Below are 461373 nucleotides of genomic sequence, written 5' to 3'. Positions count from 1 at the left end.
AACTAATTCATTGAATTTGTTACTTCGTGCTAAAATAATGGAGTATGTCTCTCCATCATTCAATAGCAATTACAGTATGTATACCACAGATTTTTCTTCCTATTAATTTTTGTGAATTATCCGATTCCCAGAATAAAAATTTTGTTTTGTGTGATGAAACAGGTGAAGGACAACCTCCTAATAAAGTTCTAAAAGGCAAGAAAAACGTTGCTATTATTGTTGGCCCCGAAGGTGGTTTTTCATCTTGCGAACTTGATTCTGCCAATAAATTTTGTCAGAAACTGAGTCTAGGAAAAAGAATTTTGAGAGTTGATACTGCTGTAGTTGCTGCATTAACCTTCACCAATTGGTATAGCTAGATTTTTTAATATGGCTAGTGCAACTTGACACTCTATATAAAGAAATCTGCATTATATTTTTCCTAAAAGAAATAAATGAAACTTGCATTTTTCCGAACTATCGATACTCTTAGTAAAGAAGTCGGGGCGTAGCGCAGCCTGGTAGCGCATTTGGTTTGGGACCAAAGGGTCGGGAGTTCAAATCTCTCCGCCCCGAGATTAGAAAAATTACAAGAGCACTGTAACCTAAGAGCAATTTTTATCAGCAAGTAAATGATTGACAGCAGAATGAAGCTTTTTTCATATAAATCACTGCATATCATATTCTATCGCTCAAGTTTATAAAATAATTGACAATGTTAATTTTCTAATTTATAAATGGATTTTGAAGTGATTACCGAAGGAGGTATAGAGTTTGATTGAAGTATCAGTCCATTATGGTGATGTAGATAGAGCTCTTCCAGTGTTGAGAAAAATAATTCAAAAGGAAGGAAGAGGGCTCAAAATGAAAAAAAAATATCACGAAAAGAAATCAGAGAAAACAGCTAAAAAAAAAGCTGAAGCAAGGAAAAAGAGGTATCAGCAAGAATGCAGAAGACAGCGTTATGGTTGGTAGTTTTTACTAAGGTTAATAATTAGTTATCTTATGAATATTCATGAATATCAAGCAAAGGAAATTTTACACAAGTTTAATGTCCCGGTACCAAAGGGTTTTGTTGCTACATCTGCAGAAGGAGTAGAAACTCAAATAAATCAACTAAAATCTGACGTGTTTGTGGTTAAAGCTCAGATTCATGCAGGTGGTAGGGGTAAGGCTGGTGGTGTAAAGCTAGCAAAGTCAGTTGAAGAAGCTCAACAGTTTGTAAAGAACATGCTCGGCATAACTTTAGTTACTCATCAAACAGGGCCTAGTGGACAGCAGGTAAGAAGAATATACATTGAGGAAGGTTCAAGCATTAAAAAAGAGTACTATTTGAGTCTAGTAGTTGATCCAAAGCTCAGTAGGTTAGTATTTATATTTTCCTCAGAAGGTGGTATGGATATTGAAGAGGTAGCAAAAAATTCTCCTACAAAAATTGTGAAATTTGATATTGACCCTGCTACTGGTTTTACAAATCTTGATAACAGTAAACTTGCCAATAATTTTAATTTGAATTCAGAACAAATAGAAAGAATAACAAATATTGCAAAAAATATATATGATGCGTTTATTACAACTGATGCAAGCCAAATAGAAATTAACCCACTAGTTGAAACAAATTCTGGGGATTTTGTTGCACTTGATGCTAAAATTAATTTTGATGACAACGCTTTATATCGTCATCCAGAAATCGTGCAGCTTCGTGATTATGATGAAGAAGTTAAAGAAGAGATAGAAGCTTCAAAACATGGACTTAGTTACATCAAAATGGATGGCAATATTGGTTGCATGGTGAACGGTGCAGGTCTTGCTATGGCAACAATGGATATAATAAAGTACTATGGAGCAGAGCCTGCTAACTTTTTGGATGTTGGTGGTGGAGCGAGTAAAGAAACTGTAACTGAAGCATTTAAAATCATATTGTCTGATAGCAACGTAAAAGGAATTCTGGTTAACATATTTGGTGGTATAATGCGTTGCGATATTATCGCAAGTGGAATTGTTGCGGCTGCAAAAGAAATGAGCATTAAAGTTCCTCTAGTGGTTAGATTATCAGGTACTAATTTTGAAGAAGGAAAAAAAATCTTAGAAGAGTCAGGATTAAATATTATTGCTGCAGATGAACTGGGTGATGCTGCGCAAAAGATAGTAAAAGAGGTAAAATAAAGCATGTCCGTTTTAGTAAACAAAGATACAAGATTAATATGCCAGGGTTTTACTGGTGCACAAGGCACATTTCATTCAGAGCAAGCAATTGATTACGGAACGAAAATGGTGGGAGGTGTAACTCCTGGAAAGGGTGGTAGTACTCACCTTAATTTACCGGTTTTTAATACTGTAGCAGAAGCCAAAGAAAAAACCTGTGCAAATGCTACAGTTATATATGTACCTGCTAAATTTGCTGCTGCTGCAATACTTGAAGCAATAGATGCAAAAATAGAATTGATAATTTGTATTACAGAGGGCATTCCTATACTTGACATGGTAAAGGTAAAGCATGCTCTCGCTGGTTCAAACAGTCGATTGATTGGCCCAAACTGTCCAGGGGTTATTACACCTGAAGAATGCAAAATAGGAATTATGCCAGGACATATTCACAAACGTGGACATATAGGAATTATGTCTCGCTCTGGAACTTTAACTTATGAAGCGGTAGCACAAACAACTGCTGTTGGTCTTGGTCAATCCACGTGTATCGGAATTGGGGGGGATCCAGTTCATGGTATGACATTTGTTGACTGTATGGAGCTCTTTTTAAAAGATGACGATACTCATGGTATTGTAGTTATTGGTGAAATAGGTGGAAACGAAGAAGAAGATGTATCACATTTTGTGAAAACAGAAAAAACTAAAAAGCCAATCGTTGGTTTTGTAGCAGGCCAAACGGCACCTCCAGGAAGACGTATGGGACACGCTGGAGCAATCATCTCTTCCAGCGGTGGAAGTGCTGGTGCAAAGTTAGAGGTTATGCGCAGTGCTGGGATTGCGATTGCAGAAACCCCTGCTGTGATTGGTAAAAAGGTGTTAGAAGTAATGAGTGTCAGTGCCTAGCCTAGGTCATAAAAACCCTATATCCCCAGTCATCAGTATATTTTTTGACCACTCAATCAGTAAATGACCTCCTGGTAAATGTACTGAAGTTTGTTTAGTAGCCAAACACTTACGAAGTATAGATGCAACAAATGCTGCACAAGCCGCACTACCACATGAAGCAGTAATACCTGTTCCTCTTTCCCAAACTCTTAAGTTTATTTCTCCAGATTTTTCTATTTGTGCAATACTAACATTTGTTTTCTGAGGAAATAATTCGTGATTTTCTAGCTTTGGTCCTAAATTCTGCAATGGTATTTCGCTTATGTTATCAACAAAAAAAACTATATGAGGGTTACCAATATTTACTGCAACTGGCTCTTTCAGCATTTCAAGCTCTATAGGTAGATAAAGGGGATCGCATTCACAAGAAAGAGGAATTTCATTCCATTTAAGCAGTGGTTTACCCATATTGACCTTTATTGATTTATCACCTACTTTAAAACATTCTAAGATACGATTATTTATCAGCTCAATAGTGATATATTCAGTACCTTTTTCTAACATTATCAAATATCCAACACAGCGTGCTGCGTTTCCACACATTTCAGCTCGACTACCGTCAGCATTGTAGATATGCATAAAGCAGTTTGCAGCATTAGACATTGTTATAATTATCACTTGATCACAACTGCCTTGATCAGCAATTTGTCTATAATTCCAGTCTAAATTATTTGCTGAACGTGAGTCTATGATAACAAAACTATTGCCAGTACCATGCATCTTTACAAACGGGATCTTGTCTGTTAGGTTACTTACCATTATAGCAAAATTATATAAGTGAAAATTTTTCTTCTAATTACAGCTGTTTTGTATTCTATAGTTTTCTGTAATGTGAGTGCTAAGTCAATACCGGAGAACAGCAAAATGCTCTTTTGGCAAACTGGAGTCAGAAAGGGAGCAAATGTTTTCAATAGAAAAGTTGATAGTGACTTAATCAAAGCAGCAAAGGAATACAAAATTGGTTTTATTCGTCTTGCTCCTGACAAATTTGAAACTACGCAACGTGACTTCCTCTTAGGCAATGCAGACAATTATCCGGGCCTGATTTCCAAAGACCTGAAAGTTCTGAAAGATGTTTTAGATGCTTTTCATCAACAAAAAATACCAGTAGTGTTAACGATGCTTAGCTTACCTGGATCTAGATGGAAGCAAAATAATAACGATAAAGATGATTTACGTTTATGGTCAGATCAAGCTTTTCAAAAACAAGCAGCAAAATTTTGGCAAGATCTTGCGAAAGAGCTTAAAGATCATCCTGCTATTGTTGGATATAATATCTTAAATGAACCACATCCAGAAAGGCTTTATAATACTGCAGACTCGGCTATTTATAAAGTAGAACAAAGCAAAGTTCAGAAGAATCTATTTGGCTTTTATAGCAGCGTGGTAAACAGTATCCGCCAAGTTGACTCAGAGACCCCAATAATACTTGATAGCAGCAGTTATGCTGACTCTAATACTTTTAACAAATTTGAACCAGTTAGTGATAAAAATGTTCTTTATTCATTTCATATATATGAGCCCTTTGCTTATACAAACTTAAAATTAAACCAAGGTAACTTCGCCTACCCTGGACATGTTCAATCTTTTGATGCAAAAAAAGTAGAGTATTGGAATAAAGATAAGTTAAAATCATATATAGAACCTGTAAAAATTTTCCAAAAGAGGTATAATATACCAGATTATAAGATCCTTGCTGGAGAGTTTGGCGGGCACCGCTGCTCAAAAGGATTAGAGCACTATTTTCGAGATCTTACTTCTATTTTTAATGAATATAATTGGCATTTTGCTGTTTATGGCTTTCGAGAAGATATATGGGATGGTATGGACTATGAACTTGGAAACGAGAAGCTTTCATGGAAAGACTGGCAAGCAATTGAAGAGGGTAGGATGAAAAAAAATTATTTGCCAAATAATTCAATTTTTAAGATATTAAGAGAAGAATGGTCAAGTCAGCTCGCTGGCCATTCGTCATAAAAGAATATTTCTTTTATTGATCTTCTTTGTTTTTCTTTGACTTCAGCACCCTCTTTTTCGTAACCAACTGCTATCACTGACATTACATTAAAATCATCAGGTATATTGAATCTCTTAACTATTTTATCTCTATCAAATCCACCCATTTGATGAGCCATTAAGTTCATAGCTGCAGCCTGCAGCATAAGTGCATAATTTGCTGCACCAGTATCATGTTTAGCCCAAAGATTTTCTCCTTTACCTTGTTTACGGAAGTTCTTAGCGCTTAGAGATATAATTAGTATTTGTGCATCTTTTGCCCACTTTTGATTAGATTCATCAAGGCAACCGAGCAATTTTTTCCATGCGCTTTGATTGTTCTGTTTGTTGCATATCACATATCGCCAAGGTTCATCACCAAAACACGAGGGTGTTAGCCTTACAGCTTCTATTAAAATATCCATTTCTTTCTGAAATATTGCTCTTGTAGGATCGTATGAACGTCCGCTGTGTCTTTCTTTCATCAACGATAATAGATCTTGTTTACTCATCATTTTTAAATAGTGCATAAATAATTCATTGTAGCGCAATATAAGCAAAATTTAAATTGCAAAACCTCTTATACACATATATTACATTTAGTAAGTTATTTTTATTGGGAAGATATGTTTATAACACAATCAAGCAGTAGGTCAACACTGGCTGAAATATTGTCTTGTGTTTTACTTTTATTCTTGATGGCTCAAATAAGCATACCATTGCAGCCTGTGCCTATCACATTGCAAACTTTAGGATTAATGCTTGTTGGGCTTAAATTTAACCGCAGAACAGCATTCTATTCTGTGCTTACATATCTATCACTTGGTGCAGCAGGATTTCCTGTTTTTGCGAATTTTTCTAGTGGTTATCACATTTTTCTTGGACCAACAGGTGGATATTTAATTGGCTGTTTAGCTGCTGTTATGGTAATGAACAAAGTAAATGAATTACTGAACTCTAAATATAAATCATTTATGTGTAATTCTTTAAGTTGTCTGGCGGGTACAGTCGTAATCTTTATTTGTGGTATTAGTTGGCTTACTATTTACGTGGGTCTGAAACAAGCAATAATGGTAGGTGTTTTACCATTCATCCTTCCTGGTTTGGTAAAAATTTTTCTACTTGTAGCAGCTTTGCAGTATTTGAAAAAGTGATAAGGTTTCGTCCTCATCATTTTATGTGCACTCTTGCATTTCAAGGGTATGGATATTCTCAGAGCTTTGTAGAAAATTACAAAAAGATAGCAAGTAAAGTAATTAGTGATCCTAATACTAAAATCGAAGTAGTTGATAATCTTGACACTATTTGTAGTGTTTGCCCAAACCAGACTAAACAAGGTAAATGTACCACACAAGCTAAAGTTTTAGAGCTAGATAGAAGGCATATGGAAATTTTAGGAATAAAAATTGGCGAGATTTTGACCTGGAGTAAAGCAGTAAAAAGAATTAGAAAGAAAATGTCTTTAGAGAAATTTGACTACGCATGTGAGGAGTGTAATTGGCAACCATATGGAATGTGTAGAAGTGCTCTTTTAACTCATTCTAAATAGTATCTGCCAATTAATAATATCTTTATTATTATATTAGATAAGTAATTTAGCATTTATGAATTTGTAATGTGTTGCGTATAGTTCAAAGAAATAAGATTTACTGGTTACGCGCTGCAGCCAATGCCACAACACTAGGATCTATGTTTGTCTGCATGTTAATTTGCGTTGTGATTTTATGGAGGTCTTCTGTTACTTATGCTAGTGAAAATTTGGAGATACAGAAGGTCTTTGATAGTGTTGTCAAGCATATAAAAGCTGATAAAAAATATAAAGATCTTGATGTTATCGAGAGAAAAAGTGACAAATTTAATATCAAAATTTCGCAGAATTCTGGCAAGAATTTTGACATATACTCTATTTTAAAAAAAGCAAAAGATTCCTTTGAGTTAGGAGATAGTGAAACAGCTACTTCTCTCCTCAATCAGATTATCGCAAAATTTCCTTATCATGAAAGTGCTTTAATTGGACTAGGGAATATCTATTACGCTAACAAAGAATTTAAAAAAGCTGTAGAGATTTACACAAGACTGTTAAAAGAATATCCTAGCAACCCTTATGTATTAAAGAATTTTCTGACGATAATTTCACAATATGATCCTAATTTAGCATTGAGTGAAATGTTGAAATTGTATGATACACTCAGAAATAGCGCCCCTTTATCAGCAAATTTAGGTTTGATCTATATGAAAAAAGGGGATTACATAAAAGCTAAAGAATATATGAAAGCAGCAATTTCTTTAGATCAAAACAATATTTTTTATACCTATAATTTAGCTGTTATTCTAGATAAGCTCTCAGATTTTAAAAATGCCACAGCATGTTATTCAAAGTTGTTGAACATGTCAAAAAATGCAAGTGAAAGAATACCTTTATACAAGGTAGCAGCAAGGCTAAAATTTATACAACTCCATAGTGCGCACTCAGCGATTCCATAAGAGTTGCTTGTATCGCTATTTTTGTTTACAACAACAACATTGAACTATAGAATTATATCTAGAGGGGTAATTAGCTCAGCTGGTAGAGCATCTCGTTTACACCGAGGAGGTCGGCAGTTCAAGTCTGTCATTGCCCATTAGCCTAGTTGAATATTAATATTACAATTATTTCAATCAAAGTATAGAAAATGCAAGACAACATAGTACCAGTTTCAATAGTGAAAGAGCTAGAGGATTCTTATCTCTCCTACGCAATGAGTGTGATCATAAGTCGAGCTATACCTGATGTGCGAGATGGATTTAAACCTGTTCATAGGCGCATATTATACGCAATGTCGAGGGCTGGGTTCGATGCCGGTAAACCGTATAAAAAAGCAGCTCGTATAGTCGGGGATGTAATGGGAAAATATCACCCACATGGTGACATGGCTATTTATGACTCCTTGGTCAGGATGGCTCAAGATTTTTCTCTTCTTTTACCACTGATTGATGGGCAAGGTAACTTTGGTTCGATAGATGGAGATCCGCCAGCTTCAATGCGATATACAGAAGCAAGGCTCCACAGAGTGTCGCATTTTTTACTAAATGATATTGACGAAGATACAGTTGATTTTAGGCCAAACTATGATGGAAATGAAACAGAGCCTGTTGTACTGCCTGCAGAATTTCCGAATCTATTGGTAAATGGTGCAAGCGGTGTTGCAGTTGGTATGGCAACCAATATTCCTTCTCACAACCTTGGAGAAATAATAGATGCTTGTATGTTATATATAGATAATCCTGAAGTTACTTTGGATGAGTTACTTGAAGTGATGCCAGGGCCGGATTTCCCAACTGGGGGAATGATTCTTGGAAGGTCTGGAATAAGATCAGCATTTGCAACTGGTCGTGGCTCAATTGTTGTGCAAGGCAAGACTCACATAGAAGACCTGCCACAAGATAGGCAAGCAATAGTGATTAATGAAATACCTTACCAGGTAAATAAAGTAAAATTAATTGAGAAGATAGGTGAGCTTGTAAAAGAAAAAAGAATTGATGGCATAACAGAAATTAGGGATGAGTCTGATAAGTCTGGTATTAGGGTAGTAATTGACCTCAGAAGAAATGCTGAAGCAAGTTTTATACTTAATCAATTATTAGGACTAACTCCACTAAGAAGTAGTTTTAGTGTTAACACTCTAGTCCTCAACAATAACAGGCCTGCTTTGATGTCATTAAAAGAAATCATAGCTGCTTTTGTTGATTTTAGAAAAGAAGTATTAATCAGGAGAACAGAATTTCGTCTAAGAAAAACGAGGGAAAAAGCTCATATATATATAGGGCTCTACATTGCGGTCTTGAGCATAGGTGAAGTGATAAAAATCATCCGTGGTGCAAAAGATCCTGCGGAAGCAAGTAGAGAACTTTTAAATAAAGAATGGAAAACTTCAGCTGAGATAAACACAATTATTGGATTAATCTCAGACAGCATGAGCTTTTTGAAAGACGGAGTGTATAGATTAACTGAGCTGCAAACGAAAGCTATTCTTGACATGAAATTGCAACGTTTAACAGGCCTTGAAAAAGACAAATTAGAAGCTGAGCTAAGTTCAATGATCAACCTGATAAAAGAATATATCGCTTTTCTTGGCTCAGGAGAGAAGTTGATGAAAGAAATAAAAAACAATCTACAAGAAATAAAGAACAGATTTGCTGTGCCGCGAAAAACTTCAATAGAGGAATCAGATACGGACATTGAAGCTGAAGATCTAATTCCACAAGAAGATATGGTAGTGACCGTAACTATGAATGGTTACATCAAACGTGTGAAGCTCTCTCACTATAGAACCCAGCATCGTGGTGGAAAAGGAAAGCTAGGACAGGGGTTAAAAGAGGAGGACGTAATCACAAAATTATTTGTTGGAAATACTCATACTAGCCTTTTATTCTTTTCTAATACTGGTCGAGTTTACAGATTAAAGGTTTATAAACTGCCTCTTGCAGAGCCAACTGCACGTGGAAGAGCGCTTGTTAATATATTCCCGCTTAGCGATGGTGAAACTATAACTAACATCATGCCGCTTCCAAGTGAGAATGACGAAAATCAAAATATAGTTTTTGTTACTGCTCATGGGAACATAAGGCGTAACTCCTTAGCAGATTTTCACTATATTCCAAGCAATGGAAAAATAGCAATAAAGCTCGACGAAGGGGATAGGTTAATATCAGTTAAAGTATGTAGCGAAATTGATCATGTTCTACTTTCAACAACACTTGGAAAAAGCATCAGATTTGTTGTAAGTGATGTGCGTCAATTTAAAAGTCGCAATTCAGATGGCGTAAGAGGTATCAAACTTGCAAAGAATGACAGCGTGATATCTATGACCATATTAAATGGGATAGGTGTAGCAACAGAAACAAAAGAACTTTACTTAAAAGTTCCACTTGCAAAAAGACTGGGGACTGCAATTAATAACTTCATTGATTCTAAATTGGAAAAGACTTTGAATGATTTAGGAATAGATAACAAACTGTTCTTAAAACTTGCAATGAATGAGGAGTTCATATTAACTATTACTGAAAATGGCTTTGGTAAAAGAACTTCTGCGTACGAGTATAGGGTAACAAATAGAGGTGGTGTTGGTATTACAAATATCCTGACTACCGACAGAAACGGTAATGTTGTTGCTAGCTTTCCAGTTGAACAGGGTGATAATATCATGCTTATTACAGATAAAGGAAAGTTAATTCGTATTTCAGTAAATGATATCAGAATTGCAGGACGTAGCACTCAAGGAGTCACTCTGTTTAAAACAGAGAGTAGAGAAAAGGTGGTGTCAGTAGCGAAAATTGAGGATCCCGATTCCACTGAAGATAGTATTTCCGAAATTGACAACTCTGTTTCTTCTTAACTGTATAGCAAAGGTTAAACAAATAGTGCAAATTTCTATTGATTAATCTATAATATTTAAATTAAAATATGTGTCTATGTTCAAGTAGAGATTGATGGATAAGAAGTTAACTAAAAATAAAAAATCATTGACGAATGAGAAGAATAAAAAAACATCTCTTGTTAAAGATTTTGCCAAAAATAAGAGTAGAAGAGATTTTATCACATTAACTACGTGTGCCATGGCAGGTATAGGAGCTGCAAGCGGTCTTTGGCCATTGGTTAAGTCTATGAATCCTTCTGCTGAGGTTTTAGCGATGTCTACGGTTGAAGTTAATCTATCTGATATTCAAGAAGGACAAGGAAAAAAGGTAAAATGGCAAGGTAAGCCAGTATTTATCCGCAAGCGCACAAAACAAGAGATTGAGGCTGCAAGAGCCATAAATGCAGAAAATTTGAGAGATCCTGAATCAGATGAAAAAAGAGTATACAAAGGAAAAGATGAATGGTTAATTATGATTGGAATATGCACCCATCTTGGATGTGTACCAGTTGATCACGCTACAAAAGACGGCAACGGTTGGTTCTGCCCTTGTCACGGTTCATATTATGACACATCAGGCCGAGTAATTGGCGGTCCTGCACCAAAGAACATGGCTATACCTGACTACTTTTTTCCAAGTGAAAATATTGTAGTAATTGGCAAGAAGGCTTAACGGATTTTCATAATTAAAGTAATAAAAGTATATTGCATTTCAAGAAGCACACTGACTTCATAGGCAAAGCTCTTGAAGTCTATCAAGCTAATTTTATACTATGCACATATTCGGGTGATAATTAAGAAACTTGCCTGCCAAATTTTCAGAGTTGACAGCTAAATTTAAAACTTGTTCCTTTGCGTCAGAAAAATTCTGACTAACTTGCTTAAAGTTATTTTCTAACTCTTCGAGGATGGAGCTGAAATTAAAAAAACTTTTCTGCATTTTATCAAGATTTTGAGTTATATAGCTTAATACATAAAGATAGAGACAAGAGGGGAAGAGATATGGTAAAGCAAGAAAAAGCTGAAAGTGAGGGAATAAATGGAGTCACCATATCAATATGAATTAAGGGAAAGAGTGATTTCAGTGGAATTGGGAGTCGCAATAGTAAAAGTGAAAGAAATCTTCAAAGTAGAACTATCCCCCAAAGCTGCACATGGACATAGAATATCCTTTGTCAGGGATGGACGTAAACATTGAAGATCTTCCCCTAGAGCTGGATATAGATATAAAGTCATTTATGCCATTACCTATATTCGAGAAAAATATCACATGCCAAGAACCTTGTCAAAATTATATAATCTATCTCTAGAGCAGGTTATTGAGAATGTCAATCCACATAAAAGAGCCAGGTATTCCTAACACCACTAAACTCACAAATTCATTTGCTAGAGTTTATAAGTTCTTGTTTATAATAATTTTATTATATCGTAAAACCATCTATATCGGCCTATTTAAACAGATTTTACTTTCCTTAAGGATTTTTTAAAGACCACCTATTGAATTCTATGATATTATTTTTTGTGAGATTGTTATACACGTTATGGCAAGGAAGGCAGAGAGATTTGTTAAGTAGTTTTTGCATCTATATGAGCTACTTGAATAATGGTTACAATATTTGTACAATTGTACAGCATGAGCTGAGTTCGCTTAGCCCTTATCTACATATTCAGTTCCACCAACAGTTATTGCATCGACCTTGAGTGTTGGCTGACCAACTCCAACAGGCACATTTTGCCCGTCTTTTGAGCACGTACCAACACCAGGATCTAACTTTAGATCATTACCAATCATTGATACTTTTTTTAGCACTGTTGGCCCATCACCAATTAGTGTTGCTCCTTTCACTGGCTGTGTAATTTTACCATTTTCTATTAGGTAAGCTTCTGAAGATGAGAAAACAAATTTTCCTGATGTTATATCAACTTGTCCACCACCAAAATTTACTGCATATAGGCCTCTTTTTACACTGGATATTATTTCTTCTGGTGCATATTTTCCTGCCAACATATAGGTGTTTGTCATGCGTGGCATAGTAACTTCTTTGTAACTTTCTCTTCTACCATTACCAGTTGGATTTACACCCATAAGTTTAGCGTTCATATGATCTTGCATATATCCTTTTAGAATTCCATCTTCTATAAGCACATTATAGCCAGGTAAAGTACCCTCATCGTCTATGCTAATAGAACCACGCAAATTAGGTAGAGTTCCATCATCAATTACAGTAATGTTACTGGCTGCCACTTGTTTACCCATAGAATTTGAAAATGCCGAGATTCCTTTACGGTTAAAATCACCTTCAAGTCCATGACCTACAGCTTCATGCAATAATATTCCTGGCCAACCTGAACCTAAAACAACTGTCATCTCTCCAGCCGGAGCTGGAATTGCCTCAAGATTTACTAGCGCTTGTTCTAACGCTTGGTTTGCAACTTTTTTCCACTTCTTCTCAGAAACAAATTTACTATAAGAGTCTCTTCCACCGTGCCCTGCAGAACCTCTCTCTGCTCGGCCATTTTTCTCTACGATGACTAGTACATTAAAACGTACCAAAGGCCTGATATCGCTTAACCTGTGATCATCTTTTATTATTTGTACAACTTGCCATTCTCCATTTAGAGTTATTTTTACCTGCTTCACGCAGTTATTCTTCGACCTTACATACTCATTAATCTCATTGAGTAGTTTAATTTTTGAGCTCAGATCCATTTCATTTATGGGATTAATCTTTGAATACAGGCTTTTTGCCTCCTCATTTAAGTTTACTGAATTTGTTTTGCTTAAAGATGCTGAACTTTTTACCATAGAAGCAGCTTTACTAATTTCTTTTTCGCTAATCTCAGAAGAGCAAACAAAAGACGTACTATCTTCACAAAAAGACCTGAGACCAAATCCTCTTCTGATATTTAAATCCATATGTTTTAATATATTATCATCAAAAATCAGGGATTCTGATTGGCAAAACTCTAAAAATAGCTCACCACCATCACTATTGCTCAAAGCGTTGTTGACTATTTTATATACATTATTAATATTAACATTGTTCTGAGCAAAAAATATTTGATCTAGATTTGGCATTACCTTTGAGCTAAAAATTGTTTAAGTATATTATTTAATTTTAACATAGTAAATCACAAAAAGCCCGGGTGGCGGAATTGGTAGACGCGCTAGCTTCAGGTGCTAGTAACTTTTCAAGTTGTGGAAGTTCAAGTCTTCTCCCGGGCACTCTGTATTGATTTTTGAGTCAATTAATGCTATGATATAATGTATTTACTACTAAGTTTATGAGTTATGAAGAAAAAAAGCTTGTTTACAGAAAGAAAATAAGAACTTATTCAAAACGCTTGGTTACTGCACTATCTATTGCTTCTTTGAGTGGGTACATAGCAGCATTAGCCCTAAATATTTCTTCCTTAAGCTTGTATTTTACTATTGTCAGCACTATACTAAGTGCACTTTCGCTTGCTTTAAATATATGGTCATTAACTGATCATTTTAGGCAGTGTGGCCTTAATAAGCAACTCGATACCTCTCGGCAAGAGAAATTAATGAAGATCTGCCTCGACATTGCATCTAACGTTTCATTTTTAATAGGAGGAATTACATCTATATTACCTCTTGAATTTCCTATTATCCCCTTTATTTCCGTTGCTTTTTTTATTCTAGGTTGTACCTTTATGGCAACCAATTTCATTCGAACTATGATTAGTCAGCCGCAAATAGATGAAACCAAAACCTCAAAGTTAGTGATCATTTGAACATTCAATCTGCAATAGCTGCCTAATTATTACATGTTAATAACTTAGCTTATTTAACTTGACAAATTACGCCATCTCCCTTACTATGATAGCAAGAGTATTTACCCTTGTTTTTAATCTCCGCGGATTTAACAGCAAAATTCAGTAAAAAACTCAAATATTTATTGGCAAATTACATAAAAATTATAGCGGCTGCATGTCTTTTTTATTTTTTCTACATTCAGCCAAATCGCGCTTGTTAGTACATTATCAATTTAAATTATTAAAACTCGCTATACGGGGGTTCTTTTGTCTTTTTTTACTTAGTAAATTTCTTAATATTTGTAGCTAAAGTAATTTTAGAGAGCCAGCGTGGGACACACAACCGCACTAACGTTTATTTTTGAAGGTACTATTTATATAGATGAAATGTTCAAAAGTAAAGCATTTAAATATCTAATTCTTACTTCCCAAATTTCAAATTATCTTCCTCCTATTTTATTAATAGCAGGTTTGGTGTTGCAGTACCAATCTAGTTGCGTAGACAGTAAAGTACTCATTGGATTTGCTATAGTACTAGGTTGTACTTTATTATTACAATTAGCAAGTGAGATCTACGAGAGAAAAGTTGTAAATCTTGTAAAAACTGAAGGAAGAGGTGATGAACAAAATGTACCTATAGGAGCATTAACCGAAAAGCCAAGCAGCATTGTAAATCCCGATAGTGTTCACGCTCATGGAAGAGAGCAAGTTGTGTAGTGCATTTATTGTTCTTGGATTAATTGATAGCTATTCTCCATACTCAAATCTCTGGCTAAAAATAGCGAGCCACAGATTAGTATGGTTTTGACGTTTTGTATAGAAGCTTTTAGTATGTGATTTGATATAGCATCTCTGATTGATTCACATTCGATAGCATTGATTCCTATATTATGAGCTCCTTCTCTAATTAAATCTGTACTTGTTGCTTTAGGTTCAGATTTAACACAAACGGCGCATAGTAGTTTGATGTATGGCTTTAAGTGCTCTAAGAACTCTGCGACGTTTCTGTTACGAGTAACACCAAAGATCATATAGATACCTTCAGCAAAATTGTCTCTTACCCACTTAGCTAACACTCTGGCACCATCATTGTTGTGCGCGCCATCTAGAAATAATTGCCAATCTTTTGGTAATAAAGAAATTAAATTACCTTCTTTTATAGACTCTAGCCGCGCAGGCCAATAAGTGCTCTGTAAACCTGAAGCAATGTCCTCTTCTCCAATATTAAATCCATACTTCCCACTCAAAATGCTACATGCTGCAATTGCGTTTCCTGAATTGATTATTTGATGATCTCCTTTTAAAGATGGCAAAGAAAATTCTATTGATTGAATAGTCGATTGAAAGACCATCCTGTTATTCTGTTTTTCGCAATTCCACTCAAATCCTCCTCTATATAAGGGAGATTTTTTGTTTATTGCGTGTTGTTCTAGCGTGTTCATTATAGATTTTTCTTGTGGTGCTATTACGCAAGGAACATTAGGTTTCATTATTCCAGCCTTTTCACCTGCTATGGTTTCTACGGTAGGACCAAGATATTCTGTATGGTCAAGTGCAATGGAAGTGATGATCGTTAGAATCGGATTATCTATAACATTTGTTGCATCAAGCCTTCCACCCAGACCCACTTCAACTAAAGTAATATCAGCTTTATGACGAGAAAAAGCTAAGAAGGCTGCAGTCGTTGCGGCTTCAAATAGAGTGATGGGTTGTTCTGCGACTGCTATACGGCATTCTTCCAGTGAGTTATGTAATTCACTATCATCGATATCATTGCCTGCAACAACTATTCTCTCATTAAAATTCACTAAATGTGGAGAAGTGTACGTATGAACTTTATACCCTGCTGCTTGCATTATATATCTTATAAAGGATAGTGTTGATCCTTTGCCATTAGTGCCAGCTATGTGAATTATTGGCGGTATTTTTTTCTCGGGATTACCCAGTTTATTTAGAAAACTTTTTATGCGATCAAGAGAAAAATCCTTTGGCCTACTGCCAATCGGCTTAGGCCAATGAGGCATGTATATCATAAATTATTGTTACGTTTTAATTCATCTATTACACTTGCCATGCCGTGCGTGTCGATTTTTTCACTAAATTGAGAACGTTGATTAATAGCAATACTTATCCCACTCATTACAACATCGTTTATTAAGAAAGAATTGTCATTTTTAGTCACTTTAAAGTCAATGTTTGTAAATTCCTCATCACCATAAGAAAATCTTGTTCCTATCAGACAAGTTTCATCGTCAACTGCTTTTGTACTCATTATGATCATTTCACTATTATTTATGTATTTATACAAAATTTTAGCGCACAAGCGCGCGAGATATACTTCATATTCTTTTAGAAACTCTTCTTTTTCTTTCTGAGTAGATAAATTCCAATATTTCCCTATGACAAATCGAGATATTCCTTTGAGGTCAACATTATTCTGAATAATTTTCAGAAGTTCTTCTTGTACATGTTCTAGATTTTTTCTATTCCCTTTCATAGACGTGTTGTCTACTTGCTGCTTCATGGCAAGCACAAAAGTTTTGTGCCCTATACAATTCGCGTAAGCACTTGAGGAGATTACAATAAAAATGGTTAAGAACTTAATAAGATTCATAAGATATATTTATTAGCTATGATACTTAAAATGCAAAATTTAACAAAGGCAAAATAATGATCGCTAGTTTTAATATATCTATAGACATACTCTATATAAATAATCTATAATTAATTTAGGGGTCTGTGCTATGCGTTATGAGTTAAGTTAAATTTCCCGAGCGATAATTTCTGATCAAGGGAATTGCCTCTGTTAATTTCATTGAAATTAGTACGTGATGCCCACCTTAACTTTAGGTCTCAGGAATCTACTAAGACTGACGGTAGATATGGATCCCTTTTCCATTATTTAGGTTTATGTTACACCAATATAAAGAACAAGGTGTTTTTTTCTGTTCATCTCATGAGATATTTCAAGTTGTAATTGACGTTGAGAAGTATCCTGATTTTGTTCCTTGGTGCAAAGCTGTTTATATAAAAGAAAAAACTGATAGCCAAATGATTGTGGACCTCCTTGCAGCTTTTCATGGCATTAAAGGAAGTTACACATCAGAAGTGACCTTTCTTTCTCCAAATGGAGCAAATAAAAGTTGGATAAAAGCTGTGTCGTCAAATGGAATATTTAAACATTTATACAACGAATGGAAATTCACTCCTATAGATGAAAGTAAAACTATGGTAGAGTTCTATATAAAGTTTGAATTTAAATCCAATTTGTTTTCCGCCTTATTAAACTCAGTTTATAAATACACACAAAGTAAAATAATTGCTGCATTTAAAGACAGAGTAGAAAGTGTTGCCGAGAAAAAGTTATCTTGACATCATTTATATAAATGCATAAATTCTTTAATAAGTTAAGTATTTCCATTGTAATGATTTTTAGATTATTGTTCTTACTTATTTTTATAAGTGTTAGTTCTTATGCAGCTATTGAACAAAACTTACCCAACACTCAAAAAACTGATGAAATAACATCAAAAGAACTACTGTCACTACTGCCTGATGATAAATTATTAGGTGATCCAAAAGCACCAATTTTAATGATAGAATATGCTTCGCTCACTTGTTATCACTGTTCTCTTTTTCATAAGAAAGTTTTTCCTAAAATCAAAGAAAAGTACATAGATACAGGTAAGATGTTATACATATTCCGTCATTTTCCTCTAGATTACAGAGGATTAAAAGCTGCAATGCTAAGTTATTGCTATGAAAAAGAAGAAGACTATTTTAATTTTAACAAAGCTGTGTTTAATGCAATAGACTCGTGGAACTACTCTAATTTTAGTGATTTAACTATACTACAAAAAATTGCTGCACTAAGCAATTTGAAGCAAGATGTATTTAACCAATGCATTAATGATAAAAAGATGATGGACAAAATTATAAATGATAAATCACTTGCAATTAATAAACTTGATATCACAGCTACTCCTGTATTCATCATCAAGATTAACGATGACAAATCATATGTAGAGAATGGTAAAATCAAACATGAAGGGTATAGAGAGCTGGAATACTTCACTAATGTAATAGATGAGTTATATGGAAAAGCTATAGTGAAGTAATAACACTGTAGCTTACCATATAAAAACCCTATGCTGAATCATTATTTTTTGATACTGTTTGTTGCTTTTTACGCTCAAACTCTCTTTTTTTACTGTGCCAAGCATAATAATACATAGCAATTTTATTCTCTATTAATACTATCGTTCCATCATAAAATTGGACCATATCCATAACTTTTTTCTGAGCTTCGTTAAAGCGTTCTTTGTACTTCTCGCGATAAGCTGGATTGTGCAGTAATTTCACTCCTTCATTATTATTAGATTTCTTGCTTAACGTTTCAACTTCGTTAGCAATGTTATAAGACATATAACCCCCTCTAATTGATTATAAAAATTACATTTTAAGAGAGATGTAAAATAAACGATCCCTTAATTCTAGTATAACAATTGGTTATTATACTAGTTAACCATAGTAAAATATATAATAATCTTTGTCACTTAAAATTTTACTTTATAAAATAACAACTTAAAATAAAAATTTTTATTATTCTTAACTCTATTGTTATATCTATAAATCTTATATAGATTAAACCTCCTTAGTTTATATTATAAAACTTAATGCGTCATAACTTTAGCAGAAAATCGTTGTACATAAGAAGCTTATTTGCAAAAGAGTATAAAAAAATAGAAGAACATTGTACTCTTGATAAGAAACAACGTATTCAAATCACTCCTGAAGAAGGAAAATTATTAAATTTATTTATCAAAATCCATAAAGTTAAAAGCATAGTTGAAATTGGCACTTTATATGGTTATTCGTCAATTTGTATGGTAAAAGCTTTACCGAAAGATGGTCATATATATACAATAGAAAATAATCCTCAACACTCAAGAATAGCAAAAAAAAATTTTAGTGCTTTTAATCTAAGTGATAAAATTACTCTAATAGAAGGTGATGCACTGGAAAAAATTAATGAATTATCAGCAAAGGCACCATTTGACATGATATTCATCGATGCTGACAAAAGTAGTTATCCTAAGTATTTAGATTGGGCAGAGTCATACATTAAACAAGATGGGCTAATCGTTGCAGATAACACTCTATTATTTGATACAGTATTTTTAGAATCTCCTCCAAAAGAAGTATCAGAAAAGTCATGGCATGCTATGAGAGAGTTTAACGATAGATTGTCAGATGAAAAAAAATATTTCTCCATATTGATTCCTACTCTTACTATTACCCACAAATATAAAGTTCGTGAGCAAGTCGCCATCCTTCTGCTAGATCAAAGAGACGTCTCCATCCTTTCCAAATAGTAATGGGGCCTGGTTCTAGATCATTTTTTCTAGCCAAATGTCCTCCAAGTTGAGCAATCCATGAAACAGCTTCTTTTATAGTAGGAGTTGCATTTGAACATGGTTTTCTATGTATTTTTACATATAGAACTTTCCATTCTTCTTCGGCTAATAAGGTAGTACACGGTAATGTTGGATCAGTTCTTGCAATTGTTGTAATAAAGAAAATTCTCCAAGCAATAATACTCATTACTGTTAAATATCGCATCAACCTTTCTGCTGTTCCAAGCCTACATTCTTCAACTTTGAGACCAGATTTTAAAATTTTATGTAATATTTCTATTTTCCATCTAAGACAATACCACCTAACTTTTTCAACAGCTTCATCAAAGGTATTGACTGGAAGATTTGTTAAAAGCATCCACTCTAGCGGATTTGTTTCAGAAGGAAAGTCTTTTTCAACAACGTAAACTGCATAGTGTGGTAATTTAAGTAATTCTTCTGTCTTATGCCTAATACTATTCTTAGATGGATGCATAATAAACTTTCCGAATCTAACTTCCAAATGTGCTGTTCTTTTTGGCTTATTATCTTTTGCAGGAACTTCAACTTTTACCGTACCTGCACAATGAGAGGATTTAATAAATTCCCATAACTTCTGCTCACCTTTTTCAGGATATCGAGATTTTCTATTTACTGCCCTATCTTTGGAAGCTCTAACTAACACTGCCGAATTAAGATTATATGCAAGCTCAAAAAACTCATATATATCTGCTTCTCTATCGCATATAGTTATAGTCTCAGTTTGAGTTGAATCAATAATGTTGTTTGTGTTGCTTAAAGTTTCTAACCATTTTATACTCTCTTTATCTTCAATGCGGATACTGTCATTGTTCTTTTTTTTTATGTTTTCAGATTCTTCAGGTCTTGAATAAATTTTTTGATCTAGTATCCCTAGTACCAAACCTTCTATACTAACAGCTAGAGCTGTATGCATTATAATACCTTGACTATGTTTTCTTGTAATAACTCCCAATCCACTTGTTTTTTCATGGTCTGTGTATGAAATATAACTTGTATCTTGGATCACAAAAATTTTTTTATGGGCTTTTGTTCTTTCAACTGTTTTAGCAACGTGTGAAGCTAGAATATCGCCTTCTTTCACGTTCTCATTTTGAAAAAAACGATATGCTGCTTTTGCTTCTGACCAACTTCCACACGCCTGATTGATTGAGCTTTCAGGTAAACTTGTAAAACTATCAGCAATATTTACTAATCGGTCAGTTAACCTTTTATCTCCAAGTACAGCATCTCCAAATTCATTTTCAGCCCATTCATTATTCCTGTTTGCCATTTTTTACCCTCAATGTTTGCAAACTTTAATGTTGTAATACTTTATTTTTATGTCCATTTATATTTGTGGGTAATAGTAAGCTTGGAAATCGTGTAGTATATCCTATTGTAAGAACTTTTAGTAAGTCATTCTCTGAGGCTACTTTCAAGATATTACTAATTCCCCCACCATTTGATATTACCTTTTTCAACTTAAAATGCAAATTTCGTTGTGCTTGTGTTAAGTTGTTATCATTTAGCATATTCTTGTAACCTCGCTTTAAAGTCAGTGCAGTTTAATTATTCTATGTTAGTATACACCAATAGAAAAAATTTCATCATATGTTCTGGAAAAATTTTACACAGGTTAATGAGGAAATCGTAAGAGAGAGCCTAAAAAAGGTTATAGAGAAGAAAAGTGGTAAGAATGTTGGTGTAGTATCCTCAATTGTTATTAAGGGTAAAGATGTTGCTTTTGCTCTTGAAGTTACTGAGCCAAATGAAGAATTAAGAAAAAATTGTGAGCAAGCTGTTAAGGCGATACCGGGAGTAGGAAAGGTTACTGTAGTTGCTACTGGTCAAAAACAAGCTAGGCAACAAAAAGCTAAACTTCATATCGAAGGAGTGAAAAATATAATTGTCGTTGCTTCTGGTAAAGGAGGTGTGGGTAAGTCGACAGTTGCACTAAATCTAGCTCTTTCGTTAGCAGAATTAAAACATAAAGTTGCGCTAGTTGATGCAGATATATATGGTCCTTCGATTCCTAAAATGTTGGGCACTGAGAAATTAAAACCAGAAATACAGAGTGGTAAAGCAATGCCTATAGAGAAACATGGTCTCTATACTATTTCAATTGGCTATTTTATTGATAAGGACCGCGCAGTAATATGGCGTGGACCTATGATCACAAAAGCACTTTACAATTTGCTAATGGGAACAAGGTGGTCTGATATAGAATATTTAATCATTGATACACCGCCTGGCACTGGCGATGTACATTTAAGTCTGATGGAGAATTTTAGTTTAACTGGAGCAATAATAGTTTCAACTCCACAGGAGCTTGCTTTAATCGATGCACAAAAAATTTATGATATGTTCACAAAGCTCAGCGTGCCAATTATCGGCATTGTGGAAAATATGAGCTATTTTGTTCAAGATAATTCAAAAATACACATATTTGGAAAAGGTGGTGCAAAAAAAATGTCTGAAGAGCTGGGAGTCAAACTCTTGAGCAGAGTTCCTCTAGATCCGCAAATATGTAGTGCTTCTGATTGTGGAAATCCTTCAATACTAAGTGAGGATTTAGTAAGGATTTATGAAGGCATTGCTAAAGATGTTAGGTCTTTTGTATGCAGTCTATAAAGTTTTTTTAAACTACTTTTAAAATAGGTAGAATGTAATTTTAGGTGAATAAAATATTTCAAATGGCAGCAGCTACCTCGTATCTGAACAGACAATAGACTTCTTGGATAACTTAAGAAACAAGTAGTAGAAGCAATATTAGGGAAGGTATAAATTTTGAGCAGGTAAGTAAACTTGATGAAGAGAAGCTTCGAAGACTAAGAGGAGTAAAAAGAAAAACATTGGAAAAATAATAGAAATTTTAATAGAGGAAGAGGCCAAGAAAAAGGCAAGAGGAGGAAAACCAAATATATTTATTAATAGCACTCGAATATTTGTGTAAATACCGTACATATTTCCATATAGTGCAAAGCTATGGAATAAGTGAAAGTTCTTGCTAACGGCTGAATAGAAGATGCATTGATAAAACATCCAGATTTCAGAAAGATAAAGAGCTATTAAAGTTAAATAGGAGTATGCAAAAGTTTTATAAAAAGGGAATGTTCAACTCCCCCATAGAAGATCAAAAAATATCCTTAGGTTATCCAAGAAGTCTATTGTTGGTAAACATAAAAGGCTATTTGCCTTTTTATCTAGTTTATGCAGGAGGTCTATATTTATTGTTGAGTGTGATTTTAGGCATTTCTGCTAAAACGCAACTTTTAAATCGCCAAAATTTCTCCTTGCCTTTACTAATTCCGATTCTTGGAGTGCACACATAATCTGGTTTGAGGTGATATTCATAGAGACAAAATTCATGACTTATAGTAAGGTCTTGTTTATTATGTTCTTTTGTAATGTTTAATTTTTTGCACAGTATGCCTGGCCCGCCTAAATTTGCTTCAAGCGGTTCAGTGAGCTTTAATCCTCGTATTAACACTGCTGCTGGGAATCCTTCTGCTTCTGTTACAATATTTAGACAATAGTACATTCCATATATAAAATATACGTACGAAAACCCTGGCGTACCAAACATTACTGAGGTTCGATTAGTATAGCCTCTTGCTGCATGACAAGCTGGATCATCCATTCCTATATACGCTTCAACTTCAGTTATTATTCCACTAAAATTAGAAAATTTCAGCATCTTCCCTAGCAGCTCCCCAGCTACGGTTAAAGTTGGCCGTTCATAGAAATTTCTTGGTAATATTGTGTTATTCATCATAGAAGTACAAGTTACTTACATTTGCAAGCAACTCATACTATTTTCGCTTTTCCTTATTTAGATAAGAGGATACCTACATCTCTGAGAAGTAGAAGTTGGTGTTGTTGTCACATTTGTTACATCTGTTGAAGGCTGCTGTAAAACCTTGACTGATTCAGAGCTCTTTTGTTGCAATTGCGGTACTAACGCTTCATATAAAGATTTTGGTTCACGTCTCTTACCTATTTTGACTTCTTTATTTGCACGCAACTGCTCTGCAGTAACACCGTTGCCTTCAAGGAGAGTTACACCATTATTACCATCAATGTTAACTTTAATTTTGCATTCTCTTCCATCAACATACCACTTTAAAGTCATTTCATATAACCCACTAATTATTTCATAAACTCTTTCCTCATTATCACTATCATTATTAATATAGCAACATGCCCCTCTCTTTTTTTCTTGATTAGGATGACAAAATGTAATTGTTCTTACACCATACTCTTTACATATACTACCGCCTAGAAGTTTAGCTATATCTACTCCTTCTTTATTGGCATGTAGCACAACTCTTACGGTAGGATAAACAATATTACCTTCCCTTTTGCCTTCTTTTATCATTATGGACTCTATGGTATATACCTTCGATATCTCTGCCTTAATTTGGTCAGCAATCTTGCCTACAATCTCTTTACCATGATAGTGAGATTCTCCTTTCTTCGGAGAAAAAGGTTCTTTGTTCGTAATATTAGTGTCAGAATCATTCTGTAACTCAAAGAATTTATCCCATTCTTCATCACTGTCTAATTTGATATATCCACGCTTGTCCTTGCCTGATACTGCATTCTGAATACTAGACGATCCTTCTGTTACAGTTGTACCAGAGCTATTGCCTTTACCTTTTAGAAGAACAAGATGCTCTTCTGACCTTTCTTCCTTACTCAACTTTGAAGCTGCATCACCAAAAGAAGGTTTCTCTACTATATGCGTGTAAGAACTTTTAACTCGACTCTCATTATCAGGTACTGTATTAGCCCACAAAAGCTTTTTAATATAATCTAACATATGCCACCTCTTACCATTAACTAAATATCAGTATGCAAACTTTGCTATAACTAATCAATAACTAAATTTACTCCAAATAAAATAAGCTGATAAAAAGGTATAAATTGAGATTAGGTAAAGCTTTTGGTATAATATCTAGTTAATTTTGAATAGGCAGGTGATCTCAGCTACAAAGACGTTTTTTATCTCATTTATTTTTGGGTTTATTCTCTTTCCCTATTTTATAAAACTTCTAAAAAAGATAAGTAAAGATGGACAACCAATCAGATCATATGGACCAGAAAGTCATTTAATAACAAAAAAGAATATACCACCTATGGGTGGAATAATAATACTAACTTCTGCTTTATTACCAATCCTGCTTTGGACTCAATTAACACCAGAAATTTCATTGCTGGTATTTATAACTCTATTTTTTGCTCTACTTGGATTTATTGATGACTATTTAAAATTGAAGACAAATCACCACCGAGGTTTAAGTGCAAAAACCAAAATACTTATTCAGTTTGTCGTTACTCTGGTCTGTATGTTTATACTTAAGCTACAATCTGCTGAAGGTTTTACAAAAATTTCTCTATTTAGAGAAGTAGCAATCGACCTTGGCTATCTATATCTTCCGTTTGCTGCATTTGTTATTGTTGGCTCTTCTAATGCTGTGAATCTTACAGATGGCCTAGATGGCCTTGCTGCAACTCAAGCCATTACTTCCTTTGCTTTTTTGGGGCTAATTGCATACATCACTCAGACAGATGTAAACATTACTTTATTCTGCATTGCATTTATAGGAGCTATTTTAAGTTTCTTGTGGTTTAACACACATCCAGCAAAAATATTTATGGGTGATGTTGGAAGCCTATCAATCGGTGCAGCTTTAGGACTCACTAGTGTTCTAATTAAAAAAGAAATGCTTTTTGCCGTTATTGGAATAATCTTTGTAATAGAGACTTTATCTGTGATTATTCAGGTATCATATTTTAAATATACAAAATTTAGATATGGAGCAGGAAGAAGAATTTTCCTTATGACACCAATACATCATCACTTTGAAAAGAAAGGGTGGTCAGAAAATACAATAGTTATAAAATTTTGGATAATTTCTATTGCTTGTTCGATTTTTGCTTTAACTTTCTTATTATAGGAATTATGAAATATCCAGACTTTTCATTAGAAAATACATTATCAGGAATTATAGCAGGAGTAGATGAAGTTGGAAGAGGTCCGCTTGCCGGTCCAGTGATATCTGCAGCTGTAATATTTACTGATAGAGATACGGTTATTGATGGAATAAACGACTCAAAAAAGCTAACCCCTAAGTGTAGGCAAGTTCTATACGAAAAAATAACGTCTGTTGCAAAATTTGGTATAGGAATGGCAAGCGTAGAAGAAATAAACTCATACAATATTTTGCAAGCAACAAAGCTTTCAATGAAACGTGCGTTGGCAAACTTGAATCTAGAACTAGATTATGTGCTAGTTGATGGTAATCAACCACCTGAAGTAAAATGGCAAGTAAAATCTATAGTGAATGGTGATAGCTTAAGTATATCAATCGCAGCTGCTTCAATCGTTGCAAAAGTTACAAGAGATCGGCTTATGGAAGAATTGCATAATAAACATCCTCAATATAATTGGTATAAAAATAAGGGATATGGAACAAAAGAACACCTCAGCGCTATTGGCCTTCATGGAATTACGAAGCACCATAGAAAGAATTTTGCACCTATAAGAATACTATAGCCTTTAATCACTTACCTTTTTTGAAAGGTATGTTTTCATTAAACAGGCAGACTGTGCTTGATCCGTTTCTTAAGGTAAATACCGAGCTTACTCTTTCAATTATCAGGTAGTCATCAACTGTACGAAAATTTATCAAGGATTCATATCCTGCAGAATCAACCATAAAAACTGCCGGGAAATCAGAGTTTATTTTATTAAATTGTAGATATGTAAATTTTCCGTCATCAAAAACCTTAATTGGTATTATTGATTGACTGCCTTTAACGTGCGAGATGGAATAGTTAAAATTCAAGCCTTTCTTTATAACCTCAATATCACTTATATCAGGGATAGTGGTATGACTAGCTTGCTCTAGAATATCACCGTTACTCGTTGAATAAATTTCATCACTGTTGAACAGTGGATAAAGAAACCTTACTTCATATGCTAACCTTGGATCATCTAGCCCGTTTGCTTCTTCAGCATGAAACTCGAAATAATAAACTCTTTTGTTGGTAATTATAGTTGCATTAGTATCGGCAATATCATCTATAGGCTTAATAAATAATCTATTACCTTGAGGAAGGAGTTGCCAACCGGTTGCATCACCCATTGAAAGACTCTCTATTACCTCCCCTGGCTCAAACAATATGCTGGATTGATAACCATAAAAGCCCGTGTACTTATGTATAGCCTGTGGATTATAATTCATTACCTTTATGTGGTTATCACCAGCTATTGGTCTTGGTTCCTGTTTTGCAAGTGCATAACCACCACAAAAAAATAATAGTGCAACAAAGAGTACCCTAATCATAGTATCAAAATAAACTGATCTTCATTTTATCATTGATAGACATGTACTGCAACTGTTAAGCTATCCCAGTAGTAAGCGACAGAAAATGCAAGCTTCATAATAATTCATTACTGCAGGAAAAAGGGGAGTGTTAAATAAACTGTGTCAAACCTCCATTTTTTGTTTCTATTTTATTTTTACTTCTCGGTTTGACACAGTTTATTTAACACTCCCTGCAAAGAAATTAACTACAGATTTTATGTCTAAGTTACTCCACAAAATTTTTCCTTTCCTTATCCAAGATTCAAATTTATAGTATCGATTCCCTTTTATGAAATATGAAGCCATCTCAAGTTATAGTTAAGCCTATATTCAGTGAATTACTTTCACAAGTGCAATTGATTTTAGTGTTATACTGTTCTAACAGTAAAGAAGTCATATAGATAATAATGTCTTTTGTATCCAAACGAATATCATTTTTTTTTGTTAATTTGCTCACTAATAATGTACTTATTGATTTATGTTCATTTACTACTTTTATAGTGAGTAGTGTTTTATCTTCTGTTTTAGTCAGTAAAATAGACACTAATTCAATTTGTGCCACTGCACTGATTATAGTTATCACCATATTGGAAATTATCTTATTTATTTTTTCAATTAAGTTTTCTGTAGGACATTCACTTACTCTCCACTGAAGCTTTACTTTTTTTTTAATAAATAATTTTCTATATTGGACTTAGTCTTAACAAAGCTGCAATTATCTGATGAATGAGAATACGCTTGCTTCATAACTTTATATTTATATATTAAATCATCGGAGCTTTCTTTAAGCAATGACAATGCTTCGTTTTGCATATTAGGGTTGTTTTCTTCAAGCTCTTCCAATCCACCCACTATTCCTTGCATAGAACTAGCAAAATCATGAAGAATTCGTCCTGATAGGCACTCTGTTATTAACATTATGTTTTTATTCATCGGATAAAAGTATAAATGATTTAAGTTAACCCTATATTGGTAGGCATGTAGTAGTCAATTTAAGAGAAAGTTTCGTTGCGCTTTTTGTGTCAAAGCATTAATGTAGTATTAATAATTATAAGATTTGTGAAGGCGTTATGAATACTTATGCTAAATCTGGAATAGACCTTAAACTATATAATGAACTAATAAAAAAAGTTAAACCTATTATTGAAAAGACTAAAGGAGAAGAAGTAATTAGTGAAGTAGGATCATTTTCTGCATTGTTTGACTTTTCTTCGCTGAGTAAGAAATACGACCATCCAGTACTTGTTTCCTCAACTGATGGAGTGGGCACAAAACTATTAATAGCTCAAGAGGTGAATAAGCATGATACTATAGGTATAGACTTAGTTGCAATGTGTGTAAATGATCTACTTGCACAAGGAGCAACACCTTTATTTTTCCTTGATTACTTTGCAACAGGCGTTTTAAACAAAAACGTTTTATTGTCTGTAATCCAGGGCATTGCAGAAGGGTGCAAGGAATCTAAAATAGCATTAGTTGGTGGAGAAACTGCAGAAATGCCTGGAATGTATGGTAACAATCACTATGACCTTGCAGGGTTTGTGGTTGGTGTTGTTGATCGAAAGCAAATTCTTCCAAATTGTAGTATAATGAAAGCAGGTGACTGTGTAGTTGGTTTAGAATCAAATGGAATTCACTCAAATGGATTTTCTTTGGTGCGCCATATTTTTAAAAGCTTAGATATAAATTATAATGATATATCTCCATGGAATAATAAATCTTGGGGTGAAATATTACTTAAGCCAACAAAGATATATGTTGATTCTTTGTTGCCTATTATGCCAAAGGTAAAAGGCATTGCGCATATAACAGGTGGCGGGTTAATAGACAATATTCCAAGAATTCTCTCAGGAAATTTATTTGTAGACATAAATATTAATTCTTGGAAATGGCCAGATATATTTTTATGGCTGAAAGAAGAAGGCAAAATAGAAAAGAGAGAAATGTTAAAAACATTTAATTGCGGCATAGGTATAGTACTGATTGTAGATCCCGATAATATGAAGGATGTGGAAAGCCATTTCCAAAAGCGTGGAGAAAAAATTGAGATTATTGGAAAACTTGATGAAGCATGTCAGCCTCCACTTGATAGAGTAGTATTTAGTTAGTCTAACTTTACCGACAGTCTTTTTGCAACTTCTGAGTATGCTTCCTTTAAGTTTCCTAGATTTAAACGGAAAACATCTTTGTCTAGCTTTTTATGAGTATTTTTATCCCATAGCCTACAATTATCAGGGCTGATTTCATCGGCTAAAATGATTTTAGTGCTGTTGTTTATCAATTTGCCAAATTCTAACTTGAGATCAACTAAATATATATTTGCATTTGAAAATAGGTCGACTAAGATTTTGTTGATCTTTAAAGTTGTAGTTTTAACTTCTTCCATTTCTTTATGGGATAACCAACCAAAATATAATATGTGATTTTCATTCACCATTGGGTCGGCTAGGTCATCATTTTTGTAAAAAAACTCGATTATAGGAGATGTAAGTGCCTCACCTTCTTTGATATTAAAACGTTTGCAAAAGCTGCCAGCTGCAATGTTTCTAACCACTACCTCAAGAGGTATTATCTTGAGCTTTTTGACTAGCTGTTCTCTTTCGTTTAGAGTGTTTATAAAGTGCGTGCTAATTCCTGCTTCTTCAAGCTTTTCCATGATAAAAGCACTAACATGATTATTAATTATTCCTTTGCCCTCAATAATTTCATATTTTTCCTTGTTGAACGCTGTAACATCATCTTTAAAGTACTGTATAACAGTTGATGAGTCTTCAGTTTCAATAATGACTTTGGCTTTACCTTCGTATATCGTTTTATTCAGTGACATGATTAATTTAGCTGTATACTATAAGATAATATCAAATTGCTGCTTAGTTTACTACAAATTTGCTAATGACGTTTAGTGTTACAATATTAACCATATTTCCAGAAATGTTCCCCGGATTTTTGAACTATTCTCTTGCTGGAAGAGCGTTGGAAAAAAAAATATGGAATCTTGAAATAGTAAATATTCGTTCTTTTGCTAAAGATAAACATTCAACTGTGGATGATGTTCCATATGGAGGTGGAGCAGGGATGGTTATGCGCCCAGATGTGATTGGTAATGCAGTTGATAATGTGCTTTCTGCTCATAAAAATACTAGATTTATTTATATGACTCCATCTGGTACAAAATTTAATCAGAGAATTGCGAAGGAGTTAACAGAAATTCCTCATGTAACAATATTGTGTGGTCGATTTGAAGGTGTTGACCAAAGAGTAATTGATGTGTATACTCCTTATGAGTTAAGTATTGGAGATTATATACTTTCGGGAGGTGAGCCAGCTGCGATGGTGGTTCTTGATGCATGTATTAGGCTTCTTCCAGGTGTAGTAAATAATTTCGATAGCGTTGCTGAAGAAAGTTTTAGTTATAGTGGTGGTATGCTTGAATATCCTCAATATACTAGACCTGAGCAGTGGAGTAGGTACAAAGTTCCTGAGGTTCTGTTGTCTGGCAATCACAGAAAAATAAGTGATTGGAGAAGGGAACAGTCATATGTTAGAACAAAGGAACGTCGACCTGAATTGTTGAATGGAGATGATAAATGACAAACTTACTTGAAAAATTTAACGAACAACAAATACAAAGGTTAGCCAAAGAGATGCCAGCTTTTTGTCCTGGCGATGATTTGAAGGTCACTTTTAAGGTAGTTGATAGTACGGGTGAGCGTATACAGATATTTGAGGGCGTATGTATATCAAAAAGAAATCGTGGATTACACTCTTCTTTTTCAGTTAGAAAGGTAAGTCATGGAGAAAGTATAGTATCACAATTTTTTGTTTACTCTCCTGCATTAATTTCAGTACAAGTGATGAGAAAGGGAAAGGTCCGTAGAGCAAAATTATATTATCTGTGCAAGCTATTTGGGAAAGCTGCAAGGATCAAAGAACGTACTACTTAATGTTAAAAAAAAATCTAAGTAGATACAATAGGGAGTGATGTCAATTGTATCATCTCAAAACTCTCTCTTATTATCCCAGTGTGTGGCGCACAACTACTTTCCCTCCTGCTGTGGTGTCATCCCAATGTTTGACACTGGGATCCAGATTCTCCTTTTGGTTTGTGCTTTCATGGAAAATATAAAAATTATTTGCAGGCAAAGCCTGTTAGATCTCAGTGTCAAGCACTGGAAAAAGGGGAAAGTCTTTTCAAATCCTCATGTAAAGAAAAGTAAATGGGTATAATAAAGAAAAACTTTCTTAAGTTACTTCAATCTAAGCGCGTACATGCTCGTGTAAAAAGAAAAAATAAAAAGAACAACATTTTATGCTTTTGCTCTTTTACAGCACTGATTGTCTCAATTGGGTGTCCTATATGTATATTACTAAGTATATTAGTTAACTCTTACAGTGCTTTAACAGTAACGAAAATTTTATTACCAGTTGAAATAAATGCTGATCTTATTTTAACTAATAATCCTGGTGATTTACGATATAAGTCCATTGGCTTACTCAACAATTCTTTACGTAAGGTGTTTGAAGGAACTGATTTTAAAGACGGTGACGAAATTTTAAGTCGTAATTCTTACAAAGAACTAGAGAAATTTTTTCATAAGAAAGTAAAAGATAGTGGTGAATATGAGATCTGGTTTACCGCGTCAAGTATAATTAATTCAATAAATAAATATAAACATTTGAATGATCATTATGCTAAATTACTTGATTGGTTAAAAGAGAAGGGAAGAGTAAGAAAATTTTTTAATAAGTCTCTGTTTCTTAAGTCTGATTCTTGTGAGCCTGAGAATGCAGGGATTTTAGGGGCATTTATCGGTTCATTAATGACAATTATAGTATGCTTAGCGTTGGCATTGCCAATAGGAATTATGTCAGGTATCTGTCTTTATGAATTTATGCCTAGAAATAGGCTAATAACCAGTATTGTAGAAATTAGCATGAATAACCTTGCTGCAGTGCCTTCGATAATATTTGGTGTGGTAGGACTGACTCTCTACTTGGGCATATTTGGTTTACCCCGTTCTTCACCGCTTGTTGGCGGGATGACTCTTTCATTTATGATGCTGCCTAATATTATTATTGCAACAAAAAATGCCTTTACAAACGTTCCTATTGCAATAAAAGATGCAGCGTTTGCGCTAGGTGCACCTCACATCAAGGTGATATTGGATCACTCTTTACCGATTGCGTTGCCACGGATAATACATGGTGCAGTGCTTGCAATTGCAAGGATTTTAGGCGAATCTTCCCCTTTACTTATGATAGGCATGGTAGCATTTATTGCTGATACACCTACATCCTTCTTCGATCCGGCAACTGTTTTACCTGTACAAATATACATATGGTCAAGTAGTCCTGAAATTGCATTTATTGAGCTTGCTGCCATTGCAATTATAGCTTTATTGTTAATGCTATTTGCTTTGAATTTAATAGCAAATTTTGTAAAAAGAAAGTTCGAGTTTTTTGATTCATGAAAATTACAATCCTATCTGGTTATGGCTTAAATTGCGAAAAAGAAACTGCATTTGCATTTATGGAATGTAGCAGAAAGCTTGGTATTAATAATATTGAAGTAAAAATCGTTCACATTAATGATATTATAGATAATCCAAGTGAACTGAAATTAAGCAATATACTTGCAATTCCAGGAGGTTTTTCCTATGGTGATGACACTGGTGCTGGTAATGCGTTTGCTTTGCGTATAAAAAACAACTTGTTAGACGAATTTCAAAATTTCTTATCTCAGGATAAGCTTATTATAGGGATATGTAATGGTTGCCAGATATTAGTAAAGTTAGTTCCAGAATTCTCTAATCTAGCTTTAACCTCTAATGATATAGGTAATTACCAATGTCGTTGGATTAGAGTGAGAGTTAATCCGCAGAGTAATTCTGTTTGGCTACGGGGCCTGAGTGAACTATATCTCCCTATTGCTCATGGGGAAGGCAAATTTTTTATGGATCAAGATACTTTGAATCAATTGATTGAAAATAATTCCGTTGCACTGCGTTACGTTGATGAAAATGGTGACTATGCAAATTTACAATTTCCTTACAATCCAAACGGATCTATATACGACCTGGCAGCTTTGTCAGACAAAAGTGGTAGAGTTTTAGCTTTAATGCCTCACCCAGAGAGAGGAATATTTTTTACTCAGCAGGACAACTGGCCTCTTGAAAAAGAAAAATGTAAACGTTCAGGAGTGGCTATGCCAAAATATGGTGATGGAATGCTCATATTTGAGAATGCACTAAAATATTTTGCGTAAGTATTACAATACATTACATACAACAAGTTTTTAAACCATAAAAAGTTACTTGATCAGGATGACAATAAATCTTTATTTTTGATCTGCAGAGTAGCTTTCTCTAACGTTAGGGATATAATTGTTCCACTTTCCAATTGCTTTTCTCAACAAGAGTATATCTAAATCTAGTGTGTCTCCTATATTCACCTTCTTGCCAAAATTCAATTACCTTTGGGATTACGCAAAATCCCACCCAAAAGTCAGGACGAGAAACTTGTGTATTGTGAAATTCTTTCTCTTTCAATTCTATAGCCTGCTCAAAATCTTGCCAATTTTTCAGAACTCTTGATTGTTTTGAGCACCACGCGCTAATTTGACTATCGCGTGCTCGAGAGGAGAAATATTCGTCAGCCTTTTTGCCGCTTAGAAGCCTAACTTCTCCTTCAATTCGTACTTGTCTAGAAAATTCTGTCCAATGAAATACGAGTGCAGCTTTGGGGTTCTCAGTCAATTCTTTTCCTTTTCTACTGTTTACGTTAGTAAAGAACACAAAACCTTCTTTACTATATTCCTTTAGTAATACCACTCTTGCAGATGGAATGCAGTCTTTGCTACACGTTGCTAGCGTCATTGCAGTTGGCTCCTTACACGGAGAATTAAGTACTTCTTGATACCACTTTGAAAACAAATCAAAAGGATCTTTTTCAGGTAAGAGTGTCATATGCAAAAATAAAATTTAATTCTGACATGCATTGCAAAAATAAGTGCTACGACCATTTTGTCGTATAAGTGTTATGATATTGTTGCAGATTCTGCAAGGTTTTTGCACTTTACCATATACGTAAAAGTTATTTTGAAAGTATCCAGCAGATCCAGATGGCTGTGCATAATCTTTCAGTGTTGAACCACCAGCAGCAATTGCATCACTCAGAGTATTTTTTATTTCGATAGCAAGTTTTTCGCACTCTATATATGTTAAATCTTGTGCTAGCCTAAGTGGTGATATGCGAGCTCTAAATAAGCTCTCAGAAGCATATATGTTACCTACGCCAACTATTAGCTTATTATTCATTAATACTGATTTGATATTTGCTTTTCTGCTCTGTAGCAACTTCTGTAAATAATTTCCATTAAATTCATCTGTGAGGGGTTCTATTCCTAGGTTATTAAAAAAATTTAGTTCTTGCTCTCTGTTTAAAACAATCACTAATCCAAACCTTCTTGGGTCATTAAAGATTAGTGAAGTGTTGTCAGAAAATAAGAATATCACATGATCATGTTTGTTCTGTGCTTGATTGTCTTCAACATATATAAGCTTTCCGCTCATGCCAAGGTGTATGATTACAGCCATACTAGCATCTATATTCGAGATTATATATTTACCTCTACGCTTGATATCATTTATAACTTTGCCCTTTAGCAAATCATCAATATTTTTTGTTATTGGTACACGCAAATTCCAATTATTGACTGTAACATTGCTTATTTTCTTATTTTTGATTTTATCAAATAAGAAGTTAGAGATGACTTCCACTTCTGGGAGTTCTGGCATCTTGTCTACTCTGTTGCTGTTTTTTTCTTTTTAGAATATTTTGCTTTAAAGCTTTTGCCAATCTTTTTCTCTCTTCTTCTTTTTCCTTATTTTTTTTCATGTTATTCATTATCATAATACGTGAACTTGCCGTTGTAGCTCAGGTGGTAGAGTACGTCATTGGTAATGACGAGGTCCCAAGTTCGAATCTTGGTAACGGCAGTTTAGAGGACGATATTCATAAAGTCAATCCTCTAGATGCTAATTAGATTATAGAAAAACGTCTAGTAAATACCTTTTATACACTACCATTAAGCTGCTTTTTCAGTATTACTATTCAATAATACCTGCCGTAATTTTTCTTTAGAAAATCCATGCATTAAAAGAAATTGTATAATCCTTTGCCAAAAATCCCTCACAATATACTGAAGGATTATTAAAACTTACGTTGGCAGGGTTAAACCTGTTACCATAACTTCCCCCACCACAAATATTTTCATAACAACACTGCTTACAATCGTCAGGCCTGTTTTCCATATCACTCAAAAAGTTATTAAAAAATTTATCTGATGAGAACTTAGCCCAACTAGTATTGCTTATGTTATATTCAACAAACTTATGAGGGACACATGTTCTCAAATCATCTAGTGGGCCGAGATTACCATTATTGGAAACACATATTAACGGTAATACAAAAGGACTTCTTTTGCCAAATCCTTCAACTCTTGAATAATTACCGTAAAATAGCTCTAATGAAAAGTTATATAGAAATTTCTCTATCCTTTTTATGATAGTTCTCAGTCAGGTCTTCTTTTATCTTATCTGCCCAGCATATATTACCATGCCCTCCACCATCTCTATCAAACTGACAATGGCTATTGTGATTATTTCTACCATGAAAATTATCTGAAAGCTTTTCTATTCTTTTAAGTATGACACTACTACTAACTTGACCGATATTAGCGCTAAGAAGCTCTAATAATAAATCCACTTGTTTTTCTTTATTGTTTACCATAATTATTTTGCCTTAAAATAGCAAAGTCTAGGTTTACTATAGCTTTTGTCAAGCATTTATTTGAGCTATTTATATATTGGAGTGCTACTCGTTATTTTGTTGGCTTTCAAATGTATAACTTTCGGTATCTTGTTTTCAAGGACTTTTAACTTAATATTACCACTATTAAAGTCAATACTATAACACTTTAGTTCTTGACCATCCTTGAGTCCCATATTATGGCAATCACCACCTAATTTAACCCCACGTATCTTTTGTAGCTCTAGACTTCTGGTTAAGTTAAAGCATATATCACTATACTTATCAGTATCTTGGAAAGTTAAATTTTTATTTAGTAATCTGCTGGGTAGTAATTTGAGAAGTATGCTAGAATCTCTTATAGAGGCTATGATGTCTTTTATAAGGTACTCTGGTAAGTAATGTTTTAAATGACTTGCAAATAAGTCAACATTAAAATTAACTTTCTTTGAAGTTATTTCACTTATTATATTATTTATAGTAGTCAATAAGTTATACCTTCCATTACTAACCTCATTTAATTTCTCATCTATTATCATTGCAAGAATAAAACCTTTGTTATAACTCAACATGCTTATGTTTTGATCAAGTAAATGCTTTTGATTTGTTTTTTCGAAATCAATATTAGGTATTAAAGAATTAAAATACTCTTTTAAAGTAATATTAATTATTTTTAAGTACTCATCTTTATTAATAAATTTCGTGTCAAGTAAGGTTTTCACTCCATAAAATTCCGTAAATCCTTCAAAAAACCACTTATATTTTACTTCATTTTCCTCATCCTCATCTTGCTCTATTATACGCCCTATGTATCTATGAATTAATTCATGTGATATCACTCTAGTATAATCTTTGATATTTTTTTTAAGCTTCCCTCAATAATTACATAGTCCTTTCCTGCAGCACCTGTAGTTCTAATAAGATTGGGATTATCAACAAGTACTATATTATACGGCTTACTTTCTAGTATGAATAAGTTATCTTGAGCTAAGATAATTTTATTAATAATATTTACAAAACTGATACTATTATGAGCATTGGTATAAAGCTTATTTCTTTTATCAAGATCAAAACTTCTAAAATTGTCAGTTCTAATAATTTTTTCTATATTATCAAAAGGTTTTCTAAAAGGTAAAAAATTAGGTAAGTTTTTTAAATGTGATGAAGAGTTACCTAAAGCAATAGCAGAATGCATATACTGAATGTATATAAGGAAAAAACAAATAATATAATTTAATAGACTGTGTACATTTTTAAGCTTAATGTTTGCCATAAATAAAACAGGACATTGAGAAGTGTAAGTAATTACGATTAAGCAAATATAATTTATTGCTAAGTAGGTGATAAGGATAATTTTAATTATCTCTTTAAAACTTTACTCTTCCCATATTATTGAACACCTTATAATAAAGACTGAGAAGAAAGTTACAAAGGATTGTATATTCTTATCATCATAGCGCTGTTACTACAGTAATAACACTAAGAATAACTATAAGTTTCTTTGAATGATAGTTGAATTTTGATTGAAATTTTGAGGCTATAAAAACCGCAGGTACCAGTTGGTTTTTATTAGCTAAAGTAAACGTCAAATATCTGGAATTCTGGACATAAAATCCTCCTTTGAAAAAAAAGATTAGAAAAAAATGCAATGCACATACGACAGAAATTAAGTATGTGTGTATGCACCCACATACGCTGAAGAGGATACGCTACATTTTTTTATGAGTTTGATTGTTTAATAAAAAAAAGTCTGCAGACAAAGATAAATTTTTGAGCTCTAAAAGTATCTCTAATTGTCATTATAATCAGATTTAGAATATGCGGAAGTAATTTTTTAGCTATAAGAATATATTATAGAAAAAAGGAACCCAAAAGTTAGCGTTATTGGTAATCCAACTTGGTGTAACGGCACTGTAGACCTTACAATAAAGACTGAGAGTAAAGTTACAAAGGAAGATTATCATGCTTCTTCCATATTCTTTCTACTTTCTTGTTTTTAAGTAGCTCTAATGCTTTGTGAAAGTGATGCCTTGTTTTACTTGGCACTATAATGTCATCAATGTATCCATGTGATGCAGCAAAAAATGGATTAGCAAATTTCTCTTTATATTCTTTGATTAACGTTTGCTGGTCTTTTTCATGCCTAAATATAATTTCAACTGCACTTTCAGGTCCCATTACAGCTATTTCAGCGGTTGGCCAAGCATAATTTATATCACCTTTTAGATGTTTCGAATTCATGACAATGTATGCACCACCGTATGCCTTCCTGGTGATCAAGCTAATTTTCGGCACGGTCGCTTCAGCGTAAGCGTAAAGCAGTTTCGCTCCGTGCTGTATTATATTATTGTATTCTTGATTCGTGCCAGGTAAAAACCCTGGAACATCAATAAGTGTGATGATGGGAATGTTAAATGCGTCACAAAATCTTACAAACCTTGCAGCTTTTCTTGAAGAGTCAATATCCAAGCATCCTGCAAGGTGCATAGGTTGATTTGCAACAACACCAATAGTATTTCCTCCAATTCTGCCAAAGCCAATTATGATGTTACGGGCAAAATCGGGTTTTAGTTCAAAAAATTTCCTTTCATCACACACCTTTTCAATGAGTTCATACATATCATAAGGAGTATTAGGATTACTAGGAACTAGAGTGTTCAAAGATTCATCAACATCATCAATTAAGTTGCAGATAGGTACAGATTTCGTTGACTCTTGATTATTTACTGGTAAAAAGGTAAGGAATTCACGGATTCTCAGCAGCATTTCAACATCGTTATTGAACGCAAAATCTGCTACTCCTGTTTTGCTTGTATGAATTTTTGCTCCACCAAGATCTTCGTGGCTTACATCTTCATAGGTAACTTTTTTCACTACATCTGGTCCGGTTATAAACATGTATGAGCTATTTTTTACCATGAAAATAAAATCGGTTAGCGCTGGAGAGTAAACTGCACCGCCAGCACATGGGCCCATGATTAGAGAGATTTGTGGTATAACGCCTGATGCATTTACATTCCTTTGAAAAATTTCTCCGTAACCAGCAAGGGAATTTACTCCCTCTTGAATTCTAGCTCCACCAGAGTCGTTTAGTCCGATAATTGGAATCCTGGCATTAATTGCCATATCCATAATTTTGCATATTTTTTTTGCATGTGATGCACCAAGTGATCCACCAAAGACAGTGAAATCCTGAGAATAAACAAAAACTTTTCTGCCATGAATAGTACCATGGCCAATTACAACTCCATCACCTAAAAAATCAGCATTTTGCATGCCAAAATCAGTTGCGTGATGCTTCACAAACTTATCATACTCTTGAAATGAATTTTCATCGAGCAATATACTCAGCCTTTCTCTAGCGGTTAGCTTTCCTTTTTCATGTTGCTTGTTAACTCTATCAGGACCTCCTCCTTTTTCGGCTTCTAATGTTTTGATCTTTAGAGTTTCTAGTATTTCAGAGTCTTGCATGTAGTAAAATAACTTTCAAATTGGTTGTAAACTTTATTGAGCTTACAAATCCTATTGATTATACACATACACCGTTACTGCATGCAACGGTGTATGTGTACGATAATTAATGCGCTAGCAATTTCTATTTAATATTTTGAGAATGCTGAGACTCACTAACATTCTGTGCACTTGCACTTGTTACACCTGTTGATGGATTAATTGTTATAACTTCTCTTTCAATTCCTTGTAAGTTTGAAGCCAATGAGACCAATTTTGCTAGAGTCATGTCATTATATTTATCCATCTTCTTATTCTCATAATAGCCAATTTTTATTTTTACAGCTTTGTTTTCCTCGAAGTCCTCAGGACTTATATTATCACTTAAATCAGTACAAAATACGTTACCATTTCCACTAATATTTAAAGCAATACTGCAATCTCTATCACCCACTTTCCAGTTAAATTTAATTATACAAGACTCATTTAGTATTTGATAAAGCCTTACACCATCATCACTTTGTGAAACACGCACCAACCTTTTATCTTCTGGAGATACCAATGTAAAAGCTCCAATTTTTGGATTACTATCCTTTAAGGCTTTACCAGGAAATGAGTTATCAAATTTTAACTCACCTCTGCCTTCTTTTAACGATACCCATGCAGTAAATGATTTATCTTCTTTTCCTCTCAACCTCACATCTATAGAATCATTACCTGTATATTCAGCAATTCCTTTTCGAATTACACTCAGAAATTTCTTAGTTTCTTCATCATTGTCACTCAAAAAAAAGCTCCTTATTTTCATGTGACCGGGATGGATCATTGAGATTTTCCAATGCTTTAGCCAAAGTTATATATTTATATATACGTGTCCTTTTGTTATAAGGTGTCCCTAATTTATAAATTTGAGGAGTTAATTGAGCAACTTGACCGCAATTCATTATTAAAGTTTCATTTGCATTATGCATAGCGCCTCCAATTCTACATAATAAACTTAAGATAAAATATCCTAATTTTAGGATAGGTATATAATCTATCAAGTCAATAGTTAAATTAAAAAATTTTGATTATAATTTACTATTTATAAAATACGCTCTTAAACTATGCTGAAAATAGTCATAATAGGCCTTCCAAATGCAGGCAAGTCAACTCTATTTAATAGGCTGGTGGGAAGAAAAGCAGCGGTAGTTAGTGACATTCCAGGAGTAACGAGAGATAGGCGTGAAGGAATTGGAAGAATTAGTGATTTAGAGTTTAAAGTTATAGATACAGGAGGATGGAATGACCAAACCAGTTTTTCACTACAAGTTATTGAACAAATAGAGTTTTCTTTGTCGAGTGCAGATGTAGTTTTCTTTCTTGTTGATGCAAAAGTGCAAAACGAGCAGAACAAAGAGTTTGCAAAGTGGCTGAAGAGAAAAACAAATAAACCTGTAATACTAATAGCAAACAAATGTGAAAGTCATAAATCGGAAAATGTTGATTATTTGCAGTTTTTCAATTTCATAGGTCCGGTATACATCTCAGCCGAGCATAATCTTGGCATGGTTGATCTTTATGATGCATTAGCTGGTGTGATTGAAGGTCTTAGCGAAGGCACTGAGCTGCCTGAAAGTGAGTCCATTAGACTGAGGATTGCAATCATCGGTCGCCCAAACGTTGGAAAATCAACTTTTTTAAACAGTTTACTTGCAGAAAATAGACTAATAGTAAGCTCAGAACCCGGTACCACGCGTGACTCTGTGGATATTTCATACGACCATAATGGGAAATTAATCACTCTCATCGACACTGCGGGAATCCGCAGAAAGGCAAATGTTGTTGATAACTTAGAATCAAGATTTGTTGAAAAAAGTATAGAGTCAATAAAGCGCTCTCATGTAGTGATTTTAATGTTAGATTCCTTGCTTGGCATTGAGCAGCAGGATTTATCAATTGCTGAAGCTGCAATTAAAGGGGGGAAGGGAATTATCATTGTTTTAAATAAGTGGGATTTAATAGGTAAGGATGACAGAAGTAAGTTAATAAAATTTGTCAAACAACAGGAAGTGACTCGGTTATTTTTGGAAGTGCCAACTGTAACAATTTCTGCATTGAAAGGTATGCGCTGTGGTGATGTGATAGATAAGTGTCTTGAAGTGAGTGAATCCTTAAACAAGAAGATCAGCACTGCAAAACTGAATAATTGGCTAATAGATGCTGTGGAAAAACATTCTCACCCACTTATAAAAGGTAGAGAGATTAAAATGAAGTATATTGCTCAAATTGGCACCAAACCTCCAGCTTTTTCTTTGGTATGCAACGTCCCGGAAAGTGTTGATGAGAGTTATAAACGTTATTTGACTAATGGTCTTAGAAAAAACTTCTTTGTTGAAGGTGTACCAGTTAGATTGCTTTTGAAAAAGAATAAAAACCCCTATGTAAAGTAGATAATCTTGTTTTACTAATAATATACTTTTTTATCTTAGTAATATTATTAATAAGTAAATAATATTACTTAAATAAGTAGTTGATAAATTAATATTATATAGTAAAGTATTAACTTGTTTAGTACTTTTGCTATGAATTATAAAGGACAAGATTTAAGGCCTGGATCTCCACATACTTTCACGGTTGATACACCTTTAGTATTTCAGTGGCTTCCAAAAAGATATGGATACCCGATTCCAGAAAAATATTTGGAAAGATTGAGCAATTGGGCAAAAAGGGAAGATACGCGTGTAGTGAAATTAGTAATAAATGGATCTGGTTTTACTCCTACGCAACGTAAAGAGTTGGAGAATAAAATATCAAACAGAGAGTTTAACCCAAACAAAAACATAGAGCTTATAGACTTTAATGAGCTGGATTTAGGAGAGTATGAATTTAGCTTTCACTTACAAACAGATAAGAAAACAGAACTATCTAAATGTCCTTTATACACTGTATCTCAATATTTCAAAGATCTATACTCTATTCCAGAAAGTAAAATTTTGGTGTTGAGATAGACAGTATGCGTATATTTATGTTGTTGGTATTGAAATCTCCTATGATCTATTTTGATTTTGATATCTTACCTAAAGAAGATAAGAAAGTTGGTGAGATTCAGGCTGTGCATGGCTTTTTGGTTGCTGAAAATGACAGAAAAGGTTATGACTATGATGGTATAGCAAGTATTGAAAATGCTATCATTGCTCTAAGCTATGATGGTATAGCAAGTATTGAAAATGCTATCATTGCTCTAAGCGATGCTGGTAGAGTAAAAATTATGGAAATTTACAATGAAGTAAAGAATAAGTTTCAAAAAGATTATCCTTTGTTTAAGTTATCAGAACATGAGATTTACAAAATTATGGAAGAGATAGTATATTTCACTCTTTCTAATGACGTTCTTCTTCTTATATCTAGCTATCAAGATTCTAACAAACGTTACAACAGACGTTTGGAAGAAGCAAGATTGCTTATGCAAGAAACATTTGGGTTTAAAACCAATGGAGGAGAAGTTGATATTCAATATGACAATAGCTGGACGAAAAACAAGGATGAATTGTATACCAAAGAAGAAATTGCAAAAATAGATAGTGATACTAGGGTTGTAACTAGTATGCAAACTAAATCAGTATCTAGCTGTGAATACATGCATAGAGGCTAGATAAAAAAGTTATAGAGTGATATGTGTCGCTTTATAATTATATAGAACATTATTAAACAAAAGTTGACTTTTTCGGTTGTTGTGGTAATTCGTTAATTATGTCAGATATAAATAACAGTTCTACAATCTTTTTGCTGTCAAGTGCCGCTGCTCTGATTTTTGCATATGTGCTAGAGTATTTCTTCAATATGCTACCATGCAAGTTATGCATATACGAGCGAGTAGTTTACTATGTTACAGGGCTACTTGCAGTTGCGTACATGTTCAAAGACAACAAAATCCTAATCTATGCGATGTTTTGCAGCTATCTCATTGGTGCAATAATATCTTTTTATCATGTAGGTCTTGAACTCCACTTATTTCATGATGTTTTAGGCTGTACAGAGCAAGCAAGTGGTAACGTTAGCATAGAAGAGTTGAGAAATAATCTATTAAACCCCAATTACTCTCCGTCTTGTGACAGGCCTCATTATATTTTTGGTGTTTCATTAGCAACATGGAATCTTATTTATCTTATAGTAGCCCTGTTTGTATCAGGTAGGATATATTGTAAAGAAAGAAATTTAAGGCACAATTGGTGCAAAAAGTAGCAAGAGTAGATGCTGCATTTGTACACCGCTTAGTTGTCACCCAGTTTCCGCAATTTAAAGATCTGTCTATCTGCCAAATCGTGCCCGGTGGATGGGACAATAGAACATTTGTGCGACCCGAAGTTGCGATTTTGTGATGGTTAGATTCCATCTTCTCTAGACATCAGGGATAATGTATGTCTCACATTTTAAAGAATGGCAACCTTTAGGATGCAAGCATGAGATAAAAGCAGGTAATGCTAAACCTTATAGCAAACTCCTGCAAACAGAGTTAGATATGGTTACAAGAGAAACTTATGATTGAATTGTCGTTATATTGAATATGCGAAATTAAGGTTGTTTTACGCATAGACCAAAATGGTATGAAGCATACGAGGAATTAAAGTTAGATGTCTTTGATTATAGATGTTCTCAGCTTCCGGTAAAAAGTAAGAACCTAAGTCTAACACGAAACAAAATCGTGAAACGGGATAACCATATAGGTGCTCTTATATTCATTTGAATGTAAGTAGGCAGCCAGCCATAAGCACTTACATTGGAGGGATTGTCCAAGAAGCTAATGCCCAAAGTAATATTTGGGATATGCAGACGTGGACACTATAATTTGGAGGGTAAAGTTGTGAATAGTAGTAAATATGTTATAGACCAACAATTTGTTAGGTATGAATGGAATACAATTCCTTGGCGTAAAGTTGAGAAATTTGTATTTAAGCTACAAAAGCGAATTTACCAAGCTGCAATATGTAATGATAAGAAGAAGGTACATAAACTTCAAAGATTATTACTCAATTCAATAAGTGCAAAACTACTTGCTGTCAGAAAAGTAACTCAAGATAACAGAGGGAAGAAAACTGCAGGTATTGATGGAAAAGCAAATCTTAATCATAAAGAAAGATTGCAATTAGCATATTCTTTAAATGTTAGAGAAAAAGCGAAACCATCAAAACGTGTTTGGATTCCAAAACCTGGAAAACCAATAGAATATCGCCCTCTTGGTATACTTACTATCTCAGATAGGGCAAAAGAAACACTTATGAAAATGGCACTAGAGCCAGAGTGGGAGGTAGGATTTGAACCGAACATGTATGGTTTTAGACCTGGTAGGTCATGTCATGATGCTATTGAAGCCATATTTAATTCACTGAATTGGAAAACAGCGTACTGTTTAGATGCTGATATTTCTGGATGTTTTGATAATATTAATCAAAATGCTCTGTTGGAAAAACTTAACACTACACCAACCTTTAGAAGAATTATAAAAGGATGGTTAAGAGCTGGAGTAATGGAAAACAGAAAATTTGAATCCACAAAACGTGGTACAATTCAAGGAGGGACGATCTCACCGTTACTTGCTTGTGTTGCATTAAATGGATTAGAACAATATATCAAAGAAACGTTATGGAGTGAACTTCTTCAATATAGGAAGATGAAATGTGGTGTTGCAAGCAGTAGAGAAGCAAAAAGCTCATTAAGTGTAATTTTCTACGCAGATGACTTTATCATCATACATGAGAGTAAGGAAATCATTCTGAAGGCAAAAATGATAGTTGAAGAATGGCTCAAAACCATTGGACTAGAATTGAAACCTTCAAAAACAAAGATTTCTCATACTCAAAATGGAGAAAAGCCAGGATTTAATTTTCTTGGTTTCTCAATAAGGCATTACTCTACGAAAAATAATAAGAGGGGTTATAAATTATTAGTCAAACCAAGTCGTGAATCCAGAAAACAGCATACACTCACTATAAAACATAAGATTAGAGGATTAAGAGGATCAACACAAGAAACAGTAATAAGACAGCTTAACCCAATTACTAGAGGGTGGAGCAAATATTATTCTTCGGTTGTGTCAAACAAGACCTTTAGGTTTATTGACAGTGTAATGTTTAGAAACATCTGGAAGTGGGCAGTCTACAGGCACCCAACCAAAGGAAAATACTGGATTAAAAATAAATACTTTAAAAAGTATAAAAACGATAATTGGCGATTTATGACAAATAACAAAGTTCTTCTTATTAAGCACGGAGATCATGCTATTAAAAGGCATGTCAAAGTGAAAGGAACCAAGTCTCCATATGATGGCGATTGGGTTTATTGGGGTAATCGTTTAAGGAAGATACCAGATAAACTACCAAGAGTAATAAAATTGTTGAAGTTACAACAAGGTAAATGTGGTCATTGTCAACTTTGGTTTAAAAATGATGATATCTTAGAAACACATCATATTGACCGAAACAGACGTAATAATATGAAAAAGAATTTATCCTTGTTACATGGACATTGTCACGATGAATTACATAGAAAGTGTGCATGACAAGCACCAAATTATAGAGGAGCCGTATGAGGCGAAAGTCTCACGTACGGTTCTGAAGTCGAGTGGGGAGAGGCGACTTTTCCCACTTAGATAACCGTCTGGGTGATCACATGCTTGTGCGTATGCCAAGCGCTGCAAAGTATGCAATGCAGGTGGAAAAGGAACAAAAGTGGTTACCCAGGTTGGCACCTTTACTGCCACTTTCAATTCCAAAGCCTTTGGCAATGGGAGAGTCGTGTGAGGGTTACCCATGGCAATGGTCTATTTACCAATGGATTGATGGCAACACCGCTGCATCTGTGCACATAGCAGATCTGAATAACTTTGCAACCAGCCTTGCTCAATTTCTCGCTGCTTTACAACGCATAGATACTACAGATGGGCCTCTTCCCGGACCACATAATTTCTATCGTGGAGGGGTACTAACAACCTATAATGCTGAGACAAAGCAAGCAATTGCCGTTCTAAAAGATAGAATAGATGCCAATGCTGCAATCGAGCTCTGGGAAGCAGCGCTAGCAAGCGCTTGGAAAGGTTTGCCAGTGTGGGTCCATGGTGACGTTAGCGCTGGCAACCTATTGGTGCAAGAAGGAAAATTGAGTGCCGTCATTGATTTTGGAGGATTGGGGATCGGCGATCCCGCTTGCGATCTAATGATTGCTTGGACGCTGCTTAGAGGAGAAAGCCGAAAAATCTTCCGTGCAATGCTTCCGTTGGATGCTAGCACTTGGACTCGTGGCCGTGCCTGGGCTTTATGGAAGGCTCTTGCTGATATTACCACAAACACGAACGCTGTCGAAGCTTGGCACACTATTAATGAAGTGTTTAGAGATTATAAACGCAATTCATAAAGTATATTTGTATGAACATTGTGATTTGAGAGCAATCTCCACTAGAAAGGATGTAATCTCAGTATTGAAATCCAGTTTTTTTATCAAAAAATTTTTTGTATAAGGAAGGTGTCATACTAGTCACAGCTGTACGAACATTGTGATTTGGGCTAAAAAGATGCGAGTAGCCCCTTCGGTGTCATCTTATGTTTTTGTCATCCCAGTGCCCAGATACTGGGATCCAGAACAGGTAATAAGAAGTGCTGGAATGACATCCTGAAATTTTAGCTACAAATATTAAGAAATTTACCAAATAGAAAAAAGGCAAAAGAATCCCCCAGTAGTGAGTTTTGACCCTATAATAATGTAAATTGGCGTTGTAATAATGTGCTAACGCTTATTTAAAGCGCGTTTTGGCTGAATGTAGAAAAAATAAAAAAAGACATGCAGCCGCTATAATTTTTTGTAATTTGCCAATAAATATCTGAGTTTTTACTGAATTTTGTTGTTAAATCTGCAGAGATTAAAAACAAGGATAAATACTCCTATTGATATGATAAGGAACGTGGGAAGGTTTGTCAAGTCGCTTCTATACACCTGAGCATTGATCATACGGGTTCCATCTGTTATATATAGTCTTTTGCATACGAAGAAAACTGATGAATGAGTATGATATTACAGTTATAGGCAGCGGTCCTGGTGGTTATATAGCAGCAATTAGAGCGGCGCAGCTTGGACTTAAAACTGCAATTGTTGAAAAGGAGGAAAATTTGGGTGGTATATGCTTAAATTGGGGATGTATACCAACAAAATCGCTACTTAGAGCATCTGAAATTTATAGATTAATAAGAAGATCAGAAGAATTTGGCATAAAAGTAAAGGATGCAAGTTTTAATATACAATCAATGGTGAAATATTCAAGGAACGTTGTTGGCAAGCTATCAAGTGGTGTTGAGTATTTGATGAAAAAAAATAACATCAAAGTTCATCAAGGCTTTGGTAAACTTGCAGGTAACTATGTTGTAAAAATTCTTAATGATAAGAAGGAGGAGGAAATTTCTTCTAAGCATATCATTTTAGCAACAGGTGTAAGGGCAAGAAATCTTCCTGGAATCGAAGTAGATGGAGATTTAATATGGAATGCGCAGCACGCTATGACTCCAAAGAAGTTACCAAAATCTCTACTAATCATAGGTTCTGGTGCGATAGGAATAGAGTTTGCAAGTTTTTATAGTACTTTGGGAGTTGATGTAACAATTATAGAAGTAAAAGACACTATTTTGCCGCTGGAAGATAAAGATATTTCAAATTTAGCACAAGAAATATTCACAAAACAAAGGATAAAAATATATACAAACAGTAGCGTAAAAGCTTTGACTAAAAATAAAGACTTTGCTCAAGTGTTACTAAGTAGTGGTGAGAGCAAAGAATTTGATAGGGTGATTGTTGCAGTTGGCGTGCAAGCAAACACTGAAAATATAGGTTTAGAAAATACAAAAATTAAGTTGAGTCCTTCTGGTTTCATTGAAACGAATGAGTGGTATGAAACAAGTGAATCAAGTGTGTATGCAATAGGTGATGTAGCTGGTCCCCCATGTTTAGCGCATAAAGCAAGTCATGAAGCTGTAATCTGTGTTGAGAAAATTGCCGGTAAAAATGCTCATAAGTTAAAAAAAGAGTGCATACCAAATTGCACTTACTCTCATCCGCAAGTAGCAAGCGTTGGCCTTACTGAGGAACAGGCAATAAAAAGTGGATACGATATAAAAGTAGGAAAATTTCACTCCAACTTTAATGGTAAATCTATTGCACTAAGTGAAACTGAAGGTTTAGTGAAAACAATTATAGACAAAAAAACAGGCGAACTTCTTGGAGCTCACATGATAGGAGCGGAAGTAACAGAGTTAATTAGCAATTTCGCTCTTGCAAAGCAACTAGAGGGAACAGACTGCGACATAAAATCTACGATTTTTCCTCATCCAACTATTTCGGAAATTATACACGAATCAGTACTTGCTGCAGATGATGAATCGTTAAATAGTTAAGCTAACGATCCATTGTTTTAGAGCTACAATTATCCTGATTAGGCGATTCAATTCTAATAGATTGATTACCAATATCAGATTTTTCTAACTTTTCTTTTAACCCTTCAGCTGCTTCTTTCACTTCAAGCTTTTTTTCCTGATTAAGATCCTCTGGGCTTTTTCTTTTACTGTCTAAACCTTGTTGTCTATCAATATTTTTATTGAGTTGTTCTTGCTGAGGTAGATCAACAACTGAGTTAAAAAGAGCTTTTATTATGTTTTTTAATAAACCTCCGCTTCTGCTTTGCTCTTGAGGCTTATTTTTTACGTTAGATTCTTTTTTACTGTCACTACTTTTAGGCATTTTTAACTCAACTATCATAAAGCTTGATAAAATTTTACATGCAAAGTATTAAAAAATAATTAACAATCTATTATCAAATTACTACTTACAGATGACTATTATTCTAGCAACAGGCGGTACAGGTGGGCATGTTTTTCCAGCTATAACCTTAGCAAAAGCACTAAAGGTACAAGGGCACAATTGTATATTATTCACTGATCAAAAAACCATCAATATAGAAAGTTATATTTTACCATTGTGCAAGCCAAGTGGCAACAAATTGAAGTTTCTCTTTTTGTTAATGTATAGTTGTGTATTAGCACTGTATCAAACAAGAAAATTAAAACCAAAGCTAATCATTGGTTTTGGTAGCTACGCCTCTTTTCCAACTCTTTTTGCAGCAAAGATTTTTTCTATACCTATAATTTTACATGAACAAAATATAGTTTTAGGGAGAGTAAATAGATTCTTTTTCAAGAGTGCAAAATTAATTGCAACTAGCTTTCCAGAGACTAAGTATGCAGAAGGTAGTAAATGCGTTTTTACAGGAAATTTTGTCGATATAGAAGCACAAGGCTATTCTAGAGCTGAAACAGTTTTAAACGTGTTAATAATAGCAGGCAGTCAGGGTGCAAATTTTTTTGATGATGTAGTGAGCAGCGTAATTTGTGATCTACCTGTTGAAGTAAAAGAGAGGATTAGAGTAACGCAGCAATGTACGAAGAAAAATATAAACAAGGTCAAGAGTCTATACAAAAGTGAAGGAATTGATTGTGAGTTAAGTGAGTTTTTCGATGATATGGAAAATAAGCTGGCCAATGCTCATTTGGTAATTAGCAGAGCGGGGGCAACTTCAATAGCAGAGATTACTCTTGCTGAGCGTCCTGCTGTATATATTCCTTATCCTCACTCAAAAGATAACCATCAATTTTATAATGCAAAACATATTGAAGATTCGGGAGCAGCTGTAATAGTTGAGCAAAATAGTAACGCGAAAAAGAATCTAGGAGAGTTGCTAGTTGATTTATTGCAAAATTGTCAAAAATTGCGTGATATGGCTAATAATACTAAGAAAACAAGAATAAGGAATGGAGTTACTGAATTTATTAAGGCAATAGCTCAAGAACTTAGTTGACGAATTGCTTTTTCTTCAAATGCATCCCATAGTTCTTTTTCTAGTGATTTACTATACAACTTATTGATATAAACTACTCCCGTAGGCGAAGTTGTGTTAATTTCAAGAAGGAAGTCATCTATAATATCAATACCAACAAATATTAGCCCTCTTTTCTTTAGCTCAGGACCGATTTTATTACATATTTCAGTGTCTCTATCATTCATTTCAATAGATTCAAAACTTGCTCCAAGCCTCATATTTGTTCTGATTTCTCCGCTAGACTTTGGAACTCGCTTCATTACTCCTATTGGCTTTCCATCCAGTAGCAGTATTCTTTTATCTGTATTTATCTTTTTACAAAATGCTTGTGCAATTACAGGACATTCATATTTTGCAATCATGAGATCGACTACCACTTGAATGCTATTTTGGTCTTGTATTCTTATTACGTCATTTCCTCCATAGCTATATAGTGGTTTCAAGATGATATCTTGATAGTCGTGACAAAAATTTCTAATCATCGATATATTTTCAGTGATCAAAGTTGGAGGAATTAGCTCTAGAAATAGTGAAGTAATTAATTTTTCAGGACAGTTTCTTATTTCTGTTGGATTATTTATTACTAACGCAGTAGTCTTTTCTAAGATATAGGTTGTTGTAATGTACCGCATATCAAATGGTGGATTCTGTCTGATAAATATGATATCCATTTCATTTAGGTTGATTACTACATCCTCTTTTGAAATGAAGCTACAATCATCAACGCTGACTTTCTGAGCAAGGGCAATTGGCTGATTTAACTTGAGTGCTAAATTATTAGGTACATAAACAAAAATTTCGTACCTTCTTCTTTGCGCTTCTTTTATTAATGAAAATGTAGTATCAGCTTCAAAATTTATACTTTCATCCATCTGAAAAGCTACTTTCATTTATCCTCCCTTCCTATTACAATATAATATAGTACCATAAAAGTGTTAATAATGGAGCAAAGTATGGAATTAACAATAAGAAATAATGCACCTGATTTTAGCTTGCCAACAGATTCTGGTGAGATTTTATCACTGAGTGAATTTTTTGATAAAAAAAATGTAGTTCTTTATTTTTATCCTAAAGACGATACTCCGGGCTGCACAATGGAGGCAAAAGGCTTTAGAGACAATATAGAAAATTTCTCTTCTTTTGACACAGTGATAATTGGTGTATCAAAAGATAGCGTTAAGTGCCACGCTAACTTCAAAGCAAAATATTCTCTGCCATTTTCTTTAGTTTCTGATGAAAATGCTGAAATGTTGGAAAAGTATGGTGTTTGGGTAGAGAAAAGTATGTTTGGCAAAAAGTATATGGGAATAGAGCGCACTACTTTTTTAATAGATAAAAAAGGTAAAGTAGTGAAGATCTGGAAAAACGTAAAAGTTAGTGGACATGTTGATGAGGTTCTAGAAGAAGTAAGGAGAATATAAATTAAAGAATGACTACCCATTGCTATATAAAAAAACTGAAATTATATAACTTTCGTAGTCATTCAAACTTTGAACTGGATTTAGATGATAGACCAGTTGTAGTAACTGGCAAAAATGGTATTGGAAAAACTAATATACTTGAAGCAATCTCATTGCTTGCTAAAAGCAACGGAATGAAAAAAGCAAAAATCAATGAGATGCAAAATAGGCGCAGTAATGAAAGTTGGGTAGTGTATTATGATTTTTTCAATGGAGCAGAGCTTAACTCAATTGGTATAGGAAAGAATCTTAATAAGAAATTAATACAAATTGATGGGAAAACGCAGTCAAGCTACTCATCTTTGTATAGAATATCTAATGTAATATGGCTAATTCCACAAATGGACTATATTCTTCTTAATTCTCCAAGTGACAGGTTAAAATTTTTAGACCGTATAGTTTCACTATTTGAAGAAAATTACACCTATTGCTACATGAAATATAGAAAAGCTAAGCATGAGCGAAGTAAATTGCTTAGAGAGAATATTTTGGACGAAAGTTGGCTCTCTAGTCTTGAAAACGTCATGGCTACCAATGCAATTGATATTTTACGTATGCGATCATCTGTTTTAAAGATATTACAAGACACAATTGATAACCATTCTTGTGAGTTTTTTCCAAAGGCAAGTTTGAAATTTAGCAGTCAGCTAACTTTGAACGATACTGCAGAATATTTTCAGAATCGTCTAAAGGAAAACAGAGAAAAAGACTCATTAACTGGTAGAGTAACCTTTTCTGTACATAATGATAATTTTTGGGTTTTTTGCCAAAAAGGGGACATGCCAATAAATCTTTGTTCTACTGGAGAGCAAAAGCTATTACTGCTTTCTATCATCTTATCTAGTGTAAAAGCAAGGTGTATTCATTACAATAAAGCACCTCTTCTTCTGCTTGACGATATAATGTCGCATCTGGATAAAGATTACAGAAAGGTGTTAATGGAGGAGGTGTTAAGCATTCAATGTCAAACTTGGATAACCGATGTAAATCAAGATAATTTCAATAACTATCTTTGCTCTTTCAAGTTTTTTGAATTATCAAGTAAATAAATTTCAAGCGTGCTGTCATACATCAAGCTCATATTCGGTATGTAAATCTCTAATTAAAGCCTCAGCGTGTTTTTTTTGAACAACTATACTGATCTTGATTTCGGACATTGTGACAGCAAGTATTTCTATCTTTTTTTCGCTTAAAACCTTGAGTGTGCGATACATCACTTCAGTGTTAGACATAACACCAATACCAATTATTGAAATTTTAGCTATATTATTGTTTACGACATAATTTTCATTTTTGTTCAATAACTTTGTCATTAAATCAACATCAAATTTAGAAATCAAAAAGCTTGACCCATGTATCATGTCAACTTTAACGTTTGCTCCTGCTATATCTCTTAAAGTATCCAGAGTATTTGCAAAGTTAGTAAAAGTTACAAGAGCTTCGTGAGTGCTATAAGTTATTCCAGTAATTAAGTATCTTTCCAGTACATCTTTTTCGTGTAGTACTGTAGTGCCTTCTACTTCCTCAAAAGTGGATAACACTTGCACCTTAATATTATGCTTCATTGCAAGTTGTACTGAACGATTATGCAATATTTTAGCACCAGATGACGACATCTCCAATATTTCATTGTAAGAGATAGATTTAAGCTTGCGTGCCCTTGGAACAATTTTTGGGTCTGCTGTATATATTCCGTCAATATCAGTAAAAATTTCACAAGTCCTAATACCAAAGACTACAGCAAAGGCAATTGCTGAGATATCAGATCCTCCTCTACCAAAAGTAGTGATTCTATCATCGTGTATACCCTGAAAACCAGCAATGATTGCAGCAGTATAACCCTCAGCAAAAGATCTTTTTACATGGTCAATTTTTATCTTTTTTATTTTAGACTCAGAATAAAAATTATCCGTTACAATTGGTAACTGCCAGGCGAGCCATGATTTAGCATTAACTCCAACAGACAGAAGAGTGATAGCTAATAACCCGCAAGAGATTTGTTCTCCTGCTGAAAGCAGGACATCATACTCTGATAACTCTTGTCTACAATTTAAATTTGAAATTTGCCTGGCTTGAAAAGCCATTTGGTCAGTGAATCCTGCAGCAGCAGATACAACAGCAATTACATTATAACCTTTTTCAATATCGTTTTTTATTAGATTTGCAACTCGATTTAAGTCAGTTAGCGAAGTACCACCAAATTTTTTTATTATTATTTTGTTCATAGTTACAATAAGGTCAATTTCACCTTTCTAGAGAGTATAGTTGCTTAATTAAATGTGTTTTTCTGATCACTAATTAAAGTGATAGAGGATTATTCATCTTTATCACTACCAAGGTCTTTTAACATACTGTAGTTGCCTTTTCTAAATTTACCTTTTAAAGATGTAACTCCGCTTTCGCTAATTCCACTTAAGCTTAATGCTGCTCCACCTAGCTGCAATCCAATCTCAGACGTCTCGGGAATAATTTTACTAGCCCCTAGATCTTTATAAACCTCCACATTATTCAAATCTGGTAAACGTATTATAATATTTACATGTGGGAAGTTTGTTGCAACTAGAGAAACTATTTTCTTTATAGTGACTTCGTTCTTTATTGAAACCACAAGAGCTTGAGCTCTTTCTATTCCTACTGATTTTAAAATTTCATATCTTGTAGCATCTCCAAGATATATAGGGAAACTGTCATTTTTTCCTTCTTTCACTATTTTTGATTGAATATCTACAACAACATAACTTAAATGCTCTGCAGTAAGCATTTTCGTTACCATATATCCCACTCTACCAAACCCGGCAACTATTACGTGGTTATAAAGATCTTGTGTGTCTGTTTCGATTGCTTCATCGTCTAGTATTATTTTTTCAGTGCTAAATGAATTTGCTATCCAGTCTCCAATTCCCGATAAAAGAGGAGTAAAAGCCATAGTTACTGTAGTTACCATCATAAGCACTTGAGCGATTTCACTTGATAGTACATCTAATTCATCTGCTAAACGGAATAAAATAAATGCAAATTCACCGCCTTGTGCAAGCAGTAATCCAGCTTGTATTGCAGGTGCACTTCTAAATCCAAAAAATCTACACAATGTATATATAATGGACGTCTTTAAAACGATAAGGATAATTGATAATAAAGTAACGAGTGGTAACTTATTGAGTAAAAGGTCAATATCAATAGACATGCCAACAGTCATAAAGAATAAACCAAGAAATAAGTCTTTAAATGGCAATACTGCATGTTCTACCGAATTCCTGTGTTCTGTTTCTGCAACTAGTAACCCAGCAACAAATGCGCCTAATGCCATTGATAAATGAAATTGTTCAGTAATAAATGCTGATCCTAATATTATCAGAAGTGTTGTTGATATAAAGATTTCATTACTCTCCATTTTGGCAATAACCGAAAACAATGGCCTCAGTAATAACCTACCAGTTACAAATATCAACACCAATGCAATAGCTGCTTGCACTAATGAGCCTGCCAACGAGCTTATTAAGCTGTGTTCAGAATTGCCAGTAAGCAGGGGCACTAGTACTATTAGAGGTACCACTGCAAAGTCCTGCATTAGTAGCACTGCTATTGACAATCTACCAACTTGGCTTGCTTGAGAACCCTTTTCTTGCAGAACCTGCAACACTATTGCTGTTGAGGATAGTGCAAGTCCACCACCAATAACTGCTGCCATGTTTGTATTTACTCCAAAGGCAAGAGCAATGCACCATATTGCTATCATGGTAACTATAACTTGAAGGGAACCAAACCCAAACACATGCCTACGCATAGCGATAAGGCGTTCAAATGTCAATTCAAGACCTATAATGAACAATAGGAAAACTACGCCAAACTCTGCAAAGTTATCCATTACTTCAACTGAATGTATCAGATTAAATCCATGAGAACCAATCAATGCACCTGCAACAAAGTAACCAAGCACTGGACTAATATTCATTTTCCAAAACGCTATGACTATAAACACAGCAGCGGAAAGTAAGATTATAATATCAAACAAATGCTGAGAGCCGCTGTGCATAATATTTAACCTGTAGAATTAGACCATTTTATTGAACAACCAATACTTGATTTTTGGTCAATTGGAGGATTGCTAGTTTTTGCAATAAATTTCATCGCTTGAAATAAATCACTACTTCCTATTTCATAATTTTGAACTTTCTCTTTTTTTGCATTGTTAAAACGTCCACGATAACGAAGTTTTAAATCAGCGTTAAACCCAAAGAAATCAGGGGTACAAACAGCACCATACTCTTTAGCTACTTCTTGGTTACTGTCAATTAAATATGGAAATGTAAACTTATTTTTCTCTGCAAAATTAATCATGTTTTCAAAGGAGTCTTCTGGGTACTTATTCACATCATTTGGCATGATTGCAATGGTGTTTACCTGATAATCTTTTTTCAACAAATTAACATCGCTTACTAGATTGCTAATAATTGATTGAACGTAAGGACAGTGATTGCATATAAACATTACAATAAGACCATTTTCCCCATAGCAGTCACTTAATGTATAATATTTGTTATCCACTCCCAAGAGATTGAAATTCTTTGCAGTAAAGTCTAAATCTATCTTAGGAGTGTCTAGCGTAACCATAGCTCATAGAGAATTGTATACCGTATATAATTTATGATCTTATTGCTTAAATGTCAAATGGTTTCTATGTACACTATTTGCATTTAGCATTGTAATTATAAAATTTATGTTCATAACCTTCGAAGGAATAGATGGTTCTGGTAAAACAACACAGTCTGAGTTACTTGCAAATTATTTCAAGCAAATTCACGGTGAAAATAATGTCGTATTGACTAGAGAACCAGGTGGTACTGATTTTGCAGAAAAAATAAGAGGATCACTACTTAAGGATAGTATTGATCCCATCTCTGAACTTTTATTATTTACCTCAATGAGATATGAACATATGAAAGAATTAATACTACCAGCTCTTAAAGAGGGAAAGACAGTTATTTGTGATCGATTTATCGATTCAACTATTGCGTATCAAGGGTATGGACTAGGTGTTGACTTGAGTCTAATAAGAGACTTACACAAATTAGTGGAAATTAAATATCCAGATATCACATTTATTTTAGATATTGATGTTCAAGTTGGACTCAGCAGAGCAAAGGATAAAAATAAGTATGAAGAAATGAGCATTGATTTCTATCATAAAATTCGAAAAGGATTTCAAGAAATAGCTATAAAAGAATCTAATAGATGTAATGTTATTACTGGAATTGCAGATAAAGACAACAATAAAGTGTATAGTGAAATTATTGATGTAATAAGAAAAAAGAAAAAAGGCATGCAGCCGCTATAATTTTGTCAATAAATACCCTGAGTTTTTTACTGAATGTTACGATTGAGCCTACAGGTCAAAAACAAGCTTTGAGTTAGAAATAACATTGCTATTATAATAAAAGAAATCGCAATATTTGTACAATTGAAAGATGGTTGCGGGAGTAGGATTTGAACCTACGACCTTCAGGTTATGAGCCTGACGAGCTACCGAGCTGCTCCATCCCGCGTCGTTGCTTATTTATTATTATATGCGTAATAATAATAAATAAAAGAATAAAATCACACTATTACATATATTTATATATCTATTAACCTTTCTTAACATGATAGTAAATTATATACATAACAATCTGTGCAATGAAAAATATAACTTGATATTGTGGTTCCCTATTTTTCAGTGTGCAGGAATTTTAACCTATTTCTCATTAAATTTTGAACCAAGCTGTGCTTTCACTATATCTATTTTTCTCTTGCTTTCACCTATACTAATTCTGATTGCAATATTATACAGGAAATACGCAATATTATGCATTTCTTTAATTGCAGTGCTCATAGGATTTACAGCCAGCAAATTCAGAACAGATTCAGTTAATACTCATATTCTTGATAAGGAAAGGTATGTGAAAGATATTGTTGCTACAGTGAAGGATATTAACGATAGGGGCTCATATAAACAATTTTTGCTTTATGAAATAAAAAACACGAAGTTCAAGCTGGATAACATCAGAATATCAGTTAAAACAAAAGCGGAAGAAGGCATTAAAATAGGGGATCAAGTAAAATTATCAGCAAAACTCTTTCCTCCAAAAATTGCGCCTTCGGAATATGCATATGATTTTGCAAGAATAGCATATTATCAGAAAATAAGTGCAACAGGCTTTGCAACAAGCAAAATAGTCCTGTACAAAAAGGCTGAAGCAAGAAAATTTCAAGAGTATATAGAATCTTTCCGTCAATATATCTATGAAAACCTACAGCAAAATACCAAAAAGCCACACGCGGACATAATCTCTGCATTATTAATTGGCAAAAAAGACGGGATAGATCAAAAAACTATGAATGCGATACGAGATTCAGGTATAGCACATTTATTCGCTATATCTGGTTTACATTTATCGTTTGTTGCTGGTCTATTTTTTATAGTATTCCGTAATTTATTTGCAATATCTGAAACTTTGACTCTTAAATATAACACTAAAAAAATATCTGCATTCTTTACTATCTTGCCAACTACCTTTTATTTGTTGATTACCGGTATGCAAATTTCTGCTCAGCGTGCCTACATCATGGTGATCTTGGTACTTGTTGCAATAATCATAGAAAGGAAATATCGAGGATTAATAGCAATTGCGTTTGCTGCTTCGGTGATACTCATAGTGGAGCCAGAAGCAATCTTAAAGCCAGGTTTTCAAATGTCATTTTCTGCTGTTTTGGCACTAGTTGCCAGCTATCAGATCAATGCTAATAAGTTATTCAAAATAAAAATAATAAAATATTTTGTGTCGATAATGATCAGCTCAGTCATAGCAAGTTTAGCAACTGTTCCGTACACAATATACAATTTTAACTATTTTTCAATCAGTGGCATTATCACAAATTTGATTGCTATACCAATAGTTACACTCATTATTATTCCACTTGGAATAATTTATGTTTTATTGATTCCTTTAGGTATTGAATGGATTATAGCGCCATTTATAGAGCGCCCAATTGACAGTATCTTGTGTATAACAAATGCAATCGCTAGTCTTCAGTATTTGGTTATTCCCACTCGCACTTTTCCTGGCTCATCAATTATTATAATAACACTTGGGTTATTGTGGCTATGCTTGTGGGAAAGGAATTGGCGTTTTTTTGGAATTTTCTTTATTGTGCTGGGTATTTTCTCTAGCGCTATGTATAGAACCCCTGACATCCTGGTCAGTATTGATAATCTTGCTGTAAAAGAAGATGACAGTTTACTATATTCTCTTACTAGGAAAAATAGGAACTTTGTTGTCAAAACATGGGCTAAACAAAACGGGCAGAATCAAATTTTGAATCACACTAAATTCAGTAATTCAAACAAAAGGCTAAAATGTAATGATTATGACTGTACATATAATAAAGGAAATAATAAGTCAGTGTTGCTAGCTCATAAAAGAGAAGATATTTTAGAAAATTGTAACAATGTCGATCTAGTAATTCAGTTAAGCAAGTTTAACTATCCAGCTTGCAATACTAAAATCATCAAATACTCTGACTTAGAGGCATATGGCACACACTCTGTTTGGCTAGCAAATAGTGGCATAAAGGTTAGCAAAGTCCGTTCTAATCGTCCTTGGCATAAGCCAAAAAACTTGTTTTAAAAGTGTTATTAGTATATAATTAATTAGGTGCTAGGAAGTTTATGCCTTTAGATATAATAAATCCTTTAAGTGTTAAAGTAGATCATAATTTTGCCAAAATAGATGATGCTATTGGTTTTTTCCCTAGATTATGGCATGCAGCAAAGAAATATTCCGTAAGTAACACTCTACCTATAGCAGCTGTAAATACTTGGCTTCAATTTTCTTTGGCTTATGTAGCTGCAATAATAATAACTAGTAATAATTTAAGCTTTATTACAGATATTTTTAACCCAACATTCATGCCAATTTACACTTTGGTTTCTATTATTCTTTTAACAACTTTTGCAGCCTCTTCTGCTATGAGATATATGCATAAGCAGAAGATAAAAGAAGGAAAAAAGCCGATAGAGGAATTAATAAATGATAAAATTAGAGGTGGCAAAGACAACGAGATAAGTGAACTTGCTGAAAATGCTCTAAAAATAGAGATAAAACCAAATTTAAGTTTTACAAGTCACAAAAAAGCAAGCTTTTCAATAATTTTGCCAATCTCTGAAAATCAAAAAAAAATATTAGATGATCAAAGACAAGAGAATAAGAATAAGGCAATTTTTCTTACCATACCATATGTAATTCTTACTATTACCCACAAATATAAAGTTCGTGAGCAAGTCGCCATCCTTCTGCTAGATCAAAGAGACGTCTCCATCCTTTCCAAATAGTAATGGGGCCTGGTTCTAGATCATTTTTTCTAGCCAAATGTCCTCCAAGTTGAGCAATCCATGAAACAGCTTCTTTTATAGTAGGAGTTGCATTTGAACATGGTTTTCTATGTATTTTTACATATAGAACTTTCCATTCTTCTTCGGCTAATAAGGTAGTACACGGTAATGTTGGATCAGTTCTTGCAATTGTTGTAATAAAGAAAATTCTCCAAGCAATAATACTCATTACTGTTAAATATCGCATCAACCTTTCTGCTGTTCCAAGCCTACATTCTTCAACTTTGAGACCAGATTTTAAAATTTTATGTAATATTTCTATTTTCCATCTAAGACAATACCACCTAACTTTTTCAACAGCTTCATCAAAGGTATTGACTGGAAGATTTGTTAAAAGCATCCACTCTAGCGGATTTGTTTCAGAAGGAAAGTCTTTTTCAACAACGTAAACTGCATAGTGTGGTAATTTAAGTAATTCTTCTGTCTTATGCCTAATACTATTCTTAGATGGATGCATAATAAACTTTCCGAATCTAACTTCCAAATGTGCTGTTCTTTTTGGCTTATTATCTTTTGCAGGAACTTCAACTTTTACCGTACCTGCACAATGAGAGGATTTAATAAATTCCCATAACTTCTGCTCACCTTTTTCAGGATATCGAGATTTTCTATTTACTGCCCTATCTTTGGAAGCTCTAACTAACACTGCCGAATTAAGATTATATGCAAGCTCAAAAAACTCATATATATCTGCTTCTCTATCGCATATAGTTATAGTCTCAGTTTGAGTTGAATCAATAATGTTGTTTGTGTTGCTTAAAGTTTCTAACCATTTTATACTCTCTTTATCTTCAATGCGGATACTGTCATTGTTCTTTTTTTTTATGTTTTCAGATTCTTCAGGTCTTGAATAAATTTTTTGATCTAGTATCCCTAGTACCAAACCTTCTATACTAACAGCTAGAGCTGTATGCATTATAATACCTTGACTATGTTTTCTTGTAATAACTCCCAATCCACTTGTTTTTTCATGGTCTGTGTATGAAATATAACTTGTATCTTGGATCACAAAAATTTTTTTATGGGCTTTTGTTCTTTCAACTGTTTTAGCAACGTGTGAAGCTAGAATATCGCCTTCTTTCACGTTCTCATTTTGAAAAAAACGATATGCTGCTTTTGCTTCTGACCAACTTCCACACGCCTGATTGATTGAGCTTTCAGGTAAACTTGTAAAACTATCAGCAATATTTACTAATCGGTCAGTTAACCTTTTATCTCCAAGTACAGCATCTCCAAATTCATTTTCAGCCCATTCATTATTCCTGTTTGCCATTTTTTACCCTCAATGTTTGCAAACTTTAATGTTGTAATACTTTATTTTTATGTCCATTTATATTTGTGGGTAATAGTAAGTATGTAATTAGTGCTGTAATTATAGTTGGTGCGTTAATACAAAATAGACTGAGCTTTGCCAATATTCAGGATTTGGAATGGGCCATAGTTGCACTGGCTAGTATCATTGCTATTGTTGGGATATGTATAACATTCAGCAAGCTAAAAAACAATGAGATAAACAATAATCATAATATTGTTAAAAAGTTTAACAATTTGGATATTCTCTTTCCATTCAGAAGAGGTGGGGTTGTATCAGTAATGGAAAAAAAGACAAAAGATGAAGAAGAAAATGATTCTACATCTCGATTGATAAAATTACTTGATAAGCACTTGACTGATTTTACAGATAAAATTGTTGACTCACTTGATAAGCAGTTAGATGAAGTTAAAGGTCTACTCGATAATAAGCTTCTAAAGCCTGCAAATGATGAAATTAAAGAAACACTTGTTCATCTACGAAGAGTCAGAGAAGACATCAAAGAAGATTTGGATGAGTTGCACAAGGAAATCTCGCCCATTTTAAGTGAAGCTAAAGGGCTGGTAAAAAGAGCAAGTTCACTAAACATTGAAAGTATTTTTTCTAGTTTAGATAATGCTATTAAAATCGCTGAAGATAAGGTTGAGCGATTTGAACCAAGCAGATTTGTTGGCTTTTTTAAATCTGGGGAAAGCACAGTTAGTGATGATCCTTTGTTTATAGATATGTTGGAAAAGCAAAAAAAAGAGGCGGAAAAGATAAGGAAGAAATTAGAGGAAGAGCTAAAAAAAGTAAAAGATGAACTAGAAGAATTAAAGAATAAACAAACTCAATCAACCGAACCTAATAGCAGTGAAGGCAGTATTACTGCTACTTCTCTTGAAAAACAGCGAGATGAAGAGAAAAAAGCAATAGAAAAAAATAGATTATTAAAATCAAAAAAAAGGATGAAAGAGCTGGAGCAAGAAAATGCAAAATTGGAAAAAGAATTATCTGAACAAGAAAAAATGGATGAATGGAGAAAAAAAGTTAACGGTAAAGCAAGTGGCTTTCTATATTATTTATTAGAGTCTATTAAGCTAGAAGAAAAAGATAAAAAAGAAGAAAAGAGGGAGTTAACGCTACGGAATTTTGATAATAAAATAATAATTTACTGGAAAGATGGCTCTCAAACAATTTGCCACATTAAAAAACAAGACGGCCTTCAAATTCAACCTAGTACAAAAGTTGATTTTGTGAATCCAGATGTTCATGCAGCATTTGAAGTAGCATGTTCAGGACTTTAAATATTAGTAGTGAAGAGAAAAAATTAAGATTAGATACTTATGTAGCTAAAAAATGCAACATATCTCGCAGTAAAGCGCAAAGATTGATACAGAATGAGCAGGTGAAATTACTTGGTATACCGATAATTAATAATGATCACATAGTAAAACCAGGTGAAGAGTATGTGGTGCATCTCATTCAACCTGACATATCCACATCAATTGAGCCTAATTATGACATAAAACTTGATATCGTCTATGAAGATGATGACATTATAGTTCTGAGTAAACAAAGTAGATTAACAGTACACCCAGGTGCTGGAACAAACAATGATACACTCCTGAATGCAGTGATCGCTCACCTTGGCAAAATTCCATATACAAATACAAGACCAGGAATTGTTCACAGGCTTGATAAAGATACTAGTGGACTCATGGTAATTGCAAAAAATGAACAATCCCACAGCTTCTTGTCTGAACTGCTATCAAATCGTAAAATAAAACGGGAATACTTAGCAGTAATTTGGGGAGCATTACCTAATCTGCAAGGAACAGTAAAAACCCATATTGCTCCAAAACGCAGTAATAAAGAAATGATGTGTGTCACAAAAACAGCAGGTAAATTAGCAATCACTCATTATTCAGTGAAGAAAATTATAGGGCAAGCAAGCCTGGTTAAATGTACTTTAGAGACAGGCAGAACACACCAAATTCGAGTACACATGAGCCACATAGGACATTCTGTAGTTGGTGATCAAGTTTACGGAAAAAATAGTAGTAAAAGTGAAAAACATGCTAAAAACTCTGACTTTATCCGTAATTTCAATAGACAGGCACTACATGCTCACACGCTAGGCTTATATCATCCAAAAAGTAAAGAATATATAGAATTTGTTTCTGATTTACCACAAGACATGCAAGTCTTAATCGGTGAATTTGAAAATATATCTTAACAACATTCATATCAATATTATCATCCATGTTATCAAGAAATTAATTAATGAGAGAAAAACTGCTGCACTACCTAGATCTTTCACTTTTTTTGAAAGTATATGTTGTTCACTGGAAATACGCTCAATTGTTGTTTCAAAAGCAGTGTTAATAATTTCTACAATTAACACCAAAAATAGGCTACTTACCATTACTGCACGTTCTAAATTACTTACATCTAAAACAAACAAAGTTGAAACACATATTATAAAAAGCAGTAACTCCTGTCTAAACGCAACTTCTGATACAAAAGCTGATTTTATTCCTTCACAGGAGTATTGAATTGCTTTTATTAGACGAGTAATGCTTTTCTTCATTATCAATTTTGGAAACTCAATGAATTACACTTATTGCACTCAGGTAAAAAATGCATGAAAATACCTTTCAGTCGTGATCACTTACAAAGATTTTTAAGTTAAAGTCTAGCATATTGTTTGAATCAAGAAAATTAGTACAAAGCCTTTCAACAAACGCTCAAGGCAGTTATAGCATTTCTCATAATAGTCCGAACAGGTCATAGGAAGGCAGAATCAACAGCACGACGAAAGGATTCGAATAGAGGAATGTTTTTCCTGGCTCTGTTTTTTATAGCAAACCAATAATGCTCAATTTTGTTGAAATCTGGAGAATATGGAGGAAGATATAAAATTTCTGCACCAACTCCTTTAGCAAATCTTATTAGACTTATGAAAAGTAGCATTATCAAGGATAACAGTTTGTCCAGGTTCCAAAATCGGTGTCAGAAACTGCTCAAACCATTTATTAAAGATATCCATATTGCAGTGGCCTTTAAAGGTTAACGGAGCAATTATTTTTCTTCCACTTAAGGCTGCAACCATGCTAATTCGTTGAGTTTTCTTTCCAGATTTTAGGGCATAAAACCGCTGTCCTTTCTGGCAATACCCATAGGTTCAGTGTTATCAATGCCAGACTCATCTATATACACTAATTCTTTAGGTTCTTTTGTTGCTATAACCTTTGAAAATTGAGCTCGCTTTTCTTCATTTCTTTCTTTATATCCGTAGGTCTTTTTTTTCTTGTGAATCCTATATTTTTAAGTGCTCGATGAATTGTTTGTCTACTAATATTGCCCCAGCATCTCTGACTGAGTTTTGCCACCTTGCTCATTTGCAAATTCGGCAAATGCATTCCAGTCGGTAATTTTATGCCACGCTTCCAAGCTTTTTTGATTGAAAATCTCCCGTTTTCTCACGTCTTTTCTTCCACTCATATAAAGTTGTTTCTCCAATCTTAAATCTCTTGGCAACAGTTTCTCCACTCTCTCCTTCATCCAATGCTTCCATTACCTTTTTTCTTAAGTCATAACTATATGCTGCTGGCATGCTTACCATCACTACTATAAATCCATATCTTACCTTTTTTGGACTATTATGAGAAGTGCTATATATATTGATACTGACACAAAAATCCTTTAATTAAATTTCTCTCGCCTTAGCTTACACGATCCTCATTTTGAAATAAGTAATAATTTATTATAGTCTTGATATTTAAACATTTTGTATCTGCTGTAATGATTTCACTTCCAATTTGCTATTCTTTACATATTGAATTGCAAGCGCTAACGCTTTACTCCCAGAAGCTGTGGTGCTATAAGCTATATTTTGCAAAATAGCAGTTCTCCTGATATCTTTGCTATCTGAAACTGATTTCACACCTTTTGAGGTATTGATCACTAGATTTATTTTTCCATCTTTGAGCATATCAACTATGTGGGGTCTGCCTTCTCTCACTTTATTTACAGCTTTTGCAGCAATGCCGTTATTGTTCAGATACGAAGCTGTGCCTTTGGTGGCATATATTTCAAAACTCAGTTCTTTCAACATTCGTGCAACAGGCAATATACACTCTTTATCATCATCTTTTACTGAAACCAGAGCTGCTCCTTCTGTTGGTAACTTGTATCCTGCAGCCATGTGCACTTTTGCAAGTGCAGCTTCGAAAGATAAGTCAATTCCCATCACTTCTCCTGTTGATTTCATTTCAGGACCAAGTAAAGTATCAACTCCTGCAAAGCGGGTAAATGGAAAAACAGCAGCTTTAACTGCAAAATGATTGAAAGGCTTGTTTTCCTGATTCAAATTTTTACCCAAAATAACCTGAGTGGCAAGCTTTGCAACAGGAATGTTGATTACCTTGGAAATGAAAGGAACTGTACGGCTAGCCCTTAAATTCACTTCAAGTATGTATACATCACTCTCTTGAACAGCAAACTGAATGTTTATCAGACCTTTCACTTTTAATGCTAATGCTATTCTTTCAGTTTGGAGCTCGATCTCTTTTATTACTTCGTCACTCAATGTATTTGTCGGTATTGAGCATGTTGAATCGCCAGAGTGGATACCAGCTTCTTCAATGTGCTCCATGACCGCTGCAATGAAAACTTTTTTCCCATCACATACAGCATCAACGTCAACCTCAACTGCATTGACTAAAAATTTATCAAGAAGCAGCGATCCGTGTTCAAAAATTTTGGTTTGATTCAAGACATACTCTTTAAAGCTCTGAGTATCGTGTCTAATCGACATAGACTGACCGCCGAGGACATATGATGGCCTGACTACTAGTGGAAACCCCACCTTTTCTGCGTTGGTTAACGCTTCTTCTACTGAATGGCAGATAGAATTTTCAGGTTGTTTTAAATTAAGTTGCAAAGCAAGATTTTTAAATCTCATGCGATCTTCTGCAAGGTCAATAGAATCAAACGAAGTTCCCAGAATTTTGAAACCTCTCTCGTTAAGCACTTTGGCTAACTTTAAAGGCGTTTGCCCGCCGATTTGAACTATTACACCAACCAGTGTGCCATTTTCTTGCTCTTTGCTTAGTATTTCAAGCACATCCTCTGCAATCAGTGGGGCGAAATATAAACGATCAGCGGTATCGTAGTCAGTTGAGACGGTTTCTGGATTACAGTTAATCATTATTGTTTCATATCCCATTTCTTTGGCGGCAGAAGCTGCATGTACGCATGCATAATCAAACTCAATACCCTGACCAATGCGGTTTGGACCACTTCCTAAAATGACAACTTTTTTTCGATCCGAAATATTCGCCTCACATTCCGTTTTATTTTCAACATCACCCTCATAGCAGCCATACATATAAGCAGTGCTCGATTCAAATTCAGCTGCACAGGTGTCTACACGTTTATAAACTTGTTTAGTACCAAACCTTTTCCTTATTGCTTCAATTTGCTCTACTTTCTTATTGCTTAACTTTGCCAACCTTGCATCTGAAAATCCCATTTTTTTCAGCTCTAACATTTCATATGCAGTTCCAGGAAGGCCGTTTTCCTTGATTTTTTGTTCAGCCAAGATGATTTGCTGTATATTTTGCAGAAACCATAAGTCATATCCTGTAATCGAATTTATTTCTTCTATGCTAATTCCGTGACGCATTGCGTCAGCAGCAATCAGTAATCTGTTTGGCAGCAATTTTGCTAATTGAGATTTAACATCTGTGTCTTCAGAAAACACTTCATCAAGTCCCGTGAGCCCTGTTTCAAGTGAGCGAAAAGCTTTCTGTAGTGACTCATTAAAAGTGCGGCCTATAGACATTACTTCTCCCACTGATTTCATGGAGGTTGATAGTTCACAATTCGTCCCCTTAAATTTCTCAAACTCAAATCGAGGAATTTTAGTGACGATATAATCAATCACTGGTTCGAATGCAGCAGGTATAACTGGAGCGCAATCATTACGTATCTCATCGAGCGAATAGCCAATAGCAAGTTTAGTTACAACTTTTGCAATAGGATAACCTGTTGCTTTTGAAGCAAGTGCAGAAGAGCGAGAAACCCTTGGATTCATTTCAATCACAACGAGGCTTCCATCTTCTTTAGGATTCACTGCAAACTGCACATTTGCACCACCGGCGCTAACATCAATTTCCCTCAGCACTGCTATAGATGCATTTCTCATTTGTTGATATTCAGCATCACGCAGAGTCAAAGCAGGAGCAACTGTGATACTATCTCCGGTGTGCACTCCCATTGGATCAACATTTTCTATTGAACACACTATTATACAGTTATCCTTGCAGTCACGGATAACTTCCATTTCATATTCCTTCCAGCCCATAATTGATTCATCTATCTGAACTTCATTTATTGGTGAAATTTTTAGAGCACTTTCTGCAATATTGAAAAACTCCTCTTTATTGTATGCTATGCCGCTACCTGCGCCACCAAGAGTGAATGATGAACGGATGATTGCTGGTAATCCAATGTAATCCAAAGCCTTTTTTATTTGTTCTTGATTTTTTATAATGATACTTTTGGGGTATTTTAGACCTATTTTATCCATGGATTGGCGAAATAATTCTCTATCTTCCGCTTTTTTTATTGCTTCTCTATTTACTCCTATTAATTCTACGTTGTATTTGTCTAACACTCCATCATCTGCAAGTTTTATTGCACAATTAAGTGCTGTTTGCCCTCCCATTGTTGGTAATATTGCGTCTGGCCTCTCCTTAATTATAATTTTCTCTATGATTTCAGGTAGCACCGGCTCAATATAAGTTGCATCAGAGAATTCAGGATCTGTCATTATAGTTGCGGGGTTGGAGTTAACTAAAATGACTTTATAACCTTCACTTTTTAATACTTTACAGCTTTGCGTTCCAGAATAATCAAACTCGCATGCCTGACCTATAACTATTGGGCCTGCTCCTATTACTAATATAGATTCTATATCTGTGCGTTTTGGCATAATTACAATAACGGTCTCTATTCAAGTAATGTTACCAATCTTTCCTGTGTATGTGAATTTTTATTAAACCTAACTACCTTTAGGCTTAACAGTATCTTTGCAGATACTATGGTAATTTACTCGGGAGATTTGCTAAGTGGTAAGATTTGTCCTGATATGCTACAATCTTCAGAAGCAAGTTCTACAAATTTGTCTGTCAGTTTATCAGGTGGCACCAATTCAGATATATCTTTTCCCGGAAATGCTTGCTTATACATTTCACTATCGATAGGCTCTTCCGAATACACGGCATTTATGCACAAATTCGTATGTTTTGTCTCAGATGCATATATCTTCACCATTGCTTCTAGTGCAACTTTACTTGCAGCATATGGCATCCAATATGGATAAGAGGAAGGAGAAAGTGTTATCTTTGAGGTCATGAATATCGCTCTTCCAGCATTAGACTTTTTTAGTATCGGACCCAAATTTTTTAGCAAGTACCAACTGGCAGTAAAATTTGTATTCATTACCTTCTGTAGATCTTCAAGCTCACAATCGTGAACAGGGCTCAACTTACATAAAATTTCAGTGCATGTAATCAGTATATCAAGTGTGCCAGATTCTGATAATTTTGGGCTTTCTATCATATTTGCCAGTTTTTCTACGTTTTCAAAGTCTAAAAGATCAAGCTGAATTAGTTTTACATAGCCTTCTTTAAGCTCTTCAATTTCATTATACAGTGGCTTGAGGTGATCGATAAACCTTGAAATCAGAATCACACATGCACCTTCTCTTACAAACCTTTTTGCAACAGCAGAGCCTATTCCACCTGAAGCCCCGGTAATTAAAGCTACTTTACCTTCTAACTTACCCATTTCTTTCTCCTTAGCAAGATCCATTGAAATATTTTAGCTGAAAATTAAATTTTGCTCCATATATAAAAATCAAACTTAGCACATAAAAAAATAGTAACGATACTACCACACCACCTAAACTTCCATATATCAAATTCAGTTGATCAAAGGAAGCTTTTAAATATTGCTTGAAAGCTGAAGCAGAGATCGTCCAAAGAATAACAGCCACACAAGATCCGGGAAATACGTCTGATAAGTTTTGCTTTATGTTTGGCAATGTAAAATATAGCCAAGATACTATAGTAAAAAGCACAAACTCAATAAGTAAATATCTAGTATAACTTAGCCCTTGGTAAGAAAAATCAATTAACATTGGCACTAATGTAAAAAATACTATAGTCAGAGTTGTAACAAGCGTAATTACTAAAAATTGTAATATACTGAGCACCCTTCTCCATATATAAGGCGATGAAACCGGAACTTTATAGGCCTTATTCAATATCGTTCTAAATCCTTCAATTGTCGATGAGGCAGTCCAAACAGCGCCTACAATTGCCAAGGTTAATAAGCTTTGCGGAGGGCCTGATATTATCTCCCTAATACGTGGCATCAAAGATGATAAAATATCCTGTGGCATGTTATCAATAATAAATGCCCAGCCGACATTGTATTGATCTAAGAAATTTGCGAACGTTGATGCCATGGCCATTAAAACAATAAGAAAAGGAAATATTGATAACAGGATTAAAAATGATAGATATCCTGCGTGCTCCACTCCATCATTATAAATTGTGTCAATTAAAGCACGATAAAGGCAATAAACGATACTATAAAATTTCTGTAGCACTTGTAATATAAATAAACTAAGAAAAGTATTCTAAATGAAATAAAGCATACTTTTAAGCAAAAAATCCTCACCGTTTACTTAAATTTAATCAAAATGATAGATAATCCAGCGTTAAATACGGAGGCATAATGAAAAATTTTCTTCTACTTGTAGCTTTAATTCTTTCCTTTGCATTTGATAATGCTTTTGCTGCTGCTGTTACTGATGATGCAACAACCAATACAATATGCAAAATAGTAGGCTATACTCACGGTATAGGTGGGCCTATGATTACAATAGTGATAATAGGTGCAGCTTTGCTTGCGATATTTGGCAGAATGCCGTGGCCGGCGCTCTTTGCACTCGGTGCATTTACTGCTGTGTTTTTTGGTGCACCTGTAGTTGTTTCAAAAATAGTACCAGGTGGTGTGATCTGTAAAGATGGTGCAACTGCTTGCCCTGATGGTAAAAGATGGAATGCAACAAAAAATACATGCGTATAATAAGCATTAAAGCTTCAAAACATTAGCAAATGGTGCTTCTTTAAGGAGCACCATCATTGCACGAACTTGTGATTTAAGAGCAATTTTTGCCAGTTCATCCAAGTACTGGTTTACTTTATGACGGTGTCATCCCAGTGCTTGACACTGGGATCCAGGAAATTTGATTGGATATTAAGTTTATGAGCATAAAAGCAGTTAATTTTATGTTAAAACACAACATTTTTGATGAGGCTGTATTAAGAGATGGATCCCAGTGTCAGCTACTCGGATGACACCATTTGCTACGCAATTTACTTTCAAAAATGAATGCTCGTACAGCTGTGTGTCAGCTACTTACATAACACCTCTCGAAAATTACTTTAGTTACAAATATTAAGAAATTTACAAAACGAAGAAAAAAGGCAAAAGAATCCCCGTGTGACGAGTTTTAATAATTTAAATTGATAATGTGCTAACAAGCGTGATTTGGCTTAATGTAGAAAAAATTTAAAAAGCCGCTATAATTTTTATGTAATTTGCCAATAAATATTTGAGTTTTTTACTGATTTTTTGATTGAGCCTGCAGGTCAAAAACAAGGATAAATACTCTTAGTATCATGATATGTATAACAATGTTACAAAAAATAATATCATAGAATTCAAGAAGATAATTCCTAGAGGGTTACTCATCTATAAAAGGCCGAATTTTGTTAGCTATTTAGATGTAAAAGGTAAGCTAAATTTTTATAAGGAAAAAACAATAATTAACTAAAAGAGAGCGCTGGACGAAGCAACTTAATTGGTTTGCTATTTCAACCACCATAACTCAATCAACAAATTTTGGAAAAAAACACCGTGTTTTGAGAACCTTATTTATCGACATATAAAATTTTTCTTGCCTCTTTTCAAAGAATAAAACATCTTAAATTAAGAATATTGATAATTCTTTATAGGGGGTATTATGCACGTAGGAAATTCTAATAGTCAGCAGGTAAGTCAGAATTTGCTGTCTTTTTCAGCTAATTCCTCTGATGAGGAGTACTGTGATGCTAGTGATAAGGTTGAGAGATCTTCTATATCTTGTGAAAGTGATTCTGACCTGGAGTCTATTCCTACTGTATCACATTTTAAGCAGCATACTTGGAAAGACGGCAAATCTAAAAAAGTTGGCCAAAGTAGCTTTAATGAAAATAAGGGAACAAGGAAGTCATTTGGTGAAAATGGATATATAGAGGGACAATGGAAGAACAATCATTTGATAGAACTAGATTCGTGTCAATTTACTCATCCACATAATAATAAAACAGTTTATATTAGGAAGCAAAGTCCAGGTTATTTATTTACTTTTGATCAGGAAAACTTTATTGCAAGAGTAAGCTTCAACAAGATTGAAGAGTTAGATTTTGCTGGGCATCCTATAGATATAAAACGAAATTTTCTTGAAAAGCTTAAAATTACTAAAATTATAGAAGATGAATTATTAAATAACAGGGATAAAGCTTATGAACAATTTAAACAGTTTTTGCAGGATAGAAGTGGTAAAACTGCAGATAATCTTGAGTATGCAGAGGATCTTTTTCAGTTTTCTAAAAGATTAGAAGATTGGAGAAAGTTCTCTAGTAATATATCGATATTAGATGATGTAGTTAATAATCAGAACATTTCACGCGAGACAAATAGTAGTAGTCAACAATTGCTTAATAGAGAAAGAGCTCTGGATATAAGAAAGAAAGAGTTTTCTCGAGTTGATCAATTTTATACAAGGGATTTGCTGACAGGATTACAACAAATCTGTAAAGATGGAATAAATAATCACGGAAGTATCTTATATGACAAATATCTTTGGTCTATTTCTGTAATGGCTCCATCTGTTATGGTAGATCATTTATCTGACTTGCATGATAAATCGGTATTTTATATCAGTAATAAAGATATGGAGTTGTTTGCAGATCTTGTTGATATGATGAGTGAGCAACCTTTCCTGGATCTTGTAGGTGATTCATGGAATGCTTTATTTAAAAGGATAAAGGAAATGAGGGGAGAAGCACTAGGGAAACTTGCTTCTTCACAAAGTTTTACACCTTTAACTCATCCTATGTATTTTTATCTTTGTAAGAGCTTTCAGGAGCTAATTTTAGAGATTAGTAGTAAAACAGATATTTCTGTTAATGATCTACTGAAAAAAGACGGTCAAGGAAAATGGGGCTTAATACAAACTATAAATTGGCCATTAACTTCCTCTCTAAACCGCTCTCTCGAACAGCAATATCACTTTATCTTTACACTAATGAAACATTTTGAGCCCGGTTATTATTCTGACAAAAAAGAATTTGAATACAAACTTAAATCGTTACAGGACCCTGGTGATGAAACGTGGTTGCAACGTATAAAAAACTCTGTTTCCAATTTATTTGGCAATAATGAGTTATCATCCATATCTCAAGAGCGCTTAGCATGGATATATATTATTGACAGTGCAATTACTAATCTGCTTTCCGAAAAAGAATTAAAGTTATTTGAACCTCTCATACAAGGCTATATGGATTTTATTAAAAACACAGAAGGTGATCATTATGAGTCATTTCGAATAGCAACACATAATGTTATAAGATTTATAGCACAAACAAGTCCTTATCTTTCAAAAGAGATTTCAGTAATTGATCAAACTATTCTAACAAAACAAATAGAATCTATTAAGAAGGCGTTTTTAGATAAACAATCTGGTGATTTTAGAGATTTGGTAGATGTATATAATGAGTATTGGAAGAATAGGGAATCTATTTTAGAAAAAATTCCTGATAAATTTCCTTATGGGAAGTTCAAGCAAGACATGGAAGAAATACGTCAAACATTACTTAATATTGCAAGTACTGTACTTGATCAAAAAGCAAAATCACAAGAGTTAATTAAGTACTTTAGATCATTTAATGAGTTTTTAGAGGATTTAAATAGTATAGAATTCAGTTGGTTTATTAAAGGAACTAATAATGACTTAACTGAAGTAGAAGTAGCCAATAAAGATAAAAATTCATATAAGGTTTTAGATCCTGAAAATTTCATCAAAAAATATAAGGATAATATCCCTAATCACTACTTAATTGAAATCACTCAAGATCTATTAAATAGTGTAAGTAATTTACTTGAGCAAAAAAAATGGTCTGATGACGATAATTTGAGTGCAGCAAGTGAGTTACTGTCAGCAATTAAGAAATCTTTTCTTTATCTAAAGGAGCAACCTAACTACGTGTCTTTCGATATATTCAAAGAAGAAAGTACAAAGCCGTTTATTTCTGTAGTAGAGAATAGCATATCTTATGAGGATTTTAAAAAACGAATTGGTATCATAGGGGAATCTTTTTGGTATTTAAGAAAACAAGATGAGATTGATATAGACAAAGCTTTAGAGCTATATAGAAAAGAAAACAATAATAGCACAGTAGAAACACTAAGAGATTGCTATAACAGATACTTAAAAGAATTTAACTCCTATATACAAGAGGCTTCTGACAAAAATTACCAAGATAAAATTAAATTTATTACTGAAAAGGTACGGAAGCAATTTAAAACTAATGAATGGAACACAAAATTCAAGAGAGAAACTTTACCTGATCTTCTTGCTGGATTAGCTGCTGTGTGGTCCATACAGGAATCAAAAGATATTACAAGTACAGGAAAGAGCTTAAAGCCTCATTGCATTCAAATATTATGCATTTTGCGATTGTTAAGTGTTGATAAAGACTCTAAAGGTATTGATAAGCATCTTGCGCAAGTCTTAACAGGACAAGGCAAATCGCTTGTACTAGGTTTACTCTCTTCACTATTAGTATTGACAGGTCATAAGGTCAGAACTGTTTGTTATAGTGAATACTTAGCAGCTCGAGATCAACAAGATTTTAACGGCTTTTTTAAGGAGTTTGGTATTGGTGACAAGATAACTTATGGTACATTTGAGGAGATGGCAAATGAAGTGCTGAAACCTGAAATAAATGGTAAGAAGCAAGGTTTAAGGGAGTTAGTTAAAGATCGAATCTTAAATCACAGCGTAGAGCAATCTGGACAGATAAAGCAAGAGGATATCAGTAATACTACTCTTTTAATAGATGAAGTGGATGTTTTCTTTTCTGATCAATTCTATGGGAATACTTATGGTGCATGTAATACTATAAGAATTCCAGCATTAGATAGTATTCAGGAAAAAATATGGGAAATGGCCAGCAAAAATTATGAAAAAAGTACTATTTTGAAAGAGGTAGAAGAATTCATTAAGAAAAAGATAGGAGAAAGAAATCAAGATTTTAAAGAATTTAATAAATTTTTATTTAAACCTGGAAAATACTATCTTTTGAAAGAAAAAGATAATGTGGTTATTAAAAAAGAATATACTAATCGGTCTCTGTATCAAGAACATCTAGAGGAAATGATTGATGCTGCAATACGTGTTACAAAAGGAAGTGATCAAGATTGGTACATTAACAACTATAAAATTAACGATAAAGGAATCATAAGTTATAGAAAATCCGATGGGATTTATTCTACTCACACTTACTGTGGTTACTATAACATATTTAATTATTTTAGATTGAAGAAAAAAGACTTTGATTGTAAAAATTATGGGTATTTGAATATAGGTTGTGGCGTAGTATCTTATGCAAAATTGCCTGAGAAATATCCTCTTATCTTAGGAGTGAGTGGTACCTTAGCTACGCTTAATGATCATGAGAAAAAAGTGGTAAGAGAATCTTATAACATCAGAGAAAATTCCATCATGCCATCTTTTTTTGGTGATTCTCATTTAAAATTTAATTCAAGTGAAAATTTTACATCTCAGAATTCAGAAGAAGAATGGCTCAGTAAAATTTTTAATCATGCAAACTCTAAGGTTGGTTCAGGACAATCAGTGTTAATATTTTTTAATACAGATATAGAAATAAACAAATTCAAAGAAAAATTCTCCGGTAAATTTGATCGATTGCATACATTAACAGAAAATACTGAAGAGCATGCCAAAGAGAAGTATATTGATGAAGCAGGTATTGCAAAAACAATAACGCTAGCAACAAGAGGTATGGGTCGTGGTGTTGATTTTAAGTCTAGTGTTGCTGTAGAAAATAGCGGCGGGGTGCATGTTATACAGACATTCTTTTCACTTGATATAAAAGAAGAAACACAGATTAAAGGTAGAACTGCACGTAAAGATAATAAGGGTAGTTATGAATTGATACTCTGCAAAGAACATTTGATAAATGCTGGATTTATGAAGGAAAAAGAAGCTCCTGTAGATTATCAAAGCTTAAATACAACCAGAAAATTGAAGATAGAAGAAAAAGGCTCAAATAATGAAGAGAGAATTAAAAAATCAGAAAGCAACCATAAGATAACGATCGATTTTCTTGAATCTTTTTTTCAAAAAGAATGTAGCACTAATATAGATCAGCCATCTGTGGAACCAGCAGTAAATAGACAACAAAATAGGTAGGAATTATATATGTTTAATGTTCAAAATCAACAGATTAGTGACAGTGGAAGAAATGTAAGCTCTTTTTTGAATATTAAGCAAGCTATTGAATGTTTAAATTCTTGGGGAGTTTGGACGGGGAGTGAGTCTTGGCTAGCAAGTACAGCGGAAGAATTAAATAAACGTTATAGGGAGCTAAGAAAAGACATAAGAGAAAATACTAATTCTTGGTCTTATTCACAGTATTATGAGCGTTTAGCTTACCACTATTATAACCTTGCGTGCTACTATAATGATGAGCTGTTTAATAAATATAAGGTTAACTTAGAAAGCGTAAAACAATGTTTAGAAAAATGTTTAGAGAAGCTTGCTGAAGTTTCTGGAGAAGGCTATTCAGACAGGACAAAAGAATTAAAGAATGATGCTGAAAAGTTTTTGACAAAAGTAAAGAAAATACATGAGCAGCAAGAAGATCTGCTGACAAAATATAGCACTTTTAATAAATTCAAAAAGTACACAAAATTATGTATTGTTTTAGGTAGTATAAATCAGGTTCCTTTGCAACAATGCTCTGCTGAGAATAGACAGCGGATTCAAAATATTCAGCTGTTAAAAGTCATTAATATGCTAGAAGATGCAATTACTGTACCTGAGTACAAAAATACTTTCATTACTGCAGAGCAGTCTGACTATTTAGGTCAAGTGTATCAATTGGCTGGCCAACCTGCACTGAGTATACGATATAAGAGAACTAGTGACAATCTCAAAAAAACTGTAAATGCAACGAAGGAACATAGTGATAAGAAACAGGAGATAAAAGATATTATTAGCAAAGAAGTTAAAGAGTATAGAAGTAATTTAGTACAAGTTAAAGATTATATAGAAGAAAGGCTTCATAGATCGCTTAGCACTATTGACAATGCTTATATTGAGAGAAAATATATAAAATATTGCGCAAGGCTTTGGCTACAAGAAACAACAAATTTACTAAAAGAACTGACTGAAAGTAAAAGCCGTACTGTTATTCAAGAAATTTTTAATTCACTAGATGACATACAGGGTTTTAGCCAGATTCCTAATCCTTTAAACCAACTTGAGTATTACACCCTTTTAATGGAGCACTATAAATTGGTTAGGAAAGAAGATGAAAAAGTTTTCATAAGTCGGTTTAAAAAAGAGTGCTTGGAACAAATAGTTGCCTATATTGATTCTGCTGAAAAAGAATTAGTTTTTCTAGAAACTTTTGTTGACTTTTTAAGTTCCTCTAAAAATCTTCAATCAATTATTGTTGAACTAGAATTAGAAGACTTTTGTCGTGGTGATTTATCGTTTGATAAGTTGATCAATAATATTATGAAGCTTGAAGTAGATACTTATGGTGAAAATCTTATAGTTTTGAAAAAAGTGACAGAAGGCTTAAAGGAGAAAGAAGATCTTTTTTTAATAGACAAGTTTAAGGAGGTTATAGGTGCTTATATAAAACCAGTAGAAGTACAAGAAAGAAGAATAGATGGTCGATTAGTTGTTGAAGTAACAGGTAAGAACATTGTTGTCAGTGAAATTTTATGGCAATTAGAAAATACACTTTCAGAGAATTCAAATATAGAGGAAGTACGCTTTGTTGGCGCTGATGTTATACATATTGATGCAGATTTTAAAAATAAAGTTTGGTACGGAAAGAATGTAGTTGTTTTAACCAAAACAATAAAAGTACATGATAAAGTAACCTGGAATGTATCTGGGAAAGATAACAATCATACCTATTCTGATAATGCAGGTACTGGAAAAGATGGTCATGGTAAACAAGGGGCAGATGGTTATCCTGGGGAAAGTGGTGGCAATGTTTTAATTTTAACGGAAAAGATAGAAGGCCAAGAAAACTTTACCATTATTTCACATGGTGGCAAGGGTAGTAAAGGCCAGAATGGTGGTAATGGAAGAGATGGTAAGGATGGAGTAGGTATTACGAAGGCAGAATTTGATAAAAAGTTTCCTCCTGTTGCTGATTTTAGTTCAGGGAGTATACAGAGAGAATATACAATAAAAAAGATTGTTGAGAATATTAAAAATGATTCATCAACAGTAGAAACTGTGTGGTATACAGGGGCTAATAATGCAACAATTGAAAAAATTATTAAAGATATTGAAGATATACGCTCTTATAATGAAACAGCATGTCAGATTGCATTAGCTGGTGATACGACTCCATCACTCAAGAGTTTTGAGAAGAATATTTTTATAAAAACAGTTACAAGTCAAGGAAATGAGGTCACTTTTTCTTTTGAGCGTGGAGGCGGGCTGACACGTCGTCAGGCTTTTTTTCTCTATAAAGGGTCATTAGGACAACCTGGATGGCATGGTGGAGAATATGGGTTAGGTGGTCAAGGGGGATATGCTGGAGAGATAATAGTAAGAAATCTAGAAAATAGCAGCCAGGAGTGTGGTATTATGAAAAATACCAACCAAGGAAAAGAAGGAGAAAAAGGACAGGGAGGTCTACATGGTATCCATGGGAAAAATGGTTGGGATATGGGTTATATGGATTATTGGGTTTCACAATTCTTCACAGAAAAATGGCCTAGATTTTTCGGTACAGATCAAAGCAGTAAGTGTACACTAGAATATTATGATAAAGATAATGATCCAAGTGATCGAGTATGGTGTCCATATAAGGACAAATATGCTGGCATCAAGGCTACCAGTATTGAAAATAAAAAGCAAAAAAGGTGTGAAGAAAGAAAAAATACCAGACAAAACAATGACCGACAACATCACGCACAAGCTGTAAGGAAAAAAAACATTTCACAAAGTAGCATTTTAGCTAACTATTCTCATCATTTGAGCTCTATAGAAAGAAGTACGTTGCAGAATTTACAATCCGATTTAGAGAGTACTAAACAACATGCTTTGCAAGCAATTGTTGAAAATCAAGAGCAGCAGGAAAAGCAAACTACAGAATTAGGAATTAAGCGTCATTCTCCTTACCAGAACAAAAGTAAGCATCATAATGATATCTTTATTACAACATCTAGTACCACTTACAGAGAGACTATTGATGTTGAAAGTTTTATTGATAAGCTAAAAAAAGAACCATTGCTGCTAGACAATTGGTTTCAGTTAAAAAAGGCAGAACTTAATTTATCTCAGCTTAGTCAGTTATTTTTAGTTTTTGAAACCTTAAAAGGTAGCCCTCCTGAAACGAGTAGCTTACAAAATAATACAGAGCTACAAGACATAGAGAAGCTTTTGATTGATAAGTATAGACTTGCTACATTGCAAGAAATTGTAAAGCAATTACCACCTTATCAGGAGGTTACAAATAATGTAGAATTAACACCTGAAAATGCAGCAAGATATCTCATTGAAGCAAAAGGAAATGATAACAATATTTCTCACCATATTTTAGGAACTCTGAATCAATATCTTTATAAAAATAGTACAGAACAACATGAGAAAATTTCTAGATTCGGTAAAGAAGAATTACAGAATACAGAGAATAAAGCTTTAAAATACTCAATTAGAGCGTTTGTTTTAGAAGTAGGAAAATTAGAAGAGGAACATACAGATGTTAAAAAATATTATAACAAACATAAAAAATTTCTAAAAGATCAAGAACATAGTTTGAATATATTCTTTGAGGCGTTTAAAAGAGAGCTATCCCAGCCAAGACATGCAGAAGTATTTGGTTTATGGATTGAAAGTATTAAAGATAAATCTCTAAGAAGTAAGCTAGAAGAAAAAATACAAAAAGACGATTTTTTGAAGGCTCTTTATAATCGTTTTAATAATCAACTTAGACAAGAATATGATTGGAAAGAGTGTTGCAAAGATCAAGCTGTTCTTCAGAAATACGATGATTATATTCAAGAAAAAGGCTTATTATCAGAAAGCTATAGGGAATTATTAGCCTACATTTTCGATGTTAATATTAGATTATACGCTGAAAATCAAGATAATAAATTGTTTCTGCAAGGTGATCACAATCCTTCATCTAAGCAAATTATTCACATATTATGTAGAGATAATGAATTTATACAATTAAATATAGATGGAAACTACTTAAAGTTAGAGCAAGAGCGTAAGAAAAAAGATAATTTTTACGCAAGGATTCTTATAGAAATTGAACCATTTAAACAAAAACAAGAATTTGATAATTATTTAAAGAATAAAGCTTTTTTATCTAATAACAGTCCTTCAGAAGATGAACAATATTTTAATGAAGAGGAAGATATAGAAAAAATTATAGAATACTTTCCTGAAGGGGAAAAACAACAGTTAAAAGAGCGATTGAACAAAATTACATCTCAATATATTGGGCAGCAAGGAATTTTGCATAACATGTTGAAAAGCTTTTCTAGCGAAGGAAGACATGTATCCTCTCAAGAATTATATTGTTTAGTGAACTCAATTCTAACTTCTGTTATTGAAGATAAAAAAGAATTGAATATCTTTTGTTGGATAGTTGCAGCTTATCCTCAAAAGAGTTGGATAGATGAATTGATGTTATTACAACTCGAAGATTATTTCAAAAAAACATTAATAGAGAAACCTGAATGGAGAAAGTACTTATCGAAAATAGAAAGTAAGGACGTTTTACTGTTATTTAAAGTAAAGTTGGATCAACATAAATCAAGCAATCCTATTTCTACTCAATGCATTGAAGATATTCTGCATTTATTAAGTAATATTCCAAATGAAACAGTTAGTTTAGAAGGACTAGAGTTATCTGAGTGGCCTTATGCACTGAAAGAAAAATACTGGACATGCAAGCTATCAAAATTAGTAGATTGGCAAAAGGATGACTTACCAACAGCTTCTTACTATCTTTTATCTATAGAGAATATTTTTGGCGCTCCTTTAGCGGAGAAATTTATAGAGGCTCTAGAAAAGAAAAAACAAGAATTGTCATCTGATAAGCTTACTAACATTTTATCTAATTTTCATAATGAAAAATGGAACTTAAGTACAGAAGAGTTAAATACCCTTAACAGTTGTATAATTGATAAGTGGGCACAGAAAATGCAGCAGAGGTTTACTGCTAATAAAGAAGAACGGAAGATATCGCAGTTAGTTGAACTAATTAAAGGTAATGCTAATACTTCGAAAGAAATTTTAAACAAATTGCCAAAAATTAAGAATCATATTGAAAGTATTGATAAGTATGTAACTTCTGGAAAACCTATAGGTAGTTTTACGGAAGATGATATTAAAAATTGGGTAAAAGAATTTCAGAGCAATATGGATAAAGGAAAGCAAGATGTAAAAGAGGAAATGCTTGCTGTAATATATAGAGCAATAGAGTTAAAAAAAGAATTAGAACTAAAAAGAGTATTTAAGCTTCGTGATACTCAAAAATTAACTGTATTGGCGTTATTGACAAATGATCGCAGCACCCTAGCACAAGTGTCTACTGGAGAGGGAAAATCACTAATTGTAGTAGCAGCATCAATTATGAAAGCACTTTGTGGAGAGAAAGTAGGTGTTATAACTAGTTCTTCTGTATTGGCAAAACGTGATGCTGAGGATAATAGAGATATCTATAATTTGTTTGGTATTAATGTATCACATAACTGTAGTGAAGATATTGAAAAAAGAAAGGAAGCATATAATCAAGTGGTATATGGTGATTTATCTAATTTCCAGCGCGATTATTTATTAGATAAATTTTATGGGAAAAATATTTTAGGAGATCGTAATTTTAACAATGTAATTGTTGATGAAGTAGATAGTATGTTGCTCGATAAAGGTAACAATATGTTGTACTTATCTCATGATCTGGCAGGACTAGATAAGCTGGAATCTGTTTACATTTACATTTGGCAGTGGATTAATAGACCAGCTAGAGATAATAAAGAACTTTGCTATGCTTTTGATGCTAAAGCAATTAAAGAAGCAGTGATAAGTGACTTATATGGATTGGTGAAAAAAGAAGATATTGGAAAGCTTGGGTCTGAATTAAGCGAGCAGCAAAAAAATATTATGTGGGAACGTTTAATCAAAACTGAGATATTAGATGATCAGGGCAAATTGTTAAAAGGAAACATTAATGACAATGAACTTAATAAAGTACTTTCACCTGAATTTAATTGTTACAAAGATCGTTTTCTTTACCTTTTAAAAGAGTGCATTGAAAGAGAAAAATTTATACATGTTCCCAATAATCTCAGACCGTTTATTGAACAGCACTTAGAATCTTGGATTAATAATGCTATAACCGCGTTCTTCATGAAAGCAGGAGAGGATTATGTAGTGGATGTAGATAAAACCGGAAGTAGTCCAGATCGCAATCCTAATATTACAATTCTTGATAGAGATACAGGAACAGATCAAGCTAATTCTCAATGGGATGAAGCATTACACCAATTTTTACAACTCAAACATGGATGTAAATTATCTTTACAAAGCTTAAAAGCTGTTTTTATCTCTAATGTTTCTTTCTTTAAATTGTACAGTAACTTATATGGATTAACAGGCACCTTAGGGTCACAGAGAGAAAGAGATTTATTGCAGGAGATACATGAGGTAGACTTTGTAACTATCCCTACAGCCAAGTCTAAGCAATTTCGTGAGGAAAAACCTATTCTTTGTACTGGCAAAGATGAATGGATAAAGCGCATATGTAATGAAACAAAAAGGCTAACTGAGGAAAAAAAACGATCTGTTTTAATCATCTGTGAAACAGTAAATGATGTAGAGACTTTATACAAAGCTTTTGGAGGAAAGGATGCAAAACATGTTCATACATATACAAGAGATTACGAAGAGTTTGATAAAGGGTTTGAAATTGTTCAAGGTAACAAAGAGCTGGGGCAAGGACAGATTATTATTGCAACGAACTTAGCTGGCCGTGGAACTGACATAAAAATTACAGAAGAATTGAGGAAAGCAGAAGGATTACATGTTTGTTTAACTTACCTACCTAGCAATATTCGAGTTGAACAGCAAGCATTTGGGCGAGCAGCAAGAAGTGGAGACCAGGGTTCTGGTCAGTTAATCATCATGGATTCAAAAGGACAAGAATATAGTAACTCAAAAATACTTGATTTAAAGAAAGAGCGTGATGTGGAAGAATTACATCGTATATCTGACATTAAAGCTTACTATGATACTCAGATTACTATGGAAGAAAGCTGTTTTAAAGCATTCAAAGAGCAGTACGAACAATTGAAGAAAGACCTTGATGATAAAAAAGTACCTACTGAAGTTAAAGAAATTTTATTGCAGAGTTGCTTGGACAAATGGGCTTTCTGGTTAGATGAACACACTAAATATGTAAGAAATTTGACAGGTGAACAGGATAAAAGAAATCTTTACAACCTACTGGACAAATTTATCTCACGATTAAAGAATTTAGACACTGGGTATAGCGAAAAGTGGTTACCTTCGTATGAAGGACCTCCAACTCTAATTATTGAATATGATAGCACAAACTGGTTAGCCTGGGTTAAAGAAAATCCAATTCAAATGATTAAACTTGGAAAGTATCTCTCTCAAAATGAGGAACATAAAAATGCTCATAAAAATGCCCTTGAGCTGTTTGATGAGGTGATTAAAAAAGAGCCATATTTTTCTGAAGCAGCACGTTATTACAAGGCATTTGCATTAGTAAAGAAGGTTGATTTAGAACAAAAGCCTTTAAAAGAAGAAGATGAGAAAGTTTTGAAAGAATTTAAGCAAGAATTGCGAGAAGCTGCAAGGCTTTTAGATGAGCATAGTAAATTTGCTATCAATGCAGCAGGTATTATTGGTAAGATTAAGAAGAATAATAACGAAAGTATCATTCAAATCGACGCTTATGAAGAACAGCAAAAGAGCTTGGCTAACCTTTGTTATATGTTTTCACGGTCTATAGATGATATTTTTGGACACACTATTACTCCACAATCTTTTGCTAATAATGATATTAAGGAAGAGCTGGCTGAAAGTCTATATAAGGATCTTCTTGAAAAGGGCATGCTAAAAAAGCCGAGAGTAAAAAAGAGCATTTCTGAAGAAGAGCTAAAAGTGATCAGTGCTGGCTATGGAGTATCAGTTGAAACATTAAAAATTTTTCTTTCCAAATATGAAGGGAAGGAAATTAATGAGAAAGAATTTCAAAAAGAATTAAAAAAAGAAGTACAATTGCCTAGCAGAGAAGCATTTTGGAAGTCATTGATTAAACAAAAAATCTTAAATGAAGAAGTTAAGTGTGTTGTAGTTAATAATGAAAAATTGAAAGAAACAGATCCTTCATTATTGGATCATCTGACTGGAAAAATAAACCAAAAAGAGTTAGAAAAGCAAACTCTAGAGCTCAATAATGAACAGATTCTTTTAAATGTAGAATGGGTTACACAACAGAAAAATAAAGGTAATATTTTTAAAAAAGATGATTTTATAAAGATTGTAGGCAAAGACAAATATAAAATATTGAAAGAGAGAGGAGTACTTTCATTTAACAGAAAAGCGCATATAGACCAAAGTAAAATTGAATCTATGACTTTTCCTTGTTACGATTCCATTACTCTGGAAGACTTTACTAAAGTAAATATCACTAAAAGTGAAGCTGAAAAAATTTTAGCAGAACTAGCTAAACAAAAGGTCATTGAAAAAAAGGATGGCTCAGAAAATAGTGCTTATGGACTAAAGATCAAATTTGATGAAATCAAACAAGTTCAGCTTTCTTTCTGTCCAGTTTATGAGAATGTCCTAAAAGGACTATTATCTACATGTTTTACCTATAGAATAGCCCTTCAAAAAATTGCAGTGCAGCTAGAAGAAAAAAACTTTCCTGTTCGTCTGCAATTAATAACAAAACCACATCAAAGTTTAGTCTTGGAATTATTAGAACAGAAAATTATCAGACCTACTATGGTAGCAACTAAAGATGAAGACTTAGAGGAAAAGTTGAAGAGTATATATAGTCAAAAAATGACTAAAGATAATTTTAAATGTATACTTTCTAAAAGTACACTCATTCAAGAAGAGTGTATAGAAAAGCTTTTTGGCTTCTTGGTTGAGAAAGGATGGATTACCCAGTACGATCCAATGCAGTCTATACAAGATGAGGGTATTAGCAAGGAAAACATTAAAAATGCTGGCAAATCTTTAGTACAAGATCTTTATTATATTAATAGCCCTGACAAAAGACAAAAACCTTTAAACTTTTTTCCCGAAGGAAGCCATGAAAACGTACTGACCAAGTTGCAAAGTATTGATAAAATAGTGGAAAAAGTTTTAGACAATCAATTACAACTAGCGAAAAAAGATACAATTAAAAATATTGTTAGCACCTTGAAAAGATCAAGAAGTTCATTGAAAGCTTTAAAGGTTCCTGATAGTAAACTAAAATCTCTAACTGAGTTTTGTGGTCAAGGTGAATTTGCAAATATAGAGGAAGTGCATGTCTTTTTTCTCAATGGATTAGATCAACTTTTACAATTAGAAGAGAAGAAATGGACACAAGAAATGCTTATCAACACTGTAGCAGTAACTGCTATGGGAGTAAGCCAAATAGCTGTAGGTACTGCTATAGAGTTATATTCAGTGGGTATTATGACCCATGTTGGTGCTGCATTTGTTAGCGAGGGTGTAAATGATCTCTTCTTTGCAGCAGGTGCTTTAAAATCAGGCCATTTTAGTTGGGAAGATTATAGACAACATAAGCTTGAAAGTTTAATGATGACAGCTGTTACTGTTGGTATAGGAGCTTATCTTTCAAGAGGTGCTAAGGTATCACGTTTTGGTCATAAACTAGCTGGACCTAATTTTGAATTTGGTAAGAAAGTAGCAGAAATGTCCGGAACTCAGCTGATTCAAACTGCAGGTTGGAAAGTAGTAGGAAAAGAAGTTGCAAAGCGTATTACATTAAAAACTATAGAAGGGTTAGCGCTTGGCTTAGCTAATGCAGGAGTTGATACACTCGTTGAAAATTACCTTCAAGCACTATGTGAAGGCATAGCCTCTGATATTTTGTCAGATATTGAACGCGAAGTAGAAGAACATAATATCTCTATAAGTTTAGAAAAAGCCTATAAAGTATTAGGAAGAGAAAGAGCAGAAAAAGTTATAGGTGACTTAACTAAGAGTGTCTTTACTAGGCAAAGTTATGTGGAAGAGTTTTTACCTATTGCCAACAAGATAGCTAGTAGTGTAACTCAAGGAATTGCAGAAGCTGTTAAAAAAAGAAGCAAAACAAGTAATAAGCTGGTATTACCTATTCATGCTATTAGTAAGATAATGGTTTGGTCAGAACGTTCTGTTCAGATTGCCAATATAATAGTGATTACTAATAATCTTTTAGGTAACTTAGATCAGGAAATAAAAGGTAGACTAAATAAGCTGGAAAAAGACTTAGAACGCAATCAAAAACAAGAAGTGGAGAAAGATTATGAGAGTTTTAAAAAAGGAGTAATTGATCAGTGGAAATCATTGCTTCGCGAAAAGGCTGGGCAAATTATAGCACGGCATATTGTGAGCCCTGTCCTTAAAGAAGGCGCTAATCATCTGGTTAGATGTATTGGAAAAAAAGTGCAAGAAGCATATCAGTCTTACAAAGAAAGTGGGTATTTTGAGCGCTTTGAAGGATTGAAACAGGAGTATAAGGAAAAGCTACAGAGTGAACAACAATGTGACAATACTTCTAAAGCAGAAGACCACATTACAGAAAAATATCATGAAGATTTGCGAAAGCTGATGATTAAAACTAGAAATCCTGACTTACTTGCAGATATAGTCCGAGAAAACATTCCAATGGATATGACATGTGTTAACGCGTGTACTCAAGTAGTATATAAGATACTAAAAGAGCAAGGAGTTGTAATTCCAGGGCTAATCGTTATTGTTCAAGGAAATGGTGGTATAAGACAAGAATTTTCATCTATATCAGAAGGAACAGGAAGGATAATTATTCCTCTTGAGCTCAAAGATAATCATTTTGAATTTTGCGGAAGCAGCACATCAGAAAACAGTAGTGAATCAAAAAATAATTGCTTATATGAAGCTTTATCAGAAACTATACCTGGATTAAGAAATATAATATCACCAGAAGGATTCAGAGATAAGGTAGCTGATTGTATTAAACATGATAAAGGAATACGGTATCACATTCAGCAAGGCTGGCACCGGCTTCCTATATCTCTTGGTGCGTTTGGTGGTGCATCTGCAAGAAAGCGTTCGAAGGTAATACATGATTTTGAATCGTCATCCTTTGATAATGAAGAGTTTCTTGGTTACGAAGAATATCAATATAGGGAACGTAACGTATCTGATCACCTAGAAGACCGTTTTACACGCTTTTTTCGTATTGGTGGAATAATACAAAGAGCTTCTGAACAAACAAATATACTAAGGAATCAAGTAGTCAAAAGTGGATCAAGTAAATCTCAAGATCAGAGTAGCAACAAAGGAAGAGAAATTCATGCAGCGCATGTAGTCAGACTTGGTGAGATTAATCACGAGATGGTAAAACAATCTGAACAGCTTTATAATGAATTCGTAAATTTTCTAGGTCATACACAAAATGTTCCAAAGTATGCAAACGAGTGGCATGGAATAGGTGGAGATATAGATAAGTTTCAATCAAGGAATCTAAAAGAATTAGGTAAGATAAATTTTAGAGAAAGCCTTACCGTAGAAGATGCAAGTATAATAAAAAGCGTAAAGGAGGATTTTATAGCCGTACTAGATACCCGAATTAATGGAGGAAAGCTTGATAGTGGAAAGAAGTCGGAGCTCATAAAGGTAAAGACAGCTTTAACTAATACTACAATTGAAGCAGTGTTTGAAAAAGGAAAAAAAGGTTATTTAGGTGAAGGCATGAATGCGTATCGATAGGCAACTACTTGCTATTGAATTTTAACGAATATTGCAAGATTAATCGGGGATTATTCTCTCTATCGTTCTCTACATTTTTATTACGGAAAGTTCAAATTCTAAATTAGGAGGAAATAGAGAAGCAAGTAAGAGAAGTTCCACAATTTTTAATCCACAGCTAAATGAGGAGTTATAGCTTTTTACCCAATAGTGAGAACATCTCATAAAAAAGCAGAATCGACAGCTTGACGAAAAGATTTGAACAGAGTTTCTGGCTCGGGTTTATAGCAAACCAATGATGCTCAGTTTCATTAAAATCTGGAGAATAAGGAGGAAGATACAGAATCTCTGCACCAATACCTTTGGCAAATTCACTTGTTTTCTTGGATTTATGAAAAGTTGCATTATCCAAAATCACTGTTTGCTCAGACTGTAATATTGGTACCAAAAATTGCTCGAATCAGCCATTAAAAACCTCTGTATCACAATACCCTTCAAAGGTCATAGGTGCAAAGATTTTTCCCTTACTTAAAGCTGCAATCATGCTGAGTTTTCTTACCTGATTTTAGTGTATGAAACCTTTCTCCCTTTCTGCAATATCCGTATATTCTGTATTCTCTATACCAGATTCATCAATATATCAAATTTTTAGGGGACTCTGCCGATATGACTTTCAAAAATTCAGCACGTTTTTCTTCATTTCTTTCTTTATATCAATAAGTCTTTTTTTGCGTTTAAATCCACTTTTTTTAGAGCTGTATGAATCGTTTGATGACTATATATTGCCTTAGCACCTCTGATTGTGTTTTACCGCCGTGTTTTTTTATAAATTCTGCAAACGCATTCCAATCGGTGATTTTATGATTATAGCCTCTACTTCTCAGTTTCTTCGATTCCTGTTTCTTTCCGCCTTTTCTCCCATTTGTACAATGTTACTCTACCGATTTTGAATCTCTTTGCTACTGCTGTTTTACTCTCTCCTTCATCTAACGCCTGAATGGCTTTTTTCCTTAAGTCATAACTGTACGCTGCTGGCACTTTTACCTTCTTATTACCCTAAATCTCTATTTTATTCTGTTGCCACTATTATTAGAAGGGCTATAATTCAGTAAAATTTAAGAATTTTAATAGTTTAGCAGCATGAAACACGCAATAAACGGCCACTTTTAAATTTGATCAGACTTAATTAAAAAAGACAAGATTTTCAATAATTTGCCAAAATCTAATCCAGAATTCGGGTTGAAAACATGGCAAAAATTAGATGAAACTGCTTTACAACATAGTATAAGCTTACAATGGGTAATATGTATAATTAGAAAGCAAGCTATAGGAAGAAAACTAAAATACAGAAATCAGAGACACCAAAAAAGAGATATAAATTTTAGACAAAGTAAGTCATGAAGGGTATATTTTACTTTCAATCAAAGCTTCTATGGCAATAATTCTTTTAGATACAAAAACCATAAACCGTATAGCAGCAGGAGAAGTAATAGAGAGGCCAGCGAGTGTAGTAAAGGAATTAGTAGAAAATGCAATAGATGCTGGAAGTTCAAAAATAGAGATCAAAATAGAAAGTGGTGGGCGCAATCTTATAACTGTGACAGATAATGGAAATGGAATAGAAAAGGAAGATTTGGAACTTGCGTTTATGCGCCACGCTACTTCAAAATTAAGCGATAGTGAGTTAATAGAAATCAAGCACCTTGGGTTTAGAGGAGAAGCTTTGCCTTCAATTGCAGCAGTAAGTAGAATGAACTTATCGTCTAAGGCAAGTGGAGCAAAGGAAGCATGGTCTATAAGGTATGAAGGAGGAGAAAAAGTAGGAGAAGTTATCCCTTGTTCTCTATTGGAAGGTACATATATTGAAGTTCGTGACTTATTTTTTGCGACTCCAAATAGACTAAAATTTCTAAAAACCGAAAGGGCAGAAACACAAAGTATTGTTGATATTGTGAATAACTTAGCGATGATTAATTATAGTATTGGGTTTACTCTCACTTCCGGTAATAAAAAGCTCTTAAAATATGTTAAGCAAACTTCATTATTTAACAGATTATGTGAAGTGGAAGAAGAATTTCAAAGCAATTCACTGGAAGTTAAAGAGGAAGAAGAAGGCATCAAACTTAAGGGACACATCTGTAAACCTAATGTCAATCGTGGCAACTCAACTCAGATTTATACGTTTGTTAATGGAAGGCCAATAAAAGACAATCTACTTGTTGGTGCAATTAGATATGCGTATCACGATTTTATTCCAAACAATAGGTATCCTTTTGCAGTGTTGCATTTAGAAGTACCATATGACCAAGTAGATGTAAATGTGCATCCAAATAAATCGGAAGTAAGATTTCAGAATAAAAGGCTAATATATGAAATAGTGAGAAGAGGGATAATAAAAACACTATCAACGAGATTTGCAGCGGGTGATCAAGGTATTGAAGAGGAGCTAATTTTTAATGATAGTAAAAGCCAAGAGCAGGTTGATAGTCAAGAGAAAAAAGATCAAAAAGAGTTTTATGAAAAGAGACCAAGTCTTTTAGAAAATCGTCTAATGAAAGAATTCAATGCACCAGATGAAAGAAGGCAAAGCTTACCAGAAACTTTTAAGTATGGAGAATCCCCAGCCCAAAAGGGAACGATGGTTTTAGAAAGGAAGCAAATTGATTTGGTAGAGGATCATCCCCTAGGATATGCACGTTGTCAGGTCCACAATACTTACATTATTGCTGAGGCTGGAGATAGGCTGATTATAGTAGATCAACATGCAGCCTATGAGAGGTTGATATACGAGTGCTTAAAGCAAAAATCAAGCATAAAAAGACAAAAACTTCTTCCTGAAACAGTTGAAATTAAAAACCAAGCTGGAATGGGGATGGTTAAAACTTATAAAGATGAGCTTTTTGAAATGGGTTTTGATATTGAAATACAATCAGAAGATAAAGTAACGATAAAAGAAATACCTGCAATCTTGGGAACAATAGATATAAAAGAGATGCTAGTTGATATAGTAGATAAGTTAATGGAAATGGAAGATACGTTGCCAATAGAGGATAAGGTGAATAAAATATCAGCCACAATCGCTTGCCATGGAGCAGGAAGAAAAATGAAATTGGAAGAGATGAATGAGATACTAAGACAAATTGAGAAAACTCCATATCCTGGTCATGAAAGACCAACTTATATAGAAATGAAACTAATTGATATAGAAAAATTGTTTGAAAGGAGATGAGTTCAGTTTGTCAAAAAGGCTCCCAATTAAGTATACGTAACAGCTCTTCTGGTTATGGAGTATAAAATGTGAAAAAAGAGAATAAATGCTCTAATTTTTTAGATTACAAAGTAATAGGACAGGAAGTAAGAAATCGTAGATTAGCAAAGGGATATACTCAAAAAGATTTAGCAAAAAAAATCGGAACAACATATCAGGTAATACTTCAATACGAAAAAGGAACACGCAGAATTTCAATTAAGAAGTTATATGAATTAGCAGAAGCATTATCAACAACTGCTAGAGATCTAGCTTGCGTACAAGAAGTATCAAATGAGGGAAGGTATGAGGGAGAAGAGGTATTAAATCTAGTAAGAAGACATAGAGAGATTAAGGATCAAGAATTACGTGAAACGTTTTATTTATTAACTAAATTCATCCGTATTAGTGAGGAAGAAAGTGGAAAGGCAGTAAAAATAGAGGTGGCAAAGGGTTTAGTTAAGGAAGGAGTTTCTGCTCATGTTATCTCTCAAACGACCAGTTTATCTATTGATGAATATGATAATGATGAGAAAAAAATTTCTATTCCGTATAAAGTAGGTCAAAGAATAAAAGAATGGAGATTGATACGAGGATACACTCAAGAAGATTTAGCAAGCAAAGTGGGCGTAATAAATCAAAGAATATATGAATATGAACAAGGACGAGCTGCTGTTTCACTTGAAATGTTAGATGAAATAGCAAAGATGCTATTAATTAATATTACAGACCTACTTCCAGAAACAAGAGAAAATGAGAATAGTGAAGCAGAGCTATCAAGGTTAATAGAAGAATATAAAAAGATTAAAAGCCAAGAGCTACGTAATGTACTAATAAAATCTCTGTTTGAAAGCATGCAAGTTTGCAAAGAGAAAGTGAAGAGAGTAGAAAGGATGAAAATTGCAAGGAATTTAGTTAAGGAAGGAATTTCTATCAATATTATCTTAAAAACAGTAGGCCTCTCCTTGAACGAAATTCAACAAGTTTAAAATAAAGAAATAGCCATATATTAATATCTTTACTTATTCATGAAAAAATAAGTAAAAAAGATTTAAAAATTGATTTGACTTCACCCGAAAGCTATGGCTTTATGCCAATGCTGATAAAAAACAGCAGTAAATATCTAAAAAAAGTTTGTTGTTAGTGAAGGGTAATTTTTATGAATAATAAGAAAGATCGTAGAGAAGAAATAGAATTCAGAGCATTAGAAAGCAACGGTAAAGCACTACTTGATCGTGAAGTAATAGAAACGTTTCTAAGTGCAGTGCATGACAGGGAAGAAGCTCGAATTATTGCTAGAAAGCTAATAGATAGTTTTGGAATAGGAGGAGTTTTAGGCCAGGAAATAGATGACTTGAAAACTATAGAAGGGATAACTGACTCTACAGTAGCAGTAATTTTATGCCTAAAGGAAGCTGCAAAGAGAGTACCAAGAGAAGAGTTAAAGAAAGGACCTGTAATGGATAACTTGGAAACCATAGTAAAATATTTGAGGGTGAGTATTGGTTATTCAGAGGAGGAAAAGATGAAAATAATATATTTTGATCAAAAGTGCCGTTTAAAGGGGGAAGAAGTGTTCACTGGTACAGTGGATAAGGTACCTTTTTACATAAGAGAAGTAACAAGAAAGGCATTAATAAGAAAAGCGACGTCAATAATAATATCGCATAACCACCCAGAAGGAAGGTTAAAGCCATCTGATGAGGATGAAGCTGTAACTAAAGACTTGGCTAAAGCTTGTCAGACTATAGGGATTAGGTTGCTGGATCACATTATCATCACAAGTGTTGGGTATTTTAGCTTTAAAGAGCAAGGACTGTTATAAAGCAGATGTTTGAAGATTTTCATGAGCTGTTTAACTACTTGAATGAAGAAAGTATTTGCAAATACATTAATTATTGCTTATAATTAATGAGAAAGTATATATTGAATTAATAATAAAGTAATAAAGTCGGTTGTAGACTTAGTAAAGTATATTTAATAGCGGAGGCTAATATGAGTAATAAAATAATTGTACCTTTTGATGATCAAGAAGGAAGTACTTACGAGTTAAACATTGATCTTGATAGATTATCAAAAGGTGAGATGTTAAATGCGATTATAGGAATTGGCCGTACTAAGGAGCAATCCACCTTTGTAAGCAAAATTAATAAGGCTAAAAAGTTTGGAGAAGTGCCCTTCCCTAATAGAGACGTTCAAATCAACTACGGAAAAGGGCTTGACTACATATATGGCACAAAACCTTTGAGTAATCAAGCAGATTATCCAGAAGGGTTGAATCCATTTGCTTCAGCTTTGCAAAAAATAAAGCCAAGTGCAGGTGAAAGTGAAACTTTGAGCTGGTTTAAAAGTGAAGTGGTAGAGGCAAAGAATGTAAATGAATTGCACAAAGTTATAGACAAAGTACTAGCTTCTGGAGGAAGGCTAAATGCATGTAATGATGGAGAGTGGAGCTTTGCTGAATATGTAGTATTGGGTACACATTTTCATAAATTAGAAAAAAGTGATCGAAAAAAGATAATGCGTAAATTAATGCTAAGCGGTGCAGAGTTTCATGATACTTTATTGGAGAATAAATTGATAGGTGAAATCTATAATGAGCTACAACCAGAAGTTCAGCCACAGATAGATAAGCAACTAGACGAACTAGAGAAAGCTGGCGAAAGTGCTGTTCAGGAAGGAGAATTAATAGATATCGAGATAGATAATAAAATGCTTTTTATGGAATTCTCTGAAGATAGCAAGGTAGAGGTAGCCAAAATACTGAGAGAGTTAGGGAGTAATATTTTAAAAATGGGTAATAATGCAGTTGAGATCAGAAGGGAGGAAGGAGGTGTAAGAAATTACGTTGATGTATCAGATGGTAGCTCTGTTGTGTTAGAAATTCCTACAAGCGCTGGTAAACTAAATATTATATTGTACCATGATGTAAAAAAATATGATCAAGTACAAGTCAGAGTAGAAAACAAGGAAATGTGGGCTGAGCTACAACAAAGAGGGGAAGAAATTGGAAAAAATTGTCTTTTTGCTGGAGTAAAACTTAAAGAAGCAGTAGAAAAGGGAAGTTTTATGAGATGTGGCATATGGAATAGCAAGCAGCTTATGAAGGAGGTTGATAGCCCAAGTGAAAAATTGTCTTCATGGGTAGATAAAGTACGTGAAAATAGTAAAGAAACTTGTATCTTCAAGGAGTAAGGCATTGTAGCTAAAATGTCTTGCAGGGAAGGTGAAGCCGAAAAGAAACTTATGCCAAAAAGGCTTTTAGGGGGCTTTAATTCATTTATTTTAAGGTTCCAGAGTCTACCATTATATCTGGAGCCTTTGAGCTATAGTAGAAAATATTATATGTATGGTTCTTTGTATGGAAAAAAGTCTAGACTGTGAGGTAGGGCAAAAAGTAAAAAATTGGAGGTTAGAGCGAGGTTATACTCAGAAGGATTTAGCTGAGAAAATTGGTGTAAAGTACTGGGTAATACTGCAATATGAGAAAGGGAACCGTAAAATTCCAATTAAGAAGTTATATGCCATAGCAGAAGCATTATCAGTAAATGTTAAAGGTCTAGTTTGTGGAGAGACACTACCAAATAAAAAAAGATATTTTGAAGATGAAGAAATATTAAATTTAGTAAAGGGGCATAAGGATAAAGAATTAAGCGAGGTATTTTATTTATTAACCAAATTTATTCGTTTGAGTGAGGAAAGAAGCAGAAAAGCGGTAAAAATAGAAGTAGCAAGGGGTTTGATGAAAGTAGGAGTTTCTGCTCATGTTATCTCTCGAACAACTAACTTATCTATTGGTGAGTATGAGGAGAACAAAATTCCGGTTCCATACAAAGTAGGGCAAAGGATAAAAGAGTGGAGATTGATACGAGGATATACACAAAAAGATTTAGCGAATAAAGTTGGCATAACAAATCAAGGAATATACGAATATGAACAAGGGAGAGCTGCTGTCTCACTTGAAATGTTAGATGAAATAGCAAAGGTATTATCAATCAGTATCATAGATCTACTTCCCGAATCAGATGAGGATAGTGAAGCGGAAGAAAAGCTATCAAAGTTGATAGAAGAATACAAAAAGATTGAGAGTCGGGAATTACGCGATATGCTAATCAAGTCTTTATTTGAAGGTATACATGTTTATAGAGAAAAGGTCAGAGAGGAAAAGAAGATTGAAGTTGCAAGGAATTTAGTGAAAGAAGGAATTTCTGTTGATATTATCTTGCAAACGACAGGCTTATCAAATTATATGATTGAGAAATTTTTGTGATTTCATAAAAACTTAGCCAATAGTGGATTTTTTTGTGATAGAATATATGTTTGCTTCTGTAGGAAAAACAGCTTTTAGAGGATTTATCTATGATAATTCAGAGCATATTGGCTCAGTAAGCTACGAGCTGGGGAAAAAAATAGAAGGTTGTAGGATAGTACAAGGGTATACTCAGGCAAAATTAGCAAGCAAAATTGGTTTAACATATAAGGAAATACATAACTTTGAACTAGGGTGCAAGGCTATTACAATCAAAGAATCGTATATAATAGCAGGAGCATTGTCAGTTAATGTTATAGATCTACTTCCAGGACCAACAGTACTAAGAGAAAACAGTTGGTATGAAGATGAGGATAAAGAAATAGTCTATCTAACAAAAATACATAGAGAAATTAAGGATCAGGAATTACGCAAGAAGCTGTATCCATTAGTAAGGTTTGTATATATTAGCGAGAAAATTAGCCAAGAAGAAGCGAAAATAGAAGTAGCAAAGAATCTAGTGAAAGAAGGAGTTTCAGTTGATATTATTTCCCAAGTGACTCGCTTATCTACTTATGAATATGATGATATAGAGAAAGAAATTTGTACTGATTCTATACTCTACAAAGTGGGGAAAAGGATAAAAGAGCAGAGATTAATACGGGAATACACTCAGGAGGACTTGGCAAATAAAATCGGTTCAACACCTAAAGAAATACACGACTATGAACGAGGATATACAGACATTCCAATTGAAATATTATATAAGATAGCAAAGACATTATCAGTTAACATTAAAGCTCTTGGACTAACAGAATATGAAAATGAGCCAGTTTTTGGGTTTATAGGTAAATGCGAAAAAATTGAGGATCAAGAATTACTGGATACGGTAGCCAGATCTTTATCTGAAGGAATGCAAACTGGTAAAGAAAAGGTTAAAAAAGCAGAGAAAATCAAGATTGCAAAAGATCTAGTTAAGGAAGGTGTTGCTATTGATATTATTGTGCGAGCAAGTGGCCTAACTGCTGATGAGTTGGGTGAGTGTGAAAATTGAATATGTTTAAGATATAAGTAAAGTTAGTTAATGATTTAACCAGCAGAATTTGCTAACCAACTTTTTTGGCTCAGTTGAATTTTGCTTGGTATAAATTAAGATATGGAATCGCAAAGTTTATCTATTAATTTCTGGTTGTCCTCTATCATTGCATTTGCCTCTTGCTGAAGAGATTTGATATTTTTGAGTGTAATATTGTCCATCTCAGTCGATGCTACTTTCAATTGCGATTGTATTCTTATATATTTATCGTCTATTACTTGTTCTAGTTGATAATCAACGCAATCCAATCCAGAGGCAAACATCACATTCAGTAGTGGCTTGATCCACCCTATTTTGCCAAATTTCCTTGAGTTAGCATACTTTATACTTCTATCTGTTCCACCAGTGCCTATTGATAGCAGTATAATCTCATCATTTAGAAATAACCTCTTGCCACTTGCATATGCACAAGCCGCTGGATTATTGGCAAACACTCCACCATCTATCAATACTCTCTCTGTTTGGCTAATTTTCAGACGTTTTGGTGTGAAGTACGTTGGAGCAGCTGTTGTAGCTCTGAGTGCATCTTTCAACTTAATGTTTTTTTCTTTCCAACTTTTGAAGAAAAATTCACAACTATTGTGAATGTCATAACTGGTGAGTAGTAGATTACTCGCAACATCGGCCATAGTACTTTCACCAAAGTATTTGTTGAGAATAAATTCCATATTTCTATATGAGTACTGAGAACCACTCAGCCAAGAAGCAATTGATTTTCTCCAAAATGATGATTGAAAGATATATGCTCCATACTCTTGGTAAAGTTCAACCAAATCATTGGCAGAGTATTGAAGTTTATTGCTTTTACAAAGTCCAGCAACAATAATCCCACCGGTTGAGGTTCCTGCCATTAAATCAAAAATCTGGGAAATTGGCTTTTTTGTCCTAGATTCAATTTCTGCTAGAATAATGGCAGGTATTATCCCTCTAATGCCACCTCCATCTACAGATAAAATGTACTTTGTCACTGTAAAATTTATTTGTGTTTGTGAATAGCTTCAAGTTCGTTGACTTCTTCAGTGAGGTTTTTCACTCTCTCTTCAAGTCGATAGACTATTTCGATTAGTCCTTGGTTTTTTTCTATAAATTTATCATGGATGTGTACACGTAAGTCAAGTTTTGCCAACCACCATATGAATCCTACAGTCTGTAGAACTATTGTTATTATTACCGCTATTGGGATTTTTTGCTTTTTCATGTGAAAATATTAACTTGTTATGGATAGTTTTAGAAGTTTATATACAGATTATAGAAAACTTACAGCTTTAGTGATTTCTTTCTATTGATTTGTATCGATCCTCTGCTTCTGCAAGTAGCTTTATTATTTCTCTGTAAGGTTTATCTTTGTTGTGCCTTGATGCCATTACAGCTATTCTTCTAGGGCTTTTTCCATTGCTATCCTTTATGTTAGGATTCGCTCCTTTTTCTAATAGAAACTCAACGATTTCTAAATAGCCTTGATCTGCAGCAGAATGTAGCGCTGTCCATTTAAATTTATTAGTAGCATTAATATCAATACCATCTTCTACTAAAAACCTTACGATTTCTAAACATCCTTCTCCTGCAACATAACGTAATGATTTTTCACCAATACTTATATTATCTTTTATCAAGGATTTCACAGTTTCTAAGTCACAGTTCTTAGCTGCGATTTCTAATGTGGCGCTGTAACTCTCATCTCCTTTTTTAAACAAGGAAAAATATATAACCACAATACACACCGTTAGCACTATAAGAAAAATTAATCCATCAAATTCTCCTTGACGTATAATTGAATTTTTATGAAAAAGCCTTCTTACATTTCTGCTCATGTAGTACTGCAATAATTATACCCATCTAGAATTAAATAATCATTTGCTTAAGTTTCACTTAAACAGCTTTGCTCACTGTTGCCTCTACTATAGTTTGATATCCCCTATTATTGAGAATATGTTCTGCCTTGCTAATTATCCATTCACCTTCAATTTCCTGACAAAATCCTGAAAGACTGATCTTAGCTTCTGCAAATAATTCTGGATTACCAGGAACAGTTACATTTAAATTTGATGTACTACGTTTTAATTGTCTTAACTTAGCTGCTGCTGCACTAATTGCTGATTCTGCAGTAGAGTAAAGCGTTTGCAGAGTATAACTTGGACCCTCATTTCCCACTTCCTCTTCTATAGTTTCTCCCTTTTCATAACTGTGCCATTTTGCAATAACAGATCCATATTTGTTACGCACATTAAAATTTACCTCCCAATTTATAACATCTTTAGGTGTAAGTACTGTTGTGCCTAACATCTTTCCAGTTGCTGATCTTGCTTCTCCCTTTGGAATAAAAATTATATATCCTCCTGCTGGTTTTACTAGTGCATCATATTTTTTCCCTAATCCTTCCAAAAAACTCATGTCGCTTTCTTCTGCTTGGATGATATGTGGTACAAATATATTTTCAAATCTTTCAGCGACTTTACTTTCATACCCATGCTTTTGTGCTATTTCTTTAATTAAATCTCCTAAGGTAATGTCCTTCCATTCCTTTGATTTTCTTTCCTTTAATGATCCTCTTAAACTTGCAGCATCACATTTTATTCTTAAAGTTTGTGGTGGACTTTGTATTGTAATTTGATTTGCCTTATATACTCCCATAGGTAGTAAACCTGTTTCTTTATATCCGAGAAAAATTTGTAAATTACCCTTAAGTTCTAAAGCGCTAGAGCTATAACTAATATATATCTCGGCTTCGTCACTTGTAGTACCGGATCCATCAGTTACACGTAGTGATATTAAACTCTTTTTTAAAACCTCTGTTACTGGGTTATTTTTTGCTACTATATCAAAATCTGGTGTCATTCATCTAAAATATTTATAACAGATTCTTTCAATATTCTCTGAATTTTAGGAAGCTTAATTTTTAATCCAGCGGGCAAAAAACTTCCATGTTCTACAAGTCCTGGATTTTTAAGCAATACTTCCTCCACTGCTCCACTACTGTATCCATAATGTTTCCAGCAAATTTCATCTAACATTTCGTTTTCTTTAGTGTAATAATAAATCACTTGCTGTAACTTTTTAACTTCAAAATAAACTCAACTTTTCTTGGTTTTCCATCAGGAAAAAATAATATCTGTTTTTCTTCTACATTAGTAGTGACAAAATTTCCAAGCACATTTCCTGAATTATCAACTAGAACGTGTGGTTCTTGAGTATCACGTATATTTTTTAGCTGTTCTAAGCCATTACTCTGATAATGTGGATAAATCACTCCTGTCAAATCAATACATTCAATTCCTGAGCCAATGTTTTGTAGCGACGTTTTTTCAATACATTCAATTGTATACCACCTTTCTTCTTTAATGTATCTTAGGCTTGTTAGTTCAAGCTTACATTTCCCAAGCAACATTAATGCAACTCTTCAACTATATCAAAAAGTGCTCCACGTGCTTGTTCTCTAAACCTTTCTATTACTGCATCAGCAACACTGCGCACATCTTCAGACTTAATGTTGATATTAAACGTTTGATAGAATGCTTGGTTATATACTTTCGATTCCCTATTTTCATATCTACTTTTCTTGAATGCTTTCTCAACTTCTTCTTGTTCTATAGCTCTTTTTTCTTCTATAACACTTTTAATTTTAAAATTCTCAAAATTGCTTTTGCTATTTTCTGAAAATTGTTTAATAGCACTATTATTTGTCAATGAGGTTCCGTTACTGAAAATGCTATTTTTAGAAAGCTCATTAACAACATTTCCATTATTTTCAAATTTTCTAATCGGACTATTCTCAGCAAATATACTACTTACTGTATTTCCCATCCATGAAAAAGCTTCTCCTATAGGTTTAATGAGTGATTTCCAAAAGCTAGAGAAAAAGTCTTTCACTTTTTGCCAGTTAGTGATAACAAGAGCTGCACCAGTGACAAGACTTGCTACTAAAAGTCCAATCGGGTTACTCATTACAGCAAACGTTATTGCTCTTAGTCCTGTTATTACTGCAGGAAAAACTGTAGCTGATAAAAATGAAAATACTCCAAGTAGGTTTGCTTTCAGACCAAAAATCGTACTTCCTAGCAATGTAAATCCGTATCCTAGTCCTACTGCTGCAATTTTTAAACTTATCAAAGCTGCTAAAGTACTCATGATTGCCGTAGTTAAAGTTGGATGTTTTTCTGCAAAAGAAGCTATACGCTCTGTTATTGTTTTCAAACTTCCAGCTACATAATTTAAAGTAGGTAACATTACTGACCCTAGATTCATGCCAGCTTCAAATACTGCATTTTTAAGTAATTGTAATTTATTAGCTGTAGTATTTGCCCGATTGTTAAATTCGTCCTGCATTGAAGCGTTATATTTTTCTTTATCAGCTAAATGTTCAATAGCTTTCTTGTAAATGTCTAAGCTTCCTACTAAAAGAGCAATGTCATCTTGAAACCCAGCACCAAATAGATTCATAAGAATACCGGCACGCTCTTGATCATCTATTTCTTTTAAAGTTTCAAGAAATTGCAATATTGCCTCTTGAGGATTTTTTTTAATGGTTTGTTCAAGCTCTTCTATACTTGTTCCCATCTCATCTAATGCATCATGAAATTCAGGACTTTGCTCTCTTGCAGTCTGTAGTTTACTAAGAAAGTTATTTATAGCAGTTGCTGCTTTTTCAGGTTGTTTACCTAAGCTTATGAACGCACTTGCTAAGCTACTTGCTTGATCAATTTCTAAACCAAACTGTTTAGCATTACCACCAATTCTATTCAGTGTAAGAACCATTTCCTTAGCTTTGGCAGCAGTATTATCTGAAAGATGGTTTATTATGTTACCTACATTTTCCATACCATCAACTTTAATTCCATAGACATTGGATATTTTCGCAATAGCATTACCAGCTTCTTCTGAAGACATGTCAAACGCTGTGGTCATTTTAGCAACTACTGTTGTAAACTTCATAAGATCATCTTTGTCAATACCAAGTTGACCACCACTTGCAGCTATTTGTGCTAATTCTGCAGCTGACAAGGGTATTTCACGAGATAATTTCTTTAATTCTTTAGCAAACTTTGATGCTTCATCTTTAGTATCATTTTGCACAAATTTTACTACTTTTTTTACATCAGCCATAGCACTTTCAAAATCAATCGCAACCTTGATCGGAGCTGCAAGCGAAAGACCTAGTCCAATAGTCTCTATAATTTGTGACTTAAAATGTGCTTTGCTTGCTAAAAAACTTTGGTGATTACGTATTGCAGACCCAAGCTTACCATACTTACCTTTTAGCGCTTCAACAGATGAGCCAAGTTTATATTGATTACTTACTAATGACTTAATATTTCTTCCACTTTTTCTTACTTCTTCATTAAATGAATTCAAAGCATCTCTCTTTTTCAAATATGCTTCTTTTGCTTTTGTTGCAGAAAACTTAGCTTTATCAAACTCAGCTTTTAAAGTTTTGCTTGGTTTCTCTATTGCTTTCATTTGTTTAGCTAAAGATTTTACCTGATCTTCAAAGCCCTTCCACGACCTCCTGCTAGTCAAAACATCACTACCCAACTGCTTAAACTTTGATACTGATTTTAAAGATGAATCAAGCTTTCTTATATTCTCACCAAGATAAGTAAGTTGATTACTACTGCCCTTTATTACAGTATTAAAACTGCCATCAAGTACCGCACCTATTTTTATCGATAATACTGACATTTGAACTTCCTAGCTAATTTGCTCCATAAAATAAACTCACTAATCTCCATATCAAGAATGTGCTCAACTCCACCACCTATGATAGAGCCAAGCACTAGTATTTCTAATCTCAAGTTTTTTGGATAATCGGTGAAAAAAAATCCTTTAATACTTCTTGAATTTTCACATAATCAGCAATATCTAACTCTTCAATTGCTTCTTTTGCAACTGATGTCAAATTGGCAGTCAAAGTTACTTCCTTATTTAGGTCACTACCATTAATGCGTTCTATTGCCAAGTAGTCTCTAACTTTTGGACGTCTAATGGTAAGTTCTGAGACAGAAATTCCATCTACTGTTATTGGATTATTAAGTGTTATAGCTTGCATATTCCTCCTTAAAAAGCTAATTAAATAAAAGTCTATATCGGCTTTTACATAACTAATTTCTTTGTATGGTGCTATAAATAGGATTAGCTTTGATAAGAATCTTTCCTATGTTCAATTGAAGTAATAACTACTGTATGCTCTGGCGCATCTATGTAATAAAGTATACGGTAGGTACTTACACGTAGACTACGTTGCCCGCTTAAGTTGTGCTTTAATGGCTTTCCAAGTCCAATTGGATCAGCTGTTAGACGCTCCATTATTGCCTTCTTAATCATTAACTTTACTTTTGCTGGAAGAGCCGGAATGTCTTTCTTTATAACAGATTCTGAATAGTCTATATTGTAAGGCTTAATCCCAGAAGGCATCTTGATGTTTAACCCTCTTTTCTTTATAGCGTTCGTCAGCAATCTTAGATAATTCCATATCTTCAATTTCTTCTTCCATTAATTCAGTTAATAACTTTAAAACGGACTTGTCTTGAGATTGTGCTACACTAACAAGTAAACCAGTTAGCTGCTCTATGGAATTTGTATGAGCTTTAGAATCCATATTAACTATATACCTACAACTTCTTATATTTTAACATTTTTATGTAATTTTGTCAACCATATTAGATCCCTAGAATCGTTTGTAGCAAGGCCATTTGATCAACACCATTTATCTTTCTTATCATATTTTCAGCATCGATCTCTATCAGTTCATTACCACCTATGGTAAGTTTATAGTAATGAGCAGCTACAGTACACTTCAGCGTTGCTTTTTCAGCAGGTTTCCAGTTACCAAAATCAAATTCTCTGAATATGCCCCTAAGGTTGATTATTACTCCTTCAATATCGTTACTACCACTTCCTTGCATTCCACCTCTGAGTGTCAAAGCTACTGAATTCCCATTTATCAACCCAAATAGCCGAAAGAGTTCTGTGTCGTATTCAGCAAAAGTAAAGTCTGCTTCAAGCTTTTCCATGCCCATGTCAATACTTACTATTACCCACAAATATAAATGGACATAAAAATAAAGTATTACAACATTAAAGTTTGCAAACATTGAGGGTAAAAAATGGCAAACAGGAATAATGAATGGGCTGAAAATGAATTTGGAGATGCTGTACTTGGAGATAAAAGGTTAACTGACCGATTAGTAAATATTGCTGATAGTTTTACAAGTTTACCTGAAAGCTCAATCAATCAGGCGTGTGGAAGTTGGTCAGAAGCAAAAGCAGCATATCGTTTTTTTCAAAATGAGAACGTGAAAGAAGGCGATATTCTAGCTTCACACGTTGCTAAAACAGTTGAAAGAACAAAAGCCCATAAAAAAATTTTTGTGATCCAAGATACAAGTTATATTTCATACACAGACCATGAAAAAACAAGTGGATTGGGAGTTATTACAAGAAAACATAGTCAAGGTATTATAATGCATACAGCTCTAGCTGTTAGTATAGAAGGTTTGGTACTAGGGATACTAGATCAAAAAATTTATTCAAGACCTGAAGAATCTGAAAACATAAAAAAAAAGAACAATGACAGTATCCGCATTGAAGATAAAGAGAGTATAAAATGGTTAGAAACTTTAAGCAACACAAACAACATTATTGATTCAACTCAAACTGAGACTATAACTATATGCGATAGAGAAGCAGATATATATGAGTTTTTTGAGCTTGCATATAATCTTAATTCGGCAGTGTTAGTTAGAGCTTCCAAAGATAGGGCAGTAAATAGAAAATCTCGATATCCTGAAAAAGGTGAGCAGAAGTTATGGGAATTTATTAAATCCTCTCATTGTGCAGGTACGGTAAAAGTTGAAGTTCCTGCAAAAGATAATAAGCCAAAAAGAACAGCACATTTGGAAGTTAGATTCGGAAAGTTTATTATGCATCCATCTAAGAATAGTATTAGGCATAAGACAGAAGAATTACTTAAATTACCACACTATGCAGTTTACGTTGTTGAAAAAGACTTTCCTTCTGAAACAAATCCGCTAGAGTGGATGCTTTTAACAAATCTTCCAGTCAATACCTTTGATGAAGCTGTTGAAAAAGTTAGGTGGTATTGTCTTAGATGGAAAATAGAAATATTACATAAAATTTTAAAATCTGGTCTCAAAGTTGAAGAATGTAGGCTTGGAACAGCAGAAAGGTTGATGCGATATTTAACAGTAATGAGTATTATTGCTTGGAGAATTTTCTTTATTACAACAATTGCAAGAACTGATCCAACATTACCGTGTACTACCTTATTAGCCGAAGAAGAATGGAAAGTTCTATATGTAAAAATACATAGAAAACCATGTTCAAATGCAACTCCTACTATAAAAGAAGCTGTTTCATGGATTGCTCAACTTGGAGGACATTTGGCTAGAAAAAATGATCTAGAACCAGGCCCCATTACTATTTGGAAAGGATGGAGACGTCTCTTTGATCTAGCAGAAGGATGGCGACTTGCTCACGAACTTTATATTTGTGGGTAATAGTAAGATGTCAATATTTATTGGAATATCCATACCACCAGCACGGTACTCCTCTGTTTTTATTGTAAGCTTTGGTAGCGTTATTTCATCTATTTTCCCTGCATAGCCTCTACCATCAACAAATACGTTAAAATTTCTCAATATTTTGGGTAACACTTCACTTTCTCCTAACTTATTACACTATTATTTACAAGATGGGATCTGAATATTATTTGCTCAGCTGGATATGGCGGTGTAAACTCAAAATCAAAAGACACTTTTCCGCTTGCAATATTTGCCGGTGTATTGAGTTCGGGAGTTGCATAACATTTTCCACTGATAATCGCTCCTTGTGCTTTTAAATTGGCCAAATAAGAATTTACCCCCTCAATCACATCATCTATATAGGTTTTGGTAATATTGCGATCAACTGCCCATAAATGAGCTCGAAGTAAACTATCGTTAATTAAATCTGCAGTCCTTCTCACTGACAAAAAAGCCCATTTTGAGTCATTTGAACATGTCCTATTTCCCCAAAGCCTATAGCCATTTTGATGAATTATCGTTGTTACTTCATTTTCATTTAAGTGGTTTGCTCTGCAATTTGTATTACCGAGAGTAAAATCAATAGGCCTGCTTGTTCCAACAATACCGTTTATTTCTTTATTTGAAGGTGAGTGCCAGAAGCCTTGCTCGCTGTCTATCTTAGCTATTAAACCAGCTACAAATGGACTCGATGGCAAGATTTCTTCTTTTCCTTCAATAAATAACTTAATCCATGGGTCAACCACGTAAACTCTTGAGCTGCGTACACTTTTTCTCCATTTTATTGCTTCTTCATCATTGGTATTTGGTCCATCTGCTACTATTATTGCTCTTAGCTTTTCTGCTATAGGAATTAAAGCGCTAACCACTGGATTTCCAGCATCTCCAGATAATTGATGAGTAAACTGAGGTGCAATTAGTATTCTTGGCGCAACATGAACTATACTTTCACTACTGAGGAACGCCTCTATTCCCTGATATTCTCCAGTTTCTTCGTTAACTCCACCAATGACATTGCTGAGCGTCTCTTCTACTTTCTCCTCAACTCGAATAACTACTACTGTTGCACCAATTTGGGAAAAAATTGCATTAATAGCTGAAGGCAAAGTCCCAGATTGACCAAGTTTTGCTGCTTCTTTTAAGCTTCCTGCAACTAACACTGGTTTATTTAGTGGAAATTTTTGCTCGTTAGCATCAGGTGCAGTACCAATTACTCCAATTACCGATGATTTAGCTGTTCGTACTGTCCTCGCTCCTGAGGTAACCTCGATAACATTTACTCCATGTAGAAACTGTTCTGTCATTTCTTTTTCCCCTTTTCAACTTTCTTGCATTTTTTGTTTACAATCATCTAGCAAAGTTTGCAGCTCTTCCTTACTTTTAGCTTCACCGATTTCCCTTTCAGCTATATCCACCAATTCTTCGCACTTGATTATTGCTTTTTTCGCTCTTTTTGCTTTTTCCTGAATTATTCTTGCCATTTCTACTACTGAAATTCCTCGGACTTTTGCTAATGGCTCTATAATTTCTGCATCTTTTTTGTCTATAGATTCTGGTGCTGCTAAAATGTTCTCTGCGGCTTTTGCTTGTATTTCGTACGACTTAGACTTCTGATGAGAATATCCTGCGTATTGGTGAGTATAGTTATCATAATAAGCATGAAGGTTAGAAAGTGCAGAAAACTTCGCATTTTGTAGTAACTCCAATTCAATATCTTCTTGATTCCGCTGAGCAATTTTGCCTCCTTCTGTTAAACAATAGCTTTTTTGCCAATCAAAATCTTCTGGTGCTTCATACCAATCATTTTCAGTTGGCTTGCTTTCAAGTGTTGTTGTTTCTACTTGTTTATCATTTTCAAATCTAACGTAGATAGACATTGTTTGTTACCTCCAAATCTCATACGTGTTAGATAATCCTGGACATTGCCAAGCTTTTAGCGTTCTCTCCACATCTACTTCAAGTCCTGTAGTTAGAACATTGCTACGTATGTTATAAATCCCCCACTGAATAAATTGACCATAGTTGTGTACATAATTTGATGCAAGCATACCTTGACTAACTTGTGTCCTGGAATACAGGTAAGATGATGTGTAAAGTAATATTGCAACTGTTTTTCCTGCTGGAATCTCCACGTTACCAGATCCGGCTAACTTGCTATCAGAACTCATGTATTGGTAAACATTTTTCCATACTATTTTTGAAATAATTGATTTATTAGAATTGGTATTATCTGGTGTTCCCACAAATAATCCTGCTCCCCCATACTCCGTACTCGAATACGATGATCCAACAAATTCCATTGTCTTATTTATGTTCACATTGGTTGTATTTTTTACAAATACTACTCCAAGTGCAGCATACGGGTAATAGTATATCTCATCATAACTACCCGAAAAACTTTTTGTGCATAACTCTCCGTAAATAAATGTTCCTTTACTTCCCTCTATAAAACTTAGTTGTCTTGGCCGATAAAAACTAACGTAATCTGTATTGTACGTATGGCTACCTGCTAGTAGTTGTAACATATAGTCAGTTTTTGTTATATCACTACTCCACTTTCCAAGCTCTGTCGTAAAAGTTCCGTGGCCAAAATAATTATTTTTTCTGCCAAGTACACCAAATAAGAAAGGTAATGACCCTGGTTCAACCATGTTGCGCTTTCTTATTTCTTGTGTAAGCGACACTTTCAGCTCATCATCTCTAGTTTTTATCTCGTTTATAAGGGATGTTTTTAATTGGTTATCACGAGTTTCTATTTCCCTAATAATTGATGATCCAGATGGTACATTATTAACAGCACGAAAATCTTCTACTAAACCTTTAAGACCATCTTTATGACTATTACTAATGCTATTTATTGCTGCAATATTGGCATTCTTTCTCGTATCAAGTAGCGATATATGAGAATCTGATGATGCTTTTAAAGTATTTAAGGAATTATCCCTAAGCTTGTTAATTTCATTGACAGAATCTGTTTTCGCTTCAGTTATTGCAGATATTGAATTTTCCTTATTGCTATTTATGTCACTTAAGTGCGTCCTTGCAGCGCTCAAGAGTTCTTTTAACTTACCATCTGTCATCTGTACAATTTCAGAAACCGCACTTTTGTCGATTATTGATTCCAGTGCTTTAGCAAGATATGCTAGTTGATCTGGTGTACTACTTCCTGCTAAATCTTTAAGCCTTCTCTGTAGTGCATCAATTATCTCTTTTACTTCAGTTATTTGTACAATGTCAGCAATCGCTTTTTTATCTGCTATCAATTCCAGCGATTTTGCAAGATATGCCAGTTGATCAGCCGTGCTATTTGCTGCTAAATCCTTTATCCTTTGCTGTAATGCTTCTATTGCTTCTTTCATTCCCAAAAATTCAAAAAAGTTTCAAATCTAAATCGTTCAAAATTATTTTTAAGTTCATCTTCTCTTTCACTCATATCTTCATCTATCTTTTCTATGGCTCTGCGAATACGTACTACATCTTCTACAGCTATGTTCTCTGGATGCGGCAAAGGATATCCTCGTTTGGTTTGATCAAAAGTCATTTAAATTTTATGTTACTATTACTCTGAGATTTTTGACTTTAGGACGATAAATAACCGTTCCACTTAAAACTAATTTTATCCTTGTCTCATTAGCATTAAAATTTGTCAGCACATGAGTTCTCTCTACCCAATTTTCTCCAATTGGTTTTCCTGATGTTAAATTTACTAATTGCCAATCACTGTTGCTTTTTTGTACATAAGCTTTAACATCTGCAGTGCCAGGTATCAGCGCATCGTACGTTATGGTGATTTTAGTATTAGCTCCTGCTGTAATACTTCTTGTAACATAATCTCCTTTTTCCCCTATATTACCCATAACTAGCTGTAACCCAGGATATAGCACTGGACTTTTTTCTTTTGACCCTTTTAAATTTGCCTTTACTGTTAACTCTCCAGATAGTCTTTCACGCAGCGCGAGCGGCAAGTTATCAGATAGAAAATTTTCTTTTCCCTCTTCATCTGTTAAGATAAATTCTACATTGGTATCAAATGCTACTTTTTCGACGTTCGTCAAAACAATTAAATCTGAAGTATTGGTTGCTGTAACTTTTCCCAGATCAATAACGTGAGAATTTTCGCTAAATTTTGCAGCTAGTAGTCGAAACGTTAAATCTAAATTTTGATGTGGAGTCCAGGTGCTTGCATTGCTTGATGACAGTAATACTCCTACTTGATATGGCTGGCTTGTTACCCAGCGGCTATTTACTGCATCATATTTGCCAAGTTCTGCTATTTTGACTGCAGTACCAGGATCATCAGTAAGCAGTACTATTGCATACTCCTCTCCTGCATGGCAAAACACTGGCGACCATTCTATACGTGTTGCTGTGCCATCTACTTTTATATCTTTCGGCTCAATATAGCTTTCAGCAATAACAGTCTGCGATGGCATTCCCACTGCTGTTTCTCTAATCTGCACAACAACACGTTTTTTGCCTTTATTTACAAACCATAGTTCCACGCCTCCTATGTGCCTACTTTCATTTAGCGTAAATGTTTGCGCTAAAGGATCAACTCTTCTTGCTGCGATAACTCTTCTTCTTTCCTCTATGGTAATTGTTTTTTTACCAGTATAAGTTGCTTCTCCATAACTGCCTTTATCACCGAAGAACTGTACTAATTTAGTACCTGCTGGAATATTTGCTGGTACTTTCACCTTTCCCTTTAATTTTCCCTGGTTGTTAGCTCTTTTTTCCACTTTTTTTCCCCCTATGCCACGGGTTGAATGACGATGCCATCGAATTTTATCTCTTTAAGCTTTTCATTTGGCTCAAAACCTTCGATCTCAAAATTCTGTACTGCTTCTCGCATAAATTCAGTTTCATAAGAATTACTTGACAATAGCTCTGTTGTTTCTCTAGTATTAAACACTCTAGTTACTGGACTTTTCCAATTCGTGGTAACCTCTGTCCAGTGGTCAATGTTTTTATTTAGAGTAATTTGCGCCGGGACTGGATCAAAAGCTTGATATGGATTGATCTTTTCTCCTTTAGTCTGTAAAAGCTGCTCCAGTACCGGTTCAAGTTTATAAGGCAAAAGATATCTTTCCCCACCTTTTTCAATATCTGCAACTTCTACATCTATTGGCAGAACTAGCTCTCTATTTACTATCGCTGCAGACTGCGAAATTCCTTGATCGCGCATATCATCATCAAAGAATGAATCAACAAATACTCCTTTTTTGGTGGTAGGTTCTCTTGAATTTGCATCACTGCGTAGACGTTCCTCTGCAACCAGCGCATAAAGATCATTTATTCCTTTTTTCATTGCTTCAAGCTCATTCATCGGTACAGCATGAATAGCATTATTCACTATTTTTACCCCTTCTTTTTCTCCGTTTTTCCACGTCTGATGAATGTAGCAGAGCAAAAGTTGTCCAGAGGGCGCTTTAGGCATCGATGGTCGCCAAGGGTGAGCTATACCTTTTATTCTCCTTACTGCTCCTTTGCTATCGATAGTAATTAAATCATAGCGGGGCATTTTCCAGGTGTAATCAATCAGAACCAAGCTGTTATCAACTGCTCCTTTTACTTTGCATCCCTGTTCACTTATATCTTCAGGGCTTACATGAGTACGACAGCGGTAAGTTATTTGATAACTACTTCCAGGAGCTGGCTCTTTACCTGGTAATGACCAATCAACGTTTCCTGCATTTAACTTATAGTCTATACTATTTTCATAAATAACATTGCCTTGTTTAATTTGAATAATCTCAAGTACCGCAGAGTCAGGTATTGGATCAACAGCTCCTGAGTATGAACCGTGAGTAATGGTAATAGTTTTTTGAATAGTGATATCTACTTTTTTAATTTCACTGATTGGAAAATCATTAACTTTAAGTTCCATTACTCTTTGGCTATTTGGCTGAAAAGTATGTGGCTCTGATTCAACTGATTTTATATCCGGATCTTCATCAAAAGAAACACGAATACTGTGAGGTAGCTCAATCTCATAGCCATCAACATGAGCTTTGCCCTCATTAATCACAAATATTTTTTTTCCTCCTTCTCCCTCTTCCTTTTGCAGGAACATTACTTCAAGACCATTTACGACGTAGGAACCATTTGCTTCTTTGTCATAACGAGCAAGAGCTGTGGTTACTATGTTTGCTTGTGGAGGTGGTGAATGTTCTATTAATACTCCATTTTCAATGTTATAGATTGGATAAAACTCTCCTCCAGAAAAACGTGGAGAAAGACCTTCTGCTTGATAACCCCAAGTGATAGTAGCTCTAAGCCTTGCAGCTCCTACTTCCTGATAGTTTCTTGTACCAATAGCAGGATCACGAAGGTTTTCATCCTCAAGTTCTGTAATCGTAGATTCTACATAATAAACACCTATGCGAACTGTGGTACTCAGTGGAATAACAAACTCTTTTGCTTCTACTTTTCTAACTGCTCCACGAAGATAGATTTTTCCTGACTCAAGTGTAACTTTACCAGTTTCCCCATCTATAATACAATTGCTTCCTGTTATAACATCGCCATCACGAAATATTGCATCGCCTATGCCTTTAAGCTTAGAGAGAGCATACTCCTGAGTCTCGTTTAATTCTGCAGACTGTAGACCTCTTCCTGCAAGAAACAAGCTTTTTTCGTATTCTTTGTCAGGATTAAAGCGGTTATAATAGCTATTTAAGGTCATCTTTTTTCTCTTTTTCTAAAATGTCACTACAAACGAAAAAGTTTCCCGGGTTGCTGAAGTCCTAATGAGCGGTACTGTATGCTCTAAAACTAATAAGATCCCTGGGTCTTCTATATCTTGTGGTTCAAAATATCTCTGTCCTATAGGTAATTCTTCTTTTACTTTAGTACCAACCATAACCCCTAATTCCCGTATAACTTGATTTGCTGCGTTTGTGAAATCGAAAGTAAATTTGAGATAGAGATTAGTAGTTGGTACATTTGAGGGCCTAAACCTTCCAGATGGAGTTATAAGTTCACCGTTTTCATCACCTGTGCAGAATAGCACTTCGTCTGCAGTACGTCTGCCAAGTTCATTGAGCAGCTTTTCAGAAGTTATCAGCTCTGGTGGTGTGCTTTCACTATACTCTACAGTAACTTTATCACTTACTGGAATAGAGCTATTTTCCGTAAGTTTTATTACACCAGTACTGCCATTAACTGTATAGTCAATACTTGGCTGATAAGTTGTTTGCCCTGTAAAAACCTTCACATCTTTAATAGGTTGATGATCAAATTTTATTTCACCCTTAACGAAAGTTTTTTCTACTTTGTGGCTACTTTCCCAACTTGAATCACCTGTTCCCCAAGCAAGATGGATAGATTGCTTTTTGATGCTGTCTGCTATTGCTGCTCTTCCTGACTGTGTGAGTATTGACATTTTTAATTAAGCCCCCTATATTATATATGTACGGTGAGTTCAAAATTCGTCCGCAAAAATCAAAATATTTTTTTATATCAGGAAAATTTTTTAGGAGAATAGCTCAGCTCCACAGCTAAACTTTCCAACACCGCGAGCAAATGGTCCGCTAGGAATGTCAAGCCATTTATCTTCTTTTGAACCAGTAGCCATTCCTTTAACCAACTTCCGTGCTTGTAACAGCTCTTGAACTATACGCTCCATTCTATCTCTTCCTATACTGTGAAACTCCTCAGGTAGTCTATGCCGCTGTTTATACACTCCTGTACTTCCTGTATGGGTAAATGGATGTCCAGAAATTGCTGCTCGTGTAATTGCAGTTATAAGATGCTGCTTTGAATCTTTTTCGTTCATATTTTTTATTCTTAATCTTTCAGTTATGTCTTCTAACAATCCTGTTTCTTCATTTCTTAAATAAGTGCGTAAAGTGCGATCAGCCAAACCGTTTGCTTTAACAATTGCTCCATAAAATAATGCGTTCTGTCTTACAGATTCTCCTATTGATTTAAAAATTGTCAGTTTAGCTGTATCTTCCACAGACCAAAAAGCGTATGAACACCTAACACCATTAACAAGAGCAGATGTACCTCTAATAGCATCACGTGCTTGCTCAACAGTCGATATAGGTTTTTCACTTTTTGGCTTTCTCATATGATGGGCAGTAATTATTGATGCTCCAGTGCTACCTGCTAAATCAGATAATAAAGACATCAAATAATCGCCTACGGCTGGGTCAGTATTTAAATCAGCATGCACGAATGATGCAAGTGGATCAAATACGATTAATTTTAAGTCTTTTATTTTATTAAGTTGTTTTGTTATCGATTCAAATTCAGGAGAAGTCTCTATAACTTTACCTGAAACACTCTTTATGATTGTAAGTGATCCACTAACATTTGGTAATGGTACAATAAAGAGCCTATCTTTATATTTTAATCTTTCGCATTGCGAATCAAGACGCTCTAAACGACGATGTATTTCACTCATATCATCTTCTGCTGAGAAAATTACCACAGATCCATGTTCAGTAACTAAAGGACCAAAACCACATGGCTGATCTTTTCTACTCGCAACTTTCAGTGCTAAATCAAGCAGAAGCATACCTTTACCAGTATCTCCCATTGCAGCTAGAATAGATGTCACTCCTAAAGGAAATAACCCTTCAACAAGAAACTTTTGCTCTGGTACTGGACCTATAAAACGTTCCACACTCCATTCTTGAATATTAAGAAATTGCTTAACGATGATTTTTTTCGAGTTATTTTCAATGAATTCAGGAATATTCATCTTTTCTTCTATACCATCAGCTGAATCCCATCCTTTTGGTTTATTCTCCGGTATTTCAAGAAGAGTAAGTGATAAAACACCAAGAAAAGTAAGCTTTTTCACAACTTTCTCAGCATATTGTTTACCTGGCTCATCATTGTCTGGCCAAATAATAACATGTTTACCCTTAAGTGGTGACCAGTCTGTTTTTTCTATTGGTGCATTTGCTCCTAACATTGCAGTTGTGGCAGTCATACCTTGCTCTATCAGAGCATCTGCACACTTTTCACCTTCAACTAAAATCACCTTATCAGATTTCATGATACCTGGAATATTATATAAAGGCCTGGTCTCTGGTAGAGTAAAACTAGACCTTTTTACATCAAAAGGAAGATATCTTTTTCCTGAATCAGTGTTATAACGATAAACTGTAACAATCACTTGATCACTTTCATCGTAATAGTTCCATGATGCCGTTGGTTGCCCCAGAGTGTTATTTTTTTCCGAATAACCAATCCACTTAGCAATATCTTCTATCGTATCAGTAAATTGATTTTTTCCAGTAACAGCAGCCCAAAGATCAAAAATATCTCCTCCTTCTTCGGTAGAAAAATCATGCCATAATCCGGCTTTACTGCCAGTTAACTCCACTATCATACTTTGTCCTTTATTGCCTTGTAGATCACCTACATAGAACTTATCACCACGAAAAGTTCCTCTTGGCAGTAAATAAGAAAGACATGACCTTATATTTGATAGGAGTTGAGTTCTTAACTGTTCTTTCTTCCCTAATAATTTATAATGTCCATTTCTTTGTGAACAATAAATATCCATACCTACCTGAAGAATTTTTATGTTCTAGCTATAACGTTAGCAGTTTTCCAACATCCATTAATCTTATTGATGAATTTTGTTGGTATAGATCTACCGTTTCTAAGTTCATATACTACTTGTAAGATATTTGTACGTTTATTGGGTTGAAATATTACTATTCCAGATGTATAAAAACTTCTTAAAGCGTTAGCACCAACGAGAGCTTGAAATGGATTCTTTTCCAATGTAGAGGTAGATACTTTTTTGGTGTGATTTGTGATGATTATTCCAGCCATAGGATTAATCTTGGAACGTAGTTTTTCTATTGCATGCTGTAGACCATAGTTAACGTAATTATAAGGAGAATCAATCACAACTAAATCAAACTTTTCCTCTACCATATTTTTTATTTTTTCTATACCTTCTTCATTTAAGGTCAAATTCATCTTGTTCGTCACAACTAAGTTTTCTGTTGCTAAATGAGGAAGTTTATTGAGTTGTTGTATACGTTCTCTAATATAATCATATTCCATTTCATTTTGTAGATAGAATATTTTTAGCGGTCTTGTAGGTTTCATGCCAAGAAATGATCTTCCTGCTGCCAGATGTACTAATAGAGAAAGAAGAAAATGACTTTTGCCAATCTTTGGAGTACCACCTATGACCAAAAGACCACCTGGTGTCAAAATTCTTGGGCCTATTATATCTTGTGGCATTGGTGATTTGTCATTTAAGTAATGATTTACAGAAAATGCTTTTCCTTCGTTTTGTTTTTCTTGTAATATGGAACTTCTTTCATCTTTACCGTTCAACCATGTTTCAGCAGAATCTATATTACCTTTAACTAAAGTCCAAAGGTCTATTATATTTCCTTTCTTTTCTTCGATCAGGTTGTACCAATTTCCTGCATTTTCTCCTTCCATTTCAACTATTATCTTATTTCCATTTCTACTTCCAATATAGAATTTATCTTGGTAAGATTTGCCATCAGGCAACAAATAAGATAAACAATCTTTGATATTATTAATTAATAACGATTTTATTTTCAAAGCATTTTTAGATGAAAAATCCATAAAGTTCTCCTTGTTTATTCCAAATTTGTTCAACATATTTTTTAGACGTTTAAAGTCAAGATTAGCCAGCTCACAAACAGTTTCAAAAGATCGTGAGCGAATCCATTGACAAGCCTCTTTTTTAAGTTTAGGGTTTTTTCCTGCTGCATCCTGAATAGCTCTAGTAATAACAGCAGCCCACAACTTTCCTTCGTCATACTTCAAAATGGCAACCAATCATCTTGAAAATTTTTTTGTAATTCTGGAGTAATAACTGTAGTAATCCTATTTCTATCTCCGTATGTATTATTAGTTTCAACGCCTACTTTTGCTGTAAACTCTAAATCGTTGAAATCAGCTATAGAGTTTATTCTTCTAGCAGTAACTGCTTTCTCTGAAGTGTCATTTGCATGAATATTTCTGGATGATTCCAAAATACTACGCAGCATAGAACGTCCAGATTCTCCCCAGATGTCTTCTTCACCTTCTGCTTTGCCATTTTTGATACCTATAATCTGAAAAATCTTGCGTTTTGCATATGGGCCTTCAGTGACGGTAAATTCTACATTTAAATAGATACTGCCAGTAGTGTAGTTTTTAGTGAACCAATTTTCATAACCTCCAGGCTTTATTGCCATTTTTACCTTGACTATTGTACCTTTCGGTATTAAACTGCTCTGCAGTTTTGCATTATTAAAATCAGTTAAAAAATCTTGTAGCATACGCTCTCCTATAAGTTGACTTTAAAGTGAAAGTTAGCTATTCCATTAGCTGCCAATGACCATTTATCTTATCGACAAGTTTGTTTGGCACGCGTTCACCATTGCGAAGCTCAAATACTATCTGGCGTGCACTGCTTTCTTCATCATGAGCAAACATCACCATACCAGTACTGTAAAATCCACGTAAAGATCCAGCACCACTTAGGCCTTGAAATGGATCTTCTTCGAGCATCTTTTTCGATAATTTTTTTGTATGATGAGTGAGTACAATACAAGCATCTGGATTGACAGCACTGCGTAGCTTCTCAAGAGTCTTTTGCAGAAAGAACAGCATAGCACTATTATCATTTTCATTCCCATATTCACTGCTAAAGATGTTACGTAATGGATCTATGGCCAAAACATCAGGTTTAAAGCGTTCATTTACAATCTCCTTAATTTCACTTATTTCATCATGATTAAATGATAAGTGCACTTTTGGCGTAATGATTAAGTTGTTAGCAGCTACATTCAAAAGTTCATTATCAAGTTGTTGCAAACGTTCTTTCATATATTCATATTCAATTTCAGTTTGCATGTAGAAAATTTTTAAAGGTCTATTTGAAACCATACCAAGAAAAGGAACACCTGCAGCCATATGAACGAGCCATGAAATCAAAAAGTCACTTTTGCCGATTTTAGGTGGGCCACCCAGTACCAATAAGCCTCTTTTTGTTAAAATTCTTGGTGAGATTATATCCTCTGGTATTGGCGATCGATCGTCCAAGTATTCTTTCACACTGAAAAAAGGAATTTTTTGACCAATAGTTAAAAAGTTTTGTAGCATATAATAACCTCCTATATGTTGGGCGTGACAGGTTGAATTGCAAAAGCTTTAGTTTTAATTTTTGTAAGAAGTTTTCCTAGATGCGGTTCTTCAACCATATTAAGGCAACCACTTCGATCTTTAGCAGGATATCCCCAAGAATTAATCGTCTGACAGACAAATGAACGAACCTCTGTACCATCATCTTTCTTGATTCCAACCATACTGATTACCTCATCAACAATACCTGGAATTTCACTTGCAGTTTTAGCTCCTTCACATTGAGGTAGCCAAGTTGAGCGATTGAAATCATCGAGGTATTGTCCAAGAGTTCCAACTGTAATGATGTCTTTATTTGGAATATGTTGAAACTGATTGAGCCAAGCCATCATTTCTTGAGCAAGTAACCCGTAAGCAGCTCTCATATCTTGTTTTCCTGATCTTTCAGAAAAAGCTTCAGGTTGCATTTTTGACCATAAAAGACATAAACGCGAGGCTACTGTAATACTATCGATAAAAACACATCGATACTTGAGAAACTCCGAAGCAAGCTCTTTGTATTTACTGGATACATGCTCATAGTGTCTTTGGCTATATGCTGAGTCAGATTTTAACGCAGGATTAGGACCACCTATGAGACATGCAATATCTCTTGCCTCATTCCAAGTACGAATACTTACAGAATCCCCTTGCCAATCTTGAACAGCAAGTAAACCTGCCTCAAAATCAAGACAAAGTGTTGGTTCATTTATGGTCTTTAAGAGACTAGTTTTACCTATACCATAAGGACCAAAGATGACCATTTTTATACCTGTTTGAACTTTTAGCCGTTCATTGCTGTTCATTATTTTCATTTTTCTCCCAGTACCTAAATATATATGTACGATGACCTAGGCAATTCGTCCGCAATTTGCAAAAAAAAAATTTTGAGCAAATATAATCGAGAGCTTATAACTTCTCTAAAACTGAGAATTTATTGCGTATTCGTTCTAGTGTGCGATAGATAGTTGTCTTTGGTATTTTGGTTATTACAGAAACTTCAGTAATAGTAAATACCTTAAGTAATTGACATAAATTACTATCTTTTTCAGACAAAGTTGAAATTATATTATTTATATCAGTGCGAATTATCGCTTCGATTTCCGAGTTCCTATGATCTGGAATATCGTCGTTTATATCATCAAAAGTTATATTACGTTTTAGACATAACTGATTGCGTAACATATTGCGAGCACAATAATTAGCTAATCTAGCAACGAAAGTACTAAAACTACTTCTTTTCTCATCGTGCTGGTTAAGATATTGCCAAACCTGACAAAAAAGCTCTTGTTCTATATCTTCGAGACTTTCGTTAATAAAACAGCTTTTGGATTTAAGGCGCGAAGCTTGAAATCTCACATGTTTAACAATTGTAGAATCGATTCCTTGATAAGAATTCTTCATAAAAACTCCAAAAGTTTCATGAATAGAGATTTTTACCAAGACTTTGTATGACTAATTTATTATAAAAAAGTAGTAATAATTTTTTTATCTAAAAGAATAAAATCTTTAAAAATTAAAATAAGATTTAAACGTTTTGATACACTACTGAAGCTACTTTTTCATAGGTAAAAAACTACCAATTTTGTACCTAATTTCTGAGTTACTAATTAGTATTTCAGAAAGCAGTAATCGTTAAGTTATTGATAATATTGTCTTTTTTATGTTCTATTCCTAAAAGCCGTTTCTAAAGTTAAGTGGCTAAAATCGGCCAGTAAAGAGGGTTTACGGATTACTGAAGTCTTATATATATTATATATATATTTAAATACAGGTAAAATATAATATATGATAATATAATAATATAAATATTGGCGTAATATAAGTTATGTAAAATAGTTATTAAGATAAGTAAAGATGAAAAAAACTCAAATGGCAGGATATGAAATTTTTTTTAATTTTTTTTCAAAATTGCGGACGAATTTGCGAGTCATCGTACATATATATTATACAGGGCATTGAACTTTAATTACACAAAGGAGTTTTTGTACGTCAATCTTAACGCTAGATCTCGGCAAGCAAACCGGCTGGGCAATTCTAACAGATGGAGTAATTGAAAGTGGAAGCAAAAGCTTTCATGGTAGCCGTTTCAGTGGAGGTGGAATGTGTTTTTTAAGTTTTCACAATTGGCTTAATTCTTTGAAACATGAGTTCACTGCAGTGTATTTTGAGGAAGTAAGAAGACATCTAGGAACTGATGCAGCGCATTGCTATGGCGGTTTTCTCGCAGTTCTGTCTGCTTGGTGTGAAGAGAACAATATTCCCTACCAAGGTGTTAATGTTAAAACTATAAAACGCTTTATAACAGGCAAAGGCAATGCAAGTAAGAGTGAAGTTATTGAAGCGATACGTGAAAAAAGTTTTTCACCTAGAGATGATAATGAGGCCGATGCTTTGGCATTAATGTTCTATATTAGTAAAGATATTAATAAGACAAAAACCCATAAAAAGTGGGTCCTTTCGGCCATACTGGCGGGTTTGGTGGGTTCAACCCCAGGCCTTCTCTAGCGTCAGATATATTTTGAATATTAACTTTTTAATTATTAAGATATGAATTTAGCAATCCACTACTATCCTACTCGAAATCTGGTCGAATATGAGCGTAATCCACGTAAAAATGACGATGTAGTCAACAGAATGTGTGCTTCTATTCGAGAATTCGGCTTTCGTATTCCAATAGTTGCAAAAAGCGATGGTACTGTGGTTGATGGTCATTTAAGACTTAAAGCAGCAAGAAAACTCGGTATGGAGAGTATTCCAGTGGTCTTAAGTGATAATTTAAACGAACCACAAACCAAAGCTTTTCGATTACTTGCCAATCAATCAGCTAATTGGGCAAAGTGGGATGATGATCTTTTAAAAGTGGAAATTCAAGAGCTAGAAGATTTGCAGTTTGACCTTAAAATGACAGGATTTGAATTAGAAAAAGTTCAACATTTCCTTGATGATTTAGATAGTGAAAAAGAAGATTTTTCTGACTTAGCTATTGATGACAAAAAGGTAACAAAACCAGGTGATCTTTGGATTTTAGGTGATCATAGAATCTATTGTGGTGATAGCTCTGTAGTTGAATCATATAAAGCGGTATTAGACGATAAAATGGCAGATATTACCGTATGTGATCCTCCATATAACGTTGATTACGGTAGCAGTCAGGAAAGAGAAGATAAAAAAATATTAAATGATAATCAAGGTGAAAAGTATGAGCTTTTTCTCTACGACATCTGTTCCCACATTTTAGCATATACGAAAGGTGCAATTTACATCTGCATATCATCATCAGAGTTTTCAACGTTGCAAAAAGCATTTGAGGAGGCAGGAGGAAAATGGTCAACATTTATCATTTGGGCAAAGAATCACTTTACGCTAGGAAGATCAGATTATCAAAGACAATACGAAGCAATGCTCTATGGATGGAAAAGCGGCAATAAACGTGAGTGGCATGGAGGTAGAAATCAAAGTGATCTGTGGTTTTATGATAAGCCAATACATAACTCACTGCACCCAACAATGAAGCCAGTAGAGCTAATGGAGAGAGCAATAGTAAACAGCAGCAGATCAGGAGACATAGTACTTGATCCATTTAGCGGTTCTGGCAGCACGATGATTGCATGTGAGAGAACAGGAAGAATTTGCAGAACAATAGAACTAGATTCAAAATTTGTAGATGTCACCATAAAACGTTGGCAAATATACACAGGTAGGGAGGCAATTCTTTCTGGTACTGGTAAAACCTTTTCAGAGACTCAAGAAGAAAATTCGTAGATAAAGAGACACAAAAGAGAGAAGAGAAAAAAAAGTGGAAAAGATAACACAAACAGAATGGGCAAGAGAGATAGGAGTATCAAAGCAATATGTCTGTTATTTAGTAAAGAAAGGAATAGTTGAGTTGGAGGATGGTTTGATCAATAGAGAACAGGCAAATGAAGCGGTGGCAGCAATAAGAGATCCAAGTCAGCCACTGAGGAGGAAAAATCCAGAAAATACAAGTAATCTTTCTACAATGTTGCTAAAAACGCGAATAAAAAATGAGATGGAACGAGGTAAACTGCTTGAGGCAAAAGCAAAAGCTGAGATTGGTGAACTTGTAGCAATAGAGGAAGTAAAGCGCGATGCGTTTAATGTAGCAAGAGTTGTCCGTAATAATTTGCTTAATATTCCAAATAGAGTTTCAGCACTGCTTGCATCACTGAGTGACACTGAAAAGATTCATATGGCGCTAACCGAAGAGATTACAAACTCATTACAAGAATTATCTAATACTAAATTTCAAATATAAAAAAGATTTTGAATATAAAATGGCTGATAACCTAAGTTTGGAGTTAATAAAGTGCCTCATCAATCAACCTGGATTAGATGTTAATGTCAGAGGATTAAATGGAAAGACACCACTACATTGCGCTATAGAGTTTGACGAATTAAGCATGGTAGATCTGCTACTCACAAAAAAGAATATCAATCCTTTTGTAGAAGATAATGATGGTAAAACATCTCTTGATTACGCCAAAGAAGAGAAAAAAGCAGAAATATTACAAGCGCTAATCAACAATAAATATGGATCAGAGCAAGATAGTTTACTTCATTTAGCTGCAATGATAGGTGAAATTAATGCAGTGAGATATTTGATAGGAAAAGGTATTGACGTTAATGTACGAAATGCTTTGCATCATACGCCATTACATCTAGCAGCAGGGATAGGACATGGAAATGTTGTCAAAATTTTAGTAAAAGAAGGAAAAGCTGAAATAGATGTCTTTGATGCACGAAATCAGACACCAATGCACTATGCAGTTAATAATAAAAAGTTGGAGATAGTAAAGTTACTGCTGAAGCTAGGAGCAGATGTAAATAGCGCACGCATGGGACAAAACTCAATGAAATTGTCGCCTGTTCATATAGCTGTAAGTAATACTAATTACGATGAAAGAGACTTATGTCTTGATATCCTCAAATGCTTAATAAAGGAGCCTAATGCTCAAGTCAATTTGCAAGACTACGAAAATAAAACACCACTACATTACGCTGAAAGACTTAAAACAATAGAAGTTTTACTAACGCGAGAAGATATAGATCCATTGGTAAAAGACGATAGCGGCAAGACACCATTTGATTACGCTAAACCTGAGATAAAGAAGGCTTTGATGAGTAATAAATACGGTTCTGAAAAGAATAGTCTACTCCATTTAGCTGCACAAAGAGGAGAAATTGAGCTTGTAGATGCAATCTTAAAGGAAGAAATCGATATTGATATTGTAAATAATAAAGGTTTATCACCGATTTACCTCGCTGCAGAAAAAGGACATTTACATGTAGTAAAATTACTACTGAAAAAAGGGGCCAATTATACATCTGTTTTGCACTTAGCAATCAGTTTAAATAATTTAGAGTTACTTAAAGTTTTGTTTACTGAAAAAAATGGAGCGTTACTCTGCAGAGACACCGTTATTAATTTTCCAACCCTTCATAACAAATATATAGTACAGAGAGAAATAGCAGATAAAAGGATAAAAAGACATAATAATATTGTCTGCATCTATGTTCCAATTAGTGCAATAGCAGTAGCAGCATATATAGGTTTAACAGCAACAACAATAAGCGGTGCAGTCATTTTTGCAACAATAACAGGGATATTTGCGCTCATTATAGCAATAATGATAAGTGAGATGAGCAAAAGATATATAGAAAACGAATTTCAGAAAAAGATGTTTATGGAATTGGAGGAGTCTGGAGAAATAAGTTCTACTGTTAATGATGTTGAGTTAGAACCAATTACTAGTAGATGCAGACAATGATATACGCCACATCTTTTTCTGAAGGTTTAAGACCAGATCCCCAGCTTAAAGTATCAGAGTGGGCGAATGAGTATCGAGTTCTAGCCCCAACTGCAGCATCAGAGCCAGGTAAATGGAGAACAGAAAGAACTCCTTATTTAAAAGAAATCATGGATTCACTTTCTCCGTCCTCACCAGCAGAAAAAGTAGTATTCATGAAAGGAGCGCAGATTGGAGGAACAGAAGCAGGAAATAATTGGATTGGCTATATCATAGATCAAACGCCAGGGCCAATGCTGGTAGTACAGCCAACAGTTGAAATGGGAAAACGTTGGTCAAAAGGAAGATTTGCGCCACTGATTGAAAGTACACCATGTTTAAAAAGTAAAGTAAAAGACCCAAGATCAAGAGATTCAGGCAATACTGTGCAGAGTAAGGAATTTCCAGGTGGAATAGTAGTAATAACCGGAGCAAATAGCAGTGTAGCACTGAGATCTATGCCAGTAAAATACCTCTTTCTTGATGAAATAGATGCCTACCCAGGAGATTCAGGAGGAGAAGGAGATCCAGTACTGCTCAGTATTGCTCGAACTAATACATTTGCAAGGCGAAAGATTTTTTTAGTATCGACACCAACGATTCATGGAATAAGCAGAATTGAGAAAGAATTTGAAGCAACAGATAAGAGATATTTTTTTGTACCATGTCCGTATTGTAATTACTATCAAGTTCTAAAATGGTCACAAATAAAATGGGAAGATAAAAATCCAAATACAGCACACTATATATGTATAGAATGTGGTAAAAAGATAGAAAATCATCAAAAGACAGAGATGCTTGAGCGTGGAGAATGGAGAGCTACAAATCCAATGAAAGGTGAGAAAAAAGGATTTCATCTTTCAAGTCTTTATAGTCCAGTTGGCTGGTATAGTTGGCAGCAAGCAGTAGAAGATTTTCTCCATGCAAAGGAAAGTGAACAATTACTGAAAGTTTGGATAAATACTACGCTTGGAGAAACCTGGGTAGATAAAGGAGAAGTACCAGACTGGAAGCAATTATTTAACAGGAGAGAATTTTTTCAGATTGGCACAGTACCAAAAGGCGAAGTAGTTCTCACAGCAGGAGTAGATGTCCAAAAAGATCGTCTAGAGGTGGAAGTTGTAGCATGGGGAAAAAGCCGCGAAAATTGGTCAATAGACTACCGAGTATTTGAAGGAGATACAGGAGGTGGGGAAGTATGGGGAAAGCTTTCAGAATTACTTAATCATCATTTTATCGGTGAAAATGGGCTTGAATATATGATAAGTATGATGGCGGTTGATGCTGGATATGCAACGCAAGAAGTATACAACTGGGTAAGAGGTCATCAAGGCTGTGGAAGAGTAATGGCAGTGAAAGGTGTAAATAAAGCACTAGTACCACTTAGCAGCCCAAGTAGAGTAGATATAACAGTTGGTGGTCAAAAGCTAAAGAGAGGAATAAAGCTCTGGCCAGTGGGAGTATCGATATTAAAGTCAGAGCTTTTTCAATTACTTAATATTTTGAAAGAAGAAGAGAAAGTGCCAGCAGGATATTGTCATTTTCCGGAGTATGCACCTGAATATTTTAAGCAGCTAACGGCAGAGCAATTAGTCAGCAAGGTAGTAAAAGGATACACTAAACAAGAGTGGCAGAAGGTAAGAGAAAGAAATGAAGTACTAGATTGCCGAATTTACGCAAGAGCAGCATCGATAGCACTGGGAATAGACAGATGGCCAGAGAGTAAGTGGAATAGTTTGAGTGGAAAAATGGAAAGTAAAAAGCCTAAAAAAGTGAGACAAAGTAAATGGTTGAATGAGAAGTAAAATGTACAATCAGGAATATTTAAGTCAAGTCGAAGAAGCGATAAAAAAACTGCAAAGCGGAGAGCGAGTAGTATCAATTGCATATGGTGACCATGTGGTGAGATATGCTGAAGTTCAGATAAATGACCTGCTGAATCTACGGCAACGTATTAAGGCTGAACTGAAAGTTGCAGGTGTGAGACCGAAGAGAAGAATTGTGATTGCGACAAGTAAGGGAATTGACAAAATTGTGTAAAAATGTTATAGTTTAAAATTGGTATTTTCTAGTTAAAATATGGATCAAAGTCAAGAAAGGCTTAATGTTAATGTAAATTTTGAGGGGGAATTTGCTCACTACCTTATAGAAATGGCAAAAGTTCAAAATAGAACTATAGAAGAGGTTGTAAAGGACCTAGTGGAAGAAGAAATTGAAGCAAGTAAATTATCTGAAGAAGATGATGAAATAGATGAAGTAGATATAAAGTTGGCTAAGCTTTCTCTTGAGCGTGATGCTAGAGGTGATGAAGAAATTAGAAGTGAGGATGTAGATTGGAATAGAATATTATCTGCAAAAACAGTCTAAAGGTGGAGATACAAGCTGAGATACGATATTATCTATTCAAAAAAAGTTCTTGAGGAAGACTTTCTTGCATTACCACCAACGATAAGATCTAGAGTGAGAAGAGCTGTAGATAGTCGTCTTGCAACCAACCCTAAAGCAATAGGTAAAGCATTATCGCATGAATTCAAAGGGTATTTTAGGATACGAGTAAGTGATTATCGTGTAATTTATAGGATAAATTACTCAAAACACACAGTAACTATTACTGCAATGGGACATCGGAAGGACATTTATGAACGCAGCCCAGAATAAGCGTTGGTATTTGTGCAAGAGCCTCATGCATAATTTATAAAGTGTTAACAGCCAGACTCTCCAGCAGCTTGCTGTAATTTTTTAATGTCAAATTGCGCAACAAACTGCTGCATAATCAAAGAGGCAAAATGCTATTAAAATCGTTCAAACAACTATTTAGTAAGCCAAAAATCAAAAGCTCAGCGTGGGATGCAGCAGGCTCAGGAAGAAGATTTTTTCACTTTCAACCAGAGTTAGGAAGTATAAACAATTTGCTGTCTCAAAGCCTTGAAACTTTACGTAGTAGATCACGTGATATGGTGAGAAAAAATCCATATGCAGCAAATATTATTGATACAATAGTAAGTAACTCTATTGGAACAGGAATAAAACCACAATCAAAAGCAAAGAATGCAGAATTTCGAAAGAAAGTGCAAGAATTATGGCTAAAATGGACAGATGAAGCAGATAGCTGTGGAATAAGTGATTTTTATGGATTACAAGCTCTGGTATGTAGGAGCATGATAGAAGGTGGAGAGTGTTTTGTACGCCTCCGACATCGTAAACTCGAAGATGGATTTTCTGTACCATTGCAACTTCAAGTATTGGAATCAGAGCATTTGGACAATAAGAGCAATCAAACACTAGCCAATGGTAATGTAATAAGAAACGGGATTGAGTTCAATAGACTTGGGCAAAGAGAAGCATATTACTTATTTAGAGAACACCCTGGTGAAAGTACGTTTGGAGAATCAGTGAGAGTACCAGCAAACGATGTTTTACATATATATAGACCACTAAGACCTGGGCAAATTAGAGGAGAGCCATGGCTTTCTAATATACTGCTGAAGCTTTATGAGCTTGATCAATATGATGATGCAGAGCTGGTGAGAAAGAAAACTGCAGCAATGTTTGCTGGATTTATTACAAGACTCGATCCAGAAGCAAATATCATGGGAGAAGGTGAAGCAAGTGAGCAAGGAGTAGCATTATCTGGCCTAGAACCTGGAACAATGCAGCTTTTAGACCCAGGAGAAGATATAAAATTTTCAGAGCCGTCTGATGTTGGAGGAAGTTATGAAGCATTCATGAGACAGCAACTGAGGGCAATAGCGATTGGTACAGGGATAACATATGAGCAGCTAACAGGAGATTTAACAGGCGTTAATTATTCATCAATCAGAGCTGGATTAATAGAGTTTCGTCGTAGATGTGCTATGCTGCAACACAACATTATGGTATTTCAATTTTGCAGACCAGTATGGAATAGATGGCTAGAATTAGCGTTAGTATCTGGAAAACTTTCTATAGCTAAAGATTTAACAAGTGAGTCATTGAAAGAAGTAAAATGGATACCACAAGGGTTTGATTGGGTTGATCCTTTAAAAGACCAGCAAGCACAACAAATGGCAGTAAGAAATGGCTTTAAAAGTCGATCAGAAGTAGTATCAGAAATGGGTTACGACGTAGAAGAAATTGATCAAGAAATAGCAGAAGATCAAAAGCGAGCAAATAGTCTCAATTTAATATTTGATTCTGATGTTGGGGGAAACAATGTTTCTAAGTAGACCATTAATGCTTGAAGCAAAAAGTTTTGAACTACTATCGCTTCATAGTCAAAAACAACCTATCTTTAAAAACGTAAAACACTATGTAAAGAACAATATAGAAAAGACAGCAATAATACCAATACATGGCATTTTAACTAAAAAACCAGAAGCTTTTGATGATTTTCTAGGTATGACATCGTACGAGAAGATACAAGAGGAAATAGAAGAAGCTTTAGAGGATGAAAAAGTGGAAATAATTCTTTTGGATATAGATAGTCCAGGAGGAGAGGTCAATGGAGTGTTTGACCTGGCTGATTTTATTTACGAATCAAGAGCAAAAAAGAGAATTGTGGCATTAGCAAATGATGATGCTTACTCTGCTGCATATGCTATAGCGTCAAGTGCTGAAAAGGTATTTGTGAGCAGAACTTCAGGAGTAGGAAGCATAGGGGTAATAGCAAGTCATATAGATCAAAGTGGATTTAATGAAAAATGTGGAATAAAATATACCACAGTATTTGCAGGAAGTAGAAAAAATGATTTAAATCCACATGAGCCAATGACGTCTGAAAGTCTGGAAAGCTTACAAAAAGAAGTAGACCGACTATATGAAATGTTTTTGCAGCTAATAGCAAGGAACAGAGGTCTTTCAATTGAAAAGATTCGATTAACAGAGGCAGGGCTATATTTTGGGGAGAAAGCAGTAGAAATAGGCCTTGCAGACGGAATGACAATTCTTTCATCTATTAATAAAAACAGGAGTATTACTATGAATGAACAAACTACAAATGACCTAGAAACTGATAATTTAACCAAGTATCGTACTGAAGTTCTTGAATTAATACGTTTATGTAATTTATCGAAGATGCCAGAAAAGATAGGAGAATTTATTGAGCAAAGTGTAAGTGTTGAGCAAGCTAGGGAAGTTTTAATGGAATTACTTGCAGAAAGAACAAAGAAGACAGAGATACTGAGTGCAATACCACAGAATTCAGGAGAAGAGTTGATGATGGAGGTAGCAAGGACTAGAGCGCAATCAAGTATTTAAGTTTTTTTATAACCGCCGCGTACAACAATTACAAACATGGCGGTAAAACTAAAGGGGAAAATAAATGAGGAAATTTTATGAGTTGTATAATCGAACAAAATAATCTAGGTGACTTATTAAAGTATGAGGCATCAAGTCTATATTCAAGAGACCAAATAACGGTAGCCAAGGGACAAAATCTTAAACTTGGTACAGTTGTTGGTAGTGATAAGGATAACATGATTAAGATAATAAATCCAACTGCAACAGATGGTACACAAACAGCAATAGGTGCGATAGTAAGTGATGTAAATGCGACAGAAAATGCCAAAGCAGTAATCATTACACGTATAGCAATGCTAGCAGATCATGCAATTGTGTGGCCAACAGGTATCACTGAAGAGCAAAAAGCTGCAGCAATAAAGCAACTTGAAGGACGAGGGATCATTGTCCGCAAGGGAGTGTAACTTAAATTAATAAGGGGGAAAAAGAATGCAAAATCCATTTACGAATACAGCATTTAGCATGACGGCACTAACAAATGCGATGAATATATTGCCGATAAATTATGGACGTGTTGAAAATTTAAATTTGTTTCCAAGTAGGTCAGTAAGATTTAGACATATTACGATAGAAGAACACAACGGAGTGTTAAGTTTACTACCAACGCAAGTACCCGGAGCACCAGCAACAGTAGGAAAAAGAGGAAAAAGAAAGGTAAGAACATTTACGATTCCGCACATTCCGCATGATGATGTAGTGCTGCCAGAGGAAGTACAAGGAATAAGGGCATTTGGATCAGAGAGTGAACTTAAAGCGCTGGCAGATGTAATAACTGACCATTTGCAGCTAATGAGAAATAAACATGCAATAACGTTGGAGCATTTGCGTATGGGAGCGCTGAAGGGAATAATTTTAGATGCTGATGGGTCGGAATTATTAAATCTGTACAACGAATTTGAAATAACACCAAAAGTAGTAAATTTTGCCCTTGGAACAGCAACAACTGATGTAAAGCGTAAGTGCTTGGAGGTATTGCGACATATTGAGGATAACTTAAGTGGTGAATATATGACAGGAATTCATGCACTGGTAAGCCCTGAGTTTTTTGATGCATTAACTTCCCATAGTAAGGTGAAAGAGGCATATGAGAGATGGCAAGAAGGAGCAGCGCTAAGGAATGATATGAGGTCAGGATTTACATTCTGCGGAATCACATTTGAGGAATATAGAGGGCAAGCAACTGATCCTGAGGGAAATGTAAGAAGGTTTATAGAAAGAGAAAGTGGAAACTGTTTTCCAGTAGGAACAGCGAGCACATTTACAACATATTTTGCACCAGCAGATTTTAATGAAACGGTAAACACACTAGGACAACCACTTTATGCAAAACAAGAGCCAAGAAGATTTGATAGAGGAACAGATTTACATACGCAGTCAAATCCATTGCCAATGTGCCATAGACCTGGCGTATTAGTAAAAGTTGCTATAGCATAACATACTGGTAGAGTAACTACAAGGTGGTGAGGCACAGAACGACTCTACCAGTATGCGCTTTCTTAGCATGTAAAGGTTAGTATATCAAAAAGAAATATGCAAGAGAATATTAAGCGATTATTAGAAGATTGTTTTGCCCATTTAGGAGAAGTGGCTTTGTATAAATCAAAGGATAAGTCATACATGGTACAAGTATTAAAGCAACAGCCAGATAAATTATACGAGATTGGTGAAGGACAATTTGTGGAAGAAACTTTAGCGTTAGAAGTAAGTGCGTTTGATGTGTTAAGGCCAATAGTAGGAGATGTTTTTGTTATAGGTGACCGTAAATATAAAGTATATTCTCCACCGCTGCAAGATAATTCAGGAATGATATGGAAAATTCGAGCGTCAGGAGTATAAATGCGTACCGGTAGTATTATACAAAGTATAGATGCTAAAAGAAAAAAAATAGAATTAGCAATAGTGAGAGCGTTAAACAGAACAGCACTATGGCTAAAATCAAAAGCAGCTAAGGAAATTAGTGAGGAAAAGAAGATAAAATTGACGTTAATGAGAAGAAGGCTAAGAATTTTTAAGGCGAAAACTAGCAGATTAGAAGTGTTAATTAGAGCAAATCTCTATGACATTAGAGCATCGACAATTGGTAAAATACAAAAAACAAGAAGAGGATCGAAAGTAGGAAAGCATGAGTTTATAGGAGGATTTGCAGCAGTTATGCCAAAAGGAAATAGCGGTATTTTTAAGCGTGAAGGAAGAACAGCATTACCAATAAAGGAAATTAAGTTGCTACTAGAACCAGAGGCTTCAAGGATAATAGGTAATCTTGTTAATTATGAAGTTGAAGAAGTCTTTACAAAGTTTTTTGAACGTCAATTGAGCTATAAAGGATGAATTTGAAAGATTTACATGATAAAATTTGTACCACGCTGAAGAGAGAAATACCAGCAATACAGACGTGCGAAATTTATCCAACAATAAGGAAAGAATTGATAGCACCGGCAGTATTTGTGGAACTTAGTGGCTTTGAAAAAGGACATGATCCAGGAACAGAAGAATTAGCGTTGAGAGCAAAATTTGAAGCACGAATTGTAGTTGATGGAACAGTCGAGGATTCCTCGGTAGTTGTAAGGTCATTAGCAGCAGAAGTAGCAAGAGTAGTAAACAAAAATACATGGAATATAAAAAATGTTTCACCAGGAGAATTTATCTCTGCAGAAATTGACGGATTTAGACCCGAATTAGATGCATATTTGGTGTGGATGGTTGATTGGAGTCATCAGCTTCATTTAGGTAAATCGATATGGACAGAAAATAAGATTAAGCCACATACGATTATAATAGAAGAAAATGTTAGAGAGTAATTTTGCTATTTCAGAGCTGCAAAGAAAGTTAGCAAACATTGTACGAATAGGAGTTGTAAAAGAAGTAGATTATGAGAAAGCAAAAGTAAGAGTGAAGATAGGAGAACTTTTAACAGATTTTCTTCCATGGATAACTTCTAGAGCAGGAGAGGAAAGAAGCTGGCTACCACCAAGCATAAATGAACAGGTAGTAATATTGTCACCATTGGGAGAGTTATCATTAGGAGTAGTACTAGCTGGAATATATCAGCAAAATTATTCTGCTCCAGAGAATAGTGAAATGATTAACAGTTTAGTATTTCAAGATGGAACAAAGTTATTGTATGACAAAGAGAGCAAGAATCTTGAAATTTCTGTAGTGGATAAATTAAATTTTAAAGTAGGAAAATCAGAGATAGAAATGACAAAAAGTGGAATAAAACTGAAAGCAGAAAGGATCGACTTAAATTGAACAAAGGAATAGTGAGGTTAGGAGACTACTGTGGAGAAGCTATACCACATTTCTGCATTAGCGGCAGTAATAATGTTTTTGTAAATGGTAAGCCAGTTTGCCGGCAAGGAGATAGTTTTAGTGAAGGAAAAATATTAATAGAAGGATCAAAAACAGTGTTTGCAAATGGTCTTGGTATAGGAAGAGTAGGAGATATAGTTTCATGTGGGTTTAAAGTAATAAAAGGCAGTGAAACCGTGTTTGCAGGCTAAAAATGAAAGGAACGGATTCTAAAACAGGCAAAGCGTTAGAAGGAATAGAGCACTTAAAGCAATCGATAATTGATATACTGACCACTCCTATTAACAGTAGAATTATGAGGAGAAGTTATGGTTCAAGGCTATTTGAATTAGTAGATAAGCCAATAAATAAAGATTTAACACTTGAGATATATGCGGCAACTGCAGAAGCTTTGGAAAAATGGGAAAAGAGGTTTAAGTTAGAAAAAGTAAAAATGACAGAGGTGAAAGAAGGAAAAGTAACGCTTGACCTAGAAGGATTATACGTACCAAGTGGGAAAAACATTCGCTTTGATGGAATGGTTATATAAGTATGCAGTTGCCAAATATTGTAGAAAAGCTAAGTTTCGAGGAAATATTTTCCAGAATGAAGGAGGAGTTAGTGTGTAGAGATGAAACCTTTTCAGCGTTAGTAGAATCCGATCCAGCAATAAAGATTCTGGAGGTAGCAGCATGGCGAGAACTTTTACTCAGACAAAGGATGAACGAAGCAGTAAAGAGCAATTTACTAAAATTTGCAACGGGAGAAGATCTTGATAATTTAGCTGAGTTTTATGGAGTGGAGAGGCAGAAAGAAGAAGAGGACGAACGATTTAGAAAAAGAATTAAAGCAAAGATAGCAGGTTGGTCAACAGGAGGAAGTAAGGAATATTATAAATATCATGCACTGTCAGCAGATAGTAGAGTAAAAGATGCACTAGTGGAATCAACTATACCAGGGAAAGTACAAATTTCAATCTTATCAACACAATTATCCACAACTGGCATAGTGTCAGAAGAGCTACTAGAAATTGTAAAAAAGCAGGTTACTAGAGATGATATAAGGGTTTTAACCGATACAGTAACAGTGATAGGTTGCAATATTACGGAAATAGATATTCACAGCAGAATGAGCATAAGTCCTATAATATCAGAGGAAGAAATCAAGAAGCAGTTCATCAAGAAGTTTGAAGCAAGTAGAAGGTTGGGATGGAATGTTACAAAATCATGGATAATAGCGAATCTATTTGTAGATGGTGTAGAAAATGTGGAATTAATAGAGCCAAAAGAGGACGTTGTAGTACTAGGAAATGAGTGCGCTGCATTAAGAAAGTTAAAGGTTGAGTAATGTTATTGCCACCAAATGCAACAAAGCAGGAAAGAGCGCTAGTAGATGCGATAGATTATAAAGTAGATATCCAAAGAGGGTTTAAATTTAGATTAGAAGAAAGAATATTACCTTGGCTAATTGAGGAATATGAATTGGGGGAAATATTACGCTGGGTAAAAGATAGAAGAAAAGCCATAGTAGAAGGAGTAAAATTTCAGCGTTTAAGAGGAACCCCAGCATCACTCAAAATAGCACTAAAATGGGCAAATATAGAAGATATTACAATTATCGAAGAACCACCTGGTAAACATTTTTTTGAACTGCAGATAGGGATAAGGGATGTTCCAAATGATTTCTTTGTTGATGCAGTAGTAGAGCTGGCAAAACTATCATTGCCTGCAAGATCCAGATTGATGAGAATTTTTAACGATTATTATAATGCGCAGAGATTTATATTAGATGAGAGTTTATTTGGAGATCTTCTTTCTGACTATTCAGGGGTAAAAATAGAAAAAGATGGACCAGTGTTATCGTTTGGAAGAATAAATTTTTTCAGTTCTAGAGGTCCGTTAGTAGAGATTGTAGACAACTATTTAAGAGAGCATTATGAACAAACATTTAGTAATGACATATATCGATTAGATGTAGCAGTACTTGGAGAAACAGAGCCTCACACAAAGGATTACAAAGGCATCTATGAAAGGAGTCATCAGTGGTACAATTTAAAAGCACTATATCCATTACCACAAAGTTTATTACCAGAAATAAAGTTTGCGAAAGCGCAAGTTATATTATCGGACAGTTGGAGCTTAGGAGAAATAAACGCATGTTTTCCAGTAAGTAGTGTAGAGGAAAGAGGGAATAAATTTGTATTGGGAAGCGATAAACTTTCAGGGCAACATTGGAGTTTAAAACACAAGCCAATTTTAGAAAGATTCAGCATTATCCATCGTTACAAATTAGAAAATTATACAGATCAGAAGGTCAGAAAATATGTTTTAGCAGAACACAACGTTTACTATAAAAATGACTCAGATTCAGAGCAAAAAGACTCAATACACGAATTAGAAAAGCACATTTTAGTATTTTATCCAGGAGTACTGAAGTGGCACGAACATCGACATTTGCACAGAAGTTGGAAAAATAGTCAAGTAATATGTATAATAAGCTAAGTACTTATATTTAGATCCTCATATATTATATTAATAATAGGTAAAAGTGTATGAAATAAAAAGAAAAAGACTTGCTTTCTTATGCTAAAACGGACATGACTTGAATAGCGGCAGGTAAATATAAGAAATTTGTCTGGCGCTAGAAAAGCTAATTTTGTGAGGTATGAAATGAGTTTTAGCAAGAGTAAGTTTTTTAAAGAAGTATCAAGTAACGGGTTTAAAAACATTAATAAAAGAAATGAAGAAGGAGAGACGATCTTGCATCAAGCAGTAGAAATCTCTGATTATAAAACAGTGAGGTTATTAATAAAAAAAGGAGCAGATGTTAATGCAAGAGATAAAAATGGTTATACACCTCTGCACTGTGCAGTATTTGCAAAAAGTTTAGAAAATGTAAAAGTGCTGCTAAGAGAAGGAGCAGAAGTAAATGCCACTCAATATGTCACTGGATGTACGCCACTGCACTCTGCGTGCAAAATAGGAGGAGCAGGAGTTGAAATAATAAAAGAGCTGGTAAAGGCCGGAGCTGAAGTTAATCAACTGAATAAGTACGGTGCAACACCAATGTACTATATCTGGGAAAGTGAAAAGTATCGTCTATGTGATAGCAAAGAGAGTGAAAAGGCGAGTAAATTTTTGAGAGAAAAAGGAGGAATAACAAAAAGTAGAGAACTGACGTGCTATGGAATAGAGGGGCTAGTGGGAGAAATAGCAGACATGTTGAATGGAAGCTACATGCCGGAGCTAAAAATAATAGAGATAGGAGAAATAAGGAGGAGAGACAAATCGCTAATAAAGAAAGAATGTCAAAATTTAGCAAGCAAGATAATCAGCCAAGTGAATGCAATGATAGATGAGGTGGTAAAAAGGAAGGCTTAGGTTTAAAGAAAAGGTGGGGTAAGTTATGGTAAAGCTGGGTAAAAAAGAGGAGTCACTATTAGAGAACTCGTTTAAAAATATTTATGAAAGAGACGAAAAAGGAAGAACAGCTCTACATTATGCAGTAGAGGTAAAAACAGTGAGGTTATTAATCGAAAAAGGAGTAGATGTGAATGCAGCAGATGTAAGAGGACATACAGCACTGCATCTAGCGATAACGGAGAAACGTCTAGAAACAGTTAGAGAATTGATAAAATCAGGAGGGAATGTAAATGCTGAAGAGTATGGCAATAAATGCACTCCGCTGCATCTTGCATGTATGGTAGGAGAAAAAGAAATAGTGGAGGAGCTAGTAAAAGCAGGGGCTGAAATAGAGCAAGCAGATAAATTTGGAATAACAGCGATGGATTATGCGAAAAATAGCAAAGAAATAGCCGAGGTATTAAAGAAAGAAACAGAGAAAATGGAAAGTTTGTTAAAAAAATAAGAGTCGTATCAGAAAGCGCAACAGCAGTTGGTAAAGGAAGGGCTAGACCAAATTTGAAGGCTGTAGCTGATAAAAGTTGGTCTTTTTCATAAGAGTAAATGGATTGATGGAAAAAAGGAGTGGTAAGGCTCCTTGCACTACAAAAACATTTGCAGGAGAAACTATGAGAAAAAGAACATTAACTTGCCGATACGAGCCAGATGAATTAGCGGAACAACATCTAGCAGACGCCTATGAGCTGTTACTAAGGTATGCGGTAAAAAGAAACAATGAAAAGGAGATAAAGAAAAATGATAACAGTGGCCTTATATGCAAGAGTTTCATCGAAGAGTCAAGCGCAGAACAATACAATAGAGAGTCAAATTGCCGAGCTCAAGCATAGAATTGCTGCAGATAAGCATGAGTTATTGAATGAGTATGAATTTAAGGATGATGGGCTTAGTGGGTGGAGTTTAGAACGTGAAGGTTTAGATGCATTACGTGATAAAGTAGGAGAAGATCAAATTGATAAAATTTATATTCATTCACCTGACCGACTATCAAGAAAATCTGCACATCAAATGATATTACTTGATGAATTTGAAAAAGCAGGAGTAGAAGTAATATTCTTAAATCATAAGACTGAAAATAATCCAGAGTCTAAATTGTTATTGGGAATGCAAGGATTAGTGGCAGAATATGAGTGTACAAAGATTATGGAACGTAGTCGTAGGGGAAAACTCCATAGAGCAAAAAAAGGCTGTGTAAGTGTAATTGGCATTGCACCTTTTGGTTATAATCGTATAAAGCATGTAGATAGAGAAAAGACAAAGTTTGAAATAAATGAAGAGGAAGCAAAAATAGTAAAGCAGATATTCATGTGGGTAGGGCAAGAGAGAATAAGTATAAGGGAAGTGATACGTAGACTAAGAGATAAGTCAATTAGAACAAGAACTGGAAAGAAGGTGTGGTGTCCAATAATAATTTGGAAGGTGTTAAGAAATCCAGCATATAAAGGACAAGCAGCGTTTGGTAAATTAAAGAGGGTTGAAAAAAGAGAAAGAAATAAACAAAAGGTTTCTATCTGTCGCACAGATGAGGACAGCTGGATTTATATACCAGTACCAAAAATAGTTGATGAAGGGTTATTTAATAAAGTACAAAAGCAACTGGATGAAAATAGAAAAAGAGCAAGGATGCAGAGAGAGGGAGGAAAAAAGAAATATCTATTACAAGGTCTAGTTGTGTGTCAAAACTGTGGATATGCGTATAGTGGTGCACAATGTGGAGTTGAGGGAAAAAAGTTTAGCTATTATCGCTGTAGTAGTACTATACGTATTACTGATGGTAGGGAGAAGTGTACTAATAAATTGGTCCGTACAGATATGTTAGAAACAGCTATATGGGAAAAGGTGAAAAATTTACTAAAAAACCCAGAGATAATAAAAAATGAGTATCACCGTAGAATTGCAGAAAATAAAAATGATGAATCATCAGATAAGAAGCTTGCAAGAAGGGAAAACCAAATAAAACAAGGCATCGAAAAGTTAATGGAAGACTATTATAGTCAAGAAAATGTAGGAGATAAAGGATATATAAGTGAGGAAGAATTTAAACAGACGATGAAAAGAATGAGGGAACGCTTAAGAGGGATAGAAGAAGAGAAGAAAAAGGTAGTTGATCAAAAAGCAATAGAGAAGGGAATGAACCTTATCATCAACAGTATAAAGAGTCTTTATTCCAGTGTAAAATCTAATTTGGAACAGCTAGATTGGCAAACTAAGCGTGGCATCATTAAAGCATTAGTAGAACGAATTCAGATTGGTTATGACCAGGTAGAAGTGGCGTTTAGAATCGAAGAACCAGCACAGGATGGAGAGATTTTTAATTTGCAACATTGTACTGGACGTCATAGTAAAGGGAATGACGAAATTTGTAAAGTAGTTTTTACTCAAATGACGCCCAGGCAAAAACTATATGGTTATGCAAAAATCTATTTTTAAAACTGTTAATATAACATAGAAAAAACCTCACCTTCATTAATAATAGATTACTTACCAATTGGGTAATCACCAGTGAAGCAAGCATCACAATATTGCGGTGTAGCATTGTTACGCACCTCTCCTTTAACAGCCCTGTATAGGCCATCAATACTCAAGAAGGCTAGGCTATCTATTCCTATAACTTCCTTAATTTCCTCTACAGATTTATTTGCAGCAATTAAATCTTTGCACTCTGGCGTATCTATTCCATAAAAACAAGAGTGCTTAATTGGTGGACATGAAATCTTTAGGTGAATTTCTTTTACTCCTGCATCTTTTAACATAACTATTATACTTCTGAGCGTGCTACCACGCACTATACTATCGTCTATTAAAATTATGTTTTTACCCTTTAAAATATGCTTATTAGCATTGAACTTTAATTTTATTCTAACCTTACGTATTTCAGGGATTGGCTGTATAAATGTTCTTCCTATATAATGATTACGAATTATCCCCAGTTCCATAGGTAATCCTGAATGCTTTGCATATCCAATAGCTGCAGGTATTCCAGAATCAGGTATTGGTACAATCATATCTACATTGTTCTTTGGTGGACTTTCCTTTGCAAGTATTCTTCCTATTTCTTTTCTTGTATCGTATATAGACCTATTCTCCATTATGCTGTCTGGTCTTGAAAAATAAACGTATTCAAAAATACAAAAACTTGATTTTTGCTTTGGGAAAGGAAACATTGAGGCTAGCTTACTATCCGAACTGATGGTAACTAATTCGCCTGGTTCTATTTCTCTAATAAACTCTGCATTTATTATATCAAGAGCACAAGTTTCAGATGCAAGAACGTAAGAACCGTTTAACTTTCCTAAAACAAGAGGCCTGATTCCAGATGGATCACGTACTCCAATAACTACTTCTTGATTGATTGCCACAAAAGAATAAGCACCTTGTATTTGCTTTAATGCATATATAAAACTCTCTAAAAAGCTATCTTTTTCACCGCTTGCTGTCAGATGCACTACTACTTCTGTATCAATATCTGACTGAAAAACACACTCTTGTTTAATTAATTGTTCGCGTATCGGAGAAATATTAATTAAATTACCATTATGTGCTATGGCGAAATCTCCAAATTTGCCACTTTTGCCAAACATGGGCTGCACTCCAAATTTACTACCACTGGTTGAGTATCGAACATGACCTATTGCACAGTCTCCAGGTAAGGATTTCTTTATTTCATCTATATCATCAAATACGCTGCTCACTTGACCTTGAAAGTGATAAGAGAGCAGCTTATCGTTGTTACTGGTTACTACACCAAAAGACTCTTGACCTCTATGCTGCAAAGCGTGGAGAGCAAGTATAGAGTTAAAAGCAGCACTTTGGTTGCAACTTATGCCAAATACCCCACACTCCTCATGTACTTCATCAAGCATGAAAAATATTAAATAAAGCCTGATTGTACTTTAGTAGAGGTAAAGTACAAGAATTTTATTTGTTAATCCCTTTCAAAGTTGAAGCTTTCTACGGTAGTTTTGGTGTATACCAGAAAGTAGATTATATGCAATTAACCAATTTTGAGATTTTTGACAATTTTTTAGCACTGAAGAGAAAAAGATATTTTTATTGACTTATCTATGTATTGAAGTAATCACTAAAAAGTTTTATTGGTTATGGTATATAATATGTCTAAGCAAGTAGGTAAACAAGGTGAAAGTAATCTTATTTTAGAGCCTGAACAGTTCTCTAACAGCTTCTTCAATAGTCAACAGAGTAGTTCATCAAATCCAAAATTACCGACTATAAGTCGTAAAGATAGGCATATGGATTTAATCAAGAAAAGGTACGCAAAAAACAAAGATGTTGCAGAATATCTAAGAAGTTATGACTTTATTAAAAGAGCAGAAGAATTGTCAATAATTTATCTTTTTGAGCGAGACTCATCTTCTACGAAATTGCAAATACCATTGACTACAGATGAACAAATTCTAGTTAAAAAATTTTGTGATGAGATGATAAAAGGTATAACAGAACACGATGAGCAAGAAAGCGTTTTAAAGTACATGGAACGCATAATAGAGGGTTATTTAAATCAAGGAATAAGATTAAACTCATATTACGGTAAGGATAATAAGACTGTAACAAATTTTATATTTGAAAAAATGGAAGAATTAATTAATCGCTTTCATGCAAATCCACACAATTCAACTACAAAAAATATCATACAAAAGATCACTCGTAATTTAGTGTTAAAAGGTGGGGTAGAAAAAGGATTATCTTTTTATAGCGATATTGAAGGCGGATATTACGGCTCTAATTATTTAAATGATCTTAACGAACAATGTAAGAGTAAGAAAAAAATGCTAGAGGGTCTAGCATATGAAGGTATTGTGAAAGAAAATAACAAGCAAATTGATAAATATGATCTTGAAGTAGAAGTAGATAATAAATATTTTTATATTAAGTATCCACAAGGTAGTATTGTTGAAATTGCGAGAACTTTAAATAATGAAAAAGCTAAGGATTTAGAAGTTGGCATATTTCAGATTGAGGAAAATATAGTAAAAGTTGAAATTACAGAAGATGGAAAAAGAAATTACACAGATATCTTAAAAGGTGGTATTGAAATATTTTTTACTACTAAAATAGGAGAGATGGTATGAATAAGTATTGCTTGGTTGGAAGCAAGAGAAGATAATGACTTCTCAGAGTGGATAGGTGGCAGGTTGGATATTTTTCTGAAGCAACTTTCTGCTCAGGGAGTAGAAAGAAGACTTCGTAGGGGAGATTAACTGCCCCTGCCACCGAAAATCATCGTGAGGCTCACAAAATGTGATGACCTCGTATAGGAGTTTGGAACAACCGGCAATATTCTACTCTGATATATTGAAATATGCAATTGGAGGAAAAAATATGCGTCACATTGGAGTTGATTTACATACCAATAGTTTTACTGTTTGTTACTTACAGGAAGGGAAACCTGAGCATATTCAAACGTTTCGCTTAAAAGACTTGGATAATTTCACCAAAGATCTTCAAGAAACAGATGAAGTAGCCATAGAAGCAACAGGTAACAGCTGTTTCTTTTATGATGCAGTTTCACCTTACGTTAAACGCATAGTAATAATTGCTCCTGGGCAGTTTGAAGTTGTTCGTCGCTCTGTGAACAAAACAGATAAGCATGATGCACGAGCTATTGCTTTCTTTCTCAGCAAAGATATGTTGCCTGAGGCAAGGTGCAAAAACAAACAATGCCAGCAGTTAGCTTCTCTTCTTCAAATGAGAGATCAGTTAGTAAAGTCACGGGTATCTTTAATCAATAAAGTTCATGGTCTTTTTAATTACCATGGAATAAAAATTAAAAAAGAAGTACTTACAACTAAAGTAGGATTTGAACGTGCTACTCAAAAGCATAATTGGGATACTTTAGAAAAAGTTGAAATTGAAGTGATTAGCTATCATTTAGAAGCTATCCGAGAAAGCCTTAAAAAGCTTGAAAAGGAAATTATAGCTTTCGCTAAACAACTTCCTGGGTTCAGCAATCTTATCAGCATAAAGGGAATAGGTCCAATTTCTGCAGCTGTTTTTATTGTAACAATTGGAGACATTAATGATTTCCGTAGACCTGAGAAACTTACTGCATATTTTGGAGTTGTGCCAAGAGTTTCTCAATCTAATCAGCAATGTACAATTGGAAGAATTACCAAACGAGGGTCAAAAATAGCGCGTACTTCTTTAGTTCAATGTACTTGGATTGCTGTACGTTACAGTCCTTACTTGAAAAGCTTTTATGAACATATAAAAAAGAAGCGTGGTTCTGCTAAGGCTATAACTGCTACTGCTAGGAAATTTCTTATAACTATTTTCTACACTCTTAAAAATAACTGGGTTTTTAAAGATTTTACAAAATTTGAAATTTTTACTGGACAATAATCATAGGAGATTAGTATTTATCTACGGAAAGATGGTAACAAAATGGTAGTAGAAATTGATGAGAAAAGCAAAATAAGGTTTAGCAAGTTAGAAAACAAATCAAGCTTTGGAGGGAATTGTCTTATACAGGGAAAAAGTGTTTTAGAAGTTATGGGCAAGAGTTTTGAAAATATTCCTGAGGAGTTAACTCAGACTATTAAAAACGTTCCATCTACTAGTCTTATGCAAACATGTTTACAACAACAAGAAAACTCTAATAGGGAATTAAATTAATGTATTTTTAGGATAATAATTAAGAAATTAATTATAAACATTCATACGCATTCGATTGTAGTAGAGGATATGAGGCAGCAATTAGCACAAGAACTAAAGGCAAATGTGGTTGGTTGTCAAATAGTGATTGATTAAATCAATTTAGAGAGGTAAATAGCAGCTTTGCAGCTTGTTTTTATGAACAAAGATAAAACGTTGTAGCCAAGTGCGCTTTCGGCATTGTGCTGAATTGCAATATCTCTGTGCTCTAATTCCTCATCGCGAAATTTACTTATAGTTTCTCTTAATTCCCCATCTTCTAAATGTAAGACTTGCTCCTTGTAGTGCTCTCCGATCACTTCTTCAACTGCAGCAGTGCAAGCCATAGCGGCTTTTTTACCCATCATGGCAGTTACAACACCAAGTGATACCCCTAAAGCACCCCAAACTGGCAACAAAACAGTAGGACGAACTCTTTGCTCCTTGATTTTCTCATTAAAATAGTGGAAATGTTTTTTTTCCTGCTCCTCCATTTCAATTATTTTGTCAATTATGGAAGATTTTTTAAGAATAAATTTTTGACCGGAATAAATGCAAATGGCTCCATATTCGCCAGCATGATTTACTCTAATTGCTTGTTCTAAAAAATTTCCTTTCAATTTTTTTATATTGCTTTCCAATGTCTCCTCCCTTTATTTCTGCATTAGTACTACTATAAACCAATATATTATAGAGTAAATAAAATTCCATGCGTGCATTGCACCAACATTGTGATTACAGGAACTCAAGCAGCTATAGCAACGGCAAGAGTTACTTGACGGACTCAGCCATTCTCCTTAAAATAAGGGTGAAGATATATTATTTATCTTCAGTCTGTGCAGATAAAAGGACAAAAAGCTCGATATACTTGATGTTTAATTTTTTGCACTATGTGCACTCTATGTCTTTATAAAACTTTTACCCACATAAGCTAAAATACGCTTATCAAAGCATTTAATGCAATGAAAAACGCCAATTAAAAAAAAGGTAGTAGCTGATAGATTTTCTTTTGCCTTTTTCTCTGTTTAGTAAATTTTTCAATATTTAATGCAATTAGCCGGCACTGGGATGACAACGAGTAGTGAGCTAAACGTCCGTGTGGTTATTGGTATTATCAAGATATTCTCTAATCTTCTTTAAATCTTCCCAAGCTAAGCGTTTTTGTGCTGGTTGACGAAGTAGATAGGCTGGATGAAATATAGCGGCTGTGGTAATTGCATGAGATAAATATTGGTTAGTATAAGTATGAAATTTGCCACGCAAGTTCGATATAGTCTTTGTGTTATCAAGAAGGCTATAACATGCGATTCCTCCAACAAAAATCAGAATCTGCGGTAAAACAAGAGCAATATGCTTCTCAACAAATGGTCTGCACATATCAAGCTCTAGATCAGTTGGTTTTCTATTACCTGGTGGACGCCAAAACACGGTGTTGCTTATATATACCTTAGTGCGGTCCAGATTAATTGCACCGAGCATCTTATCGAGCAGCATTCCGCTTGCACCACAAAATGGTATGCCTTTCAGGTCTTCATTTGCTCCTGGTGCTTCACCAACAAGCATGATTTTTGCATTTGGATTACCATCGGAAAAAACAGTATTAGTTGCAGTTTTTTTTATTTCACAACCCTCAAATGACTTAACTGCACTTCTTAGTTCATCTACACTACCACATTCACTTGCAAGCTTCCTTGCTTCAATGATCCAATCACTTGGGAACATGGCTTTTTTCTGCTCGATGACAGAAGACTGTGCAGCTCTCTCATTTTCCACTTTTTTTTCCTCTTCACCTTCAGTTAGCGTGCAGTCAACACCCACTTCATGATAGAACTTCAACAATTCTAGATCTTCATTGTTCATAGTGCCTCTTAACCTTTTGAGCTTTTTTCATAGCCATATCGTACTTCAATTTAGACAAATGTCTAACGTATAATATACCATTTAAATGATCTAACTCATGCTGAATACACCTTGCAAGCCAACCACTAGCTTTTAGCGTCTGTTCTTCGTTATTTAAATTTTTATATTTCACAGTTAAATATTTTGGACGCTTAATTTCATGGCTTTGCTCTGGAATTGAAAGGCACCCTTCTTTGAGAATTACTTGTTCACCCGATAATTCTGTAATTTCAGGGTTAATCATGCAAAATTTGCCAGTTGATTCATATCCTGCTGGCCCATCTTCAGCCTTCTCTGGCTGAACGTCCATGATAAAAATTCTCTTCAGCACTCCAACTTGTACTGCAGCAAGACCAAGACCTTCTGCATAGTACATAGTTTCGAACATGTCGTTTACTAATTCTTTAATTTTATCGGTTATATCTATTACTTCACTGGCACGTGTAGTTAACCTTTCATCAGGGGCAATTACAATTGGCAATTTAGACATAAAATTAAAATTTTATGTTTTATTTTTTCCTTTGTACAGTATTTTGGGTATATTAAAATGTTGCTGTATTTTTAATAGAAATATAAATTATTAAAGGAAGCTACAATTTGAATGGAATTGTGTCATAAGGTCAACTAATGTACTCTGCAGTAATAATAAAACCAAAGCGAAATGTTTTTGCCGTTTTAGACGTAGGTACAACAAAAATTATCTGTCTCATTGTTAAGATCAATAGCAACTTCAGCTATAAAATAATAGGAACGGGTTATAAAAGTGCAGAAGGTATAAGCGGTGGATCAATAACTGATGCAAAGCATGCAAGTTACTCTATTTCATCAACTATAGGTTTAGCTGAGCAAGTATCAGAAGAGACTATAGACCAGATATATGTGAATGTAGCCGGATGTGGAGTCTCATCTTTTAACGTATATAACGAAATTATTGCAGCTAATCACGAAATTTCAGACCGAGACATAAAACGTGTAGTCTTTCAGACATTTGAGAAATATATCGAAGAAAATGTCATCATTCACAATATACCACTGAAATATCACTTAGATGATATGACTGACATAAAGGAAGTCAGTGGATTATATGGAAAAAGATTATCTGCTGATGTTAATGTTGTCACTGCTTCGCGTCCAGCGCTTACCAATATCGAAAATTGTATAACTAATAATAGTGGGATAAGTATGTCTGGTTGTGTTGCTTCTGCATATTCTGCAGGCCTTGCCTGTCTAAGTAAAGATGAAAAAGAGCTAGGAACTGCCGTTGTTGACATAGGAGGTGGATGCACTGCAATTGGAATTTTTAAGAGAGGAAAACTTGTGTACACAAGCAGCATTCCAATTGGTGGCATTCACATTACCCGAGATATAGCTTATGGACTATGCACAAGTATAGAGCATGCTGAACGCATAAAAATACTATACGGTAGCACTATTGTAACTTCAATAGATGAGAATGAATGTATTGCAGTGCAAAGTAATGAAAGCGATGAACCAACTCAAGTGTTTAAGTCTGAACTTGTTAACATCATAAGACCAAGGGTTGAGGAAATACTTGAGCTGATAAGAGAACAATTTCAAGAACAGAAAGATCCAATTAATAAAGTAGTGATCACAGGTGGAACCAGTCAACTCACAAGCATGAAAGAAATTGCAAGCTATATATTCAATAAACAAGTCCGTATCGGATGCCCTGAATCTTGTAGCGGTCTTGATGGCGAATACGACAAAAATCCTGTATTTTCTGCTGCTTTAGGCTCTATAAAGCTAATAGTTGACACCTTTTATAGAAATAATTCTGGAATGCTTGGTCACGATGGCAAAATAAGTAAGTTATACCATTGGGTTAAATCAAAAGTCACAGTCTAGATTTTTGTCTTTATCTCTTAATATACAAATGGCTTGATCTAGGAGCTTATTTTTATAGTATTATTACACTGATGTATCCGTAAGAGAAGCAGAAAATTACAATAAAACGTAAGAAACATGAACATAACTATACATTCACAAGAAGATTTTGACTTTATGCGTAAAGCTGGCAGGCTTGCAGCTGAAACCCTTGATTTTATTGCACCACACGTCAAAGTAGGCGTAACAACTAATGAATTAAATGATCTATGTCATGATTTTATAATCAATGCAGGTGCAATTCCAGCACCACTGAATTATAAGGGATATCCGAAATCAATTTGTACTTCGAAAAATGCTGTTGTATGTCATGGTATTCCTGATGATAAACCTCTTAAAGATGGAGATATTTTAAATATTGACGTTACAGTGATTTTAAATGGCTGGTATGGTGACACAAGTCGCATGTTTTGGGCTGGTAAACCCTCAATAAAAGCAAAGCGTTTGTGTAATGCTACTTATAATGCGCTAATGGAAGCAATAAAACAAGTCAGGCCAGGCAATAAGTTAAATAAAATAGGACTTACTATAGAAAAATATATTGAAGATTTTGGATATTCTATCGTACGCAATTATTGTGGACATGGCATAGGAAAGGTTTTTCATGCTCCACCAAATGTTGTACATTTTTATGATGAAGGTGAGGATCTTATCTTAAAAGAAGGCATGTTTTTTACGGTAGAACCAATGATCAATGCTGGAAAACATGAAACTCTGCTCAGCAAGCTAGATGGCTGGACAGTGACAACACGTGATCTTTCACTTTCTGCACAGTTTGAGCATACGCTTGGAGTCACAAAAGATGGAGTTGAAATATTTACACTATCACCTAAAAATTGGCATTTTCCACCTTATGATTAGATTTTTTAAACACTTGGTTTTTGAAAAAATCTAACTCTTAACTTGTGATATAGCAACTAACCCAATTAATGCACAGAAAATCATGTAAAAACTTGCTAAAGTTCCTTGTCCTGTAACTTTGATAATAGTTGTGCATATAAATGGTGCAAGACCACCAAAAAATCCCGAAGCTATATTTCTTGATAAACCAAATCCACTGTATCGTACCTTTATTGGGAATAATTCACACATAAACGCGCTAACAGGACCAAGAGAAGCAGCTATTGGGATTATAAAAAGAACGTGCGCCATTATGGTGAGCAAATTATTACCACTTAGTATCATTGAAAAAACTGGATAACTTACTACTATAAAAGTCACAAATGCAAATTTCATGACTCTTTCTCTCCCTACCTTATCAGAAAGTATTGCAAATAGTATAGTCAATCCTCCAAGTGCAACCTGATTCAATATTTCTACTGCGTGATTAAAGTGAGTGTTTATTGTTGATGCAAGTAGATTAAAAAACACTAAATATATGTAAAGAGATGCATTCTCAACTATGTCAACTCCAATTGATATTAGAAAAGGTTTTTTATAGCCATTTAACAGTTCTTTTAACGGTAATTCATGTGGCTTTTCCTGCTTTTTATATTCTGGGCTTTCATCGAGTATATATCTCATATATATACTGATTAATCCTATTACAAAACTGAAAATAAAAGGCAATCTCCATCCCCAAGATTCAAAATCGGATACTTTTTTGCATATAAGCACCACTATAAGACTTAATATTGAGCCAAGAATTGCGCTCAATACTTCAATACTGCCAAAGAATCCTCTTTTATTTTTAGGAGCATGCTCTATTAAAAATGGGGCATTTCCTGCCTCTCCTCCAAGAGATATACCCTGCAATAATCTTAAACATACCACCAGTACTGATGCGAGTACCCCAATGTTCTGATACCCTGGAACAAATGCAATAAGTACGGTTGATAGAGTCATCAATATGATAGAGAGAAATAGAGCAATCCTTCTTCCATATTTATCTCCAATGTGGCCAAATATAGCAGCACCAATTGGTCTTATTAAGAAACCCACTGCAAACACTCCAAAAGCTTTAAGTATGCTGACTAATTTGTCGTCTGATGGAAAAAACACATCTCCGATTATGCTTATTAGATGGCTGAAAAGCATGTGATCATACCACAACAAAGTGTTACAAATTAAACTTGATAGTATTACTTTTGTTATTTGTTGCACGAAATCTTCCGTAATTTGTTTGATATTATAGTAATATTACTTACTTTTTCAAACGTGAATTATGTAAATGTTATATTAATAATATTATCTTATTAAATTTTTATATCGTTGATTATATTTAAATCAACTATGTTTTTTTTTAATTTTTCATTTGTATAATTTTGCAACTTTACCCAACCATATAGATAATAAAAACCCGTTTGTCATAGAAACAGAATTCTATATCAAACAGCTACTGCAACAATTTTCGTTTAAGCTATGTGAACAAGCACTTTAAGTTTATGTGGATGCACAATATTCATTTCAATTACTGCTATGTAAATTTTTAAACATTCAAATTAATTGCCTCTTTAAGCCTTGCATTAGCAATTACTATAATTTTACGCATTAGAGCTGTTATAGCTACCATCTTCTTCTTACCACTTTCAACAAGCTTAGAATAAAAGGTGCCAAGTGCAGATTTGGACCTTGCAGCAGACATGGCAGATGTAAAGAGCTTTGAACGAACATTACTTCTACCTCCTATAATCCTTCGGTAACCAACAGTTTTACCACTTTCCCTAGGATGAGGTGCAACTCCGGCAAGACTTGCTACTTCTTTTCTACTTAAGTAACCAAGCTCTGGCATTAAACACAGAAAATCTTGTGATAACTTTTTACCTATTCCAGAAACTGTTTTAAGGATTTTTTGACGTTGTTGTAGTTCATGGCTTCCATCAATAATTTTTTGTATAGTATCATTGAGTTCGTTTATTTGACTATCGAAAAATTCAATGGTCTTCTGACAACTTTTCTTTATATGATCATTTTCAGGAGCTTCCAGTCTACACTTTTCCTGAGCTCTCATTTGCGTAATGTCATCACGACGTTGACAAAGTGCAACCAGGGTTAATTGTTCTTTTGATGTAGGTACAAATAGAGAGAGAGTTCTATGGCGTTCAAATCCATATTGAGCAAGAGCCCTCGCATCTGATTTATCAGACTTTGCTACAGTTCCGTGAGACAAGATAAAGCTTTTTACTTTACGAGTATTAGCTCGATGTACTGCAATATTCTTGTCAATAAGAAAATGTGACAAACCAAGCTCATATTTTCCTGTGTTTTCCAAAGTTACTAAAGAATTAGGTAGAATATCTGAAAACTTTTGAAATAATTGTTGCCAACCATCAGAATCATTGTCAAATTTGACAGCGTTCTTCTGTTTGTGAATTGCAACGACATTTTTAAATTTTCCGATGTCAATGCCAATAAAATTTTGATAAGATGTAACCATAATAAACCTCGATAGTTTTAGTTAATTTAAGATTGTAAACGGGTGCATATATATGTCCCAAGCAACTATTCAAACGTATCGAGAGATGGGCTAGTGTACCTTGATTTAAACGGTTGTAGTACCAATATTCTTCCGGTCGCACACGCCCATGATAGTCCTATTCCTATAGTGAGTAGGGCTATCTTTCCCTCTTATCCTCTTTTATATCACATTTTCAACTTACAATATTCTTATACTATACCTATATATTTCCATATATTTTTTGGCGAGAAAGTTATTTTAATTTAAGTGCACAAAGTCTCTTGATATGACACATACTCCAGTTTTGTTAAAAGAGATGCTATTTCAATTAGCACCACAAAGTGGTGGCATATATGTAGATGCTACATTTGGGGCTGGAGGATATAGCAAAGCAATATTGGAATCCGCTGATTGCAAAGTGTATGCAATTGATAGGGATGAAACAGTTACCAAATTTTATGATGATCTAAATGTTAAATACCCTAATAGAATAAAGTTATTTATTGAAAAGTTTAGTAATATCAAAGATTTATTAGATAGTAATAATATTAAAGGTATCAATGGAATAGTTTTCGACGTTGGAGTTTCATCTATGCAGCTTGATAATGGAGATAGAGGATTCTCATTTCTACGTGATGGCCCACTTAACATGAGCATGGATAACTATTCTCATATGAATGCTTCGACATTTGTTAACGCTTTACGTGAAGAAGAGATTGCGAACACTATATATAATTATGGGGGTGAGCGTCATTCCCGCAGAATCGCAAGAGCGATAGTAAATGCGCGGAAGAAGAAAATTATCAAAACTACATTTGAACTTGCGGATATTGTACGTTCTGTAGTGTTTCGTGGAAAAAGCAAGATTGACCCTGCAACTAGGACATTTCAGGCAATCAGAATATGGGTAAATGATGAGCTAGGAGAGCTTGAAAAGGGTATTAAAGCTGCATCTGAGATTTTAAGTGAAAACGGCAAATTAATTGTAGTTACCTTTCATTCTCTAGAAGATCGTATAGTTAAAACCCTTTTTAAAGATTTGTGTGAACCAGGACCTACCAAGACATTCTCCCTTTTAAACAAAAAAGTGATTAAAGCAAGTGCGGAAGAAATAAATGCAAATCCGCGTGCGCGTTCAGCAAAATTAAGAGCTATACAGAGGTTATCATGAGGACCTTTCGTGCCATTTCAATAATTATGTTTTTCTTCAGCATTGTAGGATTATTTAAGGTAAAATTATATGTCCAATCACTAAATAAATAGCTAACACAAATAAAGCGTGAAATTAATTTAGTGCAAAGCAACATAAAAGTTCTTCAAGCAGAATGAAGTTATTTGAGTAATCCAAAAAAACTTGCAGTCTTACGGAGAAATACCTAAAAAATAACTCTTTGATACTAGCTAGCCAGGTTCAACTTTCTAAATAGCCGCAGTGCGTTAGCAAAATCATAGTAACGATTAGGTTTAGGTTTTTAGATAAACACACTACAATAAAATTTACTTTAGTATAAAGTTATTTGCATAAGATTTTGGCAGTCTTTTAACATCTTTTGGCATTTCAATTGTGTACTTTGTGTTGTGTTTCTTTGCGTAAGATATTGCTTTTTCAAGAGAATCAAACTTTAATACAATCTGTTTTTGGGGATCTTTTGAGCCAACCCATCCCATCAAAGGTTCAATATAGTAAGAACAAGGCTCAATTTTTAGGTACCAGAATTTTGTATTACCTAAGCCAGATTGTGTTGCAGTTTTTGTTGGCTTATAAATCTTAAAAACTACTTGATCGTTAATACTCATAGCTCTTACTACGTAATCTTAAGTATATATCTAAATAAATTTTTCCACAAAGAATTAGTGTGAAAGAATGAAGTTTGAAATAAATATTTTTATGTTATATTATTAAATTATATAAAAAGGATTAGCTGAATAGGAGTAATCGATGGCACAGCAAGAAATGGTAACAATTAATGCAGAGTTACGTGATGTAAAAAAAAAGAAAGCGATGCAGGCTCTGAGGGAGAAGGGAAGTATACCTGCAGTTATATATGGTAAAGGGCATGATAACGTAAATTTGACATTGTCTGCAAAGGAATTTACTAAACAATATAAATCAGGTGCTCTTTCTGCACATTTAATAGAACTAGATATTTCAGGGAAAAAAGAATATGCTCTTGTTCGTGATATTCAATGGCATGTAGTAAAGGATACTGTGCAACATGTTGATTTTCAGTTTGTTGATAAAGGTAGTGAAATTAAAATAGATATACCTTTATCATTCATCAATGAAAGTAAATCACCAGGAATCAAATTAGGTGGAGTGCTTAATGTTCTGTGTCGTTCTATTACTGTCAAATGCTCTCCTGAGAAAATACCTCAAGTCATAGAAATTGATTTGTCTGGCAAAATGATTGGTCAATCTATACATATCAATGATGTAAAATTGCCAGAAGGTGTTAAATTTGTAGCTCATGAGGAAGAAAATTTCACCATTGTAACAATCTCTGCTGCCGATAGTGATGTTGAAGAAACTCAAACAAAAACAGAGGAGTAGTGCATTTAATAGCTGGGCTTGGTAATCCTGGTAGTCAATATGAGTTAACTCATCATAATATTGGTTTTATCGTTATTGACGCAATCTACAAATATTGGAATTTTCAGTCATTTTCTAAGAAAGCCGATTACTTGATAACCTCTGGCATAATTAACAATAATAAAGTTATGCTAATAAAGCCTTATTCGTTTATGAATAATTCAGGTATTCCTGTTGCAAAAATAAAAAATTTTTACAAATTATCGCTAGACAATATTGTTGTCATACATGATGATGCTGACTTGAAATTTGGAAGAATAAAAGTAAAAAAAGGTGGTAGTTCTGCTGGACATAATGGACTTAAGTCTATAGATAGCTTTATTGGTAATGATTATTGGCGTTTAAGATTTGGAGTAGGCAGGCCTGAAGGTCAGAAAAGCTTAGCAGACTATGTGTTATCAAAATTTGAAAATTTTGATAACGTTATCCTCTTAGTGGAAAAAATAGCAAAAAATATACACCCAATGCTGCAAGGAGATACCACAGCTTTTATCAACTCGGTTGAGAGTGAAACTTTAGTATAGCAAACGAATACTGCCCAATACAAACTAATTTAGATTAGAATACTGATTCTTCTAGAAGTTGTTCGCGTTCCTCTTCTATTGCAATGGAATTATCATGATTTTTAAATAAATCTCTGATTTTTGTTTCTATTTCACTTGCAATTTCTTTGTTTGCCTTGAGGTAACTTTTTACATTTTCTCTTCCTTGGCCAAGACGCGTATTGTTATATGAATAATAAGCACCTGCCTTTTCAAGTACACCAAGTTTTACTCCTATATCTATTATTTCTCCAAGTTTTGATATGCCTTCATTGTACATTATATCAAATTTTGCCTCTCTAAACGGAGGAGCAACTTTATTTTTTACAACTTTAACTCTCGTTTCATTACCCGTAATATTCTCCTTATCCTTTATCGCACCAACTTTTCTTATATCAAGTCTTATAGAAGTATAGAATTTTAACGCATTTCCACCAGTGGTAGTTTCAGGATTTCCATATACTACTCCTATTTTCATACGAATTTGGTTGATAAATATCAATATACAGTTTGCTTTTGAAACTACAGAAGTTAGTTTCCTGAGTCCATGGCTTAGAAGTCTTGCTTGTAGTCCCATGTGCTGATCGCCCATATCCCCTTCAATTTCAGCTCTTGGAGTTAGTGCTGCAACAGAATCAATAACTATTACATCAACTGCACTAGAACACACTAAATACTCAACAATATGCAACGCCTGCTCTCCAGTGTCTGGTTGTGAAATTACCAAATCATCAGTTTTCACTCCAAGTTTACGAGCATATATAACATCCAGTGCGTGTTCCGCATCGATAAATGCACATAAACCTCCTTTTTTCTGTGCTTCAGCAATTACATGCAAAGCAAGGGTAGTTTTACCAGAACTCTCAGGGCCAAATATCTCAATTATACGTCCTTTTGGCAATCCCCCAACACCCAGAGCTGAATCAAGTGCAATCGACCCTGTAGATATCGTGTCTATTTTTTCTACAGGATTTTGCTTTAGTTTCATTATTGCACCTTTACCGAATGCTTTTTCAATTTGACTTATTGCATTATCTAGTGCTTTTTGCTTATCATTATTTCTTTCTTCTGGATTATGTGCCATGGATCATTTATTAACTTGTATAGTCTCCATGGTAATTGAACGCAACCAATCTGCCAAGGGTTTTTTAATAACGAAGAACGTTAGTTACCTAAAATTAGATAGATAGACTTTGTAGTGCGATACAAAATAACGATAGAATACAATGGTAGTAGTTTCTCTGGCTGGCAAAAGCAACAACACTCTGCTAACTCAATTCAGGAAACCATAGAAAACGCTATATTTAATTTCAGTGGCGAGAGAGTCTCTTTGCATTGTGGTGGCAGAACTGACACAGGGGTTCATGCTTTAGGGCAAGTTGCTCATTTCAATATGGAAAGGCAATTTGAGCTTTACAGAATAAGAAATGGAATAAACTATCACTTAAAAGCGATTCCTATAGTTGTGCTTAGTGCAGAAGCCGTAGATGATGCATTTCATGCGCGATTTTCAGCAAAAAAAAGATATTATGAATATAGAATAATTAATCGCTACGCTCCTGCAGCTCTGGAAATCGGTTATGTGTGGCAAGTATTTAACCCACTTGACGTAAACATCATGCGTGAAGCTGCTAGACACCTACTTGGAAAACATAATCTTTCAAGCTTTCGCTCAAAAGATTGTCAAGCTACAAATCCGGTCAGAACAATCGATGATATTGATATAGTACAAAACGGAAGTCACATATACATCAAAATATCTGCGATTTCCTTTTTACATAACCAGGTGAGGATTATTGTTGGTACTTTAGTTGAATTTGGAAAAAATAGAACTAATCCACAAGAAATGCTAAACATATTAAGTCAATGTAAAAGAAACGCTGCTGGAATCACTGCACCGCCTCACGGCTTATACTTAGTAAAGATAGATTACTAGCTTAAGTCCTCATTGGCATTACTATATATAGTGCACTTGGATCATCTTCATCAGTGATAATTGTAGCGCTATTACCATCTGATAAGCTAAATTTACACTTGTTTTCTATACAGGATAAAACATCAAGTAAATAACGAGAATTAAATCCTACTTCCATAAGAGCTCCATCGTAATCCACTTCTATAGACTCAGTTGCATCACTACACTCTTGGGAATTTGAATGTAGAGTTAATAAATTCTCTTGCAATGAAAATTTAATTGATTTTATTTTATCGGACACAACAACGGAAACTCGGTCTATAACACTAGCAAGTTTGCTACTCTCAACAATCATTTGTTTATCTTGAGACGTTGGAATAACGGCTTTGTAATCTGGAAAAGTTCCATCTATCAATTTTGATATTAGAATATACTCACCACATGTAAATTTGATTTTTCTATCTGAAAGTTTTATATTTATCTCATTACAATCATCCAATACTTTCAACAGTTCCATGATAGTTTTACGTGGAATGATCACCCCAAATTCTCCGTTGATATCTTCAGGTTTAGGCCTTTTTATACATGATAAACGGTGGCCATCAGTTGCAACGCAGTACAGAAATTGCTCATCTGTATGCAGATATATCCCATTCAAATTATACCTTGTATCATCTAGCGACACAGCAAACTTCGTTTTAGTCAACAAGTCTACCAAATCTGCACTTAGTAGAGTGAAATCGTATTGATGATCACCTTCTTCAAGAACAGGGAAGTTATTTGAAACTACGTTCGGTAAAGAAAAATTTGCATTTCCACAGGATATCAATAATTTTCCTTGATTATTCATTTCGAAATTGACATCCAAATTAGTTGGCAATTTTTTCACTATATCATGTAAAGTATGTGCTGAGATTTTCACTTCTCCTTCTGCTGATACATTTGCAGTAAGTGAGGCAAATATTGAAATGTCAAGATCAGTAGCCTTCAATTTTATGCTACCATATTGTGCTTTGATATTTATACACGCTAAAACATCTATCGCGTTGCGCCTTTCAACCACTCCACTTACCCTGGATAGCGTATTCAAAAGGCTTGCACGACTTACACTAAAACGCATTTGTTCACACACAGAACTTTGTTCTTTGATTCCTATATCTACAATTTTTGACATATTAATTCTCAAAAATATATTTTAAATGATATTCATATTCTATGTAAAGTGATATCCATATTTTTGTCTGAGAGACAAAACAGCCTATCTTATACTTTAGTGATCAATAATTTACTTTGTATGGCATAAGTCATGCATTTTTTGGTACGCTTTTTGAAAGCCAAGCAAGGAATAAGTATCATCAACATTTGCTGTTTTTACTTTTCCATTAACTACCATTGATAATCCCTGCTTCATTTTTAGAATCAAATCTTGGTCCATTTTTGTATCATCTGTCCACGCAAGACTTCCCTGTATTATTGGCAATTGATATTTAATTTTTTTATCGATATTGAGAACTACAGGCTCATTATTATACTGAAAGCCAGAAGTGACGCTCACCTCATCTGCTTTTTTATCAACGTAACTGACCATTACATACGGCTTGCGATCGGCTGTATAATGTTCACTTTTTTTCTTAGGATGAGATACAATATAACACACTTTTTCACCATCTTCCAATGCAGTATACACAAACCAGTCTTTATATTTTTCGCTCAGTTGTACATTACTAACCGATGCAAGAGTGTCTATTGAAAGAAATATTAGAAATACGAAAAGACTACGCATGTAAACCGAATTTCAAACTCTCTGATTTTATATGTTGTTTTACCTTACTCATCGCTTGCTCAGCCAGCTGTCTTATTCTTTCTCTTGAAACACAATATTTTTTGCTAAGCTCATCCAAAGTCTGAGTATTCTCAGATAAATATCTGCTAATGAAAATGTCTCTTGATCTTTCATTAAGACTTGCCAGCGCATTGCTTAAAATTGTTTCTTTTAATGCCTTTTCTTCATGATTCTGGTAAGCTACTTCTTGACTAACTAAATTACACGGAATCATATCTTGTAACTCCTTTTTAGAGTCATCACCTATTTTTATACAATTATTTAACGACTGATCCTTACAAGCCAGACGATAGCTCATCTGTACAACATCTTCTTCAGATACAGAAAGCTCATTTGATATTGCTTTTATTTCTTCTTTACTCAAAGTTTCTCTGTTTGTGTATTGTAAAATTCTTTTTTTTATTTTACGTAAACTAAAAAACAATCTCCTTTGTGCTTGCGTTGTACCTATTTTTACAAGTGACCAAGATTTTAATATAAAGTCTTTCATTGAAGCTTCAATCCACCATACTGCATAAGTTGAAAAACGAAATCCCAAGTCAGGATTGAACTTTTTCACTGCATGCATTAAACCCATATTTCCTTCCATGACCAGGTCCATCAACAATAGACCGTAATTCTTAAATTTCATTGCAATTTTTACTACCAAATTCAAATGGCTAGTAATCAACCTGTGAGCAGAAGAAATATCCTGGTATTCTTGCCAATTTTTTGCTAATCGCACTTCCTCTTCTTGGGAAAGCATAGGAAATTTTCGCACTTCAGCAATATATTGCATGAGATTAGTGCTACTATTAACACATAAATTTGCTACTGGGGTCAACATAATAACTTAAATTAAAACTCTATACATATAATATATTGATTTTCAGTGAAAAATTCAAGCTTTAATTAAAAAAGCACAATTTTACATCTAATTGAGATCTTAGTAGCAATACACTTCAGTATCAGCTACCTGATTAACATTGCTAGCGTGTAACGATAAAAACTACATTAAATAAATAATGTGTTATTCCAGTGCTAAAACACTGGAATTCACATTTCTTTTTTCTAGATCCCAGTGTCATGCTACTTGAATGACAAGAAAAACCCACTGGGATAATAAGACAAAGATAGACTAGAAATTAAACGCTACTCCAGCTTCCGCACCAACAGCGCTGTAAAGGACGTTGATCTCTTTAGTAGCTGATACTGTTTCTTTATTAAAACTAGCACCATAAGAACCAAAATAACGAGCACCAGCAAAGAGTTTGATTTCTGGAGTTACATCATAGCTAACACCAGCTTTTGCTTGATAAGCAAAACCAAATCCTTTTTGCTCTTTAACTGCATCAGCTTTTGAAGGATTGCTGATATATGCTGCACCAACACCAACACCAACGTATGGAGTGATAGGCATATCTTCAATCGCTATATCGTAATAAACGTTAACCAATCCTGAAAACGCTGTTACACTATCTGCAGCCTTGTTATCAGATACTACAGTTGCATCTTTAGTCAATTGTGAGTAAAGCCCTTCAACATCAACTCTAATGTCATCCATTTTATAACCAAATGCACCACCACCAGCTATAAAAGATCTTGTTAAGGGACTATCCTTTTCTTTACCTGTTGCATTTGTAATACCATCAACTTTTGTATAAAAAGGTAAAATTTCACCGTTGTATTGTAAACGAACGTAGTAGCTAGTTTCTTCATCACTTATTGGACCAATAGGGTCTGATGAAAAAGCAGAGTTTGATAGGCTTAGCAACGTCACTAAAGCAGCTGCCGAAAAAAACTTTTTATAATGCATAATTGCCCTCGTTAAAAAAATTAAAATTCCACTTTAGCAGTCTAAATAATAACTAAAGTTAAGTCAAGTGCTAACTTAATAACATAAAACCTTCTGTATCTTAACTAACTTTTAGGAAAATACAAAGATTTTATTAATTAATAAATAGAGTTACTCTACTTTTTTTACTCTTGATCTTCTGACACCTATTTCACTAATGTCTTTTTATCTTCTGATCTGCATTCATCATTGTGAATTGCTGCATATTCATGCAGTAATATGAATGTACTTCATGGAAGTACTAGTATAAAAGGAAAACACTTAGTTACTGCATTAAGGCAAACTTCAGTAGTAAATTTAAAAAGGAAGTTTAAATCCAGGTGGTAACCCCATCATACCTGCAAGATCAGAGGTTGCATTTGCCATATCTTCTTCTGCTTTTTTAATGGCATCATTAAACGCTGCTGTCACTAAATCTTCTACTATGTCTTTTTCTTCATTTCTCATAAGCTCTAAGTCTATGTTTACCTTTTTAGCTTTATAGCCACCTATTTTTATAACTTCCACTAATATAGAAACTTTGCCACCACCAGAAATACCTTGAAACTCTTTTCCAATATATTTTTCTTGGGCTTCCGCAAGCTTTTTTTGCATTTCTTGCGCTTGCTTCATTATTTGACTGAAATCCACAACCTACTCCTTATTTTCTATATTAACTACCTTTGCACCTTTAAACGTATTTAATATATCCTTAACTACAGGTGCATAATTTAAATTACTCACTTCCCTATTCATATAACTCGTATCAACTATAATAACCCACTCCTGATTAGTAGCTTGATTTAAGTAACTTTTCAAGTCATTACAAAAATTACTGTTCAAGTTAGATACAGCTTTTAATTTTAAATACCCAAATTTACAATCTATTAATTTTAGATTACTACACAGTTGTTTGTAAAGATAAATTTGGTTACTCCGCCTTAATAGTTGCAAAATCTTATCAAAATCGTAATTTTGTTGTTTATTTTTCACATGGATCCCAGTGTCACGCACTGGGATGACAGAGTGGGGTTTTTCCACATATTTTTTTGGATCCGAGTAGTCAGTTACTTGGATGACAGAGGGGGAAGGTGCAACAGGTCTGCCCTGTCTATTTCCTTGCTCTACATTCTGTGAAAGAATTTTTTTGATCACCTGTTCCGGAGAAGGCAAATCAGAAAGATAACAAAGGCTAATTAACATCATTTCAGCAGCAACCTCATTGCATGTTGAAATTTTTATATCTTGAATACCCTTAAGCAGCACCTTCCACAATCTCGAAAAAAATATTAAAGACTTTTTTGCACTCAAATCTTTTACTCTGCTCTTCTCATATTCTGTATCAATCTCTTTTGTAATTAAAAAACGGCATATTAACTGGATTGTTTGCAGCAGATCTTCAAAAATATTGAGCGGATTTGCTGTTTTTACCACATTGTCGAATACTAACAAAGCCTTCTGTAAATCACTATCTAATACTGCTTCCAGTAGATCAAATATAACGTTTCTATCTACTAGACCAAGTATGTCTGTAACACTTTGAGTGGATATTGTACCATCTTTGCTATATAGCAATGCTTGATTCATAAAAAATAAAGCGTTACGCATTGAATTGCTACAGTGGTGAGCAATTAATTCCGATGCTTCTTTTTCAATAAAATAATTTTCTTTTTGTGCAATATCATTTAAACGCTCCATTATCTTAGCTGAAGGAATGTTATGTAAGTCAAACCTTTGACAACGTGCAATAACAGTTATTGGTATCTTTTTTATTTCTGTAGTTGCTAGAATAAACTTTACGCTAGATGGTGGTTCTTCTAGAGTTTTAAGTAATGCATTAAATGCATTACTGGATAACATGTGTACTTCATCTATAATGTAAACTTTAAATTTAGAACTTATTGGTAAATAGCAAATATCTCCCAAGATCGCTCTAACATCCTCAACACTAGTGTGACTTGCCGCATCGATTTCAACTACATCTGGATGGCTTGAATTTTTTATTGCCAGACAACTTGTACATGATCCACAAGGTTCAAAAGTTGGCCCCAATGAGCAGTTCAAACATAAAGCTATTATTCTTGCAGTGGTGGTTTTACCAATTCCACTGCTACCAGAAAGCAGTATAGATTGTGGAATTTTGTTGAGAGTAAAAGCATTTTCTAGTATACGCACCAATATATCTTGACCTACTAAATCTTTAAAGCTACTAGGACGATATTTTAATGCTATGTTCATAGCCTAGAATAAAACAAATAGTACAAATAGGTATGCAACCCAAAAAGATTCTGATATGGTTGCTTCATTTCTGACCTGACCAAGTTACAGAATTTTTGCCTGCATACCTTATCAAAGGTTATACTTTTTTTTTTTTTTAGCAAGGTATATTCTATATTAGTCTTATAATTTATATGTTAGACCTTTTGCAACATTACTTTGGAGTAAACAGCCGTTACCTAAAATACTCTTCTTCTGTCATCCCAGTGTCCAGACACTGGGATCCAGAAAACTTAATTTTAAATGAATACATTAGGCTGTTGTATAATAAGAACTGGATTCCAGTGTCAATCACTGAAATGACACCCTTCCGGTGGGGATTGCTCTCAAACTACAATGTTCGTACAGTTGTACTGGGATTCAAGTATAAAAATATTTGGAAATTATACAATGGACAATGGATTCTAGGAATATATGTTAAAAGTAATGTCCATAATGAAATAAGCTGGATTCCAATGTCACGTACTGGAATGACAACATATAGGTATTGGAATAACAAAAGAGGAATATTATGATTTTATATCATTTTCCTCTTTGTCCATTTTCACGAAAAGTTAGAGCTCTTCTCAAGGAAAAAAAGCTGAGTTGTGATTTGGTATATGAAAATCCATGGGAAAAGCGGAATGAATTCATGGAGATCAATCCAATCGGACAAGTTCTCTAATTGCATAAAAGTCAACAATAATTTTTTGTATCATGAAAAATATTTTTTGATGTAAAATTCAGCTCTAATACAACCTTTTATTTATTATTGTATTATCTTATTCAATCAAAAGAGGTTTTATTGGCAATAAAAACATCAACACTAATTTCCAATTAATCTCTTTTAAACTATGTAGCCAATGAATATGTGGATAAATACGTCCACACAAACTTAAAGTATTTATCCACATATTCATTAAGCTTATAAAAACTAAGGTATCATTCTTTTCCTCTATAGTCTTAATGATTTTACATAAGTTAAAAGTAGCATGCTTCCATTGTTCTCTCCGCGGTCTAATATGGCTAATTCATATTGTAGCCAAGCCGCACTATACTTGTTAGGCGGAAGTGGACGGCAACATGTACGCCACGAAGTCTATGCTTCAACTTATCCTCTTGCTTATCCCTTCCATCGGCATTGCTATCTTTACTTTCAGTAAAATTATTGTTTTATACTTCTTTAGTGTTTATTGATAGCAAAACTCTTTTCTATCGATTAGCATCTTATGCATAATCACGGCTAATTTTCTTGCTACTGCAACAATTGCTTTTTTCATGCCCTTTTTCTTTTTAAGCTTCAATCCCCAGCTTCTTAATTTAAATGTCCTTTTACATTTTACCAGTAAGACCTGCGCGGCTTCATATAACATATTCCTACAGTCCACTGGTCCCATTTTTGATATACTTCCGTGTCGATCAATCTCACCAGAAGCGTACTGTCTTGGACTTAATCCCATATAGGCTCCAACTGTATAAGATGTTTCAAACCTATGCAGATCATCTATTGCAGCTTTATATGTCATTGCTACTATAATACCAACTCCTGGAACAGTAGTTAATAATTTACAATCCTCATCTTTTTTGCTTTGTTCTGAGAGCATTTTATCAAGTTTTCTTATTGATTCTTCTATTATTTCTAAACTATGTACTAATGATTCAATTGAGGTTTGGCTAATTTCATCTAGATTATTAACCATTTCTTGCACTTTTAAAGCAAAGTTTGCAGAACTAAGACGTTGATTAACTTTTATCCCGTATATTTTCAGTAATCCCCTTATTGTTCCCGCAATTTGCTCTCTGCAACGTATTAATTGTCTTCTGCTTCCAAGTATTATTTTAACCTGACAAGCTTCGTCTGATTTTACTAATACCTCCTTAAATAGCCCAACTCTCATCATTTGTGCTATGCCTCTTGCATCATTTTTATCATTCTTATTGATTCTCGCAGATAATGCTGCTGCCATATGCCTTGCATCTACACAAGTTACTGGTAATCCAAGATTCCTCAACTCTTTGCACATCGATATTGATAATTGCCCGCTTTCTATTCCTATGGACTCGTATTTTTTGTTTTGACCAAGCAGAAACTCAGCTATTGCACTGCTTTCACTTGCAACAACCCCTTCTTTAACAATTTTTCCTTTCTCATCAATGATACTAATAAAAGTTTCTTTGAGTGAGACATCTAACCCGCTATAATGTTTCATGAGACTACTCCTACTGTAAAAGTTTAAATTATTCTTGAAGAACTAATTCATTGAATTTGTTACTTCGTGCTAAAATAATGGAGTATGTCTCTCCATCATTCAATAGCAATTACAGTATGTACCAGTATTAATAGATAATAACTTTGTAATAGCGGATAGTAATGCCATTTGTGAATATATAGAAGAGATTTACAATAGTAACGTCAAATTACTTGGTTCATCAACTATTATTAAGTCTAAAATACGCGCTTTAATCAATTGGTTCGATAGCAAATTTTACAATGAAGTTACTAAGTATATTATGAATGAAAAAGTAATTACTAACCGCAGCCCTGACTCTAGATTTCTTCATGCAGCTCAGCATAACCTGCCTTACCATATGGAATACATCGAACACTTAATTAACAAGAACGTTTGGCTTGCAACCGATAAGTTCACTTTAGCCGATATTACTTTAGCATCACATATTTCTATAATAGACTACGTAAATAGTTTTCCCTGGGAAAAAAGTAAGATTTTAAAAGAATGGTACTCCATTGTTAAATCAAGGCCTTGTTTTCGCGAAATATTATTAGAGAGAGTTTTTGGCTTAACTCCCCCTAGACATTACGCTGACCTTGATTTTTAACTTGCGTTAGTTTTAAAGCTACAGTCATTCCTTCGTCAGTAGGAATCTTACTATTACCCACAAATATAAATGGACATAAAAATAAAGTATTACAACATTAAAGTTTGCAAACATTGAGGGTAAAAAATGGCAAACAGGAATAATGAATGGGCTGAAAATGAATTTGGAGATGCTGTACTTGGAGATAAAAGGTTAACTGACCGATTAGTAAATATTGCTGATAGTTTTACAAGTTTACCTGAAAGCTCAATCAATCAGGCGTGTGGAAGTTGGTCAGAAGCAAAAGCAGCATATCGTTTTTTTCAAAATGAGAACGTGAAAGAAGGCGATATTCTAGCTTCACACGTTGCTAAAACAGTTGAAAGAACAAAAGCCCATAAAAAAATTTTTGTGATCCAAGATACAAGTTATATTTCATACACAGACCATGAAAAAACAAGTGGATTGGGAGTTATTACAAGAAAACATAGTCAAGGTATTATAATGCATACAGCTCTAGCTGTTAGTATAGAAGGTTTGGTACTAGGGATACTAGATCAAAAAATTTATTCAAGACCTGAAGAATCTGAAAACATAAAAAAAAAGAACAATGACAGTATCCGCATTGAAGATAAAGAGAGTATAAAATGGTTAGAAACTTTAAGCAACACAAACAACATTATTGATTCAACTCAAACTGAGACTATAACCATATGCGATAGAGAAGCAGATATATATGAGTTTTTTGAGCTTGCATATAATCTTAATTCGGCAGTGTTAGTTAGAGCTTCCAAAGATAGGGCAGTAAATAGAAAATCTCGATATCCTGAAAAAGGTGAGCAGAAGTTATGGGAATTTATTAAATCCTCTCATTGTGCAGGTACGGTAAAAGTTGAAGTTCCTGCAAAAGATAATAAGCCAAAAAGAACAGCACATTTGGAAGTTAGATTCGGAAAGTTTATTATGCATCCATCTAAGAATAGTATTAGGCATAAGACAGAAGAATTACTTAAATTACCACACTATGCAGTTTACGTTGTTGAAAAAGACTTTCCTTCTGAAACAAATCCGCTAGAGTGGATGCTTTTAACAAATCTTCCAGTCAATACCTTTGATGAAGCTGTTGAAAAAGTTAGGTGGTATTGTCTTAGATGGAAAATAGAAATATTACATAAAATTTTAAAATCTGGTCTCAAAGTTGAAGAATGTAGGCTTGGAACAGCAGAAAGGTTGATGCGATATTTAACAGTAATGAGTATTATTGCTTGGAGAATTTTCTTTATTACAACAATTGCAAGAACTGATCCAACATTACCGTGTACTACCTTATTAGCCGAAGAAGAATGGAAAGTTCTATATGTAAAAATACATAGAAAACCATGTTCAAATGCAACTCCTACTATAAAAGAAGCTGTTTCATGGATTGCTCAACTTGGAGGACATTTGGCTAGAAAAAATGATCTAGAACCAGGCCCCATTACTATTTGGAAAGGATGGAGACGTCTCTTTGATCTAGCAGAAGGATGGCGACTTGCTCACGAACTTTATATTTGTGGGTAATAGTAAGATTTCCAAGAGGTGGGGAACGCACTTTAACACTACTTAGCCTCGCCATATTCAAATGTAATGACGAATGCGTTAATTCTATTTTAATACATTCTCAAAATAACGGTACACTGCAAGAGATTATTAATACTGAAAATATTATAAACTATCAAGATAGTCTGATGTACACCTTAACATCGCTTGGCTTTGCTATACATCACAATAAGCCAAGATATATTAATGATATTTTAACAAAAGCCCAGGACAGTGGAATACTACAAGATATTCTTGCTGCTAGAAATATTGTACAGTATTTCAATACTATGGAGTATGCTTTAACACCACTCAGTTTCTCTATATATGAAGGTAATAAAGAATGTATCAGTTCTATTTTAGAAAAAGCTCAAAATAATGATATGCTGCAAGGCGTTTTTATTGCTGAAAATATTTTACAGTTTTCAGATGGTCTGACGCATATTTTAACACCAATTAGCTTTGCCATATATGAAAATAATAAGGAATGTTGTAACTACATTTCAACAATGATTCAAAATAATGTTGTATCGCAAGATATTCTGAATAATTGGACATACATTTTAACATTGCTTGGCCTTGCTATATATAGAAATAACAATGAATATGTTAATTCTATTTTAAGACAAGCTCAAAATAATGGTAAGCTGCAAGAAGTTCTTACTGCTAAAAATACTTTGTATTCTTCAGATGGTTGGAAGTACAACTTAACACCACTTGGCTTTGCTATATATGAAGGTAATCATGCACATATTAATTCGATTTTAACTCATGCTCAAGATAGTGGTATATTGCAAGAAGTTCTTACTGCTAAAAATACTTTGTATTCTCCAGATGGTTGGACGTATAGCTTAACATCACTTGGCTTTGCTATACATGAGGGTAATCATGCACATATTAATTCGATTTTAACTCATGCTCAAAATAGTGGTATATTGCAAGATATTCTTGCTAATCACAATGCTGTAATATCTCCAACTGGTCAGACGTACAGCTTAACGCCACTTGGCATCGCTATACATAAAGGTAATATTGAATGTATTAATTCTATTATAGTACGAATTAATGACATACCACAATATATCTATGCCACTTTTCAACCAACTGCAGCGATTAATGAAAGGAATACTAGGATTAGTAGTGCATTAGATAATGTATCTATTCCTCCTAGACTACAAGTAAATAGAATTACTTTCTGATCACCTTGTCCTTCCTGAACGCTCAGGTTCATAAGGAATTTTTTGCACAGAGGTTACTTCTACTCATCAAAAATCCTTTAATATCACTCTGGTGTATATTGACACATTAATTTTAATAATTAAACTACATTGACTTTAAAGCGAGGTTACAAAAATATGCTAAATCATCAAATTTACATAATACTACTTATCTTGATAGTATAAACATAGCAAACGCTCTCATAGAAAAAGGTGCAAATGTTAATGAAAAAGGTGCAGGAGGAGAGACTCCTTTACATGAGACTACTCATCTTAAAAGTATAAACATAGCAAATGTTCTAATAAAAAAAGGTGCCGATGTTAATTCAGTAGATATGTTGGGAAATACTCCTTTACACTATCTTAATCGTTCAGCAATTAAGAAAGGGCAGATTGCTGGTGGGGCAGATACATTATTAGGTACTGCTATAGCAGTGGCACTTTTTGCAACTCGAACAGTGACAGCTGAGTTAATACCTATAGTTATAGCAGTGGCTGCAATTACAGCAGCAGCACTAACGGTTGGCAATGTAACATATAAACTGTTAAAGCCTAATACTAAAGTTGATGGAGTAGCAGTCTTAACAAATGTGCGTGAAGAAAGTGCTAGCATTACTTTATAATAAGGTTTCCTAGTGCTGAGATTCCAGATCAGATACTAAGTTGGTAAATACGAAAGCGCTTTACAATATTTTTGTGCGAAAGAAAGTGCCAGCTACTTGTATAATACCCATTTATTCTTGTAGTTGTCTTTTCCCGCCTACCTTATTTTACCACTCTGCTGAACAGATACAAATTCACTTTCTTACTTCACTCACTAAAATTTTAATATGGCGTTTCTTTCCTGCAGATAATTTGATAAATGGCTGACCTTCAAAGCTTTCAGAGTTTATTGTATAGTTAACATCGTTTATAGTATTATCATTAACTTTACATCCATTTCCCTGTATTAAACGCTTTGCCGCACCTTTTGAAGGTTCAAAACCGGTGTCATGAAGCAAGTCTATCAGGAGTATGCCATTTGCAACTTGTTCTCTTGTGATAGTGTAACCAGAAAGCAATGAACTGTCTTCATTTTCAAAAGCAGAGATTGCAGCAGATCGTGCAAGTTTCGCTTCTTTGCAACCATGACATATTTTTGTCGCTTCTGTTGCCAAGACCTTTTTTGCTTCATTTATTTCTTGATCCTTCAAGGATTCTAGTTTTTTAATTTCATCAATTGATAAATCGGTGAAAAGCCTCAAAAAACGACCAACATCTTGATCATCAACATTGCGAAAATATTGCCAGTAATCATAAGAATTTAGCATGCTGCCATCAAGCCATACTGCCCCACTTTCAGTTTTGCCCATCTTTTTTCCTTGTGCGTTTAATAAAAGAGGTGTGGTAAGACCAAACAGCTCAGGTAAATTTAACTTTTTGCTAAGTTCAATTCCGTTTACTATATTTCCCCATTGGTCTGACCCTCCAATCTGGAAACGACAGCCATACTTTTTATTCAACTCGACAAAATCATAGGCTTGTAACAACATGTAATTAAACTCGAGAAAGCTTAGATTTTGCTCCCTATCTAGCCTAATTTTCACACTATCAAAGCCTAACATGCGATTTACAGAAAAATGTGTCCCTATATCACGCAAAAAGTCTATATATTTTATGTTATCTAACCAATCTGCGTTGTTTACTATGATTGCACCAGTTTTTCCATAATCGAAAGATATCATCTTCTCGAGGGTTTTCTTTATACCAAGTATATTTTGATTGATATCTTCTATCGGCAAGACGCTTCTTGCTTTGTCTTTACCAGATGGGTCACCAATTTTTGTTGTGCCACCTCCAAGTAGAACTATTGGCTTATAACCGAATTTTTGTAGGTGACGGAGCATCATGATTTGAATGAGACTGCCAATATGCAAACTTGGTGCCGTACAATCAAACCCAATGTATGCAATTATATAATTATCTTGTGATAATAGCTGGTCTAACCTATCAATGTTTGTACATTGATATAGGTATCCTCTTTCTTGAATGAAGTTTAAAAACTCGGATTTATGTTTCATAATATGTTATTTTGTGTGTAAACGGTGTTGTTAACGATGGTGTCATTCCAGTGCTTGACGCTGGAATCCAGTTTATTATGAAATTTCATCAAAAATGTTGTATAGTGTGCTCGTTTATGATTAAGTTTTCTAGATTCCAGCGTCAAGCACTGGAATGACACCACCAACTTCATAAGGGTTGCCTTCAAAATTACAACATTTGAAAGTGTATACCAGCTACCTGGATAATCAATTCCATAACTCTTCTATCTTATAATATTCTCTTACTTCTGGCCTGAATAGGTGAACCATTATACCTTGAAAATTCACAATCACCCAGTTACCTTCATCCATACCTTCTACATCTATTTTATCATATTGCTTGAGATTTTTCATCACGTGCTCAGCTAATGCTTTTACATGGCGGCTCGAATCACCGGATGCAATGATCATATATTTTGCAATGACAGTTTTATTCTGTACATCAAAAGTAACTATATCTTGACCTTTGTTTTGATCTATTACATCTACAATTGTATTTTTTATTGATTCTGTATCACCATTCATTATTCTAAATTATATAATTTATCTGTAATGATACACTCAAAATTTCTGAATATGAACTATTTTTGATATGTTTCTAGTGTAACGTTTATAATACATATATTTGTAATATATGATAGTTTTCTGATGGTATGATCATTTACTTAATCGGATTTCCGGGTAGTGGCAAACTTACGATTGCAAAAGAGCTGTGTAATATTATTGATGGGGTGATAGTAGACAATAACCTGTTTAATAATATTATATTTGATATGATTGACTTCAGAAATGCTGAGGTTACAAGTGAAATATGGGAAAAAATTTTTGTGATTAGAGAGAATATGTTAGCAATATTGGAAAAATACCATATAGAATCAAAGCATTATATATTTACAAACGAATTGATAAAAGGTGATTCCTATGATCAAAAAGTATACAACTCAGTGGTGAATTTAAGTAAAAAAATGAACGTGGAGATTCTCCCTGTGGTGTTATATTGTAATAGTGGAGAACTAGTAAAGCGCGTTCAATTAAAGGAAAGAGAGCAGGAGAGAAAAATTACTGATTCAGATTTTGCTATGAGAAGAATTAAAGGAAAGAAACTATTTGTCCCTCAAGGTTCACTTGAAATTGATAGCTCAAACTTAAGCGCAAAAGAAGTTGCAAAAAAAATTGTTGAAAAAATGAATAGTAAAAAAGTAGTTGGAACTTCTATGATAGATAATTTAGCAACAGAGAGTATTTGTGATTAGTGAGGAGAAAGAGTATCGCCCTTGTGTTGGCATAATGTTATTTAACAAACAGGGAAATATTTTTATTGGAAAACGTTTTGATAGTGACTCTTATTGGCAGATGCCACAAGGAGGAGTTGATGAAGGTGAAGAGCTAGAGCAGGCAGCGCTACGTGAGCTATTGGAGGAAGTTGGTACTGATGAAGCAGAAGTTGTGGCTCAAAATAAAGAGTGGATATATTACAACTTACCCGAGGAAGTTATACCGATATGCTGGAATGGGAGATATTCTGGCCAAAAGCAAAGGTGGTTCTTAATGAAATTTTGTGGGAAGGATAAGGATATTAATATTAACTATACTGATCATCCAGAGTTCAAAGAGTGGCGTTGGCAAAATGTGGATGATTTGGTAGCCAGTGCTATACCGTTCAAAAAAGAAGTTTATAAAAAAGTGATAGAAGAGTTTTCTTCTATCATAAAAGGATCTATTTATGATAGTTGATTCTCATTGTCATCTAATTTATTTTTCTGATGATGAAATACCAAAGGTAATTTCAAGAGCAGAGCAAAATGGTGTGAGAATTTTGCATAACATATGTATAAGCATTAATGATATCCCTAAATTATTAAAAATCTCTTCATCCTATGATCAAGTCTACTGCTCCGTTGGTATACATCCGCTTGATACTACTGTGGAAAAAGGTGAGTGTATAAATGCTGATGAATTGATTGAATTTACTAAGGGCAAAAAGGTAATTAGTATCGGTGAAACCGGATTAGATTTTTATAAATCTGATAACAAAAGCAATCAAAAAAAAAGTTTTGCATCACACATAGAAGCGGCAAAAGTAACAGGATTACCTTTAGTTATTCACACTAGAAGTGCTGATAGTGAGATGATTGATATGTTAAATTCAGAAATGAAGAAGGACGCTTTTAGTGGAGTAATGCATTGCTTTGCTTCTTCTAAAGAGCTTGCTTATAAGGCTATGGACTTGGGATTATACATTTCATTTTCTGGAATTATTACTTTTAAAAATGCGAACTTACTAAGAGAAATTGCACAAAATGTGCCACGTGAGCGTGTTTTAGTTGAAACTGATGCACCTTACCTGTCACCTGAGCCTTACAGAGGAAAAAAAAATGAACCAGCAATGGTGAAATACGTTGTGAATTGTTTAGCGAAATTATGGAATGAATCGCCAGAAGAAGTAGCAAAAATAACTACAAATAATTTTTTTAGACTGTTTTCGAAGCTTGAGCTCAAAGAAATTCTATAGGGCAATTAATTTAGCTGACAGAGCTCTTTTACTGCACTTACAGATTTATAAAACATCTCTTGTTCACTATCGTTCATTTTAACTTCTAGAACTTTCTCAACTCCATTTTTGCCAATAATAGTAGGAACACCAATGAATAAGTCTTTCACACCATATTCACCATTAAGATAAGCAGCGCATGGTAATATACGCCTTTTATCTTTTAAGTATGATTCTAGCATGCTTATGGCTGAAGATGCAGGAGCATAGTATGCAGATCCAGATTTAAGTAGATCAACTATTTCTTTTCCACCATTACGAGTGCGCTCAACTATTTCATCAACTTTTCCTCGCGTAATCACACCCATCTCAATGATTTGGGTAAGTGGAATGCCAGCAATTGAAGCATAATTGATTAGTGGTACCATAGTGTCACCATGTCCTCCAAGCACAAAAGCAGATACATCTTCGACAGAAATATTTAACTCACTTGCAAGAAAATAACGAAAACGAGCAGAGTCAAGCACTCCTGCCATACCAACAATCATATTAGTTGGCAGGCTTGAAGATTTGTATACTACTGAAACCATAGCATCTAAAGGATTGGTAACCACTATTACAAATGCGTTTGGAGAATGTTTTTTAATATTTTCCCCAACCTCTTTCATTACTGCAGCATTAGTTTGCAGAAGGTCATCTCTGCTCATTCCAGGTTTTCTGGCAATGCCAGCAGTTATTATAATTGCGTCAGAGTTTTTTATATCTTCATACCTATTTGTACCAGTAATATTGACATTAGATCGATCAATAGGAGATGATTCTGTAATGTCAAGTGCTTTACCTTGTGGTATTCCATCGCTTACATCAAGCAAAATAACATCTCCTAGCTCTCTTAGTGCAATCATATGGGCAAGAGTCCCACCGATATTTCCTGCACCAATCAAAGATATTTTTTTTCTTTGTGCTGTCATTTTCTACTCCTTTATATTTACTTTTGTGGCTTTACTAACTTCCCAAGGGGATAAGCTGTCAAACATACGAAAATCTTGTGGTAAGTCTATAGGATTATATACAACCTTTTTTGCCTCTATATCGTATCTTACTTCCTCGTAGCCAGTGAGAGGAAAATCTTTTAACATTGGATGACCTTTGAATCCATAATCCGTTAAAATCCTACGTAAATCTGGGTGATCAGAAAACTCTATTCCATACATATCAAATACTTCACGCTCAAACCACGAAGCTGCGTTAAATATCTTTGCTACACTTAGAGGTATATCACCTTCACATAACTGAAGCTTTATGTGCACTCTGATATTGTGTACAACGCTGAGCAAATTGTATATTAGCTCGAAACGTTTTTCTCTATCTGGGTAATCAACTCCAAAAACGTCAACTAATAATTCAAGCCTACACTTTTCATCATCACGTAGAAAGAGTAAGTGATTTTCAATGTCATTCAAAGCTGAATATATTACAATAGTGCCATCATTTTTCTGAATACATTCACATTTAGTCTTTTTTTGTATGTATTTTGCAGTTTTATCCATGCTATATATTTTTAGTTCGTTTTATTTTATTTTGTAGACATAGCATTCCATATAGCAACGCCTCAGCAGTTGGAGGGCATCCAGGAACATACACATCAACTGGCACAATTCTATCGCAACCACGGACTACTGAGTAAGAATAATGATAATAGCCACCGCCATTTGCACAACTTCCCATAGAGACGACGTATTTGGGATCTGCCATTTGATCATAAACTTTACGCAATGCTGCTGCCATTTTATTAGTTAACGTGCCAGCAACAATCATAACATCTGCTTGCCTTGGGCTTGCACGAAAGATTATGCCATATCTATCAAGATCATAACGACTGGATGCAGTGTGCATCATCTCTACTGCGCAACATGCAAGACCAAATGTCATTGGCCACAATGAACCAGACCTTGCCCAGTTCATTATATAATCTATTAAATCGCCAAATTTAGTGATAAGAAAACCTTCTTTTTTGTAACGATTCCAGTCGCCATTAGATAAATTTATTCCCATTCCAACGCACCTTTACACCACTCATAAAGAAAGCCTATAGTAAGTATTGCAAGGAATATCATCATAGACCAAAATCCGCAATAGCTTATTTTAGATAAAGAAACGGCCCAAGGGAAAAGAAAAGCAATTTCTAAATCGAATATTATGAACAATATTGCAACTAAGTAAAATTTTATGTCGAAACTTTTTCTGGCTCTTGATAAAGGATTAAAGCCACACTCATATGTAGAAAGCTTTTCACCATCTGGGTTACTGACTGCAAGAAACATAGGTAATACACCTAAAGTAAAGGATACTACAATTGATACACAGATAAAAATTAATATGGTTAAATATTCACTCATTTAAAAAACATATAACACTATGAATTTACATGCTTTCCTAATCTTTTACCACCTAAAATATGTATGTGAAAGTGCGGTATAACTTGCTCTCCATCTTTACCGTGATTAGTAACTAATCTATATCCTGTTTTTTCTAAGTTATATTTATGTGCTATTTCTCTAACAGTTTTAAAAAAACTTACTATTTCCTCTTCGGAAGCTTTCAGAACAAAATCATCGTATGAAACGTATTGAGCTTTTGGTATAACTAGAATATGAACTGGTGCATCAGGATACTTATCACGAAAAGCCAGCACATTTTCATTTTTATGTATTTCCTCATAAGACAACTCACCTCTTAATATCTTAGCAAAGATATTAGTGTCATCATAAGCTGTACTACCCATACTTTATTAAATTCCTGGTCCTCTTCTATTTTGCTTATGATTTGGTGTAGAAGGTGGGCTTATTGCTGCTTCGCTAGAAGCATCTTCAAGACTTGAAACGTCGTCTTTTAGCTGTATATCTTGTCCACGCAAAATTGACCCATAGTCCATTTGGTGTCTTTTTGAAAAAGTTTCTATTCTATTTGCCCTTCTTGCAGCAATAACTTCTGGTTGTAAATGATACATATCTCCAGGAACAGTTAGGCTATGATACCTTTCCTCTATTTGAACTTCTTTCATAACACTCTCCATAATTTATTTCCCCCTACCTCTTATGCTTTCGCAACTTTCAAAATCTTGTTTAATAGCTTTTTGCCAATTATTTAAAATTTTCTCTGATGACTTTTCTTTATCCATAGGCCTTACAACTTCCTGTGACTTCTGCTTTTTACTATCATATCCACTATACAACTTTTCTGCAATACCATACAGCAATTTCCGATCTGTGTGAACTTTAAACTCTCCACCAGTAATTTTTGCCAAATTTTTAAGATCACAATCAATCTTATTATAAATTCCTTCAAGAGCGTACTTTTTCATTACTTTTTCATCCATACCTAGATTTTTATCTTTTATTTCTTGGATAATTTTTTCAACATCAACTTCAATTACAATTTTGTTTTCTTCTCTAAAAATAGTTATATTGGGCAGATCTTCCCTTATTTCATCTAATTTCTCTGGACTCAAGTAAGGTATATCCCCCGTTAAAGTTCTTGACGCTAAAAAACTTACCTTTTTCTTGTTTTGTTATTTGTATGCCGAGGTACTTACTAGCTTCTGTGGTTTTTATAGGTGGGTCATATTTCTCTTCTTCTTTAGGCAAATCACTCACAGCGTTTTTTAATGAAACTTTAGCATCATGCTTCATTTCATCAATTGAAGCAAACGGTTTCTTCATAGGATAAATAAGTGCTTTAGGCACAAGAAAAAACACGCCTTTTATCTTAGCCAAAATAGACTTTTTATTTGACTCATCTTTTGCCATACATACCTCCAAGTCACTTTCTACAATCAGATAGTAAAACACACTCAATTATAGACGAAAATATTTAAGCTTGTATATCTATTATAAGATGAAATTATAGAAATAGCAATCATTATTTGTACATTACCAAAGTATGTAGTATTTTTGCTGCTTTTCTTGTTCAAATTACCTTTAAAGATAAATTATGTTAAAATGGAACGCAAATAATATTATAGATGCTACTGGCGGAAGAGGGGAGGGTGTTTGTAATTCGGTGTATAGCTCAAATATTTCAACGGATACAAGAAGCATAAAAAAAGGTGATTTATTTATTGCTCTCAAGGGAAAGAAATTTGATGGGCATGATTTTCTACATGAAGCATTTTTAAAAGGAGCTGTTGCTGCGGTAGTAAGCGAAGATAAATATAGAAATTTTCCTCTAATTATTGTGCAAGATACTCTAAAAGCTTTGCATAATATGGCATCATATTACATTAGAAATATTCTTGTTAATGCTAAAGTTATCACAATTACAGGTAGTGTTGGGAAAACCACTACAAAAGATATGCTTAACACTGTTTTGTTGCATTATGGAGTATCTCATGTAAATGAAGGTAACTTGAATAATAATATAGGATTGCCTTTTACGATTCTAAAAGCGCCAGAAGACTGCCAGTATTTAATCCTTGAAATAGGAATGAGTAGAGCTGGTGAAATAAAAGAGTTATCGAAGATTAGCAATCCGGATATTGCAGTTATTACCAACATTGAACCTGCGCATGTTGAAAACTTTTCATCTCTACTTGATATTGCGCAAGCGAAATTAGAAATTCTACATGGTATGAAAAATAATGGTACTTTGGTTTTGAATAAGGATAATGAACATTATGATTATCTCTTATCAAATGCTAACAGAAATGTAGTAAGCTTTGGTAAGAATGAAAGTGCTACTGTTTGTTTGTTAGAACTAATAAGAGACGATAACGGTCTAAATTTAAAAATCAAACTGAACAGTGGTCAAATTATGAACTGTAATTTACCTGTAAAAGGCGAACATTTTGCATACTCTGCATTAGTTGTTACAGCAGTTTTGCAAAGTCTCGAACTTGATTTATCTAAATTACCACTAGCACTTGAGAATTTTACTGTAACAGAAGGTAGAGGTAATGTTCATCAAGCTAAATACAATGGAAAATTAGTACATTTGATTAACGACTCCTATAATGCTAACCCTACTTCAATGAAGGCTGCAATAAGAACTTTAGGTACATATTCTAATTTAAGAAAAGTGGCACTACTTGGCGATATGTTAGGACTTGGTAATGAAAGCATAGTATTTCATACAGAATTGCTTGACTCTATAGTAGAACAAAATGTGAATAAAGTTCATACAGTTGGTAAATTTATGTTAGAATTGAATAAACTTTTACCGGAGAATATAAAAGGCATGCATTTCGATGATTCTAACCAATTGAAAAGTAATTTAGCTAATATTGTTCAAGGTAATGATGTAATTTTAGTTAAAGGTTCTCATGGAATGAGAATGGACCTTATAGTGCAGGAATTCACAATAGAATATTAAATAAAACTATTGTATTAATTTAAAGTTAAGTTATTGGAAGTTTTAACTGTGATAAAACGTATAATTATTTTTGGTGGAACGGGATTTATAGGAAAACACATCGTAAGACGCTTGGCAGCGGCGGGGTATTTAATAAGAATATTTACTCGTGATCAGGAAAAAGCTGCTTGTCTGAAGTTATGTGGAAATTTAGGACAAATATCAATAATTGAAGGAGATTTTTTTAATGAAAGATCAATTTTAGAAAGTATGGAGGGGTGTGATGTTGTTATAAATTTAGTAGGAATATTATATGAAAAAAGAAAATACGATTTCTATGACGTTCATGTTAGAGTAGCTGAAAGAATAGCAAAAGCTGCGCAAATAAAAAGTGTATACATGATGATACATTTTTCTGCCATGGGAATAGAAAATAGTAAGCTGTCAAGATACGCCCACAGTAAATTAGAAGGTGAAAAAGCTGTAACTTCAGCATTTCAGGGAGCAATAATAATTAAGCCAAGTCTTGTATTCGGTAAAGAAGATAGTTTCTTCAATAAATTTGCAAGATTAGCAACAATTCTTCCTTTTTTGCCGTTAATCGGTAGTGGAATAACGAAGTTTCAGCCGATATGTGTAACAAACTTAGCTGAAGTGGTATACCGTATTATCAGCTTTAATAAGCAAGATAAAAAAATTTATAATATAGGTGGACCAAAAGTTTACTCTTTTAAAAGCTTATTAAAGTTTATTCTGAATGTGACTAACAGAAAGTGTCTACTGATCAATGTACCTTTTCCAATGGCAAGATTGATAGCCTTTTTCTTAGAAAGTAAAGTTGTTTCTGTACTGTTAAAACCTATAACCGGAGATGCAAGCCCTATACTTACTCGAGATCAGGTGAAAGTTATGATGAGTAGTTCAATCGAAAAGTCAGATGATCTCGGAACAATGAAAATTAGACCACTAGCAATTGAAAATGTGGTACCAGAATACTTGAAAATTTATAGAAAGCATTGATAGAAGAATGTGCCCGGTAGGATTCGAACCTACGACCCACAGCTTAGAAGGCTGTTGCTCTATCCAACTGAGCTACGGGCACACATCATATATAAAATGCTTCTTAGTACACGTGAAGTCAAGTATTTCTTGTGAATATAATGTTTGTGATAATATCTCAAAACTTTGTCAGTACAGCATGTAACGATAAAACTGAGAAAAAAGAAGCGTGGGTAATAGGAAGTCTAATAGCGCAGTAACACAGAACCCCAGGTCAGGCCTGCACCTATTGAAATCAGCAGTACCAGATTTCCTGATTTTATTTTTGATTCTTGTATTGCATAGTCTAAGGCCAGTGGAATTGATGCTGCTGAGGTGTTTGCATGCTTATCAACGGTATTAATCACTTTCTCTATAGGAAAATCTAATTTCTTTACTACTGCTTCAATAATACGAATGTTTGCTTGATGGGGAATTAACCAGTCAATATCAATGATTTTCAAATTATTGCATTTCAGAGTTTCCTCTACTGAGGCTGTTAACTTATCCACTGCATGTTTAAACACTTCTCTTCCATTCATAAGTATCTTTCCAGAATCACGAGTAGAGGATACCCCTCCGTTCGTACATAGTATGTCCACATTGCCATCAGAGTGTAAGTTTGTTGATATGATGCCGCTGCTACCCATTTCTGATTTTATTATCACTGCACCAGCACTATCACCAAAGAGTACACAAGTTGACCTATCTTCCCAGTCAACAATCCTAGACATTATTTCAGCACCAATAACGAGCGCATATTTTATTCTATTGTGAGATTTTATGAGCGAATCAGCAACTGTAACTGCATATATAAAACCAGAGCATGCTGCTTGTACATCAAAAGAAAATGCATTTTTACATTTTAACTTACTTTGTACAATCGTTGCACAGCTAGGCAAAGTTTTGTCAGGTGTTGTTGTTGCAACTATGATCAAACCAATTTCATCTATTGAAATTTTCGCTTTTTCTATAGCATTTTTTGCTGCATTAACAGCTAAATCTGACGTTAGTTCTCCTTCATCTGCTATATGTCTTTGAACTATTCCTGTTCTTTGCCGTATCCATTCATCGTTTGTTTCAACTATCAATGCAATTTCGTTATTACTCAAAATTTTTTTTGGTAGGTAAGAACCAGTGCTCAATATGAAACTTTTATTCAATATGACTTACCCCGTTAATTATCTTCTGGTTCAAATTTTCACTGATTGCATTTACTGCAAATTTTATAGCGTGAGCAAAAGAAATAGCATCAGAATTTCCGTGGCTCTTTATAATGATACCATTTAGCCCTAAAAACATAGCTCCACTTCTAATTTTAGGATTAAAACGCTCTAATGCTTTATTTAGCTTGGGTTTTAACAATATGCCGACAAGCATTTTTGTCATCCATGAATTAAATACTTCCTGTTTTATTAGACTGATAAAAGTACCAGCAGTTGCCTCAGCTGTCTTGAGCATTACATTACCAACAAAACCATCAGCAACAATTACGTCTATATTACCATCTAAAAATTCACTTGCCTCTATATATCCTTTGAAGTTAATACTTGGAGCATTTTTGAGTAACTCAAAAGCTCCTCTTACTGAGTCAGTACCTTTCACTTCCTCTGTACCAATGTTTAGCAAAGCGACTTCAGGATTTTCAACTTTTAATGCTATTTTTGCAAATATACTCCCCATTAATGCAAATTGAAATAATGAGTCAGTATTACAGTCAACATTTGCACCAAGATCAAGCAATGCAAAGCTTTTTGTCTTAGTTGGACAGACAGATGCAATAGCAGGACGATAGATATTGGGTAATGTTCCTAAAATAAATCTGGAGATAGCCATCAATGCTCCAGTGTTGCCTGAAGACACCATCCCAAAAGCTTTACCTTTTTTCACTGCTTCAACAGCTGCCTTCATACTTGAATCTTTGCGATGTCTAAGTGCAAAAGAGGGTTTATCATTTGGAAGAACATTATCAGAGCAATGGGTAAATTCGGAGTTATCGCTTACTTTTTTGTATTTTGAGAGCAAAGGAGATATTTCTTTCTGATCTCCATAAATATGAAAAAAAACTTCAACACCTGGGTCAACAAGATTATCCAAGAAAAAACTAGCACCTTGAATTACGGAAAGAGGTGCAAAATCCCCTCCCATAGCATCAAGTGCGATAACTATGTTGTTGTTGACCGTGGGTAACATATCATGAGTTACTCCGCCTTTTGTTTAATGAAAACACGTTTTCCTTTGTAACTATTGTCAACTGCTATGTTGTGAGGCAACATGAATTCTCCAGTTGTTGCACATACTACAATATTCTTAGGCTTAATAGCATGATGAGAACGATGCATATTACGCCTTGACTTTGACTTTTTTCTCTTCGGAACTGCCAAAACTTACTCCAATTCAATTATATAACACAATTTATTAGTAGCATGTTTTTTACAAGGAGTAAATAGCAAAATAAATAAGGTTTTCTTATACAATTCAGTCTTATAAACTTAAACTCAAGCATTTTGATCAAAGTATATTGAACTTAAGACATATCTTGACTATACTCTGGCGAAGTTAATAAAAATTTTAATAAAATCAGTAAAACTAATTTTAGCTAAGATAAATGTAAAGTGAGTTCCTTTAATATAGACAGCGTTAGAATAATCGGTAGATGCTTTATGAACTTTCTGTTGAGGATTGGTAACGCATTTGTATTTTTTATTCAATCTCTATACCACTGCTTTATTCCTCCATATTATTTTAGCAATGTGGCAAGACAAATTATAGAGATAGGCTTTTTCTCTTTGCCAATTGTTGGGCTCACTGGAGTTTTTATAGGAGCAGTGATAGTTTTACAGAGTAGCTTAAGTGGTATATTGATTAATCAAGAACAAGTAGTACCTAAACTTGTTACGATCACTATCATTAAAGAGTTAGGGCCAGTTTTGATCAGCTTAATAATGGTAGGAAAGGTTGGGTCCTCAATTGCAGCAGAAATTGGCACGATGCGCATCACTGAACAAATAGATGCACTTACAACTTTGGACATCAATCCTTTCAAATATTTAATTGTACCAAGAATTCTAGCGTCAGTTATAGTATTTCCAATACTTACAGTATGTGCAGATCTAATAGGAATATTTGGAGGGTATGTCACCGCAGTCTTTGAATTTAACCACAATTTAAATATATACATAAAATATACAGCTCAATTCTTTAATATGTACGATTTTATTGTTGGGCTAATGAAAGCGACTGCTTTTGGAGCCATAATTTCTGTTTCAAGTTGTTATTACGGTTACCATTGTAGGGAAGGTGCACGAGGAGTAGGTATTGCAACAACATCAACTGTTGTTATATCCTCTATATTGATAATTTTAGCAAATTACTTAATTACTTTAATACATGCATAGCCCCATAATATCAATATTGAATATAAGCTTATCCTTTGATGATAGAACGATATTAAACAACATAACTTTCAATATATCGAAAGGAGAATCATTAGTCATACTTGGCGGCTCAGGAAGTGGTAAATCTGTATTAACAAAAATAATTATTGGATTACTGACACCAGACTCAGGGTCTATTAAAATAAATAGTAAAAGCAAAAATAAATTTGGAGTCTTATTTCAAAATTCCGCTTTGTTTGACTACGTTACAGTGTGGGAAAATATATCTTTTAATTATAAAAAACGCTTTAATATCAGCATAAAGGAGGCAAAACGCCTAGCAATTGAGAAGTTAAATGATGTTGGGCTGGAAGAAAACATAGCAGAAATGTTTCCAGTAGAACTATCAGGTGGAATGAAGAAAAGAGTGGCACTTGCAAGAGCAATTGCACACAACCCAGAAATTATTGTATTGGATGAGCCAACTTCAGGATTAGACCCAATCATGTCAGATGTAGTAAACGAGATAATAATAAAATTATCTCAAGATCTTCGTCCTACAATTATCACGATTACACATGATATTCATAGTGCATTTAAAATAGCTGACAAAATAGCAGTATTATATGAAGGGGAGATCATTTCTCACGGAACTGTTCAGGAAATACAAAATACTAACAACGAATATATAAAAAAGTTCATTTATTGTATATAGCTACAGGTTTACAAACGATATTATGGATGCTGTAACTAGCCTAACTTGAGATATCGATAACCTTCGGTCTGTTACTAGTGTAGTGCTACGGTGGTATAGTGTGTTAGCTATAAAACAGCGCATTAAATATAGATAAAGTAACTTGTATCAATTTTGATTATCATGCCAATTCCAACTGAAGAAATTTATTGAATTTATTACTTCACGCTAAAATAATATACTTTACTATTCAACAGCAATTACAACTGATGATTTTATTTCATTCCACTACCTGCTGACTTACTTTCTGCTTAGCATATCCATCAAATCAGATTCTTTGAGTTTACTATGGTCAATTTTACTGAACTTATTCACCATAGAGCTCATTTGATTATACTGCTTAATTAGAAGATTAACGTCAGTTACACTTGTTCCGGACCCCTTAGAAATTCTAAGTCTTCTTTTGCCATTTAAAATATCTGGATTTTGCCTTTCTTTTTCGGTCATTGAGTTTATGATGGCTATATATTTTTTCACTTTATTGTCATCGGGCACACTGCTACTTAGCTTTTTTGTGAATGAACTAGGAATGAATTTCATTATGTTGCTAATGCCATCCATTTTACTCAGAGTCTTTAACATTCCCACTAGGTCGTTTAGGTCGAATTTACCCTTTTTTACTTTCTTTTGTAACTTATCAATTTCTTCCTGACCAACAATCTCAGCAGCTTTTTCAACCAATGATACAACATCACCCATGCTAAGTATCCTTTTTGCAATTCTATCGGGATAAAAATCATCGAGATCACTTAATTTTTCACCACAAGCAATAAATTTAATTGGACAATCGGTGATCATTTTCATAGAAAGAGCAGCACCACCACGTGCATCACCATCAACACGGGTGAGAATAATGCCGGTTACACCTATTATCTCATTGAATGATTTGGCAATATTGACCGAATCCTGGCCTATCATTGCGTCGGCTACTAAAATAACTTCTGCAGGTGAAGCTATTTCCTTTACGGCTTTCAACTCATTCATCATATTATTATCAATATGAAGCCTGCCTGCGGTGTCTAGTATTAATACATCATAATTTTCGTTCTTTGCTGCTGCCAGTGCCCTTTTTGTAATTGTAACGGGCTTCTCGTCTATTACTACAGGTAAAGTTTGCACATCTATTTGTTTACCTAGCACTTCAAGTTGTTTTTGGGCAGCCGGTCTATAAATGTCTAAAGAAGCGAGCATCACTTTTTTCTTTTGTTTTTTTAACTTTAAAGCAAGCTTCCCTGAGGTGGTTGTTTTACCCGCACCTTGTAGGCCCACCATCATAATCACAGCAGGGGGTTTAGCTGCTAGGTTTAAGTCGCTTTTCTCTGATCCGAGAACTGCAACTAAATTATCCTGCACAATTTTGATTATCATTTGCGATGGAGAAACGCTTTTTATGACTTTTTCCCCAATCACTTTATCTTTAATGTCATTGATGAATTTTTTCGCAACTTCAAGTGAAACGTCAGCTTCAATTAAAGCTATACGTATTTCACGCATGGCAAGGTTAAAATCATCTTCAGAAATGATTGACTTTCCTCTCAGTTTACTAAATACAGAATTTAAACTTTCGGTTAACGATTTAAACATAATAGCGCTAGTAGAATACTCATTAAAAAGAGAGAAGAAGCTGAAACAAAACTCACTGAGTTATAACTCAGCACTTCTTTAAGTTTAGTAATATTATTAAAGTATAAACTAGCAAGTGAATTAGTCAAGTTTTGCAGTACGGTGGCAGACATTTCTCTCACTTTAAAGACCAGTTGATTGAACAGCAAGACAGTATAAGGTATGAAAGCTCTAAAAATCCAATCAACATCCATTTTAAAATTTATTCTTGGCAAAAATAACTTGCGTAAAGGAATAAACAATAAAGTGGTACATAGTAATAAATAAAACTGAGACCAAATGTTTTGTGTATTGTACACCAGATCAAAAATTGAAGGTTTATTGTAAATAGGTAAGTAAGGGTTGCCAGCGATTACGCATATAAATGCTAAAATAATCATAGTCATTTTGCCTCCCTTATCTGCTAAAGGTTTCGACTTACTTTTTGCAATAAATATGTAGTAAAGAAACTTGAGCCCCACGCTTAAATAAAGCAGTAAATTTAGAGTCTTGTATAAGTTTTTATACACTTCTAAATTAGCACTACTTGCTTCAATCTCGGCTGTAATGTATGATTTACTAATAAATCCAGCGGTTCCAGGAAATGCAGCCATTGTAAGTATTGCAATTATAGCACACATGCCTTCCACTGACATCAGTTTACCTACTCCATTAAAACTAATTGTTCTTGTTCGTGAAATAATCGAATTACTGACCACAAACAATAATGATTGATAAACAAGAGAGAAGATTATATGCAGTATCAAAATTGGTATTGCTTTTTCCGAAGGACTGAGCAAACTTCCTGCAATAATCAGCAAGCCCATTTGTCCTACAACGTTATAGCATAAAAATCTGCGAATATTTTGCTCAAGAGAAGCAAATATAATACTGTAAATTGCAGTGATGGCGCCTACAAGCGCTAATATTTCAGTACAATCTTGCCATAGGTTATAAGTGTGTAAAAGCATCACTAAAAAAGAGACTTTAGTGGTAAATAAAGAGAGATATGTGGTGCCATGTAGCGATGCAGCAGGATATGCATCAACAACCCAAAATGAAAAAGGAAAACAAGCGCAGTTTATCAACAAACCCCAAATTATCAGGTTAGTGCTTTGAAGTGCCAATCCTGCTATTAATATAACTCCAACGAAAAAGTGTACACAAGCGTACCTTATTGCAGGTCCACTATCTCTACAGCCAGCTGCGATAGTAAAAAATGCACTGACGGTCATTAATTCACAGAATATTATAACCAATATCATCTGCTTGGATAAAATTGCACAGAGTGAACAGGTAGTGTAAGCAGCAAAAGATAGCATCTCTGAAAAAGTCAAATTTTGTGTTGGTAGAACAGCTAAAAATGCAACTGATAAAAAAGATATTAGTACGATACGAAAAGATAAATCAAAATTTAGAACTGGATGAGAGCAATTCAGTGTAGTACCTAAATTTTCAGGTAATATTAGGACTATCACTATTAATGTAGTCAACAGAAATAGCAATAAAAATTTATAAAGTTGCACAATGATGTAAAACAGTATGGTTTATGCTACCTCAACATACAAATAAAATCAATTTGCATATTAACCACTAGTTAAGCTAATTACCATATAATTATATCAGGGTTTAGAAGGTTATAGAGAAACCGGTCAGATTAGGTTTTTAATCTAATCTGACCGATAGCTTTAATAGTGAGGTAAGCTTTAATATAGCACTCCTAATTCACAGTGCTACACTCGTGCATAATTTATTTTTAATTTGTGCACGAGCGTTAGTAAATTATTTACTTTTTGAAATAAAATTTGGCATCACTTTAATATCCAGACTTAGTAAACCTCAGTAGGGCTGCCAGTTGGACCCATAAGAATTACTTGTTCACCTTCTTTAAAACATTTACATAAATTAGTGGAACCGCCAGTTTCAAGCACAATAGTGGAAATAATTCCTTTTTTTTTGTCTACTTCAGTGCCGGTTACAGCTATACCTTCCATAGCAAGGGTTGTATTATTGACTTTTCTGCTATTGATTGCAAAATTTTGCAACCTAAAGAATTGTCCGGGTTTAAAATTTTTTGCCGCAAGTGGTGCTTTGATCACTATTTCCACAACTTTGTCAGTTAAATATTGAATTTTTATAATCTTTGCGGTGAATTGCTCTTTGATTCTATTAAAAAATTTTTCGTTAGCCAGGTGTTCTGATATTATTCCAGCGCGTGACGCTTTAGTGTACAAATGCTGCAATTTGTAGGTAATTCGCATAGTAGGTGGTGTTATGCAAGTAGCTGACACTGGAATCCAGTTCTGACTATACAACCATCTGATGTACTCATTCAAAATTAAGTTTTCTGGATCCCAGTGTCTGGGCACTGGAATGACATCTTTTTTGGTGAAAGTTACTCTTACATTACAACATTCATACAAGTGTGCATATGACTCCGAGATTCTAGCTGGAGTGGGAGAAATGAAGCTAACTCTATTCAAAAGCTGAGAAATGATAGGGTAGCCGTTCTTAGCACTTGCCATAGCTTTCACGACGCTGCCGCTATACGAAGGGTGAAGATCACCAAAAAAGCTAATTGTTTTATTGTCTTGCTTATATACCAATATCCTGTCTTTATCCTGCATCTTAGGAGAAAATACTGGATCTATTTCTTTTCCTAATGAGTTTAAATGAATAAAATATCCATTACTTAGTTGAAAATGCTTTTTATCTTCTGTTGCAATAGCCGTGTTTGGTTCAGTGCCTGCTGCTATGAGAATAGAGCGTGCTTTGATACATTTAATTTCGTGGGATTTTGTATCAATCAGTTTTATCAACTCAGCATGATTATATTTGTCTGTAACAATTTCAATAGGCTCTAAGTTTTCAATGAAGTAGATTCCTTCTGACAATGCATTTTGCACCTCTTCGCTATTTAATCGATAGCTCGGTGAATCTTTTAGCTCTTTTCTGTATATAATTTTCACTCCCCCGAAGCTCTTAGTTAGTTCCAATATTTTTGCTTCTCTATTCTCTTTTTTTGCTAACTCTTGCTCTGCTTGGATCAATTTTGCGTGCGATATAAGCTCATTTGCAATTTCATATTCTTCTTCCGTCCAATCTTTTTCAACATATTTCTTTCCATACTTATCAACTAATATCTCATAACGAAGAAGAAATTTTTCTACTTGAATTGGATAATATGCTAAAGCTTCAGTGGCAGTATCAATTGCAGTGAGTCCTGCACCTATGACAACTATCGGCATGCGAACTTGCAGATTTGCTATGGAGTCGAACTTAAGAGCACCGGTAAGTTGTAATGACATCAGAAAATCAGATGCCATGCGCACTCCGCGAGCCAGCATATTCTTTATTTTGATCATTCGTGGCTTGCCAGAGCCAAGTGCTAGTGCGATGTGATCAAAACCCAAGTTGAAGGCATCATCAACATTAATCGTGCCATCAAAACGAATGCCTCCATAAAGTGCGAAATTCTCACGCCTTTCCAGTAGTAATCTAATAATCTTTAAGTAATTTTTATCCCATCGGGAAGTAATGCCATATTCTGCCACCCCACCAAACCCATCTGCCATGCGTTCACTCAATTTTTCGTGTTTGAAATCTTTAATTAGCTGAAAATTATCGATCAAAGGTTCAATCTTTAGTCCATCAATGGCGATAACGTTATGCCCATCGTTTAATAAATGATGAGCTAAATTAAAACCCGCAGGACCAAGTCCTACAACTAGAACGTTTTTTCCAGTATTTTCTTTTGGCAATGGACGCTGAAAATTTAAAGGATTCCAACGGCTAAGCAGAGAATATATTTCAAATCCGTACGGCAAATTGAGTACGTCGTCCAAAATCCTTGTTTCAACCACTGGCACATTTACAGGCTCTTGTTTCTGATATATGCATGAGTTTATGCAATCATTGCATATTCTATTCCCAGTAGCTGCACATAATGGGTTATCTATCATCACAATTGCAAGACTTGCTATGCTATATCCTTCGCTTTTTACCAAATTCATTTCTGATATTTTCTGCTCTAGTGGGCAGCCGTGCAGCTCAACTCTAAGTGGAGACTTTTTGAAAGTGTTGTCATCATTGATTAGCCCCTTTGAGCAGCTGTCCTTACTTTGCTTATGACAAAATATGCAGTAGTGAGCATTATCTAGTGCTTTATTCAAACTCACCTTTTTGCTTGTTAGATCAAAACCATATCTTCTTTTCACCTCATTTGAATACAGAACCTCAACCTCGTCTACTTCTTTTTTCAAGAATGATACGAGATTTTCGTAATCAATTTTCTTATGTATGCTAAATAGTATACTCTGTTTATTTTTTACTCTCCAAACTGCATATTGAGCCGCAAGTTCTATTTCTTCTTTGTGATCCTCTTTATTTTCAAGCCAACTCATTACCTGCTCAGAAAAGTTTTTTTCTGTTGTCGGTAAAGTAATGAAACTATTTAATTTGTTAGTGACATAATCAATATTTGCTACATCAGTGTATTTCTTCAATGCATAACGCTGAACAAATAATCTTTTGCATCTGTATATTACAGCAAAGTCATTGTGTTTTTCCTTTAACTCTTCTACTTCTTTTTCAATATTGAAAAATTTTGCAATAAATTCATCAAGTAAATGTGAGAGATCCATTATTAACTGGCTATTACAACCATCTTTCATCCAAGCTGGAATCCATCCTTCTTGTTTTCTGGATCCCAGTGTCAAGCACTGGGATGAACACTGGGATGACATCGAAGAAGAAGCTGCTTTTTCTCTTGCTTCAACTAATGAATAAAACAAGCTTTCATCGCACGATTTTATGTAATCCAAAAACGCCTTATCTAACTTTATTAATTCATTACGAGTGTATAAGTTTGAAAATGAGACTTTGAAATTCAGTTGCATCTTTATACTATACAGTGTACATACTGTTTCTTATAGATGAAGATTTTATTTATCTTGCAGTTTTGCTAAGATTGTTGCTCCTGCAACCTCTTCTTTTCCAACAGATGCAACACACTTAAATTTGTATACACCTAAACGCAAACCTTCAAAGTTAGATTGAAGAATTAAGGTATCTCCTGGAGTGACTGGCTTTCTGAATTTTGCGTTTTCAATGGACATAAAGTATACAACTTTATTTTCTACTGTTTTTTTACCGAGAACACATATAGCAGATGCTTGAGCTAAAGACTCAATTATCAAAACTCCTGGCATTATCGGATGGCCAGGAAAATGACCAATAAAAAATTGCTCGTTGAAAGTCACGTTTTTAATTGCTTTTATACTCATACCAGGATCGCATTCTATGACCCTATCTACTAAGAGAAAAGGATAAGAATGTGGTAGTATTTTTATAATATCATTGATATTACATTGCATAAGTCTATTCAATGTTTTGCAAAGCAAATTCGGGTATTTCCTTGTTTACATTTTTTAATACTACATCCGATAAATCTACTTCATCCATAGAGTATAAAACTTGATTCTTTTTTGAAATAAATAGTACCAAATCTATGTTGTTTTTTTCTGCTGTTCTTTTAGCAACTTCTTTTATCTTGTTAAAGACACTTTCTACTGCTTCTCTATAATTTTCTTCTAAATGTGACATTTTCTTAGCGTAATTATCCCTAACACTTACAGTATGCTTACTAAATTGTTCTGTCTTTTCTTTTTTTGCTTCTTCTGACAAAAGGTCAAATTCTTCTTTCGATGGCTTAAATTTTTCTAACTCATTTTCAAATTCCTTCTGTAATCTAGAGTTCTGCTCCTTTATTTGTTGTTGTATATTTTGCAGAGCCAGAGATTCATTGATAACCTTATCACTATCAATAATGGCAGCCTTTGTATTAAGCGTGCTCTGAGGTTGATACCCTACAAACTTATACCCCACAAATAAGGAAATAATTAAGGCAATAACTGATGTAAATAACTGTATATATTTCATTTAAATCCCCACTTCAATAGAAATTTTAACGTTTGTCGATGGTATTATGTCATAAGCTTCCTTTACTAAAGGAAACCCAAAATCTAATCTAATTCTACCAAAAGGAGAAGGCATTGAAAAGCCAAAACCTGGTGATACTCTTATAAGCTTACTATCGTAATATTTCCCACTATATCTCTTCTTTTCATCTAAACCAAAAAGTGTTGCATAGTCAACAAATAGTGAGCCTTTGATACCAGCATAGTCGTATAATTTAGATAGTGGAAAATCTACTTGCTGTGTTAAATTAAAATAAGTTTTGCCTCCCAATGAGCTTTGATTTTTGTCTTCTGCTCTTGGTCCAATGCCGGAAAGGTCAAATCCTCTAATCTCATTACCCCCTTTAAAAAAGTGCTGGCCAATGTTTAGATCTTCATCGGTATAAGAAAAAATATGACCTGCTGCTACTTTAAAGCGCAGTGTTATATCATCATCAATTTTGCTTAATATAGGATGTGTATAAAAAGATAAGAATTCAGATTTTAGGAAATTTACATTTCCTCCCAATCCTGAAATATCCTGATTTAAGCGCAATAAATATCCCTCTTTAGGAGTATAGAGGTTATCCAGTTTATTGTATGATAACGTATATCCCACTGATGAAACCTGATACTCACCTTCTTGATCTCTTATTATCTCAGAGATATCCTCATCTTTTCCACCCTTATTGTCCATGTGTATGTGATTATACTTATAAGAATATTGAAAGGAATTGGTTAGATTTTCTGAGATTTTATATGATACTTTTGCTATTCCTCCCCAGTTGCAGGTATCGAAAGTAGTGTTTGGTTTGTCTTGTTTTTCATAAAAAACACCCATGCCTAGTGAAGTATCAGAGTCGTTAAAATTATTTTCAACAGCGTCTATACTAGTAGAAAGAACATATTGACTTTTTTCAAGAGCAAAAGATACTTCTTTACCACTACCAAATAAATTACGATCTGTGAAATCGGTTTTAACAAATACTCCACCAGGAAGAGACATACCACCTGTTAAAGATAACGAGGCAGTTCTTTTTTCTTTAACATTTAAATCAAGATTCACTGCATTGTCATCCACTGTATAACTATTTATTTTTACTGTTTCAAAGAAATCACTATATATCAATTTTCTACGTGATTTTTGGATCTCAGATGTGTTATATGCGTCACCTTCTGCCATGCTAAGTTTTCTTCTAATTACTTTATCTAAAGTGCGGTCATTGCCATCAATAGTAATTTGGTTTATATAAATCTTTTTACCTGGTAGCACTTTGTAAGTTACATCCACAATATTGTTATGTTGTGTATATTCTGGATTAACTTTTGCAAATATATATCCTTTTTCGCTTAAATGTTTACTTATTTTTTCTGCTGTATTGTTAATTTTAACTCTATTAAATATTTGATTATTTTCCTCTTTGATAAATTCTAATATTTCTTCCCTTAAACTTAAATCCTGAATCTCAGTTTCAATATCAACTTCATTATTTCCAAATAAGTATTGCTGCTTTTCATCAATCAAAAAAGTTAACTCTATTTGGTTATTATTATCAACCTCAACAATTGGTTGGATATTATTTTGAATATATCCCTTAGATGAATAGAAGCGATCAAGCAGTTCTGTGTTAATCAGTAGATATTGAGGTGAATAATGAGTTCCGCTTTTAAAAATGGCTCTAAATAACTTACTAAATATATCATTGCTATGCCTTTTGATAACTTGCTCTAGCTCATTTGCTGAAAAGCTTTTATTACCTATGAATCGTAAACCCTTAATTTTAGACGTTCTTCCTTCTTTTATCTTAAAAATTAGGTTTATCCTATTGCTACCGAGCTTATCTAGCTCATATGCAATTTTAACACCAATTTTACCACTGTTCCTATAAAGAGTAGCTAGATTTATTAAATCGTTTTGTAATTTTGTTTCAGTGAAAATAGTTAGTGATTTTGACTGGATAACGTTATTTAGCAACTCTTTACTGTTAAATAACTTATTGCCTTTCAATATTACTTTGTTAATCAATGGATTCTCATGAATTTTTACTACTAAGTTTTTTTCATCATCGATATAGGCGTTAATACTAGCAAATAACTTTGTTTTATATAAATCTTTTATAATTGAATCTACATCATCATCATTTATATGACTACCTGGTTCTAATTTTGTATAAAACCTTATTGTTTGATCACTTACTCGCTCATTGCCAATATACTTAATATTTTTTATCTGTACTTTTTCTTTATTTTCTAGAGCAACAAGTAGAGTGGGAAAAGAAATAAATATTATTATTAGTATGTGAAATAACTTTTTCATATGTATCTTAAAAAAGATGCCTAATATCATTTGTGATTGCAACTGCCATCAACAAAAACAGTATGGTAGCACCAAAAGTGACTGCATATTTTTGATATTTCAAACTCAAATCTCTACGTATAACTGCTTCTATAATATAATGAAATAAATGCCCACCATCTAGTAGTGGTATTGGCAGCAAGTTAATTGCAGCTAAGTTAGCTGAAATGATTGCCATAAAATATAGAACCATAATAAATCCCTTTTTGGCTGATTGCCCTGAATATTTTGCGATTTTTATTGGCCCACCTATTTCATTTATACTCCTTTTACCAACAACAATTTGAAAGAGTGCTTTGATTGTTAAACACATAGTGTGGTAGGTTTCATTCACTGATAGGCTAGCAGCTCCAAGAAAAGATGACTGTTTTAACCCTATCATATTAATTGAGGTAATTCCTATAGTTTTTCTTTCTATTATGTTACCAAAGACATCTCTATCCTCAACTGTAAACGGAGTTAGAATAGTTCTGTACTCTTCGTTATTTCTGCTATACTTAATTTCTATTCTTGTTTCAGGGTTGGACATTATCACGCGTGAAATATCTTCAAAGTATTTTATTTTGTACTCATTGATCTGTGTAATAGTGTCACCTGGTAATAGGCCAGCTTGCTTTGCTGCACTTTCTTCAATTACATTACCAATTACTGGTGGAGTACGATAATAACCTGCCACGCTGAAAAATATTGTGAAGGCTATAACGGTAAATATCATGTTTGCAAAAGGCCCTGCAAAAACTATTGCTGCTTTTTGATATCGAGGTTTTGTATGGAATGAGTATAATTTTTCTTCTTCAGTTAATTTTTGTTGATCAACAGGAACGCTTGCTGCATTAGTATCCCCTAACATTTTAACGTAACCACCCAATGGAAAGGCACTTAATTTCCATCTAGTTCCAGACTTGTCGTTAAAACCAAAAATTTCAGGACCAAAGCCTATAGAAAAAGATTCAACTTTAACCTTGCATGCTTTAGCGACAATATAATGCCCACATTCATGCACGAATACTATGATAGAAATTATTAAAGAAAACGATAAAAAATAATATATTCCAGCGCTAAGTTGATGAGAAATTAATTCCACCTATGTTTTAAATCTTAATCAAACGTTGAGTATATTAAAATGCGCCTTGCTTGACAAGTATTTAGTTTAGTCTTTAAATTAAAAAAAAGTTTAATGACAATGATAGATATCTCCTTATTAAGAAGAAAACTGATGTATAGGAGTTGGCATAGGGGTTGTAAAGAAACTGATATACTTTTAGGGCATTTTGCATTGAAATATCTTGATAAATTTTCCTTAAGTGAACTAATTGAATACGAAAAAATAGTTGATCTTGATGATTGCGAATTATATTGTTACATAACTCGTAAGAGACTTCTCCCCCCTGATTTGAGTAGTGAGGTAGTCGATTTGATTGCTTCCTTTAATCACTTATGCACCCAATAATCTTGTTTACCCTATCTAATACTTCAGCATATTCTACTCTTTTTTCCTCCTTATACTTTTTGCATTCTTGATTTATTTCGTCTAATCGCTTTGTTAATTCTAAAATTTTGTCTTCGAGAGTCAATGCTGCAAGTAAGAAATTTAATGCATCTGAGCCCTTACCTCCAGTTCTTTGAGATATGGAGCTAACTAGCTTGTTGAAGCTATTAGCAAGTTGTAATAAATGGTCCTTCTTTTTACTTTCGCAAGATATTTTATATGTGTTATTATGTATAACTATTTCTACTACTTGCATATGATGCTATATTGTACAACTTTCAAATTTACAATATAGATTTTCATTCATTTATCAAGAGGGATAACTTTTTACTGCTACGAAAATAAGTTTTAAAGTATTGATGTTTTGCAACCTTCTGTGACGTCAAATTACTTGCTTCTTTCAAGTTATAGCTTCTAATTGAAAAAGAACCAAACCCCCTGATTTCAACTCTATTATGATATTTTAACGTGTTTGAAAACACTCGAAAAAAACTATCAACTATGGCTGCTATAATAACCTTATCTAACAAAAGGTTTTTTTTTGCCACTTTTGCTATTATATCAGATTTCGTTGCCATTTATATGAAGCACAAGAAGTTATTTGGCAGATAATATTATATTATATTTTTCAACACCTACTACTTCAACTTGTATTTTTTCTGATATAGAAAACTTTTTATTTTCTGGTAAATGCTCTTGATCTACTAAAAGGGTTACATTGTTCTCAATTTCAACGATTAGACCATTTTCCTCTCTCTTACTTACAGTAACCTGAATTTTATCCCCTACTTTAACTTTCTCTATCAGTTCTTCAAGAGGATCATACTCTATTTGTTTTACTCCAAGATAAATTCTTGTCCGATCTACGTTAGCCCTTATCACTTTTGCTTCTATTTCATCACCTACATTATACTTTTTTATCTCATCTGAATTGTTTTTCGACCAACTTAGATTTTGCATATAAATTGTTCCTTCTACGTCCTCAGATATCTCAGAATTATCAAAAGTCACAGATATTTGTGAACCATTGTTGCTTTTAACTTTACCAGAAACAATAGAACCAAGAGGATATTTATCAATAAATACTTGCCAAGGATTCTCTACGCACCTTTTTGTGCTTAAACTCATCTTATTTTTAATAATGTCAATACCGAGAATTTTTACATCCACTTCTTGTCCTATTGTTACAAAACTACTAATTGGTAAATTACTCTTGCTCCAAGTTATTTCTGATGAGTGTACCAAACCCGCAATCCCAGGTTTAATCTCAACAATGAATCCACAATCTTTTATACCCGTTACGCATCCTTTGTGTACGCTGTTAATTGGGCATTTTGACTCTAGATCTTGCCAAGGATTGTCTCCTAATTGTTTTACACCCAGGGAGATTTTTCCATTTTCTCTATCTATTTTTATAATTTTAGTTTTTATATGCTGACCACAAGAAAAAATTGCAGATGGATGACTTACATTACTCCAAGAGATATCTGTAATATGTAGCAGTCCATCTATAACTCCCACTGTATCTGATTCATGAATGCCAACAAATGCACCGTAGTGAGTGATGCTTTTTATTTTGCCTTCTACTACATCACCTTCATTTAAAGATTCTAAAAACTTAATTTTTTCACCAGCATGCAACTTCTCTAATACCAGCTTTCTTGATACTACAATATTCCCCTGCTTCTTATCCATTTTAAGAACGATGAATTTTTGTTCAGTTTCAATAAGGTGATTAGCATCTTTTATTTGCTTCAAATCCACATGACTCAGAGGTAAAAACGCACTTATTCCATCACCAAGATCAACAATAAAACCGCATTTAATTGAGCGTTTAATGATTCCTGTTACTTCATCTTTTGTAATTGCGCTTTCTTCCAATTTATTCCATTTTTCGTCTCTGATTGCTTTCTCACGACTAAGAACAACATTACCATGGTAATCTTCAATTCTTTCAACATAAACTCTAATTTTCGAGCCAACAGTGATATCATCATTACAACTGAGCTCCTTAATCAGAATTCTTCCGTCTGACTTTAAACCAACATCAACCACAATATCATTAGAATTTCTTCTTGTGATTATACCTTCTACCACATCTCCTTCTTTGATTTTGTTAGCAAAAGAATCTTCACAAAAGTCATTGTCTTGATTATCAAATTGATCTTGAAATATCTCTTCTATGAACCTATTTGATGATAGCCTCTTGATAGCAACTGTACTTTCCATACCTTTTAATTTTAACTTCATTAGAACTCATATATTATATAATATTAATAATTAGTGACAAGTAAATTCTCATTAATTCATTTCGAGAATTGTTTAAGCTATAAAAGATTAAGTTATGTAAGATATGTTATCTAGGAATAATAATTGGATTAGGTCATTTTCCAGAAGATCTAGGTTGAAGTTGAATGTTTTGGAGAAGTATTCTATTAAAAACAGCAAGGAATCTATAAAAAAGATCGTAGACTTACAAAAAAGAATACGAGTAGAAATAGGTTTCGGTAATGGTGAAAATATGCTCCATCAGGCATTCAATGAATCTGATCTATTATTTATAGGATGTGAGCCTTATTTAAAGGGGGTCTCTTCCTTGCTAAAAAGCATAGAAGCACACAGCATAAAAAATATTTTAATATGGACAGAAGATGCAAGAGAATTAATTGCCAATTTTCCTGACAACAGTGTTGAAAAATTCTTTATTCTCTTTCCAGATCCATGGCCAAAAAGAAGTCACAACAAAAGACGGTTAATTAATACGGAATTTTTAAATTTATTAGCAAAAAAAATACTTGTCACAGGTGAAATATTTATTGCAACTGATCATCAGGATTATGCAGAGTGGATAGAGTTACATATAAAGCAGTGTAATTTTTTAACCTATAAGGAAGATAGTTTTGCAAATTATACCCCAACAAAATACCACAGAAAAGCGCTAGAATATCAGCGTAAAATAAAGTTTTTTAAAGTAAATGTTATATCTAAACTGACTTAGATTTACCTCTGCTTGTTAGTACAGATGTGTACATGACACTCTATAGTGCAAGTAGCCTACCATATACTGGGAATAACAGTTTACTGAATTCTTTAATCTCACAAATAGAAAGATCAATAAACTTGATAAACATCAACATTATCAGCCAGCATTGCTTTTGCAACTTCAATTCTACCTTTTTTATGATCGGTTTGGATAATTTTATAACCTATAGCATTTTGTCTAGCAACCAATCTGGTGCTTCTCTACCTTTTTCCCACTTAGCAAATCTCATCTTTTCTTTTAGGTAATATTCTCTATATGCTTCTATTGGGTTATTACATTTATATCGATCAGGTAACGCTTGTGTAAAAGCTTGTATATCAGCTGATCGAAATATTAGCAAATCCTTGTTATTATCGCACCAATCTATAACTTCTTCGGATTTATGCGTTCTTTTGTATCGCAAGCTATATTCTATACACAATTCTTTTCCATGTTTTATTAACCAATCAAAGTTTCCTTTTGATTGTCTAGCCCATAAAGAACAAGGATGGTTTTTGTGAGTAAGTTTATATGGAACTTCTATATTCTGGTTTGTAATGCTGACTAAAGGATTTGGCTCTTTTAATGCTATTGAAAAAACACTGCTAAGCAATTGAGCAGTTTCTAGCGGCATTTTTACTATGTGCTTATCGCATAACATTTGTGCTGCAGTTACAGGATTTTCGTCTAATATAAAGATATTCATCTAAGCACCCAGAGATAGAATTTTTGCGTAGTATTTATTTCAATAAACCCTAAAATATCATTCAGAAAATGGATAAAACTCAGTTAAAAAAATTATACACAATTCCGAGGAACCTTTTCAAGCTACAATGAACGTATAGCTACCACTCTAGCAATATTATTTCTCACCCACTGAAGATATTGCACGGTACTGTCTACTTGATCGTCGTGACGGATTTCTGGAAACATTAAAATCTCATACTCAAAGTCGCTAAGCCATACTGCTTGGTTAGGGAGAAAAACCCGCTCAGATTCTATAATTGGGACAATTCGGTGAAATCGAGTTAATTTGTCATCATGTGGTACTATTTGAATAATAGGTAAATCACTGTTTTTCCTGAGCTCCTGAACCAATTGCTGACCGCTTGCTTTTGCTTCGATTAAAATTGCGTGTGGCTTCCACCTTGCAGCCAGCGACAGAACTTTCTCTTTAAGTTTTGGATATTCAAGTTTTGCGCGATATACATCGAGTAAATAGAATGTATTATCTACTTTTGTCCAGGTAGTGCAGACACTAAAGTCACTTGTATTGTTTGTTGAAATTGCAGTATCCCAACTTTGTGTTACATGCAAGAGGCTATCAGGAAAATTTTTATAGCGCTTCAACCACTCTCGTTTAATTATAGCACTTGAAAGTGGTAGAGGGTTTTGTTGGTATTGAGCAGCAAAACCATAACTCCCAAGTTCAGCTTTTATCATCTCAATTTCTTCTTTTCCTTCAGTTAGGGAATACAACAATTGACCTTCTTTTCTTGAGTATATTTCCTGTTCATGCTCTGGAATATGATTATTAACTGAATAAATAATCTCCTTATCTTCAGCTATTATTGGTAAACAGACATGATGCCATATGTTTCTTGGTTTACAGAGGAGGTGACCAGTTAAATCTTCTAAATGGAGTCTGTGCATCACAAGAACGATAACTCCTTTTTTTCTGTCGTTGAGCCTGGTTACTAAAGCCTGATCAAACCAGTTTGCAGCACGCTTTCTAAATGTTTCGCTCAAAGCTTGTGCGGGACTTAGTGGATCATCCACGATAATGAAATCTCCACCTTCACCGGTTAATGTTCCCCCAACTGATGTTGCAATCCTACATCCTCTTTGCACTGTTTGAAATTTATATTTAGTGTTTTGATCTTTGCATAATTCTACTTTCGGAAATAGCTCTCTATACCAATCAGATTGCATTATGCACCTGGTATCGAGTGAGTGCTTTTCGCTGAGGAGCCGAGAATAACTTGCAACTATTATTCTTGCAGTTGGCTGATTTCCGAGTATCCATGCGGGCCATGCAACACTTACACAAATAGACTTCATTGAACGCGGAGGCATATTGAATATTATTCTTTTCACTTCACCTGAACTTGCCGCTTCAAGCCTATCCGCTATGACTTTTATATATTGATAATCATTATACTCACACCCCGGTACTACCGTTTGAAAGCATAATTCAATGAATTTTAAAAAGTTTATATTGTTCATAAAATTGAGATTTTGTTGATTTTTTAAGATTTTTTTGTATAATTATAGTGAGAGTTAAAATATGAAAGAAACAAGAGAGCAAACTGAGAGAGAATTTATAAAAACTCAAAACGGGATAAAAATAGAGACAATTACGCTTCTTGGTAAAAATCAAAACAATAATCGAGGTGAAAAACATCTGATATACTTTATTGGTGGAAATAGAGCGTTAAGCCCTGGTAAAGATTATTCCCAAAATTGGAATTGGGCCACAGAGCAAGGGATAACTGTACATCTTTTTAATTATCCTGGACTTGGTTTAAGTAAAAACAGTTCATTGATACGTAGCAATAGAGTTAAATCTGGTATAGCAGTTGTAACTAACTTATTGGAAAAAGGTATAAAGCCAGATGATATCATATTGTTTGGAGACTGCCTAGGTGGACATGTGGCTGCAGAGGTTCATAAAAATTTTAAGGGTAAGGATATACATTTAAGATGTATCGTTAGCAATGCCGCTAGTTCACTTAAACAAGCGTCTCTTTATTACTTTGGTTTTATGGCAAAGTTAAAAATTTTTCTTGCTCCGATAATCAGATTGGTACTGAAGATTTTTGGCTGCCACTGGAAGACATATAAAATCGTAAATTCAATTACTCCTTATACAATGTACTTTAATCGAGAGGGAGATAAAACGATAAAACAGCCAGCGCAACTTGCAACAGAAATAGAAAAAATAGATCAAAGCGGTAGAAGAAAAGATTACCAAAAAAAAGAAGTATTTGAAGGATTTGAGGAATATGAAGAATTTTTCAAGCAGCATACAACATTAAGAAAGAATGATAAATGTATTGATTCTAAAAAAGCTGATAAAGATATACATAAATTGCCAATTACGTGTTTAAAGTCTTCCAACAAAACTGATTACACTTTTCCTGAGTTGATTAGTTTATATATTCACATTACAGATGAATATTTTTCTAAACGTGGCTCATTAAATAATGAAGAGAAAGTTAAAGCATTTAAAGAAAGTAAATTTTATAAAGATTTTTCAAGCTGTAAAAATTCAAAGGACTTTTTGCATAATTACATGAAGAAGCAAGAGATGTCATTTCAGCATGTGACAATAGAATCTGGGGAAAAAAGACCTTTCTTAACAAGTCAAAGAAGTCTAGGGTAGCGAGCTTTAAACTTTTGACGCATATGCTTTTTTCAACATTTTAGCCATCTGTATCTGTTCAGATGCATGCAAATATTGAAACCAGTGTTTCTTTTCTTGTCATCCGAGTACTGGGATCCAGAAGAATTAATTGTGAACAAATAGCTATACGATATTTTCAATGAAGTTACAAAAAAGCTGGATTCCACACTGGAATGACACCGTCATAAACTGCTAGGCCTTCATAATGTCATTCCAGTCCTCATAGTGTTTATCCCGGCCTTCATAATTTCATCCCAGTGTCCTCTTTCTCTTGTCATCCCAGTACTTGATACTGGGATCCAGATGCATGGCTAATGCTGAAACCAATACTCCCTTTTCTTGTCATACGAGTACTGGGACCCAGAAGACTCAGGTAATAAGAACTAGATTCCAGCGCCACGCGCTGGAATGACACCGTCATAAACTGCTAGGTCTTCATAATATCATACCAGTACTGGTATCCAACTAAATTGGTGAACACTTTACAGCATTTTTGATAGAAAGAACTAGATGCCAGTGTCAAGCACTGACCCATTTTTTCCTTAAGTTTTTGCAGCTTGTGTTCTATTACAAAACCACTGCGTTACTAACGAGCGGCAAAATGGTAGCGAATCTAAACTAAAAAAATACATTTTTACACTGCTTGAAAGTCTACTCGATTCAATTTTAAAAACAATTATTGAAACAATTATAATATACTTTGTGCGTGGTTAAGATAGCTCTGGAATAGTATAAAGAACTATGTCATCATTGAAGAGAAATTCATCTGTTGTTTTGTACTCTTTATTAATTTTATAAGAATCATAAACATCGTAATCTGCTTTTGTATGGTAATCACAATATTGAAACTTACCCTCTTTATTGAAAAAGCCAAATTGATCAATTAATGTAGCCATTTTCTCACTTTTTGTTAATTCAAATACATCAGCTGGGCAGTGGCCTGAAGAATCTTGATTAGTAGTTCCTTTTGCAATAAAAAAAGATGGTTTATCGTTAAGCAACTTGCAGAAATTTGGCTTATATCCCTTTTTCATATAGTTTAAACTTGTATACTGGTATTCATCTGGAACATTTGAGTATTGAGAATCATACTTTTTATGTTCAAAAAACTCATTACCTAAGAAATTACAAAATGTTAATTTATAATCATCATTATTACTAGACTTAACGACTTTAAGATAATGAAAGTTTCTAGGAATTTTTATCTCTTCTTCTGTAACGTGATTATGTATGACCAATTGGTCATCAAGCATGCAGTAACCTATTTTTGGTAAAGTAGCTACAAGCTTACCGTTTAACATGATATCTGCTTGATAGATATTATCCGATAATTCTTTTCCCTTTTGCAAAGTAAAATTCTGCCCTGCCTTAGCTGGTGCACTGCATTGCTCAGTTTTAGTTAAGTTTTTTATTATTGTTGATATCTCACTAATTTCTAATATATCATGCTCATTTTTTGTGTATTGATACTTATAGCAACTACCATCTTCACATACTGGAAGACATTTTCCTTCTTCATCTGATATATAGATATAATCACCTTCTATTGTAAAATAAAGTCCACCTTTTTCTTCTTGAATTTTTTGTAGTACTGGGTCATTTTCATCGTTAAAATTGATAAAATTGAGTACTCCAGTTATATCTCTACCAGACAATTTGAGGCCAAAGTTAGGACTATCTTTTATGTTGTAAAGCGAAATCAAGATAGGTTTTGATTCAAGCTTTTCTATAATATTGTTTCTATTTGTACTTATTATAGCTTCTTGTTCTACAATAAGATCCTCTTTAATAGAGTTTCCACTTTCATCAGATCTTTCTGCCTGCAGGGGTAAGTTTCCTTCATATAAAGATATTTTATCTCCCTGCTTCTTTAACTTCAAACCATTAATATCCTCTACTTTAATTGTACCAATATGTGAATTGATAACCTTACTATTTTTGTTTAATATATAATATTCAGCAGGAAGTTTAATCAATTTTTTATAGAGCGGATTTTTATCCTCTATTTTAAATATATGTTTTTCCATGATATTACCTTAAATAACCAACAACTTGCTGATTAATGGCACTTAGGCTACTAGGAGGAGAGACATAACTCATAAAACTCCTTGGCTGCTCATTATCTGCCACTATTTTTTCAGTATTAACGAAAGCTCTTTGCTGCTCATTTAATCTTTTTTCCATATGATCTTTGAAAGTAGCCAAACATTTACTAGTTTGTTTGTAATCAGGTAATGATTTTTTCGCAGCTACACACAAGAACTTCAACAACTCATTATGATTTTCATCATTAAGTAATGACTTATTGATAATGGTTGACTGCAGTTCTACTGGATTAAAATTTAGACTTTTCTTTGAAATGCCGCATTTCACAGCTGTTTCTCCTAATACTTCTTCAAATTTTTTTACAATATCTACTGCATCTATTATTTTTGTCACTCGATTAAGCTCCTCTATTTCATTTTTTACTTTATATTTGTCCTGTCCTACCGCAGGGTAAAAGAAATTTATTACTTGAGATATAAATGAAGTTGGTCTGCTTGCTCCGCTTGTCACTGATGATTTTTTAGTTTCCCTCCTTCTTCTGCGTGCACTACAAACTTGATCTGCAGGATTTGTTGTACAAAACATATCTCTTACGCTACTATGCAATGCTTCCGCATTTTCTGCGGATTGAAGTGCTTGATCAGCAGAATCTTCAGCTTCTCCTGTAAGATTCACTGTTTGATTGTGTAGTATTTTAACCTTATCTTCCGTATCTTTAGCTTGTTTGGCAAAACCTTCTGAAGCATTTTTAGCTGCCTCTGCTGCTTTTTTAGCATCCAGAGTTTCATTTTTTGCTTTTCTTATCTCACGTAAAAACTGATCAGCTAATGTAGCACCTATTCCATCTTCTCCCTTGGAACCTGGCAATCCATTCGCACCTGGAGCTCCGGTATCTCCTTTTGGACCTTGTGGACCTGGCATACCCTTAAGACCAGATCTACCAACTTGACCTTTAGGTCCTTGCAAACCTATCTCTCCCTTAGGTCCTTGCAACCCATTCGCACCTGGTTCTCCTTTGTCACCTTTAGAACCTATCTCTCCTTTCTCACCCATATCACCTTTTATTCCCATGGCTCCGTCTAATCCTTTAGGACCAATATCTCCCTTTGTTCCATTTATACCTGGCTCACCTTTTATACCTTGAGGTCCTATATCTCCTTTTAATCCTTCTATACCCGGCTCACCCTTGTTACCTGTAAGACCTTGTGTACCATTGAAGCCCCTCATACCTGGCTCTCCCTTAGGACCTTCTGGACCTTGCAATCCATTTGCACCTGGTTCTCCTTTCTCACCCATATCACCTTTTATTCCCATGGCTCCGTCTAATCCTTTAGGACCTATATCTCCCTTTGTTCCATTTATACCTGGCTCACCTTTTATACCTTGAGGTCCTATATCTCCTTTTAATCCTTCTATACCCGGCTCACCCTTGTTACCTGTAAGACCTTGCGTACCATTGAAGCCCCTCATACCTGGCTCTCCCTTAGGACCTTCTGGACCTTGCAATCCATTTGCACCTGGTTCTCCTTTCTCACCCATATCACCTTTTATTCCCATGGCTCCGTCTAATCCTTTAGGACCTATATCTCCCTTTGTTCCATTTATACCTGGCTCACCTTTTATACCTTGAGGTCCTATATCTCCTTTTAATCCTTCTATACCGGGCTCACCCTTGTTGCCTGTAAGACCTTGTGTACCATTGAAGCCCCTCATACCTGGCTCTCCCTTAGGACCTTCTGGACCTTGCAACCCATTCGTGCCTGGTTTTCCTTTGTCACCTTTGGAACCTATCTCTCCTTTCTCACCCATATCACCTTTTATTCCCATGGCTCCGTCTAATCCTTTAGGACCTATATCTCCTTTTTCTCCCTTTGGACCTTGGACTTCTCCTGGATTTTTCCTTAGTTCTTCTGCAATGCTTTGTGTTAGCTCGGTATTATTTGCAAGGTTTTCTACTAATGTATGATTAGAATCACTTAGTAACACATCTGCTAGCTCTTCCATTCTGTTATCAGCTAATGCAATGGCTATTCCTGTTTGAATATCTTGATTACTAATAATTCTTCCTGCAACTTGCTTCTCTAATACTAAATCTCCGCCTTGGTCACGATATTCAAGCACCTGATTAGCAATAGTGCCATTATTAATTAATTTTTGTGCAACTTCTTCAGGACTTGCATCTCTACCTTTATCACCTTTAGACCCAGTATCTCCTTTGTCACCTTTAGAACCTATCTTTCCTTTCTCACCCATATCACCTTTTATTCCCATGGCTCCGTCTAATCCTTTAGGACCAATATCTCCCTTTGTTCCATTTATACCTGGCTCACCTTTTATGCCTGGCTCTCCCTTAGGACCTTGTGCACCTGGCAATCCATCTGTTCCGGTATCTCCTTTATCACCTTTAGAACCAGTATCTCCTTTGGGACCTTTTATCTTTCCTGGATTTTGTCTCAATTCTTCTGCTATTCCTTCACGTAAGACTGGATCATTTACCAGCACTTTTTTATCTTGATCATCTTTTGCTTCTAGTACTGCTCTTCCTAATTCACCTACTTTTTGAGTGTCAAAGAACTGATGAACAATATTTTCAACTATTGTTTTTGCTGCATTCACATCGCCTTTTAATTTGGCATACTCAAGCAAATACTCAACTAATTTTTCCTTGTCTATTTCTTGCTTCACGATTTCTAGAGCCTTTGGCTGATTATTTAAATCACTATGAAGCAGAAGATACTTAGCAAGTGCCCAATCGCTCACCTTACCTTTTATAAGATTGTGAGCTTCTATCTCGCTCATACTGCTTCTATCAACAAGTAGTTTAGCAAGCTTTTCTGCAAATTTTTCATATTTTTGGAAGGCTATAGGATCGGGATTATTTTTCTTTGTGGCATCGCTTGTTATCTTACTCACAGTATCTTTTATAATGTTTTTTGCTTCCTCTAAAGAAAGTTTACTTACTACTCCTTCAGTAAGTTTTGCTACATCAATTTTATTCACAAGTTCCTGCGAATTAAGATTAATTTTACCGGCAATCTGAGTTGCAAGATTTTCACCTTTGATACCATTTGCGTTAAGAACTGCTTCTCCTAGCTCAGCTTTTTTACTGGTAACTAATTCAGTTGCAATTTCTATAGCACTTGAGGCATCTCCCTTCTCACCTTTTGAGCCAGTATTTCCTTTAGAACCTTCTGGACCAGGAAAACCTCGGTCACCCTTATTACCTTTGGGACCTTGTTCGCCCTTTAACCCCCGTTGACCGTTACGACCTGGTTCGCCCTTTTGGCCTGGAGGACCTTGTACGCCTTTAACTAACGCTTTTAAAGAATCTTCTCGCTTTACACGCTCACCAAAAAGATGTGCTATTCTTTCTGAAAATCCCATGGAATTACTCTGATCTTCTTCCATTATAGCTGCTGCTAAAGGATATAGATGGGCTCTGTTAGAAGAAAATTCGGTAACAACTTGACTAATACTTGGAGTTATTCCATTAGTGCCTTGATTCCCTTTTTCTCCTTTAGGTCCTTGATCACCTTTTGATCCATGCGCACCTGACGATCCAGTATCCCCCTTGTTACCTTGAGGACCAGGCGCTCCATCGAAGCCTCTATCACCTTTTTGTCCCCTTTCACCTGGCTCACCTTTAGGACCTTGTACACCAGTACGTTCTAATCTGTCTATTCTGCGTTTTAAAAGTTCAATTTCTGTTTCTAAATTTATATGTTCTTGAATATTCACATCAACCTCCAAAAAGTTATCAAAATTTTCTAAGTTATAATAATAAGGATATGGACCTGGTCTATTGTCGTGCTCATACCCAAAAGAATTAGGGTTAAAATTATAAAAATTTTTGCATGTGCTATTTTCATACGATATGCAACCAACATAACTATTGCCTAACTTTTTTACTGCGAAATAGGTATCTTGTGCTTTCAAGCTCTCCATTTCATGAAAAGGGAATAACTGGAATGTATTGCTTATACGAGTAAATGCTGAAAGGATATTATTCAATATGCCAACTTTTCCACCAGTTAAATTATATACCTGATTATATACCTGAGCGCTCCTATATAATTTGTATATATTTCTTGATTCTTTAAACAAATAGTCTCCTATTTTTATTTTGAGTCTTCTATCAGGTGAACTTTTAAGATCTTCCAAAATAAGACTAACATTTTCGCTACTAATTATGTCTTTTGGATCTATTAAAACCTTCCTGTTTTCTAGCAGTTCATAATAAGTACTACAGCTTTCATGATTATATGTGTTAACATGTAAACCATTTGTGTAACCATAAGGCATATGATAAATAGTATCTATCATAGTATCTTTGCCATCATAGTAATAATAATAAGGTTGATCAGAGGTAGTAACTAAAGCGAATTTGTAATCATTTCCTACCCTTTCTAGCTTTAATTGTGGCCATTCAGATAAGTTGTTTAGTATACTTGCCACGTCATGCTTCAAATCCCAAATTTGAAAACTCAGGCCAATATTGTTGTCGATGATAATGTAAGATACACTAGGCAGGCTAAATGTTGTTTTGTTATTTAATCTTATTTGTGCAGGTATCCTACGACCAGTTCTATTATTACAATCTTTTTGTGGAATATCTTCCTTTTCTAGTTTAAAACGCATCTCCACCTCCCTTTGCGATTAGATATAATTAATTTATGGGTATTAATTATTGATTAATACTGATGATCAGTAAATATAATTATATTTTACACTAATTTAGTTATAAATTAACTTGTGAAAGAAAGTTGTTTTTTTACAACTGAGCATAAAAATGCTTTGTATTATCGAACTTCTTACCACTCCAGCTCTTTCATCTTATGGATGATATCGTTCCAGTGCTTGATACTGAAATCTAGTTCTTCCATAACCTCGTTGGAAAGGTTTTCAGTATAGGGACAAATTTTATTAATCTACAGAAACACCCTTACCCTCAGGATAAAGAAGCTAGTTAAATTTGTCAAGCAATTTTTTCATGACCAGCTAGATAAATAGCTACTTCTTCAATTTGATTGAGGTGAAAAATTGATTGCCGTTGCGGTAAATAAGCAGCATTACTGAATCTTTGCCGTCTTTTTTTACTGCTGAATCAATTTGTTTTTGAAAATCATTAGTATTTTCAATATCGATTCCATCTAGTTGAATAATTATATCACCTTTCTTAATAACACGTAGTGTAGAATTACTACTACTATCTACACTAGTAACTACTACACCCTTTGTGGGTGCATTGTTTTTTAGTTCTTTTGGCAAATTTGAAACGGTTAAACCACTTATATAACTAGATGTTGATTTATTTTCTTCTTGATTATTACCTGAATCATCATTTGTAGATTCCTCGATTGCAACCTTGATATTGACTTCTTTACCTTTTCTAAGTAACTTAACCTGTACTTTCTTTCCGGGCTCAGTTCGTGAAACCATATGAGGTAATTGCGTCATTCTATCAATTTTTTTGCCGTCAAACTCTAATAGTATATCACCTACTTTGATTCCTCCTTTCTCTGCAGGACTGCCCTTTACTACGCTTGCAACTAATGCACCTTTGATATCTTTTAAACCCAAGGATTCAGCAAATTCTTTTGTTATAGGCTGAACTTGCACGCCAAGCCAACCATGTTTTATTTTTTTACCACTTTTTAATGTGTCAATAATTGAAATAGCTAGATTAGATGGTATAGCAAAGCCTATACCCACGTTACCGCCAGATTCAGATGGGGAATAAATAGCAGTATTAATGCCTATAACTTTTCCATTTAGATGAAATAGTGGTCCCCCTGAGTTACCTCTATTAATTGCAGCATCAGTTTGAATAAATTCATTCATAGTACCAATACTAATGTCTCTAGATCTTGCAGACACAATTCCTGTACTTACAGAGCCACCTAAACCAAAAGGGTTGCCTATTGCAATAACTGTATCACCAACTCTTGCTTTATCAGAATTACCAAATTCAACAAAAGGAAGATCTTTATCAGAATTAATCTTAAGCACAGCAAGATCAGTTTTTGCATCATAGCCTAAAACTTCTGCTTTGAAATAAGTATTATCGTTCATAGTAACTGTAATATCTTGGGCATTTTTAATAACGTGATAGTTGGTTACTATGGTTCCACTTTTATCTATAATAAATCCAGACCCAAGTAACGTCACTTCTCTATTAATGCTAGGAGCTCTATCGAAAAATTGATCAAAATGCTCGAAAAATTCTCTAAAGTCATCAAAGAAATTATTTCTTGGCGTAAAAGGGATTTTAGTTCTATTGTTATTTTCTTGTTTAATTATTTGTTCACTTGAAATATTTACAACTGCAGGAATAAGTTCTTCCACTATATCAGCAAGCCCTTTATTACAACTACATACAGGATCTGCAACTGTTTTTGCAAACAGATTAGCATATGAAGAAAATGAAATTAAAAAATATGCAAATATAGATAAAATAAATGCTTTACTTTTCATAAACTATTTCCATCCCTTGTTCAAAATATCTAAGAAATTATTATTTGGTGAAAGCACAAATTTAGTATTACCCTCAGCAAATGATTTACTGTAAGCTTTCATAGAGCGATAAAAGTTAAAAAACTCTTCATCAACCTTGAATGCCTCATTATAGATTCTAGTTGCTTCAGCATAACCACGGCCTCTTATTTCATGTGATTCTTTTACTGCACTAGAGACAATTCCCCTTTTTAATTTATCAGCTTTTGATCTAATTTCTTGTCCAGCTTGTTCTCCTTCTGCTCTAATTTCTTTTGCTTCCTTTTCTCTTTCAGTTTGCATGCGGCGGAATATTGCAGAACTATTTTCTTCTGGTAGATCTGCTCTCTTAATTCTTACATCTATTATCTCTATGCCAAATTTTCCAGCTTCAGAATAAACTCCACGTTGAATTAATTGCATAACTTCTGATCTCTTTTCATTCAATAAACTAATTAATGAAAATCTTCCTATATTCTCCCTTATGTGAGCTTCTATGACAGGATATAATCTTCTAACTAGCCCTGATTCATTTTTCACAGTCTGATAAAAAGTGATAGGATCTATTATTTTATATTTTGCATAAGCATCTACTATAATACGCTTTTGATCTGCAGTTATCACTTCCCTTGGAGTTTTATCAGGACTTAGATCTAAAATTCTCTTATCAAGAAATTCTACGTTATTTATAAATGGCAATTTAAAATATAAACCACTGTCCCTAACATCTTTTACGACTTTACCGAGTTGTATAACTATTGCTTGTTTTGTTTCTTGAACAACAAAGATTGAATTAGATAATGCAATCAATAATGCAACAAATACAAAAGCAAAAACAATTTTAATATTACTACTCATGACTATTTTCCTAGATTTGTAAGAGGTAAATAAGAGAACATACCTTTCAGATCGTCTGTTATAACAAATTTATCTACCTTGCTAAAAATATTTTCCATAGTTTCAAGATAAATACGATTCTTAACAAGAGAAGGATTTTGTCTATATTCTTCATAAAGAGATAAAAAGCGATTTGCATTACCTTTCGCTTCATTTATTATTTCGTTCTCATATGCTTCTGCATCTAATTTTATCTTTATTGCTTCACCTTTTGCACGAGGTATAATATCATTACTGTAAGCATATGCTTCGTTTATAGTACGCTCCTTATCTGCACGAGCACTTTGTACATCCCTAAATGAGCTAATCACTTTTTCTGGTGGGTCAATTTTTTTCATTTGAACAGATAAAATTTCTATACCCATTTGATATCCATCAAGAATCTGTTGCAATAAAATTCTAGTATCTCTGGAGATTTCAGCCCTACCTTGACCTTCGAGTGCAAAAGAGATCGTATTTTTACCTATTATTTCTCTCATAGCACTTTCAGCAGCATTTTTAACGCTGAAACCAGGTTTATAATCCCGCACTTTGAATAAATAATCTTTGGCATCTCTAACTCGCCACTGGACCTCAAAGTTAACGTTGACTATATTCTCATCTCCGGTAAGCATCACTCCTTCACCACGATCTGTATCTCGCCCATAAGAGCTGCTTATCCCAATTTCTTCACGATTTACTTCTTTAACATTCACTTTAAAAACCTTACCAATAGGGTAGGGAAAGTGATAACGCAAACCAGATGTTTCTGTATTGGAATATTTGCCAAAAGTAAGTTCTATACCTTCCTCACTCGGATGGACAATATAGAAACCAGTACAAAAATAAAACAACAAAACAATAAAAATGATGAAATAAGGTTTTTTCCCTCTATTTCTGGTTAAGCCATTAAAAAAGCATCTTATATCAGACACAGCTTTACTTAAAATATCTTCATTACTTGAACCTGACGGTTTCTTTCCAAGATTCCAAGGATTACGCTCATCCATAAAAATTATTAATTGTATAACTAATACGCTGATATTACTTAATCTTATCAAAAAATGCAAAACTATTTTGTTTGCAGATTAATGATCGGAGTGAAGGATGTGATCATACACTTCCTTTTTCTCTATATGATATGGTCAATTCTACAGAATTTCTGGCTTTTTTTGAATTCTTTATTGTCGTTTTTGATAAGTATTTTTAGTTGTATATTAATTATTAACATAAAAGACAATGCCTGGGATTTAGGAAACTTAATTTTAATCAAGTAGCTGCGTAATAAATCATTGTCAAGTGATGGAATGACATTATCTACTATGCAAATTACCTGCAAATTGCAATGTTCAAACAATTGTGTATCTGAGTTTTGAGATGACGAAACTAGGGTTGTATAATCTATACATATTTGTGATAACTTCTCACCTTCGCTCAAATAACTTTTCAATATCGCTTAATTTCATTTCTATATAGGTTGGCCTTCCGTGATTACATTGTCCAGAATAAGGTGTCTTTTCCATTTGCCTCAATAATTCATTCATCTCCTCCAATTTCATCTTTCTGCCTGCTCTTATTGATCCATAACAAGCAATTGTGGCTAGTATTTTATTCACCTTATCCTCTATAGGTAATATATCTTCTATTTCTGTTAGTCTATCCACTATATCAATGAGCATTCTCTTTGTGTCTACTGTTCCTAAGATTGCAGGCACTTCTTTTACTATGATCTTATTTTCTGATTTAATTTCAATCTCAAAACCCATCTCAAAAAGTTTATCTTTATAAGTTTTAATCATCTCCATTCCAGCTTGATTTTTGATTTCAACCATTTCAGGCAAAAGAAGTTTTTGTCTTTTTATACTTGATTTCTCCTTTAAGCACTCGTATACTAGTCTTTCATGGGCTGCATGCTGATCTACTATAATTAGTTTGTCTCTTACCTCGGCAATAATATAAGTATTGTAGATTTGACAGTGTGCAAACCCAAGTGGATAATCCCTTATTAGATCGGTTTGTTTCCTTTCCAAAATTGTAGTTTCTGCTCGTGGAGGAGATTTTTGCATACCAGTATAATCAAACGATTTTGAATGTTCTGATAAGCTTTTTGTCTCTATATTTGGAGAAATAAACTCTCTCATTAACTGGTTTTCAAAAGGATCCGACCTTCTTCCATAAAATTCATTTTTAAGACTAGACCTACTAAAAGGATCTGATGATAGATGATTCGTTGTTGTTCCATTCTGGGCCAATACAGTTTCTGCAAGATCTATTCTCTTTGATAGCACTTTTATTAGCCCTCTTCTCACTATTTCATATATTAGCCTCTTGTTCTGAAACCTTACCTCTGATTTATTTGGATGCACATTTACATCAACTTGATCATACGGTATCTCTAAGTGCAGCGCTGCAAAAGGATATCTATTGCTTGGAATAAGGTCGTGATACGCATAACGAATTGCACCAATAAGTAGATTATCTTTAATTGGTCTACCATTAACAAATGTATAGATCTGAGTTGAATTGCTACGATTGACAGTAGGTTTACAGATGTATCCTGTAAGTCTAATGCCATCTTCTTCTTCACTAATTTGCAAAGAGTTTTCATGAAATTCTTCTTCTACTTCGCATAGCCTGCTAAATAATGAGTTCTGCTTAGCATACTTAAGAAGCTTCTTATTATCGGAGATAAGAGTAAACTCAATTCCATAATTGATCATTGCTAAGTTGTTTACAATATCAACAATGCTTTGTGTTTCTGCCCTTTCGGTTTTGAGAAATTTTAGTCTATTTGGTGTGGCAAAAAATAAATCTCGTACTTCAATATATGTTCCTATCGATAAAGGATAAGGAACAAGCTCTCCTATTTTTTCTCCCCCCTCATACCTTATAGACCATGCTTGATCTGCTTTGCTTGCCTTAGATGATAATTTTATTCTGCTTACTGCTGCAATTGAAGGCAAAGCTTCTCCTCTAAAGCCAAGATGCTTGATCTCTATCAATTCACTGTCACTCAATTTTGAAGTAGCATGGCGCATAAACGCAAGTTCTAAATCATCCTTTTTTACTCCGCTACCATCATCGATTACAGTAATGAGGTTACGCCCACCACTTTCTATCTTAATTTCTATCTCTGAGCTTCTGGCATCTATTGCATTTTCCACTAATTCCTTTACCACACTTGCAGGCCTTTCTATTACCTCTCCTGCTGCTATACGATTTATGGTTTTTGTATCTAAAAGAACTATTGCCATTATAATGTTGGTTTTTCTTTTACTGCTTTAGTTTGCCCCTCTCTCCATTTTTTTAATCTATCTGCAATTTCACTATTAGAAATCGACAATATAGATGCAGCAGTAATAGCGGCATTGCATGCTCCACTCTCTCCTATAGACATTGTTGCAACTGGAACACCTTTTGGCATCTGCACTATAGATAATAGACTATCTAGCCCATTTAATTGCTTGCTATGCACAGGAATACCGATAACAGGTAAATAAGTAAGCGATGCAGTCATACCAGGTAAATGAGCCGCTCCTCCTGCACCAGCTATAATAACCTTAAAGCCTTTTTCTTGAGCAGACTTAGTAAAATTAAAGAGTCTCTCTGGTGTTCTGTGTGCGGATATTATAAATACATCATGTGAAATTTCCAATTCTTTTAATAGGTTAATAGCATGCACCATAGTGCCATAATCCGACTCGCTTCCCATAATTACAGCAACATCCTTTTTCATTTTTTCTGTATTAGACATGATTTTATTTACTAACCAAATAGTATTTCAGAAGCAACAGATATTTAAATTAAATTACGAATATGATATAGCATTCTTATTAAATAGAAACTTTAAAAATTGAAATGAATCCCTATATTAAAATATAGAGGTATAAATTTCGGATATAAGGGTCTATTCATAATCTTTTTAGAAGCAAAGCGGTGGAAGCAAGAAGACGATTTGTAAGCTAGTATTGAATTTTGCTTATCACAATTGTCTACACTTTTCTATAAGAGTATTAGAGACTTACCTTTTGACAATACGGCAAAGATTTCTACAGTTACATCCTTTTATTTGTTTCTTTGCAATTACTTTTTTATATATATTTCAAAAAACTTTCTTTACTTCCGCTATGTTTTTTACTTCATTTATTAAAATAATCTTGCCATTTTGAAAACATTGTTGATTCACTGAAGCCACTTTTTAGGACCTGTAACACTATGTAAAATATATCCTAAATCTTCTTGATTTTGTTTCTTTCTACAGAACTCTACTCAGTTTTTCTCCTACTCATCTTGCTCTGTTTTCATAATTTACATACTCTATCTCCGGTTTATTCCTTTCTTGAGATCATGTACAGTCTCTAAAACGAGTTTGTAAAATGATTATTTCTGTATTTTAAACTTTGCAATTTCAACTTATTCTCTTTAATAGTAAGTTTTTTACAAAATAATAGTTTGAAATTACTAGTATTTTGATAAAAATTATAGTCAATTTAAAATTTTGAGTATCAGATAGTTATTGACAAGTTATATACTATTAATATATTGGTATATTAAATATTATGATATAATATTTAATAAAGCTAGTTGGTATGTGAGAGTAAAAATTATGGAAACAATATCATTAAACAATCTGGATAGTGAAGCAATAAAAAAAAAATTGCTGAGCATAATAAGTAAAATTATAGGAAAAAATACTTGGACTCAAGCTTGTGCGGCTGAGAAACTTGGTATTGATCAACCAAAGGTGTCACAAATTAAAAGTGGTAAGATAAGTGGTTTTTCTTTAGAGAGACTGTTAGGTTTTTTGAAAAAGCTTGATCATGAGATAACAATTACAATAACAGAAAATCAATCAGTAAAAGCTAAAGAAGAAAAAGTAGAATGTAGAATTGGATCTCAATAGATCTGAAGTTGACATCTTATTTTTTGTGATATAGTATAAAGCTTATCAAGGTGGTATTTTATGGTTGAGTCTATTGTAGAAAAGTGTGTAGAACAGGTACACAACCGTTTTAAATTGGTTCTGCTAGCAAGTCAAAGAACGCATGATTTGAGTACAGGGGCAAGCGATCCCGTTGAAATGGTTAAGTTTAAAGATCATAAGGATACGATAGTTTCTTTATATGAAATAGCAGAAAAGAAGGTGAATACTCATGAGTTGTTTAACCTTTTGGTGAAAAGGTGCAAGGAGCACATGAAAGGAAACACAGATAATACTTATATTAATAGTCCAAGTAAGCTAGCAAATTTGTTAAATTTTTCTGATCATCAACTTAACACAAGTCTGGATGTAAGTCAAGAAAGCCACGATGATGAAATAGATGATCAAGATAGTGGTGAAGAAGTACCGATTTAGAAATCTACAGAGGTTATAATAGTTTATAAATGATTAGTATTGCTATCTATGTGCTTTTGTTCTGTATGAGTGTAATGTTATGTTGTATAGTATTTAGGTCAAGTGACGTTTACAATAAGATTTTAGCATTCAATAATTTATCAACACAATTAGTTTTACTCATAACAGCAATATCGATTGTTCTGAATGATTTTTTTTTAATTGATATAGCATTACTATATGCTAGCATCAGCTTTATATCAACTATAGCGCTAATGAGATTAATGTTGTTTTGATAATTTATGGTAGCATCCATTCTCATATTTTTAGGTGTTTGTTTAATAGTCATTTCAAGCGTAGGAGTAGTAGTATTTCCTGATTTCTATACTAGACTACATGCTGCAGGTATTGCAGATTCTAGTGGCGCAATGTTGTTGTTGATTGGTTTTGCTTGGCAAAATGAATTTTCAATCAATACTATTAAAGTTATATTATTGATTTTTATAATATGGATAGCCAATTCAACTAACAGTTATATTTTAGCGCGTACATACTGTAATTGCTATTGAATGATGGAGAGACATACTCCATTATTTTAGCACGAAGTAACAAATTCAATGAATTAGTTCTTCAAGAATAATTTAAACTTTTACAGTAGGAGTAGTCTCATGAAACATTATAGCGGGTTAGATGTCTCACTCAAAGAAACTTTTATTAGTATCATTGATGAGAAAGGAAAAATTGTTAAAGAAGGGGTTGTTGCAAGTGAAAGCAGTGCAATAGCTGAGTTTCTGCTTGGTCAAAACAAAAAATACGAGTCCATAGGAATAGAAAGCGGGCAATTATCAATATCGATGTGCAAAGAGTTGAGGAATCTTGGATTACCAGTAACTTGTGTAGATGCAAGGCATATGGCAGCAGCATTATCTGCGAGAATCAATAAGAATGATAAAAATGATGCAAGAGGCATAGCACAAATGATGAGAGTTGGGCTATTTAAGGAGGTATTAGTAAAATCAGACGAAGCTTGTCAGGTTAAAATAATACTTGGAAGCAGAAGACAATTAATACGTTGCAGAGAGCAAATTGCGGGAACAATAAGGGGATTACTGAAAATATACGGGATAAAAGTTAATCAACGTCTTAGTTCTGCAAACTTTGCTTTAAAAGTGCAAGAAATGGTTAATAATCTAGATGAAATTAGCCAAACCTCAATTGAATCATTAGTACATAGTTTAGAAATAATAGAAGAATCAATAAGAAAACTTGATAAAATGCTCTCAGAACAAAGCAAAAAAGATGAGGATTGTAAATTATTAACTACTGTTCCAGGAGTTGGTATTATAGTAGCAATGACATATAAAGCTGCAATAGATGATCTGCATAGGTTTGAAACATCTTATACAGTTGGAGCCTATATGGGATTAAGTCCAAGACAGTACGCTTCTGGTGAGATTGATCGACACGGAAGTATATCAAAAATGGGACCAGTGGACTGTAGGAATATGTTATATGAAGCCGCGCAGGTCTTACTGGTAAAATGTAAAAGGACATTTAAATTAAGAAGCTGGGGATTGAAGCTTAAAAAGAAAAAGGGCATGAAAAAAGCAATTGTTGCAGTAGCAAGAAAATTAGCCGTGATTATGCATAAGATGCTAATCGATAGAAAAGAGTTTTGCTATCAATAAACACTAAAGAAGTATAAAACAATAATTTTACTGAAAGTAAAGATAGCAATGCCGATGGAAGGGATAAGCAAGAGGATAAGTTGAAGCATAGACTTCGTGGCGTACATGTTGCCGTCCACTTCCGCCTAACAAGTATAGTGCGGCTTGGCTACAATATGAATTAGCCATATTAGACCGCGGAGAGAACAATGGAAGCATGCTACTTTTAACTTATGTAAAATCATTAAGACTATAGAGGAAAAGAATGATACCTTAGTTTTTATAAGCTTAATGAATATGTGGATAAATACTTTAAGTTTGTGTGGACGTATTTATCCACATATTCATTGGCTACATAGTTTAAAAGAGATTAATTGGAAATTAGTGTTGATGTTTTTATTGCCAATAAAACCTCTTTTGATTGAATAAGATAATACAATAATAAATAAAAGGTTGTATTAGAGCTGAATTTTACATCAAAAAATATTTTTCATGATACAAAAAATTATTGTTGACTTTTATGCAATTAGAGAACTTATTATAAAAGTAAAGACTATTAAAGAAGGTTAAGATGCTAGAAATACTGAATCTAATATTACTTTTGCTGTTACTCACGGTTACAGTTTTTATAGTTCTTTCGAAACATTTGGTTGTAAGTGCTGTTCTAATGTGTGTATTTAGTTCACTTATTGCACTTATGTACTTGATTATGAATGCGCCAGATGTTGCAATTACTGAAGCTTCTGTTGGTGCAGGATTGAGCACAGTCTTTACGTTTGCAGCACTCTCTTTGGTAAAGAATTACAAAGCAAATTTATCTCATAGCCCCACAACACTTTTTTTTATGTTATTTTTGACTGCATGTTTATCATACTTTATGATTCAATTACCAGATTTTGGCAGTCATAATGCTCCAGTTCACTTGCACGTTGCTCCTTATTATGTAGAAAATACTGAAAAAGCTATTGGTATTCCTAATATAGTGACAGCTGTTTTAGCAAGCTTTCGTGGCTATGACACATTTGGAGAAACTATAGTAGTTTTTACTGCTGCACTTTGTATAATGTTAATATTAGAAGAGAAAGAAAGTGATTAAAGATCCGGTATTAAGTGCAGTAACATTTTTGATGATACCTTTTATCATTTTTTTTGGTTTATACATACAGTTTCATGGTGACTATACTCCAGGTGGAGGTTTTCAGGCGGGAATAATTATTGCTTCTGGGATAATATTATATTCTATGTTATTTGATATACCTACAACTTTAAAAGCAATACCTTACTCTATTATCAAATTTACTAACGTACTAGGTATTTTAACCTATGGAGGAGCTGGTATTATAACAGTTTTATTTGGCCAAAATTTTTTATCCTATAGTATATTGTCAGCTGATAGTAGAACAGGTCAAAAATTGGGTATTTTCTTAGTGGAGCTGGGTGTATTGCTTACCGTCTCTTCTTCCATGTTAATCATATATATAAATTTTGCTCGCAAGAAAAAACAATGACTCTATATAATTATGTAGGCATTACTATATTAATGGTGCTAGGTTTCTATATCATTGTAAATGATAAAAACTTAATCAAAAAAATGATGGGATTAAGTGTCTTACAATCATCTGTTTTGTTGTTTTACATATCTTTAGGGTATGTAAAAAATTCTTTACCTCCTATATTGACTTCAAATTTTCACTTATATACCAATCCTATACCTCACGTCTTAATGCTTACTGCTATAGTGGTTGGAATTGCAACATTTTCAGTTGGATTGTCCATATTAGTAAGAATAGAGAGATTAGTTGATTAAGAAGAATGTGAATAAATTGATAGTATCTTAAACTATATGAAGTAGCAAGTAACTATAAATTAAGAATAAAACTATAAGCTTGCTAATTGTAAGTTTATTTGATAAATAAGAAATAAAATTATAAACTGTAAAGGTAATGATGTCAACTATTAATGGTACGGAAGATAGGAAAAAGATCATCAAAGATCTTGTAACCAAAAGTATAAGAAAGGGCGGTTTTATCACTTTTGATGATATAAATGATAAGTTGTCAGATGAAAATTTTTCAACTGATTTTATAGATGATACTATAGCTTTATTGCAAGACTCTGGAATTAACATACTCGAAAGTAGTGAAGATGAGGAAGAAGCTCCTTCTAATAATGATGGTAATAAGCTTGATGATGATGAGACATCGTTGAATACTACTACAACTTTAGTGCAAAACGATGATCCAGTAAGGATTTATTTACAGGATATGAGCTCTGTAAAGCTTTTGTCACGAGCAGATGAAATTAAGATAGCAAAAAAAATTGAATCTGAAAAGCATAACATGTTACGTGCAATAATTGAAACATCAGTGGCATTCAAAATAATCAAAACATGGCGTGATGATTTAAGTGGTGGAACTTTTTTACTGAGAGAAATTATAAATCTGGATGCAATTTATAACTCTGATTTCAATATGGTAGACAAAGAAGAAAGTGAAGCTGAAGATGTTAGAGATTGTGTTAATGATGAGGAAAAAGGTAATGATGAAAAGGGAAATGAGAGTGAAGACATAAGTTCAGCTAACTTAAATATTTCTGTTCTTGAAATGGAAAGTGATTTATTGCCAAAGGTTATCACGGCATTGGATGAGATCATTGCTTTAACAAATGAAGCATTGGTATTGAAAAAAAATTCTAAAGATTTCTCTAATGAGCTAGAAAATTTATATAATCAAATATGGTCTGTAGCATTACAAATTCAGTTTAGTGATGCTGCTATTACCAGAATTACACAAAAACTTTACGAAATAAATAGACTAATCACGTTTGAAGAAGCTAATCTTATTACTGAAGCTAGAAAGTACGATATTGATAGAGAAAGTTTTTATAATGTTTATGATGATGTGCTTTTAGAGCACGAGTTTAGTGAAATAAGTTTTCTCAAGATTAATGAAAATCAATCTCTTTTTACAGGTGAATTAAAAAATAAATTCTTAAGGTTTATAAACGATAGCTATGAGTATATAGCTAGTGCCTTAAGCAATATTAAGAGTTATGTACAAGGAGATAGAGTTCAGGAGTTTAAGAAGGTAATCAAGAGAATACAGAAACATGAACAAGAAGTCTCTCAAGCAAAGCAAGAAATGATTAAGGCTAATTTAAGGCTGGTGGTTTCGATTGCTAAAAAGTATTCAAAAAGAGGCCTTGATCTGCTTGATTTGATACAAGAAGGTAATATTGGTCTTATGAAGGCTGTGGATAAGTTTGATTACAAACGTGGGTATAAATTTTCGACTTATGGTACTTGGTGGGTAAAACAATCAATCACTAGGGCAATACCTGAACAGTCTAAAGTAGTTAGAATACCAGTACATATGGTGGAAATTATCAGTAAAATCAACAAAGCATTAAGAAAGATGACTCATGAAATGGGTAGAGAGCCTACATTAGAGGAATTGAGTATAGAATTGGCGATGCCGCTAGAAAGAATACGCAAAGTTATGAAGATAGCAAGAGATCCGGTAAGTCTTGAAGCTCCAACAGGAAAGGATGATAGTAGTACCTTCGGTGATTGTATAGAAGATAAGCGAGTTTCTAAACCAGAGGATGCTGCAATACTTGCCGACTTGCGTGGTATTACGACCAATGTTCTTGCAACTTTAACACCAAAAGAAGAAAGAATTCTAAGGATGCGCTTTGGCCTTGGTAAAGATGGAAAGGAGCATACCTTAGAAGAAGTAGGAAAAATTTTTAATGTTACACGTGAAAGAATTAGGCAAATAGAGGCAAAAGCACTACGTAAGTTGAAACATCCAAGCCGTGCTAAAAAACTTAGAGGTTTCTTTTAAGGCAGAAGGGCTGCTCAAAAAATAGGTAAAATTCAGCCAAAGTTCTATAATTTCACCCTATTTTTCTTTTTTTATAGGCTTTATAGAGCAGTATGATTAGATATTGAATGTTATGGCAAATAAAAATAATAACTCTAATTCAAAGTGTAAAAATTTTTGTGTTCTGGGTGATAGTTTATCTGATAATGGTGTAATTATTGAAATTTTAATAACTTATCCTTTGTAAGAAACGTGAAACTTAATGCCCCTTTTTATTAAGGAGGATTTTTAGCAATGGCCTTACTGTTGTTGAATATGTATCAAAGTATTTAGGTTTAGAAGAATTTAAGTCATCATGGAGATGCTCATTTTTTGATCGATACTATGAACAGCAAGGTCATAACTATGCGATTTTATATGCAACAGCATCTGAAATTCTTAACCCTATTTTTTCTTATTTCCTCAATAAATTTCGTTTAGTTAATCAGCTAAACGCAGTAATTAAACATCATCCAGACGTAGGTAAAGGAGATTTTATTTTTCATTATAATCGAGGAAATAATATTATGGGTGCCACTGCTTATAACAATGTTAAAGCAGAAAAAGTATTGAAATAAAGCGGTTAGTGAAATATGTAATGCATTTGGTTCTAAATGAATATGGTGTAAAGCATGTGATTGTTGCAAATGTGACTGAGGTTGGTTTGATACTAGCTTTAATAAAGACGAAAAGCAAGAGAGCTGGCTGCAACAGCTTACACAGAGTTTTAATACAAAATTAGCTAATAATTTAGATTATATGAAGAAAGGTGCAGATCTTGAAATAAAAGCATTCGATCTTAACTCTAAAATGAAAAGTATGCTTGGTAAATATAAGAGCAAAGGGTTAAATGATCGAGATGCATACCTATCAAACATCGTAGACCAGTTTAGGGTAGGGTGATTTGGAAAAAGTATAAAGATACTCTTGTTGATATTTAAAGGAAGGCTTGATACTTACTATAATTCTGGATGCAGCACAGAAATACTAAAGGATTATTTCTTTTTTGATTATTTTTATCCAACTGCAGAACCTTGTTGTGAAGTTGGTAATGAAATGTATGAGTTGATAAAAAATTAGATTTCTTTTAAACATCTTTACGGTTTGTAGTAACTATCTGCGTAGCTGAATGGTAAAGGGAGGGGGGTAAACAAAATAATCTAAAATATAGAGAAAATACAACGGTGCTTGATACATACTATTGCGATTTTATCCTCTTTTTGTCATTTTAGTGCTAGAATGACATTCTGCTAGTGAAGTTTATTCTTTGATATATTAACTATAAATATAGAGAAGTCTTACTAAATAAAAAGGTAAAAGGAACCTCTGAGTAGTGAAATTTTGACTCTATATTGCTGTAAGTGGTGCTGTAATAATGTTCTAACAAGCGCGACTTGGCTGAATATAGAAAAAATTTAAAAAACCGCTATAATTTTATGTAATCTACCAATAAACACCTAAGTTTTTACTAGATTTTGTGATTGATCCTACAGTCAAAAACAAATTTTGAGTCATAAATACTTTTAGTGCCATAATAAAATAGGGAGGTTTGTCAAGTAAAGTTCTTTATTTCATTAGATGCGCTGCCAAATTGTTATGCAAGCAAGTTTTTTAGTTTTCGTATATCCCAAGTAATTCTTGTGCATTGGCCTTGATTAGAGTCGGACATTCTCTATCATTTAATAATGAATGCAATATTTCAATTGCACCTTTAATGTCGTTACTGTGTATCTTTACTATAGCGATAGCTTCTTGGCTTGAATAAGGGTACACTGCATTTGATTCTAAATTACTAATTTTATCTTTATTTGTTTTTTCACCGCTGGAGTGAAGTAAGCTCATTACTTCTAAGTATTGTGCTAACTCACGTAAAACATCAGGAGCATCTTTATCGTCTGCCAAATCATTATAAATAATAGATGCTGTGTCTGTTGGCATTGAATCTGAGATATGATTGAATGCGCGTTCAAAATTTGCTAAATACTCCCAATGTGAATCTATTTCTTCTAGCAGCGACTTATTATCTTTTTTTAAGAATAATACTTCGTAAAACTTGTCACCTGCAGTTATAGATTGTTTTGTGTTATCAATGTTGCGCAATAAGTATAATGTGATGCCAACTAACATTGGCGCAAGTGTAAGCAGAAAGATGTATTTTTTCATGTTAATATTCCAAATAGTTATATATTTATACATTAATGCTTTTGATTTGCAAAAACATATTGACATAGTGATTATATCACATAATAATATCCTTAAAGTTGTTTGAATAGTTGGAGATTAAAATATTTCTAAAGTAGAAATAAAGACAGCAGTATTAAGCTAAATTATTTTTTGTCGGATTTATCCGATGTACCCTCAACCTTTTATAGGTTGAAGTCTAAATTTGAGAGTTTGATCCTGGCTCAGAATGAACGCTGGCGGCAGGCCTAACACATGCAAGTCGAACGGAGTTATATTGTAGCTTGCTATGGTATAACTTAGTGGCAGACGGGTGAGTAATGTATAGGAATCTACCTAGTAGTACGGAATAATTGTTGGAAACGACAACTAATACCGTATACGCCCTACGGGGGAAAAATTTATTGCTATTAGATGAGCCTATATTAGATTAGCTAGTTGGTGGGGTAATAGCCTACCAAGGTAATGATCTATAGCTGATCTGAGAGGATGATCAGCCACACTGGAACTGAGATACGGTCCAGACTCCTACGGGAGGCAGCAGTGGGGAATATTGGACAATGGGCGAAAGCCTGATCCAGCCATGCCGCATGAGTGAAGAAGGCCTTTGGGTTGTAAAGCTCTTTTAGTGAGGAAGATAATGACGGTACTCACAGAAGAAGTCCTGGCTAATTCCGTGCCAGCAGCCGCGGTAATACGGAGAGGGCTAGCGTTATTCGGAATTATTGGGCGTAAAGGGCGCGTAGGCTGGTTAATAAGTTAAAAGTGAAATCCCGAGGCTTAACCTTGGAATTGCTTTTAAAACTATTAATCTAGAGATTGAAAGAGGATAGAGGAATTCCTGATGTAGAGGTAAAATTCGTAAATATTAGGAGGAACACCAGTGGCGAAGGCGTCTATCTGGTTCAAATCTGACGCTGAAGCGCGAAGGCGTGGGGAGCAAACAGGATTAGATACCCTGGTAGTCCACGCTGTAAACGATGAATGTTAAATATGGGGAGTTTACTTTCTGTATTACAGCTAACGCGTTAAACATTCCGCCTGGGGACTACGGTCGCAAGATTAAAACTCAAAGGAATTGACGGGGACCCGCACAAGCGGTGGAGCATGTGGTTTAATTCGATGCAACGCGAAAAACCTTACCACTTCTTGACATGAAAATCATACCTATTCGAAGGGATAGGGTCGGTTCGGCCGGATTTTACACAAGTGTTGCATGGCTGTCGTCAGCTCGTGTCGTGAGATGTTGGGTTAAGTCCCGCAACGAGCGCAACCCTCATCCTTAGTTGCCATCAGGTAATGCTGAGTACTTTAAGGAAACTGCCAGTGATAAGCTGGAGGAAGGTGGGGATGATGTCAAGTCATCATGGCCTTTATGGAGTGGGCTACACACGTGCTACAATGGTGTCTACAATGGGCTGCAAGGTGCGCAAGCCTAAGCTAATCCCTAAAAGACATCTCAGTTCGGATTGTACTCTGCAACTCGAGTACATGAAGTTGGAATCGCTAGTAATCGTGGATCAGCATGCCACGGTGAATACGTTCTCGGGTCTTGTACACACTGCCCGTCACGCCATGGGAATTGGTTTCACTCGAAGCTAATGGCCTAACCGCAAGGAAGGAGTTATTTAAAGTGGGATCAGTGACTGGGGTGAAGTCGTAACAAGGTAGCAGTAGGGGAATCTGCAGCTGGATTACCTCCTTAGGCTTTGTACGTAATTCACCATTTCAAATAATAGTGTCATTATGTACTATACTGCTGTCTTTACTTCTACTTTATTTTTTAATTTCTCGATAACGAAATTTTATGAGTAACAGGCCTCTTTCCCCACATTTACAAATATATAAAGTACAAGTTACTAGTTTTTTTTCTATTATGCATAGATTGACTGGTATCTTGCTATTTCTTTTATTAATCATACTTTCTTGGTATTTTATATTATATGTTTACTCCCCTAAGTTAATTATAGTAAGGTGCTTAAATGAATTATTGTTCACTCCTGTTGCTAAATTAGCTTATATCTTATGCTTTGTAAGCTTTATGTATCATTTTCTCAATGGTATTCGTCATTTATTGTGGGATGCTGGGCTTAATTTAGAAATTGCTAGTGTTTTAAAAAGTGCTATATTACTAACAATAATGCTATTTCTTTCTACTATGGCTTTTATATTTATATGAGTCAATCTGTAAATTCAGTACATCATTGGTGGATCCAGCGTGTTTCTGCGGTGATTTTGTTATTTTTATTTCCTTGGTTTATTTACTCATTTTCTTGCACATTTTATGTTGATAGCCCTTTATCTTTTAATGAAAAATTATTTCAGGCTATTAATCATCCACTAGAGCTTTTGTTTTTTGTTATACTGGTGTTTTGCATTTTTTGGCATGCAGTTCTTGGAATGCAGGTAGTGTGTGAAGATTATATAGACAGCGTACTTCTAAGGATTTTTACAATTACATGCATAAAATACTTATCAAGCATTACTTATATAGTCCTTGCTTTTACGACTTTTTTCTTTTATAGGCATATTTTCTTGTAAAGTTGCCAGTTCTATGTTAATATATTATTAGTGTACTAGTTTTATTATTGAACTATAGCGATTTTGGTTTAGCAATATGTTAGAGACATTGAAAAAGTGGGGAATAGACCTTACGCTGAAGGTGAAGGATCTATTTAGTTCATCTGAATCTCAAGTTTATGTCAAAGACCTTAGAAAGGTAATGATATATGAGGATGGACGAAAGTGTCAATATCCAAAAAATTATGATCAGATTGTAGATTCTGGGAGAGTTGTAAAAAAAAATGACAAGCTTGTAAAAGATAAAGACGGAAATCCAGAGTACCAGCTTATATATAATGAATACAAATTTGATCTAGCCTTGGTTAAGGAAATTGATAAAAAATCTTACTTTACTATTGACTTTTTAGTTAGTAAAGGTAGGCGTGAGGTTAATGATTATAGTAAATTTTATAAGCCATTTAAGTTTTCAAAAATAGATCTTGAAAAACACTTGCCGGTCTTTGAGGTTGATACTAAGTTACTTAGATTAACTAATTCTTCTTTTCTTGCTAAAAAAGGTTGCTTCATCAATGATGACACGGGAGAAGTTGATGAGAAAGATAGAGATGAAAAAGGAAGAAATGGAAAATTACTATACGCTAGTGATTACAAGAAGCTAAGCACCCATTTTTCAGAAATTAGAGATCAGGATGGTAATCTAGAGCTAGATAAAAGTCTTATATCTGTTTCTATCGTTTTTGCTACAAGCTTGGCTAAAGTTTGTACTAAATTGTTGACCTCTCTTCCTATAAAGTTAGGGGAGTATTTAATAAGCGAACAAAACCCAATTGCAAAGTCTTTTGGCTATCTTTTGTTCACCCCTGCAATGGCAGTAAAAAATTTAGTGAATATGGGAGCTACCATACTTAAGGCTCCAATTTTATTGTTTGTAGCAAATGAGAAAAAGTATGGTGATGCTTATCTTACTATGTGGAAACACCAATTGAAAGAATGTTGGAAAGAAGTAAAAAGCGACTTTAATGTTGTTACAAATGGGGAAAGGCCAAAGCCGAAGCAGAAGGATCATAAGCCACTTAGCATAGCGGGTACATGGAAAGAGCTTAACGCTAGAAAATCAGATATTGAAAAAAACTTAGAGAAGGGGTTGAGCAAAAATAGTGAAAGTATAGATAAATCTAGAGAACTAGGTGTTGGAGAAAGCTTAAAGGAAAAGTTGCAAAACAAAACTGATGAAAAAGTAGCTGCAGCCGTTAATCAAAAAAGCAACACTCCTCATATTGATAGAGAGATAGAAAGAAGACAAGACTCATCACGAAATGTAGGGACTCCATCACGCTCGTAGTCAACCATCACTTTAAATTACTTTTTACTTTAATCATCTCACAATAAAAACTTGCATGCATTTTGCCGTTAGTATAAGATATTAATCAAATAATTAATATCTTAATTAAATGCGCCCTGTAATACTGTGTGGTGGTAGTGGCAGCAGACTTTGGCCTCTATCTAAGCCAAAGCAATTTCAGAAAATATTTAGTCAGAATACTATGTTTCACAACACTTTGTTGAGGCTAAAAGGCGATTATATGCCACCCATCATTACCACAAATATACAATATGAGTCATTATTGATGCAGGAATTACATGCATTACAGGAATGTAAAGTAGTTTTTGAACCAGTTAAAATTGGGACAGCGGCAGCAATACTAATTGCTGTGCTTCTCTGCGATAGGAACGAGACAATCTTAGTTCTGCCTTCAGACCATTTTATAGGTGATTTGAATAGTTTTTATGTTTCTATTGAGAAAGCGTCTAAGCTAGCCTCTGAAACTGACTCTATAGTCACTTTTGGGATAAAGCCTCATGAATTCAATTCGGAATACGGCTATATAAATGCAGTATATGGTCAGAAAGAAAAATGTCATATAGTAAAAGATTTTACAGAAAAACCCGAGCGTAAGGTAAGTAACGATCATTATTGGAACTCTGGAATATTTGTGTTTAGAGCAAAACGCTATATAGATGAGATAAAAAAAATTGCTCCTACTCTCTATAATTTATGTTGTGAAAGTATGAAGCATTTTGTATCACGAGAGAGATTTCTGTATTTAGAACAGCAAAATTGTGCAGGAATGGGTGATACATCTATTGATCACCTAGTGATAGAAAAAGCAGAAAATATTGTAATGATAGAAGCCAATTTCGATTGGATGGATGTTGGCACTTGGGGTTCAGTTTTAGAGTTAAGTAAGAGATTTAATAAGAATTTTGAGTCGTTTCAAGCTGTAATCAAAGGAAGAGAGCCAGTTTTGATGACAGAAAATGATGCAAAAAATTTACTAGGTAGAGTTTATAAACGGCCAAGTAAGAGCCTAATGTTGTTCATTAATAAAGTTAAGGAAGTAAAGCCAATAAGGAAAGAGGTTAAGCCATGGGGATTTTATAGTGTAGTTTTAATGGGCAAGGATTTTCTTATAAAATACCTTTTTATAAATCCACTGAGCTGCACTTCTAAGCAATTTCACCACTATAGAGATGAGTACCATATAATACTATCAGGGGTTGGATGCGTGAGTTTAGATGACAAAACATATGCTATAACAAAAAATCATGTAGTAGAGATTCCAAGGAAGGTGTTTCATAAAATTGAGAATAAAAGTACAAGATTTCCTCTTGAGATAGTTGAGTTTCAGGTAGGAAAGTTTTTATCTGATAATGATATAGTAAGATTGGACGATATATATGGAAGGTCTTAATATAGAACATTGAATATATTCTATAAGCTTGCTAAATTTAGACAACCTCATTTGAGGTAAAGGAAAAATTACAGTTATATGAAGCATAAAAAGTATGATATTTAAATCTTAGTATAATGTCTATTGCCTTTGAATTTACTATGGCTATTCGCTATTTGCGAGCAAAGAATTCTAGATTTTGCTCTATAATGGCCTTGTTTTCTATTATTGGTATTGCTCTTGGAGTTGCAACGCTAATAGTAGTAATGTCTGTAATGAATGGGTTCAGAGCAAAGCTGCTCGACTCTGTACTTGGCATTAATGGTCATATTAATGTTTACTTTGATAGAAGCATAAATTCAGATTACCACGCAGTGTTAAAATCTATTGAGAAAATCCCAGGTGTATTAAAAGCTACTTCTATGACCAATGATCAAGTGATCGTTGCAGCAAATAGTGGAATTGTGGGTAGCGTAGTCCGTGGTGTGTCAACTAAAGACTTACTTAATAATACTATCGTTAAGAATAATGTAATTATGGGTAACGTGGAAAAATTCGATGAAGGTATCATAATAGGGGCAAGATTAGCAGAAGCTTTGAATATTGATTATGGTGATAACATTATGCTTATATCACCTGAAGGATTTGATGCACTGTCTGGTGAAATACCAAAAATGAAAGAATATAAAGTTGTAGCAATATTTGATATGGGTATGTTTGAGTACGACAATACCTTAATGTATATGCCCATAAAGTCAGCTAAAGCTTTTTTTAATTATAAAGATAATGTGAGAAATATAGAAGTGTTTGTAGATGATATTGCTATGGCTAATAAGCTAGCAAACGCTATAGCAAAAGAAACAGGAATGAGAGCTGAAAGTTGGCAGTCTCAGCAAAGCCATTATGTTAATGCTTTAAAGACTGAAAGAAATGTGATGTTTTTAATTCTCACTTTAATTATAGTTGTAGCAGCATTTAATATTGTTTCAAATTTGATGATGATAGTGCAAGAAAAGAAATCTGCAATTGCAATTATGCGTACGTTTGGTGCAACAAGCGGAAGCATTATGCGCATATTTTGTGCTTGTGGATTGCTGATTGGTTTTACAGGAACTTGTCTTGGCTCTATTATAGGGGTTGTTTTTTCTCTCAATATTGAAAGTATTAGAGTGTTTTTAGAAAACATTACCAACATCAAACTGTTTGATCCTATGATATACTTTTTTTCAAGTTTGCCAGTGATATTAGTCTCTCAAGATGTGATTAACATTTCTGCACTTGCATTGTTCTTATCATTTTTAGCGACAATTCCTCCTGCATTACAAGCAGCTGCTCAAGATCCTGTGGAGATATTACGTTATGAATGATACTTGGAGAAAATGCATAGGTTGGTTCTTAATTATATTGTTGTTTGTTAGCTATATTACAATAAATAACATAATATTTTTTAAAATAAATCAGCAAGAGAGTGAAAATAGTATAAGTATTGTAACGGAAAAGATAGATGAACTTAAAATGTTGCTTGAAGTTAATCAAATTAAGGTAGAGAAAAAGATATTTGATTTAAAGAGAAATCTGCACACTCAATGTGAGCAAGGTGACGGTAGTTCAAGACATAAGAACCTCGCAAAGTTGCTGCTACTTGTGATTAAGATGAAGAATTCGTTATTGCAAGAAGCCAAGTTTGATAATCATATAAATTCAATAAAGCCTTTGATATCAGAGCTTGACGATCCAGAAATAGAAAATGCAGTCAATGAATTGGAAAATTTGAAAGAGGTAGATACTTTATGCGGGTTGAAATTGTCTTTTGAGAAGAACATGACTGTTATTAACTACAATAAAAGTAACTTGTTTAAAAAAATCATTTCAAATTGGATCAAGATAGATGATCGTAGTGATCCACTCAGGTTAAAGCTTGCGGAAATTGAAGAATTAATAAGCGATAATGATTGGCAGAGCATAGCCACCGCAATAAGTGACTTAACATACCCAGAATTCAAACCATGGCTTAATAAATTGAATGATTTTATTGTAGCTTTCAAGAATACTTCAATAATATATCGTCACTTATTACAATACATCTCATGATTTATTTTATAATTTTTGCTTTTTCGTTTTTATTTGGCATATGGATCAAGGTAAGTGGTGAAGTAATAAAATTGGAATTAGGCAATTACACTATAAGTATTGATCTATATTTCGTTATTCTTGCTTGCGTAGTCTTATTATTTTTATTGATTGCAGTTGCACGTTTTTGTTCTTCTATTTCATCAACATTTGCTAACATAAAAAATAGAAGAAGAAGTAGGGAAGAATTGCTTCTCTTTGAAGCTTTCTTTAGCTTAGATTTAGGTAATATAGAGAACACCAATAAGCTAATTAAAAATCTAAATGAAGAAAGTGATAAATTATCTTTAGTAAAGCTCTTTAATTCAGGTAAAACGGGAAATTACAGCTTTTTCAGCCATAATTTAACGAGTATTGCAAGTAAAAATCGCAACTTAGCTCTACTTCTGATCAATAAACTGATTATTCACCTAAAGCAAGAAAGGTTAGTCTTTCAAAAATTTATAGAATATTGCTCTAGTTCAATTAATGATAAAATTTTGTCTATTCCCTTTCAAATAGAGCATTGTATATTGCAAGAAGATTGGATAAATGCAATTTCAAAGTTAAAGGAAGCGATCAAATTCAATATTTTTCTTCCCTTTGATCGTAAAAAGATGTTAGCGGTTTTTTATTGCGCTTTAGCAAAGCAATACGAAAGTAAAGGAAGTTTTTGCAAAGCTATAGATTATTTAGCTAAAGCACAAAGTTATTATGCAACTTTTCAGCCCATCAATTATTTAAAGGCAGAATTATATATCAAGCTTGAAAAAATCAGAAAAGCTTCCACAGTATTAGAGGAAGAGTATAGAGTAAATCCTACTCCTCAATCAGCTAGAATGTATATCAAGTTAAATAATAAAGGCGCTGAAAGACTATATAACTTACGCCCTGATTATTATTTTAGTTATTGCTTGCTTGCTTTGTCTTCAATTAGCTTAGGGAAATATGATCTTGCAAGTCAGCATTTAGATATTGCTATGAAAAAAGCTAATTACATATCAATCTACCTTGTTATGGTACAGCTCAAGATTATGCTACAAGAGTATGATCAAGCAATTTACTGGCTAAATAAGATGAACTCAGAAGCTGTGCCTGATCCAGGTTGGAAATGTGTTGATTGTAATAAAGAGCTAAAGCAATGGGATTATAAGTGCTCAAGTTGCAATAGTCTTAATTGTATTTACCTTATATTATAAGACTCCATAAGGTGTGATACTTTTACATCGAGATTGCTTTAATATAATCTTTATCTCAAAACAGTAAATCTGTGAGTTTCTTAGTTAGGTTTGATTCCAATGTCAAAAAAACTTGTTTTTAGACATTACCAGTTATATATTTTAATAAATTAGAATTATATATAAAATGAAGAGCTTAAAGGAATTATCCTTAAGAATTAAAAATATTAAGTCTGTGCAGAAAATCACGAAAATAATGCAAATGGTTTCTGCAGCAAAATTATTACAAAGCCAAAAGAAATTATCAAATTCAAAATTGCATATATCTAAGCTGCATAGCATTATTTCTTCACTAGCGCTATCAGCGGATCAAGAGTTACTAGCAAGAATTCTAAATATCAATAATGAAGATTCTTTCCTAGTATTTATTATTGCATCTGATCGTGGTTTATGTGGCAGCTTCAACTCCTCTGTTGTTAAATTTAGTCAGGAGCATATAAACAAATTAATTGCAAATGATAAGAAAGTAGACATTGTTTTTTTTGGTAAGAAAGCTTTTGAGACAGGCAAAAATAGATTTAATTCTAAAAATATCTTGAAGGTTGAAAATAGTAAGGGAATCACACTAAAGCGTGTGGAAGCCTTGGTTAGTGATATAGATCTAAGTAAATACAATAAAGTTAAGGTTTTTTACAGTAAATTCTATAATACCTTCATGCAAAAGCCAATATTAGAAACAATAAAACCATGGAGTAAAGACTCATTATTAATTGATAATTCTGTAGTTAGTCCTCTAACAGATTACAGCTATGAGTATGAACCACAAAATATTGAGTTTATTTTAAAATCTTTGACTCAAGATTATGTTACAGCTTCTCTTTATTCTGCTTTACTTGAAAGTGCAGCAAGTGAAAATAGTGCTAGGATGGTTGCTATGGAATCAGCAAACAGAAATACAAAAGAAATGCTAAATAAACTAGCATTACTTTATAATCGTTCTCGTCAAGCAGCAATTACAACTGATTTGATTGAAGTTATAGGTGGTGCAGAATCTTTATAGAAACTCAAGGAATGAAAAATGAATATATTAAATATTGCAGCAGATATCACTAAACTAATAAAAAAGCAGAATCAAGACGCAGAAGTTACAATATATGAAACTAATAAGACCTCGGTTTCTCAGCGTCTATCAAAAATTGAACAAATATCACAATCTAAAAACTGTACTGTCGGAATTAGAGCTATAGCAGGTAAGAACAAAGCTGCGTATATTTCCACAAACGATTTGAATAATCTTAGTAGTGCAGTGAGCCAAGTGGTGGAAATGGCAAAGAATGCCCAGGAAGATCCTTATATTAGTTTTGCTGTAGATGGCAGTAATTATATCTCTTCTGCAGATTTAAATATCTCAGATAATAATGTTGTAACAATTGATAACTTAAAAGAAATTACTGAAGCTACAGAAAATTCAGCTCTTGCACATAAAAATATTATTAATTCCGAAGGAGCTTCATCTTCACATACTTCAGTAAATACAGTATTATCAACCGTTTCTGGTTTTGTTGGTTCATTTAGTAAGTCAACTTTTGTTAATCAGGTTTCTGTTGTTGCTGGAGAAAAGAATGAAATGAAAATAGGCTACGATTACGATGTAGCATGCAACTTCAGTGATTTAAAAACACCGGAGTCAATAGGGAAAGAAGCAGCAAAAAGAGCAATAGATCAATTGGGTTCATGTACAATCAGGACAGGCAAATTTCCGGTTGTTTTTGAAAAAAGAGCAGCAAAAGAGCTAGTAAAGAGCTTTGCTTCTGCCATAAATGGTAGCAATATTGTAAATAATAGCTCTTTTTTGAGAAATAGTTTAAATAATCAAATTTTTAATACTGAGATTAGCATTATTGATGACCCATTGTTACCAAGGGGTATAACATCAAGACCGTTTGACGGGGAAGGAATAATGAGTAGAAGAAATGAATTTGTAAAAAATGGAGTACTGCAAAACTGGATTTTAGATCTATATTCGGCTAGGAAATTAAACTTGGAAACGACCGCAAATGCAACTCGTGCAAGTAATGCTGCAATTATTCCTTCAGCTAGTAATTTCTATTTCAAAAATGGTAATAGATCGTTTAAGGAATTAATTGAGGAAGTAAAAGAAGGAATATATGTAACTGATTTATTTGGTTTTGGTGTTAATTTAATCAATGGCGATTATAGTCAAGGTGCATGCGGATTTTTTATAGAAAATGGTAAAATAACGTATCCAATACACGAGATTACTGTTGCCGACAATTTGAAAAATATGTTTAGCAATTTAGTTGTTGCAAATGACCTAACTTTCTGTGGGCAGTTTAATTCACCAACGATTAAAGTTAGCGAAATGACAGTAGCAGGTTCACTTAGTGATTAAAAATTTTAGTTGCATTAAGTACAATAATTGTGTACTATTACTATGTAATGTTAAGAATAGACTATGGAGTATAGAAGTTTAGTTGCAGTAACTAAGCTTAAAGCATTCTAAATCGTAATTTCAAAGTTTTTCATCACATTAATAATGTTAGTTAGTAGTTTAGGAGTTATCCATATGGAATTTGGTAATATAAAATGGTTTAATGTTGAAAAAGGCTATGGTTTCATCAAGCCAGAAGGTAAAGGTGAGGACGTTTTTGTACATGTTAGTACATTAGAACGTTCAGGAATAAGACCTGATGAACTTCGAGGAGAGGATAAAAAGAGAGGAATGAAAGGGGAAAGAGTAAGTTATGAGCTTAAAGAAGAGCGTGGTAGGAACGGAGAAGATAAAAAGTCTGCAATAAATTTAAGATTGGAAGATTAGTCTATCGTGAAGCTTTTTAATAGGGTAATGTATTGTGAGTAATTTTCATGAAATGGGGCTTCCAACTTTGCTTAGGCAAGCTCTAAGTAAAAATAATCTTTGTGTTCCAACCCCGATTCAGGTGCAAGCGATTCCTCTAGCTCTTCAGGGCAAAGATATTCTTGGGTCTGCTCAAACGGGAACTGGAAAAACCTTAGCGTTTGCTATTCCACTGGTTGCTAAATTGATGAATGAGCCAAGCATTGGTTCAGCTTTAGTCATCGTGCCAACCAGAGAGCTTGCTCATCAGGTAACAAGTGAGATAAGAAAACTCTTATCTCAAAGTTCTTTACTAAGAGTTGCTTTGTTGATCGGAGGCGAGCCTATTTTTAGGCAGCTAAATCAGCTTCAGAAAAAACCACAAATTATAATAGGTACTCCTGGTCGTATTATAGACCATATTGAGCGTAAAACTTTAGTTACTCGGAATGTTGGTATTCTTGTGCTTGATGAGACGGATCGTATGTTTGATATGGGCTTTGGAATTCAGATTGAAGAAATTATGAAGCATTTGCCTAAAATAAGGCAAACTCTTATGTTTTCTGCAACTCTTCCTGGAGAAATAGTAAAACTTACTGAAAAATATCTTAATCAACCAGAGCGTGTTTCTGTCGATTGCCAGGCTACAACTTCTGTAAAAATTAAACAAGAAGTTGTTTATGCATCAGAATCAGAAAAATATGGCAAGCTTGTTACACAATTATGTCAGCGCAAAGGATCAATCATTATTTTTGTCAAAACAAAGCGAGGAGCGGATCAGCTAGCTGACAAATTGCACAAAGATGACTATAGCGCTTTGGCAATTCATGGTGATTTAAGGCAGCACAAGCGTGAAAGAGTCATTGATTCTTTTCGTCGTGGCCACAATCAAATCATGGTTGCAACAGATGTTGCTTCTCGCGGTCTTGATATTCCGCACATTCAACATGTTATCAATTATGATGTACCACAATCGCAAGCTGATTATGTTCATCGTATAGGTAGAACTGCACGTGCGGGAGCTGAAGGATTTGCATTATCTTTTGTTACACCTCAAGATAAGAGAAGACTGCCTGCACTAGCAGATAAAGAAGGAGAGCCAAATTTTGATTGTAGTATGCAATCTCAAAAACGTAACAGCAAAAAGATCTTTAAAAGGCCAAGTACGTTAAAGGCTAAATACGGTAGAAAAAAGATCAATGTATTTAAGAAGAAAAGCAGAGTACTAGAAAAAGCGTATTAATGTACTTAACTATTCTTCTATTCTTTAAAAGCTCCAGTAAACTTGCTGCAAAGTGAAGTGATTGGAGGATGGTAGAAAGAATATATAGCTAGCCCAAATTAGATTTACCTACAATTTGATAATCTTAATTCTGCTGCTTATAACGTTTTGAGATTATCACAACGGTATAATGTTAGGCTGTGTGGACTATAATCTGTAGCTTAATTCAATTTGGCTACAACGAGCTGCTAGATTTCAGTTTTTTTAATAATTGTGTGCTACTAATTATATATAAATTTACACTTTTAAAGAGAATAGATGATTTCTAAAAATTTAGAGGCAAGTTTAAATAGAGCGTTACAGATTGCTTCTGATTGTAAGCTTAAATATGCAAAAGTGGAACATTTGTTGCTAGCATTAACCAAAGATGTGGATGTAAATTATGTTTTATCAAGATGTAACATCAGAGCTGGTGAAATCATAAATATAGATAATATTATATTAAGGAATGATCGTGGTAATAATGCAAAAGGTTTTTTACAAGACAACTCCGAATTAACTGTCAATAAAGTTGAGCCTGATGTGCTATTTCAACGCATAATACATAAAGCCATGATACGAGCTCATCGTCTGGGAAGAAAAGAAATAAATGGAGCAAGTATTCTATTAGAGATTCTGTCTGAGCAAGATTTATACATTGAAGAGCTATTATGCAAACAGAATGCAAAGGATTCTAATTTGATTTATAACATATCCAATATAAAATATTCAGGTGATATAGAAGAATATGTAACTAATCGCAAGATAAAACTTGATAAGAATAACGATATCTCTACTGTAGCAAATAAAGGTGAATTATTAAAAGATGAAGAAGTTCTACAAAATTATTGTAGAAATTTAAATGATTATGCAAGAAGCAAAAAAATAGATTATGTCATTGGTCGTGATTATGAATTAAATCGCACTATAGAAATCTTGCTAAGACGCAGAAAAAATAACCCTTTATATGTCGGAGAACCAGGTGTTGGTAAAACAACAATAGTTGAAGGCTTGGTATTGAAAATTATTGAAGGTAGTGTTCCGAGTGCACTGAGATCCAGCATAATTTATGCTTTGGATTTAGGATCACTTCTTGCAGGAACACGCTATAGAGGTGACTTCGAAGAGAGAATAAAATCTATAATAAAAGTAATTGAGGCAAAACCTGGCGCTATTCTTTTCATTGATGAAATACACACTATTATTGGAGCAGGTTCAACAAGTGGCAGCTTTCTTGATGCTGGCAATCTGCTCAAACCTGCACTTGCAAGAGGTGCGTTGCGTTGTATAGGTGCAACTACATATAGAGAATATAGCAATAGCTTTGAAAAGGATAAAGCATTAGCAAGGAGGTTTCAAAAAATTAATGTAAAAGAGTCTTCTATTAATGATACAGTAAAGATACTAGATGGTATAAAGCATTACTATGAAAGGTATCATGGAGTATATTACACGAAACATGCCATTAAATCTGCAGCTGAACTTTCACACAAGTATATTACTGGGCGAATATTACCTGATAAAGCAGTTGATGTTATAGATGAAGCAGGGGCATATTGTAAGTTACAAAAAAGCAGGCGAAAAATTATAAACAGTAGAGACATTAAGAGTACTATCGCTAGGATTACAAACGTACCTTGCGGGTTTGATGATATGCAAAGAGTAAAATCTTTGAAAGAAAATCTCAATAGGGCCATTTTTGGTCAAGAGCAAGCGATAGAGTTTCTCGTTAATTCTATTAAAATTGCTAAATCTGGTCTGAGAAGTTACAATAAACCCTTGGCAAAGTATCTTTTTGCAGGGCCAACTGGTGTAGGTAAGACTGAGCTTGCGAAGCAGCTAGCACAAAATATGGGTATGAACCTTATTCGGTTTGATATGTCTGAGTATATGGAACCTCACACAATATCTAGAATGATTGGTTCCCCTCCTGGATATGTGGGTTACGACCAAGGTGGATTGCTTACAGAATCTGTATCTAATAATCAATATAGCGTAGTACTTCTTGATGAAATTGAGAAAGCTCATAGTGATATTTATAATATATTACTACAAATCATGGATTATGGTTGTGTTACAGACACTTACGGACGTAAGGTTAATTTTTCCAATACGATTTTAATTATGACAACCAATGCAGGGGCATTTGAACGTAACAAAAGTTCTATTGGCTTTGGGTATAAAAACTTTAACATCAGTGACAGCGAAAAAGCAATGGAACGGGTTTTTAGCCCCGAATTTCGTAATCGTCTTGATGCAGTCATTTCCTTTTCTGATTTGGATGCGGATGTCATTTTGCACATTGTGGATAAATTTATTCAGGAATTAAAAAAACAACTTGTGCAAAAGGGTATAAGCTGCTCAGTGGAAGAAGAAGTAAAGTCTTATCTTGCGCAAACAGGTTATAGCAAAGAAATGGGAGCACGCCCAATAGAGAGGCTGATTGAAAAAGAGATAAAAAGTCATTTGGCTGAAGAAATACTGAATCGTCGATTAATTAAAGGAAAGAAATTAAGGATTTATATTGGTAAACACGGAATTGCTTTTGATATAGTTTAAATTCTTGCTTGAGTATTAAATTTGTAGTATAGTCACTATTTTTTAATGAGGCTATAGTGGCAAGTTTAACCAGAAATCAATATTACAGTAATCAAGATTTACGGAATTTATTTTCAAGGCTGGGAATAAAAGCGGAAGAAGTAATAAGCCAGGAGTTTGATGATGTACTTAAGTTAGTTGAGCGGCGCTTTAGAAGAGCTTCATTAAAATGTCACCCTGATAAAGTAGTAGGAGAGAAAGAGAAAAAAATAGCTGAAGAAAAGTTTAAAAAACTTAGTGCAGATAAAGATAAGCTAGAGAAATATCTTAACGACTTAAAAGCAGCTGGCATATCTATAACATTACAGCGAGAAGTGCAGGAAAAACAAAGGAGAATCAATGAGATTCTATTGCGTAGAGAGAAAGCTGTGAATAGAGCATGTTTATTTTTTATATTAGCAAATGTGGTACTTGGTCCGTCGCCTCAAGTCAAATATTGCTTATCACAACTTGCTAACAGTGGCAAAGTGCAAAATATTGCTTATAAATTTTATGCATTCAGCATTGGAGTTTGGCCATGGTTATTTATTATATCCTTTTGTAGTATTATCTATGCAGCAAGTAAACAAAGAGGCTCACAAGAAGGAAATCTAGATAGGTTAAATAGAAGATACAATCTACTTATTGCTGCTGATAATTATGTAATATGTATATCAGCAGCGTTTGCTGTATGCAGTTTAATGTCGGAAGTTGCACAAAATGGCTGGCCTGTTCAATATGGAACGATGCTAATAGCTAATTTAGCATTAGATTTATTACTTATTGCTTTACTTAGGACTTTTGTGAAAGCTTTTGAACTATATGGTGAATACTGTACCCAGTGTTTATATGAAGAAGATGCGGAATTTAGTTATAAAGAAAAATTTGCATGGTATGACTACAAATTAGTACTTATGCCGCTCGTTCTTCCTATTGTTAAAATGTATTTTGAAGATTTAGTTCAAGAAAAACCACAACAGCATACTACTGATCCTAAAGTTACACCTTTAAATATAGGCGTAGGAACAAGAGCATAAAAAGGTCTTTGCTTCAACTATAGTTTTTGCTACACTTTGAGTAAATTTGAAGATATTAATGAGTGAAGAAGTAAAACAAATCCTAAGTTACTACGAAAGTGAAAACCCTGGAGTAAAAGCGAATCTTACTCGCATTCTTATGCATGGGAAACTTGGTGGAACTGGCAAGTTAGTAATTCTCCCTGTAGACCAGGGATTTGAGCACGGACCAATAAAAAGTTTTGAAGTTAACCCTGATGCTTACGATCCACATTATCATTTTCAGCTTGCAGTTGATTCAGGAGTAAGTGCATACGCTGCTCCGCTTGGTATGATCGAAGCTGGTGCTTCAACTTATGCTGGAATGCTACCACTTATTTTGAAGCTTAATAGCGCTAACTCTTTGCACTCAAAAAGCTTAACTTCAGATCAAGCAATAACTGCCTCTGTAAAAGATGCGCTGCGTTTGGGCTGCATGGCTGTTGGGTTTACTATATATCCTGGTTCTGCTAAGTGTTTTGATATGATGGAAGAAGCTCGCAAAATTATAGCTGAGGCTAAATCTTGTGGCCTTGTTGTAGTGCTATGGTCTTATCCACGTGGTGAAGGGGTTTCCAAAGAAGGTGAAACAGCAGTTGATGTGATTGCCTATGCTGCGCATATAGCGGCTTTGCTCGGTGCCAACATAATAAAAGTAAAACTTCCAACCAATCATCTGGAAAGAGAAAAAATAGAAAATATTGAATCATTATCTAAAAGAATTGAATATATTAAAAAGTCTTGCTTTGCAGGAAAAAGAATAGTAGTTTTCTCTGGTGGTGAGTCAAAGTCAGTGGATGATATATACAATGAGGCAAAAGAAATTAAGCAAGGTGGTGGTAATGGTTCAATTATCGGGCGCAACACTTTTCAAAGAAAAAAAGAGGATGCTTTATCTATGCTAAAAGATATAATTAATATCTACGCATAAAAAACGGCTGGGTGGCAGAATGGCTTATGCGGAGGACTGCAAATCCTTTTATACCGGTTCAATTCCGGTCCCGGCCTCTTACTCCAATTAGATCGTTTTTTCTTCTCAAATTTTAACAAGAAGTGTGGCTTTTAATGAAATATTTAAAAAAATAAGATACTATATTCAAAATATAAGCAGTAAAATGCCAAAGAGATTAACAGAAGTTTTATTATTGATTGGTTTGCCCTTCTTGCTTACCAGTTGCACTTTTCACTATTTATTAAAGAGCTCGTATACTCATCTTGCACCAGAAAAGTACCCTTCATCCAACAAACAGCCGGTTTACGTCGGTACAGCTTACAGTGCACAGACTATATATAATGCGTTATTTAATGACTTTCTGTTAATAGGTAAGTCATCATTCACAGCCAAACATGGGCGTGCTAGTCAATATGTTAACTATGGAAGAGAAGTTGGAGCAGATGTGATAATCGTATCATTTCAAAATATGCAAAAGGATAAAGAGCATTTTAGCATCACAGAAAAACTATTATGGGACACAAGCTTAACAACATTTCATACAAGGACCATTATAAACTTTGATCAGGACGTACTCTTTCTAAAAAAGGTAGGTGATGCAAAAGCTCCATGGGAATATGTCAAAGGAGAGTTCAAGCTTCACGAAAAAGACGATACTGATCCATATCTAGGGAATTGGGTAGGGTATAGAATATGCGAGATTGCAATATCTTCTTCAGAAGATGAATACTTAGGATTTGTAAATGAAGATAATTGTAAAGAAAAATCTGGAATAAATAAGATGCTTGCTTGGAAAAATGGGGATGTAAGGTTGCGGATTAATAAACAATCAAAACAGGGATTTTATTTAAATCGAAATAAGATTCCTATACTAATAAAATCTCAAATTAACAAATTTGGCTACCTCGAATTAGTAGATGAAAATACTGATCAAGTTCTGGTTTCCCTTCAGAAAAATTAGTTTTTACTACCCATAGAAACTATATACTTACTATTTTGATAAACCTCAAGCTTTCTAAGTTATTCTTGTTGCATGGTAAAAAATAAACTAAAAATAAGCAAAGTGTTTTACAAAATGATATTACGTAATTTATTGTTTTTACTGCCGCCTGAAATCGCTCACTCCTTGGTAATAACGGCGTTAAAAAAGATGCCCTGTAGGAAACCTATAGAACTACCTAAGTCTTTAAATGTAAACTTTTTTGGTAATAAAATTAGGAGTCCTGTAGGTCTTGCTGCAGGTTTTGATAAAAATGCGGAAGTTGTAAAGCCGATGCTCTCATTTGGTTTTGGATTTATTGAGGCTGGTACTGTAACTAAACATCCCCAATATGGAAACAAAAAACCGAGAATTTTTCGATTAATTAAAGATGAAGGAATAATTAATAGATTGGGATTTAATAATAAAGGAGTAGACTATTTTCTTAAACAGATAAGTGAAACTAAACTTGGTAATTGTATTTTTGGTATAAATATAGGAAGAAACAGTACATCAAAGGACCAAATCAGCGATTATGTTGACTTAATAAAGATAGTATATGGAAAGAGCAATTATATAGTACTGAACATCTCATCCCCAAACACACCTAACTTGCGCGATTTGCACAATAAACAAGAATTATCCAAATTGTTGAAATCTATCACTCTAACCCGGAAATCAATCGATAGCTCTGAATCCATACCGATAATATTAAAAATTTCTCCAGATATAGATCAGCAAACAAAAGAAAATATCGCTGAGCTTACACTAGAATATAAAATTGACGGCTTAATAGTAAGCAACACTACGATAAGTCGAGATTCTTACTATAATGAGAGTGGTGGGTTGAGCGGCAGGCCATTATTTCAACTTTCAACCGAGTTATTGAGTGACATGTACAAGCTTACTAAAAGCAGAATTCTATTGATAGGATGCGGAGGAATTTCAAGTGGTGTTGATGCATATGAAAAAATAAAGGCAGGAGCCTCTTTAGTACAACTGTACACTGCTCTTGTATACCAGGGGCATCAAGTTGTGAACAAAATCAATCTGGAGCTTGCAGAATTGGTAAAAAGAGATGGATTTAGTAACATTACTGAAGCAGTGGGTTGTATACATTAATTTTGGAAGTTATTGATATTGTTTTAGTAAAGTAGAGCTAACTTTTTAGTGTAGAGGTATGATAGAGAGTGCTTTTCTATTGAATGATTAATATGAGAGTTTTGAACGATACAATATCTAAAGTTATTAATTATAAATTTACAGATTATGCAATATTAGAAGAGGCATTAACCCACCCAAGCGTAAATAAGAGAAATAGCGAAGACCAGGTTGTAAGCTACGAAAGGCTAGAGTTTTTGGGCGATAGTGTTTTGAATATGGTTGTGTCTGTTATGCTGTTTAAAATGTTTCCTGAAGAAAAAGAAGGAGCATTGGCAAAAAGAAAAACGGATTTAGTTTGTGGCAGTACCATTGCTAATGTTGCTAAAGAAATAGAGTTAGGTAACTTTATTATCATGAATAATAGTGAACGTTGTAACGGAGGAAAATGTAACTTAAAAAATTTAGAAAATTCGCTTGAAGCACTAATAGGTGCAATTTATATTGACGGCGGACTTGAGAGTGTTGAGAAATTTATTATCCGACATTGGGAAAAGCTAGCTAAGGACATCCTCGATCCTCCTCAAGATCCTAAAACTTCACTGCAAGAATGGACTCAGAGAAATAAATTACCTTTACCGAAGTATGAGCTTGTAAAACAAACTGGACCAGCACACAATCCTGAATTTACTATATCAGTTTGCATAGAGAGTTATGACAAAGTTTCTGCATGCGCTCCTAGTAAGAAAATTGCTGAACAAAAAGCTGCTGAGTTGATCCTAGAAAAAATTAAAAAAACGACTTAGTTTAATCAAAATAGCTGTTAGCATAAATTTAAAGTAAGCTAAGCTCTTTAGTTCAGCTTACATATTTTTTTATCTCAGCCAGAATCTTATCAGATTGACTTTCATCTGAATTTAAATCAGCTACAAAGTGTGTGACATATTTTCCTTCAGGGCTAATAAGGTATATCATTGAAGAATGGTTAATTTCCTCTTCTCCATCTACTTTACTTGCATATACTTTATACTTTGCAACTACTTCATCTATTTTTTGTCTTTCACCAGTGAGCATTTGTATTCTATGGTCAAATTGCTGCTGAAATTCTTTAAGCCTTTCTGTATTATCGCGCTCAGGATCAACTGTGATAAAAAATGTTTGTAGCTTGTTGTCAGTTTTCTCGTCTAACTTTGCAAGTGTTTCTGAAATTATTCCAAGGTTCATAGGGCAAATTCTTTTACATGAGGAAAATCCAAAAAAAATCATCATATACTTATCTTTGAAATCACTACTGCGTACTATTTGCCCGTTTTGGTTAATCAAAGAAAAATCCCCACCTATTTTAATTTCTGTATTTTGTGAAACAAATATGCCTTGCTTAGTAAAATAACAATAACCTAAGAAGATAGCTGCTACTGTTATTAGCAAACTAGACAATAACCTTATAAACTTTATCATTAAAGCGTTTCCAATAAAGTTAAATCATATATTGATTAGTTGATTGATTCAATATATTCCTTCCAAAGTGGGTTGTTAATTTTATCTAACAATTTCTTATGCTCATCAATTTCTTTAATACTTGGTGAATGTTCTCTGCGAGCTAAATTACGCACTTTATGTTGAATAAACGTAGAGTTATTGTCCTGAGCACATTCATTATTAAATAAAAAGGTTTGCAATCCTCCTGTAAGCTCAACATAGACCTTTGCAAGCAATTGAGCATCAACTAATGCTCCGTGTAACTCTCTACCTTCTAGCGATATATCAAAACGCTTGCATAATGCATTTAAAGAAGCAGGTGATCCTACAAACTTTTTTCTTGCAAGTGGTAATGTATCTAGCACTCTATCTGAGGAAATTAACCCAGCATTTAACTTGCCTAACTCCATATTAAGGAACTTAACATCGAATTCAGCATTATGAATCACCAAAATGTCATTGGATATGAAGTCAAGAAATTCAAGTGCAACATCTGAGAATAGTGGTTTATCTTCCAAAAATTCCTCACTAATACCATGAATCTTAAATGAGTGGTAAGGTATATCTCTTTCTGGATTGAGATATCGATGAAATGTTTTACCTGTTGGAATACGATTAATTAGTTCTACACATCCTATCTCAATAATTCGATGTCCAGATTTAGTATCAAGACCTGTAGTTTCAGTATCAAGTACTATTTCTCGTAGCCTACTTTTCATCAGTTGTCATTTGTTGTTAAATTTTTATCAGTACTTGCCTTCTTATAGTTAATAGAAACAAGTAACCAAGTTAGATCTGATGAATTAATATTTTTTTTGAATTGCCATACATCTTCAACTTTGTTAATAGTAGACATGCTACCTGATGTGATGTTTCCTTCGTTATTCTTAACGAAGTTAATTTGCTCTGAAAGGAAATATACTGCAATAAATATTACGTTTTTTACTAACTTTATTTCTAAGATCTTTTGTGAAACGATAGAAACAATTATGGACTCATGTGTCTCTTTACGATGTTTAATCTTATCCACAAAACTGTTATATAAGTCTTTGTCCAGAAGGGATTTTAATTGAGGTAAATTTCCTTGGTTAAAATATTTTATTATTAATTCAAAAGCTATGCTTGAACCTTCTATAAAATTGGAAATAGAAAACTCTTTGTTTTTTTGTAATATTTGTTCATAAGTAGTTTCTATTGAACTTTTGTCGTTGCTATAAATATAATCTTCGATATTTTCTACCACATCTTCTTTACTTTGACTTACATCCAATACACCTGTTAGCTTTTTTAGGTTGAGACTGGCTGATCTTCCTAAAGAATTATATAAGCGTGAAAAAATAAACGCCGCTAGTAAAGCATATATTACAAGCTCTATCATGGTAACTTAACTCCTTGATATATAAAGTATCTAAATATTATTAATTATTGATAAAAATATGTTTTTCATATTAACCTATAGTTAGGTTTACTATTCATTTGTAAATGAATATATTATATAAGAAAGTATTAAACATCTCAACTTAATTAAAGGAGACGTAAGAAATGTCACAACACAAAATGAAAATTCATGGTCAGTATGTCAAAGATTTTTCGTTTGAGAATCCAAATTCGCCATTCCTTCCTTCTAGTAAAGCTCCTGATATTAATGTAATGGTTAATATTAATTCAGCAAAATTAGAAGGAACAGAAAATAAAAAAGGAATAAGTGAAGAAAAGCCTTTTCATGAAATTACTTTGCATATAGAAGCCAAAGCAACGGTAAAAGATGAAGATGTAAAAGATGATATAGCTTTCATTTGCGAGGTAAAGTATTGCGGTATTTTTTCAATAGAAAATTTTACAGAGCTAAGTGAGGAAGAGGTGAGACAAGCTTTATTTATTGGTGGACCTACTTTTCTTTTCCCTTTTGCAAGAGAAATAATTGCAAGAACTACAAGTAGTGGTGGGTTTCCTCCACTTATGCTAGATCCTATAGATTTTGAAACTATGTATCAGCAGCAAAGTCAACAACAAAAAAGTAGCGCTAGTAATTCCAATTTTAACTAATACAGGATGAACAATTCTTTAAATGCAAAGACGACTTTAAATATTGATGGAAGGTTATATAACTACTTTAACCTAAGTAACGCTGGTAAATTTTTAGGAGTAAATTTAACAAAATTGCCTTGTTCACTCAAGGTATTGCTTGAAAATTTATTGCGCAACGAAGATGGAGTAAGCGTTAAATTAGATGACATAAAGATATTAGCAAATTGCGTCAAGAAACACATTAATCACGAAATTAGCTACAAGCCAGCAAGGGTTTTGATGCAGGATTTCACAGGAGTTCCTGCTGTCGTTGACTTAGCTTCAATGCGTAATTATGTGAAGAAAAACGGAGGTAACCCCAGCAAAATAAATCCATCTGTACCTGTTGATCTTGTGATCGATCACTCTGTTCAAGTAGATAGTTACGGAAGCACTTCTGCATTTGGTAAAAACGTTGCACTGGAAGTAAAAAGAAATTTGGAGAGGTATCAATTCTTAAAATGGGGAGAGTCATCCTTCACAAATTTTAGAGTAGTGCCACTAGGTACTGGAATTTGCCACCAAGTGAATCTTGAATATTTAGCGCAAGTTGTATGTAACGATAGCGGAGTTCTATATCCAGATACCTTAGTCGGTACAGATAGTCACACTACTATGGTAAATGGTTTATCGGTTCTTGGTTGGGGTGTTGGTGGAATAGAAGCTGAGTCTGTGATGCTTGGTCAACCAATTAGTATGGTAATTCCAGAAGTAGTAGGATTTAAATTAATAGGAAGACTTTCAGAGGGAGTAACAGCAACTGATCTAGTGCTAACGATTACTAATATCCTGAGAACAAAAGGCGTTGTTGGCAGATTTGTGGAATTTTATGGTGATGGCTTAGATTGTTTATCTTTGGCAGATAGAGCAACCATAGCTAATATGGCTCCAGAGTATGGTGCAACTTGTGGATTCTTTCCAATTGATCAGAAGACACTAGATTATTTAAACTTAACCGGAAGGCCAAAAGAGTTGGTTAAATTAGCTGAAGTCTATGCAAAAGAACAAGGGCTGTGGCGTAGTAATGAAGAATTGGCGTTCTTTGACACACTGAAGCTTGATTTATCAAGCGTAAAGCCAGTGATGGCTGGTCCTAAAAGACCACAGGATAAGATTTTCCTTTCAGAAGTAGCGGAATCTTTTTCTACATCTTTTCCTATTAATGAGACAAACAGACCTCCGTTGGAACCTATCTATGGCGATCAGCTCCAGAGTGGCAGCGTAGTGATTGCAGCAATAACAAGCTGCACTAACACCTCAAATCCAAGTGTGATGATTGCTGCAGGTCTTGTAGCTCGTAATGCAATTAAACTTGGATTAAAATCAAAGCCTTGGGTTAAAACTTCTCTTGCTCCAGGGTCACAAGTTGTGACAGAATATTTAGAAAAGTCTGGATTGCAGGTAGATCTAAATGCTTTGGGTTTTAATCTAGTTGGATATGGCTGCACAACTTGCATTGGAAATTCTGGTCCACTTAATAAGGATATAGAGGATGATATAAAAAACAAAAACTTAACTGTTGCTGCAGTTTTGTCTGGCAATCGTAACTTTGAAGGAAGAATTCATCCGTTAGTCAAAGCTAATTACTTGGCATCTCCGCCACTTATTGTTGCATATGCACTTGCAGGCACTGTGCAAATTGATTTGACAAAAGATTCAATATGCAAAGATAAGAATGGAAATGATGTCTATCTCAAAGATATATGGCCAACAAATAATGAAGTTGAGAGCTGTGTTAAAAGTGTTGTGACGCGTGAAATGTTCATACAAAAGTATAAGGATGTTTTTTCTGGTGATGAGCATTGGCAAAAGATAAAGTGTGAGAAAGGTGAAATCTATGATTGGGACACGAAAAGCACTTATATACAAAACCCTCCCTATTTTGATAATTTATCGACTAAGAACAATGGAAGCAACATAGTTGATATAAAGAATGCGCAAATACTAGCGATGTTTGGCGATAGCGTCACTACCGACCACATTTCCCCTGCTGGAAATATTGCCTCAAATAGTCCTGCAGGCATATATTTAAAAGGTCTTGGAGTTGAACCGCAAGATTTCAATTCATATGGATCTCGCCGCGGTAACCACAACGTAATGATGCGTGGAACCTTTGCTAATATCAGAATAAGAAATAAAATGGTGAGCGCTGAGGGTGGCTATACAAAACATATTCCTTCTCAAGAAACTATGTCAATTTTTGATGCAGCAATGCAATATAAAAGAGAAGCTGTTCCATTAGTTGTCATTGCAGGAAAAGAATATGGTACAGGTTCAAGTAGGGATTGGGCAGCAAAGGGTACTGCATTACTGGGAATTAAAGCTGTGATTGCAGAAAGTTTTGAACGCATACATAGGTCCAACTTGGTCGGCATGGGTGTTCTTCCACTTATATTCCAAAATGGAATAACCAGAAAGATATTTGATGGTAGTGAGATAATAAGCATAAAAGGTGAAATAGTATCAAATGGAAATCTAGAATGTATCATTAAAAGACAGGATAATTCAAAGCAATCAATACAACTCAAATGCTGTGTACAAACCGCAACTGAGATTAAATACTTAATGAGTGGTGGAGTGTTAAGCTACATACTTCTTTCGACTTAGTAAAAGTAAGTACTAGACTTCTTTTAGCTCCAGCCCTGGTCCTTTTAAATAATGATTTGTTCTATGCGAAGTTATGATATAATTTTACCTTACATATAGTAAAGGTGTTTTATAGATAATTATGATTAGCTCTATACAAGAACCTAATGAACTCAGAAAACGTTTACAAGGATTTTATCGTACTGATGAAAAAAGCTGTGTACGTTATCTTGTAGAAAAAGTAGAACTTTCGGTTGATTCGAAAAACAGAATTTACAATATTGCAAAACAAATTGTCGAAAAGATTAGAGGTAGTAAATTAGGCATTATAGATTCTTTTATACAACAGTACTCACTTTCTAATGATGAAGGAGTAGCACTAATGTGTCTTGCTGAATCATTACTTAGAATACCAGACGATTACACAATAGATGAATTGATCAAAGATAAAATTGCCAACCAAGAATGGAATAAACACTTGGGGCGTTCCTCTTCATTGTTTGTTAATGCTTCTACATGGAGTTTAATTATAGGAAGCAGTATATTAAGAAACAATGAAGAGGATTCAAAATTCTATAACATAATTTCCAGGTTATTGAAAAATTTAGGAGAGCCAATAATTCGCAAAGCGGTAAAACAAGCAATATCCATTCTTGGCAAGCATTTTATTGTTGGAGAAACTATAGAAAAAGCATTGGAAAGTGTGAAATCAGATGACTACAGTAAGTATTTATGCTCTTTTGATATGCTTGGTGAATCTGCTTGCACAGTTGAGGATGCGGAAGAGTATTTTAATTTATACATGCATGCAATAAAAGCCATAGGTGAATCTGCTGACATAAATGATTGCTTTAAATCTCAGGGGGTTTCAATCAAATTGTCTTCGCTGCACTCACGTTATGAATTTAGCCAATTTGATAATATGGCTGAAGAACTGAGAACTAAAGTACTGGAACTTTGTCATGAAGCAAAAAAGTATAATATTTCATTGTGTATAGATGCAGAAGAATCAGAAAGGCTTGAGATGTCGCTCGTGTTATTTGAACAGTTGCGTCTTGATGAGTCACTTTCTGAGTGGGAAGGGCTTGGTCTAGCTGTGCAAGCGTATCAAAAACGTGCTTTGTCTGTTCTTGATTTTGTTGAAGATGTTGCCATTCGATCAAAGCATAAGGTTATGGTGAGACTTGTGAAAGGAGCATATTGGGACTCGGAAATCAAGCGCACACAAGAATTAGGGTTAATTGGTTATCCGGTGTTTACTAGAAAAAGCCACACAGATGTATGCTACCTTGCCTGTGCGCAGAAACTTTTAAGCAAAGAGAATCACTTTTATCCATGTTTTGGAACTCATAATGCTTATACTTTTGCTACTATAATAGAGCTTGCCGATAAAAATCATCCTGGGTTTGAGTTTCAGCGCTTACATGGAATGGGTAAAAGTTTGTATGATTATGCAATTTCAGAACTTGCAACAAGCATCAATTGTCGTATATATGCACCAGTTGGTAAACATAGTGATTTATTGCCATACCTTATTAGGCGTCTTCTTGAAAATGGAGCTAATAGCTCGTTTGTCAATCAAGTAAATGATTCTGACGTTAAAATTGAAGAATTAGTCTCAGATCCATTAGAAAAAGTAAAAAGCTTAGAATATGAGCCTCATCCAAGCATTCCGTTGCCACGAGATATTTTTGGAGAGGAAAGAAAAAACTCCTTGGGAATGGATATTAGCGATTCAATTGCAGTTTCACAATTTGCAAATGATGTAAGGGAATTTAGTGAAAAGAAATGGCAGGTTGGCCCAATAATTGATGGAGAGTCGTTTCTTGACAGTGCGGAATTTACCGAAGTAGTGAATCCTGCACATTTGGAAAATGTAATTGGGGAAGTGTCAAGTGCAACAAGTGCTCATGCTTTAAATGCTCTTGAAATAGCACATAGTGCTTTTACTAAGTGGCAGAATGTTTCAGCAGAAGAGCGCGCTAAATGCCTTGAAAAAGCTGCAGATTTGCTTGAGGAAAGGATGAAAGAGTTAATTTATATTCTGATTGTAGAAGCAGGAAAAATTTTATCCGATGCAATAGCAGAAGTAAGAGAGGCAATCGACTTTTTGCGCTATTATGCAATGATAGCAAAAAATGAACTGAATGACTGGAAAAAATTGCCAGGTCCAACAGGTGAAGATAACTTCATCTTTTTTGAAGGCAGAGGAGTTTTCTTATGCATATCACCGTGGAATTTTCCACTCGCTATCTTCATTGGACAGGTTTCAGCTGCACTTGCAGCAGGTAATGCAGTGCTGGCAAAACCGGCAGAGCAAACGCCGATTATTGCCTATGAAGCCGTTAAGATACTACACGAAGCTGGAATACCAAAAAATGTGCTACACCTTATTCCAGGGGATGGTTGGTATTTAGGTAAAACATTAGTACCAGATAATAGAATTTCCGGTGTAGCTTTTACTGGTTCAACACAAACTGCTCAAATAATTAATCGAATGCTTGCTAGTAGAGATGGTCCTATTGTGCCACTTATCGCTGAGACTGGTGGATTAAATGCTATGATTGTTGATAGTTCTGCTCTTTTAGAGCAGGTAACTAAGGATGTTTTAATTTCTGCATTTCGCAGTGGCGGTCAACGTTGTTCTGCTCTCAGAGTGCTATTTATTCAAGAAGATATAGCAGAAAAACAGGTAAAAATGATATGCAATGCAGCTCAAGAACTAAAGATAGGTGACCCAATACAACTGAGCACAGATATTGGTCCAATAATTGACAAAGCATCTATTGATATGCTCACTAAACATACGGAAAAAATATCAAGGGATGAAGATTCAAACCTTTTGTTCAAGGTACCAATGGATACAAATTCTTATAATGGTTATTTCTTTCCTCCGTACATTTATGAGATACAAAAAATTTCGCAATTAAAGCAAGAAGTGTTTGGGCCTATTTTACATATCATACGTTTTAATAAGTCGCAGTTAAATGAAGTTATAAGTGATATAAACAATACAGGATATGGACTTACGTTTTCTTTGCAAAGCCGTGTACAAAGTCAGATCGCTTTAATAAGCAAGAAAATATCAGTTGGAAATGTATACATCAATCGCAATCAAATAGGTGCAGCAGTTGGAACACAACCATTTGGCGGTAGAGGACTGTCAGGTACCGGACCAAAAGCTGGTGGTCCTAATTATCTGCAACGTTTTTCTATAGAAAAGGTTGTAAGTGTCAACACTACAGCATGTGGCGGTAACATTAAACTTGCGTGTTTGGATTGATTTGCAATTTCTAAATTGGAAGTCCGTGCAGTTGTGTATGCAGTACTAAAACCTAAAACTCATACATTGAAAGGATAGTTGTGATTCTAAGGAGGCTTCAAAGAAAGTCTTGTCTTTAATAAAAGAAAAAGGTTGCTATAATTCTGATAAAAGCACTATAAACAAAATGAATGTAAAAAATATCTTATTAGCGTTTTTAGTACAATTTATATTCGATTTGTCATTATTTGCAGCTGATCCTATTTTGCTTAATTGTATTGAAACTCCAGGGATTTATGATCTTGAAACAAGGCCAAAAAGCTTTAACTCTTCAAATAATTTAAGAAGAAAACCTGGCTCTCCAAATAATGCATCAGGAGAATTAATAAATGTAGTGGGTAGAGTTACTGATGTAAATTGCTTACCGATACAAAATGCTGTGGTTTCTATATGGCACGCAGACTCACTTGGCATGAGCTATTATGATGAAAATGTGGAGCTTGATCCAAATTTTGCTGGATCAGGAAGATTTGTAGTAAATAACCTTGGCTATTATAATTTTATTACAATAGTACCAGGTAAAATTGGTGATAGGGCTCCACACATCAACTTTTTGGTCCAACATCCAGATTTTCCAGAATTCACAACACAAATGTTTTTTGCTGATCATAATTGCGATAACTGTGATGATCTTCTTCTTGGTAATCTTATTGAGAGTGGACTTGCAAGCCTTCTGATAGCACCATTTACTTATAACAATCAGGCTATGAAGACCTACACATTTAATATAACCCTAGGTGGGCATAACAAATTTTCTGATAAAAGATAAAGCCCTTGCATATCAGCGGAGTTCATAGTAGTCTTAAGCGCTATTGTACTTAAAATGTATATGAAAAATATCTTACTAATGTTTTTACTATGCTTTATGTGCAGCTTACAATTATTTGCAACGGAGATGTCAACGATGAAGATAACAATTTCTAAAGCTTTACCCGATTTTGAGACGCTAGTGGTAGGTTTTTTTGAGGGTGATAAGCTCATAACTAATGTTCTACAAGATAAGCAAGCTATAGATAACATCAAGAAATTTAGTGATTTTAATGGAGGTTTTGGTGAATTTTTCTCCGTTACTTCATCAGAGGGAAAAAATATTATAGTTGCTGGTCTTGGAATGAGAGATGAATGGGATGAAAGCAAAGGATTAAATATTGGTGGTAAAATATATTGTGAGCTAAGCAGATTAAGAATCAAGCGAGCGGCAATCTCAATCGAAGGCAATGCAGCAAATGTTGCATACGGTGCATTTTTGCGCAGTTTTAAATTTGATAAGTATAAAACCAAAAAGGATGAAAAAGTTACAGAAGTAGAGGAGATCACAGTGCTAACGAAAGATGAGCAATTCAGTAGTGCTGAAAAATCATTTGAGCGTTTAAGACAAGAAGGTGAAGGCATATTTCTTGCACGTACTCTTACCATTGAACCACCTAATGTTTTATATCCAGAATCCTATGCTGATTATATAAAAACCGAGCTTACTAAGCTTGGCCTTGAAATCGAAGTGCTTGGTAAGAAGCAGATGGAAGAGAAAAAAATGGGAGCATTGCTTGGGGTAGCACAGGGAAGTAGTAAAGAGCCAAAATTAGTAGTGATCAAATGGAATGGAGCTTTCAAGGAACAAAAGCCTGTAGCTTTTGTGGGTAAAGGCATAACGTTTGATACTGGTGGAGTGTCACTCAAGCCTTCGCGTGGCATGGAGTCAATGAAATATGACATGGCGGGTTCTGCTACTGTGGTTGGGGTGATGCGTACTCTAGCTGGACGAAAAGCAAAGGTAAATGCAGTTGGTGTAGTTGCACTTGCAGAAAATGCAGTGGACGGTAATGCTCAAAGACCAAGTGATGTAGTAACTTCGATGTCTGGACAGACGATAGAAGTGTTGAACACTGATGCAGAAGGAAGGCTCATACTTGCAGATGCTTTATGGTATACACAAGATAGATTTGCACCGAAATTTATGATCGACCTTGCAACTTTAACTGGTGCTATAGTGGTTGCACTGGGAAATAATGAATATGCTGGTCTTTTTTCAAATAACGATGAATTAGCGAATCATCTGATTGATGTAGGAAATGAAGTAAATGAGAAATTATGGCGTTTTCCTATGAATGAAACTTATAACAAAATTATTGATTCGCCGATTGCTGATGTGCAAAATATAGCTCCTGCAGGTTCTGGTGGAGATAGTATAATGGCTGCACAGTTTCTACAGCGTTTTGTAAACGACACTTGTTGGGCACATTTAGACATTGCAGGCACTGCTTGGCACGAAAAAGGCACTGATATTTCTCCAAGAGGGGCAGTAGGTTTCGGTGTAAGGTTGCTAAATAAGTTGGTTGAGAAGTACTATGAGATTAATAATTAAGGATCTTTGTATTGAGTTTATAGCTTAATTTACGGCTACATGAATGTCTATTTATAAGACGTAGAAAATGATATCATCAAAGTAACTTACATTTTCTTTTTTGGGGATTCTAAAGTTACACACTTGAGCAGCATCAAGAGAAAGTATTTTGTTCAAATGATGATTGTAATGATGGACTATTAAAACTTTAAAGCTATTGGGTATTGACGGTATATACTTAAGTGTTAGAATAAAATAGGAAGTTTTTAGGAGTTTATATGGCAGCAGGCGGAAAAGCGAAAACAGCTAGTAAAAATAACCCTACTCAGCGTAAGAAAGCAGAACAAAAAATGTATAAGGATAAACCGGTAAAGCCGGTTAGATATATAGACCGTGATTCACGTATGAACTATATGTCTGCTCAATACGATAACGGCAATCTAGTTGAAGATGAGGTAAGCGGCAATCCTATAAAGTGGGAAGCTGTATAGTAGTTGTGGTTAAAGTTACTATTAATTCTAAGGAATGTGAAGTAGAGCATGGGCTCACTATAATTCAAGCTTGTGAAGTTGTGGGCGTTGAAGTTCCGCGGTTTTGTTATCATGAGCGTTTAGCAATTGCTGGTAACTGCAGAATGTGTTTGGTTGAAGTTGAGGGTGGCCCTCCAAAACCAGTAGCTTCTTGTGCAATGCCAGTTGCAGAGGGTATGGTTATTCACACGGATACTCCCAAGGTAAAAAAGGCGCGTGAAGGAGTGCTCGAATTTTTACTAATTAATCATCCACTTGATTGTCCAATTTGTGATCAAGGTGGTGAGTGCGATTTGCAAGATATAACAATGGCTTATGGGAAAGGAATAAGCAGACTTGATGAGCATAAAAGAGCTGTGCCAAAAAAACATTTTGGTCCACTGATTGGAACTGCAATGAATAGATGCATTCATTGTACTCGATGTGTTAGATTTTTGTCCGATGTTGCAGGTACAAATGAACTTGGAGGAATTGGCAGGGGAGAAAATATAGAGATTAGTACTTACATAAAAAGGCATATTAGCTCTGAATTATCTGGGAATATTATAGATCTCTGCCCGGTAGGGGCTTTAACTTCAAAGCCTTACTCCTTTACAGCGCGTCCATGGGAGCTATCACATTGTGAGACTATAGATGTGCTAGATGCTGTGGGAAGTAGCATTAGAGTTGATTATCGTGGCCTGGAAGTTATGCGAATATTACCAAGGCTGAGCGAAGAGGTAAATGAAGAATGGATATCAGATAAAACCCGTTTTGCCTATGATGGACTAAAAGTTCAGCGTCTTGATCAACCTTATGTAAAAAAAGATGGTAAATTAGCCCCAGTTGATTGGAATGAAGCACTAACTGTTGCTGCAAAGAAATTAAAGAATACAAAATCAAATAAAATAGCTGCAATTGCAGGTGATTTAGCAGATTGTGAGTCTATGCTTCTACTCAAAGAAGTGATGCAGAAGCTCGGCTCGGGGAATATAGACTGTAGGCAAGATGGAGCAAAGCTTATACCAAATAATCGTGGGTCATATGTATTCAACACCACTATTGAGGGTATAGAAAATGCAGATTTATGTCTGCTTATAAATACAAATCCAAGAATAGAAGCACCAATAATTAACGCAAGATTGAGAAAGAGATATTTACAAGGTAATTTCACTATTGCAAATATTGGTCCTAATCTTGAATATCTATATAATGTTGAAAGATTAGGTGATGGTCCAAACGTTCTAAAAGAAATAGAAGAGGGAAATCACAAATTCTGCGAGTTACTGAGTGCGGCTCAGAACCCTATGCTAATTATCGGTCAAGATGCATTAATAAGAGATGATTCTGAATCAGTTTTAGCTCTAGCTGGCAAAATTGCAGAAAAATTTAACATGATCAGAGATGACTGGAATGGCTTTAACGTACTGCATAAGGCTGCAGCAAGGGTTGGTGGACTCGATATTGGATTCGTTCCTAGCAAAGGTGGAAAAGACATTAATCAGATGCTAAAACAGGCAGAAAGTGGTGAGATAGAAGTAGTTTATCTTCTTGGCGCAGATGAAATTGATATATCAAAGTTAGAAAGTACATTTGTAATTTATCAAGGCCACCATGGTGATAGGGGAGCGCATATAGCAGATGTCATTCTACCTGGAGCTGCATACACAGAAAAATATGCAACTTATGTAAATACTGAAGGGCGAGTACAGAGAACAAATTTAGCTGTTTTTCCTCCTGGTGAAGCAAAGGAAGATTGGTTGATTATAAAAAATTTATCCCAATATTTGGGCCTTTCCTTACTATATGATAATTTATTTGATGTGAGGAAGAAATTATACACTATTGGTCCACAGTTTAGAGATGCTGACCAAGTGGTGAAAAACAAATGGGTACCAATTACCTGTGATGAAATAAAATTAAGTAATATCTCTTTCACTCTAAAAAAGTGTAATTTTTATATGACAGACTCAATAAGTCGCGCTTCAAAAATAATGGCAGATTGTACTAAGGATTTTTATGAACACTCTACTTAATATTTTATTTATTCTAACACCATTATTACTAATAACTCTGGTATATTTTCAACGAAAATTAAACTCTATATTTTTGTGTAAAGAACAAAATACATTAGAAAAACAGTTCGTTTATAAGCTAGTTGATTTTATCAATGATATTATTGCACTATTTACGGAAGGATATGTATGGATGGCAATAACATTTATTATAGTTACCGAGGGAAGAGGGAATTATTTGCCTCTCACAATGATCTTAATTATGATGTCACTAGTGTCATTCATATGCATATCATTTTACTATTCTATTAAGCTAAATGCTGTACAGAAAAGTGTTGTCCTATTGATTTCAATAGGGACATTGTCTTGTGTGTCTAGAGCATTTGCTGTATTTTTTATTGCCACAATTATGAACTATTTTTTTGATTTAGGGTTGCATGTACTTGATATTTGATATTCTTTTTCTTCTTATTCCACTTTTGCTTTCAGTAGCATATTTAGTGTACTTTGAGCGTAAAGTTATTGGTGCAATTCAACTAAGGCATGGTCCAAGTGTAGTAGGGCCATTTGGGCTACTACAGCCATTTGCAGATGCTATCAAATTGATAATTAAAGAGCCGATAATACCATTTAGAGCAAACACCATACTGTTTATTATGGCTCCAATGCTCACCTTTATTTTAGCATTAATTTCCTGGGCAGTTATACCATTTGGAGCTGAAATAATTACAGAAAATGGACAGCAGGTAATAATCCCTAAGGTAATAGCAAATATTAATGTTGGAGTGCTTTATGTGCTAGCTATATCCTCTTTGGGAATATATGGCATTATTATTGCAGGCTGGTCTAGTAATTCTAATTATGCATTTCTTGGCGCTATAAGGTCAGCTGCTCAAATGATTTCATATGAAGTTTCAATAGGTCTAATAGTTGCTACAGTTGTTATTACAACTGGTACGTTGAATCTTGCAGAGATGGTGGTAGCGAAACATAATATGCCATTTTGGATTGATTTGCTGATGATGCCTATAGGAATAATATTTTTTATTTCTTTGCTTGCAGAAACTAACCGTCACCCATTTGACTTACCAGAAGCTGAAGCAGAGCTTGTCTCTGGGTATAACGTCGAATATTCATCAATGCCTTTTGCTCTCTTTTTTCTAGGAGAGTATGCAAATATGATTTTAGCAAGCGCTGTGATGACAATATTCTTTCTAGGAGGGTGGTATCCTCCACTAGAGCTTAGTTTACTATATAAAATTCCAGGTTTGATTTGGTTCGTTTTGAAGATAGTTTTATTATTGTTCATATTTATTTGGATCAGGGCAACAATACCCCGTTACAGATATGACCAACTAATGCGTCTTGGTTGGAAAGTGTTTCTACCGATATCAGTGCTTTGGGTAATACTCATTTCAGGAGTGTTGCTTTTTACTGGGAACTTGCCTGGGTCCAATGTTTAACTTTCCAAACATAAGATTAAGACGCAGGCGCTCAGGCAAGTGGATTCGCAATTTAACAAGTGAAATCACTTTATCAGTAAATGATTTGATTTTTCCCTTATTTGTTCATGACGGAGAAGAAACAATTGAGCCAATTTCTGGCTTACCTGATATCAAATGTTATTCAATAGATGGATTAATTTCTATAGTTCAGAAAGCTAAGGACTCGGGGATTAATGCTGTTGCAATTTTTCCTGTAGTTGATAGTAAACTAAAATCTGAAAAAGCTGAGGAAGCATATAATCCTGATAATTTAATCTGCAAAGCAATTCATGCTGTAAAATCGAAGGTACTTGATATTGGCATTATTGCAGACATTGCACTAGATCCATACACTACTCACGGTCATGATGGCATTTTAAAAGACGGCAAGATGGATGTGGAAAATGATGAAACTGTGTCAATATTGTGTAAGCAAGCGCTTGTTTTAGCAAAAGCAGGATGCGATATAGTTGCTCCTTCTGATATGATGGATGGCAGGATAGGAAAAATAAGAAAAACATTGGATGATAATAACTTTCAGAATGTGTCAATATTGTCCTATGCAGTAAAGTACTGTTCTAGCTTCTATGCGCCATTCAGGCAAGTTGTCGGTTCGTGCGCATCATCAAATTTCATCGACAAAAGTGGTTATCAAATGGATTATCGAAATGCACGCGAAGCAATCTGCGAAATTGAAATGGATATAAATGAAGGTGCAGATTTTATTATGATAAAGCCGGGTATGCCATACTTAGATATAATAAAAACAGCAAGTGACAAGTTCAATTTTCCGATTTTTGCTTACCAAGTAAGCGGTGAATACGCAATGATAAAAGCTGCAGCAAATAATGGCTGGTTGGATTATAACAGAGTGATTTATGAGTCCTTAATTGGTTTTAAACGTGCAGGTGCAAGTGCAATATTTACCTATGCTGCACTTGATGTTGCAAAAAATTTGGTATCTACTTAGCAGTGTGGAACATCTAAGTAGGTAGCTGGCCGAAGTGACTTGACAAACCTTCCCACTTTCCTTACCATATCAATAAGAGTATTTATCCTTGTTTTTAATCTCTGCAGATTTAACAACAAAAATTCAGTAAAAAACTCAGGTATATATTGGCAGATTACATAAAATTATAGCGGCTGCATGTCTTTTTTATTTTTTCTACATTCAGCCAAAACACGCTTATTTTAAGCGTTAGCACATTATTATAATGCCAATTTACATTATTATAGGGTCAAAACTCACTACTAACCCCAACTATGGATTAAATAAAGAGATAAAAGTGCAGCTAAGAAGAGGAAAACAGGGTAAGCTCAAGTATTTTATCAATAATTAAGAGGTTACCCATGAAGAAAGATATTACAGAACTTTACTGTTGCGTCGAGGATTTTTATCGCACAGTCGATGATAGTTTTGCTAATATGCTCCTATCAAAAGGAAGAAAACCAACTAGAATACCGGACTTCGGAAATTCTCACCATAATTCTATTATATCATCAATCCCCTTGCAAAAGTTTCAAAGCTTTTTACCTACTTTATCTGCCACTTTATAAATCTGAGTTTTCTAAATTGCCAACATATGACCGATTTATCGCTCTTAAATCACGGGTTTTATGGTATTTAGCATTACTTTTGCAATGGTTCTGCAAACAAGCAAAAATGACAGGTATTGCCTACATAGACACTTCTACAATCGCTGTTTGCCACAAAAAAAGAATCTCCAAGAACAAAGTTTTTGATGGTTTGGCAGAAATTAGTAAGAGCACATATGGTTGGTTTTTTGGCTTTAAATTGCACTTGGTAATTAATGAAATTGGAGAAATTCAAGCACTTACTCTAACCAAAGGTAACGTTGATGACAGAAAACCTGTGCCAACTCTCACTAAAAGACTGACCGGACTTTTGTTTGGAGATAAGGGCTATATAAAGAAAGAGCTCTTTGAGAAACTCTTTGATAGAGGCCTAAAACTCGTCACTAAAGTAAAAAAAGGTATGAAAAACGTACTCATTTCACTTAAAGAGAAGATTTTACTAAGGAAAAGATCGATTGTTGAGACTGTTTTCGACTCCTTGAAAAACAAATTTGAGATTGAGCACACAAGACACAGATCGCCAACAAATTTCCTAATTCATGTTTTTTCTGTTCTGATTTCCTATTCCATGCAGTCGAAAAAGCCCTCTATTTCTATGCCTTTCTTTGCTGGCTAATCCATAGTTGGGGTTACTAGGGGATTCTTTTGCCTTTTTCTAGCTTGGTAAATTTTTTAATATTTATAGTTAAAGCTTCAGGCCAGCGCGTGACGCATAGCTATACGGAGATTAAAGATGTCATTCAAGTAGCTGACACTGGAATGGCTTTGTTGCACCACTCAAGGAAAGAACAGGCAGTTACTGATGGAATTTGTTATAAAATAGATATTTAGCCGACAAAGGAAAAATATGCCAATAAGAATGAAAGTCAGTAACTGCAATGAATATAACAAATTTCTTCAAGAAAGGGGAAATGTTTTTCATTATATCAACGATGCCATTGAAAATTGGTACGAAAATAGTCCAAAAGTAGCAGGTGGCAACAATGTCTACAGCGACAAAGTAGTGATTCTAATTCACATAATAACCTATCTATTCAGGATTGGTCTTAGAGCCTGTTCATAATCTTTTCAGGAGTAAAGCAGTAAAGGCTAGAACAACCATTTGCAGGCTAGTATTGAGTTTCCGCTCGCAATTTTTCCACAATCGCCTACATTTTTCCAACCAAGCAAAAGATCTCTCAACAACCCATCTTTTCGGCAATACAGCAAAGGTGTGTAATTCGCTGCGCTTTATCACTTCAACAGTTGCTCCAATAATATCTTTTATTTGAGTTGCAAATTTTTCTCCCGTATAACCCGCATCAACCAGTATATTTTGGACTTCAGAGAGGTTTTCTCTTGCATTTTCGATCATTTTTACAGCACTGCTACGGTCAGTTATTTCTGCTGTTGTGATATAAATTGCGTGTGGTAAACCTTCAGTATCAACTGCAATATGGCGTTTTATTCCTGAAATCTTTTTACCAGCGTCGTAGCCCTTATTTTGAGCAGTATCTGCATTTTTTACGCTCTGAGCATCAATTATACAGAAACTGGTTTTCTCTTTCTGACCATTGTTTTGTCGGACCACGCCAACTAATTTTTTTTAACACACATTCCAAAGTACTTTTTTTGTCTTCGCTTGGTTTTTCACTCCATTTTTTAAAGTAGTCGTAACAACTTCTCCATCTTGGGAATTCTTGTGGCAACATTCTCCACTGGCAGCCACTTTTTAAGACATACAATACTGCACAGAATACTTCATATAAATCAAGCTTTCTTGGCTTTGTCTTTCTTCTGCAGGACTCTAGATCTGGTAGAATAATCTTGAATTTTTCTCGACTTATGTCGCTTGGGTATAAACTTCTCATATATCCTAATCTATATTCACTATCTCTTAATTTATCCTTTTCTTGAGATCATGTACAGGTTCTTAGGCAAACAGTGGGATTTATAGAGAAATATCTTGAGCAAATAGGGAAAATTTTGCAAATTATCAGCTATTCGCAGGCTTCAAGAAGGTTTAAAAAGCTTAATATCAAAATCAACGACTGCAGAGTTGATAAGAACGATATGGAAGATATTGAAATTGCTATAGATAGTACAGGTATCAGCATCTACAATAATATTCCAGGCCATAGTAAGGCAAATGGTACAGATAGAAAGTATCGCCGCTATGAGCAAACAAGAAAGCTACATGTAATGCTAGAGATAGGTAGTAAAAAAGTTATAGCTGCAAAATACAGTAGTGGAGTTTATTCCGACCACTATGGAGCCTGTGATCTTATTGAAAGAGTGGATACCAAGTATAACATAAGCACGATATATGCAGATAGATCGAAAGAAGTTATACAAACTGTGCGATGAGCTTGACATAAAGACAAGGATTCCTCCGCAAAATAATGCAGTAGAGCATCCAAAGTTGGATTATATGAATGAGAGAAATTCTACAATCAAGCTCATAAAGTCATATGATGAAGATGGTATGAAGAGGTGGAAAAAAGAGATAAATTATTGGAAGAGATCTTATATAGAAAGTTTTTTCTCGCGACTGAAGCAAATATTTGGATTTAGTTTTAGGAATAAATCTGAGATTAATCGTGAGAAGGAACTGCTACTCAAGTGTTATTTGCTTAACAAATTTACTGAAATAGGCATGGCTAAGTTTGATATAGCTTCATGAATTTATTATACATTACCCACTATCCGAAGAGCTGTGCAACAAAGCCCACTGGAATCCAGCCTTTTGTAGTCTCATTGAAAGCGTTGCTTTTAATATCTATGATTAGGTTGCTTGTGAGCACCAGTGTCAAGCACTGGGATGACATTACTTTTGCTTCAATATTTACACATTAGCCATGCATCTGAACAGATACTACTTAAGTCCTTTCAAGACAGGTTCTTAGAACCTGTACATGATCTCAAGAAAAGGATAAATTAAGAGATAGTGAATATAGATTAGGATATATGAGAAGTTTATACCCAAGCGACATAAGTCGAGAAAAATTCAAGATTATTCTACCAGATCTAGAGTCCTGCAGAAGAAAGACAAAGCCAAGAAAGCTTGATTTATATGAAGTATTCTGTGCAGTATTGTATGTCTTAAAAAGTGGCTGCCAGTGGAGAATGTTGCCACAAGAATTCCCAAGATGGAGAAGTTGTTACGACTACTTTAAAAAATGGAGTGAAAAACCAAGCGAAGACAAAAAAAGTACTTTGGAATGTGTGTTAAAAAAAATTAGTTGGCGTGGTCCGACAAAACAATGGTCAGAAAGAGAAAACCAGTTTCTGTATAATTGATGCTCAGAGCGTAAAAAATGCAGATACTGCTCAAAATAAGGGCTACGACGCTGGTAAAAAGATTTCAGGAATAAAACGCCATATTGCAGTTGATACTGAAGGTTTACCACACGCAATTTATATCACAACAGCAGAAATAACTGACCGTAGCAGTGCTGTAAAAATGATCGAAAATGCAAGAGAAAACCTCTCTGAAGTCCAAAATATACTGGTTGATGCGGGTTATACGGGAGAAAAATTTGCAACTCAAATAAAAGATATTATTGGAGCAACTGTTGAAGTGATAAAGCGCAGCGAATTACACACCTTTGCTGTATTGCCGAAAAGATGGGTTGTTGAGAGATCTTTTGCTTGGTTGGAAAAATGTAGGCGATTGTGGAAAAATTGCGAGCGGAAACTCAATACTAGCCTGCAAATGGTTGTTCTAGCCTTTACTGCTTTACTCCTGAAAAGATTATGAACAGGCTCTTAGGCAAACAGTGGGATTTATAGAGAAATATCTTGAGCAAATAGGGAAAATTTTGCAAATTATCAGCTATTCGCAGGCTTCAAGAAGGTTTAAAAAGCTTAATATCAAAATCAACGACTGCAGAGTTGATAAGAACGATATGGAAGATATTGAAATTGCTATAGATAGTACAGGTATCAGCATCTACAATAATACTCCAGGCCATAGTAAGGCAAATGGTACAGATAGAAAGTATCGCCGCTATGAGCAAACAAGAAAGCTACATGTAATGCTAGAGATAGGTAGTAAAAAAGTTATAGCTGCAAAATACAGTAGTGGAGTTTATTCCGACCACTATGGAGCCTGTGATCTTATTGAAAGAGTGGATACCAAGTATAACATAAGCACGATATATGCAGATAGATCGAAAGAAGTTATACAAACTGTGCGATGAGCTTGACATAAAGACAAGGATTCCTCCGCAAAATAATGCAGTAGAGCATCCAAAGTTGGATTATATGAATGAGAGAAATTCTACAATCAAGCTCATAAAGTCATATGATGAAGATGGTATGAAGAGGTGGAAAAAAGAGATAAATTATTGGAAGAGATCTTATATAGAAAGTTTTTTCTCGCGACTGAAGCAAATATTTGGATTTAGTTTTAGGAATAAATCTGAGATTAATCGTGAGAAGGAACTGCTACTCAAGTGTTATTTGCTTAACAAATTTACTGAAATAGGCATGGCTAAGTTTGATATAGCTTCATGAATTTATTATACATTACCCACTATCCGAAGAGCTGTGCAACAAAGCCCACTGGAATCCAGGAATTTTTTGAGCACAAAGGAGATCTTATTCTAAGTTTTTATTGGTAAGAAAGGCTGGATCCCAGTGTCGGAGCACTGGGATGACAAAAAAGGAGGCTACTAGTATAAAGGGGCAACGGTTTAGATCGTTTTTAACTATTTGCCTTTTTTCTATGCAAGAAGTGTATTGATAAGTCCATTACAATTCAGTATTGTGAAAAATATAAGTCAAGTGTTAGTTAGGACATGGGGATTTTTTTTCAATTTTTGGGTAAGATGCTAGGCAAGGTTTTTCCTGCCAAAATAGTAAGCTCTTTTTTAGGAGTAGGATATTTACCGGGTTGGCAGCATTATTGGTCTTCTTTTCTAATATTATTTATTACCGACATTATATTAATGCTTACATACGGAGGTGATTTTATACTATATAAAATGCCGAATTCAGGCATAGTTGTAGCTGCTATTTTTACCAAGCTAGCAATAGTTATGTTAGTGCTGCAATTAGTTGGCATATCTATTTTTCATACTCAAGATCCTTCAGCCAGCAGTGATGAGAATATAGTAATACAAATAGCATCAGGACAGGTGATGACTGTTGCGTTTTCGATGCCGGCAATAATGTCAATTTATTATATTGTAAGTAAATTCTATTTAAGTATATGCAAGGCAATACTTCAATGTCCATTTTGGTTTAATGATCTTATGCATTTGTTCTTTTTCTTTATAATACCTTATTTATTTTTTAATATTGTAGAAGTAATAAAACCATGGCCGATAAGTACGATACAGCTTAGTTATAACAATGCAATATCAATCACATTTGAAGGGATTTTTCATGTGTTTTATGCAGTGATTTTATTGTACTTGACTGCATTTATATTCTGCGATCTGACTATGCATGATGCGATTGTTTTAAACAAAAGCATATTTGAGTATGTAAAAGAAAGTTCAATAGCCTTGAGTGACTATTTTCATGGCACTATTAAAAAAATAAGTATAGAATAGTACTTATTTGCTTATGTATTCAGTTTAAAAGATATACAGTTTGCGTGAATCTACAGGATATAATAAAGGGATTACAAGATTTTTGGGCAGATGAAGGGTGTACTATACTTCATCCATATACGTCTGAAGTTGGAGCTGGAACACTACATCCCGCAACAATCATGTCAGCGATTGACGAAAAATCAACAAAAATTGCGTATCTACAACCAGTAATCAGACCTGCAGACGGACGCTATGGCGACAACCCTAATCGTTTATATCAGCATCATCAATACCAAGTTATAATAAAACCATCTGGCAGCAATTTGCAAGATATTTACTTAAATAGCTTAAAAGCTCTTGGTGTATCGACAAAAGAATATGATATTAAGTTTATTGAAGATGATTGGGAAAACCCAAGTGTTGGCGCATCCGGTCTTGGTTGGGAGGTTACATGCAACGGAATGGAAGTAACACAACTTACTTATATACAGCAAGTGGGAGGTATTGACTGCAGAATAATTCCTGGTGAAGTAGCATATGGGTTAGAGCGTTTAGCAATGTGCATACAGGGTGTAGATAATGTTTACGACATAATGTGGAACGATAATGGTGTAACTTATGGAGATATTTTTAAACAAAGAGAGCGAGAGTTTTCTTACCTGGCACTTGATTATTATGATACTAAAGTAGTACAACAGCAGTTTGAGGATACAGAAAAACTGTGTAAATTCCTTGTTGAAAAAGAATTGCCGATAGCAGCTTATGACCAATGTATTAAAACGAGCCATCTACTTAATCTACTTGATGCAAGAGGTGTGCTTGGTGTGAATGAACGTACAGCCTATATTGGTAGAGTGAGAGAGTTAACAAAAAAATGCTGTGAATTATATAGAGCAAAGTAGAATATGTTGTCACAATTATTGTTTGAATGTCTTTCAGAAGAAATTCCATCAAGAATGCAGAATTCATCTGCAGCTCAGGTTAAGAGCTATATCACTAATGCTTTTAGTAAAAATAATGTGAAATTTGCATCTATAGAAGTTTATGTGACTGCACGTCGCATTGCTCTTTTTATTGATGGCATAAGTGCTTTAGAGCTAAAAGATTCTAACAATGAAATTAAAGGACCAAGAGTTAATGCACCGAAAAGTGCTATCGAAGGTTTTTTGAGAAAAAATCGGAAAGGTGAAGAAGATTTACTCATTCGCAAAGTAAATGATGAAGATTTTTACTTCATTAAGAGAGAAAGCTGCTTATTTAACATCAACGGGTTTCTCAAAAATCAACTGGAGGAAATGCTAAAAAACTTTTCTTGGCCAAAGAGTATGAGATGGAGTGAAAGAAAAGAGAGATGGGTTAGGCCAATTAAAAATATTCTATGTATTTTAAATGACGAAATAATACCTATATCTTTTGCAGGGGTTACAGCATGCAACGTGACGTATGGTCATAGGTTTCTTTCAGGTGATGCAGTACTTACTGTTAAAACACCCAAAGACTATTTTGAATTGTTAGAAAAAAATAATGTCATTCTCCAGTTGGACAAAAGAAAGCAATTTATACTAGATCAGATTAATAAGTTTACAAAAGAGGAGAACTTACAACTTGAAAAAAATGATTATTTACTTAATGAATTGGCAGGGCTTATAGAGTGGCCAATAGTATTATTTGGTAAAGTAAAATCATCAGAATTACCGAAGAAAGTAATACTTAGTATAATTAATACGCAGCAAAAGTATCTTGCTTTAAGTGATGGACAGAAAATATCACATTTTGTTACTGTTGTAAATGTTAACAACAATGAAGTTGTCAAAGGCCATGAAAGAATATTAGAAGCACGTCTTGCTGATGCCCAGTTTTTGATATCTCAAGACAAGAAGGAAAACCTAGATTACTATGTCAAAAAATTGAGCTCTATTTCATTTCATGCTTCGCTCGGTAGCGTAGAAGAAAAAGTGAAGCGTATTATCGCTCTTTCAAAGTATATAGCGATATTTATTCCACATGCTTCATTAATTAAAGTTGAACGTGCTGCATATTTAGCAAAGGCAGATCTTGCAACGTTGATAGTGAAAGAATTTCCGGGATTGCAAGGAGTAATGAGTGGATACTACGCTTCTTATTTTCAAGAGGATAAAGAAGTAGTGGAAGCTATAACTGAGCACTATAAGCCAATTGGATCGGACCAAGAATGCCCTAGATCTCCTACTGCGATTGCTGTAGCTATTGCAGACAAAATGGATAGTTTGGTTGGCTTAATTGCAGCAGGTGAGAAAATCTCTGGTTCGTATGATCAGTTTGGTTTGCGTAGAATGACAATTGGTATAATTAGAACAATACTTGAAAATAATTTGCATATTCCAATTAGATTGCTGATAGATAAGTCAGTATCTTTATGTTCAAGGCTTCTATTGAATAAAAATATAACTCCAGTTGATAAGCCAAGTGAAAAACAAATTTTAGAACTAGTATTTAAATTCTGCTTAGAAAGGTTCAAGATTATTTTAAAAAATAGAAATATAAGGCAAGATGTTGTAGATTCAATACTATATAAAGTCGATATTAATGATCTGCTGAAAGCGGAAAAGCAAACTGTGATATTGGATCGTTATCTTAGTACAAAAGAAGGTGAACAGGTTCTAAGCACTTATAAAAGAGCCAGTAACATGATGAGCAAAGTGAGAAAAAGTGATGGCACTACTTATAATGCATCTTACAGTAAGAAGTTTTTGATTGAAGATGAGGAGATTGCGCTATCAAATTGTGCTATAGCTGCTTGTAAAAACATCAAACAAGCGATAGAAAATAACGACTTTAATACAGCGCTTGATGAACTTGCTCGTTTTGCTCCATTTATCAATCAATTTATGGACAGTGTAAAGATTAACTGTGATTCTAATGAGCTTAGAATAAACAGGTTATCTTTGCTTGCAAATGTTGTTTCTACCTTTCATTTAGTAGCAGAGTTTAACCTTATACAGGTTAAACAATTGATAAATGCTCAGGCAATATAAGGAACAAATCAAATCATCTCCACAATCCTGTGGCGTTTATAAGATGATTGGAGATAAGAGTAAGGTTTTATACATTGGTAAAGCAAAAAACTTGAAGTCGAGATTATCTGACTACCTTCAATTCGAAAACCTTTCTGAACGAATCAGAGTAATGATCTCACAGGTTATTAAGGTTGAAATATTCATCACTGAGAATGAAATCGAAGCATTGCTTCTTGAAGCACAGTTAATAAAATCGTTAAAACCATCTTATAATATTTTGCTTAGGGATGGAAAATCTTATCCTTATATAACAATTTCTAAGCATGATTATCCAAGAATAGCGAAATATAGAGGTAAGTTTAAGAAGAATGAGTTTCATTACTACGGCCCTTTTCCATCTGCTGCTGCTGTTAAGAACACTATATTATCATTGCAAAAAGCTTTTCTCTTAAGAGTATGTTCAGATCAATATTTCTCTTCAACAAAAAGACCATGTCTTGAGTATCAAGTTAAGCGCTGTTCAGCACCATGCGTAGATAAAATTACAAAAGATGATTACTGCAAATCAGTAAAACAAGCACAAGATACTCTGCTAGGAAGGAATAAAGAAGTGCAAAGACAGCTATTTTCTACAATGGAAAAGTGCAGTAGGGAGATGAACTACGAGCTTGCTGCTGTCTATAGAGATCGATTGAAATTTCTTCAGCAAATTCAAATGCAGCCAATGGATTTTTCTTTTGAAGAAGATGCAGATTTCTTTAGCGTTGTACGTGAGGCAGACTTAGCATGCATTGGTGTACTATCTTTCAGAGATAAAGGTAACTATGGAAGCATTCCTTACTTCATTGAGAATTGTAGTGATCATTCAAATGATGAAATTTTATCCACCTTTTTGGTCAATTTGTATAATCCAGTTAACACACCACCAGCGCAAATTTACGTTCCCGATTTTATTAAGGATAAGGAAATTATAGAACAAGCACTTTATGCTCTTACTCAAAAATCAATAAAAGTTTTGCATGCGAAAAATAGTAAAGAACGTGATTTGTTGAATTTTATTTACAATAATTCTCAGCATAGTCTAGAACAGAAGCTTACTGATTATAGAAATAACCTAGAAAAGCTCGAAGAGCTTAGGAAGATTTTCTCGTTACCAAATATTCCAAAGCGTATCGAGGTTTATGATAATAGCCATATATCTGGAAATCAACAAGTTGGTGTGATGATTGTTGCAGGGCAGGAAGGTTTTTTAAAAAGTGAATACAAAAAATTTACTATAAAAGAAGAAATTTCAGGTGATGACTATAAAATGATGAGAGAAGTGCTGACTAGACGTTTCTCTGGCAATATAAAAGATATAATCCCTGATTTTTTACTGATTGATGGCGGTCCAGGACATGTTTCCATAGTGCAGAATGTGTTGGAAATATTGAATATAAAAGTTCCTTTTGCTTGTATGGCAAAGGGTCATGATCGTAATGCAGGAAATGAAAGATTTTATGTGCCGGACAGAGAAGAATTTACTCTAGCAAGTGACAGTAAGGTCATGCTTTATTTACAATTGCTGCGTAATGAAGCTCACCGTTTTGCGATAACTTCGCATAGAAAAAAACGCGATAAACAGTTTTTTGCTTCACAATTAAGTGAAATATCCGGTGTTGGCAGTAAAAGAAAGAAGGCACTCATGTCTCATTTTGGTTCTGTAGAAAATATAAGCAAAGCTTCTCTAGCTGAAATTCAAAACGTACCTGGAATTAGTAAAGGTTTAGCAGAAATCATTCTTCAACACGTGAATTCTAAGAAAGGTACTCCTAAATAGGTACTCTAAAATTAACCTTTATTTCTTCTTAATAAGACATAAAAAGCTCCTTTGCCACCATGTTTTTTTATGGCTTGCTGATAGTATAAGATCATATTTCGAACTTTTGTGTCATTCAACCACTTATTTAAGCTATTCTTTATAGTGTCTATTTTATCTGTACTATTACCATGCCCCGTAATTACCAATAAGCACCTATTCCTTGCTTGATAATTTTTGATAATAAAATCTATCAATTTACAATAAGCATTATCTATACTATAGCCATGCAAATCGAGTTTATCGCTTATAAAATATTTGCCCCTATCGATCTTTAATTTTGTATTGTAGTCAAGACAAAATGATGAATCACCATTATCAGTATTAAGAAAATTTTCTTGTAAACTAGAGGCACCTTTATCAATCATAGATTTTATATTTACTTTGTGATCAACTTTCAAAGTAACTTTTCCACATTCTATTGGCTTAACATTTTTTTGCCAATCTAACTCATCATCTGACATAAATTCATTAATTGAACTGCATAATTTTACAACAATATATAAACACAGTAAAATATTGCTTATTCTATAAAAAACTGATTTTCAATAATGAGATGAAATCATCAAAAGCTAATGAAAACTGTTGGATATATGGAAAGCACACTTGTATTTCAGCATTAAGAAACAAAAATAGGCGGTGTATAAAACTGTTAGTAACAGAAAATTTCTACAGAGAATTTGAGAAAGAAATTAAACAATGTGCAGATAGTAAGGGCATTAAACCTCGACTGGTAGAGAACAAAATGTTCAATGATGTTTTACCCAAAGGTGTCAATCATCAAGGAATTGCTTTAAAAGTTGCTCCTATTTTTCACAGCTTAAATATCGAAGAAATAGCTGAAGGTTCAGGTGACAGCTCTACTATAGTCATTTTAGATCAAATTACTGATACACACAATATAGGGTCGATTTTAAGAACCTCAGCTTGTTTCAACATTGATGCACTGGTTTTACCACATCACCATTCACCGAGCGAAAATGCATCTATCGCAAAAGCAGCAAGTGGAGCACTGGATATTGTTCCTCTAATATACGTTACAAACATAGTAAAAACGATGGAGTCTTTAAAAAAGATAGGCTACTGGTGTTATGGGTTTGATTGCAATGCAAAGGAAAATATAGATGAAATAAAGAATTTTGGGCAAAAAAGAGTAATTATTTTTGGTTCTGAAGAGAAAGGAATGCGGAGATTAGTGAAAGAAAGTTGTGATTATCTTTTAAAAATTCCAATGTCAAACGTAATTGATAGTCTAAATGTTTCAAACGCAGCAGCAATAGGACTATATTCCATTTACATTAAAACAAAAATCACTGCAAATTAGTTGCAATAAAACAAGGATGTCATTCCAGCATGTGATACTGGAATGACAACAGTGAATGACATCTTGCGATGTCATTCACTAGCACTTACATTACCAATCCCAAGAAAGAGGTGAACTTGAATCTGTTGGAATCTCGAAGGATGGCTGTGACACTATCTCTTTTATCTCATTTTTAAGCCATTCGCTACCATCTTCTCCAGCTTCTTTAATAGCTTTCTTGAAACTGCTCTCTAGTACAGCTTTAGCAGCTTCAGTGACGTTACCATTACCATTTATAGCATTTCCTATTGTAGTTAACTTAATTAACTCAGCGTTTAAGTCAGCAGGCATCTTATCAGTCTTAGCCTTTATAGCAGTGACATCAGCTCCTAAGGTATCTGTAATCTTATCAGTCTTAGTTTGTATTGCAGTAACCTTATCTCCTAAATTAGCAGAATTTGTAGCAGTTTCTATAGCAGTTACTTTAGCTGTTAAGTCAGCTGGAATAGTATCAGTTTTAGCCTTTATAGCAGTAACATCGGCAGATTTAGCTAAAGGAGCTAGTTCAGCAGATTTAGCTAAATTACCTAACTCAGTTCCTAAATCAGCAGGCATCTTATCAGTCTTAGCCTTTATAGCAGTGACATCAGCTCCTAAGGTATCTGTAATCTTATCAGTCTTAGTTTGTATTGCAGTAACCTTCTTTCCTAAATTAGCAGCACTTGTAGCATCTTTTATAGCAGCAACATCAGCAGTAAAGGTATCTGGAATAAATACAGTCTTAGCCTTTATATCAGTGACATCAGCTCCTAAGGTATCTGTAATCTTATCAGTTTTAGTTTGTATTGCAGTAACCTTGTCTCCTAAATTAGCAGCATTTGTAGCAGTTTCTATAGCAGTTACTTTAGCTGTTAAGTCAGCTGGAATAGTATCAGTTTTAGCCTTTATAGCAGTGACATCAGCTCCTAAGGTATCTGTAATCTTATCAGTCTTAGTTTGTATTGCAGTAACTTTATCTCCTAAATTAGCAGAATTTGTAGCAGTTTCTATAGCAGTTACTTTAGCTGTTAAGTCAGCTGGAATAGTATCAGTTTTAGCCTTTATAGCAGTGACATCAGCTCCTAAGGTATCTGTAATCTTATCAGTCTTAGCCTTTATTCCTGATATCAGATCTGTTCCGACTTGAGTTTTTATGGTAACTAAGTCAGCGCTTAAGTCAGCTGGAATAGAATCAGTCTTAGTTTTTATTGCATCTACATTAGTTCCAATACCTAATAATGTAGCAATTGCACCTCCAGTCATGAACTTTGTTGCTGTAGCACTGTAATCTATTTCAGCAGCACCATTAGGTTCATACTTAAAAGTGTTGAAAACATTAGTAGCATTGTCTACACCAAAGGTATACTTATTCTGTGCAGCATCTTCATAAATTATGCTTTTAATGTTAGGGGATGGTACATTTCCTCCAGAGTTGTCTTTAAAAGTTAAACTAGCCATATCACTTTCCGTTAATTATAAAAACCATAATGTGCATGAAAATAATATAAATTCCGTAAATACTAGATTTTGCATAAGATTTCCTTGAAGCTTTTCGCTTCAGAATTCTTCTCTTGTGATCTAAGTATGTAGCAGACGATGTCATCCTAGTAGCCCCTTTGGTGTTATTCCAGTGCTTGACACTGGAATCCATTTTTCCATCATAAGAAACGTTGATTACTTTTATACTAGCAAATTTACTGGATGCCAGTGTCTGGGCATTGGAATAACAAAAAGAGGGCAGGGCCCTCCTTATATATTAGATATAGGCTGAGTTATGATCGTGATAAACGTGATCGCTTGCGCAGTCGAACATTTTCACAAAACCATTCTCTAGATAGAGATTATATTCATGATGTTGATCTAATAACTCAAAGTTATCTTGTGTTTCTAAGCTGAAGTGACTTGAATCTGATAGCAATTCGTAATTTGGATTATCTATTTTACTAATGCTGCTTATTACTTTGCCATTACCATTTGATATAGCCAAACTATAACTATCACCATCCTTCATTATTTTGATGGATACCTTATCTTCAGGTAACACTATAAGCTTTTTCGTGTCACTATCGTGAATTAGAAATTTGCCATCTTTAAAGTAATACTTGTCTTCCGGCAAAGCACCAATCTTATAATCCGATGTATGCAGTTTGTTCCAAAAATCTAACACAGATTGCTTATCTGCTCCTTCTGCTCTATTATACAAGGCTTTCACATCATTATAATCTATGATTACATTTGCCTTATGCTTTCCTTCTACATCTCTATCATAGCTCTTTTCTATTTTCAAGATTGTGTCTTTCAACACTACCTGCTCTTTCTCCTCCACTGAAGCTGACCTTTTTGCCCTTGTTGGAATTTGTGGTTGATCAGACTGTATTTCACTGTTGTCGTTTCTCTCTTCAGCAACAACATTAGTAGTACTATGAACTTCTGTCTTAGTTTCACTTACTTGCCCTTTTGGACTTTCGGTTTGTTTCTCTTTTGTGAATATTCTCTGATAGTCCGTGTAGCCTCTGTTAGTATCGCCGATATCGCCACTGCCTTGATCGAAAGTTATTTTTTTACTTCCATTTCCCATATTCTCAATTTCAACTTGAGGAGAAACAGATGCGAGGAAATCATTATAGCTGTAGTTATAATCAGCAGAAAAGAATATTTTTCCTTTGAAGTTATGGAAATTATTAGATAACATTCCTATTTCTTCATCAGTATCACCATCAAATAGTTTTACTTTAGTGAAATATCTTTGATTGTTGATTCTCACTATTTCACCACTCGAGTTTCTTTGTATCTGATAATCATTTGGATCATGTTTAATGGTAAAAAGTTTACCAGGGGCATATTTTTCTAAGTTTATAAGGCCCACATTTATATGTTTATGAGAATAATCTCTCTTTTCATATTCATGTGCAAATACTGGGTTGATATATTTGTATTCTTCTGGTATAGTATTACCTTGAGCATCATACCTATATTCATTACCACGTTCATCAGCTGGCACTAATTTGTATCCTTCATCCTTTTGCACTAACTTTAGATGAGTAACTTCTTCAGGTAACTGATAGCGTACATTTTTTCCGTGATCATGAATGAATAAGTTACTCCCATTTACAACTTCACCTCTTTCATTTTTCATCTCTTCAGTGATATAGAAGCCCATATTTTTGAATGCATGTAGATTTTCGCCTCCTTGCTTTACAACCGCTTCGTATACATCGTCGTCTGTTCTATCAGTCCCTTTATCATCCAATAATGTTCCTTTTTCTACGATTACACCGCTTTCTCTTTGCTCATCAGAATATTGAGCATGCTTTGAATCCTGATGATTTAGAATTTTGGTCCCTCTAAGAAGTAGAGAATCTAAATCTTTTTGAATGTGTCCAGTGCTAGGATGCAACAATTCATTTTCATGTAAATGTGCTTCATCAAAGTATTCATCACGTTCAACTGTTCTGCCATCTATCAGAGAAGCTTTATAATGACCATTTTCTTTTGTAATAGCCATATAAGCACCACCGTCATATTGAGTATTCAAGTTGTGCAATATGTCCTCAAAAACAAAAGTTTCTTTAGTTTGACCTTCAACTTGCTTAAAAAAGCCCGATTCGCTCGACAACTCTCCAAGCTTTGTATTCCCATCATATATAGATAGTGCACCCATATCTCCGTGACCAAGAGCTTTGATAGAGAAAACTTTACCTTCTTGTAGATTAATATGAGCACCTCTGATTAGGTTTGGATCGATATTAACCATCTCTTCTAACATCTTTTCTACGTCAATGTTCTGAGTTTCTTTTACTTGTTTCAAGCCAGCGTTTATGGTTTTATCAAGCAAATCATCTTTCAGTTGTGTATATTTGTCCTGTGTAGCATTATATAATCTCTTACCTTCATTATGATAATTAGTGCTGGCTGAATTGCATTTTTCTACAAATTTCTCATAAGAGATCTCTCCTCTTTTGTATTGCTCGTATGCATCATGACGCTGTGTTTCTTCCTGTTCACGAAGGCTTTTCAACACATCATTATATTTTATATCCTTCTGCTTATCTAAGTCTTCTTTCCCATCATAGTAAGATTTTCTAAGATCTTCACCATATTTTGATAATATCCTCAAAGCTTGCATTTTATACTCTTGACTGTTTTGATATTCATTACCTTGTTGATCAGAGTAAGTTAGTTTATCCTGTCCATCAGGAGTTTTTACTACCTTTAAAAAATGATATTCCTTTGATATATCGAGGTTATCATTTGTTGCCCTATTAATAGCACGAGCAACATCATAAAATGCAACATGTTCTACAGGAGAAAAACTTCCAACGTTTTCTCCATCTATCTTTTCTATATTTGCTTTATAGTAGGATATGTTTTTAATTTCTCCACCCACTATTTCTTGACCAGTTGCTATAAAATCTCCTTTTGTAACTTGCAAAGCGTTGAGATGTTCCATTGCAGTTTCTGTATCATTCTCAGCAAGCCAACTTTTGAAGTCAGCATCATGTCCTTTTATGTCTTTCAAGAAACTTTTTGATTCATCTGAGTTACCTTGACGTAAAGCATCTAGGTAGTCTCTTAATAAACTAGGATCTTTTTCCTGTAAGTACATTATCAACGCATGACCAGTTTTATACACTAAACTGTTTTCTTCACCATTGGCTGAGTATTGTAAATTTAAAATTCCACCTAGATCCAAATTTGCGGCTTCAGTTTTATCAATGCTTGACCCTTGAGCATTGAACTTGTGATCTGAATGATGTTCAAAGTAATCTGCAATTCCCTCCATTAATACTGTAGGTAGAGATTTTCCTCCTGTAGCCAAGTAAGTTAAACCATGTGCAAATTCATGCTGAAGGTTATGAACGCCACCTTGCTGATAGACATACATCTCAGCAAAAACATCAGCTTCTCCTTTGTAGTAACATTTACCACCCTCATCTCCAAGGTAAGAACCAAAACGTTCGCTTCCGCCAAGATGAGTGTAATCAGCCTTATCATCAAACACATAAATTTTGAACGTTTGTTCTGAGCTACCAGGCTCCAACTTAAATGCATCTTTAAAATTAGTAGCTGTTTCTCTTATCTCACTTTCAATGTGAGCAACTTTACTTGCTCTTAAATTATGAGAATAAACTTCTACTTTAATATTTAAATCTTTAACTTCTATGATATGCTTATTATTAAAGTATTCTTCTTTAGTTATATTTTTGTTTACTTGTTGATTGATTGTCATAATTCTAACCTCTAATTTATTAGCCTTTACAATATCAAGCATAAAGTGACTCATCTGAAAAAAACGTAAATTCTCATATTGGTATAATTTATATCTTAATAAAAAAGTATAGATAGTTAACTTAATATGCAACATTTAGAATGTGGCTAAAATTCTATAGCTGACCTTAGGTGGCTGCTAACAAGTAACGGAATTATAAATATTAAGAAATTTATCAATTTTAAAAAAGGCAAAAAAATCCCTATGTAGCGAGTTTTGACCCTATAACAATGTAAATTGGCGTTGTAATAATGTGCTAACAAGCGCGATTTGGCTGAATGTAGAAAAAATAAAAAAGACATGCAGCCGCTATAATTTTTATGTAATTTGCCAATAAATATCTGAGTTTTTTACTGAATTTTTGTTGTTGAACCCGCGAGGATCAAAAACAAGGATAAGTACTCTTATTGGTATGATAAGGAAAGTGGGAAGGTTTGTCAAGGAGTTTCATTCAGCAAGAAGTCTAAAAGCAAATTGACTTTCATTTCACTGAAGCACTATACTAAGGTTAAGATGGGTAATTAGCTCAGTTGGTAGAGCACTTGCTTGACGTGCAAGGGGTCGCTGGTTCGAGCCCAGTGTTACCCACGATTTTTGCTCATAAAAAGATTTTATATGACAGCAGTGCACAATGGCAAACACTCAATAGCAGAGTCCAAGCGCTTAATTTATTCCATAATAATAGTCGCAATAACAATGCTGATGGAAATAGCAGGTGGAATAATTTCACACTCACTTGCTCTGTTATCAGATGCAGGGCATATGCTCACTGATCTTTTTGCCTTGATTTTAAGCTGGGTAGCGCACAAATTTTCAGTTAAGAAATCTGATTTACAGAGGTCATATGGGTATCACAGATTGCAGATAATTGCAGCATTTGTTAATGGTTTAACTCTATTTTTCATTGCAGCGGTCATTATAATTGAATCAATAAAGAGATTCATTTGTCCAGTCAATGTGGAATGGAAAGTAATGCTAATAATTGCCACACTTGGCCTAATCTCTAACATTATAGTCTTTTTTATATTACATAGTAAATGCGAAAGTAATATAAACATAAAAAGTGCTGTATTGCATGTTATCGGAGATATTTTAGGTTCTGTAGCTGCTATACTTGCATCCATAATTATCATGCTTACAGGGTGGCAAGTAGTGGACCCTATTTTGTCAGTATTTGTTAGCGTAATAATCTTAAACAGTGGATATAAAATTCTCAAGAATTCTTGCCATATACTCCTTGAAGGTACACCTGAGAGTGTATCTGCTGAGGAGATAAAAAGTGAGATTGTATCTAAGTTACCTGAAGTGATAGATGTGCATCATATACATGCATGGTCACTATCTGATAATTATTTTATACTTACTATGCATGCCAAGATAAAGCAAAATGGACAACACACTAATATTTTGTATGAGATAAAAAAAATACTATTAAATAGGTTCGAAATTGCGCACTCTACAGTTGAAATTGAATACGATGAGTGCGTAGACAGTAAAATACTTAAGCATTGACATCTATAGGCTATTTGTTATTACTACAATATCATAATATTATAGAGAGTAGGCTATGATAGGTGTTTCCCAAATACAATTTCCTGGAAAGGATTCTTACAGATTAAAGACAGCAAGTTACTTCGCAGCTTTTGTTTCTTTAAGCATTTTAGTTAATCCTGCCAATGTCTTTTTATCTTTTGCCACATTGTTTTTTAGATCTGAAATAAAAACTTTTTACGTTTATAAAGACATAAAAGCTGCAAAGCAGGAAAAAATAAGTAAAAAGGAATATTGGGAAATATTTTTTGAGAAAAATAAAATTAAGATAGCATCTTTCCTTTTATTTTTTGCCTCTATAACATATATAACTTTTACAACTACTTTCCTGCTTGTTTCGTTACTTGCAACAATACCACTTGCAATGATTTTAATTCTATTACAAAGTGAATTAAGGCCAAAGGATTTTAATCCATTTACGTTACTCAAAGCTGCTATTAGTTTCTTTTTAGAAGGCATAAAAGAAAACTCACGTGGGCTAGTCAATAGCTTTGATATTAAGCTTGAACATTTACTACCCCATCAATTAAATAATGATATCATTAAAAATATTGACAAATTAAAAGATAAATATACTGAACAAGTATCTGAAGACACTATTAATAATGAGGGATTTAAAGAATTTATTGAATATATAAATCACTTACATATGCTTGATGGCCAACCATTTAGTAATGAGAATAAGGGAAAATTAGTAATGTTTTTGCAAGATTTTTGCAAAGGTAATGAGAAACATAGCTCTGGCTTCACTGGTGGACAAATTCTTCTGTTAGTTCTTAGAGCCTGAATGATGGAGATAGAGAAGCTGTAAAAAATAAAAAAGACGCGTTGATTGCAAATTTACTAGATAGCCAAACTTTCTCTAGAAAAGAACGAATTCCTAACACATGTTTTACTGGTGTTATCTACAGAATGTTAAGTACATTAGAGGGTATTCATTCCGATCCAGAGATTAAATTTACACCACCTAGACAAATGCTCCTTACAGAAGCAGAAAATGAAGCACGTAAGTTTATGTTAGACAGGCTAAAAAATAAGAAGAACAGTAAAGAAATTCTTAGGGCTTGGCATAACGCCCAAAATAATTATGAAGATGATAAAAGTCAAAAAATAGTTGATGATTTTATTGCAGAAGTAAGCGTTCCTTTAATGAGAAGGTTGCTAAGTTTTACTTCTCAGTATAGTGAACAAATTGTGCTGACATTAATGAAAAATATCAGCTCTGTAAAGTTAAATAAATTAGAGCACTTTGTGTTGGGTCAGCACATGAGAGATAGACTGCAGGAGCATGCTTTAGATGACCAACTCGAAAATATCAAAGAAAAAGTCTTTTTGAAGCTTTTAAACCAAAATTTACTTAGGATAGATTTTTCTCTTAAGGATTCATTTTTGAATGAAGCTAAGGGAATAGCTGACGAAATAATAAAAGAAGAAGTAGAGAAATTTAGGTCAGAAACTGCTGAAAAGGCTAGGAAAGTTAACCCTATAGAAGCTCAAATAGATGCTACATTGCAAAATCTGTCAGCCTTGCCACGAGAAAAGAAGTGTTGCATTGCGTATAGCAGACTGAGTAGCCAGTATAAAGGTGATGAAAGGGGAGTAATGGAGAACATCTTATTGAAAAAATTAGAGATAACGAAAGAAGAAATGAATAAGATGCTGGAAGAGTATGATGTACGTAAGCTAAAATTAGCACTTGATGATGCATGTAAAAAAAGTGGAAAAAACATGGAAGAAATAATAAAAGAAGTAGAAGAAGTGGTCTCAAGTCGTCTCTCACATGGAGTATCCGCTAGTAATGTAGCAGAAGGAATGAGACATAGCTCATAAAAACTTACGTTCTCTGCCTTGCAGAAGATTTGCAATATTTTTGTAATGCTTCAAGAAAATTAATATCGCTACAGTGAGTAGTATAAGGAATAACTCCTTTTGAAAAAAGAAAGATGCTATAACAGCTGCTGCAGTAGCAGCCAAGGAAGCAAGAGAGGAGTACCGAAAGATAAAAAATACTATTAGCCAGACAAATACAAATGCTAATGCTATAGAAATGTTAAGTGCTATCAAAACTCCCAAAGTTGTTGCAACTCCCTTTCCTCCATTGAACCTTAGCCAAATAGGAAACATATGCCCTAGAACTGCTAAAATTGCAGATACATATATATAAAAATCGTTATTATCACAAAATTGTTGTGCTGTATAAACCGCGACAAATCCTTTCAAAGAGTCTAAAAATAATGCGAGGACAGCAAGTCTCTTATTTCCTGTTCTTGCAACATTTGTAGCACCAATGTTTCCTGAACCTACTTCTCTTAAATTTATACCATTTATTTTTGCAATAATTAAGCTAAACGGTATTGAACCGATTACGTAAGATAATATAAGAATTATATATTTCTCCATTATACTAAAAATCTAGTTGATCTTGTTATTCCTCAGTCTTTTTAGATAGCATTGAACTTCATCATTAATCTGATTGCTAAACAGTATAAGTGCTGTCATATTGATGAGTGCTAAACAAGAGAATAAAGCCCCACCAATATTAGCAATAGCCATTATATCTTTAGACAAACCTGACAAAAATGCAACTACCACCACCGCTATACGATATATTACTACACTTTTTACACCAAACAAATACAGCCATCCCATTTCACAACAATATACAAATGAAATTACTGAGGAAAACGCAAACAAAGGCGCAGCGATGGTTAAAAGTATAGGAAACCAAGAAGAAACTGTTTCAAATGCTTTTTGGGTGATCAATATTCCCTCGCCAATGCCAGTCTGGTATGCGCCTGTTATTACTATTGTTATTCCTGTCAAACAACAAATTAACATTGTATCGAAGCATGGTTCTATCATAGCAACTAGACCAGTCCTAACCGGCTCCTCATCTTTAGCTACAGCGTGAGTAATTGCAGCAGAACCAACACCTGCTTCACTGGCAAAAATTGCCCTTTGAATCCCAGCGACAAATGCTCCTACTACTCCACCACCAACAGCATTGAAGTCTATCATACTGGAAAACAATATTTTTAATGTATTGCTAAAATTGTGAATATTGAATGCAATAATCGTGAAACAACTCAAAATATATATGAGTGACATAATAGGCACCAGCGCAGAAGAGACTTTAGCTATTCTCCTGATTCCACCGATAATCACCAGAGCAAGTAACGTAGAAATTATGGAAGAGAGAAACCAAGGATGACCATCTATCCAATTTGAATAACCAGATAATATTGAAACCATTTGGTTAGTTTGAAACGCTACACTTCCACCAAGACCTGATAATACAAAAACCGCTGCATATATTGCAGCCAGTACGATACCAAGTTTTTTAAATCCAAATTCCTCTAGCCCATTTCTTATATATTGAAAAGGACCACTAAATAACTGCTCTTGACCTTCTGTTCTGTGTCTGAATGCTAAAGTTACTTCAGCAAACTTTGCAGACATACCAAAAAAGCCTGTGATCATCATCCAAGGTACCGCTCCTGGCCCTCCCATTGAAATTGCAATTGCAACACCAGCAACAGTTCCAAGACCTACTGTGCTTGATAGCGCGGTTACAAATGCCTGAAAATGCGTAATGTGACCATCATGATGATCTGTGTCATATTTTCCACATAAAATAGCGAACGCATGCTTAAACATCCTTATGTTGAGAAATCTAAAACGTAGTGTTAGAAATATATAACCAAAGGCCAATAAAAGAATTATAAATGGTACGTGAAAGATCTTGAAAAACAACACTTCATTCATGAAGTTGCTTACTCCATTTAATGCAGTGTCATAACTTTTATGAAAAACTGAAGCAGCGTATACATCGTTAAACGATAGGCAAAATAACATCATGCAAAGCAATCTATAAATCATGTTTAATACCTTTTGTAATAAGAATCTATTGTATTTAAGACTTCCCTTCTCAGTAGATATATTGCAACAGCATTTGGAATCATAAGGCACATAAACAGGCTATCGCCTAAATAAGATATAAATTCTATATTTTTTGACATACAACTGATATACACTGAACCCACTATAAGAATTTGGAACAATATCAGTACTTTTTTGTTACCAAATAAGTACAACAGGGCAACTTCACAGTAGTAATAGTAAGCTATTATTGTGGAAAATGCAAAGGAAAACATTATCAGCGGAAGAGCTAGCTTGCTCAATAAAGGCAAGGCTGTTGAAAATGCTGAGCTAACTAACGTAATATCACCTACGGTATTAGTGATATGCATATCGGTGATAATTATCACAATACCAGTCAAAAATGAGACTAATATTGTGTCTACAAATGGTGCAATCATTGCAACACTTCCAACTTTAACTGGGTCTTTCTCTTTTACAATCGAATGTGCTATAGCTGCTGTTCCAGTACCTGCTTCATTAGCAAACACTGACCTTCTTACCCCTGCTATTAATCCACTCAATACTCCACCTCCTATAGCTGATTTGTTAAAGATATCTTGAAATATTATAGATAGAGCATTCAGTAGATTATTTCCGTTTACACAGATTAAATATATACACATGCCTATATATAACATTATCATGATCGGCCCTAAACCTGTTGCAACTAAAGCAATTCGCTTTATTCCTCCCAGTATTACAATTAATACAAATAGCGAGATAATAACAGATGTGTTGTATTCAAATAAGTTACTTGACAACGCTGCAATTTGATTTGCCTGAAATGGTATGCCGCCTAGAATCATTGCAACAAGCAGCATAACTGCGTAGATAAATGCAAGGAATTTGCCAGTCTTCATAAATCCAATCTTTGCAAGTCCATGTTCCATATAATAAAAAGCCCCACCAGTTGTGTTTTCAGAGCGATGAGTAAATGCAAGCACTACTTCAGCAAATTTTATTGACATGCCAAGTACTCCGGTAATTATCATCCAAAAAACTGCACTTGGCCCCCCTATTGTAATAGCTATTGCAACTCCTGATATTGTTCCAAGACCAACTGTTCCTGAAATTACCGTTGCAAATGCCTGAATGTGGGTGATTATGCCGTTATTATTATGGCTCTCTAGGTTGAATAGTGTTTGTATCCCATATTTGAACAACCTAAAGTTAATGAATTTGAATCGAATCGTACAAAAAACCCCAGTTGCAATTACCCAAATAATTATAAATGGTATGTTGAATATCTTTATATATAAAAAAGAGTTTAATAGATCAGTTGCTTTTACAATCATGCTGCTCACTACTTTTATATAGCTAATGAGTTTTATATGTGTAGTATATATAAAGTCCAGTGCTTATTGGAATAGTAAGTATATACAATGCGCCTAAAATTGGTAGTGTTATCCAGGGCTTGCTTATAAACAGTATGATCAATATTCCAAAAAACGACACAAATATATAGGATAGGCTTCTAGGAACATAAATGTACTTTGCAGAGAAAGTTGGAATATGACTTATCGAAAAAAATGAAATGGCCAAAAAGTAACAAGCTGTATTCTTTACGTTAAAAAATTGCTCTATAAGAAGTAAGTATTCACTCTCATGAGATTGAAAGGTAATAATTATTGGTAACAGAGCAAGTAAAGCGCATACAGGAGCTGGAACGCCGGAAAAGAAAAATTTTTTCCAGTATAATTGTTCTGAATGTAACGAAACATTGAATCTGGCAAGTCTTATTGATATGCAGATTACATATATCATTACTAAAATCCATCCTACAACTTTAATTTCATTTAACTTCCAAAAATATAAAAGAAAAGCAGGTGCTGAACCAAAATTTAGAAAATCTGCAAAAGAATCGAGTTGTGCTCCAAAATCGCTAGTTGATTTTAAAATTCTGGCTATTCTGCCATCCATTCCATCTATTATTGCTGCAATGATAATAAAAATTGCTGAAAATTCCCATTGTTCATTAAATGTGAATTTAAGTGAAGTAAGGCCAGCACATAAACCCAGTAAAGTTATAAAATTCGGAAATAACTTGGTAATAGGTAAGGATTTACCGTTACTTTCATCGTTATTCATACAATGTCAAAGGTAAGCTTCTCTTGTTTATTTAAATCTGCTATAACTGTCTCACCACCAATAACAGTTTGGCCTTCTGAGACTCTTACCTCTATTCCAGCAGGGATATAAATATTTACTCTGCTACCAAATCTTATAATTCCAAATCTTTCACCTGCTTTTACGCTCTGAGATGTCCTCAAATTACAAACAATGCGGCGTGCAATAAATCCAGCTATTTGTTCCACAATGATTTCTTTTCCCTTTTCATATTCAATCACAATAATCTGCTTTTCATTTTCATTACTGGACCTATTACTCATTGCAGAAACAAACTTGCCTTTCTTGTAGCTCATTTCCTTTATCGTACCAGATATTGGTATACGATTCACATGGACATTCAAAACGCTTAGAAATATGCTGACAAGTGTAAATTTCTTTTCTTCTTCATTCTCTTCTGATAAAGAGTAACTAACTTCTTCTATCTTTGAAATCACACCATCAGCGGGGCTTAATATAAAATCCTTATTGCTTGGTACAGCTCTTGCTGGATCACGAAAAAAATAGGTACATAATAACGTTGGAAATAAGCAAGTAATTCCAGCTCCCCAAGATATAGAGAATGCTATACATGTTACGATAAAGGAAACAACTATAAATAAATAACCTTCTCTGTTTATGTTAGGCAAACCAAAGCACATAACTTATTCTCAATAATTCATTATTAACAATTTATCATTTATAATTTCTCATGAAAAGCTTTTTTTTACTGTTTCACTTTTCGAATTATTATATAAACATTTGCTTATAAAATCGCTGATAGATGTAAATTTTTTAATAAAAATTGAAGTTTTTTAACTATTATTAATATAATTTTAATAAAAACTTAATAATAATTCTTAATAATATATGAATTGTTGTGTTCTTAATTTCGTATGACAGGGGAAATAGAAAAAGATGAATCTCCTTCCTTATACTCTGCAATTCGGATGGGTGATATTGAAGCTACAGAGCTACTAATAAAGTCTGGTGCAAACGTCAATGATAATTATGAACGTAATCGTACGCCACTGCATGTTGCTATCGGGTATAAGCAGTTTGAAACAGCGAAATTGCTGATAAATAACGGAGCAAACGTTAACGCAAAAACTGGAAATCATGGCAAAGATGACTTAACACCAATGCACCTTGCAATTTTTGCAAACACGCCAGAGTTTATAGAATTGCTAGCTAGCAATGGTGCGTCAATTGATGAAAGAGAAAGCACTGAAGGACATACACCTTTTCACCTTGCTACTTTATATGGAAATAAAAGTGTAATACAAGCCTTAGTTGACAAGGGACAGAATATTGAAGATATTGATAATAATGGGCGTACAGCTTTATTTTTAGCTATTAGGCAATGCACTGAAGCAAAGGATGATAGCAGAGTAGAAGTTATCGAGTATTTGATAAATAAACTCAAAGCAGACATAACGAAAAAAGATAATAATAACAACACAATACTTTTTCCTGCTGCTAATAATTGTCCTGGAAAAGTAGTGGAACTCATCATTAAACAATATATAGAAAGCTTTGGTAGAGATCGGTTGAAGAATTTTATCAATCACAAAAATAAAGCTGGAATGGATGCTTTGGATATTGCGCTTAATAGTGGGAATGAAAAGGCCATTGAAGTACTTAGCTCATATGGAGCAGATATCGAGAATAAAGTAACTCCCAAGATTACTGTAGAAAAACCAAATAGTACCTTAGATGGAGCGGAAAGTATAGAAGTGGTATCCCCAATCAAACAAAAATAAAAGCAGCTCTAAATTCCTTGCTTTATTTACATTCTTTCTATAGTATGATATATTAATGTTAGAATAGGGTATGTTTGCAGGTCAAAATAATAATCAACAGCAAAATAGAAATAGAGCACAGGCTTTAATAGAAAGAGTGCAAAATGCTTACAACAACACTAATAAAATTAAAAGATTCATTAATATAGTTTTATTAGTAAGTATGATTCCTTCATTTTTTCTTCTTGTACAGCTCTCTTTGTATTTATCATTAGTAAATTATTTTTTCAAACCAAGGGAAAATGAAAAAAGATTATCAGCGTGGCCAAAAAATGTTATTAGAATAACATTAAGCATTTTTTTAATTATACACATTATTAATTCCTGTGTGCTTTTGGTACTGCCTATATTGTGCTTATGTTTGCTAAACAAATCACTCATTGAAGAAATACAGCAGTTTAACGATTTAATACAACAAATTCCAGAGGAAGAAAGGCCTATTTTCTTTCAAGATTTAGCAGCCATTCCTTTTATGGCACAAACTACTCATGACCCAAGTGCAGTTGCTAGTATAAACTTGAGTGTTGATAGACTCATAGAAAAGTATAAAGAGAATTTAAGCAAAGATGAATTCTATGTACAGCTAAATAGAGGCAACACAACCGACATTGAAGAGTACATCAAACAATCAAATGAATTTACAGAAGGCGATAAATCTCATGCACTTGAATGCTTAAGATTTATCAATAGAACAGGAGATAATTTTAAAGACAATCATAGTAAGTTAACATTAAAGCAAGCAGCTATTTTATGTTGGAAAGCCTGCAATGATAGAAATACAGGAACAGAGAATCAAAGAATTCCTTTGAGTGATGCAGGCATAAAAAATAGAAAGGATATGTTTGTAAAAGGTCTTGTAGACGCTGCAACAACTTACGGTAATCAAGGTCAAAGTTGTGCAGGTGGAACATACAATAAATTATTTGAGTCTTTATCTGGCTTACATCCATCAGTGGTTATTACACTCGATGGAGAAGAGGCTAGAGAAATGATAAAAGAAACGATCACACAAAAATTCCCTGAAATGGCCAGAGCCAATTTCACCAATTTCTCTGGAACAGAACAAGAAAGGATCCGTAGCGAGTTACCAGAGTTATCATCTGAAACAGTAAGGTATATTATGACTACGCATTCAGCTCTTGAGAGAAGGTGTCAAGAGTTCAGCAATAGATTAAACAATGATAAAAAGAATGAAATATTAGAAGAGTGTATGAGCAACTTATCCTATGTTGAGCTAGAAAGTCCAATTGAAAGGAGAAGGTAAATTGTATTTGACTGTCGCCATTTATTTTAAAATATGAAGCAGAGTTTTGTATGATTATTTGAACTTAAGTTTATGTATTGAAATAACATGTAAAACCACTTCGTGTAGGTGATATGTTATGTTTTATCTACATGTCAAGGATCCTTCTCTCAACTTAAAGATGTTGCTAATCAGCACATACAAATGTAATATTAATTAATATTTATAAATAAAGCAATTCCATGGAAAGTAACTACAACGCCGACGCAATAAAAATCCTAAGAGGTCTTGATGCTGTAAGAAAGCGTCCAGGTATGTATATTGGTGACACTGATGATGGATCAGGCTTGCACCATATGGTGTATGAGGTTGTTGATAATGCGATAGATGAGTCTTTAGCTGGTTATTGTAGTAAGATTGAAGTTAGCATAAATGAAGATGGTTCAGTTTCTGTAACCGACAACGGTCGTGGCATTCCAACAGACATTCATCCAGAGGAAGGAATATCGGCAGCAGAAGTAATAATGACCCAATTGCATGCAGGAGGTAAATTTGACAGCAATACCTATAAGGTTTCCGGAGGATTACATGGTGTTGGAATTTCAGTTGTGAATGCATTATCAAGTTGGCTGGAATTAACCATCTGGCGCAATAAAAAAGAACATTTTATGCGCTTTGAAGATGGTGAGTCTATTGAATCTTTAAAGATAATTAATGAAAACACAAATAAAAGAGGAACTAGAGTAACGTTTATGCCATCAACGGGGACTTTTAGTAGTATTGATTTTAGTTACTCCACTCTTGAGAGTCGCATCAGAGAATTGGCATTTTTAAACTCAAATATTGAGATCATTTTGCGTGATCTCCGTAATAAACCACATGTAGAGTCTCATTTTAACGATAGTAAAGAGTCTGAAGATAATTTTGGTACAGCTAATTTTGTACGGTACTTAGACAAGAATAAGACACATGTTACTAAAATTGCCAGCATTAGAGATAATGTAAAAGATCTAGGTACCAGTGTAGAAATATCAATGGAGTGGAATGATTCCTACTATGAGAATATGCTATGCTTCACAAATAATATAAGACAACGGGATGGTGGTACGCATTTGGCAGGGTTTAGATCTGCACTAACCAGATGTATCAATAACTATGCAAACAATGAAGGTTTTTTGAAGAAGGCAAAAGTGAATTTGACTGGAGAAGATGTTAGAGAAGGCTTAACTTGTGTTTTATCTCTCAAGATGCCTGATCCTAAATTTTCTTCACAGACAAAAGATAAATTGGTCAGTTCTGAAGCGCGGGCAGTTGTAGAGAGCATAGTTTTTGACAAGTTGAGTACAATACTTGAAACTGACCCCAAGTTAGCAGCAAGTATAGTAGAAAGAGCGATTAGGTCAGCAAAAGGAAGAGAAGCCGCAAGAAAAGCACGAGAGTTAGTTAAAAATAAAAACAATATTAATATTGCAACTCTACCGGGAAAGCTTGCCGATTGTCAGGAAAAAGTTCCTGAGTTATCGGAATTGTTTATAGTAGAGGGTAATTCCGCAGGTGGTACTGCAAAGCAGGGACGTAATCGTAAAACACAGGCGGTACTTGCTTTAAGAGGGAAAATTCTAAACGTAGAACGTGCAGGGCTGGATCGTATTTTTTCATCTGCAGAAATTGGCTCTCTGATCACGGCAATTGGGGCTGGAATAGGGAGTGAGCACTTCGATATTGAAAAAACTAGGTATCATAAAATTATCATTATGACAGACGCAGACGTTGATGGCTCGCATATAAGAACTTTGATTCTAACTTTCTTTTTTAGACATATGCGTGAAGTAATTGAGAAAGGATATTTATACATAGCGCAGCCACCGCTCTATAAAGTTACAAAAAATGCTAAAGATACTTATATCAAAGATGATGAAACTTTTGAAGAGTATATAGTAAATTCAGCGATTAAAAGATTAACATTAAATGGTGTAGGCAAAGATTTGCGTTTCGTTTTGAATAAGTGCCTCAGTATTTCAAACATTAGCAAAAATTATGATAGGGAAATACCAAAAGATCTCTTAGAATCATTGCTAATTTTAAGCAAAAAGAATGCTCTATTGTCTGCTGATGAGATATTAAAATATTTAAAATTGATGTATAGTGAATATAATTGGGAAGTAGAAGTAAAAGATGAGGAAATTCACATTGCTAAATTGTTTCAAGGGTTAGCAGACAAATATGTATTCTCGCTTAGTATGCTTGAAAGCAAAGAAATACGGAATATATTGAGTTCTCTTGATAACATAATTGACTTATTTAATGGTGATTCATTTTTACAGTCGCAAGAAACTGAAATAAAAATAAAGTCTCCAAGTACACTCGCAAAAATAGTGATGGATTATGGTAAAAAAGGTTTAACTCTGCAGAGATTTAAAGGCCTTGGTGAAATGAATGCTGATCAGCTTTGGGAAACTACACTCAATCCAGAAACTAGAACTCTGCTAAAAGTTGAAATAAAAGATTGTGAAGAAGCAGATAGCATATTCTCGGTGCTAATGGGTGATATAGTTGAACCACGTCGTGACTTTATAAATAACAATGCACTTAACGTGCATGATGTTGATATTTGATTTTAGAAACGCTAAACCCTTATGGCTTAGCATTGTGTGCCAAACCGGCTATTTAAAACGTACTACTAACCAATCCATTTCAGAAATCTGAATTGATCTTGATTGTATTCCCGTTTTCGATCATAAATATATAGATTTTCTGTCCTATTGTTGTTATAATTAATGCCTCGCTAAAATTGAATATTAATGAATGAATTGAGAAGGCTCACTATTACAGAGATGCATGATGGACTTAGGCGGAGAGATTTTTCTGCTGTTGAGCTTGTAGAGACGCATGTTAATGCAGTTGAAAATGAGCAACTGAATGCATTTGTAACAAAAACCCCAGAAATCGCGATAAAAGCTGCTAAAATAGCAGATGAATACTTCTTGAAACAAAAAGATAATATTTCACCACTTATGGGCATACCAGTTGGTGTTAAAGATTTATTCTGTACAAAAGGAATAAAAACAACAGCATGCTCAAAAATGCTGGAAAATTTTGTCCCGACTTATGAATCTACGGTATCTAATGTGCTTTTAAAAAGTGGAGCAGCCATGCTTGGTAAACTTAATATGGATGAGTTTGCTATGGGTTCTGCGAACACAAATAGCTATTTTGGTCCTGTTAAAAATGTATGGATTAGAAAAAGTGACGGAGAAAAAGTTGTTCCTGGTGGATCATCTGGTGGATCTGCAGCATCAGTTGCTGGGTTTTTATGCGCTGGAGCATTAGGAAGCGATACTGGTGGGTCTGTACGTCAACCAGCAGCTTATTGCGGAGTAGTGGGAATAAAGCCAACTTATGGAAGGTGTTCGCGTTTTGGTATGATTGCGTTTGCAAGTTCTCTCGATCAAGCAGGAGTAATTACTCGTTCCGTTTCTGATTCAGCATTAATGCTTGAAATAATTTGTGGCTATGATGAAAAAGATTCAACATCGAGCAAAAGGACAGTGCCTAAATTTTCCAGTTTTATAAATGGTGATATTAAGGGTAAGCGCATTGGTATACCAAAAGAGTATAAGATGGATGGAATTTCAGATGAAATAGTTCATAATTGGGAAAAAGTTTCTTCCAATTTAAAAGAAAATGGTGCTGAAGTTGTTGACATTACTCTGCCTCATACTAAATATGCGATACCGGTTTACTATCTAATTTGTTCTGCTGAAACTTCATCTAATCTTGCTCGCTATGATGGTGTACGTTATGGATTCAGGGTTGATGCTGATACCCTTGAAGAAATGTATTCGCTAACAAGAGCAGAAGGTTTTGGTAAAGAAGTGAAAAGGAGAATTTTAATTGGTTCTTATGCTCTTTCTTCAGGTCATTACAATGAGTATTATGAAAAAGCACAGTGCATTAGGGCATTAATCAGAAATGATTTTATAAAAGCGTTTGAAAAAATAGATTACATACTTGTGCCATCTGCTCCAACAGAGGCTTTTGGCTTAAATGAAAAGCCAGACCCGCTAATTATGTGCATCAATGATGTGTTTACCGTGCCGGCAAGCTTAGCAGGGTTACCTGCTATTTCTGTTCCTGTTGGACTTTCCAATGCAGGCTTACCACTTGCTTTACAAGTAATTGGAAATTATTACGATGAAGCTGGAATATTAAATATGGCAAGTGTGATAGAGCAAAATTGTGGCAGAATAGTTAATTCCCTTACGTAATATGTTTTCTTATAGTAACTATAGCATTATGATTATTTTGGCTATAGGAAACAAGAGCTTGATTTTTACAGCTAAATAACAGACCATCAAAGGCACACATAAATATCTACAATGAAAGAAAAAACTTTCACAATCATTGATGGTTATGGTTTTCTTTTCAGAGCTTATTACGTTTTGCATCATTTGACTACCACAGCTGGTATTCCAGTAGGTGCTGTGTACGGTTTTCTTAATATGGTTCTGAAGTATATTTCCCATTCGGACTACTTAACTATAGCACTTGATTCTGGCAAAAAAAATTTCAGGCACAGTTTATATTCTGAGTATAAAGCAAACAGAGTAACACCTCCTGAGGATCTAATTCCACAATTTACAATACTGAGAGAAGCGGTAGAAGCTTTTAACTTCAGCTATGAAGAGATTGAAGGCTATGAAGCAGATGACATAATTGCAACACTAGCTGCAAAATATGCCAACCACGAAGACTTTAAAGTAGTAGTAGTCTCATCAGATAAAGACTTATTTCAACTTTTGAATTACAACATTCTAATATTTGATCCTATCAAAAATATATACGTAGATGAAAAACAAGTGATAGAAAAATTTGGTGTAAATTCAAATAAGCTTCTTGATTTATTTTCTCTAACTGGAGATGCATCTGATAACATTCCAGGTGTTCCAGGAATAGGCCCAAAAACTGCAGCTAAATTGCTGGATAAATTTGATTCGTTGGATAACATTATAGAAAACATCAATAACATTGAGCAAACAAGAGTTCGTAATATTCTTACTGAGCATAAGGAAAAAGCACTAATTTCAAGAGAACTTTTGTCACTATGCAAAAAAGTAGATCTTCAACATGATATTGTAAAATATGAAGTTCATCCTCCAAATATGGAAAAATTGTTATCCTTTTTGAAGAAATATGAATTTAATTCATTGATAGGAAAAGTAGAAAAGCTCTTTTCTTATAGTGGATCTAGCACAAAAGAGAAAACAGAATATAGTAGTGAAGAATTAGAAAAATTTTTGGAGCATTGCAGATATGAAGGTAAAATTGCAATTCATTGCCACTTTGAAAACAATAGATTGAACAAAATCTCCTTATCTTGTAGTGAGGATAATATTTTCTACATAGATCAAAGCTGCCTACAAGATGCACTTACTATAATAAATTCAACTTTATTTTCAAATGGGGTGCTTAAAATAGTACATGATATTAGAAAGATCAGAGAAATATTTCCTACAATAGAGAGAGTGCTAGACTCAATTGATGACCTGATGATCATGTCATACAGCCTTGACACAGGTAAGCATGATCACAGCATTCCAAACATAATTGCACACAATTTAAGTAAAAATGTAGAAACTTTCTCGGCAAAAATTTTAATAGCGATCCATGAGAAACTGACACAAAGATTATTTCAGGAAAAACTTTTTACGATTTACGAGCGCTTTGATAGACCTCTCATGAAAGTAATATTTGATATGGAGCAAAATGGAATACTGCTCAATATTCAAAAACTACAGGAATTGTCTGATAAGTTTGAGCAGCTAATTGCTGTACTTGAAAACGATATACATAATTTAGCAGGAGAAAAATTCAACATTGCATCGCCAAAACAATTAAGTGATGTTTTGTTTAATAAAATGGAGCTAAGTAAAAAGAAAAAGTCAAAATCTGGGTCGTATAGCACCAATTATGAAGTTCTAGAGGCTCTTGAAGAAGAAGGGGTAGAAATTGCAAGTAAAATTTTAAATTGGCGACATTTAAGTAAATTAAAGGGTACCTACACTGATGCGCTAATAAAGCAAGTTGATCCTATTGATGGTAGAATACACACAAGTTTCTCAACAACTGTGACTGCAACTGGAAGGCTGAGCTCGAGCAACCCTAACTTGCAGAATATTCCTATCAGGAGCGAAGAAGGAAATTTCATCAGACAAGCATTTATTGCACCAAAAGGTTGCAAGATAATTTCTGCCGACTATTCACAAATAGAATTAAAACTCCTGGCACACGTTGCAAATGTTACCGCATTTAAAGAAGCTTTTGCAAACAGGCAAGATATTCATGATATCACTGCAAGACAAGTTTTTGGAGTGCAAGAAATAGATGAGCAATTAAGACGCAAAGCAAAAACCATTAATTTTGGCATTATATATGGCATTAGTCCATTTGGCCTTGCAAAGCGACTTGGCATTACCTTTCAAGAGGCTGCTGAATACATTAATTACTATTTTTCTTGTTACCCAGAAATAAAGGTCTATATGGAAAAAGCAGTATCTATCGCGAGAAATCATGGTTATGTAGAGACTTTGTTTGGTAGAAGATGTTTTGTAAGAGACATCAACAATAAAATTCCTTATCTAAGACAATTTGCAGAAAGGGCAGCAATAAATGCACCACTGCAGGGAACTGCCGCTGATATAATAAAACGCGCGATGATTCGGCTTTTTGATCAGTTAAAGTCAGGTAAAATAATCCTCCAGGTTCATGATGAATTACTTGTAGAAGTGGAAGAGAGCAGAGTGCAAGAAACAGCAAAACTTATGAAAGATATAATGGAAAATGCAGTAGAAATTTCTATACCACTTGAAGTAGAAATAAAAATTAGCGACAACTGGGGCTTTTCTTAATTATACCGTAGACCCTAAGAGCCTGTTCATAATCTTTTCAGGAGTAAAGCAGTAAAGGCTAGAACAACCATTTGCAGGCTAGTATTGAGTTTCCGCTCGCAATTTTTCCACAATCGCCTACATTTTTCCAACCAAGCAAAAGATCTCTCAACAACCCATCTTTTCGGCAATACAGCAAAGGTGTGTAATTCGCTGCGCTTTATCACTTCAACAGTTGCTCCAATAATATCTTTTATTTGAGTTGCAAATTTTTCTCCCGTATAACCCGCATCAACCAGTATATTTTGGACTTCAGAGAGGTTTTCTCTTGCATTTTCGATCATTTTTACAGCACTGCTACGGTCAGTTATTTCTGCTGTTGTGATATAAATTGCGTGTGGTAAACCTTCAGTATCAACTGCAATATGGCGTTTTATTCCTGAAATCTTTTTACCAGCGTCGTAGCCCTTATTTTGAGCAGTATCTGCATTTTTTACGCTCTGAGCATCAATTATACAGAAACTGGTTTTCTCTTTCTGACCATTGTTTTGTCGGACCACGCCAACTAATTTTTTTTAACACACATTCCAAAGTACTTTTTTTGTCTTCGCTTGGTTTTTCACTCCATTTTTTAAAGTAGTCGTAACAACTTCTCCATCTTGGGAATTCTTGTGGCAACATTCTCCACTGGCAGCCACTTTTTAAGACATACAATACTGCACAGAATACTTCATATAAATCAAGCTTTCTTGGCTTTGTCTTTCTTCTGCAGGACTCTAGATCTGGTAGAATAATCTTGAATTTTTCTCGACTTATGTCGCTTGGGTATAAACTTCTCATATATCCTAATCTATATTCACTATCTCTTAATTTATCCTTTTCTTGAGATCATGTACAGGTTCTAAGACCAATCCTGAATAGATAGGTTATTATGTGAATTAGAATCACTACTTTGTCGCTGTAGACATTGTTGCCACCTGCTACTTTTGGACTATTTTCGTACCAATTTTCAATGGCATCGTTGATATAATGAAAAACATTTCCCCTTTCTTGAAGAAATTTGTTATATTCATTGCAGTTACTGACTTTCATTCTTATTGGCATATTTTTCCTTTGTCGGCTAAATATCTATTTTATAACAAATTCCATCAGTAACTGCCTGTTCTTTCCTTGAGTGGTGCAACAAAGCCATTCCAGTGTCTGGGCACTGCCTTATTGTTGTAAATTCACTTTTACCTTATTTTGCCACACCCCTGAACGGATGCCTTGAGTGGTTAATTTCGCAAGTATAATAGTAGTCATATTAAAGAGTTCTTGAAGTAAGGAGAGCACGTTAAGCAAACAACGTTTACCTAAAATTCTGTGACATTAGCAGCTTTCTTGCCCCGTTTTCAGTAAACAGTGATTTTTCTATATATTAGAAAAATTTTTATTTTAATTAGCGTTAAACAATAGGCGCCTATTGGTTTTTAGCTAAAGTAAAGGTCAAATATCTGGAATTCTGGACATAAAATCCCCCTGTGTAAAAAAAAGATTAGAAAAAAGTGCAGCGCACATACAACAGAGATTAAGCATATTTACATGCACTAAAGAAGATACGCTACGCTTTTTGATTAAAAATTTGACTGAAAAGTCTGCAGACAAAGATAGATTTTGAGCTCTTAAAATATCTCTAACTGTAATTATAATCAGATTTAAAATATATGGAAGCAATTTTTTACATTCCCTTATCATTTGTTACTTTTCTATTTCTTGCTTTATTCTTTTCTTTTTTCCCTTTCAAGACAGGTTCTAAGAAATTTGAATTAATGCGAAAAATATGCTATAATTATAGCATAGGTTAGTACAAATAGATCGTTATGACAGTTCCAAAAGCAAAAAATAAGCCTTTAGAGTCATCTACTCAGGTGACCGGGCAAAATGAGATGCTCTTCAAGAAGGAACATAAGGAAATTTACGATTACTTTGTAAAAGTATTAGAAGTTAAAGCCAAATTAAAGGAGAGCAAAGGAATAACTGATTATTTTATATTAGCTTATAAGAAGATACTACTAACTAATGTCAATCCGGAAAAAATAAGACCACTCAGTGAAGAGAATTTTTGTCAGTTTTTACTTTCTATATTTAAAGAAGTTAGAGAGAAAAAATTGGCTGGAGAGGAAGATAGTAAAGTAAAGCAAGTAGTAGAGGAATGCTTAGATGATGTACGTGGTACAGAAGCTAAAGATTTACTAATAAAACTTGTTGGGTTCCCATTGGGAATAAAAATAGACCCGAAAAATATTTCTGGCTCCTTTATGGATGGAGTGAAAGAAAAAATACCATTTTTAGGTGGAGATAAAAAAGAAGAGGATGAACCACTACTTAGTGATCAAGAGATGGTAACAAAGTGCTTACGTAAGGTTTTTCTTCCTATTCTTTTTTCCATTGCTTCAATATTAATTTTTGGTCCTACTACACTTGCGATAGTTGCTGCTGTTATTGGTACAATATTTGCTGTAAAGGGAGGAATTGAAGTTCTTTTTTCAAATAATAGGCCAGGTACTTTATATGACCCTAGCTCACCAGATAAAGATGATACAGAAAAGAGAGCAAAATTGAATGAAAAAATTCGCAAGGGTATTGATGATATTTTAAAAACCCCAATTGAAAGCTCTCTTGAAACAATTGCTGACGGGAGTAAAAAACAACCTACTCCGGAACAAGCTCCTCAGGTGGGAAATAAAGGGGGTGAGCAGCTTACTATGCTTGATGGAAAAATTACTATAGATCAGCCAGCCAAAAGCACAGAAAAGACAGCAGTCAAGTAAGACCTATTTGCCAAAGGTGAATTGTGTAATAGGTCTTTTATTGTTTTATAACACATACAACAGGAGTATGATCAGATGGGTTTTCTAGTTTACGCAACCTATCATCTATGTAACATGTTTCCAATTTATCTGCAGCTTGTGGCGATAGCAGCATATGATCTATTCGCATTCCTTGATTGTTTCTGAGTGAATTGCCTTGATAATTCCACCAAGTGAATTGTTGTAAGTTGAGGTGAGATATTCTAAATGCATCTTTAAAACCAAGATTCAAGATCGCTCTTAATTTCTCACGCTCTTTTATATGAAAGCACACTTGGCCATTTAATAAATTTGAATCAAAAACATCAATTTCATCCAGTGCAACATTATAATCGCCAGCTATAATAGTTAACTCTTCATTTTTCAACAAAGTGCCCATCCTTTCATATAGGTTATCAAAAAACTTGAGTTTATACTCAAAAGTATGAGAGTCTGGGCTTTGACCGTTTGGAACGTATACACTTCCTACCCTTACCTTATTATTGGAGTGTTTTATCACACACTCTATATAACGTGCTTCTTGATGACTCTCTACAACATCAATTTTTAATTTTTCCAGTATTGGATATTTAGATAAAACACAAACACCATTTCTTGCAACCTGTCCATAGACAGCATATTCATATCCTAACTTTTCTATCTCTGCATAAGGAAATTGCTCTTCTGTACATTTTATCTCTTGCAGCAAAACTATATCTATCTGACTATCAACTATAAAACTACAAAGTTGGTTAATTCTTTTACGTATGGAGTTTACATTCCAAGTTGCAATCTTTAGCATCAACAATCCTTATTAATTATATCAATTAAACTCTCCCCTGTGGGCAACCTCGATGTTATAATTTTTTTCCACTTGATTAACTTTAAACTATCAGCAATGTTTTTACTCATGGTATATGCAACTGTATTATTCATCACAGGAGATAGCCCACTTTTTAGAACTAATGAACAAAATACCCTTGCAGTTTGTGAGGAAAAAAAAGCAACGCTATCAATTTTACCGTCCAATAGTAAATTTTTACACCTATTAGTTAGACTCCTTTTAGTAATTGTTTTATAGAGTACAACTTCTCTTACGTTAAAACCTTCTTCAGATAATCTTTTTTTTAGGTCACATGATACTTCTTGTCCCCTTATATATAAGAACTTTATTGTATTTGAATAATGAGATTTTATGCATGATATCAGACCATCAACGTTGCTGTCTGCTGAGATTATATCGGAAAATCCCAAATTTTTTGCAGCCTGCATGGTTGAATTACCAACCGTAATAATTGGAAAGCCATACTCTTTACATATTTGACTGAAAGCCTTTACACTGTTTTTACTTGTAGATATCACAACATCAAATTCGTGCGCGGATATATCAGGATTTAAGTACTTTATTGTGAATACTGGCTCTATAAAAACTTTGTATCCATATTTTTTTAGCGTGCTTCTTGTGCTCAACGAATCTAATAAAGGCCTTGTCAATAAAATAGACTTCATTCTGGTTTATTTCACTAGCAGTAAAATAATATCCCTTATACACAAATTATTGAATAAAAACTTTTATTTTTTAAGTTTCTTACGTAACCTATGAAAAAGGCAAGAGAAACTCCATAAATTGGCCCAGTGCTAGAAAACTGATCTTAAATAAGCGAATGTTTTTGATAAAATGAAAAAAAGATGTTACTCACTGAGTAACATCTTTTTTAAGAAGATAGATAGTTTTGTTTACTCTCTATATCTTCATTTTTGGAGCTTGATGCTCTACATCGACTTCAGCAGTTACTGTTGAAGAAGGTCCCACCAATTTGTCCAAAGAACCTGTCTTTCTTAAGTCAGCTTGGGTTTTTAACTTGCCATTTTTCTCAGTGAACATACCATGTTGCGGAGAAGAACTTGGTGAATTGAACCCACTATCAGAATTACGACGGTAACTGGCAAAGCTAGAAGTTGTAGCAGTACTGTCAGTGCTTAAAGAACCCGTTGAATTGCTTCTTGGCGGTTTCTCCGGAGCAACATAAAAACGGCTATTTCCTATCTCCGCAGATTGTATCTGATCCAACTCAGAATCTTGATATCTTATATAAGTAGCTTCCTCTGGCTTTTTGCCACCTTTTAGTGATGGTAACAACTTGCTCCAAAATGAAGTAGGTTCTTTTACTTCCTTATGCTCATTAGGATTTAATAATTCTGCTTTGCTGCTAACAGTACTTATAGAACTCGTTGAACTACTACCTGATAAGCTATTTTCCAGTGAATTCATAGAACTTGCTTTATGCCTTTTTGCTGACTTATTAAGCCTTTCTAAAGTATTAAAACGAGTATGCTCTTCCTTGCATTCTTTAATAACTTCCTTAATCTCATCATGATGTTCAGAAAAAATTTCATATAGGCTGCTATTATCTTTAGCTAACAAATGTTGCAACTTCTTAGCATCTAATTTATTGATAAAATCTATTTGCTGCTTCAATCGGTTGATCAACTGGTCCTTTTTGGCACTGTGTTGACCATCAACAGAATAAGCTTTCTCTAATATTTTTTCCCCCAGCTTAGAAAATATTTTCCTAGTTAAAGCAGAGCTATTCACACCTTTGTCTTCAAAAACTTCCTTGACAAACATTTCCTTTACACTATTAAAACTTCTCGTTTTTTCTTTTGTTTTCAAAATAACAGTTTGATCTTCATTACCTATTGAATATGCGATGCCATCTAAACTAGACACGCTTGCACCACTATCACTCATCTTCCTTCCAAGGTTTTGAATGTTATCCCCCATTTTTCTTAATGTAGAGCTAGCTCTCTCTTGTGTTGCCTGTTTTACAGAACTTGCAGTTTCTTTTACCGAATTCTTGGCATATACAGCACCATCTTTGATTTTTCCGCCAATATGCTTCGCTCCTTCAACTGTTTTTTCTGCTGACCATTTGAGCCCTTTATATCCAGATTGAACTGCTTTTACAGCAACTTTCGCAGCGAAAAATAGAGTAAGACCAACTATAGCACTTGGTATAGCAAGTGTTGCACCAACTGCCAAAAATGGTAACACTGCTGCAAATAATCCACTTGCTGTACCTACTACAAGGGCCTTATCTCCTTGCTTCATCTTGGAGAATTCTGTATCTCCTTTTAACAGATCCATAATTCTGTCTTTTAGCTTCTTGGGATCGTGAATGATATCTGAATTTAATGAAGAATCTTGAATCATTTTAAGATCATCTTGCTTAGTTTCAACAAAATTTGAAGAGTTTTTTTCACTAGGTGACATTTTTAACCTCACTATTAATTAAACATACTAATATTGTATATATCTGATTCTTAAGTTAGGGTTAATTCATCTAACAATGTCCACTTACTCTCAAATGATTTTGCTTGATGTGTTTTTTTGAAAGCACAGAAAATTAGTGATTATTGCAATATAATATCTCGTTTGGATTAGCTATAGTTGAAGCAAAACTCATCCTTTTGAAGGAGTAGATTTTTCCGTAGTCTTAGCAGGAACTGTGTTTGGATCTGATAGTTCTGTTCTGACATATTTGCCTTCTTTATCATATAAATCGCGAAAATCATTCATTTGCACATCAGTTTGAACTTCCACTGTATTAGTCTTTTTTTGATCTGTTGAAGATGATGCATTAACTTCTTTATCTTTAGTAGCTTTTTGTCTTAGTTGTGTATTTTCTTCTTGTAATTGTTTTAAATTTTTCTTTAACTCATCAATCTCTTTTGTTTTTTGTTTTAATTGTTCAGATATCATTAGTTTGTCCCTAGCCAAACTTTTATTTTCCTTTCCTAATTTACTAATTCTTTTGCTTGAAGATTTATCCGCAGCTTGTGTACCTTGGTCTTGTGTTTTAGGAACTGTAGTTTCGTGATTACTTGCCTGGATTCCTCTACTTTCATATTTAGCTTCAGTTTGAGTTGAAGTAGCTACTTTCGCATTTACTTCACTGAACTCATCCGCAAGTGATCTTCCGGGTTCAAGTTGTCGAATTTTTTCCTCCAAAACTTCTTTTTGCAGTTGATTTAATTCTTCAGCTAATTGATTTGCTGTATCAGTCAATTTTTCGTTTTCATTTTTTGCTTCCATCAACTGTTCTGCCAACTGCTTTTCATGATTATCTTGTGAACCTTCTACCGATATTTCCTTTAGATTATTTTCCAAATTTGCATTCTTTTTTTCTAGTGCACTTAACTTAGCTTCACTTTGCTCTAATTTTTCCTGCTGCTCTTCATTTATTCTATTTGTTGACTGAATCTCACTTTCTTTATCTTTCAATTGATTAATTAAATCTGTTATTCTAGCATTTTTATCTTTTTGACTTTGTTCTAGTACGGTTACTTTTTGTGCTAATTGCTCTATGTCTTTATCCTTTTCAGCTAACTCTTTTTCCTTTCTTTTCAATTCATCTTTAAGTCTTGTGAATTCTTTTGCCAAATCTTGCTTTTCCTCAGTTAATTTACTTAGTTCCTCATCAACTTCTTGTATTATCTTTGTATTATGGCTTTTTAACTCTGCATTTTCCTTCTTGAGATATGTATTTTCTTTCTCTAATTCCGCTACTCTATCTTCTAATCCTTTCCCTCCTTGTTTATGCTCTTCTTCATCATTAAACGTATCACTTTCAAATACTTCATCTCCATCACTAACCTCACTACTAATAGACAAAGAACTTCTGCGTGAAGAAGGTGTATTAAGAGAAGAATATCCACTGCTACTTGGTGTAGCTGACTGTGGTGAATCTTTTGTAAATGTTTCATCTGCTGGTGTTTGCTGCTCGTTCACACTTTTGACCATGTCAGTGAAAGTTTGATATAGAGTTTTGCCATTGATAAAAACTTCTTTATTCTGCTCAACTAATTTTAATACCTCTTCTGGGTCAGTTATTTCTCCAAATTTTGGTTCATCAATCACTCTTTTTATGCCCTTAGAATTTACTTCTACAGTCATGCTACAATCTATGCTATTGCCTTTAGAATCCTTAGCTTGCCAGTTAATGGTCATCTCACATGAGCTTGAACCAGTAAAATCATAGTGCCTTTCGCTGCCTTTTTTGGTTGCAGTTATTTGACTATCTTTCCCTAAAGATAGGTTATAAACCTTGCCTTCGTCACTGGCTCTTAAAAGGGTGCTAATCTCTATATTGGTTTTTCTTTATTTTCAAATCTAATTTTAAATTCATTATCTTGTGTTGTATATACTAAGAAATTTTCACTTGGTAGAGATTCTGCGAATTTTTTATGTGTTGCATTTATTGATTGCTCAAACTTTTGAAACTCCTCTTTCCACTTTGAACTTACCTGTTCTTTAATGTTCTCATCTTTGTGTAAAGGACCAATAAAGTACCAGATTAAATTTTCTTCTTCTAGTTTTCTGATAAAATCCTGAAAATTTTTGCAAGATTTAATGAAACTTAAAATATCATTTTTCTTTTGCTCATCTACATCTAAACCTTGATTTTCAGCTATAAATAAGTTTTCTTTTAGCATAATTTCTATTTTTAGAGAACTATATTATAATATTAGCATATTTTCTTAAAAAATCAACTAATCTTATAGTTAAATAAACTTGAGTATTTGGCGGGAATGTTATATATTAACCACTCCAAGAAGTGCAGTATGGACAATACTATTATAAGAAAATACGATATTAGAGGTGTGGTAGGCAGAGACCTGCAAATCAGTGATGGGTATGAAATAGGTAGAAAATTCGGTCAAACTGCAGCTAACGTTTGTGTAGGCTATGACAGCAGGATAGATTCACCAAGCATAGAAAAAGAATTAATCAGAGGCTTGATTTTATCCGGTGCGAATGTTATACGCGTTGGGCTCTGTTCTTCACCTATGCTCTACGCTGCAACAATGCAGGCAGATCTTGGGATTATGATCACTGCTTCTCATAATCCCAGAGAATATAACGGCTTTAAATTTTTCAGTAGTAAAAAAGTTTACTCAGATCAAGAAATGAAGGAAATTATAGGCAATACAATTAAAAACAGCACGAAAATTGGAAGCTTAATTAACACGAATATATATAGTGAGTACGTTAACATATTAAAAAATGCGCTCAAGAATAACGCTACACAAAAACTAAAAATAGCTTGGGATTTTGGCAATAGTCCAACAATTGTAAGGTATATTGAAAAAGTTTTACCAAGTCATATACACATCATAACCAATAACTCTATAGATGGGACGTTTCCACTGCATGACCCAGATCCCATAGAAGAAAAAAATCTTGCTCAGTTAATCAGTATTGTCAAGAAAGATAAATGTGATCTTGGTATTGCACTTGATGGTGATGGTGATAGGGTACGCTTGATTGATAATAAAGGTAATGTTGTTTCCAATGATCACTTGTTTATGATTTTTTCACGTGAAGTATTGGCGGAATACCCAAAAAGCAAAGTTATTGCCAACGTAAAAATGAGTATGAAAGTGCATGATTTCGTTAGCAAATTAGGAGGACAAATAATTACCTGTGCCACTGGACACTCACTAGTTAAGAAAAAGATGGTAGAAGAAGGGGCCAAGTTTGCCGGTGAACTGAGTGGGCATTTTTTCTTTTCTGAGCTGGGTTTTGATGATGGACTATATTCTGCTATTAAAGCCATTGACATTTTACTTAAGAAAAACCAAAGCCTATCTGAGGCGATTGAAGATTTACCAAAGTTATATATCACTCATGAAGTGAAAATTGTGGTGAAGGATGAGAAAAAATTTCAAATAATTGAATCAATCAAGGAGACACTAAAGCAGCAAAACATTGTATTTTCAGAGCTTGATGGAATTAAGGTAACTGATGATAAAGGTTGGTGGCTTCTTAGAGTATCAAATACGCAAAACTGCATAACAGCAAGATGTGAAGGAAATACCTTAGAAGATTTTGAACTCACTAAAAAAGTTTTGTTTTATTACATTGATGAACTAAAATTATACATTTAAATTTTTTTGATGATTTACTTATTCGTCAATGTTTGCAGTTTTGTTTGATTAGTAATAGGAATTGGTAACCTATGGCGCACTGCTGTGGATAATAGCTGTCTAGGCTAGTTTAGCTATAGAAAATCAACACTCACTTTTCTTTATTGTTTTGAGGTTTTTCTTGATCAACCATTTCCTCACCAATCTCTTTTATTTTTAGTATCAATGACTCTGGTACATACATGTTAATTACTTCTTCTGTTGTCACAAATAAAGCCTGATAAGAGTGTGAATTTATTATCCAATTGGGCAATATGTCTTCTGCGTCTATTTTAGACTCTCCCTCTTTTTTATCATATACTGTGTGGCAATATAAGTGCACAGCAAAAAATAGTACATAAGAAAGCAATATTCCTCTGAGTGCTCCGACAAAGATTCCAGTAACTCTATCCATTAATCCCAACCTTATAGGTGATAATATGTACATTAGCCAGTTATTCATTGTCATGAATGTAAGATTAAGTATAATAAATACAGAGATTGTAGAAAGTATGTTTTGTGTAACTTTAGAGTTAAAATACTTACTATAATTTATAATAAAAAAATCATAGTAACTAGCTGTCAAAAAGACTGATAAGAGCAAGAACATTAATGCACATAGCTCTTTTATAAAACCTCTAGTTATCGATATTATTACACACAAGACAATAATAAAGATAATTAGGCTATCGAAAAACATATTTTGTATCTATATGATTTTCAAGATATAATAGTTGTAAATAACAAAGTTGTAAAATTAATTGTATTGATATTTTATCAGCTGGTCTAAGTACCGGGCAATCATATCAACTTCTAAATTTAGGTAATTACCTGTTTTATTATGCTGAAAAGTTGTGTTTTTCCATGTATAGGGAATTATATTCACAGTGAATTCTTGATCGACAACTGAATTTACTGTAAGGGAAACTCCATCTAGCGTTACAGAACCTTTTTTTGTAATAAATTTAATTAATTCTTGTGGGCATGATAGTCTGATTTCATGAGATTCTAAATTTTGATTGATTGTTAAAATTTCTGTTGTGTCATCCACATGACCCTGAACCAAGTGGCCGTCAATTCTGTCACTCAGTTTCATTGCTTGTTCTAGGTTTATTTTTTTTCCTATTTTCCACATATTTAAGTTAGAAACCTTCATAGTTTCTTGAGATACTTGAACTGTGAATACATTGCTCATTATGTCGACAACAGTTAAACACACTCCGGAGCAGGATATTGAATCTCCTTTGTTTATAGAGGATAAATTTTGTGTCTCAATATGGAAGATTTGATCAGAGTTAGGGTGGATAGTGATATCAGTTATAGTGCCAATATCTTGGATAATTCCTTTAAACATGCAATAAAATAAATAATTATATCACAAAAGATCTTATTTGTTAGATGTGCAAAGGAAGATCTTTTTCACTTATCTGCTCAATAGATTCTACAGAATATTCAGAATATAGAAAGTAAGCCAGGTTCAAAACGCACAGTGTAATTAATATCGGTAACCCTATGTTTAATGTTAGACCGATACTTTTCCTTTTTTCTGTTGGCACCAATTCCTTTAAAATTGACACTTTTCCCAGCGGCAAGTGCCATAGCCAGAGTGCTGATATAGAAGCTGCTACTAAAAATAGACAAAGATAAGTCTCTTTCGAGGAAAATACAGTTTTTAATGGTGATTTGAGCCCAATATTAGTAGGCAATCGAGTTTTAGCTTCATTTGTTTTTGGTAAATGTTCTACAGCTTTGCTTGGCAAAATTTCATGAGAAATATTTCGAGGCTGTGGAGAAGATTGTATAGGAATGCCCGAAACTAATTTGAGCAATTGCACTGTTTTTCTATATACTTGCTTTTGTAAGTATTCTTTACCTAGAAGTGAGTTATTAGGAGGTTGTGGCCTTTTGAGTACCTCTAGCACTTCTGATATCTCATCTGATTCTAATACTTCATGTAATTGTTTATCTTGAAAGTAAACAATATTAAATATTAAGTTGAAAATATTGTGAAATGTCTCTGGGTCTTGATTTTTATATCCATTCATCACTTCAATAAATATTTCATCGAGTTTTTTTTCTCTACGCTCAATCTGGTTATCTATCATAGCTACTCTAGCATCATTTTGAGCTTGTTTTACGATAGATTGTTTTTCTTCTTCTGATAGTTCTTGAGCTTGCTTTTTTGACTTCTTTTTTCTGTTAGTTTTAAAATAATCTGTGTGCGACCTGGTTTGACCTATATCCCGCTCTGTTTCTTGAGGGACTAAATTTCCTATACTACCCTCTGTTATCCGAGTGGCTGACACTGGTTCTTTCTCTTCTTGGTCAAGTGCTGGAATAACACCAGGTGGCATATTGTTACTCTGTATAGAAAATTTGGGCAGTTGTGGGAAAAAGAATTGTGCCGTATTAAAAAAATTGAATGGCTGAAAAAGAGACCTAAACCAGGAAATATTTTCATGCATTGTAGCAACAATTACTGGTGCACGTGTAATTTGCTTTCTGTTACTTGCTATATTGTAGCCAAACGAACCTTGCACAATTTGTTTATCTTGCGTGTTTCTTTTTTCAATCACATTTTCGTTTTTATTTTCAGTTTCTTCTATTTGTAATGTATCTTGACTTTGCTCCTCACTTTTGGCTTTTTCTACATGTTTTAGCTGCTTATTCAAGAATATCTCGATTTGTTGCAAGCTATTGAGGTTGATGTTTTTAACGTTTGTTTGTAGCGTTATCGTTATGCCCTGCATGAGGATTTGAATTGGAGCATTATTTATGAATTCTTCTACAGTTTTATTAGCTTTATGGTAGTTATTATATAATTCTTCACTTTCTTTTGCTACTTTTATATTGGCTGTGAAGTTTTTCTCCTGAGAAAGGCTGGTTTCAAAAAAGTCAATCAAATGTTTTATTTGAGGTAATATTGTATTAGGGTTTACCTCTGTCAGTAGCTTGAGCTTAAATGAAAACTCTTGCGTATCACTTGTAATATTTTTTGAGCGAATGGTGCTAATCTCCAGCACTTCATTAGAAAATGCTTTACTTATTTCTTTAGATCTATCCTTAAAAAACTTAGGTAAACCCTCAATTTCGTATTTTTTCTTAGTTTCTATGTTACTACTATGCATGAGTAAATTTTTTAATGTAGAGTGAAATAAAAAACATAATTAGTCAATAAATTAATAATTATAGCACTCTTACATAATAGTAGCGTGTTGGATTCAATAAGAGCAGAAAAAGTTACTTTACAAATCTCATCAATCTTCTTATCATAACAATAAGAGTGTTTATCCTTGTTTTTAATCTCTGCAGATTTAACAACAAAATTCAGTAAAAAACTCAGGTATATATTGGCAGATTACATAAAATTATAGCGGCTGCATGTCTTTTTTATTTTTTCTACATTCAGCCAAAACGCGCTTTAAATAAGCGTTAGCACATTATTACAATGCCGATTTACATTATTATAGGGTCAAAACTCACTACTGGGGGATTCTTTTGCCTTTTTTTCGCTTGGTGAATTTTTTAATATTCTGGATTAGTTAGTAGTCCTATAGAGATAGCACTTGATGCTGGAATTCAGGAATTTTTTGAGCACGAAAGTTATGCTAAGTTTTTATTGTTAAGTAAAGGCTGGATTCCAGTGTCGGAGCACTGGAATGACAGAAGAAGGAAACACTCGGATAGGGGCAATTTTAATGATACCAATCATAGAGATCAGCTACTCTGATGACAACTTTTTATCCAAATAGTTTTATTGATGATATTAAAGATTGCACTATAATGAAAGTTTAAGCTAGCGTTTTTAAGGTGAATAAAGAGCTAATAAGTGAAATACCTTTACTTGAAGATAAGGCAGTTTCTGAGATTGAAAATGCTGCTTCTTTGAAGGATTTAGAAAAAGTTAGGTTGTCATACTTGGGGAGAAAGGGTGTAGTAAAAGCTTATTTCGATGACTTAAAGAATATAGATGATGCAGGAGAGAAACGCGACCTAGGTGCAGTGATTAATGTTTTACGCAATAAGATAGACCAGCTTATAACAAGCAAAGAAAATGAACTGAAAGATAAAGAAGTTAAGTTAAAACTGCAAAATGAAGCAGTTGATATCACACTGCCTGTCAGACCAGAAAGAATTGGCAAGATTCATCCACTCAGTAAAGTTATAAGTGAAGTGAAGCTCATTTTTGCGCATATGGGCTTTAAAGCAGTTGATGGTCCTGATATTGAAGATGAATTTCACGTATTTGATGCATTAAATACTCCAAGTCACCACCCTGCACGAGAGGAGCAAGATACCTTCTATTTAAGGAATAAAATAAATGATAAAAGAATGGTGCTGCGCACTCATACCTCATCTGTGCAGATTAGAACCATGGAAAAGACAAAAACTTTTCCAATTAAAATAGTGGCTGCAGGCAGGGTATACAGAAATGACTTTGATGCAACTCACACTCCTATGTTTCATCAGATAGAAGGACTTTATGTTAATGAAAATGTCAATATGGGCCAATTAAAATTTACTATTCATTGCTTCCTTAGTAAATTTTTCGGAGATAAGGGTCTAAGAATACGCTTTCGTAATAGTTTTTTCCCTTTTACTGAACCTTCTGCGGAAGTGGACATAAGCTATAAAGATAGTAAATGGATTGAAGTACTTGGATGTGGTATGGTGCATCCAAATGTCTTTAAAAATGTTGGAATAGACGATACTAAATACAGTGGCTTTGCATTTGGGATTGGTATAGAAAGGCTAGCAATGCTGAAATATCAAATTAGTGATCTAAGGAGCTTTTACGACAATAGAGTTAGTTGGCTCAACCATTATGGTTTTCATTTTTCGTCTTTAAGATAAGTGACAAATAAATCTTATACATTTGTTGTACTTGCTGCTGGGCATAGTGAACGAATGAATTCAAGCTTGCCTAAGGTTCTGCACAAAATAGGTAATTTCTCCATGCTTGAGCATGTCATTTACAATGCAAAGCAGCTGAATCCTGAAAAAATAGTTATTGTAGTCGATTTGCCTTTAACTCAAAGGCTGAAATGCTTTGAGGGTATAAAACTAATTACACAAGAGTCAACGCTCGGCACGGGAGATGCAGTCAAAATTGCAATGAGGAACCTGAAAGAATTGTCAGATATAGTTGTTGTGCAGTATGGGGATACTCCACTAATAAAAAGCAGCACAATAACTAAAATGATAAGCTGCTTAGGAGAGAGCAATGCTTTAGTTTGTCTTGGGTTTAAAACTAATAATAAAGGATACGGTAGACTAATTATTGAGAACGGTTCCCTAAGAGAAATCGTAGAAGCACAAAATGGTAGAAATAATGATGAGGAATTTCTTGCTAATGCCGGAATAATGGTTGCACGTGAAAAGAATCTACGTGAATTGGTGGAGAAAATAGAGTGTAATAACCAAGCTCATGAATATTACTTGACCGATATCGTTGCCATTGCAGTAAAGAGTAATTTAAATGTCGGCTATGTTATTGCTGATGAGGAGGAGGCAACTGGCATAAATAATAGGAATGACCTTGCAACGGCCGAGTTTTACTTTCAAGAAGAAAAAAGAAAGTTTTTCACTAACTCTGGAGTAACGCTTGTTGCTCCAGAAACTGTTTTCTTCTCTCTTGATACGCAAATTGGTATGGATTCGATTGTTTACCCATACGTTTTTTTTGGTCCTGGAGTAAAAATAGGATCTGGTGTTAGGGTTGGTCCATTTGCCAAATGTGAAAATACAACAATAGGTGATGGTGCAATCATAGGTAATTTTGTTGAAACAAAAGCAAGTGATATAGGTATAAATACTAAGATAAAGCATTTAAGTTATATAGGAAATACTCAGGTAGGGCAGGGGAGTAACATAGGTGCAGGTACCGTTATTTGTAATTATGATGGGAAAAAGAAACATAGAACAAATATTGGAAGCAATTGTTTTATTGGTGCCAATAGTTCATTAATTGCACCGCTTAATGTGCATGATGACTCTGTCATTGCAGCAGGTAGCGTTATAGTGAAAGATGTGCCAAAGGGAAGTCTTGCAATTGCAAGAGAAAGGCAAGTAACTAAAAAAATAAAATAATTCCAATTTTTTTCTTGATGGTTATGCTTATATATGCATATGCTGAGATCTTAGATAAAAATGAAAAAATTATTTACCTTGTTGGTTTGTTGTTCTCTTTCAGTACCATCTTTTGGAGTTGATTGGATTAAAGATAGAATTTATACTTCTTTGTCATATAGCCGACTTGGTGTTAATTATGACGTTGGTTTTCACTATACAGATAGCGTTAAAATTTCAGTTGGCTATGTAATCAAACCTATTATTAATTCTCTAATCAAACCTACTCTTGATGAAGAATTTGGAGCAGTGGTGGGGCTTATGGCAAAGCTTCATTATCATCATAAATTTGAAAATACGGGTATTACTCCTTATATTACTGCTGGTGTTGGTGCTGTTATAGTGCGTACAATGAAGGCTAAACCTAATGTAGGTAGAGCTGATAGTATAGGTGAAAACATAAGTGCTCTACTTGGAGAGGCTTTCAAAGCTGTAGTCAATGATGAATTTTTTTCTTATCAAATAGGTTCTGGTATTAATCTTCCACTTTCTGAAAGAACAAGTGTTTTTGCTGGCTACAAATTGCAAAGGTTTCATAAAATTTTCCATGGAATTGAGCTAGGAGTGAGTTTTAATTTATAAACTCTGATTGAATATTTTTAGTAAAGGCTAGTGGGAAATTATATTGAAGCGAAAGTAAGTGATGTAGACTCAAATGATGATTGCAGCAGATAGTGAAAGATATGCCAATTTGCAATTGCAAGAGAAAGACAAATAACAAAAAAAATAAAATAATTCCAATTTTTTACTTGCAATTTATACTATTTTTAATATTTATATGCTTGTATATGCATATATTACTCTTTGGAGGATAAAAATGAAAAAGTTACTTACTTTGTTGGCTTGCTGTTCTTTGTCAGCACCGTCTTTTGGAGTTGATTGGGTTAAAGATAGAACCTACACCTCTTCGTCATATGGCATGCTTGGTGTTAATTATGATCTTGGCTATCATTGTACAGATAGCATTAAAATTTCATTTGGTCCTGCAGTTAAACTTGTTATGAGTGAAGGGATTTTAGACGCGGGACTTATGACAAAGCTTCATTATCATTATAAATTTGAAAATACAGATATTACTCCTTATGTTACTTTTGGTATAGGAGGAGTTGCTAAAATTCCTCTTTCAGAAAATCAAGGGCCAGACGTAGAAGAATTTTTTTCTTATCAAATAGGTTCTGGTATTAATCTTCCACTTTCTGAGAGAACAAGTGTTTTTGCTGGCTACAAGCTGCAGAAGTTTCATGAACTTTCGCATGGGGTTGAATTTGGAATGAGTTTTAATTTGTAAGCTCCGATTGAATGTTTTTAGTGAAGTCTGGTTTGAATTTTTGTTGAAAAAAAGCAAGTGATATAGGCTAAAATGATGATTGCAGTAGGTAATAAAATGTGACAAAGAGAAGTTTGGCAATTGCAAGAGAAAGGCAAGTAGCTAAGAAAGTGATTCCGATTTTATTATGTAAGTTATGTAATTTTTAACTTTTCTGTGAGTATATATGCGTATATTCATGGTTAGAGGGTAAAAATGAAAAAATTACTTACTTTAGTAGTCTGCTGTTCTCTGTCAGCACCGTCTTTTGGAGTTGATTGGATTAGAGATAGAATCTATACTTCGTCGTCATATGGCAATCTTGGTATTAATTATGAGCTTGGCTATCATTATACAGATAGCATAAAAATTTCAGCTGGTCCTGTATTGAAATCTGTTTTGTTTGGAGGATCTTTGGCAGAGTTAGGATTCATGGCAAAGCTTCATTATCATCATCAATTTGAAAGTACGGATATTACCCCTTATGTTACTTTTGGTGTAGGAGGTGGAGCTAAAGTATCTCAACCAGCACAGCAAGGTCAACAGCCAGACGTAAAAAAGTTTTTTTCCTACCAGATAGGTGCTGGTATTAATCTTCCACTTTCTGAGAGAACGAATGTTTTCGCTGGCTATAAACTTCACAAGTTCAGTAATTTTTCTCATGGGTTTGAACTTGGAATGAGTTTTAATTTATAAGCTCCGATTGAATGTTTTTAGTGAAAGCTTGAGTTTTTGTTAACGTCGTAAAGTTTTCATGAGACTAAGAGAATTTGAGAGTAGTCAAGTTTTAAAACTTGACTACTCTCCACGAGGAAAAGCAGATAAAGGTAGAAGTATTTCATGTTTTTATTTATATTGACAGTATGTGTAACATCATTTACGATTAGTGTTAATAACAATAATTGATATTTGTCATGTTTGCAGTAATCGAAACTGGTGGAAAGCAGTATTTAGTAAAAAAAGGCAGCATAATTAAAGTAGAAAGATTACAAGCTGAAGAAAAAGAGGAAGTGGAAATCAATAAAGTGATTTGTGTTTCAAACAATGGCTTATCTTGTTCATCTAATGCTGTTGTTAAAGCTGAAGTACTGGAGCAGTGTAGAGATAAAAAAATTATAATCTTTAAGAAAAAGAGAAGAAAAAATTACCGTAGGAAAAATGGTCATAGGCAGTATATTACTGTTCTTCGTATCAATGAAATTAGTCTTCAAAAGTAAGAGGTAAGATATGGCAACTAAAAAATCAGGTGGTAGTTCCTGTAATGGTAGAGATTCGGCAGGGCGTCGACTCGGGATAAAGAAGAATGGTGAGGTTATTCCAGGTAACATAATTGTACGTCAAAGAGGTACAAAATTTCATCCTGGAAAGAATGTTGGTATGGGTAAAGATCATACGATTTTTGCTAAAACGAAAGGCTGGGTGAGTTTTAGAAAATCAGCAAATAAAAAGACGTTTATTGATGTTGTGCCTACAGATGATATGCAAGCCTTGGCTTGAATAGATACGGGTCTGTAGCTCAGGTGGTTAGAGCGCACGCCTGATAAGCGTGAGGTCGGAGGTTCAACTCTTCCCAGACCCACCATTTAAATTTGCAATAGTTTTGATATCGTGTAACTAAGCGATGGTTTTACATAAGAATTCAGTAACCAGTGAATCAGTAGCAGCCGGTCATCCAGACAAAGTAGCAGACCAGATTTCAGATGCAATACTTGACGAATACCTTTTTAATGACTCTTCCTCTCGTACTGCAATAGAGACTTTAGTTACTAAAGATAATGTTATTATAGCTGGGGAAGTATTTGGGCCGAACATTGAAAATAGCAAGATTGAAAGTATTGTACGGAATACAATAAAAGATATTGGTTATGAGCATGATGGTTTCCACTGGGAAACAGTGAAAGTAAATATACTGCTACATGAACAATCAAATGACATTGCAATAGGTGTGGATCAAGGTGCTGGGGATCAGGGCATAATGTATGGCTATGCAACAATAGAGACAGAAAGCCTCATGCCAGCACCCATTTTTTATGCACACTCGATTCTGAGAAATATCATGAGTATGGTCAAAGGGGTAAAGCTTGGTCCGGATGCAAAATCGCAAATCACTTTGGCGTATGAGAATAACCTTCCAGTGCGTGCTGAAAGTATTGTTGTTTCAATACAGCATCTTGAGGATCTGAGTCAATCGAAAGTGAAGGAAATAATTTATCCTTACATAGCTTCATCTTTACCTGAAGGGTGGATGTGCCCTAAAGAAAATCTCTTAGTCAATCCAACAGGTAGATTTGTTATTGGTGGACCAGTTGGTGATTGTGGATTAACCGGACGAAAAATTATGGTTGATACTTATGGAGGCTATATTCCACACGGTGGAGGAGCGTTTTCTGGAAAAGATGCAACAAAAGTTGATAGATCCGCAGCTTATATGGCGAGATACCTTGCTAAAAATATTGTCTTTGCAGGTTTAGCTGAACGTTGTCTTGTGCAGCTTTCTTATGCAATTGGTGTCTCAAAACCTACTTCATTTTACATTGATACATTTGGCACGAATACAATAGATGAAGAGAGGATTAAAGGGTTTATTGAAGGTAACATAGATTTATCAACTAAAGGCATAATAAGACATTTATCACTTAATCGTCCTATATATAAACGTACAGCCTGCTATGGGCATTTTGGTAAAAAGTTAGAAAGTGATGGTGGATTTTCTTGGGAAGGTGTGGACTTATCTACTGATTTTTGTAAAGAATTTAATATAGAAGAAGAAAAGAGAGAATTTCTTTAAACTATTAAACTCTTTTATTTCTAGCTTGATACTGATATAATAACTTATTATAAATTGTAAGTAACTTTTTAGTAGCTATACTAGTTTTAATATTTATGAGGCTTACAAGATGTCCAACAAACCAAAAGAAGAATTTTATGATATTGCTATAAAAGAATCATCTGATCTTATTGAAGAAATAAAAGAACATCCTTTCAATGTTGAATTGATAAACAATACGCTAGATTATGAAAAGTTCAAAATTTATCTTCAGCAGGATTTTTTATATTTAGTGGACTGTACTCGTGCTTTATTGATTATTGCAGCTAAAGTTGATGACATTGAAATAATGGGCAGTTTGGTTAATGTAGCAAGGGGAACATTTGCGGTTCGAAAGCAGTATACTGAATATTTTGAGACTTGTGATTTATCCGATAATCATAAAAAATCAAAATCTTGTTCTGCTTTTACTGATTTTTTTATGCGTGCTGCATATCATAATTCTGTTGCTGAAGCTTTAGCAGCGTCTTATCCTTGTTTTAATATATACCAAATTATTATAAATCATATGGTAGGAGAGGTTATGCCTAAAAAAGTTGAAGATCACAGATATCAAGGGTGGATTGATATCTATAATAACACAGTAATGAATGCTACGATTAATCAAGTTACTGACGTTGCAAATAATCTATATGCAAAGGCTGGTGATTGTGAGAGGAAAAAGATGCGTGAGTTTTTTAAGAGAGGTCTAGAGCTAGAAATAATGTTTTGGGATGAGATGTATTCTCTAGCATAATCTGTAGTATTAACACTAAATTATATTCTAGTTTATGTGATGTTTAGTGGTATAATTAAGAGTTATTATGGGTCAAATCTTTTAAAGGATATTATTGAGCATCCTTTCAATGTTGAATTAGCAAATAATACTTTAAACATAGAAAACTTCAAATTTTATATACAACAAGATGCATTCTTTTTAGCTGATTATGTTCGTACTGTTTTAATGACTGCATCAAAAATGGAGAGTTGTAATAACATTGTTCCATTGATTGGGGTGGCTAAAGGAGGAATAGAGATTATGAGAGTGTTATACGACCACTACTTTACTGTATACTCCATAAATCGTGGAGAAAAGTCGCTTGAATGTTTCAATTTTACTAACTTTCTTTTGTCTACTTCGTATAGCGACATTTATGAAGCTGTAACAGTTCTTTACTCTTGCCATTTTATATATAAAATTATTGTTGATAATATGAGAAATAAAATTAAAAAAAATAATAGATATAAGGATTGGTTTGATTTTTTTGGCGGTAGTTTGATGGAATCTGGATGTGTTGCTTTGGAAGATATTGTTGACGAGTATTGTAACAAAGCAAGGGAAAGTGAAAGAACCAGAATGCTTGAATTATTTAAAATAACTGCACAATTTGAGTTAGACTTTTGGAATAGCGCATATAATTTTTCAAAATTTGATCAAGATTTTAAGAAATATTGACAATTTTAAGCTAATTTGTATGCTTGATATGTATTTTTGAAGGTGATATGAAAAGTAAAGAACATGATTTTCATTTAGTGGACCCAAGTCCCTGGCCAATTGCTATATCAGCAGCAATTCTTGTTCTTGCACTTGGATTAGTTGGTACACTCCATAAACAAATTTCTGGAATATTTGGTTTAGTTTTGGGAATCTCTGCGGTATCAGGAGTGCTGTTTTATTGGTGGAGAGATGTAATAAGAGAAGCAATTTATGATAAATGCCATACTGCCATTGTAAAACATGGACTCAAGCTTGCAATGTACTTATTTATCCTCTCGGAAGTTGTGTTTTTTATAGCGTTCTTTTGTTCATTCTTTAAAGCCTGGCTTGATCCGGTTTTTTTATTTGAAGCGTTTTCTCCTACAAAAAAAGTTGAATGGCCCCCTGAAGGGATTTTACCACCGGATCCGTGGTCGTTACCATTTATGAATACACTAATATTATTACTTTCTGGTACAACGATTACTTCAGCACATCATTTTTTACTTGAAAATGATCAAAAGAGCATGATTAAAATGCTGTCTATAACTATATTGCTTGGGATGTTCTTTATAATAGTGCAAGCAATTGAGTATTATGAAGCAAGTTTTTCTCTACAAGAAGCGGGAGAGAAACTTATCTATACATCCAACTTTTACATGATTACTGGTTTTCATTGTGTACATGTTATAATAGGGATAATATTCTTGTCAGTATGTTTATTTAGAGCTCGAAAAAATCAGATTACACCTCAAGATCATTTATGTTTTGAGTTTGCTTCTTGGTATTGGCACTTCGTTGATGTAGTTTGGATATTTTTATTTTTGTTTGTTTATTGGCTCAGCATTTATTAAGTGATTAAGATAATAGGTCTAGATCCAGGAATAAGCAAAACTGGTTGGGCAATTATCAATCTGGAAGAAAAAAATAGTATTGAATTTTTGGGTGGTGGTGCCATATCAACTGATAGTAAGTTGGGTACAGGTGAGCGTTTACATATAATTTTTGAAGAATTAAAGAAAGTAATTTCTCTATACTCTCCAAATGAAGCTGCAGTAGAGAAAATTTTTGTTAATAAGAACCCAAAATCTTCGCTAACTTTAGGATATGCAAGAGCGATTGCAATTTTAATATTACGAATGACGGATTTACCCATGAATGAATATGATGCAAACTATATAAAAAAGAGCATTACTGGAAATGGTCATGCTGATAAGGATCAGATTATATTTATGGTGAAGCAAATAGTTAAAAACTTAAATATAAAATGTCATCATACTGCTGATGCTCTTGCTACAGCAATTTGTCATGCTTATACGAGAAGTTCTTGTTTTATTGAATAGTTTTACATGAATTCAGTTGAAAAAACTATTTGATGGTATTTATCTTATCTAACGTTCGTTGCAGAATAATACATGCAGCAATTTTATCATCTATTTTTTTTGATTTTGTGATTGATATTCCAGTAATTTTTAGTGCGTGAGTTGCAAGAGATGTTGATAGACTTTCGTCTTGTAGGTATATGTGTACTTTACATTTTTTTATTATTTTATTTGCAAACTGGATTATTGCTTTACACCATTCAGTCTCTTGGTCATCTATTTTGAATGGTAGTCCTATTACCATTGATCCAGCTTCATTTTCTTTAAGCACTCTATTTAGATAACCTAAATCTTTGCTCATATTTCTTCTATAATATATACTATGAGCTGTAGCTATAAGCTGTGTTTTATCACTAAATGCTATGCCTATTTGTTTTTCTCCCATATCAAGGCACATTATACGTTTATCTCTTGGAATAGACTTTAGAAATTCATCTGGATTTATATGTAGCATCTATGAAAACATAACTTTTGTACAATTGTATTTTTGTGACAGTAAGTTATGTACAGTCTACTGGCATGATAGACATTCATCATAATTAATATCTGTTTTTTGTTGCAATATTTCACTTTTTTTGAATATGTCATGTGAGACCTTGTCAGCTCTCTGCATTGATTGTGATCTGCAATAATACAAGCTTTTTAATCCTTTTTTCCAAGCAAGCATATGTATTTTGTGTAAGTAACGTTTATGCACATTGGCAGGTAAGAACAGATTTACTGATTGAGATTGACAAATATAAGGAGTTCTATCACTTGCATGTTCTATGATCCATTGTTGATCAAGTTCGTATGCTGTTTTAAATGTCAGTTTTTCATGCTTGCTAAGAAAATCTAAATGCTGAACAGAACCCTCATTTGTTGAAATTGAGGACCATATTTCATCATTGTCTTGATTTTTTTCTGCTAGTAGTTTTTGCAAGAATTTATTTCGTACTACAAATGAACCTGTAAGTGTCTTCTGTATAAATACGTTTGCTGCATATGGCTCTATTCCAGGGGAAGTGTTGCCTGCGATAATCGAAATTGAGGCAGTTGGAGCAATAGCGAGCTTATGTGTAAACCTTTCCATTAGATCGATTTCTTTAGCATCAAGACATGGCCCTTTTTCTTCTGCTAATTTTTTAGAAACTACATCTGCTTGCTCGCGCAAATGCTTAAATACTTTTTTATTCCATTGTTGGGCTGTTACTGATTCAAAAGGAACCATTTTACTTTGTAAAAATGAATGAAAACCCATCACGCCAAGACCGATACTACGCTCTCTTATTGCGGAATATTTTGCTCGCTGTATTTCATTTGGTGCTTGGTTTATGAAATCCTCTAATACATTATCAAGAAAACGCATTATATCTTCTATGAAAAGCTCATTATCTTTCCATTCTTCGTAGTATTCAAGATTTACGGATGATAAACAACATACAGCAGTGCGTGACTTTTTCAGGTGATCGTAACCTGTAGTTAAAGTTATTTCACTGCATAGGTTTGACATTTTGATGTCTAAGTTGAGTTTTTTGTAAGATTCTGGCTTATTGTTATTTGTTGCATCAAGGAAAATAATGTAAGGTTCTCCAGTTTCAACTCTTGCTGTTAATATTTTAATCCATATATCCCGTGCTTTTACTGTTGAAATAACTTTATTGTTATGAGGGCTTATTAAATCCCATTCTTGATCATCTTCAACAGCTTGCATAAACTTATCTGTTACTATTACAGCATGATGTATATTTAATGCTTTGCGATTTGGGTCACCACCAGTTGGCTTACGTAAATCTAGAAACTCTTCTATTTCTGGATGCCATACAGGAAGATAAACTGCTGAGCTTCCTCTTCTTAAGGATCCTTGGCTGATTGCAAGCGTCAGAGCATTTTGTACTACGATAAATGGCACAATTCCTGATGTTTTACCGCTACCTTTGACACTTTCACCAATTGAACGTAAATTTCCCCAATAACTACCTATTCCACCACCACGTGCAGCGAGCCAAACATTTTCATTCCATAAATCAACTATTCCCTGCAAGCTATCTTCAGTTTCGTTAAGAAAGCAGGAAATAGGCAATCCTCTCTTGGTACCACCATTACTAAGTATTGGAGTTGAAGGCATGAACCATAAATTGCTCATGTAATCATAAAGACGCTGTGCATGCTCTTTATTATCAGAGTAGTAATTGGCAATACGTATAAAGAGATCTTGATAACTTTCATTTTCTATTAAATACCTGTCCAATAGAACTGCTTTTCCAAAATCAGTTAATTTACTATCCTTTGCGTAGTTAATAGCAATGTAATTCATAAGACTCCCTTTATGATAATATAGACATTTATTTGAGCGATTTCTCGATTAAGTTGTTAAATTTTTTTGTGGATACTGTAATGCAAACAAGATACCATCAACTTGGCTGCCATATATTTTACAGTAACTCATTTGACTTATTTGCATATTTGTTTCTTTTGCAACATGCTGAATATAATCTTCTGAGTGACGAAAATAATCTCCTTTGTTTACAAAGTCAATACCTTTACCTTCCTTTCTTCTTACTAAACATACAATAACCCCTTTTTTGTTTGTCAATCCTTTTGCTAGTTCCAATTCTGCTAGAAAATCATGTAGATAGTGTAGCACTTCAGCAAAGATAATTACATCATACTGCTGGTTCTTCTCTTGTTTAAGAAACTCTTTCATTTCTGTATGTATTAACTCATCGTAAACAGGTTTACCTTTTATAAGGCATCCTCTTGCAATATTGAGCATTCTATTTGAGATGTCAACTCCTGTTATGCGACTTCTAATATTACTTATTTTTAGGAAGTGACCACATATTCCAGTACCGCAACCAAGGTCGAGTATATTCAGTTTAGAAGTGGAGTTGTTAAAGACTTTTGTAATTATCATGTGTACTAGTTCATGCCCTCTGTATTGTTTGGCAATTAGCCAATGCTCAACAAAATATTCACCTGTGTAATCAAAATATTGCTTTATGAGATTTTCAGGCAATTCCACAATATCTGATGTGTTTGTTATTTTCTTTATATAGTAAGAAGCTTCTTTATGACTACTATCTAATTTTAGGGTTTTTGTTAAATAATTATAAGCTTTGTTAGTATTGCCTACTGCAAAATGACATCTTCCGATATTATACCAGACTAGAGGTAAATTAGGGTAGAATATGCTAATTAACCAAAATCTTAACTTTGCATCTGATATATTACCTTTATAGAAGTGATATAACCCGATTTCAGTGTTGGTATTTAACAGGTTTTTAGATTTTTCAAGAAACACTACAATTTCTTTATGGAGAGTACTGTATTTATCCATAATGAAATTTTTTACTTTTTTACTATTTAATAAGCCAGTGAGCTTGGATATACAATTTAAAGCAAAGTTTTTTATAAAAGATAGATTACTTTTCATACATTAGAAATACTCCAAATGTTCATTTTCATTTTTAGGTAACTAATTTTAACACATTTTATCTTACAAAATATCTTTTTCATTAATTTTTCTGTACATATCAATTTGTCAAATATTTCTTAGATTATAATGTTTAAGATTGCTGGTATATTGTTGTTGATAATAATAGGTAAATGTTTTGTGTAAAAAGGCGTTGACATATGATTTATCAGATTGTAACATATAAAAGATTAGTTTTTAGATGTTTGAAAAGTTTTATGGTAGAGATTATTTAATCTCAATTCAATTGTAAGTTAATATTTAACTCTGCATATTCTACATATAGTCAGATAAATAAATTATTAAGAGCACTTGATGGATGCCTTGGCGTTAAGAGGCGATGAAGGACGTGGCAGGCTGCGATAAGCTGCGGGAAATTGTCAACAAATTTTGATCCGCAGATTTCCGAATGGGGAAACCCAACTAGCTTAGCTAGTTATTATATACTAAGTATATAAAGCAAACTTGGTGAACTGAAATATCTAAGTAGCCAAAGGAAAAGAAATCAACCGAGATTCTGTTAGTAGTGACGAGCGAAAGCGGAAAAGGCTAGTGATTTAAAAATAAGAATTAGAATACTCTGGAAATGGTAACCATAGAAGGTGATAGTCCTGTACAAATAGAAAGTTTTTAAATCCTTGAGTAGAGCGGGGCACGTGAAATCCTGTTTGAATATGGGGGGACCATCCTCCAAGCCTAAATACTCCTTAACGACCGATAGTGAACAAGTACCGTGAGGGAAAGGTGAAAAGAACCCCGGGAGGGGAGTGAAATAGAATCTGAAATCAAGTGCTTACAAACAGTTGGAGCTCTATATCAATTTATTGATATTTAGAGTGACAGCGTACCTTTTGCATAATGGGTCAGCGAGTTAATCTATGAAGCAAGCTTAAGCCGATAGGTGTAGGCGTAGCGAAAGCAAGTCTGAATAGGGCGTTTAGTTTTATGGATTAGACCCGAAACCAAGTGATCTAGTCATGACCAGATTGAAGGTATGGTAAAACATACTGAAGGATCGAACCAGTTAATGTTGCAACATTATTGGATGAGTTGTGATTAGGGGTGAAAGGCCAATCAAACTTGGAAATAGCTGGTTCTCCGCGAAATCTATTTAGGTAGAGCGTTGTATTTATTTTGTTGGGGGTAGAGCACTGGATAGACTAGGGGGATTCATCATCTTACCAAATCTAACCAAACTCCGAATACCAATAATTAATTATACAGCAGACACACTATGGGTGCTAAGTCCGTGGTGGAAAGGGAAACAGCCCAGATCACTATCTAAGGTCCCAAAATTACAGCTAAGTGGGAAAGGAAGTAGAAAAACCATTACAGCTAGGAGGTTGGCTTGGAAGCAGCCATCCTTTAAAGAAAGCGTAACAGCTCACTTGTCTAAATAAGTTTTTCTGCGCCGAAAATGTACCGGGGCTAAAGCTGTATACCGAAGATGTGGGTGCTTATTAATTTCGATTAATAGGCGCGGTAGCGGAGCGTTCCGTAAGTCTGTGAAGGTGGTTTGTAAAAACTGCTGGAGATATCGGAAGTGAGAATGCTGACATAAGTAGCGTAAAAGAGTGTGAAAAACACTCTCACCAAAAATCTAAGGGTTCCTACGTTAAGTTAATCTGCGTAGGGTTAGTCGGTTCCTAAGGCGAGTCCGTAAAGGAGTAGTCGATGGCAATTAGGTTAATATTCCTAAACCTCTTAAGTGTGACGGGTTTTGTATTTGTATAGGTCTTATTGGATTGATCTATGCTTAAAAGAAGCTCCAGGAAATAGCACTTATATTTATGAGGCCGTACCGTAAACCGACACTGGTGGATGAGTAGAGTATACTAAGGTGTTGAAAGAATGATGTTGAAGGAACTCGGCAAATTATACCTGTAACTTCGGAAGAAGGGTAACCTGCTTTTAGGCAACTATAAGTAGGTGGCACAAAATAGGGAGTAGCGACTGTTTACTAAAAACACAGGACTCTGCAAACACGTAAGTGGAAGTATAGGGTCTGACGCCTGCCCGGTGCTGGAAGGTTAATAGGAGGGGTGCAAGCTCTGAATTGAAGCCCCAGTAAACGGCGGCCGTAACACTGACGGTCCTAAGGTAGCGAAATTCCTTGTCGGGTAAGTTCCGACCCGCACGAATGGCGTAACGATTTCTCCACTGTCTCCAACATCACTTCAGCGAAATTGAATTCCCCGTGCAGATGCGGGGTACCCGCGGTTAGACGAAGAGACCCCGTGCACCTTTACTATAGCTTTACATTGCTATTAAAAGTGTGATGTGCAGGATAGGTGGGAGACTTTGAAGTTATGGCGCTAGCTATAATGGAGTTAACCTTGAGATACCACCCTTTACACTTTTGATATCTAACTATGTTTCATTATCTGGAACTAGGACATTGTATGGTGGGTAGTTTGACTGGGGCGGTCGCCTCCTAAAAAGTAACGGAGGCGTGCGAAGGTAAGCTAGAGCTGGTCGGAAATCAGCTTGATAGTACAATGGCATAAGCTTGCCTGACTGCGAGGCTGACAAGCCAAGCAGAGACGAAAGTCGGTCATAGTGATCCGGTAATTCTGTATGGAAGGGTTATCGCTCAACGGATAAAAGGTACGCCGGGGATAACAGGCTGATGGTGTTCGAGAGTTCATATCGACGACACCGTTTGGCACCTCGATGTCGACTCATCACATCCTGGGGCTGGAGAAGGTCCCAAGGGTTCGGCTGTTCGCCGATTAAAGTGTTACGTGAGTTGGGTTTAGAACGTCGTGAGACAGTTCGGTTTCTATCTGCCGTGGGTGAAGGAAATTTGAGAAGATCTGACTCTAGTACGAGAGGACCGAGATGTATATACCTCTGGTGTACCAGCTGTTATGCCAATAGCATCGCTGGGTAGCTATGTATAGATGGGATAATTGCTGAAAGCATATAAGCAAGAAACCCTCTTCAAAAAAATTTCCCAATTAAGGCCGTGGGAGACTACCACGTTGATAGGCTAGGTGTAGAAGCATGGTAACATGTGAAGCTAACTGGTACTAATAGCCTGATTGATTTATTTGCTTTCTATATGTGCATATGCAGTGTTAAATATTAAATTAAAATTTATTAAGTCAGAAATTTTTGTTGACTTGGTGGCTATAGCAAAAATGAACCACCCGATCTCATTTCGAACTCGGAAGTGAAACTTTTTAGCGCCGATGATACTTAAAAAGGGAAAGTAGGTCGTTGCCAAGTTTATAAAAATTTCTTCTTATTTATATCTTTTCAGTAGAGCGATGAAACAAGGTAAACATAGAGTAGCTGTGAGGTAATATAACTGATCTTTTAGAACTCTGCGAAAACTTTAAGATAAAAGTAGAAAATTTAAAAGTAGAATTTGTCACTTATTTCCAAATTAGGAGGAGAGATAGCAACATTTAACAAATCATCAAACAATTGATCTTCCGAAAATCAAGCTTTATATAATTGAATATTAATTAAGTTGTTGGAGATGAGGAGAAAGAAGAAGTAGCAAACTACCAAAAAGCAGATACATTTGGTCCAATAGTTAGGTGATAATTGTAGCACTCAGTGGATCTTATAAAAATTCAAAACGTGAAAATTATAAGTGATGTTTTTAATGTGAATTGAAAGCGTATCAAATAGTGAATATAGAACTCCCTCAAATGCAAAAAGGTGTATGAGCAAATCGAATAAGAAAAGTGAGGTTTTGCGCATCAACGTGTTATAATAAAGGTAAACTTGGTTAGTGCTGAAGCAATACTGCAAGTTTTAAAGGGAAAGAAGATTTAAAAGACAGTGTATGTTGCAATCGTAATAGTCGCTGAAAGGTACTTTGAAACATAGCTGGACTATTGAAGTTAAAATTCTGGGCTGTTACTTAAAAAACGCATCCACTGAATTATTTATGCTAAAAAAAGCTTTATTAAAAAATGAAACAGAAGTGTAAGAAAGTTGCAAAACGTATAAGGTATTACTTGAAGCTACCTATCTGAAGCAACTGGAGCTTCTCAAGTTGCGAAAAATATTTTAAAATCTGAAAGAATGATGTGAAATTTTTTAAGTAAACCAGAAAGTATTCCACTATCACGCTGAACAGCAAATTAGGCATTATATCGTTTACTGTAAAAGCTCATATTTTACGTAATCAGAGCTAGGAACTTGAAAGGATAATTTCATTATACTTAACATGGAAACAAAGAGAACTATACAATCCCCTACCTATCGTTTCTTCAACCACTTCCCTGAACGGGTACTTTTATCAAACTATTCTCTTATTGTAATGAGTTGCTTCTATATTAAAATTTAGCAATTTCCCTCTAGGATTATCTTTATTTTGTTCTAAATATTGGCTTTGTTCAAATGCCATTCCCCATTGTGTACGATAGCTAGACTTTCTATATTCATAAAAACTCTCTTCAGCATTATTTGTATCGAGCTTTTTATCTTGTTTTTTTATACTTTCTACCTCAAGCACCCACATCTATTAATTTATTTTAAAAACCTCACTTATCTTATCATAAAAAATATAGCTGTAAATACTTTAGTGAAAATTCCTTCTTATTTTATCTTTCTTTAAGCAAATATTGAGGTCTTTTTGTAAATTTTTATAGCCTGCTTGCATAATGTTTTGATGGGTTAGTATTATGTAATAGTATCCTACATTACTTATATTAGAAATGCTAACTTTAGCTAGCATTCGTAATTGCCTTTTTATTTTATTTCTTTTTGCTGCTTTTCCGACTTTTTTACTGATAGCCAGACCTACTCTAATAACATGAATATACTTTTCAGGTTCTCTTTCTTTTATAGCATATAGTGATATATATACCCCTCGATAAAAAAGACTGTAAGATGCTAATCTGTTTTTAAAAGCAAAGGAAAATTCTTTTTTTTTATGCTTACTATGCGCATAATTTATTACACCCTAATGAGCGACGCTTATTAAGAATTTTTCTTCCAGCTTTTGTTGACATACGTGAACGAAATCCATGTTTGTGCTTTTTTTTAAAATTTTTTGGTTGAAATGTTCTTTTCATTGTTTTTATATTAATATGACTATTTATTTTAAACTATTTTGCTCTATTGTCAAATAATGGTCAACTTCTGTGGCATTCTTGTTGAATAAAATTTGATATATGGAAAAATGAATTTAATTATAGGCGTACTTGTTTTACTAGTCCTTTTATTTTGTTTGAGTAAGTTTCAAGCAGTAAGTAAAGTTAAGTCTTATATATATTTGAGTTGTATGTGGATGCTACCTTGTTTGTTAGCATTCTATGATGGTTATTTTATAACTTCTATTTCTATAGCGTTACTTTTTTTTATGCTGATTTTTATCCTTAAAGGTAAAAGAAATAAGATGGTAAAATTTTTGTTATTTATGGCTTTAGCAATATCACTTTTTATCACTTTATTTATAATGCTATCTATTTTTGTTCAGTCCATTTCTTTTTTTAATAAAGTAGCTATTTCAGAATTCTTATTTTGCTTAAAATGGAAGCATAATGTAGCTATTATTGGTGAAGGAGAGGTGGGGTGTTTTGGTATAGCGCCACTTTTAGTGGGGACATTACTTATAACTATTGTAGCAATGTTAGTTGCGGTGCCGCTTGGTTTATTTTCTGCAATATATATTAGTGAGTATGCGAGTGAAAAAGTGCGTTATGTTATTAATACAGCCTTACAGGTTTTGTCTGCTATTCCTACTGTTGTATATGGATACTTCTCAGTTATATTTTTGTCTTTTTTTATAAAGCAGGTAGCAAATTTTTTTAATTTAAGTATACACTCAGAAAGTGCTTTGATTGCTGGTTTATCGATCGGGGTAATGATTCTTCCTTTTATTATTTCTTTGCTTGAAGATGCTATAAGATCTGTTCCAAAAAGTTTACGTTATGGTTTTATGGCGCTTGGCGCAACACCAGCGGAAACTATATGGCATATAACAATACCTTATGCAATCCCTACAATTTTAAGTGCAATTTTATTATCAATTTCAAGAGTAATAGGTGAAACAATGATTGTACTAATGGCTGTGGGAATCAATGCAAATTTGACCTTTAATCCTCTCAATTCAGTTACTACTATCACTGTACAAATTGCTACATTACTTACCGGAGATCAGGATTTCAATAGTGTGCAAACTCTTGCTGCTTATGCGCTTAGTTTGGTGCTGTTTGTTATTACTTGGCTATTGAATGCATTTGCATTGTTTATAATGAAACGTAACTAGTAAGTGTTTTAATATTGCAAAATTTCTGTTAATAATATAAGATTTATTTTCTTTAGAAGTTCTTTTATAGAATTGTAGTGTTAGGTGATGAAAGAGATGAGTACAGGTAAAGTAGTTAAAATAACTCAAGCAGTTGTTGATTTAAAATTTGAAGACGGGTTGCCTAAGATATTTAATGCTTTAAAAAGCAAACTAAAATATAAGGGCAAGGAGCTAGTTTTAGAGGTTTCACAGCATATAGGTGACAATATAGTTCGTTGCATTGCTATGGATAGCACAGATGGTATGTCAAGAGGTGATGAGTTTGTTGATACAGGTGCACCAATATCAGTTCCGGTTGGACGCTCAACTTTAGGAAGGATTTTTAATGTTGTAGGGGAGCTTATAGATGAGTGTGGTCCGCTAAAAGGAAAGTATGATTTAGAACCTATACATAGATCACCTCCAAGCTTTACTGAGCAGAAGATACAGGAAGAAGTTTTAGTTACAGGAATAAAGGTTATAGATCTTCTTGCTCCTTATCTTAAAGGAGGAAAAATTGGCTTATTTGGTGGAGCTGGTGTTGGTAAAACAGTTCTGATAATGGAGCTGATTAACAACATAGCAAAAGCTCATAAAGGATTTTCTGTGTTTGCTGGAGTAGGAGAGAGAACGCGTGAAGGTAATGATCTTTATAACGAGATGATTACTTCGAATGTAATAGATATAAGTGAGCACGAAAAATCTCAAGCCGTTTTGGTTTATGGTCAAATGAATGAACCTCCTGGAGCAAGGGCTAGGGTTGCTTTAACAGCACTAACTATGGCGGAGTATTTTCGTGATCATGAAAATCAAGATGTTCTATTTTTTGTAGATAATATCTTCCGTTTTACTCAAGCTGGCTCTGAAATTTCTGCTTTGCTTGGAAGAATACCGTCGGCTGTTGGTTATCAGCCAACTCTTGCGACTGATATGGGCGCTATGCAAGAGAGAATAGCCTCAACTACTGCTGGTTCTATTACTTCTGTACAGGCTATATATGTTCCTGCAGACGATTTGACCGATCCAGCTCCAGCAACGACATTCTCTCATCTTGATGCAACCACAGTGTTGTCAAGGCAGATAGCTGAAATGGGTATATATCCTGCTGTTGATCCACTTGACTCAACTTCTCAGTCTTTATCTGCTGAAATCATTGGTGAAGAACATTATAATGTGGCTTCTGAGGTGAAACGTATATTGCAAACTTATAAGTCGCTGCAAGATATTATCGCAATACTTGGTATGGATGAACTATCTGATGAAGATAAAATTATTGTTGATAGAGCTCGTAAAATTCAGAAGTTTCTTTCTCAACCTTTTCATGTTGCGGAGGTATTTACTGGCATGTCTGGCAAATTTGTTTCACTTTCTGATACTATTTCTAGTTTTAAAGGAATTATTGAAGGTAAATATGATCATCTGCCAGAAGCTGCTTTTTATATGGTGGGAAGTATAAGTGAAGCAATAGAAAAGGCTGAATCAATAAAAGCTGAAGTTGGAGCCGGACATTAAAGATTATGAACACTTTTAAGGTGCAATTTTTTTCTCCTGATAATCGAATTTCATTCGATGAAGTAGTTTCTCTTTCAGTGAACGGGCTTAAAGGGGAATTGATGATTTTAGCCTACCATTCCCCTTATTTAATTTATTTATTGCCTGGTATAATTACTGCTCAAATGAGTAACCAGACAAAGGAAAAAATTGTAATTGATAATGGTATATTGGAGGTTGCAAATAATAATTGTAACATTGTAACAAATCAAATTCAGGTTTTTGATCATTTGACTCATGATGAGGAATCATTAAAAAATAAGAGAGTTGGTATATATTTAAGTTATCTTGATGTCAAATCTCTTTAGGGGCTCTTTTTTTGTTCAAGAAATGGGTTTACTCTTGTCATCTCAATGTTTGTCGTTCAAGTAGCTGACACACAACTGTACGAACATTAGAAGGATATCATCCCAGTGCTCAGACACTGAAATCTAGAAATTTTTACAACTAGGATCGTATGGTCAAGACTACAATTGTGCAAAAGTTGCAGCTTTGAAGGTAAAAGTACAAAAAATAGTGTCATCCCAGTGCGTGACACTGGGATCTATCTTATTTTAATCGTGGATATTATTTTAACATATGTTCCTAGAATTTGTTGTCCATTGCGTAATTCACAAATGTTTTTATCCAGTGTCACGCACTGGAATGACAAGAGTTGAATGACAGGAAAAAAAGCACTGATTTTACATGCATCTAAATAAGTATGTTTATTAAACACTTCCGTGCTGACTTTGGCTACACACCTTTGAGGGACTGCTGATGAAGTCTAGAAGTGAATTACAACAATCATCATCACTATAAAATGCACTATCAGAGCTTGAAGATCTAGATTTTCTTTCTGCATTATCAACTTCCCCTACAAGCTGATCAGATATTTTTGCACGATTGTTCAAAGGTTCCTGTTGAGAAATCTCTGTACTTAACATTTCTACTTGGTTATTTAGATGTTGCTCTTTACCGTTTAGCTCTTCTCTTTCTCCCGTTATTCTTTCAATTTCCATATCTTTAATCTTTTCTTTCAATATTTCAATCTCATTCTCATACTCTTCAAACTTTGGTTCTATAAATGAACGGTATTGATCCATTATTTCTTCTTCCATCTCCTGCCGTAACTGTTCTCTTTGCCTCTCAATTTGCTCATCTTTAGTCTCTAGCTCTCCCTCTGACGATTTAAAATCCCACTTTTCATCCCACTCTAGCTCACTTACCTCTTGTTCATCAGATTCTAAATGTGCGTTATGCTCACTTTGCAAATTTTGCATTTGAGGTTTTAAATTCGTTAAACGTTCATCCTGCCGTAACTGTTCTTCTTGACTCTTAATCTGCTTATTTTTAAGCTCTACCTCGTTCTTTAACTCTTCATATTTCCACTTTAGCTGATCTACCTCTTGTTTATAAGATTCCAGATTTGTGTTGTACTTATAATCTAAGCATTGAATTGTAGATTTTAAATTCTGTATATCTTTCCAATTTTCATCTAATATATCTCCTGCTTCCTCTTCCGCTTTTTTAAACTGTTTCAATTTATCTTCCAGTTTTTCATTTTTTGCATTAGCAATTGTTAACTTTTTCTCTAGATCTTTCTTTCCTTCATGTGCACTTTCAAGTTCTTGTATTTTCTCTTGCAGCTCTGTTGATATATTTTCTAGCTTCTCATCTTTTTGTGTTAGTCCAATTTGCAATTTTACGTTTTTTTGCTTTTCTTCTTCAAGTTTATTCTGTAAATCACTATTGCACTTCTCTAATTCTTCAATTTCTTGCTTAGCCTCCATGAGTTCCTGTTCTGATTTTTTTTGCTTTATTATGCAATTACTTAACAGCTGGTCTAATTCCTCTTGCAATTTTCTTAACTCACTTATCAACTCTTCTTTTCCTGCATTGGCAACTTCCAGCTTTTTCTTCAGGTCTTTCTTTTCTTCATATGCACCTTCAAGTTCTTGCGCTCTTTCTTGCAGCTCTGTTGACATATTTGCTAGCTTTGCATTTTTTTGCTTTTCTTCTCCAAGTTCATTCTGTAAATCACTATTATGCTTTTCAAATTCTTGCTCAGCCTTGTCGAGCCTATATTTTAAATTCGTTAAGCGCTCATTCTCTTCGATCATTATACGTTCTGCTTGCTCGCTCTCTATCTGCAATGTATCTTCCAGTTTCTTATTTTTTACATTGGCAACTTCCAGCTTTTTCTTCAGGTCTTTCTTTTCTTCATGTGCACTTTCAAGTTCTTGTATTTTCTCTTGCAGCTCTGTTGATATATTTTCTAGCTTCTCATCTTTTTGTGTTAGTCCAATTTGCAATTTTACGTTTTTTTGCTTTTCTTCTTCAAGTTTATTCTGTAAATCACTATTATGCTTTTTTAACTCTTCAAATTTTTGCTCAGCATCTTCGAGTCTACATTGTAAGTTGTTTCTCTGCTGATTTAACTCTCTAATTTCTTGCTCAGCCTCATCGAGCCTATATTGTAATTTATTCTTTTGCTCGTTTAATTCTCTAATTTCTTGCTTTTCTTCTCCAAGTTCATTCTGTAAGTCACTATTGTGCTTTTCTAACTCTTCAAGTTCTTGTTCAGCCTTGTCGAACCTATATCGTAATTCGTTCCTCTGCTCATTTAATTCTCTAATTTCTTGTTCAGCTTTTGTAAGCTTTTGATCTAGTTGTTGTGAGTTAACTTCTGTTTGCGCTGCAGCTTCTTGCAAATTAACTTCTGTCTGAGTTTCAGTTTCTTGAGAGCCAATTCCTGTTTGAGTCTTAACGTGTTGCACAGAGACCTCTGTTTGAGTTTCAGTGTGCTGTAAATTAACTTCTGTTTGAGTTGCAACTTCTTGTAAACTTTGAATTTCAGCCTGTTGAGAGCCAATTTTCGTTTGAGTTTCAGTGTGCTGTAAACTAATTCCTGTTTGAATTGCAACCTCTTGTAAATCAACTTTTGTCTGAGTTTCAGTCTGTTGAGAGCCAATTTCTGTTTGAGTCTTAACGTGTTGCACAGAGACCTCTGTTTGAGTTTCAGTGTGCTGTGAATTAACTTCTGTTTGAGTTGCAATTGCCTGAGTTGCAATCTGCTGTGGATTAACCTCTGATACATTGTTGCTAGTGAAAGAAAGAATAGGATTGCTTTTAGCATCATTTTCAAGATCTTTCATCTTTTCGTCTTGATTGATTACGATATGTTCGTTATTTTGCAGATTACTAACAGCCGGTGCAATGTTAGCATTTTTGTTCTTTTTCAATAATGCTTTTACAGCATCATGTAGAGAGAGGTCTTGAATATATAATTCCTCATTTTGTCTTATTAATTCCCAAAACTCCTCAGGTGGCGATTCAAAATCTTTACCATTAAACTGTAGTACTTTAGTTATACCAGAATTACTTACATTCATAACCATAGTACAGGTAAAAGTTTTCCCATCCTTGTCCTGCACAGGCCAAGTGCTTGTCATTTCATAATATGCACCCTCTTTAAATTCATAATGTCTTTCCTTACCTTTTCGGTAAGCGTATATGTCATGCTTTTTATTGCAATAAATATTCAATGTGCTAATATCCCTTTCTTGCTGTAAGATATCACTAATTCTTATTGGCTCACTTCTATTGTAATTAATAAGATTAATGTTTAACACTTTATCAGAATTGTTAGTTTCTACATAAAAAGCTCGAAGGTCTATGTCTTTGTCTCTAAAATACTTACTTACAGCTTTTTTTGCCTGATTTGCTAATTCTATAAAGTTTTTTTTAAAGCTCTTGTTGAAAGATAGATCTATATATGCTTGCTTAAAATTTTCATCATTTGTCAAATCCATGAGCAAGTCATAAATCTCCCATTTGTCCTGATAGTATTCTTCTAAAACAGTAATGCTATTTTTTCTTTTCAGTTCTGCTAATATGTTTTTCAATGTCAGGAAATTTGTTGACATAGTATACCCCCTATTACTATTGTTTTGATAATATATTTACTTTGGGAGTGATTAACTCCTTTTGTATTAACCTTTTTAGTTGAATTTAATTGCGAGCGTTAAACTAGATCTTAGTCATTTTGTTTATTGTTCCCCACTATCTATTTGTGTTACTATACTAATAGTAGCACTAAGTTTTAGGCTATGCAAGAATTTCTATTGAACGTAAAGCTAGTAAACTTCAGAAATTGGTTATGCTAATTTTGTTAATAAAATGCAACCAATTAAGGAAAGCGCTATACTGTGTCTCAGTGCAATATTTTCTTTCCTAACGGACTGAAAATTGAGTTGAGTTAAAAATCCGATTTTATTTAATACTTTTCAAAGATGACAATATTTTGTAAAAATAGGTTTTTAATAGGACAATAATATGGAAATTTTTCTTGATAGTGTTGATTTGAATGAAATTAAGGAGCTGAAAGAGTTCATTGATGGTATAACAACTAATCCTTCTTTAATAGCAAAATCTGGACATAAAGATAAGTACGAAGATTTAGTAAGCGAAATATGTTCTATTATAAAAGGACCTGTTAGTGTTGAAGTTGTTGCAGATAGCCATGAAGATATGGTTAAGGAAGGCCTTAAGTTAGCGAAAATCGCTAGTAATATCGTAGTAAAGTTACCTCTTACACATGAAGGATTAATTTCTTGTAAAAAGTTGTGGACAGAACATAAAATACCTGCTAACATTACATTATGTTTTTCTCCTGGACAAGCACTGTTTGCCGCTAAGGCCGGTGCTTGTTTTATTTCTCCCTTTGTTGGTCGCCTTGATGATATAAGCTATGATGGCTTATCGCTAATAGAAGATATATGCACTATATATTCTAATTATAATTTTAAGACAAAAGTTCTTGTTGCATCAGTAAGAAGTCCAGCACATGTAATAGAAGCTGCACGGCTTGGTGCTCATTCAATTACTGTGCCAGCAAAAATACTTAGACAGTTAATTAATCATCCACTTACTGATCAAGGGCTCGCAATATTTGAAAAAGACTGGGGCGTAAAACAATAAATGACATTGCTAAAAAAGACATAAAAACACAATAATTTATATAAAAAGGACATAGGTACCATCTGTCCTTTAAAGACATGTAGGTCAATGATATGCGTAATTCAGTGTTTTAAACATGATAGTCCTCCACTAATAAAAAAGATTGAGAAAAATGTATACAGCTACGACCGAAGTATAGCTAAAATATATTTTAACTGAAGATTATAGATTAATTGAATTGAAAAGTCTGCAGACGAAGATAGATTCCGAGCTCTAGAACACCTTCACCGTGCATGGTAACAAAACTATTAGAGTTTGTCAAGTAATTTTTTATCGTAATTTTACGAACGTGCCATGCCAGTAATTATATCTAGTTAAATTTGTAAAGTAATACAGTGTTTTCGATAGTTATAAAAAAGCTGGATTTCAGTACTGGAGTAACATTTTGGAAATTGGGATGAAAAGAGGGAAAGTACTGGTTTGAAATTAAGTTTTCTGGATTCCAGTGCTGGAATGACAAGAGAGGAGCTCCAGGTACAGCTGTTACCTATAGAATGGCAGTACTAGAATGATAACAAACTGAATGACATATTTAATCTCTATACAGATGTACATCACGCACCGATTTCCATTCAAGGTAATGTTATTCCAGCATTGGAATCCAGTTAGATTTGCGAGTATAAAAGTAATACAACATTTTTGATGATGGAAGCCATTACTAGTATAACAAGAAAGGAAGTGCTGATTTCAGTGTTTATACGTTAGCCATGCATCTAAAAATTTATAAACAAAAGATTACACTTCACAACTTTGTGATGGAATAAGTTTTTCAATGCTGTTGACGCAAAACTCAGTTGTATTATTAGCTATTTCATCGAATTTATCATTTATATCCTTACCTATTTTTTCATCTTTAATATATTCATACAGAGCTAAAATAGCTATAGTTGAACATATTGCGATGAAACCAACTTTTGCTGTAATAAGTAATGATAGCCCACCTGCAAGTATGGACACTGCTCCAATAGCTAGGTTTATAATTTTATTTTGTGTTGATTGATTCTCTTTATCCTCTAAAACGTTTGATATTGCTTTTGAGGCAATTTTTATTGCTATTGCTGTAGTTGAGATTATAACAAACATCATAGCTATTTTTGCTAAGAGAAAAATTGATGGTAGCATTATTACAAGAAACAGTGAAGCACCTCCTATAAATAACCATTTCTCATTTATTTTTTTAGACTGATCTGTATTATTAGGCATTGCAACCCTCCACTTTCATTAACAGTTTATTCATATAATATGAAACATGCGATAGTCAAGATGTTTTTGTGTGGAGAAGCTTGCGATTGAGTTTTGAAGAGCTTTAGCTTTACAAGATGGTAGATTTGGTGATTATCGTAAGATTCTTGCAGTCATTTTAGTGGGAAGAATTTGTAAAATATGAAAAAATAACCGCCAGAAAATTGGAAACGCTATAACTTTCTTTCCTTTAAATATACTTTTTAAAATATATGCTGCAGCTTTTTCTGGCTCCCATATGAAGGGAAGTGGTTTATTAGACTTAAACATATCTGTTTTTACTGGCCCTGGCATTATGGTGATAAACTTTGTGCTACTGTTAGAATATTGGATTTTTAGTGATTGAAAACAACTTTTTAGTGCTGCTTTGCTGGCACAGTATGCAGAAGCATGTGGTGTTGCATGCATAGCAACAAGAGAAGATATAACCGCAAAAGTTGCCAAGGAATTATGATGAATCCATTCTTCAATCCAGTTGATAACGCCAAAATAATTGGTTTCAAATGTTTTTCTATGAATGTTGGTATGAAACTTATCTTCTATTTCGCCACATCCTGCATTAAGAAAAAAGAGATTTGGTATAATATTTTGCTTTTTTAAAAAATCAGACGAGTTTTTAATATTTTCACTTTTGCTTACATCACATGTTATAGGTAAAAAATTACTACCTAATTCTTCTTTTAATTTTTCCAGTTTTTCAGTGCGCCTTGCAATGCCAACCACAAACCATCGATCTTTAATGAGCAACCGTGCTAGACTTTCTCCAATGCCAGATGATGCTCCTGTAATGAGACAAGTTTTTCTATCCATGTGAATTTATATAACATGAAGTATGAATGTAATGACTATTGCCTATTCACACAAGTTAAGTTTGCTATAATTTTCCTAAATAATAAAAAAAGAAAGCTACTTATAATTTTGAATTTTATATAAACTTAAAGGGAAATTTAGTATTTGCTTACTTGTAATTTAAAATTCTTATATAATATTTTAAATGAGTTGAGAGAATAAAATGCAGGATGCAGCTTTAGTTTTACAAGATGGCAAGTACTTTTTGGGAAAATCGGTAGGTAAAAGAGGCAAATGTATAGGTGAAGTTTGTTTTACCACTGGTATGACAGGTTATCAGCATACTATAACAGATCCTTCTTTTGCTGATCAAATAATAGCGTTCACTTTTCCTCATATTGGTAATGTTGGAATAAATCACAAAGATAATGAAGGAGAAAAAGTTTTTGCAAGTGGTGTGGTTATGCGTGAACTTTCTCCTATGTCTCACTCTTCTTCATATATTAGTTTAAATGATTGGTTGGAGAAAAATAATGTAGTTGGGATATCGGGAATTGATACTAGAGCTTTGACGAGATATTTGAGAAAACATGGATCTCAAAATGGAATGATATGTCCGTCAAGTGAGGTACATATATTAGATGAATTGAAGAAATACAAATCTGTAAATGGAATAGAAATAACTAAGAAAGTCAGTTTAAGTAATAACTTTCAAAGCGTTCTTAATGCAAAATATAGGGTTGTAATTGTTGATTTCGGTGTAAAAAATAGTATAATCTCACGCTTAGTAGAACTTGATTGTACGGTTGAATTAGTCAAACCAGATACAGGTTTTGCTCACAAAATATTAAGCATGAATCCAGATGGTATAGTGCTTTCAAATGGCCCTGGTGATCCACAAGAGATAGGAGAGAGTGTAACTTCAGAAATAGAAATTATTGTGAAATCTAAAATACCAGTTTTTGGCATATGCCTGGGCCATCAATTACTTGCAGTTACTTTGGGAGCAAAGACTGTCAAGATGGATATTGGTCATCGAGGGAGTAATCATCCAGTTTATGATCTGGAGAGTAAAAAAGTTGAGATAACTAGCCAAAATCATGGTTTTGTTGTTGATTCAGCTTCTCTTCCAAGTAACGTTGAAGTTACTCATATTTCTCTATTTGATAATAGTGTAGAGGGGATAATGATGAAGGATTACCCAGTCTTTTCTACTCAATACCATCCAGAAGAAGCGCCAGGTACACATGATTCACATTACTTATTTGGGCATTTTATTGACAATATTTTGTTATATAAAAGTAAAATCTAACTGAAATCAGTTAGATTAGCTTTTATTACTTGATCTTTTGGATTTGGATGTTTAATATTAGGAATAATAAAACTTAAGTTAAGGTAGTGTTCTCTTAACAGATTTTTGTGGAGGAGTGACCGAGTGGTTAAAGGTAACAGACTGTAAATCTGTCCGCATTGCGTACGTAGGTTCGAATCCTACCTCCTCCATTGTGCGGGTATAGCTCAATGGTAGAGCTCTAGCCTTCCAAGCTAGTGACGTGGGTTCGATTCCCACTATCCGCTCTTTTTTTTGTTGTATTTATATAAAATCAACATATTATTTGTTGATGTATTTATATTTTAGGTAGAAGAGTTAAAATTATGACAGCGATAGTAGAAGCATTTGGAAAGCCGCATGTAAACGTGGGAACGATAGGACATGTGGATCATGGGAAGACAACGTTAACAGCGGCGATAACAAAGCATTATGGTAATTTTGTAGCATATGATCAAATAGATAAAGCGCCAGAAGAAAGAAAGAGAGGGATAACAATAGCAACAGCGCATGTTGAATATCAAACAGAAAAGAGACACTATGCACACGTTGATTGCCCTGGACATGCTGATTATGTAAAGAATATGATAGTAGGTGCAGCACAGATGGATGCAGCGATATTGGTAGTGTCAGGGGTTGATGGGCCGATGCCACAAACGAGAGAGCATATATTGCTGGCAAAACAGGTGGGTGTTGGATATATCGTGGTATATATAAATAAAGCTGATGTTGCTGATGCTGATATGATAGATTTGGTAGAGATGGAAGTGAGAGAGTTGCTGAGTAAGTATGGATTTCCAGGTGATGAAGTGCCTATGATAGTTGGGTCTGCGTTAAAAGCATTAGAGGATGATAGTAGTGAGTATGGAAAGAAATCAATAGATAAATTGATGGAGAAGTTAGATGAGTATGTGGCAGTACCTCCAAGGCCTATAGATTTGCCGTTTTTGTTGCCAATAGAAGATGTATTTTCAATATCGGGCCGAGGGACGGTAGTAACAGGAAGAATAGAGAAGGGGGAGATAAAGACAGGGGATGAGATAGAGATAATAGGTCTGAAAGCGACGCAAAAGACGATATGTACTGGTGTTGAGATGTTTAAGAAGTTGCTAGATAAGGGAAGTGCAGGACTCAATGTAGGAATACTACTAAGAGGAACAAAGAGAGAAGAAGTGGAGAGAGGGCAAGTATTGGCAAAACCAGGGACAATAACCCCGCATAAGAAATTTAATGCGGAGGTGTATATATTGAAGAAAGAAGAAGGAGGAAGGCATACACCATTTTTTGGAAATTATCAGCCACAGTTTTATTTAAGGACAACGGATGTAACTGGGAGCATAAAATTGCTAGATGGAAAGGAGATGGTAATGCCAGGGGACAATGTAAGTATAGAAGTGGAGTTGCAAGTACCAATAGCAATGGATAAAGGATTACGTTTTGCGATAAGAGAAGGTGGTAGAACTGTTGGTTCTGGCGTTGTTTCGGAAATTTTAGAATGAGTATAATAACTAAGATGAAGCAAGATATATATATTAGAATCAAAGCTTTCGATTGTTCTTTGTTGGAAAAGTGTATTCGCGAGTTTATTGATCAATTAAAGCAGTTTAATGCAGATTTATCTGGTCCGATTGCGTTGCCAAGAAAAGATTCTAAATTTACTGTTAATAGGTCTCCTCATGTTGATAAAAAATCTCGTGAGCAATTTGAAATGAGAATTTCTAAGCGGTTAATTATTGTACATAATCCTACTTCTACTATGATGAAGATGCTTGCAGATTTATCTTTTTCTGCTGGTGTAGAAGTGGATTTAAAGGTTAAGGAAGTCAATATTTAGGAAAAGGAAATGAAGAGAATAAATTCGCTTAGGAGGATTGGTTTGTTAATGACCAATGTTGGCCATACTGCTATGTATTTTGATAATAGTCGCATGGCTGTAACCTTATTGCATCTCAGCGAAACTTATATTATCGATATAAAAGGACAAGATAAATGTGGCTACAATTCAGTTATTTTAGGCACAGGGGATTTAAAAAAAATAGCAAAACCTCAGTTGGAATATTTAAAGAAAAAGGGTATAAATAGTAAATGTAAATTATACGAAAGTAGATTAACTGATCTATTCGGAATAGAATGTGGTAAAAAGGTGGGGGTTAATCATTTTGTAGTTGGTCAATATCTTGACATTACGGGTTATTCTTTAGGCAAAGGGTTTGCTGGTGTGATGAAGCGGCATAACTTCAGTGGGCTTAGGGCATCTCATGGCGTTTCTATTGCTCATAGATCACAAGGTTCTACTGGTCAATGTCAAGATCCTGGTAGAGTATTCAAGGGGAAGAAAATGGCTGGTCATTTAGGTAATAGCAGAGTGACTGTACAGAATATGAAAATATTATCCATTGATTATGAAAATAGCATAATTGCTGTAAAGGGTAATAATGTTCCTGGGTTTAAAAACTCTTATGTTTTTGTGAGAGATGCAGTTAAAAAGCCTTTACATAAAGATGTTCCTTTTCCAGCAGGTCTGCTGTTGAATATGAGTGATGATGCTAATAATTTGGTGAGTTAGTTATGGAATGTGAATTAGTTGATCTATCTAATAATAATGTAGGTAGTGTTGAGCTTAATCCCTTGATATTTTCTGCCAAGCAAAAATTGAGTATTTTGCATGATATAGTGAGATGGCAATTAGCAAAGAGAAGAGTTGGTGCTCATAAAACAAAGGGTATCAGTGATGTTTCTGGTACAACAGCTAAGCCGTATGGTCAAAAACGTACCGGTAGGGCGAGACAGGGGAGCTTGCGATCTCCTCAGTTTAGAGGTGGTGGAATTATTTTTGGTCCTGTTGTGAGGAGTCATGCTTATTCTCTTAATAAAAAAGTACGTAAATTTGGTTTGAAAATTGCTTTATCTCTAAAATATTTAAATAATCAAGTTATTGTTCTTGATAGTTTAAATGTTGATGTGAAGAAAACATCTAAAATGTGTGAATATATTAAAAATTTTAAATTTTCTTCTTTTTTAATAGTTGGTGATTATGGAGATGATTTGTTACGTGCTGCTAAAAATTTGCATTATGTAGATTTAATCAAACCTATTGGGTTAAATGTTTTTGATATATTGAATCATGAATGCGTGATGTTAACAAAAGACACTTTAAAGCATCTTGAAGGTAGATTGTTATGATTAAATATAATAATATAATAAAATCTCCTGTAATCACAGAAAAGGCTTCTCTTTTAAGAGAGAAGTTTAATAAATACTCTTTGTATGTTTTTGTAAATGTAAATAAGCGTCAAATAAAATCGGCAATAGAGTCTTTATTTAATGTCAGAATTTCTTCTATAAATGTTATTAGAGTTAAACCTAAATATAGACGTTTCAGGGGTGTGGTTGGTTGTAAAAAACAGAGAAAAAAGGTCTATTTTTCTTTGATAGATGGTCAAAAATTAGATATAATGAGCGTTTAATATGGGTATGAAATTTTTTAATCCTGTTACTCCGTCTTCTCGTGGGACTATATTAATAAGTAAAATTGGTTTATCAAAAGATAAGCCGGAGAAGTCTCTTGTATTTGGTAAGAAATCCAGTGGTGGAAGAAATAATCATGGTAGAATTACAACTCGTCACAGGGGTGGTGGTCACAAGAAGAAGTATAGAGTTATAGATTTTAAACGTAATAGAAGTGATCAGGGTATGGTTGAGAAAATAGAGTATGATCCAAATAGAAGTGGGTTCTTAGCATTAATATCATATAAGGAAGACGATACTAAATCTTATATATTAGCTCCTCAGGGTATGAAGCCTGGTGATGTTGTGACAGCTGGAGATGATGCTGATATTCTGCCAGGTAATTGTTTGTTGTTGAAATATATACCTGTTGGTTCTTTTGTTCATAATGTTGAATTGAAGCCAGGTGGTGGTGCTGTAATTGCTAGAGCTGCGGGTTGTTGTGCGCAAATTGTTGGTCGTGATGGTCAATATGTTTTATTGCGGCTTAGATCTGGTCAAGTTAGGTTGATTTTATCTTCTTGTAAAGCTACTATTGGTGTAGTGTCTAATCTTGATCATAAAAATAGAAAGCTGGGTAAGGCTGGGAGAAGTAGGTGGCTTGGAATTAGACCTGCTGTGCGTGGAGTTGCAATGAATCCGATTGATCACCCTCATGGAGGTGGAGAGGGAAAAACTTCTGGCGGTCGTCATCCTGTTACTCCTTGGGGTGTTGCAACAAAAGGAAAGAAAACTAGGAAAAAAAATAAATCTAGTGATAAGTATATAAAAAAATTGAAAGGTTAATTTATGAGTAGATCTGTATGGAAACCACCTTTTTTACATCCATCTGTACTAAGATTAGTTCAGAGGGCTTTAAAAGAGGGTTCTATTAATAAGGTGATAAAAATTCATTCCAGGGCTTCTGTAATTCTTCCTAATTGTTTGGGTTTAAAGTTTGCTGTTTATAATGGTAAAGATTACATTCCTGTTAGTGTTGATAATCAGAATATGATAGGTCATAAATTCGGTGAATTTTCACCTACTCGTAAATTTACTGGGCATGGTGGTGATAAAAAGGCAACAAGAAGGTAGGCAATTGATATGAAAAATAGGGATATAATAGTTGAGGCTGGTTCTAAGGTTTTAAGATCAACTCCTCGCAAATTAAATTTGGTTGCTGATTTAGTGCGTAATAAAAAAGTTTCTTTTGCTAATGTACAATTAAGATTTTGTGAAAAAAAGGCTGCCGGTTTTATAATGAAGGTGTTGAATTCTGCAATTGCTAATGCTCAAAATAATTATGGATTGAACGTTGATAATTTATATATAAAGGAAATTTTAATAGGTAAGTCACTTACTTTGCGTAGAGTATATCCAAAAGCTATGGGTAGGGCTAATAGAATGAGCAAATTTTATAGTAATATAACTATAAAATTGAAAGAAATTGTATGATTTATAGAAATGGAAAATTAATAAGGAAAGTGTAAAAATATGGGACAGAAGGTTAATCCTAAAGTATTTAGATTGCAAATAAATAGTAATACCTGGGATTCTGTTTGGTGTGCTACGGACGATTATAAACAGAAATTGCATCAAGATCTATTTATTCGCAGTTATATAAATGAATCCTTTAAGCATGCTGGTATTTCTAAAGTAACTGTAGAGCGTACAGTTACTTTAGTGTCTGTAATAATACATTCTTCTAAGCCTGGAGTTATAATAGGTAAGAAAGGTTTGGATGTTGAGAAGATAAAGCAAAAAATAGCTAAAAAAGTAGAAAGTAGTGTCGAAGTGAATGTAGTAGGAGTTAAAAAGTCTGAAATAGATGCAGTTTTAATATCAAGGAATATTACACATCAGCTAGAAAAAAGGATTTCATGTAGAAGAGCGATGAAAAAAGCTATTCAAAATTGTTTGAAGATGGGTGCTGAGGGTATTAAAGTAAGTTGCTCTGGGCGTCTTGGCGGAGCTGAAATAGCTCGTACTGAATGGTACAAAGAAGGTCGTTTGCCTTTACACACTTTGCGTGCTAATATAGATTATGCTTTTTGTGAAGCGAAGACTATATGTGGTATTATAGGAGTTAAAGTTTGGGTTTATGTTGGTAGTTAAGGTATATTGAGATGTTTGTTCCCAAAAAGAGTAAATATAAAAAGGTATTTAAGGGGAGAATAAAGGGTAATGCTAAGGGTGGTAGCACGCTGTCTTTTGGAGATTATGGATTAAAAGCTATGGAAGTAGGTAAGGTTCAGTCCAAGCATATTGAAACTGCAAGGCGCGTAATATCTAGAACGTTAAAACGCTCTGGTAAAGTATGGATAAGAATTTTTCCTGATACTCCGGTTAGTAAAAAGCCAGCAGATGTACGTATGGGTAAAGGGAAAGGTAGTGTTGAATTTTGGGTATTTAAAGCTAAGCCCGGTAGGATTTTGTTTGAAATTAGTAGTGATGTTCCCATGCATTTAGCAAGATTGGCGCTTGAAAAAGCGACTGCTAAGCTTCCTATGAAGTGTAAATTTATATCTAATCATAATTGAATGGAGTTGCAATGGATATAGTTAAATTTGAATCAGAATCTTCACAAGGATTACATGAACTTCTTGTGAGTTTGAGGAAAGAATTTGTTAATTTGGCTTTTCAAAAAAAGCTGGGCCAGTGCAACAATTTTTCGCGTTTTAGCTTAATAAGAAAGAGCATAGCTCGTAGTCTAACTGTATTAAATAGAAGAAAGAGAGAGGGAAAAAATGCCTAAGAAGGTTTTTTGTGGTGTCGTAACTAATGCTGAGTCTGATAAGACTGTAAAGGTTTCGGTGTTACAAGTGTATAAGGATAGGCTGTATAAAAAAGTTATTAAAAAATACAAGAAGTATACAGCACATGATGAGAATAATAGTTGCAAAAAGGGAGATAGGGTTTTAATACAGGAACATAAGCCTATTTCTGTTACTAAAAAATGGGTTGTCATCAATAGCTAAAAAGGAATAGGTATTTATATGATTCAAAAAAATACATTGTTAGAAGTAGCTGATAATTCTGGTGCGCGTGCAGTGCTTTGTATTGGCTTGTTAGGTGGTAGGAAATCTGCATCTGTAGGTGATACGATTATTATATCTACTAAGTCTATTAATCCAAAAGGTAAAGTTGAAAAAGGAAAAGTATATAAAGCAGTTGTTGTTAGAGTAAAAAATAGTGTTAAGAAATCTGATGGTTCTGTAATTCGTTTTTCTAGCAATGCTGTGGTTTTTATTAATGATCAAGGTGAACCACTTGGCACTCGGGTGTTTGGTCCAGTAAAAAAGTTGTTATCTGGTTCTTTTATGAAAATAATGTCATTAGCTGATGAGGTTTTATAATGAGTGCTAAAATAAAAAGTGGTGATGATATTATAGTTTTAACTGGTAAAGATAAGAGAAAAATTGGTAAGGTAATCAAAGTTATAATACGTGATGCTAAAAAGAAAGTAGTTGTTTCTGGCGTAAATGTGTGTAAGAGACATACTAAACCAAGAGCTGGTAGTGGTGGTGGTATATTGAATAAAGAGTTAGCTATTGATGTATCCAATGTTGCAATATTGGATCCTAAGTGTAAAACTCCAACTAAAGTAGGATTTAAGATTATAGATGGTAGAAAAGTGCGTTTTGCAAAAGTTTCTGGAGAAGTGATAGATTAGGTTGATATGTTTAAACAGTTGTATAAAGATAATATAGTAAAATCCTTAAAGGATAAGTTTAATTACAGCAATGTAATGCAAGTGCCTAAACTTGTCAAGGTGTGTATCAATATGGGCGTTGGAGATGCTGCTACGGACAATAAAGCGATAAATGAGCCATTTGATAATCTACATTTGATTGCTGGGCAAAAGCCTGTGTTAACCTTTGCAAAAAAATCTATTTCTGGTTTCAAAATTAGAAAAGGTGCAACTGTAGGTTGTAAAGTGACTTTGCGTAGAAATAAAATGTATGAATTCTTAGAAAGATTAATATATATTGCTTTGCCAAGGGAAAAAGATTTTAGAGGGTTTAGTGTGAAGCAATTTGATGGTCATGGTAATTTTTCCTTTGGTATCAAGGAGCATATATCATTTTTAGAAATAGACTATGATAAAATAAGTAAAATTAGAGGTATGGATATTAATATTATAACAAGTGCAGTTAGTGATAAGGAAGCAAAGGAATTATTACTGGCTCTTAAATTCCCTTTTTTTGATAATTGAGAGAAAATATATATGGCAAAAAAATCCATGATACAGAAGAATCTTCGTAGAATAAAGTTATGCGATCAATATAGGGAGAGAAGGGAAGAATTAAAATCTATAATGAATAATAAGGATTTATCTATTGCAAAAAGGTTTGCAGCTCAAAGTAAGCTGATTAAAAAATTGCCTAGAGATTCTTCTAAAATCAGAATTAGGAATAGATGCGCTTTAACTGGTAGGCCGAGAGGAGTATATAGAAAATTTGGTTTATGTAGGATTGTTTTACGTGATTTGTGTTCTTTTGGACAAGTTCCAGGGGTTACAAAATCTAGTTGGTAAATGTGATATAAGGAGTGTAATAGTGTCGTTATCTGATGGTATTGGTGATTTTTTAACAAGAATACGTAATGCTCAATTGGCAATGCATAGGGAAACAAGAGTCCTATTCTCTAAAGTGAATTCTTCTATATTGAAGATCTTAAAAGAGGAAGGGTATATTCTTAATTATGAAAAGCAAGAGAGTGATAGTATCCCTTCCCTTGTTGTGCAGTTGAAGTATTATGATAAATCACCTGTGATTAATGATATAGCTAGGGTATCAAAGCCCGGTTGTCGTTATTATTCTAAGTGTAAGGACATTTCTAAAGCGTATAATGGTCTTGGAATTTTTATTATATCTACACCGAAAGGAGTGATGACCGATTATAATGCACGTAGATTAAAAGTTGGTGGAGAAGTTTTGTGTCGTGTATTTTAAATGATAGGAGAAATGTATGTCTCGTATAGGTGCCGCACCTATCAATATTCCTGCTGATCTTTCAGTTGAATATAATAATGGTAGGGTATTAATAAGAAGTGTTAGGGCAGAAAAAGAGCTGAACTTGTGTAGTGGCATTCTGTGTCAGATAGTTGATAATCAATTGTTACTTTCTGTTGATCAAGGCAGGGATGATTATGATAAAATAAAATCTATATGGGGCACTTATAGAAGTAATATTAATAACATGATTAACGGTATGGTTAATGATTTTTCTGTTGATCTTGAGATCAATGGTGTGGGGTATAAAGCAGAATGTGATGATAAGTATTTGACTTTATATCTTGGTTATAGTCATAATATTAAGTATAAAGTGCCTAAAGACGTTGAGATTAAGTGTATAAAGCCAACTCATTTAGTGATTCGCGGTATGGATAAGCAAAAAGTCTATATGGTGGCTTCTGATATATGCAAAATTAGAAAATATGATCCTTATAAAGGTAAGGGTATTGTAATAAAAGGCAAATTTATGCTGCGTAAGGTTGTAAATAAAAAGAAGTAATTAAAATGAAAAGATTGTATAATTTTTTAAGTAGCTATGAAAAAAGGAAACTTCGTAATAGAGCGAAGCTCGATAAGAGCGCTGGGCGTTTACGTATATCCATATTTAAGTCTAATAAACATTTCTATGTTCAGTTGATTAACGATGCAAAAGGAACAACCCTAGCTTCTGCTTCTACTTTGGATGATAAAATTAGGAATGTATGTAAAGGTAGGGTTAATGCTGAAATTATAAAACAGGTTTCTTCTTTATTGATTGAGCGTCTCCCTAGTACAAAATTGCAGCAGCGGTTCGTCTTTGATCGGGGGGCATATAAGTATACAGGATTGATTTCTCAATTTGCTGAAGCTTTAAGAAGCTCTGGATTTGAATTTTAGAAGGTTTGAAGTATGGCTGTAAAGAATTTACAAAATAATAATGATTTATCAGAACTTTTGGTTTCAGTCCGAAGGGTAACAACGGTTACTAAAGGTGGTAGAAGATTTTCATTTTCAACTTTGGTTGTTGTTGGTGATGGTAAGGGTAGGGTAGGATGTGGAATAGGTAAACACGCAGAGGTTGCTGAAGCAAGAGTGAAAGCTTTAAATGCTGCAAAGAAGTCGATGATTAGGGTGTACTTACGTGAAGGTAGAACTTTACGTCATGATATTAAAGCTAAATTCTGTTCTGGTGAGATAGTTTTAAGAGCTGCAAGAGCTGGAACAGGTATTATTGCTGGTGGAGCAATGAGGTCGGTTTTTGAGGTATTAGGTATAAAGGATGTGGTAGCTAAGTCTACTAGATCAAATGATCCTCATAATATTATATGTGCAGTATTTAAGGCTTTTGATGTTATGTTATCTCCTCGCCAAGTGGCAGGTAAGAGGGGTAAAAAGATTAGTGAGATAGTTGGAAATAGGTAAACTATGAATGATGCTGTAAAATTAAATTCTATATTTACCAAATTATCTAAGAAAAAGAAGCCTAAATTATTAGGTAGAGGTATTGGTTGTGGTAAAGGTAAAACATCCGGTAGGGGGCATAAAGGGCAGAAAGCGAGAAGTGGCGTTTCTATAAATGGTTTTGAAGGTGGACAGCAGTCTATATATACTCGTTTACCTAAAAGAGGTTTTAAGCCTATACGCAAAAACTTATACTCTATATTTAATGTTGGGGATGTACAGTGCTTAATGGAAGCTAAAAAAATAGTCAAGGATTCTATCATAGATAAGGAGCTACTGCATAAGTTAGGTTTTATCAGATCTGTTAAAAGTAAAATCAAACTTCTTAATAAGGGTAAATTAAGCGAAAAATTTGTGTTTCATGTTGATTTTGCATCAGAAGCTGCAAAAAGATCTGTAGCTTCAGTTGGTGGTAGTGTAGAAATACTATCGTAAATCATGAACAGTAAATTTGCATTTAATAGTTTGGATTCTACGCTGTTATATAAAAGTGATTTACTAAAGCGTATATTTTTTACTCTAATGGCTTTAGTTTGTTATCGTTTAGGCACTTATGTTCCTATTCCTGGAATTAATCTTGATATAATCAATGATATATTTCCAAAAGAGAGTTCTGGTGTTTTTGGAGTATTTAATTTATTTTCTGGTGGCGCTTTAGCTAGAATGACGATCTTGGCGTTAAACGTTATGCCATACATAGTTGCATCCATAGTTATGCAATTATTATCTTCTGCCGTTAAAGGAATCAATGAAATTAAAAATGACGGAGAGTTGGGACGTCGAAAGATGAACTCTTATATACGCTATATGACTATAGTGTTTTGTATCTTTCAATCAATTACGATCTTAATAGGGTTAGAAAGAATGAATATAGAAGGGGTATTAGTTGTAGTTGAACCTGGTATTATGTTTCGTACTATAGGTGTCTTTAGCCTTTTAGGTGGAACTATATTTTTAATATGGCTTGGTGAGCGGATCAGTGTGAGCGGTATAGGCAATGGTATCTCATTAATCATTTTTACTGGCATAACATCTGAATTACATAATGCTTTATCATCTCTGCTAACATTAAATAAAAATGGTAGTATGTCGTTTTTCATTACCCTTTTTGTTATAGCATTGTTTTTTTTACTGCTCCTTTTAGTCATTTTTACAGAATCTTCTTATAGAAAGGTAATTGTTCAATATCCCAAAAAACAGTTTAAAAAATTACATAATGATGATTTTACTTACATTCCATTGAAGATCAATTTATCTGGTGTAATACCAACTATTTTTGCTAACGCAATTTTATTAACGCCTATTTCAATTGCAAATTTCTATAAGGGTCATGCCATTGCTGATTTTATTTTAAACTACTTTATGGAAAATAAAGTGATGTACATTATAACTTACTTAATACTCATAGTACTTTTTAATTTTTTCTATACCAATTTTATATTTAATCCAGAGGAAAATGCTGATTTTCTTAGGAAAAATGGTGGTTTTATTCCTGGTAGAGGGCCTGGAAAACATACTTCTGATTATCTTCAAGATATAGTTTTTAAATTAACATTTATTGGGTCTGCGTATTTGGTGGTAATATGTACTATACCTGAAATTATGAGGTATCATTATGATATACCATTTATTTTTGGTGGGACGAGCTTGCTGATTATAGTTAACGTTATTACTGATACTATTATGCAAGTACAATCTTATGTTTTTTCAAATAGGTACGATAGTTGGATAAAGAAATATGAGTCTAAAACAAGGAAGCTAAAGTGATTATTACAATTTTTGGTCCTCCTGGCTCTGGTAAGGGTACTCAGTCCAGTTTGTTAATAGCAAAGTATAATTTTAAATTAGTTTCAGTAGGAGACTTATTAAGGAATATTATATCTAGTGGGAGTAAATTAGGTAAAGGAATAAAGGATACTGTTGAATCTGGTAATTTAATTCAAGATGAAGTTATATGTAAATTATTGTGTGACCAGCTTGCATTAATAGATGGTGATTTTTTGTTAGATGGTTTTCCAAGAAATTTAAATCAAGCTCATTTTTTAACTCAAGTTTTGCAAAAAAGATGCAATAGGGATGTTGATCTTGTAATTGAGTTGCAGCTTGACGATAATATTGCAATTGATAGATTAAAAGATCGTCTTACTTGTTTGGATTGTAAAAGTATATATAGTATATCTTCTTTTAAGAATACTACTTGTGCTAAATGTAAAAGTACGAGATTGGAGAAGAGAATTGATGATGCTAATATGCTTGCAATTAATAAGAGGATAAGAGAATATCATTCTCAGATAGAGGGTTTGCGCGAGTATTATAAGGACAAGTTGTTAACAATTAACGCTAATTTGAGTGTTGATAGAGTAATGCAAGAGATTGAAAGTAAAATTTCTTGTAATTTGATTTGACTATAAGTTGTTTTATGGTATAAATTAAGAGTTATTATTAATAAAGTATCGAGGTATCAGTGGCACGTATTGCAGGCATAAATGTTCCAGTGAAGAAGTGTGTTCCTTTTGCATTAACTTATATACATGGTATAGGTATTACTACTGCGAATATAATTTGTCGTAGCTGTAAAATTGATGAGCGTAAGCGTGTTTTAGAATTACAAGATGAAGATATAGAGAAAATTAGTAGTTTTATTAGGCAAAAATATGTCATAGAGGGTGAGCTCAGAAAAAAAGTAGCTATGGATATAAAATCTTTAATGGAAATCGGTTGCTATAGAGGATTAAGGCATAGAAAAGGTTTGCCTGTGAGGGGACAAAGAACCCATACTAATGCTAAAACTCGTAAAGGCAGATCTAAATTGCCTATTGCTGGAAAAAAATAAAATTTGTTATTATCGTGAGTTTTTATGAAAAAAGTTAAAACGGTTGGTAAGAATACAAAAAGGTTTATTACTGGTATTGTCCATATTCGTGCAACTTTTAATAATACTTTTGTAAATGTGACTGATGTTTGTGGTAATACGCTTTACCAGACTTCTGTTGGTGCATGTGGTTTTTCTGGTTCGAGAAAATCCACACCTTATGCTGCAGGTAAGGTTGCCGATTCTGCTGCGAAGAAAGTAATAGAGAGATTTGGTATGAAGGTTGTTTCTGTAATAATTCGTGGTCCTGGTTTTGGTGCAGAAGCTGCAGTTAAAGCACTTCGGAATTGTGGATTGACTGTCACTTCAATTGCAGATAAAACGGCGATACCTCATAATGGGTGTAGACTAAGGAAAAAAAGAAGAGTATAGGATATTTGGAAGGTTTTTGTATGTATTATAGTGATAATGTCTCTTTCTGTGGAAATTTAGATAGATTAACTAAGCCTAATGCGATTAAGGTAATATCAGGTGATTCAAGTAAAAAAAGTGATATAGTTCTAGAACCTTTGGAAAGTGGTTTTGCTTTAACGTTGGGTCATGCATTAAGGCGTGTAATGTTGTCTTCTCTTCGCGGTAGTGCTGTTTATGGAATAAAAATTGAAGGCGTGAATCATGAATTTACTTCGATCCAAGGAGTTAGGGAAGACATAACTGATATAGCATTAAATATGGGCATGTTGAGATGTAAGTTAAATAACACGTCTAATAAGTGCTTAAATTTGAGCGCTAAAGGGCCTTGTCAAGTATTAGCTGGAATGATAGAAACTGATGACCAATGCTCTATTGTTAATAAAGATTTGGTGATATGTACACTAGGTCAAGATGTGGAGCTTAACATTACTATATATATTGCTAGTGGAAAAGGTTATCTTTCTGTAAATAAATATAAAGAAAATGAATTTTTAAAGTCTATGAATGAACAAGATTTAATTGGTTTTATTCCAGTTAATGCTTTATATAGTCCTGTTGAGAGGGTTTCGTATAGAGTAGAGAATAGTCGTGTTGGTCAAGTTACTGATAAAGATAAGCTGATATTGTCAATTGAAACTGATGGTACAATCTCTCCAAGTCAAGCTGTTGACTATGCTGCAAGAATATTACAGGAGCAATTTCAGCCTTTTATTAGTTCTGATATGAGTTATAAAAAATCGCAAGTTTCTTTGTCTAGTGGTGCTAAAGATTTGGGCTATGATCCTGTTCTATTGCGTAAAGTAGATGAAATGGAATTATCTGTTAGATCTCATAACTGTCTGAAAAATGAAAATATCACTTATATAGGTGATCTTGTGCAAAAGACGGAAGTTGAAATGTTAAGAACTGCTAATTTTGGCCGAAAGTCTTTGAATGAAATCAAGGCAATTTTAAATAATTCAGGTTTGTCTTTGGGTATGAATATACCAAATTGGCCGCCTAAGGATATAGATGAACTGGCTAAACAACATACTGATGAGGATTAGGTAGTATATGAAACATGGAATAAAGAAAAATAAACTGTCTCGTTGTACCGAGCATAGGTTATCAATGTTAAAGAATCTATCTATCTCGTTAATTAATCATGAGCAGATTGTAACTACTTTACCAAAGGCTAAAGCACTTCGTCCATATGTGGAAAAGTTTATTACAATTGCTAAGAATAACGATTCTTTACATGGTAGAAGGCTTTTGCTTTCACGTCTTCATAATAGTAAGTTAGTAGTTGATAAATTATTAAGCGTTCTAGCTAATCGTTATCAAGACCGTAAAGGTGGATATTCTAGAATAATAAAATTTGGTACTCGAAAGGGTGATTGCGCTCCAATGGCAGTGATAGAGCTAGTTGATAGAGATATTTCAGCAAAAGGTGAGATTTATAGTAAAAATAAAAAAGGAAGCAAAGTAGTTACACAAAGCTAATTATTCTTTTTATGGTAAGTAGGTTACGCTATTTTGTAGGTTACTTTGGAGAATTGTTAGTTTCGATATATTTAAAGCTGAAATTCTATAATGTTATAAAACGTCGCTTCCGTTGTAAGTTGGGTGAAATTGACTTAATTGTATCTAAAAAAAGGGAGCTGATTTTTATAGAAGTTAAAACAAGTTTATTTGGAAAAGAAGTACCGATATCTCATTTTCAGTGTCAGTCTATTATAAATTCTTCTAAATATTTCTTAAGTAAAAATCTTGATTTTTTAGATTATTCAGTCAGATATGATTTATGTTTTCTTTCCTTAAGGAGAAGACCTATTTATATAAAAAATGCTTGGATTGAACAATGGTAGCTAAAATAATTTAGATTTACTAGAACAGGTAATTGAATATGAAAAACAATAATTTAGTTTCATCTTATGCTAGAGCACTGTTTCATGTCTCAGGAAGCAGATTAGGTATTATAAGAAAAGAAGTAGAATTTTTGTTAGCTTTTTTTAAAGATCAAGATGTTTTTGTGTATCTATCTCATCCTATGGTTTCTCTTTTGCACAAAAAAGAAGCGATACTTTCTATAAAGGAGAACTTGAGTGAAAACTTAGTCAAATTTATTATGGTTACACTTGCAAACAAGCGCTCCCGTTTATTAATCCTTATATTAGAAAAATTCTTAAATCTTGTAAGGGAAAGTGAAAATGAATTGGAAATTACTATAAAATCAGCAGAGATTTTAAAGAAACCTGATATAAAAATAATTACTGAATCTTTGAACTTTCTTGGTAAAATAATAAAAGTCAGTCATGTGGTTGATCCTTCTATACTAGGTGGCTTTGTAGTTAGGTATGGTTTTAACGTGATTGATGCTTCGCTTAAGAGTTATTTGGATAGATTGGTTGATTTGAGTAAAATGGAAATGTTGAAAATAAGGAATTGTATATGAAGAATAGCATAAATGCCTCTGAAGTAGTAAACATAATAAAAGAGAAGGTTGAGACATTTGATAATCCTATAAAACGAGAAAATATAGGTGAAGTAATTTCAGTAACGGATGGTATCACATTGGTCTATGGGCTGGAAAAAGCAAAGTTTGGTGAAAAGGTATCTTTTGCAAGCGGTGTAGAAGGAATAGTTCTTGATTTAGATCATGATACAGCTGGAATAGTTGTGCTTGGCAATGACCGTGATGTAAAAGAAGGGGACGTTGTAAAATGTAGTGGTGATGTTGTACAGGTGCCTGTAGGTCATGAATTATTAGGGAGAGTTGTAAATGCATTAGGCGATCCTATAGACGATGGCGGAGAAATTAGAGCCAAGAACAAAATGTATATAGAATCTAAAGCGCCAGGTATTATTGACCGTAAATCTGTGCATGAACCTCTGCAGACAGGAATTAAAATTATAGATTTGTTGATTCCTATAGGTAGAGGGCAACGTGAATTAATTATTGGCGATAGACAAATTGGTAAAACCACTATTGCGATTGATACTATTATCAATCAGAAGAAGATTAATGATGAGGTAAACGAAAATCAAAAAATTTACTGTGTTTATGTTGCTATTGGACAAAAAATTTCGACAGTAGCAAAAGTGGTGAATAAGCTAAAAGAAAGTGGAGCATTAGAGTATACAACCGTAGTTGTGGCTAGCGCATCTGACTGCGCGCCTATGCAATTTTTAGCACCTTATACCGGTTGCACTATTGGAGAATTTTTCCGTGATAATGGAATGCATTGCTTGGTGGTATATGATGATTTATCTAAGCATGCTGTGGCATATAGGCAGATGTCCTTATTGCTTAGACGTCCTCCTGGTCGTGAAGCTTATCCTGGAGATATATTCTATGTACACTCTCGCTTGCTTGAAAGAGCTGCCAAAATGTCTGATGAAAAAGGACAGGGATCTTTGACTGCTTTGCCGATTATTGAGACTCAGGCTGGCGATGTATCTGCATATGTTCCAACTAATGTGATTTCAATTACCGATGGACAAATTTTTCTTGAGTCTGAATTGTTTCACAAAGGATTTCGCCCTGCAGTGAATATAGGTTTATCGGTTTCTCGGGTTGGCTCTGCTGCACAATTGAAATCTGTGAAAAAAGTTGCTGGTTCTATAAAGCTGAGTTTGGCCCAATATAGAGAACTGGAAGACTTTGCTAAATTTGGTTCTGATCTTGATGCTACTGTTCAATTGTCCTTAAACAAAGGTAAATACCTTATTGAATTATTAAAGCAAAAACAGTATTCACCTATGCAAATAGAAGAGCAAGTATTGCTTATGTATATCTTTTCTAATCTGTATGGTCAATTAAATAAGGTACAGGTGAGCAACATCAATAGGTTCGAGTGTGATCTTATCAATTATTTTCAAACTGTTCACCCTGGAGTTTTAAAAAAGTTGTCGGGTGACATGAATGATGATATAAAAGATGATATTCTTGGTATTGTGAGTGATTTTGTCACTCAATTTAATTGCGTTTAGGCGGTGATTATGACTTCATCCATTGTTAACAAGTTTCCTATTACAAGGGAAGGTTTTGAGAGTATGCAAGTCGAACTTGAGAAATTAAAGGAAGAAAAACCTTCTATCATACAGGCTATTTCTGATGCTCGTGATCAAGGCGATTTATCAGAAAATGCAGAATATCATGCAGCACGGGAGAGATTAAGTTTTATTGAAGGCCGTATAATTGAGGTAGAAAGTAAACTTTCACATGCAGAAGTGATAGAAGTAAAAAATTTGTCTGGTGATACAGTAATGTTTGGTGCAACTGTTACGGTAAGCATGCTCGGTGATGATAACAGTGAAATTGAATATGTTTATAAGATTGTAGGTGGATATGAAGCTGATGCTTCAAAGCAATTGATCTCTACGGATTCACCACTCGGTAGTGCTTTAATTGGCAAAAAAGTTGGTGAGTATGTGGAAGTGATAGTGCCAAATGGAGAGAAATTGTATAAAATAGTTAAGATTGAGTTTAAGTAAATCATGGTACAAGTAACTTATCCTTCAATTAGTCTACCCGGTATTTCTTCTGTGGAAGATGTATTGAGGGATGCTAGTTCTGGTAAATTATTCATTTTAGTTGACGATGAAAACAGAGAGAATGAAGGTGATCTGATTGTATTAGCTGAGAAATTAGAGCCAGAACATGTGGCTTTTATGGTTAGATACGGTACAGGGATTGTTTGTTTAGCAATGACTAAAGTTCATATGAAAAGGTTAGGCCTTAGTTTCATGGAAAAAAAAAATGTTGGTGAAAATCATACTGCTTTTACTACATCAATTGATGCACGTTATGGTATTACTACGGGTGTTTCAGCTGAGGATAGAACAAAAACTATACATGTTGCTATTGATAAAAATAGAACTCAGGATGACATTATAACTCCCGGTCATATTTTTCCTGTGATTGCACATGAGGGTGGAGTAGAGCAACGTGCTGGTCATACTGAAGCAAGTGTTGAGATAGCTAAGTTAGTGGGATGTAATCATTCTGCAGTTATTTGTGAATTAGTGAATGATGATGGCTCTATGATGCGCTTACCCCAGTTGCTTGAATTTGCTGAACAACATAATATTAAGTTAACTACCATTGATAAACTTATCAGTTACGTTCAAAATTTAAACTAGCGTTTATAGATTCGTATAGTTTAAGTGTTAAAATATAAAATTCCTCAAAGTTATACAAACAAGGAATTTCCATGTCTAAGCTTTTTGTTTTACTATTTTTTTTCGTATACTGTAATAGCGCTTACTCTGTTAGTATTATTAGAGATAGTGAAGTGGAAGCGGTAGTTAAGGATCTAGCGCAACCTTTATTTTCTGCTGCGGGTATTGATAATGATAAAATAAAAGTTTTTATAGTTGATGATAGATCGATTAATGCTTTTGTAATTAACAATAATAGCATTTTCATTCATTTAGGGCTTTTACAATATTCGACTGAACCTTATGTCTTACTTGGTATATTAGCACATGAAATTGCTCATATATCTGCTGGTCATGTATTACAAATGAGTAGTGCTGTAGGTTATTTTCAATCAATAGCAATGATTAGTTATATGGTAGGATTAGTTTCTAGTATTGTCATTAACCCTCAGGTTGCGAGTGCAATCTTGCTTAGTGGTGTAACGCTTAGTTCAAGGTTGTTTTTTAACTATTCTCAAGAGCAAGAGAGTGTAGCAGATAGCTATGCTTTAAGATACCTAGATGAATCTGGCTATGATAATTTGGGTATGAAAGAGATTTTTGACTATTTTAAGAGTATTGAGCATGAAAACACTGAAGAGTATTTCCGCACTCACCCACTTAGTGATAAGCGTATATTTGCTGTACAGAATTATAAGGTTAAAAACAATATAAAACCAATCCTTGCAGATAAATTGCTGAAGTTTGAGCGTATGGTTGCAAAGCTAGACTCTTTTTTTGCTCCTATTCATGTGTTATCTAATAAATATGAAGGTAGTTCTAAGTATGTAAATGCTGTAATTCACTATAGGCAAGGAAAGATAGAAGAGGCTATTACTAAAGTTAATTCATTGATTCAAGAGTCACGCAATGATCCTTATTTATATGAATTAAAAGCGGAGATGTTATACAAAGCTGGAAATTTAAGTGAAGCAATAAAAATGTATGAAGAATCACTTAGATATTTATCTGAGAAGAATAACTATTTAGTGAAACTTGCGTTATCTCATACTTTATTATTACACGGTGAAATAGAGAAGGCAATTTTTTACCTAGAGCAGGTTGCAAACGTAGAAACAAATAACGCCTTTGTCTGGAAGTATTTAAGTATTGCATATAAACGTAGCGCTGATATGGCAATGTATTATTTTGCTTTGACGAAAAAGGCTTGTATTGAAGGTAATTTAGAGAAATTTATGAAGTACGCTGAGTTAGCTATTAAAACTTTACCGAAAGACAGTCATTATTTGTTACAGATTGAAGACATGAAGGAACAATACACACAAAAACATCCTGATTTTTAAGTTATTTTTCCCCACACTTGCTCAACATACTATCTTGTTTAATGCTATCGGGTATAATTTTCATTATAATCGCTTTGGCACCAAAAAATACACCACAAAACATACCTAGGGCAAAGAGAGCTGGCCATGGCATTCTACCAAATATTGCAAGCAAAGCTGCACCTATTATGACTACAGTCATAAGTGGCCCACCTATTCCCCAAATATAACCAATAATATTGCATATTACTTGGGCAGTTGTATCATCTATATCAGTAGCAGCATTTGCGTAATCTGAAAAAGAGAGAAACAGCACTATACACAAAGCATTAAAAAATTTTTTTATTATATAGCTCATTCTTTTGCCTCCAAGTAATAAACTAACGCGAAAATAAATTTATATATATACTTATTGTAAAGTAAAACTTATAATTTGTCCATAAATAAGTGTTGCTACATAAATAGCCCACCATTGATGTTAAGCACATGTCCCGTTATATATTTTGCCTCATCGCTTGCTAAAAACAATACTCCTGCTGCTATTTCTTTTCCTGTTCCCACTCTTTTCATTGGGATGTTATCTAATATTTTTTCCTTTTGTCCTTCATTTAAAACTTCAGTCATTTTAGTATCTATAAATCCAGGAGCAATGCAATTTACTGTTACACCGCGACTTGCAACTTCTTTTGCTATAGATTTGCTCATAGCTATTATTCCAGCTTTTGATGCTGCATAATTTACTTGCCCGGCATTTCCTGTCAATCCTACTATTGAAGAAATATTTATGATTCTTCCCCAATTATTTTTAATTAATTTCTTGCATGCTTCTCTATTTAGCTTAAATGTGGAGGTCAAATTAATATCAATCACCTTTTGCCATGCTTCATCTGTCATTCTCAACAATAAGCTGTCTTGTGTAATTCCTGCATTGCATATGAGTCCATCAAAGCCTTTCATCAACTCACTTGCTTTATTTATTAGTTGATTTACCTCTTCAGGATTTGATAAGTTGCAAGGAAGTACGTGAATGTTTTTTTCATATTTTTTAGCAACTTCTTCGAGTATTTCTTTTTTTGTACTAGAAATACATAAAGTTGCTCTGGCCTTATGCATAATTTCTACAATTGCCTGGCCTATTCCGCCTGATGCACCAGTAATCAGAAATTTCTTATTCTCTAATCCAAACATAATAATTTTTATTTGTTCCAGCTCTTAACAGAATATTAAAAGACTTGCAATAGATTTTTTGCATAACTTTCATTTAATAGAAGCTTCTTGATAAATCTTGTGTTTATTGGCGAAATTATGGCGGCTGCATGCCTTTTTTTATTTTTTTCTATTCAGCCTAAACACGCTTCGTTTAAGCGTTAGCACATTATCAATTACAGTAATAAAATCAGCACCATGTGGATTCTTTTGCCTTTTTTTGATTGGTAAATTTCTTAACACTTATAGCTAAAGTAATTTAAGAGAGCCAGCGCGTGACTAGTTCTTATTACTTGATCAGTCTTCTGGATCCCAGTGTCTGGGCACTGGGATGACAGGAGTGTGAGATAAGGCTACATTCATACTCTAACAGGTATGACGGTGTCATTCCAGCACTTGACGCTGGAATGGCTTTGTTGCACAGCTCTTCGGATAGTGGGTAATGTATAATAAATTCATGAAGCTATATCAAACTTAGCCATGCCTATTTCAGTAAATTTGTTAAGCAAATAACACTTGAGTAGCAGTTCCTTCTCACGATTAATCTCAGATTTATTCCTAAAACTAAATCCAAATATTTGCTTCAGTCGCGAGAAAAAACTTTCTATATAAGATCTCTTCCAATAATTTATCTCTTTTTTCCACCTCTTCATACCATCTTCATCATATGACTTTATGAGCTTGATTGTAGAATTTCTCTCATTCATATAATCCAACTTTGGATGCTCTACTGCATTATTTTGCGGAGGAATCCTTGTCTTTATGTCAAGCTCATCGCACAGTTTGTATAACTTCTTTCGATCTATCTGCATATATCGTGCTTATGTTATACTTGGTATCCACTCTTTCAATAAGATCACAGGCTCCATAGTGGTCGGAATAAACTCCACTACTGTATTTTGCAGCTATAACTTTTTTACTACCTATCTCTAGCATTACATGTAGCTTTCTTGTTTGCTCATAGCGGCGATACTTTCTATCTGTACCATTTGCCTTACTATGGCCTGGAATATTATTGTAGATGCTGATACCTGTACTATCTATAGCAATTTCAATATCTTCCATATCGTTCTTATCAACTCTGCAGTCGTTGATTTTGATATTAAGCTTTTTAAACCTTCTTGAAGCCTGCGAATAGCTGATAATTTGCAAAATTTTCCCTATTTGCTCAAGATATTTCTCTATAAATCCCACTGTTTGCCTAAGACCAATCCTGAATAGATAGGTTATTATGTGAATTAGAATCACTACTTTGTCGCTGTAGACATTGTTGCCACCTGCTACTTTTGGACTATTTTCGTACCAATTTTCAATGGCATCGTTGATATAATGAAAAACATTTCCCCTTTCTTGAAGAAATTTGTTATATTCATTGCAGTTACTGACTTTCATTCTTATTGGCATATTTTTCCTTTGTCGGCTAAATATCTATTTTATAACAAATTCCATCAGTAACTGCCTGTTCTTTCCTTGAGTGGTGCAACAAAGCCTGCTGGAATCCAGAAGTCTTTACTATAAATAAGCATATTGAGCACAAAATTATGCTAAAACACAACGTTTTTGTTGAGATTATGGACGAACTGGATTCCAGCGTCATGCGCTGGAATGACATCATAGAGGTCATTGAGATGACAGAAAAGAGTACTGGAATGAAAGGAAAAGAGGCTATTTAATTGTGCTGAATTTTACAAAATTTATTACTCCTGCCTGACAAATTTATTAGAATAGTATGTATAGTATGTTTATTAGTGAAAATCCGAAAAAAATGCAAGAAAAGTTAATATATTACTTTAGCCAAAGCAACTGTGAAGGTAATGCAGCAATGAGAAATCTACTAGGAGGGAAGGGAGCAAATCTGGCAGAGATGTGTAACATTGGCATTCCTGTTCCACCTGGTTTTACAATTTCCACTGCTGTTTGTCAGGCCTATTGTCAAGATAATGAATTGTCTTGTGATCTACGTAACGAGATAAAAAACTACATGGCGATGCTCGAAAGTGACATCGGTTGTAAATTCGGGGATTCAAATAATCCTTTATTAGTTTCCATACGCTCTGGTAGTGTGAATTCAATGCCGGGCATGCTCGATACAGTCCTAAATGTTGGCCTAAATGATGCAACCGTTGTTGGGCTTGCAAAAAAAAGTGGCGAACGTTTTGCCTATGATAGCTACTGTCGTTTCATCATGATGTACTCGAGTGTTGTACTACAGCTTGACCATCACTTATTTCAAGACATTGTTGATGGTGAACAGCAAAAAAGTGGAGCAAAAAGCTTAGCTGATCTTAATGTTGATGTTTTAAAGAAAATTGTTAATGATTTTAAAGAGATAGTATGTGAAAAAACTGGAAAGCATTTCCCGCAGAACGTTGAAGAGCAATTGTTAAACTCGGTTAATGCAGTATTTGCCTCTTGGAAAAACGATAGGGCTGTTTCCTATAGAAGAATACATAATATTCCTGAAAACCTTGGAACTGCAGTTAATGTACAAGCAATGGTTTTTGGTAATCTGAATGATAATTCAGCAACTGGTGTGATATTTACAAGGAATCCTTCAACTGGAGAAAAAAAGCTTTTTGGTGAGTTTTTAGTTAATGCTCAGGGTGAGGATGTGGTTTCTGGTGTTTATACTCCTATGCCAATTGACGGGGAGCAAGAAAGTACCATGGAGAAGTTGCTACCAAGTGTCTACCGAGAATTATGCGCGGTATGTGAAAAACTTGAAAGGCATAATAAGGACATGCAGGATATCGAATTTACTGTACAGGACGGTAAGTTATGGATTTTGCAGACCAGGTCTGGCAAGCGCACAGCCGAAGCTGCTATTCGCATAATAGTTGATATGGTAGAAGAAGGAGCGATTACAAAAGAGGAAGGAATATTGAGAATTGATCCAAAAACTTTTGACAATTTATTGCATCCAGTTCTTGATGTTAAAATCGATCAAGAAGTAATAGGCAAAGGACTGCCAGCTTCTCCAGGTGTTGCTTCTGGATATGTAGTATTCAGTGCAAGTGATGCTGAAAAAGCTGCAGAGCAGGGTAAAAAAGTAATTTTGGTAAGATCAGAGACGAGCCCTGAAGATATTAATGGAATGAATGCTGCAAGTGGAATAGTAACAGCGCGAGGAGGTATGACCTCGCATGCCGCTGTTGTAACTCGTGGAATGGGTAAACCATGCATTTGTAGTCTAAATGGACTTTATATTGATAAAGATGAAAAATTTCTTTCTATGGGGGATATAAAAGTAAATAAAGGTGAATCAATCACCATCAATGGAGGAACAGGAGAGGTTATGCTTGGTATTCTTCCTACAATTTTGCCTGAATTATCTCAAGAATTCAAAACGATAATTAACTGGGTAGATGAAATCAAAACAGTGAAGGTGAGAGCGAATGCTGATACTCCAAAAGATGCAAAAATTGCAAAAGAATTCGGTTCAGAAGGTATAGGATTATGTCGCACAGAACATATGTTTTTTGCTAGTGATAGAATCGAATTCATTCAAAAGTTGATAATAGCTGATGATGAAAATGAAAGGACAAATGCATTAAATAAACTCGAAGAAATGCAAAAGTCTGATTTCAAAGAAATATTTTCTATTATGGAGGGCAGGGAGGTTACTATACGTTTACTTGATCCACCTCTACATGAGTTTTTGCCCCACAATCAATCTATTATAGAGAAAATTGCCAAATCACTGAATAAGTCAGTTGAATCAGTAAAAAATAAAATAGCACAGTTATCAGAAAAAAATCCAATGCTTGGCCATCGAGGTTGTAGACTTGCTATTTCTCATCCTGAAATATATGGCATGCAAATTAGGGCAATACTCAGTGCTGCAAGTGAATTAAGGAAAGAAAAGAAGATAGAAGTGAAACCTGAAATCATGATTCCTTTTATCATGAGTGAGAAAGAGTTTATTCTGATATGCGAGTTAATAAAGAAAGAAGCCGAAAATTTCGATGTGAACTATTCAATTGGAACGATGATAGAACTGCCAAGAGCAGCACTTATTGCTGACAAACTCGCAAAACACGCAGAATTTTTTAGTTTTGGCACTAATGATTTAACACAAACAACTATGGGACTTTCACGAGATGATTCAGTTAATTTCCTCGATTCTTATAAGGAAAGCAACATATTCAAAAACGATCCCTTTGAGGTGCTAGATGTCGAAGGGGTAGGGGAATTAATCAGAATAGCTATCGAAAGGGGCAAAAAAACCAGAAAAGAAATTAAACTTGGTATATGTGGAGAGCATGGAGCGAATCCACAGTCCATAGAGTTTTTCATCAAATCAGGGGTTGATTATGTGTCATGCTCGCCTTATAGAGTACTGGTTGCAAAATTAGTGGCAGCACAGCTTAGCATAAGTTTGTTGGGTAAATAGCGATAACTAACTGTGCGAACATAGATTCGGCTAACAAGTAGCGGAATGATGATTTTTCAAATTGTCGATAAATCTAAGTCAGTTTAGCTATTTTGCTGCTGCTTTTTCTTTTCTTAATATCTTAAGAAAGATTGACTTTTTGTCTAAAATAATAAATATAGGATAAAATAATAGTGAGTGAGGTAAAAATGTCAATATCAAAAGAACGTAAGGAATATTTACTAGAAAAGTTTAAATATGCTGCCAAAGAATTTGGCAAGTCTGGTACAAAGTCCAATCATCTAGCAGTACCAAAGGAACAGCAACTCTCTATTGATTTAGGTAATAGAAAAGTTTTTGGTATCATAAATAAGATTCTGTATTGGATAGAGAATAATTTTACTTATTTTTTTCCACGATATAATTTGTTTCCAGAAGTTGGAGTTGAAGGAAGAAAAATTCCTGGAACTAATACAAGCTTACTATTACCCACAAATATAAATGGACATAAAAATAAAGTATTACAACATTAAAGTTTGCAAACATTGAGGGTAAAAAATGGCAAACAGGAATAATGAATGGGCTGAAAATGAATTTGGAGATGCTGTACTTGGAGATAAAAGGTTAACTGACCGATTAGTAAATATTGCTGATAGTTTTACAAGTTTACCTGAAAGCTCAATCAATCAGGCGTGTGGAAGTTGGTCAGAAGCAAAAGCAGCATATCGTTTTTTTCAAAATGAGAACGTGAAAGAAGGCGATATTCTAGCTTCACACGTTGCTAAAACAGTTGAAAGAACAAAAGCCCATAAAAAAATTTTTGTGATCCAAGATACAAGTTATATTTCATACACAGACCATGAAAAAACAAGTGGATTGGGAGTTATTACAAGAAAACATAGTCAAGGTATTATAATGCATACAGCTCTAGCTGTTAGTATAGAAGGTTTGGTACTAGGGATACTAGATCAAAAAATTTATTCAAGACCTGAAGAATCTGAAAACATAAAAAAAAAGAACAATGACAGTATCCGCATTGAAGATAAAGAGAGTATAAAATGGTTAGAAACTTTAAGCAACACAAACAACATTATTGATTCAACTCAAACTGAGACTATAACTATATGCGATAGAGAAGCAGATATATATGAGTTTTTTGAGCTTGCATATAATCTTAATTCGGCAGTGTTAGTTAGAGCTTCCAAAGATAGGGCAGTAAATAGAAAATCTCGATATCCTGAAAAAGGTGAGCAGAAGTTATGGGAATTTATTAAATCCTCTCATTGTGCAGGTACGGTAAAAGTTGAAGTTCCTGCAAAAGATAATAAGCCAAAAAGAACAGCACATTTGGAAGTTAGATTCGGAAAGTTTATTATGCATCCATCTAAGAATAGTATTAGGCATAAGACAGAAGAATTACTTAAATTACCACACTATGCAGTTTACGTTGTTGAAAAAGACTTTCCTTCTGAAACAAATCCGCTAGAGTGGATGCTTTTAACAAATCTTCCAGTCAATACCTTTGATGAAGCTGTTGAAAAAGTTAGGTGGTATTGTCTTAGATGGAAAATAGAAATATTACATAAAATTTTAAAATCTGGTCTCAAAGTTGAAGAATGTAGGCTTGGAACAGCAGAAAGGTTGATGCGATATTTAACAGTAATGAGTATTATTGCTTGGAGAATTTTCTTTATTACAACAATTGCAAGAACTGATCCAACATTACCGTGTACTACCTTATTAGCCGAAGAAGAATGGAAAGTTCTATATGTAAAAATACATAGAAAACCATGTTCAAATGCAACTCCTACTATAAAAGAAGCTGTTTCATGGATTGCTCAACTTGGAGGACATTTGGCTAGAAAAAATGATCTAGAACCAGGCCCCATTACTATTTGGAAAGGATGGAGACGTCTCTTTGATCTAGCAGAAGGATGGCGACTTGCTCACGAACTTTATATTTGTGGGTAATAGTAAGTAATACAAGGGTTAAGTATTTTAACTCTGATGAACAATTTGATCAAAGAAAATTTATTGGCGAGCAAGATGGGGAACTTAAGTTATACAACTTAGAGGGCAAATTATATGATACAACTGATAAAATTAGTAAGGGTAAAAAAGGTTGTGTAGCTTATGTTATCACGCTTGATGGAAAATTAGTAACTCATGAACATATTAATGTTAACAAAAGCGAATGGGCTTATCGTCATTCAACTCTTGCAGGCGGTAAGCCGATTTTATGTTCTGGTTTAATGAAAGTGGTAAATGGTAAAATAACTTATATAGACAATAATAGCGGGCATTATAAACCAGAATCAGCAAACTTATACAATGCAGTGAAAAAGTTAGAAGGTCTATTTTCGAAAGATGCGAAAGTTGTTTGCTTACCATATTGGATTAGCTTGAAAAAACAAATTCCGCTTATACGCAAAATTAATCTAGCCAAACGAGAGCCAGTAGAGGAATTCTTGAAAAGGATGGAGAAAAAAGGGAAAGATGGATTGACTCAATATAAAAGACATTTTGAAAAGATAAAGAAATTTAATGAGCAATATGAACAAAAATTCCTTCTTGCAAACTATAAGTCACCTACAAATGAACTGTCCTACAAACCAACTATACATAAAAAACACAGATTGAAATACTCTGAATATATTAACTTACACCTTAATTTTTTGAAAGAGTTTGATGAAAGTCCTGAAGTGCAAAAAATAGCAATAGAACATTCAATAAGAAGGGTTATTGGAGCAAATTATGGCCATAAGCCTACAGTTGCGCTTGCTAAGGCACAGGTAATAGATAAAGATGGAAAGCTGCAAGAAACGGACGAAATAGTAGGTATAAATGTTGCTTTTCACCATGAGAATGATCGTGATGGCTTTGCTAAACTTCTAGATTTTAAAAAGTATAGCTATATTTGCGAACCTCATTTGCAAGATAAAAAAAATAGAGCAGATATGGAAAAATTAATGCCCAATAAACATGCAGTTTTTATGAGTACAGACCAGGCTAATAAATTTATAAAGGGCACTTTACAAATTAAAATTGATAGTGTTGAGCAATTGGGTGTTGGTTTAGTGATGGGCTAAAGCTCTGTTTAAATATATATTTAGTTTTGTTACAATATTCTTATTTTCATCATATAATATGATGGAAATTTTATGCACAACTTTTTTATTTGATTAAAAATTGCATTTTTGCAATAAAAACTTATTTATTGTAAGAAAACTTGCTCATATAAAACTATTTATAGAGTGACAATAGCTGTGTTATACTTACACTTCTGATTCGAAAATTTATGCAGTTATTTCTAACAAGATTGGTCAATAAATTTTACTGTTTAAGGATGAGAAACAAAGTAATCATCGTTTCCGGTATTGCTCTTATTCTACTGTTTTTTATCAACAGTACATTTTTAAAAAAAGATCAGGCGGTTCATAGTGATAATCCAATTAGTAGTTTTTCATTAAAAACTCAGGATTATACTCCACAAAATCGCACTGTATATTTAAATTTTTCTGGTACGGTAAATCCCTTGCATAGGTTCAGCCTTGTCTCAAGAACAAGTGGTCAAGTTATTGCTATTTATTTGTCTGATGGTGAAAAAGTAAAAAGAGGCGATGTAATTTTAAAGATAGAAGATTATGACAGAGTTGAGCAAGTTGAAAAAGCCAAAGCTTTATTAAATCAGCGTGAAATTGAGTATGATTCCTCTCGAAAATTGAATACAAAAGGGTATGGAGCACAGATAAGAGTGGAATCAGCTTTTACTGCATTGCAGAGTGCAAAAGCTGACCTAAAAAGGCTAGAGTTGGATTTAGAAAATACTGCGATTAAATCCCCTATTGATGGTTATGTAGATAAGATCAACGTAAATGAAGGGGGATTTTGTTAATCTTGGACATAAGATAACTGACATAGTTAATTTTGATCAGGTTCTTGTGGTGTTATATGTTTCAGAAAATGAAGTAAATAAAATAAAGCTAGGTAGCACAGCGCAAATTAATTTGCTAGACGGAAGGGAATTAGTAGGTGAAGTGAGTTTTATTAGTAAAATTGCTGAGCCTAAAACTGGATCTTATAGAGTGGAGGTAAAGGTAACTGATAATGAGATTATATCTTTGCAAGGACTGACTGCTAGTGTAAGCCTCCCTTCAGGTGAAAGATTTGCATATAAAATTCCTTCTTCGGCCTTAAGCTTAAATGACGATGGTATTCTTGGAATAAAGATTGTTGATGATAATAATTATGTAGTATTTACAGCAATAGAAATTGTTGATTATGAAGACGATGGAGTTTGGGTAGTCGCAAATAATGAAAGTAAGCCTATAAAGTTGATAACATTGGGTCATCTATTTGTTAAGCCTGGTGATAAGGTTTAGCTTGTATATACACTTTTAGTAAAAATCAGATAAAATTCCGTGTTAGCAATAATTATAAAAATACTTACTAATATACTTATCTAAGTATTGACAATTATTAACAAGAAAGCTAGTTGTATAAATGTTTTATAAAAAAAGAGTGTATTATATGCCACGTATTAGTGAAGAAAAGTATAAGCGTTATCGTGAGTTGAATAACCTTGACTTAAATAAAAAGTTAAAAGAAGCTATAAATGAGCTAGATTATAATACTTACTATTACCCACAAATATAAAGTTCGTGAGCAAGTCGCCATCCTTCTGCTAGATCAAAGAGACGTCTCCATCCTTTCCAAATAGTAATGGGGCCTGGTTCTAGATCATTTTTTCTAGCCAAATGTCCTCCAAGTTGAGCAATCCATGAAACAGCTTCTTTTATAGTAGGAGTTGCATTTGAACATGGTTTTCTATGTATTTTTACATATAGAACTTTCCATTCTTCTTCGGCTAATAAGGTAGTACACGGTAATGTTGGATCAGTTCTTGCAATTGTTGTAATAAAGAAAATTCTCCAAGCAATAATACTCATTACTGTTAAATATCGCATCAACCTTTCTGCTGTTCCAAGCCTACATTCTTCAACTTTGAGACCAGATTTTAAAATTTTATGTAATATTTCTATTTTCCATCTAAGACAATACCACCTAACTTTTTCAACAGCTTCATCAAAGGTATTGACTGGAAGATTTGTTAAAAGCATCCACTCTAGCGGATTTGTTTCAGAAGGAAAGTCTTTTTCAACAACGTAAACTGCATAGTGTGGTAATTTAAGTAATTCTTCTGTCTTATGCCTAATACTATTCTTAGATGGATGCATAATAAACTTTCCGAATCTAACTTCCAAATGTGCTGTTCTTTTTGGCTTATTATCTTTTGCAGGAACTTCAACTTTTACCGTACCTGCACAATGAGAGGATTTAATAAATTCCCATAACTTCTGCTCACCTTTTTCAGGATATCGAGATTTTCTATTTACTGCCCTATCTTTGGAAGCTCTAACTAACACTGCCGAATTAAGATTATATGCAAGCTCAAAAAACTCATATATATCTGCTTCTCTATCGCATATGGTTATAGTCTCAGTTTGAGTTGAATCAATAATGTTGTTTGTGTTGCTTAAAGTTTCTAACCATTTTATACTCTCTTTATCTTCAATGCGGATACTGTCATTGTTCTTTTTTTTTATGTTTTCAGATTCTTCAGGTCTTGAATAAATTTTTTGATCTAGTATCCCTAGTACCAAACCTTCTATACTAACAGCTAGAGCTGTATGCATTATAATACCTTGACTATGTTTTCTTGTAATAACTCCCAATCCACTTGTTTTTTCATGGTCTGTGTATGAAATATAACTTGTATCTTGGATCACAAAAATTTTTTTATGGGCTTTTGTTCTTTCAACTGTTTTAGCAACGTGTGAAGCTAGAATATCGCCTTCTTTCACGTTCTCATTTTGAAAAAAACGATATGCTGCTTTTGCTTCTGACCAACTTCCACACGCCTGATTGATTGAGCTTTCAGGTAAACTTGTAAAACTATCAGCAATATTTACTAATCGGTCAGTTAACCTTTTATCTCCAAGTACAGCATCTCCAAATTCATTTTCAGCCCATTCATTATTCCTGTTTGCCATTTTTTACCCTCAATGTTTGCAAACTTTAATGTTGTAATACTTTATTTTTATGTCCATTTATATTTGTGGGTAATAGTAAGATTATAATAAGATAAGGAGTATTATTTTTGACAATGAATTGGAGTCAATTGACGATGAAATATATGGTGCATTATTTTTGAATAAATATCCTAGATTTCCCGAGTTTTTACTTATGCTAGGAGACAGTAGTTCAAGTGATGTAGTTAACTTTTTTATACAACATGTTCCAAGTAAATTTTTGTGTGGAGAAGGCCCTAGAAATAGTTTGGGTAATATTCCATGCATAGAATTTATCTTTAGTTACAGACAAGACGCAATACCTACTCTATTAGAGGCTGTTTCAAAATCAGACAGAGACGATACTATCGTATTTGGAAAAGGTTTAGTTTCTAGTGTAAAGAAGAGAATAGAAAACATTGAGAGTAATGGGAGCCCTTATTATAGAAATGAATCTTGTGCAGCATATTCTTGTTCTGATAATCCACAAGATTACTAAGATGCAAAAGAGGCTATTGAAGAATATTGCACAAAAAATGATAATGGTGATTACGAAATCGTTCCAGACTATCTTTTTACTATAAAAGATCAACCTCGAGAGCTAAAGCGATTGTTTATAGATATTGCTGCTGCCATAAGAAGTGATAGTCTTGATAAAGTGCAAAGTGGTCTGAAAGCAATTGAAGCAAGTGTTCCTAAAGCTGATCTGCGCATTATTGATAAAATCAGTACGTCATTAAGTTCTCTAATAAAAAAGGCTAAACAAAATGTAAATATGGCACGCGCTATTAGTGATGTACAGGCAAATATTACTTGGCCTGGTACATTTCTTAAAGAGAATGTCTTATGTACAAATAGTGTACAAAAGTCAAAAAACTAAAGTTTTTAATCAGGCTAGGTGTGAGGCACGCCTATTTTTTTCTTGCTTATTTCCTTACTAAACAATCTGTTTTTCTTTCAATAAACTCTGTAATTCACCTTTTTCATACATCTCGCGGATTATGTCACAGCCACCAATAAACTCTCCCTTTATATATATTTGTGGAATTGTTGGCCAATCAGAAAAACTTTTTATGGACTGACGTATTTCATCATTCTCAAGTACGTTGATGCATTTAAACTTTACATTCAAATTTTTGAGAATTGATACGACGAGCCCAGAGAATCCGCATTGAGGAAAGTCAGAGGTGCCTTTCATATACAGCACTACATCGTTTTCTGCTATGTCTTTTTTTATTTGTTCAAAGTTGTTCATAAATATCACCTTAATTTTAAGCTCCAGTTTCTAGTTGCAATGCATGTATAGATTGACCTTCAAGAGCCTTATATACCATTCTATGTTGTTCTATTTTTGTCCTTCCAGAAAAACACTGGGAAGTTATTTTTAAATGGTAGTGATCATCATCTCCAGCAAGATCCTTAATCTTTATATCGGCACCAGGGAATGACTGTTTGATAATTTTCTCTAATTCATGAACTGCAACAACCATTGATTCACTTTAAATTACAATACTCTTATTCTAAATCTAAAACAACTGAGCGCAATAAAAAATTGCTACATAAAAAATAGAAGTATGTTAGCATAAAAGTGAAATTATGTGAGGTTTATATGGCGAATAAAAGATTTAAATTTACATACCTACTAACTTTGCTCACTTTTTCATTTAGGTGCTTATCTTATGATAGTGAAATAAATAATTTAAAGAATTTTTATATTCAAGCTAACTATTTTGGAGCATTTTTCAATGCAATAGGTTCTCTAAAAGGAAAAGAAGATGCAGGTGAAAATGTAACGGAAGGTGTTTTTAGCTTTAATGAGGAGGAGAGGATTGAGGCTGGATATAGTCCTAAATACGTTCCAGGACTTGCAGGTGGTGCTTCAATAGGATATGTATTCAAAAATATGAGAGTTGATCTTGAAGTTCTATATTCTCAGACTAACTTAGATGATGAAGATTACTCAGATAAAGGAAAAGCAAGATATATTGAACTTCGTCGTAATGATGATGTTTCTGTTGGAACAGAACGTAAATCACCTTGGAGAAGTGGAAAAGTTGATATTGAAATTCAAGAAAAGCCGCCTAATGTTCAAGTAAAGTTCAAAGCTGCATTTAAGATGAAAAATGAAGGTTTTAATAATTTGGCTGGAATGATCAATGTGTATAATGATTTTAACGTCGGAGAAATGCTCTGCATTCCATATTTTGGAGTTGGTGCAGGTGTAACTAAGGTTAAATTTTTAGGAAAAACCAGATATGCTTTGGCTTACCAAGCAAAGCTTGGTGTTAATTATCCACTTACAACAAACACTCAAGCGTTTGCTGGTTTACGCTATTTTGGTATTCTTGGTAACGAATTTAAAGGTATTCTGCCAGTAGCAAAGATACTAGCTGGCGAAAAATATATTCCTGCTGGTAAAAGCAATGAAGTTGATGAAACTGCACGTATGCAATCAACAACTACAACAATTACCAATAGGTTTGGCATATATGGCTTAGAGTTTGGATTGGTTTATCGCTTTTAAATTTATCCAATTACGTATGTGAAGACAATAAATTGAGCGTGCTGAGAGCCTTAGCGAGGCGAGATTTTAATTGACTTGCATACTCATTCCAGTCCTCTATTTCCTTTCTTGCCACACCTGAGGTAACGGCAGCTTTTGCAACAGCAGGAGATACCATAGAAATTAATCTTGGATCAAATGGAGTAGGTATTATATATTCACGTCCATAGCTCATTTTACGACCGCCATAGGCTGCAGATATCTCATTTGGCACTGGCTCACGGGCAAGCTTCGCTATTGCATCTGCAGCTGCAATTTTCATTTCTTCATTTATTGTCGTTGCATGTACATCAAGTGCTCCTCTGAATATATAAGGAAACCCCATTACGTTATTGACTTGGTTGTTATAGTCTGACCTACCAGTTGCAATTATTGCATCTGGCCTTACAGACTTTGCAAACTCAGGCCTTATTTCTGGATCAGGATTAGCAAGAGCAAAAATGATCGGGTCTTTACCCATGCTTTTTAACATCTCTTCGCTGAGCACATCCTTTGCAGAGAGTCCGATGAATACATCAGCGCCTTTTATGGCATCAAGTAGAGAACGTTCTTTAGTGTCAATTGCATATTTTTCCTTCCACTTATTCATGTCCTCTTTTCTGTCTTTGTGTATTACTCCTTGTTTGTCACATAGCACTATGTTCTTAGCGCCCATGGACTTTAGTATTTCCAAACACGCAATACCAGCTGCTCCAGCACCATTCATGATGATCTTGACATTCTCTAATTTCTTTTCAGCAATATCGAGGGCATTTTCTATACCAGCTGCAACAACTACTGCAGTGCCATGTTGATCATCGTGGAACACCGGAATATCCATCAACTCATTTAGACGTTTCTCTATTATAAAACAATCAGGAGATCTTATATCTTCTAGATTTATTCCCCCCCAACTTGGACCAAGATACCTTACTGCATTGATGAAATCTTCTATGTTTTCTGTGTCAACTTCTATATCAATTGCATCAATGTCAGCAAAACGCTTAAATAAAACAGCTTTGCCTTCCATGACGGGTTTTGAAGCAAGAGGACCGATATTGCCAAGTCCCAGCACTGCGGTGCCATTTGAAATGACAGCCACATAATTGCTTTTTGCCGTGTAATCATAAACAGCTTTAGGATTTTTAGCTATTGCAAGGCATGGGGCTGCAACACCAGGGGAATAAGCAAGTGATAGGTCATGCTGTGTGGATAAGGGTTTTGTTGGTATAACTGATACCTTACCAGGTTTACCACTTTTATTATGGTACTTAAGTGCTTCTTGTTTTGTGGTGTTATCTAAATCATTATTCATGCTTTGAGCTTATTGTTAGTAATTTCCTAAGTATATGGGGTTTTTATGAATGTTCAACTATTAGCTTGTGAACTCTATTGTACTTCTGTATAAATTTATCTACTACGTAGGGTGATGTGACATGCTTAAGAAAAACGTGCCTAATTTGCTAACAATTTCTCGTGCGCTCGCAATACCGGCAATAATATCAAGCTTTTATATAGAGAGTAAGTATGCAAGTCTAATAACAATATTGATCTTTATGTTTGCGTGCATTACAGATTTTTTTGATGGTTATTTAGCGCGTGCATGGAAAGTCCAATCGAATTTTGGCAAATTATTTGATCCAATTGCCGACAAGTTAGTAGTAGCTTCAACAATAATCATGCTAGTTTATAAGCATAAGATAGATGATATTACAATTATACCGTCAGTTATAATTGTTTGTAGGGAGATATTAGTTTCAGGCTTGCGGGAGTTCTTGATAGCTACAAACGTTAGTTTACCTGTGAGTAAGGCTGGGAAAATTAAAACATTTTTGCAGATGGTTGCTATAGTAGCGTTAATAATGAGTGATTATGAAGCAACTAAATATATAGGTGTGGTTTGCTTATGGGCTGCGGCTGTTATGACTATGTGGTCAGGCTATAATTACGTTCTAGCTGGCATCAAACAGATTGACTAAATTGCTTAAGAGTATACAAAGAAAGTTAATAATTTCATAACATTGACTTAGTAATTAAAATCCTATATAATGTATTAGTTCATAAGTTGGTCTGTTCATATGACTAGTATTACAGGCACTAAGTTTTTTTTAAAAAGATCCAAAGGTAAAAAAGGTGCTAAAATGGAAGATTTTTTCTGGGATTTTTGGCCAACAGTTGATGAAGAAGTCAGAAAAGAAAGAGAGGAAGAAAAAAGCAAAAAGCTCGAACAAGAACTATTAACACTAAAAAAAAGAGAGCTACATAGGAAATGTGTATCATTGGTAACAATGGTTCCATTTGCATTATTGATGGCAATTGAGCTCGAAAAAACATGTAGCGATCAGGTATTACTTGGCCTTATAAGCAGCTCATTAGGCCATACTATATTACCTTTCACAGTCTTATCCCTTATTTGCACGCTATATTTAATTTATAATAATAGAAAAATAGCACAAAAAGAACGAGAATTGGAGAATATTGAAAGTGGGAAAACAGTAGAAAAAGAAAAGAGAGACCTTCCTTGTACCGTTGATGATTACTTTAACTATGCTGATGCTGCTTTAGTTACATTAGTTATTGTGGCTAGCATAGTAGGTGAAGCATTGGAGCAAGGAATAATAGGAGACGTAGCTTTTTCAATTTCTAGTCTATTTTACTTTGTAGCGAGTGCTACTTTCTGCTATCGCGAGTACAAGAAAAGTAAAAAATATGAAGTAGAAAAAGAGCAAGACTTTGATGAGAAGTTTGAAAAAAAGACAAGCAATATGTCTTCAGCTAAGTTAATGCTCGCTGGTTCTTCTTTATTACTAATCAGGAAAATAATATTGATTTCTGGAGTAGCATTAGCATCATCTGCTGTTGGGCCTGCTTTAGGTCTGGTAGGTATTGCTCTTTTGATGGTAGGAAGTGGATTGATCACACATTCTTATAGTAGAAAGCTAGAGAACGTAGAAGTGAGTGGAAAGGGTGTTGCAATAGGTGGTGGTGCGAGCAATATAGGTAATGGTGGCCAAGAGACGCTTTTCGTTCGATGATAATGCCAAAAATTTGTTTATTTAGGTAATATTTAGTCTATACTTTATTTTGATCAAAAAAAATCTTATGTATAAGACTTTAATCATATGCTTTTTTCTTCTGACTTGCCCCTTCACGCAGTTATATGCGAATGATCTTGAACACACTGAAACTGAACTATATGAGGAGGCAGTTAAGCTTTATGATCAGAAAAAATATAAGCAAGCTATTAGAGCATTTCAAAAGATAGAGGATTTGTATCCTTTATCTTATTGGGCAATGAAAGCAAAATTATTATCTGGAGTTTCTTACTATAATATGGGTAACTACAGCAGTGCTGCAAGTGATATAGATGATTATATATACGTTTATCCAAATGGTGAAGATTTGCCATATGTATATTACTTAAGAGTATTATCTTATTACATGCAAATTAATAAAGTGCAGCTTGGGCAACAAATTGCATATAAAACTTTAGAGCTAGCTACTGAATATATTAATCTTTTTCCGAATAGCGAATATATAGAAGAGATCAAAGAAAAAGAAAAATTAATCACAGAACATATATCAAAAAAAGAGTATTCTATTGGTGAATTTTACCTAAAGCGTGGTGAATATTTAGCAGCAATTAAGCGTTTTCAAGATATGATAAGCAATAAAGATTCTAAATATTCTTCTAGAGTTATTAGTTATTTAATAACAGCTCACTTAGCTCTTGGCCTTGACTTAGAAGCTGAGCAGTATGAAAATATGTTAGCAGAAGGGGTGAATTAGTTTTCTTATGGCTGGTCATTCACAGTTTTCAAATATAAAACATCGAAAAGGTGCTCAGGATGCAAAGCGCTCGCAAAAATTTACGAAGCTCATTAGGGAAATAACAGTTGCTGCAAAACAAGGGCTGCCTGATCCCGAGCTTAATCCACGTCTTCGCTCTGCTATCTTTGCTGCGCGAAAGGAAAATCTACCAAAAGATAAAATAGAAACAGCAATAAAAAATGCAGCTGGTAACGTTGCTGGAGAAAGTTATGAAGAAATACAATATGAAGGCTGCGGACCTTCTGGTGCTGCACTTATTGTCCATGCTCTGACAAATAATCGCAACCGAACTGCTTCTGAGATACGTTATATCTTTTCTCGCAAAGGCGGTAATTTGGGAGAAACAGGATGTGTGAGTTACCTTTTCGATCATGTAGGCTTAATTGTCTATAAAGTAGAGGGTATAAATTTTGAAGATTTATTTAACTATGGAATTGAATTAGAAGTATTGAATGTTGAGGAAAATAACAAAGAAGAATTATATGTTATAACTTGTGAAGTAAAAGACTTTGGTAAAGTACGTGACGCTTTCTATACAAAATTTGGAGAACCAGAACTTGCTCGTCTTTCATGGCAACCAAAGGACCTGATTAAAGTTAGCGACAAAGAATTAATTGATAAATTATCTACATTAGTTGAAGAGCTAGAAGATAATGATGATGTGCAGTATGTTGAAGGTAATTTTATTTTTGCTGATAAACTATGAGGCTGGTAATACTTCCACTGCTTTGTATTTTACCAGCATATTCAACTGAAACATTTGCGCAGAAAGACTATTGTCATTCCAGTGCCCAGACACTGGAAATTGATTGTAAACAGCACGCTATACAACATTTTCGATTAAAAAACTGGTCAAGCACTGGAATGACACTAACCCACTCTCCAGTGTTATTCCAAGACGGGATCAGAAAAAAAGAAGCTACAGAAAGTGATAGAAAGCTATCATTCATATCCAGTGACATAAAATCCTCTTTTTTTGATGCAGGAGGTTTGGCGCCAAATACGGTGATGAAATTAATCAACGTATATAAAGATTTTGGTATAGATTTTAAAAAAGACATTGTGCCAAAAGGTAAGTTGGAGGTTCTTTTTGAGAAATCGCTCGGTAATCAGAAAGCTGAAGAAAAAATTTTATATACTTCGCTGACAACAAACAATAAAGCCATTAGCTTATATCATTATAAATCGCAAGACGGCAAAGAAAGGTATTTTAATAAAGAGGGGGTAAGCTTGAAGAGTAGCGAAATTTTTGTAAGTCCTTTAAACGGAGATTTTCGTATATCCTCGAATTTTGGTAATAGAAAGCATCCCATTCATGGTAAAATTGCTTTTCACAAAGGAGTAGATTATGCAGCTAAGCTTGGCAGTCCCATATATGCTGCTGCAGAGGGTGTGGTAGAATATATAGGAAAGAATGGTGGCTATGGAAATTACATCAAAATAAAACACAAAAATGAATATTCAACTTGTTACGCACATATAAGCAAATTTAGTAGCGATATAAAGTTAGGCTCTAAAGTAAAGCAGGGGCAGATCATTGCTTATGTCGGCAGCACTGGTGTTGCAACAGGACCTCATTTACATTATGAAGTTATATATAATGGTAAACATATTGATCCGCTTACGATAGCTCATGGCAATGAGATAAAGTTGCCTGATCGTGAATTAAGAGAGTTTAAATTATTTGTAAGTAAGGTAGATGAAATAATCAGCAGAGAGGGTGCAAGTGAAAAAGCAATCTGATGAAGACAGTACAGATAAAAATACAATAAATGATAGAAATCTAAGTAAAATTCGGGCTTTTCCTGTACTAATAGCGCTAGGGTTAATTTTATTGGTACTTTTTGTGTATGACAGCACAATTGCACTTGGAGTTGCTGCTGTTTCAATATTGACTTTTTCTCAAGGATTTTTCGTTAATGATCCTAATGAAGCAAGAGTGATAGAGTTTTTTGGTCATTATATTGGAACTTATTTTAAGTCTGGAATATGCGTAACGCTTCCGTTTTCGAGTAAATATAGAGTTTCTTTGAAATTTCAGAATATCAATACAGAAAAAATTAAAGTTAATGATGCTAATGGAAGTCCGATAGAGATTTCAGTAGTAATTGTTTGGAGAGTGAGCAGTCCTGCGAAGGCATATTATAATGTTAATAATTATCATGATTTTGTTTTTGTGCAAAGTGACTCGGTAATTAGAGAACTGGCAAGTAATTATCCGTATGATAGCGAAAACGATGAAGAATCTTTGCGTAAAAACTCTGACAAAATTTCAAATGAATTGCGGTCAATGCTACAACAAAGATTGAATATTGCTGGAATTGAAATTGCAGAAGCAAGAATATCGCATTTGGCCTATTCATCTGAGATTGCACAAGCAATGCTGAGGCGTCAACAAGCACATGCCATCACCTCTGCAAGAAAGCATATAGTGCAAAATGCAATAGGAATTATCGAAGAAGTAATAGCCCATTTTGAAAAAAATAAAAGCTTACAATTGGATGGAAAACAAAAGGTTCAATTGATAAACAATTTGCTAGTTGCTCTGATCTCTGAGCAGGATGCACAGCCGACTATTAGTTTGGATAATAATTAGCATAGAAGCCGATTGGGTTTCATGAATGCAAGTCACTGTTAATTTCTTGATTAATAGACTAAATGATGTTATAAATTACACGCATTAGGGGTGCTCTAAAAAAGCTGAGAGTACATAAAGTACAACCCTTTGAACCTGACTCTTGTTAAAACAAACGTAGGAAAATGTATGTATGTAAATATTGAAGAATGCTTTGGCTTCATCGCGTTCGTTACATCTCTCATTGGGTTATTGCCTCAAGTATATAAAGCATATATCACAAAACTTACTCGTGACGTATCGATGCTAATGTTGGTGAGTTATCTTATTTGTTCATCATCTTGGCTTATTTACGGTATTTGTCAGGGTTTAGCTTTTGTGATACTCAGTAATATTGCTGGATTAGTGATCAGTATAATATCAATTGTTCAAAAATGTTACTACGATGCAAAAACTGCACGGAGCGTTTTATAACCATATGCTACATTGTAGCGTGGAGCAAGAATATCGCTCTATTGTAGTGCTAAATGGAGAAATACCTGATTCATCGTTTTTTAAACAAGATATACCTGTTATTGCTGTAGATGGAGGAGCAAACAAGCTTCTATCAATTGGCGTAAAACCTGATCTTGTAATAGGAGATTTGGATAGTATAAATCCGAATTTACGTGCTAACTTAAATACAGTATATCTACCTGATCAAGATTATTGCGACTTTTCTAAAGCAATGGCTCACTTAAAAACAGTAAAGTTATTGCCATCAATAGTAACGGGTATTATTGGAGGAGCAATTGATCATATACTACAAAATATTAACTTTTTTTTAAGTACAGATAGTATCTTTTATATGCCTTCGCCTCCCATGGTGGGGTACGCCTTACAAAAAGGTATTAGCTATTTTTCCTCTTTGCTAAAAAATACTAAAATATCCTTACTTGGTATACCGAAAGCTCAAATATCAACTAAAGGATTAAAATGGGAACTATGCCATAGTAACCTTGCTTTTCCAGGAAAGAATTCTTGCTTTAATCGAAGTCTAGGCAATGAGTTATCTATAGAAATACACAGCGGCGTGTGTTTAGCAATGATATATTTAGAAGCAGTAAATGATGATGGTGTGTATTGAGTTAAAACATTAAGAAAAAAAAAGTAGAAAAACCGTGTTAACACTAATTCTAAAAACTACAGGCGCCTGTTGTTAGCTAAAGTAAAGGTCAAATATCTGGAATTCTGGACATAAAATCCTCCTGTATAAAAAAGATTCAGAATGTACACACAACAGATGTAGCTGAATTTTTATTGAAAAATTGGTTAAAAGGTCTGCAGACCAAGATAAATTTTGAGCTCTCTAAATATCTCTACCATCATTATAATGGCATCTTGAGTATGCGGAAGCAATTTTTTCATTAAAATAAAAAATTTTATTCTACAGCTTAAAAAGGAGTTTGCTAATTTTCACACTGAATCGGATTTCACTACTCAAACCTAGAAACTTTAATGTATCAAGGTATCTGTTCAGGGGAATGTTCAAGTCAGTGCTCCCTTTCTTGTCATTCCAGTGCTTGACACTGGAATCCATTATACTCCGTAAATTTAACTGGGTGCCAGTGTCAGCTACTTTCATGACATCAACTGATTTTCCTTTGAATGCCAGTTATGCAAGAAATCTATTATATAATATTATTGTCACCCTCTTGATAGTTTGTTAGCTCCTCTCCTCCTGAGTTACTTGGTGCAATTATTTGATCATATTCAGTTGATGGTTCATCAGATCCAAACAACCATGAAAAAAAGCCACCAAAAAATGATGCAATTAAAGAAAAGGGCTTCATAATTATATTAAGCAAATTATCGAAAAAAGAGCTCGGTTGCTCTTCATTTGTCGATACTCTATTTTGTGTAGGTTCTGCATAAGGAAGATGTCCATTATCAGCAGCTTCAATTTTTACATCACTTTCTTCTTCTGCACTGATCTCCTGTGATTCTTCCTCTTGTTCTTGTAAACTTAGTTGGGCATTACCTTCTTGCTCAGCATCTTCCTCTTGACCTACTTCATTATCTTTTGATGCTATACTGTCATCAATTTTTTTGGGGGGTTTTAGTAATAGAGTTTTTATTTCTTCTGTGCTAGCTAAATCTAAAGGAGTCTTTCCATATTTATCTTGTGCATTAACATTTGCTTCTGCGTTTATTAGAGCTTCTACTATCTCTTTTCTATCATAGTTTGCAGCCCAATGTAAAGGAGTCCTCTCATCCTTATCTACTGCGTTAACATTTACTTCTGCGTTTATTAGAGCTTTTACTATCTCTTTTCTACCATATCCTGCAGCCCAATGTAAAGGAGTCCTCTCATCCTTATCTACTGCATTAACATTTGCCTTCATTCCTATTAGAATATCGACCATCTTTTCACGGCTCCACGATACATTAGGCAATGTATTCCAGTTGTTTTTTTCAATTACCAGGTGTAAAGGAGTCTTTCCATCTATATTTTGTAAATTAACATTGATACTTTCTACTTTCAGTAGATCGTCCAATTCAGGTATCTCCATCGCTTTCTTTTTTAAAAAAAAATGCAAAGGAGTCTCTTTATTTTTATCTGTTAGATTAACATTGATGCCTTTTTTGTTCAGTAGAGTATAGAATTTATCTGTATCTATATCTAGGTCTATTTTTTGAAGAATTAAATGTAAAGGGGTTTCTCCTGCATTATTTTGTGCATTAACGTCTGCTCCTTTATCAAGTAGAAATTTTACTATCTTTTCTGTATCTTTATATCTACTTTTAGCAGCAAAATGTAAAGGGGTACTTAGATCATCACTTTGTGCATCAACCTTTGCTCCTTTGCTGAGTAGAAATTCTACTACGTCTTTATGTCCATATTTAGCAGCAAAATGTAAAGGGGTGCTTAGATCATCACTTTGTGCATCAACCTTTGCTCCTTTACTGAATAGAAATTCTACTACACCTTTATGTCCATTTTGAGCAGCCAAATGTAGAGGAGTCTCTTCAAATTCATTTTTTGCATCAATTTTTGCTCCTTTGCTGAGTAGAAATTCCACTACGTCTTTATGTCCATTTTGAGCAGATAAGTGTAGAGGGGTCTCTTCAAATTCATTTTCTGCGTTAACCTGTACTTTTTCTTCTCTATTTAACAGATTTTCTACATCATCAATATTACCGCTTTTAGCAGCTTCAAGCAATTTGTCATTGGCATCTTTTATGCTTTGTAATAGATTTTTTATTTCTTCTGTCTTAGCTAAATCTAAAGGAGTCTGTCCTTTATCATTTTTTGTATTAACATTTGCTTCTTTCTTTAATAGGTCTTCTACTGCTTTCAAGTCGCCAAGTCTGGCAGCCAGATGTAGAGAAACCTTACAATGCTCAGCTTTTACTTCTTCGTATTTATTTAACACGTGGCGTTCTCGAGAAGAGTCATAAGCAATAAAATCTGCTCCATTATCTAATAGAACTTTTGCTATATAAGAATGATTATTTTTAACAGCCCAATATAGAGAATTACCTTGAGATCCATCATATGCATTAACATCAGCTTCTTCAATTATTAGGCGCTTTGCTTCATTAAGATCACCTCTTTTAGCAGCATCAAGTAAAGCAGCATCTATATTTCTGATTGAATAATTCATTTAACACTTCTCTATAAAATTGCATTACTATAGTAAGGTAATTAATAATTCATGAAATCTGGGTTGTAGAAATAATGATTATCCTTCGTGTTTTTCAGTATATTTAAGTAAACTATATATAAGAATTGCAATTATAGAACATACAACTGTTAATAGTAAATTTGGTAAAATGCCATAAGAAAAGAATTTTCCTACTATGTATATTCCAACAGCCCCAAACATCATATTGCAAAATGAGAGAACTGCACTACCAAGCCCTATACTTTTGACCGTTTCTAAAGCAGAAGTTACGTTATTGCTGATTACGAGTGCAAGTCCTATATTGCTTGGAATCCAAAGAACTTGAAGAATAAGTACGTTCAATTTGTTCATGAAATAAAAATATACCAATAAACCATCAGATATTATTGGTAATACCAAACCTATGATTAGCATCTTGCTCACTCCTATTTTTGGTACGTACCTTCTGTTAATTAAAGTGCCGATTACGTAAAATATGACTATGATTGATATGAGATAGCCAAAATATTGTACTTCAATACCCATTGATTCAAATATGAACGGATAGTTAGCAATGTATGCCCAAAGCCACATGAAAGTTAATCCATGAATGGCTGAAAACCCAAGAAAACGATAATTCTTAAATATTAATATATACTGCTTGAAGATATTAATGCTGGCTTTACTTTTATTTACGGTCACCGTTTCTTGTAGTTTCGAGTAAATAAAAATGAGCATAATAATTGCAGCAAGTGATATGATAAAAAACAAAAATTTCCAACTATAACCATGTGAAATTATATAACTGCCTACCACTGGAGCTATTCCAGGTGAAAGCGCTACTACCATATTTAACTTTGAGATTACTCTTGAGTATTCACTACCTGAGTACATATCCCTGATTGCTGCATATCCGACAACGCCTGCAACACCAGCTCCAGCTCCTTGTATAAAACGGATTAATATTAAAAGTATAATATTATCAGCTATGCAACATACAATACTTGCCAAAGTAAAAATTGTCATACCAATAAGCATTATTAGGCGCCTACCATAATAGTCTGACAATGGGCCATAAATTAATCCAGATATTGCAATTCCTAATAAATTTAAACTGATCGTAAGCTGCGCTATATTACCTTTCACCTTAAAATAGTTGGCAATACTTGGCAATGCAACTGAGTATAAGTCTGTTGCCATATCAACAACTGCTACAGATAATATCATAATAAGAGAGATGATATTTTGTGAAAAAGCTGTCGACACTAATGATTTACTGGATTAAATATGTTTAATTGTAGTATATTTTTCTCATTAGTATATTAATTTAACTGCTAAAGTTTAAAATAATTATGTAAGCAATCTCTATATAAAATATGGATAAATCACAACTAGTTAAAGAGGTTTTCGATTCTGTAGCAAATTGCTACGACATCATGAATGATATAATGAGTTTTGGAATGCACAGGCTATGGAAGGATAAGATGGTAAATAGTGTGCATTTTAAAAAGCACTCCAAGGTTTTGGATATTGCTGGAGGAACCGGAGATATAGCTATAAGAATAGCAAGAGGGGAGCCAAGTGCTCAAGTTACAGTATGTGATATAAATCAAAACATGCTGGACAAAGGGTGTGATAAAGCTATAAATTCAAATCAGCTAAATTTCAATTGGGTATGTGCAAATGCAGAGAGTTTACCATTTGAAGATTCCGAATTTGATTATTATACAGCAGCTTTTGGTATTCGAAACTTTTCCGACCGTAAGAGGGCTTTAAGTGAAGCATATAGGGTATTGAAGCAAAATGGACAATTTGTCTGCTTGGAATTTGCCCCTATGCATTATCAAAATGAGATATTCACCAAATTTTATGACTTATACTCATTTAAAGTAATTCCTAAAATTGGCAGCATAGTTGCTAAAGATAAGGGTTCTTATGAATATCTAGTAAAAAGCATAAGAGAATTTCCAACTCAGACTAACTTTAAAATGGAAATTGAAGAGGTAGGCTTTAAGAATGTTGAGTTCCACAATATGAGTTATGGAATAGTAGCATTACATATTGGAACAAAATAAACTCTGGTCTATTCAGTAGTTTTTTTGCTAACTTTCTGTAATTTCGCAGCGTTTTTCCTTCAGAAGCTAAAGTTTCTTGAACGTATTGTTCTAAGGAAGTACACTGTAGACTAATGCTGTAACTTTTTCCTGAAGCTAAATACTTAACTTTAAAATAAAATGCAATCTAACATTAAGCAGTTATTTTACTATATAAAACCTAGTTTACATTATTTTACCGTAGCGTTTATTGCAGTTCTATTTTCAGCTTTAACGATTCTTCTTTTTGGTAGGGGCTTAAGCAACATAATTGATTCTGGCGCAGAGCATAATTTTACTACTAATCTATTAGTTGCAATACTGATAGTTTTAGGCATCTCTCTCACTGCATTTATTCGGTTATATTTCATTGGCATTGGAAGCGAAAAAGTTATCGCAAGAATCAGATATGACTTATATAGCAGTATTACTGATTTACAACCAAGTTTCTTTGAGAATACAGGTGTGCAAGATGTTATCTCAGCATTAATTACTGATACCTCTGCATTGCAATCGATAATAAACAGCAGCTTATTGACAATATTGAGGAATTTTGTGGTACTAACTGGTAGTGTTGCAATGCTGTTGTATACAAATCTACATCTAACCGCATATGCAGCTGCAATAATACCTATACTGCTCATTGTCATGACTTCACTTGGGAAAAAAGTACGCAATTATGCACGCTTTGCTCAGGATAAATTAAGTGAGCTTGCATCATTTAGTGAGGAAAATTTTAGATCTATAGTAACTATCAAATCGTTTGTACTCGAAGAAAATGAAAAAATCCATTTTCAGAAACATCTAAACTCAGTATCAAAATCATACGTAAAATTAGTACTCTTGCGTGCTATTTTAGTAACTCTAGTTATCACGTGTGTGATAGGTTCGCTAGTTGTTTTGCTTTTTTTGGGAATAAAAGAAGTCTTAAGTAATAATATGACCATTGGAGAACTCTCCTCATTTGTGTTTTATTCAGCACTTGCTGCAGGGGCTGTAAACAATCTAAGCGATAACATCAGTGATTTGCAACGAGGTCTTGGAATTGTAGAGCGTTTATTTGAATTTATGAACATGCAAAGCTCTATATTAGATAATGATAATCCTATAAGGATCAATAGTGTTCAAAAAGGAATTTCGTTTAACGATGTAACATTTTTTTATGCTGATAAGCCAGCATTAAATAACGTATCATTTTCTATAGAGGCAGGCCAATCAGTATCAATTGTTGGACCATCTGGCAGTGGCAAGAGCACCATTTTAAAGCTTTTGCTCCGTTTTCACGATCCAAGTGAAGGCAGTATTACTATCGATGGACAGAATATTAAGACAATTGCGCTAAATGATCTAAGATCGCTGTTTGGCTTAGTACCACAAGATCACATGATATTTTCTTGCTCAATAATGGAAAATATACTATATGGTAAACCAGATGCTGAATATGAAGAGGTGAAGCAAGCAGCTATCAGTGCGTATGCAATGGAATTTATTGATAAGCTGCCGGATAAATTTGATACATTTGTAGGAAAAAGAGGACTAAAGCTTTCCGAAGGACAAAAGCAACGTATTATAATAGCAAGAGCAATACTGAAAAATCCTCAGGTTTTAATACTGGATGAAGCAACCTCTGCCCTTGATTATAAAAGTGAGAACCTCGTGCAAAAAGCACTGAGCAAATTAATGCAAAACAGAACAACAATTATAATCACACACAGACTATCAACCGCACTCAAAACTGACAAGATTATAGTGATCAATCATGGAAGAGTAGAGGAAGTAGGAACTCATGACTCTCTAATGAGTAAAGATGGGCTGTATGCAAAATTGGTGAAGATATAGTAAAAACTGAAGGAAAATTTAAATCGTAACATTAGTCTCTATACTAGATTTAGCAATTAAGTTATTAAATCTTTAATTATTTTAAAGTACAATAATATCATAGTATTTTTCAAAGGATTATTATGGTTTATAATTACAGTAATTTACCAAAATTGCCATTTACGGCTTATAATTTACCAGCAGCTTTACCAGTACCAGTATCGAACTGTGCACAAGCTTGTACACCTCCATTTGTACCTTGTGCTACTAATTCCTGCCATAATTATTTTAACTCGCATCATAACTATTATGACACATGTCATAATCCTTGTGATGGATTTGGTTTTTTTTATTAGAAGATTGTTTTTAAACAATTCATAAACGCACGTGCTGCCATCTAAGAGCACATGGTCTCCCATGTGCTTCACATTTTGCTTAAAAATATAATAAGCAGGTGCTTGCTTGTCATTTGCAGTGGCTATAGCAGTTCTACAAAAATTAACACAACTAGTTTGACTACTGACAGCTCCTTCTTGGAATCTTATCATTATTCTGCTCATAGTAAAATTTCTAAGCTCTAATATCTATTACTTGTATAACGGCTGGAAAGGAAATTTTAAATATATCAATCTTAGTATTAAGATTATAAATTTATTAACTATTTTATCCTATAATAGTCTAATAGTTATTTTTTAAAGGATATTTATGACTCACTATCACACTTCATCTCCAAAAAACGTTTGTTCTCATAATACCAAAACTTCTTTTCCAGGCTGTAAATCAATATGCATTCCTGATAAAGATGAGCATTGTCATACTACTCGTTTATGTCACAGTCAAGACCCGTTTTTCAAGCATCATTGTACTCCATACCACTATGATTATAACTCACATTGTAAACATGGTTATGACCCATGCTACGGTAATAATCACGGTTATGGTCATGGTACAACAGCATCATGGTATCATGCTCACGATTCTGGTAACACAGTAGTGTTAAATGTACCATGTTGTGGTTGGGGAACAAGAACTGGGATAGGAACTGATACAGTTGCAAAATTAGCTCCAGAGCACAACGATTTATTTTGAAGGCGATAAAACTTAGTGAGGGTGTAAAAGGTGTGAAGGACGTGTAGTGATACTATGTGCTGAAAGCATAATGCGACGATAGGTATAGCACTGATGTGATATGGTAATAACATAACAATTTATACTATAGATATGGGGTATGTATTATGCCCTTATATCTATAGATTTAGAGCTTTATTAATAACTAATTCGGCGTGTAATTTTTTACCTTGTTCTATTAATAATTTTATATATAACTCTAATTGTATCGGAGATTTCTATGTTAAAGTATAATCTTAATAACCAGTATGATAATAAAACATATACTAGTGTTACTGATAATCTAACGAATGCTGTTCAATATGAAGAAGATAGGGAAAAACTTACCGCAGATGAAGTAGATAAAAAAGATGAGGTAAAACCTACCGCAGATGAAGTAGATAAAAAAGATGAGGTAAAACCTACCGCAGATGAAGTAGATAAAAAAGATGAGGTAAAACCTACCGCAGATGAAGTAGATAAAAAAGATGAGGTAAAACCTACCGTAGATGAAGGAAATAAGGTAAAACCTACCGCAGATGAAGTAGATAAAAAAGATGAGGTAAAACCTACCGCAGATGAAGTAGATAAAAAAGATGAGGTAAAACCTACCGCAGATGAAGTAGATAAAAAAGATGAGGTAAAACCTACCGTAGATGAAGGAAATAAGGTAAAACCTACCGTAGATGAGTGTAAACTACACCCATGCTGCAAGTATTATTATAATTTGTGTTTCAACGATTGTTATGATTCATGTTGTAGTAATCATGACGTAGCATGGTTTAATACTTGCGACGATGGCAACACAGTAATGCTGAATACAACTTGGGATTGGGAAATAGAACTACCTGGAATTATATGGTATCCGGAGTTTTTTGACTTTGGTTATTCTGAATTAATGTTGATCTAAGTTTATGGTTTCAGAGTATAATGCTATGATATACGAAAAGTTGCTGTCTAAGTTTAATCTATCAAGTGTTACATCAGCCTGTTAAAGCAAAAGAGAAAATGAAGGTAAAATAGTTAAGATAACCCTTCAACTCCTTCCATTTATCAACTATACTGCTACAGATTTTATAGCTTTTTAGTTAATGAACATTTTCAAGCAGATTTCCTCTCTAATTTCCAGCAAATTAAATGAGTTGAAACAAAGGGGTGTCATAAATACAAGTGCAGAAAATTTTATTGTGGAACCTCCAAGCAATAGAGCACATGGTGATATTTACACAAATGTTGCTATGGTGCTTGCAAAGCATGAAAAAAAGAATCCAATTGAGATTGCAGGGATCTTAGCAAGAGAATTTAAACCTTTTGATGAAGTTGCAGAAGTGGAAATAGCAAGCCCCGGTTTTATCAATATGCACTTAAAAATAGAAGTGTGGCATGGGATTTTGAAACAAATAAATGAGCTAAAAACAGAGTTTGGCACTCTAAATATTGGAAATAATCAAGCTGTCAATGTTGAATTTGTATCGGCAAATCCAACAGGCCCTCTGCATATTGGTCATGCAAGAGGAGCAGTGTTTGGTGATGTTCTGGCAAATTTACTAAAGAAAGTTGGCTATAATGTTACTAAGGAGTACTATATCAATGATGCTGGAGCACAGATAGATACGCTAATTCGGTCAGTATATTTGCGGTATAAGGAAGCTCTGGGAGAAAAAATTAGCATTGAAAAGGGTTTATACCCAGGTGAATATTTAAAGCCAATAGGAGAGGGATTAGCTAAAAAATATGGCAAGGAGCTTAGAGCAGAGGAAGATAACCAGATAATTAGAGAATATACTTTAAGTTCTATTTTAGAACTCATAAAGGAGGACATGAGCTTGCTTGGAGTAAATCATGATGTCTTTACTTCAGAGTATGAGCTACGTGGCAAAATCGAAGAGAGTATAAAGATATTATCTGACAAGGGTCTAGTGTATGAAGGGTACCTGGAGAAACCAAAAGGCAAAGAAAGTGAAAATTGGACTTCCAGAAAAGAAATGTTATTTCGCTCTACAAAATTTGGCGATGATGTTGACCGCGCATTGAAGAAAGAGGACGGCAGTTGGACTTATTTTGCCTCAGATATCGCTTACCATTTTGATAAGATATCGCGTGGTTTTAACAATATGATCGTAGAGCTTGGTAGTGACCACGGTGGTTATGTCAAAAGGCTAAAAGCAGTCGTCTCTGCGCTCAGTGATGATCAAGCAAAAATAGAGGTAAAACTGCATAATATTGTGAATTTTTTCGAGAATGAAAAACCTGTTAAGATGTCCAAAAGATCAGGAAACTTCCTAACAGCAAGAGATGTAGTGGAGGAAGTTGGCAGGGATATCACTCGTTTTATAATGCTGACACGCAAGAATGATATGGTCTTGGACTTTGATTTTGCTAAAGTTAAAGAACAATCAAAAGACAACCCTATTTTTTATGTGCAATATGCGCACGCCCGTGCTCATTCGTTAATGCGTAATGCTCCAAAAGAGCTCCCAACAGCAGACCCTTCACTTTTAAAGACAGATGGGGAGCTATTCCTCATAAAAACCTTAGCAAAGTGGCCAGATGTGGTAGAAATATCTGCAAGGCTTTGTGAGCCACATAGAATTACTTTCTACTTACTTGAAGTTGCAGAAGCGTTTCACGTTTTATGGGGATATGGCAAAAGTGATTTAAATATGAGGTTTATACTGGAGAATAACTTAAATCTCACCGCTGCAAGAATGTTTCTCGTCCAAGCCTTAGCACACGTCATTGCTTCTGGACTTTCGATTTTTAATATAGAGCCTTTGAAAGAGATGAGTTAATTTTAATGCGTAATATTAAATGTGATAATAAATTATTGATGTAAGTACAATAAGGCCAAAAATTATACAAGAGGTCTGTTAAAATCACGTATGTCGATTGTCTTGAAGTCACACAATTGTTCTGTAGAGCTATGTCCTGTAATAATTACTGTACCGTTCTGCTCAGAGCGTATTGAGATTAGGTTCAATACTAATTCACATGTTGTGCTATCAAGATTACAGAAAGGTTCATCTATCAGCCAGATATTTGCATTAGAAATTAAAAGGCGGGCAAGCGCAACTCTTCTTTTCCAGCCTGCAGAAAGTTCACCATATCTAATGTTAAATACAGGTTGCAACTCTAAACAATAAGCAGCTGCCATAACTGATTCTCTAGTGTTCCTTATTCTTGCCCAGAATTCTATGTTTTCACCAATTGTTAAGCTATCTTTACAGGCGTTTTTATGTCCTACGTAAACCATGGAAGATATAAAGGATTTTGGATCATCATATATGTCTTTTCCGTAGTATCTTATATTGCCTGATACTGGCGGTAAGAGTCCAGATAAACTTCTGATTAAGCTGGTTTTGCCGCTACCATTTGGACCAGTGATTAAGATTTTTGATTTTGGCTCAGCTTTAAAATTGAGGTTTTTAAATAATACTTTGTTATTACGAGCACAGGATAGATTTTTACATTCAAGCATGGATTATCTGCCTTTTCCTTTATATTTACCCTTAGTTGAAGACTGAGCTTTTATAAATAGCTCCCAAAATCCTTTCTTATCACCTTCTCTGTGTATCAATTGTGCAAAATGTTTCATTAAACTATTACCCATCATAACCATCTTTGTCCATTTACCTAACGGTTTTGCTATATCAACTATTTCTAGATCTTCTTTGTAAACTTGCATATTCTTTTGTTTCTCCCTTAGCATTTCCTGTTGTTTCATCAACTCTTTTTGCTTATTTTTTTGATACAATTCATTAAATCTTCTATTTTCTTCCCACTCTTCTTTGAGAACTTTTAGAGGAAATATAATTTTTCTAATATGATTTTTGTATATTTTTCTCAAAAAGAGAAATACTGCAATTATAGTAAGTAATATCGTGCTATATGTAATGATTTGTCCGAACGGCATTTTTATACTCAGCTTATTTGCAAGCGGTATTTACAATTATACCATAACTATAGAAATTTTACAATTTTTTTCTGGATAAAGATAGTAGACTAAAAATTTCTAAAGGACAAAAGCAACGTATTTACGTACAGGCTATCAACTACTACACTCAAAACTGACAAGTGATTAATCATTGGAGAGTAGAGGAATCACGGCTCTCTAATGAATAAAGATGGACTGTGTCAAGCTGGTGAGTAAGGTGGAAATTGAATAATTGTTGGTTATCATGCTAGATCTACAATATAAGTTATAAAATTTTTAATCATTTTGGCTTATAATAATTTCTGAATTAACCTTAGATTTCCTGAGCTGTGGTTTCTTTTACCCATGTTGAATTCCTAGCTTTTATACTCTAATTTAATTCCAGTTTTGACTATATAGGAGGTCACAATGTCAAACAATATCTATAGCGATCAAGTTAATAATAGTAATTTATATGCCAACAAACTTTTTTATGGTGAAGAGGGTGAGCAAGTCGAAAATCTAGGAGATCAGGTTGCGGAAAAAGAGGATGATAAATCAGAAGAAGATTTACTTCGTGACTGTAGAGATGAAACTAAGAAGGCAAAAGATAAGTTAATACAGTGTAAAAAAGATGCTGTGGAATCACAAAGAGAAATTACAAAATTAGAAGCAGAAGCTAGTGAATTAAAGTCACAGGTTCAAGAAGAAAGAGAGAAGGTAGAACAAACTAAGAATGAAGCTGAGGCAAAAGTTGATAAGTTAAAATTACAGGTTCAAGAAGAAAGAGAGAAGGTAGAACAAACTAAGAATGAAGCAAAAGCAGAAGTTGATAAGTTAAAATTACAGGTTCAAGAAGAAAGAGAGAAGGTAGAACAAACTAAGAATGAAGCAAAAGCAGAAGTTGATGAGTTAAAATTACAGATTCAAGAAGAGAAAGGGAAGGTAGAACAAACTAAGAATGAAGCTGAGGCAGCAAAAGCAGAAGTTGATGAGTTAAAATTACAGGTTCAAGAAGAGAAAGGGAAGGTAGAACAAACTAAGAATGAAGCAAAAGCAGAAGTTGATAAGTTAAAATTACAGTTTCAAGAAGAAAGAGAGAAGGTAGAACAACTAAGAATGAAGCTGAGGCAACAAAAAATGAGTTAATACAGTGTAAAAAAAATGCTGAGAAGATGAAAGAAAACGGTGGACAGGCAATTAATCAGGAAAAATGTGATGATATTAAAGCAGAAGCTGAACAAGCAAAATTAGAAGCTAAACTAGCAAAAGAGGAAATTTTGAGGTACAAAATTGAACAGGAGAAAGAAGAAGTGATGCAGAGTAAGATTGAAGGAGTAAAAGAAGAACTTTTAAAGTGTAAAATTAACATGGCAAAAGCAGAGACTGAGTGGTATAAAAAAGCAGCTGAAGAATGTAAAAATGAGAAAAGAATCGGTACAGATAAACCTAGTATTAAGGTAGGGAATGAAAATGATAGAGGCAAACATGTTACCAATGAGGACGATCGCACTGATAAAGATAAACCTAGTATTAGGGGAGAGGATGAAAATGATAGAGGCAAACATGTTACCAATGAAGGAGGGAATGAAAGTGGAGAAATTACATCTCGAGAAATAACACCAGATCTTAGCCTACCAGGAATTTGTGGGCCTAAGGCTACTTTGTATAAATCGAATAATAAGATAGGTTGTCAAGGTTTTAATACATCTGATTTATTAAAAGAACTCTATCCTGAGATGTATAGTAATTCTAAAATTGTGCCATATATAGAAAAGGGATCAGAGGGTGTTTATGGTGCAGTAAATTTTAAATTTGCCTTTACTGATAATATTAGTTCAGCAGCCAACTTTAGTAATACGAAATGTCTTAAATGTATTGATAGTCCACAAGAGTTAGCTTGTCAGGACGAGAAGGTTAAGAGTTTCTGCCAATCTGGCAATGATTATACTAATAAAGAATTAAACAAGAATTTTTTTTCTAGAGAATCATGTCCTGATCTCATCAAAGACCCCAGTGGAGCAAGTATTGTGAAAGCAAAACAAGTTGCACCATTGATACTTGTTAATACCTCAGGACAAATGATAGATAAAGAGGGCAATAATACTCAAGTACAATATAATTCATTAAAGCCTTATCTAAAGCTTAATGGTAAAATCAGGGACTGTGGAAATGATCAAAAGTGTAAAGATTATAATGCAATTATGGAGAAAGTTGCATGGGATAGTGATAAGGAAGTACTATTAAAAGCTGTCTTTGATAATGTGCAAAGAACAACTCCTTACTCTTATGATAATGAGGTTAGTTCTTTTCCCATTGATAATGAGTTGATATAAGAGAGAATGTTCTCTGGATTTTTTAGTTCAGAGAACACTTTTGTAGAAAAATAGAGTTGGTGACCTTACTCAAAAAAAAGTAGAGAAGAAGTTTTTGTTGTGAGAATAAATTTAGCAGAGTTTATAATATAATATTTAAGTTATTTATGATAAAAAATAGATTTTTTGCATAACCAGCCAGTCTGGGATTTAGCAAGAAAATCTAGATTCCAGCGTTACGCGCTGAAACTCTTTAAATTCCAGTAGTGCAAGAAATCTAATTTCTACGTATTCAAATATGGAAGTTCTAGTTTGCTGAACAGAACGTTGAGAAGTATCAATAAGAAGCTCCCTTTTGAGTAAACTTTTCTGCAACGGAGTTATCGTAATAACATCCCTTATGTACGTTGCATGAGCAGATTGGTCAAATATACGAAAGAGTTATAATACAGATTTTACTCAAAAAATATTGAAACAATCTCACACATCTTAAACTAAGTTCTCAATTTCTCAAAGAAATCTTTTAACAAAAGAGAACATTTTGTTTCTAATATTCCACCATAAACTTCAGGTATGTGGTTACAGAATTGAAATATTCTAGTGCCGTTTTCAACTCCTCCACCTTTGGGATTGTAAGCCCCGAAGTACAGACGTTTAATTTTTGCAAAAGAGATAGCTTGAGCGCACATCGGGCACGGCTCTAACGTTACGTACATTTCAGCTTCATAAAGCGTGGAAGTTGAAAATGCTTGTCTAATTGTTAACATTTCTGCATGTGCAGTTGGATCATTAGATATATTGTGTGCAGAGGAGATGATATTGTTTCCATTAACTATTACAGCACCTATTGGCACTTCGCCATCTTTCTGAGCAAGTTTTGCTTGCTCTATGGCAAGTGCCATGTATTGGTACTTAAACATTAGGTGCTTGGGTAAATATAATTTTCTTTTCTTGGCTTTTCTATTTTTTCTAGGTTATAGAATTCACTAAGGACTATTGTCCTTTTTACAAGGCTATCTATTTCTCGCTTTAAATATTTTTTTATTTCTTCTACCGATTTTAGTTCGTTTATAGCTACAACTACTTCTTCCATTATATCCTCTATAATTTGATCCTCCTCTAATTTATATATTATTTGTTCTACATGCCTATTCAATTCCTCGAAGGTCGCAGATCTTACTATTACCCACAAATATAAAGTTCGTGAGCAAGTCGCCATCCTTCTGCTAGATCAAAGAGACGTCTCCATCCTTTCCAAATAGTAATGGGGCCTGGTTCTAGATCATTTTTTCTAGCCAAATGTCCTCCAAGTTGAGCAATCCATGAAACAGCTTCTTTTATAGTAGGAGTTGCATTTGAACATGGTTTTCTATGTATTTTTACATATAGAACTTTCCATTCTTCTTCGGCTAATAAGGTAGTACACGGTAATGTTGGATCAGTTCTTGCAATTGTTGTAATAAAGAAAATTCTCCAAGCAATAATACTCATTACTGTTAAATATCGCATCAACCTTTCTGCTGTTCCAAGCCTACATTCTTCAACTTTGAGACCAGATTTTAAAATTTTATGTAATATTTCTATTTTCCATCTAAGACAATACCACCTAACTTTTTCAACAGCTTCATCAAAGGTATTGACTGGAAGATTTGTTAAAAGCATCCACTCTAGCGGATTTGTTTCAGAAGGAAAGTCTTTTTCAACAACGTAAACTGCATAGTGTGGTAATTTAAGTAATTCTTCTGTCTTATGCCTAATACTATTCTTAGATGGATGCATAATAAACTTTCCGAATCTAACTTCCAAATGTGCTGTTCTTTTTGGCTTATTATCTTTTGCAGGAACTTCAACTTTTACCGTACCTGCACAATGAGAGGATTTAATAAATTCCCATAACTTCTGCTCACCTTTTTCAGGATATCGAGATTTTCTATTTACTGCCCTATCTTTGGAAGCTCTAACTAACACTGCCGAATTAAGATTATATGCAAGCTCAAAAAACTCATATATATCTGCTTCTCTATCGCATATGGTTATAGTCTCAGTTTGAGTTGAATCAATAATGTTGTTTGTGTTGCTTAAAGTTTCTAACCATTTTATACTCTCTTTATCTTCAATGCGGATACTGTCATTGTTCTTTTTTTTTATGTTTTCAGATTCTTCAGGTCTTGAATAAATTTTTTGATCTAGTATCCCTAGTACCAAACCTTCTATACTAACAGCTAGAGCTGTATGCATTATAATACCTTGACTATGTTTTCTTGTAATAACTCCCAATCCACTTGTTTTTTCATGGTCTGTGTATGAAATATAACTTGTATCTTGGATCACAAAAATTTTTTTATGGGCTTTTGTTCTTTCAACTGTTTTAGCAACGTGTGAAGCTAGAATATCGCCTTCTTTCACGTTCTCATTTTGAAAAAAACGATATGCTGCTTTTGCTTCTGACCAACTTCCACACGCCTGATTGATTGAGCTTTCAGGTAAACTTGTAAAACTATCAGCAATATTTACTAATCGGTCAGTTAACCTTTTATCTCCAAGTACAGCATCTCCAAATTCATTTTCAGCCCATTCATTATTCCTGTTTGCCATTTTTTACCCTCAATGTTTGCAAACTTTAATGTTGTAATACTTTATTTTTATGTCCATTTATATTTGTGGGTAATAGTAAGGTCGCAGATCCATATGTAATGCTATCTTTACTATTTCTTAGTAACATTTTTACCTCTCTATTAGAATAGAGTTTATTAAGTTCTATTAAACTCTATTGTCAATAGTTGCCTTAATAAATGATGTAAAGAGAGGATGAGGAGAAAATGGTCTTGATTGAAATTCTGGATGAAATTGCACACCAATAAACCATGAGTGATTTTTTAGCTCCACTGCCTCTATGCATGTTTTATCTTCTGATATACCACTGCATATCATTCCATTCTCTTCTAAGTTATTTTTATAATCTAAATTAACTATATATCTGTGTCTGTGTCTTTCTGAAATAGTGACACTACTATACACATTTGCCATTTTTGAATTTGGACTTACATTACACTTGTATGTTCCAAGTCTCATGGTTCCACCAAGATCAACGTTCTTACCATCAGCGAGCTTGATGATTGGGTGTTTGCAAGTATAAAATTCTTCAGAGTGTACATCTTCAAGCTTAATAACGTTACGAGCAAATTCAATCACTGCAAGCTGCATACCAAGACATATTCCTAAAAAAGGAATGTTATTTACACGGGCATAGTTTATTGCTAATATTTTACCTTCTATTCCATTATCACCAAATCCTCCTGGAACAAGGACTGAATTAGAGCTTTGTAATTTTTCTCTGATAAACTTTGCATCTATAGATTTTCCATTCTCTTCTCTTGAGTTGACCCAATTTATCTTCACTCTAGCTTTATTACTAATTGCACCATGGTTTAATGCTTCAATCAGTGATTTATATGCGTCAGGAAATTCAGTATATTTTCCTACTATGGAAACGATAACTTCTTGTGTTGGATGTTTCATAGAGTGTACTATTTGGTCCCATTCAGGTAAGCTTGGTTTTGGCTTACTTAAGTGAAAGTGATCCAAAATTTGTGTCCCGAGCCCACATTGATTATACAAGGACGGTAACTCGTATATATGGTTTACATCAGGAGCAGGTATTACATTAGATAAAGAAACATTGCAAAGATTGGCTATCTTTTCTTTTTGATTATCGGAAATTTCTTTTTCACTGCGACATAATATAATATCTGGTTGTAACCCCGCAGAATTTAACTCTCGAACTGAATGCTGTGTCGGTTTTGTCTTTAATTCTTGTGCTGCAGTGAGATATGGTATTAAAGTTAAGTGAATAAGGATAACTTTTTGCTTTCCTAGTTTATAATTAACTTGGCGTATAGCTTCCAAAAACGGTTGGCTTTCAATATCACCTACGGTTCCGCCTATTTCGCATATTACAAAATCTAAATCTTCTGTACCATTAAAAATGAAAGATTTGATTAAATCTGTCACATGAGGAATGATTTGCACAGTTTTGCCTAGATAATCACCACACCTTTCCTTCTTTAATAATTTATTATATACTTTACCAGTTGTTATATTGTCGTCCTTGGTTGCTTTAATTTTAGTAAAACGCTCGTAATGTCCAAGGTCTAAATCAGTTTCAGCACCATCCTCAGTAACAAATACTTCCCCGTGCTGAGCTGGGCTCATTGTTCCAGGATCAATGTTGAGATATGGGTCAAGCTTTCTGATGCGAACATTGAATCCATGAGCTTGAAGAAGTGCTCCCACACTTGAAGCAACTAAACCCTTACCAAGTGATGAAACAACTCCACCTGTAACAAAGATAAACTTGGTTTCTTTCATTAATTTTCAAATGGAACAGAAGTTGATTGGCCTTCTTGCTTCTTTTCTGATATAATCTTCTCTGCAATTGATTTTTTATGTACATCTTTTGAACATAATCCTGATAGTAACAGTGTATTTATAATGAACAGCCCAGCAACTATAGAAGTTATTCTACTGAGTGGATTTTCAGAAGACTTTATCGGAATTATTGAATTCATTCCCTGTTGTGAATTACTAAAGCCACTTAATGAACTACTTCCAGGTGGCTGCAGGAGCACTAAAATTACCAATACAACAACTAATATTATTTGAAGTACACTAAGTACTGTTACTGACATTATGAATAGAGCTAAAAATAAAGATTTTAGGAGCATAAGGATCATAAGTCAAGAATATATTTACCCGAGTAACTTGACTACTGGAATCCAAGTATGTATTAAACCTTATTTAAATTATGAGCTATCACATTTTAAAATACAAAGATTATGAACCAAAAATGGATGAAAGTTCTTTTATCGCAGATGGTGTGCGTATCATAGGTAACGTTGAAATAGGAAGGAATGCGAGTATCTGGTTTAATTGTGTGATCAGAGGAGATGTTGGATCAATCAAAATAGGTGATGAAACGAATATTCAAGATGGCACCGTAATTCATGTAGATAGAAATCCAGGCGGTGATACGATTATTGGTAGTATGGTGACGGTTGGACATTTTTGTGTGTTACATGCATGCACGATACATGATAAAGCATTTATTGGTATGGGCTCTGTTATAATGGATCATGCGATTGTGGAATCTGAAGCTATGGTAGCTGCTGGCTCACTGGTAACGCATGGGAAAGTGATAAAAAGTGGTGAAGTATGGGCTGGCAGGCCAGCACAATTCTTCAAAAAAATGTCAGATGAGGAAATTAAACATATTACACAATCTGCACAAAATTATATCATGCTGATGAAAGAATATAAGGCTATATGCTAGGTTGAGAAATCTTCAGCTCTGATGCACATTCTACGTTAACTACTTCAAAAGCTTCTTCAACTATAGAATGCTTATCAATATAAGGCTCAATCACTTTTTCAACTCTAGTTTGCTTATCAATATGCTGATTAATAAAACTACCTCTGACTAGAATATCCTTTATTGGCCAGTTTGTTTCTGTTGGAGTACCTGATAATTTAGCTGCAAATTTTATCGGTGCTGACGTTAGAAAAAGAGATATAGTATTATTTGAATTAAGATAGAAGTTTACATGATCTTTACAATCTTTTAGATTTATATCTCCCGGAAAATCTGGTATTTGAGATTGTATATTTGCTTTTATGAAGTTCATCCGACCGAATTTTTCAGTAAGTATCCCTACCTCTTTTGGAACTTCTAATGGGATGATAATATCATTGCTAATTCCATTTTCTTCTTGAGAAAAAAGTTCAGTGTATGCTCCTTTTTTTCTGTGTTTCTCAAAATACTTAGGAAAATAAATATTGAGATATTCAGAGTGTAATTCTATTCGACTTTTCTGATCATTTTCTAAGATAAACGTATATTTATCACCATTTTGCTTAAGTTCGCATAACTTAAATTTACTAAGGTCAGAGTCTGGAAATGGCTTTTCAATTTCAAAAGCAAGTGTAAGAGTGTGCGTTGTGTGATCAAATTCATTTTTTTCTTGTAGACCATCTTGTAGACTATAGTACTTATTTTTTTCATACTCTTTTCCTTCTATGTTAGCACTCACTTCCTCTTCATCCAAATTTTCAATAGCATCAAAAAATTCTTCTTCATCCAGATCTCTTTCTTTTTCACCTGGCTCTTGTTCTTTCAGAGAATCATACCATACATCCTCTTCATTAACTTTCTCCTCTATTGTATTTTCTACACTTATTTTTCTTGTATGATCATTTCCATTGCTAGCAGTTGTTTGATGATGTGTATCGTTAGTTTGAAAAAAGCTCTTTACTTTTGATATTAAGCTAATCCATGAAAGTCTGACTTGATTAAGTAGCCATTTAAAACTCTTCATTGTTTTACCCCAACCTAATTACTAAAAATTGTAACAGAATAAATTAAATATGTCAATAAGATACACAAATTGTACTAACTGGGAATTAGTGGCAGCACTTAACATCTGTGTAAATTTTGACATAGGCGTTTTCTGCATTTTAACCAAATCAGTAAGGAGAACACCATTGATATTCTCCTTTTAGAAGCAACTTGAATAAAACTGATAAAGTTTGAATTAAAGTGTGATTAGGAAAGTGAGTGATGAGAACTCTTTATTTGGACTTCTTTTGATTCATCTATTTTAGTATTAGGTCTTAGTGCTTCATATGTAGCACCACCAGCTACGAGTGCAGATGCTGTAGCTATGCCAATTATTGCTAATATACTTAGTCTAGTTGTATGTTCAAGTATAGTACTTGCTACCAGCCCAACAGCAAGACCAACACCAATAACAGCAGTGTACAACATTCTAGGATTATTTGAATTAGGCATATAGCTCACTAACTCTCTGCAACACTTTTCTGATTCTTTCTTTATATCCTCGAGCTTATTTAGATCTTCTTCTTCTATTTTAGCATTTAATTCTAGTTTCTTACATAATTCTTGCATTTCTTTTACTTGTTTTTCTAATTTTTTTAAAAAATTTATTATTTTTGTTCCTTGTAATTTTATTATTGTTTCCTTAAGTAGTAACGTTGATATTGGCATTGCTATTTCTTCTATCTCTTTTTCTGTTTTCCTTTCCAATTCCACTACTTTTTCTATTCCTTCGTCTGATATTTCAGTGTCTTTTTTTAGTTCTATTTCAAATTTTCTTTTTTTCAACTCTGATTTTGCTTCTTCTAATGATTCTAATGCATTCCATAGCTTTTCACCAGAATTCTGACTCCGTTTTGGTGACATAGACTGACTGCCTTTGAACTTTTTTGGTGATATGGGCTGATTTTTACCATCTTTAAGCTTTTTTGAGTTTTCACCAGCACTTACTTTAGCCATAATAAACCTCGCATATTAAATAATGCTATTACATAATATCTTTAAAGCTCAAGGTCAAATAGTATCTTTACATAATATAAATCATAAACAGAAAATTTTAGTGTAAATTGCCATATTTACTTTGTGCTACGGTTTGAGATAGAATAACAACTTGCTTCAAATATGGAAAGGCAGTACAACTCTATAATCAAGTTACTGAACTCTCATTTACTCCTCTTTTTTTGTAAAACAATCTACAATTCATTAGAAGATCTTCAGATAGACGTTGATCATTGGTTGTGTTTTTACAATGAGACAAGACCTCATTCTAGTAAATATTGTTATGGCGATGTAGACTTTCCTGAATAGAAAACATATTAGAAAAATATTAGTAGCATTACATAAGAGACTGATATTAGTTTTCAATTTTTCTGTTAGTTAATTCTTGCTTGCTAGGTTAAGTTGTGTCTGGTAACCATAATGGCAAATCTTGTTAATTTGAGGCGTGGATTTTAGCCTCTCTCATCCTTACATTAGTTACATATTCTTTCGCAGAGGGCTAATGATAGCAATGAATTTATTAGTAAAATTCAGTAATTTATAACTGACAATTAGAGCTGTTAATTAGCAACTCACTTTAAATAAGTTACTCAACTGTGACAGATTTAGCTAAATTTCTCGGACAATCTACATCTAACCCTTTTTTTTCTGCAATAGAATAAGCAAGAAATTGCATAGCAACACTGTAGATAATTGGAGAAACAAAATTGTCAACTTCTGGAAGTTGCACCACATCTATGCAAATTCCCTTTAAGAGCGGTGCTCCTTGCTTATCACTAAAGGCAATTACTTTACCTTTTCTTGCAATAATCTCTTGTATATTGGATAGCGTTTTAAAGAATAAATTATCGTAAGGAATAATTGCGATAACAAGTACAGTAGAGTCTATCAAGGCGATAGAACCGTGCTTCATTTCTCCCGCTGCAATACCAATTGTGTTGATATATGAAAGCTCTTTTATCTTCAATGCACCTTCCATTGCAACTCCATATGAGCTTCCTCTCCCAATTATAATTATATTATTGTGCTCTAATATACTGCCTGATATATGTTGTATTTCCATCACATTCAAAACATGCTCTACATGTTCGGGAATGGAATTAATAGCACCGCTTAGTTCCTTTATCCTCTCTCTACCCAGTATACCTTTTATTTTTCCAAGCTCTACAGCAAAGCATGCTAAAATTGCAAGCTGCGTAGAAAAGGTTTTTGTCGAAGCAACACCAATCTCAGGTCCAGCAAGAGTATGCAATACAATATCTGAGGCTTTTTCTATGCTGCTATTAAATGTATTAATTATGCTAATGATCATTTGTTTCTGCAATCTCGCATAACGTAGTGCTTCCATAGTATCTGCAGTTTCACCAGATTGAGAAATGAATAAGCCAATACTACCTTCTTCGAGCTTGACGCTGCTATACCTAAATTCTGACGAGATTTCTAGATATACCCGAATTTGAGCAATACTTTCCAGCCAACACTTTGCTATTAGTCCAGCAAAATAGGATGAACCGCATCCAACTATAGTAATGTAACCTAGTTCAGAAAATAATTCTTTGTTGATTTCTTTATATTGTTTATAAAATTGATTTATTGTTTTGTTTAATGCATACGGTTGCTCAAAAATTTCTTTTAGCATAAAGCTAGGGTAACCATTTTTACTAATTAGAAAATTTCTTGGACTGCTATTTTCTGTTCTGCGTTTAACTTGTATACCATTATTATATATACTGAATTCGTTAGATTTTATTACTGCAATATCATTATCTTCTAAATGCAATATTTTTTCTACAAATGAATTCAAAGTATTAGTATCAGAAGCAGCAAACACTTTATTACAGTTATATCCTATTGCTAAAGGCAAATTTCTTTTTGCAACAAATAAAGTATCTGGATATTCTGCAAATAATAAAGCCAAAGCAAGTGAACCTTGTAAATTGTTTAGACACTGTAATATAGAATCAATTGGTGATAACCCTTCATCAAGATATGAAGTTAATATGTTTGGTATCACTTCTGTATCAGTATCGGTGTGGAAAGATACTCCCTTTTCTTCCAGATCCTTTTTTAATATATTGTAATTTTCAATTATGCCATTATGAGCAACAACAACATTATTTATATAAATGGGATGAGCATTTTTAAGATTTGGAGCTCCATGTGTAGCCCAACGAGTATGTGCTATACCAACTTTGCTACTAGATATCTTGCTCTCATGAACAACTTCACACAATCTTTCAACTTTACCTTCTGATTTTTTTACTTCTATCTTACCTCTATTATTTATAATTGCTATACCTGAAGAGTCATAACCTCTGTATTCCAATTTTTGCAACGCGGTTAGTAAAGTTGGTATTACTGAATCACCGCTACTTACTATACCTAATATTCCACACACTTCTTAAATTATGAAGCATTTTTGTCTTTTTTACTTTCCTCTAGTTTATTTTTCTTGCCATTCTTTTCAACTTTGCTTTTTTCAATAGATTTAGCTACTGGCTTTTGAATTTCTTTATTTAAGATTTCAGATATAGCAGACTTTAGGATTTTTATTTCAATTTTTGGTGCTATTTCTAGTATTAGTTGTGCATTTACTTCGTCAACTTTGTTTACTTCACCTATTATTCCACTAGAAGTAATAACCGTATCACCACGTTTTATTTGATCTATCATCCTTCTATGTTCTTTTAGTTTTTTGTGATTGGGACGAATAATGAGAAAATAAAATACTACAAATATTAAAATGAGTGGAATAAAGCTAGCAACAGATGCTGATACATTGTTAGTCGCATCTGCCGCAAAAACCTCAGAAATGAACATATTTAATCCCAATTATTAACGATAAAGTTAAATAGATTAAGCAGCAATTACAATATCATGTCAAGTCTCTGAAAGAAATTAATTCAAATTAATAAGAAACTTAAGGAATTTTAAGGTGTTTCTGCTGTAATGGCGGGAGTGATGAGACTTGAACTCACGACCTCATGCGTGACAGGCATGCGCTCTAACCAACTGAGCTACACCCCCCATTGCTTTTTAACGTTTGCAATCTTAAAGCTAATCAACGTGTTGCTACTTGTCAATATTTTTTGTTTGCGCTTTTTTGTCTTTTTTATTACTATGTAAATAACTTAATTTCACACATGGCTTATGCAAGTAGTCCCGTTAGGGTTATGCCATGGAGGATAAACTATTTGGAGGAGTAAATATGACAAATTTGCCTAAAGTCACTATACGTGATTTAGCTGAATCTGGTGTGCATTTTGGCCATAAAGTTAGTCGCTGGAATGCGAAAATGGCCCCATATATATATGGTGTACATCAACAGAATCGTATACACATAATAGACTTACGAAAAACATTACCATTGTTAGAGGCGGCAATGAAAGCTTTATACGATGTTGCATCTCAAGATGGTCGCATTTTATTTGTTGGTACGAAATTTCAAGCTTTAGATATTGTTGCAAGTGAAGCGGTTCGTTGTGGTCAATATTATGTAAATGATCGATGGCTTGGTGGTATGCTTACTAATTGGAACACTGTTTCTTCTTCGATAAAAACTTTGATACAATATGAGAAAATATTAAATGATGAAGATAGTATCTTAACAAAAAAAGAATTAGGAAATATTGAAAAGAAAAGAAAAAAGCTTGATAAAGAATTGGGTGGCATTAGAGAAATGGGAGCAGTTCCTGATATTTTATTCATTATTGATACTAACAAAGAGCATATAGCGGTTAAAGAGGCTAAAAAACTGGGTATTCCTGTAGTTGGAGTACTTGATACCAATTCTGACCCAGATGATATTGCCTATCCTATATCAGGAAATGATGATTCAAGAAAATCAATAGAGCTCTACTGTAAATTAGCTGCTGATTCTATATTAGCTGGAATAGAGTCTAGTTTGACAAGGTCTAGAGTTAAGGATGATGAGCTTATTCAAGAAAAAGAAGGGGGTATTGTGCAAACTAAAAAGAAGCGTATGAAGGATGAAACAGAAAGGGAGGTAATAGTAAGTAAATGAAGATGGATTCAAGTAGTATAAGGGAATTACGCGATAGAACAGGGCTTGGCTTAAGCGATTGTAAGAAAGCGTTAGAAGAGTGTGATGGTGATATTAAGAAAGCCGTTGATAGGTTACGTACAATAGGATTTGCTAAAGCTGACAAAAAGTCTGATAGAGTAGCTTCAGATGGGCTTATTGCTATGTGCTTGGCTAAAAATTATGGTGTATTGGTTAAAGTCAATTGTGAAACTGATTTTGTTGCTAGAAATGAGAAGTTCATAGCATTAGTTTCAAATTTAGCATCAATTGCTTGTCAAGAACGTTGTACTAGTCTTGATGAGTTAAAAAATGCCAAATATGAAGATGTTGGTACAGTACAGGAAGCTATTATGAGTGGTACATCGGTTCTTGGTGAGAAGTTAGAGTTAAGCAATCTTTGCTACCTAGAGACTAAGGATGGGATTATTGCTGGCTATGTACATGGTGATATGCATGGCTTAGGTAAGATTGGTGCTTTAGTAGCATTGCAATCATCTGGTGATAAACAAGAGATTGGAAAGCAAATAGCTATGCATGTAGTTGCTATGAAACCTGAAGCTTTATCTATAGATGATTTAGATCAAGAAAAATTAAACAATGAGCGTTCTATAATTGAGGAGCAAGTAAAGAGCTTAAATAAACCTGAAGAGGTAGCGAAAAAAATAGTAGATGGACGAATGGCTAAATACTATGAAGAAGTTGTTCTACTAGAGCAGAAGTTTATAAAAGATGATAAAATGAAGATTGCTGATTTTATAGAATCAAGTGCTGTTAAATTAGCTAATTATAAGTTACTTACTTTGGATGGTGCAAATAAGTAACAAAACTTCAGAAGTAAAGTACCCCAGAGTGTTATTCAAAATCTCTGGGGAGGCTTTGATGGGATCAAAGCTATTTGGCCATGATATGGAAGTTATAGATAAACTATCCAAAGACATAGTTGAAGTTTGTAATCTCGGAGTTCAAGTTTGTATTGTTGTTGGTGGTGGGAATATTTTTCGTGGTGCATCAGCATCTTTAAGTGGCTGTGAAAGAGCAAGCAGTGATTATATTGGAATGCTTGGTACTGTTATTAATGCTTTAATTTTGCAAAATTTTTTAGAAAAAAGCTCTATAGTCTCTAGGGTGTTGTCTGCTATACCTATGACTACTATATGTGAACCTTATATAAGAAGGAAGGCTATTCATCATTTAGAAGAGGGCAGGGTGATAATTTTTGCAGCAGGAACGGGTAATCCATTTTTTACTACGGATACAGCTGCAGCTTTACGCGCTGTTGAAATGAATTGTAATGTTATTTTAAAAGGTACGCAAGTAAGTGGCGTGTATTCTGCTGATCCAAAAAAAAATGAGAATGCTGTAATGTACGATAGGCTTTCTTACACAGATTTGTTAACTCGTGATTTGAAGGTTATGGATGCGTCAGCAATTTCACTTGCTCGTGAAAATTCTATTCCAATTGTAGTTTTTTCTTTGAAAAGTGAAAAAATGGTCAATATTATTAAAGGTCAAGGTACTTATACTATAGTCTCAGATTATAAACATTAGGTAATTTATGTTAAACGAAATAAAAGCTAAAACAAAAGAAAGAATGCTAAAAACTATTCAGTCTTTTCATGATGATATGAAAGGTGTACGTACTGGTAGAGCTAACTCATCATTACTTGATGGTATAGTTGTAAATATCTATGGTGGACATCAAAAACTGAACCAAGTTGCAGGCGTTTCAGCTATAGATAACAAAACTCTATCAGTTAAAGTTTGGGATGCTACTGTTGTCGGTGAAGTGAAAAATGCGATAATCAATGCTAACCTAAATTTAAATCCTGTTGTTGAAGGAAATACTATACGTATAGTTCTTCCAGACTTAACACAAGAAACTCGTGAAAAATTAGTGAAACTATTGCATCAATTTTCTGAAAATGCACGAGTTGCAATTAGAAATATACGCAGAGATGTTATGGAAGAAATAGAGGAAATGAAGAAAAATAAGGAAATCTCAGAAGATGATTTTCATGTTGCCAAAAAGGAAATACAAAACATTACTGATGATAATGTAAAAAAAGTCGATGATGACTTATCTATTAAAGAAAAGGATATATTGCATCATTAAGTTAATATGAAAGAATTTTTCAGTATTGAAAAACATAAGAGGATTCGATATAGATACAGTTGTATGAATGCTGTGATTCAGATCTCATCATTACGCACACATTTGATCGTTATACCTTTTGAAATCTAGAAAAAAAGCTTTTCAGTTTGATTTTTTATTACGATAATTAAGTTTACACTCTTGAGCGAAAACGATGCTGAAACGCCTTTTCCTTATTTTTGCATTTGTATTACTCATCCCACTGTCAAATGTTGATGCCAGAAGATATATCAGAATTGTTGGATCTTCAACTGTTTTTCCTTTTATCTCATTTATATCTGAAGAATTCAGCCGTATATTTTCCTTTAAAACTCCAGTTGTAGAATCGATAGGAAGTGGATCAGGGTTCAAAATGTTTTGTTCAGGAATAGGGGAAGGCACACCAGATATCACTACTTCATCTCGCCCTATGAAGGAAGTAGAGAGAGAATTATGTAAAAGAAATAAAGTGAATGAAGTAATAGAGATAATAATTGGCTATGATGGAATTGTTATTGCAAATTCAAATCAAAGCCATAGATTTGATTTTACAAAAAATGACCTGTTTGAAACTTTATCTTCATATTCTGAAGACAATGATAGATTAGTAAAGAATAACAAGAAATTTTGGTCTGATGTAAATCAAGCTCTACCAAAAACAGAAATTAAAATCTATGGCCCACATCAAAATACAGGTACACATGAAACTTTGATTAATTTTATTATGCTTGATCAATATTCATGTATGAACTCAAGGATTTTCAAAGAGAATTATCAATACCAAGAAAAAAGAAAGAAAGCATGTAGTAATATCAGAGATGATGGAAGATATATAGAAGTTGGAATTAATGAAAACATAATAATACAAAAATTGAAGAGCAATAAAAATGCTTTAGGAATATTTAGCTTCAGCTTTTTAGCGAAAAACCAAGATGAGATTCAAGGAAGCACAATCGCAGGAATTGAGCCAACTTATAAAAATATATCATCGGGGGAGTATATGTTAGCAAGGCCTTTATATCTTTATATAAAGAAAGAACACTTAGATACTGTTGATGGATTAAGGGAATTCATTAGAGAAGTTGTAGACTCTATTAGTACTGAAGGTGGATATTTATCTAGGCTTGGCTTAATTCCACTTTCAAGCGAAAATATAAAAAAAGTCTTGGAAAAGGTTCGTGATATAATATGATGACTTTGATATTTTTTTATTCTGGATACTAGGTTAAAAATAGAACGTTTAAATTTCTTGTTTTTATTGTTATCATACTTAGATTTCCTAAGAACTTATTTACTACAAAATACAACAAGTTCTATTTATTTGAGAAAGTTGTGCGTCTTGTAGAACAGATTTTGTTGTAGGTTTCTCTGTAGCTATTTCAAGGTTTTCTTCTATGGTTTTTTGTTCTCTGTAATCTTTAACTTCTTGAATGAAATCTTCAAGCCACTTCTCACTACCTATCTTGGCATGTCGTTGTTGCTCACCTTTAAGAAGTTTTATTACAGCTGCATCTTGATTTTCAGGCACTCTTTGATATTTAAGCCACAAGTCACGAATATCAGGAGGAGCTTTTTTCAAATGAGCTTCAAAGGTTGCTTTTGTGTCTTTTGTACTTTCTTCTTGTTGATCTTGATGGAATTTAAACCAGAAATTGCGAATATCAGGAGAAGCTTTATCCCAAAGAAGTTTAGTAATTTCTTTTATATTTCTCAGATCTTCTTGTTTCAATCTTTTACCATCACCTATATATCGTTTATTAAGACCAACTTGCAGAGGATAAAGTAAAAGGGTAGTTTTGCTCTGTGAATGTATAGGTCTATTTAAAATCATTGCTAGATTTGTATCACAATCTTCTAATACTGCTTTAACTTTTTTAACATCTAAATAATCTATTGCTTGACGTAATTTGTGGTGAAGATCACTTGTTCTCTTTAAGTTTTTCACTTTTTGCATATGCGAATCATCATTTCCTTTCGCTTCTTGCATAGCTATATCACACGAAATACTCTCAATTTTTTGCTCCATTTTCTGTATACATTGATTAATTTCCTTTTGATTTTTTTTGAATATAATCAACTGTGAAGTGGTACAAGGGTTAGGTAGATCGTCTTTAAACTCTTTTTGTATATTACTAGGTAATTCGCTTTTCAAAACTTCTTGTATATCGCTATCGTAATTATTTTTTATATTCTCAAAGTTGCCTTGTATAGCTTCACTAATTAATGAATCTCGAATGTTTTTTTGTCTGTCAGTTAATAACATACCTTACCTCTATCTCTTATGGCAAATTTAGCGCTATAATTATACGTATTTATAATCAAGTCAAGAGAAAAAATTAGCAAAGCGGTTGAAGTTTTAATAACATATAGCTTTCACAGTACTGTCTATGGAAAGTCTGCAAGTTTTACGTTCAATTGCGTTTATTGTGGGAATTTTTCTATTGTTGTTTGGCGTAGCAATGCTTATTCCTGCTATTACTAATAATTATCTAGGTTACGAATGGAAAAATTTTCTGGTTGGATTTATAGTTACCTGCACATTTAGTGCGACTTTTATTCTACTGGGTAAACTAAATAGGGTACATGGAATGCCGGCAATTTTTGCGATTACCAGTTGTACCTGGATTGCATTATCTCTGTTTGCAGCTATTCCATTTTATCTTGATAGTTTAAGCTACATTGATGCACTGTTTGAAGCAGTATCTGGGATTACAACCACAGGAGCAACTGTTCTAAGTTACATCGAGCAACAATCTCCGGGGATACTACTGTGGAGAGCAATGCTGCACGGTATAGGTGGTTTTGGAGTAATTACAGTAGGAATTGCAATTTTTCCCATATTTAAGGTTTTGAGCTTAAATAATTTACTCTATTCTGAGTACTCAGATGCTCTTAAAAGAAAGTTACCACATACGCGAAGCGTAGTAATACATATTGCAGAAATATATTACTGCCTAATTTTATTGTGCATATTTTCCTACTATCTAGCTGGCATGCCATTATTTGACGCAGTATGTCACGGAATGTCCGCTGTATCAACTGGTGGATTTGCTAACTATAACGATTCTATAGGCTACTACAATAACCCTATATTGGAGGTCATAACAATTATCTTTATGATTTTAGGCTCTTTACCTTTTCTGAGCTATTTAAAAATTATAAGACGATTAGACGTTTGTTATGATGAACAGGTCTCTTACTTTATTAAGATAGTTGTTATCTCATCTTTGCTTGCTTGTTTTTGGTTATATAAAAATTTTGACTTAGGAGTATTTTTATCATTTAGGTACAGCACATTCACCATTACCTCCTTTATCACATCAACTGGCTATGTAATGTGCAACTACTTGAATTGGAGCTTTATTTCAGTCTTAGCTTTCTTTTTAGCCTTTATTGGTGGATGTGGTGGTTCTGCTAGTGGTGGAATCAAAATCTTCCGTTTAGTCATTTTTCTAAAATCTATAAGGAATTACTTTAGCTCTTTATTAAATCCAAGTGAAAGCGATAGAGTAAAACTCAATGGTAAAATACTGGAAAATGATGAAGTCCAATCTGTCTTTACGTTTTTTGCAATTTACATGTTAACGTTCGCTATATCATCAATAGTGATGTCTTACTTGAGCAATGCGGACTTTATAACTAGCATCAGCTCTGTTTCTGCAATGCTTACAAATTCTGGCCCAGGATTTAGTAACCTAATAGGTCCTTCAGGTAATTATTCCTCTTTTAGTGGTGGAGTAAAGCTATTTCTATCGTTTTTGATGCTGCTTGGCAGGCTTGAAATATTGCCAATTTATTTTTGTATAGGTAGTTTATACTGGAAACTTTGCCATTCCAGAGTGTAACGCTAATTCAGGTTTACATTTAAATTCTATTACATATTATTATAAGTATTACAAAACTTTAAAGGACAATTATGGCAGTTATGCCAGATAAATGGATAAGGGAAAAGGCTGAAAACTCTAGAATGATAGAACCTTTTGTGAATCATAAAAGCAGTAAGGGTGTTGTATCTTTCGGATTATCATCTTATGGCTATGATGCAAGAGTTAGTAATAAGTTTAAGATTTTTACTAATGTTAATTCAGCTATTGTAGACCCAAAGAATTTTTCTGAGAATAGTTTCATAGATAAGGAAACAGATGTATGTATAATTCCACCAAATAGTTTTGTGCTTGCCAGCACAGTGGAGTATTTTCGTATACCAAGGAATGTACTAGTAATTTGTGTTGGCAAATCAACTTATGCAAGATGTGGTATCATAGTGAACGTCACACCTTTAGAACCTGGATGGGAAGGTCACGTCACACTTGAATTCTCTAACACTACTCCACTTCCTGCAAAAATTTACGCTAATGAAGGAGCATGCCAATTTGTGTTTTTAAGCGGCGAAAGTGAGTGTGAGAAGTCATATGATGATATGAAAGGAAAATATATGAATCAACATGGTATCACTTTGCCGTTAGTTAAGTGATTACTTTATAAAGCAAGATATTGTTGGTTTATATTGAAGATTACCAAAATGCCCTTTTATTAGTTCATCACATCTTTTATCGCCTAAAACTGCACGTGCAGAGTGATTTTTAAATGATTCTATAAAGCTAATAAAGAAATTTGTAGAAGGATTACTTAAAGCTTCTGCAACTTCTTTTTTTTCTTTATCATTGGAAAGCCGATTAAATAATTCTTCACCTTTTTTTTGTAGATCATTTTCAAACTCTTGTTTTACAGTAGCCTTATCCGCTCTTTGCAAGAAGAAAAATTCTTCAAAAGTGTACAAGGAAGAGACAATACTGTTAAAGGTACCAGTAAAACATGCACTGCCAACAAGTACTCCATATTCTGTTTGCGATTCTACTAAATGTTTAACCAGTTGATATTTTCTCTGTGATATGCGGGTATTAATATCTATATTATCATCAGCACTTTTTTTATTTTCATCTTTACAAGCTTTCCAAACCAAATTTAAAACTTGCTTCAATGTTAATCCGCTTCCACTATGTGTATCAGGGTTGTTTTTTATACGCTCCAAGCACTTAAGTGCATGTTTTTTCTCATCTTCTGTGAGTTGATCTTTATCCACAGCTTTTTGTGTACCATTTGCTATACACTCTAACTGATCAATAAATCCTTCTATTTCCTCTATAAACTTATCATCAACATCAGGCTCGCCATAGTTTTCTTTTAGCTTTTGAACGTTAATATTAATTGCATCATTTACATTAGTATCATGCGTTGTTTGTGGGACACGCACTGCCTCCATAAATGCTTCAGTTCTTTGCTCTAACCATTCTGGTAATTTGCCTCCTGCAAGAAGATATAGCTTACCCAATGCTTGAGCAACTAGAATTAACGCTATGACAAAAACAATAAATGCTATGAGTAATACTACAGCTAAACCAATGACTAGCCATCTCACAGGGGCTAGTAAAATATCTCTTGCCTTTTTAAATTTCGACATTCTTTGTATGTTATCTGGTGTATTTACTGCTACTGGCATAATTAATTTTAAATACTCTTACTACCATTAATATACTATATTTCTCTTATTTTGTCAACTCACATTTCTACTTCTCTACTTTTTCTCGGTAAGGTCAGTAATCGATAACAACAAATAGTCCTAATTTTAATTTGTTTTAAGTTTAAAGTCTTTCGTTAGGTTTGCAGAATACATTTCCTTATTATCTTGGTTATAGAAAGTAAATTTGTGATCGTCTAAACCTAATATTGCAAAGCCAAAGCCGAAAAAGTTTCTAACTTCGTGTGCTAAGTAATTTCTACTATTTGGATAGTTAAATTCTACGTTTTGATAAACAGGTTCTTGATCTTGAGCGTGTAATAATGCACCGCCGTTTCCAACTATAATCTGATCTGGAACATTATCCATTAATAAAATCTGGGCTATATGAATGTGGCCAGAAACTATGGTAGTAACATTGCTTGGAAATTTATCTCCAAAAGCTTCAATTTGTGTAAGATTACCATGGCTTTTTAATGTCAAAAATTCTTTTTTTGGAGATCTCCAAAGTGGTTTATGAGTCAAAAACCACGTGGGCTTATCTTGTATCAATTTATCAAACTGCCTCTCAAAAGCATCAACTGTGCTTTGGGTTGTAAAAATTTCCTCACCGGATGAAGAGTCGAAGATAAAAAACTTCATCGGCCCAGCATCTAAGAACCAACTGGAAATAAGATCTTCACATTTTTGAGGGAAAAAGGGGTATGAATCTAAATATCTGAACCATCCTTCATAAGCTCTATTACAACTCTCATGATTTCCACGAACAAAAAGAAAAGGAGATTGTGTTAAAATATCTTTTGCAGGCTCAAACCAATCAGCGTACCAAGCTTCTTTGCTATATCCATAAATATCGCTGCACTTTTTTGTGTTTCTACATTTTGTTTGTCTATAATGATAATCACCAACATGGATAATTAAATCTGGTTTATGAAAAGCGATTGAATCTAAATTTTTTTTCAAAGGCCAGTTATCTACAGAATTACATTCTTGCTGAAATAACATATTTATTCTACATCCTGTATCGCCAATGAAGGCAATTTTGCTGATCTTTTCCGCTAATACGGGAACTTTTATATTGTCAATACTAATGTTTTGAGCATTTGTTTCTACTATCAGTTCACAAACTGTTTCGGTATTGTTAATTGAGCTGCGACTTAGCATTTCTACTTCCTTATTATCGACGTAAGCAATGGGACACATGTTATTGTCTATAATCGCACGTATGCTTAATTTATTTTCTGGAATGATTTGAGACCATGTGTACAATATTTGTGCATGAGTGGAGTGAAAGCTAATTGTAAGAGATAGAATTAAAAAAATGAAGATATTAGCTACTTTCATTTGTATAAAGACCTAAATTAAGAATTAGTATTAAGATTATCTTAAATGATTAAAGTTTGTAACCATAAAATTCATAGCTAAATTATACAGGCATTTCCTAAATTATCCTAGTATCAGATTGACACTTTAGATGAAAAACCCTAAAATGATTAAGTAATTTAAAGTAATTATATAGAAACTAGAATAAAGTGCGGTCGTGGTGGAATTGGTAGACACGCAGCGTTGAGGTCGCTGTGGCTCACAAAGCCTTGGAAGTTCAAGTCTTCTCGACCGCACCAAGTTGTTTGGTGTAGGTGAAATGTTTATAGGAAATCAAAGTAGAAATAAAGTAGAAAGGGCCATCAGTGAAGTCAGGCGTGGTCTTCCAATTTTAATATATGATGATGAAAATAACTATCTATTGCTTGCTGCTGCTGAAACTTTAGAAAAAAATTTATTTAGTCAATATAAGCTTATATCAGGTAATGTGTATGTTACTTTGACTGCAAGTAAGGTAAAATACATATGTCAGAGTAAAGAACATAGTAGCAAACGTCTGTTGATAAGCAATTTTGATGAACTGCTCCATTTAATAAACTGTTCAAAGGAAGATTGGATAAAAGAGTTGCAATGCTCAAAGACAATAGATGCGTATGCTGTTGCCTTGCTTAAGTTCTCAGAATTATTGCCATACGCGTTAGTGGCTGATATGACTTTTGAGAATAAACATGAAATGCGAAATTGGTGTGAAGAAAATGACATTATTGCACTAAATACGTTACTTGTGAATGATTTTCAACAAAATCATAGTGTGTATGAAGTGTGCAAAACATCATTATTTTTAAAACAGACTCAAGAAGTAGATATCATATCTTATAGAACCAAAAGTGGCGGAAGAGAACATTATGCAATTATCATTGGCAATCCAGATGAAGATAATGAGCCATTAGTGAGAATTCATTCTTCATGCTATACAGGAGACTTATTAGACAGCTTATCATGTGATTGCAGAAGCCAGTTACATCAAGCGATTCAAATAATGACCGACTTTGGGAATGGCATTATATTATACTTGATGCAAGATGGGAGAGGCATTGGTTTAACTAATAAGTTAAGAGCATACAGTATGCAAAGAAAATATAATCTTGATACTGTTGATGCAAATAGAGTATTGGGTTTTGAAGATGATGAAAGGAGCTTTGCTGTTGCAGCTAAAATACTTAAGAAATTGAACATTAACAAAATACAATTACTTACAAACAATGGTAGAAAGTTATCAGAGTTGAAAAATAACGGTATAGAAGTTACAAAGTGTATACCACTTATTATGGAACGCAATGAATATAATGATTCATATATGGAAACAAAATTTGGCAAGTTAGGCCATGGATTAAGGGTTTATTAGCTTTTTTGTTATAACTACTTTGTTAGCTTGCTATGTTAATTAATATAAGTTAAGATTTTTAAGAATATTGAGATGCTGAAATTTTTAAAACAAGAAAAAAGTAATGAGTCATTGGATAAGGATATAAATTGGAATTCAAGTCGCTATAGCACAGTTGTTGCTCAGAGAAATACTTTACTTTTATTTACATTAATATTACTAGTTGCAATTTCTATAAGCATATTAGCTATATTTAAAATTAGCACAAGTAGCACTATTGAGCCATTCGTTATAGAAATTGACAAAAAGTCAGGAATAGTGCAATTGGTTGATCCTGTTACAGTAAAACAATATTCTGCAAATGAAACGCTGAACGATTATTTTATTTCAGAGTATATAAAAGCAAGGGAGGTTTTTGACCCATATAATTATAATTATAATTATTATACAAAAGTAAGGTTGTTTTCTTCGCCTAGTGTATATAGTGAATTTAGCAATTATATAAAATCGCAGAATATGAATGACCTTTTTAATTTATATTCAGATGCTAAAGGTGAGTTGAAAATTCGTTCAATTCAAAAATTAGGTAATGATGCTCTTCAAGTGAGATTTTCTATAGAATTTACACGAAAAGATGGAAATTCCTCAAGGAAAAATAAGATAGTTGTGATGTCGTATAAATATGCATCGCTTGAAATGAATGATCAGCAAAGATATATTAACCCGTTAGGGTTTCAAGTTATTTCATATAGAGTAGATGATGAATATGTGTAGGATATTGTTAGTTTTAGCTTTACTAATAAGTGGCAACTTAAATGCATCTATTAATAATAAACCTATTTCTGTAGATAGTAGAATAAAGACTTTTGTATATAGCCCTAATGAGGTGTTTACAGTAATTTTTAGTCAAGGTTACTATTCTTATATTGAGTTTGCAGAAGGGGAAAAAGTCAAAAATATTGCTGTTGGTGATGCATCAAGTTGGAAAATTAATCCTTATGATAATAAACTGCTTGTCATGCCATTTGAAGTCAGTAGTCGCACTAACATGATTATTACGACAACTAAAAAGAGAAATTACATTTTTGATCTAATTTCAAGACCAAATTACGATAAATACCCAGATACTGATGCTAAAAAAGTGGATCATGATTATTCCGTTGAAAAGGATATATCTTACGTAATACGTTTTTATTATCCTCAAGAAGAAGATGAATTTGATGTTGATTTAGATGAGGTTTCTTTACCTACTCAAATGCAATACATTACAGAAAAGCCAGAAAAAATAATACAAGAAAATAATACGAGGTACAACTATACATATATTGATGAAGGTGGTAACGTAGATATAGTTCCAATTGAGTTATTCGATGATGGTTATTTAACCTATTTAAAGTTTAGAAATAGTAATAAAATTCCTCAGATTTTTATAGAAGGCGAATCCTGTAAAAGGCTGTTATTTGATGATTATGTTGTAATAAAAGGAGTACATAAAAAGCTATTAATGCGTTATGAAGGTAGTGAAGTTGAAGTTATAAATAGGTCACTTTAGTTCTGGTACATATAATATGAGTAAAGAAAGGCATAATAGTGTAGAAGATGAATCAGAGATAGAAAGCAAGGTAGTAACAGTTGGCTCTAATCAAGGTTATAAGGCATTGATGATAGTTATGGTAGCGCTCTTAGTTGGTGGAGTGTACTATCTTTATTTTAGTCCTTCTAATAAAGAGGGTCCAGAGATTGTTAAAAAAGAGGAAACAAAGCAAAACATTCAAGAATTGAAAGGAAAGTTAGAACAAGTTCCAGATAATGTAGTAGTTTCCGAGAGGATAGCAACTGATCTCTTGCCACCCTTACCTCCTCTTCCTATCCCACAAGTCATACCAGAAGTAAAACAAATCAAAAAAGAGGAAGTGACAAAAAAAGAAGAGCAACTAAAAGAAATTCCCTTGTCAAATATACCTGTTTTACCAAAGCAAAATTTTCCTTCTGGTAATGTTATTAGCAATTTGCCTACTTCATTTCCTACAATAGGGGGTGGCGGTTATCCTAGAGACAGACGTAGTGCACAAATGTTAGCAATTTCAGGTAGTAGTGGGGAAGGTAAAGCTACAGATGCTGTTTTATCCAATACCTCAGCACAGTCGAGCAAAGCTACCAAAGCTGGAAAGCTTGGTTTAATGATTATTCAAGGTAAAGTTATTGACGCTATTCTTGAAACTGCAATAAGTTCTGACTTAAAAGGAATGCTCCGTGCTGTTGTTAGTAGAGACGTTTATGCAGAAACTGGTGATACAATTTTAATACCAAAAGGTTCAAGGTTAATAGGTGGTTATTCATTCGACTCAAATGTTGCAAAAGCCCGCGTGAACATAAATTGGAATAGGATCATTCTTCCTCATGGTATAGATGTTGCTATTGCATCATCTGGTACCGATGAGCTTGGAAGGGCAGGGATAGCTGGAATAGTTGATAATAAAATAGCAAGTGCATTATTCTCTTCAGTGGCACTTGCTGGTGTTTCGATTGGTTCAGCTGTTGTAGGACAAAAAGCCTCTAATCTTATCGATGCGCTAACTGCCATGGATGCAGTGAAGTCTATTACTGCAACTGAAATAGATATTTCTTCTCTCAAAGGGGCTATTGTTGAGAGATTGGAGAATTCTATAAAAACTGAAGTTGGGAAGGTAGGAGACGAAAAATGGAAATTGGGTATTAGGGCTATTGAAAAAATTCGAAATGCTAAAAGTGATCAGGATTTGCTGAGAATAATAAAGGAAGAAATAGTAAGTGTGATAAAAAGTTCTGGAGCTAGTGGAGTTGATACAATTACTAGTGACAATATCGGTATAACTTTAGACGATGTACGTCAACTGTTGAGGCAAACTCAGAAAAGAAGCAAATCTGTTTATGATGAAGCAATCGGGAAGTCAATCAATGATTTTTCCAAAGACATGCGAGATATAGTTGATAGGAGTGTAGATAAAAAACCAACTATTTATGTTAATCAAGGAACTGCATTGAAAGTATTTGTTAACCAAGATATAGTATTTCCTCCACAGTCAATATTAAATAACTGAAATGAACTATGCTGCACTTGATACATACTTGGAGCCATTACAAGGGATATTTCAAGAGGAAGGTGTAAATGAAATATCAATAAATAAACCGAAGGAAGTATGGATTGAAAATCGCGGTGAAATAAGATGCGAAAAGTTAGAAATATTTGATCTTAATCATTTAAAATCTCTTAGCAGGTTGATTGCTCAAGCTACAGAACAAAAACTGAGCGAAGAGACACCGCTGCTTTCAGCTACATTACCAAATGGTTATCGTATACAGATAGTGTTTCCTCCAGCATGTGAGCCTGATAAAGTAGTCATTTCAATTCGTAAACCTTCTTCTATGCAATTGGCATTGGATGATTATGAAAAAATGGGGGCTTTTTCTGAAACTGTTATAGGAGTGACCGATAATCCAGTAGATCGTCACCTAGATTTGCTACTGAAACAAAAAAAAATAAAAGAGTTTTTAGAATATGCTGTAATAAGTAAGAAAAATATCATAATTAGTGGTGGAACTTCCACTGGTAAAACCACTTTTACTAATGCTACTTTGCGTGCTATTCCATCTGAAGAAAGAATTATTACTGTTGAAGATGCAAGAGAGATAGTTTTGAATGATCATCCGAATAGAGTACATCTTATTGCTTCTAAAGGAGGTCAGGGTAGGGCAAAAGTGACCACTCAAGATTTGATAGAGGCATGTTTACGTTTAAGACCAGATAGAATAATAGTTGGTGAGCTGCGTGGAGCAGAAGCTTTTAGTTTTCTTAGAGCAATAAACACTGGCCACCCAGGGTCAATATCAACTCTTCATGCGGATAGTCCGGCAATGGCTCTTGAGCAAATAAAACTTATGGTTATGCAAGCAAATCTTGGAATTCCCCCAGATCAGATCATACCATACATTAGAAATGTAATTGACATTGTTATTCAACTCAAAAGGACCAGTGGTGGAAAAAGAAGCATTTCTGAAATATTATTTACTAGATCTTCAAATGAAAATACTTAAATTTATACGTAAGTTAAGAAAAAGTAGTTTATGAGTAATGGAAATCACCTACGCAATATTCTCATAGGAGGTGTAGTATCTTTTAGCATACTTGAATTTTGCTTCTATTTGTCTGGTATATTATTCTACCTGTTTGTTGACGGTCCAGATGGTGTAGATTTTAGAGCAATTAATCCTAGCTTGACACCTTTTCCTCAAGCTCTCTGGCCGACAATTTTTGATCATATACAATATTGTTGGCATCATCCAGAGCTATATAGCTTTGAGCTCAAAATTAAATTAGTTGTATCTTCTGTACTGCCTAAAATTGTTTTGATGATTATTTTGTGGAATGTGAGAGAAAGACTAATTGAGTGGCGGCCATTTAAAAAGAAAGAATCACTTCATGGAGATTCACAGTGGGCATCAGAGAAAGACATACGAAAAGCGGGATTAAGAAGCAAAAAAGGTCTATTGCTTGGTAAAGATAAGAGAGGATATTTTATTGCTGATGGGTTTCAGCATGCATTGCTCTTTGCACCTACAGGCTCTGGTAAAGGTGTTGGTTTTGTAATTCCTAATTTGTTATTTTGGAATGATTCGGTAATTGTGCATGATATAAAATTAGAAAACTATGAAATAACAAGTGGTTGGCGAGAGCGACAAGGACAAAAAGTATATGTATGGAACCCAGCTCAGCCAGATGGGGTAAGCCATTGTTATAATCCACTGGAATGGATTAGTGAAAAACCTGGACAGATGGTTGACGATGTGCAAAAAATAGCTAACCTAATCATGCCTGAACAAGATTTTTGGCAAAACGAAGCAAGAAGCTTATTTGTTGGGGTGGTACTATATTTACTTGCTGCACCAGAGAAAGTTAAATCTTTTGGTGAGGTTGTGCGTACGATGCGTAGCGATGACGTAGTTTACAATCTTGCTGTAGTTTTGGACACAATGGGTAAAATAATACATCCGGTAGCGTATATGAACATTGCAGCTTTTTTGCAAAAGGCTGACAAAGAAAGATCAGGTGTTGTGTCAACTATGAACTCGTCGCTTGAATTGTGGGCAAACCCATTGATCGATACTGCAACTGCATCAAGTGATTTTAATATTTTGGATTTTAAAAAGAAGAAAACTACAGTTTATGTTGGTTTAACTCCTGATAACTTAACTAGGCTCAGGCCTTTAATGCAGGTTTTTTACCAACAGGCAACTGAGTTTTTATGTAGAAAATTGCCATCGGATGACGAGCCTTACGGCGTATTATTTTTAATGGATGAGTTTCCAACACTTGGAAAAATGGAGCAATTTCAAACGGGCATCGCATACTTTCGTGGCTATCGAGTAAGGTTATTTTTAATTGTTCAAGATACTGAACAGCTTAAAGGAATATATGAAGAAGCAGGAATGAACTCCTTTTTATCAAACTCAACCTATAGAATAACTTTTGCAGCCAATAATATTGAAACGGCTAATTTGATATCTCAGCTTATAGGAAACAAAACTGTACAACAAGAATCATTAAACAAACCTAAATTTTTAGACTTGAATCCTGCATCAAGATCATTGCATATCTCTGAAACACAGAGAGCATTGCTCTTACCTCAAGAAATTATTATGCTGCCACGTGATGATCAGATAATTTTGATAGAATCGACTTATCCAATTAAGTCAAAGAAAATTTTGTACTATAGTGATAGCACATTCACAAGAAGGCTGATTAAACCAACACGTGTGCCTACACAAGAGCCATATGATCCAAACAAGGTCTTTTCTGCTGCTAACAAAGATAAGATTAGTAATGAAGAAGAGAGTAATGCTATTGAAGCTGCTGATTATCCTGTTGAAGCTAAAACTGAAGATGCAATATACGATGAGCCAGAGATTGAAGATGGATTTGAAGACGAGGATATTGATGATAAGTTTGAAGGTGGTGATGGGTTTGATGATGAGGAAGACGATGATGGGTTTGATGATGAAGACAGTAAGGATGAATTTGACGATGATGATGAATTTGAAGATGAGGACAAACTAGACGGCAATAAAATCGAGGATAGAGGTTAATTTTACCTATTTTTTAGCTTAGAAAATAATTAGTTTTTTCATATTAAATCATTTTTAATTAATTAGTACTAGATTAGCTATTTTAACTAGAGGAATAGTCATGATGAGTAAAAAAACATTAGCAGTTACAGCACTTGCTTTATTGTTGTCACAACAATCTTTTGCAAGTGAAACAGAAGGATTTTACTTTGGTGGTGGATATTACGGTCAATATTTGAACTTGGGTAAGTTGAAAGCAAAAATTGGAGGCAAAGATGCTAAAGATGATAACCGTGTATCTATAAATGACATAGACGCTCAGAGAACAGAAGGTCAGTTAATAAGTAAGTATAAAGGAGATTATAACCCACCTTTTGCTGCAAATGTAACGTTTGGTTACACAGGAGAACTAGGCAATAATAGCTATAGAGCTGAATTGGAAGGGATGTACTCTTCTGTAAAAGTAGATAATATTGGTTTATCAAGTAATCAAGTAACTGTTTTGTATCTAAAAGACGTTAGTGAGAGTGCTAATAAAAAAACTTATATGTATAAAACTGTAATTAATCATGACCAAGTAGAAAACGCATCTGTAATGGCAAATGTTTATCATTATTGGAAAAGTGATAGTTTATCTTTTTCTCCTTATGTTGGGGTTGGAGTCGGTGCAACAAGAATGACAATGTTTGAAAAATCGTCAATAAGACCTGCAGGTCAATTGAAAGCTGGCTTTGATTATCGTATAAACGAAGATGTAAATATGCACATCGGATATAGAGGTTTTGGTGTTCTTGGTAGTAATGTTGATTTTGAAGCAGAGGTGTTAGGAGAAATGAAAGCAAAGCAACCGGTAAACCCAGATGGAAAAAAGATATTAGAATTGAATAAAAGTCAAAAACCATCGGACCAGAAGTTACACAAAGAAAGTATCAGTATAGGCAATCAAGTGTTTCACACACACGGTATAGAAGCTGGTCTTACTTTTCATTTTGCAAGCAAAGCTTAACTCTGATAGAGACTATTTTCCTGGTAGCACGTCTGCGTCACACGACTGTAGCTGCTAACCAGGTGACAACTTTCTCGTTATCTGAATATTTTCTTTCTTGTAATTCAGGCTCTTTTTTTCTCAGTTCCAGCGTGTAGCGCTGGAACAACAATAAAAAGCATATGGTTATGCAAGAAGTCTACTTTTTATTCTTAATTAACTCTAAAGCCTTCTTCAGATCTATACTTTCAATATCTGCATTCTTGCCCAACGCAACGTTTGTTTTACCGCATTTTATATAGAATCCGTACCTACCGTTGCAGATAAAAACTTCTTTTCCCTTTTCATTAAAACCAAGAGATTTTAGCTCTTTGCGTGGGCTGCTCTCAATAATTTGTATAGCTTCGTTTAATTGTGTGTCTAATACCTCCTTAGAGCTTTTTTTAAGAGAAAAGTATCGACCATCATAGAGAATATAGTACCCAAATCGTCCAAGACCTATTTTTACTTCTTTTCCAGTTTCAGGGTGCTCTCCGATTATTTTCGGCAGGGAAAGTAATCGAGTGGCGGTATTTAGATCAATATCATTAACATTTATATCTTTTGGTACAGAAATCTTTTTTTTCTTTTCTGACTCACTATTAAACTCCAGATAAAGTCCAAAAGGACCTTTTTTGATCATTACCTCTTGGCCTGTCATATCATCTATACCCAAACTTTTTGGATATTCTGAATTGTCATTACTGCCCGTAATTTCTTTTGTATGATTGCATGCAGGATAGTTAGAACATCCAAGAAACACACCGGCTTTTCCAAAATTTAATTTCAATATACCACCAGAGCAATTAGGACATTTTTTACCTATTTCTTCCTTTCCTTCCTCTGAGCAAAACCAATTGACTACCAAATCATGAATACCACTAAAAATCTCATCATGTGTCATTTGCTTAACAGAATTTACATGATTAAAAAATGGCACCCAAAAATAGCCTAGTTCTTTTTTCCAATCTGCATGTCCATTTGAGATTGAATCAAGCCTTTCTTCCATTTGTGCTGTAAAGTCATACTCTACACAACGCTGAAAAAAAGTTTCCAAAAATATAGTCACGATCTTACCGCGGCTGCTTGGAATAAATCTTTTGTTATCCAATGAAACATATTCACGATCTTGTAATACCGAAATAATTGTTGCATAAGTTGATGGGCGACCTATACCGACTTCTTCCATTTTTTTTACTATACTCGCTTCACTATAACGAGGTGGCGGTTGAGTAAAATGCTGTTTCGGATCAACAGAAATCAACTTGCACGCTTCCTCTTCCTTCATGGCAGGTAGCAGGCCTTCATTTTCGGCTTCTATGTTATCTTGATAAACTTTATAAAAACCATCAAAGAATATACTTGATCCACTTGCTCGCAGAATCACTTTCTGGTCAATAGAACTAATTTCAACTACCACTTGATCAAGAATCGCCGATTCCATTTGACTTGCGATGGTTCTTTTCCAGATTAAATCGTATAATTTAAATTGCTCTGGCGTTAAGTAATCCTTAATACTACCCGGTGTTCTATTAATATCAGTTGGCCGGATTGCTTCATGTGCTTCTTGAGCATTTTTGACCTTTTTTACATATTTACGAGGAGACTGCGGTAAATATTTATCACCATATAATGACTTAATTGATCCCCTGATTGAGTTTATAGCCTCATCTGCAATATGAAACCCATCTGTACGCATGTAAGTTATCAACCCTACGGTTTCACCACCAATATTGATACCTTCATATAAATTTTGCGCTACTCGCATAACATTTTTCACATTAAAATACAGTTTATTCACTGCATCTTGCTGAAGACTTGAGGTGATAAATGGAGGAAGCGGGTTTCTCTTAACTTGCTTGCGTTCTACTGTGCTTACAGCATACTGCCTTGACTCGATCTCCCTGACTAAGTTCTTTGCCTCTTCTTCATTCTTAATATCAAATTTTTCTAGCTTTTTATTGTCATAGTGGCTTAGCATAGCAAAAAAAGCCTCATCTTTGCTATTTTGCATTTCTGCCTTTATGCTCCAATACTCCTGTGTTATAAATTTACTAATTTCATCTTCTCGTTCGCATATAAGCTTTAATGCAACAGACTGCACTCGCCCTGCAGATTTGCTTCCCGACAATTTTGTCCACAGCAGCGGTGACAAGCTAAATCCAACTAGATAATCCAAAGCTCTGCGTGCTTGCTGTGCACGCACTAAGTCCATATTAATTTCACGTGGATTTTTTATAGCTTCTTGCACTGCTCTTTTTGTTATTTCGTTAAAGACTACTCTATGAATGTTACTTTCATCATTGATTGCTTTTCTTTCCTTTAGTGCCTCTATCACATTCCAAGCTATTGCTTCCCCTTCTCTGTCTGGATCTGTTGCAAGGTATATATCTGATGTTTTACTAGCTTCCTTGACTAACTCTTTTACATACTTTTCTGCTTTTTCAATAATCTCATACTTCATGGCAAAGTCATTATCAGGATCAACAGAACCATTCTTCGCTGGCAGATCTCTGACGTGGCCAAAAGATGCAGCCACTTTGAATTCTTTACTCAAATATTTACCTATCGTCTTTGCCTTTGCTGGCGACTCAACTATTAATAATGCCATAATTATTAGTACTTAAAGGTAATATGTTGAAATATATAGAATAAAAAGTAAAAAAATATTTTAATGGTCTTTCCAATTTTTCTAAGTAATTGTTTGATGTTCGCAAAAAAACTAATGAAAGAACCTGCTTTATAAATTTTTTCAACTCCCTTACCATAAGGATAACGCTATACTATTTATCTTCGTCTGTGCAGATTAAACGACAAAAGCATAATGCAGTTGTCGTCTTATTTTTAATTTTTTGCACTATGTGCATCTTATTTCTTTACAAAACTTCCAGTTTTTTAACCATATAAGCTGAAACGGGCTGTTTAAGACAGGCCAATTTTCAGGATTAGAGCTAGCTAATAGGGGGTTTCTTTTGTCTTTTTTCTACTTGGTAAATTTCTTGATATTTGTAGCTAAAGTAATTTAAGAGAGGTGTCATCCCAGTGTCGGAGCACTGGGATGACAAGAAAAGGAGTACTGGAATGACACATTCCACCATGTCATTCCAGCGGATGACCAGATTTTTTTATTTGATCCCAGACTGGCTGGTTATGCAAGTTCCAATTTTAATAATATTTACATATAAGCCATACGCTTGAGTTGCAAAGTTCTAAAAAGCAGCAAAAATAAAAATAAGTAGACATTTACAAATTAAACTAAGTGTACAATCAACAAACAAGAGTATTGATTGCAACAATACTCTGTAGAATCGCAATATGGTATGACCATATGCTCTTTATTGATCTGGTTAATATAATTAGTAGAGAATTTTGTTATGCAAAAGATATCTACTACAGCATATTGCAATTGTTTGGAATTGCAGGACTGGGTGCAATGGTAAGACCACTTGGTGCATCTGTATTTGGTCACATTGGTGATAGGTATGGAAGGAGAATGGCGTTAACGATTGCTATCTTGCTAATATCGATTCCTTCTAGTCTCGTTGCGTTTATTCCAAGTTATAGTAAAATAGGAATAACCTCTACTATGTTGCTTCTTACAATCCATCTGATACAAGGGGTTGCACTTGGCGCTGAGCAAGGAGGTAGCTCTGTTTATCTCATAGAGCATTTACCTAATAAGAAAAAACTAGGAATGTTTTTTGGAATAATAAGTTTTGGTCGCTCTATTGGCATATTGCTCTCTGTGGTTGCAGTGATCATCTGTAAAAAAACCACTGATTTTAACGCTTGGGGTTGGAGGCTGCCGTTTATTTTTTCAGCCATTTTAGGATTAATAAGCGCATATAGTATATATACACTAGGAGAAACTCCAGTGTATGAAAAAAATCGAGAACAAAGAAATTTACCTAATTTACCAATAATAGAGCTTACAAAACGCTATAAAAGAGCCCTGATACTTGCCATTTTAATATCTGTACCTGTTAATGTTGCTGTTGGATTTACCATATTTCTTAGAACAATTGCAAAAGAAATAGTGTCTGTTGAAACTTATGTAACAACGTATGTCAACGAAGTTGTACTCATTATAACCAGTATATTAATGCCGATATCTTCAATAATGCTTGGAATTTTAGCTGATAAAACAGGAAGAGAACGCACTGCAATCTTATTTATAGTGATAACAATGGTATTATGTTGTCCTATGTTATCTATTGCATATTACTATAAAAGCTATCTTATAATCATGTTGAGTGTTATGGCTCTTTCTATAATCGAGAGGGGTATTAATCCTATAGGGATAGTTACTGCTGAGCTTTTTCCTACTAATGTTAGATTTAGTGGTGTGAGTTTATCACGTAACATTTCTTATGCCCTGCATGGTGGATTTACTCCTATGATATGCACTGGGTTTACTATAATGTTTCCTAAAATAGACTTTGCTGCTGGGCTTTATGTAATTTTTTGCTTATTAGTCAGCTTAGTAGCAATATTGCAAATAAAACCACAAGATAAAAAGTGTGATTGGTAATTTTCTCTATTTAAATTTATTTCACTTATTTAGCTAATTTTTATTAGAATTATAATTTTGGCTTTTATGAAAACTGCATACGTATGTCAATTCTGCGGTCATAGCACTGGAAGGTGGGTAGGAAGGTGTATTGCATGTGACAGTTGGGATACGGTTGTCGAAGAAATAGTACTAAAAACAGAAACGAGAAGTACATCTGCACCAATTTCAATAAAAGCGTTATCAGATAGTGAAATTATTACCCCCGATCGTTTTTTAACAGGAATAGAAGAGTTAGATAGAGTTTTTGGTGGAGGTATCGTTCAAGGTGCTAGCATTTTAATTGGTGGTGAACCTGGAATTGGCAAATCTACTCTTTTGCTTAGGATTGCAGCTAATGTTGTACAACTTTCCTCTTTTGAATGTCTTTATGTATCTGGCGAGGAATCTTTAGAGCAAGTGAGCCTCAGAGCAAAGCGTCTTAAGATAAATGAACCTAAAATTAAGCTTTTATCTACAGTATCTTTAACTGATGTAGTAGCAACAATAAGGAAAAATAAAAGTATTAAGTTCTTGATAATTGATTCTATACAAACTATGTATGATAGCAAAGTCACATCAGCACCAGGAACTGTAACTCAAGTCCGTACCTGCGCTCATGAATTGACTGTTCTTGCAAAGCAATATAGTGTTTCTCTCTTAATAGTTGGCCATATAACGAAAGATGGACAAATAGCAGGACCTAAAACCCTGGAGCATATGGTAGATACAGTACTATATTTTGAGGGTGAAAATAGTAATCAATATCGCATTTTACGCACTATTAAAAATAGATTTGGCCCTGCAAATGAAATTGGTGTTTTTGAGATGTCTGAAGCAGGACTCATGCCTGTTGATAATCCATCATCATTATTCTTGACCGTACATGATAGAGAAGTAGTTGGCAGCGCCGTATTTGCAGGAGTTGAAGGCTCAAGACCAATCTTAATGGAAGTGCAAGCATTAATAGCAAGGACTAATATGGCAACTCCAAGAAGAGCAGTAGTTGGTTGGGATATTAATAGATTAGCTATGATAATCGCGGTTCTAAGTGCTCGTTGTAAAATGTTTTTGCATGATAAAGAAGTATACCTAAACATTGCGGGAGGACTCAAAATACAGGAACCATCAGCTGATCTTGCTGTTGCTGCTTCCCTTATTTCAAGTTTAGTAAATTTACCGCTACTAACTTCTTCAATAATCTGCGGTGAAGTTGCACTTTCAGGAGAAATTAGAAATGTTTCGCATGCTGATCTCAGACTAAGGGAAGCACAAAAGTTAGGATTTAAAAAAGCGATTATGCCTAAAAATGGCAATTATTCTTCTCATGATATTGAGATAATTAAGCTTGGTCATATAAAAGAGTTAAAAGAGGTCTTCAATCACAATTAAATATTATCTGCATGAACATTTTGCTTGTGGGAAGGGTGTCATCCCAGCTTCCATAATGTCATCTGAGTAGGTGACACTGGCTTCTTTTTTTACTGTTTTTACTGTAATTAAAAATTCATTGGATCTTGATTATATATTTCCTCTGCTATAAGCAATAATTTTTCGCTCTCATCAAAGAGACTTTTTGCGCTAGCTGCTAATTTCTCACTAATTTGTGGTAGACATTGTCATAATATACTCCTTAAATTTTTAAAATATATTTATGTTGGTATACAAGTATCAATATTACATTAATATAATTGCTTTTTAGGCATGAGTGACAAGCTGAAGTGGTTTTTAATTACTCAAAAAACAGAAACGTTTCTATTTCCTACACTTTCTAAAACCATAGGTACCAGTTGGTTTTTAGCTAAAGTAAAGGTCAAGTATCTGGAATTCTGGACATAAAATCCTCCTGTGTAAAAAAGAGTTAGAAAAAAAATGCAGTGCACATACGACAGATATACACTGAAGAATACATTTTTTAATAAGTTTGATTAAAAAGTCTGCAGACTAAAGATAGATTTTGAGCTCTTAAAATATCTCTATTTGTAATTATAATGAGATTGAAAATATGCGGAAGTAATTTTTATACGTTAACGGCTCACCCAACCCACTTGCAATCTGGATCCCAGACTGGGATGGCAAGAAAAGGTTACTCGGATAGGAAGTACTGGAATGACACCATCTAAAAATTGAAGCTTGGTCATATGAAAAAGTTAAAGGAAATCTTCAATCACATTTAAACAGCGCTTCAGCAAACTCTTTGCCAGTAAATTCCCTCAGGTCTTCTATACTTTCACCAATTCCTATAGCGTGTAATTTTACCTTATAAGCTTCTGCAAGCCCAATCACTACTCCACCTTTGGCAGTACCATCTAGCTTTGTTACAATTAACCCGGTAACACCAACCATTTTACTAAAGGCCTCTAATTGGCTATAAGCATTTTGGCCAGTAGTTCCATCAAGAACTAAAATAACATCATGAGGAGCAGTATCATCCAATTTCTTTATCGTTCTATGTATTTTTGACAGCTCTTGCATGAGATTTACATTGTTTTGTAGCCTTCCTGCTGTATCAATTAAAACAACATCAACGCTATCTTTTATCGCTTGACTTACAGCTCTATATGCCACACTTGCAGAATCGCTACCGTGCTCTCCAGTAACAATAGAGCAATCAGAACGTTCTGCCCAAATATTTAGTTGCTCACTCGCAGCAGCTCTGAATGTGTCGCACGCAACAAGCATAACGGATTTCCCTTTTTCCTTATATTTATAGGCAAGTTTACCTATAGTTGTAGTTTTTCCATTACCATTCACTCCGCACACCATTATTATGTGTGGTTTTTTATTCAAAATGAGCGGCTGCACTACAGGGTTTAATATCGACTCTATTTCGCTCATTAACTGCTGTGTGATAACGCTATGCTCAACTTCTGATTCAAATTTGATACTTGCGAGCTTATCAATAAGCAATCTAGAAGTTTTATGACCTATATCCATGCTAATCAGCAGCTCTTCCAGATCATCTAAAAGCGACTGATCTAATTTTTTTTTGCCAGAAAAAATATTTTTTACTCCACCACTAAAACGGGAGGAGGTTTTTAATAGTCCTTGATAAAGATTACTGAATAAACTCAAGAAATACTCCTTTCAAAATTACCATATAAAGAATGACATGCACTATATGTATTTGTAAAGTAAATACACTCGTAACCTATATATTTTGTGAGTAAAATGTACTGCTTGCTAGTGTATTTTACTTTAGTTTTTAACCTAAATATGTTATAATGTAAGTAATGGTTTACGGGTAGTTCTATGAGTTATAATGAGAAAATTTTAGATCATTACGAAAATCCAAGGAATGTTGGTTCTCTGGATAAAAATGATCCAAATGTTGGTACTGGTTTAGTTGGTGCACCATCATGCGGAGATGTAATGAAACTGCAAATAAAGGTCAACGATAAAGGTGTTATTGAAGACGCAAAATTTAAAACTTTTGGTTGTGGTTCTGCTATAGCTTCAAGTTCTTTGCTTACAGAAATGATCAAAGGAAAAACTATTGAGAATGTAACAAAGATAAAGAATACTCAAATAGTGGAAGAATTGTCTTTGCCGCCAGTAAAGATACACTGTTCAGTACTTGCTGAGGATGCTATAAAAGCTGCTATTCATGATTATCAAAATAAACAAAAACATTGAGGAATATGAGTGAATTTCAAGGAGTAAATTCTGTTAAAAAACCTATCACTCTAACCGCAAATGCAGTAGAGAGGGTAAGGTTTTTATTGGACAAAAAGAAGCATGCTAACCTTGAAGAAGCAATAGGAATAAGAGTTCTAATTAAGCAAAAAGGATGCTCTGGTTTAAAATATGATATTGAGTATGCATATGATGTTCGTCCTTTGGAGTCGGTAATTGAAGAAAGCTGCAGTGATGATCAAAAAGTCAAGGTGCTGATCGATCCAAAATCTATCATGTTTATCCTTGGCTCTGAAATGGATTATGTAGAGGAAAAATTCTCATCAGGTTTTATTTTCAAAAATCCTAATGAGAAAGGAAAATGTGGTTGTGGAGAGAGTTTTCATGTCTAGCAACCATTTCACATTATTTGGAATTGAACCGGCTTTTAACATCAGCTTTGATGAGCTGGAGAAAAAATATATTGAGCTAAGCAAAACTGATATAAATGAAAGAGAGTCCAAAAGTATGGAAAATATCAACAAAGCTTATCAGGTACTGAAGTCACCGCTAAAGCGTGCCGAACATTTGTTGGATCTTTTTGACGTAAAAAGCAAAAAAGAGCATCTTGATCCTGAAATATTAAATGAATCAATGGAAATAAGAGAATACTTTCTAGACTGCGATGATTTACAATTTGCAAGTAGGATGATTGATGAAAAGGTAAAAGATTGTACTAAAAACCTAATTAATGCTTTTGCTACAAAAAATTTTGATGAAGTTGCTACGCAAGTTTTTAGATTGAGATATTTATATAAGTCATTTGAGGAGATAAAGGAAAATGCGGCCAGTTCAAATTTCTGAACCAAGTTCAAATGAGGTAGTTTTTGGTATAGATCTTGGAACTACTAACTCTTTAATTGCCATGGTAAATAAAGCTGGCAATGTAGAAATATTTAAAGATGAGCAAGGTCGTGAACTATTACCTTCTGTCATTTCATATGAAAAGGATGTACTAAAAGTAGGCTACGATGTTGGCGAAAACGCTATCTGCTCTATAAAACGCTTAATGGGTAAAAGTGTTAAAGACTTGCATAAAGAAGGTATCAATTGTGAAATAGATAACGAAAGTGAAAAAGTTATTAGGGTAAAATGCTCAGAAGAAAAGTATCTCACTCCTATTGAGATCTCTGCTGAGATACTAAAAACTCTATGCAAGAGGGTAAAAAAATTCACAGGGATGAAAGTTAACAAAGCAGTGATTACTGTACCAGCTTATTTTGATGATTCAGCACGTAACGCAACCAAATATGCAGCAAAATTAGCTGGCATAGATGTTCTTCGCCTCATTAATGAACCAACCGCTGCAGCACTTTCTTACTCCATTGAAAAGAACAATAACAGTGGCATATATGCAGTTTATGACCTCGGTGGTGGAACATTTGACATTTCAATATTAAAATTACATCAAGGAGTGTTTCAAGTTCTTGCAGTTGGTGGTGATACTAAACTTGGTGGTGATGATTTTGATCATCTACTTAGTTTAATCGTGCTTGAAAAGTATAGAGAACAGGTAGGTTTAAATAAAAAATGCTCTAGTGTCATCCCAGTCTGGGATCCAGAAAGTTTGATTGCAATTGAACACACCAGAAAGTTATATAATAAGAACTGGATTCCAGTGTCAAGCACTGCACCATCTGATACAACTACCTACAAATTACAACATTCATACACTAAAACTGGTATCTGCAATATACGTGCTATAAAAGAGTACCTAAGTGAAGATACCTCTGGCACTTTTGAATTCAGCATCAATGGTGAATTATTTAAGTGCAAAATTACCAAAGAAGAATTCGAGCAAGCAATCAGTCCTTTGGTTAATAAGACTATAAATATAGTTACTCGTACTATAAGCAACATAGATCTTAAAATCGATGATATAAAAGGGGTAATTTTAGTTGGTGGCGCAACTAGAGTGCCATTAGTGCAAAATTCACTAATCAAACTCTTTGGCAATAAAGTGCTGAATGATGTGGATCCGGACAAAGCAGTTGCCAATGGGGCAGCTTTGCAGGCTCATTATTTAACTTCAAACTCAAAAGATAGGAGTATTCTCCTTGATGTGCTGCCTTTATCACTTGGCATAGAAACTATGGGGGGAATAGTTGAAAAAATTATACCAAGAAATACACCACTACCAGTTTCAGAAATAAAAGAGTTTACAACTTACGCTAACGGGCAAACAGCAATGAAAATTCACGTTTGTCAAGGAGAACGTGAAATGATAAAAGATAATAAATCTCTAGCACGATTTGAACTCAAAGGTATACCACAATTGCCTGCAGGTTCTGCAAAAGTTGAAATAGGATTTACAGTTAGCATTGATGGAATATTGACTGTCACTGCAAGAGAAAAAACTACTGGAGTCGAACAGACAGTTAAAATAAATTCAAGCTCTGGCTTAAATGAAGAAGATATTCAAGATATGGTCAATCAGTCAGTAAGTAACTTTGATGAAGACATGAAGGCTCGTTCCCTTGCAGAGGCTAAAATTAACGGTAACAAGCTCATACATCTAGTTGAAAATGTTTCTACTGAGCAAAAGTTAAAAATTTTACTACAGAACGCAAAAGACGCTTTACAGGAAAATGACTTAGACAACATTAATAATGCTATCTCTGAGTTAGAAAACTCTGCTTTAGAATTATGCGAATCAGCAGACAGATAGAGTTCATACAACTTTGTGAAGTACCCTGTCAAATCTCAGAGCAATAGGTAACCTAAAATCAAACGGCAACCAATCAACTTTGCCTAATTTAAACGATAAACCAACCATGCTTACGCGTCCAACTATATTTTCAGTTGGTATTAACCCAATTTCAGAAAACCTGCTATCAAAAGAATTATTTCTATTGTCTCCCATAACAAAAAATTGATCATCAGGCACATAATAAACTGGAGTATTGTATGATAACTTATTAGAAAGATTATCTATTAGAATTTCATGCTCCTTGCCGCTCGGGAGTGTTTCGATGTATCTTGCTATATTACGCTTTGACTCATAATCAAAAAAATTTTCAATTTGTCTTCGTTTTACTTTCTGATCATTTAAATATAACTCCCCCTCTATCATTTGCACTTTATCGCCCGGTATTCCTATTACCCGCTTAACAAATCTAATGCTGTCATTTCTTGTAGGCTTGAAAACTATTATATCACCACGCTCCGGAGGGGTATAAAAGATTCTACCGCTAAAGATGTTTGGAGAAAATGGAAAAGAGTGTTTACTATAACCATATGAATATTTACTAGTAAAAATATAATCTCCCTCAAGTAGAGTGCTTTTCATTGAACCAGAAGGAATATGAAATGGCTCAAATAAAAAACTACGTATTGATAGCGCAATTAGTAGCAAAAAAAACAGTGAAGATAAAAACTTTCTCGTTCTTGCTATCCGGTTCTCTCTCAATTCTTTCAATTTTATTTTCTTTATAAATTTAAGCTTATCATAACACATAAAAGTGGTAATGTGAAATTTTACTCATGGGTGTTATTGCTCTTTTTCGAAAGTCGAAATAAGCTCTCAAGTAATTGACAGTGATTGATAACCAATAGACATCATTTGCTATGCAATATTGTATAAATCACAATGCTAGTTTTACTAAAAATTATACTATTTTAGATATAATTATAGTATTTAAACTTAAGGTATAGGGATGAACCCTACAATTAGAAAGGTTTTTTGTATTCTACTTATAGTATTATTTATTTCTTTTTCTCATGTTGGAAGTGCTGCTAACTCTAATGACGATACAACTGCTCAAGTAATATGTAATATTATTGGCTACGTTTGGGGAATAGGTGGACCGCTTATGACCGTAGTGATAATAGGAGCAGCTTTACTTGCAATATTTGGTAGAATGCCGTGGCCTGCTCTTTTCGCCCTCGGTGTATTTTGCGCTGTGTTTTTTGGCGCTAAAACTATTGTCATAAAAGTAATGGGTGGTATAAACTCTACAAATGCCTCTTTTATGGAAGAATGTGGAACGGGAGATAAAAAAAAGAGTCAATAGGACTATTTCTTTCTAAAGCAGACTTGGTGCACAGCTTCAACTATATCTTCCACTTGTGGTAATGCTTTCTTTTCTAGGTTTGCAGCATAAGGTAAGGGGACATCCTTGCCGGTTACCCGTACAACCGGAGCGTCAAGGTAGTCAAATCCTTGTTCCATAATCATGGCTGAGAGTTCTGCTCCTATTCCTGCAAATGGCCAACCTTCTTCTATGCTTACTAATCTATTGGTCTTCTTAATAGAGTTAATAACTGTTTCAGTGTCAAGTGGTCTTAAGGTTCTGAGGTCGATAACTTCAGCTTCTATTCCTTCACTAGAGAGTAAATCTGCCGCATTTAACGCATCCATTAGTTTCAATGAAAAAGCAGTGATAGTTACATCCTTTCCTTCCCGTATAACAGCAGCTTTGCCTATCTCAAGTAGATAATCTTTATTTGATAGCTCAGAGTCAGGAACTTCATGCTCATGTCCATAAGCGATCTCGTTTTCTAGAAATATTACCGGATTAGGGTCACGAATTGCAGCTTTAAGCAGACCTCTGCAATCGGAGGCAAAGTAAGGTGCTATTACTTTCAACCCTGGAACATGCGAATACCAAGATGCAAAGCACTGAGAATGTTGTGCAGCAACTCTTGCTGCAGCTCCATTTGGTCCACGAAATACTATAGGGCATCCAAGTTGTCCACCCGACATATAATTTGTTTTTGTTGCGGAATTCACAATTTGGTCGATAGCCTGCATAGAAAAATTAAAAGTCATAAACTCCACTATTGGCCTAAGTCCAGCAAATGCTGCTCCAACAGCAAGACCAACAAATCCATGTTCGGTAATAGGTGTATCAACTACCCTATTTTCTCCGAACTCTTTCAGTAATCCTTTTGTTACTTTATAAGCACCATCATACTCTGCAACCTCTTCACCCATGATAAATACATCAGGGTCATTTTGCATTTCTTCTCTGATTGCCGTGCATAACGCTTCTCTTACACTTAAGCTTGCCATTTGTAAATCTGTAAATTTCAACTGAAATAACTATATCAAAATTACCAGGAAGCGCACAAGTTAAGTTTTACAAGCATCATGTTGCATTGAGCATTGAATACTTACTTCTTTTAATTCAGTAGGTTGCGGTGATAGTGCGTATGTAACTCCACCGACTATCAATGAAGACATCACAGAAATTGCAATCATTGATAGAATTGGTAATTGGAAAGCTACACTAAAGATAACACCTACTGTCAACATGGTTACAAGGTTTACAGAAGCAACTTTTAAGAAAGACAGTTGTCTTTTTTCTGTTTTTTCTAGTAATACTTTATTTGCTTTGGTTTTGCTTAATTCACTATTAAGTGTTGTATTTTTACTTTTTAGATCTTGTATTTGTTGTTTTAGTGATTGATTCTCTTCACTTAGTTTATCAAGTACTTCTAACCTATTCTCATGTTCAACAATGCAATTCTTTAATCTTGTTAGTTCTTTTCGCTCTTCTTTTAATGACTGAACTCCTAACATCTTCACTTTGTCATTACTGCCATTGCTCAAATTTAGCTGATCATTGCTTCTAGTTGTTCCTCCTTCTGTTGATCTAGTTTTTTTCTTCTTCTTTAAATTCCTTTTATTCTTGATTGCTTCTTGAAGAAATTCTGCTATTTTGGTACAATTATTCATGTTAGCAATATCTGATGGATACCGTTTCTGGCCATCTTGCACTTCAACATCTGCTCCTTTTTTTATCAGGTACTTTACTATTTCTATATTGTCCTGTGTAGCAGCATAATGTAAAATGCTTTGCCCATCTTTATCTTGTGCATTAACATTTGCTCCTTCTTTGATTAGGAATTTTGCTACTCCTAGATCACTACATGCAATAGCAAAATGTAAAGGAGTCCTTCCATCTTTATCTATTTCTTCAACATTTGCTCCTTTTTTTATCAGGTACTTTACTATTTCTATATTCATATGTATAGGAGCATAATGTAAAACGCTTCGCCCATCTTTATCTTGTGCATTAACATTTGCTCCATTTTCTACTAGATATTTTACCACCTCTAAGTCATTAGATACAGCAGCATGATGTAAAGAGATTCGTCCATTCTGATCTCGTGTATTGATTTCTCCTCCATCTTCTAATATAGATTGAACTAAAGTTTCAGATTCATCTTGTTGTTCTTCCTCTTGCAACTTTAGAACCTCTTCTCTTTCTAATGTATCACCTACTTTGTTTATACTGTTTTCAATGATTGAGTCTGAAGAAGTCTGTTCATCATTTCTGTAGTCTTCTGAAGCTTCATTATTAGGCTGCAATAAAGAATATCTTCCACTAGCTTTTCCTCTCGCATCAGCATAAAGTTGTTCTCCTGTCTCTAACATTTTTATTATGATATCTCCATTTTGCATATTACAAACCATAGCTCTTGGAGTTTTGTCTTCACTATTTTTTAATAGAGGATTTGCCCCAGCATCCAATAAAAGCTGTATTACCTCTTGATGACCACGCGAAGCAGCAATGTGCAAAGCAGTTAACTTAGACTTAACTCCATCAAGTTCACGTATTGGCTCATTAATAACTTTTACTCCCTTTTCTAGTAGGAGTTTTACTATTAGTACACTGTTACATTCTACAGCAAAATGTAGCAATGTGTAATTTACAATTTTGCCTGAATCAAGAATACCGAACATCTTATCTACTTTCAAATCGTTATAATTCCTATATAATTCTGAGTTAACATCTCTTAACTTACTTTCTATTCTTTTAAGCAAATTATCCTTATTCAAACCCTCACTCTTACCTACCTCATTTATTATTTCAAAAAACTTCTCCTTCTCTATTACCATAACCTTTCCCTCTAAATTTATTTTTATCGCTGCATAATCTCACAAAAAAGTTAAATTTATCAAAATTCTATATTTTATATAAAATAAAATTTCCTGTTTCCAAAAATTGGTAAGCATGTTTTTGATGAGATTGTAGAAAACATACTTTTATGACACCATTTGTTGTACGAACTAACTTGGCGAAAACAGATGTTTATATAGTTGTATGGCAAAATGTTTTGCACTAGTTGTGCTACTTCGTTTTCCGTAATAGTTGAAAAAATTAGTAGAAAGTTGTTGTAAGTTTATGTATTTTGAGGCTGTAATGGTCAAAGGTACATGAAGTATGATCAGAGTTAAAGGTGCAAGAGAGCATAATTTGCAGGGTATTGATGTCAATATACCAAAAAATAAGTTAGTTGTTATAACTGGACTAAGTGGTTCTGGTAAGTCTAGCCTCGCATTCGATACGATTTATGCAGAAGGCCAACGCCGATACGTCGAAAGTCTATCGGCTTATGCACGTCAATTTCTTAATATTCAAGATAAACCTGACGTTGAATCGATCACAGGCCTCTCTCCTGCAATATCAATTAACCAAAAATCGATCTCAAAAAATCCAAGATCAACTGTTGGAACCGTTACTGAAATTTATGACTATCTACGCTTAATATATGCGCGAATAGGCATTCCTTACTCACCCGCAACTGGATTGCCAATAACGAAACAGACTGTATCTCAAATTGTAGATACTATTACAGCATTACCTTTAGAAACTAAAGTATATATAATTGCTCCTATTGTACGTGGTAGAAAGGGAGAGCATCTAAAAGAGATACTGGAAATTAAAAAGCAGGGTTACGTAAGACTAAAAATAAACGGTGAAATATGTGATATAGATGACTTGCCTAAGCTCGATAAAAACAAGAAACATGATATTTTTGTGATTGCAGATAGAGTGTCCATATCAGATGATATAGGAAATCGACTACCAAGCAGTATAGAATCAGCATTGAGACTTGCCCATGGCTTAATGTATGCAGAAATAGTTAACTTACCTGATAACCACAATTCCGAGTATAAAAATGGTCAAACTTTAACTTTCTCAGAGAATTTTGCATGTCCTGAGTCTGGCTTTACTCTTGAAGAAATAGAGCCAAGATTGTTTTCTTTTAACAGCCCCTACGGTGCATGCAGTTCATGCAATGGGCTCGGTAAAAAGCTAAGTGTTGATGCAAAGCTAATAGTGCCAGATGAAACGCTCTCGATATCTGAAGGTGCTTTAAAGCCAATTGGATCAATATTCCGTCAAGTGCATACAAACTATGGATTGCTAAAAAATGCAATTCTGTCACTGGCTGAAAATTGCAAATTTAGTCTTGATGTTCCGTGGAAGAATATAGACCAAAAAGTGAAGGATTTAATACTTTTTGGCTCTAGAGAAATGAAATTTCAAGGTTTGGTCAGTATCCTAGAACGCCAGATGGATTACGATGCATCACTTATTGATAGGTATTGTTCTGTTACTGACTGCAAAGAATGTGCTGGCTATAGATTGAGAAAAGAAGCACTTACAGTGAAAATTGATGAAAAACACATAGGTGAAATATCAGGGCTCAGCGTCGATGAATCCCTTGATTGGTTTGAAAATTTGCCAGACAAGCTCACAGAACAACATAAGCAAATTTCAAATAAAATATTAAACGAAATAATCAAAAGGCTGACATTTTTAAAGAATGTAGGGCTAAATTACCTTACACTTGACCGTGAATCTAGCACTCTTTCTGGTGGTGAAAGCCAGAGGATCAGGCTTGCTTCGCAAATTGGCTCTGGTTTAACAGGAGTGCTATACGTGCTTGACGAACCCTCAATTGGCCTTCATCAATGTGATAATGATCGATTAATTGCCACACTTAAAAATCTGAGAGACATGGGTAATACTGTGATTGTTGTTGAACATGATGAAGACACAATAATGGCTGCTGATTATGTGATTGATATTGGTCCTGGAGCTGGTGTAAACGGAGGAAAAGTTGTTGCAGAAGGAACACCAGATCAGGTACAAAAAAATTCAGGGAGCATAACAGGACAGTATTTAAGTGGAAAGAAGGAAATTTCAATTTCAAAAAGAAGAAAGCAAGCAACTCAGTTCATAAAGGTAGTTAATGCTTGTGAGAACAACTTAAAAAATATAAATGTTGAATTTCCTATAGGGAATTTTATTTGTGTTACTGGAATATCAGGAGGAGGGAAATCAAGTTTAGTGATAGAAACATTATATAAATACTCAGCACACAAGATAAATCATTCATCTGCAAGGCATGGTCAATGCGACAAAATAGAAGGCCTTGAGTATATAGATAAAATTATAGAAGTTGATCAATCGCCAATTGGTAGGACCCCAGCATCAAATCCAGCAACATATGTTGGTATGTTTACTCACATCAGAAATTGGTTTGCAGGTCTCCCAGAGTCGAAGGCACGAGGTTACAATATAGGCCGATTTTCATTTAATACCAGGGGAGGAAGATGTGAAGCTTGTAAAGGTGATGGGCATTTAAAGATCGAGATGCATTTCCTACCGGATGTTTATGTGAAATGTGAGCAATGTAGAGGACAGAGGTATAACCGAGAAACATTGGAAGTTACTTACAAGGGAAAATCAATTTCTGATGTGCTTGATATGACAATAGATCAAGCATGTGACTTTTTTGAAAATCTTCCAATGATAAAGGAAAAGTTGATTTCTTTACAGGAAGTAGGGCTTGGCTATATAACGCTTGGACAGTCGTCAACAACGTTGTCCGGGGGTGAAGCACAACGAATAAAGCTGTCTAAGGAACTATCAAAGCGATTTACCGGGAAAACATTGTATATTCTCGATGAGCCAACAACTGGGTTACATTTTGAAGATGTAAATAATTTACTGAAAATACTCCATAGGCTAGTTGATTTAGGAAATACTGTTATAGTTATTGAGCACAATTTACATGTTATAAAAACTGCTGATTACATAATAGATATTGGTCCAGAGGGTGGAGTAAAAGGTGGCGAAGTGGTTGCTGTAGGAACTCCAGAAAAAGTTGCACAGACTCCAAAAAGCGTTACAGGCAAGTATCTTAAAACATATTTATTGGATCAAGTATCGACTATTTCTTAATAATTAGGTTATGAGGAGCATTTTAAAAGGTATACCTAACATATTTAATTCATGAATCTTCTCTTATTAAAAAAAGCTACAGATCTCATATTTCCAAACGTATGCGTAAGTTGTGAACGTATAATTGATAAAAGTTATGATTTATGTAGTGAATGCAATAAAAAAATCAATTTTTTAACTAAGCATTACTGTAATGTTTGTGGTGTAGTAATTCCAGATAACATTGATACATGTGGTAAATGCATCAGTAACCCTTCACCATTTAAAGTATTAAGATCAGTTTTTGCTTATGATGAACATAGCAAAAATATGATTATAAATTTTAAATTTTTTGATAATTTAAATTATGTGAAAGTCTATGCAAAGTGGATGTACAAAGCTAACAAAGACATGTTTCAAAATGCAGAGGTCATAGTTCCCATACCGCTACATAAAATACGCTTATTTAAACGTAAATATAATCAAGCAGCATTGCTCGCGAAGGAATTAAGTAAGTTATCTAATTTATCTTATACACCATTTGCAATAAAACGTATTCGTCACACCAAACCTCAAGCTGGTCTTTCACTTAAACAGCGTGAAAAAAATTTGAAAAATACTTTTAAAGTAAGTAACAGCGAAATTATCAAAAACAAAATCGTGATATTGGTTGATGATGTAGTAACAACTGGCGCAACCGCAAGGTCTTGCTCTCAGGAAATTTTAAACTCTGGTGCCAGAGAAGTGGGAGTGCTATCGCTTGCAAGAACTGTATGAAAATCAGCTTTAAGGTATAATTTTCATTTTTGAAAACTGTTTAGTGTCTTAGTACTAACTTGTGTATCATTCCTCTTAAAAAAAAGTCTAGTTATAGTGTATACGGAGTCTATAATTATAGCTCTTTTTCTAATAGTTCGAATAGCTGAATATTCTTTCTGGCTAAATTTTTTATAACAAACCAATGGTTTGATTAAAATCAGGAGAATATGGAGGCAGATATATAACTTCAGCACCGACACTTTTAACAAAGTCACTTATTTTCTATGAAAAGTTGCATTATCCAAAATCACCCAGCAAAAAGCTTGAACTAGCTATTAAAAACGTCTGTATCGCAATAGCCTTCAAAAATCATAGGCGCCATAATTTTTCCCTTATTCAAAGCTGCAATCATATTTTTGAATACTCACTGCATTCAGAAAAAAATAGGTACATGCTAGTGTAATAGCACTGGATGTAATAATTGGAACAAGTAAAAAAGCCTCTATTAGTTTTCTTATAGAGCTGGCTGGTTTAATGCTGTTATTATTCAATGATGCAAAATAATTTTCACTAAGGTTGGCCATCCATTTTGCGCCAGATAAGACCCTCTCACTATTTTTTTAGATAAGTTGACTTGTATTTGCTTTCCCATGTTTATAATTATGCTAATAATAAATATGATAAGATCAGTATAAATTTTTTACTTCCGTGTTTTTTCTATTGTTGTTTATAATGACTATAGTTACATCACATATTTCTTTCAATTAAATGGATCAGTTATTTATTGCAAATCACTGACTTTTTTAATGGATTCTTTTTCTAAATAATTTACAAAAATGTGTTTACTTTTGTTTGTAATTGTGTAGTAACTGCAACGTAAAGTTATAGGAGGTAAAGATGAATTTTGAAAATCTGAAAAAGATATTAAGTGCAATTGATAAAGATGCAAGTGTAAATAAAGATAACGTAATTAATAAAATAAAAGAGGTATTGCGAAGGGAAGATACAATAGCGTATCAAGAGTGGGAAAATAAAAATTTTAGTATAAATCATACATTCATCCAAAGTGATCCTGATGCCGAATTTACATTATTAATTGCAGCTGCAGCATCTAGCTGTAAGGATTTAGTGAATGTTTTATTAGATAGGCATGCGGATGTTCATGTAGAAGATGAAAATAGAGAGACTGCTTTGCATCATGCCGTTTATAGTAGATGTGTAGGTGTAGTAAATGCTCTACTAAAAAAAGGTGCTGATGTTAATGTAAAAGACAGAAGTGGTAGTACTCCTTTGCATTATGCTACTATATATGAACTCATAGATGTAGTAAATGCTCTACTAAAGAGAGGTGCAGGTGTTAATATAAAAGATGGAAATGGTCGTACTCCTTTACATTATGCTACTATATATAAATTCATAGATGTAGTAAATGTTCTACTAAAAACAGGTGCAGATATTAATGTAAAAGATGAAAATGGTAGTGCTCCTTTGCATTATGCTACTTTAAGTAACCATGTAGAGGTAGTAGATGCTCTGTTAGCTGAAGGCGCAAGTGTTCATGTAAAAGATAGAAATGGTAGTACTCCTTTGCATTATGCTGCTAAAAATGGCTATTTAGAGATAGTAGATGCTCTACTAGACAGAGGTGCAGATGTTTATAAAAAAGATAGTTTGCAGAAAACTCCTTTGTATTATGCCATTATAAATCACCAAGAAGATACGGTAGAGAGTATAAAAGGGTTTTTAAAAAATAAAGTAGTTCAAGGTAGTGTAGTTGTTGGTGGCTTAGTTGCCATGTTAGGGAATTTTGTAACATCGACGCTTTTTATAACCGAGACAATGGAAATTACATTAACATCTGTTACGGCAGCAATAGCTGTATCTGCATCAACAGCATTAACATCTGGTTATGTTAAATATCTAATGTCAAAATTCGATAACGAAATAAAAGAAATAAAAGAGCGACAAAACGTAATGGAAGGGAGGCAAAGCTTAACAGAAGGGTGGCAAAGTGTAGATCTACAAAGCATACGTATACATAATGCTCTTTCGTAAATTTTTACTTCCGCACTTCTTTAGTGTTGCTTATGATAACTATAGATTCATATTTTAATTAGAGGCTTTAATTACCTACTTTAAGTTATTGAATTTCTTATCATAGCATCTGTCATTCCAGTACCCTGGAATGACAGAAAAAGAACACTGAATTAAAAATACAACATACCATCTTATATCTTAATACTGCATAATACCTCGATCATAGATTGATTAAGGACACCTTGAGTTATCTCTTTAATTAGTCTTGCTTTACTATGAAAAGCTTGTACTCTTTAAATGTATTATTTATAAATTAACTGTTTATAAGCTAAAATATGTCTAATAGAGCTAATATAACTTTTTTTATAGCTGGTGCTATTGCTTCCCTTACATTAATTACATCTGGAGTTTTTGCTGTAGCTCCTTACGTTGCATTTTTATCTTCAGTTGCAGCTTTAAATATAGCTCCCCCTGTTATTTTTATTTTATTTGCGCTTTCTGCAGTAGTAATTGTGTTTTCATATAAAATGATTAAACAAAATAAAAAATCTCAAGAAAACTCGAAAGCTGAAGTCGAAGAGCCGAATAAAGGGTTAAGGAAAGAAGAAAATAAGCTAACTCCAATTAAAGAAGAATTAGAAGATGGAAAGGATAAAGAAAATAAATACGGGTTTAGTGGTCTAGAAGAAAAAGTTCATAGAATTTCAGAGAATTTTGTAACGAAAGATGAAGTGAATGGGTTAAAAAAAGAGGTTAGTGATCTTTCTGCAAGGTTAATTAATAGTCCTGCAACAAAAAATGAAGTAGAAGCAAAGCTGAATATGGAATTTTACGCAAAAGATGAAGAAAGAGGGTGGAATACAACATTTAGTGATATTATATTACCAAATGACATAAAAGAAAAGTTGAGAGGAATTTGTGAGTCAAAAAGCGGAGGATATCTCTTGTACGGTCCACCAGGAACTGGTAAGACTAGTATTAGTAAGGCAATTGCAAGTCAAACTAAATCTCTGTTTGCGTTTATGTCTGTTTCTGCGTCTTGCTTGTCTAGTCAAAGGAATATAGATCAAGTTTTTGAGAAAGCAGAGACAAACAGTCCTTGTATGATTTTTATAGATGAGATTGACGGAGTTGGTAAAAAGCGAACTGTTAATGAGGATGCAGGGCCTTTAACTTATTTACTCACTAAATTGGATAAAGAGTTTTTATCCTCAAAAAATATAATGGTGATTGCTGCAACTAATCATAAGGATCATTTAGATCCTGCGTTTACTAGGGGTGGTCGTTTGGAGTGTATTGAGGTTCCTGGGCTGGATAAAGAAAGTACGCGTAGGGGAATACTAAAAGAATATCTCAAAGAATTAAGCCCTCTAAATATTGAAACTATTGTAAAGAGTACTAATGGTTTTTCACCAGCAAATCTGATTGGTTTAGCCAAGTATATACGAGAGGAGAAAAGTAAAGGCAAAAGCACTCCTATTTTCACTTTATGTGAAAGATTTAAGAAGGAACATAACATTGAAGATAAGAAGAATGAGAAACATAGTAACGGAAAAACTAAAAACAAGGATACAAGGCTATCATCTGGAAGCTTATCTAGAAGTTCATCAGTAAGCTCTTCATTGAGTGATGTATCTTCTCGAGGAAGTAAGTGGCAAATCGAGGAATAAAGAGAATTACTACACAGTCTGGTCATGCAAGTCGAATCATGTCATTCCAGTGCTTGACAATAGTTTTTATCCAGAAGGAACTTCTAAAAGGGTGTCATTCCAGTACTGAAATCCAGGAATTTTTTGAGCACGCAAGTTATGCCAAGTTTTTTGTTGGTAAGAAAGGCTGGATCCCAGTACTGGGATGACAGGAAGAGGGCTACTCGGGTGACATCGAAGGGGCTACTTGCATGACAACAAAGGGGCTTGCTTGCATAACTCAAATTCAAAGAAAAATCATTTAATGTCATTCCAGCGCGTGACGCTGGAATGGCTTTGTTGCACAGCTCTTCGGATAGTGGGTAATGTATAATAAATTCATGAAGCTATATCAAACTTAGCCATGCCTATTTCAGTAAATTTGTTAAGCAAATAACACTTGAGTAGCAGTTCCTTCTCACGATTAATCTCAGATTTATTCCTAAAACTAAATCCAAATATTTGCTTCAGTCGCGAGAAAAAACTTTCTATATAAGATCTCTTCCAATAATTTATCTCTTTTTTCCACCTCTTCATACCATCTTCATCATATGACTTTATGAGCTTGATTGTAGAATTTCTCTCATTCATATAATCCAACTTTGGATGCTCTACTGCATTATTTTGCGGAGGAATCCTTGTCTTTATGTCAAGCTCATCGCACAGTTTGTATAACTTCTTTCGATCTATCTGCATATATCGTGCTTATGTTATACTTGGTATCCACTCTTTCAATAAGATCACAGGCTCCATAGTGGTCGGAATAAACTCCACTACTGTATTTTGCAGCTATAACTTTTTTACTACCTATCTCTAGCATTACATGTAGCTTTCTTGTTTGCTCATAGCGGCGATACTTTCTATCTGTACCATTTGCCTTACTATGGCCTGGAATATTATTGTAGATGCTGATACCTGTACTATCTATAGCAATTTCAATATCTTCCATATCGTTCTTATCAACTCTGCAGTCGTTGATTTTGATATTAAGCTTTTTAAACCTTCTTGAAGCCTGCGAATAGCTGATAATTTGCAAAATTTTCCCTATTTGCTCAAGATATTTCTCTATAAATCCCACTGTTTGCCTAAGACCAATCCTGAATAGATAGGTTATTATGTGAATTAGAATCACTACTTTGTCGCTGTAGACATTGTTGCCACCTGCTACTTTTGGACTATTTTCGTACCAATTTTCAATGGCATCGTTGATATAATGAAAAACATTTCCCCTTTCTTGAAGAAATTTGTTATATTCATTGCAGTTACTGACTTTCATTCTTATTGGCATATTTTTCCTTTGTCGGCTAAATATCTATTTTATAACAAATTCCATCAGTAACTGCCTGTTCTTTCCTTGAGTGGTGCAACAAAGCCAGCTGGAATTCAGAAATAAAGAACAATGGATCCCAGTGTCAGCTACTCGGATGACAGGAAAAGGGCTACTCGGATGACATCCTTTTTTTCCTGGATACCAGTCGCATGACACTACTATATAGTAGGTCCCAATTTTATCCCAGTCTGGGATCTTCTTTCAAAAATTCAAAACAATCTATTAAAAAGGAGAATATTATGTCTACAATAATTTTATCATCAATTTTAAGTAAAGCGGGCAGTATTTTTGGGCCAATTGGCCAGATTGTTGGCTCAGAACTCGGTGCTCTGCTTGGTTCACAGCTTGATAATGCAATATTTGGTCTTGATGCCGAGCAAAAGATAACGCATGGGGCGAGGCTGAAAAATCTGCAAGTTCAAACCTCAACTTATGGCAAAGCAATTCCAATTATCTATGGCACTGCTCGCATTGCTGGAAACATTATTTGGTCACAGCCAATAAAAGAGGAGGCGATAACCACTCAAAATAAAACAGGAAGAGGTATAAATATTACATATAACTACTATGCAACACTCGCAATTGCAATTTGCAAGGGGAAAGTAGAAAAATTAAATAGAATCTGGGCGGATATAAAATCGCTTAGTTTTGATGAAATAGATTATACTTTTTACCACGGCAGAGAAGACCAAAACCCTGATCCGTTTATGTTATCAATCGAAGGTGAGAAGAATGTACCAGCTTATAGAGGAATATCTTACATAGTCATCAAAAATTTCCCTTTGGCAGACTATAGTAATCGTGTTCCGGTGTTTACATTTGAAGTGCAAACTGCATTAAAATCAAGTGGATTTTCAGTGGCAGAAAATATTAAGAATATCAATATCATACCAGGTTCAGGGGAGTTTGTGTATGATACGAAAATACAGAAGAAAATTGCACGAGAAAAAATAAGCAGTAGTCAATATATTCCCTATGGACCGGTACAAAGAGTAAATCACAATAATCACACAAAAAAGAGCGATGCTATGCTTTCTTTGGACCAATTGAAGGAAAGTTTACCAAATGTTGAATGGGCATCGGTAGTGGTTAATTGGTTTGCAAGCAGTTTGAATATCAAAGATTGTAAAATATATCCTGCAGTTGAATTTCAAGACGATTCTGCTATAGTGCCTGATGATTGGCAAGTGGGAAATATAACCAGGGATAATGCCCAGCTCATTTCAAAAGATAATCATGGAAATCCAAGATATGGTGGTACAGTTAGCGATGCAGCACTAATAAGATATATAGAAGAGCTGCATAGCAGAGGTTATAAGGTGATGCTCTATCCAATGCTCTTGCTTGACACAAAAAACAAAGAGTGGCGAGGAAAATTGAGCGGTACTCCTCAGGATATAAGTGATTTTTTTGAGAATCAGTATAGCAAATTCATAGAGCATTACACGAGCATTGCCAAACAAACTAAAGTGGAAGGGTTTATAATCGGGTCTGAATTTGCGCAGCTCACCAGAGTGAAAGATGTAGAGGGTCACTATCCTGCAGTAGCAGAGCTAGTTAAAGTTGCAAAGCAAGTAAAATTTCAGCTTGGAAAAGAAGTAAACGTAACTTACGCTGCCGATTGGAGTGAGTATCATTCATATGATGGTTGGTATAATATGGATGAACTATGGTCTTCACAGTTCATCGATGTTATTGGCATAGATGCTTACTTTCCACTCACCGATGGCCCAGAACCTCCTTTTGGCTATTCCGCGAAAGATGTAACGGGTGGTTGGAGCAGTGGGGTAGGGTATGATTATTTTTACGATTACTCAAAAAGTGATCCTGAGAAAATAAAGTATAATGACAGCGAATATGCGTGGAAAAATATCGAGAAATGGTGGAGTGAAGTTCATGTAAATCCAGGTGGTAGTAAAACAAAATGGCAACCAAAAATGAAGAAAATATGGTTTACCGAATATGGATTTCCCAGTATGAACGGCTGCACTAATGAGCCCAATGTGTTTGTTGATAAAGGTAGTATAGAGAGTAAATATCCACGATACTCAAACGGAGAGGTGAGCTTTCTTTCGCAGAAAACTGCAATCGAAGGAACATTAAAAAAGTGGCAAAGCTCAGAAATGGTGGAGAAAATGTTTCTCTGGGCGTGGGATGCAAGGCCATTTCCTTATTTTCCCAACTTGTGTGATATGTGGACTGACTGCCATAATTGGCAAACAGGGCACTGGATTCAGGGAAAAATTTCACAACTTAATGTTTCCGATGTTTTGTCTGATCTGTTGCAAAAGGTAGGTCTCAAAGGCGATCAGTTTGATACAAGTGATGTTAAAGGATTACTATCTGGGTATGTAATAAATGATCAGCAACCCGTACGCTCAATTATTAAAATGCTGCGAAGGTGCTATTTTTTTGATGTGGTTGAACAGAACTCAAAACTGAAATTTATTCAAAAGGGCAGGGGAGTGAAAACTGAAATACCAATTGGCGAGATGGTTACCAATAACGTTGCAAAACTTGTTAATATTAGTCAGCTAGATTTAAATAGTAAAGTCAATGTTGTTTATTTTAACCGCAATTTTGGCTATCCAATTGATGTGAAATATGCTGAACTGCCAAAGCAGGGCAATGCTGCAACAGTTCCAATACCGCTCATTATGGAGGAAGGGGAGGTGCAAAATATAGCTGAAGTTTTACTTTATTCTTCGTGGCAAGAGAGAAATGTATACAACTTTAAGCTCCCGATAAAATATGCATGGCTTTTACCAAGTGATGTCATAGCAATTTCAGATGGCGAGAAAAGACATACGATGAGAATTATAAAAACAAAGTTTGAAAGCATGTCCATTCAAGTAATGGGAGTTGGTTATGATCCCTCTATATACAAGCTCTCCTTTCCTTCAACAAGATCACTTATGCTTAAAGAATACCCTCCTTCTCGCGTCAGTAAATCTATCGTGGAAATGATAGATTTACCGCATATTAAAGGTAATATCGCAAGTTTTACTTTAATTAGTGAAGAGGAAGGTTGGAAAGGAGCAACGCTTTTTATTTCGTATGATGATAAAAATTATAAGCCCATCGCGAGCGCAAATATACAATCTACTTACGGATATGTAATCGAATTTACCGATGAGGGAATTACAGTAGTACTGCGTTTTGGTAAGATAGACGTCATGAGTCCAACTGTGTTAGCGCTGGTTGGAAAAGAGGTAATAAAATTCGAAAGAGCAAAGCTTATAGATAAGAATAAATACAAATTGAGTGGCCTAATTAGAGGTCAAAAAGGCACTAAGAAATATGAACACACTGCAGGTGAAAAATTCGTTCTGCTTGATCATTCAATAATTTCTTTCGAAGTACAAAGGGGTAAAAAGTTTTATCTCAAAGCAGTCACCTACGGTGATTCATTGGATAATACGAAAGCGAAACTATTGATCAAGAACTTCAGCTAACCAACAGGTATATTGATTTACACTTTATTAAAAAATCCACTATATTATAAATATAGCAATATAGTGAGGTAAAATTATGACTAATAGTGTAAATGAATTATCAAATAAAGCACCAATAATACTAACATGGGTGCCAAGAGTACATGGTGCATCTTTACCGAATGGTAAAAATAGTACCCTGAATTATTTAGAAATAATTAAAAATCATAAATTAACAAATAAAGAGGAGAGGGACATATATTTGGTTATAAATGGTCCTGGATTTGAAGAAAATCAAATAGATAGTTTAAAACATGAGCTGAAAGGAATTGAAGGAGTACATGTTATAGACTTGCATCAATATGACTGGAGTGAAATAGACACAGGATGGAAAATAGATGGTAAAGACATTAGCATAAAGGATTTCTTTAAGAATATGTATAATATGTCAGAGGAGCAAAGAACATATTTTGCTGTTGAAATAGATACTTTTAGATTAGTTGCTCTGGCACTCTTAAAGCAGTTTACAGGACACGAAGGTGGGATATATATAGATTTTGATTCTTTAAAAGCCATTGACTCTCATATAGGGAAGGATATAACAATTCCTGAGGGAATTTTATTAGGAAATGTTATAGCGTGTTTTCTTGATCAAGAAGGAAATACGAACTACACAAGTGCAGTAGATATAAAGAACTCAAATCATTATGACGAATATAAAAATCTAATGATTTTTACAAATAATGATTGCATTGCGATAAATAATTCAAGTGTAGCAGTTAATATTTTGTCTGATTATAAAGATAAAATATTAAGCCAAAAAGAGGCTTGTAATGAGGTTAAAAAGCGCTTATCTACAGCTTTAGAACAAGAAGAAGAACTTGCTAAAGGAGTTTCCTTATTCACAAAAGATGAAGAACTCAAAAATGAGATAATTAAACAAACAAAGGAAAAGATTAAAAAATGCGTTTCAAACTTTGAAAGCAACGGAATACAAGAGCTATATAATATCGAGAACTTTCAGTGTATTAACAACGCGCTTGGTGAATTTAGCTTAAGTTTTGCTCAAATGAGTACAGCACGAGTTCTTATTGTTCAATTATGTGATGGTGAAAAAGTGAGCAAATGTCCATCATTTTCTTTTAATTGTAACAATGGTAATTATGTTCCCGTACTAGAAAGTGATTTATCCTGGATGAAAGGAAAAGATCTATACCATGAACGAGTAGATAACAAGCTGGAAGAAGCAGAAGTAGACCAGATAGCAATGAAAAATCTATCGCTTGCATAACAGTTGTTAAAGATAGAAAGTCCTTTAAAGCAAAGGTTCTAAATAATTGACAGTCAATAAAATATAACACTAGTATTAATCTATGTGATAGAGGGAATAATATGTCAAAAAAAATAGTTAATGCACTGAAAGCTAAAGTAAAAGGGCTGGAATATAATTACTTAAAAGCTCAAGCAAAAACATCAGGAGGATGGAGTGAAGTTAACTCTGGCGATCTGAAATATAAAGATCTTAGAAGAATGGATAATATTATCATTAATGGTAGAGTAATAACTAATGAAGTTATTAGTGGGCTGTTAAGAAACGCAAATGAAGCAGAGAGCAGTCGTTTATCTCTCAAGAGAGTCTTTATAGGAATGTTTGAGTACGCTGATGCAATAGTTCCAAATGATTTGATTATTGAGGAGCTGATAACTAACTATAATCAGGCGGGTTATTCTGGCTTTTTTAAACTCTTCTATAATGAAGCATTACAACCTTGTGATTTGATGGCATCTTGCTCTGAAAGGATAAGTATTCATATGGAGTGTAATGATCCTAACTATCTTAGATGCTTTTCTAGCACAGAAAACGTGAGAGTGTCTTACTCTACAGACGGTTATATGTCATTAGATGAGCTATGCAATTTATCCGGCTCAGTAGAATTTAAACTGAAATATAAAGATGGAAATGTGACATATGAAGATGGTAAAGTGTTGTTTACAATTCCTAAAGCATTAGAAGACTACAGAGCTGGTAATGACAATCTGCTCGATAAGCTTACTGATATTATTAACAAGGTTGTTGAATATTTAAAAAAGCTCTGTGAGAAATTGGGCTTTAAGTTTGATACAAAAATAGAGTACAATTCTGAGCGTAATATAAACATAGAGCACAACCTTGGCAAGCCACTGCTGGTGATGGATGAACCAGATATATATGCTGTCAATGGCTTAAGGCACAGAGAACACTGAAGCTTTTCCTAAAATATTTTAGCTAGAAGCAAGGACTTTTAGTTGAGTTTTTTTGCTAAAATCTCATTATAACATAAATGTGTTAAGGTAAAATAATGATCGGTAATGTAAAAAAATTATCAAATGAAGCGCCAATAATACTAACTTGGGTACCAAGAGTATATGGTGCATCTTTACCAGATGGTAAAAACAGTGACCTTAATTACTTAGATATAATCAAAAATCATAAATTAACAAATGAAGAGGAGAGGGACATATATCTGGTTATAAATGGTCCTGGATTTGAAGAAAATCAAATAGATGATTTAAAGCGTGAACTGAAAGGAATGGAAGGAGTGCATGTTGTAGATTTACACCAATACGACTGGAGCGAAATAGATACAGGATGGAAGGTAGATGGTGAAGACATTAGCATAAAGGATTTCTTTAAGAATATGTATAATATGTCAGAGGAGCAAAGGATGTATTTTGCCGTTGAAATAGATACCTTTAGATTGATTGCTCTGTCACTCTTAAAGCAGTTTACGGAACATGAGGGTGGAATATATATAGACTTTGATTCTTTAAAAGCCATTGACACTCATATAGGGAAGGATATAACAATCCCTGAGGGAATATTGTTAGGGCAAATTACTGCACATGTTGATCAAGAGACCGGCAAAATTATTAAAACGGATTTAAATAATGACTTGATTGCAGTAAGTTGTCCAAGTATAGCGATTAATATTTTAGCTCAATATAAAAGAGAAATACTGAGTCAAGAAAAAATGTGCTATGAGTTGGCAGAACGTTTATCTCGGTTTATGCAAAGAGAAGAATCACAATTTTTTACCGCATGTAAAAGATTGGAAGAAGAACAGCTGTGGGATTATGAGACGAAGAGATTAGTGAGAGTTATTAAATACGGATTAAAGAAGATAGAGTGTACAATAGGTGATCTCAAAAATGGTGAGATAAGAAAATTATATGAGCCACGGGTGTTAAGGTATATGCAACATCCTGAAGTAAGTATGAATTTGGGTCAATTTTATACTGTAGAAGTAATTCGTAGTGAATTAATTGGTCAAGACGAAAGTAAACTGAAGCTGTTTTGCTTCGAAGAGGACAATGGCAATTACGTTTATATAATAGATAGTGATCTATCTTGGGCGAGAAGAGAAAACTTATACCATAAGCAGGTAAAAAGTGAGTTAGAAAAAGTACAAGTAGATCAGATGGAATTGGAAGATCTATCGTTAAAGTAATCAAGTGCAAACCCGCAAGAAACTCAAGTTACAGTTCATAGTCTATATTAGTTAAAAATTAATGATTTATATCTATTATAGTATATATGTCAAAAAAAGTGATTAATGAGCTGAAAGATAAGGCGAGGGAGAGGAGATATGCTGATTTGAAGTCTACAGAAAGTTCTGATTATAGAACATATAAGGATTTGGATATGGACTTCAATAGTGAATATGAATTTGTTTGTGACCTTGTTATTAATGGGAAGGCAATAACTAATGATTTCATTAAAAATTTATATTTAAAACATGAAAATCTCATTACAGAAGATAAGGACAAAAAAGGGAGTTATCGTCTGTTTCTTAAGCAAATCTTCACGGAAGTATTTGTACACGCCGGTGCAGCAGTTCCAAATGACTCTATTATGGAAGAATTGATAACTTATTATAACAGGTCTGGGTACAAGCAATTCTTTTCTTCTCAAAGTCAAGCACTTCGTTCTTTTGGATTGTGCATGTATTCATTCCACTATTTAATTCCTTCTTACAGAGAAAGGACCTATATAAGTTGTGAAGATCCAAATTATCTGAAGTTCAGTTTTAGCGTAAATGATGGTATATATAACGGTAATAAAATTTTAGTATGTGATTTACAAAACTCAGTGGAGTTTAAACTAAAATGTGAAGGTGAAAATGTGATATATGAAGAAGGTAAGGTTTCTCTCACTATTCCTAAGGAGCTGAAAAATTACAAAGCAAATGATAAGAATTTGTTTGACGTTATTATTGAGTATTTTCAGAAATTTTGCGAAAAATTTGGATTTCACTTTTTTGAGGAAAATTTTGAGTATAATCTGGATAAGCCACTTGGAGTATTAAGTGATATAAATACAACCAAAGACAAGAATCTAAACTTGAAGAATTTAAAATAAGATATTGAAATCTCCGCTTTTTTTAATAAGGTGAGTATAATAAAAAGTAAATCAAGTTTTACAGAAAACCTTTACTTATGATGAAAAGTACGTAATACGTATATAATATAAGATTGTGATATGTCAAAAAAAATAGTTAACGCATTGAAATCTGAAGTAAAAAAGCTCAAGTATTCTGATTTAAAATCTATACCAATGAAATCAGGTGGTTGGAGTAGCATAAACTCTGGTTACAACACATATATTGACCTTGATAGATCACACAACCTTACTATCAACAAACAAAAAATAACCAATGAGCTTATCGAGGAGCTATATTCAAAACATAAAGATCTCATTTTAGGGAATGAAAAAGGGAAAAGAAACTATTGTTTATTTCTTAAAGTAGTCTTTATGGAAATGTTTATACGTGTTGGTGCAACAGTTCCAAATGACTCTATTATAGAAGAATTGATAACTAGTTATCATCAAGAAGGATATAATCATTTTTTGTTTCTGCATTTATTAAAGGCTCTTTTTCCACTTGGCTTGCTTGTGTTAGATTCTGATATAATAATAACTTATAGTATGGATTGCCATAGTTCCAATTGTCTAAAACTCAGTTTTAGCATGGAATGTATAAGGGTACTTAGCAGTGATCTTGCTAGTGATATCAAAACACCAGGTTTTTACAGTTCAGTAGAATTTAAACTGAACTGTAAGGGTAGAAATGTAACATATGAAGATGGTAAAGTGTCTCTTATTATTCCGAAAGAGCTGAAAAATTATAAAGCAAGTGGTAGAAGTTTGTGTGACATTACTATTGAGTATTTTCAAGAATTTTTTGGAAATTTGGGATTTAAATTTGAGACAAAAGTGGAACATAGTCTAGGTGAACCACTTAAAGTGTTAAAAGATGTAAATACATACCATGATAAGAACTTAAACTTGAACCAACAGTTAAGTAATTCAAGATAAGATATTGAGATTCGCATTTTTAAAGCTAGAAAACACATTCATTGAGAGAATAATTTCGCTACTGAAAGCAAAAGGCGTTTTTATAATCTTCTATCTACTACTCCCTCATGAACAGATACGTTAATCTCATCTAACTGCTCACTAACTTCTTCATTACTTGGCAAGTGTCCTCTAAGAGATAAGTTACGTACTGCATGCTGACATCGATCCAAAGGAGTTTGTAATCGCTCAACATATACTTTTGCTAGCAACTCAGCGTCAATTAGCGCTCCATGTAACTCCCTACTCTCTAGTGATATACCAAAACGCTCACACAATGCACTTAAAGAAGCCGGTGGTCCAAATTTCTTTCTTGCAAGCGGTAATGTATCTAACACTCTGTCTGAAGAGATTAATTTGGCATTCAGTTTACCAAGTTCCATGTTCAAAAATTTAATGTCAAATCCAGCATTGTGAATTACCAAAGTATCGCTAGATATAAAATTAAGAAATTCAGATGCAATCTCTGAAAATAATGGCTTATCCTTTAGAAATTCTTCGCTGATACCGTGAACTTTAAATGCACCTTTGTCTATGCTCCTTTCTGGGTTGATGTATCGATGGAATACTTTGCCTGTTGGAATATGATTAATTAGTTCTACACACCCTATTTCGATAATTCGATGGCTATTGACATCAAGACCTGTAGTTTCAGTGTCAAGTACTATTTCACGCAGCCCATCTTGTTTGGAAAGTTCTATACTTAACCTACTACTAGGATCTGACTGACTATTGGCAGCTTGTATCGTTTTTTTTCTTTTAGCTACTAATTTTTTTGTAGCACCTTCACCATCTTTTACTCTAGAGTGTCCAGGCGCTTCGGTTATTGAGCTTTTTTTTATACTATCAAGGATAACTTCTTTATCATTTAAGAATTTTTTACCGTTACCTTCTACATAAAGTGAGGTGAGATTTTTGAGTGCTATATCTCCTCCATAGTGGTGGCGCCACACTCCAACAATGTTGTTGTTTTCTACATTTAATAAAGTAAGATTTGGGAGACGTTTGCTGCCAATCAAAAATGCAAAACCTCTGTCTCCAATATTGTTATTACTTATTTCAAGTAAAGTAAGGTTTTTTAGATTGCCTTGACCTATATATCCTGCACTTTCAAAACCGAGTTTATTGTTCCTTAGAGTGAGCGAAGTAAGATGTGTAAGTTTACTTAACTCTTTTACATCTTTACTATCAATCTCTACATTTATTAAATTAAGCTCGTTAATGCCTTTTTTACTCTGTAGAAAGTTTGCTAGCTCTCTTATATCAATTTTAGCACTTACATCTGATATTGTTAAAGCTTTATCATGTACATATCCACTAAAACCCACCTTACCCTCTGTTAATATACTATGTAAATATTTTAACTGGCATCTCAGTAGCTGTCAATTGCTTATATAAGATCTTAAACAGCTGGTTTAGGTGCTGTAAAATTCATACTTTTTGTGATCAGCTAAGTAAAAAGTCAAGCCTAGGGCAACTCACTAAGCTTTTCTGATTTATTGTCCCAAATTTGGGACAATAAAATCGAGATGTCAATTACAGGACTTGAGCCTGTTAAAATCTTCTTCAGCGTGATATGATGAACGGGTTAATGGACTTGATGCAACTACCAAGAAGCCTTTAGAATAAGCAATATATTTATAATGCTCAAACTCTTCTGGAGTAACATATCTATCAATTTTTGCATGCTTTGGAGTTGGTTGCAAATATTGACCAATTGTAATGAAGTCAACTTCGGCGCTACGTAAATCATCCATAACCTGAAAGATTTCTTCTTTTGTTTCTCCAAGACCAACCATAAGCCCTGACTTCGTGAAAAGTTTAGAATTAATCTGTTTCACCATCTTTAGCAAATATAGTGAATGAAAATAACGAGCTCTTGGTCTTATTTTTGCATACAGCCTTGGCACTGTTTCGATGTTGTGGTTATAAACATCAGGTGATGCAATAGCTATTGCTTCAAACGCTCCTTTCTTATTTAAAAAATCAGGAGTGAGGATCTCTATTGTTGTTTCCGAAGTTATCTTTCTAATTTCTTCTATACACCTTATAAACTGATTTGCACCACCATCTGGTAAATCGTCACGGTCAACAGAGGTAATGACAACGTGCTTTAAATTTAACTTTTTTATTGCTTTTGCTAAATTTTCTGGTTCATGAGGATCGAGCTTATCAGGAATGCCAGTTGCAACGTTGCAAAACGCACAAGCACGAGTACAAACAGAACCGAGAATCATCACAGTAGCATGACGTTTATTCCAACATTCACCAATATTTGGACACGCAGCTTCTTCGCATACTGTATGTAAGTTATGTAGCTTAACAGTATTTAAGGTTTCATTGAATACTTTACCAGCTGGAGCTTTTGCTCTGAGCCATGTAGGCTTACTATGCATTTGAAACAGCTAGCTCTACCTCTTGTTTTGCTAAAACTTTCTTTAATCTTCTTTTTATCTTTTGCGCTTCTTTACTTAGTTTAATTGTTTTTGTGTTGAGCAAGAAAGCATCAAGATCACCTTTGTAATCTATAGTTCTTAAAGTTCTTGTCGCTATACGAAAGCTAAACTTTTTTTCTAATATATTACTCGTTAATGTAACTTTATGTAAATTTAAGAGAAAGGTACGCTTTGTTTTACGATTTGAGTGCGATACCTTATTACCAAAAGACTTTTTTCTATTTGTTAATTCACAAATTCTACTCACTTCAATATACCAATTTATCCTATGTAACTAGGTTAACCTTATATAGTTAAATAGTCAACTCCCTTGCTTGATTTTTATACCGTATACTGCTTTATAGCCAAAAAACACTGTAATTTTTTCTATTACAAGAGAAACCATATGCTGCATTTCTAATGCTTTACTGCCATTTGTTACTAACAGATGCAGAACACCAGAATTTACGTTTTGTGCGTATGAGATCTTTTGTGGTTTTGTACATTCTGCTAATTCCTCTCCAACTATACTTTTCCAGTTTAAAATAAGACGTATTTCATTTTTGCTGATCTTATTTTTCATGCATTTTAATGCATAGTTTTCTATTATAGATTTTAATTTCTTTGGCCCGCTATATTTAAACATCTTTCCAGTGCTTAAAATTAAATTATATTACAACTTTCTTATACAAAAAACTAACTTATTGTTTTCATGATCCTCGGCCTCACACATAAAAAGCAGTATTTGTATATCTAGCATTTGCCAGAATTTTGTGTTTCCTACCTTGTAATCATTTTTAATTTTAATTTGTTAAATTATTATGAAGCTAATTAAAATTCGGGTAAAGTATAGTATTTCCAAGAAAATTATCTTTTTACTGTATGCAGTAATTTTCTTATAGCTATCTGTTTTTTAAGATCTTTCTGCAATCCAAGCTGCTTGAATGGCCTCTAATATTTTTTCATTACAATACTTTTCATCATCATCAAACTCCTTCAAACCCAAGATCTTTTTCTTAAGTTCAGTGAATCTAATACTAATTATATCCTTATTGGGAAACTTCTCTTCTAGAGCTTCTGCAATATCTTCTATATCAAGCCATTTCATACTTTTTTGATAAATTAAACTGGTGCCCATGGGGAGACTTGAACTCCCAAGGTCGCAAAACCCACGGATTTTAAGTCCGCTGCGTCTACCGATTCCGCCACACGGGCCTTATGTTGTTTATCTAGAGTAAAATTCTACTACTAAATTGACTTCCATGTCTGCTGAATAGGGGACTTCGGAATATTGAGGCGCTCTCAAATACTTCACTGAAAGTGCTTTGCTATCTGCCTCTAAATAATCTGGAGCCTTACGTTCTTGTTTTTGTTCAGCCTCTATTAATATAGGAATTTTTGCTGCTCTTTCCCTTATTTTTACTATATCACCAGGCTTCACTCTATAACTTGATATGTTAACCACCTTATCATTAACTGTAACATGTTTATGAGATATAAGCTGTTTTGCCGAGTAAATTGTTGGCACAAAACCAGAGTGATATAAAACAGAGCTTAACCTTGATTCTAAGGCACCAATAAAATTATCAGCCGTATAACCCTTTCTTTTGTAGGCATCTAAAAATGTACGTCTAAGCTGCTTACTTGAAATTGCATAGTAGAACTTAAATTTTTTATGTGCAGCAAACTGCTTACCAAAATCAGATAACTTCTTAAATCCAAGAATACCATGCTGACCTGGAGGGTATTTTCTTTTATTGACCGAATCTTTTGCTCTACCCCATAAGTTTACACCAAGCCTGCGACTGATTCTATACTTTCTATTGATAACAGTTGTCATACAAAAATTCTCACAATCTAACTATAAATTATTAATGATTTTAACATTAAGTGTCAACTTGTTTTTGCCACTATGATATAGTATACTTCACTTTTAAGTTTTCCTATTAATACATGAATCATCTACTACTAAAATCCATGGCAAATGCTGTCCGCTTTTTATCAATTGATGCAGTACAAAAAGCAAATTCTGGACATCCAGGTATGCCACTTGGCATGGCAGATGTTGCCACTGTATTATTTGCTAAATACCTAAACCATAACCCTGATGATTCTCAATGGATCAGTAGAGATCGTTTCGTCTTATCAAATGGTCACGGTTCAATGTTGCAATACTCTATATTATATCTGACAGGCTACATTAGTATAGATGAACTAAAAAACTTCAGGCAACTTACATCAAAAACTCCAGGTCACCCAGAATTTGGCTTAACTTCTGGTATAGAAGCAACAACAGGCCCGCTTGGTCAAGGATTTGCCACTGCTGTTGGCATGGCACTTGCTGAATCGATTCTTGAAAAGCAGTTTGAAATCAGTCACTACACTTATGTAATGCTAGGAGATGGCTGTCTTATGGAAGGTATAAGCCATGAAGCAGCGTCCCTTGCTGGGCATCTTAAATTAAATAAGCTGATAGCACTTTTTGACGACAATGACATCTCTATAGACGGCTTTACTAGCCTCTCTTGTTCTGATGATGTAGAAAAGCGTTTTTCAGCGTATGGATGGAATGTTGACAAAATCGATGGGCATGACTTTGATGCTATATCCCTTGCAATAGAGCAGGCACAAAAGTCTGATAAACCTACACTAATCTGTTGCAAAACTATTATCGGAAAATTTTCGAGCCGTGCTGGCACATCTTCTGCTCATAGTGGTGCCTTTACAGAGGAAGATGTAAAACAGATGAGAGAAAAATTGAATTGGAACTATGAACCATTTTATGTACCAGAAGATGTGAAAAACGCTTGGATGGAAACAGTTAAGAGGGCAAAACAAAACTATACATCCTTGATCAATGAAGAACTACAAAGAAGACTTGAGAAACGTTTGCCGAATAACATCGAGAGTGATTTGGCTAACCTGAAGAAACAAATATGTGAGCTCATGCCAAACGAAGCTACTCGATCTTCTTTCGGCAAAGTAATGGAAATATTGACTAAGTCTATGCCAGAACTAATTGGTGGCTCTGCTGATCTTACCGGTTCAAATTGTACTAAATATAAGCACATGCAGGCAATAGATAGTAATGATTATGGTGGCTCTTATGTCCACTATGGAGTGAGAGAGCACGCTATGGCAGCTTGTATGAATGGTATGGCTCTTCATGGTGGAATTATTCCTTATGGTGGAACTTTTTTAGTATTTTCCGATTACTGCCGCCCTGCTATACGTCTTTCAGCTTTGATGAAACAGCAGGTTATATATGTAATGACTCATGACTCAATTGGAGTAGGGGAGGATGGTCCAACTCACCAGCCAATAGAGCATTTAGCTTCTCTGAGAGCTATACCAAATCTGTATGTTTTTAGGCCAGCAGATGCAATTGAAACTTTGGAGTGCATTAGCATTGCATTGGAAAAAAAAGAATCTCCATCGTTATTTGCACTTTCAAGGCAAAATATTAATTACATGCACTCTTATACTGACCAATTGGCCAACCTATCAAAATTTGGTGCATATATACTATGCGAATATTCAGGGAAGCTAGAAGTGACGATATTTGCTACCGGATCTGAAGTTGAAATTGCAGTTGAGGCAAGAGAAAAATTACAGGAAAAAGGTGTAGGTACAAGGGTCATTTCTATGCCGTGTTGGAGGCTTTTTGACGAGCAAAGTGATGAATATAAAGGGGCAATATTAAATAATGACAGCATTAAAGTTGCAATTGAGGCTGGAAGTGAAGTGGGTTGGCATAAATATATAGGCTCAAACGGTATATTTATTGGCATGAAAAATTTTGGAGAATCAGCACCTTATGAAGCTCTTTATAAGCATTTTAATATTAGCGCTGATTATGTAGTAAAATGTGTTTGTGAATAACACTTTTTGTCATTACGCTGCGCATAAAATTACTTAATGAACTCAGCCAATACCGTTATTATGACGTCCAGTACAATGTTGCAAATTAAAAATCTCTCCATCCTGTGCTGGTTCTTCGATTCTAAACGCCACTTCTACCTGATCATAACCAATCTGAATTCGTTCTACTAATGCTTTAATGATGCCACGCTTAGTTTGCCAATCTAGCTGTTCCAAATTAGATTTTACACTGGAATAAAGACTCTTTATACTGTTGATGATAAGGTTCATTCCCTTCTCTATTGCTTTTTGATCAACTACCTTTTTCTTCTCTTCTTCTATCCCTCTTAAGCGTTCCCTCATTCTTTTCATCGTCTGTTTAAATTCTTCCTCACTTATATATCCTTTATCTCCTACATTTTCTTGACTATAATAGTCTTCCATTAACTTTTCGATGCCTTGTTTTATTTGATTTTCCCTTCTTGCAAACTTCTTATCTGATGATTCATCATTTTTATTTTCTGCAATTCTACGGTGATACTCATTTTTTATTATCTCTGGGTTTTTTAGTAAATTTTTCACCTTTTCCCATATAGCTGTTTCTAACATATCTGTACGGACCAATTTATTAGTACACTTCTCCCTACCATCAGTAATACGTATAGTACTACTACAGCGATAATAGCTAAACTTTTTTCCCTCAACTCCACATTGTGCACCACTATACGCATATCCACAGTTTTGACACACAACTAGACCTTGTAATAGATATTTCTTTTTTCCTCCCTCTCTCTGCATCCTTGCTCTTTTTCTATTTTCATCCAGTTGCTTTTGTACTTTATTAAATAACCCTTCATCAACTATTTTTGGTACTGGTATATAAATCCAGCTGTCCTCATCTGTGCGACAGATAGAAACCTTTTGTTTATTTCTTTCTCTTTTTTCAACCCTCTTTAATTTACCAAACGCTGCTTGTCCTTTATATGCTGGATTTCTTAATACCTTCCAAATTATTATTGGACACCACACCTTCTTTCCAGTTCTTGTTCTAATTGACTTATCTCTTAGTCTACGTATCACTTCCCTTATACTTATTCTCTCTTGCCCTACCCACATGAATATCTGCTTTACTATTTTTGCTTCCTCTTCATTTATTTCAAACTTTGTCTTTTCTCTATCTACATGCTTTATACGATTATAACCAAAAGGTGCAATGCCAATTACACTTACACAGCCTTTTTTTGCTCTATGGAGTTTTCCCCTACGACTACGTTCCATAATCTTTGTACACTCATATTCTGCCACTAATCCTTGCATTCCCAATAACAATTTAGACTCTGGATTATTTTCAGTCTTATGATTTAAGAATATTACTTCTACTCCTGCTTTTTCAAATTCATCAAGTAGTATCATTTGATGTGCAGATTTTCTTGATAGTCGGTCAGGTGAATGAATATAAATTTTATCAATTTGATCTTCTCCTACTTTATCACGTAATGCATCTAAACCTTCACGTTCTAAACTCCACCCACTAAGCCCATCATCCTTAAATTCATACTCATTCAATAACTCATGCTTATCTGCAGCAATTCTATGCTTGAGCTCGGCAATTTGACTCTCTATTGTATTGTTCTGCGCTTGACTCTTCGATGAAACTCTTGCATATAAGGCCACTGTTATCATTTTTCTTTATCTCCTTTTCATTGTTTCTTTTTACCGCATACCTTAGTAACAGCTCATAGGCGTCTGCTAGATGTTGTTCCGCTAATTCATCTGGCTCGTATCGGCAAGTTAATGTTCTTTTTCTCATAGTTTCTCCTGCAAATGTTTTTGTAGTGCAAGGAGCCTTACCACTCCTTTTTTCCATCAATCCATTTATTCTTATGAAAAAGACCAACTTTTATCAGCTACAGCCTTCAAATTTGGTCTAGCCCTTCCTTTGCCAACTGCTGTTGCGCTTTCTGATACGACTCTTATTTTTTTAACAAACTTTCCATTTTCTCTGTTTCCTTCTTTAATACCTCGGCTATTTCTTTGCTATTTTTTGCATAATCCATCGCTGTTATTCCAAATTTATCTGCTTGCTCTATTTCAGCCCCTGCTTTTACTAGCTCCTCCACTATTTCTTTTTCTCCTACCATACATGCAAGATGCAGCGGAGTGCATTTATTGCCATACTCTTCAGCATTTACATTCCCTCCTGATTTTATCAATTCTCTAACTGTTTCTAGACGCTTCTCCGTTATCGCTAGATGCAGTGCTGTATGTCCTCTTACATCTGCTGCATTCACATCTACTCCTTTTTCGATTAATAACCTCACTATTTTTACCTCTACTGCATAATGTAGAGCTGTTCTTCCTTTTTCGTCTCTTTCATAAATATTTTTAAACGAGTTCTCTAATAGTGACTCATCTTTTTTACCCAGCTTTACCATAACTTACCCCACCTTTTCTTTAAACCTAAGCCTTCCTTTTTACCACCTCATCTATCATTGCATTCACTTGGCTGATTATCTTGCTTGCTAAATTTTGACATTCTTTCTTTATTAGCGATTTGTCTCTCTTCCTTATTTCTCCTATCTCTATTATTTTTAGCTCCGGCATGTAGCTTCCATTCAACATGTCTGCTATTTCTCCCACTAGCCCCTCTATTCCATAGCACGTCAGTTCTCTACTTTTTGTTATTCCTCCTTTTTCTCTCAAAAATTTACTCGCCTTTTCACTCTCTTTGCTATCACATAGACGATACTTTTCACTTTCCCAGATGTAATACATTGGCGTTGCGCCGTACTTATTCAGTTGATTAACTTCAGCTCCTGCTTTTACTAGCTCTTTTATTATTTCAACTCCTGCTCCTTTGCACGCAGAGTGGAGTGGCGTACATCCAGTGACATATTGAGTGGCATTTACTTCTGCTCCTTCTCTTAGCAGCACTTTTACATTTTCTAAACTTTTTGCGAATACTGCACAGTGCAGAGGTGTATAACCATTTTTATCTCTTGCATTAACCTCTGCCCCTTTTTTTATTAATAACCTCACTGTTGTGTAATCGGAGATTTCTACTGCTTGGTGCAATATCGTCTCTCCTTCTTCATTTCTTTTATTAATATCGTTACTTGATACTTCTTTAAAAAACTTACTCTTGCTAAAACTCATTTCATACCTCACAAAATTAGCTTTTCTAGCGTCAGATAAATTTCTTATATTTACCTGCTGCTATTCAAGTCATGTCTATTTTAGCATAAGAAAGCAAGTCTTTTTCTTTTTATTTCATACACTTTTACCTATTATTAATATAATATATGAGGATCTAAATATAAATGCTTAGCTTATTAGAGATATTACTTGACTACTTTTCCAACTTCTGTGCAAATGTCGATGTTCGTGCCACTTCAGTACTCCTGGATAAAATACTAAAATGTAATTTTCTAATTCGTGTATTGAATCTTTTTGCTCTAAATCGTTTTTATAGTAAATGTTGTGTTCTGCTAAAACATATTTTCTGACCTTCTGATCTGTATAATTTTCTACTTTATAGTTGTGAGTAACGCTAAATCTTTCTAAAATTGGCTTGTGTTTTAAATTCCAATATTGCCCTGAAAGTTTATCGCTTCCCAATACAAATTTATTTCCTCTTTCTTCTACGCTACTAACTGGAAAGCACGTATTTATGTCTCCTAAATCCCAACTGTCTGATAATACTATCTGCGCTTTTGCAAATTTAATCGATGGTAATAAACTCTGTGGTAATGGATATAGTGCTTTTAAGTTGTACCACAAATGATTTCTTTCATAAATACCGTTAT

Annotated in this window: 421 protein-coding genes, 14 tRNA genes, 3 rRNA genes, 2 other RNA genes, 25 pseudogenes and 1 riboswitch (1 of these 466 cut by a window edge); of the genes and pseudogenes, 279 read left to right on the top strand and 186 right to left on the bottom strand. The window is 34.1% G+C overall.

What is annotated here, in order from left to right; all coding sequences use genetic code 11:
* Positions 1 to 80 precede the first annotated feature (80 nt).
* From MJ631_RS05865 to sucD, 5 genes and pseudogenes are all read left to right on the top strand, one after another.
* Positions 81 to 359: pseudogene (locus MJ631_RS05865) on the top strand (RsmE family RNA methyltransferase); the annotation flags it as partial.
* A gap of 122 nt (positions 360 to 481) precedes the next feature.
* Positions 482 to 555 (top strand) — tRNA-Pro (locus tag MJ631_RS05860).
* 198 nt (positions 556 to 753) lie between these two features.
* Positions 754 to 954 carry a 30S ribosomal protein S21 gene (rpsU, locus tag MJ631_RS05855; RefSeq protein ID WP_007302350.1) on the top strand — a complete coding sequence of 67 codons (201 nt, stop codon included), beginning with the start codon at positions 754 to 756 and terminating at the stop codon, positions 952 to 954.
* Between the two features lie 30 nt (positions 955 to 984).
* On the top strand, positions 985 to 2145 hold the full coding sequence (gene sucC / locus MJ631_RS05850) for an ADP-forming succinate--CoA ligase subunit beta (RefSeq protein WP_007302349.1): 1161 nt from the start codon (positions 985 to 987) through the stop codon (positions 2143 to 2145).
* Between the two features lie 3 nt (positions 2146 to 2148).
* Positions 2149 to 3030 carry a succinate--CoA ligase subunit alpha gene (gene sucD / locus MJ631_RS05845; RefSeq protein ID WP_007302348.1) on the top strand — a complete coding sequence of 294 codons (882 nt, stop codon included), beginning with the start codon at positions 2149 to 2151 and terminating at the stop codon, positions 3028 to 3030.
* Between the two features lie 6 nt (positions 3031 to 3036).
* Here the strand turns inward: sucD and dapF are convergent, their stop codons facing one another.
* Complete coding sequence (dapF, locus tag MJ631_RS05840) at positions 3037 to 3831, bottom strand: diaminopimelate epimerase (RefSeq protein ID WP_012481958.1); 795 nt, start codon at positions 3829 to 3831, stop codon at positions 3037 to 3039.
* Between the two features lie 105 nt (positions 3832 to 3936).
* Here dapF and MJ631_RS05835 point away from each other — a divergent pair, with 105 nt between their 5' ends.
* On the top strand, positions 3937 to 5049 hold the full coding sequence (locus MJ631_RS05835) for a glycoside hydrolase family 5 protein (protein ID WP_052264978.1): 1113 nt from the start codon (positions 3937 to 3939) through the stop codon (positions 5047 to 5049).
* Here MJ631_RS05835 and MJ631_RS05830 read toward each other — a convergent pair.
* Positions 5025 to 5597 (bottom strand): nitroreductase family protein, encoded by a 573-nt coding sequence (locus MJ631_RS05830; RefSeq protein ID WP_052264977.1) that lies wholly within the window; start codon positions 5595 to 5597, stop codon positions 5025 to 5027. The genes MJ631_RS05835 and MJ631_RS05830 overlap by 25 nt on opposite strands.
* Positions 5598 to 5693: 96 nt before the next feature.
* Between MJ631_RS05830 and MJ631_RS05825 the strand changes: the two genes are divergently transcribed.
* From MJ631_RS05825 to MJ631_RS05795, 7 genes are all read left to right on the top strand, one after another.
* Positions 5694 to 6221, top strand: a complete 528-nt coding sequence (locus MJ631_RS05825) for a biotin transporter BioY (protein WP_214303151.1) — start codon at positions 5694 to 5696, stop codon at positions 6219 to 6221.
* On the top strand, positions 6218 to 6616 hold the full coding sequence (locus MJ631_RS05820) for a DUF1284 domain-containing protein (protein ID WP_029237639.1): 399 nt from the start codon (positions 6218 to 6220) through the stop codon (positions 6614 to 6616). The genes MJ631_RS05825 and MJ631_RS05820 overlap by 4 nt, the downstream gene beginning before the upstream one ends.
* Before the next feature lie 68 nt (positions 6617 to 6684).
* Positions 6685 to 7551, top strand: a complete 867-nt coding sequence (locus MJ631_RS05815) for a tetratricopeptide repeat protein (RefSeq protein WP_012481956.1) — start codon at positions 6685 to 6687, stop codon at positions 7549 to 7551.
* 64 nt (positions 7552 to 7615) lie between these two features.
* Positions 7616 to 7688: transfer RNA gene (locus tag MJ631_RS05810), tRNA-Val, on the top strand.
* Between the two features lie 51 nt (positions 7689 to 7739).
* Complete coding sequence (gene gyrA / locus MJ631_RS05805) at positions 7740 to 10442, top strand: DNA topoisomerase (ATP-hydrolyzing) subunit A (protein ID WP_262986268.1); 2703 nt, start codon at positions 7740 to 7742, stop codon at positions 10440 to 10442.
* 94 nt (positions 10443 to 10536) lie between these two features.
* Positions 10537 to 11136, top strand: coding sequence for a ubiquinol-cytochrome c reductase iron-sulfur subunit (gene petA / locus MJ631_RS05800; RefSeq protein ID WP_006014178.1), 600 nt, complete (start codon positions 10537 to 10539; stop codon positions 11134 to 11136).
* Positions 11137 to 11502: 366 nt separating this feature from the next.
* Positions 11503 to 11661 carry a hypothetical protein gene (locus tag MJ631_RS05795; RefSeq protein ID WP_019078626.1) on the top strand — a complete coding sequence of 53 codons (159 nt, stop codon included), beginning with the start codon at positions 11503 to 11505 and terminating at the stop codon, positions 11659 to 11661.
* A 450-nt stretch (positions 11662 to 12111) separates the two neighbouring features.
* Here the strand turns inward: MJ631_RS05795 and tldD are convergent, their stop codons facing one another.
* Positions 12112 to 13542, bottom strand: coding sequence for a metalloprotease TldD (tldD, locus tag MJ631_RS05790; protein ID WP_007302340.1), 1431 nt, complete (start codon positions 13540 to 13542; stop codon positions 12112 to 12114).
* Positions 13543 to 13604: 62 nt separating this feature from the next.
* Between tldD and MJ631_RS05785 the strand changes: the two genes are divergently transcribed.
* The 3 genes from MJ631_RS05785 (at position 13605) to MJ631_RS05775 (ending at position 14960) form a co-directional block, all read left to right on the top strand.
* Positions 13605 to 13689: transfer RNA gene (locus MJ631_RS05785), tRNA-Leu, on the top strand.
* A 59-nt stretch (positions 13690 to 13748) separates the two neighbouring features.
* On the top strand, positions 13749 to 14222 hold the full coding sequence (locus MJ631_RS05780; protein WP_007302339.1) for a hypothetical protein: 474 nt from the start codon (positions 13749 to 13751) through the stop codon (positions 14220 to 14222).
* A gap of 351 nt (positions 14223 to 14573) precedes the next feature.
* Positions 14574 to 14960 (top strand): hypothetical protein, encoded by a 387-nt coding sequence (locus MJ631_RS05775; RefSeq protein ID WP_007302338.1) that lies wholly within the window; start codon positions 14574 to 14576, stop codon positions 14958 to 14960.
* Positions 14961 to 14965: 5 nt separating this feature from the next.
* Here MJ631_RS05775 and MJ631_RS05770 read toward each other — a convergent pair whose 3' ends face one another.
* Together MJ631_RS05770 and MJ631_RS05765 are read right to left on the bottom strand one after the other, a co-directional pair.
* Entirely contained in the window at positions 14966 to 16276 is a 1311-nt protein-coding gene (locus tag MJ631_RS05770; RefSeq protein ID WP_012481955.1) for a bifunctional folylpolyglutamate synthase/dihydrofolate synthase, read from the bottom strand.
* The gene (locus tag MJ631_RS05765) at positions 16273 to 16857 is read right to left on the bottom strand and encodes an MlaC/ttg2D family ABC transporter substrate-binding protein (RefSeq protein ID WP_007302336.1); all 585 of its coding nucleotides are present in this window, start codon (positions 16855 to 16857) and stop codon (positions 16273 to 16275) included. Before MJ631_RS05765 ends, MJ631_RS05770 begins: the two co-directional genes overlap by 4 nt.
* Positions 16858 to 16974: 117 nt before the next feature.
* On the opposite strand from MJ631_RS05765, the gene ssrS reads away from it, so the two are divergent.
* The 3 genes from ssrS to MJ631_RS05750 all read left to right on the top strand — a co-directional run bounded on the left by ssrS (position 16975) and on the right by MJ631_RS05750 (position 18361).
* Positions 16975 to 17136: non-coding RNA, 6S RNA (gene ssrS, locus MJ631_RS05760), on the top strand.
* A 17-nt stretch (positions 17137 to 17153) separates the two neighbouring features.
* Positions 17154 to 17615 (top strand): type II toxin-antitoxin system RatA family toxin, encoded by a 462-nt coding sequence (locus MJ631_RS05755; RefSeq protein ID WP_006013504.1) that lies wholly within the window; start codon positions 17154 to 17156, stop codon positions 17613 to 17615.
* 53 nt (positions 17616 to 17668) lie between these two features.
* A complete protein-coding gene (locus MJ631_RS05750) occupies positions 17669 to 18361 on the top strand; it encodes a thioredoxin domain-containing protein (RefSeq protein ID WP_007302335.1) in 693 nt (230 codons plus the stop codon).
* A 28-nt stretch (positions 18362 to 18389) separates the two neighbouring features.
* Here the strand turns inward: MJ631_RS05750 and MJ631_RS05745 are convergent, their stop codons facing one another.
* Entirely contained in the window at positions 18390 to 18668 is a 279-nt protein-coding gene (locus tag MJ631_RS05745) for a DUF2671 domain-containing protein (protein WP_007302334.1), read from the bottom strand.
* Positions 18669 to 18919: 251 nt separating this feature from the next.
* Here MJ631_RS05745 and MJ631_RS05740 point away from each other — a divergent pair, with 251 nt between their 5' ends.
* The gene (locus MJ631_RS05740; protein WP_262986267.1) at positions 18920 to 19618 is read left to right on the top strand and encodes an O-methyltransferase; all 699 of its coding nucleotides are present in this window, start codon (positions 18920 to 18922) and stop codon (positions 19616 to 19618) included.
* Here MJ631_RS05740 and MJ631_RS05735 read toward each other — a convergent pair.
* Positions 19539 to 20951 carry an IS4-like element ISWosp2 family transposase gene (locus MJ631_RS05735; protein ID WP_214303148.1) on the bottom strand — a complete coding sequence of 471 codons (1413 nt, stop codon included), beginning with the start codon at positions 20949 to 20951 and terminating at the stop codon, positions 19539 to 19541. The two genes, MJ631_RS05740 and MJ631_RS05735, sit on opposite strands and share 80 nt — an antisense overlap.
* Before the next feature lie 25 nt (positions 20952 to 20976).
* A complete protein-coding gene (locus tag MJ631_RS05730) occupies positions 20977 to 21192 on the bottom strand; it encodes a hypothetical protein (RefSeq protein WP_262986266.1) in 216 nt (71 codons plus the stop codon).
* Positions 21193 to 21271: 79 nt separating this feature from the next.
* Between MJ631_RS05730 and MJ631_RS05725 the strand changes: the two genes are divergently transcribed.
* Together MJ631_RS05725 and MJ631_RS05720 are read left to right on the top strand one after the other, a co-directional pair.
* The gene (locus MJ631_RS05725) at positions 21272 to 22291 is read left to right on the top strand and encodes an Mrp/NBP35 family ATP-binding protein (RefSeq protein ID WP_019236868.1); all 1020 of its coding nucleotides are present in this window, start codon (positions 21272 to 21274) and stop codon (positions 22289 to 22291) included.
* Positions 22292 to 22440: 149 nt separating this feature from the next.
* Positions 22441 to 22668: pseudogene (locus tag MJ631_RS05720) on the top strand (helix-turn-helix domain-containing protein); the annotation flags it as partial.
* 200 nt (positions 22669 to 22868) lie between these two features.
* Here the strand turns inward: MJ631_RS05720 and MJ631_RS05715 are convergent.
* Complete coding sequence (locus MJ631_RS05715; protein WP_214303133.1) at positions 22869 to 23432, bottom strand: DNA-3-methyladenine glycosylase; 564 nt, start codon at positions 23430 to 23432, stop codon at positions 22869 to 22871.
* Between the two features lie 60 nt (positions 23433 to 23492).
* Complete coding sequence (locus tag MJ631_RS05710; RefSeq protein WP_007302270.1) at positions 23493 to 24482, bottom strand: hypothetical protein; 990 nt, start codon at positions 24480 to 24482, stop codon at positions 23493 to 23495.
* A 157-nt stretch (positions 24483 to 24639) separates the two neighbouring features.
* On the opposite strand from MJ631_RS05710, the gene mraY reads away from it, so the two are divergent.
* On the top strand, positions 24640 to 25620 hold the full coding sequence (mraY, locus tag MJ631_RS05705; protein ID WP_007302271.1) for a phospho-N-acetylmuramoyl-pentapeptide-transferase: 981 nt from the start codon (positions 24640 to 24642) through the stop codon (positions 25618 to 25620).
* Positions 25621 to 25625: 5 nt separating this feature from the next.
* The gene (locus MJ631_RS05700; RefSeq protein ID WP_007302272.1) at positions 25626 to 26219 is read left to right on the top strand and encodes a ribonuclease HII; all 594 of its coding nucleotides are present in this window, start codon (positions 25626 to 25628) and stop codon (positions 26217 to 26219) included.
* Positions 26220 to 26226: 7 nt separating this feature from the next.
* On the opposite strand, the gene virB9 (MJ631_RS05695) is transcribed toward MJ631_RS05700, so the two are convergent.
* From virB9 (MJ631_RS05695) to MJ631_RS05685, 3 genes are all read right to left on the bottom strand, one after another.
* A complete protein-coding gene (gene virB9, locus MJ631_RS05695) occupies positions 26227 to 27012 on the bottom strand; it encodes a P-type conjugative transfer protein VirB9 (RefSeq protein ID WP_007302273.1) in 786 nt (261 codons plus the stop codon).
* A gap of 328 nt (positions 27013 to 27340) precedes the next feature.
* On the bottom strand, positions 27341 to 27706 hold the full coding sequence (locus MJ631_RS05690) for a histidine phosphotransferase family protein (RefSeq protein WP_125855783.1): 366 nt from the start codon (positions 27704 to 27706) through the stop codon (positions 27341 to 27343).
* Positions 27691 to 27966 carry a hypothetical protein gene (locus MJ631_RS05685; protein WP_012481935.1) on the bottom strand — a complete coding sequence of 92 codons (276 nt, stop codon included), beginning with the start codon at positions 27964 to 27966 and terminating at the stop codon, positions 27691 to 27693. The genes MJ631_RS05690 and MJ631_RS05685 overlap by 16 nt, the downstream gene beginning before the upstream one ends.
* A gap of 137 nt (positions 27967 to 28103) precedes the next feature.
* Here MJ631_RS05685 and purM point away from each other — a divergent pair, with 137 nt between their 5' ends.
* Complete coding sequence (gene purM, locus MJ631_RS05680; RefSeq protein WP_007302275.1) at positions 28104 to 29141, top strand: phosphoribosylformylglycinamidine cyclo-ligase; 1038 nt, start codon at positions 28104 to 28106, stop codon at positions 29139 to 29141.
* Here the strand turns inward: purM and purC are convergent.
* Positions 29138 to 29860 (bottom strand): phosphoribosylaminoimidazolesuccinocarboxamide synthase, encoded by a 723-nt coding sequence (gene purC, locus MJ631_RS05675; RefSeq protein ID WP_007302276.1) that lies wholly within the window; start codon positions 29858 to 29860, stop codon positions 29138 to 29140. The genes purM and purC overlap by 4 nt on opposite strands.
* 65 nt (positions 29861 to 29925) lie before the next feature.
* Between purC and trmD the strand changes: the two genes are divergently transcribed.
* The 4 genes and pseudogenes from trmD (at position 29926) to MJ631_RS05655 (ending at position 33298) form a co-directional block, all read left to right on the top strand.
* Positions 29926 to 30624 (top strand): tRNA (guanosine(37)-N1)-methyltransferase TrmD, encoded by a 699-nt coding sequence (trmD, locus tag MJ631_RS05670; protein ID WP_262986264.1) that lies wholly within the window; start codon positions 29926 to 29928, stop codon positions 30622 to 30624.
* Positions 30621 to 30999: pseudogene (gene rplS, locus MJ631_RS05665) on the top strand (50S ribosomal protein L19). Before trmD ends, rplS begins: the two are co-directional and overlap by 4 nt.
* A gap of 251 nt (positions 31000 to 31250) precedes the next feature.
* Complete coding sequence (locus tag MJ631_RS05660; protein WP_007302279.1) at positions 31251 to 32504, top strand: PstA family ABC transporter permease; 1254 nt, start codon at positions 31251 to 31253, stop codon at positions 32502 to 32504.
* Positions 32501 to 33298, top strand: coding sequence for a phosphoribosylformylglycinamidine synthase subunit PurQ (locus MJ631_RS05655; protein WP_019236865.1), 798 nt, complete (start codon positions 32501 to 32503; stop codon positions 33296 to 33298). The genes MJ631_RS05660 and MJ631_RS05655 overlap by 4 nt, the downstream gene beginning before the upstream one ends.
* Before the next feature lie 106 nt (positions 33299 to 33404).
* Here the strand turns inward: MJ631_RS05655 and pdxH are convergent, their stop codons facing one another.
* Positions 33405 to 33998, bottom strand: a complete 594-nt coding sequence (pdxH, locus tag MJ631_RS05650) for a pyridoxamine 5'-phosphate oxidase (RefSeq protein ID WP_214303135.1) — start codon at positions 33996 to 33998, stop codon at positions 33405 to 33407.
* A gap of 15 nt (positions 33999 to 34013) precedes the next feature.
* On the bottom strand, positions 34014 to 34829 hold the full coding sequence (gene mutM / locus MJ631_RS05645; RefSeq protein WP_149168767.1) for a bifunctional DNA-formamidopyrimidine glycosylase/DNA-(apurinic or apyrimidinic site) lyase: 816 nt from the start codon (positions 34827 to 34829) through the stop codon (positions 34014 to 34016).
* Positions 34830 to 34957: 128 nt separating this feature from the next.
* Here mutM and MJ631_RS05640 point away from each other — a divergent pair.
* Positions 34958 to 35030, top strand: a tRNA-Thr gene (locus tag MJ631_RS05640).
* 141 nt (positions 35031 to 35171) lie between these two features.
* Here the strand turns inward: MJ631_RS05640 and MJ631_RS05635 are convergent.
* The 7 genes from MJ631_RS05635 to MJ631_RS05605 all read right to left on the bottom strand — a co-directional run bounded on the left by MJ631_RS05635 (position 35172) and on the right by MJ631_RS05605 (position 40262).
* Entirely contained in the window at positions 35172 to 35345 is a 174-nt protein-coding gene (locus MJ631_RS05635) for a hypothetical protein (protein ID WP_179943622.1), read from the bottom strand.
* A 223-nt stretch (positions 35346 to 35568) separates the two neighbouring features.
* On the bottom strand, positions 35569 to 35823 hold the full coding sequence (locus MJ631_RS05630) for a hypothetical protein (protein WP_019236861.1): 255 nt from the start codon (positions 35821 to 35823) through the stop codon (positions 35569 to 35571).
* A gap of 65 nt (positions 35824 to 35888) precedes the next feature.
* A complete protein-coding gene (locus tag MJ631_RS05625; RefSeq protein ID WP_214303136.1) occupies positions 35889 to 36680 on the bottom strand; it encodes a M61 family metallopeptidase in 792 nt (263 codons plus the stop codon).
* Positions 36677 to 37036 (bottom strand): hypothetical protein, encoded by a 360-nt coding sequence (locus MJ631_RS05620; protein WP_262986262.1) that lies wholly within the window; start codon positions 37034 to 37036, stop codon positions 36677 to 36679. Before MJ631_RS05620 ends, MJ631_RS05625 begins: the two co-directional genes overlap by 4 nt.
* 749 nt (positions 37037 to 37785) lie before the next feature.
* A complete protein-coding gene (locus tag MJ631_RS05615) occupies positions 37786 to 39312 on the bottom strand; it encodes an acyl-CoA carboxylase subunit beta (protein ID WP_213863877.1) in 1527 nt (508 codons plus the stop codon).
* A 124-nt stretch (positions 39313 to 39436) separates the two neighbouring features.
* A complete protein-coding gene (locus tag MJ631_RS05610) occupies positions 39437 to 40078 on the bottom strand; it encodes a hypothetical protein (RefSeq protein WP_246485223.1) in 642 nt (213 codons plus the stop codon).
* Positions 40071 to 40262 (bottom strand): hypothetical protein, encoded by a 192-nt coding sequence (locus tag MJ631_RS05605; RefSeq protein WP_246485224.1) that lies wholly within the window; start codon positions 40260 to 40262, stop codon positions 40071 to 40073. The genes MJ631_RS05610 and MJ631_RS05605 overlap by 8 nt, the downstream gene beginning before the upstream one ends.
* A 135-nt stretch (positions 40263 to 40397) precedes the next feature.
* Between MJ631_RS05605 and der the strand changes: the two genes are divergently transcribed.
* The 8 genes from der to lpdA all read left to right on the top strand — a co-directional run bounded on the left by der (position 40398) and on the right by lpdA (position 48704).
* On the top strand, positions 40398 to 41723 hold the full coding sequence (gene der, locus MJ631_RS05600; RefSeq protein WP_007302288.1) for a ribosome biogenesis GTPase Der: 1326 nt from the start codon (positions 40398 to 40400) through the stop codon (positions 41721 to 41723).
* Between the two features lie 132 nt (positions 41724 to 41855).
* Positions 41856 to 42281 (top strand): hypothetical protein, encoded by a 426-nt coding sequence (locus MJ631_RS05595; protein WP_246111615.1) that lies wholly within the window; start codon positions 41856 to 41858, stop codon positions 42279 to 42281.
* A 17-nt stretch (positions 42282 to 42298) separates the two neighbouring features.
* Positions 42299 to 42925, top strand: coding sequence for a hypothetical protein (locus MJ631_RS05590; protein ID WP_262986261.1), 627 nt, complete (start codon positions 42299 to 42301; stop codon positions 42923 to 42925).
* A 98-nt stretch (positions 42926 to 43023) separates the two neighbouring features.
* On the top strand, positions 43024 to 43515 hold the full coding sequence (locus MJ631_RS05585) for a disulfide bond formation protein B (protein ID WP_012481943.1): 492 nt from the start codon (positions 43024 to 43026) through the stop codon (positions 43513 to 43515).
* A gap of 172 nt (positions 43516 to 43687) precedes the next feature.
* Positions 43688 to 43819, top strand: a complete 132-nt coding sequence (locus tag MJ631_RS05580) for a hypothetical protein (protein ID WP_255521118.1) — start codon at positions 43688 to 43690, stop codon at positions 43817 to 43819.
* Positions 43820 to 44074: 255 nt separating this feature from the next.
* Positions 44075 to 45829 (top strand): reverse transcriptase domain-containing protein, encoded by a 1755-nt coding sequence (locus MJ631_RS05575; RefSeq protein ID WP_214303292.1) that lies wholly within the window; start codon positions 44075 to 44077, stop codon positions 45827 to 45829.
* A 110-nt stretch (positions 45830 to 45939) separates the two neighbouring features.
* A complete protein-coding gene (locus MJ631_RS05570) occupies positions 45940 to 46680 on the top strand; it encodes an aminoglycoside phosphotransferase family protein (protein ID WP_250147216.1) in 741 nt (246 codons plus the stop codon).
* 638 nt (positions 46681 to 47318) lie between these two features.
* A complete protein-coding gene (gene lpdA / locus MJ631_RS05565) occupies positions 47319 to 48704 on the top strand; it encodes a dihydrolipoyl dehydrogenase (protein ID WP_214303139.1) in 1386 nt (461 codons plus the stop codon).
* Position 48705: 1 nt separating this feature from the next.
* Here the strand turns inward: lpdA and MJ631_RS05560 are convergent, their stop codons facing one another.
* Positions 48706 to 49065: a hypothetical protein gene (locus MJ631_RS05560; protein WP_214303140.1), complete on the bottom strand. Its 360-nt coding sequence runs from the start codon at positions 49063 to 49065 to the stop codon at positions 48706 to 48708.
* Positions 49066 to 49138: 73 nt separating this feature from the next.
* Here MJ631_RS05560 and MJ631_RS05555 point away from each other — a divergent pair, with 73 nt between their 5' ends.
* Complete coding sequence (locus tag MJ631_RS05555) at positions 49139 to 50161, top strand: UDP-N-acetylglucosamine--N-acetylmuramyl-(pentapeptide) pyrophosphoryl-undecaprenol N-acetylglucosamine transferase (RefSeq protein ID WP_214303141.1); 1023 nt, start codon at positions 49139 to 49141, stop codon at positions 50159 to 50161.
* Here MJ631_RS05555 and gshB read toward each other — a convergent pair.
* Positions 50146 to 51072 (bottom strand): glutathione synthase, encoded by a 927-nt coding sequence (gshB, locus tag MJ631_RS05550; RefSeq protein WP_052264879.1) that lies wholly within the window; start codon positions 51070 to 51072, stop codon positions 50146 to 50148. The genes MJ631_RS05555 and gshB overlap by 16 nt on opposite strands.
* A 63-nt stretch (positions 51073 to 51135) precedes the next feature.
* On the opposite strand from gshB, the gene bcp reads away from it, so the two are divergent.
* Together bcp and recF are read left to right on the top strand one after the other, a co-directional pair.
* A complete protein-coding gene (bcp, locus tag MJ631_RS05545; protein ID WP_052264884.1) occupies positions 51136 to 51603 on the top strand; it encodes a thioredoxin-dependent thiol peroxidase in 468 nt (155 codons plus the stop codon).
* Between the two features lie 8 nt (positions 51604 to 51611).
* The gene (gene recF, locus MJ631_RS05540; RefSeq protein WP_007302298.1) at positions 51612 to 52691 is read left to right on the top strand and encodes a DNA replication/repair protein RecF; all 1080 of its coding nucleotides are present in this window, start codon (positions 51612 to 51614) and stop codon (positions 52689 to 52691) included.
* A 15-nt stretch (positions 52692 to 52706) separates the two neighbouring features.
* On the opposite strand, the gene MJ631_RS05535 is transcribed toward recF, so the two are convergent.
* The 3 genes from MJ631_RS05535 to MJ631_RS05525 all read right to left on the bottom strand — a co-directional run bounded on the left by MJ631_RS05535 (position 52707) and on the right by MJ631_RS05525 (position 56253).
* Positions 52707 to 53867 (bottom strand): aspartate kinase, encoded by a 1161-nt coding sequence (locus tag MJ631_RS05535; protein ID WP_007302299.1) that lies wholly within the window; start codon positions 53865 to 53867, stop codon positions 52707 to 52709.
* 89 nt (positions 53868 to 53956) lie between these two features.
* Positions 53957 to 55675 (bottom strand): monovalent cation:proton antiporter-2 (CPA2) family protein, encoded by a 1719-nt coding sequence (locus MJ631_RS05530; RefSeq protein ID WP_007302300.1) that lies wholly within the window; start codon positions 55673 to 55675, stop codon positions 53957 to 53959.
* Between the two features lie 5 nt (positions 55676 to 55680).
* Positions 55681 to 56253, bottom strand: coding sequence for a thioredoxin family protein (locus MJ631_RS05525; protein ID WP_213863872.1), 573 nt, complete (start codon positions 56251 to 56253; stop codon positions 55681 to 55683).
* Between the two features lie 106 nt (positions 56254 to 56359).
* On the opposite strand from MJ631_RS05525, the gene tmk reads away from it, so the two are divergent.
* Complete coding sequence (tmk, locus tag MJ631_RS05520; RefSeq protein WP_262986259.1) at positions 56360 to 56977, top strand: dTMP kinase; 618 nt, start codon at positions 56360 to 56362, stop codon at positions 56975 to 56977.
* Positions 56978 to 57108: 131 nt separating this feature from the next.
* Here the strand turns inward: tmk and MJ631_RS05515 are convergent.
* A tRNA-Met gene (locus tag MJ631_RS05515) sits at positions 57109 to 57185 on the bottom strand.
* 96 nt (positions 57186 to 57281) lie between these two features.
* On the opposite strand from MJ631_RS05515, the gene MJ631_RS05505 reads away from it, so the two are divergent.
* Together MJ631_RS05505 and MJ631_RS05500 are read left to right on the top strand one after the other, a co-directional pair.
* Positions 57282 to 59306: a ComEC/Rec2 family competence protein gene (locus MJ631_RS05505; protein WP_026097260.1), complete on the top strand. Its 2025-nt coding sequence runs from the start codon at positions 57282 to 57284 to the stop codon at positions 59304 to 59306.
* 41 nt (positions 59307 to 59347) lie between these two features.
* Positions 59348 to 60010, top strand: coding sequence for a hypothetical protein (locus MJ631_RS05500; RefSeq protein ID WP_262986258.1), 663 nt, complete (start codon positions 59348 to 59350; stop codon positions 60008 to 60010).
* On the opposite strand, the gene MJ631_RS05495 is transcribed toward MJ631_RS05500, so the two are convergent.
* Positions 59931 to 61343, bottom strand: coding sequence for an IS4-like element ISWosp2 family transposase (locus tag MJ631_RS05495; protein WP_214303148.1), 1413 nt, complete (start codon positions 61341 to 61343; stop codon positions 59931 to 59933). The two genes, MJ631_RS05500 and MJ631_RS05495, sit on opposite strands and share 80 nt — an antisense overlap.
* A 65-nt stretch (positions 61344 to 61408) precedes the next feature.
* Here MJ631_RS05495 and MJ631_RS05490 point away from each other — a divergent pair, with 65 nt between their 5' ends.
* Both MJ631_RS05490 and MJ631_RS05485 read left to right on the top strand, forming a co-directional pair.
* Positions 61409 to 62668: a coiled-coil domain-containing protein gene (locus tag MJ631_RS05490; RefSeq protein WP_262986257.1), complete on the top strand. Its 1260-nt coding sequence runs from the start codon at positions 61409 to 61411 to the stop codon at positions 62666 to 62668.
* On the top strand, positions 62653 to 63600 hold the full coding sequence (locus tag MJ631_RS05485; RefSeq protein WP_007302305.1) for an RluA family pseudouridine synthase: 948 nt from the start codon (positions 62653 to 62655) through the stop codon (positions 63598 to 63600). The genes MJ631_RS05490 and MJ631_RS05485 overlap by 16 nt, the downstream gene beginning before the upstream one ends.
* A 6-nt stretch (positions 63601 to 63606) precedes the next feature.
* On the opposite strand, the gene MJ631_RS05480 is transcribed toward MJ631_RS05485, so the two are convergent.
* The 5 genes and pseudogenes from MJ631_RS05480 to MJ631_RS05460 all read right to left on the bottom strand — a co-directional run bounded on the left by MJ631_RS05480 (position 63607) and on the right by MJ631_RS05460 (position 70047).
* Positions 63607 to 63954, bottom strand: coding sequence for a diacylglycerol kinase (locus MJ631_RS05480; protein WP_007302306.1), 348 nt, complete (start codon positions 63952 to 63954; stop codon positions 63607 to 63609).
* 197 nt (positions 63955 to 64151) lie between these two features.
* Positions 64152 to 64980 (bottom strand): annotated as a pseudogene (locus tag MJ631_RS05475) (IS630 family transposase).
* Positions 64981 to 65145: 165 nt separating this feature from the next.
* The gene (gene carB, locus MJ631_RS05470) at positions 65146 to 68364 is read right to left on the bottom strand and encodes a carbamoyl-phosphate synthase large subunit (protein WP_214303142.1); all 3219 of its coding nucleotides are present in this window, start codon (positions 68362 to 68364) and stop codon (positions 65146 to 65148) included.
* A gap of 116 nt (positions 68365 to 68480) precedes the next feature.
* On the bottom strand, positions 68481 to 69245 hold the full coding sequence (locus MJ631_RS05465) for an SDR family oxidoreductase (protein ID WP_007302308.1): 765 nt from the start codon (positions 69243 to 69245) through the stop codon (positions 68481 to 68483).
* The gene (locus MJ631_RS05460; protein WP_052264967.1) at positions 69232 to 70047 is read right to left on the bottom strand and encodes a YihY/virulence factor BrkB family protein; all 816 of its coding nucleotides are present in this window, start codon (positions 70045 to 70047) and stop codon (positions 69232 to 69234) included. Before MJ631_RS05460 ends, MJ631_RS05465 begins: the two co-directional genes overlap by 14 nt.
* Positions 70048 to 70175: 128 nt before the next feature.
* On the opposite strand from MJ631_RS05460, the gene MJ631_RS05455 reads away from it, so the two are divergent.
* The 3 genes from MJ631_RS05455 to MJ631_RS05445 all read left to right on the top strand — a co-directional run bounded on the left by MJ631_RS05455 (position 70176) and on the right by MJ631_RS05445 (position 87777).
* Positions 70176 to 70529, top strand: a complete 354-nt coding sequence (locus tag MJ631_RS05455) for a TrbC/VirB2 family protein (protein WP_262986256.1) — start codon at positions 70176 to 70178, stop codon at positions 70527 to 70529.
* Between the two features lie 940 nt (positions 70530 to 71469).
* Entirely contained in the window at positions 71470 to 75984 is a 4515-nt protein-coding gene (locus tag MJ631_RS05450; RefSeq protein WP_262986255.1) for a helicase-related protein, read from the top strand.
* 9 nt (positions 75985 to 75993) lie between these two features.
* Positions 75994 to 87777 (top strand): hypothetical protein, encoded by an 11784-nt coding sequence (locus tag MJ631_RS05445; protein ID WP_262986254.1) that lies wholly within the window; start codon positions 75994 to 75996, stop codon positions 87775 to 87777.
* Between the two features lie 200 nt (positions 87778 to 87977).
* On the opposite strand, the pseudogene MJ631_RS05440 reads toward MJ631_RS05445, so the two are convergent.
* Positions 87978 to 88794 (bottom strand): annotated as a pseudogene (locus MJ631_RS05440) (IS630 family transposase).
* A 394-nt stretch (positions 88795 to 89188) separates the two neighbouring features.
* On the opposite strand from MJ631_RS05440, the gene mutL (MJ631_RS05435) reads away from it, so the two are divergent.
* The 6 genes from mutL (MJ631_RS05435) (at position 89189) to wmk (MJ631_RS05410) (ending at position 96306) form a co-directional block, all read left to right on the top strand.
* Positions 89189 to 90985 carry a DNA mismatch repair endonuclease MutL gene (mutL, locus tag MJ631_RS05435; RefSeq protein ID WP_253303042.1) on the top strand — a complete coding sequence of 599 codons (1797 nt, stop codon included), beginning with the start codon at positions 89189 to 89191 and terminating at the stop codon, positions 90983 to 90985.
* 68 nt (positions 90986 to 91053) lie between these two features.
* Positions 91054 to 91992 carry a WO male-killing family protein Wmk gene (gene wmk, locus MJ631_RS05430; RefSeq protein ID WP_262986253.1) on the top strand — a complete coding sequence of 313 codons (939 nt, stop codon included), beginning with the start codon at positions 91054 to 91056 and terminating at the stop codon, positions 91990 to 91992.
* 170 nt (positions 91993 to 92162) lie between these two features.
* Positions 92163 to 92828 carry a JAB domain-containing protein gene (locus MJ631_RS05425; protein WP_262986252.1) on the top strand — a complete coding sequence of 222 codons (666 nt, stop codon included), beginning with the start codon at positions 92163 to 92165 and terminating at the stop codon, positions 92826 to 92828.
* Between the two features lie 170 nt (positions 92829 to 92998).
* On the top strand, positions 92999 to 94198 hold the full coding sequence (locus tag MJ631_RS05420) for a hypothetical protein (protein WP_262986251.1): 1200 nt from the start codon (positions 92999 to 93001) through the stop codon (positions 94196 to 94198).
* Between the two features lie 166 nt (positions 94199 to 94364).
* Entirely contained in the window at positions 94365 to 95273 is a 909-nt protein-coding gene (gene wmk, locus MJ631_RS05415) for a WO male-killing family protein Wmk (protein WP_262986250.1), read from the top strand.
* A gap of 46 nt (positions 95274 to 95319) precedes the next feature.
* Positions 95320 to 96306, top strand: a complete 987-nt coding sequence (wmk, locus tag MJ631_RS05410; protein WP_226079678.1) for a WO male-killing family protein Wmk — start codon at positions 95320 to 95322, stop codon at positions 96304 to 96306.
* Between the two features lie 95 nt (positions 96307 to 96401).
* Here the strand turns inward: wmk (MJ631_RS05410) and MJ631_RS05405 are convergent, their stop codons facing one another.
* From MJ631_RS05405 to MJ631_RS05355, 11 genes and pseudogenes are all read right to left on the bottom strand, one after another.
* Positions 96402 to 97316: a patatin-like phospholipase family protein gene (locus MJ631_RS05405; protein WP_226079680.1), complete on the bottom strand. Its 915-nt coding sequence runs from the start codon at positions 97314 to 97316 to the stop codon at positions 96402 to 96404.
* A gap of 8 nt (positions 97317 to 97324) precedes the next feature.
* Positions 97325 to 97546: a hypothetical protein gene (locus MJ631_RS05400; RefSeq protein ID WP_015589022.1), complete on the bottom strand. Its 222-nt coding sequence runs from the start codon at positions 97544 to 97546 to the stop codon at positions 97325 to 97327.
* Positions 97547 to 97613: 67 nt separating this feature from the next.
* A complete protein-coding gene (locus tag MJ631_RS05395; RefSeq protein ID WP_214303457.1) occupies positions 97614 to 98159 on the bottom strand; it encodes an ankyrin repeat domain-containing protein in 546 nt (181 codons plus the stop codon).
* Positions 98160 to 98217: 58 nt separating this feature from the next.
* Positions 98218 to 99183, bottom strand: a complete 966-nt coding sequence (locus MJ631_RS05390) for a phage late control D family protein (protein WP_226079683.1) — start codon at positions 99181 to 99183, stop codon at positions 98218 to 98220.
* Positions 99180 to 99389, bottom strand: coding sequence for a tail protein X (locus MJ631_RS05385; protein ID WP_262986249.1), 210 nt, complete (start codon positions 99387 to 99389; stop codon positions 99180 to 99182). The genes MJ631_RS05390 and MJ631_RS05385 overlap by 4 nt, the downstream gene beginning before the upstream one ends.
* The gene (locus tag MJ631_RS05380) at positions 99386 to 99733 is read right to left on the bottom strand and encodes a phage tail protein (protein ID WP_226079687.1); all 348 of its coding nucleotides are present in this window, start codon (positions 99731 to 99733) and stop codon (positions 99386 to 99388) included. The genes MJ631_RS05385 and MJ631_RS05380 overlap by 4 nt, the downstream gene beginning before the upstream one ends.
* Positions 99733 to 102024 (bottom strand): phage tail tape measure protein, encoded by a 2292-nt coding sequence (locus MJ631_RS05375; protein WP_226079689.1) that lies wholly within the window; start codon positions 102022 to 102024, stop codon positions 99733 to 99735. The genes MJ631_RS05380 and MJ631_RS05375 overlap by 1 nt, the downstream gene beginning before the upstream one ends.
* Positions 102025 to 102133: 109 nt before the next feature.
* Positions 102134 to 102391, bottom strand: a complete 258-nt coding sequence (locus MJ631_RS05370) for a phage tail assembly protein (protein WP_017532593.1) — start codon at positions 102389 to 102391, stop codon at positions 102134 to 102136.
* An 83-nt stretch (positions 102392 to 102474) separates the two neighbouring features.
* A complete protein-coding gene (locus MJ631_RS05365) occupies positions 102475 to 102756 on the bottom strand; it encodes a type II toxin-antitoxin system RelE family toxin (protein WP_143688798.1) in 282 nt (93 codons plus the stop codon).
* On the bottom strand, positions 102740 to 102940 hold the full coding sequence (locus tag MJ631_RS05360; protein ID WP_007303020.1) for a hypothetical protein: 201 nt from the start codon (positions 102938 to 102940) through the stop codon (positions 102740 to 102742). Before MJ631_RS05360 ends, MJ631_RS05365 begins: the two co-directional genes overlap by 17 nt.
* 61 nt (positions 102941 to 103001) lie before the next feature.
* Positions 103002 to 103373, bottom strand: a pseudogene (locus tag MJ631_RS05355) (phage major tail tube protein); the annotation flags it as partial.
* A 75-nt stretch (positions 103374 to 103448) separates the two neighbouring features.
* On the opposite strand from MJ631_RS05355, the gene MJ631_RS05350 reads away from it, so the two are divergent.
* Positions 103449 to 104861 carry an IS4-like element ISWosp2 family transposase gene (locus MJ631_RS05350; RefSeq protein ID WP_214303148.1) on the top strand — a complete coding sequence of 471 codons (1413 nt, stop codon included), beginning with the start codon at positions 103449 to 103451 and terminating at the stop codon, positions 104859 to 104861.
* 6 nt (positions 104862 to 104867) lie between these two features.
* Here the strand turns inward: MJ631_RS05350 and MJ631_RS05345 are convergent.
* The 14 genes and pseudogenes from MJ631_RS05345 to MJ631_RS05280 form a co-directional block, all read right to left on the bottom strand.
* Positions 104868 to 105017 (bottom strand): annotated as a pseudogene (locus MJ631_RS05345) (phage major tail tube protein); the annotation flags it as partial.
* 11 nt (positions 105018 to 105028) lie between these two features.
* Complete coding sequence (locus tag MJ631_RS05340) at positions 105029 to 106189, bottom strand: phage tail sheath subtilisin-like domain-containing protein (protein WP_262986246.1); 1161 nt, start codon at positions 106187 to 106189, stop codon at positions 105029 to 105031.
* Between the two features lie 15 nt (positions 106190 to 106204).
* Positions 106205 to 106762 carry a hypothetical protein gene (locus MJ631_RS05335; RefSeq protein ID WP_191110944.1) on the bottom strand — a complete coding sequence of 186 codons (558 nt, stop codon included), beginning with the start codon at positions 106760 to 106762 and terminating at the stop codon, positions 106205 to 106207.
* Between the two features lie 6 nt (positions 106763 to 106768).
* Complete coding sequence (locus MJ631_RS05330; protein WP_262986245.1) at positions 106769 to 108244, bottom strand: hypothetical protein; 1476 nt, start codon at positions 108242 to 108244, stop codon at positions 106769 to 106771.
* Positions 108241 to 108426 carry a hypothetical protein gene (locus tag MJ631_RS05325; RefSeq protein ID WP_174517025.1) on the bottom strand — a complete coding sequence of 62 codons (186 nt, stop codon included), beginning with the start codon at positions 108424 to 108426 and terminating at the stop codon, positions 108241 to 108243. Before MJ631_RS05325 ends, MJ631_RS05330 begins: the two co-directional genes overlap by 4 nt.
* 7 nt (positions 108427 to 108433) lie before the next feature.
* A complete protein-coding gene (locus MJ631_RS05320) occupies positions 108434 to 109624 on the bottom strand; it encodes a hypothetical protein (RefSeq protein ID WP_191110942.1) in 1191 nt (396 codons plus the stop codon).
* An 11-nt stretch (positions 109625 to 109635) separates the two neighbouring features.
* The gene (locus MJ631_RS05315; RefSeq protein WP_262986244.1) at positions 109636 to 111570 is read right to left on the bottom strand and encodes a DUF4815 domain-containing protein; all 1935 of its coding nucleotides are present in this window, start codon (positions 111568 to 111570) and stop codon (positions 109636 to 109638) included.
* Positions 111571 to 111585: 15 nt separating this feature from the next.
* Positions 111586 to 112269, bottom strand: a complete 684-nt coding sequence (locus MJ631_RS05310) for a hypothetical protein (RefSeq protein WP_262986243.1) — start codon at positions 112267 to 112269, stop codon at positions 111586 to 111588.
* Between the two features lie 90 nt (positions 112270 to 112359).
* Positions 112360 to 114408: an AAA family ATPase gene (locus MJ631_RS05305; RefSeq protein WP_226079819.1), complete on the bottom strand. Its 2049-nt coding sequence runs from the start codon at positions 114406 to 114408 to the stop codon at positions 112360 to 112362.
* Positions 114409 to 114425: 17 nt separating this feature from the next.
* A complete protein-coding gene (locus MJ631_RS05300; protein ID WP_262986242.1) occupies positions 114426 to 115664 on the bottom strand; it encodes an AAA family ATPase in 1239 nt (412 codons plus the stop codon).
* Positions 115661 to 116161, bottom strand: a complete 501-nt coding sequence (locus MJ631_RS05295) for a hypothetical protein (RefSeq protein ID WP_010962695.1) — start codon at positions 116159 to 116161, stop codon at positions 115661 to 115663. Before MJ631_RS05295 ends, MJ631_RS05300 begins: the two co-directional genes overlap by 4 nt.
* 37 nt (positions 116162 to 116198) lie before the next feature.
* Positions 116199 to 116987, bottom strand: a complete 789-nt coding sequence (locus MJ631_RS05290; protein ID WP_015589004.1) for an AAA family ATPase — start codon at positions 116985 to 116987, stop codon at positions 116199 to 116201.
* Between the two features lie 11 nt (positions 116988 to 116998).
* Positions 116999 to 117820, bottom strand: a complete 822-nt coding sequence (locus MJ631_RS05285) for an ATP-binding protein (RefSeq protein WP_253303059.1) — start codon at positions 117818 to 117820, stop codon at positions 116999 to 117001.
* A gap of 94 nt (positions 117821 to 117914) precedes the next feature.
* Positions 117915 to 118409, bottom strand: a complete 495-nt coding sequence (locus MJ631_RS05280; RefSeq protein WP_010962699.1) for a sigma-70 family RNA polymerase sigma factor — start codon at positions 118407 to 118409, stop codon at positions 117915 to 117917.
* A 591-nt stretch (positions 118410 to 119000) separates the two neighbouring features.
* Here MJ631_RS05280 and MJ631_RS05275 point away from each other — a divergent pair.
* From MJ631_RS05275 to MJ631_RS05160, 24 genes and pseudogenes are all read left to right on the top strand, one after another.
* Positions 119001 to 119444 (top strand): annotated as a pseudogene (locus MJ631_RS05275) (crossover junction endodeoxyribonuclease RuvC); the annotation flags it as partial.
* A gap of 111 nt (positions 119445 to 119555) precedes the next feature.
* Entirely contained in the window at positions 119556 to 120770 is a 1215-nt protein-coding gene (locus tag MJ631_RS05270; RefSeq protein ID WP_262986240.1) for a DNA modification methylase, read from the top strand.
* A 34-nt stretch (positions 120771 to 120804) separates the two neighbouring features.
* Positions 120805 to 121284: a hypothetical protein gene (locus MJ631_RS05265; RefSeq protein WP_226079810.1), complete on the top strand. Its 480-nt coding sequence runs from the start codon at positions 120805 to 120807 to the stop codon at positions 121282 to 121284.
* A gap of 19 nt (positions 121285 to 121303) precedes the next feature.
* Positions 121304 to 122797 carry an ankyrin repeat domain-containing protein gene (locus tag MJ631_RS05260; RefSeq protein WP_262986239.1) on the top strand — a complete coding sequence of 498 codons (1494 nt, stop codon included), beginning with the start codon at positions 121304 to 121306 and terminating at the stop codon, positions 122795 to 122797.
* Positions 122794 to 124620 (top strand): phage terminase large subunit family protein, encoded by a 1827-nt coding sequence (locus tag MJ631_RS05255; protein WP_262986238.1) that lies wholly within the window; start codon positions 122794 to 122796, stop codon positions 124618 to 124620. Before MJ631_RS05260 ends, MJ631_RS05255 begins: the two co-directional genes overlap by 4 nt.
* Position 124621: 1 nt before the next feature.
* On the top strand, positions 124622 to 124855 hold the full coding sequence (locus MJ631_RS05250; RefSeq protein ID WP_143688830.1) for a gpW family head-tail joining protein: 234 nt from the start codon (positions 124622 to 124624) through the stop codon (positions 124853 to 124855).
* 39 nt (positions 124856 to 124894) lie between these two features.
* Positions 124895 to 125182 carry a hypothetical protein gene (locus tag MJ631_RS05245; RefSeq protein WP_143688829.1) on the top strand — a complete coding sequence of 96 codons (288 nt, stop codon included), beginning with the start codon at positions 124895 to 124897 and terminating at the stop codon, positions 125180 to 125182.
* A gap of 15 nt (positions 125183 to 125197) precedes the next feature.
* The gene (locus MJ631_RS05240) at positions 125198 to 125473 is read left to right on the top strand and encodes a type II toxin-antitoxin system RelE family toxin (RefSeq protein ID WP_208571806.1); all 276 of its coding nucleotides are present in this window, start codon (positions 125198 to 125200) and stop codon (positions 125471 to 125473) included.
* Between the two features lie 128 nt (positions 125474 to 125601).
* The gene (locus MJ631_RS05235; protein ID WP_143688827.1) at positions 125602 to 127020 is read left to right on the top strand and encodes a phage portal protein; all 1419 of its coding nucleotides are present in this window, start codon (positions 125602 to 125604) and stop codon (positions 127018 to 127020) included.
* A complete protein-coding gene (locus tag MJ631_RS05230) occupies positions 127007 to 128050 on the top strand; it encodes a S49 family peptidase (protein ID WP_262986236.1) in 1044 nt (347 codons plus the stop codon). The genes MJ631_RS05235 and MJ631_RS05230 overlap by 14 nt, the downstream gene beginning before the upstream one ends.
* A 77-nt stretch (positions 128051 to 128127) precedes the next feature.
* Positions 128128 to 128496, top strand: a complete 369-nt coding sequence (locus MJ631_RS05225) for a head decoration protein (RefSeq protein WP_077188124.1) — start codon at positions 128128 to 128130, stop codon at positions 128494 to 128496.
* Positions 128497 to 128521: 25 nt separating this feature from the next.
* Positions 128522 to 129526 (top strand): major capsid protein, encoded by a 1005-nt coding sequence (locus tag MJ631_RS05220; RefSeq protein ID WP_226079800.1) that lies wholly within the window; start codon positions 128522 to 128524, stop codon positions 129524 to 129526.
* 96 nt (positions 129527 to 129622) lie between these two features.
* Complete coding sequence (locus tag MJ631_RS05215) at positions 129623 to 129928, top strand: head-tail joining protein (RefSeq protein ID WP_226079799.1); 306 nt, start codon at positions 129623 to 129625, stop codon at positions 129926 to 129928.
* A complete protein-coding gene (locus tag MJ631_RS05210; protein WP_262986235.1) occupies positions 129929 to 130420 on the top strand; it encodes a phage tail protein in 492 nt (163 codons plus the stop codon).
* Positions 130417 to 130890, top strand: a complete 474-nt coding sequence (locus MJ631_RS05205) for a hypothetical protein (protein WP_226079797.1) — start codon at positions 130417 to 130419, stop codon at positions 130888 to 130890. The genes MJ631_RS05210 and MJ631_RS05205 overlap by 4 nt, the downstream gene beginning before the upstream one ends.
* Positions 130877 to 131341, top strand: coding sequence for a phage baseplate assembly protein V (locus MJ631_RS05200; protein ID WP_047759504.1), 465 nt, complete (start codon positions 130877 to 130879; stop codon positions 131339 to 131341). Before MJ631_RS05205 ends, MJ631_RS05200 begins: the two co-directional genes overlap by 14 nt.
* Entirely contained in the window at positions 131338 to 131592 is a 255-nt protein-coding gene (locus MJ631_RS05195; RefSeq protein WP_226079796.1) for a PAAR domain-containing protein, read from the top strand. Before MJ631_RS05200 ends, MJ631_RS05195 begins: the two co-directional genes overlap by 4 nt.
* A 2-nt stretch (positions 131593 to 131594) precedes the next feature.
* The gene (locus MJ631_RS05190; protein ID WP_226079795.1) at positions 131595 to 131930 is read left to right on the top strand and encodes a GPW/gp25 family protein; all 336 of its coding nucleotides are present in this window, start codon (positions 131595 to 131597) and stop codon (positions 131928 to 131930) included.
* Positions 131931 to 131932: 2 nt separating this feature from the next.
* The gene (locus tag MJ631_RS05185) at positions 131933 to 132727 is read left to right on the top strand and encodes a baseplate assembly protein (protein WP_226079793.1); all 795 of its coding nucleotides are present in this window, start codon (positions 131933 to 131935) and stop codon (positions 132725 to 132727) included.
* Positions 132727 to 133881 (top strand): phage tail protein, encoded by a 1155-nt coding sequence (locus MJ631_RS05180; RefSeq protein ID WP_226079791.1) that lies wholly within the window; start codon positions 132727 to 132729, stop codon positions 133879 to 133881. Before MJ631_RS05185 ends, MJ631_RS05180 begins: the two co-directional genes overlap by 1 nt.
* A gap of 168 nt (positions 133882 to 134049) precedes the next feature.
* Positions 134050 to 134760: an ankyrin repeat domain-containing protein gene (locus MJ631_RS05175; protein ID WP_262986233.1), complete on the top strand. Its 711-nt coding sequence runs from the start codon at positions 134050 to 134052 to the stop codon at positions 134758 to 134760.
* 25 nt (positions 134761 to 134785) lie between these two features.
* Complete coding sequence (locus MJ631_RS05170; protein ID WP_182182953.1) at positions 134786 to 135247, top strand: ankyrin repeat domain-containing protein; 462 nt, start codon at positions 134786 to 134788, stop codon at positions 135245 to 135247.
* A 106-nt stretch (positions 135248 to 135353) separates the two neighbouring features.
* On the top strand, positions 135354 to 135629 hold the full coding sequence (locus MJ631_RS05165) for a hypothetical protein (protein ID WP_017532679.1): 276 nt from the start codon (positions 135354 to 135356) through the stop codon (positions 135627 to 135629).
* Positions 135538 to 137229, top strand: a complete 1692-nt coding sequence (locus tag MJ631_RS05160; RefSeq protein ID WP_262986232.1) for a recombinase family protein — start codon at positions 135538 to 135540, stop codon at positions 137227 to 137229. Before MJ631_RS05165 ends, MJ631_RS05160 begins: the two co-directional genes overlap by 92 nt.
* Before the next feature lie 47 nt (positions 137230 to 137276).
* Here the strand turns inward: MJ631_RS05160 and purF are convergent, their stop codons facing one another.
* Positions 137277 to 138662 carry an amidophosphoribosyltransferase gene (purF, locus tag MJ631_RS05155; protein WP_007302311.1) on the bottom strand — a complete coding sequence of 462 codons (1386 nt, stop codon included), beginning with the start codon at positions 138660 to 138662 and terminating at the stop codon, positions 137277 to 137279.
* A 249-nt stretch (positions 138663 to 138911) separates the two neighbouring features.
* Between purF and MJ631_RS05150 the strand changes: the two genes are divergently transcribed.
* The 3 genes from MJ631_RS05150 to MJ631_RS05140 all read left to right on the top strand — a co-directional run bounded on the left by MJ631_RS05150 (position 138912) and on the right by MJ631_RS05140 (position 141432).
* Positions 138912 to 139889, top strand: coding sequence for a hypothetical protein (locus tag MJ631_RS05150; RefSeq protein WP_262986231.1), 978 nt, complete (start codon positions 138912 to 138914; stop codon positions 139887 to 139889).
* 250 nt (positions 139890 to 140139) lie between these two features.
* On the top strand, positions 140140 to 141159 hold the full coding sequence (locus MJ631_RS05145; RefSeq protein WP_262986681.1) for an IS110 family RNA-guided transposase: 1020 nt from the start codon (positions 140140 to 140142) through the stop codon (positions 141157 to 141159).
* A 42-nt stretch (positions 141160 to 141201) separates the two neighbouring features.
* Positions 141202 to 141432, top strand: a complete 231-nt coding sequence (locus MJ631_RS05140) for a hypothetical protein (protein ID WP_041581332.1) — start codon at positions 141202 to 141204, stop codon at positions 141430 to 141432.
* A gap of 131 nt (positions 141433 to 141563) precedes the next feature.
* Here MJ631_RS05140 and MJ631_RS05135 read toward each other — a convergent pair whose 3' ends face one another.
* The 3 genes from MJ631_RS05135 to def form a co-directional block, all read right to left on the bottom strand.
* Positions 141564 to 142091 carry a demethoxyubiquinone hydroxylase family protein gene (locus tag MJ631_RS05135; protein ID WP_007302313.1) on the bottom strand — a complete coding sequence of 176 codons (528 nt, stop codon included), beginning with the start codon at positions 142089 to 142091 and terminating at the stop codon, positions 141564 to 141566.
* Between the two features lie 445 nt (positions 142092 to 142536).
* Positions 142537 to 143310 carry a uracil-DNA glycosylase gene (locus tag MJ631_RS05130; RefSeq protein ID WP_010403847.1) on the bottom strand — a complete coding sequence of 258 codons (774 nt, stop codon included), beginning with the start codon at positions 143308 to 143310 and terminating at the stop codon, positions 142537 to 142539.
* Positions 143300 to 143839, bottom strand: a complete 540-nt coding sequence (def, locus tag MJ631_RS05125) for a peptide deformylase (RefSeq protein ID WP_007302315.1) — start codon at positions 143837 to 143839, stop codon at positions 143300 to 143302. Before def ends, MJ631_RS05130 begins: the two co-directional genes overlap by 11 nt.
* Positions 143840 to 143976: 137 nt before the next feature.
* On the opposite strand from def, the gene ftsA reads away from it, so the two are divergent.
* Positions 143977 to 145215 carry a cell division protein FtsA gene (gene ftsA / locus MJ631_RS05120; RefSeq protein WP_007302316.1) on the top strand — a complete coding sequence of 413 codons (1239 nt, stop codon included), beginning with the start codon at positions 143977 to 143979 and terminating at the stop codon, positions 145213 to 145215.
* A 117-nt stretch (positions 145216 to 145332) separates the two neighbouring features.
* Complete coding sequence (gene map / locus MJ631_RS05115) at positions 145333 to 146115, top strand: type I methionyl aminopeptidase (protein ID WP_007302317.1); 783 nt, start codon at positions 145333 to 145335, stop codon at positions 146113 to 146115.
* Positions 146116 to 146145: 30 nt separating this feature from the next.
* Here the strand turns inward: map and MJ631_RS05110 are convergent, their stop codons facing one another.
* Both MJ631_RS05110 and MJ631_RS05105 read right to left on the bottom strand, forming a co-directional pair.
* The gene (locus MJ631_RS05110; protein ID WP_012481950.1) at positions 146146 to 147357 is read right to left on the bottom strand and encodes an MFS transporter; all 1212 of its coding nucleotides are present in this window, start codon (positions 147355 to 147357) and stop codon (positions 146146 to 146148) included.
* 325 nt (positions 147358 to 147682) lie between these two features.
* Positions 147683 to 148630 carry an IS110 family RNA-guided transposase gene (locus MJ631_RS05105; protein WP_262986230.1) on the bottom strand — a complete coding sequence of 316 codons (948 nt, stop codon included), beginning with the start codon at positions 148628 to 148630 and terminating at the stop codon, positions 147683 to 147685.
* Between the two features lie 307 nt (positions 148631 to 148937).
* On the opposite strand from MJ631_RS05105, the gene rsmH reads away from it, so the two are divergent.
* Positions 148938 to 149822: a 16S rRNA (cytosine(1402)-N(4))-methyltransferase RsmH gene (rsmH, locus tag MJ631_RS05100; protein WP_213863862.1), complete on the top strand. Its 885-nt coding sequence runs from the start codon at positions 148938 to 148940 to the stop codon at positions 149820 to 149822.
* Positions 149823 to 150148: 326 nt separating this feature from the next.
* On the opposite strand, the gene MJ631_RS05095 is transcribed toward rsmH, so the two are convergent.
* Positions 150149 to 150448: an ETC complex I subunit gene (locus MJ631_RS05095; protein WP_007302320.1), complete on the bottom strand. Its 300-nt coding sequence runs from the start codon at positions 150446 to 150448 to the stop codon at positions 150149 to 150151.
* Positions 150449 to 150590: 142 nt separating this feature from the next.
* Between MJ631_RS05095 and MJ631_RS05090 the strand changes: the two genes are divergently transcribed.
* Positions 150591 to 151202, top strand: a complete 612-nt coding sequence (locus MJ631_RS05090) for a 50S ribosomal protein L25/general stress protein Ctc (protein WP_007302321.1) — start codon at positions 150591 to 150593, stop codon at positions 151200 to 151202.
* Positions 151202 to 151765: an aminoacyl-tRNA hydrolase gene (gene pth, locus MJ631_RS05085; protein ID WP_214303145.1), complete on the top strand. Its 564-nt coding sequence runs from the start codon at positions 151202 to 151204 to the stop codon at positions 151763 to 151765. The genes MJ631_RS05090 and pth overlap by 1 nt, the downstream gene beginning before the upstream one ends.
* A gap of 34 nt (positions 151766 to 151799) precedes the next feature.
* Here the strand turns inward: pth and recA are convergent, their stop codons facing one another.
* Positions 151800 to 152867, bottom strand: a complete 1068-nt coding sequence (recA, locus tag MJ631_RS05080) for a recombinase RecA (RefSeq protein WP_214303146.1) — start codon at positions 152865 to 152867, stop codon at positions 151800 to 151802.
* Positions 152868 to 152981: 114 nt separating this feature from the next.
* On the opposite strand from recA, the gene truA reads away from it, so the two are divergent.
* On the top strand, positions 152982 to 153719 hold the full coding sequence (gene truA / locus MJ631_RS05075; protein WP_007302324.1) for a tRNA pseudouridine(38-40) synthase TruA: 738 nt from the start codon (positions 152982 to 152984) through the stop codon (positions 153717 to 153719).
* Position 153720: 1 nt separating this feature from the next.
* On the opposite strand, the gene dnaN is transcribed toward truA, so the two are convergent.
* From dnaN to ffs, 7 genes are all read right to left on the bottom strand, one after another.
* The gene (gene dnaN, locus MJ631_RS05070) at positions 153721 to 154872 is read right to left on the bottom strand and encodes a DNA polymerase III subunit beta (protein ID WP_007302325.1); all 1152 of its coding nucleotides are present in this window, start codon (positions 154870 to 154872) and stop codon (positions 153721 to 153723) included.
* Between the two features lie 111 nt (positions 154873 to 154983).
* Positions 154984 to 155481 (bottom strand): invasion associated locus B family protein, encoded by a 498-nt coding sequence (locus tag MJ631_RS05065; protein ID WP_019078627.1) that lies wholly within the window; start codon positions 155479 to 155481, stop codon positions 154984 to 154986.
* Positions 155474 to 156367, bottom strand: coding sequence for an RNA polymerase factor sigma-32 (locus MJ631_RS05060; RefSeq protein WP_012481951.1), 894 nt, complete (start codon positions 156365 to 156367; stop codon positions 155474 to 155476). Before MJ631_RS05060 ends, MJ631_RS05065 begins: the two co-directional genes overlap by 8 nt.
* 291 nt (positions 156368 to 156658) lie before the next feature.
* Positions 156659 to 157336, bottom strand: coding sequence for a P44/Msp2 family outer membrane protein (locus MJ631_RS05055; RefSeq protein ID WP_214303147.1), 678 nt, complete (start codon positions 157334 to 157336; stop codon positions 156659 to 156661).
* A 336-nt stretch (positions 157337 to 157672) separates the two neighbouring features.
* Positions 157673 to 157987 (bottom strand): YbaB/EbfC family nucleoid-associated protein, encoded by a 315-nt coding sequence (locus MJ631_RS05050; protein ID WP_007302329.1) that lies wholly within the window; start codon positions 157985 to 157987, stop codon positions 157673 to 157675.
* A 21-nt stretch (positions 157988 to 158008) separates the two neighbouring features.
* Positions 158009 to 159592, bottom strand: a complete 1584-nt coding sequence (dnaX, locus tag MJ631_RS05045) for a DNA polymerase III subunit gamma/tau (protein WP_262986229.1) — start codon at positions 159590 to 159592, stop codon at positions 158009 to 158011.
* 16 nt (positions 159593 to 159608) lie between these two features.
* Positions 159609 to 159707: signal recognition particle sRNA small type (gene ffs / locus MJ631_RS05040), an RNA gene on the bottom strand.
* Positions 159708 to 159816: 109 nt separating this feature from the next.
* On the opposite strand from ffs, the pseudogene MJ631_RS08160 reads away from it, so the two are divergent.
* Positions 159817 to 159939: pseudogene (locus MJ631_RS08160) on the top strand (WPE palindromic element domain-containing protein); the annotation flags it as partial.
* Positions 159940 to 160142: 203 nt separating this feature from the next.
* Positions 160143 to 160289: pseudogene (locus MJ631_RS08055) on the top strand (glutathione S-transferase family protein); the annotation flags it as partial.
* A 511-nt stretch (positions 160290 to 160800) separates the two neighbouring features.
* Here the strand turns inward: MJ631_RS08055 and MJ631_RS05030 are convergent.
* Positions 160801 to 161820, bottom strand: coding sequence for an IS110 family RNA-guided transposase (locus MJ631_RS05030; protein WP_214303242.1), 1020 nt, complete (start codon positions 161818 to 161820; stop codon positions 160801 to 160803).
* Positions 161821 to 161938: 118 nt separating this feature from the next.
* Between MJ631_RS05030 and MJ631_RS08050 the strand changes: the two are divergent.
* The 4 genes and pseudogenes from MJ631_RS08050 to MJ631_RS08155 form a co-directional block, all read left to right on the top strand.
* Positions 161939 to 162448 (top strand): annotated as a pseudogene (locus tag MJ631_RS08050) (glutathione S-transferase family protein); the annotation flags it as partial.
* 126 nt (positions 162449 to 162574) lie between these two features.
* The gene (locus MJ631_RS05020; protein WP_214303148.1) at positions 162575 to 163987 is read left to right on the top strand and encodes an IS4-like element ISWosp2 family transposase; all 1413 of its coding nucleotides are present in this window, start codon (positions 162575 to 162577) and stop codon (positions 163985 to 163987) included.
* Positions 163978 to 165204, top strand: coding sequence for a WD_0033/WD_0034 family tandem repeat-containing protein (locus tag MJ631_RS05015; RefSeq protein WP_262986227.1), 1227 nt, complete (start codon positions 163978 to 163980; stop codon positions 165202 to 165204). Before MJ631_RS05020 ends, MJ631_RS05015 begins: the two co-directional genes overlap by 10 nt.
* Positions 165205 to 165332: 128 nt before the next feature.
* Entirely contained in the window at positions 165333 to 165845 is a 513-nt protein-coding gene (locus MJ631_RS08155; protein ID WP_341819029.1) for an ankyrin repeat domain-containing protein, read from the top strand.
* Between the two features lie 174 nt (positions 165846 to 166019).
* Here MJ631_RS08155 and tyrS read toward each other — a convergent pair whose 3' ends face one another.
* Both tyrS and rsfS read right to left on the bottom strand, forming a co-directional pair.
* Complete coding sequence (tyrS, locus tag MJ631_RS05005) at positions 166020 to 167282, bottom strand: tyrosine--tRNA ligase (RefSeq protein ID WP_262986225.1); 1263 nt, start codon at positions 167280 to 167282, stop codon at positions 166020 to 166022.
* Positions 167283 to 167510: 228 nt separating this feature from the next.
* Positions 167511 to 167828 carry a ribosome silencing factor gene (gene rsfS / locus MJ631_RS05000; RefSeq protein ID WP_007302263.1) on the bottom strand — a complete coding sequence of 106 codons (318 nt, stop codon included), beginning with the start codon at positions 167826 to 167828 and terminating at the stop codon, positions 167511 to 167513.
* Positions 167829 to 167956: 128 nt separating this feature from the next.
* On the opposite strand from rsfS, the gene MJ631_RS04995 reads away from it, so the two are divergent.
* From MJ631_RS04995 to MJ631_RS04985, 3 genes are read left to right on the top strand one after another with little or no spacing between them, the layout of a single operon-like run.
* A complete protein-coding gene (locus tag MJ631_RS04995; protein ID WP_052264674.1) occupies positions 167957 to 168556 on the top strand; it encodes an AAA family ATPase in 600 nt (199 codons plus the stop codon).
* Positions 168549 to 169037: an RNA pyrophosphohydrolase gene (locus tag MJ631_RS04990; protein WP_007302261.1), complete on the top strand. Its 489-nt coding sequence runs from the start codon at positions 168549 to 168551 to the stop codon at positions 169035 to 169037. Before MJ631_RS04995 ends, MJ631_RS04990 begins: the two co-directional genes overlap by 8 nt.
* Complete coding sequence (locus MJ631_RS04985; protein WP_007302260.1) at positions 169027 to 169815, top strand: TatD family hydrolase; 789 nt, start codon at positions 169027 to 169029, stop codon at positions 169813 to 169815. Before MJ631_RS04990 ends, MJ631_RS04985 begins: the two co-directional genes overlap by 11 nt.
* A 5-nt stretch (positions 169816 to 169820) precedes the next feature.
* Here the strand turns inward: MJ631_RS04985 and mdh are convergent, their stop codons facing one another.
* From mdh to MJ631_RS08145, 8 genes are read right to left on the bottom strand one after another with little or no spacing between them, the layout of a single operon-like run.
* Positions 169821 to 170765 (bottom strand): malate dehydrogenase, encoded by a 945-nt coding sequence (gene mdh / locus MJ631_RS04980; RefSeq protein ID WP_007302259.1) that lies wholly within the window; start codon positions 170763 to 170765, stop codon positions 169821 to 169823.
* Between the two features lie 3 nt (positions 170766 to 170768).
* Positions 170769 to 171344: an NADH-quinone oxidoreductase subunit C gene (locus tag MJ631_RS04975; protein ID WP_007302258.1), complete on the bottom strand. Its 576-nt coding sequence runs from the start codon at positions 171342 to 171344 to the stop codon at positions 170769 to 170771.
* Between the two features lies 1 nt (position 171345).
* Complete coding sequence (locus MJ631_RS04970) at positions 171346 to 171849, bottom strand: NuoB/complex I 20 kDa subunit family protein (protein ID WP_007302257.1); 504 nt, start codon at positions 171847 to 171849, stop codon at positions 171346 to 171348.
* Positions 171840 to 172193 (bottom strand): NADH-quinone oxidoreductase subunit A, encoded by a 354-nt coding sequence (locus tag MJ631_RS04965; protein WP_012481929.1) that lies wholly within the window; start codon positions 172191 to 172193, stop codon positions 171840 to 171842. Before MJ631_RS04965 ends, MJ631_RS04970 begins: the two co-directional genes overlap by 10 nt.
* A 17-nt stretch (positions 172194 to 172210) precedes the next feature.
* Entirely contained in the window at positions 172211 to 172579 is a 369-nt protein-coding gene (locus MJ631_RS04960; protein WP_006014413.1) for an HIT domain-containing protein, read from the bottom strand.
* A gap of 6 nt (positions 172580 to 172585) precedes the next feature.
* A complete protein-coding gene (locus MJ631_RS04955) occupies positions 172586 to 172870 on the bottom strand; it encodes a hypothetical protein (protein WP_019236871.1) in 285 nt (94 codons plus the stop codon).
* Between the two features lie 3 nt (positions 172871 to 172873).
* Complete coding sequence (locus MJ631_RS08150) at positions 172874 to 173305, bottom strand: hypothetical protein (protein ID WP_262986224.1); 432 nt, start codon at positions 173303 to 173305, stop codon at positions 172874 to 172876.
* Positions 173283 to 173603 carry a hypothetical protein gene (locus tag MJ631_RS08145; protein ID WP_262986223.1) on the bottom strand — a complete coding sequence of 107 codons (321 nt, stop codon included), beginning with the start codon at positions 173601 to 173603 and terminating at the stop codon, positions 173283 to 173285. The genes MJ631_RS08150 and MJ631_RS08145 overlap by 23 nt, the downstream gene beginning before the upstream one ends.
* 184 nt (positions 173604 to 173787) lie before the next feature.
* On the opposite strand from MJ631_RS08145, the gene MJ631_RS04940 reads away from it, so the two are divergent.
* Positions 173788 to 175164: a UDP-N-acetylmuramoyl-tripeptide--D-alanyl-D-alanine ligase gene (locus tag MJ631_RS04940; RefSeq protein WP_019078639.1), complete on the top strand. Its 1377-nt coding sequence runs from the start codon at positions 173788 to 173790 to the stop codon at positions 175162 to 175164.
* 48 nt (positions 175165 to 175212) lie between these two features.
* Positions 175213 to 176163, top strand: a complete 951-nt coding sequence (locus MJ631_RS04935; protein WP_213863883.1) for a complex I NDUFA9 subunit family protein — start codon at positions 175213 to 175215, stop codon at positions 176161 to 176163.
* Between the two features lie 8 nt (positions 176164 to 176171).
* Here MJ631_RS04935 and MJ631_RS04930 read toward each other — a convergent pair.
* The 4 genes from MJ631_RS04930 to rpmF all read right to left on the bottom strand — a co-directional run bounded on the left by MJ631_RS04930 (position 176172) and on the right by rpmF (position 178565).
* Positions 176172 to 176245: transfer RNA gene (locus MJ631_RS04930), tRNA-Arg, on the bottom strand.
* A gap of 142 nt (positions 176246 to 176387) precedes the next feature.
* On the bottom strand, positions 176388 to 177344 hold the full coding sequence (locus MJ631_RS04925; protein ID WP_213863884.1) for a beta-ketoacyl-ACP synthase III: 957 nt from the start codon (positions 177342 to 177344) through the stop codon (positions 176388 to 176390).
* Positions 177337 to 178374 (bottom strand): phosphate acyltransferase PlsX, encoded by a 1038-nt coding sequence (plsX, locus tag MJ631_RS04920; RefSeq protein WP_006014431.1) that lies wholly within the window; start codon positions 178372 to 178374, stop codon positions 177337 to 177339. Before plsX ends, MJ631_RS04925 begins: the two co-directional genes overlap by 8 nt.
* An 8-nt stretch (positions 178375 to 178382) precedes the next feature.
* On the bottom strand, positions 178383 to 178565 hold the full coding sequence (gene rpmF / locus MJ631_RS04915) for a 50S ribosomal protein L32 (RefSeq protein WP_006014434.1): 183 nt from the start codon (positions 178563 to 178565) through the stop codon (positions 178383 to 178385).
* A 231-nt stretch (positions 178566 to 178796) separates the two neighbouring features.
* Here rpmF and MJ631_RS04910 point away from each other — a divergent pair, with 231 nt between their 5' ends.
* Positions 178797 to 179579 (top strand): MlaE family ABC transporter permease, encoded by a 783-nt coding sequence (locus MJ631_RS04910; RefSeq protein WP_012481974.1) that lies wholly within the window; start codon positions 178797 to 178799, stop codon positions 179577 to 179579.
* Entirely contained in the window at positions 179572 to 180273 is a 702-nt protein-coding gene (locus MJ631_RS04905) for an ABC transporter ATP-binding protein (protein WP_012481975.1), read from the top strand. Before MJ631_RS04910 ends, MJ631_RS04905 begins: the two co-directional genes overlap by 8 nt.
* 279 nt (positions 180274 to 180552) lie before the next feature.
* On the opposite strand, the gene ffh is transcribed toward MJ631_RS04905, so the two are convergent.
* From ffh to rseP, 7 genes are all read right to left on the bottom strand, one after another.
* On the bottom strand, positions 180553 to 181896 hold the full coding sequence (ffh, locus tag MJ631_RS04900; protein WP_007302411.1) for a signal recognition particle protein: 1344 nt from the start codon (positions 181894 to 181896) through the stop codon (positions 180553 to 180555).
* Positions 181881 to 183440, bottom strand: a complete 1560-nt coding sequence (locus MJ631_RS04895; protein WP_007302412.1) for a proton-conducting transporter transmembrane domain-containing protein — start codon at positions 183438 to 183440, stop codon at positions 181881 to 181883. The genes ffh and MJ631_RS04895 overlap by 16 nt, the downstream gene beginning before the upstream one ends.
* A 303-nt stretch (positions 183441 to 183743) precedes the next feature.
* Positions 183744 to 186812 carry a WPE palindromic element domain-containing protein gene (locus MJ631_RS04890; RefSeq protein ID WP_262986222.1) on the bottom strand — a complete coding sequence of 1023 codons (3069 nt, stop codon included), beginning with the start codon at positions 186810 to 186812 and terminating at the stop codon, positions 183744 to 183746.
* A 45-nt stretch (positions 186813 to 186857) separates the two neighbouring features.
* On the bottom strand, positions 186858 to 187289 hold the full coding sequence (fabZ, locus tag MJ631_RS04885) for a 3-hydroxyacyl-ACP dehydratase FabZ (protein WP_006014455.1): 432 nt from the start codon (positions 187287 to 187289) through the stop codon (positions 186858 to 186860).
* Between the two features lie 4 nt (positions 187290 to 187293).
* Positions 187294 to 187854: an OmpH family outer membrane protein gene (locus MJ631_RS04880; protein ID WP_007302414.1), complete on the bottom strand. Its 561-nt coding sequence runs from the start codon at positions 187852 to 187854 to the stop codon at positions 187294 to 187296.
* Entirely contained in the window at positions 187855 to 190188 is a 2334-nt protein-coding gene (gene bamA, locus MJ631_RS04875; protein WP_262986221.1) for an outer membrane protein assembly factor BamA, read from the bottom strand.
* 7 nt (positions 190189 to 190195) lie between these two features.
* Positions 190196 to 191311, bottom strand: coding sequence for an RIP metalloprotease RseP (gene rseP, locus MJ631_RS04870; protein WP_262986220.1), 1116 nt, complete (start codon positions 191309 to 191311; stop codon positions 190196 to 190198).
* A 99-nt stretch (positions 191312 to 191410) separates the two neighbouring features.
* Here rseP and MJ631_RS08045 point away from each other — a divergent pair, with 99 nt between their 5' ends.
* Positions 191411 to 191677, top strand: coding sequence for a succinate dehydrogenase assembly factor 2 (locus MJ631_RS08045; RefSeq protein ID WP_019236875.1), 267 nt, complete (start codon positions 191411 to 191413; stop codon positions 191675 to 191677).
* On the opposite strand, the gene MJ631_RS04865 is transcribed toward MJ631_RS08045, so the two are convergent.
* From MJ631_RS04865 to MJ631_RS04855, 3 genes are read right to left on the bottom strand one after another with little or no spacing between them, the layout of a single operon-like run.
* Entirely contained in the window at positions 191655 to 191972 is a 318-nt protein-coding gene (locus MJ631_RS04865; protein WP_007302417.1) for a cell division protein ZapA, read from the bottom strand. The genes MJ631_RS08045 and MJ631_RS04865 overlap by 23 nt on opposite strands.
* A 43-nt stretch (positions 191973 to 192015) precedes the next feature.
* Positions 192016 to 192294, bottom strand: a complete 279-nt coding sequence (locus MJ631_RS04860; RefSeq protein WP_007302418.1) for an HU family DNA-binding protein — start codon at positions 192292 to 192294, stop codon at positions 192016 to 192018.
* Positions 192295 to 192313: 19 nt separating this feature from the next.
* Positions 192314 to 193966, bottom strand: a complete 1653-nt coding sequence (locus MJ631_RS04855; RefSeq protein ID WP_052264995.1) for a 30S ribosomal protein S1 — start codon at positions 193964 to 193966, stop codon at positions 192314 to 192316.
* Between the two features lie 103 nt (positions 193967 to 194069).
* On the opposite strand from MJ631_RS04855, the gene trmB reads away from it, so the two are divergent.
* The gene (gene trmB, locus MJ631_RS04850; RefSeq protein WP_007302420.1) at positions 194070 to 194714 is read left to right on the top strand and encodes a tRNA (guanosine(46)-N7)-methyltransferase TrmB; all 645 of its coding nucleotides are present in this window, start codon (positions 194070 to 194072) and stop codon (positions 194712 to 194714) included.
* 208 nt (positions 194715 to 194922) lie between these two features.
* On the opposite strand, the gene MJ631_RS04845 is transcribed toward trmB, so the two are convergent.
* Together MJ631_RS04845 and terL are read right to left on the bottom strand one after the other, a co-directional pair.
* Positions 194923 to 195444 (bottom strand): pyrimidine dimer DNA glycosylase/endonuclease V, encoded by a 522-nt coding sequence (locus MJ631_RS04845; protein ID WP_007302421.1) that lies wholly within the window; start codon positions 195442 to 195444, stop codon positions 194923 to 194925.
* A 122-nt stretch (positions 195445 to 195566) separates the two neighbouring features.
* The gene (gene terL / locus MJ631_RS04840) at positions 195567 to 196964 is read right to left on the bottom strand and encodes a phage terminase large subunit (protein ID WP_012481978.1); all 1398 of its coding nucleotides are present in this window, start codon (positions 196962 to 196964) and stop codon (positions 195567 to 195569) included.
* A 61-nt stretch (positions 196965 to 197025) separates the two neighbouring features.
* Between terL and MJ631_RS04835 the strand changes: the two genes are divergently transcribed.
* Positions 197026 to 198123: an alpha/beta hydrolase family protein gene (locus MJ631_RS04835; RefSeq protein WP_262986219.1), complete on the top strand. Its 1098-nt coding sequence runs from the start codon at positions 197026 to 197028 to the stop codon at positions 198121 to 198123.
* A 731-nt stretch (positions 198124 to 198854) separates the two neighbouring features.
* Here MJ631_RS04835 and MJ631_RS04830 read toward each other — a convergent pair.
* The 7 genes from MJ631_RS04830 to purE all read right to left on the bottom strand — a co-directional run bounded on the left by MJ631_RS04830 (position 198855) and on the right by purE (position 211312).
* Positions 198855 to 200171: a hypothetical protein gene (locus tag MJ631_RS04830; RefSeq protein ID WP_262986218.1), complete on the bottom strand. Its 1317-nt coding sequence runs from the start codon at positions 200169 to 200171 to the stop codon at positions 198855 to 198857.
* 4 nt (positions 200172 to 200175) lie between these two features.
* Positions 200176 to 204828, bottom strand: coding sequence for a collagen-like protein (locus MJ631_RS04825; protein ID WP_262986217.1), 4653 nt, complete (start codon positions 204826 to 204828; stop codon positions 200176 to 200178).
* A 372-nt stretch (positions 204829 to 205200) separates the two neighbouring features.
* Positions 205201 to 206664 carry a DegQ family serine endoprotease gene (locus tag MJ631_RS04820; RefSeq protein WP_096560650.1) on the bottom strand — a complete coding sequence of 488 codons (1464 nt, stop codon included), beginning with the start codon at positions 206662 to 206664 and terminating at the stop codon, positions 205201 to 205203.
* Between the two features lie 3 nt (positions 206665 to 206667).
* Positions 206668 to 207540, bottom strand: a complete 873-nt coding sequence (gene hflC, locus MJ631_RS04815) for a protease modulator HflC (protein ID WP_007302430.1) — start codon at positions 207538 to 207540, stop codon at positions 206668 to 206670.
* 2 nt (positions 207541 to 207542) lie between these two features.
* Positions 207543 to 208568, bottom strand: coding sequence for an FtsH protease activity modulator HflK (hflK, locus tag MJ631_RS04810; protein ID WP_019236880.1), 1026 nt, complete (start codon positions 208566 to 208568; stop codon positions 207543 to 207545).
* A 414-nt stretch (positions 208569 to 208982) separates the two neighbouring features.
* Entirely contained in the window at positions 208983 to 210812 is a 1830-nt protein-coding gene (mutL, locus tag MJ631_RS04805; RefSeq protein WP_214303481.1) for a DNA mismatch repair endonuclease MutL, read from the bottom strand.
* On the bottom strand, positions 210812 to 211312 hold the full coding sequence (gene purE / locus MJ631_RS04800; RefSeq protein ID WP_007302433.1) for a 5-(carboxyamino)imidazole ribonucleotide mutase: 501 nt from the start codon (positions 211310 to 211312) through the stop codon (positions 210812 to 210814). Before purE ends, mutL (MJ631_RS04805) begins: the two co-directional genes overlap by 1 nt.
* 852 nt (positions 211313 to 212164) lie before the next feature.
* Here purE and MJ631_RS04795 point away from each other — a divergent pair.
* From MJ631_RS04795 to MJ631_RS04755, 10 genes are all read left to right on the top strand, one after another.
* Positions 212165 to 212461, top strand: a complete 297-nt coding sequence (locus tag MJ631_RS04795; RefSeq protein WP_007302434.1) for a helix-turn-helix domain-containing protein — start codon at positions 212165 to 212167, stop codon at positions 212459 to 212461.
* A 60-nt stretch (positions 212462 to 212521) separates the two neighbouring features.
* Positions 212522 to 212914, top strand: a complete 393-nt coding sequence (rpoZ, locus tag MJ631_RS04790) for a DNA-directed RNA polymerase subunit omega (RefSeq protein ID WP_007302435.1) — start codon at positions 212522 to 212524, stop codon at positions 212912 to 212914.
* Positions 212915 to 212943: 29 nt separating this feature from the next.
* The gene (locus MJ631_RS08040; protein ID WP_012481980.1) at positions 212944 to 213189 is read left to right on the top strand and encodes a monovalent cation/H+ antiporter complex subunit F; all 246 of its coding nucleotides are present in this window, start codon (positions 212944 to 212946) and stop codon (positions 213187 to 213189) included.
* A gap of 6 nt (positions 213190 to 213195) precedes the next feature.
* Complete coding sequence (locus MJ631_RS08035; protein WP_263858687.1) at positions 213196 to 213462, top strand: monovalent cation/H(+) antiporter subunit G; 267 nt, start codon at positions 213196 to 213198, stop codon at positions 213460 to 213462.
* A 99-nt stretch (positions 213463 to 213561) separates the two neighbouring features.
* Positions 213562 to 214581: an IS110 family RNA-guided transposase gene (locus MJ631_RS04780; protein ID WP_214303242.1), complete on the top strand. Its 1020-nt coding sequence runs from the start codon at positions 213562 to 213564 to the stop codon at positions 214579 to 214581.
* A 550-nt stretch (positions 214582 to 215131) separates the two neighbouring features.
* Positions 215132 to 215656 carry a DUF4040 domain-containing protein gene (locus MJ631_RS04775; protein WP_010404272.1) on the top strand — a complete coding sequence of 175 codons (525 nt, stop codon included), beginning with the start codon at positions 215132 to 215134 and terminating at the stop codon, positions 215654 to 215656.
* The gene (locus MJ631_RS04770; RefSeq protein WP_007302439.1) at positions 215649 to 216068 is read left to right on the top strand and encodes a Na(+)/H(+) antiporter subunit B; all 420 of its coding nucleotides are present in this window, start codon (positions 215649 to 215651) and stop codon (positions 216066 to 216068) included. Before MJ631_RS04775 ends, MJ631_RS04770 begins: the two co-directional genes overlap by 8 nt.
* Complete coding sequence (locus tag MJ631_RS04765) at positions 216065 to 216367, top strand: cation:proton antiporter subunit C (protein ID WP_012481982.1); 303 nt, start codon at positions 216065 to 216067, stop codon at positions 216365 to 216367. Before MJ631_RS04770 ends, MJ631_RS04765 begins: the two co-directional genes overlap by 4 nt.
* 139 nt (positions 216368 to 216506) lie before the next feature.
* Positions 216507 to 218405 carry an RNA polymerase sigma factor RpoD gene (gene rpoD / locus MJ631_RS04760; RefSeq protein WP_007302441.1) on the top strand — a complete coding sequence of 633 codons (1899 nt, stop codon included), beginning with the start codon at positions 216507 to 216509 and terminating at the stop codon, positions 218403 to 218405.
* A gap of 777 nt (positions 218406 to 219182) precedes the next feature.
* Complete coding sequence (locus MJ631_RS04755; RefSeq protein ID WP_007302443.1) at positions 219183 to 219326, top strand: hypothetical protein; 144 nt, start codon at positions 219183 to 219185, stop codon at positions 219324 to 219326.
* Positions 219327 to 220034: 708 nt separating this feature from the next.
* Here MJ631_RS04755 and MJ631_RS04750 read toward each other — a convergent pair.
* Positions 220035 to 220652 carry a hypothetical protein gene (locus tag MJ631_RS04750; protein WP_214303479.1) on the bottom strand — a complete coding sequence of 206 codons (618 nt, stop codon included), beginning with the start codon at positions 220650 to 220652 and terminating at the stop codon, positions 220035 to 220037.
* A gap of 153 nt (positions 220653 to 220805) precedes the next feature.
* On the opposite strand from MJ631_RS04750, the gene MJ631_RS04745 reads away from it, so the two are divergent.
* From MJ631_RS04745 to rnc, 19 genes are all read left to right on the top strand, one after another.
* A 16S ribosomal RNA gene (locus MJ631_RS04745) occupies positions 220806 to 222309 on the top strand.
* A gap of 102 nt (positions 222310 to 222411) precedes the next feature.
* Positions 222412 to 222783 (top strand): succinate dehydrogenase, cytochrome b556 subunit, encoded by a 372-nt coding sequence (gene sdhC / locus MJ631_RS04740; protein WP_262986214.1) that lies wholly within the window; start codon positions 222412 to 222414, stop codon positions 222781 to 222783.
* Complete coding sequence (sdhD, locus tag MJ631_RS08030) at positions 222780 to 223145, top strand: succinate dehydrogenase, hydrophobic membrane anchor protein (protein WP_012481986.1); 366 nt, start codon at positions 222780 to 222782, stop codon at positions 223143 to 223145. Before sdhC ends, sdhD begins: the two co-directional genes overlap by 4 nt.
* Before the next feature lie 76 nt (positions 223146 to 223221).
* Positions 223222 to 224469 carry a hypothetical protein gene (locus MJ631_RS04735; protein WP_139686622.1) on the top strand — a complete coding sequence of 416 codons (1248 nt, stop codon included), beginning with the start codon at positions 223222 to 223224 and terminating at the stop codon, positions 224467 to 224469.
* A gap of 109 nt (positions 224470 to 224578) precedes the next feature.
* Positions 224579 to 225880 (top strand): sugar phosphate nucleotidyltransferase, encoded by a 1302-nt coding sequence (locus MJ631_RS04730; RefSeq protein WP_052264745.1) that lies wholly within the window; start codon positions 224579 to 224581, stop codon positions 225878 to 225880.
* Between the two features lie 116 nt (positions 225881 to 225996).
* Positions 225997 to 227226, top strand: a complete 1230-nt coding sequence (locus tag MJ631_RS04725) for a lipoprotein-releasing ABC transporter permease subunit (protein WP_007302450.1) — start codon at positions 225997 to 225999, stop codon at positions 227224 to 227226.
* Complete coding sequence (locus MJ631_RS04720; RefSeq protein ID WP_007302451.1) at positions 227219 to 227950, top strand: hypothetical protein; 732 nt, start codon at positions 227219 to 227221, stop codon at positions 227948 to 227950. The genes MJ631_RS04725 and MJ631_RS04720 overlap by 8 nt, the downstream gene beginning before the upstream one ends.
* A complete protein-coding gene (locus tag MJ631_RS04715; protein WP_019236883.1) occupies positions 227947 to 229167 on the top strand; it encodes a tetratricopeptide repeat protein in 1221 nt (406 codons plus the stop codon). Before MJ631_RS04720 ends, MJ631_RS04715 begins: the two co-directional genes overlap by 4 nt.
* Positions 229168 to 229333: 166 nt before the next feature.
* Positions 229334 to 230206 (top strand): ATP synthase F1 subunit gamma, encoded by an 873-nt coding sequence (atpG, locus tag MJ631_RS04710; RefSeq protein ID WP_007302454.1) that lies wholly within the window; start codon positions 229334 to 229336, stop codon positions 230204 to 230206.
* An 18-nt stretch (positions 230207 to 230224) separates the two neighbouring features.
* The gene (locus MJ631_RS04705) at positions 230225 to 231559 is read left to right on the top strand and encodes a TldD/PmbA family protein (RefSeq protein WP_007302455.1); all 1335 of its coding nucleotides are present in this window, start codon (positions 230225 to 230227) and stop codon (positions 231557 to 231559) included.
* Positions 231560 to 231733: 174 nt separating this feature from the next.
* A complete protein-coding gene (locus tag MJ631_RS04700; RefSeq protein WP_007302456.1) occupies positions 231734 to 231985 on the top strand; it encodes a cold-shock protein in 252 nt (83 codons plus the stop codon).
* Positions 231986 to 232019: 34 nt separating this feature from the next.
* Positions 232020 to 233246, top strand: a complete 1227-nt coding sequence (locus MJ631_RS04695; RefSeq protein ID WP_262986213.1) for a DEAD/DEAH box helicase — start codon at positions 232020 to 232022, stop codon at positions 233244 to 233246.
* Positions 233247 to 233543: 297 nt separating this feature from the next.
* A complete protein-coding gene (locus MJ631_RS04690; RefSeq protein ID WP_007302458.1) occupies positions 233544 to 235823 on the top strand; it encodes an AAA family ATPase in 2280 nt (759 codons plus the stop codon).
* Positions 235824 to 235879: 56 nt separating this feature from the next.
* Entirely contained in the window at positions 235880 to 236878 is a 999-nt protein-coding gene (locus MJ631_RS04685) for a hypothetical protein (protein WP_007302459.1), read from the top strand.
* A gap of 58 nt (positions 236879 to 236936) precedes the next feature.
* On the top strand, positions 236937 to 237827 hold the full coding sequence (locus MJ631_RS04680) for a class I fructose-bisphosphate aldolase (protein ID WP_007302460.1): 891 nt from the start codon (positions 236937 to 236939) through the stop codon (positions 237825 to 237827).
* Positions 237828 to 237832: 5 nt separating this feature from the next.
* Positions 237833 to 237904: transfer RNA gene (locus MJ631_RS04675), tRNA-Cys, on the top strand.
* 107 nt (positions 237905 to 238011) lie between these two features.
* On the top strand, positions 238012 to 238809 hold the full coding sequence (locus tag MJ631_RS04670; protein WP_052264760.1) for a hypothetical protein: 798 nt from the start codon (positions 238012 to 238014) through the stop codon (positions 238807 to 238809).
* 72 nt (positions 238810 to 238881) lie between these two features.
* Positions 238882 to 239949 carry a quinone-dependent dihydroorotate dehydrogenase gene (locus MJ631_RS04665; RefSeq protein WP_007302462.1) on the top strand — a complete coding sequence of 356 codons (1068 nt, stop codon included), beginning with the start codon at positions 238882 to 238884 and terminating at the stop codon, positions 239947 to 239949.
* A gap of 92 nt (positions 239950 to 240041) precedes the next feature.
* On the top strand, positions 240042 to 240734 hold the full coding sequence (gene rnc / locus MJ631_RS04660; RefSeq protein WP_012481989.1) for a ribonuclease III: 693 nt from the start codon (positions 240042 to 240044) through the stop codon (positions 240732 to 240734).
* A gap of 52 nt (positions 240735 to 240786) precedes the next feature.
* Here rnc and MJ631_RS04655 read toward each other — a convergent pair whose 3' ends face one another.
* Genes MJ631_RS04655 through MJ631_RS04645 form a run of 3 tightly spaced genes read right to left on the bottom strand, consistent with a single transcriptional unit; the run spans position 240787 to position 242785 of the window.
* Positions 240787 to 241386: an SCO family protein gene (locus MJ631_RS04655; RefSeq protein WP_007302464.1), complete on the bottom strand. Its 600-nt coding sequence runs from the start codon at positions 241384 to 241386 to the stop codon at positions 240787 to 240789.
* Positions 241387 to 241421: 35 nt separating this feature from the next.
* Positions 241422 to 242126 carry a DNA polymerase III subunit epsilon gene (gene dnaQ / locus MJ631_RS04650; protein WP_007302465.1) on the bottom strand — a complete coding sequence of 235 codons (705 nt, stop codon included), beginning with the start codon at positions 242124 to 242126 and terminating at the stop codon, positions 241422 to 241424.
* On the bottom strand, positions 242126 to 242785 hold the full coding sequence (locus tag MJ631_RS04645; protein ID WP_007302466.1) for a Tim44/TimA family putative adaptor protein: 660 nt from the start codon (positions 242783 to 242785) through the stop codon (positions 242126 to 242128). Before MJ631_RS04645 ends, dnaQ (MJ631_RS04650) begins: the two co-directional genes overlap by 1 nt.
* A 164-nt stretch (positions 242786 to 242949) precedes the next feature.
* Here MJ631_RS04645 and secB point away from each other — a divergent pair, with 164 nt between their 5' ends.
* The 11 genes and pseudogenes from secB to MJ631_RS04590 form a co-directional block, all read left to right on the top strand.
* Entirely contained in the window at positions 242950 to 243453 is a 504-nt protein-coding gene (secB, locus tag MJ631_RS04640; RefSeq protein WP_007302467.1) for a protein-export chaperone SecB, read from the top strand.
* Between the two features lie 6 nt (positions 243454 to 243459).
* Positions 243460 to 246081, top strand: coding sequence for an aconitate hydratase AcnA (acnA, locus tag MJ631_RS04635; protein WP_262986211.1), 2622 nt, complete (start codon positions 243460 to 243462; stop codon positions 246079 to 246081).
* 121 nt (positions 246082 to 246202) lie between these two features.
* On the top strand, positions 246203 to 249343 hold the full coding sequence (gene putA, locus MJ631_RS04630) for a bifunctional proline dehydrogenase/L-glutamate gamma-semialdehyde dehydrogenase PutA (RefSeq protein WP_007302469.1): 3141 nt from the start codon (positions 246203 to 246205) through the stop codon (positions 249341 to 249343).
* Between the two features lie 166 nt (positions 249344 to 249509).
* The gene (locus MJ631_RS04625) at positions 249510 to 250151 is read left to right on the top strand and encodes a protocatechuate 3,4-dioxygenase (RefSeq protein WP_012481990.1); all 642 of its coding nucleotides are present in this window, start codon (positions 249510 to 249512) and stop codon (positions 250149 to 250151) included.
* 96 nt (positions 250152 to 250247) lie between these two features.
* Positions 250248 to 251744, top strand: a complete 1497-nt coding sequence (locus MJ631_RS04620; RefSeq protein WP_044475428.1) for a leucyl aminopeptidase — start codon at positions 250248 to 250250, stop codon at positions 251742 to 251744.
* A gap of 257 nt (positions 251745 to 252001) precedes the next feature.
* Complete coding sequence (locus MJ631_RS04615) at positions 252002 to 252214, top strand: hypothetical protein (RefSeq protein ID WP_006279675.1); 213 nt, start codon at positions 252002 to 252004, stop codon at positions 252212 to 252214.
* A 5-nt stretch (positions 252215 to 252219) separates the two neighbouring features.
* A complete protein-coding gene (gene nuoG, locus MJ631_RS04610) occupies positions 252220 to 254268 on the top strand; it encodes an NADH-quinone oxidoreductase subunit NuoG (RefSeq protein WP_007302472.1) in 2049 nt (682 codons plus the stop codon).
* A gap of 416 nt (positions 254269 to 254684) precedes the next feature.
* The gene (gene nuoH / locus MJ631_RS04605; protein WP_007302473.1) at positions 254685 to 255710 is read left to right on the top strand and encodes an NADH-quinone oxidoreductase subunit NuoH; all 1026 of its coding nucleotides are present in this window, start codon (positions 254685 to 254687) and stop codon (positions 255708 to 255710) included.
* On the top strand, positions 255703 to 256701 hold the full coding sequence (hemB, locus tag MJ631_RS04600) for a porphobilinogen synthase (RefSeq protein ID WP_007302474.1): 999 nt from the start codon (positions 255703 to 255705) through the stop codon (positions 256699 to 256701). Before nuoH ends, hemB begins: the two co-directional genes overlap by 8 nt.
* A gap of 380 nt (positions 256702 to 257081) precedes the next feature.
* Positions 257082 to 257943, top strand: a pseudogene (locus MJ631_RS04595) (IS982 family transposase).
* A gap of 231 nt (positions 257944 to 258174) precedes the next feature.
* Positions 258175 to 258378, top strand: a pseudogene (locus MJ631_RS04590) (IS5 family transposase); the annotation flags it as partial.
* A 6-nt stretch (positions 258379 to 258384) separates the two neighbouring features.
* Here the strand turns inward: MJ631_RS04590 and MJ631_RS04585 are convergent.
* Positions 258385 to 259177 (bottom strand): IS5 family transposase gene (locus MJ631_RS04585; RefSeq protein ID WP_395460333.1). Its coding sequence is split into 2 segments (ribosomal slippage): positions 258385 to 258912 and positions 258914 to 259177, totalling 792 coding nucleotides; the frame shifts between segments, so codons are not numbered across the junction.
* A gap of 61 nt (positions 259178 to 259238) precedes the next feature.
* Between MJ631_RS04585 and MJ631_RS08250 the strand changes: the two are divergent.
* The 7 genes and pseudogenes from MJ631_RS08250 to uvrC all read left to right on the top strand — a co-directional run.
* Positions 259239 to 259989: pseudogene (locus MJ631_RS08250) on the top strand (transposase); the annotation flags it as partial.
* A 284-nt stretch (positions 259990 to 260273) separates the two neighbouring features.
* Positions 260274 to 261066, top strand: a protein-coding gene (locus MJ631_RS04570; RefSeq protein ID WP_395460333.1) for an IS5 family transposase whose coding sequence is annotated in 2 segments (ribosomal slippage) — positions 260274 to 260537 and positions 260539 to 261066 — 792 coding nt in all. Because the reading frame shifts where the segments join, the coding sequence is not laid out codon by codon here.
* A gap of 7 nt (positions 261067 to 261073) precedes the next feature.
* Positions 261074 to 261824 (top strand): annotated as a pseudogene (locus MJ631_RS08245) (transposase); the annotation flags it as partial.
* Positions 261825 to 262108: 284 nt separating this feature from the next.
* Positions 262109 to 262867, top strand: coding sequence for a hypothetical protein (locus tag MJ631_RS04555; protein ID WP_007302495.1), 759 nt, complete (start codon positions 262109 to 262111; stop codon positions 262865 to 262867).
* A 44-nt stretch (positions 262868 to 262911) separates the two neighbouring features.
* On the top strand, positions 262912 to 263751 hold the full coding sequence (locus tag MJ631_RS04550) for a glycine--tRNA ligase subunit alpha (protein ID WP_127464006.1): 840 nt from the start codon (positions 262912 to 262914) through the stop codon (positions 263749 to 263751).
* A gap of 3 nt (positions 263752 to 263754) precedes the next feature.
* Positions 263755 to 265863 carry a glycine--tRNA ligase subunit beta gene (glyS, locus tag MJ631_RS04545; protein ID WP_007302493.1) on the top strand — a complete coding sequence of 703 codons (2109 nt, stop codon included), beginning with the start codon at positions 263755 to 263757 and terminating at the stop codon, positions 265861 to 265863.
* Entirely contained in the window at positions 265847 to 267664 is a 1818-nt protein-coding gene (uvrC, locus tag MJ631_RS04540) for an excinuclease ABC subunit UvrC (RefSeq protein WP_012481994.1), read from the top strand. Before glyS ends, uvrC begins: the two co-directional genes overlap by 17 nt.
* An 11-nt stretch (positions 267665 to 267675) precedes the next feature.
* Here uvrC and MJ631_RS04535 read toward each other — a convergent pair whose 3' ends face one another.
* Entirely contained in the window at positions 267676 to 268167 is a 492-nt protein-coding gene (locus MJ631_RS04535) for a Smr/MutS family protein (RefSeq protein WP_007302491.1), read from the bottom strand.
* A gap of 92 nt (positions 268168 to 268259) precedes the next feature.
* On the opposite strand from MJ631_RS04535, the gene rlmB reads away from it, so the two are divergent.
* Complete coding sequence (gene rlmB / locus MJ631_RS04530) at positions 268260 to 269027, top strand: 23S rRNA (guanosine(2251)-2'-O)-methyltransferase RlmB (protein ID WP_262986206.1); 768 nt, start codon at positions 268260 to 268262, stop codon at positions 269025 to 269027.
* 90 nt (positions 269028 to 269117) lie between these two features.
* On the opposite strand, the gene MJ631_RS04525 is transcribed toward rlmB, so the two are convergent.
* On the bottom strand, positions 269118 to 270503 hold the full coding sequence (locus MJ631_RS04525) for a hypothetical protein (protein ID WP_262986205.1): 1386 nt from the start codon (positions 270501 to 270503) through the stop codon (positions 269118 to 269120).
* Positions 270504 to 270801: 298 nt separating this feature from the next.
* Complete coding sequence (locus MJ631_RS04520) at positions 270802 to 274317, bottom strand: hypothetical protein (RefSeq protein WP_262986204.1); 3516 nt, start codon at positions 274315 to 274317, stop codon at positions 270802 to 270804.
* 512 nt (positions 274318 to 274829) lie between these two features.
* Here MJ631_RS04520 and MJ631_RS04515 point away from each other — a divergent pair.
* The 3 genes and pseudogenes from MJ631_RS04515 (at position 274830) to MJ631_RS08080 (ending at position 277695) form a co-directional block, all read left to right on the top strand.
* Positions 274830 to 274902: transfer RNA gene (locus MJ631_RS04515), tRNA-Val, on the top strand.
* Positions 274903 to 274929: 27 nt separating this feature from the next.
* Positions 274930 to 275826, top strand: coding sequence for a cation diffusion facilitator family transporter (locus MJ631_RS04510; RefSeq protein WP_214303470.1), 897 nt, complete (start codon positions 274930 to 274932; stop codon positions 275824 to 275826).
* 55 nt (positions 275827 to 275881) lie between these two features.
* A pseudogene (locus MJ631_RS08080) lies at positions 275882 to 277695 on the top strand (hypothetical protein).
* Here MJ631_RS08080 and plsY read toward each other — a convergent pair.
* From plsY to MJ631_RS04475, 5 genes are read right to left on the bottom strand one after another with little or no spacing between them, the layout of a single operon-like run.
* Positions 277690 to 278265, bottom strand: a complete 576-nt coding sequence (gene plsY / locus MJ631_RS04495; RefSeq protein WP_052264701.1) for a glycerol-3-phosphate 1-O-acyltransferase PlsY — start codon at positions 278263 to 278265, stop codon at positions 277690 to 277692. The pseudogene MJ631_RS08080 and the gene plsY overlap by 6 nt on opposite strands.
* 12 nt (positions 278266 to 278277) lie before the next feature.
* The gene (locus MJ631_RS04490) at positions 278278 to 279744 is read right to left on the bottom strand and encodes an alanine/glycine:cation symporter family protein (RefSeq protein WP_007302483.1); all 1467 of its coding nucleotides are present in this window, start codon (positions 279742 to 279744) and stop codon (positions 278278 to 278280) included.
* Positions 279745 to 279746: 2 nt separating this feature from the next.
* Positions 279747 to 281081, bottom strand: a complete 1335-nt coding sequence (locus MJ631_RS04485; protein ID WP_214303472.1) for an alanine/glycine:cation symporter family protein — start codon at positions 281079 to 281081, stop codon at positions 279747 to 279749.
* A 22-nt stretch (positions 281082 to 281103) separates the two neighbouring features.
* The gene (locus MJ631_RS04480; RefSeq protein ID WP_019236894.1) at positions 281104 to 281874 is read right to left on the bottom strand and encodes a CDP-alcohol phosphatidyltransferase family protein; all 771 of its coding nucleotides are present in this window, start codon (positions 281872 to 281874) and stop codon (positions 281104 to 281106) included.
* A complete protein-coding gene (locus MJ631_RS04475) occupies positions 281871 to 282554 on the bottom strand; it encodes a phosphatidylserine decarboxylase (RefSeq protein ID WP_214303473.1) in 684 nt (227 codons plus the stop codon). Before MJ631_RS04475 ends, MJ631_RS04480 begins: the two co-directional genes overlap by 4 nt.
* Before the next feature lie 234 nt (positions 282555 to 282788).
* On the opposite strand from MJ631_RS04475, the gene MJ631_RS04470 reads away from it, so the two are divergent.
* The 5 genes from MJ631_RS04470 (at position 282789) to polA (ending at position 291845) form a co-directional block, all read left to right on the top strand.
* Positions 282789 to 283655, top strand: coding sequence for an ankyrin repeat domain-containing protein (locus MJ631_RS04470; RefSeq protein ID WP_214303474.1), 867 nt, complete (start codon positions 282789 to 282791; stop codon positions 283653 to 283655).
* A 70-nt stretch (positions 283656 to 283725) separates the two neighbouring features.
* Positions 283726 to 284958 carry a hypothetical protein gene (locus MJ631_RS04465; RefSeq protein ID WP_262986200.1) on the top strand — a complete coding sequence of 411 codons (1233 nt, stop codon included), beginning with the start codon at positions 283726 to 283728 and terminating at the stop codon, positions 284956 to 284958.
* Between the two features lie 221 nt (positions 284959 to 285179).
* Positions 285180 to 287552 (top strand): DNA topoisomerase (ATP-hydrolyzing) subunit B, encoded by a 2373-nt coding sequence (gyrB, locus tag MJ631_RS04460; RefSeq protein WP_007302477.1) that lies wholly within the window; start codon positions 285180 to 285182, stop codon positions 287550 to 287552.
* A 186-nt stretch (positions 287553 to 287738) separates the two neighbouring features.
* Entirely contained in the window at positions 287739 to 289205 is a 1467-nt protein-coding gene (gene gatA / locus MJ631_RS04455) for an Asp-tRNA(Asn)/Glu-tRNA(Gln) amidotransferase subunit GatA (protein ID WP_262986199.1), read from the top strand.
* Positions 289206 to 289316: 111 nt separating this feature from the next.
* Positions 289317 to 291845 carry a DNA polymerase I gene (polA, locus tag MJ631_RS04450; protein ID WP_007302475.1) on the top strand — a complete coding sequence of 843 codons (2529 nt, stop codon included), beginning with the start codon at positions 289317 to 289319 and terminating at the stop codon, positions 291843 to 291845.
* Between the two features lie 26 nt (positions 291846 to 291871).
* Here the strand turns inward: polA and MJ631_RS04445 are convergent.
* Positions 291872 to 292664 (bottom strand): IS5 family transposase gene (locus MJ631_RS04445; protein ID WP_395460333.1). Its coding sequence is split into 2 segments (ribosomal slippage): positions 291872 to 292399 and positions 292401 to 292664, totalling 792 coding nucleotides; the frame shifts between segments, so codons are not numbered across the junction.
* Between the two features lie 60 nt (positions 292665 to 292724).
* Positions 292725 to 292928, bottom strand: a pseudogene (locus tag MJ631_RS04440) (IS5 family transposase); the annotation flags it as partial.
* Positions 292929 to 293683: 755 nt separating this feature from the next.
* Between MJ631_RS04440 and MJ631_RS04435 the strand changes: the two are divergent.
* On the top strand, positions 293684 to 294634 hold the full coding sequence (locus MJ631_RS04435) for a hypothetical protein (protein WP_007302496.1): 951 nt from the start codon (positions 293684 to 293686) through the stop codon (positions 294632 to 294634).
* 37 nt (positions 294635 to 294671) lie between these two features.
* On the opposite strand, the gene MJ631_RS04430 is transcribed toward MJ631_RS04435, so the two are convergent.
* The 5 genes from MJ631_RS04430 to MJ631_RS04410 all read right to left on the bottom strand — a co-directional run bounded on the left by MJ631_RS04430 (position 294672) and on the right by MJ631_RS04410 (position 300148).
* Entirely contained in the window at positions 294672 to 295454 is a 783-nt protein-coding gene (locus MJ631_RS04430) for an exodeoxyribonuclease III (RefSeq protein ID WP_149168788.1), read from the bottom strand.
* Positions 295454 to 296161: a uroporphyrinogen-III synthase gene (locus MJ631_RS04425; RefSeq protein WP_007302498.1), complete on the bottom strand. Its 708-nt coding sequence runs from the start codon at positions 296159 to 296161 to the stop codon at positions 295454 to 295456. The genes MJ631_RS04430 and MJ631_RS04425 overlap by 1 nt, the downstream gene beginning before the upstream one ends.
* Positions 296162 to 296396: 235 nt before the next feature.
* Positions 296397 to 297926: an actin-bundling T4SS effector WalE1 family protein gene (locus MJ631_RS04420; protein WP_052264853.1), complete on the bottom strand. Its 1530-nt coding sequence runs from the start codon at positions 297924 to 297926 to the stop codon at positions 296397 to 296399.
* Positions 297927 to 298115: 189 nt separating this feature from the next.
* Complete coding sequence (locus MJ631_RS04415; protein ID WP_262986196.1) at positions 298116 to 299609, bottom strand: coiled-coil domain-containing protein; 1494 nt, start codon at positions 299607 to 299609, stop codon at positions 298116 to 298118.
* Between the two features lie 188 nt (positions 299610 to 299797).
* Positions 299798 to 300148: a hypothetical protein gene (locus MJ631_RS04410; RefSeq protein ID WP_262986195.1), complete on the bottom strand. Its 351-nt coding sequence runs from the start codon at positions 300146 to 300148 to the stop codon at positions 299798 to 299800.
* A 129-nt stretch (positions 300149 to 300277) separates the two neighbouring features.
* Here MJ631_RS04410 and MJ631_RS04405 point away from each other — a divergent pair, with 129 nt between their 5' ends.
* A complete protein-coding gene (locus MJ631_RS04405) occupies positions 300278 to 301603 on the top strand; it encodes a phosphomannomutase/phosphoglucomutase (protein WP_029237536.1) in 1326 nt (441 codons plus the stop codon).
* Positions 301604 to 301733: 130 nt separating this feature from the next.
* Here the strand turns inward: MJ631_RS04405 and MJ631_RS04400 are convergent, their stop codons facing one another.
* From MJ631_RS04400 to MJ631_RS04390, 3 genes are read right to left on the bottom strand one after another with little or no spacing between them, the layout of a single operon-like run.
* A complete protein-coding gene (locus MJ631_RS04400) occupies positions 301734 to 302321 on the bottom strand; it encodes a CvpA family protein (protein ID WP_007302502.1) in 588 nt (195 codons plus the stop codon).
* 57 nt (positions 302322 to 302378) lie between these two features.
* Positions 302379 to 302975 carry a riboflavin synthase gene (locus MJ631_RS04395; RefSeq protein WP_007302503.1) on the bottom strand — a complete coding sequence of 199 codons (597 nt, stop codon included), beginning with the start codon at positions 302973 to 302975 and terminating at the stop codon, positions 302379 to 302381.
* 40 nt (positions 302976 to 303015) lie between these two features.
* Complete coding sequence (locus MJ631_RS04390; RefSeq protein WP_007302504.1) at positions 303016 to 304749, bottom strand: hypothetical protein; 1734 nt, start codon at positions 304747 to 304749, stop codon at positions 303016 to 303018.
* A 682-nt stretch (positions 304750 to 305431) separates the two neighbouring features.
* On the opposite strand from MJ631_RS04390, the gene pheS reads away from it, so the two are divergent.
* The 13 genes from pheS (at position 305432) to ruvC (ending at position 314682) form a co-directional block, all read left to right on the top strand.
* Positions 305432 to 306475, top strand: a complete 1044-nt coding sequence (gene pheS / locus MJ631_RS04385; RefSeq protein WP_019236907.1) for a phenylalanine--tRNA ligase subunit alpha — start codon at positions 305432 to 305434, stop codon at positions 306473 to 306475.
* Positions 306476 to 307711 carry an NTP transferase domain-containing protein gene (locus tag MJ631_RS04380; RefSeq protein ID WP_214303483.1) on the top strand — a complete coding sequence of 412 codons (1236 nt, stop codon included), beginning with the start codon at positions 306476 to 306478 and terminating at the stop codon, positions 307709 to 307711.
* Positions 307712 to 307771: 60 nt separating this feature from the next.
* Positions 307772 to 308332, top strand: coding sequence for a P44/Msp2 family outer membrane protein (locus MJ631_RS04375; RefSeq protein ID WP_007302507.1), 561 nt, complete (start codon positions 307772 to 307774; stop codon positions 308330 to 308332).
* A 235-nt stretch (positions 308333 to 308567) separates the two neighbouring features.
* Complete coding sequence (locus MJ631_RS04370; protein ID WP_052264904.1) at positions 308568 to 309038, top strand: P44/Msp2 family outer membrane protein; 471 nt, start codon at positions 308568 to 308570, stop codon at positions 309036 to 309038.
* A 234-nt stretch (positions 309039 to 309272) separates the two neighbouring features.
* The gene (locus tag MJ631_RS04365) at positions 309273 to 309752 is read left to right on the top strand and encodes an outer membrane protein (RefSeq protein WP_214303484.1); all 480 of its coding nucleotides are present in this window, start codon (positions 309273 to 309275) and stop codon (positions 309750 to 309752) included.
* Positions 309753 to 309970: 218 nt separating this feature from the next.
* Positions 309971 to 310273: a 50S ribosomal protein L21 gene (gene rplU, locus MJ631_RS04360; RefSeq protein ID WP_007302510.1), complete on the top strand. Its 303-nt coding sequence runs from the start codon at positions 309971 to 309973 to the stop codon at positions 310271 to 310273.
* A gap of 10 nt (positions 310274 to 310283) precedes the next feature.
* Positions 310284 to 310553 (top strand): 50S ribosomal protein L27, encoded by a 270-nt coding sequence (gene rpmA / locus MJ631_RS04355; protein ID WP_006012184.1) that lies wholly within the window; start codon positions 310284 to 310286, stop codon positions 310551 to 310553.
* A gap of 8 nt (positions 310554 to 310561) precedes the next feature.
* Positions 310562 to 310638: transfer RNA gene (locus MJ631_RS04350), tRNA-Ile, on the top strand.
* A 39-nt stretch (positions 310639 to 310677) separates the two neighbouring features.
* Complete coding sequence (gene metK, locus MJ631_RS04345; RefSeq protein ID WP_019236911.1) at positions 310678 to 311844, top strand: methionine adenosyltransferase; 1167 nt, start codon at positions 310678 to 310680, stop codon at positions 311842 to 311844.
* 109 nt (positions 311845 to 311953) lie between these two features.
* Positions 311954 to 312619 carry a TenA family protein gene (locus MJ631_RS04340; protein WP_007302512.1) on the top strand — a complete coding sequence of 222 codons (666 nt, stop codon included), beginning with the start codon at positions 311954 to 311956 and terminating at the stop codon, positions 312617 to 312619.
* 39 nt (positions 312620 to 312658) lie between these two features.
* Positions 312659 to 313318 (top strand): TenA family protein, encoded by a 660-nt coding sequence (locus tag MJ631_RS04335; protein WP_007302513.1) that lies wholly within the window; start codon positions 312659 to 312661, stop codon positions 313316 to 313318.
* A gap of 47 nt (positions 313319 to 313365) precedes the next feature.
* A complete protein-coding gene (locus tag MJ631_RS04330; protein ID WP_019236912.1) occupies positions 313366 to 314193 on the top strand; it encodes a cytochrome c oxidase subunit 3 in 828 nt (275 codons plus the stop codon).
* Complete coding sequence (gene ruvC, locus MJ631_RS04325) at positions 314194 to 314682, top strand: crossover junction endodeoxyribonuclease RuvC (RefSeq protein ID WP_019236913.1); 489 nt, start codon at positions 314194 to 314196, stop codon at positions 314680 to 314682.
* A gap of 25 nt (positions 314683 to 314707) precedes the next feature.
* Here ruvC and ruvX read toward each other — a convergent pair whose 3' ends face one another.
* From ruvX to MJ631_RS04310, 3 genes are read right to left on the bottom strand one after another with little or no spacing between them, the layout of a single operon-like run.
* Complete coding sequence (ruvX, locus tag MJ631_RS04320) at positions 314708 to 315175, bottom strand: Holliday junction resolvase RuvX (protein WP_019236914.1); 468 nt, start codon at positions 315173 to 315175, stop codon at positions 314708 to 314710.
* A 57-nt stretch (positions 315176 to 315232) separates the two neighbouring features.
* Positions 315233 to 317017 (bottom strand): ribonucleoside-diphosphate reductase subunit alpha, encoded by a 1785-nt coding sequence (locus tag MJ631_RS04315; protein ID WP_007302519.1) that lies wholly within the window; start codon positions 317015 to 317017, stop codon positions 315233 to 315235.
* A gap of 48 nt (positions 317018 to 317065) precedes the next feature.
* Complete coding sequence (locus MJ631_RS04310; protein ID WP_007302520.1) at positions 317066 to 318136, bottom strand: methyltransferase domain-containing protein; 1071 nt, start codon at positions 318134 to 318136, stop codon at positions 317066 to 317068.
* A 331-nt stretch (positions 318137 to 318467) separates the two neighbouring features.
* Between MJ631_RS04310 and MJ631_RS04305 the strand changes: the two genes are divergently transcribed.
* The 3 genes and pseudogenes from MJ631_RS04305 to MJ631_RS04295 all read left to right on the top strand — a co-directional run.
* Positions 318468 to 321232: ribosomal RNA gene (locus MJ631_RS04305) — 23S ribosomal RNA — on the top strand.
* Positions 321233 to 321299: 67 nt separating this feature from the next.
* Positions 321300 to 321406, top strand: a 5S ribosomal RNA gene (gene rrf / locus MJ631_RS04300).
* Positions 321407 to 321597: 191 nt separating this feature from the next.
* A pseudogene (locus tag MJ631_RS04295) lies at positions 321598 to 322455 on the top strand (IS66 family transposase); the annotation flags it as partial.
* On the opposite strand, the gene MJ631_RS04290 reads toward MJ631_RS04295, so the two are convergent.
* Genes MJ631_RS04290 through rpmH form a run of 3 tightly spaced genes read right to left on the bottom strand, consistent with a single transcriptional unit; the run spans position 322434 to position 323211 of the window.
* The gene (locus tag MJ631_RS04290) at positions 322434 to 322655 is read right to left on the bottom strand and encodes a hypothetical protein (protein WP_007302521.1); all 222 of its coding nucleotides are present in this window, start codon (positions 322653 to 322655) and stop codon (positions 322434 to 322436) included. The pseudogene MJ631_RS04295 and the gene MJ631_RS04290 overlap by 22 nt on opposite strands.
* Positions 322656 to 322715: 60 nt before the next feature.
* Positions 322716 to 323093 carry a ribonuclease P protein component gene (rnpA, locus tag MJ631_RS08025; RefSeq protein WP_081439702.1) on the bottom strand — a complete coding sequence of 126 codons (378 nt, stop codon included), beginning with the start codon at positions 323091 to 323093 and terminating at the stop codon, positions 322716 to 322718.
* Positions 323077 to 323211: a 50S ribosomal protein L34 gene (gene rpmH, locus MJ631_RS04285; protein WP_080600798.1), complete on the bottom strand. Its 135-nt coding sequence runs from the start codon at positions 323209 to 323211 to the stop codon at positions 323077 to 323079. Before rpmH ends, rnpA begins: the two co-directional genes overlap by 17 nt.
* A 107-nt stretch (positions 323212 to 323318) precedes the next feature.
* Between rpmH and pstC the strand changes: the two genes are divergently transcribed.
* From pstC to MJ631_RS04270, 3 genes are all read left to right on the top strand, one after another.
* Positions 323319 to 324407, top strand: coding sequence for a phosphate ABC transporter permease subunit PstC (gene pstC / locus MJ631_RS04280; RefSeq protein ID WP_263858686.1), 1089 nt, complete (start codon positions 323319 to 323321; stop codon positions 324405 to 324407).
* A 96-nt stretch (positions 324408 to 324503) separates the two neighbouring features.
* Positions 324504 to 325940, top strand: coding sequence for a F0F1 ATP synthase subunit beta (atpD, locus tag MJ631_RS04275; protein WP_026097268.1), 1437 nt, complete (start codon positions 324504 to 324506; stop codon positions 325938 to 325940).
* Positions 325941 to 325945: 5 nt separating this feature from the next.
* Positions 325946 to 326287, top strand: a complete 342-nt coding sequence (locus tag MJ631_RS04270) for a hypothetical protein (RefSeq protein WP_019236916.1) — start codon at positions 325946 to 325948, stop codon at positions 326285 to 326287.
* Positions 326288 to 326689: 402 nt separating this feature from the next.
* Here the strand turns inward: MJ631_RS04270 and MJ631_RS04265 are convergent, their stop codons facing one another.
* Positions 326690 to 329887, bottom strand: coding sequence for a coiled-coil domain-containing protein (locus tag MJ631_RS04265; protein ID WP_214303486.1), 3198 nt, complete (start codon positions 329885 to 329887; stop codon positions 326690 to 326692).
* Between the two features lie 409 nt (positions 329888 to 330296).
* Here MJ631_RS04265 and fsa point away from each other — a divergent pair, with 409 nt between their 5' ends.
* Positions 330297 to 330941 carry a fructose-6-phosphate aldolase gene (gene fsa / locus MJ631_RS04260; protein WP_007302527.1) on the top strand — a complete coding sequence of 215 codons (645 nt, stop codon included), beginning with the start codon at positions 330297 to 330299 and terminating at the stop codon, positions 330939 to 330941.
* A gap of 774 nt (positions 330942 to 331715) precedes the next feature.
* Here the strand turns inward: fsa and MJ631_RS04255 are convergent.
* Positions 331716 to 332183 (bottom strand): hypothetical protein, encoded by a 468-nt coding sequence (locus tag MJ631_RS04255; RefSeq protein ID WP_007302528.1) that lies wholly within the window; start codon positions 332181 to 332183, stop codon positions 331716 to 331718.
* A 132-nt stretch (positions 332184 to 332315) separates the two neighbouring features.
* The gene (locus MJ631_RS04250) at positions 332316 to 333032 is read right to left on the bottom strand and encodes an SDR family NAD(P)-dependent oxidoreductase (RefSeq protein ID WP_007302529.1); all 717 of its coding nucleotides are present in this window, start codon (positions 333030 to 333032) and stop codon (positions 332316 to 332318) included.
* 202 nt (positions 333033 to 333234) lie between these two features.
* Between MJ631_RS04250 and carA the strand changes: the two genes are divergently transcribed.
* From carA to MJ631_RS04070, 36 genes are all read left to right on the top strand, one after another.
* Entirely contained in the window at positions 333235 to 334323 is a 1089-nt protein-coding gene (gene carA / locus MJ631_RS04245; protein WP_262986193.1) for a glutamine-hydrolyzing carbamoyl-phosphate synthase small subunit, read from the top strand.
* Positions 334324 to 334432: 109 nt separating this feature from the next.
* Positions 334433 to 334514, top strand: a tRNA-Tyr gene (locus MJ631_RS04240).
* A 4-nt stretch (positions 334515 to 334518) separates the two neighbouring features.
* Positions 334519 to 334589 (top strand) — tRNA-Gly (locus tag MJ631_RS04235).
* A 78-nt stretch (positions 334590 to 334667) separates the two neighbouring features.
* Positions 334668 to 335840: an elongation factor Tu gene (gene tuf, locus MJ631_RS04230; RefSeq protein ID WP_007301992.1), complete on the top strand. Its 1173-nt coding sequence runs from the start codon at positions 334668 to 334670 to the stop codon at positions 335838 to 335840.
* Positions 335841 to 335854: 14 nt separating this feature from the next.
* Positions 335855 to 336175 carry a 30S ribosomal protein S10 gene (gene rpsJ / locus MJ631_RS04225; protein WP_012482004.1) on the top strand — a complete coding sequence of 107 codons (321 nt, stop codon included), beginning with the start codon at positions 335855 to 335857 and terminating at the stop codon, positions 336173 to 336175.
* A 9-nt stretch (positions 336176 to 336184) separates the two neighbouring features.
* Positions 336185 to 336907: a 50S ribosomal protein L3 gene (gene rplC, locus MJ631_RS04220; RefSeq protein WP_029237662.1), complete on the top strand. Its 723-nt coding sequence runs from the start codon at positions 336185 to 336187 to the stop codon at positions 336905 to 336907.
* 2 nt (positions 336908 to 336909) lie between these two features.
* Positions 336910 to 337524: a 50S ribosomal protein L4 gene (gene rplD, locus MJ631_RS04215; RefSeq protein WP_006012216.1), complete on the top strand. Its 615-nt coding sequence runs from the start codon at positions 336910 to 336912 to the stop codon at positions 337522 to 337524.
* Positions 337521 to 337808, top strand: a complete 288-nt coding sequence (locus MJ631_RS04210; RefSeq protein ID WP_010404680.1) for a 50S ribosomal protein L23 — start codon at positions 337521 to 337523, stop codon at positions 337806 to 337808. The genes rplD and MJ631_RS04210 overlap by 4 nt, the downstream gene beginning before the upstream one ends.
* A gap of 1 nt (position 337809) precedes the next feature.
* Positions 337810 to 338634, top strand: coding sequence for a 50S ribosomal protein L2 (gene rplB, locus MJ631_RS04205; protein WP_214303489.1), 825 nt, complete (start codon positions 337810 to 337812; stop codon positions 338632 to 338634).
* 3 nt (positions 338635 to 338637) lie between these two features.
* Positions 338638 to 338922, top strand: coding sequence for a 30S ribosomal protein S19 (gene rpsS, locus MJ631_RS04200; protein ID WP_010404687.1), 285 nt, complete (start codon positions 338638 to 338640; stop codon positions 338920 to 338922).
* Positions 338923 to 338931: 9 nt separating this feature from the next.
* A complete protein-coding gene (gene rplV / locus MJ631_RS04195) occupies positions 338932 to 339282 on the top strand; it encodes a 50S ribosomal protein L22 (RefSeq protein ID WP_007302537.1) in 351 nt (116 codons plus the stop codon).
* A 39-nt stretch (positions 339283 to 339321) separates the two neighbouring features.
* Positions 339322 to 339942 (top strand): 30S ribosomal protein S3, encoded by a 621-nt coding sequence (gene rpsC, locus MJ631_RS04190; protein WP_019236921.1) that lies wholly within the window; start codon positions 339322 to 339324, stop codon positions 339940 to 339942.
* An 11-nt stretch (positions 339943 to 339953) separates the two neighbouring features.
* Positions 339954 to 340367: a 50S ribosomal protein L16 gene (gene rplP, locus MJ631_RS04185; RefSeq protein WP_019236922.1), complete on the top strand. Its 414-nt coding sequence runs from the start codon at positions 339954 to 339956 to the stop codon at positions 340365 to 340367.
* 11 nt (positions 340368 to 340378) lie between these two features.
* A complete protein-coding gene (gene rpmC / locus MJ631_RS04180; protein WP_038198186.1) occupies positions 340379 to 340582 on the top strand; it encodes a 50S ribosomal protein L29 in 204 nt (67 codons plus the stop codon).
* Positions 340575 to 340805, top strand: coding sequence for a 30S ribosomal protein S17 (gene rpsQ, locus MJ631_RS04175; protein WP_010404696.1), 231 nt, complete (start codon positions 340575 to 340577; stop codon positions 340803 to 340805). Before rpmC ends, rpsQ begins: the two co-directional genes overlap by 8 nt.
* 18 nt (positions 340806 to 340823) lie before the next feature.
* A complete protein-coding gene (gene rplN, locus MJ631_RS04170; RefSeq protein ID WP_262986192.1) occupies positions 340824 to 341183 on the top strand; it encodes a 50S ribosomal protein L14 in 360 nt (119 codons plus the stop codon).
* Positions 341183 to 341500 (top strand): 50S ribosomal protein L24, encoded by a 318-nt coding sequence (gene rplX, locus MJ631_RS04165; RefSeq protein WP_010404700.1) that lies wholly within the window; start codon positions 341183 to 341185, stop codon positions 341498 to 341500. The genes rplN and rplX overlap by 1 nt, the downstream gene beginning before the upstream one ends.
* A gap of 6 nt (positions 341501 to 341506) precedes the next feature.
* The gene (rplE, locus tag MJ631_RS04160) at positions 341507 to 342043 is read left to right on the top strand and encodes a 50S ribosomal protein L5 (protein ID WP_019236924.1); all 537 of its coding nucleotides are present in this window, start codon (positions 341507 to 341509) and stop codon (positions 342041 to 342043) included.
* A 12-nt stretch (positions 342044 to 342055) separates the two neighbouring features.
* Positions 342056 to 342364, top strand: a complete 309-nt coding sequence (rpsN, locus tag MJ631_RS04155) for a 30S ribosomal protein S14 (RefSeq protein WP_007302545.1) — start codon at positions 342056 to 342058, stop codon at positions 342362 to 342364.
* 22 nt (positions 342365 to 342386) lie between these two features.
* The gene (gene rpsH / locus MJ631_RS04150; protein WP_007302546.1) at positions 342387 to 342782 is read left to right on the top strand and encodes a 30S ribosomal protein S8; all 396 of its coding nucleotides are present in this window, start codon (positions 342387 to 342389) and stop codon (positions 342780 to 342782) included.
* Between the two features lie 16 nt (positions 342783 to 342798).
* The gene (gene rplF, locus MJ631_RS04145) at positions 342799 to 343344 is read left to right on the top strand and encodes a 50S ribosomal protein L6 (RefSeq protein WP_007302547.1); all 546 of its coding nucleotides are present in this window, start codon (positions 342799 to 342801) and stop codon (positions 343342 to 343344) included.
* A gap of 5 nt (positions 343345 to 343349) precedes the next feature.
* On the top strand, positions 343350 to 343721 hold the full coding sequence (rplR, locus tag MJ631_RS04140; RefSeq protein ID WP_262986191.1) for a 50S ribosomal protein L18: 372 nt from the start codon (positions 343350 to 343352) through the stop codon (positions 343719 to 343721).
* 12 nt (positions 343722 to 343733) lie between these two features.
* The gene (gene rpsE / locus MJ631_RS04135; RefSeq protein ID WP_262986190.1) at positions 343734 to 344246 is read left to right on the top strand and encodes a 30S ribosomal protein S5; all 513 of its coding nucleotides are present in this window, start codon (positions 343734 to 343736) and stop codon (positions 344244 to 344246) included.
* A gap of 3 nt (positions 344247 to 344249) precedes the next feature.
* Positions 344250 to 344720, top strand: coding sequence for a 50S ribosomal protein L15 (rplO, locus tag MJ631_RS04130; protein WP_019236927.1), 471 nt, complete (start codon positions 344250 to 344252; stop codon positions 344718 to 344720).
* Positions 344721 to 344723: 3 nt separating this feature from the next.
* Positions 344724 to 346052: a preprotein translocase subunit SecY gene (secY, locus tag MJ631_RS04125; protein ID WP_213863923.1), complete on the top strand. Its 1329-nt coding sequence runs from the start codon at positions 344724 to 344726 to the stop codon at positions 346050 to 346052.
* Positions 346049 to 346690, top strand: coding sequence for an adenylate kinase family protein (locus MJ631_RS04120; protein ID WP_052265056.1), 642 nt, complete (start codon positions 346049 to 346051; stop codon positions 346688 to 346690). Before secY ends, MJ631_RS04120 begins: the two co-directional genes overlap by 4 nt.
* Before the next feature lie 59 nt (positions 346691 to 346749).
* A complete protein-coding gene (gene rpsM / locus MJ631_RS04115; RefSeq protein ID WP_007302553.1) occupies positions 346750 to 347118 on the top strand; it encodes a 30S ribosomal protein S13 in 369 nt (122 codons plus the stop codon).
* 24 nt (positions 347119 to 347142) lie between these two features.
* Positions 347143 to 347529 carry a 30S ribosomal protein S11 gene (gene rpsK, locus MJ631_RS04110; protein ID WP_006012273.1) on the top strand — a complete coding sequence of 129 codons (387 nt, stop codon included), beginning with the start codon at positions 347143 to 347145 and terminating at the stop codon, positions 347527 to 347529.
* Between the two features lie 20 nt (positions 347530 to 347549).
* A complete protein-coding gene (locus tag MJ631_RS04105) occupies positions 347550 to 348617 on the top strand; it encodes a DNA-directed RNA polymerase subunit alpha (protein WP_007302554.1) in 1068 nt (355 codons plus the stop codon).
* A 7-nt stretch (positions 348618 to 348624) separates the two neighbouring features.
* Positions 348625 to 349053 (top strand): 50S ribosomal protein L17, encoded by a 429-nt coding sequence (gene rplQ, locus MJ631_RS04100; RefSeq protein ID WP_010404731.1) that lies wholly within the window; start codon positions 348625 to 348627, stop codon positions 349051 to 349053.
* A gap of 11 nt (positions 349054 to 349064) precedes the next feature.
* Entirely contained in the window at positions 349065 to 349418 is a 354-nt protein-coding gene (locus MJ631_RS04095; RefSeq protein WP_010404733.1) for a YraN family protein, read from the top strand.
* Between the two features lie 38 nt (positions 349419 to 349456).
* A complete protein-coding gene (gene atpH, locus MJ631_RS04090; protein WP_007302557.1) occupies positions 349457 to 350005 on the top strand; it encodes an ATP synthase F1 subunit delta in 549 nt (182 codons plus the stop codon).
* Positions 350002 to 351543, top strand: a complete 1542-nt coding sequence (gene atpA / locus MJ631_RS04085; protein ID WP_007302558.1) for a F0F1 ATP synthase subunit alpha — start codon at positions 350002 to 350004, stop codon at positions 351541 to 351543. Before atpH ends, atpA begins: the two co-directional genes overlap by 4 nt.
* A gap of 9 nt (positions 351544 to 351552) precedes the next feature.
* Positions 351553 to 352047, top strand: coding sequence for a transcription elongation factor GreA (gene greA / locus MJ631_RS04080; protein ID WP_007302559.1), 495 nt, complete (start codon positions 351553 to 351555; stop codon positions 352045 to 352047).
* 3 nt (positions 352048 to 352050) lie between these two features.
* Entirely contained in the window at positions 352051 to 352695 is a 645-nt protein-coding gene (gene ribB / locus MJ631_RS04075) for a 3,4-dihydroxy-2-butanone-4-phosphate synthase (RefSeq protein WP_007302560.1), read from the top strand.
* A gap of 71 nt (positions 352696 to 352766) precedes the next feature.
* Complete coding sequence (locus MJ631_RS04070; RefSeq protein ID WP_007302561.1) at positions 352767 to 354056, top strand: M48 family metalloprotease; 1290 nt, start codon at positions 352767 to 352769, stop codon at positions 354054 to 354056.
* A 1-nt stretch (position 354057) separates the two neighbouring features.
* On the opposite strand, the gene MJ631_RS04065 is transcribed toward MJ631_RS04070, so the two are convergent.
* The 3 genes and pseudogenes from MJ631_RS04065 to MJ631_RS04050 all read right to left on the bottom strand — a co-directional run bounded on the left by MJ631_RS04065 (position 354058) and on the right by MJ631_RS04050 (position 356645).
* The gene (locus MJ631_RS04065) at positions 354058 to 354393 is read right to left on the bottom strand and encodes a TrbC/VirB2 family protein (RefSeq protein WP_007302562.1); all 336 of its coding nucleotides are present in this window, start codon (positions 354391 to 354393) and stop codon (positions 354058 to 354060) included.
* A gap of 95 nt (positions 354394 to 354488) precedes the next feature.
* Complete coding sequence (gene fabG / locus MJ631_RS04060; RefSeq protein ID WP_213863926.1) at positions 354489 to 355223, bottom strand: 3-oxoacyl-[acyl-carrier-protein] reductase; 735 nt, start codon at positions 355221 to 355223, stop codon at positions 354489 to 354491.
* A 473-nt stretch (positions 355224 to 355696) separates the two neighbouring features.
* Positions 355697 to 356645, bottom strand: a pseudogene (locus tag MJ631_RS04050) (IS5 family transposase).
* A 137-nt stretch (positions 356646 to 356782) separates the two neighbouring features.
* Here MJ631_RS04050 and MJ631_RS04045 point away from each other — a divergent pair.
* The 7 genes and pseudogenes from MJ631_RS04045 to MJ631_RS04010 all read left to right on the top strand — a co-directional run bounded on the left by MJ631_RS04045 (position 356783) and on the right by MJ631_RS04010 (position 364269).
* On the top strand, positions 356783 to 356914 hold the full coding sequence (locus MJ631_RS04045) for a hypothetical protein (RefSeq protein WP_007302564.1): 132 nt from the start codon (positions 356783 to 356785) through the stop codon (positions 356912 to 356914).
* Between the two features lie 65 nt (positions 356915 to 356979).
* The gene (ppdK, locus tag MJ631_RS04040) at positions 356980 to 359634 is read left to right on the top strand and encodes a pyruvate, phosphate dikinase (protein ID WP_262986189.1); all 2655 of its coding nucleotides are present in this window, start codon (positions 356980 to 356982) and stop codon (positions 359632 to 359634) included.
* A 188-nt stretch (positions 359635 to 359822) separates the two neighbouring features.
* Positions 359823 to 360089: pseudogene (locus tag MJ631_RS04035) on the top strand (hypothetical protein); the annotation flags it as partial.
* A gap of 82 nt (positions 360090 to 360171) precedes the next feature.
* Entirely contained in the window at positions 360172 to 361584 is a 1413-nt protein-coding gene (locus tag MJ631_RS04030; RefSeq protein WP_214303148.1) for an IS4-like element ISWosp2 family transposase, read from the top strand.
* Complete coding sequence (locus MJ631_RS04025) at positions 361575 to 362702, top strand: hypothetical protein (protein ID WP_262986187.1); 1128 nt, start codon at positions 361575 to 361577, stop codon at positions 362700 to 362702. Before MJ631_RS04030 ends, MJ631_RS04025 begins: the two co-directional genes overlap by 10 nt.
* A 209-nt stretch (positions 362703 to 362911) precedes the next feature.
* Positions 362912 to 363995 (top strand): annotated as a pseudogene (locus tag MJ631_RS08075) (efflux RND transporter periplasmic adaptor subunit).
* A 148-nt stretch (positions 363996 to 364143) separates the two neighbouring features.
* A complete protein-coding gene (locus tag MJ631_RS04010) occupies positions 364144 to 364269 on the top strand; it encodes a hypothetical protein (protein WP_262986184.1) in 126 nt (41 codons plus the stop codon).
* Here MJ631_RS04010 and MJ631_RS04005 read toward each other — a convergent pair.
* Positions 364254 to 365666 carry an IS4-like element ISWosp2 family transposase gene (locus tag MJ631_RS04005; protein WP_214303148.1) on the bottom strand — a complete coding sequence of 471 codons (1413 nt, stop codon included), beginning with the start codon at positions 365664 to 365666 and terminating at the stop codon, positions 364254 to 364256. The two genes, MJ631_RS04010 and MJ631_RS04005, sit on opposite strands and share 16 nt — an antisense overlap.
* Before the next feature lie 118 nt (positions 365667 to 365784).
* Here MJ631_RS04005 and MJ631_RS04000 point away from each other — a divergent pair, with 118 nt between their 5' ends.
* Both MJ631_RS04000 and MJ631_RS03995 read left to right on the top strand, forming a co-directional pair.
* Complete coding sequence (locus MJ631_RS04000) at positions 365785 to 366183, top strand: hypothetical protein (protein WP_262986183.1); 399 nt, start codon at positions 365785 to 365787, stop codon at positions 366181 to 366183.
* A 111-nt stretch (positions 366184 to 366294) separates the two neighbouring features.
* Positions 366295 to 366564: a hypothetical protein gene (locus MJ631_RS03995; RefSeq protein WP_246485331.1), complete on the top strand. Its 270-nt coding sequence runs from the start codon at positions 366295 to 366297 to the stop codon at positions 366562 to 366564.
* A gap of 57 nt (positions 366565 to 366621) precedes the next feature.
* Here the strand turns inward: MJ631_RS03995 and grxD are convergent, their stop codons facing one another.
* Positions 366622 to 366939 carry a Grx4 family monothiol glutaredoxin gene (gene grxD, locus MJ631_RS03990; RefSeq protein ID WP_007302570.1) on the bottom strand — a complete coding sequence of 106 codons (318 nt, stop codon included), beginning with the start codon at positions 366937 to 366939 and terminating at the stop codon, positions 366622 to 366624.
* Between the two features lie 16 nt (positions 366940 to 366955).
* On the bottom strand, positions 366956 to 367174 hold the full coding sequence (locus tag MJ631_RS03985; protein ID WP_007302571.1) for a BolA/IbaG family iron-sulfur metabolism protein: 219 nt from the start codon (positions 367172 to 367174) through the stop codon (positions 366956 to 366958).
* A gap of 119 nt (positions 367175 to 367293) precedes the next feature.
* On the opposite strand from MJ631_RS03985, the gene MJ631_RS03980 reads away from it, so the two are divergent.
* Complete coding sequence (locus MJ631_RS03980) at positions 367294 to 368208, top strand: P44/Msp2 family outer membrane protein (protein ID WP_019236934.1); 915 nt, start codon at positions 367294 to 367296, stop codon at positions 368206 to 368208.
* Positions 368209 to 368218: 10 nt separating this feature from the next.
* Here MJ631_RS03980 and MJ631_RS03975 read toward each other — a convergent pair whose 3' ends face one another.
* Positions 368219 to 369541: a malic enzyme-like NAD(P)-binding protein gene (locus tag MJ631_RS03975; protein WP_082241867.1), complete on the bottom strand. Its 1323-nt coding sequence runs from the start codon at positions 369539 to 369541 to the stop codon at positions 368219 to 368221.
* Positions 369542 to 369662: 121 nt separating this feature from the next.
* On the opposite strand from MJ631_RS03975, the gene pgsA reads away from it, so the two are divergent.
* The 8 genes from pgsA to MJ631_RS03935 all read left to right on the top strand — a co-directional run bounded on the left by pgsA (position 369663) and on the right by MJ631_RS03935 (position 375758).
* On the top strand, positions 369663 to 370205 hold the full coding sequence (pgsA, locus tag MJ631_RS03970) for a CDP-diacylglycerol--glycerol-3-phosphate 3-phosphatidyltransferase (protein WP_006012406.1): 543 nt from the start codon (positions 369663 to 369665) through the stop codon (positions 370203 to 370205).
* 99 nt (positions 370206 to 370304) lie between these two features.
* Positions 370305 to 371261, top strand: coding sequence for a hypothetical protein (locus MJ631_RS03965; protein WP_007302576.1), 957 nt, complete (start codon positions 370305 to 370307; stop codon positions 371259 to 371261).
* A gap of 67 nt (positions 371262 to 371328) precedes the next feature.
* A complete protein-coding gene (gene bamD / locus MJ631_RS03960) occupies positions 371329 to 372015 on the top strand; it encodes an outer membrane protein assembly factor BamD (RefSeq protein ID WP_214303492.1) in 687 nt (228 codons plus the stop codon).
* Between the two features lie 7 nt (positions 372016 to 372022).
* A complete protein-coding gene (locus MJ631_RS03955; RefSeq protein ID WP_214303493.1) occupies positions 372023 to 372763 on the top strand; it encodes a YebC/PmpR family DNA-binding transcriptional regulator in 741 nt (246 codons plus the stop codon).
* The gene (locus MJ631_RS03950; protein WP_214303494.1) at positions 372760 to 373800 is read left to right on the top strand and encodes a M23 family metallopeptidase; all 1041 of its coding nucleotides are present in this window, start codon (positions 372760 to 372762) and stop codon (positions 373798 to 373800) included. Before MJ631_RS03955 ends, MJ631_RS03950 begins: the two co-directional genes overlap by 4 nt.
* The gene (locus tag MJ631_RS03945) at positions 373784 to 374653 is read left to right on the top strand and encodes an SPFH domain-containing protein (RefSeq protein ID WP_019236939.1); all 870 of its coding nucleotides are present in this window, start codon (positions 373784 to 373786) and stop codon (positions 374651 to 374653) included. The genes MJ631_RS03950 and MJ631_RS03945 overlap by 17 nt, the downstream gene beginning before the upstream one ends.
* A 76-nt stretch (positions 374654 to 374729) precedes the next feature.
* A riboswitch (TPP riboswitch) is annotated at positions 374730 to 374833 on the top strand.
* On the top strand, positions 374822 to 375106 hold the full coding sequence (locus MJ631_RS03940; protein WP_052265050.1) for a SemiSWEET family sugar transporter: 285 nt from the start codon (positions 374822 to 374824) through the stop codon (positions 375104 to 375106). It overlaps the preceding riboswitch by 12 nt.
* Positions 375078 to 375758 carry a thiamine diphosphokinase gene (locus MJ631_RS03935; protein WP_052265049.1) on the top strand — a complete coding sequence of 227 codons (681 nt, stop codon included), beginning with the start codon at positions 375078 to 375080 and terminating at the stop codon, positions 375756 to 375758. Before MJ631_RS03940 ends, MJ631_RS03935 begins: the two co-directional genes overlap by 29 nt.
* 544 nt (positions 375759 to 376302) lie before the next feature.
* Here MJ631_RS03935 and MJ631_RS03930 read toward each other — a convergent pair.
* A complete protein-coding gene (locus MJ631_RS03930) occupies positions 376303 to 378279 on the bottom strand; it encodes an ankyrin repeat domain-containing protein (protein WP_007302582.1) in 1977 nt (658 codons plus the stop codon).
* 78 nt (positions 378280 to 378357) lie between these two features.
* A complete protein-coding gene (locus MJ631_RS03925; RefSeq protein ID WP_214303343.1) occupies positions 378358 to 379506 on the bottom strand; it encodes a Bcr/CflA family efflux MFS transporter in 1149 nt (382 codons plus the stop codon).
* 149 nt (positions 379507 to 379655) lie between these two features.
* Here MJ631_RS03925 and ubiE point away from each other — a divergent pair, with 149 nt between their 5' ends.
* The 5 genes from ubiE to argS all read left to right on the top strand — a co-directional run bounded on the left by ubiE (position 379656) and on the right by argS (position 386089).
* Positions 379656 to 380354 (top strand): bifunctional demethylmenaquinone methyltransferase/2-methoxy-6-polyprenyl-1,4-benzoquinol methylase UbiE, encoded by a 699-nt coding sequence (gene ubiE, locus MJ631_RS03920; RefSeq protein ID WP_214303344.1) that lies wholly within the window; start codon positions 379656 to 379658, stop codon positions 380352 to 380354.
* A 159-nt stretch (positions 380355 to 380513) separates the two neighbouring features.
* A complete protein-coding gene (locus MJ631_RS03915) occupies positions 380514 to 382211 on the top strand; it encodes an ABC transporter ATP-binding protein (RefSeq protein WP_214303345.1) in 1698 nt (565 codons plus the stop codon).
* Between the two features lie 684 nt (positions 382212 to 382895).
* Positions 382896 to 383279, top strand: a complete 384-nt coding sequence (locus tag MJ631_RS03910) for a hypothetical protein (RefSeq protein ID WP_262986182.1) — start codon at positions 382896 to 382898, stop codon at positions 383277 to 383279.
* A 259-nt stretch (positions 383280 to 383538) separates the two neighbouring features.
* On the top strand, positions 383539 to 384207 hold the full coding sequence (locus MJ631_RS03905; RefSeq protein WP_262986181.1) for a hypothetical protein: 669 nt from the start codon (positions 383539 to 383541) through the stop codon (positions 384205 to 384207).
* Between the two features lie 181 nt (positions 384208 to 384388).
* Positions 384389 to 386089 carry an arginine--tRNA ligase gene (gene argS / locus MJ631_RS03900; RefSeq protein WP_096097177.1) on the top strand — a complete coding sequence of 567 codons (1701 nt, stop codon included), beginning with the start codon at positions 384389 to 384391 and terminating at the stop codon, positions 386087 to 386089.
* A 62-nt stretch (positions 386090 to 386151) separates the two neighbouring features.
* Here the strand turns inward: argS and ccmA are convergent, their stop codons facing one another.
* Entirely contained in the window at positions 386152 to 386775 is a 624-nt protein-coding gene (ccmA, locus tag MJ631_RS03895) for a heme ABC exporter ATP-binding protein CcmA (RefSeq protein ID WP_007302587.1), read from the bottom strand.
* 3 nt (positions 386776 to 386778) lie between these two features.
* Positions 386779 to 387210 carry a hypothetical protein gene (locus MJ631_RS03890; protein ID WP_064085636.1) on the bottom strand — a complete coding sequence of 144 codons (432 nt, stop codon included), beginning with the start codon at positions 387208 to 387210 and terminating at the stop codon, positions 386779 to 386781.
* 429 nt (positions 387211 to 387639) lie between these two features.
* Between MJ631_RS03890 and MJ631_RS08240 the strand changes: the two genes are divergently transcribed.
* The gene (locus MJ631_RS08240) at positions 387640 to 388359 is read left to right on the top strand and encodes a hypothetical protein (protein WP_262986180.1); all 720 of its coding nucleotides are present in this window, start codon (positions 387640 to 387642) and stop codon (positions 388357 to 388359) included.
* A 26-nt stretch (positions 388360 to 388385) separates the two neighbouring features.
* The gene (locus tag MJ631_RS08235) at positions 388386 to 389546 is read left to right on the top strand and encodes a hypothetical protein (protein ID WP_262986179.1); all 1161 of its coding nucleotides are present in this window, start codon (positions 388386 to 388388) and stop codon (positions 389544 to 389546) included.
* 258 nt (positions 389547 to 389804) lie between these two features.
* Here the strand turns inward: MJ631_RS08235 and MJ631_RS08230 are convergent.
* From MJ631_RS08230 to secG, 6 genes and pseudogenes are all read right to left on the bottom strand, one after another.
* Positions 389805 to 389946 (bottom strand): annotated as a pseudogene (locus MJ631_RS08230) (IS3 family transposase); the annotation flags it as partial.
* Positions 389947 to 390019: 73 nt separating this feature from the next.
* Positions 390020 to 390427, bottom strand: a complete 408-nt coding sequence (locus MJ631_RS03875; protein WP_007302590.1) for a nucleoside deaminase — start codon at positions 390425 to 390427, stop codon at positions 390020 to 390022.
* 17 nt (positions 390428 to 390444) lie between these two features.
* Positions 390445 to 390717 (bottom strand): hypothetical protein, encoded by a 273-nt coding sequence (locus MJ631_RS03870; protein ID WP_262986178.1) that lies wholly within the window; start codon positions 390715 to 390717, stop codon positions 390445 to 390447.
* Positions 390708 to 392120 carry an IS4-like element ISWosp2 family transposase gene (locus tag MJ631_RS03865; protein ID WP_214303148.1) on the bottom strand — a complete coding sequence of 471 codons (1413 nt, stop codon included), beginning with the start codon at positions 392118 to 392120 and terminating at the stop codon, positions 390708 to 390710. The genes MJ631_RS03870 and MJ631_RS03865 overlap by 10 nt, the downstream gene beginning before the upstream one ends.
* 165 nt (positions 392121 to 392285) lie before the next feature.
* Complete coding sequence (locus MJ631_RS03860) at positions 392286 to 393893, bottom strand: CTP synthase (protein WP_214303353.1); 1608 nt, start codon at positions 393891 to 393893, stop codon at positions 392286 to 392288.
* Positions 393893 to 394213, bottom strand: a complete 321-nt coding sequence (secG, locus tag MJ631_RS03855; RefSeq protein WP_214303352.1) for a preprotein translocase subunit SecG — start codon at positions 394211 to 394213, stop codon at positions 393893 to 393895. The genes MJ631_RS03860 and secG overlap by 1 nt, the downstream gene beginning before the upstream one ends.
* Positions 394214 to 394329: 116 nt before the next feature.
* Between secG and MJ631_RS03850 the strand changes: the two genes are divergently transcribed.
* Positions 394330 to 394854 (top strand): gamma carbonic anhydrase family protein, encoded by a 525-nt coding sequence (locus tag MJ631_RS03850; protein ID WP_015588396.1) that lies wholly within the window; start codon positions 394330 to 394332, stop codon positions 394852 to 394854.
* Here MJ631_RS03850 and MJ631_RS03845 read toward each other — a convergent pair.
* Together MJ631_RS03845 and MJ631_RS03840 are read right to left on the bottom strand one after the other, a co-directional pair.
* Positions 394844 to 395896, bottom strand: a complete 1053-nt coding sequence (locus MJ631_RS03845; protein ID WP_214303351.1) for a hypothetical protein — start codon at positions 395894 to 395896, stop codon at positions 394844 to 394846. The genes MJ631_RS03850 and MJ631_RS03845 overlap by 11 nt on opposite strands.
* Positions 395897 to 396123: 227 nt before the next feature.
* Positions 396124 to 396873, bottom strand: a complete 750-nt coding sequence (locus MJ631_RS03840) for a hypothetical protein (RefSeq protein ID WP_007302596.1) — start codon at positions 396871 to 396873, stop codon at positions 396124 to 396126.
* A 213-nt stretch (positions 396874 to 397086) separates the two neighbouring features.
* On the opposite strand from MJ631_RS03840, the pseudogene MJ631_RS08135 reads away from it, so the two are divergent.
* A pseudogene (locus MJ631_RS08135) lies at positions 397087 to 397200 on the top strand (IS481 family transposase); the annotation flags it as partial.
* A gap of 298 nt (positions 397201 to 397498) precedes the next feature.
* On the opposite strand, the gene glmS reads toward MJ631_RS08135, so the two are convergent.
* The 3 genes from glmS to MJ631_RS03825 all read right to left on the bottom strand — a co-directional run bounded on the left by glmS (position 397499) and on the right by MJ631_RS03825 (position 399939).
* A complete protein-coding gene (gene glmS / locus MJ631_RS03835; RefSeq protein ID WP_007302597.1) occupies positions 397499 to 399310 on the bottom strand; it encodes a glutamine--fructose-6-phosphate transaminase (isomerizing) in 1812 nt (603 codons plus the stop codon).
* An 8-nt stretch (positions 399311 to 399318) separates the two neighbouring features.
* Positions 399319 to 399732 (bottom strand): preprotein translocase subunit YajC, encoded by a 414-nt coding sequence (yajC, locus tag MJ631_RS03830; RefSeq protein WP_006012489.1) that lies wholly within the window; start codon positions 399730 to 399732, stop codon positions 399319 to 399321.
* A 130-nt stretch (positions 399733 to 399862) separates the two neighbouring features.
* A tRNA-Asp gene (locus tag MJ631_RS03825) sits at positions 399863 to 399939 on the bottom strand.
* 181 nt (positions 399940 to 400120) lie between these two features.
* Between MJ631_RS03825 and rpsB the strand changes: the two genes are divergently transcribed.
* From rpsB to MJ631_RS03800, 5 genes are all read left to right on the top strand, one after another.
* Positions 400121 to 400936: a 30S ribosomal protein S2 gene (rpsB, locus tag MJ631_RS03820; RefSeq protein WP_012482019.1), complete on the top strand. Its 816-nt coding sequence runs from the start codon at positions 400121 to 400123 to the stop codon at positions 400934 to 400936.
* The gene (tsf, locus tag MJ631_RS03815) at positions 400933 to 401778 is read left to right on the top strand and encodes a translation elongation factor Ts (protein ID WP_108784350.1); all 846 of its coding nucleotides are present in this window, start codon (positions 400933 to 400935) and stop codon (positions 401776 to 401778) included. Before rpsB ends, tsf begins: the two co-directional genes overlap by 4 nt.
* Entirely contained in the window at positions 401762 to 402505 is a 744-nt protein-coding gene (gene pyrH / locus MJ631_RS03810) for a UMP kinase (protein WP_015588403.1), read from the top strand. Before tsf ends, pyrH begins: the two co-directional genes overlap by 17 nt.
* Before the next feature lie 7 nt (positions 402506 to 402512).
* A complete protein-coding gene (frr, locus tag MJ631_RS03805; protein WP_214303504.1) occupies positions 402513 to 403070 on the top strand; it encodes a ribosome recycling factor in 558 nt (185 codons plus the stop codon).
* A 193-nt stretch (positions 403071 to 403263) separates the two neighbouring features.
* Positions 403264 to 404280: a substrate-binding domain-containing protein gene (locus tag MJ631_RS03800; RefSeq protein ID WP_262986177.1), complete on the top strand. Its 1017-nt coding sequence runs from the start codon at positions 403264 to 403266 to the stop codon at positions 404278 to 404280.
* A gap of 102 nt (positions 404281 to 404382) precedes the next feature.
* Here the strand turns inward: MJ631_RS03800 and MJ631_RS03795 are convergent, their stop codons facing one another.
* Positions 404383 to 405351 carry a hypothetical protein gene (locus MJ631_RS03795; protein WP_007302603.1) on the bottom strand — a complete coding sequence of 323 codons (969 nt, stop codon included), beginning with the start codon at positions 405349 to 405351 and terminating at the stop codon, positions 404383 to 404385.
* A gap of 124 nt (positions 405352 to 405475) precedes the next feature.
* Between MJ631_RS03795 and MJ631_RS03790 the strand changes: the two genes are divergently transcribed.
* Both MJ631_RS03790 and dcd read left to right on the top strand, forming a co-directional pair.
* Positions 405476 to 406933: a TrkH family potassium uptake protein gene (locus MJ631_RS03790; RefSeq protein WP_214303505.1), complete on the top strand. Its 1458-nt coding sequence runs from the start codon at positions 405476 to 405478 to the stop codon at positions 406931 to 406933.
* Between the two features lie 71 nt (positions 406934 to 407004).
* The gene (gene dcd / locus MJ631_RS03785) at positions 407005 to 407562 is read left to right on the top strand and encodes a dCTP deaminase (RefSeq protein WP_006012513.1); all 558 of its coding nucleotides are present in this window, start codon (positions 407005 to 407007) and stop codon (positions 407560 to 407562) included.
* On the opposite strand, the gene MJ631_RS03780 is transcribed toward dcd, so the two are convergent.
* Together MJ631_RS03780 and MJ631_RS03775 are read right to left on the bottom strand one after the other, a co-directional pair.
* Positions 407563 to 408588, bottom strand: a complete 1026-nt coding sequence (locus MJ631_RS03780; RefSeq protein WP_214303506.1) for a hypothetical protein — start codon at positions 408586 to 408588, stop codon at positions 407563 to 407565.
* A 126-nt stretch (positions 408589 to 408714) separates the two neighbouring features.
* On the bottom strand, positions 408715 to 409950 hold the full coding sequence (locus tag MJ631_RS03775; RefSeq protein ID WP_214303507.1) for a metallophosphoesterase family protein: 1236 nt from the start codon (positions 409948 to 409950) through the stop codon (positions 408715 to 408717).
* Positions 409951 to 410140: 190 nt separating this feature from the next.
* Here MJ631_RS03775 and MJ631_RS03770 point away from each other — a divergent pair.
* The 8 genes from MJ631_RS03770 (at position 410141) to MJ631_RS03735 (ending at position 418421) form a co-directional block, all read left to right on the top strand.
* Positions 410141 to 410228 (top strand) — tRNA-Leu (locus tag MJ631_RS03770).
* Between the two features lie 20 nt (positions 410229 to 410248).
* Positions 410249 to 411334, top strand: coding sequence for a GTP cyclohydrolase II (locus tag MJ631_RS03765; RefSeq protein WP_149168819.1), 1086 nt, complete (start codon positions 410249 to 410251; stop codon positions 411332 to 411334).
* Between the two features lie 72 nt (positions 411335 to 411406).
* Positions 411407 to 412087, top strand: coding sequence for a VirB8 family type IV secretion system protein (locus MJ631_RS03760; RefSeq protein WP_007302609.1), 681 nt, complete (start codon positions 411407 to 411409; stop codon positions 412085 to 412087).
* Positions 412074 to 412865 (top strand): P-type conjugative transfer protein VirB9, encoded by a 792-nt coding sequence (gene virB9, locus MJ631_RS03755; protein WP_019236950.1) that lies wholly within the window; start codon positions 412074 to 412076, stop codon positions 412863 to 412865. The genes MJ631_RS03760 and virB9 (MJ631_RS03755) overlap by 14 nt, the downstream gene beginning before the upstream one ends.
* A 16-nt stretch (positions 412866 to 412881) precedes the next feature.
* Entirely contained in the window at positions 412882 to 414393 is a 1512-nt protein-coding gene (locus tag MJ631_RS03750; protein ID WP_007302611.1) for a TrbI/VirB10 family protein, read from the top strand.
* Between the two features lies 1 nt (position 414394).
* Entirely contained in the window at positions 414395 to 415387 is a 993-nt protein-coding gene (gene virB11, locus MJ631_RS03745) for a P-type DNA transfer ATPase VirB11 (protein ID WP_007302612.1), read from the top strand.
* Between the two features lie 30 nt (positions 415388 to 415417).
* Positions 415418 to 417436, top strand: a complete 2019-nt coding sequence (locus MJ631_RS03740) for a type IV secretory system conjugative DNA transfer family protein (RefSeq protein ID WP_214303508.1) — start codon at positions 415418 to 415420, stop codon at positions 417434 to 417436.
* Positions 417437 to 417536: 100 nt separating this feature from the next.
* A complete protein-coding gene (locus MJ631_RS03735) occupies positions 417537 to 418421 on the top strand; it encodes a P44/Msp2 family outer membrane protein (RefSeq protein ID WP_262986679.1) in 885 nt (294 codons plus the stop codon).
* Positions 418422 to 418599: 178 nt separating this feature from the next.
* On the opposite strand, the gene topA is transcribed toward MJ631_RS03735, so the two are convergent.
* Positions 418600 to 421050 (bottom strand): type I DNA topoisomerase, encoded by a 2451-nt coding sequence (gene topA, locus MJ631_RS03730; protein ID WP_019236955.1) that lies wholly within the window; start codon positions 421048 to 421050, stop codon positions 418600 to 418602.
* 648 nt (positions 421051 to 421698) lie between these two features.
* On the opposite strand from topA, the gene MJ631_RS03725 reads away from it, so the two are divergent.
* Together MJ631_RS03725 and radA are read left to right on the top strand one after the other, a co-directional pair.
* Positions 421699 to 422970 (top strand): MFS transporter, encoded by a 1272-nt coding sequence (locus tag MJ631_RS03725; protein WP_052264750.1) that lies wholly within the window; start codon positions 421699 to 421701, stop codon positions 422968 to 422970.
* A 66-nt stretch (positions 422971 to 423036) separates the two neighbouring features.
* On the top strand, positions 423037 to 424380 hold the full coding sequence (gene radA, locus MJ631_RS03720; RefSeq protein WP_019236958.1) for a DNA repair protein RadA: 1344 nt from the start codon (positions 423037 to 423039) through the stop codon (positions 424378 to 424380).
* Between the two features lie 771 nt (positions 424381 to 425151).
* Here radA and ftsY read toward each other — a convergent pair.
* On the bottom strand, positions 425152 to 426063 hold the full coding sequence (gene ftsY, locus MJ631_RS03715; protein WP_214303509.1) for a signal recognition particle-docking protein FtsY: 912 nt from the start codon (positions 426061 to 426063) through the stop codon (positions 425152 to 425154).
* 177 nt (positions 426064 to 426240) lie between these two features.
* Between ftsY and iscU the strand changes: the two genes are divergently transcribed.
* From iscU to MJ631_RS03695, 4 genes are read left to right on the top strand one after another with little or no spacing between them, the layout of a single operon-like run.
* Positions 426241 to 426624: a Fe-S cluster assembly scaffold IscU gene (iscU, locus tag MJ631_RS03710; RefSeq protein ID WP_007302620.1), complete on the top strand. Its 384-nt coding sequence runs from the start codon at positions 426241 to 426243 to the stop codon at positions 426622 to 426624.
* 5 nt (positions 426625 to 426629) lie between these two features.
* On the top strand, positions 426630 to 427016 hold the full coding sequence (locus MJ631_RS03705) for a HesB/IscA family protein (protein ID WP_006012614.1): 387 nt from the start codon (positions 426630 to 426632) through the stop codon (positions 427014 to 427016).
* Entirely contained in the window at positions 427009 to 427467 is a 459-nt protein-coding gene (locus MJ631_RS03700) for an iron-sulfur cluster co-chaperone HscB C-terminal domain-containing protein (protein ID WP_214303510.1), read from the top strand. The genes MJ631_RS03705 and MJ631_RS03700 overlap by 8 nt, the downstream gene beginning before the upstream one ends.
* A complete protein-coding gene (locus MJ631_RS03695) occupies positions 427445 to 429331 on the top strand; it encodes an Hsp70 family protein (protein WP_214303511.1) in 1887 nt (628 codons plus the stop codon). The genes MJ631_RS03700 and MJ631_RS03695 overlap by 23 nt, the downstream gene beginning before the upstream one ends.
* A gap of 3 nt (positions 429332 to 429334) precedes the next feature.
* On the opposite strand, the gene lepB is transcribed toward MJ631_RS03695, so the two are convergent.
* The gene (gene lepB / locus MJ631_RS03690) at positions 429335 to 430120 is read right to left on the bottom strand and encodes a signal peptidase I (protein ID WP_007302623.1); all 786 of its coding nucleotides are present in this window, start codon (positions 430118 to 430120) and stop codon (positions 429335 to 429337) included.
* A gap of 199 nt (positions 430121 to 430319) precedes the next feature.
* Between lepB and MJ631_RS03685 the strand changes: the two genes are divergently transcribed.
* Positions 430320 to 430676, top strand: a complete 357-nt coding sequence (locus MJ631_RS03685; protein WP_007302624.1) for a TrbC/VirB2 family protein — start codon at positions 430320 to 430322, stop codon at positions 430674 to 430676.
* Between the two features lie 2 nt (positions 430677 to 430678).
* Here MJ631_RS03685 and MJ631_RS03680 read toward each other — a convergent pair whose 3' ends face one another.
* On the bottom strand, positions 430679 to 431677 hold the full coding sequence (locus MJ631_RS03680; protein WP_149168828.1) for a pyruvate dehydrogenase complex E1 component subunit beta: 999 nt from the start codon (positions 431675 to 431677) through the stop codon (positions 430679 to 430681).
* Positions 431678 to 431737: 60 nt separating this feature from the next.
* A complete protein-coding gene (locus MJ631_RS03675) occupies positions 431738 to 433510 on the bottom strand; it encodes an ankyrin repeat domain-containing protein (protein WP_262986678.1) in 1773 nt (590 codons plus the stop codon).
* 325 nt (positions 433511 to 433835) lie between these two features.
* On the opposite strand from MJ631_RS03675, the gene uvrA reads away from it, so the two are divergent.
* Positions 433836 to 436649: an excinuclease ABC subunit UvrA gene (gene uvrA / locus MJ631_RS03670; RefSeq protein WP_214303497.1), complete on the top strand. Its 2814-nt coding sequence runs from the start codon at positions 433836 to 433838 to the stop codon at positions 436647 to 436649.
* Between the two features lie 51 nt (positions 436650 to 436700).
* Positions 436701 to 437405: a ComF family protein gene (locus MJ631_RS03665; RefSeq protein ID WP_262986677.1), complete on the top strand. Its 705-nt coding sequence runs from the start codon at positions 436701 to 436703 to the stop codon at positions 437403 to 437405.
* A 115-nt stretch (positions 437406 to 437520) separates the two neighbouring features.
* Here the strand turns inward: MJ631_RS03665 and MJ631_RS03660 are convergent.
* Positions 437521 to 437802, bottom strand: a pseudogene (locus tag MJ631_RS03660) (transposase); the annotation flags it as partial.
* Positions 437803 to 438284: 482 nt separating this feature from the next.
* Between MJ631_RS03660 and MJ631_RS03655 the strand changes: the two are divergent.
* Positions 438285 to 439442 (top strand): ankyrin repeat domain-containing protein, encoded by a 1158-nt coding sequence (locus tag MJ631_RS03655; RefSeq protein WP_052264780.1) that lies wholly within the window; start codon positions 438285 to 438287, stop codon positions 439440 to 439442.
* 317 nt (positions 439443 to 439759) lie between these two features.
* Positions 439760 to 441094 carry an AAA family ATPase gene (locus MJ631_RS03650; protein WP_262986676.1) on the top strand — a complete coding sequence of 445 codons (1335 nt, stop codon included), beginning with the start codon at positions 439760 to 439762 and terminating at the stop codon, positions 441092 to 441094.
* Positions 441095 to 441451: 357 nt separating this feature from the next.
* On the opposite strand, the pseudogene MJ631_RS03640 reads toward MJ631_RS03650, so the two are convergent.
* Positions 441452 to 442400: pseudogene (locus MJ631_RS03640) on the bottom strand (IS5 family transposase).
* Between the two features lie 281 nt (positions 442401 to 442681).
* Between MJ631_RS03640 and MJ631_RS03635 the strand changes: the two are divergent.
* From MJ631_RS03635 to MJ631_RS03610, 6 genes are all read left to right on the top strand, one after another.
* The gene (locus MJ631_RS03635; RefSeq protein ID WP_262986675.1) at positions 442682 to 445897 is read left to right on the top strand and encodes a glycoside hydrolase/phage tail family protein; all 3216 of its coding nucleotides are present in this window, start codon (positions 442682 to 442684) and stop codon (positions 445895 to 445897) included.
* A 76-nt stretch (positions 445898 to 445973) separates the two neighbouring features.
* A complete protein-coding gene (locus MJ631_RS03630; protein WP_214303444.1) occupies positions 445974 to 447167 on the top strand; it encodes a hypothetical protein in 1194 nt (397 codons plus the stop codon).
* A 101-nt stretch (positions 447168 to 447268) separates the two neighbouring features.
* Positions 447269 to 448120 carry a hypothetical protein gene (locus MJ631_RS03625; RefSeq protein ID WP_262986674.1) on the top strand — a complete coding sequence of 284 codons (852 nt, stop codon included), beginning with the start codon at positions 447269 to 447271 and terminating at the stop codon, positions 448118 to 448120.
* 95 nt (positions 448121 to 448215) lie between these two features.
* On the top strand, positions 448216 to 449364 hold the full coding sequence (locus MJ631_RS03620; protein ID WP_214303442.1) for a hypothetical protein: 1149 nt from the start codon (positions 448216 to 448218) through the stop codon (positions 449362 to 449364).
* 86 nt (positions 449365 to 449450) lie between these two features.
* Entirely contained in the window at positions 449451 to 450275 is an 825-nt protein-coding gene (locus MJ631_RS03615; protein WP_214303441.1) for a hypothetical protein, read from the top strand.
* Between the two features lie 120 nt (positions 450276 to 450395).
* On the top strand, positions 450396 to 451232 hold the full coding sequence (locus MJ631_RS03610; protein WP_149168838.1) for a hypothetical protein: 837 nt from the start codon (positions 450396 to 450398) through the stop codon (positions 451230 to 451232).
* Positions 451233 to 451312: 80 nt separating this feature from the next.
* On the opposite strand, the gene dnaQ (MJ631_RS08020) is transcribed toward MJ631_RS03610, so the two are convergent.
* The 7 genes from dnaQ (MJ631_RS08020) to rpsD form a co-directional block, all read right to left on the bottom strand.
* Positions 451313 to 451972, bottom strand: a complete 660-nt coding sequence (gene dnaQ / locus MJ631_RS08020; RefSeq protein ID WP_372436136.1) for a DNA polymerase III subunit epsilon — start codon at positions 451970 to 451972, stop codon at positions 451313 to 451315.
* A gap of 831 nt (positions 451973 to 452803) precedes the next feature.
* The gene (gene lipA / locus MJ631_RS03600; RefSeq protein WP_149168839.1) at positions 452804 to 453667 is read right to left on the bottom strand and encodes a lipoyl synthase; all 864 of its coding nucleotides are present in this window, start codon (positions 453665 to 453667) and stop codon (positions 452804 to 452806) included.
* Positions 453660 to 453974, bottom strand: a complete 315-nt coding sequence (rpmB, locus tag MJ631_RS03595) for a 50S ribosomal protein L28 (RefSeq protein ID WP_149168840.1) — start codon at positions 453972 to 453974, stop codon at positions 453660 to 453662. The genes lipA and rpmB overlap by 8 nt, the downstream gene beginning before the upstream one ends.
* A 54-nt stretch (positions 453975 to 454028) precedes the next feature.
* The gene (locus MJ631_RS03590) at positions 454029 to 454352 is read right to left on the bottom strand and encodes a DUF721 domain-containing protein (RefSeq protein WP_006012687.1); all 324 of its coding nucleotides are present in this window, start codon (positions 454350 to 454352) and stop codon (positions 454029 to 454031) included.
* Between the two features lie 267 nt (positions 454353 to 454619).
* Positions 454620 to 454814 (bottom strand): Fe-S cluster assembly protein IscX, encoded by a 195-nt coding sequence (gene iscX / locus MJ631_RS03585; RefSeq protein ID WP_026097274.1) that lies wholly within the window; start codon positions 454812 to 454814, stop codon positions 454620 to 454622.
* Between the two features lie 20 nt (positions 454815 to 454834).
* Positions 454835 to 454921 (bottom strand) — tRNA-Leu (locus MJ631_RS03580).
* Between the two features lie 10 nt (positions 454922 to 454931).
* Positions 454932 to 455546: a 30S ribosomal protein S4 gene (rpsD, locus tag MJ631_RS03575; protein ID WP_006012690.1), complete on the bottom strand. Its 615-nt coding sequence runs from the start codon at positions 455544 to 455546 to the stop codon at positions 454932 to 454934.
* Between the two features lie 113 nt (positions 455547 to 455659).
* On the opposite strand from rpsD, the gene tkt reads away from it, so the two are divergent.
* Positions 455660 to 457588, top strand: coding sequence for a transketolase (gene tkt / locus MJ631_RS03570; protein WP_214303440.1), 1929 nt, complete (start codon positions 455660 to 455662; stop codon positions 457586 to 457588).
* A 42-nt stretch (positions 457589 to 457630) separates the two neighbouring features.
* Here the strand turns inward: tkt and MJ631_RS03565 are convergent, their stop codons facing one another.
* The 5 genes from MJ631_RS03565 to MJ631_RS03545 form a co-directional block, all read right to left on the bottom strand.
* Entirely contained in the window at positions 457631 to 459250 is a 1620-nt protein-coding gene (locus tag MJ631_RS03565) for a recombinase family protein (protein WP_262986672.1), read from the bottom strand.
* On the bottom strand, positions 459159 to 459434 hold the full coding sequence (locus tag MJ631_RS03560; protein ID WP_017532679.1) for a hypothetical protein: 276 nt from the start codon (positions 459432 to 459434) through the stop codon (positions 459159 to 459161). Before MJ631_RS03560 ends, MJ631_RS03565 begins: the two co-directional genes overlap by 92 nt.
* A gap of 106 nt (positions 459435 to 459540) precedes the next feature.
* Positions 459541 to 460002, bottom strand: a complete 462-nt coding sequence (locus MJ631_RS03555; protein WP_262986671.1) for an ankyrin repeat domain-containing protein — start codon at positions 460000 to 460002, stop codon at positions 459541 to 459543.
* A gap of 25 nt (positions 460003 to 460027) precedes the next feature.
* Positions 460028 to 460723 (bottom strand): ankyrin repeat domain-containing protein, encoded by a 696-nt coding sequence (locus MJ631_RS03550; protein WP_019236389.1) that lies wholly within the window; start codon positions 460721 to 460723, stop codon positions 460028 to 460030.
* Positions 460724 to 460891: 168 nt separating this feature from the next.
* Positions 460892 to 461373 carry the end of a phage tail protein gene (locus MJ631_RS03545; protein ID WP_262986670.1) on the bottom strand. 673 nt of this gene lie beyond the right edge of the window, so the window shows 482 of its 1155 coding nt (coding positions 674-1155); the start codon falls outside the window, past its right edge — the gene reads right to left on this strand; the stop codon is at positions 460892 to 460894.

The organism is Wolbachia endosymbiont of Oryzaephilus surinamensis (genome assembly GCF_025617515.1).
Classification (GTDB): Bacteria; Pseudomonadota; Alphaproteobacteria; order Rickettsiales; family Anaplasmataceae; genus Wolbachia.
This window is presented reverse-complemented; position numbering and strand designations above follow the sequence as displayed.

Coding starts and splice junctions, on each gene's coding strand:
- MJ631_RS05500 (WP_262986258.1), top strand. CDS start 59,348: ATGCCTTTAGATATAATAAATCCTTTAAGTGTTAAAGTAGATCATAAT.
- MJ631_RS03975 (WP_082241867.1), bottom strand. CDS start 369,541: ATGAATAATGATTTAGATAACACCACAAAACAAGAAGCACTTAAGTAC.
- fsa (WP_007302527.1), top strand. CDS start 330,297: ATGGAAATTTTTCTTGATAGTGTTGATTTGAATGAAATTAAGGAGCTG.
- mutL (WP_253303042.1), top strand. CDS start 89,189: ATGGCAATAATTCTTTTAGATACAAAAACCATAAACCGTATAGCAGCA.
- MJ631_RS04535 (WP_007302491.1), bottom strand. CDS start 268,167: ATGTCAGATGATGAGTTAGATTGGCAAAAAAATGTTAAGCCAATAGAA.
- MJ631_RS04410 (WP_262986195.1), bottom strand. CDS start 300,148: ATGCTAAAAGAAAACTTATTTATAGCTGAAAATCAAGGTTTAGATGTA.
- MJ631_RS04735 (WP_139686622.1), top strand. CDS start 223,222: ATGTTAGAGACATTGAAAAAGTGGGGAATAGACCTTACGCTGAAGGTG.
- MJ631_RS05185 (WP_226079793.1), top strand. CDS start 131,933: ATGCAGTTGCCAAATATTGTAGAAAAGCTAAGTTTCGAGGAAATATTT.
- MJ631_RS05315 (WP_262986244.1), bottom strand. CDS start 111,570: ATGACCTTAAATAGCTATTATAACCGCTTTAATCCTGACAAAGAATAC.
- MJ631_RS05535 (WP_007302299.1), bottom strand. CDS start 53,867: ATGAACAAAATAATAATAAAAAAATTTGGTGGTACTTCGCTAACTGAC.
- MJ631_RS05230 (WP_262986236.1), top strand. CDS start 127,007: ATGTTTCTAAGTAGACCATTAATGCTTGAAGCAAAAAGTTTTGAACTA.
- MJ631_RS05305 (WP_226079819.1), bottom strand. CDS start 114,408: ATGGATATTTATTGTTCACAAAGAAATGGACATTATAAATTATTAGGG.
- rpmC (WP_038198186.1), top strand. CDS start 340,379: ATGGATATAGTTAAATTTGAATCAGAATCTTCACAAGGATTACATGAA.
- rplN (WP_262986192.1), top strand. CDS start 340,824: ATGATTCAAAAAAATACATTGTTAGAAGTAGCTGATAATTCTGGTGCG.
- tkt (WP_214303440.1), top strand. CDS start 455,660: ATGAATCATCTACTACTAAAATCCATGGCAAATGCTGTCCGCTTTTTA.
- MJ631_RS08045 (WP_019236875.1), top strand. CDS start 191,411: ATGATAGATATCTCCTTATTAAGAAGAAAACTGATGTATAGGAGTTGG.
- petA (WP_006014178.1), top strand. CDS start 10,537: ATGGATAAGAAGTTAACTAAAAATAAAAAATCATTGACGAATGAGAAG.
- MJ631_RS03550 (WP_019236389.1), bottom strand. CDS start 460,723: ATGAGTTTTAGCAAGAGTAAGTTTTTTAAAGAAGTATCAAGTAACGAT.
- dnaN (WP_007302325.1), bottom strand. CDS start 154,872: ATGTCAAAAATTGTAGATATAGGAATCAAAGAACAAAGTTCTGTGTGT.
- MJ631_RS04030 (WP_214303148.1), top strand. CDS start 360,172: ATGGCAAACAGGAATAATGAATGGGCTGAAAATGAATTTGGAGATGCT.
- MJ631_RS03935 (WP_052265049.1), top strand. CDS start 375,078: ATGCAAAAACTGCACGGAGCGTTTTATAACCATATGCTACATTGTAGC.
- MJ631_RS03905 (WP_262986181.1), top strand. CDS start 383,539: ATGTTAAAGTATAATCTTAATAACCAGTATGATAATAAAACATATACT.
- rpsN (WP_007302545.1), top strand. CDS start 342,056: ATGGCAAAAAAATCCATGATACAGAAGAATCTTCGTAGAATAAAGTTA.
- MJ631_RS08235 (WP_262986179.1), top strand. CDS start 388,386: ATGAAAGAAAACGGTGGACAGGCAATTAATCAGGAAAAATGTGATGAT.
- MJ631_RS08035 (WP_263858687.1), top strand. CDS start 213,196: ATGGTAGCATCCATTCTCATATTTTTAGGTGTTTGTTTAATAGTCATT.
- MJ631_RS05130 (WP_010403847.1), bottom strand. CDS start 143,310: ATGAACAATGAAGATCTAGAATTGTTGAAGTTCTATCATGAAGTGGGT.
- MJ631_RS03685 (WP_007302624.1), top strand. CDS start 430,320: ATGAACCCTACAATTAGAAAGGTTTTTTGTATTCTACTTATAGTATTA.
- MJ631_RS05655 (WP_019236865.1), top strand. CDS start 32,501: ATGAAAATTACAATCCTATCTGGTTATGGCTTAAATTGCGAAAAAGAA.
- MJ631_RS04615 (WP_006279675.1), top strand. CDS start 252,002: ATGGCAGCAGGCGGAAAAGCGAAAACAGCTAGTAAAAATAACCCTACT.
- dcd (WP_006012513.1), top strand. CDS start 407,005: ATGGCAGTTATGCCAGATAAATGGATAAGGGAAAAGGCTGAAAACTCT.
- frr (WP_214303504.1), top strand. CDS start 402,513: ATGTTAAACGAAATAAAAGCTAAAACAAAAGAAAGAATGCTAAAAACT.
- sdhC (WP_262986214.1), top strand. CDS start 222,412: ATGAGTAACAGGCCTCTTTCCCCACATTTACAAATATATAAAGTACAA.
- MJ631_RS05245 (WP_143688829.1), top strand. CDS start 124,895: ATGGATCAAAGTCAAGAAAGGCTTAATGTTAATGTAAATTTTGAGGGG.
- MJ631_RS04315 (WP_007302519.1), bottom strand. CDS start 317,017: ATGAATTACATTGCTATTAACTACGCAAAGGATAGTAAATTAACTGAT.
- MJ631_RS04480 (WP_019236894.1), bottom strand. CDS start 281,874: ATGAATAACGATGAAAGTAACGGTAAATCCTTACCTATTACCAAGTTA.
- MJ631_RS05685 (WP_012481935.1), bottom strand. CDS start 27,966: ATGAATAAAAACATAATGTTAATAACAGAGTGCCTATCAGGACGAATT.
- sucD (WP_007302348.1), top strand. CDS start 2,149: ATGTCCGTTTTAGTAAACAAAGATACAAGATTAATATGCCAGGGTTTT.
- tuf (WP_007301992.1), top strand. CDS start 334,668: ATGACAGCGATAGTAGAAGCATTTGGAAAGCCGCATGTAAACGTGGGA.
- MJ631_RS04880 (WP_007302414.1), bottom strand. CDS start 187,854: ATGAAATATATACAGTTATTTACATCAGTTATTGCCTTAATTATTTCC.
- MJ631_RS05740 (WP_262986267.1), top strand. CDS start 18,920: ATGCGTCATAACTTTAGCAGAAAATCGTTGTACATAAGAAGCTTATTT.
- MJ631_RS04775 (WP_010404272.1), top strand. CDS start 215,132: ATGCTAGAAATACTGAATCTAATATTACTTTTGCTGTTACTCACGGTT.
- mutM (WP_149168767.1), bottom strand. CDS start 34,829: ATGCCAGAACTCCCAGAAGTGGAAGTCATCTCTAACTTCTTATTTGAT.
- topA (WP_019236955.1), bottom strand. CDS start 421,050: ATGGCATTATTAATAGTTGAGTCGCCAGCAAAGGCAAAGACGATAGGT.
- MJ631_RS05060 (WP_012481951.1), bottom strand. CDS start 156,367: ATGTTGACCCCAGTAGCAAATTTATGTGTTAATAGTAGCACTAATCTC.
- MJ631_RS03930 (WP_007302582.1), bottom strand. CDS start 378,279: ATGAATTATTCAATCAGAAATATAGATGCTGCTTTACTTGATGCTGCT.
- MJ631_RS05325 (WP_174517025.1), bottom strand. CDS start 108,426: ATGACTTTTGATCAAACCAAACGAGGATATCCTTTGCCGCATCCAGAG.
- MJ631_RS03865 (WP_214303148.1), bottom strand. CDS start 392,120: ATGGCAAACAGGAATAATGAATGGGCTGAAAATGAATTTGGAGATGCT.
- MJ631_RS03695 (WP_214303511.1), top strand. CDS start 427,445: ATGCGGCCAGTTCAAATTTCTGAACCAAGTTCAAATGAGGTAGTTTTT.
- MJ631_RS05285 (WP_253303059.1), bottom strand. CDS start 117,820: ATGAAAATAATGAACAGCAATGAACGGCTAAAAGTTCAAACAGGTATA.
- MJ631_RS04400 (WP_007302502.1), bottom strand. CDS start 302,321: ATGTTTTTCGATAGCCTAATTATCTTTATTATTGTCTTGTGTGTAATA.
- purE (WP_007302433.1), bottom strand. CDS start 211,312: ATGTCTAATACAGAAAAAATGAAAAAGGATGTTGCTGTAATTATGGGA.
- rplD (WP_006012216.1), top strand. CDS start 336,910: ATGGAATGTGAATTAGTTGATCTATCTAATAATAATGTAGGTAGTGTT.
- MJ631_RS04780 (WP_214303242.1), top strand. CDS start 213,562: ATGAAACATTATAGCGGGTTAGATGTCTCACTCAAAGAAACTTTTATT.
- MJ631_RS05630 (WP_019236861.1), bottom strand. CDS start 35,823: ATGGTAAACAATAAAGAAAAACAAGTGGATTTATTATTAGAGCTTCTT.
- MJ631_RS04525 (WP_262986205.1), bottom strand. CDS start 270,503: ATGGCTAGTTTAACTTTTAAAGACAACTCTGGAGGAAATGTACCATCC.
- MJ631_RS05480 (WP_007302306.1), bottom strand. CDS start 63,954: ATGAAGAAAAGCATTACTCGTCTAATAAAAGCAATTCAATACTCCTGT.
- MJ631_RS04730 (WP_052264745.1), top strand. CDS start 224,579: ATGCGCCCTGTAATACTGTGTGGTGGTAGTGGCAGCAGACTTTGGCCT.
- rsmH (WP_213863862.1), top strand. CDS start 148,938: ATGACACATACTCCAGTTTTGTTAAAAGAGATGCTATTTCAATTAGCA.
- lepB (WP_007302623.1), bottom strand. CDS start 430,120: ATGTGTTATGATAAGCTTAAATTTATAAAGAAAATAAAATTGAAAGAA.
- rpoZ (WP_007302435.1), top strand. CDS start 212,522: ATGGTTGAGTCTATTGTAGAAAAGTGTGTAGAACAGGTACACAACCGT.
- MJ631_RS04960 (WP_006014413.1), bottom strand. CDS start 172,579: ATGGGTAGTACAGCTTATGATGACACTAATATCTTTGCTAAGATATTA.
- map (WP_007302317.1), top strand. CDS start 145,333: ATGAACATAACTATACATTCACAAGAAGATTTTGACTTTATGCGTAAA.
- MJ631_RS04620 (WP_044475428.1), top strand. CDS start 250,248: ATGTGCAGCTTACAATTATTTGCAACGGAGATGTCAACGATGAAGATA.
- tsf (WP_108784350.1), top strand. CDS start 400,933: ATGAAGATGGATTCAAGTAGTATAAGGGAATTACGCGATAGAACAGGG.
- MJ631_RS04645 (WP_007302466.1), bottom strand. CDS start 242,785: ATGATAGAGCTTGTAATATATGCTTTACTAGCGGCGTTTATTTTTTCA.
- argS (WP_096097177.1), top strand. CDS start 384,389: ATGAACATTTTCAAGCAGATTTCCTCTCTAATTTCCAGCAAATTAAAT.
- MJ631_RS05020 (WP_214303148.1), top strand. CDS start 162,575: ATGGCAAACAGGAATAATGAATGGGCTGAAAATGAATTTGGAGATGCT.
- MJ631_RS04435 (WP_007302496.1), top strand. CDS start 293,684: ATGACAGTTCCAAAAGCAAAAAATAAGCCTTTAGAGTCATCTACTCAG.
- MJ631_RS05755 (WP_006013504.1), top strand. CDS start 17,154: ATGTTACACCAATATAAAGAACAAGGTGTTTTTTTCTGTTCATCTCAT.
- MJ631_RS05575 (WP_214303292.1), top strand. CDS start 44,075: ATGCCCAAAGTAATATTTGGGATATGCAGACGTGGACACTATAATTTG.
- MJ631_RS05160 (WP_262986232.1), top strand. CDS start 135,538: ATGATAACAGTGGCCTTATATGCAAGAGTTTCATCGAAGAGTCAAGCG.
- MJ631_RS05375 (WP_226079689.1), bottom strand. CDS start 102,024: ATGTCAGTATTATCGATAAAAATAGGTGCGGTACTTGATGGCAGTTTT.
- MJ631_RS08240 (WP_262986180.1), top strand. CDS start 387,640: ATGTCAAACAATATCTATAGCGATCAAGTTAATAATAGTAATTTATAT.
- MJ631_RS05280 (WP_010962699.1), bottom strand. CDS start 118,409: ATGAAGAATTCTTATCAAGGAATCGATTCTACAATTGTTAAACATGTG.
- MJ631_RS05150 (WP_262986231.1), top strand. CDS start 138,912: ATGTCTAAGCAAGTAGGTAAACAAGGTGAAAGTAATCTTATTTTAGAG.
- wmk (WP_226079678.1), top strand. CDS start 95,320: ATGTTTGCTTCTGTAGGAAAAACAGCTTTTAGAGGATTTATCTATGAT.
- pgsA (WP_006012406.1), top strand. CDS start 369,663: ATGCTTAAGAAAAACGTGCCTAATTTGCTAACAATTTCTCGTGCGCTC.
- MJ631_RS05030 (WP_214303242.1), bottom strand. CDS start 161,820: ATGAAACATTATAGCGGGTTAGATGTCTCACTCAAAGAAACTTTTATT.
- MJ631_RS04335 (WP_007302513.1), top strand. CDS start 312,659: ATGTTTAGTGGTATAATTAAGAGTTATTATGGGTCAAATCTTTTAAAG.
- MJ631_RS04270 (WP_019236916.1), top strand. CDS start 325,946: ATGAACACTTTTAAGGTGCAATTTTTTTCTCCTGATAATCGAATTTCA.
- rpsC (WP_019236921.1), top strand. CDS start 339,322: ATGGGACAGAAGGTTAATCCTAAAGTATTTAGATTGCAAATAAATAGT.
- sucC (WP_007302349.1), top strand. CDS start 985: ATGAATATTCATGAATATCAAGCAAAGGAAATTTTACACAAGTTTAAT.
- MJ631_RS04865 (WP_007302417.1), bottom strand. CDS start 191,972: ATGCAAGTAGTAGAAATAGTTATACATAATAACACATATAAAATATCT.
- MJ631_RS04755 (WP_007302443.1), top strand. CDS start 219,183: ATGAAGAAAGGTGCAGATCTTGAAATAAAAGCATTCGATCTTAACTCT.
- MJ631_RS05615 (WP_213863877.1), bottom strand. CDS start 39,312: ATGCAAGACTCTGAAATACTAGAAACTCTAAAGATCAAAACATTAGAA.
- rpsQ (WP_010404696.1), top strand. CDS start 340,575: ATGCCTAAGAAGGTTTTTTGTGGTGTCGTAACTAATGCTGAGTCTGAT.
- rplV (WP_007302537.1), top strand. CDS start 338,932: ATGAAAAATAGGGATATAATAGTTGAGGCTGGTTCTAAGGTTTTAAGA.
- MJ631_RS04665 (WP_007302462.1), top strand. CDS start 238,882: ATGGTAAAAAATAAACTAAAAATAAGCAAAGTGTTTTACAAAATGATA.
- MJ631_RS05095 (WP_007302320.1), bottom strand. CDS start 150,448: ATGAGTATTAACGATCAAGTAGTTTTTAAGATTTATAAGCCAACAAAA.
- MJ631_RS05215 (WP_226079799.1), top strand. CDS start 129,623: ATGCAAGAGAATATTAAGCGATTATTAGAAGATTGTTTTGCCCATTTA.
- rplF (WP_007302547.1), top strand. CDS start 342,799: ATGTCTCGTATAGGTGCCGCACCTATCAATATTCCTGCTGATCTTTCA.
- MJ631_RS03925 (WP_214303343.1), bottom strand. CDS start 379,506: ATGATATTATCTGTAGCAGTTGTTGATATGGCAACAGACTTATACTCA.
- rpmA (WP_006012184.1), top strand. CDS start 310,284: ATGGCAACTAAAAAATCAGGTGGTAGTTCCTGTAATGGTAGAGATTCG.
- rpsJ (WP_012482004.1), top strand. CDS start 335,855: ATGAAGCAAGATATATATATTAGAATCAAAGCTTTCGATTGTTCTTTG.
- MJ631_RS05780 (WP_007302339.1), top strand. CDS start 13,749: ATGAGTTATGAAGAAAAAAAGCTTGTTTACAGAAAGAAAATAAGAACT.
- MJ631_RS04970 (WP_007302257.1), bottom strand. CDS start 171,849: ATGGGAATAAATTTATCTAATGGCGACTGGAATCGTTACAAAAAAGAA.
- MJ631_RS04105 (WP_007302554.1), top strand. CDS start 347,550: ATGTATTATAGTGATAATGTCTCTTTCTGTGGAAATTTAGATAGATTA.
- MJ631_RS03610 (WP_149168838.1), top strand. CDS start 450,396: ATGTCAAAAAAAATAGTTAACGCATTGAAATCTGAAGTAAAAAAGCTC.
- gyrA (WP_262986268.1), top strand. CDS start 7,740: ATGCAAGACAACATAGTACCAGTTTCAATAGTGAAAGAGCTAGAGGAT.
- grxD (WP_007302570.1), bottom strand. CDS start 366,939: ATGAACAACTTTGAACAAATAAAAAAAGACATAGCAGAAAACGATGTA.
- MJ631_RS05560 (WP_214303140.1), bottom strand. CDS start 49,065: ATGATAGTTGAGTTAAAAATGCCTAAAAGTAGTGACAGTAAAAAAGAA.
- wmk (WP_262986250.1), top strand. CDS start 94,365: ATGGAAAAAAGTCTAGACTGTGAGGTAGGGCAAAAAGTAAAAAATTGG.
- rplQ (WP_010404731.1), top strand. CDS start 348,625: ATGAAACATGGAATAAAGAAAAATAAACTGTCTCGTTGTACCGAGCAT.
- bamA (WP_262986221.1), bottom strand. CDS start 190,188: ATGAAAAAGTTATTTCACATACTAATAATAATATTTATTTCTTTTCCC.
- hflC (WP_007302430.1), bottom strand. CDS start 207,540: ATGAGTAGTAATATTAAAATTGTTTTTGCTTTTGTATTTGTTGCATTA.
- MJ631_RS05555 (WP_214303141.1), top strand. CDS start 49,139: ATGACTATTATTCTAGCAACAGGCGGTACAGGTGGGCATGTTTTTCCA.
- MJ631_RS04465 (WP_262986200.1), top strand. CDS start 283,726: ATGTTTGCAGGTCAAAATAATAATCAACAGCAAAATAGAAATAGAGCA.
- MJ631_RS04940 (WP_019078639.1), top strand. CDS start 173,788: ATGTTAAAATGGAACGCAAATAATATTATAGATGCTACTGGCGGAAGA.
- MJ631_RS03565 (WP_262986672.1), bottom strand. CDS start 459,250: ATGATAACAGTGGCCTTATATGCAAGAGTTTCATCGAAGAGTCAAGCG.
- MJ631_RS04330 (WP_019236912.1), top strand. CDS start 313,366: ATGAAAAGTAAAGAACATGATTTTCATTTAGTGGACCCAAGTCCCTGG.
- MJ631_RS05390 (WP_226079683.1), bottom strand. CDS start 99,183: ATGACACCAGATTTTGATATAGTAGCAAAAAATAACCCAGTAACAGAG.
- MJ631_RS03615 (WP_214303441.1), top strand. CDS start 449,451: ATGTCAAAAAAAGTGATTAATGAGCTGAAAGATAAGGCGAGGGAGAGG.
- rnc (WP_012481989.1), top strand. CDS start 240,042: ATGAGAGTTTTGAACGATACAATATCTAAAGTTATTAATTATAAATTT.
- MJ631_RS05295 (WP_010962695.1), bottom strand. CDS start 116,161: ATGCTACAAGATTTTTTAACTGATTTTAATAATGCAAAACTGCAGAGC.
- MJ631_RS04510 (WP_214303470.1), top strand. CDS start 274,930: ATGACAGCAGTGCACAATGGCAAACACTCAATAGCAGAGTCCAAGCGC.
- MJ631_RS05750 (WP_007302335.1), top strand. CDS start 17,669: ATGATTTTTAGATTATTGTTCTTACTTATTTTTATAAGTGTTAGTTCT.
- MJ631_RS03630 (WP_214303444.1), top strand. CDS start 445,974: ATGACTAATAGTGTAAATGAATTATCAAATAAAGCACCAATAATACTA.
- rplU (WP_007302510.1), top strand. CDS start 309,971: ATGTTTGCAGTAATCGAAACTGGTGGAAAGCAGTATTTAGTAAAAAAA.
- ubiE (WP_214303344.1), top strand. CDS start 379,656: ATGGATAAATCACAACTAGTTAAAGAGGTTTTCGATTCTGTAGCAAAT.
- MJ631_RS05170 (WP_182182953.1), top strand. CDS start 134,786: ATGGTAAAGCTGGGTAAAAAAGAGGAGTCACTATTAGAGAACTCGTTT.
- MJ631_RS05180 (WP_226079791.1), top strand. CDS start 132,727: ATGTTATTGCCACCAAATGCAACAAAGCAGGAAAGAGCGCTAGTAGAT.
- MJ631_RS04290 (WP_007302521.1), bottom strand. CDS start 322,655: ATGTGGGTGCTTGAGGTAGAAAGTATAAAAAAACAAGATAAAAAGCTC.
- MJ631_RS04820 (WP_096560650.1), bottom strand. CDS start 206,664: ATGAAAAGTAAAGCATTTATTTTATCTATATTTGCATATTTTTTAATT.
- rplC (WP_029237662.1), top strand. CDS start 336,185: ATGAAGAGAATAAATTCGCTTAGGAGGATTGGTTTGTTAATGACCAAT.
- MJ631_RS04490 (WP_007302483.1), bottom strand. CDS start 279,744: ATGATTTATAGATTGCTTTGCATGATGTTATTTTGCCTATCGTTTAAC.
- trmB (WP_007302420.1), top strand. CDS start 194,070: ATGTTATCTAGGAATAATAATTGGATTAGGTCATTTTCCAGAAGATCT.
- fabZ (WP_006014455.1), bottom strand. CDS start 187,289: ATGCAATGTAATATCAATGATATTATAAAAATACTACCACATTCTTAT.
- MJ631_RS03700 (WP_214303510.1), top strand. CDS start 427,009: ATGTCTAGCAACCATTTCACATTATTTGGAATTGAACCGGCTTTTAAC.
- MJ631_RS04365 (WP_214303484.1), top strand. CDS start 309,273: ATGAAAAAATTACTTACTTTAGTAGTCTGCTGTTCTCTGTCAGCACCG.
- MJ631_RS05235 (WP_143688827.1), top strand. CDS start 125,602: ATGCTATTAAAATCGTTCAAACAACTATTTAGTAAGCCAAAAATCAAA.
- MJ631_RS05580 (WP_255521118.1), top strand. CDS start 43,688: ATGTATGTCTCACATTTTAAAGAATGGCAACCTTTAGGATGCAAGCAT.
- MJ631_RS08040 (WP_012481980.1), top strand. CDS start 212,944: ATGATTAGTATTGCTATCTATGTGCTTTTGTTCTGTATGAGTGTAATG.
- MJ631_RS03650 (WP_262986676.1), top strand. CDS start 439,760: ATGTCTAATAGAGCTAATATAACTTTTTTTATAGCTGGTGCTATTGCT.
- atpD (WP_026097268.1), top strand. CDS start 324,504: ATGAGTACAGGTAAAGTAGTTAAAATAACTCAAGCAGTTGTTGATTTA.
- MJ631_RS05055 (WP_214303147.1), bottom strand. CDS start 157,336: ATGCATTATAAAAAGTTTTTTTCGGCAGCTGCTTTAGTGACGTTGCTA.
- MJ631_RS03750 (WP_007302611.1), top strand. CDS start 412,882: ATGAGTAAAGAAAGGCATAATAGTGTAGAAGATGAATCAGAGATAGAA.
- rplR (WP_262986191.1), top strand. CDS start 343,350: ATGAAAAGATTGTATAATTTTTTAAGTAGCTATGAAAAAAGGAAACTT.
- MJ631_RS05370 (WP_017532593.1), bottom strand. CDS start 102,391: ATGCAAGCTATAACACTTAATAATCCAATAACAGTAGATGGAATTTCT.
- rlmB (WP_262986206.1), top strand. CDS start 268,260: ATGAAATCATCAAAAGCTAATGAAAACTGTTGGATATATGGAAAGCAC.
- MJ631_RS05395 (WP_214303457.1), bottom strand. CDS start 98,159: ATGAGCAGAAATGTAAGAAGGCTTTTTCATAAAAATTCAATTATACGT.
- MJ631_RS08145 (WP_262986223.1), bottom strand. CDS start 173,603: ATGGCAAAAGATGAGTCAAATAAAAAGTCTATTTTGGCTAAGATAAAA.
- MJ631_RS03985 (WP_007302571.1), bottom strand. CDS start 367,174: ATGGTTGTTGCAGTTCATGAATTAGAGAAAATTATCAAACAGTCATTC.
- fabG (WP_213863926.1), bottom strand. CDS start 355,223: ATGTTTGGATTAGAGAATAAGAAATTTCTGATTACTGGTGCATCAGGC.
- gshB (WP_052264879.1), bottom strand. CDS start 51,072: ATGAAAGTAGCTTTTCAGATGGATGAAAGTATAAATTTTGAAGCTGAT.
- MJ631_RS05165 (WP_017532679.1), top strand. CDS start 135,354: ATGGAAAAAAGGAGTGGTAAGGCTCCTTGCACTACAAAAACATTTGCA.
- MJ631_RS03800 (WP_262986177.1), top strand. CDS start 403,264: ATGCTGAAACGCCTTTTCCTTATTTTTGCATTTGTATTACTCATCCCA.
- MJ631_RS03845 (WP_214303351.1), bottom strand. CDS start 395,896: ATGAAGAGTTTTAAATGGCTACTTAATCAAGTCAGACTTTCATGGATT.
- MJ631_RS05835 (WP_052264978.1), top strand. CDS start 3,937: ATGCTCTTTTGGCAAACTGGAGTCAGAAAGGGAGCAAATGTTTTCAAT.
- MJ631_RS05065 (WP_019078627.1), bottom strand. CDS start 155,481: ATGCGTAGTCTTTTCGTATTTCTAATATTTCTTTCAATAGACACTCTT.
- MJ631_RS03950 (WP_214303494.1), top strand. CDS start 372,760: ATGAGGCTGGTAATACTTCCACTGCTTTGTATTTTACCAGCATATTCA.
- bamD (WP_214303492.1), top strand. CDS start 371,329: ATGTATAAGACTTTAATCATATGCTTTTTTCTTCTGACTTGCCCCTTC.
- ribB (WP_007302560.1), top strand. CDS start 352,051: ATGGTACAAGTAACTTATCCTTCAATTAGTCTACCCGGTATTTCTTCT.
- MJ631_RS05485 (WP_007302305.1), top strand. CDS start 62,653: ATGTTCAGGACTTTAAATATTAGTAGTGAAGAGAAAAAATTAAGATTA.
- MJ631_RS05145 (WP_262986681.1), top strand. CDS start 140,140: ATGCGTCACATTGGAGTTGATTTACATACCAATAGTTTTACTGTTTGT.
- MJ631_RS04825 (WP_262986217.1), bottom strand. CDS start 204,828: ATGCGTTTTAAACTAGAAAAGGAAGATATTCCACAAAAAGATTGTAAT.
- MJ631_RS05290 (WP_015589004.1), bottom strand. CDS start 116,987: ATGCTACAAAACTTTTTAACTATTGGTCAAAAAATTCCTTTTTTCAGT.
- MJ631_RS04470 (WP_214303474.1), top strand. CDS start 282,789: ATGACAGGGGAAATAGAAAAAGATGAATCTCCTTCCTTATACTCTGCA.
- MJ631_RS03780 (WP_214303506.1), bottom strand. CDS start 408,588: ATGCCAGTAGCAGTAAATACACCAGATAACATACAAAGAATGTCGAAA.
- MJ631_RS04420 (WP_052264853.1), bottom strand. CDS start 297,926: ATGTCACCTAGTGAAAAAAACTCTTCAAATTTTGTTGAAACTAAGCAA.
- glyS (WP_007302493.1), top strand. CDS start 263,755: ATGTTGTCACAATTATTGTTTGAATGTCTTTCAGAAGAAATTCCATCA.
- MJ631_RS04670 (WP_052264760.1), top strand. CDS start 238,012: ATGCCAAAGAGATTAACAGAAGTTTTATTATTGATTGGTTTGCCCTTC.
- MJ631_RS04555 (WP_007302495.1), top strand. CDS start 262,109: ATGGGGATTTTTTTTCAATTTTTGGGTAAGATGCTAGGCAAGGTTTTT.
- MJ631_RS05400 (WP_015589022.1), bottom strand. CDS start 97,546: ATGAAAAAGCAAAAAATCCCAATAGCGGTAATAATAACAATAGTTCTA.
- MJ631_RS05260 (WP_262986239.1), top strand. CDS start 121,304: ATGGCTGATAACCTAAGTTTGGAGTTAATAAAGTGCCTCATCAATCAA.
- lipA (WP_149168839.1), bottom strand. CDS start 453,667: ATGCATAGTAAGCCTACATGGCTCAGAGCAAAAGCTCCAGCTGGTAAA.
- uvrA (WP_214303497.1), top strand. CDS start 433,836: ATGATCAGAGTTAAAGGTGCAAGAGAGCATAATTTGCAGGGTATTGAT.
- greA (WP_007302559.1), top strand. CDS start 351,553: ATGACTTCATCCATTGTTAACAAGTTTCCTATTACAAGGGAAGGTTTT.
- MJ631_RS04715 (WP_019236883.1), top strand. CDS start 227,947: ATGATTTATTTTATAATTTTTGCTTTTTCGTTTTTATTTGGCATATGG.
- MJ631_RS03850 (WP_015588396.1), top strand. CDS start 394,330: ATGAGCTATCACATTTTAAAATACAAAGATTATGAACCAAAAATGGAT.
- MJ631_RS03965 (WP_007302576.1), top strand. CDS start 370,305: ATGACTAGTATTACAGGCACTAAGTTTTTTTTAAAAAGATCCAAAGGT.
- rpsD (WP_006012690.1), bottom strand. CDS start 455,546: ATGACAACTGTTATCAATAGAAAGTATAGAATCAGTCGCAGGCTTGGT.
- MJ631_RS03560 (WP_017532679.1), bottom strand. CDS start 459,434: ATGGAAAAAAGGAGTGGTAAGGCTCCTTGCACTACAAAAACATTTGCA.
- MJ631_RS05140 (WP_041581332.1), top strand. CDS start 141,202: ATGGTAGTAGAAATTGATGAGAAAAGCAAAATAAGGTTTAGCAAGTTA.
- MJ631_RS04795 (WP_007302434.1), top strand. CDS start 212,165: ATGGAAACAATATCATTAAACAATCTGGATAGTGAAGCAATAAAAAAA.
- MJ631_RS03940 (WP_052265050.1), top strand. CDS start 374,822: ATGTATGTAAATATTGAAGAATGCTTTGGCTTCATCGCGTTCGTTACA.
- MJ631_RS05830 (WP_052264977.1), bottom strand. CDS start 5,597: ATGCACTATTTAAAAATGATGAGTAAACAAGATCTATTATCGTTGATG.
- MJ631_RS05365 (WP_143688798.1), bottom strand. CDS start 102,756: ATGCCTTCTGGGATTAAGCCTTACAATATAGACTATTCAGAATCTGTT.
- MJ631_RS04045 (WP_007302564.1), top strand. CDS start 356,783: ATGCTAAAACACAACGTTTTTGTTGAGATTATGGACGAACTGGATTCC.
- MJ631_RS03980 (WP_019236934.1), top strand. CDS start 367,294: ATGGCGAATAAAAGATTTAAATTTACATACCTACTAACTTTGCTCACT.
- polA (WP_007302475.1), top strand. CDS start 289,317: ATGAAAGAAAAAACTTTCACAATCATTGATGGTTATGGTTTTCTTTTC.
- virB9 (WP_019236950.1), top strand. CDS start 412,074: ATGAATATGTGTAGGATATTGTTAGTTTTAGCTTTACTAATAAGTGGC.
- MJ631_RS03740 (WP_214303508.1), top strand. CDS start 415,418: ATGAGTAATGGAAATCACCTACGCAATATTCTCATAGGAGGTGTAGTA.
- rplX (WP_010404700.1), top strand. CDS start 341,183: ATGAGTGCTAAAATAAAAAGTGGTGATGATATTATAGTTTTAACTGGT.
- MJ631_RS05105 (WP_262986230.1), bottom strand. CDS start 148,630: ATGGTTACATCTTATCAAAATTTTATTGGCATTGACATCGGAAAATTT.
- atpA (WP_007302558.1), top strand. CDS start 350,002: ATGAAGAATAGCATAAATGCCTCTGAAGTAGTAAACATAATAAAAGAG.
- trmD (WP_262986264.1), top strand. CDS start 29,926: ATGACGTTTAGTGTTACAATATTAACCATATTTCCAGAAATGTTCCCC.
- acnA (WP_262986211.1), top strand. CDS start 243,460: ATGAACAATTCTTTAAATGCAAAGACGACTTTAAATATTGATGGAAGG.
- MJ631_RS04905 (WP_012481975.1), top strand. CDS start 179,572: ATGCATAGCCCCATAATATCAATATTGAATATAAGCTTATCCTTTGAT.
- carB (WP_214303142.1), bottom strand. CDS start 68,364: ATGCCAAAACGCACAGATATAGAATCTATATTAGTAATAGGAGCAGGC.
- MJ631_RS04625 (WP_012481990.1), top strand. CDS start 249,510: ATGAATGTAAAAAATATCTTATTAGCGTTTTTAGTACAATTTATATTC.
- MJ631_RS05310 (WP_262986243.1), bottom strand. CDS start 112,269: ATGTCAATACTCACACAGTCAGGAAGAGCAGCAATAGCAGACAGCATC.
- MJ631_RS05710 (WP_007302270.1), bottom strand. CDS start 24,482: ATGTTAGATTATATTAAAAAGCTTTTGTGGGCTAATACAGTACCTGAT.
- MJ631_RS05585 (WP_012481943.1), top strand. CDS start 43,024: ATGTCAGATATAAATAACAGTTCTACAATCTTTTTGCTGTCAAGTGCC.
- MJ631_RS05620 (WP_262986262.1), bottom strand. CDS start 37,036: ATGCATTCTGCTATTGCTTTAGGTAACTCTTCATCACATTTAAAAAAC.
- dnaQ (WP_007302465.1), bottom strand. CDS start 242,126: ATGAAAAGTAGGCTACGAGAAATAGTACTTGATACTGAAACTACAGGT.
- MJ631_RS05530 (WP_007302300.1), bottom strand. CDS start 55,675: ATGCACAGCGGCTCTCAGCATTTGTTTGATATTATAATCTTACTTTCC.
- tyrS (WP_262986225.1), bottom strand. CDS start 167,282: ATGAAACATAAATCCGAGTTTTTAAACTTCATTCAAGAAAGAGGATAC.
- MJ631_RS03760 (WP_007302609.1), top strand. CDS start 411,407: ATGCTGAAATTTTTAAAACAAGAAAAAAGTAATGAGTCATTGGATAAG.
- MJ631_RS04890 (WP_262986222.1), bottom strand. CDS start 186,812: ATGCAACTGAATTTCAAAGTCTCATTTTCAAACTTATACACTCGTAAT.
- MJ631_RS04390 (WP_007302504.1), bottom strand. CDS start 304,749: ATGCATAGTAGTAACATAGAAACTAAGAAAAAATACGAAATTGAGGGT.
- MJ631_RS04070 (WP_007302561.1), top strand. CDS start 352,767: ATGTCTAAGCTTTTTGTTTTACTATTTTTTTTCGTATACTGTAATAGC.
- MJ631_RS03625 (WP_262986674.1), top strand. CDS start 447,269: ATGTCAAAAAAAATAGTTAATGCACTGAAAGCTAAAGTAAAAGGGCTG.
- MJ631_RS03890 (WP_064085636.1), bottom strand. CDS start 387,210: ATGCCGTTCGGACAAATCATTACATATAGCACGATATTACTTACTATA.
- MJ631_RS03840 (WP_007302596.1), bottom strand. CDS start 396,873: ATGGCTAAAGTAAGTGCTGGTGAAAACTCAAAAAAGCTTAAAGATGGT.
- mdh (WP_007302259.1), bottom strand. CDS start 170,765: ATGACAGCACAAAGAAAAAAAATATCTTTGATTGGTGCAGGAAATATC.
- MJ631_RS05380 (WP_226079687.1), bottom strand. CDS start 99,733: ATGTTGCTTGGGAAATGTAAGCTTGAACTAACAAGCCTAAGATACATT.
- nuoH (WP_007302473.1), top strand. CDS start 254,685: ATGTACTTGATATTTGATATTCTTTTTCTTCTTATTCCACTTTTGCTT.
- recA (WP_214303146.1), bottom strand. CDS start 152,867: ATGGCACATAATCCAGAAGAAAGAAATAATGATAAGCAAAAAGCACTA.
- MJ631_RS05725 (WP_019236868.1), top strand. CDS start 21,272: ATGTTCTGGAAAAATTTTACACAGGTTAATGAGGAAATCGTAAGAGAG.
- MJ631_RS05700 (WP_007302272.1), top strand. CDS start 25,626: ATGAAATATCCAGACTTTTCATTAGAAAATACATTATCAGGAATTATA.
- rpsS (WP_010404687.1), top strand. CDS start 338,638: ATGAGTAGATCTGTATGGAAACCACCTTTTTTACATCCATCTGTACTA.
- MJ631_RS04835 (WP_262986219.1), top strand. CDS start 197,026: ATGAAAGAAACAAGAGAGCAAACTGAGAGAGAATTTATAAAAACTCAA.
- MJ631_RS05250 (WP_143688830.1), top strand. CDS start 124,622: ATGTACAATCAGGAATATTTAAGTCAAGTCGAAGAAGCGATAAAAAAA.
- rpoD (WP_007302441.1), top strand. CDS start 216,507: ATGTCAACTATTAATGGTACGGAAGATAGGAAAAAGATCATCAAAGAT.
- MJ631_RS03655 (WP_052264780.1), top strand. CDS start 438,285: ATGAATTTTGAAAATCTGAAAAAGATATTAAGTGCAATTGATAAAGAT.
- MJ631_RS03955 (WP_214303493.1), top strand. CDS start 372,023: ATGGCTGGTCATTCACAGTTTTCAAATATAAAACATCGAAAAGGTGCT.
- MJ631_RS05605 (WP_246485224.1), bottom strand. CDS start 40,262: ATGCATAATGCAAATGAAACTTTAATAATGAATTGCGGTCAAGTTGCT.
- MJ631_RS04340 (WP_007302512.1), top strand. CDS start 311,954: ATGTCCAACAAACCAAAAGAAGAATTTTATGATATTGCTATAAAAGAA.
- MJ631_RS04955 (WP_019236871.1), bottom strand. CDS start 172,870: ATGGAGAGTGTTATGAAAGAAGTTCAAATAGAGGAAAGGTATCATAGC.
- MJ631_RS03875 (WP_007302590.1), bottom strand. CDS start 390,427: ATGGCACTTGCCATAGAGCAAGCAAAACTTGCTCAGAAAGATGGCGAA.
- MJ631_RS04485 (WP_214303472.1), bottom strand. CDS start 281,081: ATGATTGTAAAAGCAACTGATCTATTAAACTCTTTTTTATATATAAAG.
- MJ631_RS05425 (WP_262986252.1), top strand. CDS start 92,163: ATGAATAATAAGAAAGATCGTAGAGAAGAAATAGAATTCAGAGCATTA.
- MJ631_RS04375 (WP_007302507.1), top strand. CDS start 307,772: ATGAAAAAATTATTTACCTTGTTGGTTTGTTGTTCTCTTTCAGTACCA.
- MJ631_RS05330 (WP_262986245.1), bottom strand. CDS start 108,244: ATGAAAGAAGCAATAGAAGCATTACAGCAAAGGATAAAGGATTTAGCA.
- sdhD (WP_012481986.1), top strand. CDS start 222,780: ATGAGTCAATCTGTAAATTCAGTACATCATTGGTGGATCCAGCGTGTT.
- MJ631_RS05590 (WP_262986261.1), top strand. CDS start 42,299: ATGTTGTTGGTATTGAAATCTCCTATGATCTATTTTGATTTTGATATC.
- iscX (WP_026097274.1), bottom strand. CDS start 454,814: ATGAAATGGCTTGATATAGAAGATATTGCAGAAGCTCTAGAAGAGAAG.
- MJ631_RS04415 (WP_262986196.1), bottom strand. CDS start 299,609: ATGACTGTAGAAGTAAATTCTAAGGGCATAAAAAGAGTGATTGATGAA.
- MJ631_RS03665 (WP_262986677.1), top strand. CDS start 436,701: ATGAATCTTCTCTTATTAAAAAAAGCTACAGATCTCATATTTCCAAAC.
- mutL (WP_214303481.1), bottom strand. CDS start 210,812: ATGGCAATAGTTCTTTTAGATACAAAAACCATAAATCGTATAGCAGCA.
- MJ631_RS05225 (WP_077188124.1), top strand. CDS start 128,128: ATGAGTTGTATAATCGAACAAAATAATCTAGGTGACTTATTAAAGTAT.
- atpG (WP_007302454.1), top strand. CDS start 229,334: ATGAAGAGCTTAAAGGAATTATCCTTAAGAATTAAAAATATTAAGTCT.
- MJ631_RS05635 (WP_179943622.1), bottom strand. CDS start 35,345: ATGGAAAACAGGCCTGACGATTGTAAGCAGTGTTGTTATGAAAATATT.
- MJ631_RS03790 (WP_214303505.1), top strand. CDS start 405,476: ATGGAAAGTCTGCAAGTTTTACGTTCAATTGCGTTTATTGTGGGAATT.
- MJ631_RS04395 (WP_007302503.1), bottom strand. CDS start 302,975: ATGTTTAAAGGAATTATCCAAGATATTGGCACTATAACTGATATCACT.
- MJ631_RS04405 (WP_029237536.1), top strand. CDS start 300,278: ATGGACAATACTATTATAAGAAAATACGATATTAGAGGTGTGGTAGGC.
- MJ631_RS03675 (WP_262986678.1), bottom strand. CDS start 433,510: ATGGTAATAGAGAAGGAGAAGTTTTTTGAAATAATAAATGAGGTAGGT.
- MJ631_RS05745 (WP_007302334.1), bottom strand. CDS start 18,668: ATGTCTTATAACATTGCTAACGAAGTTGAAACGTTAAGCAAGAAATCT.
- radA (WP_019236958.1), top strand. CDS start 423,037: ATGAAAACTGCATACGTATGTCAATTCTGCGGTCATAGCACTGGAAGG.
- dnaX (WP_262986229.1), bottom strand. CDS start 159,592: ATGAACATAGCATTAAAATATCGTCCTAGTAGCTTTAAAGATTTAGTA.
- MJ631_RS03860 (WP_214303353.1), bottom strand. CDS start 393,893: ATGAAAGAAACCAAGTTTATCTTTGTTACAGGTGGAGTTGTTTCATCA.
- MJ631_RS03555 (WP_262986671.1), bottom strand. CDS start 460,002: ATGGTAAAGCTGGGTAAAAAAGATGAGTCACTATTAGAGAACTCGTTT.
- MJ631_RS05595 (WP_246111615.1), top strand. CDS start 41,856: ATGAATTATAAAGGACAAGATTTAAGGCCTGGATCTCCACATACTTTC.
- rplP (WP_019236922.1), top strand. CDS start 339,954: ATGTTTGTTCCCAAAAAGAGTAAATATAAAAAGGTATTTAAGGGGAGA.
- MJ631_RS04095 (WP_010404733.1), top strand. CDS start 349,065: ATGGTAAGTAGGTTACGCTATTTTGTAGGTTACTTTGGAGAATTGTTA.
- carA (WP_262986193.1), top strand. CDS start 333,235: ATGCAGGATGCAGCTTTAGTTTTACAAGATGGCAAGTACTTTTTGGGA.
- secG (WP_214303352.1), bottom strand. CDS start 394,213: ATGTCAGTAACAGTACTTAGTGTACTTCAAATAATATTAGTTGTTGTA.
- MJ631_RS03635 (WP_262986675.1), top strand. CDS start 442,682: ATGTCTACAATAATTTTATCATCAATTTTAAGTAAAGCGGGCAGTATT.
- MJ631_RS04845 (WP_007302421.1), bottom strand. CDS start 195,444: ATGAATATCTTTATATTAGACGAAAATCCTGTAACTGCAGCACAAATG.
- MJ631_RS05340 (WP_262986246.1), bottom strand. CDS start 106,189: ATGACAGAACAGTTTCTACATGGAGTAAATGTTATCGAGGTTACCTCA.
- MJ631_RS05210 (WP_262986235.1), top strand. CDS start 129,929: ATGCGTACCGGTAGTATTATACAAAGTATAGATGCTAAAAGAAAAAAA.
- MJ631_RS03775 (WP_214303507.1), bottom strand. CDS start 409,950: ATGAAAGTAGCTAATATCTTCATTTTTTTAATTCTATCTCTTACAATT.
- atpH (WP_007302557.1), top strand. CDS start 349,457: ATGAAAAACAATAATTTAGTTTCATCTTATGCTAGAGCACTGTTTCAT.
- MJ631_RS04855 (WP_052264995.1), bottom strand. CDS start 193,966: ATGAAGTTAAAATTAAAAGGTATGGAAAGTACAGTTGCTATCAAGAGG.
- MJ631_RS05455 (WP_262986256.1), top strand. CDS start 70,176: ATGAAAAATTTTCTTCTACTTGTAGCTTTAATTCTTTCCTTTGCATTT.
- MJ631_RS03765 (WP_149168819.1), top strand. CDS start 410,249: ATGTTTATAGGAAATCAAAGTAGAAATAAAGTAGAAAGGGCCATCAGT.
- ruvX (WP_019236914.1), bottom strand. CDS start 315,175: ATGCTACATATAAATCCAGATGAATTTCTAAAGTCTATTCCAAGAGAT.
- MJ631_RS04655 (WP_007302464.1), bottom strand. CDS start 241,386: ATGATAAAGTTTATAAGGTTATTGTCTAGTTTGCTAATAACAGTAGCA.
- secB (WP_007302467.1), top strand. CDS start 242,950: ATGTCACAACACAAAATGAAAATTCATGGTCAGTATGTCAAAGATTTT.
- bcp (WP_052264884.1), top strand. CDS start 51,136: ATGGAATTAACAATAAGAAATAATGCACCTGATTTTAGCTTGCCAACA.
- MJ631_RS04860 (WP_007302418.1), bottom strand. CDS start 192,294: ATGGCAACGAAATCTGATATAATAGCAAAAGTGGCAAAAAAAAACCTT.
- virB9 (WP_007302273.1), bottom strand. CDS start 27,012: ATGATTAGGGTACTCTTTGTTGCACTATTATTTTTTTGTGGTGGTTAT.
- MJ631_RS05350 (WP_214303148.1), top strand. CDS start 103,449: ATGGCAAACAGGAATAATGAATGGGCTGAAAATGAATTTGGAGATGCT.
- MJ631_RS05795 (WP_019078626.1), top strand. CDS start 11,503: ATGGAGTCACCATATCAATATGAATTAAGGGAAAGAGTGATTTCAGTG.
- MJ631_RS05190 (WP_226079795.1), top strand. CDS start 131,595: ATGAAAGGAACGGATTCTAAAACAGGCAAAGCGTTAGAAGGAATAGAG.
- ftsA (WP_007302316.1), top strand. CDS start 143,977: ATGTACTCTGCAGTAATAATAAAACCAAAGCGAAATGTTTTTGCCGTT.
- MJ631_RS05770 (WP_012481955.1), bottom strand. CDS start 16,276: ATGATATACATGCCTCATTGGCCTAAGCCGATTGGCAGTAGGCCAAAG.
- MJ631_RS05270 (WP_262986240.1), top strand. CDS start 119,556: ATGAATTTAGCAATCCACTACTATCCTACTCGAAATCTGGTCGAATAT.
- MJ631_RS04010 (WP_262986184.1), top strand. CDS start 364,144: ATGCCACGTATTAGTGAAGAAAAGTATAAGCGTTATCGTGAGTTGAAT.
- MJ631_RS05730 (WP_262986266.1), bottom strand. CDS start 21,192: ATGCTAAATGATAACAACTTAACACAAGCACAACGAAATTTGCATTTT.
- MJ631_RS04965 (WP_012481929.1), bottom strand. CDS start 172,193: ATGAGTGAATATTTAACCATATTAATTTTTATCTGTGTATCAATTGTA.
- MJ631_RS04475 (WP_214303473.1), bottom strand. CDS start 282,554: ATGTGCTTTGGTTTGCCTAACATAAACAGAGAAGGTTATTTATTTATA.
- MJ631_RS05175 (WP_262986233.1), top strand. CDS start 134,050: ATGAGTTTTAGCAAGAGTAAGTTTTTTAAAGAAGTATCAAGTAACGGG.
- plsX (WP_006014431.1), bottom strand. CDS start 178,374: ATGTTACCCACGGTCAACAACAACATAGTTATCGCACTTGATGCTATG.
- MJ631_RS04370 (WP_052264904.1), top strand. CDS start 308,568: ATGAAAAAGTTACTTACTTTGTTGGCTTGCTGTTCTTTGTCAGCACCG.
- MJ631_RS04210 (WP_010404680.1), top strand. CDS start 337,521: ATGATTAAATATAATAATATAATAAAATCTCCTGTAATCACAGAAAAG.
- rpsK (WP_006012273.1), top strand. CDS start 347,143: ATGAAAAAAGTTAAAACGGTTGGTAAGAATACAAAAAGGTTTATTACT.
- purF (WP_007302311.1), bottom strand. CDS start 138,662: ATGCTTGATGAAGTACATGAGGAGTGTGGGGTATTTGGCATAAGTTGC.
- MJ631_RS03620 (WP_214303442.1), top strand. CDS start 448,216: ATGATCGGTAATGTAAAAAAATTATCAAATGAAGCGCCAATAATACTA.
- MJ631_RS03590 (WP_006012687.1), bottom strand. CDS start 454,352: ATGTTTAAATATAGCGGGCCAAAGAAATTAAAATCTATAATAGAAAAC.
- MJ631_RS05505 (WP_026097260.1), top strand. CDS start 57,282: ATGATAGTAAATTATATACATAACAATCTGTGCAATGAAAAATATAAC.
- purM (WP_007302275.1), top strand. CDS start 28,104: ATGAATACTTATGCTAAATCTGGAATAGACCTTAAACTATATAATGAA.
- MJ631_RS03915 (WP_214303345.1), top strand. CDS start 380,514: ATGCAATCTAACATTAAGCAGTTATTTTACTATATAAAACCTAGTTTA.
- MJ631_RS03680 (WP_149168828.1), bottom strand. CDS start 431,677: ATGGCAAGCTTAAGTGTAAGAGAAGCGTTATGCACGGCAATCAGAGAA.
- MJ631_RS05445 (WP_262986254.1), top strand. CDS start 75,994: ATGTTTAATGTTCAAAATCAACAGATTAGTGACAGTGGAAGAAATGTA.
- metK (WP_019236911.1), top strand. CDS start 310,678: ATGGTTTTACATAAGAATTCAGTAACCAGTGAATCAGTAGCAGCCGGT.
- MJ631_RS05450 (WP_262986255.1), top strand. CDS start 71,470: ATGCACGTAGGAAATTCTAATAGTCAGCAGGTAAGTCAGAATTTGCTG.
- MJ631_RS04725 (WP_007302450.1), top strand. CDS start 225,997: ATGTCTATTGCCTTTGAATTTACTATGGCTATTCGCTATTTGCGAGCA.
- MJ631_RS05220 (WP_226079800.1), top strand. CDS start 128,522: ATGCAAAATCCATTTACGAATACAGCATTTAGCATGACGGCACTAACA.
- ccmA (WP_007302587.1), bottom strand. CDS start 386,775: ATGCTTGAATGTAAAAATCTATCCTGTGCTCGTAATAACAAAGTATTA.
- MJ631_RS04310 (WP_007302520.1), bottom strand. CDS start 318,136: ATGAAAAGTAATCTATCTTTTATAAAAAACTTTGCTTTAAATTGTATA.
- MJ631_RS05335 (WP_191110944.1), bottom strand. CDS start 106,762: ATGTCTATCTACGTTAGATTTGAAAATGATAAACAAGTAGAAACAACA.
- MJ631_RS04975 (WP_007302258.1), bottom strand. CDS start 171,344: ATGGATAAAACTGCAAAATACATACAAAAAAAGACTAAATGTGAATGT.
- MJ631_RS03910 (WP_262986182.1), top strand. CDS start 382,896: ATGACTCACTATCACACTTCATCTCCAAAAAACGTTTGTTCTCATAAT.
- uvrC (WP_012481994.1), top strand. CDS start 265,847: ATGCTCAGGCAATATAAGGAACAAATCAAATCATCTCCACAATCCTGT.
- MJ631_RS05825 (WP_214303151.1), top strand. CDS start 5,694: ATGTTTATAACACAATCAAGCAGTAGGTCAACACTGGCTGAAATATTG.
- MJ631_RS05465 (WP_007302308.1), bottom strand. CDS start 69,245: ATGGATCTTGCTAAGGAGAAAGAAATGGGTAAGTTAGAAGGTAAAGTA.
- MJ631_RS04265 (WP_214303486.1), bottom strand. CDS start 329,887: ATGTCAACAAATTTCCTGACATTGAAAAACATATTAGCAGAACTGAAA.
- MJ631_RS04750 (WP_214303479.1), bottom strand. CDS start 220,652: ATGTCAATATGTTTTTGCAAATCAAAAGCATTAATGTATAAATATATA.
- MJ631_RS05420 (WP_262986251.1), top strand. CDS start 92,999: ATGAGTAATAAAATAATTGTACCTTTTGATGATCAAGAAGGAAGTACT.
- putA (WP_007302469.1), top strand. CDS start 246,203: ATGATTAGCTCTATACAAGAACCTAATGAACTCAGAAAACGTTTACAA.
- plsY (WP_052264701.1), bottom strand. CDS start 278,265: ATGGAGAAATATATAATTCTTATATTATCTTACGTAATCGGTTCAATA.
- yajC (WP_006012489.1), bottom strand. CDS start 399,732: ATGTTCATTTCTGAGGTTTTTGCGGCAGATGCGACTAACAATGTATCA.
- secY (WP_213863923.1), top strand. CDS start 344,724: ATGAACAGTAAATTTGCATTTAATAGTTTGGATTCTACGCTGTTATAT.
- iscU (WP_007302620.1), top strand. CDS start 426,241: ATGAGTTATAATGAGAAAATTTTAGATCATTACGAAAATCCAAGGAAT.
- gyrB (WP_007302477.1), top strand. CDS start 285,180: ATGGAAAGTAACTACAACGCCGACGCAATAAAAATCCTAAGAGGTCTT.
- MJ631_RS04705 (WP_007302455.1), top strand. CDS start 230,225: ATGAATATATTAAATATTGCAGCAGATATCACTAAACTAATAAAAAAG.
- MJ631_RS04765 (WP_012481982.1), top strand. CDS start 216,065: ATGACTCTATATAATTATGTAGGCATTACTATATTAATGGTGCTAGGT.
- MJ631_RS04430 (WP_149168788.1), bottom strand. CDS start 295,454: ATGCTAAAGATTGCAACTTGGAATGTAAACTCCATACGTAAAAGAATT.
- MJ631_RS04720 (WP_007302451.1), top strand. CDS start 227,219: ATGAATGATACTTGGAGAAAATGCATAGGTTGGTTCTTAATTATATTG.
- ppdK (WP_262986189.1), top strand. CDS start 356,980: ATGTTTATTAGTGAAAATCCGAAAAAAATGCAAGAAAAGTTAATATAT.
- MJ631_RS05360 (WP_007303020.1), bottom strand. CDS start 102,940: ATGGATTCTAAAGCTCATACAAATTCCATAGAGCAGCTAACTGGTTTA.
- tmk (WP_262986259.1), top strand. CDS start 56,360: ATGTTCATAACCTTCGAAGGAATAGATGGTTCTGGTAAAACAACACAG.
- MJ631_RS04690 (WP_007302458.1), top strand. CDS start 233,544: ATGATTTCTAAAAATTTAGAGGCAAGTTTAAATAGAGCGTTACAGATT.
- MJ631_RS05525 (WP_213863872.1), bottom strand. CDS start 56,253: ATGGTTACGCTAGACACTCCTAAGATAGATTTAGACTTTACTGCAAAG.
- MJ631_RS04995 (WP_052264674.1), top strand. CDS start 167,957: ATGATCATTTACTTAATCGGATTTCCGGGTAGTGGCAAACTTACGATT.
- hflK (WP_019236880.1), bottom strand. CDS start 208,568: ATGGATGAGCGTAATCCTTGGAATCTTGGAAAGAAACCGTCAGGTTCA.
- rsfS (WP_007302263.1), bottom strand. CDS start 167,828: ATGAATGGTGATACAGAATCAATAAAAAATACAATTGTAGATGTAATA.
- MJ631_RS04680 (WP_007302460.1), top strand. CDS start 236,937: ATGAGTGAAGAAGTAAAACAAATCCTAAGTTACTACGAAAGTGAAAAC.
- purC (WP_007302276.1), bottom strand. CDS start 29,860: ATGTCACTGAATAAAACGATATACGAAGGTAAAGCCAAAGTCATTATT.
- MJ631_RS04425 (WP_007302498.1), bottom strand. CDS start 296,161: ATGAAGTCTATTTTATTGACAAGGCCTTTATTAGATTCGTTGAGCACA.
- MJ631_RS04700 (WP_007302456.1), top strand. CDS start 231,734: ATGGAATTTGGTAATATAAAATGGTTTAATGTTGAAAAAGGCTATGGT.
- der (WP_007302288.1), top strand. CDS start 40,398: ATGCTGAAAATAGTCATAATAGGCCTTCCAAATGCAGGCAAGTCAACT.
- pdxH (WP_214303135.1), bottom strand. CDS start 33,998: ATGACACTCTTACCTGAAAAAGATCCTTTTGATTTGTTTTCAAAGTGG.
- tldD (WP_007302340.1), bottom strand. CDS start 13,542: ATGCCAAATCTAGATCAAATATTTTTTGCTCAGAACAATGTTAATATT.
- MJ631_RS03735 (WP_262986679.1), top strand. CDS start 417,537: ATGATGAGTAAAAAAACATTAGCAGTTACAGCACTTGCTTTATTGTTG.
- virB11 (WP_007302612.1), top strand. CDS start 414,395: ATGAACTATGCTGCACTTGATACATACTTGGAGCCATTACAAGGGATA.
- rplB (WP_214303489.1), top strand. CDS start 337,810: ATGGGTATGAAATTTTTTAATCCTGTTACTCCGTCTTCTCGTGGGACT.
- MJ631_RS04005 (WP_214303148.1), bottom strand. CDS start 365,666: ATGGCAAACAGGAATAATGAATGGGCTGAAAATGAATTTGGAGATGCT.
- pstC (WP_263858686.1), top strand. CDS start 323,319: ATGAATTTAATTATAGGCGTACTTGTTTTACTAGTCCTTTTATTTTGT.
- MJ631_RS05090 (WP_007302321.1), top strand. CDS start 150,591: ATGGCACAGCAAGAAATGGTAACAATTAATGCAGAGTTACGTGATGTA.
- MJ631_RS04065 (WP_007302562.1), bottom strand. CDS start 354,393: ATGAGCTATATAATAAAAAAATTTTTTAATGCTTTGTGTATAGTGCTG.
- def (WP_007302315.1), bottom strand. CDS start 143,839: ATGTCTAAATTGCCAATTGTAATTGCCCCTGATGAAAGGTTAACTACA.
- MJ631_RS05205 (WP_226079797.1), top strand. CDS start 130,417: ATGAATTTGAAAGATTTACATGATAAAATTTGTACCACGCTGAAGAGA.
- MJ631_RS03795 (WP_007302603.1), bottom strand. CDS start 405,351: ATGTTATTAACTGACAGACAAAAAAACATTCGAGATTCATTAATTAGT.
- MJ631_RS04985 (WP_007302260.1), top strand. CDS start 169,027: ATGATAGTTGATTCTCATTGTCATCTAATTTATTTTTCTGATGATGAA.
- hemB (WP_007302474.1), top strand. CDS start 255,703: ATGTTTAACTTTCCAAACATAAGATTAAGACGCAGGCGCTCAGGCAAG.
- rpsB (WP_012482019.1), top strand. CDS start 400,121: ATGACAAATTTGCCTAAAGTCACTATACGTGATTTAGCTGAATCTGGT.
- rplE (WP_019236924.1), top strand. CDS start 341,507: ATGTTTAAACAGTTGTATAAAGATAATATAGTAAAATCCTTAAAGGAT.
- MJ631_RS05495 (WP_214303148.1), bottom strand. CDS start 61,343: ATGGCAAACAGGAATAATGAATGGGCTGAAAATGAATTTGGAGATGCT.
- MJ631_RS04520 (WP_262986204.1), bottom strand. CDS start 274,317: ATGCTTGATATTGTAAAGGCTAATAAATTAGAGGTTAGAATTATGACA.
- MJ631_RS05200 (WP_047759504.1), top strand. CDS start 130,877: ATGTTAGAGAGTAATTTTGCTATTTCAGAGCTGCAAAGAAAGTTAGCA.
- MJ631_RS04830 (WP_262986218.1), bottom strand. CDS start 200,171: ATGGAAAAACATATATTTAAAATAGAGGATAAAAATCCGCTCTATAAA.
- MJ631_RS05050 (WP_007302329.1), bottom strand. CDS start 157,987: ATGAAGCAAGCGCAAGAAATGCAAAAAAAGCTTGCGGAAGCCCAAGAA.
- MJ631_RS05255 (WP_262986238.1), top strand. CDS start 122,794: ATGATATACGCCACATCTTTTTCTGAAGGTTTAAGACCAGATCCCCAG.
- MJ631_RS05715 (WP_214303133.1), bottom strand. CDS start 23,432: ATGAATAACACAATATTACCAAGAAATTTCTATGAACGGCCAACTTTA.
- rpsE (WP_262986190.1), top strand. CDS start 343,734: ATGGCTGTAAAGAATTTACAAAATAATAATGATTTATCAGAACTTTTG.
- rplO (WP_019236927.1), top strand. CDS start 344,250: ATGAATGATGCTGTAAAATTAAATTCTATATTTACCAAATTATCTAAG.
- MJ631_RS05735 (WP_214303148.1), bottom strand. CDS start 20,951: ATGGCAAACAGGAATAATGAATGGGCTGAAAATGAATTTGGAGATGCT.
- lpdA (WP_214303139.1), top strand. CDS start 47,319: ATGAATGAGTATGATATTACAGTTATAGGCAGCGGTCCTGGTGGTTAT.
- ffh (WP_007302411.1), bottom strand. CDS start 181,896: ATGTTTAAATCGTTAACCGAAAGTTTAAATTCTGTATTTAGTAAACTG.
- MJ631_RS05660 (WP_007302279.1), top strand. CDS start 31,251: ATGGGTATAATAAAGAAAAACTTTCTTAAGTTACTTCAATCTAAGCGC.
- rpmH (WP_080600798.1), bottom strand. CDS start 323,211: ATGAAAAGAACATTTCAACCAAAAAATTTTAAAAAAAAGCACAAACAT.
- dapF (WP_012481958.1), bottom strand. CDS start 3,831: ATGGTAAGTAACCTAACAGACAAGATCCCGTTTGTAAAGATGCATGGT.
- MJ631_RS05570 (WP_250147216.1), top strand. CDS start 45,940: ATGCTTGTGCGTATGCCAAGCGCTGCAAAGTATGCAATGCAGGTGGAA.
- recF (WP_007302298.1), top strand. CDS start 51,612: ATGACTACCCATTGCTATATAAAAAAACTGAAATTATATAACTTTCGT.
- MJ631_RS05765 (WP_007302336.1), bottom strand. CDS start 16,857: ATGAATCTTATTAAGTTCTTAACCATTTTTATTGTAATCTCCTCAAGT.
- MJ631_RS04255 (WP_007302528.1), bottom strand. CDS start 332,183: ATGCCTAATAATACAGATCAGTCTAAAAAAATAAATGAGAAATGGTTA.
- pyrH (WP_015588403.1), top strand. CDS start 401,762: ATGGTGCAAATAAGTAACAAAACTTCAGAAGTAAAGTACCCCAGAGTG.
- MJ631_RS04250 (WP_007302529.1), bottom strand. CDS start 333,032: ATGGATAGAAAAACTTGTCTCATTACAGGAGCATCATCTGGCATTGGA.
- MJ631_RS03705 (WP_006012614.1), top strand. CDS start 426,630: ATGAGTGAATTTCAAGGAGTAAATTCTGTTAAAAAACCTATCACTCTA.
- gatA (WP_262986199.1), top strand. CDS start 287,739: ATGAATGAATTGAGAAGGCTCACTATTACAGAGATGCATGATGGACTT.
- terL (WP_012481978.1), bottom strand. CDS start 196,964: ATGAACAATATAAACTTTTTAAAATTCATTGAATTATGCTTTCAAACG.